This is a genomic window from Mycetocola lacteus, from assembly GCF_003667575.1.
In the GTDB taxonomy this organism is placed as follows: Bacteria; Actinomycetota; Actinomycetes; order Actinomycetales; family Microbacteriaceae; genus Mycetocola; species Mycetocola lacteus.
Window position 1 is genome coordinate 57,672 of record NZ_RCUY01000002.1, and the last position, 461,373, is coordinate 519,044.

Here is a 461,373-nt window from a genome sequence, read left to right on the forward strand (position 1 = left end):
TGTCCGCACCGATCTGGTGGCCCGCGTCGACGGCCGCATCCACCCCTACGCCGGCGAGACCGTGCGCCTGGAGGTTCTGCCGAACCACCTGCACGTGTTCGATGTCGAGTCGGGCCTGCGCCTCTCGAAGCCGGTGACCCTGTAATTTAGGTCACCTTCCCGGGCGGATATTCAGCCGGTAGTCTCGTGACCTCCGGTACGCTCGAAATAGAGTTTGTTTAGCTTCGGCCCACACCCTCGGTGTGGGCCGAAGTGTTATCCCGGGTAACCGGAAAGAGAGGGAACGCATGAGCGGCTCGCTAAACATCACCTCGGCCACCGCGGATCCGGCGCTGCTGGACCTGCCCTGGGAACTCCCCCTGGCGGACTGGCCGAGCGAGAGCATCGCCTCGCTGCCCAAGGGTATTTCGCGCCACCTGGTGCGCTTTGCCAACCTTTCCGGCTATGTGGTGGCCGTGAAGGAAACCACCGCCGAGATGGCGCGGGGCGAGTATGACATGCTGCGCACCCTGCAGCGCCTGGATATCCCGTGTGTGGATCCCCTCGCGGTGATCACCGGACGCGGCACCGAGAACGGCGATGAGCTGCCCTCGGTGCTGGTGACCCGTCACCTGCGCTTCTCGCTGCCCTATCGCGCGCTGTTCTCGCAGCAGCTGCGCCCGGACACCGCCACGCGTCTCGTGGACGCCCTCGCGGTGCTCCTGGTACGCCTGCACATCGTCGGCTTCTTCTGGGGCGACGTGTCGCTGTCCAACACCCTCTTCCGCCGCGACGCCGGCGCGTTTGCCGCCTATCTGGTGGACGCCGAGACCGGCAAGCTCTACCCGGGTGGTCTGTCGCGCGGCCAGCGCGAGAACGACCTGGAGATCGCCCGCGTGAACATCGCCGGTGAGCTGATGGACCTCGCCGCCGGTGGCCGCGCCGACGAGGACCTCGACCCGGTGGAGCTCTCCAACGGAATCGTCGCCGCCTACCGTCAGCTGTGGACCGAGCTCACCGGCTCCGAGTCCTTCTCCTCGCATGAGCGCTGGCGGATCCGCTCGCGGGTTGAGCGCCTGAACGATCTGGGCTTCGACATCGAGGAGTTGGCAATCAAGACCGCCGAGGGTGGCACCACCGTGCGCATCCAGCCCAAGGTTGTGGACGCCGGACACCACCAGCGCCGTCTGCTGCGCCTCACCGGTCTCGACACCGGCGAGAACCAGGCCCGCCGGCTGCTGAACGACCTTGACTCCTACATTGCTGCCAACGGTAAGCAGGACATGGACGAGGAGGTCGTGGCCCACGAGTGGCTGATCCGCGTGTTCGAGCCCGTCGTGAAGGCCATCCCGCGCGAGCTCAAGGGCAAGCTCGAGCCGGCCGAGGTATTCCACCAGCTCCTGGAGCACCGCTATCGCCTCTCCGAAGCCCGCGACGCCGATGTGCCGCTGGCCGAGGCGCTGAGCTCCTACATCAACGACGTGCTGCGCCACCGCCGCGACGAGGCCACCGTCATCGCTCCGCCCACCGAAGCCCTCGACCTGCCGCTCGATGCGGTGGACGATGATGGCGAGCCCACCGCCGACTGGCGCGATCTGGTCTAATCGAGAACAAACCCGTCCGGGAAACCGGGCGGGTTTTTCCGTCTCAGTGCTTCCGCGAGCGTTCCTGTGCTCGCGCCTCGGCGCGGGTTGCGGGCGCCCTGGTCGGGCCCGTCGGTTTCTCCTCGGCGGTGATCGGGAACCACCGGGGTGGCAGCGCGAAGAGCACACGAAGCGGCGTCTTCATCATTAGCCAATACGCCAAAAGGGAGCTTGCCACCAGATAGATGGTACCCATCAAGGGCCAGATCGGGCGTAGCAGTGGGAGGAAGAAAAACTCATGGAGCGCGGGAATTGCCACGATCGTCCACGCGATCGGAAGATGAAGAATGAATATGGGAAGGGTCTTTTGACCGAGCCCGCCCAGGGCACGAGCGATCCACTGTATTCGGCAGAGCTGCGCGATGACAAGCATCACCGCAAGGGAGAGCACGGCTGCACTGACGACCCAATTGACGTGTTCGGTAAGCGGGGAAAACGCAGTCCAGGCCGAGGTCACCCCGGCACCTAGGAACGCTAACCAATACACCACCGCGCGGGGCCACGGCCACGGTCGCGCCACCAGCTCCAGCAGCGTCTCTTTACCGTAGACGCCCAGGGCAAAGAAGAACGCGCAGACCATTGCCCGCCAAGCCAGGTTGTCAAGGTCATCCTGAAACACCCGAGCGGCCACGCCGATCGCAAAGAACAGCGTCAGCACGGTCCAGGCCGGGGCGCGACGCAACAGGACAATCAGCAGTGCCGAAGCTCCCAGGGTATAGATGAACCACAGGATTGTGGACGGAAACAGCATCTGAAGCACGAACTCCCGCAGGGACGTCGCCGGCCCGGGAAGATCTCCGGGGATCAGATAACCCACGATGTTGTACAGGACTGTCCAAACTAGGACCAGATACAGCGAGGAATACACCCGACGCAGGCCCGGGCGGCGCGTGGGCGCACGCAGAGCCGAGGCGGCAACGATGCCAGAAATCAGAAAAAGCAGCGGCATCCGTAGCGGAGCCATGGCGGCCACAAATTCGCTCCAGCCGGCGAGAGCACGACCCTCGTTCAGTCCGGACGGGTCCACGAGCCAGGAAAGATAGTGCATCAGAACCACCGCAACAACGGCAATCCCGCGTGTAGCGTCGATCCATTTCACGCGGGGCCGGGGCTGCGAAATCAGTTCCATGTCCTGCATGTGCTCACCAAAATTCGTTTCGACGCATCACACAAGCCTACCGGTTCTTCACAGCTAAAACTCAGCATGCCCTCCCGGTTGAACCGGAAGGGCATGCTGGACGCATCAAAACCTACTTGGCAGCCTTGCCCTCGGCACGCAGACGCGAGATCTCGTACAGGGTCACCGAGGCGGCGATACCGGCGTTGAGCGACTCGGTTGCGGCGGAGATCGGGATCGAGACGATCGCGTCGCAGGCCTCGGTCACCAGACGCGAGAGGCCCTTGCCCTCGCTACCGACAACGATCAGCAGCGGACGGTCGGCCAGTTCCAGGCCCGGCAGCATGGTGTCGCCACCACCGTCGAGACCGATCACGAAGACACCCGCGGCCTTATACGCCTTGATGGTCTGAGTGAGGTTCGCGGCCATAGCCACGGGGGTACGCGCGGCGGCACCGGCGGAGGTTCGCCAGGCCGAGGCGGTCATGCCCACCGAGCGGCGCTGCGGAACGATCACGCCGTGACCACCAAACGCGGCGGTCGAACGCAGGATCGCCCCGAGGTTACGCGGGTCCGTGATTCCATCCAGCGCGACGATCAGCGGCACCTGGGCGCGCGAGATGGTCTTCTGCAGCAGGTCCTCGGGGTGCTCGTAGCGGTACGGCGGCACCTTGAGCGCCAGGCCCTGGTGCACCGAGTCGAAACTCACCATGCGGTCAAGCTCCGGGCGCATGACCTCGAGGATCGGGATGCCACGGCCGGTCGCGATGGTCACGATCTCCTTGACGCGCTCGTCATACTCGATCCGCGAGGCGATGTAGAGGGTGGTTGCGGGGATCTTTGCCCGCAGCGCCTCAAGCACCGCATTACGACCGGTGACGATCTCCGACTCATCCGCGGTGCGCTGCTTGGGGCGGCGCTGCTGCGGAGCCTGGGCGGGCTGGTCTCCGCCGCGCGACTGCGCGGGTCCGCGACCACCGCGGGCGGCCTCCAGACGCTCGCGAGCAATCTTGCGCTTGCCGGCGACGTGGTAGGTCCGGTCCTCGGCCTTGGGGGTCGGGCCCTTGCCCTCGAGGGACTTGCGTCCGAGTCCGCCGGTGCCCTTTGCGGGGCCCTTCTTACCCTTACGAATGGCGCCGGGACGCCCGTTGTTGTTAGCCATCAATACTCCAATGTGCCCCGGTGGGGGTGTCGTCAATCGTGATACCCGCAGCCTGGAGGTCATCACGAATTTGGTCTGCGGTGGCGAAGTCCCGGCTGGTCCGGGCCTGTTCGCGATGCCCCAGCAGCCGGTCTACAAGCGGCGCGAGCACGGCCTGGGCCGCCTGGTCGCCGGCCTGCTGCCAGGTTGCCGAAAGTGGGTTGATGCCGAGGACGTTGGTCATCGCGATGACCTGTCCAAAGGCGGCGGCCGCGGCCGCAAGATCGTCTCCGTCAATCGCCGCGTTGCCGCCGCGAATGGTGTCGTGCAGGACCGCGAGGGCCTGCGGGATCGCCAGGTCATCGTCCATGGCGGCGATGAACTCGGCGGGAAGCTCCTCGGTCTGGGTGCCGGCGAATCGGGTATCGGCCAGGCGACGATCGACGCGCTCGAGGAAGCTTTCGATCCGATCCAGGGCAGCCTCGGCCTCGGCCAGGGCTCCGTCGTGGAAATCAATGGTGGAACGGTAGTGTGCCTGTCCCAGGAAGTAGCGCAGCACGAGCGGTCGCGCTTGGGCGAGCAGGTCGGCGGCGAACAGCGAGTTGCCGAGCGACTTGGACATCTTCTGTCCGCCCACGTTCACCAGGCCGTTGTGTACCCAGTAGTTTGCGAAGCCGTGACCGGCGGCGCTGGACTGAGCCAGCTCGTTCTCGTGGTGCGGGAAGCGCAGGTCGAGGCCCCCACCGTGGATGTCGAAGTTCTCGCCGAGGTAGCGGCTGGACATGGCCGAGCACTCGATGTGCCAGCCGGGGCGTCCGGCACCCCACGGGCTGTCCCAGACGGCCGAGGAGGGCTCGCCATCCTTGCGTCCCTTCCACAGGGCAAAGTCGCGGGGATCGTTCTTGCCGCGCGGATCGGCGTCGGTGGCGTCCTCCATCGCGTCGATGCTCTGCCGGGTCAGTTCGCCATAGCGCGACCAGCTGCGCACGTCGAAGTACACATCCCCCGAGCCATCGGCGGCCGGGTAGGCGTGACCGCGCTCGATCAGGCTGGTGATGATCTGCTGCATCTGCTGGATGCTCGCGGTTGCCCGCGGCTCGTAGGTGGGCGGCAGAACGCCGAGTGCACGGTAGCCCTCGGTGAATTCCAGCTCCATCCGGTAGGCCAGCGCCCACCACGGCTCATCCTCGGTGGCGTTGAGCAGCACCTTGTCATCGATGTCCGTGACGTTGCGTACCAGGGTGACCCGGTAGCCCGAGTACTCAAACCAGCGACGCAGCTGATCGTAGACCAGCGCCGAACGCAGGTGCCCGATATGCGGGGAGGACTGCACGGTGGGTCCACAAACGTAGAGTCCTACCTGGCCCGGAATAATCGGGGTAAATTCGCGCAGGTCTTGGGATTTGGAGTCGTACAGGTGTAGGGCCACGTATATAAGAGTACAAGGGGCGAGGCCCGACGGCGCGCCGCGGCCGGTGTGTGACACGAGATTTTCTCGCTCAGACACCGTGTTTACTCAAAAAATACCGGTTGTCAGATGTATTTTGTGCGCGCGGGCTACCCTCGCGGAACTCGCTTCAGGAGGTCGAGGAGCCGGGCAACCTGCCGCGCGGCCGCGAGCCTGGGGTCGGCTTCCCCCGCACCCACCGCATAGAGCAGGCTCGCATCGAGCATCTGGGCGATCATCTCGGTCTCCCCCACGCCACCAAACCCGCAGCGATCCAGCACGGTTTCCAGCGCGGCCAGCAGACGCGGGCGGGACACGGCCATGATCTCGCGCAGCTCGGGATCGGCCCCGGCCTCCAGCATGGGTTCAAGTCGCACCCGAACCAGGTTGGGATCGGTCTGCGGCGCGTACCAGGTTTCCAGCAGCAGCGAGGCGGTCGCCACCGCGTCGCGCTCGGACCGCGGCAACGCCTCGGCCACCCGGGTGGCGGCGGTGACGCGAACATTTTCGGCCGAGGTGACCGCGGCGGCGTAGAGCTCACGCCGGGTGGCAAACAGGTAGTTGGCAGACCCCGCGGGGATCCCCGCGGCATCGGCGACCCGGCGGTGCGTAATCGCGCGCGGGCCCTCGGCAATCAGCAGCGTCGCGGCGGCGGCCACCATGAGCTCTCGGCGCTGCTGGGTGGTCGGCGTAGTCATCTCCCCAGATTACCGGCTTGCTCCCCCTAGGAATCCGCACAGACCGGGTTTATACTGCCGTATACACAGCATATACACATGCATAGAAGGAAACCTCATGTCCCCCATCAAAACCGAGGGTCTGGTCATCGACTGGACCCAGATGCCCACCTACAACACGATCATGTCGATCGCCGCCGGCGCCGGACTGCTGCTGCTGGTCCTGCTCGCCCGCGAGCTGCGCAAGAAGGACACCGAGTTTGTCCCCGAGGGATGGGCACTCGCCTCGGGTGTGCTCGGCTTCATCCTGACCGCCACCGGCCTGCACATGACCCTCACCTGGCCCTTTGCCAAGTACTTCCCCTTTGACAACATCATCTTCGGTGAGACCAGCCTCGGTCTCGGCGTGCTGCTCCTGGCCTCCTCGCTGTTCCTCTGGAAGCGTGGCAAGACGATCCGCGACGCAGCGGATCCCGCTCAGTATGTGGCGAAGGTGTCGCGTCCGCTGGGCATCTTCATCGTCGGCCTCGGCCTCGCCCTGTTCGGGATCGCGTTCGCCGGCGTGATCTTCCAGCTCTTTGCCGCCCCGCCGGAGGAGCCCATCTCCGGTGCCTTCGCCGAGTATCCGATGATCGAGGCGATCTTCATGTCCGGTCTGTTTGCCCTGGTGGGCCTCGGCGCGGTTCTCTTCCCGTTCGCGCTGAAGAGCTTTTCGGTCAAGACCCTGCCCGGTGTCGTTGAAAAGATTGTGGGCATCGTCTGGGGTCTCGCGGGCATCGCGTTTGTGCTGTTTGGCGCGATGAACTTCTTCACCCACATCGGCCTGATCGTCAACACGATGGGCTAGTCTCCCCCACACAAAAATGCCGGACCCCGCGGGGCCCGGCATTTTTGTTACTCGACCCTAGTGGCGCTGGCGCAGCGCCGCGGTCGCGATGGCGGTGAGGCCCTCGCCCCGACCGGCGAAGCCTAGGCGGTCGGTCGTGGTGGCCGAGAGGCTCACCGGGGCCCCGATCAGCCCGCTCAGCAGAGCTTCGGCCTCGGCCCGGCGCGGGGTGAAGCGCGGGGTGTTGCCGATGATCTGGACCGAGACGTTCTCGATCCCGAAGCCCGCCTGGATCAGCCGCTCCCGGGTTGCGATCAGGAAGACCTCGCCGCGTGCCTGGGCAAACCGGGGGTCATCGGTCCCGAACATCGTGCCGATGTCGCCGAGTCCGGCGGCACCCAGCAGTGCGTCGGTGATCGCGTGGGCCACCGCATCGCCATCCGAGTGACCGGCGAGCCCGGCCTCCCCCGGCCAGAGCAGGCCCGCGAGCCACAGTTCGGCGTTGTCATCGTAGGCGTGCACGTCCACCCCAACCCCCACGCGGATCCGCTCGCCGCCCTCGGGGCGCAGCAGGTGTTCGGCACGGTTGAGGTCCCACGGGGTGGTGATCTTGAAGGCGCGGGCATCTCCGGGGATCACCGCGACAGATCCGCCGGTGGCCGCAAACAGCGCCGCGTCGTCGGTGTACTCCTCCTCGGCGTCCGCGTAGCCCTGAGCCAGCGCGTGGCGCGGGAACCCCTGGGGAGTCTGCATCGCCCGCAGCTCGTCACGGTCCACGGTCTCGACGATGCGCTCCTCGTCATCCACCCGCTTGATGGTGTCGGCCACCGCCAGGCCCGGAACAATTCCGCGGCCGCCCGCGGCCACCGAGTCCACCACGTCGTCAAACTGCGTGGAGGGGGTCAGCGCCCGGGCCGCGTCGTGCACCAGGACGATGCGCACCGAGTCGGCCAGCACCGCGATTCCCGCGGCGACCGAGGCCTGTCGGGTCGCCCCGCCGGTCACCACCGAGGCGTACTCGGCGGCATCTCCGGCCGCGTGGCCCAGGATAAGTTCGGCGTCCCCGCGGAACGCCTCGGGAGCAACCACGATCACCTGTGCCTCACGACGCATGCCAAAAACGCCGCGCAGCGCGTGCTCGAGGATCGGCACGCCGGCCACCTCACGGAAAGCCTTGGGGATATCTCCGCCGAGGCGGGTTCCACTTCCGGCGGCTACAACGATCACGGCGACGGCGGGGTTCACACTCATACAACGAGCGTACAGGCCGGGCCTCCGAGGAAACGCAAAACGGGCAGATGCATCAGCATCCGCCCGTTTCGAAGTGCGTTATTCGGGGGTGAACCCGTGAGTGGCTAGCAAGCCCAACCTCCAGAGGAGGTCTCAAGACCTACTAGGAAGCCAGTACCTCATCGAGGACCAGCGACGCCTTGTCCTCATCGGTCTTCTCGGCCAGGGCCAGCTCGGAGATCAGGATCTGCCGGGCCTTTGCCAGCATGCGCTTCTCTCCGGCGGAGAGTCCACGGTCCTGGTCTCGGCGCCAGAGGTCACGAACAACCTCGCTCACCTTGATCACATCGCCGGAGGCGAGCTTTTCAAGGTTGGCCTTGTACCGGCGCGACCAGTTGGTGGGTTCCTCGGTGAAGGGTGCACGCAGCACGTCGAACACGCGCTCCAGCCCCTCCTTGCCGATCACATCGCGGACCCCAACAAGGTCCACATTGTCTGCCGGAACCTCGATAACCAGGTCGCCCTGGGTCACCCGCAGTTTCAGATATGTTTTCTCGACGCCCTTAATCAACCGGGTCTTTACCTCGGTAATTTCGGCAGCCCCGTGGTGGGGGTAAACGACGGTCTCGCCAACCTCAAAAATCATGAATCGGTGTCCCTTCAGCGTTTTTCAGTTTAGCACAGTGAAGATACGTTATTATCTGCGCGGTCAACACACCCTTTATCCGCACGCTAGACTAGGACGGTCCAGCCCCTGCACGCGGGCAATCCCGCTCGCCTGCCACCGTCGTGTTCTTGGAGGACCAGTGAAGACGCGTTTCATCACCTCGGCCGTACTCGCGGCTACCGTTCTTGTCGGCACCGCCGGTTGCAACCTGATCGCCCCGCAGGCGACGCTGAAGCACTACGACGCGAGCGATGGCGTTTCCGCAAACGTCGGAACCCTCGACGTGCGTAACGCCCTGGTGATCTCCCACTCGAAGACCGAGGCCGTGCTGGCCGTCACCGTGGTGAACACCGGTGACAAGGCTCAGACCCTGAACATCGAATACCCCGGCGGACGCACCTCCGTCGAGATCGACGCTACCGGGATGACCACCTTTGGTGCCGACGGCAAGCCCGGCATCACCCTGCAGGACTTCACGACCCCGGCCGGCGCCGACGCCGCCATGTCGTTCCAGTACGGCAACGAGACCGCCGGTGAGGCCCGCGTTCCGGTCCTCGACCCGGTACTCAAGGAGTACGAGACCATCACCCCGGTCCCGAGCCCCTCGGCCTCGTCCTCGACCGGCAACTAACACCTACAGCATTCGCCTCGCTCGCCCACAGGCCAGCGCGCACCTCACCGGGTATCAACACGGCTTTCGCCGGTTGATACCCGGTTTTGTATTTCGCCGTGGACCCATCATCACGAGTACGCGACGCGCCCGACTTCGAAATCACCTCAAGAAGTTCGCAAAAATATCACCGCCGAGAAACGCCGCCGCCCGCACACCATCGGTGCACGGGCGGCGAAATCGCGACCTCAGGCGAGGCGCACAGGGTGGGCTAGCCCTCCAGGCGGTAGCCGAGGCCACGCACGGTCAGCAGCATCTTGGGCTCGGAGGGAACCGGTTCGATCCGCGAGCGGATGCGCTTGATGTGCACGTCCAGGGTCTTGGTGTCCCCGAAGTAGTCGCTGCCCCACACGCGGTCGATGAGCTGTCCGCGGGTGAGCACGCGGCCGGTGTTGCGCATGAGCATTTCCAGCAGCTCGAACTCCTTGAGCGGCATCGCTACGGCGGTGCCGTCCACCTCGACCGTGTGCCGGTTGAGGTCCATCGTGACGTTCCCGGCGCGCAGCACGGTGTCATCCAGCTCGTCGCCCTCCTCGTCGCCGCGGCGACGCAGGACGGCGCGAATTCGGGCGAGCAGTTCGCGGCTCTTATACGGCTTGGTCACGTAGTCATCGGCCCCGAGTTCGAGACCCACCACCACGTCCACCTCATCATCCTTGGCGGTCACCATGATGATCGGCACAGTAGAGAGCGCACGGATCTGCCGGCACACCTCGGTGCCCGAGATCCCCGGCAGCATGAGATCCAGCAGGATCACCTCGGGGTTATCGGTGTGGAACTTGGCCAGCGCGTCCGTTCCGTTCTCGGCGAGCGACACGGTGTGCCCCTCGCGCTCCAGCAGGTACACCAGCGGTTCGCTGAGTGAAGCTTCGTCCTCAACAACCAGGATGCGAGCCATTACTTTTCCTCCAGGGATGTGGTTTCGATCTGAGCCCGGGCATCAGCCGATGCCTCGGGAAGTCTGATGGTGAAGGTGGAGCCCTGGCCCACGCGGGACCACACTCGGGCCTCGCCACCGTGGTTCTGTGCCGTGTGCTTGACGATGGAGAGCCCCAGGCCCGATCCGCCGGTGGTGCGCGAGCGCGCCTGATCCACCCGGAAGAAGCGCTCAAACACGCGTTCGCGCTCCTCCTCGGCGATGCCCGGGCCCTGGTCGGTGACCGAGACCTCGACGATCCCGTCACGCACGGCCAGGCCCACACCGACGCGAGTGGCGTCCGGGGAGTAGGCGATCGCGTTATTCACCAGGTTGTGCACGGCCACCACGAGCAGTGCCCGGTCGCCGATCACGACGGCATCGGAGACGGTTCGGGAGATCACCTCGACCCCGTGGGATTCGGCGATCACCTTGTTCTGTTCCACCGCGGCCTTGACCACATCGGCCATGTCCACCAGCGCCGGCTTCCCGATCGCCTCGGCGGACTGGAGCCGGGAGAGGTTGATGATGTCGGCGGTGATCTTGGTCAGCCGCTCGGCCTCCACCTCCAGGCGGGTGGCGAAGGAGCGCACCCGCTCGGGATCATCGGCGGCGGGATCCAGGGCATCGGCCAGCAGCGAAATCGCGCCGATCGGGGTCTTGAGTTCGTGGGAGATGTTGGCGATGAAATCGCGGCGGACCTCATCCAGGCGCAGCCGCTCGGTCTGATCCTCCACCAGGATCAGCACGTAGCGTGTGCCCAGGCGCGCCCCGCGGGCGAGGACCTGACGGTCAAGCTCGCCGAACTGGTCGGGGCGCAGGGCAAATTCGCGGGTGGTGGGCAGTCCGGTGTCGCGCACCACATTGGCCAGTGCGTCAAGCTCCTCATGGGTCACGTGACCATCCCGCACCAAGCCCAGCGTGAACGCCGCGCTCGATGCCTTGACCACATTGCCCGAGGGGTCCACGACCACGCCCGCGCTTTCGATCGCATCCAGAACCTGCGATACCCCCTCCGGCACCCGGGGTGCGGCAACGGCGGCCACCCGACGGCCGCGCTGAGCGGCCACAAAGAACAGGAGGGTAAACCCGGCCCCCAGGACAAGTCCCAGGACCAGAGTGGAAGTCACCAACAGGGTTGAGTGCATACGACTAGATTAGGGGGCAGTGCACCCGGTTACCCAACGGCAACCATCCCAACCAGGGCTTTTAGTGTCGCGTTTACGTAATCGGCACCAACTGTTAACCTTGACCGGGCATTCTAATGCGGTGCCGCCAATCCTTCGGCCCGCACCACACACCCGTTCACACGAGGAGAAGCATGCGTCAGGTATTCCAGCAGGAGTTGCGAGAGGTTCAGGATCGTCTGATCGCCATCTCGGAGCTCGTGACGATCTCGATTGAGAACGCCGTGCGCGCTTTCAACGAATCGGATGTGGCAATCGCCGAGGGTGTGATCGAGAACGACACCCGCATCGACGTCCTCACTCGCGCCCTGGACGAACTCGCCATCAACATTCTTGCCCGCCAGCAGCCGGTCGCCCGCGACCTGCGCACCGTCGTCTCGGCCCTGCGTATCTCCGCATCGCTTGAGCGCATGGGTGACATGGCCGAGCACATCGCCCAGCTTGCCCGCTACCGTTTCCCGGAGCGCGCGGTGCCCAAGGGCCTGCGTTCGACCTTCGCCGAGATGGGGCGTCTGGACGTGGAGATCTCGCGCAAGCTCACCGAGATGCTGCGCAACCAGGATGTGGAGCTCGCCGAGGAGATCCTGACCGACGATGACCGGGTTGATGACCTGCACGTCGCCGTCTTCGAGAAGGTTCTGGGCGACTCCTGGAAGGGTGAGGCCACCGCAACCGTGGACGCCACCCTCGCCTCCCGCTACCACGAGCGCTTCGCCGACCACGCGGTCTCGATCGCCAAGAAGGTCCAGTACCTCGCCACCGGCGACTGGACCCCGGAGTCGGACGACAACGCGCTCTAGTCCGGCCCGTCACAAACCCCGCGGAACCTCGGTTTCGCGGGGTTTTTGCTGCGCCCAAACATCACGACCGGACTTCTCGTGTTAGTATCGCTATTGATACTATAGATGATGGCCAACATGATGAAGGTCCTCATCCGTATGAAACAGAACCCAAGCGACGTGAGATTCACTGAGCTCGCACGGGTCTGCGACCACTATTTTGGCGAACCTCGCCAGAACAGCACCGCACATCGGGTCTATCGGATGCCCTGGCCGGGTGACCCTCGAGTAAACATCCAAAATATCCGAGGCAGGGCAAAGGCCTATCAGGTGAAGCAGGTACTTGCCGCGATAGCTAAACTGACGGGGGAATCCGCATGATTCACGCAGATCACTACACCTATCGAGTCCGCTGGTCCGGGGAGGACAACGGGTTCCTGGGCACCGTCGCCGAGTTCCCCGCGCTCTCCTGGTTCGCCGAAACCTCACGGGACGCCTTCACCGGGATTAACAAACTCGTCGCCGAAGTGCTCGCGGATATGGAGCTCAGCGGCGAGACGATCCCCGGCCCCCTCTCGGACCGCGCATATTCCGGGAAGTTCCTCGTACGCATCGCGCCCGAGCTCCACCGTAATCTCGCGATCGAGGCCGCGGAACAGCAGGTTTCACTCAACCGACTCATCTCCATGCGCCTCGCAAGCTAGCCGAACGGCAAAAGCAGGCCTATTCGGCTTTTTCTCCGAGGTGGCCGGCGAGGGCCGCGAAGGTAGGGACGCGTCCGCCCTCGACGTGGGCACTGGCGAGGAACCGGGCGAGGGCACCCTCGCCCGCGGCGATGGCCTCGACCAGGTGGCGATGCTCGGAGCACTGCACGTCGGTGTCGCGGTCGGAGGTGAGGAAGAAGATCCAGTTCATCCGCACCAGGACCGGCCGCATCATCTGGCGCAGCAGTTCGTTATCGGCCAGGTCGAGGATGACCCGGTGTAGGTCGGCGTTGGTTGCCGCGATAGTGATCGGGTCGCCCTGCTCGATCGCCGCCACGGCATCGGCGAACGCCCGGTGCAGCGGTGCCGGATCCGCCCCCGCCGCCACGCGCCGGGCCGCATACTCGGCAGCCAGCGGCTCCAGCGCCAGACGCACCTCAAACAGGTCCGTAACCGAGGCATGGTCCCAGCTGTGCACCACCGCACTGCGGCGCGGATTGGTGCGGATCAGGCCGTCGCGCTCCAGCAGCGGCAGCACCTCGCGAATCGGAACGCGGGACACGTTGAGATCGGCGGCCAGGGTCGTCTCGGGAAGCTTCGCCCCCTGGGGATACTCCCCCAGGATGATGCGCTCACGCAGGGTTGCGTAGAGCGCACCCACCAGCGAGTCCTCGGCCGATACCCGTGTCATCGCGACCCCTTCTTCAACGCCGTCATGCTCATGATACGGGAGTGCGCACCGGACGCAGCTGGACCTGCAGACCATCCTCATGAGCTTCGGAACGGCCCAGGAAGTACTCGGCCGCCGCCAGATCCTGCAACCCAATGCCCACGCTGTTGAACACGCTGAGTCCGCGGGGCCGAGCGACCTCGCCGGCGAGAATCCTCCCGAGCTCGACCGGTTCCGTCTCGGCCAGTGTGCCCGCGGCGATCGCGTCTCGAATATTTCCGGACTCGGCCAGGGCGATCGGCAGCGCATCCACCACGGTGAGGGCCGCGCGCCCGAACACCTCGGGGGTCAGCTCGCGGAACAGAGGGCGCGGCGGGGAACCCACCGCGTTCAGGTGCACGTCCTCGCCCAGCAGGTCCGGGGTGATCAGCGGATCGAGCGCCGGGGTCAGCGTGCAGACGATCCCGGCACCATCGAGGGCCGCGCGCAGGTTCGTGGTGGCGCTCAGACTCACGCGGGCGAAGGCGGGCTCGGCGCTCAGGGTCGCCACCGCGGTGTCCGATCCGGCCGGGGTCCGCGACCAGAACCGGATCTCGCGCAGAGGCATCGCCGAGACCAGCGCCCGCGCATGTTCCAGCGCCAGGGCCCCGGCTCCCACGATCGTCACCACGTCGGCCCCCGCGGGCGCCAGCGCCAGGGTTGCCGCCACGGTGACCGCGGCCGTGCGGGTGCGGGTCAAAACGGCCCCGTCGATCAGCGCCCGGCACTCCCCCGTCTCAGCCGAAAACAGCGCGACGGTCGAGCGCTGCGCGGGAATCCCGCGCTCACGATTATGCGGGGCATCGGCCAGCGCCTTGAGGACATAACCCCCGGTGCTCGCCCGATATCCGGTCATCGGGATGATCTGGGCGGGCACCGGATCGGTGTCGGCCGGATTGCGGATCGAGCGCGGCACGGGCTGGATTGCCACGCCTCGGGCATGGTCCAGATGGATCTCGCGCATCGCCGCGATCAGGCCGGGCCATTCAACCAGACGCGCGCAGTCTTCGCCGGTCAGGAGCACTGTGGTCATATCAGTCCTTGTATACAGAATCAGGAGCGGATGCGATTGAACCCGCGGAACACGTTCCCAGTATGCGGTGTAGCTGAGCGATTTGCAACACGCTCAGATCACCGCAAATACCGCGAAATACCCGCGGATATGCCGGGACTGACTTTTGTTACCGGCCCGTAACAGGATGTGATCCGCCCGAAACAATCCCGGGTCACTATGTATACAAAGATCCCGTTTGAAAGGCAAACATGGCTCGATACGTCCTCCGCCGCCTGATCCAGGCCGTCGTGACCCTCGCCATCGTGGTGAGCCTCACGTTTGTCTTCGGTCGCCTGAGCGGCAGCCCCGCGGCGATCCTGCTCACCGAGAACGCCCCGCAGTCACAGATCGACGCTCTCAACCACCGCCTCGGCTTCGACCTGCCGATCTGGCAGCAGTACCTCAACTACATGGGCGGCGTGCTGCACGGCGACTTCGGCGACTCCTACCGCCAGCCCGGCGTCCCCTCGATGCAGCTGGTCTTCGAGCGCATCCCCGCCTCCTTCCAGCTCGGCTTCGCCGGACTCGCGGTGGGTCTGCTACTGGCGCTGATCGCCGCGGTCAGTATCCACCTCACCGGCCGGCGCTCGCTGCGCACGATCTTCCTGGGTTTCGGATCACTGCGCCAGGCCATCCCCGACTTCTTCTTCGGTCTGCTCCTGGTCCTCGTCTTCTCGGTTGGGCTGGGCGTGCTGCCCTCGCTCGGCAACGCCGACTGGCGGGCCATGATCATGCCGGTGCTGACCATCGCTACCGGACAGTTTGTGGTCTACACCCGACTGATGGATAACGCACTGAGCGAGCAGAGCGTTGCCGACTACACCCGCACCGCATACGCCCGCGGCGAGCGCCACGGCACCGTGGTTCTCACCGAGACCCTCCCCAACGCGCTCCTTCCGGTCCTCACCGTGGCCGGCATCAATCTCGGCACCTTCCTCGGCGGCCTGGTCATCGTGGAAAACGTGTTCGCCTGGCCGGGCCTGGGGCAGCTGATGCTCGGGGCCGTGTACTCGCGGGACTTCCCGGTGGTGCAGTCGGCGCTGATCATCATCGCGGTGATCTTTGTGGTTGCCAACCTCCTGGTTGACCTGATCTACGGCCTCGTTGACCCTCGTGTCCGCCTCTCCTGATTTCCCCCGTCCCGAAGTGAGGATCTGATGACCACCACCGCTTCCCCCGCCACCGTCGCGGCACCGCGTGCCCGCCGGTTCCGCATCACCGGACCGCTTGTGGGCACCGTGCTCGTGGGCATCGTGGTGCTGTTTTGCCTGCTGTACCCGCTGCTGCCCGGCTATGACGCGTACACCCAGAACCTCGACAAGATGCTGCTGGGTCCGCTGACCGATCCGGCGCATCCGCTGGGCACCGACGCCCTCGGCCGCGATGAGGCCAGCCGGCTCGCGCTGGCCGGGCGGATCACCCTGGGCATCGTGGTCGCGATCGTTGTGGTCAACGCGCTGATCGGCCTGGTGGTCGGCACCTCCGCCGGCTATCTCGGCGGCAAGGTCGACACCGTGCTGATGGGCTGGGCCGACGTCCAGCTTGCGCTCCCGGTGATCCTGGTCCTGATCGCCCTCTCCGCGGCACTCGGCCCGAGCGTCTGGCTGATGATCATCGTGCTCGCCGCAACCTACTGGGTCGGTTACGCCCGGGTCGCCCGCGGCACCGCGCTGAGCCTGCGCGAACGCGACTTTGTGATCGCCCCACGCATTCAGGGGGCCAGTCGCTGGTGGACCGCCCGCAAGCACATCATGCCCAATGTGGCCGTGCAGATTCTCATTCTGGCCTCGACCGATATCGGCGGCGTGATGCTGTTGACCTCCTCATTCGACTTCCTGGGCCTCGGCGTCCAGGCCCCCACCCCGAGCTGGGGTCTGATGATCTCCGAGGGGCAGAAGTACATCCGTCAGGCACCGCACCTGGCCCTGGTCCCCGGAATCGCGATCTTCCTGGTCATCATCGGCACCAACCTGATCAGCCAGCGCTTCACCGCCGAGGGCTCGGCCCTGTTCCGCATCGCCAAGAAGGGAAAGCGCGCATGAGTATCCCCACCCCGCTGCTGGAGGTGCGCGACCTGCGCATCGCCACCACCGCCCCCGATGGAAGTGTGCGCGAGCTCGTGCACGGCGTGAGCCTCATGGTGAACCCGGGCGAGGTGCTGTGCCTGGTGGGAGAATCCGGTTCGGGCAAGAGCCTCACGATGCTCGCCGTGCTGGGGCTGCTGCCCCCGGGGGTCGAGGTGACCGGCGGCCAGATCCTGGTGGATGGGATCGACGTCGCGGGCCTGGACGAAAACGAACTGCGGGTGCTGCGCGGGGGCCGAGTCGGCATGGTGTTCCAGGATCCGATGACCGCGCTCAACCCGGTCAAGCGGGTCGGTAACCAGGTCGCCCGGGCCGTGAAGGTGCACCAGCCCACACTCTCCACCATCCAAACCCGAGTCCGCGCCGCCGAGCTGCTGGAACAGGTCGGGGTGCGCGACGCCGCCGAGCGGGCCCGCGCCTATCCGCACCAGTGGTCCGGCGGTATGCGCCAGCGCGCGGTGATCGCGATGGCCATTGCCAATAATCCCGGCCTGCTGATCGCCGACGAACCCACCACCGCGCTGGATGTGACCGTGCAGGCGCAGATCATGCGCGTGCTCGCCGAGGCCCGTCGGGACACCGGGGCCGCCCTGGTGATGATCACCCACGACCTGGGCCTGGTTGCCCAGGTGGCCGATCGGATCTGCATCATGCGCTCGGGCGAGATCGTCGAGGAGGGCAGCGTCTGGGATATCTTCGACCGCCCAGACCACCCCTATACCCGGATGCTGCTGAGCTCGATCCTGGGCGTTCCCACCACCAACCCCGAGGGAGTTTCGGCATGAGCGACACCGCCACCGGTACCGGACCGATCGAACACCTGACCCGCACCCCGGTCGCCACCGATGCCCCTGTGGTCCTGGAGGTCGCCGACCTCGCGGTCACCTTCCGCGGCTCGGGCCGCCGCCGCGAACCCGTGCGCGCTGTGGACGGTGTGAGCCTGACCCTGCACCGCGGCGAAACCCTGGGCCTGGTCGGCGAATCCGGCTCCGGCAAGTCCACCCTGGTGCGCACCCTGTTCGGGCTGAACGCCCCCACCCGCGGGAGCATCCGCATCCTCGATCAGGACCCGAACGCGCTGAACGGCCGAGACCTGCGCCGCCTGCGCAACCGCATGCAGATGGTGTTCCAGGACCCCTACTCCTCGCTCAACCCGCGGCTCACGACCCACGACATCGTGGCCGAGCCGCTGCGGCTGATGGGTCGCTATGACCGCAGCCGGGTGATCCAGCTGCTCGCGGATGTGGGCCTCGGCGAGGACGTGCTGGGCCGCCGCCCGGCACAGTTCTCCGGCGGCCAGCGTCAGCGCATCGGCATCGCCCGGGCGCTCGCGCTCAACCCCGAGATCCTGGTGTTGGATGAGCCGGTGTCGGCGCTGGATGTGTCGGTGCAGGCGCAGGTGATCAACCTGCTGATCCGGTTACAGGAGCAGCACGGGCTCTCCTACCTCTTTATCGCCCACGATCTCTCGGTGGTGCGCCACCTCTCCGACCGGATCGCCGTGATGCGCGCCGGACAGATCGTGGAGACCGGACCCGCCGAGCGCGTGTTCCACCACCCCGAGGATGCGTACACCCGCGAGCTGCTCGCGGCGATCCCGATCCCCGATCCGCACCGTCGCGGTGCGCTGACCGGGGCGATCCCCACGCCGAACCCGGGCACCGCCGGCCCCCGTCCAGGAACCCTCGGCCTCGCCGATTCCCGACGCGACAGTTCCTCCGGCCCGCTCTCCTCGGCCGCCTAGACTCCCCACCCCCACCCGCACCACCGATCCCTGAAATGAGTACCGCAATGAGACGTTCCCTCACTGCCACCCTGGCACTCTCGGTTGCCGCGACCCTGCTGCTGGCCGGTTGCTCGGCCGGCGCCGCCGGAGGCTCCGCCGATCACACGCTGACCATCGGCCAGGTGGCCGAGCCGGAGAAGGCACCCGACCCCATCATGGACGGTTCCCTGGCCGGCTATAACTACTACTACAACGAGTTCGACCAGCTGACCCAGCTCAGTGCCGACGGCGAGCTAACTCCGCGCCTGGCCACCAAGTGGACCCCGAACGCCGACTTCACCACCTGGACGTTCACCATCCGCACCGACGCCAAGTTCAGCAACGGCGATCCGGTCACCGCCGAAGATGTGGCCTACACCTACAACAAGATCCTCGCCTCCCCCGACTCGGACAACCTCGGCTATATGGAAACGCTGAAGGCCGTGCGGGCCACCGCCAAGGACACCGTCGAGTTTGACCTCAACGCCCCCTTCTCGCCCTGGCCCTCGATCACCACCGCGATCTCGATTGTGCCCGAGAAGGTCTACGAGAAGCTCGGCTCGGACGGCTTCGCCAAGGCCCCGGTGGGCAGCGGACCGTTCAAATTTGAAAGCTACACCCGCGGCGTGAATTACACGATGGTTGCAAACCCCGACTACTGGGGCAAGGCCCCCGAAACCAAAAAGGTGGTGTTCCAGACCGTCGGAGATGAGGATGCCCGCCTCAACGGTGTGATCTCCGGCAGCCTCGATATCGCGCTGATCTCCCCCAACCAGGCCACCGGATTCAACGCCCCCGGCGCCTCGGTCAAGAGCCGCACCGGCAACGGTTCGGTGTTCCTCGGCATCAACTCCACGGCGGGTGTGCTCGCCGATGCCAAGGTGCGTCAGGCGATCTCGCTGGCGATCGATGAGAAGTCGCTGGTGTCCAAGGTCCTCTCGGGCAGCGGCACCGCCAACGACCAGGTCATCGCCCCCTCGGTTGCCGGTTACGTCAAGGACGCGGCCACCCACGAGTTCGACCCCGAAAAGGCCAAGTCGCTGCTCGCCGAGGCCGGATACAAGGGTGAGAAGATCACCTTCCAGTACGCGACCAGCGGCCGTATCCCGCTCTCCTCGAACGTGGCCCAGGCGATCCAGGGCTACCTCAAGGCCGTGGGTCTAAACATCGAGCTCGCCGGGACCGACCAGGCCACCCTGTCCTCGATCATCTACTCCACCGTGAACGCCGCCGGCATCTACCTCAACACCTGGGCACCCTCGACCCTGGATGGTGACATGCCCGTCACCAACCTGTTCGCCGGAGGCCAGAACGACTACGCCAAGGACGCCGCCGCCAAGGATCTGGTCCTCAAGCAGCGCACGGTTTCCGGAGACGAGCGCACCGCGGTGTTTGCGGAACTGCATAAGCTGAATGTGGAACAGGCCCACATCATCGGGCTCTACACCCCGAACACCGACTATGCGGTCCGCGACGGCATCACCTGGAAGCCCCGCGCCGACGGCGAGTTTGTGATCGCCGACATTACCTATGCGAAGTGAGTGACATGACAACCGCCCTGCTGATTACCAACGTGCGTCCCTGGGGTGCCGAAACCACCGATGTTCTGCTCTCGGGCGGGGTTATCGTGGCGGTCGGTGCCGAGGTTGCCACCCATCCCGAAGCCCCCACGGCCGAGATCCTGGACGGGGAGGACCGTCTACTGGTTCCCTCCTTCTCCGACACCCACGTGCACCTGGACTCGACCCGGCTGGGTCTGCCCTTCCGCCCCTACTCGGGCGAACCCGGACGAGACGGACGTATCTACAACGACCGCGCTAACTGGCGCTCGGCCGAGAAGTCCGTCACCGAGCGGGCGACCTATACGCTCGAGCGGATGATCGCGCACGGTGCCACCCGGGTGCGCTCGCACGCCCAGGTGGATGCCGACTCGGGCCTGGAGAAGTTCGCCGGTGTCCTGGCCGCCCGCGAGGCCTATGCGGACCGGGCGGACGTGGAGATCGTGGTGTTCCCACAGGTGGGGATCCACCGCGAGCCCGGCGTCCCCGAGCTGATGTCCGAGGCGCTGCGCTCGGGCGGCAACCTGGTGGGCGGGATCGACCCGTGCGAGATCGACCGTGATCCGGTCCGCCACCTCAACACCGTGTTTGAGCTCGCCGAGCGCCACGGTGCCGGTGCGGACATTCACCTGCACGAGGCCGGACTGCTGGGCCTGTTCTCGATGGACCTGATTTTCGAGCGGGTGCGCGCGCTGAGCATGCAGGGCCAGGTGTCCATCTCGCACGCCCCGGCGCTCGGCAGCGGGCTGCCGCAGGTGGACAAAGCCCTCGAACAGATCGCCGAGCTGGACATCGCGATCACCCACATCGCCCCCTCGGGTGGCGGCTGGGTGCTGCCACTGGAGCGGATGTCCGCCACGGGTATCCGCGTGGGCCTGGGCATGGACGGCCAGCGCGACTACTGGTCGCCCTACGGCAACGCGGACATGCTTGACCGCACCTGGCAGCTGGCGTTTGTGCAGAACTACAACCGCGACGATCAGATCGAAAACGCGCTGGAGCTGGCAACCTGGGGCGGGGCGCGGGTCATCAACCGCGAGCTGAGCGCCGCCGGAACCGGGCGACCCGGCGTGGCCGTGGGCGACCCGGCCGAGCTGGTGCTGATCCCCGGCGAAACCCCGACCTCGGCGGTCATGGACCGTCCGGCTCTCGGCCGAGTGGTGATTCACGCGGGACGCGTGGTCGCCCGAGACGGCGAGCTGTGCTGAGCAATCTGCTGCCGACGATCCTCGTGGTGAACTGCAATACCGATGAGCAGGTCACCGCGGGGATCGCCCGCACCGCGCAGGCGGCCGCACGCACCTCGGTGGTGCGCGCGGTGCAGCCCACTTGGGGTCCCACCTCCGCCGAGGGGTATCTGGAAAGCTACCTCAGCGCGGCCGCGGTAATCGAGCGGGTCGCCCAGGAGCGCACCTACGATGCGGTGGTACTCGCCGGATTCGGCGAGCACGGACGCGAGGGAGTGCGGCAGCTGGCGAGTGTCCCGGTGGTGGACATCACGGAGGCCGCGGTCTTTACGGCCTGCCTACTCGGGCACCGCTTCGGCGTGGTGACCACGCTGGAATCCACCCTCGCGGGGATCACCGACACGATCGAGCTGATCGGCCTCGCGGGCCGCTCGGCGGGCGTACGCGCCTCGGGAATCCCGGTGTCGCATGCGGGGGCGGTGGCCGAGGGTGAAGACCCCGGCCTGGAAGCGCTGGAGCGCGAGGCGCGGGTTCTGCTGGATGCCGGAGCCGACGTGATTGTGCTCGGCTGCGCGGCCTTCGGCGGGCTCGATCGGCGCCTGTCCGAACGCCTGGGCGGCGTCCCGGTGGTGGACGGAGTGGGCCAGGCCGTGCGCATGGCCGAAACCCTCCTCGCCGCCGGTCTCTCCACCAGCAAGCACGGCCCGTTCGCGCCCCCGCGTGCCAAGGTGTGGACCGAACGCACCCTCCCGCTGCCGGCCAAAATCAGCAGGCCGGGGGTGTAAAAGCCATGCCCCCGAGATCACGCACGTTCTCTTGTGCGACGGTGATGAGCGACATACACTGATCGCGAAGAGCAGCAGACAGGATCTGCTCGCTACTACGGTAAGAGCCCCACAGCGTGGGGCTCTTACTTTATCTGCAGAAGGTTACCCAATGCCTCAACTACTCATCGCCGCGGTGGATCCGGTTCGGCTGTCCTCATATCAAAACGAATGGGCACGTCGCGCCGGTGTTTCGCCTGCAGATGTGTCAAAGGAAGCCGTCGCGTCGCTGTATGTCTGGCAGGTTTCGCTAAACGCCGCATGGTTTGAGACGCTGGCATACACCGAAGCTGTGCTGCGACGCACAGTCGATCACAGCTTAAGAGTGTGGAACCTGGAACACGGTCGAACCGAGAACTGGCTTGATGATGGCGCGACTCCGCTCGCAAAATTCGTGGCACGCTCAGCACAAGACGCACGTCGTCAGGCGCAACATGCGCGGACTATACGCACTGTGACGCATAAGGGTTCACGGCAGCCCCTCACGCTCGATGATCTAGTTTCACAGCTCAGCTTTGGGAGTATTTCAACTCTTTTCCCGCGCGTGCCGCCAAGTGATCGTACGCCGTACAAGTCCGGGTTAAACGCCCGAGAAAACCTCTGGATCTCGGGCTTGGATAAGGCGTTCCCTCACCTCACTACTGAACAGAACCGCGGGCTCCTTGGGAGACTCCCTCGCGAAATCCCGGAAAGCGTCTCTCCCGGATACGCAGTTGGTCGAGCACTCGAACGGCTTCGAAGGCTTCGCAATCGTATTAGCCATCATGAGCAGACTTTTTCAGTTGAACATGTGCAACGACTTCACGATGTGTCGGCCCTCCTTCGAAGCATCGATCCCGGGGCAGCTCGAAGTCTCGCCCGCCTTGATCGCGTGCGCCGTACACTCGCGCTGCGTCCACTGCCGTAACCTGCTCGGCCCGCTCCTGAATCAGATCTGTTTTCACAGACAATGCTCCTGCGACTGGCCCTGCCCCGTTTGTGCGACGCAAGTGCCACGCCGTTTGAGGTTAGGGCCGACCCAGTGCGCCCAGCTTGTCCGGGTTGCGCACCAGGTAGACGGCGCTGACCCGGTCCCGGTCGGATTCGACCAGCGCCACCAGATCCACCCGGTCCCCGCTCCAGACGATGACCGCGGGCATGCCGTTGACCGAGGCAGGTTCGATCCGCATGTCGGGGAGCGGTTTTTGGGCGATCCCCAGCAGGAAGCGAACGATATTCTCGGCCCCCAGCACGGGCTTTCGGGCCGCGGAGACCCGCCCGCCACCGTCGGAGAGCAGCACCGCACCCGGTGCCAGCACATCCATCAGGGACTGTACGTCTCCGCCCTGCAGCGCGGTCAAGAAGCGGTCGGCGACGGCGCGCTGCCGCTGCGTATCCACGTCGAACCTCGGCCGCCGGGCACGCACATGTGCCCTGGCGCGGCTGGAAATCTGGCGCACGGCCACCACCGATTTCTCGGTGGCCTCGGCAATCTCCACATACGGGAAGTCGAACACCTCCCGCAGTACAAACACTGCCCGCTCCTCCGGGGACAGGGTTTCCAACACCACCAGCATCGCAAAGGACAGCGATTCGCCAAGCTCCGCGTGATCGGCCACATCGGGGGTCGTGAGCAGCGGCTCGGGCAGCCACGGCCCGATGTAGTCCTCCCGCCGGCGCTGGGCGGCGCGCAGCGCGTTGAGGGCCTGACGCGTCACGATCTTGGCCAGATAGGCTCGTGGATTCTCGATTGCCGACCTGTCCACCGCCGTCCAGCGCAGAAAACTCTCCTGCACCACGTCCTCGGCCTCGACCGCCGAGCCGGTGATCTCATACGCAATCGTGAACAGCAGCGATCGATGCTCGGCAAATACCTCCGTGCCACTCATCGCGCTACCTGGTGGGGGTGGGCCGGGGGCCGCGGGGCCAACCGAAGGAACCGCTGCGGCGCCGTTCGCCCCGCATCCACGACAGCGTCATTGCACATACCCGTTCCTTTGTGATGCCCGCGAGTCGGCCCCGCAGGATGAAACGTCGCGGCCGATCATCGGCGTGCAGCGTCTGGATCAGCCCGGATGTACGGCCCAGGCTGATGCAGGCGATCATATACCCGATCGAGAGCGGGGCCCGTTCCTTCCCCTGGAGCAGCGCGATGATGTTCTGGGCCGCGTGTGCGCCGAGCGGCAGCGCCGACGCACAGCTCATCCGCAGGTGGCCTGCGACCTCCCGTGGGGCCGAGATCGCATCCCCCGCACCAAAGATATTTGGGTAGCGCGGGCAGGACAGGGTGTCATCCACCAGGAGTCGACCGAACTCATCCACGGGAAGACCGCTGAGACTCGCCAGCTCGGGGACGCCGAGTCCACCGGTCCAGACCGTACAGGCCGAGTCCAGGGTGCGCCCATCCGCGGTCACTACCGCCGAGTCCTCGCAGCGCTGCACGGTCGTGTGGGTGAGCGTCTCGATCTTCAGCCTCGCGAGTTTGGTGACGATCGCCCGCTTTCCGGCCGCCGAGAGGTTCGCGCCGATCTCGCCGCGGGACATCAGCCGGAGGCGCAGTCGTGGATAGGCCTCGGCGATTTCGGTGGCCGCCTCGATCCCGGTTGCGCCCGCCCCAACCACGCTGACGGTCGACCCGGGGTCCAGGGTGGCCAGGCGCGTGTGCAGCCGTCGCGCCTCCTCGGGATCGCGCAGCCCATATGCCGCCGCCGGCACAGACTCGGTGGGCTGGGTGCTGCCCACGGCATAGAGCAACACGTCGTAGTCCAGCGTGGCTTCCCCGGAGGACAGGTGTACCCGACGCCGTTCCGGGTCGATGCGCACCGCGGTGCCCTCGATCAGCTCGGCATCGGCGTGCAGCAGCGAGCGCATCGGCACGGTGGCCGACTGCCGAGTGCCCGCGGCGAGCTCGTGCAGCCGGATCCGCTCAACAAACTCGGGCCGGGGATTTAGGACACTCACATGCACCGATCCCGACAGTTCCGGGCTTCCGGCAAGCCTATTGGCCGCCATCACCCCGGCATATCCGGCACCGATAATGACCACTCGGGTGGGCGCTGACATAGGGTGTCCTCTCGTTCACAAACGGTTTCAGACATAGGACACCGCTCATGCCCAAAGTGTGACAGCCCGCAACTGACCCGGGATCAGCCCCGCCGGCGCACCTGCCCGCTGGGGGCCGAGTCCTCGGTGAGTTCGGCGCCGTGCAGCCAGACCCGCTCAACCACGCCGTGCAGGGTGCGGCCGTCAAAGGCCGAGATCTTATTACGGTGGGCGAGGTGTTCGGCGTGGACGGTGAACGCGGCGTCGGGGTCGAAGGCGATCAGGTGGGCGCGGTTGCCCACTGCGATGCTGCCCACGTCCGACAGCCCCACCAGCCGGGCCGGGGCTTCGGCGAGGAGGCGGATCACGCGCTCAAGCGGCATCCCAAACTCGCGCGCCGCGGTCCACACCACCGGCAGCTCAACCTCAAGACCCGAGACTCCGCCCCAGGCGACCCGGAAGTCGCCGTCGCCGCGGCGCTTCTGTTCGATGGTGCTGGGTGAGTGATCCGAGGCGATCGTGTCGATGGTCCCATCGATCAGGGCAGCCCAGAGCGCCGCCCGGTTTCCCGCGTCGCGGATCGGCGGGCAGCACTTGAACTCGGTACCCCCGGCGGGCACCTCCTCGGCGCTGAGCCCCAGATAGTGCGGGCAGGTTTCCACACTCAGGCGCAGGCCCGCGGCCTTGGCGGCGCGAATCTGATCCAGCGCGCTCGCCGCAGACAGGTGCAGGATGTGGGCCCGCCCACCCGTGCGCTCCAGCCCCTCGATGACCATGCGGATCGCATCCCGCTCGGCCTCCTCCGGACGCGAGCGGAGGAATTCCGGATACCCGCCGTCCACGGATTCGGGCTGGGCGTCGAGCACCGCCGGGGATTCGGCGTGCACGATCAGCAGCGCATCGTCCTCGGCGAGCGCCGCCAGCACGGTGTTCAGCTCGGGTTCGGTCAGATGCCCAAACTCGTCGATCCCCGAGGGGGCCAGAAACGCCTTGAATCCGAAGACCCCGGCCTCGTGCAGCGGACGCAGGTCGGCACCGTTTTCGGGGACCGCACCTCCCCAGAAGCCGACGTCCACCCGGAGCTGCGGAATCGCCGCGGCCAGCTTTTCCTCCAGCGCGGCCACCGTGGTGGTGACCGGAATCGAGTTCAGCGGCATGTCGAGCAGGGTCGTGACCCCGCCGCGGGCGGCCGCACGGGTCGCCGAGTCGAAGCCCTCCCACTCGGTGCGGCCGGGTTCGTTGACGTGGACGTGGGTGTCCACGAGGCCCGGGAGCAGCACCTGGCTCGGAGGCAGGGTGATCCCCGGCACCGCGGGGTCCGGCGCCGGATCCAGGGCGGTGATCGCGGTGATGCGACCGCCGGTGACGTGCACGCTCCCCGGGCGCAGCACCCCGTCGATCAGGGCACGCTCGGCGTGGATGATCAGATCGGGCGCCACCAGAGGCTGAGTGTTGGGGTTCTCACCCGTTTTTGGGGTCGCGAACATCGGGGTGTGGGACATCGGGGGTTGCTCCATCCGGGGAGGGGGGAAAGGGAAGGGAACAAGGGGATGGGTGCAGCGTTTGAGGCGACAGGGAGATGGACGGGTAGGTCGTATGACGGGCCCGGGGCTCGTCCCCGAGCTAGGAACTCCGGAAACCCTCGGCAAACGCCCGGATCGCCGCGGTCAGCGCATCCAGTGCGACCTCGATATCGGCACCGAGCACGCTCTCGTCGGGATGGTGGCTGATGCCCTCATTCCCGCAGCGCACAAACAGCATGGCCACGTCGGTGATCCCGGCAATGGCCAGGCCGTCGTGTCCGGCCCGGCTCCAGATCGGGGCGGGCACCGGGGCGGCGGTGGCCCGGGCGATCCCGGTTTCCACGGCGGCGCGCAGCGCGGGGGCGCAGGTGACCGCATCGGCCCGGTAGGTTTCGGTGCACTCGAATGTCACCCGCCGGCGCTCGCAGATCTCGCGGGTGGCATCGAGGATCCGCTCGAAGGTTGCCGCGCGCAACTCGGTGGATTCGGCGCGCAGGTCGAGGCTGAACTCGGCGATCCCGGGGATCACGTTGACCCCGCCGGGCAGCACCTGAATGGTGCCCACCGTGGCCAGGGCACCGGCGTCCCGGGCGATGGACTCGATGGCCAGAATCACCTCGCTCGCGGTGACCAGCGCATCCCGGCGACGCGGCCAGGGTGTGCCCCCGGCGTGACCGGCACGTCCGGTCAGGGTGATTCGGGAGCGGGTGGCCGCCCCAATAGAGGAGACCACACCGAGCGGACAATCCTGATCCAGCAGCTCGGGCCCCTGCTCGATGTGCGCCTCCAGGTACCCCACCAGCTCGTGCGGGGCGCGGGCTGCCTCGCCGATGCGGGCGGGGTCGAGTCCGAAGGCGAGCGCCGCCTCGCGGTAGGTCACCCCGTCGCTGTCCGGGATGTCCCACCAGGCGGGATCAAACGTTCCGGCGAGCGCGCGGCTGCCGGAGAGCGCGGTCCCAAACCGGGTACCCTCCTCATCGCTCAGTGCGACCAGTTCCAGCGCGAACGGAAGGCTTCGCGCCTGCTGGGCCAGCCGGTGGATCGCAGCGAGCGCCAGCAGCACACCGAGCATCCCGTCATAGCGTCCGGCATCGGGCACGGTATCCAGGTGGGAGCCGAGCAGCAGCGCGGGCAGCCCGGGCTCGCGCCCCTCGATCCGCCCACACAGGTTTCCGGCCGCATCGATGCGGACCTCTAGCCCGGCCTCGGCAAACCAGGTGCCCACACACGCGTTGACGGCCGAGTGCTCCATGCTCAGGTGCACCCGCTCCAGGGCGTCGGGGCGGGCGGACACCGCGGCCAACTCGGCAATGCGGCGGGCAATCAGCGCACCCTCGGCACTCGGCTCGTGCCCGCTGTTCGTGTGCCCGGGCTCGAGGCTGCCCGACACGGGTGTGTGCCGATTTTGCGGCGGAATCATCTGACTCCCGTGCGCGCTCACGCCGGGTTCCCCGCGCCGCGATAGCTGTCCAGCGCGGCCTCGACCCCGCCCGAGCGCGGCACCGAGACGCCGTGACGCACCAGCACGGATTCCAGCGCGGCAAGGGTCGAGAGCACGGTGTCCCGGCGGGCGTTGTAGCCCATCGTGCCGATCCGCCACACCTTGCCGTGCAGCGGCCCGAAGGAGGTGCCGATTTCGATCGCAAAGTCCGTCAGCATGTCCGCTCGCACCGCGTCACCGTTGACCCCCTCGGGGATGTGCACGGCCACCACGTTATTCATCCGGTACTGAGCCTCACCGAAGTCGCGCAGCCCGAGCCCCAGCACCCCGGCGTGCATCGCCGCCCCGTGCACCCGGTGGCGCTCGATGGTTTCGGCCAGCCCCTCGGTCACGATGATCCGCGCGCACTCATGCGCCGCGTAGAGCATGCTGGTGGCCTCGGTGTGGTGGTTGAGCCGGGTGGCACCCCAGTAGTCAAAGATCATGCCGAGGTCGAAGTAGTTGGAGCGGATACGGTGCTCGGAGGGGAATTGTCCGGGATCGCGCAGGCCCGCCTCCACGCTGTGCCGGCGGCCGATCCGCTCGACCGCCGCCGGGGAGAACGAGGCGGGCGCGCTGCCCGAGGGCCCGCCCAGGCACTTCTGCAGCCCGGCGGTGGCCGCATCGATGCCCAGCTCATCCTGATCAAACGGGTTCCCACCGAGCGAGGCCGTCACGTCGGTGTAGAGCAGCGCGCCGTAGCGGTCACAGATTTCGCGCAGCCCGTCCATCGGTTGCAGCATCGTGGTGGAGGTGTCGCCGTGGACCATTGCCACCAGCGCGGGCCGGGTCTGCGCGATGGCCTCGGCGATCTGCTCGGGCCGAAACACCGTGCCCCAGGGGATCTCGCGCACATGCACCTCGGCTCCGGCCCGCTCGCAGATCTCGCGCAGCAGTCCGCCGAAGCGCCCGAAGATCGGGACCAGCACGCGGTCCCCGGGGGTGATCAGCGAGAACAGCGCGGCCTCGATGCCCGCGCGAGCGGTACCGTCCACCAGCAGCGTGTGTTCGTTGCGGGTCTGGAACACCCGGCGGTAAAGTTCCTGGGTCTGGCCCATATAGTCGGTCATCGCCGGGTCGAACTGGCCGATCAGCCCCGCCGACATCGCCCGCAGCACGCGCGGATCGGCGTTGATCGGTCCCGGACCCATCAGTAGCCGCTGCGGCGGCGCAATCGGTTCGGAGGCAAAGGCTGGAACCTGAGTATGGATGGACATCAAATCTCCCGAACGGTTGAGGGGAACAGGGTTTCGGCGAGTGCAAGCAGGGTGTGCTCGCTGCCGGGCGGACCGATCAGGCTCAGCCCGATCGGAAGCGCACCCGGTGCCCGCGGCACCGGGAAGGCGAGCGCCGGACGTCCGGTGAGGGAGGCCAGCGTGGTCAGGCGCAGGGTGTGGGCACGAACCCGGTCCAGCTCGGCGGGATCAGCGTCCACGCGGGGTGCCGGTCCGGGGGTCGTGGGCAGCAGTACCACGCGCCCGCCGAGGGCGGCGTTCAGGTGCGCCCGCAGTTCCGGCAGCCGGGCCGTGGCGGCGGTGAGTACCGCGGGATCCAGGTTTGCGGCGGCCCGGAATCGCTCGGCAACCGCCGGATCGAGGGCATCCGGATGCGCGGCCACCCACTCGCCGTGCGCCGCGTGGGCCTCCCCCGCCTGCACCACCCGGAAGACCTCGGGCACCTCGGCGAGATGGGCGGGGGCCAGCTCGGTGATTGTCAGCCCCTGTGAGGCCAGGCGCGCGAGGGCCGCATGATAGGCGGAGAGTACGTCCGGGTCGACCCCGGTGAGCAGGTCGGGCAGGCACAAAATGTGGGGGCGGCGCGGGTGCGCGGGCAGTGCGACCTCGGGCAGCGGCACCGACTCAGGTACGGAGTTCGCCTCGGCGGACAGCGCTGCTGCGGGCGACAGCTCCGGCACACTCGCCTCCAGCACTCGGCGCAGCAGCTCCGGGGATCGGGTCAGCCAGCCGACGGCGTCAAAACTCGGAGCCAACGGCAGCACTCCGGCGCGGGACACCAAACCGTGAGTGGTACGCAACCCCCAGAGCCCCTGATAGGCGGCGGGCACACGAATCGACCCGGCGGTGTCCGTGCCCAGTCCGATGCTCACCTGGCCGGAGGCAACCGCCACGGCCGGGCCGCTCGTGGATCCCCCCGGCAGATGTCCGGGGGCGGCCGGGTTCGCCGCCGGGGCGTGTGGACCGCTCGTGCCGGTGAGCCCGTAGGCAAACTCGTCGGTCTGGGCGATCCCGGTCACCTCGGCCCCCGCCTCCAGCAGGGCGGCGAGAGCAGGGGCGTGGACGGGCTCGATTTCATTCTCGGACTCGGCCTCGGCGAGATAGGCCGGAACCCCGGCACCGATGCGCTGCCCGGCAACCGCAAACAGGTCCTTGACCGCGATCCGCTCCCCCGCCAGCAATCCGTCGGCGCTCGCCGAAACCAGCGGCGTGCCGACGATCCGCCAGACGGCCGGATCGATGGCCGCGGCCGGGGCGGCCACCTGTGCCAGCGCAATCCGCCAGCCACCAGGGCCGAGTGTCCAGTGCTGCGTGTTCAGCCCGCGTCCGCCGGCGAGGGTTCGGGTTTCGATAACCATCAGCGCGTTGTGCGGATCGATCCAGCGAACATCGCGCCCCACAACCTCGCGCCGGGCCGTCCCGCCGCGACGACCCCGGAAGCGCGAGATCGCCTCGGATCCGCGCAGAATCCCGTGGGCATCAGCGCGCAGGGTATCCAGCCCCTCGATAAAGGCCGCATCCAAGGCGTTGGTATCGTTCGCGGCGAGTGCCTCCTCATAGGACTCGCTGGCGGCGATCAGCACGCCAAGGTTCTGATCGCCCTCAAAATCGCTGCGACGGATGGTTGCGTGCACCCCCACCACGCGGTCCACCACCTGGGAGATCCGGAAGTCGGTCGCGGCGCTGAGGTAGGCATAGGCGAGGTGGGACTCCATGTCGAAGCGGGTGCCCAGCAGGCCGATGCTCGCCGAGACGCAGGCACGCATCGCCTCGTCCAGGGTGTCCCCCAGACCGCAGGGCACCAGAAACTCGGGGGTCTCGATCAGCGGCGCGCTCAGGGTTCCCCAGCGGGCGGCGGCGGCGGTGGCGCTCACCAGATCGAAGCGCACGGTCACCCGCAGCGAAGCCTCCAGCGCGGTCAACGAGACCTCACCGTCTCCCTGGGCGAAGTGCGGATCCCCCACATAGGCGAGCGCCCCGGCCACCTGCACGGGCAGATAGATGGTGGCGCCGGGCACCAGCAGGGACACGTCGATATTGCCGCCGTGCATCCCCGGCGGCACCGAGTGGGGACGCTCGGTCTCGGCGACCGCGACCCCCATGATTCCCAGGAAAGGGCGCAGTGGGAAGGTCGCCCGCGCGGGCACGACTCCATCACTCAGGCCGATCTCCGGGCCGGGCGTGAGCGTTTGCGGATCAGCTCCCGGTCCGGGCGCACCCGTACGCAGTGGCACGCTGCCGTGGGCGGGGGCATCGGCTGCGAGGTCCGTGGGGTCATTCGGCATCACCGGGCTGAACACACTCACGTTCTCAGGTCCCGCGGGGAACCGATCGGGCAGCGCACCGCGTCCGTGCCGGTTGGAAATCACCCCGTAAGGGACCCGGCGCAGGGCCTCGACCAGGGTGATTCCCAGCACGTCGCCCGGCCGGGCACCCCGCACCTCGATCGGCCGCGACACCACGTGCGGCCCGTCGATACCCGAATCGCGCGGCACCAAACCGGCAATTTCTACCGCATCATCCAGGACTCGGTTTCGGGGCACCCCGTGTACGGCAAAGAAGGCGACAGGATCCCCGCCCTGGTCATCCAGCAACCCCTCATGGCTGACGGTGTCGATGGTGACCTCGGTGCCGGAATCCACGCTGAGGATCGGCACATCGCCGGCGGCGGGCAGACGCCCCCAGAGCACGGTATCGACGCCCGCGGGTACGTAGTGGGCGGCGCGAATCGGACCGGTGCCACGCTGCAGGATCGGGCCGACCCCGATCTCGGGACGAGGTTCGGGCGAGGAGGGGGCGAGCGCGGGGGATGTCATCGGCGGTGTCTTTCCGGGCACCGGGATGCCCTGGTGATGGGGCGCTCGCCCCGCGCTCATGCGCGGGTCTCGCTGCGGGAGGCTCCGCGGTGGCCGAGGAAGGCCACCACGATGGTGATCAGGGCGGCCACCAGGATGCCCGGGGCCAGCCCGAACCGGTGCAGCCAGGCACCGGTGGCGGCCCCGAGCCCGATCAGGATGACCGCGAGGGCTCGGCGCAGCCACGGGTGGGTGGCGCCGCGACCCAGCACGGAGTCGTAGGCGAGGCCGACCAGGGTCGAGGTCACCACGACGGTGGTCACATCGGCCACCGCGAGGTGCCGCGCCGCCCCGGCCTGCAGCCCCATCGAGGCTCCCAACAGGCCGGTCACGGTGAGGGCGAGCGGGGCGATGTCCACCACCGGCAGGGTGAGCACAATCACCGCGCAGGCAATCAGCCCCGCGGCGACGATGCCCAGCTGGGTGGTGTTGCGGCGGGTCCAGCCGGGTTCGCTGCCCCGAGCCAGGCGTCCGCTGAGTGCGGCTCCGGCCATGAAGCAGACAAGGGCGATCACGGGGCCAAGGATCGGGAGGTGATCGGCCCCAACCAGGGCCATTCCCAGCAGCACGACGTTGCCGGTCATGTTTCCGGTGAAAACCCGGTCCAGGCCGACGTAACCCACGGCATCGATGATGCCGGTGGAGAACGTGAGTGCAAGCATCAGGGCGACGTGCGAGACGCCGCCTGTCCGGTGCTGTGATGGTGTGGTCACCCGTGATCCCTCCGCTGACGCGGGACCCAACGGTCACCGCCTCGGTATACCCAAACTAGGCAATGCGAAAGTCCACTTGGCGGCGATCATGTTTCTAACATGTAAATTCCCGCCAGCCCCTCGGGCCAGTGAATGTTTCGGTATACCCAGATGGGGCTATGTGGTTGTGGTTAGCGCGTCCAAGACCCGCTGTCTCGCCTCGGCCACGTGGGCGCGAGCAAAGCCCGCCGCGGCTTCCGGCCGTCCCCGCAGGATGGCTCCCGCAAGACTTCGGTGCTCGTCCACCGCCTCATCGTGATCCTCACGGTAGGCGTGGGCCGCCAGACGTCGATCCATATCCAGGACCGGACGCAGCAGCCTCGTTAGCAGCGAGTTATCGGCAAGTTTGACGATCTCCGCGTGCAGGACCGCGGCCGCTGCGGTGGCCCCATCCGACGCCTCCGCCCGGGACGCCTCGGCCCGGGATACATCGGAGCGGGACGCCTCGGTTCGGGATACCTCAGCCCGGGCACTATCGCTCCGAACCCCACCCGACGCCGCCCGCGCGGTCACCGCCGCCAGCGCCGCGGCCAACGCAGTGGTATCCGCCCCGGCGGCAACGTTGCGGGCGGCGGACTCGGCTGCCAGCACGTCCAGGTGCGCGCGCACGTCAAAGAGTTCAATCACCTCGGCGCGATCAAAGTCGCGCACCACGGTGCCGCGTCCGGGGCCCGCGGCAATGTACCCGGCATCCAGCAGCCGCGGCAGCGCCTCGCGCACCGGCACCCGGGACACCTCAAGCTCGGCGGCCAACTCGCGTTCGCGCAGGCGCTCGCCCGGAGCCAGGGTGCCGTCGATGATCCGGTCGCGGATCCGTTCAAACACCCGCTCGCTCAGGCTGTTGGGAATCACGGCGGACATGCTGGTCACGTTAGCACAGCGCCGCCCGGCATCCGTGGGGATGCCGGGCGGCGTCTGTGTGTTCCGGGCGGACGTTAGCGCTCGCTCGGCGGAATGATCCGGATCGGGGCCGTGGTGTCCTCCAGCTCGCGCCGCTTCTTCCCGGCGGGCTTCACCAGGAAGTGGTAGCTGAGCGCCAGAATCGCGATCCACACCAGTCCCACCCAGAGAGCATCGCGGGTGCCGGGCACCACACCGATCATCACGATCACAAACACGATGAATCCAACCGCGGCCCAGGAGGCGGCGGGCCACAGCGGAACCGGGAACTCGCTGGGCAGCAGATTGTCGCGGGCGATCTCGCGTTTCATCCGAATATGCGAGATCAAAATCATCAGCCACACCACAACCGTGGCGAAGGTGGCCAGGGCCGCGATCAGGAAGAAGATCTGATCGGGGAAGAGGATGTTCAGCACCACACCCACCAGCAGCGCGCCGGCCATCGCGATGACCGTGAGCCACGGCACCCCGGTGCGGGTCAGGCTGGTGAACGCCTTGGGTGCGTGGCCCTGCTCGGCCAGGCCGTGCAGCATGCGTCCGGCACCGAAGATGTCCGCGTTGATCGCCGAGATCGCGGCGGTGATCACGACCGCATTCAGTACGTGGGCGGCGCCGGTGAGGCCCAGCCCGTCGAAGATCGACACGAACGGGCTCTTGGATCCGTCGATGGTGTTCCAGGGCTGGATCATCATGATCACGCCGAGGGTCAGCACGTAGAAGAGCAGGATGCGCACGGGCACCGAGTTGATCGCCTTGGGGATGACCTTCTTGGGGTTCTGCGCCTCACCGGCGGTGATACCGATGACCTCGATGCCGCCGAAGGCAAACATCACGATGGTGAAGGCGGCCAGGAAGCCCATAAATCCACCGGCGAAGAACCCGCCGTGATCAAAGAGGTTCGCCAGGCCCGCGGCGTTTTCGCTCTGGTTCCCCAGGCCGAAGACGATGATCGCGATGCCACCGGCAATCATGCCGATGATGGCCACGATCTTGATCAGCGCAAACCAGAATTCCAGCTCACCAAACACCTTGACCGAGATCAGGTTGACCGCGGCGATGAAGAAGATCAGCGCCAGGATCCAGATCCAGCGGTCCACATCGGGGAACCAGAAGCCCATATAGACAGAGAAGGCCGTGACATCCGCCAGGGCGACCACAAACATTTCAAACGTGTAGGTCCAGCCGGTCAGGAAGCCGGCGAAGGGGCCGATGTAGCGCGAGGCATACTGTCCGAACGAGCCCGAGATGGGGTGGCGCACGGCCATCTCACCGAGGGCACGCATAACCATGAAGACCGCCGCGCCGCCGATCATATAGGCGATCAGCACCGCGGGTCCGGCGGTCTTGATTGCCGCCGAGGAACCGTAGAACAGACCGGTCCCGATCGCCGAGCCGAGGGCCATGAATCGGATGTGGCGGGCGGTGAGGCCGCGGCGCATCACGCCGGGGGCTCCGGCGCTCGCGGGCGGCGCGAGCGGGGTTTTCGGTTCGGCGCTCATTGGGCAGCCTTTCGTTGGATCAGGCCGGTAGCGGCCTCAAGAATCAGGAGGGCGGCGAGCCGGATGGTCCGGCTATCCGCGGTGTCTGCGGTGGCATCGATCTCGGTGATATCGAGCGAGCGTACCCGCGTATCCCGGGCCAGTGCCCGGGTGAGGCGACGCAGTTCATGCGCCTGTAATCCACCCGGCACCGATGCCGGGCAGGCCGGGGCTACGCTGCGATCGCACACGTCCACATCCACATCGATGTGCACGGGTCCGCCCGCAGCACCCGCGATGGCCAGGGCCTCGTGGGCGATGTCCTGCGGGGTGCGATCGTGGAGCGCATCGCGGTGAATCACGGTGATGCCCAGTTCGCGGGCCCGCTCACGGTAGGCGCGGGAGTTAGCGAAGTCGGCGATGCCGATCTGGACCACCCGGGTGCCCTCAAGGCCCGCCTGGATGAGGCGGCGTACCGGGGATCCGTTACTCACTCCGTCGCGCAGGTCATGGTGCGCATCGATCGTGATCAGCCCGGCGGTGGCAAGGTTATCGCCAAATCCCCCGAGTGCGGCCGGAACGGTGGCCGCATTGTCTCCGCCCAAGCTTATGAGCAGTTCGGTGTCGGAGGCCAATTCGCGCAGGGTGCGAATGGCCGAAGCCTCCCCCTCCGGGGTGTCCGGATCGGCGAGGTTTCCGTCGTCCACCAGGCGCAGCGCCTCCTCGATCACGATGTCGGTTGCGCCATCGAGACTGACGCTGTGTCCCGAGTAGCGCCGCAGCGCGTCTCGGATGGCGTCGGGGGTGTGCTGCGCGCCGGTGGGCGAGAGCGAGGTGCGCCACGTGGGCACACCGACAATGGCCAGGTCGGCGACTCTGCCGCCCGGCAGCGATCCACGGGAGGGCCAGGCGCCAGTGCGAGGCCAGAGCGGATCATCGTGCAGGGATGGGGTACTCATTCCCCGACCGTACCGCGGGAATTCCCTCGGGGTGTACGGGGTGCATGCTCACTTGTGTCTGGCCTGTCAGACGTCGCGCCGAGGGGTTTTCGCGGATCGGGAACGGACCGGGAGCGGCTCGGCAGTCGTCACGATCAGTCCGGGTTTCGTCACGGGTCTGGAATACCAGACAATTGCGGCACGGGTCGGGTTGGCCTTTTGCCGCCGGTGCGCTCAAATCAGATCATGAGCATCACACAGACCATCACCCTCGGCGCGCAGACCCTCACCATCAATGACGTGGTTCGGGTTGCCCGCGAAAATGCCCGTATCGAGATTGCCCCGGAGGCCGCGGTTCGGATCCGCGCGGCGCGGGACGTGATCGAGGAGCTGGCCAACGATACCCGCCCGCACTACGGCGTTTCCACCGGTTTCGGGGCGCTTGCTAACGTGCAGATCCCGACCGAGAAGCGCGCCCAGCTGCAGCGCAGCCTGGTGCGCTCCCACGCCGCCGGCACCGGTGCCGAGGTCGAGCGAGAGGTCGTGCGCGCGCTGATGCTGCTGCGTCTGAACACCCTCGTTTCCGGACACACGGGGGTGCGCCTGGAAACCGCCGAAGCCTACCGTGACGTGCTCAACGCGGGCATCACCCCGGTGGTGCACGAGTACGGTTCGCTGGGCTGCTCGGGAGATCTGTCCCCGCTCGCCCACTGCGCGCTCGCGGTCATGGGCGAGGGCGAGGTGGACGGACCCGATGGTCGCCGTCAGGACGCCGCCGAGGCCCTGGCCGCGGCCGGAATCACCCCGGTGGTACTGGCCGAAAAGGAGGGTCTGGCGCTGATCAACGGCACCGACGGCATGCTCGGCATGCTCTCGCTGGCCCTGTTCGACCTGGCGAAGCTGGTCCGGGTCGCGGACATCGCGGCCGCCGCCAGCATCGAGGGCCTGCGGGGTACCGACGCGGTGTTCGCCCCCGATCTGCACGAGCTGCGTCCGCACCCCGGTCAGCGCGACAGCGCCGCGAACCTGCGCCGAGTCCTCGCCGACTCGGGGCTGATTCAGCGTCCGGTGGAGGGCCAGTTCACCCGGGTTCAGGACGCCTACTCGCTGCGCTGCTCGCCCCAGGTGCACGGGGCCGTGCGTGCAACGATGGCGCATGCAGAGAGCGTCGCGCAGATCGAGCTGGGTTCGGCCGTGGACAACCCGGTGGTCACCAGCGATGGACGGGTCGAGTCCAACGGAAACTTCCACGGGGCACCGGTGGGCTACGTGCTCGACTTCCTGGCGATCGCCGTGGCCGACCTCGCCAGCATCTCCGAGCGTCGCACCGACCGCTTCCTCGACACCTCCCGCAACCACGGCCTGCCGCCCTTCCTGGCCGCCGACCCGGGTCTGGACTCGGGCCTGATGATCGCCCAGTACACCGCCGCCGGCATCGTCTCCGAACTCAAGCGCCTCGCCGTGCCCGCCTCGGTGGATTCGATCCCCTCCTCGGCGATGCAGGAGGATCACGTGTCGATGGGCTGGGCCGCCGCCCGCAAGCTGCGCCGGGGAATCGACGGCCTGCGCCGCGTCCTCTCGATCGAACTGCTGGCCTCGACCCGCGCGCTGGACTTCCGCCTGAACGACGCACCCGAGCTGCGTCCGGGAGCCGCCACCGGTGCCGTTCACACCCTGTTCCGCACCCGGATCGCCGCCCCGAACACCGATGAGTTCCTCTCCCCCACCATCACCGCCGCCACCGAACTGGTGGAATCCGGCGCCGTTTTGGCCGCTGTGGAGGACGCCATCGGTCTGCTTGACTAGGCTGGAGATAACCTCCGTTCGATGACGACCGGGGAGATCCATCGGTTTGGGGAGTGAAACATGGTTGGCGAAGCATCGAGGGTACCCGCGGCGGAACAGACGCTGCAGATCCTCACCCTGCTCTCCACCCAGCGCGGGCCCCTGCCCGCCTCGATGATTGCGACCCAGCTGGATCTGCCCCGCTCGAGCGTCTACCACCTGCTCAACGTGCTGGTGCGCAACGGTTTTGTGCTGCACCTGGCCGAGGAGAAGCGCTACGGACTCGGGGTCGCCGCGGCGGCCCTGAGCTCGGCGTATGCGCGCCAGGAACCGCTGTCCCGGCTCGGCCGTCCGCTACTCGCGGGGCTGGTGGACCGTGTGGGGGCCAGCGCGCACCTCGCGGTGCTGCACGGGCGCGATGTCCTCTACATCGTGGAGGAACGTGCCCGCAATGCCCCCTCGCTGGTCACCGATGTGGACGTGCGCCTACCCGCCCCGCTGACCGCCACCGGGCGCGCGATCCTCGCCGGGATGCCCCCGGCCCAGGTGCGAGCCCTGTTCCCGGACAAGGAATCCTTTGTATCCCGCGGCGAAGGCCCCGACGAGATCACCCGCTACGGCCGGCTGCGCGAGGTCCTCGGCCAGGTGCAGCGCCGCGGCTACGCGACCGAGGAGGGATCGGTTAGCCCGGGCCTGTCCTCCGTCGCCTGCGCGGTCCACGACCACCGTGGCTGGCCGGTCGCGGGCCTCGCGGTCACCTTCCCCGCGAACTCGGTGGACCCGACGGCCATCGCCGGCCTGGTTGAGCAGGTGCAGAACACCGCGGACACCCTCACCCAGCGCATCTACGGCCGCACCTCCTAGTCCCACACGAGGAGCGGGCCGACTGGGGTGCAGCTCCCCGGTCGGCCCGTGATCGTTCGCGGATCCCTATTCCCCTGTTATCCGCGAACGCGTAATCCGGCGTGCCAGACCGCGCGGGTCAGCGGCATGCCGGGACGATACGCCAGGTGGGTCACCGAGGGCGCATCGAGTATCTGAAGGTCGGCGCGAGCCCCCACCGTGAGCTCGCCCACTCGAGGTTTACCGGGTCGGTCAATGTGTCGGCCCAGCGCCCGAGCACCGCCGTGGGTGGCCGCGCGTACGGCCTCGGCCACGGTCAGCCGCATCTGCAGCACCGCGGTGGCCACGGCGAATCCCATCGAGGATGTGTAGGAGGTTCCCGGATTCGCGTTGGTCGCGATGGCCAGGTGAGCCCCCGCATCCACCAGCTGTCGGGCGGGGGCCAGCGGCATGCGGGTCGAGAGGTCGCAGGCGGGCAGGACCGTGGCGACGGTGCTGGATCCGGCCAGCAGGTCCACGTCCGCATCGGTCAAGAACCCCAGGTGGTCCACGCTGAGCGATCCGTATTCGACCGCCAGGCGGACGCCCGGACCATGCCCGAGCTGGTTTCCGTGGACGTGGGTTGCCAGCCCGCGGGCACCCGCAGCCTCCAGGATGCGCCGGGTTTCGGTCTCGTCGAACGCGCCGGTCTCGCAGAAGACGTCGACCGCGCTGACGATGTCGGCCACCGCATCCAGCATCTCGCCGGTCACCAGGTCCAGGTACGCGGCCCGGTCACTTCCGGCGGGCACGACGTGGGCACCGAGGAAGGTGACCTCATCCACGTGCCGGGCGGCGATCAGGGCGGACCGTCGCTCATCGGCCACCGTCAATCCGTATCCGGTTTTGGTTTCCAAGGTGGTGGTGCCTCCGTCGTAGGCTTCCTCCAGGTGCCGGATGAGCCCACGTTCAAGCTCGGCGTCGGAGGCTGCACGGGTGGCCTCGACGGTCACGTTGATGCCGCCGGCGGCATATGATTCTCCGGCCATCCGCGCCTCGAACTCTGCGGTCCGGTCTCCGGCAAAGACGAGGTGGGTGTGCGAGTCGACCCAGCCGGGTAGTGCCGCGCGCCCCTCAGCTTCGTAGCGTTCGTCGGCGGCGGGGGCGTCGGCGGCGAGGCCGGTCCAGGCAACCAGCCCGTCCTCGATCACCACCGCCGCATCGTGCAGGCGACCGCCGGGATGCTCCGGATCGTGGGTGGTTAGCTCGCCGATGCCGGTGATCAGGGTGCTCATGTTCGCTCCTCCCGAGCGGTTCGGATGTGGGGGCTACGGCCCCCACATCCGAGATGCTGGCTAGTTGCCGGTGTTACGGATTTTCGGTTCCATCGGGATGTGGACTCCGCGTTCGGCTGCCACGTCCACGGCCCGCTGATAGCCGGCGTCCACGTGTCGAATCACACCCATGCCCGGGTCGTTGGTCAGCAGACGCGAGAGGCGCTCGGCGGCCAGCGGTGTACCGTCGGCCACGGATACCTGGCCCGAATGAATCGAGCGACCGATGCCCACGCCACCCCCGTGGTGAATCGACACCCAGGTGGCACCCGAGGATGCGGCGGTCAAGGCATTGAGCAGCGGCCAGTCGGCAATCGCGTCCGAGCCGTCGGCCATAGATTCGGTCTCGCGGTAGGGCGAGGCGACCGATCCGGAGTCGAGGTGGTCGCGGCCGATCACGATCGGGGCGCTGACCTTGCCCTCGGCCACCAGCTCGTTGAAGCGCACCGCGGCCTTGGCACGATCGCCGTAGCCGAGCCAGCAGATACGCGCGGGCAGGCCCTCGTACTCGACGTGCTCCTGGGCGGCGCGGATCCAGCGGTGCAGGTGCTCGTTTTCGGGGAACAGCTCAAGCATGGCCTCATCGGTGACCCGAATGTCCTCGGGATCGCCGGAGAGCGCAACCCAGCGGAACGGCCCGAGTCCCTCGCAGAACAGCGGACGAATGTAGGCCGGGACGAATCCGGGGAACTCGAATGCGCGGTCGTAGCCGCCGTGGCGGGCCTCGTCGCGGATGGAGTTGCCGTAGTCGAAGACCTCGGCACCGGCGTCCTGAAATTCCACCATCGCCTTGACGTGTGCGGCCATCGAGGCGCGGGCGTCGATCGTGAAGGTCTCGGGATCGGCGGCGGCGCGCTCGGCCCAGTCGGCGACGGTGTAGCCGACTGGAAGGTAGGAGAGCGGGTCGTGGGCGGAGGTCTGATCGGTGACGATATCGATCGGAATACCGCGGCGCAGCAGCTCGGGGAACACCTCGGCGGCGTTGCCCACGAGGCCCACCGAGAGGGCGGTGCGGTTTTCCTTGGCCTCGAGCACGAGTTCGAGGGCGCGGTCGATGTCGGTCTCGACGCGGTCGAGGTAACGCTTACCGGCGCGACGGTTCAGGCGGTCGATGTCGACGTCGACGATCAGCACAGCCCCGCCGTTCAGGGTGACCGAGAGCGGCTGTGCGCCGCCCATGCCGCCACAGCCGCCGGTGAGGGTCAGGGTGCCGGCGAGGGTGCCGCCGAAGCGCTTTTCGGCGATCGCGGCGAAGGTTTCGTAGGTGCCCTGGAGAATGCCCTGGGTACCGATGTAGATCCAGGATCCCGCGGTCATCTGGCCGTACATGGTCAGGCCCTCGGCCTCCAGGCGGCGGAACTCGGGCCACGTTGCCCAGTCGCCGACGAGGTTGGAGTTGGCGATCAGCACGCGCGGTGCCCACACGTTGGTGCGGAAAACGCCGACGGGCTTGCCGGACTGCACCAGCAGGGTTTCATCGTCATCGAGGTTGGTGAGTTCGCGGGTGATCGCGTCGAAGCTCGCCCAGTCGCGTGCGGCCCGGCCGGTGCCGCCGTAGACGACGAGGTCGTCGGGGCGTTCGGCTACCTCGGGGTCGAGGTTGTTGTGCAGCATGCGCAGCACGGCTTCGGTCTGCCAGCTTTTTGCGGTGATCTCGGTACCTCGCGCCGCGCGAACCGGACGTGCCCCAGGGAGTGCCATGTTGAAGACCTTTCGTTGTCTGCCTGACCCAATCCAACCGGTCCCGCACCCCCGGAACAATGCCCACCCCGGCCGGTCTGTCTGGGGTGCCAGACCTCCCCAGAGTGGGGAAGCTCGGTCACGGATCCGTCGGGGATGAAACGAGGGTCCGGCTGCAGCAACGGACAAAACCCCCGAGACCGTCTGGTCTCGGGGGCTTTGTGTTGAAGCTGGAAGTTACTTCTTCTCGCCCTGGGCGGCCACGGCGGCGGCACCGGCAGCGGCGGCCTCGGGGTCGAGGTACTCGGCGGCACCGATCGGCTTGAGGTCGGCGTCCAGGCGGTACACCAGTGGGATACCGGTCGGGATGTTCAGCTCGGCGATCTCGTCATCCGAGATGCCATCGAGGTGCTTCACGAGTGCACGCAGCGAGTTGCCGTGGGCGGTGACCAGGACGGTCTTGCCCGAAACCAGCTCGGGGGCGATGGTGCCCTCCCAGTAGGGGAGCATGCGCTCGATGACGTCCTTGAGGCACTCGGTCTCGGGGATCTCACCATCGATGTCGGCGTAGCGCGGGTCGTGGGCCTGCGAGTACTCGGCGTCCGCGGCCAGCGCGGGCGGCGGTACGTCGAAGGAACGACGCCAGGTCTGGAACTGCTCGGGGCCGTACTCGGCGAGGGTCTGGGCCTTGTCCTTGCCCTGGAGCGCACCGTAGTGACGCTCGTTCAGACGCCAGGAGCGGGTGACCGGGATCCAGGCCAGGTCCGCCTTGTCCAGGGCGATGTTGGCGGTCTGGATGGCGCGGGTCAGCACCGAGGTGAACAGCACGTCGGGGCGCAGACCGGATTCGGTCAGCAGCTCGCCGGCGCGGGCGGCCTCGGCAACACCCTGGTCGCTCAGGCGAACATCGACCCAACCGGTGAACAGGTTCTTCTGGTTCCAGTCACTGTTACCGTGACGCAGCAGGATAAGGGTATAGGGCTCAGTCATGACACCAGTCTATCGAGGCCCCCGTCGACACGGGGAAAATTTGGCGTGCACGGATACCCGTATGCGGGTGTCGTGGATGCACTACGCTCGGCGGCCGCCGATGCGCGGCAGGCGCGGGATGTCGGCGACCGAGCCGGCGTCACTCGGGACAATGATTTCCTGGGCGGCAGCCAGCCACCCGGGTTCCTCGTTTTCCCCAACGGGACGCGCAACCTCCAGCTCGATGGCGGGGTCCACGGCACGGCGAATCAGGCCGAGGGCGATCGGACCAAACTCATAGTGGTTGGCCACCGAGGTGACCTTACCCACAATGCGTGGTTCACCGTCGCGGAAAGCGCGGATCTCGGCACCGGGTTCGGGCAGGAAGCCCTCCGAACCGTCCAGGTGCAGCTGGACAAATCGGCGCGGCGGGTGGCCGAGGTTGTGCACCTTGGCGATGGTTTCCTGACCGCGGTAGCACCCCTTGTTGAGGTGCACGGCGGAGCGCAGCCAGTCGGTCTCATGCGGGATCGCGTGATCGTCGACCTCGCTCAGCTCTCGCGGACGCCACGCGGCAACCCGCAGCGCCTCGGCCGCGAGCGAACCGGCGGCCGGGTGCGCGGCGGCGACCTCGGCCAGGGCCGAGCGCGGCACAAGCACCTCACGCCAGGTGAAGTCCACTCCCGGGTGAGTTTCCGGGCGGGAGTACTGCCAGCCCCCGTCTACCACGTGGGTCCACGGGTCGCGCCAGATCAGCGGCACACCGTTCGGTGCGGCGGCGGGCAGCGCTTCGAGGGCAATGCCACCGTCTCGCTCCAGCAGGCCGATCACCGCGAGGTCTTCGGTGCGGTCCAGGATCTCCACCCGGGCGCGGAATCGCATCTTGAGCAGCCAGGACACCAGAGCCTCGGCCGAAGAAGACTCCGGCAGCAGCCACAGCGACACCCCATCATCGATGAGGCCGGCCGCATGCTCGATCCGCCCCTGCGGGCTGAGCACCAGGGTCTCCCCCGAATCGCCCACGGCCAGGGCGGTGACCAAACCCGAGGTGATCGAGTTCAACCAGGTCAGTCGGTCCTCGCCCCGCAGTTCAAGAACGGTGCGGGTGGACAGGTCCACCAGCGCCTTGCCTGCATCCAGCACGCGCTGCTCCCGCAACGGATTGCCGTAGTGCGCGGGCACGCCGGGGTCGCCCGGTCCGCGTGTTGCCTCGGTGATCGCCCGGTCCGCGTGACCCGCCGGCGTGGAATCCGCGGTAAACGCATCCGACGGTGCCACGGCCTCGGGCACAATCGCGCCGGGCAGTGAGGCAAACGGGGTCCGCGGGAGCGAGGTCACCTAGTCGACCTTCGCGAGACGTGCGGACGCGTGCGAGGTCAATTCCTGACCCAGCGCGGCGATGTCCCACGCCCAGAGCAGGTGGTTGTCCACCAGCCCATACATCCGCGTCGCCGCGGTGTAATCCTTGCTTCCGGCCGCACGCAGCACCGCATCGGTCGCCAGATCGATCCGCGGGCCAACGATCTGGCCCAGGTACAGCTCGCTCACGCCATCCGGGTGGATGATCGAGGCTTGAATATCGAAACCGCCGGCGTCATTACGCAGGGTCTCGACGCTCTCGGCATCGGTATAGGGGGCATCCGCGCGGGCGGGCAGCATTGCCGGGCCGGCGTCACCGGGGGTCAGCGGACGGTGCAAACGCCAGTAGCCGGTCTCCGCCGCGAGCGGCAGAATCTCAGCCACGGTCTCCGACGGGTCGGCGGCATCCGGATCCACGGAATCAACATCTGCGGAATCGGCATCGGCGTCCGCTGCCACATCGGCAAACCCGACAACGCCGGGGGCCGCGGGCTCTCCGCCAAGAATCCAGGCCTGCGAGCTGTAGTTCAGGTACGACTGTCCGTCGTGGCTGAAGCTCACCCGCTGACGAAATTCACGCTCCACCCGCTCATCACCCACGGGATAGGACAGCACGCCGGTGCCCTCCCAGACGCCGAGCAGCCAGGACAGCGGAACGATCTCGGCCGGCAGACCGGTCGGAATTTCAATCATTCGAGAACCTAGCGCTGACCGCGGTACAGGTTGTACACAACGACGCCTGCCGTGTAGACAATCGCCAGCGATGCCAGGCAGAGCAGACCGATGAAAAACAGTTCAAGTGCGAGCATGGCTCCAGTCTATCCCGCAGCCCGCGAGGATCAACCTTCTTACCCGATCGAAATCCGGCTAGGCGGCGGGGAGTAGCTTGCCGATCCCCATCAGCGCACTCATCACACCAAGAATCACGACGGAGCCGGCGATGCTGATGGTGACGCGGTCGATGAAGCCGGTCTTTCGGCCGCCGCGCAGCTGAATGACAAAACTCAGCATGGTGACCACGGCCAGTGCCACGGCAAGCCAGGAGAAGGCGGTGACGCCGGGGGCGAAGATCCAAATCAGGATCGCCGCAACCAGGGAAACTACCCACACCACAACGATGTCACGGCGGCGCGGCAGGGCAACCTGATCAAATTGGCTCATTCTGCCATTGTGCCTGATCACCCGCCCGGGCACCATTCCAAACGCCCGATCCTCAGCTTCGCAGCCACGCCCCAGCCGGGTATGGTCCCGAGTTCCCCGGAAGAAACAGTAGGATAGCCCTACATCTTTGGCGGAGGAACCCGTGGCACGACTCTTGATTCTGACCAGTCAGACCGACACCGAGGTGTTACCCGCGCTCGGGCTGCTGCAACACCGGGTGCGTCAGGTACCCGCCCGCGCCGACCAGGTCATGGCCGGTGTCGAGGCCGATGTCCTGGTGGTGGATGGCCGCCGCGACCTGGCCTCCGCCCGTGCGCTGTGCAAGATCCTGCACTCGGGATTCGCCGAGATTCCACTGCTTCTGGTCCTCACCGAGGGCGGCCTCTCGGTGGTCACCTCCGACTGGGGTGTCGACGATTTGCTGCTGGACGGGGTGGGCCCGGCCGAGCTGGACGCCCGCCTTCGACTGTGTATCGGACGCACGCCCGCGCCCACCGTGGCCTCGCCGCTGCAAACCTCCGGCGTGACCATCGACGAATCGTCGTACTCCGCCCGCGTTCAGGGAAGACCGCTGGATCTCACTTATAAAGAATTTGAGCTCCTGCGGTTTTTTGTTGGAAACCCGGGCCGAGTGTTCACCCGCGAACAGCTTCTGAGCGAGGTGTGGGGCTACGACTACTTCGGTGGCACCCGCACCGTCGACGTACATATTCGACGCCTGCGCGCCAAGCTGGGTGACATGGAGCAGCTGATCGTGACCATCCGCAACGTTGGGTACCGTTTCAACCTCGCCGAAGAGGGCACCGGGGAGGACGCGTGAACCGCCAGATCCGTACCAACCGCGATGCGGGAGAGATCACCGAGGCGCTTGAGACACTGATCCGGCACGCGCAGGAGGCCGACAATCAGCCCCCGTTCAATGATCAGTCCCGCCTCGCGCTGGCCGCCGGAACCGCCCGTCTGGCGACCCTCGAAGACAACGAGGAAACCCTGCTGGGTGCCGCAATCATCGACGGCGTGGGCTTCGAGGCGGTTATCGATCCGGCCCACCGCGGCCACGGCCACGGCACCGCCCTGATCGGCGAGGTTCTGGCAGGAAACTCTGGGGCAGGTCTGGTCTCGGCCTGGGCTCACGGCGATCACCCGGCCGCCGCCGCCCTGGCCCGCACCCACGAATTTGAGCGTGCACGCGTGCTGTACCGGCTGGAGCGCGAGCTGGAACCCGAGGCTCCGGGCCCGGTGACGATCGATCCGCTGATCTCCACGTTCCGTGCCGAACGCGACGCCGACGACTGGGTCACCCTGAATGCCCGGGTTTTCCGCGACCATCCCGAGCAGGGTGCCCTGCTGCGCGCAGACCTCGACGCCCGCACCCACGAGGACTGGTTCGACCCCGAAAACTTCCTGCTGGTGCGCGATGAAACCGGTCATCTGATCGGCTACAACTGGCTGAAGGTGATTCCCGGCGACACCGACGGGGAAATCTACGTCCTCGGTGTGGCCCCGGAAACCGCCGGTCAGGGCCTGGGCAGACGCCTGATGAACGCCGGACTGGCGCGTTTTGGCGAGCTGGGTCTGACCACCACCAGCCTGTATGTGGACGACTCCAATCCGGGGGCGCTGGGCCTCTATCGCTCGATGGGTTATGAGACCGACACGATCGACGTGCAGTACCACCGTCCACGGGTTTAGATTCGCTACGAAGTTTTCACAACGTTCACAGATTTCCCGCGCGGCGCGCTAAATAACCTGCCAAGATGGGGAAATGGCTGAAGAAAACGTGGCTCTCTATAGCGGACTCGGCGGCGACGATGATGACTTCGACGCGGTACTGGACGAATCCGACCCCTCGCTCCCCGAGGAGCGTTACCTCGACCGCGAGCTGAGCTGGCTCGCGTTCAACCAGCGTGTCCTGGAGCTGGCCGAAGATGCCTCGCTTCCGGTGCTGGAGCGGGCAAACTTCCTCGCCATTTTCGCCTCCAACCTGGACGAGTTCTTCATGGTGCGCGTCGCCGGTCTCAAGCGGCGCATCCTGACCGGCCTGGCCGTGCCGACCAACGTGGGTCGCTCCCCGGCAGACGTGCTGAACGATATCTCCATTGCCGCCCACGAGCTGCAGGAGCGTCATGCCCGAGCCTGGCGCGACCTGGTATCCCCGGATCTTGCCCGGGCGGGTATCAGCGTGGTCACCTGGGAGGATCTGGATGAGGCCGATCACGGCCGAATCGACAACTACTTTGCCGATCAGCTGTTCCCGATCCTGATGCCGCTCGCGGTGGACCCCGCCCACCCGTTCCCCTATATTTCGGGGCTCTCGATCAACCTGGCCGTGCGGATCCGCAACACCAAGACCGGTCGCCAGGAATTTGCCCGGCTCAAGGTGCCGCAGATGCTGCCGCGCTTCATCCGGGTGGACCCCACCGAGACGCTGCGTTCGGCGCGGTTCATCTCGCTGGAGGACGTCATTTCCAGCCACCTCGGCGACCTCTTCCCGGGCATGGAGATCCTCGAACACCACGTGTTCCGGGTGACCCGAAACGAGGACGTGGTGATCGAGGAGGACGAGTCCGAGAACCTCATCCAGGCCCTCGAACGCGAGCTGCTGCGTCGCCGCTTCGGGCCGCCGATCCGGCTCGAGGTCAGCGCCGATATGGACCCGGTCACCCTGGGCCTGCTGGTGCGCGAACTCGACATCACCGATCAGGAGATCTACCGTCTGCCGGCACCGCTGGACCTGGGCGGGCTGTTTAGCCTGGCCGGGGCCGACCGTCCGGACCTGCACTACCCCAAGCGCCTGCCCACCACGGCCGCCGCACTGGCCCCCTCGGATTCCAACAGCAAGGTCGACTTCTTCGAGGTCATCGCCCGCGGCGACGTGCTGCTGCACCACCCGTATGAGTCCTTCGCGACCAGCGTCCAGGCCTTCCTGGAGCAGGCGGCCTCGGACCCGCACGTGCTGGCAATCAAGCAGACCCTGTATCGCACCTCGGGCGACTCCCCCATCGTGGAGGCCCTGATTCGCGCGGCCGAGGCCGGCAAGCAGGTGCTCGCGCTGGTTGAGGTTAAGGCGCGCTTTGACGAGCAGGCGAACATCACCTGGGCGCGCAAGCTGGAAAAGGCCGGCGTGCACGTGGTCTACGGTCTGGTCGGGCTGAAGACCCACTGCAAGCTTGCCCACGTCATCCGTGAGGAAAACGGATCGCTGGTGTCCTACAGCCACATCGGTACCGGAAACTACAACCCCAAGACCTCGCGTATCTACGAGGACTTCGGGCTGCTGACCGCCGACCCGCAGGTTGGCCGTGACCTCACCCGTCTGTTCAACGAGCTCTCCGGCTACGCGATCGAGAAGAAGTTCAAGCGCCTGCTGGTGGCACCGCTGCACCTGCGTAAGGGACTGCTGAAGCACATCGACACCGAGCGTCGCAACGCGCTTGAGGGCAAGCCCAGCGGCATCCGGATCAAGGTCAACTCGATCGTGGATGAGGCCATCATCGACGCGCTGTACCGGGCCAGCCAGGCCGGAGTTCCGGTTGAGGTCTGGGTGCGCGGCATCTGCGGGCTGATGCCGGGTGTTCCCGGGCTTAGCGAAAACATCCGGGTGCGCTCGATCCTCGGTCGCTATCTGGAGCACTCGCGCATCTTCTCGTTTGTCAACGATGGCGATCAGCACCTGTTCATCGGCAGCGCCGACATGATGCACCGCAACCTGGATCGCCGCGTCGAGGCCCTGGTGCGCCTGGTGGATCCCGGTCACATCGCCGAGATCACCGAGCTGTTTGACCTGGCCATGGACGACCAGACCGGAGCCTGGGATCTGCAGGCCGATGGTGAGTGGATCCGGCATGCGTTCGACGACACGGGTGCGCCGCTGGATGATCTGCAGGATAAGCTGTTGCAGCAGATTACCCATCGTCGACGTCCGAGGAACCGTAGGTGAACAAAGCCGTATATGCCGCCGGAGCCCTGTGCTGGCGCCTGATCGAGGGCAAGGTCCATGTCCTCGTCATCCACCGCACTGCCTATGGGGATGTCACCATCCCCAAGGGCAAGGTAGATCCCGGCGAAACCCTTCCGCAGACGGCCGTCCGCGAAATTGGTGAGGAGACCGGCCTGTCGGTCAACCTCGGAGTGCCGCTCGGGATGAGCCGCTACCTGCTGCCCTCGGGCAAAACCAAGGTGGTGCACTACTGGGCGGCGTTTGTCAGCGATGAGGCGATCCGCACCTCACAGTTCCGCCCGAACCGCGAGGTGGCGGCCATCGAATGGGTCACCCTGAAGAAGGCGCGCACCTATCTCACCTACGCACACGATGTCGAAATCGTGGACGTGTTTGAGAAGCTCGTGGCCGAGGGTGTGACCCACACCTTCTCAATCACGGTGCTGCGCCATGCCAAGGCGGCCTCCCCCTCCGCGGGGGACGGCACCGATGCCGGGCGTCCGTTGACCCCGCGCGGGCTCGACCAGGCCCAGGCGGTGGTTCCGATGATCGCCGCGTTTGGACCGCGAAAGATCGTCACCAGCGACGCCGTCCGCTGTGTCACCACGGTTGCCCCGCTTGCAGCAGCCACCGGGATCACCCCCAAACGCAGTGGCAAAATCAGCCAGGACGCCTTCGAGGAGGACCGCGCGGACCCGCGCAGCATCATCGGCAAGCGTGTCAGCGCCGGCAAAAACGCGGTGATCTGCTCACACCTGCCCCTGGTTCCCGAGCTCCTGCGCGAGATCGCGCTAGCCACCGGCAGCGTGACCGGCAGCTACATCCGTTCGGCCGCAGACCTCGCCCCGGGCGACTTCTCGGTGGTCCACCTCTCGGCCACCAACCCGAGTTCGGGCATCATCTCGATCGAGACCCACCCCAATCCGGTCTAATCTTCACCAAGCTCATAGCCCGCGTCATCTCGATGACGCGGGCTATGTCGTGCATCTAGGATGTACCGGCAACGGCCGGATTCCTACCGTTAGGTAAACGCTCGGCAAGATCGTAAAAATGGCCGCCGCGAGATCACGCGGTGCGGCACCAACCGTTCACCCGAGTTAACCTCCCGTTCACCAACGCGCGGCATGCTTGTCACTATCGCGGCATAGCCTCGGCGGTGAGCCGACAGCAGGCTCGCCCCGAATCCACTATGAATGGAAGTACCCGTGAAGTTTTCTTCGGTAGCGCGCGTCTCGGTTGTCGCCGCGATCACCGCCCTCGCCCTCACCTCGTGTGCAGCGAACGAGGGCTCGCCCTCGGCATCCGGGTCGGCCTCCGACTCCCCCGCGGCCAGCAACCTCTCCGGTGAGCTTGTCGGCGTTGGCGCTTCGAGCCAGGGCACCGCTCAGACCACCTGGGGTGCCGGTTTCCAGACCGCCAACGAGAAGGTCACCGTGAACTACGACCCGTCCGGTTCGGGTGCTGGCCGTAAGGCCTTCATCGCCGGTGGCGCCGCATTCGCCGGTAGCGACTCGGCCCTCTCGGATGAGGAGCTCGCCGGTTCCTTCGGTACCTGCAAGGCAGACACCAAGGCCATCGACATCCCCGTCTACATCTCCCCGATCGCCGTGATCTTCAACGTTGACGGAGTCAAGGACCTGAACCTGGACGCCGCCACCCTGGCCGGCATCTTCTCGGGCAAGATCACCCAGTGGAACGACCCCGCGATCGTCGCCCTGAACAAGGACGCTAAGCTCCCCGACGCCAAGATCAACGCCGTGCACCGCTCGGACGCTTCGGGTACCACCAAGAACTTCGCCGACTACCTGAACCAGAACGCTCCCGACGTGTGGACCGAGAAGCCGGCTGACGACTTCCCGTACACCGGTGGCGAGGGTGCTCAGGGCACCTCGGGCGTGGTTGACGCCGTGACCAACGGCACCAACATGATCGGTTACGCCGACGCCTCGCGCGCCGGCAAGCTGGGCGTGGTCAAGGTCAAGGTTGGCGACAAGTTCGTCGGTTACTCGGCCGAGGCCGCAGCCGCCGTCGTCGCAGAGTCGCCGCTGGTTGAGGGCCGTGGAGCCAACGATCTGGCCATCAAGCTGGACCGCAAGACCACCGACGCGACCCACTACCCGATCGTCCTGGTCTCCTACGCCATCGCCTGCGAGACCTACAAGGACCCGGCTCAGGGCACCCTGACCAAGGCGTACCTCGAGTACATCACCTCCGAGGCCGGCCAGAAGGCTGCCGCCGAGAAGGCCGGAAACGCACCGCTGTCGGCTGACCTCTCCAAGAAGGTTGCTACCGCCGTCGGAAGCATCAAGTAACACCCCACATCACACTCGTCGTGGCCCGGCCTTTTGGCCGGGCCACGACGGCGAGACAAGGAGCCGAGGGCACCGTCGACTATGACCACTCAAACCGAACGGCCTAAACCCGTCATCCGTCTGGGTGACCGCGTTTTCGCCCGGAGTACCCTGATCGCTGGAAGCCTCATCCTCGTGGCCCTGGCCGCGGTGGCCATCTTCCTGATCGTTGAAGCAATCCCCGCCCTCGGCGCCGACACCACCGAGCTCAAGGGCTCCCCCTCAAACTTCTGGACCTACGTTGGTCCGCTCGCCTTCGGTACGGTCTGGGCCGCGTTCCTCGCCCTGTTGATCGCCGTTCCGCTGGCCGTGGGAATCGCACTGTTCATCTCCCACTACGCACCGCGCCGCCTGGCTCAGGGTCTCGCCTACGTGATCGACCTGCTCGCCGCCGTTCCCTCGGTGGTCTTTGGTCTCTGGGGCATCAAGGTCCTGGCTCCGGCCGTGCAGCCGGTGTACGCCTGGATGACCGACAACCTCGGTTGGTTCCCGCTCTTCTCCGGCCCGGTTTCGGGTACCGGACGCACCATCCTTACCGTCGCGATTGTGCTCGCCGTGATGATCCTGCCGATCATCACCGCGATGGCCCGCGAAGTATTCCTGCAGACCCCCAAGCTGCACGAGGAGGCCGCCCTGGCCCTCGGTGCCACCCGCTGGGAAATGGTCAAGATGGCAGTGCTGCCCTTCGGCCGCTCCGGCCTGGTGTCCGCCTCGATCCTTGGCCTCGGCCGCGCGCTCGGTGAAACCATGGCCGTCGCCATGGTTCTCTCGCCCAGCACCGTGATCTCCTTTGTGCTGCTGCAGTCCGAGAACCCCAACACCATCGCCTCGAACATCGCGCTGAACTTCCCCGAGGCCCACGGCACCGGCGTCAACGTGCTGATCGCGACCGGTCTGATCCTGTTCGTGATCACCTTCGCGGTGAACTTCATTGCTCGAGCCATCGTCGCGCGTCGTAAAGAATTCTCGGGAGCCAACTAATGTCCACCGTCGCCCCGATTGCTAACGCCCTCACCGCGGGCAAGCTCCCGCGCTACACGCCGGCCTGGGTCCTGCTGGGATCCGCGGTCATCATCACCGGTATCGCACTGCTGATGGGCAACCCCTCGATCCCCGGCATCGTGGTGGTCACCGCGGTCCTGTTTGTGGTCCTGGTGTACCTCCTCTCGCTGGTTGTGGAGGGCTCACGTAAGGCCAAGGACCGTCTGATGACCTCGCTGGTCACCCTGGCCTTCCTGCTCGCCCTGGTGCCGCTGATCTCGGTGGCCGCCACCACGATCGGCCTGGGCCTCGCCCGCTTCGACCTGGAGTTCTTCACCACCTCGATGCGCAACGTCACCGACGCCGGCGGTGGAGCGCTGCACGCGATCGTGGGAACCCTGCTGATCACCCTGGCCACCGCGATCATCTCGATCCCGATCGGTATCCTGACCGCCATCTACCTGGTCGAGTATGGCCGCGGCAAGCTGGCCAAGTGGATCACCTTCATGGTCGACATCATGATCGGTATCCCCTCGATCGTGGCCGGTCTGTTCGCCTACGCCCTGTTTGCACTGATCTTCGGTCCCGGCATCCGCCTGGGTATCGCCGGATCCATCGCGCTGTCGCTGCTGATGATCCCCGTGGTGGTGCGCTCGACCGAAGAAATGCTCAAGCTGGTTCCCAACGAGCTGCGTGAGGCCTCCCTCGCCCTGGGTGTTCCCAAGTACCTGACGATCCTCAAGGTGGTTCTGCCCACCTCGCTCGCCGGTATCGTGACCGGTTCGCTGCTCGCGGTCGCCCGCGTGATCGGTGAGACCGCGCCGCTGCTGATCGTGGCCGGATTCACCCAGTCGATGAACTACAACCTCTTCAGCGACCGGATGATGTCCCTCCCGCTGTTTGTGTACTCCTCGTACTCGCAGCAGGGTGCCGACCCGCAGCAGTTCCTCGACCGTGCCTGGACCGGCGCGCTCACCCTGATCCTGATCGTGATGGCCCTGAACCTCCTCGGTCGCCTGATCGCCCGCATCTTCTCCCCGAAGCTCTCCCGATAGAAACCCGAAGGAATAGTCCGTGTCTAAGCGCATCGAGGTCCGCGACCTCAACGTCTACTACTCCAAGTTCCGTGCCGTGGAGGGTGTCTCCCTGACCATTGAGCCGCGCAGCATCACCGCGTTCATCGGTCCGTCCGGTTGTGGCAAGTCCACCTTCCTGCGCACCCTGAACCGCATGCACGAGGTCATCCCCGGCGCCCGCGTCGAGGGCGAGGTGCTGATCGACGGTGACGACCTGTACGGCCCCGGCGTCGACCCGGTGCTCGTGCGCCGTCAGGTGGGTATGGTGTTCCAGCGTCCGAACCCGTTCCCGACCATGTCGATCAAGGAGAACGTGCTCGCCGGTGTGAAGCTCAACAACCGCCGCATCTCCAAGTCCGACGCCGACGACCTGGTGGAGAAGTCACTGCGCGGAGCCAACCTCTGGAACGAGGTCAAGGACCGCCTCGACCGTCCCGGCTCGGGCCTGTCCGGTGGACAGCAGCAGCGTCTGTGCATCGCCCGCGCGATCGCGGTCTCCCCGGACATCCTGCTGATGGATGAGCCGTGTTCCGCGCTGGACCCGATCTCGACCCTGGCGATCGAGGACCTGATGGAGGAGCTGAAGAAGGAGTACACGATCGTGATCGTGACCCACAACATGCAGCAGGCCTCCCGCGTCTCGGACAAGACCGCGTTCTTCAACATCGCCGGTACCGGCCAGCCCGGAAAGCTGATCGAGTACGACGACACCAACACGATCTTCACTCAGCCCAACGTCCAGGCCACCGAGGACTACGTTTCGGGTCGCTTCGGATAACCACGCACCCAGACCGCACAGGTCCAGGCGTCCAGGCCACCGAGGACTACGTTTCGGGTCGCTTCGGATAACCAACCACCACCATATGGCCATTACAGAATGCGCCGATTTCCCTCGGGGAGATCGGCGCATTTTGTCGTTTCAGCGCCCCCTCTCCAGGGGTCATAAAAGCGTTGATTATCGGCGATTTCGGGCAATGTATTCGATTGCGGGAACATAACGAGCATTCGTGGCTCAAACGTTATGAAAAATCCGCTATTTTCGACCTGAAATGTCCCCGGTTGCACGTATCTTTGAGATCAATCAATCACTTCTATTCCATGGGGGAATAATGGCAAAAATCTCGGGTCGCTGGGCTACCGCGGCCTCCGTCCTGTCTATCGGCGCACTGCTCGGTGTGGCCACCACCCTTCCGGCCTCCGCCGCACCGATTCCGGTGCCGTCGGTGAGTGCCTTCGCGGAGGATGAAGCCACCACACCCACGGTGGATCCGAGCACCACGCCCACCGATCAGACTCAGCCCAGCGAGGGTTCCGAGACGGAAACCGACACCTCCACGCCGAGCCCCGAGGTTTCCACCACACCCACCACTCCCGCGGCCCCCGAAGAGCCTGCCCAGCCCAGCAACGTCGCGGTTCCGACCGAGGATGAGGCCGCCACCGAAGACGAGGGCGAAGGCGAAGGCGAAGGCGAAGGTACCGAGCCTCAGAGGGAGTACGAGGAAGGTCCCTGGGGCGAATTTGAGGACGGACTTCAGGTAGTCCCAAACTGGTTCTTCACTGACGCCAATGGAAACGGCCTGCTCGACGTTGGTGAGACCTACGGAGTCACCTTCACGATCACAAATGTCACCGACATGGATCTGAAGAACCTGACTATCAACGCCATCCACCCGAGCTACCCATGGGACACCCCTGGCCCCAGCATCGCCGCAGGTGAAACGGTCGAGATGACCCAGACCAACGTGCTCGACCAGTACTATTTTGACTACACTGGATCACGAGACGAAGCATTCAACTACATCGGTGAGGCGTGGGTCATCCGAGGGATCTCCCCCAATGACAAGGGAGTTGTCAGCCCGATCCTAGCCCACCGGTTCCCCGTGCCCGACCTGGCTCCCTCCCTGAGCACCAGTGCAACCGTTACATCCACCACCGCACCCACACGTGCCGGCGATGTCATTACATATTCGGTAGCGGCAAAAAACACCGGCAACACCACCCTGGCAATTCCTGTTCTTGCCTCACCCGCACAGACGACTGCCGGAACCGGTTTCCGGAGCTTTGGCCCCGACGTCGAAAAGGGCATCCTTCCGCAGGGCACGACCACCCTCACCGGAAGCTACGTGGTGACCAAGACTGATGTGGCTCGTGGCGTCGTGAACATCTCAATCAACGCTACGTCCCAGAGTCAGAAGGAGGATTGGGTGCTTTCCCCGGCCCAGACTCTGACGGTCAAGCTTGACCCGACCACCGGTGGCGGCCTGGCCGAAACCGGTTCGGACCTGTCCTCGGTGGTGCCCGGCATCGCCGTCCTGGTCCTCGCCGCCGGCGTTGGCCTGCTCGGACTGCAGCGCCGTCGTTCCTCGGTAGACGCCCTCTAGTCTCCACTAGTAAAACAGCATCGCCCCCGAATCTGATTCGGGGGCGATGCTGTTTTGCTGCGGTGCGGGTCATGTATTTATCACCCGCATTAAAAGTAGGTGCCAGGCCGCAGAAACGCCTCTCGGCGGAAGGCCGCTCGCAGCGGCAAAAATTGGAGCCCGGGGTTTTGCGGCCCGGCTATGCCAGTGTACCAAAGTCCGTGGGACTGTGCCCCGCTCGGGGGAGGATTTCACTTAGAAATCCGCGAGTTGTGGCGTGTCTTCGCGCTACGCGAACAGGCACAAACGCGGATCGAGCCCTCCTCCGGGCGGCAGAAGCCAGCGGGGTTTTGCGCGAGCCGGCGCCGGGCTCGCTTCGCCCGCAACCGCATCCGAGGGCTAGTCCAGCGACTCGCTCCGCCACAGTTTGGAACACGCGGCCAACTCATCACCCAGCGTGCTGTAGCGCAGCGCCCGCCGGGTCAGGCCCTCGGCCCGTTCGGGATGGATCGGGTCGGCATCGTTAGCCAGCGAGACACAGCCCGCGGCGTTGATCCGACAGTACGCCGCCGCGCGATCCAGCGCGATTGCAAAGTCCCCGTCAAACACGCCGCGCAGGATCTCATCGGCCAGGGTCGTAATCTCCTCCACGTTGGTGGGGACCGCGGCACCGGCGATCACCGGATCGATGGTGGGAATAACCTCGGATCCACGGCGGAAGATAAGACTGGAGGTGTGCGGATCCTGACGGATCAGGGCCCGCAACAGGTAGATGCGCCAGAGCGCACCGGGGAGGCTGCGTGCGGGCGCGGTCGCCCACAGCTCGGCGAGGGTTTCGATTCCGTGGTTGTCGGTGTAGGCGACCAGACGGTCGAGAATGTCGGCGTCGGGATTCGCGCGCACACGCGAAAGCAGCGCATGAGCGGTCTCATGGGAGATCCGGCTGGTTTCGGCCGGATCACTCCCCCCGACAAACGTGCTGAACAGGTGTCCGGGGAACAGGGTGGGTTTGCGGAACTCGTTGACGGCTGGATCCTTTCACCGGGAGTGGACGCATAAAGTCGGTCTCCAGCGTACTCCGCGATCCCGGCGGGTGGTGGCGGCGAACACCCGGTTTGATCCGATAGACTGATGATGTTCGCTCGTTGGATTCTTCGAGCGTTCTCCCCTCGCACCGCATCACACTCGTGAATTCTGTGCGGGGTTGGGCCTGTAGCTCAGTTGGCAGAGCATCGGACTTTTAATCCGCGGGTCGAGGGTTCGAGCCCCTCCGGGCCCACCATTACCGAGCAGGTCGCCGCCCCACACGTTACCGTGTGGGGCTTTTTGCGCACCATATTTCGGATGTGATATTTCCTGCCGGCTGGAACATCGATTTAACAATTGAGAAATCGCTGGGCAATACGCGCTACCCAGGATAAGAACTGTACCTGTCACATGACAGGTATTAGGTTCTTGTTTTGGGAAGGCCGTACCCATGAGCATCACCGATTCCCCCGCCACCTACCGCCAGGAGCTGCGCCGCGGCGTGGGCCATTTCTCCTCGTTTGCCGCGGGATTCTCGTTTGTTTCGATCCTGACCACCGTGTTTCAGCTCTTCGGGCTGGGATTCGGGTTCGGCGGGGCCGCGTTCTTCTGGACCTGGCCGCTGGTGTTTGCCGGGCAGCTGCTGGTTGCCCTGAACTTCGCCCAGCTCGCCGCGCGTTGGCCGATCTCCGGGGCGATCTTCCAGTGGTCCAGCCGGCTCTCGGGCACCACGTTTGGCTGGTTTACCGGTTGGGTCATGATCATTGCGCAGACACTGACCGTGGCCGTGGCCGCGATCGCCGTCCAGGCGGTACTCCCCTCGATCTGGGACGGCTTCCAAATCATCGGCGGCCCCGGGGCCGACCCCTCACTCACCTCGGATACCGGAGCCCAGAACGCGGTCCTGCTGGGGGTGATCCTGCTGTTCATCACCACCGTCGTCAACATTCTGAGCGTGCGCATCATGGCCTTCGCCACCAGCGTCGGCGTGATCGTGGAGATCATCGGACTGATTCTCGTGGTGGCCGCGCTGTTCCTGCTGCCCGCCCGCAGCCCCGCCGTGGTTTTCACCACCGAGGGGGCGGCACCGTCGGACTCCCCCTATATCTGGGCGTTTCTGGCCTCCTCGCTGATGGCCGCCTACGTCCTGGTGGGCTTTGACTCCGCCGGGGAGCTTGCCGAGGAAACCCATGCGCCACGTAAGACCATCGCCAAAACCATCATCAACGCGGTGGTGGTCTCGGGACTCGGCGGTGCGCTGCTGATCATCGCGACCCTGGTGGCCGCCCCCAGCCTGTCAGACGGGAAGCTCGCCGCCGGAGGGATCGCCTACGTGGTGACCGAACGGCTCGGACCGGTGTTTGGCCGGTTGCTCCTGGTCGCCGTCGCGGTCGCGGTTTTTGCGTGCACCCTCGCCGTGCAGACCTCCGGATCGCGGATGATCTACTCGATGGCCCGCGAACGAGCGCTCCCCTTCTGGCGCACGCTGGCTCGGGTCTCCCCGCGCACCGGGACCCCGATCGCCACCAGCATCGTGATCGGGGTGGGCGCGGCGCTGGCCCTCGCCGTGAACTTCGGACACAACGCGATCTTCACCGCCCTGTCCAGCCTCTGTATCGCGATGCTCTACCTCGCGTACCTCGGCGTCACGGTCCCCCTCCTGTTTGCCCGTCTGCGTACCCCGCGGGACTGGCACTCGGGTGGGATCAATGAGGACGGAAAGCCCTTGTTTGCGCTGGGACGCTGGGGGCTGCCCCTCAATGTGCTGGCGGTGCTCTATCAGATTGCGATGGTGATCAACCTCGCATGGCCCCGCCCGGAAATCTACGACCTCACCGGGGAAACCTGGTGGTTGCAGTGGAGCGCGCTGCTGTTTATCGGGGCAACGCTGCTGGTGGGTGTACTGGTGCACCGCCGCAATCATGCACGTGACGGAGTCATCCGGCTCGGCCACCTGCCCACCACCGCGGAGATTGCCCTGAGTGATCTGGCCCTCACCGCCACGACGATCCCCACGGCGCCGACCGCTTCCGCAACGCCCGCTTCACCGGCCCCGACCACGCCCACTCAGGCGTAGCGGCCCACCTCAGAAAGTGACGGATTCATGACCTCCATCGCCCCCTTACACCTGACCGATCACGTGCACAACGCCCGTTCCGATGCCCGTTCCCGGGCCGCGCTTACCTCACCCTTTATGCCGTATCGGCCCGCGGCCTCCTCCCCGTTTATCCCGGCCGACGTGGATCCCGCGGCCCTCACCTGGGCGGAGACCGTGGCCCCCGGCGGATACACGCACCGGGTGCTGGCCCGCGGGACCCGGATTCGGTTCGAGGATCCCACCGGATCCGCCTGCGCGCACCTGCTGCTGTTCAACGCCGTAGCCCTCGGCGAGCGCCTCAACACCGCCGACACCGTGAAAATCCCCTGGCAGGCGTATCTGGGGACCGACCATCCGCTGCTCTCCGGCGACGGCCGTGTGCTCGCCACCATCGCCGCCGACACCTCGGGCCACCACGACGCCTTCTGCGGCACCACCACCGACCCGGCCACCCGGCAAAAGTACGGTGCTTCGGCCGCCGAAGGCCCCACGCCTTCGGGCCGCTCGCGCTTCCTACTGGCCGCCGCCAAGCACGGCCTCGATGCCCGGGATCTACCGCCCTCGGTCTCGCTGTTTCAGGGGGTACGAATCGACGGGGATGGTGCGCTGAGGTTCGTTGGCAGTGCCGGAGCGGGGACCCACGTGGACCTGATCGCCGAGATGCCGGTGCTGATTCTGGTAGCCAATGTGCCGCATCCGCTGGACCCCTCCCCCGACTACGCGGTCGGGCCGCTGCGCATCCACGCGTGGCGGGGCGATCCCACCGGCCCCGACGATGAGCGGTTTACCCGCACGCCCGAGCTCACCCGGGCCTACCTCAACACGATCGACTACGCACAGGCACAAGGACTCTGACCATGACATCGACTCCCCTCGCTATTCCAGCTTCCACCGTTCCGGTCGGCGCGGTCTTTGCCCCCGACACGGTCCTCGATCCCTCGGGGCCCCTGGCGGAGGGCCCCACTGTGCTGGACGACACGGTCGCCCCGCTCGGCCCCTGGTCGGGCATCGTTCGGGCCGGACAGACACTCACCATCGTGGATGTCGGAGGAAACCAGTCGGCGGACTTCCTGGTCTACAACGCCGCGAACACCGCCGAACGATACTCGGTCCCCGACACCCTCGCGGCCGCGGGCAACGCCTACCTGCGCACCGGTTCGTCGCTGTACTCCAGCGAGGGCCGGGTGTTGATGCGAGTGGTGGGCAACGAGATCGACCGTCAGGACACCATCGGAGGGGCCTGCTCCAAGGAGTCCAACACGCTGCGCTACGGCTTCCACACCGAGTATCAGCACGCGTGCCGGGAGAACTTCCTCACCGAGGGGGCTCGGTACGGGCTCGGGGTGCGCGATCTGGTGTCCAACATCAACTGGTTTATGAACGTTCCGGTCGAGGCCGACGGGGCGCTGGGAATCGTGGACGGGATGTCCGCCCCGGGCAAGCGGGTCGCACTGTACGCCGAGATCGACGTCCTGGTAATCGTCTCCAACTGCCCCCAGATGAACAACCCCTGCAACGACTTCAACTGCACCCCCCTGCGCATGATCATCACCGACCCCCAGACCGAAACGGACCCCGCATGAGCGCCGCCTTTGACACCGTCCTGATTGCCAACCGCGGCGAGATCGCCCGCCGGATCATCCGCTCGGCCCGGGCGCTGGGCCTGCGCACGGTCGCGGTCTACTCCGATGCTGACCGTGCGGCACCCCACGTTCGCGAGGCTGATGAGGCCGTCTATCTGGGCCCGGCACCGGCCAAGGACTCCTACCTCAATATCGAGAAGATCCTCGATGCCTGCCGAGAGCTCGGGGTCGGGGCCGTGCACCCCGGCTATGGGTTCCTCTCCGAAAACCTGGAGTTTGCCCGTCGCCTCGAGGAGGAGGGCATACGGTTCATCGGCCCGAGCGCCGACCACATCGCCGCGTTCGGCGAAAAGCACACGGCCCGCGAGCTGGCCCAGCGCGCCGGGGTACCGATGCTGCCCGGCAGCGGCCTGCTCGCCTCGGCGGAGGAGGCGGTCGAGTGGGCCGAGCGGGTGGGCCTGCCGGTCATGGTGAAGGCCACCGGCGGAGGCGGCGGCATCGGGATGCAGGCGTGTGCCACCCCCGCGGAGGTGCGCGAGGCCTTCGCCAGTGTGGCCCGGCTGGGAGAGAAAAACTTCGGGTCGGCCGGGGTGTTCCTGGAGCGCCTGGTCCGTCCCGCCCGCCACGTCGAGGTGCAGCTGTTTGGCGACGGGGAGGGACGGGTGGCCGTGATCGGCGACCGCGACTGCTCCCTGCAGCGCCGCAATCAGAAGGTCATCGAGGAAGCCCCAGCCCCCGCGCTGCCGGACCACGTGCGTACCCTGCTCCACGAGTCGGCGCGGGCCCTGGCCGAATCGGTGTCCTACCGGTCCGCGGGTACCGTCGAGTTCATCTACGATCCGATTCGCGAGGAGATCGCCTTCCTCGAGGTGAATACCCGGCTGCAGGTTGAGCACCCGGTCACCGAGGAGGTGTTCGGGGTGGACCTGGTGGCGATGATGCTGACCCTCGCCCGAGATGGCGCGGATGCGTGTGCCCCCGAGATCTTCGAGCGCGCGTTTGTGCCGCGCGGATTCGCGGTGGAGGCCCGCGTCTACGCCGAGGACACCGCACAGAACGGCCTGCCCAGCTCGGGCCTGGTGACCCAGGCGGTGTTCCCCGGCTTCGGAACCGATCCGCTGGCCGGGGTGCGGGTCGACGGCTGGATCGAGACCGGGCTGGAGGTGTCCCCCTACTACGACCCGATGCTCGCCAAGGTAATCGCCGCCGGCCCCACCCGCGAGGCGGCCCTCGACCTGCTGCGCGAGGGGTTGGAGGCCAGCCGCATCGACGGCGTCGTGACCAACCTGGGACTGCTACGCGCGCTCACCGACGAGGACTCCCTGCGGGCAGCCACCCACTCCACGTCCACGCTGGATGTCACCACCGATCCCGATCCGCGCATCGACGTGGTGGAGGCCGGAGCGATGTCCACGATCCAGGACCTTCCCGGCCGCACCGGCTACTGGCAGATCGGCGTTCCCCCGAGCGGCCCGATGGATACGGTGTCCCTCACCGAGGCCAACCTCGCGGTGGGCAACCCCGCCGGAGCACCGGCGCTGGAAATCACCGCCACCGGGCCAACCCTGCGCTTTAGCACCACGATGATCCTCGCGCTCACCGGGGCCCCGGCAACCGCGACCCTCGATGGTGAGCCCGTGCCGATGTGGGAACCCTTCGAGGTTGCGCAGGGCTCGGTGCTCGTGGTCGGGGCGCTGAACGGTCCCGGCCAGCGAGCCTACCTCGCGGTTCGGGGTGGATTCGATGTGCCGCTCTACCTCGGCAGCGCCTCGACATTCACCCTCGGCGGGTTTGGCGGTCACGCGGGCCGCGCCCTGCGTCCGGGCGATGTGCTGCGCCCGGGATCCCCCGACTCCGACGCCGCCCACCCGGCGCTGCCCGCGGGCACCCGACTCGGCTTGATCGGCGGCCCGACCCCCGCACACCGACGCCCGGCGATCACCCACACCTGGCAGATCGGCGTGACCGAGGGTCCGCACGGTGCCCCCGAGTTCTTCACCCGGGAGGACATGGACGTGTTCTATGCGACCGACTACGTGGTGCACTTCAATTCGGCCCGCACCGGCGTGCGACTGGAGGGTCCGCGCCCCACCTGGGCCCGCCCCGACGGCGGCGAGGCCGGTCTGCACCCCTCCAATATTCACGACAACCCCTATGCGGTCGGCGCGATCGACTTCACCGGGGACACCCCGATCATCCTGGGCCCCGACGGCCCCAGCCTCGGCGGGTTTGTGTGCCCGGCGGTGGTGGGCAGCGGCGACCTGTGGAAGCTCGGTCAGCTGCGCCCGGGCGACACCATCCGCTTTGTGCCGATCCGGGAATCGGAGGCCGCCGGGCTGCTGGAGGCGCGCGCCTCGCTCACGGTGCTGAGCACGGGCGGCGACGGGGATGACGGGGTGATCGGCCGGATGGAGGCCACCGCCGAACGCCCCTCGGTCACCTACCGCCGGGACGGCGACGACAACCTGCTGGTCGAGTACGGCGACCTGACCCTGGATCTCGGCCTGCGGATGCGCGTGCACGCGCTGATGACCACCCTCAACGAGAACCGGCCGGCGGGGGTGCGTGAGCTCACCCCGGGGATCCGCTCGCTCCAGATCCAGACCGATTCGAGCACCCTCACCGCGAGCGGACTGGCCGGGCTGCTGCGCGAAATCGAGTCCGAGATTCCCGAAACCGGGAAGCTTGTGGTGCCCTCGCGTACCGTACGATTGCCCCTCTCCTGGGACGATCCCACGGTCAACCTGGCCATCGAGCGCTACATGAACGGCGTCCGCAACGATGCCCCGTGGACCCCGTCCAACATCGAGTTCATCCGCCGGATCAACGGCCTGGGCTCGGCGGAGGACGTTTATAAAACCGTGTTCGATGCCACCTACCTGGTGCTCGGTCTCGGGGATGTGTACCTCGGCGCACCGGTCGCGACCCCGCTGGATCCCCGGCACCGCCTGGTCACCACCAAGTACAACCCCGCCCGCACCTGGACCGCCGAAAACTCGGTGGGGATCGGCGGCGCCTACATGTGCATCTACGGGCTGGAGGGTCCCGGAGGCTACCAGCTGGTGGGACGCACGGTGCCGATCTGGAGCCGCTATCAGCGCGGCGGCCTGTTCGCCGAAAACCCCTGGGCGCTGCGCTTCTTCGACCGGATCGAATGGTACCCGGTGAGCCCCGAGGAGCTGACCGAGCTGCGCGCCGAAACCGCCGCCGGACGCGGCCACTTCGAGACCGAGGAGGGCACCTTTGCGATCGCCGATCACGAGCGCTTCCTCGCCGACAACGCGTCCTCGATTGCCGAGTTCCGCGCGGTGCAGGCCCGCGCCTTTGCCGAGGAGAAGGAGCGCTGGCACGCCTCGGGTGAGTTTGACGTGCGTCCCGAACCCAAGCCCGCCCCGCCCGCCGATGCGGTGGTTATCCCCGCCGGAGCGACCGCGGTGAGTGCGCCGTTCACCTCAACCGTGTGGCAGCTCAACGTGCGTCCCGGGCAGCGGGTGCGTGCCGGGGACAAGCTGATCGCGCTGGAGGCCATGAAGATGGAATCCTCCGTCCTCGCCCCGATCGACGGCACCGTCGTCGAGATTTACACCGCCCCGAGTGAGCAGGCCACCCCCGGCCAGGTGCTCCTCGCCCTGATGGGAGAACACTGATGTCGTTTTTCACCCCCACCCAGCGTATTCGCCGGGCCTACGCACGCATCGCCGAGGTTGATCGTCCCGAGGTGTGGATCTCGCTGCGCGCCGAGGCCGAGGTGCTGGCCGAGGCCGCCGGGATCGAGGAGCGACTGAGTGCCGGGGAGCGTCTGCCGCTCGCGGGTCTGGTCGCCGCGGTCAAGGACAATATCGACGTCGCCGGGCTGCCCACCACTGCGGGTTCGGCCAGCTATCGCTACGATCCGATGGCCGACGCCACCGCCGTAGAGCGACTGCGCGCGGCCGGAGCCATCGTGATCGGCAAAACCAACCTCGACCAGTTTGCCACCGGCCTGGTCGGGACACGCAGCCCGTACGGCGCCGTCCGCAACGCCTGGGATCCCACCCGGATTTCGGGCGGGTCCAGCTCGGGATCCGCGGTCGCCGTGGCCCTGGGCATCGTGGATCTGGCCCTCGGAACCGACACCGCCGGATCGGGCCGGGTGCCCGCCGCGCTCAACGGGATTATCGGGATCAAGCCGACCCGCGGCCTGATCCCGGCCACCGGGGTGGTGCCCGCGTGCCGCACACTGGACTGCGTCACCGTGTTTGCCCGCGACCTGGGTCTCGGATCCACCACCGCCCGGCTGCTCGCAGGCGATGACGGGCTCGATCCGCTGGCACGCTCCGCGGCCGAGGTCGTCGCATCCGCCGCTGGCTCCCGGCTGAGCGCCACCCCGCGGGTCGCGATCCCCACCGCCGAACATCTGGACGGCATGGCCGCGGGCTGGCGGGAGGCCTTCGGCGACGCCGTCGCCCGGCTCGCCTCGACCGGGGTGGAGATCGTGGAGGTCAACATTGCCCCGCTGCTGGAGGCCGCGGCCCTGCTCTATGAGGGGGCGTTTGTGGCCGAGCGCTTCGCCGCGGTGGGGGAACACATCGAGCAGAACCGGGACCTGATCGGGACCGATCTCGATCCCTCGGTCGCCGCAATCGTGCTTGGCGGTGCACACAAGACCGCGGTGGAGCTGTTCCGGGATCGCGAACGCCTGGACACCCTGGGCAGTCGGGCGCGCGCGCTGCTTACCGGGACCGACGCGCTCCTCACCCCGACCACGACCTGGCACCCGACCCTCGCCGAGCTGGTCGAGGACCCGATCGGGGGCAACAGCAGGATGGGCCGCTTCACCAACTTTGCCAACCTCCTGGACATGTCCGCGCTGGCGATCCCCGCCGGGGCCGTGGACGGGCGCCCGTTCGGCGTGATGCTCACGGCACCGGCCTTCCACGACCTCGCGCTGCGCGAGCTGGCCGAGCGCTTCGCCGCTCCCACGGTGGAGCTGGTTGTGGTGGGGGCACACCTCAGCGGACAGCCACTCAACCATCAGCTGATCGCCGCCGGAGGCTCACTGATCGAGCCGGTCTCGACCGCCCCCGACTACACCCTGTTTGCCCTGCCGACCACGCCGCCCAAGCCCGGTTTGGTGCGGGTTGCCGAGGGTGGCGCAGCAATTGCTGGGGAGCTCTGGCGACTGCCGGCGGCCGGATTCGCGACGTTTGTCGCCGCGCTGCCCACCCCGATGAGTATCGGTCGGGTGCGCCTCTCCGATGGCCGTGAGGTGCCCGGTTTTCTCTGCGAATCCCTCGCGACGCAGGGAGCGCCCGAGATCACCGGCTTCGGGGGCTGGATCGCCTGGCTCACCCGGGGATCGGCGGCATAGTCACACCCTGCCGGTGGCATGACATTATGGAGATTATGGCTTCATCTTCGACCGCCGCCGGCAGGGCCGGACGCCCGCGCGCCCGGGCGGAGGGCACCGCATCCACGCTGTCGGCCCGGGAACAGATCCTCGATGCGGCGGCCGCGCTGTTTGTCGAGTCGGGGTTCTCGGGGGCCTCAACTCGGGCGATCGCCGAGCGGGTCGGCATCCGCCAGCAGTCGCTCTACTATCACTTCGCCGGCAAGGACGAGATTCTGGCCGAGCTGCTCAGCGGCTCGGTGCGCCCGAGCATCGACTTTATCGACGACATGCGGGCGCAGAGTGTCGGCGGCGCGAGCCCGGCCGGCATGCTGTTTGCCCTGGCCACGGTGGATACCCGCACCCTGCGCGCCGCACCCCACAACATCGGCACACTGTACCTGCTCCCCGAGATTCAGGATCCGCGCTACGAGCACTTCCGCGAGCAGCGGGTTCGGCTGCGCAGGATCTACGGCGAGCTGGGCATCGCCGCGGCGACGCCCGGGGTGGCCGCGGCCCTCGGCGAGGAACGCATCGGGCTGCTTCTCATCCAGCTCGCCGAAACCGTGATCCAGCTGCGCCGTGATCCGAATCCGGGCACCGCCCTGGATGACGAGATGATCGCCACCTCGTGCCTGCGCATCCTCGGCCTCGGCGACCCCGAGATCGCGGCGTCCCGCGTCGAGGCTCACGAGATTCTAGCCCCGCCAGCCCCCGAGTAGGCACGCCCCCGTGCCGGGCGCTGCTATCCGTTTGACACCACGGCCCTAAGCCAGCCCCGTCATCCGCTCGGCGGAGGTCCAGATGGTGCGGGCCAGTTCCGGGTCGCGGCCGCGGCGGTTGGAGTCGCCAACCTTCGGGTACCCCTTCATCCCGAATGCTCCGTTGGGTCCCACAAAGGCGCCGCCGGGGACATCCTGAGTGGCCGCATATAGCGTCGGAAGGGCACCGTGGGCGGCGTCGTTCACGAACTTCGGGAAGCGGTAGATGAAGCTTGAGCTGGTGCCCACCGCCAGGTTGGTCAGCGCAACTCCGGGGTGCGCGAGGACCGAGCGCACCGGGCTCCCGGCGGCTTCGAGACGGCGCTGCAGCTCCTTGGCCAGGTACACGTCGGCGAGTTTTGAGTCACTGTACGCGCCCATATCGCTGTACTTTCGGCGCTGCCAACCGAGGTCGCTGCCGTCCATCCGCGACATCCGGTGCATCACCGAGGACAGCGTCACCACCCGCTCGGTAATCCGCGGCAGCAGCAGGTTGGTGAGCAGGAACGGCCCCAGGAAATTGGTCGCCAGCTGGAGCTCAAACCCGTCCGCCGAGCGTTGCTCGGGCACCTGCATGATCCCGGCATTGTTGATCAGGATGTCCACCGGGCCCTCGACCCCGGAGGCAAAGGCACGCACCGAGTCCAGGCTGCCGAGGTCGAGCTCACGCACCTCGGTGTCTCCGTCGATGGTCGTGGCCACCGCCCGCCCCTTTTCCACGTTGCGGACCGCGAGGATCACGCGGGCACCCACCCGGGCGAGCTCCCGTGCCGTCACCTCGCCGATGCCGCTGCTGGCACCGGTCACGATGACCGTTTTGCCGGAGAGATCGGGCAGGTTCTGGGCGGTCCACTGGGTCATCGAGGGTCCTTTGGTGAGGGGGAAGAGGCGCTGCTGCCTGGATCCTACTCCGGTTCCCGGCGCAACACCCAGGTGTCCGCGCTCACGGTTAGTCGGAGAGTAGCCGGATCCCGGTCAGCTCCTCGGTGCGCTGCCACAGCCAGGCTGCCCGCTCCTGATCGATACTCATCGGATGCGGGCGCAGCCGCACCGGCCGCCCCCGCGAGGTGTGAATCGGGCCCACATAGTCGCCGCCTCGAACCTCCGCATCCAGCACCGCCCGGGTCGCGGGCAGCGCACCTGAGTCCTTGCCCTGGATGGCCGCGTGCACGGGGGAGAACAGGGTGCGGGTTGCACGATTGGCGCCGGCGATTCCCTCCCGAGACGGGGTCATCTGATCCATCGCACCGCCTGGATGCGCGACGATCGAGGTGATGTTCAGCCCCGCTCGACGCAGGCGCCGATGGTAGTCAAACCCGAAGAGTTCGGTCGCGTGTTTGGAGTTCGCATAGGCCTGCAGGGGCCGATACGAACGCTCGCTCATCAGATTGCCCGGATCCAGCTTGAGCCTCCCCACCAGCATGCTGCCCATCGAGATGACCCGGCTGCCCGCGGTGTTCTCCAATACCGGGTGAGCGGCCGCCACCAGCGCAAAATGCCCCAGATGGTTGGTACCCACCACGAGTTCATGACCCTGCGCGGTCACCTGCCGGCGACGCCCCGCAGAGATGAGTCCGGCGTTGGCCACCAGCGCATCCAGGCGGGGCAGCTTAGCCAGGGCCTGTCCCGCGGCGGTGGCGGATTCCAGATCGGATAGGTCCACTCGAATGCCCGAGGTGTGCGCCCCGGGGACGCGGCTTTCGATCTCGCGCCGGGCCCGATCGATCCGCTCCTCGCTGCGCCCCAGCAGCACAATCTCGGCGCCGGTCTGGGCGAGCTGCTCGGCAATAAAGTAGCCGATGCCCGAGGTGGATCCGGTGATCGCAAAGACCGCATCCGGACGGCCGGGCTCGTCGGTGAGGTTCCACGGATCAAACATGCGCTGCTCCCTCGGGTTGAACTGGCCCGAGCGTAGCAGACGGGGATGGCGAAACGACGGCCGGACACCCCGCGGGTGCCCGGCCGCCGGGAGATACTACGCCCCGAGACGTTCGGAAAGCTCCACCAGACGGTTGGTGAATCCCCACTCGTTGTCGTACCAGCCGAAGACCTTCACCTGGTCGCCCACCACCTGGGTGAGCGGAGCGTCGAAGATCGTCGAGTGCGGGTTGCCCACGATGTCGGCGGAGACGATCGGTGCCTCGGAGTACTCCAGTACGTGGGCCAGCGGCCCAGAGGCGGCGGCCGCCGCAAACGCCGCGTTGACCTCTTCCACGGTGGCGGGATGGGTGAGCTTGACGGTGAGGTCGGTGATCGATCCCACCGGCACCGGAACGCGCAGGGCCAGCCCGGTGAGCTTGCCGTCAAGTTCGGGGATGATCTTGCCGATCGTCTTGGCCGCCCCCGAGGAGGTCGGGATGGTGGAGAGGGCGGCGGCGCGGGCCCGACGCGGGTCGCTGTGCGGGGCATCCTGCAGGCGCTGATCGCTCGTGTAGGCGTGCACGGTGGTCATCAGGCCGTGCTCGATGCCAAACGCATCGTGCAGGACCTTGGCCAGTGGGGCTAGCGAGTTGGTGGTGCAGGAACCGTTGGAGATGACCTCCACCGAGTCGCCGATCACCTCGTCGTTCACTCCGAGCACCACCGAGGGCAGGTCGCCCGAGGCCGGTGCCGAGATGATGACCTTCCGGGCACCACCCACCAGGTGGCGCCGAGCGCTCTCCTCGCTGGTGAAGAAGCCGGTAGATTCCACCACCACGTCCACACCGACCGAGCCCCAGGGGATCTGGTCGGGCTCACGCTCGGAGAACACGCGGATGCGACGCTCACCCACGACGATGAAGTCGCCGTCCACCGAAACACCGTCCAGGTGTCCGGAGATCGAGTCCCATTCCAGCAGGTTTGCGAGGGTCTTAGCGCTGGTGATGTCGTTGATCGCGACCACTTCAACGTCGGCTCCGCTCGCCAGGGCGGCGCGCAGGTAGCTGCGGCCGATCCGACCAAAGCCGTTGATTCCAATCCGAGTGGACATGGGTACTCCTTCTGTTGTGCGGTTAAATCTCGGGGCGCGGGGCACCGGCGGCGTCCAGCAGCGCCAGGGCTCCACGGATCGCGGCATCCATCGGGGCCTGATCGCCGTGCGCGCGGGCCAGCACATAGCCGCCCTGGATGACGGCCACCAGGGTGTGGGCCAGCTCGTTCGGGTCGACGCTGGCGGGTAGCTCTCCGTCCCGCGTTGCCTCGGTCAGGGCCGCGGTCCAGCGCTCGATGATGAGGTCGAACCCTCCGGCCACAAGGCCGATCATCTCGGCGTCTTCGACCACCTGCGGGTCCTGGGTCATCCGGCCGATGCGACACCCGCGCACGCCCGGACGCGGCAGCGTCAGATAGGCGCGGATGCGCTCCATCGGGGTACCCTCACCGGTGAGCAGGATCGAACGCTCGGTGACCCGGGTGACCGTCTCGCGCAGCGTTTCTACGGCGAGCTCATGCTTGCCACTGAAGTGGTGGTACATGCTGCCCTGGCCCACGCCCGCACGGTCCAGGACGTCTCGCGGGCTCGTGGCCGCGTAGCCGCGCTCCCAGAGCAGGTCGGCCATGGCGGTCGTAAGCTTCTCGCGGGTCGTCATGCGTTAACTGTAACTACTAGTATGTACAAAATCAACTACGACGTCACCGCACCCGGGAGAGGACTATCGCGCGCCCGGAAAACCTCCGGGGAATCCACCCGGACCATCGGCCCCGAAGGGGTCCTCCCCCTCGGCAAACTCGGGCGGCCCGTCCATTCCCAACAGGAAATCCGCATTACCTTCCAGCGCGGTCGCCAGCTCACTCGACCGCGGAATCATGGTGCCCTCATAGGTGCGCAGAGCCCGTTCAATGCTGTCCGACTCAGACAGGGCGATGGCCAACTCGGCCCCGTCGAGCATCGCATAGTTCACCCCAACCCCCACCGGCGGCATCAGGTGCGCGGCGTCCCCGAGCAGCGTCACGGTCGCCGACGGCGCCCAGACATGAGGCGCGGGCAACACAAAGAGTGGACGATCAACGTAGTCACCATCATTTTCGGCGAACAGGTCACGAAGCTCGGGTGCCCACTCGGAAAACTCGGAGAGGAGGTGCGCCCGGATCCCCGGGGCATCCTCGGCAACGAGCCCCTCCATCGCTAGCCAGTCCACCGGCTGTCGACGCACGATATAGACACGCATGTGATCGCCGGAATTACGCTGGGCGAATAGCGCCCGATCCCCATCGGTGGCCAGTGCACTTCCGGCACCCACGAGCGCCGCAAGCTCGGGATGGGCGACCGTCACATCGTCAAACCACGCCTCCAGGAAACTCACTCCCGAATAGAGGGGCACGGCGTCGGAGACCGCGCGACGCACGCGCGACCAGGCTCCATCGGCACCGATCACCAGGTCGGTTTCCACCGTGGAACCGTCCGCGAAAACCAGGGTTCGCGGGCCGGCGTCCGCACCCTCCACAGACTCCAGCGCACGCCCCCACTGCACGGTACCCGCATCGAGTGAGTGCAGCAGGAGGTCGCGCAGGTGACCGCGGTCAATTTCAGGTGCAGAGGTGTCATCGGGATCCGGCTCATGACTCATCCGCACGCTCCCATCAATTCCCAGCTGACGCATTGCCTGTCCGTCAAAGCGCGCACGGGCAAAGAACTGATCCAGCAGGCCCGCCGCATCCAGGGCGCGCTGCCCGTCATCGGGGTGCAGGTCGAGCGAGCCTCCCTGACCACGGGAATGTTCGCTCGCCTCACGCTCATAGACGGTAACGCTCAGCCCACGGCGCTGCAGGATACGCGCGCACACCAGGCCACCGGGGCCGGCACCGATGATGCTGATTCGCTTATTCGCGAGGACGGGAGGGGTCATGATTCGTGTCCTTTCACTGGGATGTCGCGGTTGACGACGTCTCTGGGTCAAGATAAACACAATCATTACAAAAGTGCAACCGTTGCACTTTTGTAATGAATGAACCATGTATTACACTGAGGGATATGACCAGTGAACAGAGCCCCGGACGACGCGAACGCAAGAAGGCCGCAACCCGGCAGTCCATCGCCGACGCCGCCCTGGAACTGTTCCTCGCACGTGGCTTTGACGCCGTGAGCATCCGGGAAATCGCCGAACGCGCAGATGTCTCCACCACCACGATCTTTAAACACTTCACCGGCAAGGAGGCCCTGCTCTTTGATCGCAGCGAGGACTTCTCCTCCGAGCTAACCTCCGCGGTAACCGAACGCCCCGAGGGCACCCCGATTCTCGAGGCGCTTCGCGGCCATGCGCTGGCCACCTGGGTCCCAATCTCCACCGACCCGCGCCTCGTGGGGATCGCCGGCCTCCTCGACCAGACTCCGGCACTGCGCGAGTACGCCGATCGCCTGTGGGCGCGGCACTCCGACGCTCTCGCCGCCGTCATCGCCGAGGCATCAGGTCGCCCCGAAAACGACCTTCGCTCGGCGACCCTGGCACGCTTCGTGGTGCAGGTCCCCGCCCTGATTCGCGAGCACACCGATCCCGCCGCCGCCGCGAACGAAATCTTTGATCTCCTCCGCGACGGCTGGGGCACCGAGGCGCCGAACCGCTAGGTCAGCAGCGAAAGCCCACCCACCAGTCGGTCAACACGCTTGCGCTCCCCCACCAGGCCAACCGCCGCATAGGCAATCTCACTCGACACACGCTCGGTCATTCGTTCCAGATACTCCGCATAGACGCGGGTTTCCTGCGCAAGCACAGGCATATCCGCGACGTGCATGTCTTCGCGCGTCTCCGCTTTCGCCCGGATCGCAGCGAGCTTTTCACCCGAGGCCACCAGCACACTGCACCCGGCCCAGGGCAGCCCGGCATGCTCTGACCCGTCGGCATCGAAGACAGCGTCCCCGAGCATTCCGGACACCACGGACCCGGTCACCGCCGCCACACAGGCCGCCGCATTTGCCGCCCGCCCCGGGGCAAGCTCGGCATTCACCACGATGACCCACTTCAGGCGCGCCTGCCGGGTGGGCTCGCCCGGGTGGATCTCGTCCGCGCGAAAACCAATGGCCTGGTTTAAAGTTCGGGATTCTAGAGAAATACTCGTATTTAAATCGTTCATGATCGTGCAGTTTATAAACATGTGCATATCCCTGTGGAAAACTCGTATTTTCTGCGGATAAGATGTGGATATGGCCCGTTTGGACGAATTAGATACGGCGATCCTGCGGGAATTGCAGCGTGATGCACGACGCACAAATCGTGACATCGCGGCCGCCGTGGGCGTCGCCCCCACCACCGCGCTGGATCGCACCCGTGCGCTGCGCGAGCGTGGAATCATTCGAGGTGCCCGGCTCGAACTCGATCTCACCAAGATCGGACGCCCCGTCCAGGCGATGGTCGCCGTGCGTGTTCGCCCACCCACACGCGCCAATATTGAGGGCTTTCGCGAGTGGGCGGCGACCCTTCCCGAGGTCATCGGGGTCTTTGTGACCAGCGGCACCGAAGACTTCCTGCTGCACGTGGCCGTGCCCGATAATGAGCACCTTTACGCGTTTGTGATTGACCGGCTGACCGAGAAGCCCGAGGTTGCCGATGTGCGCACCTCGGTGGTCTACGAGCACATCCGCAGCCCCGAGGTCACCCCGGTCGTCGACCGAGACTAGCCGCCAACCCCGCGCTCCTAACGCACCGAACGAATCGGGATCACCGCTATCGCCCCCAGCACCACCAGCACGATCGCGATGGGGAAAAGCATCACATATCCCCCGAAGGACACCACGATGAGGCCGGCCAGCGCGGGGCCAAAGGTCTGCGGCAGGGTGGCCGCAATGTTCAGGACCCCGAGGTCCTTGGCAAAGGTCTTTTCTGAGGGCAATACCTCGCTCATCAGCGCGGTATCCACGGCCTGGAACATCCCGCTGAAGAATCCGCCGAGGGCCGCGTAGATCAGCACCCCGGTAACCGACGGGGCGATCCAGGGCACCGAGAATCCCACCGCCATCCCGATGCCCGCAATAATCACGAAGATGCGACGACGCCTCAGGCGATCCGATAGCGGCCCGGAGACCAGCACCGCAACCGTGGTCGCCACCAGGTTGATGACGGCCACCAGCGGCACCAGCCCGATGGCCTCAGCACCGAGTCCGATGTAGTCCTGCAGGATGTACAGCTGATATCCGACCACCAGGTTGGTTCCGACGTTGAGGAGCATGCGCCCACTAAATCCCCAGAAGAAATCGGGGTGCCTGATCGGATTGACCCAGAAGGTGTGGAAAAAGGCCGCCACGTCGAAGGGCTCACGCGGTTCACCCCGATTGTCTCGGTCGGGATTGAGGAAAACAAATACCACCAGCACCACGAGGGTCACCCCGGCAAAAAACAGGTAGCCTGCGGGGATGTTGGCGGCAAACCGGCTGGCGATGACCTGTCCACCCGCCATTCCCGCCATGACCCCGAGCCCGGTGAACGCCGAAAACAATCCGCGCACGGGTCCCGGCACACGATCGGGCATGATGGCGCTGAGCGGCCCCTGGGAAAAGTTATAGGCCAGCTGGACCACACACCAGGAGATGACGATCTGGACCAGTGTGGAAGCGCTGGCGATACCGATCAATCCCAGTCCTCCCACCAGCGCGCCGATGATCATCCACGGGCTGCGTCGCCCGAACCGGCTACGGGTGCGGTCCGAGACCATGCCCGCCAAGGGCTGCGCGATCAGCGCAACGATGGCCCCGACCGCTAGTACCAGCGCCAGGTTTTCGGCTTTCTGGTCCTCCCCGAAGGCCTGAATCTGGAGCGGCAAGAGGATGCCCGGGATCGCGCCCCAGAGAAAAAACACCCCGAGGTTGGCCCCCAGGATGGAAAACAGGAGTCGGAGAAGAGGCCCACGAACCCGGGGCCGGTCCGGGGTAGATTCCGTGAGGGATGCGGTCATGACGGGGTCCTCTCGTGTGGGCCCACCGACGGTGGTGGGTCTGCGCCACGATAGGCGCCATCCTCGCCTGGCATCAAATGAATTACCAGATCACAGGCGCTATCAGCCCGGAATTCCGGTGTCCGGAACCCCGCTCGGCGGACAAGCCGGACAAGCTGGCGGCCCGCACACCCCGTACGATGGAGGCATGGCTGCCTCCAGACGACGTGCAAACCCCCTCGGCCTCATCGGCATGGGCCTCATGGCCCTCGGCGTGGTCGGGCTGGTGCTGGGGCTCCTCCAGCCCTGGCGCACCTGCGGGGACGACATCATCGCCGCCGCCTGCCCGGCAACCGGTACCGAGCTGGGCGTGATGATCGGCGCGATGATCGTGGGCCTGGCCGGTTTTGTCGTGATGTTCTTCGCGCTGCGCCGCAGCTAACCGACCGCGCGTTCGTACGCCCGCCCCTAGACTGGGAGCATGCGTTTTGGATCCTCCCCCACCCGATCGATTGTCTCCGCCGCGGCACTGGACGCCCTGCTGATCATCGTCTTCGTGATGCTGGGCCGGCGCAGTCACGCCGAGGGCAACGACCTGCTGGGGATCCTCGGAACCGCCTGGCCCTTCCTGGTGGGTGCGGCGATCGGCTGGATCGTCACCCTCGCCTGGCGCAACCCGGTAGCCCTGCGCTGGACCGGTCCGCTGATCTGGCTGGCGACCGTGGTGCTGGGCCTGCCGCTGCGGGTTCTCGCCGGTGGTGAAGCTCCGATCTCGTTTGTGCTGGTGACCGCCGGAGTCCTCGCGGTCTTCCTGATCGGCTGGCGCGCACTGGCGCTGCTGCTGATGTCGCGTCGTGGACGCCGCAGTACGCGCCGCTAGCGTTCGCTTACCTATTTGATGGCAGCCGGGGACCCGCCGCTGACCCTCAATAACGCGGAGAGGCGGGGACACCGTGGTGTCCCCGCCTCTCCGTTTAAGTTGGCGACTAGTCGCGCAGCTTGTCCTTGGCCTCGTTACGGGCGCGGACCGACTCTGCTTCGGCCTCGGCCTTCTTGACCTCGGCGTCGGCCTTGACCTCGTCAGCCTTGTCCTTGGCCTGGTCCACCAGGTCGTGTGCGGCGCGCGAAACCTTTTCGGCTCCGGCTTCGATGGTTTCCTTGGCGTCTTCGATGAATCCCATAATTCCTCCTCGAGCTAGTGAATAACCTACGTTTTTATTCTGGTCGATGGGGGCTGAAAATCCAATGAAAAGACAAAAATGACGATTCGCCCGTAGGGGAATCGTCATTCAGTGTTGGTGCGCGGTGCGCGACTACCGCCAGGCAAAACCCCGGCGCAGCCGCAGGAGCACACCGATCGCGTGCACGATGATGGCGAGGGCGATCACACCCAGGCCGATCCCCGCGCCGGCGGCATCGAGCCGATAGGCGGCAACGCCAATCAGCAGGATCCCGGTCATCAGACCGAGGATACCCACCACCGAAAACACGCGTGATAGCGCCGTGGCGTCCCCGGCAATTGCCTCGGAACGCCCCTCCTTGAGAACGGTCACCGTTCTCCCGCTAGCGCCTCCGCAGCATGTGGAAGGGGATAGCGAGGCTCAGCGAAATCGCCAGGATTCCGGCGAAGAACACCACCGCGTGCAGCTCTTCCAGGTGGAAGGCCAGACCAAACAGGTAGATTCCACCCAGGAACAGGACCAGTGCAATTACAAAAATCATGCTGACAGTCTACCGAGGGAGTGCCCCGAAACTCGATTCGAGAGAAAACCTCGTGCTATTGAAAATCTCGGGACCGGGTGCGAACCGCAAGATCCAGGGGTTCGGCACCGTCCGCGACCAGGTTAATGATGCCCTCGGGGCTGCGCTCCAGGATGCCACGAATGACCAGGGCCGGGGATTCGCGCAGGACTCGGCGGTGGCGCTGCCAGAGGCCGACGCTACAGATCACGTTGATCATCCCGTCCTCATCTTCGAGGTTCACAAACGTGATCCCCGAGGCGGTGGCCGGACGCTGACGGTGCACCACGACCCCGGCCACCCGCACCCGCCGGCCGGATTCGGTGTCGCGCAGCGCGGCCGACCCGAGAATTCCGCGGGTGCCGAGGACCGTACGCAGCCCGCGCATCGGATGATCATCGGTCGAGATCCCGGTGGCCCAGAGGTCGGCGGCGAGGGTTTCCTGGGCATCCAGCAGCGCAAACAGCGGTGGCTGGACGGTCACCGCAGATCCGGCCAGCTGATTCGGGTTCTCCCGCGATGCCGGACCCGCCTGCCAGAGGGCCTGGCGACGCGAGGTACCCAGCCCGTCGCAGGCACCCGAGGTGGCCAGCGCCTCCAACTGGGTTGCCGAGAGTCCGGTGCGGCGGCCGAGGTCCTCCATGCTCCGATACTCACCGCCACGCTCACGCTCGGCGACGATCCGCGCGGCCGCCTCGGCCCCGATCCCGGTGATCCCGGCCAGGCCCAGGCGCACGGCAAAGCCGGTGTCGCGACGGTGCTCATGATCGAGGACGGGACCCGACGGGTCGAAGGGGCCGGGGCTTTCGGCGGGCGTGTGCAGGCAGGCGTCCATACCGCACCGCTCGGTGCTCTGGGCCGGGAGGGGTTCCAGCCCGGCGTCCACCCCCGAACGATGCAGGTCCGGGCGCAGGGTGCGCACGCCGTGCCGGGTCGCATCGGCCACCAGCGTGTGCGGGGCGTAGAACCCCATCGGCTGGGCGCGCAGTAGTGCGGCGAGGAACGCGCCGGGATAGTGCAGGCGCAGCCAGGCGCTCGCATAGACGATCAGGGCGAAGCTGATCGAGTGGCTCTCGGCAAATCCGAAGTTGGAAAAGGCCTCGATCCGCTCGTAGATGTTGTCAGCCTCGGCCCCCACGATGCCGTTTTCGGCCATGCCCGCATAGAGCTTTTCGCGCAGGGTCGCGATCTTCTCCCGGCCGCGCTTGGAACCCATCGCCCGGCGCAGCAGGTCGGCATCCTCGGCGTCGCAGCCGCCCACGGCCATCGCCATCTGCATCAGCTGCTCCTGAAACAGCGGGATCCCCAGGGTGCGCTCAAGCACCGGTTCGAGACTCGGGTGCAGGTAGGTCACCGGTTCCTGTCCCATCCGGCGACGAATATAGGGGTGCACCGCGCCGCCCTGGATGGGCCCCGGACGCACCAGCGCCACCTCGATTACCAGGTCGTAGAACGTGCGCGGGCGCAGCCGCGGGAGCATCCCCAGCTGCGCGCGCGACTCGACCTGGAAAACCCCCACGGCGTCGGCCCGGCACAGCTGGTCGTACACCCCGGCCTCCTCCTTGGGGAGCGAGTGGAGGTCCCAGTGCTCGCCGGTGTGCTCCTCCACCAGATCGAAGCAGTGCTGGATCGCCGCCAGCATGCCGAGGCCCAGCAGGTCGAATTTGACCAGGCCCATCCAGGCGCAGTCATCCTTGTCCCACTGCAGGACCGTGCGTCCATCCATCCGGCCGTGTTCGATCGGGCAGACCTCCCCCACCGGGCGATCGGTCAGCACCATGCCGCCCGAGTGGATGCCCAGGTGTCGGGGAAAGCCCAGCAGCTCGGTACTGAGGGTGCGCAGTTCCTCGGGAATCTCGGGATCCTCGGCGAGCGCGCTGCCGCGTTCGATCCGCTTAGACCACGCATCCTGCTGCCCCGGGGTATAGCCCAGCGCCTTGGCCATGTCCCGGATGGCCGCCTTGGGCCGGTAGGTGATGACGTTGGCGACCTGCGCCGCGTTGAAGCGTCCATAGCGCTCGTACACGTACTGGATGACCTCCTCGCGGCGGTCGGCATCGAAGTCCACATCGATGTCCGGTTCCTCGGCGCGCAGGCTGGAGAGGAAGCGTTCAAAGGGCAGACCGTAGGCGATCGAGTCCACCGCGGTGATCTCCAGCAGGTAGCACACGGCCGAGTTGGCGGCCGAACCCCGGCCCTGGCAGAGGATCCCGCGCGAGCGCGCAAACTGCACGATATCGTGCACGATGAGGAAGTAGCCGGGGAAGTCCTTTTGCTCGATCACCGCGAGCTCGCGGGTGATGCGGTCGCGGTCGCCCTCGCTCATATTCGGATAGAGCTTGGCGGCCCCGCGCCAGGTGAGTTCGCGCAGCCAGCTCATCGGGGTGTGCCCCTCGGGCACCTCCTGCCGCGGGAGCCGGGGGCGGGCCGAGCGCAGCCGGAACCCGATCTCGTCGGCCACGGTCACGGTGTGCGCGGCGGCCCCCGGATACCGGGCGAAGCGCGCGTGCATCTCGGCCGGGGAACGCAGATACGCGCCACCGGCGGCGGGCAGCCAGCCGGCGTGGGCGTCCACGCTGGTGCGGGCGCGCACGGCGGCGAGGGCCCGGGCCAGCGGGCGACGGTTCGGGGCCGCATAGTGGGCACCGGTGGTCGCCACGATCGGTAGGCCACGCTCCCGGGCGAGGGCGGCCAGAGCGTCGTTGCGGGTGCTGTCACGCGGATCCCCCAGGTCGGTCAGCTCGACCAGCACGTTCTCGGGTCCAAACCGTTCCTCCAGCCGGATGAGTTCGGCCCGGGCGGCATCCAGCCCCTCGGCTTCCAGGGCCGATCGCACCGGCCCCTTGCGGCAGCCGGTGAGGGCGATGACCCGGTCGCGCAGGCTCTCTGCCAGCACATCGGGATCGAACCGCGGTGCGCCCTTCTCGGCCTCGGGGGCGAGCTGCCCGCGGGTGATCGCCCCGGCGAGCGCATGGTATCCCTCGATCCCCCGGGCAAGCAGCAGCAGGTGCTGACCGGCCGGATCGGGCACCCCGTTCTGCGGGGCGTCCAGGCCCAGGGTCAGCTCGGCCCCAAACATCGTGTGCAGATCGGGGTGCTTCTCGGCGGCCTCGGCCAGGCGTACCGCCCCGTAGAACCCGTTGTGGTCGGTGAGGGCCAGGCCGTGTAGTCCGAGCCGGGCAGCCTCATCCGCCAGCTCCTCGGGGCCGGATGCCCCGTCCAGGAAGCTGAAGTTGGAGTGGGTATGCAGCTCGGCGTATCCCGGGCCGTCCGTCGCTCCGGGGAGGTCCTCGGCGCACGGTTCGGCAGCCGTCTCCGGGGTCTCCGGTGCGGCCTCGGCGGTGCGCCGCCCGCTCAGCCGGCGTTCAAACTCCGACCAGGGGATCGGCGGATTCGAGAATCCCATCTCGCGCTCCTCTCTGCTGTGTTGCCTGGGCGGGTGCCCGCCCCGATCATCGATGTGTTGGGCCGCCAGGGCCCGCTCAGTCGTAGCGAGCCTCGGCCCACCACTCGCTACGATCACGGCGCACCAGCCAGCCGTGGCCGCGCTCATCCACCAGCTGAAAGCGGTCGACCCGCTCGGCCGTGGTCCCGGTGATTACCGGCCAGGGGCCCGCCCAGGCCCGCACCGTCGAGTCCACCCCGCCCGGGGCGATCCGCGGCAGCGGCGGGATCACCAGGCGGTGTGGCGGGGCGCTCAGCATGTCCCGGTCGGTGATGCTCACGCTCTCCCCCGCCGCATCGATCACCCGCACCGGCAGCGGCTCGGCCAGCACCGTCTGGGGTGGCGCCCCGGGCAGGCTCCCGGGCCAGGGACCGGCGGGATCGGTGCGCGGATCGCGCTCACCCCAGGGCACCAGGCTCTGACGTTCCCGCGGTTCGCGGCCCGCGCCGATCCGGGCGGTCAGGACCCCGTCGTGACCCACCATCCCCTGTAACCGGGTCAGCCCGTTATGCACGCGGGTGTCCGGTCCGCCGCCCCAGAGCCCGGGCTCCTGGGTGCTCATCGCGGCGAGGGTTTCGGGGATCACCCGGATCAGCGCCACCGGTTCGGACAGCGCCGCCTCGATCGCCCCGGATCCCTGCAGCTGCCAGCGCACCCGGTCCACAACGTCGCCCGCATCGAGGTGTCGGGGGTGCAACCAGCTGCGGGCGCTGCGCCCGCCACGGTCCCCGATAATCTCGATTCGCACCGCGCTCACCACCAGCGCATGCTCGGTCAGGCCCGCCAGAAAGCGGTCGGCGGAGGCACGGAACCCGAAGGCCGCCTGGTCGGCGCGCTCAAGCGGCGGATCAAACTCGCGCTCCACCGCAAGCTCGGCCGGTGGGATGCGTGGGCGCACCCGACGCGGATCCTCTCCCGCGGCGATCCGATGCGCCTGCTCCCCCGCCGCCCCAAACCGGTCCCGGACCGAGGCTGCCGGCAGCGCGGCCAGCTCCCCGAGTCGGTGCACGCCAAGCCGGGCGAGCACCCGTGTCAGCTCGGGTTCGCCCAGCGTGGTCACCGGCATCTGGGCGAGAAAACGCGCCGACTGTCCGGGCGGGATCACCAGGATCGCGTCGGTAATGGGGGCGGCATCCTCGGATTCGGCCACCGTCCCCGGCGCCTCCGGCAGGGAAGACGGCACCGCACGGTACGCCGCCTGCTGAGCGGCAAAGACCCCGTCGGCCGCGCCGATCCGTACCGCCGATCCGGCCGGGATCACCCCCTCCTCCCGCAGCGCCGCGGTCAGCGCTTGCGCCGCCGCCGCCTCACTTCCGTAGTAGCGCGCGGGACCACGCCCGGGCACCAGACACAGCCCCGGCCGCACCTGCTGAATACTCGGCACGATGCCCTCCAGGATTCGAATCAGCGGTTCGAATCGTCGATGATCCACATCCTCCCGATACGGCAGAAACACCGCCTCGGCCGACCGCTCCTGAGCCTCCCGGATGCGCAACCCTCGGCGCACCCCCAGCGCCCGCGCCACCGCATTCGCGGCGAACACCTCGCCGCGCGCGGTCAGCACCACCGGGGCTTCGAGGGAAATCTCCGCATCCTCGGCGGCGGTGAGGACCGCCCAATCAGGAAGCCACAGTGCCACCACTCGTTCACTCATCGACCCATCACCCACCGCACAGCCACAACACCAACACCCGCGCGCTCAGGAACCCACCGCACACACCACGACCAGGGCGGCATCACCCACCCAGAAACACAGTCCCGCGGCATCAGCCCACCCCCGCTAAACGGCGCTCGGGCCGCGGCACCGCGCGGATACCGGGTCGCTCGGCCGCGATCAACCCGCCGCTCTCGGCCAGGGTCAGCGAGGCTCGACGCAGGCGTCCGGCGCGATCGGTCGCCTCAACCCTCAGCTCCCGCGCCCCCAGATATCCAAATCCCGCGCCGATCCCACCCCAGTTTCCGGCGCTATTATGCAGCTCTGCGTCGCTCCCTGGCCAGGTGCCCAGGGTCACCAGCGTCGCCGCTCGCTGGTGCAGTCGAGCCGTCAGACGCGCACGATCCGACGTACTCAGGTGTGGGGCGGGCCCGGTGATGATCACGGTCACCACATCGGCGAGCGCCGCCACCACCTCCAGCCAGTGTGCACCGGGCTGGGGCACCACCACCAGGCGTTCGAGGTTGATCCCCACCCGCTCGGCGGCCTCCAGGCCAAAGGTTGGCAGGTCCACCACGGCGCTCCAGGACCCGGCCAGGCTCGGCCCCGCGGCCAGCGCCATCGCCAGCACCGGCGCATCCGGCACCGCATACACTCCGCCCGCTCGCAGCGCACCGCCGGGCAGCAGGTCGCCGAGGATCGGCAGCGTCGGTAGTGGCTGAGACTCTAGTTCGGTGCGCTGCATCCCCCGGATGCGCTCACGCAGCGCCGCCACGGTGCCCGCCCGTTCGGCGGCACCGGAATCGGCACCGGGCCGAGCGGGTCCGGTGCCCACACGAGAGGAGAAAGCGAGCGACATGCGTTAATATTCGAACACATGTTCGATTAAGTCAATTACGTACGGCATGTCCTGTCGCATCGCGACGGGCCCGGTTTTTTGCGCCTCAAAACACAGACGGACCGCGGGAATCCGAAGATCCCCACGGCCCGAACGGCTGGTGTGTAACTAGGCGGTGAAGCCCTCGGCGCGGATGCCCCAGCTCACGCTCCAGGTCTCACCCGGGGCGATCCACTCCAGGCCGATGCCGCTGTTCAGGGCGTTGGCCGGGGCGGTCATCGGCTCGATCGCGACCACCGCGTTGTCTCCGGGATAGCGGGTCGGGTTGAAGACCTGCCAGGTCCCGAAACGCTCCTCACCCCAGATGGTGACGGTGCGTCCGGCCGGGTCGGCGAGGGTGTGGGCACTCACGCCGTCCACGACGTGCGGGGCGGCAAAGCCGTGATCCAGGACCACCGAGTTCAGGGCGACACCGTGGCGCAGATCGTTGCCCGCGCCCACGGGCACCTCGCTCTGCGGGATCTGGTGGGCGTTGACCTCCCAGACGGTGTCGCAGGCCACGGTGAGGGTCAGCTCCGAGGCGGGAACGCCGCCGATGGTGAGGTACGGGTGTGCGCCGACACCGGCCGGAGCGGGAGTCTCCGAGCGGTTGGTGAGGCGGTGGGTCACGGTCAAGCCGCGCTCGTCCAGCACGTAGTCCACCTCGGTGTCGAGGTGGAACGGATAGCCGTGCTGCGGGAACACGGTCGCCGCCAGCCGGATCGAGTTCGCGGTCTGCTCCAGCACCGTATACGGGGTGAAGCGCAGCAGGCCGTGGATCGCGTTTGACTGCGCGGGCTCGGTCACATCCAGCTGCTGCACCTGACCATCGAGTACCCAACGGGCGTCCTCGACGCGGTTGGGCCAGGGGGCCAGCACGATGCCCGAGGCCATCGGACGAGGCTCGGTGACGTCGTAGGGGGCAAGCACGTCCACGCCGTTCACGGTGAGGACCCGCAGGCCCGCGGCCACCTCGGTAATCTCGGCGTTCAGCGCAAGATCGCCGTGTTCATGGGTGAGTGTGAAGCTCTGTCCGTTGGGAGCTGCGTGCATCGTGTTTCTAGGCCTCCTCGACGGCGGCCACCTGCCACCGGTTTCGACAATACTCCCAAAGCAGACCGCCCCGCGATCTAGACCTGCGCCCCGGAGTTTCTGAGCCATAAGCCATCCTCGCTGGTGGAACGTTCCTTCGCGGCTGTGACGATACGGTGCTCACTAAACCCTCTGCGGACGGCCAAGATCTGTGTCCGCAATGTCCTAGGGAATTCCTCATTTCGGTTGAATTACGCGCGATTCTCACAGCTCGTCCGCAAATCTTTTACTCAACTGCTGGCGGAACGTATCCGGCATCTAGGTTAGGGCTATGAGGGCTATCTACATTGATGAGTCGGGACGAGACGACAATTTCTATTTCTTCGGGGGTCTCGTCGTCGAGGCAGAATCGCTGACCTACATTGACCGCGAGATGGAAAAACTAGCGGGGATGCTCGCGCGCAATATTCATGGGTTCGACATCGAGACAGAGTTTCATGCCGTCGAGATCTTTCAAGGAACCGGCCCGTGGAAGAAAGTCTCCACTGGGTGGAGAGTGAAAACCTGCAAAATAATCTCGAGTATCCTGGCAAGCTCCGGGGCAGATTTCATCTTTCGAGGAATCGATATCACCCGACAGAAAGAAAAATACGTCGCCCCATTCCCTGCGCATCTGCTCGCGCTGGCCCACCTTTTAGAGAGCATCGATAATCATCTCTTCTACCGTTGCAGTGGGAGCACTGGAATCGTGCTCGCCGACGACCACCACTCGGCCGCGAGCAGCCGAAAGAACCTCTCACGGTTCAAGCTTGCTACCGTACCCGGCTATGTCACGAAGCAGCTCACTCAGATACACGACACCCTGTATTTTGGGCCGTCGGACGCCAGCCGTCTCCTGCAAGCAGCCGATGTTGCAACGTACTTCCTTAACCGAGCCAACACGATCGAGGAGAAGAACCCAGACTCTGCTCGGGCTATAGAGACAATCGTAGAAAACATTCGTTCGATCACACGGAAGGAAGCAATCTGGCCGCGTTAAAAACACAACGCCCCGCGAAGCGAGGCGTTGGCAGATGTGGGAGGCTTACGCGTCCTACACCCTCAGGCTAACACCGCTCGTACACGGTGTCCAGGAACGAGTAACGGGCATGACCTCAAAAGCTGAGGTCATGCCCGTTACAGGTGGGAAAAGTTACAGCCGCTCGGCTGCCTCCACCACGTTCTTCAGTAGCAGTGCACGGGTCATCGGGCCCACACCGCCGGGGTTCGGCGAGAGGAAGCCGGCAACCTCGGCCACGGCCGGGTCGATGTCTCCGGAGAGCTTCGCCTTGCCGGACTCGGTGGTACCCACGCGGGTCACACCCACGTCGAGCACCGCGGCACCGGGCTTGATCCACTCGGGCTTGACCAGGTGCGGCACACCCACGGCAGCCACCACGATGTCCGCCCGGGACACCTCGGACGCGAGATCCGGGGTGCGCGAATGGGTCAGGGTGACGGTTGCGTCGATGCCCTTACGGGTCAGCAAGAGGCCCAGCGGACGACCCACGGTGATGCCGCGGCCGATCACGGCCACATGCTTTCCAGGGATCGAGACCCCGCTGCGCTCGAGCAACTCGATGATGCCGGCCGGGGTGCAGGGCAGCGGCGAATCCAGTTCGCCGCCCACGCCGAGCACCAGCTTGCCAAGGTTGGTCGGGTGCAGGCCGTCGGCGTCCTTGGCGGGGTCGATCAGCTCCAGCATCTCGTTTTCGTTGATGCCCTTGGGCAGCGGCAGCTGCACGATGTACCCGGTGACGGCGGGGTTCTCATTCAGGTCACGGATGGCCTGACGGATCTCCTCGGCACTCGCGGTTTCGGGCAGATCCACGCGGATCGACTCGATTCCGACCTCGGCGCAGTCGCGGTGCTTCCCCGCCACATACGAGCGCGAGGCACCGTCTTCACCCACCAGCAGGGTGCCGAGCCCGGGAACGATGCCGCGCTCGCGCAGAGCCTCGATCCGGGTACGCAGCTCATCCTTGATGGCACTCGCCGCGGCGAGACCATCAAGCTTCTGTGCGGTCATCCCTACAGTCCCGGGTAGAGGGGGAACGCCTCGGTAAGCTTGGCGACGCGTGCACGCAGGGCGGGCAGGTCGGCGCCGGGGCGCAGAGCGAGGGCGATCACGTCGGCAACCTCGGTGAACTCGGCGTCGCCGAATCCGCGGGTCGCAAGCGCCGGGGTACCGATGCGCAGACCCGAGGTGACCATCGGCGGACGCGGGTCAAACGGCACGGCGTTGCGGTTCACGGTGATGCCCACCTCGTGCAGCGCATCCTCGGCCTGCTTGCCGTCGAGCTCGGAGTTGCGGAGGTCAACAAGCACCAGGTGCACGTCGGATCCACCGGTCAGCACGTCAATGCCGGCGGCCTTGCTGTCCGGGGCGGTGAGGCGCTCGGCCACGATCTTCGCACCGGAGAGGGTACGACGCTGACGGTCGGCGAACTCGGGGCTACCGGCGATCTTGAACGCGGTGGCCTTACCGGCGATCACGTGCATCAGGGGTCCACCCTGCTGGCCCGGGAACACGGCCGAGTTGATCTTCTTGGCGAGGTCAACATCGTTGGTGAGGATGAAGCCCGAGCGGGGTCCACCGATGGTCTTGTGCACGGTCGAGGAGACCACGTGGGCGTGGGGCACCGGCGAGGGGTGAACGCCCGCGGCGACCAGACCGGCGAAGTGAGCCATGTCGACCCAGAGGGTCGCGCCCACCTCGTCGGCGATCGCACGGAACGCGGCGAAGTCCAGCTGACGCGGGTACGCCGACCAGCCGGCGATGATGACCTGCGGCTTGTGCTCGAGGGCCTGGGCGCGCACGACGTCCATGTCCACGAGGAAGGTTTCGGGGTCAACACCGTAGGACACGGCGTTGTAGAGCTTGCCGGAGAAGTTGAGCTTCATACCGTGGGTCAGGTGACCACCGTGTGCCAGCTCGAGACCGAGGATGGTGTCTCCCGGCTTGGCGATCGCGGCCAGGACGGCGGCGTTTGCGGTGGCACCGGAGTGCGGCTGGACGTTTGCGTACTGAGCCCCGAAGAGCTCCTTGACGCGGGCGATCGCGAGGTTCTCGGCGACGTCAACGGCCTCGCAGCCACCGTAGTAACGACGGCCCGGGTAACCCTCGGCGTACTTGTTGGTGAGCACGCTACCCACGGATTCCAGCACCGAAACGGGAACGAAGTTCTCGCTGGCGATCATCTCGAGGTAGTCGCGCTGGCGACCCAGTTCCTGCTCCAGGACCGCGGCGATCTCCGGGTCTACTTCGGCAAGGGGGGCGTTAAATAGGTCGGTCAAAACTGGCTCCTCTGATGACAGCGGCGGACAAAACATCAATTTTCCGTATCGGCCCAGGCGTGCGGTCGAATCCGTGTCGGTCGCTCCCCGATGGTAACCATCTTGAGTGGTGCGATCCCGCTCCACCGACGCCAGTCGCGACGCGATTAGCCTAGCATCCCGGGGCGGGCTCGTGGGCGGAGGTTTCCCAGCGTTAACCAAGCCGTTGTCCCCGGTGGACACTTCTGTCACAACCGACGACTCGGGCTGCCGGAGTACACGCTGCGGGACTACACTCGTGCGTATGCGGAACCTCATTCACTCGGCCACCGTAATTTCCGGCGGGCAGAGCACCAAGCACGCCTGGATCGAGTTTGACGAGGATGGGATTACTGCCCGCGGCACCGACGACACCTGGCGGACACGGGTCGCCGAGAGCCCCGATACCACGGTGATCGACGGAACCGGGCAGATCATCACCCCCGGCCTGATCGACCTGCACTGCCACGGCGGCGCGGGCGTCGCGTTTGAGGACGGTGAGGCGGCGATCCGCACCGCCCTTGCCCTGCACCGCTCCCACGGCACAACCCGCGCGGTGGTGTCGTTTGTCAGTGCGGACGTTGAGGACCTGGTCACCCGCCTGGAGATCGTTGCCGACCTCGCCGAAACCGATTCGGGAGTCCTGGGCAGCCACCTCGAGGGCCCATTCCTGGACCCCGGCCACCGCGGCGCCCACGATCCCGAGGCCCTGCGCACCCCCGATGTGCGCACGGTGGACCGGCTGATCGAGGCCGGCCAGGGCACGCTGCGCCAGATCACCATCGCCCCCGAGCTCGATGGGGCAACCGAAGCCATCCGTGAGCTCACCGCCGCCGGGGTGATCGTCGCCGTGGGGCACACCGACGCCGACTACACCGCCGCCCGCGCCGCCTTCGACGCCGGGGCGACCCTCCTCACCCACGCCTTCAACGCGATGCACCCGATCCACCACCGTGCGCCCGGCCCGGTGCTGGCCGCGATCGACAGCCCCGGCGTGACCCTCGAGGTCATCAACGACGGCGTGCACGTCCACGAGAGCGTTGTGCGCCTGGCCTTCACCGAGGCACCCGGCCGGATCGCCCTGGTCACCGATGCGATGGCCGCGACCGGCGCCGCCGATGGGCACTACATGCTCGGCTCCCTCGAGGTCCTCGTCACCGAGGGCACCGCCCGGCTGGTTGAGGGCGGTTCGATCGCCGGATCCACCCTGACCCTGGATGCCGCACTGCACCGCGCGGTCCATGTCGTGGGCATCCCGCTTCCCGAGGCCGTGCGCGCACTCACCGAAACCCCCGCCCGGGTACTCGGGCGTGAGCGGGACCTCGGCGCAATCGAGGTCGGCTACCCCTCCGATGTGCTGCTCTGGAACGACGATCTCACCCTGCAGCGGGTGTGGGCCGACGGCACCGAACATCCGGCGGCACACGCCTAGACCCCGCAGCAGCGCTCCCCCGCGCAGGCTCCGGACACCCGATACGGGTCAGACAACAAACACCACAACGGCCCCGTCCGGTGAGAATTCTCACCGGACGGGGCCGTTGCGCGGGACGGACTAGTTCGCCTCCTCGCGCGGCAGCAGCACCTCGGGGGTGCGGATCTGGCCGGGCAGGGTGTCCACGGGCAGGGTCGGGAACGCGGCGCGGGTCGCCGGCCAGCCGCTGTCGCGCAGCTCCTTCATGGTCTCGTCAAAGGCCTGCAGGGCGGCGACCTCGTCGGAGGCGAACGCGGTGGCGATCCGCACGCCGCGCCAGTAATCAGCCGCATCGGCATACAGGGCAAAGGCAACGTTTCCCAGCCGCTCGATCAGGGTCCAGGCGGTCTGCTCGCTCACCTGCCCGGCCACAAACGCGGTGCGCACGATCGCGATCAGGCGCTGCACATCCCCCGCCCACAGCAGCAGCGGCGGACGCCCGGCCTGCGGTTCGGCCAGCGCGCGCAGGTCCCACTCCGACAAACCGGTCAGGCCGGCGATGCGGGTGAGCATCCGCTCGGCATCCGGACCGTTGAGGATCGCCTGGAAGCGGGCGCTCATGCTGTGCTGGGCCATTCCATCGGCCACATACAGTTCCAGGTCACGCTCGGAGGCGATCCGGGTGCGCTTATCCAGGTCGGCCTGCAGGTCGCGCAGATCGTTCATGGGCAGCGAGATGATCGGGTAGCCCTTGGCACCGTCGGCGTACTTCTTGCGCAGCGATTCGGGCAGCTTTGACCAGGCCGGGGAGAATTCCAGGCTGGAGTTCCAGAGTCCCGAACGGAAATCCGATTCGGCATCCAGCGCCAGCAGCGACTGCTGCGCGGGCGTGATCTCGGTAGCGCCGGTCAGTCGTCGGTAGCGGCGCTGATCACGCCAGGGGCCCCAGGAATCCAGGCTCGAGACGGCAAACGCCACCACCACAAACGCCAGCACCGCGGTGAGCACCGGGGCAAAGGTGGTGTCCGGGGTGAACGGCAGCGCCGCGGAGATGGTGTGCCAGTTCACCGACACCACGGCGGCCGCGAGAACCGCGATCGCGAAGGTGAGCAGCGAACGCCCCTGCGCCCGGGCGGGCCGCTGTTCCTTCCTCAGCTGCTGATAGTTACGCTGATGCCAGATGCGCGGACGGACGGGATAGGCACGTTCACCGAGATGGTTCTGAAGAGTCACCCAAACGAGTGTAATCCAGTTTGTAAGCGCATACGAACGCCTACCGTGCCGTGTCCCCCGGCGTCTGCTCGTGGTTGGGAACCACCGGATCATGCTCGACCGGAGCCTCCTGCACCAGCGGGGTCGCCACGGTGTTACCCGACACGTAGTCCTCGGGATCCGGGTAGTCGAGCCCCAGCAGGTGGTTGCGGCCGCGCAGCTCGTCGCGGAAGAGCACGTCGCTGCGGAACTTACCCGTCCGATACGCCGCCCGGCCCACCATGTGTGCCGAGATCGGCGCGGTCAGCGCCTGGAACAGGATGATCGAGAAGCCCAGGGTGATCGTGCCGATCGTGGGGGTCGAGAAGATCACATCGGCCACCACCAGGATCACACCGAGCACCTGCGGCTTGGTCGCCGCATGCAGACGCGCGAGCACGTCGGAGAAGCGCAGCAGACCCACGCCCGCGGCCAGACACAGCACCGCGGCGGCAAAGACCAGCGCGATGGTCAGGGCGTCGCGCCACCACTCGCCGGTCACGCTTCGGCCTGATTCGACATGAAGCGGGCCACGCTGACCGAGCCCACAATCGCGAACATGGCCAGCACCAGCATCACCGGCAGCGTGTTGGTGTGACGATTGATGGCCATCTCGGCACCCATCGCACACATCGCGGTCGCAACCAGCACGTCCGAGGCGATCACCCGGTCAAGCAGCGAGGGTCCACGCACGATCCGATACACCGCACACAGCGCCGAGGCACCAAACATGGCGATGATGATTCCCAAAATTATGGTCATCGGTTTTTCCTTCCTCGGGCCAGGGCATGCTGCTCGTTGACCCGCACCACCTCGGCCTTGGATCCGATCGCCAGCACCAGGCGGCGTTCGGTGTCCAGAACCTCCTGGATGAAGCGTTGAATGTCTTCCTCGGAGTGCACGTCGATCACGTGGACGTAGAGGATCGAGCCCGAGCGGTCCAGGTCGACCACGATGGATCCCGGCACAATCGAGATCGCCGTGGAGGTCCAGGACATAATCAGGTCCGAGCGGGTGTTCAGCGGGATACCCACGATCGCGTTACCCGGCTTGAAGCTCGGTGCGAAGGCCAGCCAGGCGATCTGAATCGAGGCGCGCAGGATGTCCCAGCCCAGCACCACGAAGAACACGATCACCCGCCAGGGGTTGACCCGGCCGCTGAGCTCCACCCCGGGGAGGTAGAACGTGAACGAAACCCCGAGCGAAACCAGGATGCCGGTGATGATGGTGAGCGGCGTGAAGCTGCCCCAGAGCAGGCACCACAGCAGGAGCAAACCGAGGGCCAGCAGGCCCTGGCTGAGCCCGGCGAGGCGGTGCTTATCGCGAGTCTGATGCGGCATTAGGGCGATCCCTCCGGGAACACGGCGGAGACGTAGTTGTCCACGTTCTCCACCTGGTGGGCCGCGCGCTCGGCATAGCCGAAGATGGGGCCCGCGAACACGGTCAGCAGCAGGGTGAGCCCCACCATGCCGGTGGTCGCGCCCACCATCAGACGCGAGGTCTGCTTGGTCGCGACGGTCCCCGAGTCCTCGGGGCTCTCGGCCAGGGATTCCAGCAGCGGGGACTGATAGCCCTCGACCTCACCACGCGAACGCCAGAAGGCCATGTTCCACACCCGAGCGAGCGCGTACAGGGTCAGCAGCGAGGTCGCGGCACCGGCGGCGATCAGCACGTAGGAGAGCCAGCTGCCCTCCTCGACGCCGGCCTGGAACAGGCCGATCTTGCCGAGGAAGCCGGAGAACGGCGGGATTCCACCGAGGTTGAGCGCGCCCAGGAAGAACAGCACCGCCACAAACGGCGCGGCCTTGAGCAGACCCCCCAGGCGCGAAATGGACGTACTTCCGCCCACGCGCTCGACCAGTCCGGTCGCCAGGAATAGCGTGGTTTGGACCACGATGTGGTGCACCACGTAGAAGATGGTGGCGGTCAACGCGATATCGCCGCCGATCGCGATACCAAAGATCATGTACCCGATGTGACTGACCAGGGTGAACGAGAGCAGACGCTTAATATCTGCCTGCATCACCGCACCCATGATGCCCACAAGGAGCGTGAAGAACGCCACCACCATCAACGGTATTCGCAGCGGCACATCCACAAACATCACGGTGTCGGTGCGGATGATCGCGTACACGCCGACCTTGGTCAGCAGGCCCGCGAACACCGCGGTGACCGGCGCGGGCGCCGTGGGATACGAGTCGGGCAGCCAGAAGGACAGCGGGAACACCGCGGCCTTGACCGCGAAGCCCAGCAGCAGCGCCGCGCAGAGGATCGCCTGGACCCCCATCGGCAGCTCGCGCACCCGCTCGGAGATCAGCGCGATGGTCACGGTCCCGGTGGCCCCGTAGATCAGCGCGATGGCGCCCACAAACAGCAGCGAGCTCATCAGGCTGATCACGATATACGTCACGCCCGCGCGGATGCGGGCACCGGTCCCACCGAGGGTCAGCAGCACGTAGCTCGCCGCCAGCAGCATCTCGAAACCGACGTACATGTTGAAGAGGTCGCCGGCCACAAACGCGTCAAACAGACCGGCGGAGAGCACCAGGTAGGCGGGGTGGAAGATCGACACCGGAGTCTCGTTGTCGTCGTCCACGATGCCCTGGCCGATCGCGAAGATCAGCACGCCGAGCAGCATCAGGGCGGACACCAGCAGCATGATCGCCGAGAGGCGGTCCACCACCAGCACGATGCCCCAGGGCGGTGCCCAGCCTCCGACGTTGACGGTGACGGTGCCGGTCTGATCCACGGCCACCAGCAGGACCGCGGCAATTGCGGTCACCAGGGTCAGTGAGATCAGCGACACGAAGATCTGCACGCGCGGACGCTGACCGAAAATCAGCGCGATCGCGGCACCCAGCAGCGGAATCGTGACAACGAGGGGAACCAGGGCGTTCATCGGCCCACCTCCGTGTCTCGTGCTGTCTGAACCGGGTCGGGTTCGGGGTCATCTTCGTGTTCGTTGGAGGCGTCCAGGACCCGTTGAATGGCCTCATCGTCCTCATCCACCTGGCGGAACGCCTCCTCGGCGTCCTCTTCGGTGTCGTGGGCGTGGTCGTCCGGCAGGGTGTCACCCTCGTCGCCGAGCTGCGCGAGCCACCAGGTGCGGTAGATCAGGGCGAGCACAAACGCGGTAATACCGAAGTTGATCACGATCGCGGTGAGGATCAGAATCTGCGGCAGCGGATCCACCATGTCGGCGTCCTCGGGGCCGCCGGTCCACAGCGGCGCATTGCCGTTGGGTCCGCTCATCAGGAAAATCAGGATGTTGGTGGCGTTACCCACCAGCAGGAAGCCGATCAGGAAGCGGGTCAGGCTGCGCTCCATCATGACGTAGATGCCCACCGCGTACATCAGCGACATCAGCAGGACGAGGGTGAGGGATGCACTCATCGGTTGTCCTCTCGGGTGTCGGTGATGGACGGGGTATCCGGCACAATGGGCACGCGCTGCGTGGCCCAGAGGTCGGTGTTGGGCACCTGCTGGCGCGGGCTGAACTCGTCGGTGCTCTCCTCGGCGATATCGGCCTCGTCCTGTTGCCGGTCGACCTCACCACCGAGCGAGCGCAGGATGTCGAGCACGAGGCCCACAACAACCAGGTAGACCCCGATATCGAAGATCGTCGTGGTGCCGATGGAGATGTATCCCAAAACCGGAATATCTGCGGACAGGTAGGCTGAAGACAGGATCTCCTCGCCGAAGAACAGCGATCCGATGGCCGAACCCACCGCGAGCACGAGTCCCGCGCCCAGGAGCTTGCCGGCGTCGATCGGCACGGCCTCGCGCAGCTCATAGCGGCCACCGGCCAGGTAGCGGAAGACCAGGGCAAGACCCGCAAGCAATCCTCCGGCGAACCCTCCACCGGGCGAGTTGTGGCCCACGAAGAGCAGGAAGATCGAGACCACGATGGCGGGGTGGAACATCAGTCGCACCAGCACCTCGAGCAGGATCGAGCGGTTGGCGCTGGCGATCTTGCCGCCGCTCACCAGCCAGGACTGACGCGCGCCGGGGGTAGCGGGCTGGATGTCCGGATCGGAGAGCACGCTGCGGCGTCCCTGCGCGGTGGCCGGGCGGCGCAGGCCACGACGGCCCTTCTTATCGGCCCGTCCGGAGACAAACAGCAGGCTGGCGATACCGGTGGCGACCACCACGAGCACGGAGATCTCACCCATGGTGTCCCAGGCACGAATGTCCACCAGCGCCACGTTGACCACGTTTTTGCCGTGGCCCTCGTAGTAGGCCATGTCCGGCAGCTGAGCCGAGATCGGATCGGTGATTCGCGACCCCAGCGCGATCAACGCGATGGCACCCATCACCACACCGGTTCCGATCGCGATTACCGCACGGCGACCGCGGTGGACTCGCTTGGTGAGCTTCTGGCTGTTGCCGGGCAGACGGCGCAGCACCAGCACAAAGGCGACGATGGTAATCGTCTCCACCAGCGCCTGGGTGAGGGCCAGGTCGGGGGCACCGTGGAAGGCAAACAGCGCAACCATGCCAAATCCGGTGACGCCCACCAGGAGCACGGCGGCCATGCGCTTGCGTGTCCAGGCGGCACCGAGGGTGGCCACGGCCATGACCAGGGCGATCACCACCTGCTGCGGGTAGTCGTAGAGGCGGAAGGTGGTGGGCCAGACGTTGCCGATCGCCGCCAGGGTTCCCAGGATCAGAACAAAGACCACGAGGATCGTCGAGAGGTACTGCGGCAGACCGCCACGCTGACCAAAGATCGTGACCTTGGCGGAGATCTTGTCCACCGCGCGGGTCACGCTCCAGTAGCCGCGGGAGGAGTCCACCAGCGGGGGCAGAGCCTCCTGCAGGCGGGCCACCTGGGTCTTCTTCCAGAACAGGGCGGCGCCGAGGCCCAGGATTGCAATCGAGATAAACAGGGCGGGCTCGAAGCCGTGCCAGAGCGCCAGGTGGCCCTCGAGGTGGCCATCGAAGCTCTCCGGGTACGGATCCAGCCAGGCATTCAGCGCCGGGGAGAAGATACCCAGCAGGACCGAGGCCACCGCGAGCACGGCCGGGCCGATCAGGATCGCGGTCGGCGGCTTATGCCACTCGGTGGATACGCAGGCGGCGGTGCGGGTCGCGAAGGCACCCCAGAAGAAGCGGGCCGAGTAGGCGACGGTCAGGATCGAACCCACCGCGGTCCCGATCAGCGCGATCCAACCGTAGGGATCCCCGGCCTCGGCGGCCTGCAGGAACGCCCCAAAAATGGACTCCTTGGCCACGAAGCCCAGCAGCGGCGGGATGCCCGCCATCGAGGCGATCGCCAGCGCGGTGATGACCGCGAGTACCGGCATCTTCCGTCCGAGGCCCGAGAGCTGACGCCAGTCTCGGGTGCCCGCAGCATGGTCGATGATGCCCACCACCAGGAACAGCGTGGACTTATAGATCGCATGGGCCAGCAGCAGCGCGGCACCGGCGAGGGCAGCATCGGGGGTTCCGAAGCCCACGATGACCATGAGGAAACCGAGCTGGCTGACGGTGCCGTAGGCGAGCACCAGCTTGAGGTCGTACTGACGCAGCGAGCGCCAGGCACCCACCAGCATCGTCCAGACACCCAGGCCGATCAGCACCAGCTTCCAACCGGGCAGGTCGGCATAGCCGGGGGCCAGGCGGGCGATCAGATAGATACCGGCCTTGACCATCGCGGCGGCGTGCAGGTAGGCGGATACCGGGGTGGGCGCGGCCATCGCGGCCGGCAGCCAGAAGTGGAAGGGGACGATCGCGGACTTGGAGATCGCACCCACGATGATCAGCAGAATCGCGGTGACCGCGAGCGGACCGGTGACCCCGGCCGCGACGATGGCCGAAAGCGAGGTGCTGCCCACCTGCACCGAGATCATGATCACACCAACCAGCATCACCAGGCCACCAAAGGTGGTGACCAGCAGCGCCTGAAGGGCCGCACCGCGGCTCTCCTTCTTGCCGGTGTAGTGCCCGATCAGCAGGTAGGAGAGCACACTGGTGATCTCCCAGAACATGAACATCAGGATGATGTCATCGGCCGTGACCAGCCCAAACATGGTGCCCGCGAAGGCAAACAGGAACGCCGCAAAGCGCCCGAGCCCGGGTTCCCGCTTGGTGAAGTACTGGGTGCAGTAGAGCAGCACCACGGTGCCCACACCGGTGACGACCAGTGCCAGGAGCCACGCGAGGGTGTCCATGCGGAATGCGAGAGCCAGATCCAGCTGGGGAACCCAGCGGATGGTTTCTGTGATCTCGCCGTGCGTGCGGATCTGTTCGCCCTGCAGCAACGTCCAAATAAATGCCCCAGCGGGCACGAGAGCCACAACGGTGAAAACATGGTTCTTGAGGAACCTGGCAAGAAATGGAGTCGCGACGGAGACAATCAGGAAGATGGTCAGAATCGTCGCCATGAGGTCTCCGTAAGGTAGGTGGCCTGTAGCTTCTAACCTATCAAAACCGGGAAGCTTCTTCGTAATTGAACGACAAAATAACCCGGATCATTCCCCGTTTAGGCCGGAACCTCGGCCAATTCCGGTGTCGGCGAGTGGCGCTCGACCGCCGCCTTGACCCGTCCACGCGCGATCAGGAACAGCACCAAACCGGCCGCGGTGAGGGCGGCCGAGAGGATCGGCAGCGCGCCCAAACCATATGCCGAAAGCAGAATACCTCCGAAGAGTGCGCCGCCTCCGATGCCCAGGTTGAACGCGGTGGTGTAGAACGCACCGGCGTTGTCGCGGTTCTCGGGGGCCGCGGCCCGCAGCATCAGGGTCTGTGCCAGCGGCGGGATCAGGCCGAAGCAGAATCCCCAGATCGCCATCGCGATGGCGGCGATGATCGGCGACTGCGCGGTCATCGCGATCACGCTGACCGCGACCACACAGCCGACCAGGCCGATCGCCAATCCACGCAGCGGCAGCCGGGAGAAGATACCGCCGGTAAAGAACAGCGAGATCGCCCCGAACGCACCAAACCCGAGCAGGGCCACACTCACCAGTTCGGCGGGAATCCCGATAAACCCAATGAAGAACGGGGTGATGTAGGTGAAGAAGGCGTAGTAACCGGTCATGGTCAGCGCGACCATGATGCAGATCAGCGCCACCGGGAGCACCGAGCCGGGCACCTTATTACCGGCGGCATCGGTCTTGGCTGCCTTCGGGGTGACCGGATCCTGGGCCACCTTCGGCAGGAAGAAGAACACGGCCAGCGCGCCGAGCGCGAGGGCCACGGCGACCGCGCCGAAGGCAACCCGCCAGCCCACCGCGTGGCCGAGGGCGGTGCCCAGCGGGACCCCGAGGATCATGGCGAGGGTTCCGCCGGTCAGCGCGATGGTGATCGCACGACCGATCAGGTGCGGGGCCACCAGACGCGAGGCATAGGCCGGGGTCAGTGACCAGAACATACCGTGGGCCACCCCGCCGAGGATCCGGGCAAACACGATGGCCGGATAGCTCGGCAGCACCGCGGTCAGCACGTTACACAGAGCCAGGGTCAGCAGGATCGCGACCATCAGCGTGTGCCGCGGCAGACGCCGGGTCACCCGAATCATCGTGGTGCTGGTGAGTACCACGGTAAAAGCAAAAATGGTCACCAGCAATCCCACCTGGGATTCGGTCACACCCAGGTCGGCACTCATCTCGGGCAGCAGCCCGGTGGGCATCATCTCGCTGGTAATGGAGAGGAAAACGGAGACCGAGAGGGCGATCAAACCCAGCATCGGCAGCGCATTCGAGCGCACGGGTGTCGTGGTTGAAGAGGTCATCAGGAAAATTTCCGGAATGGCGTTCACTCGGGCCGGGACTGTGCCTCGGGCGGCGAGTTCGTCTGCGCGCTGATGTGCGCGCCCAGGGCTCTCGGGGACTGCCGGAACCATATATTAGGGTACAGGGTTGGCCCGGAATACGCATCTACCCCGCCAAGGCAATACTCTAGAGCGGTGACCAACAACACCGCCCCCGCAGAACTGAACCACTGGGTAATCACCCTCGTATGTGCCGACCAGCCCGGCATCGTCCACGATGTGAGTGGATCGATCGTCGCCGCCCGCGGCAACATCACCGAGAGCCAGCAGTTCTCCAGCGCCGACACCGGCCGCTTCTTTATGCGCCTGCAGGTCGAGTCCGCCGCCTCCTATGAGGAGTTTGCCGCGGCCCTCGCCCCGGTCGTGGAGCGCTTTGACGCGACCTGGACCCTGGACCGCGTGGGTCGTCCGCTGCGCACCCTGGTGCTGGCCAGCAAGGCCGGCCACTGTGTCAACGACCTGCTGTTCCGTCAGCGCGGCGGGCAGCTGCCGGTGGAGATTCCGCTGGTGCTCGCCAACCACGACGTGCTGGGCGACCTGGCCGAGTTCTACGGCGTCCCGTTCGAGTCCCACGCGGTCACCGGCCCCGAGAGCAAGGCGGCGTTTGAGGCGCGCGTGCTTGAAGCCGTCGAGGAGCACAACATCGAACTCGTGGTTCTCGCCCGCTACATGCAGATCCTCTCCCCCGAGCTGTGCGAGGCGCTCGCCGGCAAGGCCATCAACATTCACCACTCCTTCCTGCCCGGCTTCAAGGGCGCAAACCCCTACCGTCAGGCGCATGCCCGCGGCGTGAAGCTGATCGGTGCCACCGCGCACTTTGTGACCAGCGACCTGGATGAGGGCCCGATCATCGAGCAGAACGTGGTGCGCGTGGACCACTCCCGCTCACCCGAACAGCTGATCTCGATCGGTCAGGATGAGGAGAGCCGGACCCTGACCCAGGCCGTGCGCTGGTTCGCCGAGGACCGCATCCTGCTGGACGGCGACCGCACCATCATCTTCCGCTAGACACCGGTCATCCATCAACGGCGCGCTGCCCCCTCGGGGTGGCGCGCCGTTGTTTTTTCCCGGCCGGAGAAACACACAACAAACCCTCGGCGAGTCCAAAGCCTGGGACCCTACATTGTGGACGGGTGCCACAGAGCCATTCGGCCGGGCCAGAAAATTGGGAGTCTTCATGAAGCGTCGCACGGCACTGATCACGGCCGGGGGCACGGTCCTGGTGGCCGCCGGACTGGTGGTTGCGGTCCCGAACCTCGTGCACCCGGGACATCTGCGCCACACCGATTCGCGGGCACTCGCCTCCACGATCTCCGCCAAGCACCCGACCCCGCAGTCGACACCGGCAAGCGGCGCCGCACCCTCCAGCCGCTTCAACCTCGCCGACTGGGAGCTGCAGCTCCCCACCGGCCCGCAGGGTGATCCCACCACCATTTCGCCCACGGCCCTCACCGGCGGGTACACAAACAAGGACTACTTTTACCTGAACCAGGCCGGGCAGATGACGTTCTGGGCACCCGAAAACGGGGTCCACACCCCACACTCGCAGTACGGACGCAGCGAGCTGCGCCAGATGAACCCGGACGGTTCCCTCGCCGAGTGGAAGGTCACCGAAAACCACACCCTCAGCGCGACCGTCGCGGTCCCCGATGTGACCAAGCGGGTGTGCGTGGGGCAGGTGCACCTGGGCACCGGCGGCCCCTCCACCAAGGTGGTCACCGAACTGTTCTACGATGCCGACGGACAGATCACCCTGGGCGTCGCCAAATCCCCGGACGGCGGTCAGACCATGTATCCGCTGGGCACCGTCGCGCTCGGCCAGAACTGGACCTATTCGATCACCGTGGATAATCACCGGCTCCGGGTGAGTGTCAACGGCACAGAAAGCAGCTATCCGATCCCCGCCTCCTTCGACCGGTACAACGTGTACTTCAAGGCAGGCTCCTACAACCAGTCCTCCTCGGACAGCGCCACCAATGGCGCCCGGGTGGAGTTCTCCGCGCTCTCGCTGACCTAGGCGAGCCGGCGGGCACCGATGCCGGACTGGGCGTCGGAATCCCGTAGACTATGCGGGTGTCAGACGTAACCCCTCGCCCCGCCTTTGCTCCCAACGATATTCTTCGACTCTTCCTGGAGCTCGCCGCGGTGGTCATCGTCGCGATTTGGGGATTCACCTCCTGGCCCTTCCCCTGGAACATCGCCTTTGGTATCGCGGCCCCCGCCCTCGTGGTGCTGATCTGGGCCCTGTTCCAGTCGCCGCGCGCCGTGATCCACTTTGATGTCTTCGGTCGCGCGCTGATCGAGATCTTCGTGATGTTTGGTGCCTCGCTGGCACTGTGGCACCTGGGTAGCTGGATCGGTGCCGTGATCCTCGCGGTCATCTCCACCATTTCGGGCCTGTTACACGGCCTGCGCTCGCTGAACCGGTAACCGCTCAGGCTCGGGTTCATCCCCCGCGGTCCGAGTCTCCGGTGCGCGCACCCCACGAGAGCTCGGCCTACGCCCTCCCGCCGCGGCGATCCGGGTAACCCGGCGTCTTCCGGGTGGGCCCCTCGACGCGCACTCGCTAGGATGCCCCTATGCTCTCCGAATTGCGCGCGGTTCTCGGCGACCGCCTCGACACCTCCCCCGACGCACTCGAGATCGTTCGCAGCGACCGCTCGGGCTACGTGTCGGCCGGGGCACCACTCGGCATCGTGCACGCCGAATCCGTCGAGGATGTTCAGGCCACGCTGCGCTGGGCACACGCCCACCGGGTGCCCGTGGTCACCCGCGGCGCAGGCACGGGACTGGCCGGCGCCGCCACCGCGGGTCCCGGCGAGATTGTGCTGTCGACCGCCCGGATGACCCGGATCCACGAGATTAACGACGTGGACCTGCTCGCGGTGATCGAGCCGGGCATCATCAACGCCGACCTCAATGCGGTGCTCGCCGAGCACGGCCTGTGGTTTGCCCCGGACCCCGCCTCCCGTGCCATCTCCACCGTCGGCGGCAACATTGCGACCAACGCCGGCGGGCTACTGTGCGCCAAATACGGGGTGACCCGGGAGGCCGTGCTGGCCCTTGACGTGGTCCTCGCCGATGGCTCGCTGATCTCGATGGGACACCGCAGTGTTAAGGGGGTCACCGGCCTCGACCTGACCGCACTCATGGTGGGCTCCGAGGGCCTGCTCGGCGTCATCGTGGGTGCGACCGTCCGTCTGCGACGCGCGGTTCCCGGGCCGGTACACACCATCGCCGCCTACTTCCCCAGTGTGCGCGACGCTGCCGAGGCATCCGTCGCGATCGGTCGCGCGGGTCTCACCCCGGCCATCATGGAGCTGCTGGATGCGACCTGCCTCGCCACCGTGCACGCCCATCTGGGCCGTCCCACCCCGCCGCTCGGACAGAGCCAGCTGGTGCTGCGGACCGACGGTCCCGATGCCCGCGAGGCCGCCGAAGCGGCGCTGGGGATTCTGCGTGCGCACGGCGCAACGGCCGAGCTCGCGGCCACCGAGCGGGAGGGCGAGGACCTGCTGATCGTCCGCCGGGCGATGCACCCGGCACTGGAAACCCTCGGTTATCCGCTGATCGAGGATGTGAGTGTCCCCCGCTCCAAGCTCGCCGAGATGTTTGATGCGATCGCCGCGGTATCCGAGCGCTTCGATATTCCGATTCCCACCCTCTCCCATGCCGGCGACGGGAACCTGCATCCCAACCTGATTGTGGACGGTCCCGAGGTGCCCGAACGCGTCTGGGAGGCGGCACACGCACTCTTCCAGGCCTGCCTGGAGCTCGGTGGCACCCTCTCCGGAGAGCACGGCATCGGGGTACTCAAGCAGCGCTGGCTGGCCGAGGAACTGGGTGAGACCCAGCATGAGCTCCAGAAGCGGATCAAGCTGGCGTTTGATCCACTCAACATCCTGAACCCGGGGAAGGTGTTTGCGCGCTCCTGATGCAGGGGCAATGGCGCTCACCCGGGGGGGGTGATCCCCCAGTCGGGTCTGCTACGCTCGCCGAGCACCCGAACCGAAAGACTGTTATGCACCTGCTCACCCCACGCCGCCTCGCCCTGGTTCCGATTCTGCTTGTCGGGGTGATCGGACTCGCCGGTTGTTCGGCTGGCGATCCGGCCCCCTCACCCTCCTCCACCGCGCAGTCGGCGCCTCGGGTAGAACCATTCCCCTCACCCACCACCTCTCCCACGGGTGACCCGGTGGATCTGGCAACCGCGTGTGCCACCGCCAATGAGGCGCTCAACACCGCCTATCCGGCAAACTCCACGGTCAACCCGACCGAGGACCCGGCGGGCGCGTTCGCGACCCTGCGCGCCACCAACATCCAGCTCTCCAACGCCTTCAACACGATCAATAACGACGAGGTTCGCAAGGCTGGCCTCGAACTCACCACCACCGCCGCCGCGATGGCCAACGTCCTTCAGCAGGGCCAGACCGATCCCAGCAAGGTAGATCTGGACAAGCTCTCCACCGCGGAAAAGGCGGCCAAGGACGCCGATGCGGCATTCCTCAAGCTCTGCCCGAGCGCCACGCCCCCGGCAACCACACCCGCCGGCTAGCCTCGCGCACGGCAAAACGGCCCCGTCGGATCCGAAGATCCGACGGGGCCGTTTTGCCGGGGATGAGCCCGAGCTACTGCCGGGCTACTAGCCCAGGCGAGCCTGGAGGTTCGCGGTGATCGACGCGAGGAATTCCTCGGTGGTCTGGTAGGCCTGGTCCGGGCCAACCAGGAGCGCGAGGTCCTTGGTCATCTTGCCTGATTCGACGGTCTTGATCACGACGTCTTCGAGGGTGTTGGCGAAGTCGATCAGCTCCTGGTTGCCGTCCAGCTTGCCACGGTGGGCGAAGCCACGGGTCCAGGCGAAGATCGAGGCGATCGGGTTGGTCGAGGTCGGCTTGCCGGCCTGGTGCTGACGGTAGTGACGGGTCACGGTACCGTGAGCAGCCTCGGCCTCCACAACCTTGCCGTCCGGAGTCGACAGCACCGAGGTCATCAGACCCAGCGAGCCGAAGCCCTGGGCCACGGTGTCGGACTGCACGTCACCGTCGTAGTTCTTGCAGGCCCAGACGTAACCGCCCTCCCACTTCATGGCCGAGGCCACCATGTCATCGATCAGGCGGTGCTCGTAGGTGAGGCCCGCGGCGTCGAAGTCGGCCTTGAACTCGGCCTCGAAGATGTCCTCGAAGATGTCCTTGAAGCGACCGTCATAGGCCTTCAGGATGGTGTTCTTGGTCGAGAGGTAAACCGGGTAGTTACGGCTCAGACCGTAGTTAAGCGAGGCGCGAGCGAAGTCGCGGATCGAGGAGTCGAGGTTGTACTGAACCTGGGCAATACCGTCGCTGGGTGCCTGGTAAACCTCGAACTTCTGAGCTTCGCCACCGTCCTTGGGGGTGAACTCAACGGTCAGGGTGCCCTCACCCTGGAACAGGAAGTCGGTCGCGCGGTACTGGTCGCCGAAGGCGTGACGGCCGATGATGATCGGCTTGTTCCAGCCCGGAACCAGACGCGGGATGTTGGAGATGATAATCGGCTCACGGAAGATCACGCCGCCGAGGATGTTGCGGATGGTGCCGTTGGGGCTCTTCCACATCTTCTTCAGACCGAACTCCTCAACCCGAGCCTCGTCCGGGGTGATGGTTGCGCACTTCACGCCGACGCCGTGCTTCTGGATCGCGTGAGCGGCATCGATGGTGATCTGGTCGTCGGTAGCGTCGCGCGACTCGATACCCAGGTCGTAGTACTCCAGGTTCACGTCGACATAGGGGTGAATCAGGGTGTCCTTGATGGACTGCCAGATGATGCGGGTCATCTCGTCGCCGTCGAGCTCGACAACGGTTCCCTCAACCTTGATTTTGCTCATAAGAGTGCTCCTCAGAAACGGGCCGGGTCCGGCCACCAGCCAGCTTACCGGAGCGAGCGAATTATCTCGACATCGAGACAGATTCGGTGGGTGAACATCCAGTATCCAGAGTATTCGCGCCCACGGGCTACCACTGTCGGAAGGGTGGGGCTACCCTAGGAACATGACCGACCTACGCCTTGAGGAACTTTCGGCCACGACCATCGTCGCGGTAAACGCCCTGACCCTGAAGCCCGGACAGGAGCAGTTTGTTGCGCCCGTCTCCTACTCGGTAGCCGCCGCCGTCACCGACCCATCCACCACCTGGCAGCGCGTGGTTCTGCGCGATAACAAGGTGGTCGGCTTCATCCAGGGTTCCTTCGACGAAGACTCTCCCAGCGAGGAGTTCCGCAGCGTGCTCTGGCGGATCAACGTGGACGCCGATGCTCAGGGCGAGGGTGTGGGCACCTTCGCGGTCGACGCCCTGACCGAGGAGGCTCGCAAGCGCGGCTTCGATCACGTCAGCGTGATCTATGAGCCCGGCGACCTGGGTCCCGATGTCTTCTTCCGCCAGGTCGGCTTCGAGCCCGTGGGCGAAACCGCCTACGGCGAGGTCCTGGCCCGCCGTAGCATCTAGGTGACGGTTCCGGAGTCGAGCGAGCCCGAATTCCGGGTGGTCCTCCCCGTCATCGACGACCCCGAGGCGTTCCTCGAGGCCGTCTATCGTGTGGTGCTGGCGATCCCTCCGGGACGCGTGATGAGCTATGGCGGGGTCGCCGCGGCGATGGGGACCCGCGCCGCACGCCAGGTGGGTGCGATCATGTCCCGACAGGGCAATGATCTGCCCTGGTGGCGGGTGATCCGCGCCGATGGGACGCTGCCCACCCATTTGGCCGAGGCCGCCCTGGAATACTGGGAGGCCGAGGGCACCGCGCTGCGCCGGCTGGGTGGGCATCCGCGGCCGGCGAAATCGGCCTTTGTCACCCGGGTCGAGGCCGTCTTCGAAACAAAAACCGCACCCCACGCCTGAGCTAAAATCCAAAACATGAGATTCCAGTCCCCCAAATGGGGAACATGGGAAGAGCCACGCGAGAATCATTACCGAATCGTTGCAATTCGCGAATGTGCCACCGAGGCAACTTAACTCCGCAGTATCACGCGGTTTTTGCGCCCGATGTGGCAAAAATCATCCCCGAGGACGACACACGCCACGCCTGCGTACGATGTTCGTCACAGGAAAGCGCGTTGTAATGGAATTATGCAACGTGTTTGGTCTTCTGCTCGCATTCTCTCCTTCGCCGCCCTCTCCGTGGTCGGGGTGATTGGGCTTGCCGGGTGCGGAACGGTTAACACCCTGATTGCCGAACCGAAGTCCGCGATCTACCCCACCTATAAGGAATTTGCGCCGGAGGCCGAAAAGCTCGCGCCGACCCCGTTCATTCCCGAAGACTCCACGAACATCCGGATCAAGTCGCACCCGTCCACCCCGGGAACCCTGATCACCTTCCACACCGACTCTCCGCTGCCCGAGGGCGTGTGCAAGCCCGGTGAGCGCCCCGAATCACCCGGTCTGAACGACACCTGGTGGCCCACCGAGGTCCCCAAGGAGGTCCAAATCTGCGGTGACTGGAGCATCTTCTCGGCCTTCGGCAACTACTACGGCGAGACGCTGGTCTCCCCCAAGTAGTCAGTCGGTTCCACACAAACGGCGAGGGTGCCACGGATATTTCCGTGGCACCCTCGCCGTTTTAACGCCCAGGTCTAGACCAGCGAGTTCCGCCAGGCCGCATGGAGCTTGGCAAAGCGGCCGGTCCCGCTGATCAGCGCCTCGGGGGTATCGTCCTCGACGATCTGGCCCTGCTCCATCACGAGCACCCGGTCGGCGATGGCCACCGTGGACAGTCGGTGCGCGATGATCACCGCGGTCCGCGAGGCGAGCAGCGTTTGCAGTGCGTTCTGCACCGCGCGCTCACCCGGAATATCGAGCGAGGCGGTCGCCTCATCCAGCAGCAGCACCGCGGGATCGGCAAGGAACGCCCGGGCAAACGAGACCAGCTGACGCTGACCCGCCGACAGGCGTCCACCACGCTTATTCACGTCGGTATCAAACCCGGCGGGCATCGCCTCGATGAAGGTGTCGGCGCCCACCGCACGGGCGGCTTCGATGATCTGCTCGCGGGTGGCATCGGGGTTTCCCAGCGCAATGTTGTCGGCGATGGTGCCCGAGAACAGGTACGCCTCCTGGGTGACCATCACCACCGCACGGCGCAGGTGCGCATCATCCAGATCGCGCAGGTCCACCCCGTCCAGCGTGACCCGGCCCGAGGTCGGGTCGTAGAACCGGGACATGAGCTTGGCCAGCGTGGTTTTGCCCGCACCGGTGGCTCCCACCAGGGCGATGGTCTGCCCGGCGGGAATCTCCAGCGAGAATTTCGGCAGGATCTCGACCCCGTTGCCGTACCCAAACGTGGTCTCCCGGAACTCCAGGTGACCGCGCGGCGTGTGCAGCGCGACCGGTGCCTGAGGTGCGGGCACGCCCGGCTCCTCCTCCAGCACACCCGAGATCTTCTCCAGCGCGGCCGCGGCCGACTGATAGGAGTTGTAGAACATGGCCATGTCCTCAACCGGATCGAAGAAGCGCTTGGCATAGAGGACCGCGGCCAGCAGCGTTCCGATCGCGATGGCACCGCCGGCCACCCGCAGGCCGCCAACCAGCACAATCACGGCCACCGAGACATTGGCGATCAGGATCAGGCCCGGATCGAAGATTCCGAACAGGCCGATCACCCGGGCGTTGATCCCCCGCAGGTTCTCAACCTTCTCGCCGAACTCCTCCTCGTTGCGGCGACGGGCACGGAAGGCCTTGACCGCGCGGATGCCGGTCATGGTCTCCACAAACTTCACGATGGTCTGAGCCGAGGCCACCCGCTGCTGACGGAACAGCACCTGCGAGCGGCGCTGGAACCAGCGGCCGAGCAGGAGCAGCGGGATCAGCGCGATCGCGATCACCAGGGCGCTGATCGGATCCAACAGGACCATCGCAACCGCGGTGAACGACATGTAGAGCACGCCGGACACCAGCTGGTTGATGCCGGAATCCAGCAGCTCGCGGATCGCGTCGAGGTCACTGGTCTGGCGCGAGATGATCCGGCCGGAGGTGTAGCTCTCGTGGAAGTCGAGGCTGAGGTCCTGGGTGTGCGCAAACACGCGCAGGCGCAGATCCAGCAGGATCGCCTGGCTCACCCGGGCACTAAGGATCGTGTACCAGGAGATGAGCACGGCGCCCACGATCCCCGAGGCCAGCAGCGCCCCCACGGCCAGGAAGGCGGGGCCCCAGTCGGCCTGATCCAGCACCGCGGGCAGCGCCTGGTTCAGCCCGAACGCGATCAGCGCGGGGCCGGCGACCTGCGCGGCGGTCGAGAGAATCACGACCACCATGGTCAGGATGACCCGGCCGCGGACCGGCCGCACCAGCTCGCCCAGGAGCTTCAGGGATCGCTTACGGATCCGTGCGGATTCCTCGGGGGTCAGCGAGGAGCGTTCCTCGCCGCTCACCCCCTGCACGGTGTTGTCACTCATCGGGTGTTCTCCTCGTCCAAACTGGACAGTACAAATCGGTATTCGGCGCTGCGTTCCAGCAGCTCACGGTGGGTGCCCGCGTCGTGGATACGGCCCTCGTGCAGCAGAACCACGTGATCGGCGGTCTGCACGGTCGAGGGGCGGTGGGCCACGATCAGGGTTGAGGTGTTGCCGTAGTCGCGGCGCATCCCCTCCTCTACCCGGGCCTCGGTGTTCACATCCAGTGCCGAGAGCGGGTCGTCGAGGACCAGGATCTTCGGATCGGTGGCCAGTGCCCGAGCCAGCGCCACGCGCTGACGCTGACCGCCGGAGAGGCTCATGCCCTCCTCACCCACCACGGTTTCCACACCCTCGGGAAGGCGACGGACAAAGTCTGCCTGGGACACATCGAGGGCGCGATCCAGCGACTTCTGGGCGGTCTCCGGATCGGTCTTGGTGTCGTCCCGGCCCAGCAGCACGTTGTCACGGATCGAGGCGCTGAAGAGCGTGGGCTCCTCAAACGCCACCGACTGATTGGCGTAGATGTCGTCGCGGTTGAGCTCGCGCAGGTCGATCCCGTCCAGGCGGATGGATCCTCCGGTCACCTCATAGAGGCGCGAGGCGAGGGCCGTCAGCGTGGACTTCCCCGATCCGGTCAGGCCCACCACGGCCACGGTTTGACCCGGCTCCACGGTGAAGGAGACCCCGTCCAGCAGGTCGGGGGTGCCCTCGGGGGCGTCGGGGAAGCGGAAGTGAACGTTGTCGAACTCCAGGCGTCCGCGGGGGTTCTCGATGTGCTTCGGAGCCTCGGGATCGGCCAGGGTGATCGGCTCGTCCATGACCTCGAAGAAACGGTCGGTCGCGGCACGCGCATCCAGGGTCATCGCCAGCAGGAATCCGATGGATTCCAGCGGGAAGCGCAGGATCGTCGCGGTGGCGAAGAACGCAAAGAGCTCGCCCACGCTGATCTGGCCCTGGCTGGCCAGCCAGATACCACCGAGCAGACACAGCGCGAAGCCGATGTCCGGGAGCAGCACCAGCCACAGCCAGATGCCGGCGAGGGCCTTGGCCTTTTTGATCTCGGTGCCCTGGAGGTCCTGGGCCTGACGGGTGAACCCACGCAGCGCGTGCCGGCCACGGCCGAAGGCCTTGAGGACCCGGATGCCGTGCACCGATTCCTCAACCGAGGTGGCCAGGTCGCCGGTCTGGTCCTGGCTCAGCCGAGCCACCACGGCGTAGCGCTTTTCAAACGCGAAGCCGTAGATCCAGATCGGCACCGAGATCAGCAGGAAGATCCCGCCGAGCAGTGGATGCCAGGTGAACAGCACCGCGGTACCCACCACGATGGTGACCAGGTTCACAAACAGCAGGATGATGCCGAAGGCAAGCCAGCGACGAATCAAACCCAGGTCGGTGCCCTGACGAGAGAGCAGCTGACCGGATTGCCAGCGGTCGTGGAAGGACACCGGCAGATCCTGCAGGCGCTCATACATCGCGTTGCGCATCGCGGCTTCAACGTGGGTACCGGGGGTCAGCACCAGCCAGCGGCGCACGGCCACGGTAGCCGCCTCGGCCACACCGAGCGCCAGCACGATCCCGGCCGCGCCGATGATCAGTGCGGTATCGCGGGAGGCCAGTGGGCCATCCACGAGCTCACGCAGCACCAGCGGGATCGCCAGTGCCAGCAGCCCCGCAAACAGGCCGGCCACGCCGCCGAGCGCGAGGCGCGGCAAAGCGGGACGTGCGTATTCGCGCAGGCGCCACAGGGAGGAAAAAACAGAACGTTCAGACATGCGTACCCGGAAGGTCGAAATATGGCCCCGCCACCGAGAAGTTGAACATCGATGTACGAGGGTGACGCCGGGTCCCGGCGAACAGCCTTTCAGGATATCGTCAGGTTACGAAAAATTTCAAGCCGATGGCGCGTTATTTTCCAAGCCCGCTCAGGCGTCGGATTCCTGGGTGGTAACCACAACCTCGACGCCGGCGGCGGCGAACTGGCCCGCAATCTCGGGGTTCAGGGGCTGATCGGTGACCAGCACGTCGATCACCTCCAGGGGGCAGATCCGCGCAAAGGTGGATCGTAAAATCTTGGTGGAATCGGCCACCACGATCACCCGAGCCCCCACCTCGGCGAAGATTCGGCTCACCTCGGCCTCGCTCTCATGCACGGTCGTTGCCCCAAACTTGGGACCCAGACCGTCCACACCGAGCACCACAACGTCGAGGGCAAACTCGGTCAGGGTATCGCGCACCAGCGGCCCCACCAGCTCATAGGACTGGGCGCGGGCGACGCCCCCGGTCACCGTAATCTTCACGTTGCGGCGCAGCGAGAGCTCATAGGCGATATTCAGCGCATTGGTCACCAGGGTCAGTCCCGGCTCGCCGTCCTCGCGCACAAACCGCTCACTCTTGGCCAGGTGCCGGGCCACCTCGGTGGTGGTGGTTCCACCGTTGATCCCCACGGTCGCACCGGTGGGAATCAGAGCCTCGGTCGCCCGGGCGATGGCGATCTTGGCCTCGGCCTGTAGGGCAATTTTGTACTGCAGCGGCAGCTCGTATCCGGTACTCAGAGCCGAAGCGCCACCGTGGGTGCGAGTCACCAGGCGCTGTTCGGCGAGTGTGGTGAGGTCGCGCCTTGCGGTCGCGGCTGACACCTCAAACTCGGCGACGATATCGGCGATCGAAACGTTGCCGCGCTCCCCCACATAGTCGAGGAGACGGTTGAGTCGCTGCTGGGTAGTCACGGGGCCATCCTATCTGCCGTTCCCTCACGGTCATCGCAGGCGTTTTTGATTAGTTTTGATTAATTATGTTGATTAACGATCATTAACAGTCATATTCTATAGTCACCGCACCGATGAAAGGACATCGAATGGCTTCACGATTTGTCTCCCGTGAGCTGGAATCCCAGCCCGAGACCTGGCGTTTGACTCCCGCGGTTGCCGCGAACAACGCCGCCCTCCTCCCCCAGCCCGGCGAACGGGTCGCCGTGGTGGGGTGTGGAACCAGCTGGTTTATTGCGATGAGCTATGCGGTGGCACGTGAACGCTCGGGCCAGGGCGTCACCGATGCGTTTGCCGGATCGGAATACCCCGCGGATCGAACCTACGATCGGATCCTCGCCATCACCCGCTCGGGCACCACCACCGAGATCGTGGACCTGCTCGGGCACGTGTCCATCCCCACCACCGTGATCACCGCGGTGGCCGACAGCCCGGTGATCACCCTCGCCGACCACCGGGTACTGATCCCCTTTGCCGATGAACAATCGGTGGTGCAGACCCGGTTTGCCACCACGACCCTCGCCCTGTTGCGTGCCCATCTGGGCGAAAACGTTGAGGCGCTGGCGGCGCAGGCCGAACGGGCGCTCACCCTTCCCATCGACGACCTGTTGGACGCCGACCAGGTGACCTTTGTGGGGCGTGGCCCCGCCGTGGGCCTCGCCCAGGAGGCCGCGCTGAAAACCCGCGAGGCCGCCCAGTTCTGGGCCGAGGCCTACCCGGCGATGGACTACCGGCACGGCCCGATCGCCATCGCCCAACCCGGCAGGCTGGTGTGGTCCCTCGGCGAGTATCCCGAGGGTCTCGACCAGGAGGTGGCCCGCACCGGTGCCCGGTTTGTGCATCACAATCTGGACCCGCTGGCCGAACTCGTGATCGTGCACCGTTTCGCCGTGGCTCTCGCCGAGCGGCGCGGTCTGAACCCCGACCAGCCACGCGCACTCACCCGATCGGTCATCCTCGCATGAGTACCCCGTCGGTCACTCCCGAGGAGGACGTGGTGATCGGGATCGATGTGGGCGGCACCGGGATCAAGACCGGCCTCTTCCACTCCGACGGTCGGGTTCTCGCGCTGCGTCGCGACACCACCCCGAGCAATGATGCCGGCGCACGCTCCCTGGCCGCCCTCGTTGTTGAGGTTGTCCGCTGGGCCTACGAGTCCTCGCGGGCGGCCGGATACGCCCCGCTGGCGGTGGGAATCGTTGTCCCCGGGATCCTCGAAGAGGCGTCGGGGATTGTGGGTCTTGCGGTCAACCTGGGGTGGCGGAATCTCCCGCTGCGCGATCTGGTGCGTACGGCCCTGGACGAGGCTGGGTTTACCCTCCCGCTGGCGTTTGGACACGATGTCCGCGCCGGCGCACTCGCCGAAAGCTACCCACGCGTGGGCGATACCGTCCACCATAACCGCATTGCCTTTGTCCCGATCGGGACCGGGATCGCCAGCGCCCTGGTGGAAAACGGCCGGGTTGTGGGCGGCGGGCTCGCCGGTGAAATCGGACAGTTGCGGCTCACCCACGGACCCTTCCGCGGTCAGACCGTTGAGGAAGCCGCCTCGGCACGGGCGATCGCTCGTCGCGCCGGTGTCGCGAACGCCCACGAACTTGCGGACCTGGTCCGCGCGGGCAATGCCGAAGCGCAGCACATCTGGGACGATGCGGTTGAGGTACTCGCCGAGGCTCTCGCCTGGATTGCCGCGATTTCCGGGGCCACCCGGATCGTGGTGGGTGGCGGCCTTGCTGAATCGGGCGATCTCCTGCTGCTGCCGCTCAACACCCGGGTCGCCCAGATTCTCTCCCCGATGCCCGCACCCGAAATCGTCAGGGCCCGCCACGGAGATACGGCGAGCGCACGCGGTGCCGCACTACTGGCCCGTGCCGTCGCCACCCGGGAGGAACGCTATCCGTCCACCCGGGACTCGGCCGCAACTCCCGCCGAAACATCCCACCCCGAGCCGGCGGTGACGGCATGACCGGCGTGCTGGTCCTCACCCCGAATCCCGCGCTGGATCTGGGCTATCGGGTTGATCGTCAGCGCATCGGCGTCACTCAGCGTGTGCGTGAGGTCACCACTCGGCCCGGCGGCAAGGGCAATAATGTGGCCCGTGTCCTACACACCCTCGGGGTGCCGGTTGCCACGATCCAGCCCCTTGGCGGTGCCACCGGCGAGGGGATCGAGTCCTCGCTGCGGGATCTGGGGATTCCCGTCCACGCCTTCCCGATCCAGGGGCACACGCGGCGCACCGTCACGGTGATTGACGGGATCGACCACCCCACGATGCTGGGGGAACCCGGACCGGTGGTGACGGACATGGAGTGGGACTCGTTCTCCCGGCTGCTGCTCACGCGCTTGGCAGCGCGCTCAACGCTGGTGATTGCCGGATCGCTGCCGGTCGACACCGATCCCCGCGTGGTCGCCGACTGGGTACGTCTGGCACACACTCAGGGGGCACGCACGGTAGTGGATGTTTCCGGCCGGGCACTGATCGCCGCAGCCGAGGCGCGCGCCGAGGTTCTCACCCCCAATGCGGCCGAGGCGATGGAGGCCACGGGCACCCACGGGATCGACGATGCGGCCACCGCACTGCTGCGGTTGGGTGCACATACGGTGGTCATCTCCCAGGGCTCGGCGGGACTGTACGGCTACACGGCCGACCGATCCCGCTCGGTGCCCGCGGTCCCCGGCGTCACCGGAAATCCGACCGGTGCCGGGGATGCGGTGACCGCCGGCCTGGTTCGCGCGTTGGAACGGGGTACCGACATCCTGGACTCGCTCGAGGCCGCGTCAGCGCTCGGAGCGGCCGCGGTACTGAGCCCGGTGGCTGGGGAGCTCGATCCCGCCGACGCCCGAGGATTTGAAGGTCTCCTTCGGACCGAGGTGGCGCGATGATCGCCCCCAGCACCCTGCACGGCCTGCCCGGGCTCCTGGCCGAGGCTCGCGCGCAGCACACCGGCGTGGGTGCATTCAACGTGGTGCTCTTAGAACATGCCGAGGCCATCGTGGCCGGTGCCGAGGAGGCCGGGTCGCCGGTCATCCTGCAGATCAGCGAGAACTGCGTTCGCTATCACGGTTCACTCACCCCGATTCTGCGGGGAAGCCTGGGCATCGCCGCCGCCGCCCGGGTTCCGGTGCTGGTGCACCTGGACCACATCGAGGATCCCGAACTGATCATGCAGGGGCTCCGGCTCGGGGTGGACAGCGTGATGTACGACGGCTCCGGACTGGACTACGCGGCCAACGTGGACGCCACCGCACGGATCGCCGCCCGCTGCCACGCGGCCGGGGTCGGCATCGAGGCCGAGCTGGGCAGGGTCGGCGGTAAGGACGGGGTACATGCCCCCGGCGTCCGCACCGACCCGGGCGAGGCCGCCGCGTTTGTCGCGGCCACCGGGGTGGATGCGCTGGCGGTCGCCGTGGGTTCCTCCCATGCGATGCAGCAGCGCACGGCCGAAGTGGATCGTGACCTGATCGCCCGCCTCGCCACCGCGGTTCCGGTCCCCCTGGTGTTACACGGTTCCTCGGGCCTCTCCGACGACCAGCTTCGCGGGGCAATCGCCGCGGGCATGACCAAGATCAACATCTCCACGCACCTCAACGGTCTGTTCACCCGGGCCATTCGCGCGGAGCTGGAGCAATCCCCCACAACGACCGATCCGCGACGCTATATCGCCCGTGGTAAGTCCGCGATTCAGACCGAAACGGCCCGGCTGCTTCGGCTGATCACCACACAGTCTCCCCGCATCACGCAGTAATCCAATGAAGGAGCTTCACATGCGCTTTTCGAAAACCGGCACCCTCGTCGCGATGGCCGCGGCCTCGGCGCTGCTGCTGACCGCCTGTTCCGGGACCGCCAACGGCGGCGCGGCTACCGGCGACACCGTCGTGCCCAAGACCGATGGGAAGGGTAAAACCATCACCGTCTGGACCATGCAGGACGACTACGACGCGGCCACCATCGCCGCGATCAACGCTGAGTTTGAAAAGCAGACCGGCGCCAAGGTCAACATCCAGGAACAGCAGTGGAACGGGATCACCACCAAGATCTCCACGGCCCTAGCCACCTCGACCCCGCCGGACGTACTGGATCTCGGCAACACCCAGGTCGCCAGCTTCGCCGAAAACGGCGGTCTGCTCGACCTCACCCCGTATAAGAAGGACCTCCAGCAGGGCCAAACCTGGGTCACCGGCCTGGAGGAGCCCGCCACCGTGGACGGCGCCCTCTACGCGGTCCCGAGCTTCGCCGGCAGCCGCGCGGTGCTCTACAACAAGAAGATCTGGGCCGCCGCCGGGGTCACCGAGGCCCCAACCACCTACGCCGAGCTCACCGCGGCGCTGGATAAGGTCAAGGCCGCCAACACCGAGGCCGACTTCTCGCCGCTCTACTTCCCCGGCCAGAACTGGCAGGCCAGCTTGCAGTGGGTATGGGATGCCGGTGGTGACATCGCCACGGTCAAGAACGGCACCTGGAGCGGTGCGCTCAGTAGCCCCGAGGCGCAGAAGGGATTGGAGGCCTGGAAGGACTTCCAGAACACCTACTCGACCCCGGCCTCGCAGACCCTGGATGTGCAGAGCCCCGCCCAGGTGCAGGTGTTTGCCGATGGGAAGACCTCGGCCATCATCGCCACCTACGGCCTGATTTCCCAGGTCCTCAAGGCCAACCCCGCCCTCACCGCCGATGATCTGGGTGCCTTCGCACTGCCGGGTATTTCGGGGAAGCCGCAGCCGGTCCTGATCGGCGGATCCGACTGGGGCATTCCGACCAAGACCACCAATAAGGATCTGGCTCTGCAGTGGACCAAAATCGCCGCCAGCCCGACCATCCAGAAGGACTTCGTGTTTGGTAGCAACGGGTGGATTCCCAACTCGACCGAGCTGGCCACGGAGATCGGCGCGACCCTCGACCCCACCCGTAAGGCATTCTTCGACGCCACCCAGATCTCCCGGGCCACCCCGGCCGCCGCCCGCTGGGCTGATCTGGAGGGGGACAAGAGCATCAACAACCTCTTCACCAGCATCGCCTCGGGGGCTAAGAGCGCCAAGGATGCGGCGGCAACCTTCGACCAGGCCACGGATAAGACGCTCAACAAAAAGTAGCACCCACGTTCCGGGCGGGCAGACCCTGGTCCGCCCGGAACCCCACTCCACAGTCACGGCATTCCGAAGGACACCATGAACGCCACCTCCACGCTTCTCCCGCCGGACGCACAGTCGCGTCCCGCGGGTGCCACCCGGGCACCCCACACACCGCCGCCCACCGGGCGCGGCCCGCGCCGCCGACGCACCCTCGCTCCCTTTGCGCTGCTGGCACCGGGCGGGATCCTGCTGGCCCTGGTGACCCTGGCACCGATCGTGTTTGTGGTGTTCATCTCGTTTACCGATTTTGGTCAGCGCTCCCTGTTCACCGGCGCGTTTGCCGGGGTCGGATTCGACCAGTACACGGCGCTGCTCGGCGATCCCGAGTTCTGGTATTCGGTCCTGCGCACGATCGGTTTCACCGTGGCCCTGGTGGCCGGCAGCGTGCTGATTGGGATGGGCGTCTCGCACCTGCTGACCCGACTGAATACGGGCATGCGCCTCGCGGTCACAATCGTACTGATCTGCGCCTGGGCGATGCCCAACGTGGCTGCCTCGCTGGTGTGGACCTGGCTGTTTCAGCCCGGCTACGGCGTGATGAACTGGATACTGACCCAGCTGCACGTCTTCGGTGATATGACAAACACCAACTGGGCCAACGATCCGGTCCTGGCCTACACCAGCATCTGGATGCTCGTGGTGTGGCAGGCGGTCCCGTTTATCGCGCTGACCCTGAACGCCGCCGAAACCCAGGTGCCCGGGGAGTACATCGAGGCGGCGCGGCTCGACGGTGCGGGTGAGTTCCGTATCTACCGCACGGTCACCCTGCAGCATATGAAACCCACCCTGTTCCTGGTCACCATCCTCTCGGTCATCTGGGACTTCAATATCTTCAACCAGATCTGGCTGGTGTCCTCGGGCGGCCCGGACGGCGCCACCTCAACGCTGGGAGTGTTCATGTACACCACCGCCTTTGTGGGCTTTGATATTGCCCGCGGTGCTGCCATCGCCGTGGTCACCACGCTCATGCTGCTGGGCCTCACGGCCGTCTATATTCGCAGCCTGATCCGATCGGGGGAGGAACTGTGAGTGCCACCATCGCCCGTCCCCGATCCGGCTCACGTCGGCACCGTCGCCCGCTGCGCTGGAAGGCCACCACGATTGCCGCGATCTTCTGTGTGGTGTGGATCTTCCCGACCTACTGGATGGTGAACACCGCGTTCAAACCGCGCTCGGAACTGATGAGCCCGGTGCCCAAGTTCTGGCCGGAAAACCCGACGGTGGACAACTTTGTGGTCGCGGTCACCCAGACCGGGTTCCTGCGCAACCTCGCCAACAGTGCGATCGTGGTCATTATCGCGGTGGTGTGTGCGATCCTGCTGGGCCTGCTGGCCGCCGCCGCGCTCTCGGTGTTCAGGTTCCGCAGCCGGCGTTCGATCCTGGTCGCGATTCTGGTGATTCAGATGCTGCCGGCCACCTCACTGCTGATCCCGCAGTTCCTGATCTTCAACAGCGTGGGCTTGCTCGGCACCTACGTGGGGCTGATCCTGGCCTATATCTCGCTGACCCTGCCGTTTGCGATCTGGGTCATGCGCGGATTTTTTGTGGCCATCCCCGCCGAGGTCGGCGAGGCCGCGCAGATCGATGGAGCCTCCAGCTGGCAGATGCTCACCAGGATTTACTTCCCACTGGTTGCCCCCGGCGTGATCTCCACCAGCGTGTTTGCGTTCATCACCGCCTGGAACGACTATCTGATTGCCTACACATTCATGAAGGATCAGGCCATGTATACCCTCCCGGTGTGGTTGGCTACCTTTAGCACCCCGACACACGGGACCGATTTTGGCGGGCAGATGGCCGCGTCGGTTCTGTTTGCCCTCCCCGTGGTGGTGTTTTTCATGCTTGTTCAACGACGACTCGTATCCGGGATCACCGCCGGATCCGTGAAGGGATAGTAATGACCGCTTTAGTCCCCCAGCCCCGCCGCATCGACACCGAGTGGGCGGTGGGTTACACGCTCACCTCGGCGACCCGCATCGCCGCGGATCCGGCCCTTGTGGAGGCACGCCGCTGGCTGCAGCAGGTCCTGCGTCCGGCCACCGGACTCGACCTGGATACCCAGGACCCCACGGCCATCGACCCCGAATCCGGCGAGCGCGGTATCCGTCTGCTCCTGGATCCGGCACTCGGTGCCGAGGAGTACCGTCTGCGGATCGAAACTCACGGGGTCGCGATCACCGCGGGCGCCGCGGCCGGGGCGTTTTATGCGGCGCAGGTGCTGCGTCAGCTGCTGCCGGTGGACGCCTACCGGGCCGCGAGCATCCACCCGAAGACCGAGTGGATCCTGCCGGCCGTGAACATCGAGGACGCGCCGCGCTTTGGCTGGCGCGGAGTCATGCTGGATGTGGCCCGGCACTTCCTGCCCAAGGCTGACATCCTGCGCTTTATCGACCTGATTGCGATGCACCGACTCAACGTGCTGCACCTGCACCTCACCGAGGATCAGGGTTGGCGGATCGAGATCACCCGCTATCCGAAGCTCACCGAGGTGGGCGGCTGGCGGCGTGAGTCCCAGCAGGGTCCGGTGCGTGACGCGCCGGGTGATGGCCGTCCGCACGGAGGCTTCTACACCCAGGACGATATCCGCGAGATCGTGGCCTATGCGCACGCGCGGCACGTCTCCGTGGTGCCCGAGATTGACCTGCCCGGGCACTCGCAGGCGGCGATTGCCGCGTATCCCGAGCTTGGTATCGGCGTGGACGCGAACGGTGAGGGCGGCCCGGACCTCGAGGTCTTCACCCGCTGGGGCATCAACCCCAACGTGCTGAACACCGAGGATTCCACGGTGGAGTTTTTCACCAACGTGCTGGATGAGGTCATGGACCTGTTCCCCGGCTCCCACATCGGTATCGGCGGGGATGAGTGCCCCACCGATCAGTGGCGGGATGATCCCCGCACCCAGCAGCTCGTGCGCGAGCGCGGACTGAGCGATGTGCACGACCTGCACGGCTGGTTCCTCAACAAGCTGTCGGCCCACATTGTGGCCCGCGGACGCAAGCCGTTCGGCTGGGATGAGCTGCTTGAGGGCGATCCGCACCCCGACTCAACCATCGCCTCCTGGCGCGGCATGACCGGGGCGCGCAGCGCGCTGGCCCGCGGCTTCCACGTGGTGTCAAGCCCCGACGACCAGGTGTACCTCGATTATCGTCAGTCCGATCTGCCCGAGGAGCCCATCCAGGTGGGAATTCCGGTGAGTGTGGCCGACGTCTTTGCGTTCAACCCGGTGCCCGCCGGTGCCACCCCCGAGGAGGAGGCGCTGGTGCTCGGCGGTCAGGCCAACATCTGGACCGAACACCTCAACGGCGTGCGCGCGGTGGACTATGCGGCGTTCCCGCGTCTGTGTGCGCTGGCGGAAACCCTCTGGGGTTCGGATGGCGATGTGGTCGATTTCCAGAACCGGCTGCGCCGTCACCTGGCCCGCCTGGACGCCATCGGGGTGGAGTATCGCCCCGAGGCCGGACCGCACCCGTGGCAGCAGCGCCCCGAGGTTCCCGGCCGGCCGAGCGACCCCGCCGAACGCGCGGCGCACATCGCCGAGTTGGTGGCCAATATTTCTCTTCCCTCGCAGCACCCCAAACAATGACGTGAACGGAGCAACATCATGCACAACCGTCTCTCACGCGGGTGGGACCGAACCTCTCGGTCCCACCCGGTCACCCCGGTCCGGCGCCTCGCGCTGACCGGTGCCCTGTTCGCCCTGGTCGCCGCGGCAGTGGTGCCGTTGGCGGCCGGTCCGGCGAGCGCCACCACCCCGGTGAACGCCACCACCGCGGTGAATACCAGTGTCCCGGCCTCGGCTAGCCCCGCGGCCGGGACCATCACCTCGGGCACGCGGTGTCTGGACGATGCCGACTTCGGCACCGCCAACGGCACGGTGATCCAGCTCTTTGACTGCAACGGATCTGCCGCCCAGAAGTGGACCTGGGAAAACGACGGAACCGTGCGCGTCTTCGGTAAGTGCCTGGATGTGACCGGCGGATCCAACGCCACCGGTGCGCTCCTCCAGCTCTACACCTGCACGGCCGGTGCCGTGCAGCAGCGCTTTGCGGCGCTGCCCGATGGCACCATCTACTCGCCCAAATCCGCCAAGTGCCTCGCGGTGCAGGGTACCCCGGCAAATCTCACCCGGGTGGGGCTGGCCTCCTGCGATCCGAGTAAGCCCGCCCAGCAGTGGAAGGCGCAGACGGCCCCGGCCCCGCGCTATACCCTCACCGGCGCCCCGGCCCAGAAGAACGCCTATGCCAGCGATACCCCGAACAGTCCCTATATCGATCGGGATGGCACGTTCTATCAGCAGTATGCCCACGCCCTCTATGGGAAAACCGATCCGCGTGAGTGGAAGTTCCTCAGCGGCTCCAATGTGGATACCGTGACGCCGTCCCCCCTGAACGATGCGGTCAACCCGGCCAATCCACTGGACAAAAACAACGACACCACCTGGCGCTGCGATAACAGTCCCACCGGGAAAAAGAGCACGGTAGCCGCCGGTAGTGCCACGTATTCGCAGCGGAACTACTGCGACCTGGCCGGGGTCTGGGTCGATCCGGACTCGGGTGACTGGTACGGCCTGGTCCACAACGAGTTCACCCCGCAGCCCTTCGGTGACGGCATGCACTATGACTCGGTGGACTATGCGGTCTCCCGGGACCAGGGCAAGACCTGGACCATCAAGGATCAGGTGCTCACCTCCCCGTACAGCACCCAGCGCGGCGACACCGCGGCCTTCCCCGGCGACAACTACTACTACGGCGATGGCGACCAGCGCCTGTTTGTGGACAATGCCTCGGGATACTTCTATGTGTTCTATGCGTCTCGCACGATCGCCAAGCCCGGCGTTGCCCCCGGTCAGAGCTGGCTCCAGCACGTAGCCCGCGCGCCCATCTCACAGAAGATGGCACCGAGCTCCTGGCAGAAGTGGTACAACGGAGCCTGGCAGCAGCCGGGCATCGGCGGAAAAGAGAGCAACATCGTCCCCGCCGACGGCAACGGTCCCGGCTTCACCGCCCCCGCGGATGACTATTCGCCCACCCGGCCCGGGTCTCAGCCCGCGCAGGTAGCGGCGGGAACCCTGCCGGATGACTCGCAGCTCGCGGTGATGAACATCGCCTGGAGTGCGTACCTCGGGAAGTACTTCGGAACCCCACAGAACTCGCTTGCCCAGGACACGGGGACCAAGACGCCGCAGCACGTCTATGCGACCGACGACCTGGCCACCCAGAAGTGGACGGATCTGGGGACCGTGGACTCCAACAAAAACGCCTCCTGGTACCGCTGGCTCCTCGATTCGGGCAGCCGCACCTCGGGCACGATCCTCGGAAAAACCTTCCGTACCTACTGCTCCTTTGAATGCACCACGTTCACCTCGGAGTATTCGGAAACCACGATCGAACCCAAAAACGCGAGTGACCTTCCGCAGGCACCGGTGAGCGCTGGCACCCGCTATCGGCTGACCGCCGCGGGCGGGGGCGACCTCACCGTGGGCGGCACCTCGGCGTGGACCTTCACCGCGACCGGCGATGGATTCTTCACCCTGGGCACGGTCGGAACCGGGTCGGTTCTGGGCGTGGACGCCTCGGGCAACGCCGGACGGGCGTGGGGCGCGGTCCCCACACTGGCCGCGGCGGCCACAAGCGGGGACGCACGGATCGGCCAGCAGTGGTCCTTCCAGCGGGTCACCACGGTGCCCTCCCCCGCCGGGGCCTCGGTGCCCACCGCCGAGTATCGCCTGGTCAACCGCTATAGCGGACTGGCGCTGAGCGTGACCGGCGGCGGCGACCTGCGCACCGCAACCTCCCCCATCCGTCAGTGGAACGCGCCCGCCGGATCCACCGGCGATTCCCGTCCCGAAGCGGCGCAGCGACTCACCCTCACCCCGCTCCCCTAGTCGGTGGCGGCGTTCGGCCCGGTTCCGGGCCGAACGCCGCCACCGATCTCCCCCGCCTCCCCCACTGCATGAATTCCCAATGACGTGAACGGAGCACCACCATGCCCAGCACCCACCCATCCGGCCGCACCCTCGCCTCAACCCCACCGAAGAGGAGGGTCCCGATCCGCGGCATTGTGCTGACGGCCGTACTGCTTGCCCTGATCGCGGTGTGTGTGATCCCGCTACTCACCGCATCAACGAATTCCACCGCCCGGGCCGCGAGCCCGATCATCGGCAATGGCCGCTGCCTCGATGTCCGCGATTCCCAGTCGACGGCCGGAACCGCGGTCCAGCTGTTTGGCTGCAACGATTCCGCCGCCCAGCAATGGACCTGGGAAGACGATGGAACGGTGCGCGCTTTTGATCGCTGCCTCGAGGTCACCGACGGCTCCGATGCCACCGGTGCCCTGGTTCAGCTGGGGACCTGCTCCAGGAAGTCGGCGCAGCAGCGGTTTGCCGCGCTGCCCGATGGCACCCTGTACTCGGCCAAGTCTGCCAAGTGTCTGGCGGTGCAGGGAACCCCGGGTAATCGCGCGCGGATCGGTCTCGCCTCCTGCGATCCCGCGCAGGGCTCGCAGCAGTGGAAAGCGGATACCGCCCCCGGCACCCGCTATGCGCTGAGCGGCGGCCCGGCCGTGGAAAACCAGTTCTATGCGGATACCCCCAACGCCTCGATCATCGACCGAGACGGTACCTTTATCCAGCAGTACGCCGATGCGCAGTATGAGAGCGACGGTCCGCGCGAGTGGTCGTTCATCACCGGCCCCAATGTGGACCAGGCGGTGCCGGCCACCGAACTCAATGAGGCCGTCAATCCCGCTAATCCGCTGGACAAGAACAACGACACCACCTGGCGCTGCAACAACAGCCCCACCGGGCTCACCAGTACATACGCCACGGGGCATGAACGCTACTCGCAGCGCAACTACTGCGATCTGGCGGGGGTCTGGGTGGATCCCGACTCGGGCGACTGGTACGGCCTGGTCCACAACGAGTTCACCCCGGCACCGTTTGGCGACCGGATGCACTATGACGCGATCGACTATGCGGTCTCCACGGATCAGGGCAAAACCTGGGCGATCAAGGATCAGGTGCTCACCTCGCCCTTTGGTACCGAGCGCGGCGATACGGCGACCTTCCCCGCCGATAACTACTACTACGGGGACGGGGATCAGCGCCTGTTTGTGGACAACGCCTCGGGCTACTTCTACGTGTTCTATGCGTCCCGCACGATCGCCAAACCCGGGGTAGAGAAGGGCCAGACCTGGATGCAGCACGTGGCCCGCGCGCCCATCGCCCAGAAGATGGCCCCGAACTCCTGGCAAAAATGGTACGACGGTGCGTGGCAGGAGCCGGGTACCGGCGGGAAGGAGAGCAACATCATCCCCGCCGACGGCAACGGCCCCGGCTACACCGCGCCGAAGGACGACTACGATCCCACCCGGCCCGGTTCCCAGCCTGCGCAGGTCGCCGCAGGCACCCTGCCGGATGACTCGCAGCTCACCGTGATGAACATCGCCTGGAGCGCCTACCTCGGTAAATACATCGGTACCCCGCAGAACTCGCTGGCCCAGGACACCGAGACGCAGACGCCCCTACACTTCTACGCGACCGACGATCTGGCCACCCAAAAATGGACGGATATGGGCACGGTGGAATCCAATAAGAATGCCGCCTGGTACCGCTGGCTGCTGGACTCGGGAAGCCGCACCTCGGGCACGATCCTCGGCAAAACCTTCCGCTCGTACTGCTCCTTCGAGTGCTCCACCTTCACTTCGGAGTATTCGGAGACCACGATCGAGCCGCTCTCGAAAAAGGACCTGCCCGCGCCCCCGGTGAAAACCGGGAAACCGTATCGGATCGAGGCGACGGGTGGCGCGAAACTCGGCGTGGACGAGGCTTCGGCCTGGCGGTTCACCAGCACCGAGGACGGATTCTTCACGATCACGGCCGACGGTTCCGACCAGGTTCTCGGGGTGGATGCCTCGGGTAATGCCGGGCGGGCTTGGGGCGCGGTCCCGGCGCTGGCAGCCCCGGCGTCGGAGGGCGACGCCCGGATCGGCCAGCAGTGGTCCTTCCAGCGGGTCACCCGGGTGAGCGGAGACCGTGGCCCCGGCAAGGCCACAGACGAGTACCGCCTGGTCAACCGCTACAGCGGGCTCGCATTGAGCCTGGGCTCTGACGCGAACGCTCCCGCCGTCACCGCTCCGATCCGGCAGTGGAATGCGCAGCCCGGGGCGACCGGCGACGTGCGTCCCGAGTCCTCACAGCGCCTGGCCCTCACACCGCTGCCCTAACCGGGTACTCATGCGTTTTCCCCATGTGTCGCGCCGTGACGGGACCGATGGTGTGCCGACGATGCGCTCGCTAGCATCGGGACACGGGCGCTCCGGGCGCAGAGACCATGCCCAGCCTGGTCTGCCTAAGCTCTCACCCACGCGCGTCCGCGCCGCACCGCACAACTCATCGGGGGAACGATGTCACTCAGCGCCTGGCTCTTTCCGGCCACCCAGCCCACGCCTGCGGGCAGACCGCCAAGCGCCCGTCGAAACCTGATCCTGCTGGGCATCGCGGTGATCGTGGTGTTGGGGATCGCCCTCTCTCCGCTGATCGCCCGCACGGTGACCGGCACCATTCCCCTGCGCGCCGAGGAGGTTGTGGGCACCTGGAATGCGGCCGAGGGCGGCGGTGTCCTCCTCTTCCGCGCCGACCGAACCCTCACCGCGAAGAACGTGGCCAAGCTCCCCGGCCCCGGGCCCGAGGGCGGTGACCCGGCTACCGCCACCGGCAGTTGGACATTCACCCCGGGTGAGAACCGCGACCTCACCCTGACCAATGACAGACCGGACACCCGCCCCCTGAACCTCCAAACCCACGTGGTCTGGGGCGAGGTGCGCATCACCTACAACTGCGGCATCGACTTCGAGCGCCTGTGCGAGTTCCGCCGCGGGTAGCTCAGAACTACAGAGCGGGAAACGACAGACCGCACACAAAACGGCCCGGTGGAAATCCCGCCGGGCCGTTTTTACGCCACGTGTTTAGTGGAAGAAGTGACGCTCACCGGTGAAGTACATGGTGACGCCGGCGGCCTTTGCGGCGGCGATGACCTCCTCATCGCGCACCGAACCACCGGGCTGGACGACTGCGCGCACGCCGGCCTTGAGCAGGACCTCGAGGCCGTCGGCGAAGGGGAAGAAGGCGTCGGAGGCGGCGACCGAGCCGACCGCACGCTCACCGGCACGGTCTACGGCCAGGTGGCAGGAGTCCACCCGGTTGACCTGGCCCATGCCCACGCCCACCGAGGCGCCCGCGTTGGCGAGCAGGATTCCGTTGGACTTCACCGCGCGGCAGGCCTTCCAGGCGAAGCGCAGGTCAGCCAGGGTGTCCTCGTCGGCGGGCTCACCGGTGACCAGGGTCCAGGTGGCGTCCACGTCATCGGCACCGAAGCGGTCGGACTCCTGAACCAGCAGGCCGCCGGAGATCTGCTTGAACTCGCTGGTCTCCGGGGTAAAGCCCTCGGGCAGGCGCAGCAGGCGCAGGTTCTTCTTGGTCTTCAGCACCTCGAGGGCCTCGGGCTCAAAGTCCGGGGCCACCAGGACCTCGGTGAAGATTTCCTTGACCGTCTCGGCCATCTTCAGGGTGACCGTGCGGTTGGCGGCGATCACGCCACCGAAGGCGGACACCGGGTCACACTCGTGGGCACGCTGGTGGGCGCTGGCGATTGCGTCGGGTGCCTTGGGGCTTGCCACGGCGATACCGCAGGGGTTCGCGTGCTTGATGATCGCGACCGCGGGGTTGACGAAATCGTAGGCGGCACGCACGGCGGCATCGGCGTCCACGAAGTTGTTGTAGCTCATCTCCTTGCCGTGCAGCTGCTCGGCCTGAGCGATGCCGTGACCGCCGGCACGTGAGTACAGCGCCGCAGCCTGGTGGCTGTTCTCGCCGTAGCGCAGCACACCCTGACGCTCGGCCTGGATGGTCAGCGACTCGGCGAAGGCGGTGGAGTCGTCGGTGCCTTCCGCGTTGTCCGCGAACCAGCCGGCCACGGCGGTGTCATAGGCGGCGGTGTGGGCAAAGGCCTGGGCGGCCAGCTCACGGCGCAGGGCGAGGGTGGTTCCGCCGGCTGCGACGGCCTCGATCACTCGGGCATAGGACTCCGGGGAGACCACGATGCCCACGTTGGCGTGGTTCTTGGCGGAGGCACGCACCATCGCGGGGCCACCGATGTCGATCTGCTCGACCACATCATCACCCACGGCACCCGAGGCCACGGTCTCGACGAACGGGTAGAGGTTGACCACCACGAGCTCGAACGGTGCCACACCCATCTCGGCGAGCTGAGCCTCGTGGGATTCCAGGCGCAGATCGGCCAGCAGGCCCGCGTGTACGGCGGGGTGCAGGGTCTTCACGCGTCCGTCGAGGGCCTCGGGGAACCCGGTGACCGCGGCCACATCGGTGACCTGGTGGCCGGCATCGCGGATGGTCTGAGCGGTCGAACCGGTGGACACAATCTCCACCCCCGCCTCGGCCAGGGCCGCGGCAAGCTCCAGCAGGCCGGTCTTATCGCTGACCGAAATCAGTGCGCGGCGGACGGGAACGAGATCGCGGTTTCGGTACAGGTGTGCATCGTGACGGGGGCCGGCCATGGGTGCTCCTAGTGTTTGGTTGTTATCGTGCGGATAAATCCAGACCGTCGGCGATGCGCCGAACGGTGTCCACGAGCAGCCGGCGTTCCACCGGTTTGATGCGCTCGTGCAGGCTTTCTTCGGTGTCATCGGCGAGGATCGGCACGCGCTCCTGGACGATGATCGATCCGGTGTCCACGCCGTTATCCACCACGATGATCGACGCACCGGTCTGGCTGGCACCCGAGGCCAACGCATCGCGCACGCCGTGCGCACCGGGGAATTCGGGCAGGTAGGCGGGGTGGGTGTTGATCAGGTTCGGGGACAGTGCGGAGACCACATTGTCGGGGACCAGACGCATCAGACCGCTGAGGACCACCAGGTCCGGGGCATACTCACCGATGGCCGCAAGCAGCGCGGAACCCCACTGCTCGCGCGAGGCATACTCGCGGAAGGGCACGGTGAAGGTGGGGATCCCAAACTCGGCCGCGTGCTCCAGACCGCTGGCGTCGCGGTCGGCGCCCACGGCGATCACGCGCGCCGGATATCCGGGTTCGCGAGTTGCCTCAAGCAGCGCCCGAAGGTTCGAGCCGGTCCCGGAAATCAGCACAACGAGTGAGAGCACCCGATGAGTCTACCGCTCCGAAACCCCGCTCAAAAACCGCGGCTCCTCGACCGTCTCCACGCTACGGCCGGAGACCAGACCGATCAGTGCGCCGACCAGGATTTCCCCCGCAAAGACCAGTCCCACAAGCCAGGCGGTCGGCCCCATCTCGGCGAGGCGTCCGGGTCCAAAAGCGCCGGCCGCAAACCACGCGAGCAGTCCCAGCAGTACCCCGGCGACCACCGCGGAGCCGGCCGCGGTGATCGCGCCCTCCCCCATCGACAGCTCGCCGCTCTCCACCCGGCGGCGACGGATCCACAGGCCCGCGAGGAACCCACAGAGGATCGGGACGATCAGCAGAATCCAAGTCAGCGGGCTCGACGAGGAGGGCAGCACACCAAACACCGGCAGTGCGGGCAGGGGGCCCGCCACGGTGCCCAGCGGGGAGAAGATGCTGTTGGCCCCCACCGCAAATCCGGGACCAATCAGCCAGGACGCCGCCCAGATGATCAGCGTGGGTAGGTAGAGCAGCTGTGCCAGGGTGATCACGATGCCGCCGCCCACCCCCAGCTCGGTGGTCTCATACAGCCCGATGATCAGCGGATAGTTGACCAGCAGCAGAATCGCGGTCAGCAGCCCAGCCACACCGATCAGGGCCCCCGAGGCTAGCGCCCCGCCGCGCAGCGAGGCGAAGGCGATCGTGCTTCGCGGTTCCCCGAGCCGCTCGGGCAGGGTATCCAGCGGGAACCGCTCCCCTGCCCGGTACCGGGCAACCACGAGGCCCAGGGCCATCGCGGCGGCAAAGATCAGCGGCGGGAAGATCAGGCCGGTAACCCGATCCGTGCTGATGATCTCGCTGCCCGAGGTAAAGACCACACCGCAGGAGAGCAACGCGTAGGTCACGGTTCCGGCGATCAGCGCGGTGATGGGATGTCCGGAATCCGCCGAGCGGGTTCCACTGCGATAGGCGAGCCAGATCACCAGCGCGGTGATGCCGATCGGAGCCAGCGAGAGCACAAACGGGTCACTCGCCCCGGCCAGACCAAACGGTGCCACCGTATCGGCGGAGAGTTCCACATTCAGGTGCACGCCGTGACCGAGTAGCCAGAAGTCGACCGAGCTGCGCCAGAACAGGCTCCAGAATTCGGAGAATCCGGTGCCGATGGCCCAGATCAGGGTGGCCGGAACCACGAGGACGCCCACGCTGATGGCGAGGGCGATGAGGGCTTCGAGAGCGGCGAGGAGGGCGACCTGGGTGCGTTTCATGACACCCTCAGACTAACCCGCTCGCCCGCTCCCACGCCGAAGGCGAGCCGCGGGTACCGTGAGAGCGCCCCGCGACCCTATTCGATGTATACGGTCAGCAGGTAGGAGATTCCGCGGGGAACATCCACCGTGATATCGGCGGCACCTGCCCGCGACGGTACAGAGACGCCCATCCCCTCGCCCGTATCCTCTAGGGAAACGGTCCGGTCTGCAACCAGCAGGGGGCTCCGATACAGCGTGTCTCCCGAGGCGCAGTCCTTGCCCTCCGAACGAGCCGAGGGCCCGGATTCTCCCGAGTACTTGAGGGAGATTGAGTACGCGGCACTCTGCATACACTCAATCTTCCAGGACACATGTTCATAGTCGAGCGAACCAAACGAGAAGTTCTGCTTCCCCTGCTGCTGCACCTGGAGCAGCACCTCTCCGCCGGTCGCCGGGACGTATCCGTCCTCCTCGGGCTGGGTGCCGACAGCGGGTTCGGATTCATCGACGCTGGGCAACTGAGCGTTGTGAGCCTCGATCCGTGCCGCCTCGCTGGTCGCGCATCCGCCCAGGCTGCAGGCCATAAGCCCCAGGGTCAGGCCGATGAGGGCCCGAGATACCGGTGCTGTACGTTGCTGATGAATCTTCATTGATCACTGCCCCGAGTCTGAGCACTCTGCCCAGGCTAATCATAACGAGAGTTATGTGCTCGCCTGAGCATGTCCAGCCGAGGCGGTGATAACCCCGCTCCGCGAAGGTGCCCGACTATCCCTCGGCGAGGGCGCGCTCCACCAGCACCCGCACCACCTCGGGGTAGCTGCGGCCGGTGGCCGCCCACATCTGCGGGTACTGCGACTGCGCGGTCAGGCCCGGCAGGGTGTTGATCTCGTTGAAGATCGGACCCTGCTCGTCGAGGAAGAAGTCGATCCGGGCGAGGCCCCGTCCACCGAGCACCCGGAAGATGCGGCGGGCCTGGTCGGCGAGGTCGGCGGCCACCTCATCGGAGAGGTGGGCGGGCACGGTGAAGTGGGATCCGCCGCTGGTGTACTTGGCGGCGTAGTCGAAGAAGGGCTGGTTGGGGTCGGCGTCGATCTCCAGGGCCGGGGCAACCTCGAGGGTTCCGTCGGCGTGCTCCAGCAGGCCCAGGTCGATCTCGCGACCCACAATCTCGGTCTCGATCAGCACCGCGTCGCCACCCTCGGTGGCCAGCGCCAGTGCGGCCGGAAGCTGGGCGATCTCGGTGACCTTGGTGCCACCGATCGAGGATCCGCCGCGGTTGGGCTTCACAAAGACCGGCAGCGAGATGCTGCGCTCGGCCAGGCGGGCCACCAGCGCGTCGGGGTCGGCGATGGCCGCGGGCACGTCGGTCGGGTCCAGCCGCAGCGCCGGGGCGATGCGGATGCCCGCGTCGGCCACAACGGTCTTCGCCCACCACTTGTCCATCGCGATCGCGCTGGCACCCACGCCAGCACCCACGTAGCGGATGCCCGCGGTCTCCAGCAGGCCCTGCATCGTCCCGTCCTCGCCGCCCACACCGTGGAAGGCGGGGATCACGACGTCGTAGTCGCGCAGCAGGGCGAGCACATCGATCAGGCCGTAGACCTCGCCGGCCACCCACTCGCCCTCGCGGGTCACCAGGACACTCAGGACCTCGGCCCCGAGCTCTTCCAGCGCCACCACCAGGCCACCGCCGCTCTTCAGCGAGACCTCGTGCTCGCCGCTGATGCCGCCCATCAGGACCGCGACACGGTGCGGGAAGGCGGGGGTTTCTGCGGTGGTGCTCATGTGGATGGTGCTCCTCAGTTGATGTAGCGGCGGTTGATACGGGCGCCGATCCCGCAGTAAATCTCGTGTTCCAGGGTACCCGCCCAGGCTGCCCATTCGGACACCGTGGGTTCACCCTGGGTGCCCGGTCCAAACAGGATCGCGGTGTCACCCTCGGCAACCGGATCATCGCCAAGATCCACCATAATCTGGTCCATCGAGATACGCCCAGCTACGCGCCGTCTTTTTCCGCCGAGCCACACCTCGGCCTTGCCCGCCGCCGCCCAGGGCAGGCCGTCGGCGTAGCCCACGGCGATCAGAGCCAGGGTCGTGTCGCGCTCCAGCGTGTAGGTGTGGGAGTAGGAGACTCCCTCGCCGGCGAAGGCGCGCTTGACCTGCATGACGCGGGCGGTGAGGGTCATTGCGTGGCGCAGACCGATCCCCGCCTCGTCGATGCCGTAGACCCCGGCACCCAGGCGCACCATGTTGTAGAGGGAGGGATCGATCAGGCTGACACCGCTGGAGTTGGCCAGGTGGGTGAATTCGGGGTCCAGGCCCGCGGCACGGGCGGTCTGGATTGCCTGCTGGAGCCGGTCGGACTGGGCCCGGGTGCGCTCGGCGTCGAGGTCTCCGGCGTGAGACAGGTGCGACCAGATGCCACGGATACTCAGCGAGCCCTCGGTCTCAAAACGGGCGGCTTCGGCCACCAGTGTTTCCCATTCGGCCGCGACGGTGCCGCCACGGTTGAGGCCGGTTTCGACCTCCAGGTGTACGTTCACTCCGGTATTCTCGGCGGCCACCGCACGCAGGTTGTCGAGACCCGAGACGCTGATGTCGATGTCGTTGGCGCGGGCATGCCGGGCAAAATTGGGCACATCGTTGAGCCAGGCAAACATCGGGGCTTCCTCGCCCGTCGCGCGCAGCTGCAGCGCCTCGCTCAGCCGGGCGAATCCGAGCAGGTCCGCGCCACCCTCAAGCGCCGCGGTGGCCGAGGCCGGGGCCCCGTGCCCGAATGCGTCCGCCTTGACCGCGGCCATGATTTTGCCCTGCGGATAGTGCGCGCGGAACGTGCGAATGTTGTGCCGAATCGCCTCGAGGTCCACGATCGCCTCGGCCGCAAACACTGTGGGCGGGACAAACGCCGTGGGGTCCGCGACGCCGCCGTCCACTGCGGAACCGGACAACGCTGCTGCGGGGGAATCGTTCACACTCACCCCCTAAGCGTACGGGGCAAACCGGTGTTTGCCCGCATGCGCCGCCCCGGTCGCCGCCGTTCCCGGCGTCTCGCCCGTTCCGACAGCGGTGCACCCCGCCGGGAATCGACCCTGGAATCCGTCGTCGGGCGGGGCTAAGCTGGCTGCGACGAGCGGACCGGTGTTGCTGCGGGTCCGGGAAATGGGGACACATATGGGCATTTCGCTCTACTACAGCGCCTCGCGCGCACATCCGATTACCGCGGTGGAGAACGCCGTGATCGAGGAGATTGTGCTCAGGCACAATGCCGCGTTCCCGTTCGACTACGAGGATATCGATTTCGAGCCGGACACCCCGCCGAGCCTCTTTTCCGGCTCCACCAAGCTGCCGCTGGATACCCCGGAAACCACAACCGAGGCGCTGGCCCACTGGCTGCGCGCGTTTAGCGAGCTGCGCCGAGCACTGCCCGAGGCCGACTGGGAGCTGGCGATGGACGACCTCGACATCCCCTGGAACGATATCGACGGCTACACGCTGCCGGGCCTCTTCGACGAAAGCTAGGGACACGCAACAGCCCCCGTCACTTTGTGGTGACGGGGGCTGAGCTGTAGCTGGTTACAGACCGGCGACAATCTCACGCATCAGGTTCGCGACCTCGGCATGCGAGGCCGTGTCTTGCCTGACCTTAGAGACCGGCGACGATTTCACGCATCAGGTTGGCGGCCTCGGACGGAGTCTTTCCGACCTTGACGCCGGCGGCCTCGAGGGCCTCCTTCTTGGCCTGGGCGGTTCCGGCCGAGCCGGAGACGATGGCACCGGCGTGGCCCATGGTCTTACCCTCGGGAGCGGTGAAGCCGGCGACGTAGCCCACGACGGGCTTGGTGACGTGTGCCTTGATGTAGTCGGCTGCACGCTCCTCGGCGTCTCCACCGATCTCACCGATCATCACGATCGCCTTGGTGTCGGGGTCGGCCTCGAATGCGGCGAGGGCGTCGATGTGGGTGGTGCCGATGATCGGGTCTCCACCGATACCGATGGCGGTCGAGAAGCCGATTTCGCGCAGCTCGTACATCATCTGGTAGGTGAGGGTTCCGGACTTGGACACCAGTCCGATCGGGCCGGTGCCGGCGATCGATGCCGGGGTGATGCCGACCAGGGCCTCACCCGGGGTGATGATGCCGGGGCAGTTCGGACCGATGATGCGGGTCTTGTTGCCCTTTTCCTGGGCGTAGGCCCAGACCTCGGCCGAGTCGCCGACGGGGATGCCCTCGGTGATGATGACCAGCAGCGGGATCTCGGCGTCGATGGCCTCGATCGCCGCGTCCTTGGCGAATGCCGGGGGGACGAAGGCGATGGAGACGTCGGCACCGGTGGTGTCAATGGCCTCGACGACGCTACCGAAGACCGGCAGGGTGACATCCCCGTGGGTGACGGTGGTGCCGGCCTTGCGGGCGTTCACGCCGCCCACAATGTTGGTGCCCGCGGCGAGCATCAGCGCGGTGTGCTTGGAAGCCTCGCCGCCGGTGATGCCCTGGACGATGACCTTGGAGTCCTTGTTTACAAAGATCGACATGTTCGGATCCCTACTACTTCGATGCCAGCTCGGCGGCCTTAGCGGCGCCCTCGTCCATGGAGCCCGCGATGGTGATCAGCGGGTGGTTTGCGGCGGCGAGGATCGCGCGACCCTCGTCCACCTTGTTGCCGTCCAGGCGAACAACGAGCGGCTTGGTGGCGGTGTCACCGAGGATTTCCAGGGCCTTGACGATGCCGTTGGCAACCGCGTCACAGGCGGTGATTCCACCAAAGACGTTCACGAAGACCGACTTCACCTGGCTGTCGCCGAGGATCACGTCGAGGCCGTTGGCCATAACCTCGGCGGAGGCTCCACCACCGATGTCGAGGAAGTTGGCGGGCTTGACGCCGCCGAAGTTCTCACCGGCGTAGGCAACCACGTCGAGGGTCGACATCACGAGACCGGCACCGTTTCCGATGATTCCGACCTCACCGTCGAGCTTGACGTAGTTGAGGTCGGACTCCTTGGCCTTGAGCTCGAGCGGGTCGGTGGTCGCGCTGTCGGCGAGTTCCGCGTGCTCGGGGTGACGGAACTCGGCGTTCTCGTCGATCGAAACCTTGCCGTCGAGGGCAACGATGTCGCCGTCCTCGGTGAGGACCAGCGGGTTGACCTCAACCAGGGTGGCGTCCTCGCCCGCGTAGACGTTGTACAGCTTGACGAAGACGTCGGCGACCTTGTCCACCAGGTCCTCGGGGAAGTTTGCGGCAATCGCGATCTCGCGCGCCTTGGCGGCGTCGATGCCGGTGCGCGGGTTGACCTCAATGCGGGCCAGAGCCTCGGGCTTCTCTACGGCGAGCTGCTCGATCTCCATGCCACCCTCGACGCTGGCGAGCGAGAGGTAGGAGCGGTTGGCACGGTCCAGCAGAACCGAGAAGTAGAACTCGCGGGCGATCTTGGCACCCTGCGCGACCATGACGCGCTTCACTTCGTGACCCTTGATGTCCAGGCCGAGGATGGCCTGGGCGGCTTCGAAGGCTTCGTCGGCGTTCTTGGCGACCTTGACGCCACCGGCCTTTCCACGGCCACCAACCTTAACCTGTGCCTTGACGACAACAACGCCACCGATCTTTTCGGCGGCGGCGCGTACGTCTTCGGGGGTGTCCGCGACGATACCGGCAAGGACCGGCACCTCGTATTTCTCGAACAGGTCTCGGGCCTGATACTCGTAAAGATCCACGTGTGGTTCCAATCCGCAATGAGGTTTTGGGAGAAAATTGCGTACCCGACGCCTCGCTTGTAACTCGACGTCAAGATACCCATCTACGACTCTACCCCCTGCCCCCGGCGCAGGTCACCCGCATACCAAATACACGCCCGAGTTCTGGGTGAACAGACGGTATTGCGGAGGCCTACGCTCGTGTTTTGAAGTAGCGAAACAGTTGTCGTTCCCGGGTGGTGAGCGCGCCGGCGATCACCCCGAGTACCACGGCGGGCACAAAGACCACGCAGATTCTCACCGCCAGCCCCCGAAGCGCGGCCGGATCCAGGGTCCCCGGCAACCCGGTCTGGACCAGGGTTGCCGTCAGCGCAATCAGTACCGCGACCGCCACCGGAACCAGGGCCTCCCCCAACAGGATCAGGGTTTGCGCGCCCGGTGATACCCCACTGTGGCGCGCCGAGGCGAGTTCGAGCCTGCGGATACGCACCATCACCAACCCGATGACCAGTCCGGCGAACGCCCCGGCCGGTGCCGCAGCGATGGTGAGCCGGCCACCGAACGCCTCGGCTCCGGGGAAGATCTGCCCACGCCGAGAGTTCAGCTGGCTTAGCTGCGGACGCGTCTGCGCGTCTCCCTCCCCCAGCAGGGTCGAACGCAGCTGGGTGGCAACCTCTTCCGTCTGTGGCCATGCCTCAATCCAGCACTCATCAAAGGCCCGCCGGTCGAGGGGAACCGGGGAAAGCACCGTGTAGCCCAGCCCGGGTTTACGCCCATCATCGGGATAGGGAAAGACCGCGCGCACCGGAATCGTCCCGGCACCGGTCATGATGGTGTCGCCACCCCGGCGTCCCAGCGCCGCGGCGACCTGGTCCGAGATGACCACCCCAGCCCCCGACACGGCGGCGGGTGTGGACCCGGCCGCGGTGATTAGCCGGATAAAGCCCTCGCTGGCGTCGCGCTGGGGGATCGAGTGTCCGGGCAGCGCGGTCGGCTTCACCCCGACCGGGTTCTCGCGCACGGCCCCGGCCTGGTTCACGTTGGGCAGCGCGGAAAGCGCCTCGCACCGGGTCGCGTCAATCTGACCGGGGGCCTGAAACATGAGGATCGAAGCTCCGGATCGACGATAGGAATCCGCATCGTTCACTACCCGGGATACGGTACTGATCTCGGCCAGGCACAGCCCGATCAGCAGCGTCGCACACAGCAGCGTGAACAGGAGCGCGCGCGAAGTTCCGCTGCAAACATCGCGCAGAATCTCCCCGAGGAGCGCGCCGGGACGCAGGCCACTCCGACGGGGGTTCGCCGTGATGCGGGTATTCGTTTTCCCCGGGTGGTGACGCCGCGCTCTCATTCGGGGATGCTCAGATCGATCAGGTCGGTGCAGGCGTCGCGCGTCGCGGCATCGTGGGTGGCCACCACCACGATGCCACCGGCTTGAGACAGGACGCCGAGGGTCGCGTTCACCGTGTCCGCGGTGACCCGGTCCAGCTGCGCGGTGGGCTCATCCACCAGCAAGAGTTCGGGCCCCGCGGCCATCCCCCGCGCGAGCATGAGCCGTTGGGCCTCCCCACCGGAGAGCGCACCAAAGGGGCGATCGGCCACCTCTCCGAGACCGAACCGTTGCAGGTATTCTCGGGCAATTTCCTCGGCCTCTCGACGGGGATATCCCTGGGCGATCAGCGGCAGCACCACGTGGTCCAGGGCGTCCCGTGTGGCCACCCCGTGCGGATTCTGGAATACCCAGCCGGTCCGTCGCACCCCCTCGCGCAGGACGCGGCCGTGGGTGGGTTCCTCCCAGCCCGCCAGGATACTCAGCAGGGTACTCTTGCCCGATCCGGACGGTCCCGAGAGCGCGTAGACGTGGTGGGGCAGAAGTTCTCGGGTCAGCCCGCTAAACAGCAACGCCCCACCGGGGAAGGCGTGGCCCACCTCCTCCAGGATTACGCGCATGCGCGCGCCGTATTCGGGGTGAGGTCAAGGGCCTTGGGCGGGGTGACACCCTCGGCAAACCGAATGAACGACTGCCCGAGCTGCGAGCCGAGCAGGCTCACCCGATAGCTCTGCCGGCCGGCGGATACGCAGGCCGTTGCCCCCTCGATGTTGTACAGGGCCGACGGCGCGGTCACCCAGGCGGTCACCGGCTCGGCCAGAATGTAGCGGGCACCCAGGGTGCGAGTGGCACCGGCCGAGGCACTTTGATCGGCCGGGATCCGCTCCCCGGCGATGATCGCCGCTAGTGCTTCAGGATCGGTCACCGCACCGGTGTCTTCATCGATCGGATAGCGTTGCCCGTTGACCTCAACCACCCGGGCCCCCTCCACGGGGTTTTCGGGGAGTGCACTCAGACTGACGGTGGCGAGGTTATCGGCCAGCGCGATCAGCGTGCGCCCCTCCTCCACCTGTTCGCCGATTCCCAGCGGGCAACCGGTGATCCCCGCCGGACCGGGCGAAATCCAGGCGATGTTGGCCTGGGCGATGACCGATGCATCCGCGGGCGTTATTCCGGCCTTTTTGAGCAAGGAATTCATGGCCGTCAGCAAGCTCGCATCGACGCCGCCCCGCTCGGGAACCGTAAATCCGAGGCTGCTTAGCTCGGCACGAAGCACGCTCACATCGGTGCCGGTATCTCCCGCAACCAGATCCCGCCAGGGCGGTTGCGCGCCGCCGAGGGCGAGCGCCGGAATTCCGCTAATCGAAAACGGCACGCTGCCGCGAGCGATCTCGGTACCGGGTGTGCACGCCAGGGCGGTAACCCGGCCGGCGACGGGGGCACGCAGGGCCCGCGGGGTTCCCCCGGAGATACGCAGTTCGACGGCCCGGGAATCATCAAAGCTGCGCTCGCTCACTACCGACTGGGTCACGGCATCCGCTGGACGCAGCGAATCCGGAACGGTACTCGCCGTCGCCAGCACGCCGACGACCGCGCCGACACACACCAGGACCAGTGCCCCGAGAATGGCGGTGGTAGGGCGAAACCATCCCCTCATTTTCCAGCGTCGATCCGGGCCGTCGGCCGCCGAACGTGTGCGCATCAATACGTCACACCGAGCGGATTGGACTGACATTCGCCCGCCTCGACATCGGTGGCCGAAAACGGAAACGAATTGGAGTCGAAATCACGCTTATAGTCCGTTGCCCCGTATCCGGGATCAACCTTTTTCCTGTCCACGAGGCATTTGGCCACAATCGTAAACTCGTCGAGATTGTCGGGGTTACGCTTCATCTGCCAGTAAAGAAAGTCGACCTCCGTCCCGGTACTGTCAACACACTCGTTATAGATCCGCGTTCGCTCGGGTGAAGACTGCGTGGTGCGCGTCGAAGTCAGGGTGGAGCCGCCTGTGGAGTCAAAGGTGATCGTGACGTCCCGGGAGGCGAGGCAGGTGACGAGTGGCTCGCGAGACTCGACAAGCTGCTGCTCGGTAATCGTCCCGGTAGCGAGGATCTTGCGCTCGATCTCACTCTTGGCATTTTTATACCCCGAGCGGAACCCGTCTGCCCACGGCCCCGAAAACTCGGGTATCGCAGAACTGCTCCGTGCGACTTCGGGGCGATTTTCGGCAGTACAACCGGTCGCAAAAAGTAGGACGCCTAGCATCAGCAGTCCGCCGCCGAGACGAAGGCTTCGCCCTAAGCTTCGGCCCTCGTTTCGCGGCGAACCACCAACGTTTATGTGGTGAGGGGTTAGATCCACCAATTCACCCCGGAGCCCTGAGCATCCACCCAGCACATGATCTGTCGCGAAACCTGACCGGGCCCAACCCTGGGTGCCAATTTGTCGCCGGAGAGCGTGTAGGAAACGTGTTGGACCAGTCGACACGTCTGGTTGGTTGCACTCCACATGGACCGAGTGAAATCGCACTTGGCCGCCGACTGCACGGGCTCGGGTTGTGCGAGGGCGGGGGCAGGGAGGGCTGTCAACGCGATCGCGGTTCCCACCAGGGCTGCCGTGAGTGTTTTCATGAGAATCTCCTTTGATTTCTCGACAACGTTTGCCGTGAGATCAGTGAAGCCGGAAATCGCTCTATATTGTGCGAAAGTGGTCGCAAAAAGCACTCGGGTTCGTCGCAAAACGACCGTTCGAAGGCGTCGCAAAGCACACCTCATGCGGACCTCGTACGAGGTGGGCGCAGGTGGCGTCTGTCGGACGCCACCTCGGGGTTAGATCTTTTCGATCGGCGCGATCTTGATCAGCAGCTTCTTGGCACCCGCCGCCTCAAACAGCACGTGGGCGATGCGCTTGGCACCCTCGCCGGTGACCTGCTGTACGCGACCATCGCCGAAGTCGACGTGGCGGATACGGTCGCCGGGAACCAGCTCAAGCATCGAGTTATCGCGCACCTGGTTGGTGACCTGGTTGGGCCAGGCCTTCTTCTCCGGGCGCGGCAGGGCCGGGGGCTGATCCGAGCCACCACCGTATCCCCCGCGGCCGTTGGAGAACCCGCGGCGACCGGTGGAGTTGAGCGCACGCGACTGCTGTCCACCCCGTGAGTTGACCATGCCCGGCGACTGCCGCCACTCGATCAGCTCGGCCGGGATCTCCTGAAGGTAGCGTGAGGGCATCGCCACGGCGGTCTCGCCGAACTGCGCACGGGTCATCGCCAGCGAGAGGAACAGGCGCTTGCGGGCACGGGTGATGCCCACGTAGAACAGGCGTCGCTCCTCGGCGGGACCGCCGGGCTCGTTCGCCGACATCTTGTGCGGGAGCAGATCCTCCTCGATCCCGGTGAGGAACACGGCCTCATACTCGAGGCCCTTGGCGGTGTGCAGGGTCATCAGCGAGACGGTGCCGGAGGTGTCGTCCAGATCGTCGGCCGCGGCCACCAGCGATACCTCGGTGAGGAAGTCGATCAGGGTGCCGTCGGGGTTGTTTTTCTCAAACTCCTTGGTCACCGCCTGGAGCTCCTCGATATTCTCGGCGCGGGCCTCGTCCTGGGGATCGCGGGAGTTACGCAGGGTTTCCAGCAGTCCGCTGCGGGTCACCAGCAGGGTCAGCACGTCGGCCACCACGCCGGTGTCCGCGAGTTCCGCGGCCTCATCGAGCAGGTCGGAGAGGGCGCGGATCGAACCGGTGACCTTGGGGCCGAGGCCCAGACCCTCGACGTTGCGCATGGCGTCGCGGAAGCTCAGACCGTTGGTCTCGGCAAAGGTTGCCAGCTGGGTTTCGGTGGCCGGGCCGATACCGCGCTTGGGGGTGTTCAGGATGCGGCGCAGGGCCAGCTGATCATCGGGGTTAACCACCGACACCAGATAGCCGAAGGAGTCGCGAATCTCGGCACGGTCGTAGAACTTCGTGCCACCCATGACCCGATAGGGCAGGGCCGAGCGGATGAAGATTTCCTCGAGCGCACGGGTCTGCGCGTTGGTGCGGTAGAACACAGCCATGTCGGCATAGGACATGCCCTCGGAGTGCAGCTTCTCGATCTCATCGGCCACAAACTGCGCCTCATCGTGACCCGAATAGCCGGTGAACCCGACGATCTTCTCGCCGGCACCGTCGGCGGACCACAGCTTCTTATCCTTGCGATCGAAGTTGTTGGAGATGACCGCGTTGGCGGCCGAGAGGATGTTCTGGGTTGAGCGATAGTTCTGTTCCAGCAGCACCACCTTGGCACCGGGGAAGTCGCGCTCAAACTCGGTGATGTTGCGAATATCCGCGCCGCGGAAGGCGTAGATCGACTGGTCCGAGTCACCCACCACGGTGAGCGAGGCAGGCTCGACTCCGTCGGGGCCTGCGCCCAGCAGGTAGTCGTCGGGCTCGGGTTCGGGCGCGCGGGTCAGCTCGCGAATGAGCGAGTACTGCGCGTGGTTGGTGTCCTGGTACTCATCCACCAGGATGTGCCGGAAGCGCTTCTGATAGGTGGCCGCCACGTGCGGGAACGCCCGGAACAGGTAGACGGTCTGACCGATCAGGTCGTCAAAGTCGAAGGAGTTGGCGCGGGCCAGCTCGAGCGTGTAGCGACGGAACAGCTCCACAAACATGCGCTCGGCGGGATCGTTGAGGCTCGCGTTGCGCGCGTAGGCGTCCACATCGGTGAGCTCGTTCTTGAGCTTGCTGATCTTGCTGGCGACGTTGCCCGGGGTAAGCCCGAGAACGTCGGCCTGGAGCTCCTTGATCAGACGCTTAATCAGCACCTTGGTGTCGGAGGAGTCGTAGATGGTGAAGTTCTTTTTGAACCCGAAGTGCTCGGCCTCGCGGCGCAGGATGCGCACACACGCCGAGTGGAAGGTGGAGATCCACATGCCCTCGGCCGCGCCACCCAGCTGCTCCTCGACGCGCTCGCGCATCTCGGCGGCGGCCTTATTGGTGAAGGTGATCGCCAGAATCTGGCTTGGCCACGCCTCGCGGTTGCGGATGAGCCCGGCGATGCGCTGGGTCAGCACCCGGGTCTTGCCCGAGCCGGCACCGGCCACGATCAGCAGCGCCGGACCGCGATAGGTCACGGCCTCCAGCTGCTGCGGGTTGAGGCCGTGCGTGGTGGGGTCCTCCCCCTCGGGCAGGTTCTGCCCAAACTGCACCGAGCGCCCGGAAGCACCGGTTTCGAACCCCGGCCCGGTTCCGGGCGGGGCGATACGGACGACCGCGGGCTCGTTGGCGGACGTGGAGGAATCGGAAGGCTGCACCATGGTGCTCCCAGTCTAGGCTGCGCCGCCGACAGCGTGCGGCGGGACACCCGGGCCGGGATCCGGGGGCCTGGGTCAGCCCTCGCGGTGATGCGCCCAGAACTCGGCGCGCGCCTCATAGGCGAGGTCGGGCTGGTCGGCAAAGACACCGTCCACACCGGTTTCCAGGATCTGGCGGTATTCGGATCGCCAGTTTCCGTGGTGGGCATCGTCCCCGTGCCCCCGGTTTTCGGGAATGAGGAAGGCGTTTTCCGGGCGCAGCGTCCAGGTGTATACCAGCAGGCCCGCGGCATGGGCGGCGGCGACCCGGGCGGATCCCAGCTCATCCAGCAGGAACGACTTGGCCAGGCTCACCCCGTTGACGGCCGGCGCAAAACTGGCCAGTGCCTCGGGCGTCGCATAGGAGGCGTAGGTGCGGGCATCCTCGCCGAGGGCCGCGACCTCGTCGGCCGGCGATCCCTCCTCATCGATCAGATAGACAAACTTGGCGTTGAGGCCGCGCTCACGCAGGTCGGTCAGGGCGGACAGCTCGAAGCTCTCCACGATCAGCGCCCGCTCGCCCCAGCCGGTGAGCTGCTGCAGGAACAGGTCGTTCATGGTGAAGCCCTGGCTGGCAAAGTAGGCCGAGTGCTTGATTTCGGCGACCATGCCGAGGGAGCGGCCGTGGTTCTGTTCCTCCTCGCCGATCAGCGCGATCAGGTCCGCGAGGCACAGCACCCGCGAGCGGTCGTTAAAAAGCACGCTGTCGTGGCGCAGCTCGGGCAGACGTTCGCGGCACTTGAGCGTGGCGATCTGCGCCCAGGTGAGGTCCTCGGTGAACCAGCCCTCGTGGCGGATGCCATCCACGGTCTTGACCGTTTTGTACTCGGCAAACTCGGGCCGGTCGGCGATATCGGTGGTGTCGGTGATGTTGTTCTCGTGACGCAGAACGAGCACCCCGTCACGGCTCACCACGAGGTCGGGCTCCACCAGGTCTGCGCCCAGCTCAAACGCCAGCCGGTACGCCTCCTCGCTGTGCTCGGGACGGTATCCGCTTGCACCGCGGTGGCCAATGACGACGGGGTTCGGAAGCTCGCTCATGCCCCCAGACTAACCCCGACCGCTACGCCAATGGTGAACACGCGCCCCCGTTTACCATCACTTCATGATTGGGCAGGCGCTTCCCAGCGAATTCCGGTAGATTATAGGGGTTACGGGCGCACATACCCCGAACGAAACAGCCACGACACAGCCCACCGCGCCCGATTGAGAAACCGAGAGCAGGACCCCGCATGGCGAGCAACAACCCCGCATTCAGAAACCCCGCGTTCAACAACGGTGGTGCGCAGGCGCAGGCCGGCACCCAGGCACAGATGAGCGCCGAACAGCTGCAGCACCTGTACAACCAGCCCGTTGGTGCGGTGGATGCCAGCGACCGGATGACCGTTGAGGACACCGTCGTCAAGACCGGTATCTCCTTCGCGATCCTCGTCGTGGGTGCCGTCATCGGCTGGGCCGTTCCCGTGCTGATGATCCCGGCCATGATCGTCGGATTCGTCCTGGCGATGGTCAACATCTTCAAGAAGGCCCCGTCGGCACCGCTGGTGCTGGCCTATGCCGCAGCACAGGGCCTCTTCCTGGGTGCGCTCTCGCTGACCTTCGAGCGGATGTTCCCCGGAATCGTCCTGCAGGCCCTGATCGCGACCCTCTCGGTGATCGGCGTAACCCTGGCGCTGTTTGCCAGCGGCAAGATCCGCGCCTCCAAGAAGGCCACCAAGATCTTCATGATCGCCATGGTGGGCTACCTGGTCTACTCGCTGGTCAACATGGTCCTGATGATGACCGGTGTCCTGGGCAGCGGTGCGATGTTCGGACTGAACAGCCGCGTTGAGATCTTCGGCATTCCGCTGGGTGTGCTCCTCGGTATCGTTGTGGTCATCATGGCCGCCTACTCGCTGGTGCTCGACTTCGACTCGATCCAGCGCGGCGTGCAGAACCGTGCCCCCAAGGTTTACGCCTGGGCCGGTGCGTTCGGCATCATGGTCACCGTGATCTGGCTGTACACCGAGATCCTGCGCATGATCGCGATCTTCCGCAGCAACTAGTTTTCACCACACAGCGGCCGTCTCCTCCGGGAGGCGGCCGCTTTTGTGTGGCCTGGACAGCTGAACCGCGCACAAGAAGAATCCGCCGGCCCCGAGGCGGGACCGGCGGATTCTTCGTGTGTGGAGGTTACTGAGCGGGTGTTACTGGGCGGAGCGCTTGCGGGCGATGCCCGCGGCCAGTGCGCCGGTGCCGAGCAGCAGGGCGATCAACAGCGTCGCGGTGGGCAGGTCACCCGCACCGGTCTGCGGCAGGGACGACCCGGCGTTTGCCGCCGGGTGGGTGGCACCCGGCTGCGCGGTGGCCGACGAACCCGGAGCCTGGGTCCCGGGGGTGGGGGTGCTCGGGGCGGTGGTACCGGGGTCCGGGGTCGGGGTGGCGTCGACCGCGGGCTGCACCGTGACATCCGATCCCGAAACCTCGGCACCGTTCCACAGCACCACGATGCGGTGGGCACCGGCCGCGGCATCCGCGGGGATGGTGACCGACTCGGCGAAGGCACCGTTGGCATCGGTGGTCACGGTCGCCAGGCGAACCGGGGCCGAGTGCAGCTCCAGGGCAAAACCCTCGACGTTCGGGGCGAAACCGGTGCCGGAGACCTTCACGGTGGCACCCGGACGCAGCTCGCCCGAGATGGACAGTGTGCCGTGGACGTCGCCGGGGTTGGTCGGCTGCGCGATGGTGACCGCGTCCGAAACCGGGGAGGCCACCGAGGCACCGATCGCGTTCACCGCGGTCACGGTGGCCGAGTAGGTGCCCGGAATCAGGTTCGGGACGGTGACACTCAGTTCGGTTCCGGCCACCTCGATCGGGGCCCGGGCGGGCTGGTCATCGCCGTTCAGCTGTACGCGGTACCCGGTGATCGGGCTGCCGCCGTCGGCCGGTGCCTGCCACGAAATGGTCGCGGTGGTACCCGATGCGGTAACCGAGGGAGCCGCGGGGGTGGCCGGGGCGGTGAGCACCGGCAGGGTGGCCTTATAGGCCATCGCGTAGGCGATCTTGCCCGGCTTGTCATCCGAGAAGGGCTTGGACAGCTTGGCAAACTCGCCCTTGTCCACGGCCTTACCGTCATTCCACTTCTTCAGGGTACCGAGCTGCTTACCGGTGTATCCACCGGCGATCACGGTGTCCTGACCCGCGGCAACCTGGGCCTCGCTGATGGTCTTGACGATCGCCAGGGTGCTCTCGGCGCTGGTGGGGTTCCAGCCGCTCAGGTCCACGCCGCTGGTGCGCAGCCAGTCGCCCCAGATGAACTCCTGGAACGGGATCGTGCCGGCGGTGTAGCCGATGTCGCGGGTGAAGTAGAGCAGGCTGCGGGCCGGATCGTCCTGGAAGTTCTTCAGGCCGACGCTCTTGGGCAGCTGCTGCGGGGTGATCGTCTTGCCGTTAACATCCTTGAGCCAGGTCCAGCCGTTTTCCTGCATCTTCGCCCAGAAATCGGTTTCGCTCAGGTTCGAGAGGTTGCCCATCACGCGCAGACGCAGCGGGGTGTTCAGACCCGCACCGGGGGTCTCGGCAAACGAGGTCAGGGTGTGATGACCGTCGGTGAGGTAGGGCAGACCACCGGGGCCGATGACCACGGTTTTCATCGCGGCCAGGCTGTCGGCGGTTTCCTGACCGAGCGGGATGGTGCAGGTAAACGATGCGGCGTTGTCGATGGTGGCACCGGGCTGCGCCGAGGCGACATCCCCCTGACCGTTGGCCTCACACCAGTCGCCGAGGCCCTTGTTCAGGGCATCCTTGCCCATCGTGTAGCGCCCCACCTTGTAGTAGACCTCATCGAATCCGACCGAGGGCTGGGTGGGGCGAATGTCGCCAATGCGGAGGTCCACCAGATCATCGGTCTTGGCGGCCAGCAGTTCGGACGGGGAGGTGAGCACCGGTGCCGGTTCGGCGTTGGCGATCGTGGGGAGGGCGAGCGGGGCGGCGAGCAGGGCCGCGGCGATACCGGTGGCGGCGAGCAGGCGCGGCCGGATGCGCGCTCGAGAAAGGGTCTGCACGGGTTTCCTTCGGGTGGGGAGGTGGGGACGCATCCACGCGGACGCGTACTCGATCCTCCTCGGCCGGGGTGACCCGGCGGTGACCGCGGGGTTACCGGCAGGCAAACACGAACCTGCACCGATGATCCGGGCAGCCTCGGGCTCGCACGCGTGGGCGTGTACCCGCACCTCCTGGCACACCCTGTCTGGCGGCCTCGTCCGGGCAACAAAAATCCGCCGGCCCCGAAACGGGACCGGCGGATTTTTAGGCGAGGATTACTCCCACTCGATGGTCCCCGGCGGCTTGCTGGTGACGTCGAGAACAACGCGGTTAACACCCTCAACCTCGTTGGTGATGCGGTTGGAGATCTTGGCCAGAACGTCGTAGGGCAGGCGGGTCCAGTCGGCCGTCATGGCGTCCTCGGAGCTCACCGGACGCAGCACGATCGGGTGACCGTAGGTACGGCCGTCGCCCTGCACGCCCACGGAGCGAACGTCGGCGAGCAGCACAACCGGGCACTGCCAGATGTCCTGGTCGAGGCCGGCCTCGGTCAGCTCGGCACGCACGATGGCGTCGGCCTTGCGCAGCAGGTCCAGACGCTCGCGGGTCACCTCACCCACGATGCGGATTCCCAGGCCGGGGCCGGGGAACGGCTGACGGCCCACGATAACCTCGGGCAGACCCAGCTCGCGACCGATGGCCCGCACCTCGTCCTTGAACAGGGCGCGCAGCGGCTCGACCAGCTCGAAGGTCAGGTCCTCGGGCAGTCCACCCACGTTGTGGTGGCTCTTGATGTTGGCGGTACCGGTACCGCCACCGGACTCCACGACGTCCGGGTACAGGGTGCCCTGCACCAGGAAGCGGATGGGGTCGCCATCCTGCTCGCGGGACTCGGCGATCAGGTCGGCCTGAGCCTTCTCGAAGGTGCGGATGAACTCGCGACCGATGATCTTGCGCTTGGTCTCGGGGTCGGTCACGCCGGCGAGGGCGGTCTCGAACTGCTCGACGGCGTCGATGGTGACCAGGCGCACACCGGTGGCCTTCACGTAGTCTTCCTCAACCTGACGACGCTCGTCCTGGCGCAGCAGACCGTGGTCCACAAACACGCAGACCAGCTGGTCGCCGACGGCCTTGTGCACGATCGCGGCGGCAACGGCCGAGTCGACACCACCGGAGAGGCCACAGATGACCTTGCCGGTACCCACCTGAGCCTGGATCTTGGCAACCTGCTCGGCAATCACGTTGCCGGAGTTCCAGTCACCGGGGATCCCGGCGGCCTTGTGCAGGAAGTTGACCAGGAGGTCCTGACCGTACTCGGAGTGCTTCACCTCGGGGTGCCACTGCACACCGTAGAGCTTGCGCTCATCGTTGGCGAACGCGGCAACCGGGGTGCCCTCGGTCGAGGCCAGAACCTCGAAGCCCTCGGGGGCACGGGACACCGAGTCACCGTGGCTCATCCAGACGGTCTGGGCGGCGGGCTGGTCACCCAGCAGCACACCCTCGTCCTCGATCGCGACGGCGGTCGAACCGTACTCGCGCGAACCGGTCTTGGCTACCTCGCCGCCGAGGGCGGTGGCCATGACCTGGAAGCCGTAGCAAATGCCGAAGGTCGGCACACCCAGCTCGAAGATCGCCGGGTCAAACCCGGGCGCACCCTCTTCGTACACGCTGGACGGACCACCGGACAGGACGAGGCCGGCCGGGTTCTTGGCGGCCACCTCTGCGGCGGTGATCGAGTGCGGGACCAGCTCGGAGTAGACTCCGGCCTCCCGAACACGACGGGCGATCAGCTGCGCATACTGCGCACCAAAATCTACAACGAGAACCGGACGGTTCTCCAGGGACTGCTCGCTAATGGGAAGGCTCCACTTCTGCTTGGTGAGCGTTGGGGGTATTCGCGCCGATGCGCGAGGAAATCTGTGTGCGGGCCTTGCGGACGATCCGAACCTCCAGGAAGAAGGACAGGAACGGAATCACGCCACCGAGGGCCATCAGCAGCAGCCAGCCGATGTTCCAGCGCATGAGCGACCAGATGCGGAAGATCGACAGCAGGTAGACCACGTAGAACCAGCCGTGCACGATCAGCAGACCCAGCGAAATGTTGATCGCCAGCACGGTCCCGGCGGGCACGAAGGCCAGGAAGCCGAAGGCACCACCCATCTCGATTTCGAGACCGTAGTACACCTTGAGCAGCACCTCGCCGCACAGGAGCAGGAGCAGGACACCCGTGATCACCGAGGTGATCTGGTAGAAACGGAGGGCTCCGGGAATCTTGGGAAGATCGCGTTCGCGCGGCTGGAGAGGCATGACTCTAGTCTACGTCACCGCCAACTACTCAAAAGGCGACGGGTCGCCGCGCTTTTCGGCCGCCTCATCCACTTCCTTCTCCCAGGCGTCGCGGGTCAGGCGGTACCAGAGGAACACGGCGAATCCGGCGAAGACCGCCCACTCGATCGCGTAGAAGATGTTGAGCCAGTTGAGCTCGAATTCGATCTCGGGTTTGGGGGCGTCGATCTTGGTCAGCCCATCCGGCGTATCGAAGGAGAGGAAGTAGGGCAGGTAGACGTCTCCGGCGGGGCCGGCCCACACGTTGATCAGCGAGGCCACCGACATCTCCGTGAGCAGGAACGCGTCAGGGGTCTTGGCGTCGGGAACCAGCGGCCCCTGCGAGGGAACCAGGCGACCGGTCAGATCGAGCTGGCTGGAGGGGGCGGCATTGAGCCGCTTGGCGACGGTGTTGGCCTCGTCCTGAGACTTGGCCCAGCCCAGCGCCACCGCGAGGGAGGCGGGCTTCTCGCCGGCAACGACCAGGTGACCGGTGACCCAGTACCCCTTGGTGTCACCGTTGAGACGACCGCCCAGAACCACAAAGTCACCGGGAACAAACGCCCCCGTAACCGACACCTGCTGACCCACGAGCACGTCGTGGATCGGCTCGGACGGGCCGATGACCTGGGTCAGCGGCACCATGTGTTCGGTGGGCCCTGCCTGGCTGGGGTCCACCGCCACCGCGCGGGCAAGCTGCCACTGTCCCAGCGCGGCAAAGGCTGCGGCGATGGCCAGAGCCAGAATCAGCACGCCGATCCAGCGCGGACGGCGCATGACCTGGCCGAGCTTGGGATCCCCCGGAGCCAGAATCACATCGCGCAGCTTCTTGCGCTTCGTGGGTGCCTCGTCCTCCGTCATCACCACCGTGGATGTGGGTGCCGAAGCGGCACTCTCGGTGGGGTCCTGAAGCGGGGAAGTCATCGGGGCTGCGGTCTTTCTTCCGGATTGCGCGGATGGGACACGCACGCTGTGCTTCGAGGGCCCGGAGGCATCGAAACGGCGCACTCCCTCAATTCTCGGTTACCCAGCCGGAAACGGGAAATCGGATCGAGATCAGGGGCGCGGGCGTGCGGTGGACTCGCGCACGATCAGCTCGACCGGGAGCTCGCGGGCCAGCGCGGGCCCGGCAGTTGGCGAAGTCGCTGCGGGGGCCACGCCATTTTCGAGCCGAGCACTCGCGGTATCGGGAGCGGGGTCCTCGACCAGACCGGCCAGGCGGTCGATCAGCAGCTGCGCCACGTGGCGCCCCTGCTCGGCCGGGTACTGGGCGACCGTGGTTAGCCCAAAGAACTCCCCGTCGGGAATACCGTCGAGGCCGGTCACCGAGAGATCGGAGGGGATGTTCAGTCCCAGCTCGCGGGCGGCGAGTATCGCGCCAATCGCCATCACATCCGATGCCGCGACGATTGCCGTGGGCCGGTTACGAGGTGCACCGAGCAGCTGCTTGGCCGCGTCGTTTCCGCCGCGCAGGGTGAAGTCGGCACCGCGTTCGATCTTGGGATCGATTTCGATACCCGCCTCGGTCAGCGCGTCCCGATAGCCGAGCTGACGCATCGTGGGCAGGTGGAAGTCGAGGTCGAAGTCCGCCGAACCACCGATGTATCCGATGCGCTCATGCCCCAGACTGATCAGGTGTTCGGTGGCCAAACGCACGGCCGCACGGTCGTCGATGCCCAGTGCGGGTACCCCCGGCAGCGGACCACCGAGGCCCACCACGGGCTTGCGCAGCGAGTGCAGGCGTCCGGCCTCCTCGGGGGTGAGTTCCAGACCGATGGCCAGCACCGCGTCGACCCGCTGACGCAGCAGGAGATCGTCAAACACCCGGGCGCGGGCATCCGCTCCGCCGGAGAGGTTGTACAGGGTCAGGTCGTAGCCGTGCTCCTGAAGCGCCGACTGCGCCCCCTCAACCACGGCCGCGAAGAACCAGTGGCTGAGGAAGGGCACCACGACCCCGACGTTCCGGGTGCGTCCGGAGGCGAGGGCCGAGGCCCCGGCCGAAACCACGTAACCGAGCTCGCGCGCGGCCTCGTGGACCCGAGCGCGGGTGCCCTCGGCCACATACCCACGTCCGCTCAGGGCACGTGAGACGGTGGCGGTGGACACCCGAGCACGCTCGGCGACCTCGTCAATACCAACCATCCCGGTCCTTTCTAGGCGCGGCGGGGTGTTCAAATGAAGTTGTTCCAGTGTAGCGATCCCCTGTTGGCGCGCGCCGAAAGGCCGCGGGATGGTGTGGTGGTGTGTCCTACTTCACCGCGCCGGCGGTCAGTCCGCCGACGATGTACTTCTGCAGGAAGAGGAACAGCGCCATCACCGGGAGGGCCGCGAGCACGGCACCGGCGGCGAACACGCTCCAGTTCGAGGAGAACTCCTGCGAGACAAACTGGTACAGGCCCACGGCGAGGGTCTGCTTCTCCGGGCTCACCAGCACAACGCTGGCGATCACGAAGTCGTTGGTCGTGGCGATGAAGGCCAGCAGACCCACAACCGCGAGGATCGGGGCGACGAGGCGCAGGATGATGGTGAAGAAGATGCGGGCGTGGCTCGCACCATCCAGCTTGGCCGCCTCATCGATCGCCGCCGGAACGGTGTTGAAGAACCCGTACATCAGGTAGGTGTTCACACCCAGCGCGCCGCCGAGGTACACCATGATCAGGGCGACCTGGTTGTCGAGGCCGAGCGCCGGGAAGATGTCTCCGATCCCGGTGAGCAGCAGGAAGATCGCCACCACGGCGAGCAGCTGCGGGAAGATCTGCACCACCAGCAGGGTCAGCAGGCCCACGCGGCGGCCGGCAAAACGCATCCGGCTGAAGCAGTAGGCGGCCAAAGCTCCCAGGAACACGGTACCGGCGGCGGTGATCAGGCCGATAAACAGCGTGTTTCCAAACCAGGCGGCGTAGGGCTGCTGGGGCGAGTTGAACAGCTTGGTATAGCTGTCGAATCCAATGGTCGAGAACAGACCGTTGGAGCTCAGCAGGGTACCGCCGGGGTTGAGCGACGCGGAGAGCACATACAGCAGCGGGAAGACCGAGAACACGATCATGATCCAGCCGACCAGGTGACGCCAGCCGGTGGCCAGGAACCAGCGCCGCGCCTTGAAACCGCGGCGGTCCCGGGCTCGGGTGGAGGGAGTGGACGGGGTGAGGGTGGGTGCGCTCATTAGTTCAGCTCCTCCAGGGCCTTGGTTTGACGGAAGCTCACGATCGCGATGATCGCGACCACGATAAAGATCAGGATCGAGAAGGCGCTGGCCAGACCGTAGTCACGGTCGGCTCCGACAAACGCGACCTTGTAGACCATCGAGATCAGGATGTCGGTGCCACCCACGTTGATCGACGCGGACGCATCACGCGGGCCTCCCCCGGTGAGCATGTACACCAGGTTGAAGTTGTTGAAGTTGAAGGCAAACGAGGAGATCAGCAGCGGGGCCACCGACACCAGCAGCAGCGGAAGCTTGATCTTCTTGAAGATCTGGAACGGGTTGGCACCGTCCATCTTGGCGGCTTCCTGCACGTCGTCGGGGATGGATTGCAGCGCTCCCATACACACCAGGAACATGTAGGGGAAGCCCAGCCAGAGGTTCACAAACAGGATGCTGATCTTACCCAGGAGCGCATCCGTGAGCCACGGAATATGCGCCCCGCCAAAGAGTTCCAGGTTGATAAATCCGAAGTCGCGGTTCAGCAGTCCCGCCCACACCAGCGCGCCCAGGAACGAGGGGAACGCGTAGGGCAGGATGATCAGCACACGGTAGAACGCGCGCCCCTTCATCCGCATGTCGTTGAAGACGATGGCGAGGAACAGGCCGAGTGCGAACGTGGTGAGCACCGAGAGCAGCGCGAAGACGAAGGTCCAGATGGTCACGCCGATCAGCGGACCCCGGATGCCGTCATCGGTGATGGCCTTGACGTAGTTGTCAAAGCCCACGCCGATCGACCAGCCGGGCTTGAGCTGCTTGCCCGCCGGATCGGCGAAGGCACCCACCCCGGTGTCCGAGTAGACGGTACCGGTCTTGGTGTCGGTCATCGTGTCGGCGTGCGCGTCATAGCGCAGGCTGGAGAGGTAGAGGAAGGCGCTGGAGCCATCCGGGGTGCGCAGGGCACCGTCGTTGGGATCGCTGGACACCGGAACCTGCAGGTCCACGATGGCCTTTTGGTTGTCCACGATGTCGGTAAAGTTCAGGGCCTCCTTGCCGGGCAGGCCGGTGGCCTTGTCGCCGGTCATGGTGGCGTTGGTTACCCGCTCGAGCGGGTGCTCGGCGGTACCGTACGACACCTCACCCTTCGGGTCGGTGACCAGGAAGCCGAAGTCTCCCCCGTCGCGCACCACGGTCAGCGCGTAGGTGGCCGAGTCCGGCACCCGCTCCTGCGCCGACTGCATTAGCGCGGTGACCGCGTCCTCCTTGGTCGAGTTGTGGCCCGAACCGTAGTTGGTGAACGAGATGTAACCGGTGTAGCCGATCACAAATACCTGGAACACCAGGAGGAAGATCAGGCCGGGGGTGAGGTACTTCATCGCCAGCGTGCGCTTGGAGAAGTAGATGTAGTTGATGGCGATCAGCGCCGCTGCCACGATCGCAAACACGATCCAGTTGTGCTGGGTGGCCAGCATGAACAGCGCAAAGATGCCGAGGGCATCCACCAGGCCGAGAAGGACGATCTTTACCAGAATCGCCCCGAGCGATCCCCCGGCCATGTTGGCCAGCCGCGCGGCACCGCGCGAGCGGCGCGCTCGGGTCTGGGGTGAGGGGGTACGTGAACTCATTGTTTTCCTGTTTCTCGGCCCGGTGGATCCCGGACTAACCCTTGATTGCGGCGGCGATATCCGCGGTCATCTTGGTCCACAGCGTGGACGGGTCGCCCTCGCCGGAGATGATGGCGGCCTCGGTCACACCCCAGAACTGCCAGACCTTGCCCATGGCGGGTACCGAGGGCATCGGGACACCGTTGCGGCCCACGTCACCAAACGCCTTGACGATCGGGTTCGAGGAGGCGGCGTCGAAGGAGGCCTTGAGTGCCGGGGCACGTCCACCCTTTTCAAACAGCGCGGTCTGGACCTTCTGTGTGGCCAGGTAGTTGGTGAGGAACTCGTTGGCCGCCAGCGGGTTGGCGGTCTTGGAGGAGATGAAGAAGCCCTGCACACCCACGAACGGCTGCGCGGGAGCGCCACCGGCGGAGGGGATCGGGTCCACTGCCAGCTTGATGCCGGCCTTCTCGGCGTCGGGAACGTTCCACGGTCCGGTGATCATGAACGGCGACTGCCCGGAGTTGAACTTCTCCTTGGCGATATCGGCGGTGATCGAAATGTTGAGGTTTCCGGCCTTGCCCTGCTCGGCCAGCCAGTTGGCGTACTTGGTTCCACCCTCGTTGCCGATGGTCAGGTCGTCGGCGTTGTAGGAGCCGTCGGCGTTGCGGCCGAAGACCGGGTTGTCGAACGAGCTCTGGAACGGGTACAGGTGGTACGGGTCGGCCTGCGGGCCGAGCTGCACGAGGAACGGGTTGGCGCTTCCGGCGGCCTTACCCATCGCAACCATCTCGTCGTAAGTGGTCGGCGCGGTGGGGGCCAGGGCGGTGTTACGCAGCAGCGCGATGTTCTCGATCGAGTAGGGAACCGCGTAGGTCTTGCCCTGGTAGGTGATCGCGTCGGTGGCGATCTTCTCGAAGCCGGCGGCCTTGTCGCCGAGCTCCACGGGCTGGATGACGCCGTTCTGAACGAAGTTACCGATCCAGTCGTGGGCACCGATGGTGATGTCGGGGCCCTTGCCGCTGGGAACCTGGGCGATGAACTGGTCGAGGATCGAACCGAAGTCCTTCTGCACGAGCTTCACGTGCACACCCGAGCTCTTCTCGAATTCGGCGGCGGCCTCCTTGAGGACCGGGGCACGGTCGGCGTCCACCCACACGGTCAGCGTGTTCTTGGACGAACCGGCGTCGGAGGATTCGGTGGATGCCGAGCAGCCGCTCAGCCCGAGGGCCAGGGCGGTCAGGGCGGCCCCGGTAAGGAGGACGCGCTTCTTAGTCACCTTCATTGGTGTACCTTTCGTTCGTTGCGTGGAGCTACCGCGCTTCACCGCAAATAGTGCAAGCGTTTACATGTATATCCCAGATCGTGTCGCCACGCAAAGCCCATGATTCCTGGCGATATGTAAAGTACGCGACACGCCTTTCGCTGGTTTCAGCAAGCGTTTCCATATTTTGTCGAAGTGCCCTAGAGTAACGGCATGACTCAGCCCACCGCCTTCTCTGCCGCAGGCGACACCACCGCTCCCGAGTGGTGGCGCAGCGCCGTTATTTACCAGATCTACCCGCGCTCCTTCGCCGATGCGAACGGCGACGGCGTCGGCGACCTCGCCGGAATCGCCTCCCGGATGGACGCCCTGGAGAACCTCGGCGTCGACGCCGTCTGGCTCTCCCCGTTCATGCGCAGCCCGCAGAAGGACGCCGGCTATGACGTGACCGACTACATGTCCGTGGACCCGCTGTTTGGCACCATCGACGACTTCGATGCGATGCTTGCCAGCGCCCACCAGCGCGGCATCAAGGTCATCGTGGACCTCGTTCCCAACCACTCCTCGGATACCCACGAGTGGTTCATCGAGGCCCTGGCTGCGGCCCCCGGCTCCCCCGAGCGCGGCCGCTACCTCTTCCGCGACGGCAAGGGTGAAAACGGCGAACTGCCCCCGAACAACTGGGAATCCGTGTTCGGCGGCCCCGCCTGGACCCGCACCACCAACCCCGACGGCACCCCCGGCGAGTGGTTCCTGCACCTGTTTGACTCGACCCAGCCCGACTTCGACTGGACCAACCCCGAGGTGCGCGAGATGTTCCGCGGCGTGCTGCGGTTCTGGCTGGACCGCGGCGTCGACGGCTTCCGCGTGGACGTTGCCCACGGCATGATCAAGGCCGAGGGTCTGCCCGACTACACCCCGAACCCCGGCGGTGGATCGATGGGTGGCGACGACTTCGAGGTTCCCTACTGGGGACAGGAGGGCGTGCACGAAATCTACCGCGACTGGCACAAGGTGCTCGCCGAGTACGAGGGCGACCGCGTGCTGGCCGCCGAGGCGTGGATCAACCCGCTGAGCAAGATGGCCAAGTGGGTGCGCCCGGACGAAATGCACCAGGCGTTCAACTTCCCCTACCTGGAGACCGCCTGGGATGCCCAGGCCCTGCGCCCCGTCATCGACGAGTCGCTGGAAGCCTTCGGCGCCGTGGGTGCCCCGGCCACCTGGGTACTCTCGAACCACGACGTGGTGCGTCACGCCTCGCGTCTGGCGCTGACCGCCGAGAACCCGCAGGGTCACGGCATCGGCCCCAAGAGCCCCGGCCAGCCGATGCGCGAGGTCGGTCTGCAGCGCGCCCGCGCCGCGAGCGCCTTCATGCTCGCGCTGCCCGGTGGCGCGTACATGTATCAGGGTGAGGAGCTCGGCCTGCCCGAGGTCATTAACCTGCCCGATGAGGCCCGTCAGGACCCCACCTGGTTCCGCACCAACGGTGAGCGTTACGGCCGTGACGGCTGCCGCGTCCCGCTGCCCTGGGAGCCCGGCACCACCGCCTACGGCTTCAACACCACCGGCGAGGCCTGGCTGCCCCAGCCCGACGACTGGGACGACTACTCCCGCGCCGCCCAGCAGGGTGTAGCGGGCTCGACCCTGACCATGTACACCACCGCCCTGGAACTGCGTAAGCGTCTGGATCTGGGTCTGGGCTCGGTCACCTGGGTCGAGGACCTGCCCGACACCGTGATCGGTTTCCGCAACGGTGACGTCATCGTGCTCGGCAACACCGCCACCACCGACTGGGAAATCCCGGCCGAGCTGGCGGAACTGCCCGTGCTGCTGGCCAGCACCACCATTGCCGGAAACATCCTGCCCGGTGACGCCACCATCTGGCTGCAGGCGTAACACCCACGCATAACACGGCGGCCCCGGATCGATGATCCGGGGCCGCCGCTGTTGTGATTCGGCTTGGGGCTATGCCTCGCCCACCTCGGGGGCTTCCAGGCGCACGCGGTCGGCCGAGACGTCGTCCGGCTGCTCCTGGGAGGCGCGCTCGGCCTTGACCCGCTCAAGGTACAGGTCGGTTTCCTTCTGCACACGGGCAGCGTCCCAGCCCAGGGCGTCGCCGAGGAGCTTGGCGGCCACCGGGGCGGCCGAAACCCCGCGGTCCCACGCCTCGATCGAGATGCGGGTGCGGCGGGCCAGGACGTCGTCGAGGTGCAGCGCGCCCTCGTGGGTGGCCGCGTAGACAACCTCGGCACCCAGATAGTCGTCGGCACCGGGCAGCGGCTCCCCGAGTTCGGGACGCTCACGGATCAGGTCGAGGACCTCATCGGCGAGTGTGCCGTAACGGTTCAGCAGGTGCTCGATCCGGGCCGGGTGCACGTCGAACGCACGGGCGATCTTGGCGCGCTTATTCCACGCGGCCTGATAGCCCTCGGCCCCCACCAGCGAGATGTTCTCGGTCGCGGACTTGGGGATCTTGCCATCTAGCGCATCCACCGCCGCATCCACCGCGTCCTTGGCCATGACCCGATAGGTGGTCCACTTTCCGCCGGCCACGACCACGAGCCCCGGGACCGAGTGAGTCACGATGTGCTCGCGCGAGAGCTTCGAGGTCTGATCGCTCTCGCCCGCCAGCAGCGGACGCAGGCCCGCGTAGACACCCTCGACATCGTCCCGGGTGAGCGGAACCGCGAGGATCTTATTGACGTGCTCCAGCAGGTAGTCGATATCCGCGGCGGTTGCGGCAGGATGCGCCTTGTCCAGGTCCCAGTCGGTGTCGGTGGTGCCGATCAGCCAGTGCCGGCCCCAGGGAATCACAAACAGCACACTCTTCTCGGTGCGCAGCAGCAGACCCATGTTGGACTGGAAGCGATCGCGCGGCACCACCAGGTGGATGCCCTTGGACGCGCGCACCTTGAACTGCCCGCGCTCGCCCACGAGCGCCTGGGTGTCATCGGTCCACACACCGGTGGCGTTCACGACCTGCTTGGCGCGCACCTCGAAGTGCTCGCCGGTCTCCAGGTCGTGTGCCTTCACGCCCACCACGCGCTGTCCCACCTTGAGGAAGCCCTCAACCCGCACGCGGCTCGCGGCGTGCGCGCCGTAGCTCGCGGCGGTCCGTACCAGGGAGGCCACATAGCGGGCGTCGTCCACCTGGGCGTCGTAGTAGGTAAGGCCGCCGACAAACGCGTTATTGCGCAGCGACGGGATCGCCCGCTGCACCTGTCGTTTGCTCAGGTGCCGGTGGTGCGGCACCCCCGGCGGACGGCCGCCGGTGTAGGAGAAGATGTCGTACAGCATCATGCCGGCACCGATGTAGAAGCGCTCAAACACCGGCCGGTTCAGGGGGTAGAGGAAGCGCACGGGCTTCACCAGGTGCGGGGCCAGACGCTGCAGCAGCAGGCCACGCTCGATCAGGGCTTCGCGCACCAGACGGAAGTCGAGCTGTTCCAGATAGCGGATGCCACCGTGCACCAGCTTGGAGGAGCGGCTGGAGGTTCCACTGGCCCAGTCGCGAGCCTCGAGGATTCCGGTGCTCAGGCCACGGGTGACTGCGTCCAGTGCCGATCCGGCACCCACGATTCCGCCACCCACCACCAGAACGTCGAGCTCACGCTCCTTGAGTGCCTCGATCGCGGCCGAGCGCTGTTCCGGGCCGAGCCCCACACGCCGCGGCTCCTCCGCACGGGACCCCTGTCCCGCCGTCGACTTCGTGGACTTTTTTTCCGCTGCCATGTGCCCTCCCTCGGTGGTGGGAACCGGCAAGCCGATTCCGGCCAAGCTGATTGCGGGCGACCGGAACGGTCACACCGCCACCACCGAGCCTAGCCAGTCGCGCAGGCAGAAACCAGGGGTCCACTCGAAATTCTGGGCAATTACCGAGCGTGCAGAACGATACCGCCCGGCGTGCACCGCGTATGGCCCGATCCCCCGCGGAAAACCACAAATGCGCCGCCCCGAAGTGGGGACGACGCATTCGTGAGCGGTGCCGTAACACCGCGGAAGTGTTACATCGAGCGGCGGGTGACCAGCGGTGCGCGCTGGAACTCCTTGAGGTCCGAGTATCCGGTGGTTGCCATCGCTCGACGCAGGGCGCCGGTGAGGTTCGCGGTGCCCTCGGAGCTGGATGCCGGGCCGTGGAAGATCTCCTCGAAGGTTCCCACGGTGCCCACCTCGACGCGGCGGCCACGCGGGACCTGCGGGTGGTAGGCCTCGGCACCCCAGTGGTAGCCGTGTCCGGGAGCGTCGGTCGCGCGGGCCAGGGTGGTACCCAGCATCACGGCGTCGGCACCGCAGGCGATGGCCTTGACGATGTCACCCGAGGAACCCAGGCCACCATCGGCGATGACCTGCACGTAGCGTCCACCGGACTCCACCATGTAGTCACGGCGAGCGCCGGCCACATCGGCGACGGCGGTAGCCATCGGCGCGTGGATACCCAAAGTTGCACGAGTGTTCGAGGCCGCACCGCCACCGAAGCCCACCAGCACACCGGCAGCACCGGTACGCATCAGGTGCAGGGCGGTGGTGTAGGTGGCGGCGCCACCCACGATGACCGGCACGTCGAGCTCGTAGATGAACTTCTTCAGGTTCAGCGGCTCGGACTCCTTGGACACGTGCTCGGCGGACACGGTGGTGCCACGGATCACGAAGATGTCGACACCCGCGGCAACCACGGTGTCGGAAAGCTCCTGGGTACGCTGCGGCGAGAGCGCGGCGGCAACGGGAACACCGGCGGCGCGGATCTCGGCGATGCGCGCGGTCACCAGCTCGGGGATGATCGGGGCGGAGTAGATCTCCTGCATGCGCTTGGTGGCACGCTCGGCGGGCAGCTCGGCGATTTCGGCCAGCAGTACCTCGGGGTTCTCGTAGCGGGTCCAGAGGCCCTCGAGGTCGAGAACACCCAGGCCACCGAGCTTGCCGATGGTGATGGCCGAGGTCGGCGAGACGACCGAGTCCATGGGGGCGGCAATGAAGGGGGTGTCGAAGGTGAAGGCGTCGATCTCCCAGCTCACCGAGACGTCGCGGTGATCGCGGGTACGCCGGTCCGGGACGATGGCAACATCGTCGAATCCAAATACGCCACGGGCGCGCTTACCGACACCGATCTCAATTTCATTACTCACCCGTATAGCCTACCGTGCCCGCGACACAGCGCCCATCGGGTCGTGATAATCGGGGCAAAATCCCGTGCTCGGACGCGCGTGCCATACGGGTATCACTCCACAAAATTCTCCGCAAAACCCCTAGCCAAACGGGCGATATGCCCGATAGCGTGGGGCACAAATCTTGAGGGAAGGGGCCCGATAGACGATGACGTCTCAGCACGTACACCGCACACCGATCCTGCGCGCCCTAACCCTCCTCATTGCAGTGTGCGCGCTGGTCGCCGGATACCTCGTGGCCGGGCCCACCGCCCCTGCCCGGGCCATGACGCAGGTGGGAACCGCGAGTGGATACCCCGGAGACACCGTTCAGGTCCAGGTACAGAACACAATTGCCGGGGCACCCAATACCGGATGGACAATCAACGCCCCGGTGGGCACCAGCATCGTGAGCGCCGTCGGATCCTCGGCGAGCGGCTCGACGTCGTTTGGCTGCACCCCCACCGCATCGGGCGTCTCCTGCGGCCCCTCGAGTGCCGGCGGCTGGGCGGCCGGCAACATCGTGACCCTGCAGGTCCGCATCAACGACAATCGGGCGGCGGGAACCGCGCTCGGGGTGAGCTTCATCCCCGGCGATGAGGGCGTGTACCGGATCACCGTGCTTGCTCCGCCCGCACCCATCATTCAGACGCCCGCCCCCGGGACGCGCTCACTCGAGACCCAGCCCACGATCACCGGCACCAAACGCGCGGGCAACGCCGCGGCGATCACCATCGATGGCGCTCCCGCGTGCACCATCCCGGCCAGCTCAGCCACGACCTGGACCTGCCTGGCACCCGCGCCCCTTACACCCGGGACGCACACGTTCAGCGCCACCCAGACCAGTCCGGCGGGAGACGTCTCCCCCGCCTCGGACGCCAGCACCTATGAGGTGCTCGAACCCGCGGCGCTCACCCTGACTCAGGGCGGCCCGGAAACGGCCGTCCCCACCGTGGCGCTAACCCGTACCCTATCCATCACGAATGGCGGTCCGGGGGCCGCCACGGACACCAGCGTCACGCTCTCCCTGGGCGGTTTTCCGGCCACCGCCTGCCGCGTAGGCACGACCGCCGTGGACTGTGCCACACTCACCGCGGGGCGGGCACTGGGGACGCTCGCCACGGGGCAAAACGTCGAGCTGAGTATTGATGGGACCGTGCCCGCGGACACCGCGGCGGGCACCACCTACCCGCTTTCAGCCACACTCGCCTCGATCAACGACGCGGCCTCCCCGATCACATCCGCCGCCACCCTCACCGTGGCGGCCCCCGAGCCTCCGCGCATCCTGGCCCCCGAACCCGGTGGCAGCACCACGCTGACCGCACCGGAGATCTCCGGAAACGCCGCCCTGCCGGGGGCACGCGTGGAGGTTTCGGGCCCCAACGGAATCGTGTGTACAGCGACCGCATCGGCCACCGGCACCTGGGCCTGCACCCCAGCCACCTCCTTTGCCCTTGGTGGGGTGAAACTCTCGATCACCCAGAGTCTCGGCGGCCTCACATCCGCACCCATGGAGTCGACCTTCACCGTGATCGAGACGCCGCGGGTTCCGCCGCCACTCACTCCGCCTCCCACAACCGCCCCGGGCCCTCCGGCTCCGCGTCCCACACCGGGAACGGGTGCCTCGCCGCGGCCGCAGCCAACCCCGCCCCCTACGTTGCCGCCCACCGCGCCGATGGTGCCCCCGGAGGAATCTCCCGCCCCGACGCCGGAACCCGGCTCTCCTGCCCAGGCTCGGATTAGCGCGCTACCGATGGACCTCTCCTTCGCCGCCAGCCGAATCGATCCCGGAACCGTCGGCGTCATGCGCGGAACGCTGGGCCCCAACAGGGTCGATGAGGCGGTCACCGTGAGGTTCTCGGGGCGCACGGACTCGGGCATGATCTACCGCGCGGTCACCCTGCGCGACGACGGCCGGTGTGCGGTGCTCACCCTGACCTTTAGCTGCACGATCACGCTGGAGCCCGGCCAGTCGGCGGCCGTCGAGATCTACCTCTACGCCGATGCACTCAATGCCCCCGACATCGCCCGGCAGCAGTTCACCACCACCACAAACCTCACCGCACAGGCGAACAGTCAGACCTCCACCATCCCCGTGGGCCTCCAGAACGAATCCGCCGCATTGGCGTCAACCTTCTCCACCTTCCCCATTGCCACCTTCCCCGGTGCGCTGATTCCGCTGCTGGCGCTCCTGCTCCTCGCACTCGCGGCGACCGAAACCGAAAAACGTCGACGCCGTCCCCGCCCGTCCGACTCGAAACCAACCGCCACCAATCCCCCTCGGAGTGAATCATGACGTCTCCCGATGACACCGTCCCCGTGACCACACGGCGCAATCCGGCACCGATTATCCTCGGCGTGGTGGTGGCCGTATTGGTCATCTACTACATCATTGTGGCGTTCTCCGGGGTGCTCCAGAGCACCACCAAGGTGCCCATCAGCGGCGACAACAAGGCCACCTCAAGCGATTACCTCACGCTGCAGATGAAGGTGCAGGATGTGGACCTTGGCAACCGGGTGATCCAGGCGAATGTTTTGCCGATTGCTCATGGATCGCTGCTGGGTGCCAAGGCAGGCGAGATTTCCGAGGGGCTGCGGATCGAGGTGTCCAGCGGCGGCGTGACCACCTCGGTGGTGACCTTCCCGGGCGAATCGGTGGTCAACCCCACATCGGTCACCCTGGCTCTGGATCGCGGCGACACCGCCTACCCCTTCGATCAGCCCTTCGCGGATTTCCAGCTGAGCGTACAGGAGGAGGACACCGGTAAGGCGGTGCCCTTCGAGGTTGATCTCACCAACTCGGCGCGACCCTGGGTCCTCAATGCACACCTGAGCGACGCCGGGGTGACCGACGGGAAGACGCTCTTCCCGATCACCATCGAGGGCAGCCGAGACGCGCTGAGCATCACCCTGGTGGGGTTCTACGTCCTGGCTATCCTGCTGACGACCCTGATGGCCGTGGTCACGATTGGGAGCGCGCTGATCAAGCGCAAGCTGGAATTCTCCAACGTGATCTGGCTCTCGGCCACGATGCTCTCCTTCCCTGCCCTGCGCAGCGCGATGCCCGGGGCACCGCCGATCGGCACCACGATGGACTTCCTGATCCTGTTCCCCTGCCTGTGCCTGGTGGCCGGCATGCTCGTCTGGACCGGGGCACACCTGCTGTGGCGGGAAAGCTCGCTCCTACGCACCCGTCACATTCCACACGGCTCCGAAGACTAACCGAGCCCGCCAGACGCCGCACGGCCCTCCCCCCGGAGCGTGCGGCGTTTGGTGTGTGTGGCGGTTGGTGAGCGCTAGCCCTGACGACCCTTGAAGCGCGGGTTGATCTTATTGATCACAAACGTGCGGCCGCGGCGGCGAACCACCTGCGATCCCGGCTGATTCTTGAGCGATTTGAGGGATGAACGAACCTTCATCGAATTTCCTTACTATTGAGAACTGTTATCATTAACATACACCGACGACCCTCGTCGGGGAACAGCAAGGGAGAATCGGTGGATCAGGTAGACGTGGTTGCGGTGGTGGGGGCGTGCGCGCCGGAACGGGCACTGTACGCGCGCAGACTCTCGGAGGAGTCCGGGCGCGCGCTGATTCCCGCCGCACACCTGAGCCGGCCGTCCGCCGTCGACGCACTCACCTGGGCCGAAACCTCGGCGGATGGATCCGCGACCGTGGACGTCTCGGCCGGCGTCGTGGTTGAGTGCCCGGCCACGGCCTCGGCGATCGAACTCATCGGGGCCCTCACCGACCCCGCGGCACACACGCGCCTGGGCGCGGTCATCTGCGTGGTGGATGCCGCCCATTTACTGGACGACCTCGCCGCCGAAGACTTCATCGTGACCGCCCGCACACCCACCGGCCAGCCCCGCGAATTCACCGCCCGGGCCCTGCTCACGGTCACCCAGCTTGAATACGCCTCAACCATCGTGCTGGTCAACTGGGACGTGCTCAGCACCCCCGATCTTTCGACCGTGATGGCGCTGGTGAGCACCCTGAGCCCGCGCGCCCGGCTGCGCCTGCACGTGGATACCATTGACCCGATCTCTGTGGGTCCCGCCTACGCCGCCGCCCAGGACCGCGCGGGATGGGTCAGCATCCTCAACGAGGACGCCGCCCCCCACATGACCGACCGTCGGGTGAGCACCCTGCGCTACCAGCAGCTGCGTCCGCTGCACCCCGGGCGACTCCAGCGGATGCTGGATGAGCGGATCGAACCGGGTGAGTTTGGCCTGATCGTTCGCTCGGCGGGATTCTGCCGCTTCGCGACCCGCCCCGGCGAGACGATGCAGTGGGAGCACGTGGGGTGCACGATCGCGTTCCAGGTCCTCTCGGAGCACGACCGTCTGGTGGGCATCGACGATCATCCGGCCGCGGAGGAACTCATGTCCGTCGGCCAGGACCTGGCCTTCATCGGTCTCGACCTGGACCTCGACGCCCTCACCCGCTCGCTCGACGATGCCGCCCTCACCGACGCCGAGCTTGAGGCCGGACCGACCACCTGGGCACGGTTCCCCGACCCGTTCCCGACCTGGTCCCCGGCCGAAAACACCGCCGATTAGCGCTTACCCCGGGTAAGCTGGCCGCAGGTGCAGCCACACATCCGACCCGGTATAAGGAGAGTCCGATGCCCCCCTTAGTGTTAATCGGACTGGCGGCTGTCACGGTGTGGTCCCTCGTCTCCCACCGATTCGAACGCTGGGGAATCGCCGGTCCGGCCGTACTGATCGCCCTCGGAGCCCTGACCACGGTCTGGAATGTTCCGGCTTTTGCCGCGGCCATCGACACCGAGGTGAGCTCACGCGTGGTCGAGCTGATCCTCGCCATTCTGCTGTTCACCGACGCGATGGAGGTACGCGGTCGCGGCCTGTTTGGCGGGGAACGAAACGCGACGCTGCGACTGCTGCTGATCGCGCTCCCCCTTGCCATCATGCTCGCGGCACTGATCAGTGTCTTTCTGGTTCCCGACGCGCTGCTGGTCGCCCTGGTCATCGCCTGTGTGGTGATGCCGATCGATTTGGCACCCGCCGCTCGGATGCTGCGGCTCGGCAGCCTGCCCCCGCGGGTGCGCTCGATCCTCACCATCGAGGGGGGCTATAACGACGGCCTGGTTGCCCCGTTCTTTGGCATGTCGCTGGCGGTATCCGTGGCCATCACTAAGGCGATCGAGGCCCAGCCCGGAGATCAGAACCGGATCCTCGATCAGGGTGCCGAGGATTTCGCGCGAGTGTTCGCAAATGCCGCGCCGTCGATCCTGGCGGCCATTGCCGTGGGTATCACACTCGGGACCTGCCTGGGGCTGGCGGTGCGCCACCTCCACCGAATCGGCTGGGCCAGCGATGCGGGGATCCGGCTGGTCACCATGCTCCTGCCGCTCATCGCGTTTGGAACCGCCGCCGTCATCCCCGAGATCAACGCCAACGGCTTTGTGGCCGCCTTTGTGACCGGGCTCGCGTATCGCATCATGAGAACCCGGGGGATGGAGGTGCGGTCGATCCCCCACACCGAACTTCGATTTATCGACGAGGTGGGGGTACTCACCACAAACTTGGTGTGGTTCATGCTCGGCGGCACCATGTTGGTTGCGTTTTCCGGCGGGGTGGAGTGGGCACTCATCGTGTTTGCCCTGCTCTCGCTCACGCTCCTGCGCATCGGCCCCGTCTATCTGTCGCTCCTGCGGAGCACCGTTGGCCGTCGCGATCGACTCCTCATCGGCGCGCTCGGCCCGCGCGGCACGGCCTCGATCGTCTTCGCGCTCCTCGCCTACAATGCGTTGCCCTCCGGCAGCACGGAGGCCGATTATGTGTTGATGATCGCCGTCGCCACCGTGGTCGGGAGCGTCCTCATCCACGGTGTTGTTGCACCGGCGGTGCTCAGCGAAATCGACCGCCGGCGAGGCCCGGCCGCAAACTAGCCCGCGTTCGCCGTCGAGGCTCGGCGTCCGGCTAGCCCGCGTTCGCTGCCGAGGGGATGCCGGATGCGCCCGAAGGCGCGGCATCCGCGCCCGCGAGCAGCTCGGTGATCGCGGCAGCTGCGGCGAGAAGCTCCTCACGCACAAAACCGGCCGGGTGGGTGCTCAGCGAGGTGGCCACATAGGGGACGGTGAGGCAGGCGAGGGCGACGCCCTCCCGGGAGAGGATCGGGGCGCTGAGGTCGGTGACCCCGGGATAGAGTCCGTCGGGCTGCTCGGCGATCCCGGCCGTGCGGATGACCGCCAGGGTGTCGGCGAGCGAAGCGTCCACGCCGGCAGCATCGGAACCGGCAGCGGCATCGGCATCGGCATCGAGTGCCGCATCAGCGGCTGCAACAGCAGTGGCAGCGCCTGCCCCGCCGGCATCGGCAAACGCCAGCAGCACCCGACCCGCATTGGTGCCGCGCAGATCGAACTCCGCACCCACCCGCACCCGGAACCCGAAGTCCCCGGGACCGGCGGACTCGGCCAGGATCACCAAGTGGTCCCCCGCCCGATAGCCCAGGTTGCAGGACTGCCCCACACTCGTGGCCAGGCGGCGCATGATGGGCTGCGCCAGCCACACCAGCGAGCGAATCGGATCATGCCGATGGGCGAGTTCAAAGAGTCGCAGGCTCAGCGAGTAGAGACCCGAGCCCTCATCTCGGGCGATGTATCCCCGACGCTCCAGCACACTGAGCACCCGAAAAATCTGCGCGGCCGAGCGGCCCGTGTGCTGGGCGATCGCCTGCTGACTCACCGGCCCCGGGGTCTCGGCGAGAAACTCCAGGATGTCGAGCGCCTTCTCCACCGCCGGGGCGGCGTAGGCGGGCGCGGACTCGGCCGGGGAGGCCGCGGCGGGATCGATGCTCATAGTGTTCGAGTGTACCGATCCCGCCGCGGTTTCCCGCGTGGGCCCGACGCTCATCGGCAGCCCATCCGCGCGGGCCTAGGCGAGCGAGCTGCCCAGCAGGCTCAGGGTCTGCCGGGCAATATCGCGGTTGATGTCATCGGGGACCGGCTGCGGTCCGGTGGGCAGGTTCGCCGCGCGCAGCGCGATCCGCTCGAGCGAGAGGGCCTGCATCATGAAGCCCACATCCATCGCCTCGATTGAGTTGCCCCGCGGCGCGGTTCCGGCGAGGTTGTACATGCGCCCGCCGGTCAACAGATAGACGGTACGGTCCCCGTCCAGGGTGATCGCATCGATCTCCTCGGTGACCGGAGCCACGGCACCCGCAGAGGTCAGCGCGGGCACGTCGATCTCCCAGGGGAAGTGACCGATGTTGCCCAGGATCGTGCCGTCTCGCAGCAGGTCGAAGTGCTCGGCGGTGAGAATGCCGGCGCGGCCGGTCGCGGTGATGATGACGTCGGCGGAGGACACCAGATCGGCCAGCGGTGCCACCCGGAAACCGTCAAACGCGGCCTCATAGGCGGCCAGCTCGTCCACCTCGGCCACCGAGACGCGGCCACCCAGAGCGCGGAGATACTGGGCGATCCCTCGACCGCACCAGCCGTAGCCGGCCACCACGAAGCGGCGTCCGGGCACCTGCACATTTGTCAGGCGCATGAAGGATTCCACCGCGCTCTGCCCCACCGCGTGCTTGTTTTCGCCGATGGCCTTGAGCGGGCTGTCGTTGATCACAATCACCGGGAAGGGCACCTCCCCGTTCATCTCCTCGCGCAGGCGGAACGCCCCCGAGGTTGTCTCCTCGGTGCCGCCGATCAGCGACCCCGAAAGCCCCTCGGTGACCGCCAGCGCCGCCAGATCAGCACCGTTATCCAGCAGAATCTGCGGGCGTTCGGCGATTGTGCGGGCAAGGTTTCGGTGGTGCTCCTCGATCGAGTCGTCGCGCCGCCCAAAGATGGTCATCCCGCGCTCCTGCAGGGCCGCGACCACGTCGTCCTGGGTCGACCCATGATTGCCGGTTCCCACGATGCGGGCACCACCGGCGGCGAGGGTTTCCACCAGGACCGCGGTCTTGGGTTCCACATGCAGCGACAGCCCGATCGTGATGCCCTCAAACGGACGCTCGGCGGCAAAGCGCTCGCGCAGATTCGCCAGCATGCCCATCCGGGTGCGAATCCAGGCGATGCGGCGTTCTCCGGCGGCAGCCAGTTCGGCCCGGCTCGGCTCGGCATCCTCGACGCCCTCCGCCGCGACGGCGGCGTCCGCGAAAGCAGCCGACTCGGCGCGACTGGATGCAACGGGCTCGGCTGCCGAGGTCTGGTCGATGGGGGTGACGGCGGTGTCAGGGGTCGTGCTCACGGGTACTCCTCGGTTCCGACCGGGACGACCCCGGTCGGTTCGAGTTTGACACCCAATCCTCACATACGCAACTTAATTTCTTCTATGAAATCGCCTTGGATAACTAGCTCGCCCGATGGTTTTGGATGTACTCGCTAATTGCCGCACGAACAAACTCTGACTCGGTGGAAAACTCGGACCCGCTCAAAAATCCGCGCATTTCGGACGGCTTCGGAGCCAAACGCGGGCATCTCTTCGGCAAAGCGTTCGCGTTCATCATTCGGCGCGTTGTGCTGGGTGTCAGCCATGTTCACTCTCCCTTACTCGGTTCCGAGTCTTTTGCCGAAGCGGCATTGCATGAAAACCGCTCCACCCCTACACTCGCGAGGCCTGCCAGTCTCGGGCCAGTCGCACCAGGGCGTCGATGACCATCGCGGTGGCGGCGACCGGTTCACGCTTCGTCGCGCGGTGACGCAGGGTCAGCGAGCGGGTGCCGAGGCCCGGCATCTCGCGCACCGAAACACCAGCAGGCAGGGCCTCCTGAAGCGCCAGGTCGGGCAGCAGCGTCACCCCCTGTCCGGCCGAGACCAGCGAGAGTGCGGCCGGGAAGTCCTCATATCCGTGGACCGGAGCGGTGGTGACCCCCAGCCGGATCCGCGCCCGCTCGACCGCCCGCGCCGATGCCCCCTCGGTGGCCACCCCGAGCCAGGGCAGCGCGACCAGCTCGTCCAGGCTCAGATCCGCCGGGGTCGCCTGCGGCACCACGAGTCGCCACGGATCATCCAGCAGCGGCACGTCCCGGGTATAGGCCGGTGAGCCCTCATCCAGCTCGCGGTCAAAGATAATCAGGTCTGCCTCGCCGCTGCGCAGCATCCGCGGCAGACGCAGGGTTGAGGCATCGTGCAGGCGCAGCTCGATTCCCGGGAGGGAGTCCAGCAGCTGCGATAGGTGCGGCACGATGAGACCGGACAGCACGGTCTGGAACGCCGCGATCGACACCGATCCGGTCACCTCCTGCTGCGCCTCGATCAGGCGCCCACGCGCATCGGTGAGCTCGCGTTCGATGCTCTCGGCCGCCTCCACCAGGATTCTCCCGGACAGGGTCAGGGTCACTCCCCGGGGGCCTCGATCCAACAGCGCGACCCCCTGTTCGCGCTCCAAACGGGAGATCTGCTGGGACACCGCGGACGCCGTCACGTGCAACGAATCGGCCGCGGCCAGGATGCTGCCGTGGCGGGCAACGGCGAGCAAAAAGGTGAGTCGCGTCGGGTCAATTTCTGCCATAAGTAAAGCTTATGTCCTAGATCACAAAACGTTATTTGTGCTTAGGTCGGAAATCACCGAAACTTATTTCTCGGCACCCCAATTGCCACCCCCTCCCATTGATCTTCTGCCCCCGAAAGTACCCCGTGGATTTCTCGCTTCTCATCGTTGCCGCCGGTTGGATCGGCGCCATCCTCACCGTGGCCGCATACGGCCTGCTCAGCGCGGGCAAACTTGCCGCGGATTCGCCCTGGTTCCAGGTGGGCAACATCGTGGGTGCGGGCATGCTGCTGATCAGCGCGGCCTCCAACGGCGCATGGCCCTCGGCGGTGGTCAACGGCATCTGGATCGTCATCGGCCTGCAGGCCTCGATCATGCTGGTGCGTCGAGCCCGGCAGCGTGCGCGCTCGGCCGTGAGTGACCCGATGACCGATGCGCTGCCCACCATCACCTCAATCGGAACCGGCACCGTCTCGGTCATCGGCGAGCAGACCGACCACCTCGACGAAATCCTGCCGCCCACCGTGGCCATTCCGATCATCACCCAGGCGATGCTCGCCGAGGAGCACGCCCGCCGGGCACAGACCCACGCCCATGAGGGCACCGACACCGGCCGCGTGACGATCGGCGTCTAACTCACCGCCACGGCCCCCGCGTTCGGCACCGCCGCACGCGGGGGCATTTTGTTTTCTCGCGCGTGTTGATCCATACCCGCGCATAAGGTGCCGTTTCCGGCGGAATCCCGGGCTCCTGTCGTCCAGATATCCACCTATCAGACACCCCTCGAACGTGGGTCAGTCGGAAAATGGACAAACGGTCGTGCAATTCGGACCCGGACGGTGCAGAATGAGCATTATGAGCACGTCCCCTACGCCTCGCCCCGCACGCCCGCAGACCATCCTTGAGGTGGTCGCGCGCAACTGGCTGACCCCGCACCTCGTGCGCCTCACCCTCGGTGGCCCCGGATTTGACGACTTCGTCTCCAACGATGCCACCGACAAGTACATCAAGATCTTCTTCACCAAGCCCGAGCTGGAGCTCGAGCCGCCTTACGATGTGGCCGCGCTGCGCGAAACGCTCGCGCCCGAGGACCTTCCGGTCACCCGCACCTACACCGTACGCCGGGTGAACGCCGAGGAGCGCACGCTGGATGTGGACTTCGTGGTGCACGGCGACGAGGGCCTCGCGGGCCCCTGGGCCGCGAACGCCGCCCTCGGCGACCGCGTGGTTTTCGCCGGTCCCGGTGGTGCCTACTCGCCCGACCTTGAGGCCGATTGGCACCTGTTTGTGGGCGACGAATCGGCGTTCCCGGCGATTGCCGCCGCGGCGGAGTCCCTGCCCGAGGATGCCCGAGGCATCGTTGTGATCGAGATTGAGTCCGAGGATGATCGCCCCACCCTGGCCGGCCCCGATGGGGTTGCCGTGCACTGGATCATCCGCGGCGAGCGCACCGAGGACACCCCGCGCCTCCTCGCCGAAGCCGTGCGCTCCCTCACCTGGCTGGAGGGCCGCGTCCAGGTATTTGCCCACGGTGAGCGCGAATCGATGAAGGCGCTGCGCGAGGTATTCATCACCGAGCGCGAGCTTGAACGCTCCCAGCTTTCGCTCTCCGGATACTGGGCCTATGGCCGCGCCGAAGATCGCTTCCAGGCGGAAAAGCGCGAGCCGATCGGCAAGATTTTCCCCGCCTAAGCCATCGCTCCGGGCGAACATCCACACCTAGACGCATACCCCTTGGGGGTATAGCCTGGGTGCCATGACCGACGAGCAGAACACCCAGGGATCACACCCAACCCACGGCGGGCACGACGAGCACGCGGGCCACGACGAGCATGCAGGTCACGACGAGCACGCGGGCCACGGCGGGCATGGCGGCCACGCCGGACACGTCGCCGCGTTCCGCCGCCTGTTCTGGATCATGCTGGTCTTCGCCCTCCCGGTGGTCACGCTGTCGGGCATGTTTGCCCATATCCTCGGCTATGCCCTGCCCGATATCCCCGGAATCACCTGGGTGTCCCCGATCCTCGGGACCGTCATGTATGTCTGGGGCGGCAAACCCTTCCTGACCGGTGCGGTGGATGAGTTGCGGGCCCGCAAGCCGGGCATGATGCTCCTGATCGCGCTGGCCATCACCGTCGCCTTCCTCTCGTCCTGGGGGTCGAGTCTCGGGCTGCTCAGCCACGAGCTGGACTTCTGGTGGGAACTCGCGCTGCTGATCGTGATCATGCTGCTGGGACACTGGATCGAGATGCGCTCGCTCGCCCAGACTTCCTCGGCCCTGGACTCGCTGGCGGCCCTGCTGCCCGACGAGGCCGAGCGGGTCATTGAAGACACCGCCGCTCACGCCCCCTCGGCGCAAGGCACGCCGGCACACACAGCACACGAGACACACAGCGGGAACGACCGGCACGAGGCACACCAAACACACGTCGGGAACAACGGGCACGAAGCACACGAAGACGCCGAATCACATGAACGGCACGACGGGCATGTTGCCGGCGCACCGGGCACCGAGCAGATCGAACGGGTAGCCCCGAGCACCCTCGCGGTGGGCGACCTGCTGATCGTCCGCCCCGGCGGCCGGGTCCCGGCCGATGCGCGGATCGAGTCCGGGTCCGCGGACATGGACGAGTCGATGATCACCGGCGAATCCCGCGCCGTGCACCGCGAGCCCGGGGACACCGTAATCGCCGGCACCGTGGCCACCGATTCGGGCCTGCGGGTCCGTGTCACCGCGGTGGGTGGAGACACCGCCCTGGCCGGGATTCAGCGTCTGGTGGCCGATGCCCAGGCCTCATCCTCGCGCGCCCAACGCCTGGCCGACCGCGCCGCTGGCTGGCTGTTCTGGTTCGCGCTGGGATCCGCGGTCATCACCGCGCTGGTGTGGACCCTGCTCGGGATGCCCGATGACGCCGTGGTGCGCACCATCACCGTGCTGGTCATTGCCTGCCCGCACGCGCTGGGCCTGGCGATCCCACTGGTGGTCTCGATCGCCACCGAACGGGCGGCCCGCGGCGGCATCCTGATCACCGACCGGCTCGCCCTGGAGAGCATGCGCGGGGTCGGCAGCGTGCTCTTTGACAAGACCGGAACCCTGACCCGTGGGGAGCCCCGGGTCGAGGAGATCGCGGTCGCCGACGGTTCCGACCTCGACGAGCATGCGGTGCTGGCCCTGGCCGCCGCGGCCGAGTCGGATTCCGAGCATCCGCTGGCCCGCGCCATCATGGCGGCCGCCGACGAGCGCAACCTCACCCGGGAACGCGCGAGCGACTTTACCTCGGCCCCGGCGCTGGGTGTGCGGGCCCGGGTGGGCACGCGGGAGATCGGCGTGGGCGGTCCGGGACTGCTCCGCGAGTATCAGGCCCGGGAGCTTCCCGCGGCGGAGGATTGGCGAGCGCAGGGTGCGATCATCCTGCACGTACTTGCCGACGGGGCGGTCATCGGCGCACTCAAGCTTGCCGATGAGATCCGTCCGGAATCCCGCGAGGCTGTGGAGGCACTCCAGCACCTGAGCATCGAGCCGGTGATGATCACCGGGGACGCCGAGGCCGTGGCGCACGCGGTCGCCGCCGAGCTCGGCATCACCCGGGTCTTTGCCGGGGTGCGGCCCGAGGACAAGGCGGCCCGCGTGGCCGAGCTGCAGGCCGAGGGACGGGTCGTGGCAATGGTGGGTGACGGCGTCAACGACGCCCCGGCCCTCGCCCGGGCGGATGTGGGCATCGCGATCGGGGCGGGCACGGATGTGGCCATCGCCTCGGCCGGGGTGATCCTGGCCAGCGATGATCCCCGCTCGGTCCTCTCGGTCATCGAACTCTCCCGGGCCAGCTACCGCAAGATGAGCCAAAACCTCTGGTGGGCCGCGGGCTACAACCTACTCTCGGTCCCACTCGCGGCCGGGGTGCTCGCGCCAATCGGGTTTGTGCTGCCGATGTCGGTGGGGGCGATTCTGATGTCGCTGTCCACGATCATCGTGGCCGCCAACGCCCAGCTGCTGCGCCGGCTCGATCTCTCTCCCGAGGCCGGGGTGCGGGCTGCCCGCGCACGCGGTAGCCATACCCGCTAGCCGGGCACGTCCGGGCAGACGAAAGCCCCGCGCCACCTCGGTGGCGCGGGGCTTCGATGTCCGCAAACGGGGCGCGTCTTAGCGCAGGTCCATCACGATGCGACCGTCGATAGCTCCGCGCTTCATCCGGTCAAACACCGCGTTGATGTCGTCCAGCTTGGCGGTTTCCACGGTCGGCACCACCTTGCCGTCGGTGTAGAACTGGACTGCCTCGATCATGTCCTGACGGGTTCCCACGATCGATCCGCGGATGGTGAGCCCACGCAGCACGATATCGAAAATGTTGGCGGGGAAGTCTCCCGGAGGCAGACCGTTGAACACGATGGTGGCACCGCGACGGGCAATCGCCAGCGCCTGGGCGAACGCCTGCGGGTGGACGGCGGTCACCAGCACGCCGTGCACGCCACCGGTCTGCTCCTGGATGACGGTTGAGGGGTCCTCGTTCAGCGCGTTGACGGTCACCACGGCACCGTGGTGACGGGCGAGTTCCAGCTTGGCATCGTCCACGTCGATGGCCACGACCTTGAAGCCCATCGCCACCGCATACTGCACGGCGATGTGACCGAGGCCGCCGATACCGGAGATCGCGACCCACTGGCCCGGACGCGCATCGGTGACCTTGAGACCCTTGTATACGGTCACGCCGGCGCAGAGGATCGGGGCGATTTCGACCGGGTCGACGCTCGGGTCCAGGCGGGCGGCATAGGTGGCGTCCACCAGCATGTACTCACCGAAGCTGCCGTCCACCGAGTAGCCACCGTTCTGCTGCTTCTCGCACAGGGTCTCCCACCCGGTGCGGCAGTACTGACAGGTACCACAGGCGGACCACAGCCAGGCGTTGCCCACCAGGTCGCCCACGGCCAGATCGGAGACGCCCTCACCCACGGCGACGACGGTGCCCACACCCTCGTGTCCGGGGATCAGCGGGGACTTCGGGGCGACCGGCCAGTCTCCCTGCACGGCGTGCAGGTCGGTGTGGCAGACCCCGGTGGTGAGAACCTTCACCAGAGCCTGGCCCGGCCCCGGAGTCGGGACGGTGACCTGATCAATGGTGAGGGGTGCCCCGGCGGAGTGGGCGACGGCGGCGCGCATCGTGTTCGACACGTTTACTCCAATCGTATGGAAATGATTCACCCCACCGTGATGACGGATCCGGGGCGATGACCCGTTGGTCACCCTCATGCTAGGACCGCCCAGGTTGCAATCAGTTGCGATCTATAACCGATGTCATGAAAAGCTGTTTTTGCCGTCGGCGCTCCCCTAGACTGGCGGTGAGCGCTGCCCGTCATTCGGGGTGTGACCACCCTTTCGGCGGGCCCATGATGATGGTCGACTGGGTCGTCCAGAGTACGGCGAAGGGACACGGTTGTGTGGTCTACGGTTTCCTCCACGCCCGGGCAGAGTGAGCTGGTTCGCCAGTCGTGGAGCCGATCGGCGGCACACCGAGTGGACCCGGCGGGACGCCCCGGACGCACCCAGCTGAGCCCGGACGAGCTGCACAATCGGCGCGCCCACAGCCCGCTGACCGATCTCATCCCCATCGCCCGGGCGCTCCTCCTGGGTGAAAATGCACGCGATGGTGACGCACTGGTGGCCCTCGGCGATGCCGACGGTACGCTGCTCTGGGTGGAGGGCGATCACGATCTGCGCGATGCGGCCGAGTCAATGTCCTTCATGCCGGGAACCGACTGGTCCGAGGCGGCGGTGGGCACCAGCGCCCCGGGCACCGCACTCGCGCTCGAGCGGCCGGTGCGGGTCCACCACGGGGAACATTTTGCCAGCGCCGCCAAGTCGTGGAGCTGCCTGGCCGTGCCCCTGCGCGATCCCGAGACCGGCACCGTTCTCGGGGTGTTGGATCTGACCGACCGGACCGGGGATATTCGCACCCACGGCGAGCGCCTCCTCATCGCCACCGCCTACGCGCTCCAGCAGGAGCTCTTGGTGCGCCGGCTGCGCGAGAAGGCTGCCACGCCACATCGGTCGGCCCCGGTATTAGCCCCCGACGCCACCCCGTCCGGCACGCCCAGCCTCGACGTGCTGGGCCGCGATCTGGGTGTCCTGCGAGGCCCCACGGGCAAGGCACGACTGAGCGCACGGCACGCCGAGATCCTCACCCTGCTGGCCTGGCATCCCCAGGGGCTCACCGCCGAACGGCTTGCCGATCTGCTGTATGAGCGCAAGGCTCCGCTGGTGACCCTGCGCGCCGAGATCGTCCGGCTGCGCCGAGTCCTCGCCGAGGTGGGCATCTCGACGCTGGCCACCCGTCCCTATCGCCTGGATCCCGAGCTGGACACCGATGTACGCCGGGTGCTCTGTCTCCTGGACCGCGGGGCGCACCGCAGGGCTCTGTCCGCGTTTACCGGCGACGTCCTGCCCTCCTCCCGGGCACCGGGCATTCTGACCATCCGCGAGCAGGTCCGCGAGCGGCTGCGTGAGTCGCTGCTGACCGGTGCCGCGGTGGAGCCGCTGCTGGAGTTCGCCCGCGGTCCGCACGGGATCGACGATCTCGAGATCTGGCGCATGTGCCTCCACCTGCTGCCCGCGTGTTCCCCGCGCCGAGCCGGAGTGCTGCGCGAGATCAACCGGATCACCCGCGAACTCGACAGCCAGGTGCGCGTGTAATCCTCCGACGGTACCCTCCGCGACCGGTGCGGAGACGATAGGACGCACCGACATACCGTTTCCGACAGCCCCGCCCATTGCCCCGAGGCCCTGCCTATGCTGACGGCATGAAACTCAGCATGTTTGCCGACGCCTCCCTGCGGGCGATGGTCATGCTGGCCGCCCTCCCGCCCGGCGAGATTCGCACGGCTCGCGAGGTAGCCGAGGTGATCGAGGTCCCGGTCACGCACCTGAGCAAGGCGATCTCCCGGCTCTCGGATTTTGGGCTGGTTGAGGTGGCCCGCGGACGATACGGCGGCGCTCAGCTGACCGCGGCGGGGCGGGAAGCGAGCGTGGGGGCGGTGCTGCGTCGCCTGGATCCGCGCTCGGATCTGGCCGAGTGTGTCAGCGCCGAGGGAAACCAATGCCCGCTGATTGCCGATTGCGCGCTGCGCAGCATCCTGGCCGAGGCGAGGGAGGCGTTTTATCAATCGCTGGATCGGCACCTGATCGTGGACCTTCCCACGCCCCGGCAGATCCACATCATGTTTCCCACGATTCCCGTATGCACCCCGGTTGCGGCCGCGCTGTAAAACCGATCCGATACCCCATCTTGGTGCGCCAACCGGGCGTTCAGGATGCGTCAAAACTCCCGAGGACGGTCCGTGGAGGCTGCAAGCTGCTCATATACGCATTGTGAATGCGCCGATGAACGCACGTTTCAACCGAAAGGGAACCATGCTCTCCTCCACCTCCCGTCCCCTGATCGAAGCGACCCTGCCGCTCATCGCCGAGCGGATCGAATTCATCACCCCCGAGTTCTATAAGCGGATGTTTGCCGCGCACCCCGAGCTGCTGGACGGCATGTTTAACACCGCCAACCAGGGCACCGGAGAGCAGCCGCGGGCGCTGGCCGGCAGCATCGCCGTCTTCGCCACCCACCTGCTAAAGAACCCGGGCACCTACCCCGAGGCACTGCTCTCACGCATCGCCCACCGCCACGCCTCCCTCGGCGTCACCGCCGACCAGTACGACATCGTGTACACACATCTGTTTGCTGCGATCGCCGCCGATCTCGGGGAAGCCATCACCCCGGAGATCGCCGCCGCCTGGAGCGAGGTGTACTGGCTGATGGCCCACGCACTGATCAAGCTTGAGCGTGACCTCTACGCCATCCAGGCCAACGATAAGGTGTGGATGCCCTGGAAGATCACCGAACGCGTTGAGGTGGGCAACGCCGTCAACATCACCTTCACCCCGGCCGATGACACCCCGATCACTCCGGCGCTTCCCGGCCAGTATGTGAGCGTCAAGGTACTGCTGGACTCCGGTGTTCACCAGGCACGCCAGTTCACCCTCACCAGCCCCGGCGGTGCCGAACGCCGCATCACCAGCCGCCGTCGCGATGACGGTGCCGTCTCCCCGATCCTGCAGGACCGGATGCCCGTGGGTAGCGTCGTGGAGCTCTCCAACCCGTATGGCGACGTGGTCCTCCCCGCGGGCAATCACCCGCTGGTTCTGGTCTCCGCCGGCATCGGCTCGACCCCGAGCGCCTCGATGCTGCGCACCCTCGCCCTGGCCGGTTCGGGCCGCCGGGTCCAGGTCCTGCACGCCGACCAGTCCCCCGAGGTCTGGGCCCTGCGCGACCAGATGATGACCGACATCGCCCGCCTGCCCGGTGCCAGCGTGCACACCTGGCTCGGCGAGGGCAGCGGCTTGGCCATCGACCTCAGCCATCACAATATCCCCGCCGATGCCGAGCTGTTTGTCTGCGGTCCGCAGCCGTTTATGCAGCGCATCCGCGAACAGGCGCTCGCCCTGGGACTGCCCGCCAGCCGGGTCCACTATGAAATCTTCGGCCCGGACGTGTGGCTGCCGCAGGTCGACTAAGCATCGCTTATCGACATCACGGCAGACGTTCGAATCCGTGCGGACACACACAAAGCGGGCCGGTGATCAGGATCACCGGCCCGCTTTGGGTTGCGAGTTTAGCCGCGGTAGTTGGGGGCCTCGGCCACCATCTGGATGTCGTGCGGGTGGCTCTCCTTGAGGCCGGCCGCGGTGATCCGAACGAACTTACCGTTCTGCTTGAGATCCGCGATGGTACGCGCTCCCACGTAGAACATCGACTGACGCAGGCCACCGATCAGCTGGTAGGCCACGGCCGAGAGCGGTCCACGGAAGGGAACCTGGCCCTCGATACCCTCGGCGATGAGCTGGTCATCGGTGGGGACGTCGGACTGGAAGTAGCGGTCCTTCGAGTACGAGGTCTTCTTGCCGCGGGTCTGCAGCGCACCCAGCGAACCCATGCCGCGGTACTTCTTGAACTGCTTGCCGTTGACCAGCACCAGGTCTCCGGGGCTCTCGGTGCAGCCCGCGAGCAGCGAACCGAGCATCACGCTGTCGGCACCGGCAACCAGGGCCTTGGCGATGTCACCGGAGTACTGCAAACCACCGTCGGCGATGACCGGCACGCCGGCCTCGCGAGCGGCGAGGGATGCCTCATACACGGCGGTGACCTGGGGTACACCCACGCCGGCCACCACGCGGGTGGTGCAGATCGAGCCCGGGCCCACACCCACCTTGATCGCGTCGGCACCGGCGTCGATCAGCGCCTGCGCACCCGAACGGGTCGCGACGTTGCCGCCGATGATGTCGATGTGGGCGAAGCTCGGGTCGGCCTTGAGCTTACGGATGATGTCCAGCACGCCGGCGCTGTCGCCGTTGGCGGTGTCCACCACGAGCACATCCACACCCGCGTCGCGCAGGGCGGAGGCGCGCTTCCAGGCGTCACCGAAGAAGCCGATGGCCGCACCCACGCGCAGACGACCCTCGTCGTCCTTGGTCGCGTCGGGGTAACGCTCGGTCTTGTCGAAGTCCTTGATGGTCATCAGACCGCGCAGCTTGCCGGCCTCGTCCACCAGGGGCAGCTTCTCAACCTTGTGCTGGGCGAAGATCGCCAGCGCGTCTTCCTTGGAGATGCCAACCGGGGCGGTGATCAGCGGCTGCGGGGTCATGACCTCGGACACCTTGGTGGTGGCCATCTTGTCGTTGTCCACAAAGCGCATGTCGCGGTTGGAGATGATGCCCACGAGGGTGCCATCGGACTCCACAACCGGCAGACCCGATACGCGGAACTCGCCGCAGATCGCGTCCACATCGGCCACGGTGGCCTCGGGACGGGTGGTGACGGGGTTGGTGATCATGCCCGACTCGGAGCGCTTCACCTTGTCCACATGCGCGGCCTGCTCCTCGATGGAGAGGTTGCGGTGCAGGATGCCGATACCACCGTGGCGGGCCATTGCGATCGCCATGCGGGACTCGGTCACGGTGTCCATTGCGGAGGACAGCAGCGGCGAGTTCATGGTGATGCGCTTGGTGAGCCGGGTGGTCGTGCGTGCCTCACTGGGGATCACGTCGGTGTGCCCGGGAAGGAGCATCACGTCGTCATAGGTCAATCCCAAGAATCCGAACGGATCCGGCTGTTCCATATTTCCTCTTTTGCTGTCTCTGGGCCCGGGTGGGGGTCGCGGATGTCCACTCGAATCCCGGTAGGGACCCGATAGTCCATGTTAAGCGATATTGCGGGTGATTTATTTCCCCTGGTTCTCAGGCTTCTGTGTGGGGGCGATGATCGGGATCGCGCCGGTCTGCGCCTGAGCCAGGGCGGCATCGGCGAGCCGGTTCGCCCGGCCGTGACGAACCAGGTCTACCGACAGGATAACGAGTGAGAGCCACACGATCCCAAATCCGATCCACCGCTCGGGTGGCAACTGCTCGCCCAGCACCAGCCAGCCGATCAGGAACATCAGGGTAGGGCCGAGATACTGGGCGAATCCCAGGGCGGTCAGCGAGATGCGGCGAGCGCCCGAGGCGAACAGCAGCAGCGGGGCCGCGGTGGTGATGCCGGTCGCGATCATCAGCACGGTGGGCAGCGGCGAGGAGTGCAGCAGATCCAGGCTGCCGGTGTGTGCCCAGACGATGCCGATGATGATCGCGGCCACCGGGAGCAGCAGAACCGTCTCAACAAACAGGCCGGTCAGCGCGCTAACCCGGGCGCCGATGCCCTTTTTCAGGACGCCGTAGATGCCGAAACTCACCGCGAGGAGCAGCGCAATCCAGGGCACCCGGCCCAGGCCGATCGAGATGATCACAAACGCCACCACGGTCATGGCCAGGGCAAACCACTGGGTGGGGCGCAGCTTCTCACGATAGATGAGCACACCGAGCAGGATGGTCACCACCGGGTTCGCGAAGTATCCCAGCGCGGCCTCGACCACATAGCCACTGGTGGCGGCAATGACATAGGTTTGCCAGTTGACGTAGATAACCAGACCCGCGGCGGCGATCACACCGACCATGCGCGGACGGCGCAGGACCTCACGCACCTCGGGCCAGGTGCGGGTAAAGCTAATGAGCAGGGCGCAGAAGATCGCGGTGAACACGATCCGCCAGGCGACGATTTCGAAGGGGTTAATGGAGCTGAGCAGGACGAAGTACAGCGGCAGGATGCCCCAGATCAGGTAGGACAGGAGCGCATAGGTGAGGCCGCGGCGTGACTCGGACGGGGTAGGGGAAGTCAAGGGTGTGCTTTCTTTGTGGGAACAACCGAGGATAACCCGAATATCGGGGCGACGATTCCGTAAGTCCACATGCGACAGCCCGCCGCACATGCACTGCCCGAGCACCGCCGCAGCCCACACGGGTGTGAAAGCGTGGAGGAAAACGGTTTTATCAAGGAGATCCGAACATGAGCGACCCCAACTTCACCTCGCAGCCGGGTGCCGAACAGCCCGCCGCGTACCCCACCCAGCAGCCCGCCCCGGAACTTCAGGGGTACGCCGCGGCTCCGCAGCCGGGATACGCCGCAGCCCCGCAGCCGGGGTATGCTCAGCCCGGCTACGCCGCCGCACCGCAGAAGACCAGCGTCATGGCGATTCTCGCGCTGATCTTCGGCATCCTGGTAGCTCCGGTCGGCATCGTCCTGGGCCACATCGCGCTCAAGCAACTGAAAACCTCGGGTGAGGGCGGTGAAGGCCTGGCGAAGGCCGGCTTGATTATCGGCTATATCTTCTTTGCCCTGTGGATCCTGATCAATATAATCGGGGTGATTATGGCTCTAGCCGGTGCGAGCAGCAGCTACGGCTACTAGGTCGCACGGATGAGACGCCCGCTTCACCGAGCGGGCGTTTTGTTTACCCATAAGTCCCGCACTGGCCCAGAAATATGCAGGTATGTCAGAATTAGGGGACATTATCACCGAGGGGACCACAAAATGAGCGACAACAACAATAACTTCCCGGGACAGCCCGAGCAGCCCCAGGGCCAGCCCGCCTACCCGGCTCAGCCCGAGCACGCCGAGCAGCCCTATGGCCAGCCCGCCTACCCCGCTCAGCCCGAGCAGCCCTACGGCCAGCCCGCTTACCCCGCTCAGCCCGAGCAGCCCTACGGCCAGCCCGCCTACCCAGCACAGCCCGAGCAGGCCGGCTACCCGACCCCGCAGGGCTACCCCGCTCCCGAGGCCTATGGTGCCCAGCAGGGTTACCCTCAGCAGGGATACGCCCAGCCCGGCTACCCGGCGGCCCCGCCGCGCACCAACCTGCTGGCGATCCTCTCGCTGGTCTTCGCGTTCGTGTTTGCCCCGGCCGGTATCGTGCTGGGTCACATCTCTAAGAAGCAGCTGAAGACCTCCGGTGAGGGCGGCGCGGGCCTGGCAACCGCCGGTCTGGTGCTGAGCTACATCTTCACGGTGATCATGCTGCTGGTTATTGCCTTCTACATTGTTGCCATCGTGTTTGTTATCGCCAACTCACCGGGTGAGTACACCGGCTACTAACCCCTCGAACAACACAGCGCCCATCCGGAAAACCGGATGGGCGCTGTGTTGTCTCCTGCGTGGTTAGCGAACCACCACGGCGAGAACGTCGCGAGCCGAGAGCACGAGCAGGTCTTCCCCGCCGTACTTCACCTCGGTTCCGCCGTACTTGGAGTAGATGACCTTGTCGCCGACGGCGACGTCGAGCGGGATGCGGTTGCCGTTGTCGTCGATGCGACCCGGACCGACCGCAACAACCTCGCCCTCCTGGGGCTTTTCGGTTGCGGACTCGGGGATGACCAGGCCCGAAGCAGTGGTACGCTCCGCCTCGACCTGCTTGATGACGATGCGATCCTCGAGCGGCTTGATGGAGACCGACACGGTTGACCTCTTTCTAGACTAAGCGTGGTTAGCACCCTCACGTCGAGAGTGCTAATCACAGTCTAGGGATCCGTTGGCACTCTTGCAACGCGAGTGCCAACGCGGCGACACATTCGGCGGCATGCCCACCACACGCGACCCGCGATATTGGTAGGTTTGGGCGGTGGACAGAAACGAGCTACTCGAACTGCTGACCCCCGAGGGGTTGCGTCTCCTCGACGATCTGGCGCAAGAACCCGCGGGCGCCGACCCGGTGGCGCGGGTGAGCCGTCTGCGTGCCCAGGGCCATTCCCCGGCGCTGGTTTCGGCCGCGCTGACCCAGGATCGGCTGCGCCGCAAGGCGGTGGGAAAGTTCGGTGAGTTTGCCGAGCGCATGCTCTTCACTCAGGCGAGCCTCGAACAGGCCACCCGGTTACGCGTCGCCGCACTGCATGCCGGACGCTTCCGTGCGCTCGCCCCCACCCACCTGATCGACCTGGGCTGCGGGATCGGCGGCGACGCGCTGGCCGCCGCCGCCATCGGCCTGCGGGTCACCGCGGTGGACCGCGACGAGGTCACCGCGACCCTCGCCAGCTACAACCTGGCCCCGTTTGAGAACGCCGACGTCCTCAACGCCTCCGCCGAGGATGTGGACCTGGACCCGTACGACGCGATCTATCTCGATCCCGCCCGGCGCACCTCGGGCCACAGCAACACCACCCGACTGACCCGCGCCTCCGACTACTCCCCGAGCCTCGACTTTGCCTTCGGCCTGGCCGAAACGCGGGCGGTGGGCATCAAGCTCGGCCCGGGGTTTGACCGTGAGGACATCCCCGAAGGCTGGGAGGCCCAGTGGATCACCGTGGATGGACAGGTTGTCGAGCTCGGGCTCTGGTCGCCGAGGCTCGCGCGTCCGGGGATTACCCGCGCCGCCCTGGTACTGAACGATGCCGGCAGCCACGAGATGACCGCCGCCGCAGACAGCGCGGATGTTGAGGTGCGCGAGCCGGGCGAGTACCTGTATGAGCCCGACGGCTCGGTCATCCGCGCCCGCCTGATCGGCGATCTGGCCCGGGAACTGGATGCGGGCATGCTCAGCCCGGGCATCGCGTACCTGACCGGAGACACCGCGGTCGAGACCCCGTTTGCCGCGCGCTTCCGCATCCTGGAGCGCTTCACCCTGGATGAGAAGAAGCTCAAGCGTGAGCTCAAGGCGCGCGGAATCGGCACGCTGGAGGTCAAGAAGCGCGGGGTGGATATCGACCCGGCAACCTTCCGCAAAAAGATGTCCCTCTCGGGAAAGAACGCGGCCACGCTGTTCCTGACCCGAATCGACGGGCAGCATGCGGCGCTGCTGGCCGAACGCGCCTAACCCCCGAAAGCGGTAACCCTCCCGGACGGTTTCACCCCGCGCGGCTAGGCGAGAATCAACTCCACGATACGCAGCACGCTGTATCCCGCCCACAGGACCGTGGCGATCAGCCCGGCCACCGCCAGCGTGCGGCCGTGGCGCGCACGCGCGTGGCCGGCGGGATCTCCGCGCAGGGCACCCGGGGCGAGGATCAGCGCGATGATCGAAGCGGGGAATCCCCACCCGAACACGATGCCTCCCACCAAACCGATCAGGCCCCACACAAACGTGGCGGTAGCGCGCCCGGTGGACGGAGCGGCGGCGACCGCAAACCCGGCATAGCCTGCGGCGGCATCGTTCCAGCCGGGCGTCGGCTGGGCCCCACCCGAGGGTGTGCCGGGGTTCGGGAATCCGGGGGTGGTCATGGGGTCCTCCGAGACGAGTGCTGTCGCGATCCACACACGCGGGCGGGCACCCACGTCCTGGGTAGACTACCCGAATCCGGCCACGAATCGGGGTGGATGTCGTCGAGCGACCGCGAATATCCCCACCCATTCGGGGCCGATCTCCGACAAAACCCTGGCTTCTCACGGCGCTCGGACGTACCATGTCGCCATGCGCTCCACGACGCAATTCCCCTGGGAACCGGTCACCGACCGGCTCCGCGCGGCGGGTTGTGTGTTTGCCGCCGAGGAGGCAGCCCTGCTCGCCGAGGTGTGGGAGATCCGTGGACCGGCGCAGACCGAGGCCCTGATCCGACGGCGAATAGCCGGGGAACCGCTCGAGCAGGTGCTCGGTTGGGCGGCCTTTCTCGGCTTGCGAGTACGGCTGGGGTCGGGGGTTTTTGTCCCGCGCCGACGCACCGAGTACCTGGCGCTGCGCGCCATCGCCCGCTCCTTTGAGACCCCGGGGGCGCAGATCCTCGATCTCTGCACGGGCTCGGGTGCCATCGCGCTGGCCGTGCGTGAACACGTGCCCGATGCCCGCCTGATCGCCACCGACAGCGACGCTCTCGCCCTCGAGTGGGCCCGCCAGAACCTCGGCACGGATGTCCCGCTGTATCTCGGCGACCTCTATTCGGCGCTCCCCCCGAGCCTGCTGGGCACGTTCGACGTAATCGTGGCCAACGCTCCCTATGTGCCCACCGACAGCATCGCCGGGATGCCCGCCGAAGCGCGCGACTTTGAGCCCACCACGGCCCTGGATGGTGGGAGCGACGGCCTGGTCATCCACCGCCGCATCCTCGCCGATGCCGCCCGCTGGCTGCGTCCGGGAGGGAGCCTGCTGATCGAGATCTCGGCCGCACAGCTCGGCACCCTGCGCGAGGCGTTTGCCGCCGCCGGGCTGCGTCCGCACGCGAGCCATGATCCGGCTCGCGAGGCCACCGTGCTGGAGGGCACGCTCCCCGGAGAAGGATCCGCTCGCTAGCTACCCGTGGTGAGCTCGGCCACCTGGATCTCGGTCACCGGCAGGGTCGAGTCGGCGGCAACGCCGAGGCTCGAGGGTTCCTTGCCGGCCATGATCAGCTGGGCGGCGAGCGCGGCGATCATCGCCCCGTTGTCGGTGCACAGCGAGAACGGCGGGATCCGCAGGGCCACACCGGCGGCCGCGGCCCGCTCGGCGGCGACCTCGCGCAGACGCGCGTTGGCCACTACACCGCCACCGAGCAGCAGGCGAGGCACGCCGAGATCCTTGCAGGCATTGATGGCCTTGGTCACCAGCACGTCCACGACGGCCTCGCGGAAGCTTGCGGCCACATCAGCGATCGGCACCTCTTCCCCGGCGTCCTCGGCGCGCTCGACCCAGCGAGCCACCGCGGTCTTGAGCCCCGAAAAGGAGAAGTCGTAGCGGTGTGCGGCCATGTCCTTGGGCAGGCTCAGCCCGCGCGGGAACCGGATCGCGGCGGGGTTACCACCCTCGGCCGCACGGTCGATCTGCGGGCCGCCGGGGTAGGGCAGTCCGAGGATTCGGGCGACCTTGTCGAAGGCCTCACCGGCGGCATCGTCGATGGTTTCGCCCAGGAGTTCCACATCCCCCACCAGGTCGCGGACCAGCAGTAGCGAGGTGTGCCCACCGGAGACCAGCAGTGCGATGGTGGGATAGTCAAAGGGTTCACCGCGGGTGTCCAGGATGTCGGCGCCCACGTGACCCACCAGGTGGTTCACGGCATAGAACGGCTTGCCGGTGGACAGCGCGAGCGCCTTGGCCGCGCCGACCCCCACCATCAGCGCGCCGGAGAGACCGGGCCCGCTGGTCACGGCGATCGCGTCGAGCTCCTCGAAGGTCACACCCGCCTCGGTCATCGCCGCCTCAATCGAGGGACCCATCGCCTCCAGGTGTGCCCGGGCGGCCACCTCGGGGACCACGCCGCCGTAACGCGCATGCTCATCCATCGAGGAGGCGATCGTGTTGCTCAGCAGGGTGGTGCCGCGCACGATGCCGATGCCGGTCTCATCACAGGAGCTTTCGATCCCGAGGACAAGCGGGTTTTCGCGGTTCATGGTGTTCCTTTTTGACGGGGTAAAACTAGGCGTTCCGGCCGATGCCGGTTTCGGGCTGAGGGATGCTCAGACGCATCACGATCGCGGTGATGTTATCGGGCTGATAGTACCCCGGACGCTCGGCAATCTCCTCGAATCCGAGGTCGCGATAGAGCGTGCGCGGCGCGGGCTTGTCCTCGCGCACCTCGAGGAAGATCTCGCGGATGCGCTGGGCGCGGGCGATCTCGATCAGCGCGGTCATCAGGCCGCGGCCAATCCCCAGCCGGCGGGCCCGGGCAGATACGGCGATGGTCTGGATGTCGGCGTCCAGCCCCCCGGCCGGGGCGAACAGGCCCGCGTAGCCGATGATGGTGCGGGGATCACCGGTGAAGGAGGCCACCAGGTAGTGCGTGTGCGGGGAGGCGAGGTCGGCGGCCATGGCCTGGCTGGACCAGGCGTCGCTGACAAACTCGGCGGTCTCGATCGCCATGATCGCATCCAGATCCTCGGCGGTGGCCGTGCGCAGGCTCCACACCGGGTCGATCTGCGGGCCGGTCGGCACAGCCTCGGTGGACAGCGCGGCGGCCGGGACACCCGGCTGTGGGATCGCGGCTTCGGGCACCTGCGGATTCTCGCTCACTAGCTCACCCGCTTGCGCGGACCCTGCGCGGCAATGTCCGGCGGGCGCAGGTACAGCGCCTCATCGGCCGCGTGCTCACGCCCGGTGGTCTGCACCCGGCGGGCCAGGATGCCCAGCGCTCCCGCGGGGATCCCGACCGCGTCGACCCGGTGCGGGGCTGCGGTGCCGTCCGCCAGCCGCGCGGTTTCGGTGGCGTCGAGGTCATCGGGGCGATCCAGGGAAGGCCCCGCCACCCGCACCGGAATGCCGTCGGCATCCAGCCCGGTATAGCGCGACCAGTAGAGTTCACGGCGACGCGCATCGGTGGTGACCAGCAGCTCGCCGGTCCCGCCGTTGTCGTACCATTCCAGGGCCAGGGCGTCGTGGCTCACCAGTGGAATCACCGGGACGTGTGCACCCTGCCCGAAGGCGCGCGCGGCGGCGATGCCGATCCGCAGCCCGGTGAAGGGCCCGGGGCCCATGCCCGCGGCTACCGCGGTGACCTGAGCCGGGGCGGTGCCGGTCTCGCTCAGCACCTCCTGAATGAAGGTGCCCACCACCTCGACGTGCCGCCGGGTGTCTTCCAGAACACGGGACGCACGGATTTTCCCGGTGCCGTCCACGAGGGCGACGCCGGTTCCGGTGGAGGTATCAATGGCCAAAAACATATGTCCAGGATACCGCCGACCATGCGAGATGCTCGCCCGCTAAACCCCGGCCCGTTCGATCCGGACCGTGCGCGGTTCAGACTCGACGTCCATATCGTCGGCGGCTCCGGCGGTGGGGCGTTCGATCGTAATCTCCCACCACTCATCGGCGAGCACCCCGGCTACCTCGTGTCCCCACTCGATGATGACCACCGAGTGATCGAGGTCAAGATCCAGGTCGTCCACCTCGAGGGCGTTGCTCAGCCGGTAGGCGTCCACGTGGACCAGCGGCACGCCGCCGACCAGGCTCGGGTGGGTACGCGCGAGCACAAAGGTGGGGCTGGTCACCGGACCGCGCACCCCCAGCCCCTCGCCGATCCCGCGGGTCAGCGTGGTTTTGCCCGCGCCCAGCGGACCGGTCAGCACGATCAGGTCGCCGGCGCCCAGTTCCCGGCCCAGCGCGATCCCGAACGCGTGCATATCCGCGGGGGTGGGCATCGGGAAGGTGCCGGGGATCAGCACTGTCTGGTCGGTCCGATCGGTCTGGTCGGTCATCGAGGTTCGTCTCCACTCGGGTGAGCCGGCTGCGGCGCTCGGGTGATGCGTCCACCCAGTCGGGTCACGATTTCATAGTTGATGGTGTCGGCCGCCCTCGCCCAATCGTCTGCTCCGGGTTCGCCCGCGGCGGGATCCCCGATGACCACAACCCGGTCCCCCACGGCCGCGGTATCGCTGCCGAGGTTGACCACAAACTGGTCCATCGCGATCTGCCCCACCAGCGGATAGCGGGTGCCGTTAATGCTCACGTCGGCGCGGCCCGAGGCGTGCCGGGGTATCCCGTCGGCGTAGCCCAGCGGGATCAGGGCCAGGGTGGTTTCGGTGTCGGCACGATAGCGGTATCCGTAGGACACTCCGGTGCCCGCGGGGACCGTGCGCACCGCGGCGACCTCGGTTTCCAGGCGCAGCGCGGGGCGCAGATTCCAGTCGGCGGGGGTATCGTCCTCAAACGGGCTGAGGCCGAGAATCCCGATGCCGATCCGCACCAGGGTGCCGCGGGTTTCGGGGAGCTTGAGCGCACCGGCGGTGGCGGCCAGGTGTCGCCACTGCGGGTTGAGGCCCGCCGCGGTGGCCAGGTTTTCGGCCTCGGCGAAGCGCGCAAGCTGCGCGCGATCCTCCTCGGGGGAGGTATTGGCCAGGTGACTCATCAGCCCGGTGATTCGCAGCACACCCGCCTGCTCGGCGGCGTGGGCGTCGGCAAACAGGGCCTCCCACTGGGCGGGCGCGGTGCCGTTTCGAGACAAACCGGTGTCCACCTTGAGGTGCACCTCGCCGGAACGTCCCAGCGCCTCGGCGTCCGCACGCATGCGCGCGAGCTGCGCGGGGCCCGAGGCCACCAGCGCGATATCGGCGGTAAAGGCCGCCGCAAAGTCGGTATCGGATCCGTGCAGCCAGCACAGGATCGGCCCGTCAAAGCCCGCGGACCGCAGCGCCAGCGCCTCACCGAGGTCGGCGGTCCCGATCCCCCGGGCACCCCCGCGCATCGCGGCCCGCGCGCACAGCAGCGCGCCGTGCCCGTAGGCGTTGGCCTTGACGACCGCGAGCACCGCGGCCGGGGCGACCCGGGCGACGATGGACGCCACGTTGTGCTCCACACGGGCGGCATCGACCAGAATTTCGCGACGTGGACTCATCGGGGTCCCCCTCCCTCGGCCACCACAAACGCGATGGCCGCATCCCCATCATGCGAGATCGAGAGGTGAACGCTCTCGATGCCCCGCTCCGCCAGCCGGCGAGCGGTGCTCCCGCTGGTGGTGAGGATCGGCGCACCCGAGGGGTCGCCGAGCACCTCAATTTCCTGCCAAAACACATCCTCGCTGCCACCCAGCGCCTTGATCAGCGCCTCCTTGGCGGCGAACCGCCCGGCGAGCGAGCGCCCGTTGAGCTCCCGCTCGGCGGGGGTAAACAGGCGCTCGCGCAGCGCGGGGGTGCGTTCCAGCGTGCGCAGAAATCGGGGCAGGTCCACGAGGTCCACCCCGATTCCCACAATCATGCTTTATTCCACCGTGACGGACTTGGCCAGGTTACGCGGCTGGTCCACGTCGAGGCCCTTGGCGTTGGCCAGTTCCATCGCGAAGATCTGCATCGGCACCACGGCCAGCAGCGGCTCAAACAGCGGAGCGGCCAGCGGGATGTGGATCACGGTGTCGGCGAAGGGCAGCACCGCGGCGTCGCCGGCCTCGGCGATCGCGATCACTCGGGCACCGCGGGCGCGGATCTCCTGAATGTTCGACACGACCTTGGAGTGCAGGGTCGAGGAGCCGCGCGGGCTCGGAACCACCACAAACACGGGCTGGCCCGGCTCGATCAGCGCGATCGGACCGTGCTTGAGCTCACCGGCGGCGAAGCCCTCGGCGTGAATGTAGGCGAGCTCCTTGAGCTTGAGCGCACCCTCGAGCGCGATCGGGAAGCCCACGTGACGGCCCAGGAACAGGATCGCGCGCGAGTCACTCATCCAGTGTGCGAGCTGGGTGATGCTCTCGGTCTGCTCGAGCACGGTGACGATCTTCTCGGGGATCGCGCGCAGCTCGGCGGTGAAGCCGGCCAGTTCCTCGGTGGAGACGGTGCCGCGCACCCGGGCCACGTGCAGGGCCAGCAGGTAGATCGCGGTGATCTGCGCCACAAACGCCTTGGTCGAGGCCACGGCGACCTCGGGTCCGGCGTGGGTGTACACCACGGCGTCGGACTCACGCGGAATCGTCGCGCCCTGGGTGTTGCAGATGGAGAGGGTCTTGGCGCCGTTTTCGCGGGCGTACTTGACGGCCATCAGGGTGTCCATGGTCTCACCGGACTGGCTGATCGAGACCACCAGGGTGTGGGCATCGATCACCGGGTCGCGGTAGCGGAACTCGTGGCTGAGCTCAACCTCGGCGGGGATGCGCGCCCACTTCTCCAGCGCGTACTTGCCCACCAGGCCCGCATAGGAGGCGGTACCGGCGGCAACCACAACGATGCGGTTGATGCCGGTGAACAGCTCATCCAGGCCGTCCAGCTCGGGGATGACCACGGTCTCGTCGGCGGCGATGCGGCCACGCAGGGTGTTGGCCACGGCGTCGGGCTGCTCGGTGATCTCCTTGGCCATGAAGCTCGGCCAGCCACCCTTATCCGATGCGGATGCGTCCCACTCAACCTCGAAGGGCTCAACCTCGACGACGTTGCCATCGAAGTCGGTGACCTCCACGGCGTCCGGGGTGATCGCCACAATCTGGTCCTGGCCGATGGCCAGGGCGCTGCGGGTGTACTCGATGAAGGCGGCTACGTCCGAGCCGAGGAAGTTTTCCCCGTCGCCCAGACCGATCACCAGCGGGGAGTTTCGGCGAGCGCCGACCACCAGGTTCGGCTGGTCGCGGTGCACGGCGAGCAGGGTGAAGGCACCCTCGAAGCGGTTGACCACGGCGCGGAAGGCGGCCAGCAGATCGCCGGTCTCGCGGTATTCGCGGCCCAGCAGCACGGCGGCGACCTCGGTGTCCGTCTCGCTCTCGAAGGTGTAGCCGGCCTCGACCAGCTCGGCCTTGAGAACGGCAAAGTTTTCGATAATTCCGTTGTGGATCAGGGCCAGCTTGCCCTCGTCACCCAGGTGCGGGTGCGCGTTCACATCGGTCGGTCCACCGTGGGTGGCCCAGCGGGTGTGCCCAATTCCCACATGGCTTTCGGGCAGCGGGGAGGCTTCCAGATCTCCGGCCAGCACGGCGAGCTTCCCCGCGCGCTTGCGGGTGTACAGACCACCCTCGGCGTCGATCACCGCGACTCCCGCGGAGTCATATCCGCGATATTCGAGTCGGCTGAGACCGGACATCAGCACGTCTACGCTCGCGCCGCTACCTACATATCCAACGATTCCACACATATAGAGAACAATACCGGGAATAGAATGACTTTCTATGTCCGAGCTCCGCGTCGATTCATCCGCTGACACCACCCGCACCCCGTTTGTCGAGATTTCCCGGGATGAGTGGGCGCGTCTGGCCCCCTCCATGCCGATCCCGCTGACCAGCGCCGAGATCGTCCAATTGCGCGGGCTGGGCGACCGCCTGGACATCGACGAGGTGGCCGAGGTGTACCTGCCGCTGAGCCGTCTGCTCAGCCTCTACGTGGCCAACGCCAAGCGCCTGCACGCCGAAGCCACGAGTTTCCTGGGAACCGACGGACCCTCCACCCCGTTTGTGATCGGCATCGCCGGTTCGGTGGCCGTGGGCAAGTCCACCGTCGCGCGTCTGCTGCGCGAGCTGCTCTCCCGGTGGGAGGACACCCCGCGGGTTGAGCTGATCACCACCGACGGGTTCCTGTACCCCAACGCCGAGCTTGAGCGACGCGGCATCATGTCACGCAAGGGGTTCCCCGAGTCCTATGACCGGCGCGCGCTGCTGCGCTTTATCGCCGAGGTCAAGAGCGGTGCGCCCGAGGTGCGTGCGCCGTTCTACTCGCACCAGAGCTATGACATCGTCCCCGACGCGTCGGTTGTGGTGCGACAGCCCGACGTGCTGATTGTCGAGGGCCTCAATGTTCTCCAGCCACCGCGCGGTGGTGGTCTCGCCGTGAGTGATCTGTTCGACTTCAGCATCTACGTGGATGCCCGATCTAGCGATATCGCCCGCTGGTACGAGGAGCGCTTCATGACCCTGCAGCGCGGGGCCTTCACCAACCCCAACTCGTACTTCAACGTGTACGCGGACCTCACCGAGGAGCAGGCACGGGCACGCGCCCACTACTTCTGGGACGAGGTCAACCGGCCCAACCTGGAGCAGAACATTCGCCCGACCCGGGCACGCGCCAAACTGGTCCTCAAGAAGGACAGTGACCACTCGGTGAGCTCGGTCCTGCTCCGCAAGATCTAGGCCACAACAAACGGCCGCCCCATCCCCAGATTCGGGGATGGGGCGGCCGTTTGTTACCCGGTCACCTGGTTAGTCCAGTGGCGCAGTGGAGCGGCGACGGGCGAGGAACACGATGCCTCCGCCCACGGCGAGCAGCAGTCCGGCCAGCCCGAGCGCGATGCCCAGGATCAGGTCCGAACCGGTGTTACTCAGGTGGGTGGTGGACGACGGAGGCTGCGCATCCGGTCCGGGCGGCGGGGTGATGCCGGTGGACGGATCGGTTGGCGGAGTCGTGGGCGGGGTGGTCGGCGGCACGCTCGGCGGGTCCGAGGGGGTCGGGGTCGGCGTGGGCGTCGGCGGAACCGACGGGGTCGGCGTCGGAGTCGGTGTCGGAGTCGGCGTCGGAGTCGGCGTCGGCGTCGGCTCGGTCCGCGGAATCACCTCCAGGTCGGTCCGCACGGTCGCCATCGGGAACAGCGAGAGTTCGTCAATCCCGAAGTCGTTCCCGTGCCCGCCGGCCTTGAAGTTGCGCACGCCGATGGTGAGCGAGGTGGAGTTGCCGGTGTTCACGGTGGAGGTCAACCGGGTCCACTTGGCGTCGGCGGTGGTGGGTCCACTCTGCCGGGGCATGTCTCGCGAGGTGCCGATGAACGTGTCATTCACCACGAACCCCACCTGGACCGGTGCCACAAACGTGCTCGAACGCGGGTCATCGCTGAGGTTCGCTACAAAACCGCTCATCGTGTACTCAGTGTTCGGGGTCAGCCCGGTGACGGTGGTGGTCAGCACATCGTGCGGGTTTCCCAGCGACTCGGAGCCGTTGACGATCATGAACTTACCCGAGCGTGCGGATTCCTCATCGGTGACCGCCCGGGTGTTGGGCATGAGCCAGGACTTGTTCCAGTTACGGGTGATCTCCTGGGTGGTGGGGGTCACCATGGCGTTGGTGGTGCTGCGCAGATCGGCCCAGTAGTTGTTATATGCCTTGGTCTGGTTCCAGTACGAGGTGCGCTCAACGTCGGGACCGTTCATCATGCCGGTCGGCCAGATCGAGTACTCCCCATCGACGGGTGAGTACTGCACCACGTTGGGCTGGCCGGTCAGCGTGTGCGGGTCGTGGAAGGCATACGGCGTCGCGGCTGAATCCAGCCGCGGCTTGGCTTGACCCAGGTAATCAAAGGTGCCCTTGTCAAAGTCGGTGACTAGGTTATGAGCCTGCGAGATTCGCGCAAGCTGCACATCGGGCAGGGTCCCGGAGAAGTCGGCCGGGGGAACCACGCGCAGTCCGGTGGTATCGCGGTTGATCTCAAAGATCAGCGGGCTGGGCGATACCGGCTCAAGCCTGTCTCCGGCGAGGGTCAGCAGCGACCACCCCGCCGGAAGCCCGCTGACCTTGTAGTTTTCGAATGCGGTGTGACTCAGATTCCCGTCCACGATCGCCAGTTCGAATCCGTTGGGATCGCCCTGGTTCAGCCGTTCCGGGGTGATGGTCAAAACAAGACCGTCGTCCCCGGAGCGGGTGGCCGCCTGGGCCTGCTGAACGGGCATCAGGGCGGCGCCCACGCCCGCGAGCATCACGCCCAGCAGGCCGAGGGCCAGAGCCCTCCGCCCGCGAGTGCGGACCTGCGCCCGCGTCCGTTTTGTGTTCTGTGCGTCGGGTTGCGCAAGTGTCATTTCGGGTGTTGTCCCCTCGTTCGATGTGTCTCGCACACCCGGTGGGCGGCGCGAGAAGGTACATCTTGGGGAGCAGGGACATCCCATAACATGACGCGAGAATAACGGGCGTACAGGATACTCACGGGAACGCCCGGCACAAACCCCGGGGATGCATCGGCATCCCCGGGGTCCGTGGTGTGCTGCGACCCGAAGGCCGCGCGCCGGCTAGCGCACGAGAACCGTGGCGGTCGCGGTCTGGCCCGCGTGGGTGACCGTGATGGTCGCCTCACCCGAGCCCTGGGCCACAAACACCGGGGATCCCTGAGCACCGGTGCGGATCTCGCCCGGTCCGCTCAGCGTCGGGGTGATGCCCGACAGTGCACCACCGGCACCGGCCGCGTCATACCCGAACACCGTCAGCGGAATCTCGCGTCCGGTATTCACCACCGAGGTTTCCGGCAGCAGGTACAGGGCGCTCGGCGTGATCGCCTGGGCCGAACGGGTTCCGAATACCTCGAAGTTGTGGATCGAGTATCCGTAGGGCAGCAGACGCTCAATCCCCTGCAGGCGCAGGTAGCGTCCGGTTCCGGTGAGGGTCAGCTCATCCGGGGCAGCGGTCGATTTGGAGACCGTAATCAGCGGCTCGAACGGTCCGTTCTCGCTCTGGGCAATCTCCAGTCGGTAGCGGGCAGCCGCCGCAGCCTCCCAGGTGATTTTCACTCCGGAGAGATCGTAGCTCGCACCCAGATCCAGGGTGATGCTCTGATCATCCAGCCCGTGGGTGCTCTCCCAGCGGGTGGCCGGATTGCCATCCACCACGTGGGCGGCCACGTGTTCGACCCCCTGCGAGGTTGCGCTCACACTCACGCCGCGAGCGATGTCGATGCTCGGATCGCTCACCGCGACCACCGCCGAACCGGCGAGCGTTGTGCCGCCGCTCTGGGCGCTGGCCCGCACCAGACCGGAACCGGTCGCGGTTGCGGTCAGCACGCCGGCGGCGGTGATGGATCCGGGAACCGTGGTGCTCCAGGTCACCGCATCGGCCAGGGCAAACGGGTCACCGTACTGGTCCAGTCCGGCGGCGCTGAAGGTGACCGGACTGTTCGGTGCGATCCGCACCGGGCCCGGGGTTACCCGCAGCGAGGTTAGCACCGGGGCCTCACCCACCCGCACATCGCGGGTGGCCTTGACCGAGCCGGAGGTCGCGGTGATGGTCGCCTTCTCGGTCGCGGTGGCCGCGTGGAAGACACCATCGGCACCGATGTTTCCGCCGCGGTTCGCACTCCATTCCAGATTCGGAATATCTACGGTTGCCCCGTACTGGTCATACCCGACCGCGCTCAGCGCGAGCGTGGAACCGGGGGTGATCGTGGTGGCATCCGGGGTGGCAACCAGTTCGATCCGCTTGAGCTTGGCATCCAGACGGTGGGTTACCTGGCTGTGTGCGGGCACGTCGATCCAGCCGATGCGGGTGTTTCCGTTGTAGGCGGGGTAGCGCTGCTGGGTGTCGGTGGGGTTGGTGACCACGTAGCTGTACACCCCGGTGTCCGGGTTCTTGTACACCTGGGCGAGGTCTGCCCCGACGCGGTGATCCCGGGACTCGATGCCGAGGTTCCGGTTAGCCATCGCGTTGTAATAGACCATGCCGGCCATCGAGACGGCCGAAACCATCGGGTCGTTGGTGCGGCGCAGTTCGGCGAAGATGTCCGCGTACACCTCGGGATGCGACTGTGCCATCTGGCCCAGCACAACCTGTCCGAGGGCGTCGCCCATGCCCGAAATCACGGCGGCGGCGGCAGCGGTGTCGCGACCCGGAGTGTAGCCGGCGACCTTAATCCGGTAGAGCGAATCGATCGCGTCCTGGTTTGCCTGGAAGTCGGTCGAGAAGTACGCCAGCAGCGGGCTGACCGGGTTCCAGGTTGCCGGGTCGGCATCCACCACCGCACCGGTGTACTGGTGCGGGATGAGCTTTGCCGGCAGGGTTGCCGGGGTCCAGTACTCGTCCGGGAAGACCACGGTGCCATCTGCGTCCACCGAGATCAGCAGCGAGTTCGTCGCCGGGTCAAACAGCGGGTTGGCCGCAACCTTGCGGGTGGTGTAGCCGGGGTTGTGCTTCTCGCTATCCCGGACGATGTTCTTGAGCACGTTGACCGCGGATTCACGGTCCTCGGTGATCTTGATGTCGCCGTAGGTTCCGATCCCCCACCACTGCTTGGCGAAGGTCTGGATCCCGGCCTTATTACCGGCCTTGGTGCCCTCGCCGCCGATGTTGTCGGGGCGCAGCGCAAACATGTCATCCAGCAGCTTGGTGGCCGCGGTCCGGTCCCAGCCGAGGTAGTTCAGCCACGGCGCGGTGGGCAGCCACTGAATACCGTAGATCCAGGCGGGGTCGCCCGAGAAGTAGGTCGCAAAGGCCTGGCCGCTGTCGAACACGATGCCCGAGGTGGAGTACTTGTACTGCTCGGGGAACACGCCCCCGGTGTTCAGCCAGTACTCACGGATTGCCGCACGCTCGGTAACGTAACCCATTGCACCGGTGTCGCGCATTTCCTGGTTGCCCAGGGCTACACCGAGCAGGTAGAGACCCGCCCAGGATTGGATCGCCTCGGAACTGGACTCCTGGTTGTTTCCACCCGGGGAGGAGAATCCGCCCGCATAGGAGAACCCGCTCCAGGTGTCGAAGGTGCGCAGGTAGGGGTAGTCCTGGCTGCTGCGGTCCCAGTTGCCGTACTGCTGGGCGACCAGGGTCGCCACATCACCGTAGCCGGCGGCCCACTCAGGATCCTCCATCGCGAGCATCGCCGCGGCGGCGGTGAAGTACCCGTAGTGGAAGTGGTTGTCGGTGAACTGCGAGGACCCGTAGGACTCGCTGAACCCCACGAGCGCCTTCCAGGTGTCATAGCGTGCAAAGAAGCGGCTCTCCTCGCCCTCGGTGTAGGTAAACCAGTCGCTCAGCGCGGTGCGCAGGGTCGAGCGCAGGGCCTCATAGGACTCGGTTTCGCCGAGCTGCTTGGCCACCAGCATGTACTCACCCAGCTGGATGACGTCCTTGCCGCCCCAGTAGGTGTCGTTACCGTAGGTGGTCTTGGCGGCGTAGTCGCGCAGGAACTTAGCCATCACCGCGTGCTCGTAATCGGTGCCCGCGGGGGCACCGGGCTTCGACTCGGGTGCCCCGGTGATCGGAGTCATGCCCTCGAAGGTATATGCCATCTTCCAGCCATCGCGGCCGATGCTGGTGCGCATCTCACCACGCGGGGTCTTGTAGGTGGTGCCGGTCAGCGTAGGCTCGAAGCGCTTAGCCTCGCGGTACTGGTGCGGAAGCCATCCCTGGATGGTCGAGGATTCCGTTCCCTGCAGCGGCTCGGTGGTGAGGGCCCAGTCCTGGCGCACCTCGCCCGAGTCGGTGTGGTTCTGATACGACATGGTGGTGCCGGTCACCCGGGCGAACGCGTAGCGGTGCAGGGTGTTCAGGTCGAAGCCCGAATCCGGCAGCGCGCTGAGCACCAGGTAGCCGGTGCCCACGCTGGCGATCAGGCGGTTGCCCGAGCGCTCAAAGGTGGTGCCCTCGGGGGCGTGCACACCGATCTTCGAGTCACCCTGGCGGATGATCAGACGGTCGGTGGTGGCCGGGAAGGTCAGCTCATCGCCGTTGGCCTTGAAGAAGGTCGCGTTTTCCCCGACGGTGAGTTCGGGGGTCACCTGGTTGAAACGGAACCAGGTGTAGGGCACACCGCGTGCCGCGCTCACGGCAATGTTCGAGGGTCCCGCGGCGGGGTCGAGCCGCCAGTCCACGTTCCAGTCGCCCCAGCCGGTGGCCACGGCGTTGGCCGCGCGGAACGCGGTACCGAAGCGGTCATCCAGCCCGTCGGGCTTATTGGTGAGCATCACGTGGTCCACGAGCAGGTGTGCCCAGCCCGCGGTCAGCTCATCGACGATCTCGATATGGGCGTTCTGGCCCACCCAGGGGGTGAGGTCAAGGGTCTTCCAGGCGAGGGTCTCGCTGTCCTCACCGGTGGCGGCGGCGACGCTCTGTCCGTTCACCACAACCCGCAGCTCGGTGAGCCCCGGGTGGTTTCCGCCGCCGATCTTGGCGACCAGGGCGTTACGGTCGATGGTGAAGTCCGGGGAGCGCAGGCTTCCGGTGGCGCCGTCACCCTGCTCGGCGGTGAAGCTGTTCAGGAAGCCCTTGCCGAGCCAGCCGCTGACCGGGCTCTGCCCGGGCGAGGTGCCGGTGGAGACCCTGTCGAACGCGGTCCCGGTTGCGGTCCAGCCCGCGGGCAGACCATCCTCGAAGTCCGCGAGCACGCGGTCGCTGGCATCCGGCTGCGGGGCAACCTGCCCGCCCACGCGGACGCCGTCGGCGAGCACCATTGCGGTGCCGTCGGCGTTCCACTTGCGCGGATCACGCACGAGGGTTCCCTCGGCGCTGTTGGAGAGAACCAGCGGGTCGGCCCAGAGATCGCCCGAATAGGTCGAGACCACCAGGTCGCTCCACCAGCTGTTGGTGGGCACCGGGGTTCCGGTGAGCGACTGGTCGATCCAGATCTTCTGGTTCAGCGTGTTTTGCACATCCTGACCGAGCGACGCCGGCGGTGTGGCGGCGATCGATCCCGAGCCGACGGGAATGCCGTCGGCTCGCGGTGCGGGGGCCGCCGCGGCGATCCGCGGGAGTGCGCCGGCAGCACTGCCGGGCTTTCCCTCGGGGGCCGCGATGGCGGGGGATGCGATGATCCCCCCGGTAAATATCACTAGTGGGATGACACCCAGGCTCAACCGGCGAACCGGCGGTCGGGAGAGTTTCACAAAGGACTCCTCAAAGTCGGTGGCGAGGGGGATCGCGCAGCCAGCTTAGCGACCCGAATGGGGCACGTAAAGCCCCTCGGATCAGGCACAATGTAAGCAAAACAGCCGTCCTCAAATGTCCCCCAAACCGTGGACCTGGGCACGAAAAAGGGCGTTCCCGAGGGGCGAGAATTTCTCCCCCCGGGAACGCCCGAGTGTGTGTAATCGAGGCCTAGCTGGCCGGCCCGTTTCCGAAGATCTTCAGATCATAGAGCGAGATGCCGTAGCCGGTTCCACGCTTGATCGAGAGGATTCGAACGTAGCGTCCCGAGGCACCGGTGAGGGCAATCTTTTGTCCCCCTTCGGCACCGTCGGTCGGATGGGCGACCGTGGTCCAGGGACCGTCCGGGGTTGTGGCCGTCTGGATCTCAAACTCCTGAGCAAAGGCGCGCTCCCAGACCAGTTCGGCCCGATCCAGGGTGTGCACGGCACCCAGATCCACCACGATCCACTGTCCCTCGGACCACCCGCTGGACCAGCGCGACCCGGGATCATCGTCCACCGCATGCTTGGCATCCCAGGGCCCGTCCTCGGTACTCGACACGGTGACCGGGTGGTTCCGCGAGAGCTCGGTCACCGGGCCGGTGGGGGCGTCCTGCCCGGCGACCGTGATGGTCGCGGTGGAGGTCAGCCCACCCCGGGTCAGGGTGATGGTCGCGGTACCGGCGTCCCCGGCCACATACACCGGGTTCCCCTTCTTGTCTCGTTCGATCGAGCCCGGTCCGCTCAGGGTCGGCAGTGTGTCGTTCACCTGTCCGCCGGCGCCGGTCGCATCGTAGGCGAAGGCACTCAGCGGCACCCGGGCACCCGGGGCCACGGTCGCGGTTTCCGGCAGCAGGTACTGCGCGGTGGGGGTGATCGCGTCCACCGACCGGGTCCCAAACACCTGGAACTCATAGATCGAGTATCCGTAGTCGCCCAGGCGCTTCAGCCCGTGCATGCGGACGTAGCGGGCGGTGGTGTTCAGCGTCAGCGAATCAGGATCGGCGTTGTTCTTGGCCACGGTGAGCACCGGGGTGAACGGTCCCTTCTCACTGGTGGCCGTCTCGATCTGGTAGCTCGCGGCGGCCGCTGCCTCCCAGACGATGTGGGCACCGGAGAGGTCATAGTTGGCGCCGAGGTCCAGGGTGATCGACTGATCATCGCTCCCGTGGACGCTGTCCCAGCGGGTTCCGGGATCGCCGTCCACCGCATACTTGGCCAGGTTGGGGCCGTCCTCCGAGGTCGCGCTCACGGTCGCTCCGAGCGCCACGTTCACGCTCGGATCACTCACGGCGACCACGGTGGATCCGCGCACTTCTCCGGCCGCGGTGGCCACGCTCGCACGCACCAGCCCCGATCCCGGGGCCGTGGCGGTGAGCACACCGTCGGCGGAGATCGCGCCGGCCGCGGTGGTGCTCCAGGTCACCGCGCCGGGCAGGGCAAACGGATCACCGTACTGGTCCACACCGGTGGCGGTGAAGGTCACCGGAGCGTTGGGAGCGATCCGCACGGGACCGGGGGTGATCGCCACCGAGGTGAGTACAGGCGCATCCCCCACCCGCACGCTGCGGGTCGCGTTGATGTCGCCGGAGGTGGCGGTGATGGTGGCCTTCTCGGTCTTGGTATCGGCGTGGAAGACGCCGTCCGCACCGATCTTGCCGCCGCGATCCACGCTCCATTCCAGATTCGGAATATCCACGGTGGCCCCGTACTGGTCGGTTCCGGTCGCGGTCAGCGCCAGGGTGGAACCGGGCGTGATCGTGGTGGCATCCGGGGTTGCGCTGAGCGTGATCTTCGCCAGGTGCGAGTCCAGGTGGTGGGTGACCTGGGTGTGGGCGGGCACATCGATCCAGCCGATGCGCTCGGTCCCCTGATACACCGGGTAGCGCTGCTGCTGGTCGGTGATGTTGTTCACCACGTAGCTGTACTCGCCGGCATCGTTCTTATACACCTGGGCGAAGTCTGCACCCACCCGGCGGTCCCGGGTTTCGACCCCGAGCCCACGGTTGGCCATCGCGTTGTAGTAAACCATGCCGGCCATCGACACGGCCGAGACCATCGGGTCCTTCATCCGGGTCAGCTCGCCAAAGATGTCGGCGTAGATGTCCGGGTGCGACTGAGCCATCTCGCCCAGCACCACCTGACCGAGGGCATCACCCATGCCGGAGATCACGCGCGCCGCGGCGGCGGTGTCCCGGCCCGGGGTGTACCCGTCGATCTTGATCCCGTACAGCGCGTTGATCACATCGAGGTTGGGGGTGTAGTTCACCGAGAAATAGGGCAGCAGCGGGCTGGCCGGCGACCAGTTTGCCGGGTCACCATCCACCATCGCGCCGTCGTACTTGGTGGGGATGAGCGAGGCGGGCAGGGTGTCCGGGGTCCAGTACTGGTCCGGGAAGACGACACTGCCGTCCTGGGCAATAGAGATGATCAGCGAATCGGTGGCCGCGTTGTACAGCGGGTTCTCGGGCACCTTCCGGGTGGTGTAACCGGGGTTATTCTTCTCGCTGTCGCGGACGATGTTCTTGAGTACCTCGATCGCCGACTTGCGGTCCTCGGTGATCTTGATATCCCCGTAGGTTCCGATCCCCCACCACTGTTTGGCGAAGGTTTGGATGCCCGCCTTATTGCCGGCGCGCACCCCCTCACCGCCCAGGTTGTCGGGGCGCAGGGCAAACATGTCATCGAGCTGCTTGGTTGCGGCCTTGCGGTCCCATCCGAGGTAGTTCATCCACGGCGCGGTGGGCATCCACTGGATACCGTAGATCCAGGCGGGGTCCCCGGAGAAGTAGGTGGCAAACGCCTGTCCGCTGTCGAAGAGGATGCCGGTGGTCGAGTGCTGGTAGGAGGCCGGCAGCGCGCCGCCCACGTTGAGCCAGTACTCACGCACCGAGGCGCGCTCGGTCACATAACCCATCGCCCCGGCGTCACGCATCTGAGTGTTACCCAGGGCCACGCCCAGCAGATACAGGCCTGCCCAGGACTGGATCGCCTCGGAGCTGGACTCCTGGTTGTTGCCGCCCGGGGAGGAGAATCCGCCGGCGTAGGAGTGTCCACTCCAGGTGTCGAAGGTGCGCAGGTAGGGGTAATCCTTGGACGTGCGGTCCCAGTTGCCGTACTGCTGGGCCACCAGGGTCGCGACCCCGCCGTAGCCCTTGGCCCACTCGGGATCCTCGATCGCCAGCATCGCCGCCGCGGCGGTGAAGTATCCGTAGTGGAAGTGGTTGTCGGTGAACTGCGAAGAACCGTAGGACTCACTAAAACCGATCAGGGCCTTCCAGCTGTCATAGCGCGCGAAGAAGTGGCTGGACTCACCCTTGGTGTAGGTGAACCAGTCGGTCATCGCCGTGCGCAGCGTGGACTTGAGCTTGTTGTAGGAGTCGGTTTCGCCCAGCTGCTTGGCGGCGAGCATGTACTCACCCAGCTGGATCAGGTCCTTACCACCCCAGTAGGTGTCGTTACCGTAGGTGGTTTTGGCCGCATAGTCGCTGAGGAACTTGGCCATGACGTCATGGGAGTAGTCGGTGCCTTTGGGGGCATCGGGCAGGGATTCGGGGGTGCCGGCGACCGGGGTCATCCCATCGAAGGCATACGCCATGGTCCAGTTATCGTGGCCGATGCTGGTGCGCATCTCCCCGCGCGGGGTGGCGTAGGTGGTCCCGGTGAGCTTGGGGTCGAACCGGTCAGCCTCGCGATACTGGTGCGGGAGCCAGCCCTGGATGGTGTCGGTGCCCGTGCCCTCGAGCGGCTCGGTGGTGAGCGCCCAGTTCTGCTCGATCATGCCGGACTGGGTGTTGTTGACGTAGGTCATCTTCGACCCGGTGACCCGGGCGAAGGCGTACTTCTGCAGGGTGTTGAGGTCAAACCCGTTATCGGGGACCGCGCTGATCACCAGGTGATCCACGCCCTCGCTCGCCAGGATCTGATCGCCCACCCGGTCGAAGGTGGTCTTCGCCGGGGCGTGCACCCCAAACTTGGCGCCATTCTGGATGATCTCAAAGCGGTCGGTGGTGACCGGGAAGCTCAGGTCGTTTCCGTCGGCGTCCACAAACTTGGCGTCCTTGGCGACGCTCAGCTGCGGGGTCACGTGGTCAAACTGGAACCAGGTGTAGGGCACGCCGCGGGCGGCGCTCACGTTGATGTGCGCGGGTCCCTGGGCGTTTTCCAGCCGCCAGTTCACGTTCCAGTCGCCCCAGCCGGTGGCCACCGCGTCGTCGGCCCTGAACGCCGATCCGAACCGGTCCTCGAGCCCATCGGTTTTATTGGTGAGCATGATCTGGTCCACCATGATGTGGGCCCATCCGGCGGTCAGCTCATCCACGATTTCCAGGTGGGCGGTCTGGCCCGCCCAGGGGGTCAGGTCCAGGGTCTTCCAGGTGAGGTTTTCGCTGTTGTCGCCGGTGACGGAGGCCACTGTCTGATCGCCCACCACCACGCGCAGCTCGGTCTTGCCGGGGTGGTTACCGCCGCCGATCTTGGCCACCAGTGCGTTACGGTCGATCGTGAAGTCCCCGGAACGCACCGAACCGGTTGCCCCGTCGCCGTCGGCATCGGTGAAGCTGTTCAGGAAACCCTTGCCCAGCCAGCCGGACACGGCACTCTGCCCCTTGCCGGTGCCCGTGGATGTGCCTGCGAAGGCCGAACCGGTGGTGGTCCATCCCTGCGGCAGTCCGTGCTCGAAGTCCGCCAGCACGGTGTCGCTGGGATCGGGCTGCGGGGCAACCCGTCCCCCCACGCGCACACCCTCGCCCAGCTGCATCGTGGTCCCGTCCTTGTTCCAGCTGCGCGGGGAACTCACCAGCGCGCCATCGGCACTATTGGAGACCACCAGCGGATTCGCCCACAGATCCCCCGAGTACTTGGAGACCACCAGGTCGGTCCACCACGCATTGGTGGGGATCGGGGTGCCATCCAGCGACTTGTCGATCCAGAGCTTTTGGTGCAGAGTGTCCTGCACGCCCTGACCCACCTCGGGCGGGGGCGTGGCGGCCACCGAGCCGCTGCCCACCCGGATACCATCGGCCGGCGGGGCAGGGGTTTCGGCCTGCACACGCGCCAGCGGTGCCGCGGGTGAGGGATGCGGGGCGGGGGCGGCAAGCGCGGGGCTGGCAATCAGCACGCCGGCCAGCGTGAGCGTCGGCACCAGGCCGAGGCCCAGCGCGCGCACCGCCGAGGGGGAAAGTTTCACTGAGGCTCCTCTAGGGTCATGGCGAAGAGGCTTCGCACCGATAGAGTAGCGCACCATTGTGTCCGAAAAATTACGTCTGACCAGGCGATATTTCAATTACAGGCGTCCTGAAATGTCCCCCTTTGTGTGGACATAGCCCCCTCACAGAAACACAAAACCCCCGTTTCCATGCGGAAACGGGGGTCTGTGATTGAGGCGACTAGGCGATAGCCAAACGCTCCCGAACAATATCGGCGAGACGGTGTGCCAGCGTGTCGGCGGTGTGCTGATCGGCAGCCTCCACCATCACGCGCACGAGAGGCTCGGTACCGCTGGGACGCAGCAGTACCCGGCCGGTGTCACCCAGCTCGGCCTCGGCCGCGGCAATGGCCTCGTCGAGGACGGCGTCGTGGCCCAGGCGGTCGCGGTCAACGCCGGAGACGTTGACCAGGATCTGCGGATACACGGTCATCACGGCGGCCAGCTCGGCGATGCTCTTGCCGGTACGGGCCATCTCGGCCAGCAGCTGCAGGCCGGTCAGGATGCCATCACCGGTGGTCGCGTGCTCACTCATGATGACGTGGCCGGACTGCTCACCACCGAGGGCGTAACCACCCTCATTCATCGCCTCGAGCACGTAGCGGTCGCCCACCTTGGTCTCCAGGACGGTGATGCCGTGCTCGGCCATCGCGATCTTCAGGCCCAGGTTGCTCATCACCGTGGCCACCAGGGTGTCCTTGGTCAGCAGCCCGCGCTCCTTGAGCGAAACGGCGAGGATCGCCATGATCTGGTCACCGTCGATGATGTTGCCGGCGGCGTCCACCGCGAGGCACCGGTCGGCGTCACCGTCGTGGGCGATGCCCACGTCGGCACCGTGTTCCAGCACCGCGCGCTGCAGCACGTCGAGGTGGGTTGAGCCCACACCGTCGTTGATGTTCACGCCGTCGGGGTCGTTACCGATGATGGTCACGGTCGCTCCGGCATCGCGGAAGGTCTCCGGAGACACACCGGCGGCCGCACCGTGGGCGCAGTCCAGGACCACGTGGATCCCGTCCAGGCGGTTCGGCAGCGACTGCAGCAGGTGCACCACATATCGGTCCTCGGCGTCGGCAAAACGACTAATCCGACCCACGTTTCCGCCGGTGGGCAGCAGGTGCTCCGAGGCGAGTGCCGCCTCGATTCGCTCCTCAACCTCGTCGGGCAGCTTGGTGCCACCGCGGGCGAAGATCTTAATCCCGTTATCCGGGGCGGGGTTGTGGGAGGCGGAGATCATCACGCCGAAGTCGGCGTCGATGTTTCCGATCAGGAAGGCGGCGGCGGGGGTGGGAATCACACCCGCATCCAGCACGTCCACGCCACTGGAGGCGAGTCCGGCGGCCACCGCGGCACCGAGGAATTCCCCGGACACACGCGGATCACGCGCAAGGACTGCCACCGGACGCTTTCCGGCGGCTTGACGGACCTCAGCACTACGGCCCCGCCCAAGCACCGATGCGGTAGCTTGAGCGAGGCCGAGGGCCAGGTCTGCCGTCAACAGGCCGTTCGCGAGGCCGCGAACGCCGTCTGTTCCAAACAGGCCAGCCATAAGGGGATTCGGGCGCTTAGCGCTTCGAGAACTGCGAAGCCTTACGTGCCTTCTTGAGTCCAGCCTTCTTGCGCTCCTTGATGCGAGCATCGCGGGTCAGGAAGCCGGCCTTCTTCAGGGTGGCGCGGTTGTTCTCTTCGTCAACCTGGTTGAGCGAACGAGCGATGCCGAGACGCAGTGCGCCGGCCTGACCCGAGGGGCCACCACCCGAGATACGGGCGATCACGTCGTACGAGCCAGCCAGCTCGAGAACGGTGAAGGGGTCGTTGATCAGCTGCTGGTGCAGCTTGTTGGGGAAGTAGTCAGCCAGTTCGCGACCGTTGACGGTGATAACACCGGTACCCGGGACGATGCGCACGCGGGCGATGGCCTGCTTGCGACGACCCACGGCTGCGCCGGGAACGGAGACAACGCGCGCCGGCTTAACAGCCTCGGCGGCGGGGGTTTCGGTCGAGTAGCTCTCCGGAGCCTGCTCGGTGGTTTCTGCGATGTTCGCCACGTTTATGTCCTTTAAGTCTGACTCGGCGCTTACTGCGCGACCTGGGTGAGGGTGTACGGCTTGGGCTGCTGTGCGGCGTGGGGGTGCTCTGCACCCTCGTAGACCTTCAGCTTGCGCAGCTGGGCACGGCCCAGGCTGGTCTTGGGGAGCATGCCACGGATGGCCTTCTCCACGGCGCGAACCGGGTTCTTCTCGAGCAGCTCGGCGTAGCCGACCGACTTGAGTCCACCCGGGAAGCCCGAGTGGCGGTAGGCGCGCTTCTGAGCGGCCTTCTGGCCGGTCAGGGCTACCTTGTCGGCGTTGATGATGATGACAAAGTCACCCATGTCCAGGTGGGGGGTGAAGGTTGCCTTGTTCTTGCCGCGCAGGATGCTTGCTGCGTGGCTGGCCAGGCGGCCCAGAACGATGTCGTTGGCGTCAATGATGACCCAGTCACGCTGGATTTCACTGGCCTTCGGGGAGTAAGTGCGCGTCACGATAGTGCTGCTTTCTCGTCGTAAGTTGGATGTTCGTGAATCCCACTCCGTGCGGTGTTCCCGAACGGGAACACACAAGGTGGAGGGCTCAACTTCGGGCGCGCGTCCCATGACGGGAACACACACCAATAGACAAGCTTACGCGAGAGTACCGGCCCGGTCAAACCGAGACCACGCGGCGGGCGCTAGTATCCGGGCTCTCCGGGCATCGGCGTGGTCGATTCACGACGCTGCCGGGTGAGCTCGGCTCGGGCCGCAAGCAGTGAATCCTCGGGATACTCCACGTTGGTGAGACTCAGCCCGTGCGCGGGGGCGGTGGCAAAGCCGTTGCTGTGCCCGCGCTTGGTGGCCTGCAATAGCCCGGCAATCGCATCCGCGGGCAGCGACTCCACACTCATCGCAATACACACGCCCACCAGCGAGCGCACCATCGAGTGACAGAACGCATCCGCGGAGAGCTCGGCGATCAGGACGCCGTCGGTATCCCGACGCCAGCGAAAATCGGTGAGGTTGCGGATCGTGGTGGCCCCGACCCGGGGACGACAGAACCCGGCAAAGTCGTGCAGGCCCACCAGGCTCGCGGCCGTGCGGTCCAGCACCTCGAGGCTCAGCGGTCGCGGATACCAGAGGGTGGTGCGCCGGGACAGCGGATCCTTCCAGGCCTGAGCATCGGCAATCCGATAGCGATAGCTGCGCGAGAGGGCAGAGAAGCGGGCGTTGAATCCGGCGTCGACCACCCGAGCCGAGTGCAGCCAGACATCCGAGTGCAGTCCCAGGACGCCGTTAATCCGGCGCAGCAGCGCGTGGGCCACATCGGGTTCGGGGTTGCCGTCGGAGGTGCGCGCCCGGCGCATCCGCTCGACTCGTTCCGGGGTCAGATCCAGGTGTGCCACCTGGGCCTCGGCGTGCACACCCGCGTCGGTGCGACCGGCCACCGTCAGCCGAATCGGGTCACCCTGATACCCGAAGGTCTGGTGCGCGGCCGATTCGAGGACCTCCTGCACCGTGCGCAGACCGGGCTGCTTGGCCCAGCCGGCAAAGTCGGTGCCGTCATAGCCGAGGTCCAGACGAATGCGGGTGAATTCGGCGGGTATCGCGGAGGATGTGTCTTCTGATGTCACCCTGCGAGTTTACCGGCCAAATGCGCGACCGATTCGGCCCTGTCGGAGGGACCTGTCTACGCTGGAGGGAGATATGAGCAGCGCATCCACCGTTACCAGTACCCCAGCCACCTCGACGGCTGGGCGTTTTCACCTGCCCGGACTCGACGGGCTGCGGGCCATCGCCGTGATCCTGGTGATCGTGTATCACGCGGCCCCGGCCCTGGCACCCGGCGGGTTTATCGGGGTGGACATGTTCTTTGTGATCAGTGGTTTCCTGATCACCACGCTGCTGCTGCGCGAGCATGCCGGCACCGGACGGATTCGGCTGGGTCGCTTCTGGCTGCGGCGCGCACGCAGGCTCCTGCCCGCGCTGGTCCTCGTGGTGGGAACCGCCACCGCCCTCGCTCCCCTGATCCACGGGGATCTGCTGGTGGGCTTACGCACCCAGGTCCTTGGTGCGGCCACCTTCGCCTATAACTGGGTCGCCCTGGCCACCGGAAACGGCTACTTCGACACCACAACCCCCGAGCTGCTGCGGAATCTCTGGTCACTCTCGGTCGAGGAACAGTTCTACCTGATCTGGCCAATCCTGCTCCTCGCCCTGCTGCTGATCCGTCGCCCCTGGCTGCGCGTGGGTCTGCTGGCCGCGGGCACTCTCGCCGGGATGGGGTGGATGTGGATCCTGACGGCAGCGGGTGCAAATATCACCCGGATCTACTACGGCACCGACAGCCACAGCTTTGGCCTCCTCATCGGTGCCACCCTCGCGGCGGCCCTGGTTGCCCAGGCTCGTCAGCCCGTGCGTGTGCTCGAACGCCTCGAGCGCCCGAGCTGGCAGCGCGACCTGGTGGGCATCATCGCACTGTCCTGCATCGCGGTCGCCGTCTGGGGCCTGCGGGAGAGCGGTCACGCCACCTTCCGCTGGGGTCTGCCGGTGGTGTCGATCCTGGCCGTGGTGCTCGTGTGGTCAGCAATCAGCGGCGGTATCTGGTCCCGGGTGCTGGATATGGCACCGCTGCGCTATATCGGTGCGCGCTCCTACGGCCTTTACCTCTGGCACTGGCCGCTGCTGGTGCTGCTGATCGCCGCGTTCCCCGACCAGGCACCCACCGGTGCACCCTCGCCGTTGCTCGCCCTGGTGGCCATCGCGCTCACGATGGTCCTCGCCGTCCTCTCCTACCGCTTTGTGGAGAACCCGATTCGCAAGCTGGGATTCCTCCCCTACCTGCGCGCGTTGCACGCGCGTATCTGGCGATTCCCCCAGCCGCGCATCGTACTGGCTTCGCTGGTCACGGTTGCCGCGCTGGCGGCCGGCGTCGGGGTGTCCGGGCTGGTGTTTGCCCCGACGCAGGGGAGCGCCCAGCAGCTGATCGAGGAGGGGGCACAGAGCCTGAAAACCGGCTATCCGGGACCGATTGCCCCCAAACCCACGCTTGACCCCGAGGGCCTCGCGGACGGGTCGGAGATCAGCGCCATCGGGGACTCCGTCATGCTGGCCGCGGCCCCCGCACTCCAGGAGGCATTCCCCGGAATTGCCGTGGATGCGGCGGTCTCCCGCAACATGAATGCGGGACTGGACCTCATCCAGGAACAGGCCGCGGCCGGTCTCCTGCGCCCGGTTGTGGTGGTGGGGCTGGGCACCAATGCCACCATCAGTAGCGCGCAGCTTGATCGCCTCGCGGGGATCGTGGGTCCCAGCCGCCACCTGGTCCTGGTAAACGCCTACGCCCCCAGGCCCTGGATCGCCGGTGTCAACCAGAGCCTCGGCGACTATGTGGCGGGGCATCCCCGGGTGGGGCTGTCCGACTGGGCGAGCGCGATCGATCCGCAGGCCGGGGAGCTGCTTGCCTCCGACCGCATCCATCCGGGCAGCCGCGGCGGGGCACTCTATGCGGCGACCCTGCACACCACCCTCGAGAATCTGGCAAAATCCGACGGGCCACCCGAGGCACCGTCCTACCGACGCCACGAGCCCGCCCACGCCTAGCCCCGCAGACGTCTGGTCTGCCGTTACTGGGACTGCCGTTATCTGGCCCAGGCTTGTCTAGTACTCCCGAATAAAGACCGTGGTCTCCCCGACGCTGGCAAACCCCAGCCCCGCATACAGGGTGTTGGCACCGGTGGGGCTGGCCGAGTCGACCTCAAGAATCACCGAGGGCAGGTCCCCCTCGACCCCGGCGTTCAGCAGGTGGGTGAGCAGCGCGGGAGCCAGCCGGCGGCCGCGCCAGTCGCGAATCACCCCCACCAGCTCGATCAATGCGTCCTCGGCCGGTTCGGTCACCGTGCTCAAAGCAAACCCCACGACCCGCTCCTGTTTGCCCCCGTCATCATGGGCCAGGGCCACAAACGACAGATCTCCGCGGAAGTGGCCACCGCGCACCAGCCGGTTCCAGCGTTCCTTGGTGTTGGGCTGGGATCCCCAGTTGTCGCGGAAGGCATCGTTACGGGCGATCCGAGTGCGGTCGTAGAACTCCTCGGTGCAGTTGACGATCCGCACCCCCTCGGGCGGCGCGAGCGGTGTCACCGGCCGGTCCAGCGGGTGTCGCATCTCCTGGTAGTAGCGTTCGGGCACGAGCCCGTGCGTCCGAGCCAGCGCCTGCAGCGCCGGGTTCTGTGCATCCGCATAGAGCATGCTCCAGCCGGGGAGGCCCAGGTCATATTCGGCCAGCTGTTCGGCCGAACGCGCGAGCTGCCAGGCCAACACCTCGCCGCCGATCCCGCGCCCCCGCCAGAGCGGATGCACCGCCCCAAACAGATATGACTGCACCCGTGTCGCATGTCCGCCGGCAACCACACACAGCGCATGGGCCACGTACTCGCCGTTCTCGGCCAGGCCCACCAGGGTGTCCCGGGTGGGGTCCACATTCGAGGTTTCAAACGTTTCGGTGATCGCCGATCGGGGGCTGAGCCGCTCGGGACTATCAATCTCGTCGGCGGCCCGCTGGAGCCTCCAGATCGCGTCGATATCCTCGGGTCCTGCCGCGCGCCAGGTCACCACATCCGGGTGATTCGGCACCGGTACTGCGGGGCGCTCCGCCAGGCGGTCACGCAAACTCGGCTGTGAGCTCATGCCTTCAGGCTACGCTCGCCCCGGACGATTTACCAGGCCCCGAATGCGGTGTATCCGATCGTGCATCCGGGGATGGCACCTTCTTTATGTGCGCCTTATGGATCGCACGTGCAGGATCGGCCGATAGCCTCATATCAGCAGCTTTCCAGCGAAAGGTCAGAAGAATGCCCCTCCCCAGCGCCGCCGAACGCAAGATTCTTGGTCAGGAGATGACCCGGATGATGATGGCCTACCGCTTCGGTCTGGATGAGATCTCCACCAAGATCAAGATCCTGCGGGACGAGTTCACCTACGTCCACGAATACAACCCGATCGAGCACGTGAGCTCTCGGGTGAAGTCCCCGGCGAGCATCATCGAAAAGGCCAAGCGGCGGGGTATCGAGCACACGGTCGAGGCGCTGCGGCGGGAGGTACGCGACATCGCGGGCATCCGCATCACCTGTAGCTTCGTCCCCGACATTTACACCGTCGCGGACCTGATCACCAACCAGCAGGACGTAACCGTGATCGAGGTACGGGACTACATCAAAAACCCGAAGCCCAACGGCTACCAGAGCCTGCACGTGCTGGTGGAGGTTCCGGTGTTCCTGTCCGACCGGGTCGAATCGGTGCCGGTGGAGATTCAGATTCGCACGGTCGCGATGGACTTCTGGGCGAGCCTGGAGCACAAGATCTACTACAAGTTTGAAAAAGACGTCCCCGGTGACGTCCTGGCCGAGCTCAAGGAGGCCGCCGAAACCGCCGCCGCCCTGGACCGCAAGATGCTGCGGCTGCGCGAGCAGGTGCGCTACATCGATGCGGCCACGCCTTCGTTGCCCGAGCACACCTCGGCGCTGACCGAGGCCACGAACCTGAGCAAGCTCTTCTCGGGTCTGCTGGAGGAAACCTCCCGCGGCGAATAGCCCCTCCGTTAAAACGACGATGCCGCATCCCCGAAGGGATGCGGCATCGTCGTTTTAAGAAGCCGAAGACTACTTGGTCTCCTCGGCGGCGGCTTCCTCAGCCACAACCTCGGTGGTCTCCTCGGCGACCACGGGGGTCTCCTCGGCGACGACCTCGACGGTCTCCTCGGCTACCGGAGCGGCAGCCTTCTCGGCGGCCGGCTTGGCAGCCTTCTTCTTCGGGGTGACGGGCTCGAGAACGAGCTCGATCACTGCCATGGGGGCGTTGTCACCCTTGCGGTTCCCGATCTTGGTGATGCGAGTGTAACCACCGTTACGCTCCGCAACCTGCGGGGCGATCTCGGCGAACAGCTCGTGCACGATGCCCTTGTCGGTGATGACACCGAGCATACGACGGCGCGAAGCCAGGTCGCCACGCTTCGCGAAGGTCACGTAACGCTCTGCAACGGGCTGCAGACGCTTGGCCTTGGTGAAGGTGGTGGTGATGCGCTTGTGCTCGAAGAGCGCAGCGGCGAGGTTGTTGAGCAGCAGGCGCTCGTGAGCGGGACCGCCACCGAGGCGGGCGCCCTTGGAAGGCTTAGGCATGTTGAAACTCCAGTTAGAAAAAGGGTGACGTCGGCGAACCGACGGGAAGGTTAGTTAGCTACGTCGTCCTCGAAGCCCGAGTAGAAGTGGGCGCCATCGAACCCGGGAACCGAGTCCTTCAGGGACAGACCCATCTCAACGAGCTTGTCGCGTACCTCGTCAACCGACTTCTGACCGAAGTTGCGGATGTTCATCAGCTGGGTCTCGGACAGAGCAACCAGCTCCGAGACGGTGTTGATGCCTTCGCGCTTCAGGCAGTTGTAGGAACGGACCGACAGGTCCAGGTCCTCGATCGGAATCGACAGTTCGCTCGACAGGACAGCGTCAACCGGCGCGGGGCCGATCTCGATGCCCTCGGCTGCGGTGTTCAGCTCACGAGCCAGACCGAACAGCTCTACCAGGGTGGTGCCAGCCGAAGCGATGGCATCCCGGGGGGAGATGGCGGACTTGGTCTCCACGTCGACCACCAGGCGGTCGAAGTCGGTACGCTCACCGGCACGAGTTGCCTCGACGCGGTAGGTAACCTTCAGGACCGGCGAGTAGATCGAGTCGATCGGAATCTGACCGGCCTCGGAGAACTCGTTGCGGTTCTGACCGGCGGACACGTATCCACGGCCACGCTCGATGGTCAGCTCAAGTTCAAACTTGGCCTTCTCGTTCAGGGTCGCGATGACGAGCTCGGGGTTGTGAACCTCGACACCGGCCGGAGCCGAGATGTCGGCGGCGGTAACCTGACCGGCACCGGTCTTACGCAGGTAAGCGGTGATCGGCTCATCGTGCTCGCTCGAGACAACCAGACCCTTGATGTTCAGGATGATCTCAGTGACATCTTCCTTTACACCGGGGATGGTGCTGAACTCGTGCAGAACGCCGTCGAGGCGGACGCTGGTAACGGCGGCTCCGGGGATCGACGACAGCAGGGTGCGACGCAGGGAGTTACCCAGCGTGTAACCAAAACCGGGCTCGAGCGGCTCGATAACGAACCGGCTGCGGAACTCGGAAATGTTCTCTTCGGTGAGCGTCGGGCGCTGTGCAATAAGCACTATTGGTTCCTTTCGGCTAAGTGTCCGCTATATGACACTTGCGTGTGCGAGGTTTTGACGTACAGTGCTGAATCCGCGGCCGAGCGGTTCCGGAGAACCGCTCGGCCACAGCCCAGGGAAGGACTAAACGCGGCGACGCTTCGGCTGGCGGCAACCGTTGTGAGCCTGAGGGGTCACATCGTTGATCGAGCCAACCTCGAGGCCTGCGGCCTGAAGCGAACGGATGGCGGTTTCGCGACCCGAACCCGGGCCCTTCACGAACACGTCAACCTTCTTCATGCCGTGCTCCTGAGCCTGGCGCGCGGCCGACTCTGCTGCCAGCTGAGCGGCGAACGGGGTCGACTTACGCGAACCCTTGAAGCCAACTCCACCGGACGAAGCCCAGCTGATAACCGCACCGGTGGTGTCGGTGATCGAGACGATCGTGTTGTTGAAGGTCGACTTGATGTGGGCCTGGCCCACGGCGACGTTCTTCTTTTCCTTCTTGCGCGGCTTGCGTGCAGCCGACTTAGTTGATGCCATTGTGAATGATCTCCTTAGGTCCTATGAGGGCGCTGGCAGGGCCTAGCGAGCCTTCTTCTTGCCGGCAACGGTGCGCTTCGGACCCTTACGGGTACGTGCGTTGGTCTTGGTGCGCTGACCACGGACCGGCAGGCCGCGGCGGTGGCGCAGACCCTCGTAGGAACCGATCTCAACCTTGCGGCGGATGTCGGCGGCGACCTCACGGCGGAGGTCACCCTCTACCTTGAAGTTCTGTTCGATGTAGTCACGGAGAGCGACGAGCTGCTCGTCGGTCAGGTCCTTGACTCGGATGTTCAGGTCGATCTCGGTCGCTGCAAGAGTCTGCAGCGAACGGGTGTGACCGACACCATAGATGTACGTCAGTGCGATTTCCACGCGCTTATCGCGGGGAATGTCAACGCCGGCGAGACGTGCCATGTTGGCTTCTCCTAGGAGTAGTGCGGAGGTGTGGGGCAATTCCGGGGTCCCGGGCCTCCGACCCGGGGTGTCCCTTCCACGAGGGAAGTTCTTGGAAACGCCTATATATTCTGTTACTGCTGTGGCCACGCATAACCGAGGCCGGATGATCGGTAAACCGATCGAGCTTAATTAGCCCTGACGCTGCTTGTGACGCGGGTTCTCGCAGATGACCATAACGCGGCCGTTACGACGAATCACCTTGCACTTTTCGCAGATGGGCTTAACACTGGGGTTGACCTTCACGGCAACTCTCTTTCGCTGTCCTCGTACCCGGAAAATCCCGGGCCGTTACTTACAGCACCAATGAAAGTATCGGCGCTGGTCTGGCGGAAATAGGCACGCCGAAACGCACACAAAATACCAAGGGTCAACACTACGGCATTTTCGGGCGTTTCGCCACCCGGGCGTTTCGCGGTGTGGTAACGCTCAAGCGTTACGGAACAAAGTCCCTAGTCCGAGGCGGATTCCGCGTCCTCGTCGCGACCACCGTGCACGGCGCGCAGCTGGGTGGGGGTCTGATCCATGACCTGGTTCATGACCCGGCGCAGCTGATTGGCCCCGGCAAATCCCGAGCGGATCGCCACATCGTCGATCGACACGTCATCGAACCGGCGATCCATCAGCATCGAGACCGCATGCTCCAGCCGGCGCTTGCGAATCACGTTGGACACGTTCTCGCCGTAGTCGGAGTAGAGCCGCTGCAACGAACGCGGAGACATCCCATAGTGGGCGGCAATCGAGGAGACCGAAAGGTCGGGGCGGGTGAAGTGCGCCCCGATGTAGCCACGAACCACCGCGCGCTCCTCGGCCCGGCGGGTGACCACCGAGTCCTGGCTGGGCAGCGTGGCCACAAAGACCTCGTTGAGCATCTTGGTGATGGTGCGGCTCACCCGCAGCTCATCCACCGGTGCCAGCGGGAAGGCGGCCGGGCGCAGCAGCGCCTCGAAGAAGGATGCGGTGGCACCGTTGAAGAGCTCATCGCGGCGAATGTAGCGCATCTGCTTTTCCTGGGCCAGGCCCGCGGGAAAGAGGAGTTCTCGGTCCACGGTGATCGTGACATAGCGGGTGCGCTCGGGCAGGTGAATCTGGGTCGGCACGGTGTCAAAGCCGATGACCGCATCCCCGGGGGTCAGCACCACGTGCCGGCCACGCTGGTCAATTTCCAGCCGGCCCTCACGAACAAAGGTGAAACGCACCTTATCGGGGGCATCGTAGTGGTCGGTCGCCAGCGACACGTTGAGCGAGGTGGTGAGGATGCTCTGGATCCGGAAGTATCCGATTCGCGCAACCCGTGTCCGCAGGTCAAAGTGCTCGGCATCCGAGGTGGTAACCCCGTCCGAGGCCGCCAGCATCGCGACACCCTCGGGGCCAAAATAGGCGCGGTCCGAAATCGAATTATCGGCGGTGTGCGGGTTGAGTAGTCGTTTTCTTGCCTCGCTCATGAGATCTCCCGTCCGGCGATGTCTCGGAGTTCATCGCGCAGGCTGCGTGGCGCCGACTGAAACAGGCGCTGCAGCGAGCGGGTGGACATCCCGTAGTGTTCGGCGATATTCGCGACCGAGAACGAGGCGGTACCCCGCTGCGTAAAGGCGTATTCGAGGATGGCCTGACGCTGTTCTTCCAGCCGCTCCTCGGGGGTGCGCGCGGCCTCCACATAGCCGAGGTGCAGCTCAACCAGGAAGGAGTCGAAGACGCGGCAGAGCCGGGTGACCTGCTCGAGACCCAGGGGGTAGAGGCGCGCCTCAAAGAGCCCGAGGAAGAACCCGGCCATACCCGAGGGGAGCAGCGCCGGGGCCACCACCTTGCGCACCGCATGGGGAAACGAGATTCCCCCGGAGTCCAGGACATCGCGGTCCACCGCGACCGAGATGCCGCTTGCGGACTCGACGATCTCCGCCAGGTAGGGCTGCCACCCGATCACGATCGCGCTCTCCCCCGCGCCCAGCTCGACGGTACGGCCCGCCTGGGTCAACCGGAGCTTGCCGCTCAGGACATAGACAAAAAGCATCTTTTCGTGGGTGTCCGGCGTGGCCGGACGATGCAGGAGAACCGGGGTCACCGCAAACCGGCGAAACAGATATCCGCCGATGCGTACCGAGTCCTGCGAGAACACAAAGTCCTCGGGGCGTTGCCCCTCCACCAGCTGCATACCGGACGAGTGCGGAACGCTCTCAAATCCCAAGTAGCGATGGTGCTGCAGCTGATTAGAGCCGCGTGTACCTAAATTCCAGATCTCCGTGCTGTCGGACATCTTTTCTCCCCCCTAACCGGATCGTGACCCGGCTAGCCCCCAGACTAGCGTTATGAAAACGGGTGACACCAGCCCCCGCTGGTGTCACCCGATAAATCCGTACTACTTGTAGCGGTAGACGATCCGCCCACGCGTCAGGTCGTAGGGCGTCAGCTCTACGATCACGCGGTCTTCGGGCAGGATGCGAATGTAGTGCTGACGCATTTTGCCACTGATCGTGGCCAGGACCTTGTGTCCGTTGGTCAGTTCCACTCGAAACATCGCGTTGGGGAGGGCCTCTACAACCTGGCCCTCGATCTCGATGACGCCGTCTTTCTTGGCCATAGCCTCACTGTCACTCAGTATCGAAGTCCGATCGGCTCGTTCTGAGCCAGCGGGGCACTCATGCGCCCAAATCGGGGCACGCCGAAAGCGCACCAAGAAACAAGAATATGTCATTACGCGACGATGCGCCACCGCGCGTTATCATGCCGCCCCATAATCGGGGCGGAATTGCCTAGTGCGTACGCGCCAACAGGGCGTGCACCAGAGACTCATTCAACTCGGGCTGCTGGGTCACGGGCTGACCATCCAGGGTCCGAATCGGGGCCGCCATGCGCACACTCGACAGCAGCCAGGCACCGTCGACCGAGCCCAGCGACACCGCCGGAATCTGACGATACACGCAGGTGTAGCCCTGGGTGCGCAGCCACTCGAAAGCGGCATCCACGGTGGTGCCGGCAAGAATGGCCTCATCCCGCGGGGGCGAAACAAACTCCCCATCGGTGTACACCAGCAGCGAGGAGGTCGGCCCCTCGAGCGCCAGGCCCTCGGTTGAAATGAACAGTACGTCATCCGCGCCACGGGATGCGGCCTCACGCAGGGCCGCCATGTTGATCGCGTAGGACAGGGTCTTGGCGCCGGCCAGCAGCCACGGGGTTCGCTCGCTCGCGTGCACTGACAGACCGCGCTCCAGGCTCACCACGGCAAGCCCAGAGTGACGCTCGGGCAGGTCTGCGGGGGTCTCATCGGCGGCCAGCCAGGCGCTCGGCCCCTCCCCCGGTACACCGCGGGTCAGGCTCAGCCGGAGCGACCCGGTGCCGGTCTCGGGCAGAGTGTCGGCGGCGATGGCCAGGGCCGCCCGCCACTGGTCCAGGTGGGGTGCGGGCAGGTCAAGCAGACGGGCCGAGCGTGCCAGCCGGTTGAGGTGCGCGGTCTCTGCCTGGATCGAACGATTCACCACACCAAAGGTTTCAAAGATGCCATCCCCACGCACGATCCCCGCGTCCCGCAAGGAAACCACGGCCTCGGCCGCGGGACGAACGGTCTGGGCGAACCCGCCCTCGGGTTCGGGTGCATCGGCGGCCAGGGGCGAAAGAAAGAACACTGCGCTCATGCATTCACCATAAACCCGCCGCCTGCGCCGCGCACACAAAAACCCGGCCTCTTTCGAGGCCGGGTTGAGGCAAACGCTAACGAATCGGCGTCGGGGTGATCCCGAAGGGAGCGAGGCCCGCGGCCCCACCGTCCTCGGCGGTCAACACCCAGATACCGTCCCGGTGCACGGCCACGCTGTGCTCCCAGTGGGCGGCAGGCTCGCCATCGGCGGTGGTCACCGTCCACTCATCGTCCTGGATGATGGTGTCGATCTTTCCCCGCACCACCATGGGCTCGATCGCGACCACGAGCCCGGGGCGAACCTCAGGGCCCTTCTCGCGCACCCGATAGTTGAAGACGGGCGGATCCTCATGCATGTCGCGGCCGATGCCGTGCCCCACAAAGTCTTCGAGGATCCCGTAGTCGTGTCCGCCGCCCTGTGCGACGATGTGGTCCTCGATCGCGGCCCCCACCTCGTTCAGGTGCCTGGCCGAGGCCAAACGGGCGATACCGGCCCACAGGGAGCCCTCGGTGACGTCATTCAGGCGGCGACGCAGGGCCACCAGCTCGGGATCGGCGAAATTGTCCAGAACGGTGGTGAAGGCCGAATCGCCGTTCCAGCCGTCGAGGATCGCACCGGAGTCGATCGAGAGAATGTCTCCGGGCTCAAGCGGGCGATCATTCGGGATGCCGTGCACCACGTCGGCGTTCACCGATGCGCACACGGTATGCCGATAGCCCGGCACCAGCTTGAAGTTCGACGCACCGCCGGCCGCGATGATTGCGGCTTCGGCGATAGCGTCGAGCTCCAGCGTGGTGATGCCGGGCCGGATGGCCTCGCGCACGGCCGCAAGCGATGCGGCCGTGGCGAGACCCGGGGCGACCATCCGGCGCATCTGCTCCGGGGTCTTATAGATTTTTTTCTTGCGGAAGATCACGAACTACGCCGCGAGCAGGTCGCGCTCGCGCAGAACGTCGGTGATCCGTGCCAGCACATCGGCAATCGAACCGACGCCGTCGACCTCGGCGACGATACCGCGCTCGCGGTACACGTCGAGGATCGGGGTGGTCTGCTCCTCGTAGATCTTCAGGCGGTGGCTGATGACCTCTTCGGTGTCGTCGCTGCGGCCCTGCTCGATGGCGCGAGCCACCAGGCGGGTGATGCTCTCCTCACGGGGAACAACCAGCTCCACAACCAGGTCCAGGGCCTCACCGCGGGCGCTGAGGAACGCGTCCAGGTCGGCAACCTGAACCAGGTTGCGCGGGTAGCCGTCCAGCAGGAACCCAGCGGCGGCGTCCTCCTGGGACAGACGGTCGCGCACGACCTCGCCGGTCAGGGCGTCGTCCACCAGGTTGCCGGCTTCGATAACTGCCTTGATCTTGAGACCCAGTTCGGTCTCGCCACCAATGTTTGCCCGGAACATGTCGCCGGTGGAGATGGCGGGGATGTTCAGGAGACCGGCGATTTCGACACCCTGGGTGCCCTTGCCCGATCCCTGCGGACCAACAATGAGGAGACGGCTCAACGGAGTAACCCTTCGTAGTGACGCTGCTGCAGCTGCGAGTCGATCTGCTTGACCGTCTCCAGACCCACACCAACGATGATCAGAATCGAGGCGCCACCGAACGGGAAGTTCGCGTTGGCACCAACCAGGCCGAGCGCGATCAGCGGGATCAGCGCGATCAGACCCAGGTAAACCGAACCGGGCAGCGTCACGCGGGTGAGCACGTAGTCCAGGTATTCGGCGGTGGGGCGGCCGGCACGGATGCCGGGGATGAAGCCCCCGTAGCGCTTCATGTTGTCGGCTACCTCTTCGGGGTTGAACGTAATGGCAACGTAGAAGTAGGTGAACCCAACGATGAGCATGAAGTAGAGAAGCATGTAGAGCGGGTGATCGCCCTTGGTGAGGTAATCGTTGATCCAGGTGACCCAGGCGGCGGGATCCTGACCGGCGGCGGGCTGGTTGAACTGCGCCAGCAGGGCGGGCAGGTACAGCAGCGACGAGGCGAAGATCACGGGGACCACACCGGCCATGTTGACCTTGATCGGGATATAGGTGTTGTTACCACCGTAGGTACGGCGACCCACCATGCGCTTGGCGTACTGCACCGGAATCCGGCGCTGGGACTGCTCCACGAACACAACCAGGGCCATGATGACGATACCCACGGCGATCACCATGAAGAAGATCTCCGGACCCTTGGCGGACCAGATCGAACCCATGGCGGCGGGGAAGGTGGCCGAGATCGAGGTGAAGATCAGCAGCGACATACCGTTACCGATACCGCGCTCGGTGATCAGCTCACCCATCCACATGATCAAACCGGTACCGGCGGTCATGGTGATGACCATCAGCAGTACCGCGTACCAGGTGTCGGTGGTCAGCAGGTTCTCACAGGCGGGCACACCGGTGTTACCAAACAGTGCACCGGTACGAGCCACGGTGATCAGGGTGGTGGACTGCAGCACACCCAGGAAGATCGTCAGGTAACGGGTGTACTGGGTCAGCTTGGCCTGACCGGTCTGGCCCTCCTTGTAGAGGGTTTCGAAGTGCGGAATAACCACGCGCAGCAGCTGGGTGATGATCGACGCGGTGATGTAGGGCATGATACCCAGCGCGAAGATCGAGAGCTGCAGCAGAGCACCACCCGAGAACAGGTTGATCAGCTCATACGCACCCGAGGTGGTCTGGTCCGATACCAGACAGGCCTGGACGTTTTTGAAGTCGACAAACGGCGCCGGAATGAACGAACCCAGTCGGTAGATCGCGATGATCCCGAGCGTGAATCCGATCTTGCGGCGAAGATCGGGAGTGCGGAAAATCCGCGCGACGGCACTAAACAAAAAACAGCCTCCTGGTTGCGTGCCTCACGGCGCGAACTCTGCTTACCTGCTGATGGACCCTACGAAAAAGGGCCCGATAATCGAATCTACTCGATTATCGGACCCAATTCGCAATTTCGGACCGAAATCCGCTCAATTTAAGCGGAATTCATCTGCCGAACTTAGTTAACCGAACCGCCTGCGGCGACGACCTTCTCCTGGGCCGAGCCCGAGATCTTGTCGACGGTGATGTTCAGCTTCACGGCGATCTCGCCGTTGCCCAGAACCTTCACCAGCTCGTTCTTGCGGACTGCGCCCTTTTCCACGAGGTCAGCAACGGTTACGTCGCCACCCTTGGGGTAGAGCTCAGCCAGGGTCGACAGGTTAACAACCTGGTACTCGACCCGGAACGGGTTCTTGAAACCACGCAGCTTCGGTGCGCGCATGTGCAGCGGGAGCTGCCCACCGGCGAAGCCGGGGCGTACCTGGTAGCGTGCCTTGGTTCCCTTGGTACCACGGCCCGCGGTCTTACCCTTGGAGCCCTCACCACGACCCACGCGGGTCTTGGCCTTCTTGGCACCCTCGGCGGGACGCAGGTGGTGAACCTTGAGGACCTGGGGACGCGCAGCGGTCTCCTCGGTCTTCTTCTCAGCTGCCTTGGCGGCCGGCTTCTTGGCGGCGGTTGCCTTAGCAGCCGGTGCCTTCTTCGCGGCGGGTGCCTTAGCGGCAGTCTTCTTCTCGTCGGCTACAGCCTTTTCCTCAGCCATTAGTCGACCTCCTCAACCTTCACGAGGTGAGCAACAGTGTTTACGTAGCCGCGGTTCTGCTTGTTGTCCTCGCGGATAACAACGGCACCGATGCGACGCAGACCCAGCGAACGCAGGGTGTCGCGCTGGTACTGCTTCTCACTAATTTTGGACTTGATCTGAGTGATCTTCAGCTTGGCCATTAGGCACCTACCTTAGCGGCGGCAGCGGCGGCTGCGGCGCGAGCCTCAACCTGCAGCAGCTTCGCCGGAGCGATCTCGTCATACGACTTGCCACGACGAGCTGCAACAGCGCGGGGCTCTTCCAGCTGCTTCAGAGCGGCAACGGTCGCGTGAACGATGTTGATGGTGTTGCTGGAACCCAGCGACTTCGAGAGAACGTCGTGGATACCGGCGCACTCGAGTACGGCGCGAACCGGACCACCGGCGATAACACCGGTACCGGCAGCGGCCGGACGCAGCAGGACAACGCCGGCTGCGGCCTCACCCTGGACGGGGTGGGGGATGGACGAACCAACGCGCGGGACGCGGAAGAAGTTCTTCTTCGCCTCCTCGACACCCTTGGAAATAGCGAGGGGAACTTCCTTCGCCTTTCCGTAGCCAACGCCTACCAGGCCGTTGCCGTCACCGACAACTACGAGAGCGGTGAAGCTAAAGCGACGACCACCCTTCACAACCTTGGACACGCGGTTGATGGTAACAACGCGCTCCAGGAACTGGCTCTTCTCGGCGTCACGGCTGTTGCGGTCGCGGCCCTGGCCACGCTCGCGTCCACCCTGACCGCCACGGCGGTTGTTGTCGCGGCCGTTGCCACGACCCGACTGGTCGGTGCCGGCAGCGGTCTCAACCGGCTTCTCGGCGACGGCTTCTTCAGTAGCCACGGTCTGCTCCTTGCTTGCCTCGGTCACAGGTTCAACCCACCCTCACGAGCTCCATCGGCGATCGCTGCGACACGACCGGCGTAGCGGTTACCGCCACGGTCAAATACAACTTCTTCGATGCCGGCGGCCTTGGCACGCTCAGCAACCAGCTCACCAATCTTGCGAGCCTTAGCGGACTTGTCGCCCTCGAAGGTACGCAGGTCGGCTTCCATGGTGGAGGCCGAGGCCACGGTGTGGCCCTTGCTGTCGTCGATGACCTGAACGAACACGTGACGTGCCGAACGGGTAACGACCAGGCGCGGACGCAGCTCGGTGCCGACGACCTTCTTGCGCAGACGAGTGTGGCGACGCTTACGAGCGGCCGACTTTGACTTTACAGCCATGGTTACTTACCAGCCTTTCCGGCCTTGCGGCGTACGATCTCGCCGGCGTAACGCACACCCTTACCCTTGTAGGGCTCAGGCTTGCGGATCTTGCGAATGTTGGCGGCAACCTCACCGACGGCCTGCTTGTCGATGCCGGCCACGGTGACCTTGTTGTTGCCCTCAACGGAGAAGGTGATGCCGGCCGGGGGCTCGACAACAACCGGGTGCGAGAAGCCGAGAGCGAACTCCAGGTTCGCGCCCTTCAGTGCAACACGGTAACCGGTACCAACGACCTCAAGGCCCTTGGTGTAACCATCGGTCACACCGATGATCTGGTTGTTGATCAGGGTACGGGTCAGACCGTGCAGCGAACGCGAGTCGCGCTCGTCGTTCGGACGGGTAACCAGAACCTGGTTCTCCTCGAGTGCAACCTCAATCGGGCTGGCAACTACGAGGCTCAGCTCACCCTTGGGTCCCTTAACCGCGACGTTCTGGCCGTCGACGGCTACGGTGACACCCGCGGGGATCTGGATGGGAAGTCTTCCAATACGCGACATGTCGGATTACCACACGTAGGCGAGAACTTCTCCGCCCACGCCCTTCTTCTCGGCCTCACGGTCGGTCAGCAGACCGGAGGAGGTGGACAGGATGGCAACACCGAGGCCGCCAAGAACCTGAGGAATTTCGGTGGACTTTGCGTATACGCGCAGGCCCGGCTTCGAAACTCGCTTGATGCCGACGATCGAACGCTCACGGTTGGGGCCGTACTTGAGGTCGAGGGACAGAGTCTCACCCACGCGGGCAGCCTCCACCTTCCAACCAGCAATGTAACCCTCGCGCTCGAGGATGGATGCGATGTTCTTCTTGAGCTTGCTGCTCGGCATCGACACGGAGTCGTGGTGTGCCGAGTTGGCATTGCGCAGTCTGGTCAGCAGGTCTGCGACCGGATCTGTCATTGTCATGTTTAATTTTCCTTTAAACACCAGGTTTCGACTGCCGTTACACGACAGGCGACCTGTGGTGGGAGGGTGCCGCGGCTGCGAGCACCCTAAGTACCGCCCGAAAACGGGCGCGGTGCATACTCTACAGCATGAACCGCGCCCGCGTTCAATCGAACGGAATTAGTTCCCGGACTTGAACGGGAAGCCGAGCGCCTTGAGCAGCGCGCGACCCTCGTCATCGGTCTTGGCGGTGGTCACGACGGTGATGTCGAAACCGCGCACGCGATCGATCTTGTCCTGGTCGATTTCGTGGAACACACTCTGCTCGGTCAGACCGAAGGTGTAGTTACCGTTTCCATCGAACTGCTTGTCGCTCAGGCCGCGGAAGTCCCGGATACGGGGCAGGGCCAGGTTGACGAGGCGGTCCAGGAACTCCCAGGCACGGTCTCCACGCATGGTGACGTGGGCGCCGATGGCCTGACCCTCACGCAGCTTGAACTGTGCGATGGACTTACGGGCCAGGGTGACCTGGGGCTTCTGTCCGGTGATCTTGATGAGGTCTGCGATAGCACCCTCGATCACCTTCGAGTCACGAGCGGCTTCACCGACACCGGTGTTCACGACAACCTTAACGATTCCCGGAATCTGGTGAACGTTGGCGAAGCCAAACTCTTCCTTCAGTGCCGGAGCGATCTCGCTACGGTACTTCTGCTTCAGGCGCGGCTGGATCTTGCCAGCCGACGCGGCAGCGGTGTCAGTCATTAGAGATCCTTACCAGACTTCTTGGCGTAGCGAACGCGGACAGTCTTCTTGACGCCGTCCTTCACTACCTCTTCGTTACGGTGTCCGACGCGGGTCGGCTTCTTCGACTCGGGGTCAACCAGGGCCACATTGGAGATGTGGATGGCTGCCTCGACGGTCTCGATGCCACCGGTCTTGGTGCCGCGCTGGGTCTGGCCCTGACGCACGTGCTTGGTGACGTAGTTTACGCCCTCAACCACGACGCGGTTGGTCTCGTTGTTAACCGAGAGAACCTTGCCCTGCTTGCCGCGGTCGCCGCCGCGGGCCTGGGTAGCACCGGTGATGACCTGAACCAGGTCACCCTTCTTGATGTTCGCCATAGTTACAGCACCTCCGGAGCCAGCGAGATGATCTTCATGAACTTCTTGTCGCGAAGCTCGCGACCAACCGGTCCGAAGATACGGGTTCCACGGGGCTCGCCGTCAGCCTTGAGGATAACGGCAGCGTTCTCGTCGAACTTGATGTAGGAACCGTCGGGACGACGGGTTTCCTTCTTGGTGCGAACGATGACGGCCTTGACGACGTCACCCTTCTTGACGTTTCCACCGGGGATTGCGTCCTTGACGGTTGCAACGATGGTGTCGCCGAGACCGGCGTAACGACGGCCGGAGCCACCGAGAACGCGGATCGTGAGCAGCTCCTTGGCGCCGGTGTTATCGGCAACCTTGAGTCGTGATTCCTGCTGAAGCACTATTTACTCCTTTACAAAGTAGGCCCGAAGGACTACTTGGCCTTCTCGAGGATCTCGACCAGGCGCCAGTGCTTGGTAGCACTCAGCGGCCGAGTCTCGGCGATCAGAACGTGGTCACCGATACCGGCGGTGTTCTGCTCGTCGTGAGCCTTGATCTTCGAGGTACGGCGGATGATCTTGCCGTAGAGAGCGTGCTTGACGCGGTCCTCAACCTCGATGACGATGGTCTTGTCCATCTTGTTGCTGACAACGTAGCCACGACGGGTCTTACGGTAACCGCGAGCGGTCTCCGTGACGTCGGCTGCGGCCGCGTTTTCCTTAGCGGTAGCCATGCCTAGGCCTCCTTCGTGTCGGCGACCTCGGCCTCAGCGGCCTCGGTCTTCTTGCTCTTCTTGGCGGCAGCCTTCTTGGGGGCAGCCTCCACCGGAGCCGGAGTGGCCCGAATACCCAGCTCGCGCTCGCGGATCACCGTGTAAATACGGGCGATGTCGCGACGCACGGCGCGCAGGCGTCCATGGGTCTCCAGCTGACCGGTAGCGGACTGGAAGCGCAGGTTGAAGAGTTCTTCCTTTGCCTTCCGCAGCTCGTCTACCAGTCGTTCGTTTTCAAAAGTGTCGAGCTCGCTCGGGGTGAGCTCCTTGGAACCGATCGCCATTATGCGTCGCCCTCCTCGCGCTTGATGATGCGTGCCTTGAGGGGCAGCTTGTGGATTGCACGGGTGAGTGCCTCGCGGGCCAGGGTCTCGGGGACTCCAGCAACCTCGAAGAGCACGCGGCCCGGCTTGACGTTGGCGACCCACCACTCGGGCGAACCCTTACCGGAACCCATGCGGGTTTCGGCGGGCTTCTTGGTCAGCGGACGGTCGGGGTAGATGTTGATCCACACCTTTCCACCACGCTTGATGTGACGGGTCATGGCGATACGAGCGGACTCGATCTGACGGTTGGTCACGTAAGCGGGGGTCAGAGCCTGGATGCCATACTCGCCGAAGCTTACGGTGGTGCCACCGGTAGCGTGACCGGTCCGGTGCGGACGGTGCTGCTTACGGTGCTTTACACGACGGGGAATCAACATTAGGCGCTAGCTCCTTCTGCCACCGGCGCCTCAGCAGCGCGCGGGGCGCGACGGGGCCGGTCGTTACGCTCGTTGCGGCCCTTGGTGTTGGCCTGCTCGCGAGCGAGTTCCTTGTTGGTGATGTCACCCTTGTAGATCCAGACCTTAACGCCGATCCGACCAAAGGTGGTCTTGGCCTCGTAGAAGCCGTAGTCGATGTTCGCACGAAGGGTGTGCAGCGGCACGCGACCCTCGCGGTAGAACTCCGAACGGCTCATCTCGGCGCCGCCCAGACGACCCGACACCTGGATGCGAACACCCTTGGCGCCGGCGCGCTGTGCGCCCTGCAGGCCCTTACGCATTGCGCGGCGGAAGGCCACACGTGCGGTGAGCTGCTCAGCGATACCCTGAGCAACCAGCTGAGCGTCGGCCTCGGGGTTCTTGACCTCGAGGATGTTCAGCTGGATCTGCTTGCCGGTGAGCTTCTCCAGGTCGGCGCGGATGCGCTCGGCCTCGGCTCCACGGCGACCGATGACGATACCCGGACGTGCGGTGTGGATGTCCACCCGTACACGGTCGCGAGTGCGCTCGATCTCAATCTTCGAAACGCCTGCGCGGTCGAGGGAGGTCTGCAGCGAGCTGCGGATCTTCACGTCCTCGGCTACGTAGTCGGCGTAACGCTGGCCCGGCTTGGTGCTGTCGGCAAACCAACGCGACACGTGGTCGGTGGTGATGCCCAGGCGGAAGCCGTAAGGGTTTACTTTCTGACCCATTACTTCGTACCCTCCTCAGGAGTGGCGAGCACAACAGTGATGTGGCTGGTGCGCTTCTTGATCTGGAAAGCGCGACCCTGAGCACGAGGCTGGAAACGCTTGAGCGTGGTCCCCTCGTCTACATATGCGCTCTTGATGTACAGGTCGGCCTCGTCCAGGAACAGGTTGTCCTTGTCGGCCTTCACCCGGGCGTTAGCCATGGCGGATGCGACGAGCTTGTAAATCGGCTCGGATGCACCCTGCTGTGCGAACTTCAGGATAGCGAGGGCCTCAACGGCCTGCTTTCCACGCACCAGGTTGATAACGCGACGGGCCTTCATGGGGGTGACGCGGATGTGTCGCACGCGTGCGATTGACTCCACCATTATTTCCTCCTAATCGTCGCCGCCTTAGCGGCGACGGCCCTTCTTGTCGTCCTTCACGTGACCGCGGAAGGTACGAGTCGGGGCGAACTCGCCCAGCTTGTGACCGACCATGGTCTCGGTGACGAACACCGGGATGTGCTTGCGACCGTCGTGTACCGCGATGGTGTGACCCAGCATGGCGGGAACGATCATCGAACGGCGCGACCAGGTCTTGATCACGTTCTGGCTCTTGGCCTCGTTCTGCTTGACGACCTTGCGAAGCAGGTGATCGTCAACGAAGGGGCCCTTCTTAAGACTGCGTGGCATCTTCTACGTCCTCTACTTACGCTTCTTACCGACGGTACGGCGACGAACAATGAGCTTGTCGCTTTCCTTGTTGGGGCGACGGGTACGGCCTTCCTTCTGGCCCCAGGGGGACACAGGGTGACGACCACCGGAGGTCTTACCCTCACCACCACCGTGCGGGTGGTCAACCGGGTTCATGGCAACACCACGGACGGTCGGACGGATACCGCGCCAGCGGTTACGTCCAGCCTTACCCCAGTTGATGTTCGACTGCTCGGCGTTTCCGACCTCACCAATGGTGGCGCGGCAGCGAGCGTCAACGTTGCGGATTTCACCCGAGGGCAGACGCAGCTGCACGTAGGGGCCATCCTTGGCGACGAGACGAACCGAAGCACCAGCGGAGCGAGCCATCTTGGCGCCGCCACCGGGGCGGAGCTCAATGTTGTGGATCACGGTACCGGTGGGGATGTTCTTCATCGGCAGGTTGTTACCGGGCTTGATGTCAGCGCCGGCACCCGACTCGACGATGTCGCCCTGCTTCAGCTTGTCCGGAGCGATGATGTAACGCTTGGTTCCGTCAACGAAGTGCAGCAGCGCGATACGTGCGGTGCGGTTGGGGTCGTACTCGATGTGAGCGACGCGAGCGTTCACGCCGTCCTTGTCGTTACGACGGAAGTCGATCACGCGGTACTGGCGCTTGTGGCCACCACCGATGTGACGGGTCGTGATGCGACCCTGGTTGTTACGTCCACCGGTCTTCGACAGGGGGCGCAGCAGCGACTTTTCGGGGGTCGAACGGGTGATTTCGGCGAAGTCCGAAACGCTCGATCCACGACGACCCGGGGTCGTCGGCTTGTACTTGCGAATAGCCATAATTATTCCTTATGCTCCCTAGCCGACAGCGGTGAAGATGTCGATGGAACCGGACTTGAGCGTGACGATCGCGCGCTTGGTGTCCTTGCGCTTGCCCAGACCGAAGCGGGTACGACGAGTCTTACCCTTACGGTTCAGGGTCGAGATCGATGCAACCTGCACATCGAAGATCTTCTCGATCGCGAGCTTGATCTCGGTCTTGTTCGAACGGGGGTCAACCTCGAAGGTGTACTTGCCCTCGTCGATCAGAGCGTAGCTCTTCTCGGAGACAACCGGAGCCAGAATGACGTCGCGGGGGTCCTTGTTTACGATGATGCTCATGCGGAGACCTCCTCGGTCACCTCGGCCGACGAAGCCACGGACTTAGCCGACTTGCCTGCCACCGGACCGGCGACGAAAGCGTCGAAGGCACCCTTGGTGAAAACGATGTCGTCGGAGACGAGCACGTCGTAGGCGTTCAGCTGATCCGGGTGGATCACGTGGACCTCGGGGATGTTGCGAACGGACAGAGCGCCGACCTCGTCGTTGCGCTCAATAACGATGAGCACGTGACGCGAGGAAGCAATGGTGTCCAGGTAGGTAGCGGCGACCTTGGTCGACGGGGTCTCGCTCAGTGCGAGGGTCGACACAACGTGCAGACGCTCACCGCGGGCCCGGTCGGACAGTGCACCGCGCAGGGCGGCAGCAATCATCTTCTTGGGGGTGCGCTGTGCGTAGTCACGCGGGGTCGGTCCGTGGACGATTCCACCGCCAACCATCTGAGGAGCACGGATCGAGCCCTGACGAGCGCGACCGGTTCCCTTCTGCTTGAACGGCTTGCGGCCGGCGCCGGAGCGCTCTCCGCGGGTCTTGGTGCTGTGGGTACCCTGACGTGCGGCAGCAAGCTGCGCGACGACGACCTGGTGAATCAGCGGGACGTTGGTAACGACGTCGAAGATCTCGGCGGGAAGCTCTACAGCCTCTGCCTTCTTGCCCTTCGCGTCCAGAACGTCAATCTTGGTAGCCATGGAAATTAGGCTCCCTTCACGGCGGTGCGGACGAATACGAGACGACCACGCGCACCGGGAACCGCGCCCTTAACGAGCAGGAGACCCTTCTCGGCGTCGATGGCGTGGACGTGCAGGTTCAGAACCGTAACACGCTCACCACCCATCCGGCCGGCCATGCGCTGGCCCTTGAAAACGCGACCCGGGGTGGACGCGCCACCGATCGAACCGGGCTTACGGTGGTTGCGGTGGGCACCGTGCGATGCCGGAGCGCCGCCGAAGCCGTGGCGCTTCATCACACCGGCGAAACCCTTACCCTTAGAGGTTCCAACGACGTCGACCTTCTGGCCGGCCTCGAAGGTTGCCTCAACGGTGAGCTCCTGGCCGAGAGCGTACTCAGCGGCGTCAGCGGTGCGCACCTCGGTGAGGTGACGGCGCGGGGTAACCCCGGCCTTCTCGAAGTGACCTGCGTCGGGCTTGTTCACCTTGCGCGGGTCGATCTGACCGGCAGCGATCTGCACGGCAGCGTATCCATCTACCTCGAGGTTGCGCACCTGGGTGACAACGTTCGGAGCGATTTCGATAACGGTAACGGGTACGAGCTTGTTGTTCTCGTCCCACACCTGAGTCATGCCGAGCTTGGTGCCGAGCAGACCCTTAACGGTCTTGTTCTGCGTAACCATGATTGCCCCTACAGCTTGATCTCGATGTTGACGTCCGCCGGCAGGTCGAGACGCATCAGCGAATCAACGGCCTTGGGGGTCGGGTCGACAATGTCAATCAGACGCTTGTGGGTGCGCATTTCAAAGTGCTCCCGGCTGTCCTTGTACTTGTGGGGAGAACGGATTACACAAACCACGTTCTTCTCGGTCGGCAGCGGCACGGGGCCAACTACGGTTGCGCCGGCACGGGTGACCGTGTCAACGATCTTGCGTGCCGAGGAGTCGATGACCTCGTGGTCATACGACTTAAGTCGAATGCGGATCTTCTGTCCCGCCATTAGTGACTCTCATTCTGTCTTGCGTCTTACGGTCTCCCGCATTGGACGCGCTTCATCACGGCTAGAGCTTTGCAGCTCCCCCGTGGGGTACTCCTAGGTGTCGCACCACTATTTCGCTATCAACGTGACCTACCGCGCGGCTTCGGTTTCCCGGTTCCGACGATGGGTTCCCCACCCCTGATTTTCGGCCGGCACCGAGGTGCCACCTGTTCGAGGAGTGGAGATTATGTTGTGTCTACCCGGACGTGGCCCGCGGCGTATGATTACTCACAATCCACAGACACGATCGGCCGGTTATTTCCCCGGACACAGCTGTGCCCCAAGAAAAAGTCGAACCTCTCGATTCTGGCAGAGACGGGCGCTTTATGCAACCCGCGCGTGTCGGATTGTCAGCCTTGATTTCATGCGGCAGAACGGGGCGCCCGCCCTTACAACACGCCCGGGATGCAAATACCTCCTCCGAGGCCTCCCCCGAACACAAAAATTCGGGGCTCGATGCGTGTGCATCGAACCCCGAATTCGGTGGTTTGGGCGGCGTGCTACTCGTTGCCGATGTGCTTGTCCGCGGCGTCGCGGGCCGACTGCACCTGGTCGGCAAACTTGCCGCCGGTGACCTTATTGGCCAGGTCCGAGGCGCCGTCCAGCACCTTGTCACTGATCTCCTCGGCCTTTTCGCTGTGGATCGCATCGTTAATCGCCGCCGCGTTGTCGCCAACGAGGCCCTTGGCCTTGTTCACCAGATCATCCAGTCCCATTGCACTTCCCCTTATATTCGCGAGCAGCCGCGAAAGTGGCGGCGTGCGATTATTCTCGCGCGCACCCGCTCGACACACAACCGCTCCACTGGCCCCCGTTCGGGGCTGCCTGCTGCGGCACCGCGAGGCTCGGCCCCGACTCATCCATCACTCCTGGCTCGATCCCGGCGCGCGCCACGCGCACGAAGGTTGGTGATAAACCGCCCCAGGGTGCTCCCATACGGATCACTTTCAAGAAGATAGGTCCAAATGGAAGGGTCGGTCGCGGGCGAGCCTGAGTACGTTGTTGCGTATCCATCCGAGATGTCGGAGTCGGCCCATCTGGCCCTGTCCCGCACAGACTTCCAATATCGCTCAAACATGCCGCCGAGGATGAGGTTGTATTGTGCGAGCGGGCTTTTCCCTTCCAAGGCGAAAAGATGTGCGCTATCTCGGATAACACTCACCTCCGCCAAATACGCACTCCACTCAAGATCGAGGCACCGCAGGAGAACGCGCGGATCGACAGGGTCATGTGTGAAATGCTCTGAGCTGTGTGCTGCGGTCCGGGACATGTATCGATCAAATGCCTCGCAACGCCCCAGCAAAAGTTCCTCGCGAACCAGCAGGATCACGGCTCTCTGCTCGGCCAAGAGTCGTCCATATGCGATCACATCTCGATGCCGGTCGAGATGCCGATACTCGCTGGCACGTTGCGCCGCGACTATCGCGGCTCGGCCCGCGCGTCCGCCCGCCGATTCCCGATCAACCTCGGCTCGGGACAAGAGGCTCTTCGGTGCAAAAGCTTGAACCTGCGGATCTTCCAGGCTCAGTATTGACCGGGTACATCCAGCGTCCCCTCGCCGTCCGGCACGCCCACGGAGTTGAGCATCGATCCGTCGTGATTGATATCGGGTCAATGCGATGACCAGCAAGCCACCATGTTCGAGTACTCGCTGTCGCTCTTCGGGATCGCCACCGCCCAGAACGATATCCGCGCCTCGTCCCGAGATTTGGGTAGAAATGGTCAGTCTGCCCTCCTTCCCGGCTTGCCCAATAACGCTGGCTTCTTCGGAGTCGTTGCGCGCATTGAGCACAACCGGGGTCAGCCCAACTGCGCGCAACCGCTGTCCAAGCCACTCCGATTCAGGGATACTCGCGGTTCCAATTAAGACCGGCTGCCCTCGTTCCAGGGCGAGCTTTACTATTCTCACGCAGGCTTCAAACTGCTCGTCAGCGGTACGAAAAATCAGATCTGGTTGATCGACCCGTACGATGGGCTTCTCCGGCTCTATCCGCGTAACGGGCATTCCAAAATGATCCATCAGGTCTAAGGCCACCAGGCGAAGGGTGCCACTCATCCCTACCGGTCGCGTGTAGGCACTGATAACGCCGTGAACCGACATCGTGTCGAGCACGGTGCCCGTGCGGCTCAGGGTCACACCTTCTTTGGACTCGACTGCCAATTGCAGCCCATCCGGGTAGCGATGCTGATGCGCGATTCTGCCGAGCGCGGTATTAATGAGCTCGATGCGGCCGGCCCGAACGAGATAGTCCCTCCCCCGCTCGAGTATTGCCACCGCACTAAGCGCTGCGTGCACATGCGCAAGGATGTCTCGCGCGTCATCACGATAGAGATTTGCCACTCCCAACAGTGTCTCAATCTCGTGGATCCCCTGATCGGTGAGTACGACACCGGTTTTGTCCAGGGCGATTCGATAGTGGACAACATCTTGTAGGCCGGCGATGACCCCTGTCACATCATGAATGAGGCTCGTCGGGGTGATGTTATCCCGAGCAATGACAAGAGGCGAGGCTCCGGCATCAATAATGAGTGCGTCGGCCTCATCAAGGATGACCGCATCGCAAACGGGCTGAACCCTGGTCTCGACTCGCTCGGCGACCCTGTCCCGCAGGAGGTCATACCCAATCTCATGTAGGGGCGCATAAACCACATCTTTAAGATATGCGGCTACTCGCCCCCGGTACGAAGTGAGCGAGGATATGTGTGCCGAACTAATCCCCAGGAACCTAAACAGCGCGACCATGCTCGCAAAATCCCGCGCCGCCAAGTAGTCGTTTGTTGTCAAAATGTGGACACCATGTCCTCGGGCAAACATCGCGCAGGCGGTGAATGCACCGACGAGAGTCTTCCCCTCGCCGGTATCCAATTCGACGCTTACCCCGGCAACCATTGCGGCCGTTGCCGCAAGCTGCCCCTCGGAGGCTCGCACTCCCAGGACTCGCCGCGCAACTTCCCGCAGCACCGCCAGCTCAAATCCGGAGACCCCGGTAGAGAGCTCGTCGCCCCTGGTGAATCTACTGAAAGCTTGTTCGTGGAAAACCTCATGGTCCGTGTCGCGGAGCTGTTGCTCCCAGCGAGCAGCACCTCGGGCGAGATTAAGGAAGATACGCGCTGAACTCATCGGTCCGTCACTCGAGAGCCGTGACCGCAGTTCCGCGATTGCCTGAATTCTCATGGAGCGTCGCAATCGCGTCGATGCCACTGGGAGGTGAAGAGCACGCGCGGTTTCACATCGTCGGAACTGTGACCGGGGTCAAGCACAATCATGAATTGGATCTGGGTTGTGCCTCGGGTGTAGCTCAGGTGATTCGATACCAAATTGAGAACGGCGAGATAACTCGGCACCGACTGCAGCGTCGACAAGCTTGTACCGAGCTGGGCAGTGATGAGGAGTTCTTGACAGGTATCAAATAGGGCCTTCTCCGCGCGTTGTCCGGGGTTATAGAGACAGTGCCACCAGCGAAAACCTTGATATTGCACCGCGGACGTCCATACCGTTTCTGTATCGTCATCGTCTTTCTCCCTTTTCAGCAGGTAAAAGTCGGAGTTCGCGGGCCGCGGGGCGAAAAAAGTCCAGACGGGCGTGAACGTGGAAAGCGGATCAAATATCCTCACGACCGGGCGCATGCGCGGAAACTGTTGCAGCACCGTCATCAAAGCCCAAGCGATCGACAACGCCACCACGACGAGCTGTCTGTTGTGCCGCTTCATCGTTTACGCCTACGTTGGCGAGCCGCTGTGAACCCCTGCGCCGTGAATTCGATTGCCGGGTGAAAAGCGAGAAAAGCCCAAAAGAACCGGTTCAACCCCATAAAGTATGCAATTCCAAGGTGGAGGGTGAGCATCGCTAGAAAGTACGCTCTTCTAACTCGGGACGGCAAAAACAGGACGGTTGCTGCTAAGGTTTCCGCGGCGATAACTGTCCACGCTGCGATGAGTCGAAGAATCGAATGTGATTCTAAGAATCTAAAGAGCTGCGCGTGCCCATAGTTCACGGTTCGCAGCGAATCGGACAGCGCGGTTCCCCGTCGCCAAGACGATGACGCCAGCTTCGATACTCCGGATACGGAATACGCAAAGAGACCGTGCAGTCCCAGGGCATAACCGATCCGAGTTTGAACAACGCCTTTGGAGCCCCCATGCTCCGCGATTGTGAGTAGGAGCTGCACAACTATGGTGGCGTGATCCGAACCGTCTCTCCCGAGCGCACCTACCCGCGTATTCTGTCGCACAAGTGCCATAAGCTGGACGGTCCGTAACCCGCGCGTCAGGAAAGTTTGACGCGAAGCCAAAGACAACACGGGAGCAATCGCGAGCGTCGCCCAATTTGCGACCCGGTCGCCGCCCGGACCCATGATCGAATCCATTCCGGGGATCTCGGCAAGTCGTGGAGACCTCCTCCGCATCACCGGCCACGCGAGCAGCCCGGATTCCACCTTTCGCCCTGCCGGCGACATTTGCTCGACTGAGCCGAGCGCGATACAGAGCTGCGACAAACGCGATACATGGCTGAGCATCCTGCGTGCCGTGGGCTCGCATGTTTGCCCTTTTCTCCGAGGGTTTCCCCCCTCCACTCGCCTCATCATCAGGTCGCCTCGTTCAGCCCTCGATGGGTCGTGGCAAGAATCTCTGCGTAGCTCGCCCCGGCGCTGACTGCAGCTGCTTCCGTGAACGCACGTTTCGTGTTGCGTCGCGGCACCGGTGGTTGCCCGCCCTTGGATGGCATACCCATCGCCTGGCAAAATACAAATGCCGCGAGGGGGAGCACCGTGAGCGGCGTACTCATCGTGGGGATTCCGTCCTCGCCCTGTGTATCCGGTTGCAGCCCCAGCACATCATTGTTGCTTTCGTTTGCCGCGAATTCAACGCGATCCGTATGTTTTGTCATTCCAAACCTCCCAGTGTGTCTGCCCGGCGACTCACCGGATTTCCTCACGGTAGGCCGAAGAGTTGGACCTTGACTGACGAGACAACTGTGATTGGTTGAGAATTCGGATTGAGCGGGGTGAGATTCGGGGGGGCCGAGAATCACAAAACCCCCGCAGACCGAAGTCTGCGGGGGTGTTGTTTAGCTAGTCGCTAGATCAGAAAGTAACCGAAATTACTTGGTGATCGAGGTGACGGTACCAGCACCAACGGTGCGGCCACCCTCACGGATTGCGAAGCCGAGGCCCTCTTCCATGGCGATGGGCTGGATCAGCTCAACGGTCATGTCCACGGTGTCACCGGGGAGAACCAGCTCGACACCCTCGGGGAGGGTGATGACGCCGGTCACGTCGGTGGTGCGGAAGTAGAACTGCGGGCGGTAGTTCGCGTAGAACGGGTTGTGACGGCCACCCTCATCCTTGGACAGGATGTAGGCGGTGCCCTCGAAGTTGGTGTGCGGGGTAACCGAACCCGGCTTCACGATAACCTGACCGCGCTCTACGTCTTCGCGCTTGGTACCGCGGAGCAGCAGACCACAGTTCTCGCCGGCCCATGCCTCGTCGAGCTGCTTGTGGAACATCTCGATACCAGTCACGGTGGTCTTGACGGTCGGACGCAGTCCAACGATCTCAACCTCGGAGTTGATGGCGAGGGTTCCACGCTCGGCGCGGCCGGTCACAACGGTTCCACGACCGGTGATGGTGAAGACGTCCTCAACGGGCATCAGGAAGGGCTTGTCGCGGTCACGAACCGGGTCCGGAATGTTCTCGTCAACAGCCTTCATGAGCTCGAGGATCTGGCCGACCCACTTCTCGTCGCCCTCGAGGGCCTTCAGAGCCGAAACGCGCACGACCGGAGCGTCGTCGCCATCGAAGCTCTGGCTGGAGAGCAGCTCGCGAACCTCGAGCTCAACGAGCTCCAGGATCTCCTCGTCCTCAACCATGTCGGACTTGTTCAGTGCGACGAGCAGGTAGGGAACACCAACCTGCTTGGCGAGCAGAACGTGCTCACGGGTCTGAGCCATCGGACCGTCGGTAGCGGCAACCACGAGGATTGCGCCATCCATCTGAGCGGCACCGGTGATCATGTTCTTGATGTAGTCGGCGTGACCCGGGGCGTCAACGTGTGCGTAGTGACGCTTCTCGGTCTCGTACTCCACGTGGGAGATGTTGATCGTGATACCACGCTGACGCTCCTCGGGAGCGGAGTCGATGGTAGCGAAGTCGCGCTGAACGTTGGTTGCCGACGGGTAGGTGTCAGCCAGAACCTTCGAGATGGCCGCGGTAAGGGTGGTCTTACCGTGGTCAACGTGACCGATGGTTCCGATGTTTACGTGCGGCTTGGTCCGCTCGAACTTGGCCTTAGCCACTGGGTCCTCCTCAGGACTTGTGCAATGTGTTCACGCGCTGGATTGCACGCGGCACACCACAGGGATTGTCAATATATGTTACTAGGTTTCGCCGGTGTCCCGGCGCGTCGTCGCAAATGTAGCGTAGGTCAGCGACGACGCGCCAGGCAGCGCAGGGGCTATTCGCCCTGGTTCTTCTGAATGATCTCCTCGGCAACAGCCTTGGGGACCTCAGCATAGCTTTCGAAAGTCATCGAGTAGACGGCGCGACCCGAGGTCTTCGAGCGCAGGTCACCGACGTATCCGAACATCTCCGAAAGCGGAACAGCGGCGCGAATAACCTTCACACCGGAGGCGTCCTCCATCGAAGAAATCTGTCCACGACGAGAGTTCAGGTCACCAATAACGTCACCCATGTACTCTTCGGGGGTACGGACCTCAACGGCCATGAGCGGCTCGAGCAGGACGGGGTTCGCCTTGCGCAGAGCCTCCTTCATACCCATCGAGCCCGCAATCTTGAACGCCATCTCCGAGGAGTCGACGTCGTGCGCGGCACCGTCAAGCAGGTTCGCCTTGACACCCACGACGGGGTAGCCGGCGAGCACACCAACCTGAAGCGCATCCTTGAATCCGGCGTCAACCGAGGGGATGTACTCGCGAGGAATACGGCCACCGGTGACCTTGTTGTCGAACTCGTAGATGGTGTCCTCGGTGACCTCGATCGGCTCGATGCCGAACTGGATCTTCGCGAACTGACCGGATCCACCGGTCTGCTTCTTGTGGGTGTAGTCGTGCTTGTCAACCGTGCGACGGATGGTCTCACGGAAGGCAACCTGGGGCTTACCCACGTTGGCCTCAACCTTGAACTCGCGCTTCATACGGTCAACGAGGATGTCCAGGTGAAGCTCACCCATACCCTTGATGACGGTCTGACCGGTCTCCTGGTTGAGCTCAACCCGGAAGGTCGGGTCCTCTTCAGCCAGCTTCTGGATAGCGGTACCGAGCTTCTCCTGGTCGGCCTTGGTCTTGGGCTCAATAGCAACCTCAATGACGGGCTCGGGGAAGGTCATCGACTCCAGAACAACCTGGTTGTTCGGGTCGGTCAGGGTGTCACCGGTGGTGGTGTCCTTCAGACCGATCACGGCGTAGATGTGACCGGCGGTAACGCGGTCAACGGGGAGCTCCTTGTTGGCCTGCATCTGGAAGATCTTTCCGATGCGCTCCTTCTTGCCCTTGGTGGCGTTGTAGATGCCCTCACCGGATTCAGCCGAACCCGAGTAGACACGTACGTAGGTCAGACGACCGAAGAAGGGGTGCACGGCAACCTTGAAGGCCAGAGCCGCGAAGGGCTCCGAGGCGTCGGGCTTGCGCTCGATGATGACCTCTTCGTCGCGCACGTCGCGAGCCTCGATGGCTCCAACGTCCAGCGGCGAGGGGAGGTAGTCAACAACGGCGTCCAGCATCGGCTGCACACCACGGTTCTTGAAGGCCGAGCCACACAGAACCGGGTAGATCTCCGAGTTAACGGTGAGCTTACGGATCGCGCCCTTGATCTCGGCGATGGTCAGCTCTTCGCCGCCGAAGTACTTCTCCATGAGGGCGTCGTCGGTCTCGGCGACGGTCTCCAGCAGAGCGGTGCGGTATTCCGCAGCCTTCTCCTTGAGGTCCTCGGGGATCTCCTCAGTGGCGTACTTGGCGCCCATCTGAACGTCACCCTTTGCGTCTCCGCGCCAGGTCTTAGCGTTCATCTCGACGAGGTCAACAACACCCTCGAACTCGCTCTCGGAGCCGATGGGCAGCTGGATAACCAGCGGCTTGGCACCCAGGCGGTTGACGATGGTGTCTACGGTGAAGTAGAAGTCAGCACCCAGCTTGTCCATCTTGTTGACGAAGCAGATACGCGGAACGTTGTACTTGTCAGCCTGACGCCACACGGTCTCGGACTGGGGCTCAACGCCCTCCTTGCCGTCGAACACGGCGACGGCGCCGTCGAGGACGCGGAGCGAACGCTCTACCTCAACGGTGAAGTCAACGTGACCGGGGGTGTCGATGATGTTGATCTGGTTCTTGTTCCAGAAACAGGTCACGGCGGCAGACGTGATCGTGATGCCGCGCTCCTGCTCCTGCTCCATCCAGTCGGTGGTGGCACCGCCGTCGTGGGTCTCACCGATCTTGTGGTTCACACCGGTGTAGAAAAGGATGCGCTCGGTCGTAGTGGTCTTACCGGCATCGATGTGCGCCATGATGCCAATGTTGCGGACCTTGTTCAGGTCGGTGAGCACGTCAAGTGCCACGGGTTCCTCCGATATTTAGTAGGTCGGGAAGCCGAACTCGGGCCCATCCACGGGCGGACAGGAAAAAATCCTGCCCGCCCGCGAATGGAACTCTCGCTACCAGCGGTAGTGAGCGAATGCCCGGTTCGACTCGGCCATCTTGTGGGTGTCTTCACGACGCTTCACAGCGGCGCCCAGACCATTCGATGCATCCAGAATCTCGTTGGTGAGACGCTCGATGATCGTCTTCTCGCGGCGGCCCTTGGCGTAGGACACGAGCCAGCGCAGTGCGAGAGTGTTGGCACGGTGAGGCTTAACCTCAACCGGCACCTGGTAGGTCGAACCACCAACACGACGGCTGCGAACCTCAAGGGTCGGGCGCACGTTGTCGAGCGCCTTCTTCAGGGTCACAACGGCGTCCTGGCCGTTCTTGGCGGAAACGGCAGCCAGTGCGTCGTACACGATGCGCTCGGCGAGGGACTTCTTACCATCGACGAGGATCTTGTTTACGAGCTGGCTGACGATCGGAGCGCCGTATACCGGATCGGCAACGACGGGGCGCTTCGGAGCGGGTCCCTTACGAGGCATTACTTCTTCTCCTTCTTGGCGCCGTAGCGGCTACGAGCCTGCTTGCGGTTCTTCACTGCCTGAGTGTCGAGAGCGCCGCGAACGATCTTGTAACGCACACCGGGGAGGTCCTTAACACGACCGCCGCGCACGAGCACCATCGAGTGCTCCTGCAGGTTGTGGCCCTCGCCGGGAATGTAGGCGGTGACCTCGGTGCCGTTGGAGAGCTTCACACGAGCGACCTTACGCATCGCCGAGTTCGGCTTCTTCGGGGTGGTGGTGTACACACGGGTGCAAACACCACGCTGCTGGGGATTGGCCTTCAGAGCGGGAGCCTTGGTCTTAGTGACCTTCGGCGTACGCCCCTTCCGGACCAACTGCTGAATAGTTGGCACTACTTCTCCTTGTTTGTGCTGCACGGTGACAGCAATGACATGTTTTTAGCATTGACCACTCCGAGACGAGTCCCGAGGCGGTATCTACATGTTCGTCCGTTCCGATTGCTCGGCTCGGTCTCATATGACCCACCAGTCCGCCAAAGTGGCCGGACCATAAACCGTGGGTATGCCGTGGGGGTCATCTATCGAAACAGATGCACCCGAGTGTGTGACATAACGACGTAAATTCCCTCAAAATCCGGGGATTTTTTCGAGCAGGCACGCCAAAACGCACACCCACCAATCTTATGCCCTCCGAAGGCTGCGGTCAAACGGGGTTTCGCGCGTGATTCCGCCGGAACACCCCTCGCGCCGCGGTGAGGGACACGCCCGAGTTGCCGGGACCGCCCTCGAGCGCACGGTCAGCCCGAGAGCGGCGGGAAGTCAAGCTCGCGCTGAAGGTCCGCTAGGAGTGCCTGCACCTGTGGTTCCACATAGCGGGCGAGCACCCCACGAATCTCCTGCTGATGTCCATCGAGGGCGCGAGAAATCAGCGTGGTCGCGTGCTGCCCGCACTCATCGGCCAGTCGAATCTCGGTACGCAGGGCAGCCTTGGCCTCCTCGCTCAGCGGCGGGGGCGCGGGCACATCACGGGCGCTCTGGCGCGCGAGCCCCTCGATGGTAAAGAGAAAGGGTGCACCCGGTTCCGGCTCGGGATCCAGCGGCAGACCTTCAAACTCGGGGTCCAAACCCTCCTGCGGCCGATAGGCAACCCGGGCACGATCCTCGGCGTGGCTCAACTCGGCGGAGAGGGTGGGGAGGTTGCGATCCGTATAGGAGGCAACCTCGGCATCGGTGATGCGCTTTAGCCGCGTGGCGAGCGCATGCCCCACCGCGTGGGGCACATCGGCGTCGAGCCCGGCATGCCGCAGCAGCGGCGAACCGAGACACAGCCGACACGGCCGGGTGCGCGCACGCGAATCCCCGGGCTGCCAGCGCGGAACCCAGCGACCCCAGGAGCGCACGGCGGCGGCCACCCGGTCCTCCAGCGTCCGATCCATACGGCGAGCGTAACCCGCGTTCGCTCGCGATACCAGGGGGACCGGAAATTCAATGCGAATCCCCTACACCACGCGGCCTGATTATTGTCCGGAAAATCCACCACCGTTCTCCCGTTGCGCCATTCCACCACCACTTGAGCGACAGCATCGGCTGGTCCGACGCACGGTCAAAGCGGACTTCGGAAAAACCCTGATCATTTGCACATTTGTTATCCGCGAACGGGTGCCATACAATCCGCGCCAACTCCCTGTTCGCGAGTCGAAAACTTGTTATTTTTTCCCGCATGACCAACCCCATAAATCTCCACACTGACGACCCCTCGCCGGGTTTGCGTAAACGCACACCCCGCCTCCTCGCCGCAACACTCTCGACCCTCCTCGTGGTCGGCAGCATTATCGCCCTCGACGCCGGGGCCGCCCAGGCCGCAGGCACGCCGGCCGGCACCTTTACCGATGCCGCGCTCACGATCGATGACGATGGCACCTCCCCCGTCCCCGGGGACGACGCGATCGACGATGGCAAGGTCGCACTGCGCAATGGCGTCTCGCTGACGTGGCGGGTAAACCTGCACGAGCTTGAGAACGGCACCATGACGCAGACCCTCCCGCCGAACTGGAGCTGGGACCCCACGTCATTCAAATCCGCCGGGCTGGACAACCCCACCGGCGTCGGAGGATACACCTCCACCTACGAACTTTCCGACGCCAACCGCACGCTGACCCTGAACCTCAGCGGCGGCAACGGGGCCAACGGTGCACTGAACGTGGTGTTCCCGCGACTGCGTGCGATCGTGACCGATCGCGCCGAGCAGCCCGAGAGCAAGCGCTATACCCCGGAGCTGAGCATTACCGATGCCACCGGCACCCGGGTTGCCCCCACCACCAGCAAGGTCAAGACCCTCGACGTGGTCGCCCAGTCCCGCGCCTACATCGTGATGGACTACAACGGTGCCACGAGCGCAGCCGGTGGCGTGGATGCCGAGTTCGACTTCGGCAACGGACCCGAAAAGGCACTGCGTAACCACCTGGCATTCCGCATCATCAGCGCGGTCGGGCTGGGCGATCGCCCGCTCCAGATGGGCGACAACATCAACCTCACGACCCCGCTGACCCTCACGATTGACGGTCAGCCGTGGAGCGGGCCGTTTGGATTCGATAAGTACGTGGATGAGAACGGCACCGCAACCAGCACGGTCTCCGGCACCGACCCGCGCACCATGAATATCCGGTTCGATACCGCCGGAAAAACCACCAACCGGTTCGATACCAACACCTACGTGTATATCCCGCGACGCCTGGCCCCAAACCTGAACGACAAGGATCAGAAGCCGCTGCTGCTCACCGTCGCCCCCACCGCTACGGGCACCTGGAAAGATGCGGCCGGCAACACCATCACCGACATCACCGGCCCCGGAGCCACCAAGCGTTCGGTGCAGTTCTATCACACCGATGGGCGACCCGGCGGAGACGAGAGCGTAGCCCAGGACTGGGCTCACGATCTGTACAGCCCCGATGGCAGCAAGGTCTTGGACGACGTACGGACGCTGCCGGGTCTGGAGTATAAGACCCGGACCGCCTACCGCCCGCGTGCATCGCGTGCCGCGGGGACCACCGACCAGTGGCAGGCGCAGGCTGATAGCGCTATCAATCTCTTCACACTGTGGAATCCCAAGGACACCGAGTTCCGCGATCCCTCAAAAATCCAGGTGAATACCCCCCTCGGAGACCTGGTGGAGGGCACCGATTACCGGCTGTCGTACACCACCGACGTTGTGCCCGATCCCAGCCGTCCGGGGAACCCGGCGGGGCTGAGCTGGACCGAGCGTTCGGCCTATCAGGGCAAGCTCAGTGACGTGGCCGGTGTCCGGTTCGAATGGATCGGAAACAACGGCATCTATGCCCCCGCACCGACGGAAAACTACAGGAACTTCACGATTCAGGTATTTGTGCCGTTGAACCTCACCCGCGCGCTGGCCGAGCTGGGCAGCACCCTGGATGACGCCACCGTGCGTCACGTGGGTGCCGTGAACATCTCGACCCGCAACGCCGACGGAAGCGATTCCCTCTACTACTCTCGCAACGTCAGCCGTCAGCTCTACGTGCGCCTGGCCGATGCCTACATCAACCTGGGTGCCACCGGGTTCAACCTCGATGGGAAGCCCGCGACCCCCGAGCGTCGCAACATCGTCGCCGGCGAAACCGTGCGCTACACCGTCGCTCCGGGTAACCGCTACCTGGCACAGGGACTGAACGACACCAACGCGATCATTAAGAACGCCAAGATTGAGGTCTGCTTCCCCGAGAACACCGTGGGCTACTCGGCCAAGGATATCGATACCAAGCTCTGGAACGTCACCTACTTCCCCGAGAATAAGTGCCAGACCGTGCCCGGGATGTCATCCAATAAGGGTGGCCTGGTTGTCACCCCGAAGTTTGACATGCGTGCCGATCAGCCCATCCCCGCCTTCACGGTAGATATTGAAACCTCGATCGTTCCCACCAAGAACGGCGGCGGCGCGTTCCGTCTGCACGCCGGTTTCTGGGGTGACGGCCTAGGCCAGGATGCCAACTATGGCAATACCGCGGCCCTCGCCTACGTGGACATGTGGGGCAACGCTCCGGCGATCGCCCAGTATGAGGTGAGCAACAGCGCCCCGGTCATCGCGCCCGGGGATGATGCGGAGTTCCGTCTCTCGTGGCTCAACTATCAGCCCGGCCCCTCGGGGGCCGCGAGCTTCGTCGCTGTCCTCCCCACCAACGGCGATCAGAGCGGAACCCGGGTCAACGGCCCGCTCTCACTGTCCACTGCGACCCTCAACGCGAACGCGGGAACCGGATCGGTCCTGGAACTCACCACCGATGCGAGCATCCGTGAGACCACTCAGTCCACCGCCCCCGCCGAGAAAATCGACTGGACGCCCTATGACCAGGCAACCGCGGATCAGGTCACCCAGGCAACCGCGCTGCGCGTATCGGTAGGCACCCTGACCGTGGGCACCGACGGCATCGGAAGCCTCGATGTACGCCTCGATGCGCCGCAGTCTCGTGCCGGTGACAGTATTCGCCTCGGCGCAAACGGGGTCACCAACCTCGGCAATGCGGCGTTTGAGACCAAACTCGCCGGGGGAACCCCGAGCGAGGTGAAGGTCGCCGACACCGGCATCACCGGAAGCGTCTGGAACGACCAGAACGGCGACGGAACGCGCACCGCCGGAGAGCCCGGCCTCGCCGATGTCCGGGTGAACCTGCTGGATACCACCGGTGCTCCGATCCTCGGTGCCGACGGAACCCCGCGCTCGGTGCAGACCGATGCCAACGGTTCCTACCGGGTCACCGGCCTAGCAACCGCCAGCTATCGGCTGGGCGTAGACACCTCGACGCTTCCCGCGGGCGAGGACTGGGCCTTTACCAGCGGCGTCGGTGAACCCATCTCCGACCCGATCCCGGTGATCATCGGAAACACCGTGGCGGATGCCGATTTCGGCTTCCAGTCGCAGACCCCGACGCTCTCCTTCACCAAGTCAGGCGCGGCTCCGGCCACCGTCGCCGCGGGGAACCCGATCGAGTACACCTTCACCCTGACCAACACCGGCTCGGTCGATGTTTCTCAGGTGACCATCGATGATGCGCTCCCGGGTGTCAGCGCCCCGCGCGTCGATGCCTGGCCGGATCCGGCCCGGCCGGGAACCCTCCCGGTGGGAGCCTCGCTCTCGGCGAGTGCCACTTACCCGATCACCCAGGCCGATATCGATGCCGGATCGGTGCTCAACACCGCCGTCGCCTCGGGCACCAGCCCCGGGGGAAAGAACGTCACCGAAAAGGCCTCGGCCACGGTTCTGCTCTCGGGTACCTCGGCGCTGGGGATGACCCTGCGCGGTTCGGTTGCCGCGGGCGATCAGAAGCCCGGTGACACGGTCTCATATGACTACGCGATCACCAACAACGGCAATCAGACGCTGACGGATCTCGACATCGCCTCGGAGCTGCCCGGAATCTCGGCCATCACGCCGGGAACCTGGCCCGGTAAGACCGGCGTACTGGCCCCGGGCGAAACGGTCACCGCGACCGCGACCCTGGCGCTGACTCAGCAGCAGATCGATGCGGGTATCGTGACCAACGCTAGCTCGGCAACGGCCAAGAACCCGGCCGGAACCACGGTTCGGGCCGCCGCCTCGGTAGATGTTGCCCTGTCCTCAACCGGTGCCCTCGACATCACCGCCGCCGGTAGCGTTCCCTCGGGAGTCGCCGCCGCCGGTGAGGACGTGGAGTACAAGGTTGCGTTCACCAACACCGGTGGAAACACGCTGACCGGCGTGGTTCTGGACCCGGCATCGTCCTGGGCTTCGGTCCCGCACATCATCACCTGGCCCACCCCGGCCAATCCCGGTGTGCTGAAGCCCGGCGAGCAGGCCACGGTCACCTTCGTCACCCAGCTGACGCAGAAGCAGGTGGATGCGGGCTCGGTGACCTCCGATCCGTTCACCGTGACCGGAACCGACCCGCGCGGCACCGAGCGGACCGCAACCACCACGGCCACCATCGTGCTCACTCCGGTGACCACGGTTGATCTGGCCGCAACCGGCACCCTTGAGGGTGACCCGGCGGAGGGCAGCACCGCGGCCTACGACACCGTCATCACCAACACCGGTGCCACCACGCTCACCGAAACCGAGCTGACCTCGGATCTCACCGGTCTCGGTGACTTCGAGTTCGACAACGCGGCGGACCCGGCCTCGGCCGGAGTTCTGGCCCCGGGGGCCTCGGTGAATGCGCGGGCAAAAATCGCGCTGACCCAGGATCACGTGGATGCGGGCAAGATCGTCAACACCATGACGGCTCGTTCGAAAACCGCAGGCAAGGCCACGGCGGAGTCCTCCGCCAGCGTGACCCTGCTGCTCCCGGTGCAGCGGACCGTGGTCTTTGCCAAGACCGCGACGCTCTCGTCCGATGGGTCGAAGATCAACTACGCGTTCACGCTGAAGAACACCGGAAACGTGACGCTGAAGAAGGTCACCGTGAGTGACCCGATGACCGCGCTGGGTACGCTCAGCTACGTCTGGCCGGGAACCGCGGGCACGCTGCTGCCGGGTCAGACCGTGACCGCCACCGCCGCCTATTCGATCACCGATGCCAACCGTGGCACCACCGTGGTCAATGTGGCGACGGCAACGGGGACCGATCCGACCGGAACCGCGCTCTCGGCCAAGGCCACGGCCACGCTCGCGATCGCGAAGCTCCCCAAGGACCCGGGCGACATCCTGTCGCTCACCGGTGCCGGCGGAGTGCCGCTGTTCTCGGCGGTGCTGAGTGTGTTCCTGTTGGCGGGTGCCGGACTCCTGTTCTGGAATCGGCGTCGTCGCACCGGAACCGACCTCGGCTAGTCCGAACGGTTCGCGGTAACCACCACGCGGGGTGTGTCCTTGGGACACACCCCGCGTGTGTTTTCCCGGCCCCTTGGAGTTGGTGCCCTAATCGGTTTCGGCCATCTCCTCGGCGCTCCAGCGCACGGCGGTCACCGCGGGGGTGCGGATCACCTCGGCGATGGCCTCCTCAATTTCGCGGTCGTTGCGCTCATCCGAGCGAATCATCGCGGTGATGCGCACCCCCGCATCATCGGGCAGGTCCAGCGCGTCGATCGAGAGCACCGTGAACTCGGGGCGGTGGACCGCGTCAAACACCAGCGAGCGTACGGCCCCCTCGGCATCCACCGGGCAGTACACCTCGAACCGGTACTCGGCGGCCGGGTGCTCGCGTCCCTCCTCACCGCGGCGACGATCGAGGGCACGGCCGAGCGGACGCAGCAGGGTGTTGGCCAGCATGATCGCCGCCGCTCCCCCAAGCGCCACCAGGTAGAGCCCGCCCCCGGCGAGCGCGCCCACCGCCGCCGAAGCCCAGAGAGTCGCGGCGGTGTTGAGCCCGGAGATCGTGGCACCCTGCTTCATGATCACCCCGGCACCGAGGAAACCAATGCCCGAGACGATCTGGGCGGCCACCCGGGTGGGATCGGCGTCGGGACCGTTGAAGCTAAACGCCCCCATCACCACAAACAGGGCGGCACCGAGGCTCACCAGGGCGTTGGTGCGCACCCCGGCGGTGCGCGCACGCCACTGCCGTTCAAATCCGATGGCCGCCCCGAGGAACGCGCCGATCCCCACGCGCAGGGCCAGATCGACCGGCGAACCGGACACGATGCCGAAGAATTCTGGGGTCAGGGTGGTGATGGTCATGAGGGTCTCCGATCGAGGCGGACGCGGGGTGACCGCGCCAGGAAGCATAGGTGCGGCCGGTGTCGCGTGGGTAAACACGCGGCACCGGCCGACAGGGGTTTCAGGAAGGAATCTGCCGGTTAGATCCAGGAGTTGAAGCGGCGGATGAAGCGGCGCTTGGCCAGCTGTACCACCACACAGTAGGCGGCCAGGGTGGCGATCAGCCAGGGGAAGTAGGTCCAGGGCAGCGGCACCAGGCCGAGGCTCTGACCCCATCCGATAAAGGGCAGTACCAGACCAAAGACACACACGGCGCCGGTGGCCAGCAGCACCGAGAGGCTGGCCCGCGACTGGATGAAGGGGAGCTTCCGGGTACGCAGCAGGTGCACGATCAGGGTCTGCGAGATGATCGACTCGATGAACCAGCCCGACTGGAACAGGGCGGCGTGCTCGGGGGTGTTCGCAGCGAAGACAAACCACATCAGGGCAAACGTGGTGATGTCAAAGATCGAGGAGAGCGGTCCGATCCGGATCATGAACCGGCTGAGGCTCTTGCTCTCCCAGGCGCGGGGCTTCTTCAGGTCCTCGGGGTCCACCTTGTCCCAGGGCAGGGTGAGCATCGAGAGGTCGTAGGTGAGGTTCTGGACCAGCACCACGATCGGGATCATCGGGATGAACGGCAGCAGGGCGCTGGCCACCAGGACCGAGAACATGTTGCCGAAGTTGGAGGAGGCGGTCATCGAGATGTACTTCATCGTGTTGATGAAGGTGCGGCGGCCCTCGATCATGCCCTGCTCAAGCACGGTGAGGTCCTTTTCCAGCAGGATGATGTCGGCCGATTCCTTGGCGATGTCCACCGCGGTGTCCACCGAGATACCCACATCCGCGGTGCGCAGGGCGGGGGCATCGTTGATACCGTCCCCCATAAAACCAACCGTGTGTCCGTGGGTGCGCATCGCCTCGACGATGCGGGCCTTCTGGGTCGGGGTGATCTTGGCAAAGATGGTGGTGGTTTCGGCAAGCTCACCCAGCTCGACCAGGGTCAGGTTCTCGATCTCGGGTCCGGTCACGATGGTGCCCACATCCAGCCCCACCTCACGGCCCACGGTTGCGGCCACCAGTGCGTTGTCGCCGGTGATGACCTTGACGGTGGTGCCGTGAGTCTGGATCTGACGGATCGCCTCGGCCGCGCTGGCCTTGGGCGGGTCGAGGAACGCGAGGAACCCAACCAGGGTCATGTTCTGCTCATCGGCCAGGGTGTACTCGGTCTCATCACCCTCGGGACCCACCTCGTCGATGGTCTTGATCGCGACGGCGAGCACCCGCAGCCCCAGCGCGTTCTGCTCGGCGACCAGGTCCTCGAGCTCCATCAGGCGCATGGCCGACAGTGGACGCTGCTCCATCCCGTGCAGCTCGGTGGTGCAGAGGCCCATGACCTCCTCGACCGCACCCTTGGTGATGATGGTGTGGGTGAACCCGTCCCCCACCACCACGGACATCCGGCGGCGCACAAAGTCGAAGGGCATCTCGTCGACATAGGTGTACTCGGCGGTGATCCGGTCCAGCTCGTCCTCGCCGGCGGCGGTCAGTACCGCGCCGTCCAGGAGGTTGCGCAGACCGGTCTGGAAGTGGGCATTGATCGCGCCGTAGCCGAGGGTCGACTCGCTGCTGCGGCCGTCCACGTCCAGGTGACGCTCAAGCACGATCCGGTCCTCGGTGAGGGTTCCGGTCTTGTCTGTGGCCAAGATGTCCATCGCCCCGAGGTTCTGGATCGAGTTCAGACGCTTGACGATCACCTTGTGCTTCGCCATGTGCTGGGCGCCCTTGGCGAGGTTCGCGGTGACGATCAGCGGGAGCATCTCCGGGGTCAGACCCACGGCGGTGGTCACACCAAAGAGCAGTGCCGTGGTCCAGTCCTTGGTCAGGCCGTTGATGATGAACACCACCGGGACCATGATCAGCATGAAGCGGATCAGGGTGAAGGACACCCGGCGGATACCCACATCAAACGCGGTCTCCGGTCGGGCCCCCACCAGGGTGCGGGCCATGGTGCCGAAGTAGGAGTTGTCGCCGGTGCCGATCACGATTGCGGTACCCGAGCCGGACACCACCGAGGTACCCATGAACCCCAGGTTCGGGGCGTCCAGGATGTCCGCGATCTGCACCTTCCGGGCGGCCTCGATGGTCTTCTCGGCGGGCAGGGCCTCACCGGTCAGCATGGCCTGGTTGAGCTGCAGGTCCTTGGTGCGCAGGAATCGCACATCGGCGGGCAGCATGTCGCCGGCGGCGAACTGCAGCACGTCGCCGGGGACCACGTCGGTGATCGGCAGCTCGCGGGTCACCGCGGTCCCGTCCACCAGGCGGGTCACCGCGGTGGTGGTGCGCACCATGGCAGAGAGCTTCTGCGCGGACTTGGCCGAGCGGTACTCCTGCCAGAAGCGCAGCACGGCCGAGACCAGCACCATGATGCTCACGGTGATCATGCCGGTGTAGTCGGGTCCGTCGGCCGGGTCGGCCATCCACACATCGGTCACCCACATCACGCCCACCAGGAACAGCAGGATCAGGATGAACGGGTTGAGGAAGGTCTTCAGGAACTGGACGATCGCGGGGGCCGGCTTGTCCCGACCGATCTCGTTGGCACCGAAGCGGTCGGTGCGCTCGCGCACCTGGTCCGGGGTCAGGCCGTTGAGGGTGCTCTGCTGGGCGAGGATGGTGGCCTCGGCCTCGCGGTGGGTGGCCAGCAGGAGCAGTTCCTGCTGCGCGGCGCTCAGCCCCTTGCCGGCGGTCTCGGTGAACCGGCGAGGGTTACGGGTGGGACGGGTGGGCGGCGGGGTTGCCGCCTCGAAGCTCGTGGTGGCCTCATCGAAGCCGCTGGTGGGGAAACGCATGATGAATCTCTTCTCAAACCGGCGAGATCGAATCCGGGCGCGACAATTACCGCCTCAATTGGGGAGACGAATCATCAACAAACACCGGTTACGAGGGCTCGCAACGGGACATAAACTCGCCCCGATCTCGCTGAGGATCGGGACATGCGGCTACAGGGCCGGAGTGTTCTCCAGGCGGCCGCGTACTGGGTTAGTCAGGTACGAACGACTATGGTCCGCGCTCATCGCGGTCACCTCCTTCACATATGCACACACTCCCACGCGCGTGAAGGCATGAAGCTTTGGGGGGCTTCGGTGCGCTACCTCCACGTAAGAGCTTTGGCACTGCACGACGTATCCCTCGCGGGAAGCCACTTGGGGTTAACCCTTAATCCGGGAGAACCTGTCCTAATCTTGGGCGTCTCTCGACGTCGTCAGATCAGTGGCCTATATTCGTGCAGGAGCCTCGCCTAACGAAGTGCTGCGGGAAAAACATAGCACGACTTTGCCGACCGCGCACAACCGTTTGTGTTCCGCGCTCAGGAACTACTCGGATTCGTCGTCTTCCCAGTACCAGCGACGCGGGGTGTGGCCGCGCAGAGCCGCCGCCGAGAGCGGGAGCAGGGCCAGGATGATCGCGCTGGCGATCGCCGCCGCGGTCCAGGGATAGGGGCGCAGCAGGATGTGCACGAGGGCCGGAGTGAACTCGTCCAGGCCGTTCCACACCAGCGCAATCACCAGGCTTGCGGTATAGCCTGCCAGCACCGCCAGCCCGATCCAGAACGCGCTGAGGATCCGGGTCGCCCAGCTCGCGGCCGAGGCATCGCCGCGGCCGGCGCGGTCGAGAGCCCAGAGCGCGCCGAGCGCAAACAGCACCCCGGTCACCACAATCGCAATCGGTCCCGGAAGGGTGCCGAGCGCGGACTCGTCCACAACCTCGGTATCGGTGAACAGGCTCACCATCCCAAAACCCGCGATCACCGCGGCCAGGTACACCAGCGTGGCCGCCGCAGTATAGCCCGCCGCGCGAGCGAGGGAGGGGCGAGGGGTGATCATCCGGACCGACTAGCGAGCCAGCTGTGGGCCCGCGTCGATCTGGCGCTCGTACTCGGCCAGTTCCTCCTGGTTGCGCGTGGTCAGGCGACGGCCGCGAGCCGACACCCACAGCCCGAACCAGACCGGAACCTCACGGCCGACGATAAACGCGATCAGGGTCGGGACGCTGAAGGTGCGCTCGATCAGCGCGGTGCCCAGATCCTCGGGGAAGATCGTGTAGGCGTCGGCGAGCAGCAGCCCGCCCACGGTCCCCGCGGCCGCGAAGAGACCCACCAGCAGGCCACCGAGAACGTGCGCCCACCAGGGGCCGCGGTTGATAATCGCCGCCATCAAGACCGTGCCGAGGAAGAAGAATGCGGTCGCACCCCAGAACCAGGCGGCCGAGATGAGCGGCAGCGGCTCGGTGGGCTCGTTGGTCAGCACACGCACACCATAGTTGGCACCGAAGAAGGCGGCGGCAAACACAATGGTGGCGAGAATCCCGATCAGAATTCCGGCCAGCCGGTTGCCCGCACGGCGCGGACGCTCGGGGGCCTCGACGTAGACGGCCGGGGCCGTAAGGGCCGGGGCAACCGCCGGTTCGGGCTGTGGCTCGGGCGGCAGAATGGTCGGCGCGGGTTCGGCCGCCTGCGCGGCGGATGCGGCACCCGGAAGTTCGGAGGCGTCCAGCGCCACGGTTTCGGTGCCCACCCACTCGGCATCAGCCTCGGAAGTGGATGCCGCCAGGGGAACCGCACGGGACTGCCCGGCCAGCCCACGATCGGGCTGTGGTGCGGGATCGGGCACGACCCCGGAATGGCGCACCGGGGGCGCGGGATCCACCGGGGGTGCCGGGTCTACCAGCGGCAGACCCGAGGCGGCGACGGCGGGGCCAGCAGGCTCGGCCGGGGTAGCAGGCTCGACGGGCGGGGCAGGCTCGACGGGGGCAGTTGTCTCGGCGAGAGCAACGGTCTCTGCGGTGACGGCCGACTCGACCGGTGCGGACTGTTCGGCAGCCAGGCTCTCGGCAGCCGGGCTCTCGGCAGCTGCGCGGGCGTCGGCCGCGCTCTCGACGAGCGCGGGGTCGCCGGCAACACTTTCGGCCGCAGGCAGATCGATGGCACCCGAGGCATTCACCACGAAGGGCTCGGTGGGCTCGGCGACAGCATCCACTGGTCCGGCAGCATCCACTGGTCCCGCGGCAGGCCCGCCATCGGCGGCCTCCCCCAGCGGACTCCACGCGGCCGACGGGATCGGTGCGGGTTCGGTGGGTGGTCCCGCGGTGACCGCATCCGCGGTCGTTCCGGTGATCTCCTCACCCAGGTCACGTACGGTCGCGGTCACGGTGGTGTCCTCGGCCGAGGTAGCCGTGGCGGGATCGGCAGGCTTGGTCAATGGCGGTGTCGGCTGCCCATTCGCGGGGGCGGAAGGCGGTGGTGTGACCGGCGTGGTTGCGTCAGAATCCGGCTGCTCGGCACCGGTGGTGTTCTCGGGCATGTCGATACTCCTCACTCACTGCGGGTCGTGATTTCGCGCTCGCTTGGGCATACTTTATCGCCACAACGGCCTCTTTGGTGGGAGCGGGGCCGGTCAGGGCGCAAAATCTGGCGACCGTGACCCCCGTGCCGAGGTTATCGACCGGCGGGGAAAACGTGCTTGGCAAGCTCCGCGGTGTAGCCGTCGGGGCTAAAGGACGTCCAGTAGGTGGAGATCCAAATGCCGTTGCGTAGCAGGTGCGATTCGCCGCGGGGGCCGCCGGTTCCGGTCATGCTGCGCACGCAGCGGGTCCCGGAGAACTCCGCGTAGCACTTGGCGCCGAGGCTTTCCAGCCGGGTAACCACATTGGCGGCCGAGGTTTTCCCGATCGAGGCGATCGTGGTGAGCAGCCCCCGGGAGGCGGGGTCGCCCCAGCTGCATCGCAGCGACCCCGGGGTCGCCAGCAGCGGTTCCAGCAGCGAATCGGTGGTGGGCCTGTAGGCCAGACCCGCCGCGGTATTGGGGGCACCATCGGCGGCGAGGGCAGCCTTGAAGGCATCCGAGTAGAGCGCATCGCAGTCGGCGGGCAGCCCCTCGGCGACCGGCGAGGTGGAGGGGGTGGCCGAGGGCACATCTGAGGGTGCGGGGGTAACCACGGGGACCGGTCCGGGAACCACCTCGGGACGGGGGCGCTCGTTCGCGCTGCCGCTGGTCGAACTGGGAGCCGACAGATTGAGGGCACCGTTATCGATAGCGATGACACCGGCGATCATCGCGATCAGGACCAGAATCGAGGCAATGATCCCCAGCACCCAGCGCGGGCCACGAGCGCGTCGGGGCGCGGGGGTTGGCGGGACCGTGAGCGGCAGCGCGGGAATTCCCCCGGTCACCAGCGGGTCGGGGGTCTCCCCGATCGGTTCCGAGGTGATTCCGGCGCTATCGGGCCCCTGGGGTCGGGGAGGGTAAGGGGGAAGATCGCTCACGCTCGCCCTTTCAGTCGCGAAGTGGCACCGATCGGATCGGCAGCACGGTGTACACCCAGTCTGCCATGTTCGCCTCGCTGTCGTGCTCGGGGCGCGGGGTACCAAGACTCATATCGAGGCGGTACACAGGAAGCCGGTCCGGCCGCTAGGGCCACAGGGTGTGCACGATGTCCGGGGTGTACCCGTTCATCTCGACGGTGCTCCAGTGGGTGGCGATCCAGGCGTTATCCCGGAAGAAGTGGTTTTCGCCGGCCTGCGGGTCGCCCTCGGCCCAGTCCTCGATGCCCGGGCCCACGTGGACCAGGGTGCACAGCGTACCGTCGTCCTTTTCTTCGCAGGTTGCCCCGCGAGCGACCAGCGTGGCCTCGATGTTCTGGGCGGCGGCGGGGTCGATCAGGGTGACGTTGGTGTTGATCCCCAGCTCGCTGGGTAGCCCCCAGGAGCAGTGCAAACCGGGGTTGGCGCGCAGCAGGGTATCGAGTTCGGGGATTGCGGTGCCGGTCTCGTCGGCCAGCGAGGGGTCGTTCAGCGGCAGTTGAAGAGCCCGCAGCGAGGCGAACATCGGCCCCGAATAGATGGCCGAGCAGTCGGTGGGCAGCGTCAGTGTGGGCACCGTCGGGCTTGGGCTCGAAGAGGCGGTCGGAGAGGGGGACGCGCTCGGGGTTTCCGAGGCCGCCGGTGACGATGAGGGGGTGGAAGAGGCCGAGGGCGTGGCGGATGCGGATGCGTCGACATGGCCCGCGGGTGCCGCCCGGGCAACCAGTGCCCACACGATCAACGCGATGACCACCAGGGCACCCACCGCGGCCACGATGATCCAGGTGGTGCGCTTCGAACTCCGTGTGGGTTCGGCGGCCTCCCCAGCGTCCTCGGGGGTTGCCGGGTCGGTTCCCGGACCGGTTTCGGTCATCCTGGTTCCTCCCATGGCACGGTCATCCGGCGCAAATACGCCCGTTCTAGAATAAGCGCATTGCGCGAGCCCTCCGTGTGATTTGGGTGGGGAATCACCACTTTGTTACCGAGTTGCGATCGATCCGTGCCCCACGGCAAACACCGCCGGGGCGGATCATGATGATCCACCCCGGCGGTGTGCACTGCGGCGTCTCGCTAGGCGTTACGCTCGCGCTTGCGGTTCCAGAGGATGAGCGCGGCACCAGCCAGGAGCAGCAGCAGAACCAGCGTGGCAAACAGCCCCGCACCCTCGGCACCGGTGAGCGAGAGGATCCCGGGGGGATCCGCCAGCTTCGGGACATCCGCCTGGGCGGTGGCCGAGGCCTCGACCGGGTCGCCGGTGGGGTCAACACCCGTGACGGAGGCCAGGTTGGTCACGGTGGTGCCGTGATCCGCCTCGGTGGTGGCGTAGGCTGCGGTTGCGGTGGCAACCTCACCCGGTGCCAGCACACCCTCGGCCCCCGGCCACACCATGGTGACCTCACCGAGGCCCGGCATCTGATCGGCGATCGCGATCTCGGAAACGGTCACGGTTCCGATGTTGGTGATCGTGAACGCATAGTCGATTCCAGCACCGTCGCGCACGAGTGTGGCGGTCTTGACCAGGGCCAGGCCCGAGGTGCCCGGCAGAGCCAGCACAACCTCGTCGGTGTCCACCGCGGTCTTGCCCAGCGCGCTGGTTCCGGTGACGTTCACCGGGTTCACGATCTGGCCCGCGTCCACATGAGCCTGGGTCAGGTCGATCGACGCGTGCGCGGTGACCGAGGCACCGGGTGCGAGCTCGCTCGGAACGATGCCGCGGGCGGCCTTGTCTCCGAACGAGATGTCACCCAGACCCTTGAGATCGGACAGCAGTTCGGTCTCGGTGAGAGTGGCCGCACCGGTGTTGGTGATGACCATCTCGTAGTCGGCGCGGCTGCCGGCGATGGGCTCGCCCACAACCTCACCGGTTGCGGTCAGGCTGATCGCTACCACCGGGTCCAGCAGAATCTCTACCGGTGCCGAGGCGGTCACGGTGGCAGCCGACGGGTCGGTACCCACCACCACGAAGTCATCGGCGATGACCTTGCCCGCATCCACCTGCGCCTGAGTCAGCGCGTCGGTGAAGGCAACCGAGGCCTTCTGGCCGGGCTCCAGCACGCCGGGGGCAGCGGGGTTCGGCCAGACGATGGTGTGCGGCTTGGCCGCCCACGGCGAGGCCGGGTCCAGCTTCACATCGGTGAGCGTGGTGCCGCCACCGTTAGTGAAGGTCGCCGAGTATTCGACGCCCTCCCCTGCGGCGGAGACCCCGGAGGGAACCGTGCCGCTGGCCACAATCTGGATGCCACTGGTTGCCCCCAGCGGAATGTCCAGGCTCTGCGCCGCGGTCACATCCGCCTTGGCAGGGTTCTGTGCGGTCACCGAACTCGGGTTCGTGATGACCCCCGCGTTGATGTGCGCCTGGGTCAGCTTGGTGCTCGCGGTGGCGGTCACCGACTCACCCGGTGCCAGGGTGCCCGCGGTCTTCGGCCAGGACCCGAAGGTAATGGTCGAGAGGCCCTTGAGCTCCGAGGTCAGGGTGACGCCGGTCAGGGTCTGCGAACCGGTGTTGGTCACCGTGTACTCGTAGTTCACCGGGTCGCCGCTCACGTTGTTGGCCGGATCCGTGGAATCCACGGTTCCGGTCAGGGCGAGGGCGATCGCCGAGGTTCCGGGCAGCTGCACCACGGCCTGAGCCTTTTCGGTGACGGACTTGCCCTCGGCGCTCTGACCGGTCACGGTGGCGTCGTTGGTGACGCTACCGCGGTCGATATCGGCCTGGGTCAGCGGGTAGAGTGCGGTCGCGGACACGCTCGCACCCACCGGCAGCACGCCGGGGCGTGCGGCATCGGGCCAGGCACCAAACTCGACGGCACCCAGGCCGGCGAGCTTATCGGTGATGGCTACACCCTGCAGCTCGGTTCCCCCCGAGTTGGTCACCGTGAAGGTGAAGGTGACGGGCTCACCCGCGGCGATCTTGGCGGGAGCGGCACCGGTCTTGGTGAAGGTGATCCCCACCGGCAGCGCCTGGAAACCGAAGTCGACATTTGCAACCTCGCCATTCAGGACGGCCGAGGTCGAGGCGGAGATCGGTTCTCCGGCACCCGAGGTGTACTTCCACTGCTCGGTTGCGGGCAGAGTCTTGACGTCTACGGCCACGCGGTAGGAACCGGCGGTGAGACTGCCGAACGAGTAGGCACCCGAAGCGTCGGTGGTGGCCTGACGCGGCTTACCCGCACCATCCAGAACCGGCTTTCCGGCGGCGTCTACCAGGGATACGGTGACCGCACGCAGTCCGTCCTCACCGGCGGCGCGGATGCCGTTGCCGTCGGCGTCGTTCCAGATCACACCAGAGATGACACTGTCCACGACACTCACGGTGCTCGGCTGTCCCTTACCCAGGGTCGCCTCGAAACCGGGGTCGCCCATGTTGGTAATGCCAGTGGCGTTGAGCTTAATCTCATCGCCGGCCTGGGACTGCGGGGCGGCCATGTTGATGGTCACCGATCCCACGCCGTCCGGGCCCACGGTCAGCGTCTCGATCGAGACTCGGATCGCGGTGGCCGCGGCAATCTGTTCCGGGGTGGCATCGGCGTAGTTGATCCACTCCACCTCGCCGGCCGGAGCGTCGCCGGTCTTCCCGTTACGCACGGCAGGATCCACCGAGATTTGCAGGGTCGAGCCGGTCTCGGGCTTCATATCGAGCACGGCGCTCTCCAGGGTCAGCGGACCCGTGAGCTTGGTTCCGGCGGCATCCCCGTTATAGGGCAGAACCGCAACGAAGCTGGCCTGACCCGAGGGACCGGGCTGGTAGTTCATCCAGTTCAGGGTGAAGGAAACGGAGTCTCCGCCGCCCACCTCGGGTGCCTCATTGGTCAGCTCATAGCGGGCGATAGCCGGTGCGGTAGCGAAGCCGCGCACCCAGTTCGCGACGGCGACAAAGTTCCATTCGGCACCGTTACGGGTAAAGCCGTCGCCCCAGAAGAAGGCCATCGCGTCGAACGAACCCTCCTGGTTCCGCGGCGGAATCATCGAGGTCTCGATGTCCACGGCGAACGAGGGCACGGGCTTATCCACGCGCAGGTCAAACTTCGGGGTCACCACGAGCTTGCCCAGACCGCTAAAGGGCTTGTTCCAGGCACCGTTCGGGGTGACACACGCCTCCGGGGAGATCGTGACGTTCCACAGGGTCTTGTCGATCGGAGCCAGATCGATCGCATTGGCGTTGGGCGGCAGACAGACCTCAAATCGAGCGTTCTTAACCACCTTGTCGGCCTCGGTCAGGCCGACGGCGAGCCAAGAGAACTGCGGCTGCACCGTGTAGCGCACCGACTCTCCGGCCAGGATTCGCTGACGGGCGGGAACGACCGGGTTCTTGTTGCCATCGATCGCGTTCACTGCGATCGGCAGGGTTGCCTCGGCAATGCGGACAAACACGTTCTGGGCACCCGAGGCGATACCGAGCGGGCCCACGGCTTCGCCCACCGGAGCGGCGTGGGTGTAGATCAGTCCCTGGGTCGGAACGACACCGTCGTTTGCCTCTTCGGTGCCCTTAGGCAGTTCCTTGATGACGGTCAGCGGCACATTGAGGCGCAGGCCAAAACGGTCACGGTCGACGTTCCCCTCGGGAGCGTACACGCCACCGTTCTTGATGTACTCGACCTTGACACCGGAAACGGTGTTGAGTGCGCCGGTGAAGTCCGAGCGCAGGGTCCAGGTGGCGGCGTTCATATCCTGGCGCTGCATCAGCGGCCCCCAGGTCTGGGTGGTGTAGTACAGACGGTAATCGGTGCCCTCAACAAACGTGTTGAACGTTTCTTCGGGGAGGGCCGCGGTACGCACCTGGAATCGAATGTCAGAGGGGTCCTTGAGCGTCATCTGATCGGGGTTCCACAGGTTATACATCGTGGTGTCGGCGATGGGCTGCGGGTAGAAGGTGGCGTCGCCGTCGTTCTGAGTGGCCAGCGGAATGTAGTACGACTGCGTCCTGATATCCGTACCCGGCATCAGCCGAGTGTTGTTGTAGAGCGTCTTGAGGGTGCTGTCCCACACGTGGTAGGTGTACTGTGCGCCGGCACCGCCGCCACCACCGGTCGGGGTAGTGCGGTAGTAGAATTCACCCCAGGAAGAGACGCCCTGCGGGGTGGCGTCCACGATCGGGGAACCGTCCTGGGTCTTCCAGTCGCCATCCTTCACGAAGGAATAGTGCGCCTGGATGATGTTATCCAGGCTGGTGGTGGAGATATCCGGGGCATTCTTCTTGGGAATGCGGACCTGGTAGAGGAGGGAGAACTGCTGGGTCTGCACCTCGCTGCGATCAAACTTTACGGTGATTTTTCCGGTGGCCTGGTCGTACTTATAGTCCAGGAGACCGTAGGTGCCGCGGGCGTCGGGCTGCATGGTGAACGAGATCGGTCCGGTGTACGGCCGCCCGTCGCGGGTCTTCAGTTCCAGGGTACCCACGTACTTGTGGTTGTTCCCCAGCTCGAAGGTTGCGTCTCCGGCCTGGCCCGGGTTCTGGGTCCAGATTCCACCGTTGATGCGCAGGGCATCCTCGGGTCCGGCACCAAAGTCGAAGGTCTCGTTGGCGCCACCGGCATTGTTTCCCACGTTGATGACGGTCTGAACGCGGTTGCGCCAGACAACATCGAGTGACTTCACGTCGCCACGAACCTCCGCGGTACGTGAACCGTCTTTATCGGTCACGGTCACCTCGGGGGCATACTTGATGCTCTCACCCGAGGTGGCATCGGCCCCCACGACCGCGCGCAGACGCGGGAACACCACGCTCATCGCGCCGGTCGAGGTACCCGTGCCCGAAACCGTGGCGGTCAGGGTACGGTTGTCGTTGGTCAGTTCAAAGCCGGAGGTATACCCACTCACACCCTCGGGGTTGTGCATTCCCGAGGCATTGATCGAGGCCAGATCCCAGCTCCAGAGCGGGGGCAGGGTCTGGGTGATCGTGCCGTCCTTGAGCTCATTGAGGCTCATCCGCCAGCTGAAGTAGGCGCTGTTGCGTACGGCCACGAGGCCGTCGGTCTTGGATTCGTCTCCGGGAACACCGGAGATACCGTCGTCGTCAATTGAGACGGACGACTGCAGGAAGGAGCCCTCGGCCGCGTGGGCATTGGTGGTGTCGAGCACCACCAGGCCACCGATGGCGAGGGCCGAGGCGACGATCCCGGCGAGAAGCCGTGACCGCCGCCAGCGAAGGCGTGTTACTGGGGCAGCGTTCGGCCCGGGCGTAAATATCGTCATAATAGTGAACGCTAATCGCGATAATTCGATGCCGGTATATCAGTGTCGCATATTGACCGTTCAACGTTCGGTTCCGTGGAAAAAACCAGGTTAATCCATGAATTAGCCAACGACTGTTGCAAAAGTCGCCGTACTTTCTGGGAGCTTTTTTGCCCCACTCCAATGCCCGCACAGAGCAACGCTCCCCGTGCCAACACGGCACGGGGAGCGTTGCGCTTTCGAGTACTACTCGGTGACCTCACGGTCCCGGTCGCGACGACGCTTCCAGATCAGAAGCCCCGCACCCGCCAGGATCAGCAGGATCAGCGCGATCAGGATCGGCCACACCAGGCCCGCACCGGTGAGTGCGAGTCCGCCCGGGTCGGTGATGCCGGGTGCCGCGGGCACATCCACGCTCACCGTATCGGTCGCGGTCACCGGGTCACCGTTGGGTGCCGTAGCGGTGACGCTGGCCTGGTTGATCACCGCGGTGCCCCGCAGCGCATCGGTCACGGTGAGTGTAGCCTCAGCCGTTGCGGTCGCACCGGGTGCCAGCACTCCCGCCTCGGCGGGCCACACGTAGGTGATGGCTCCAAGACCCGGCAGGGCGTCGGTGATCGCCGCCCCGGCGAGGGTGACCGCGCCGGTGTTAGTGATCGTAAACGCATAGCGGATCTGGTCACCCTCGAGGGTCGCGGTCTTGGTGAGTGTGATCCCCGGGGCACCGACGAGTTCAAGCACAACCTCGTCAGCATCCGTGGCGGTTGCGCCCGAGGGAGCGGTTCCGGTGACACTCAGCGGGTTCACGATCTTGCCCGCATCCACGTGCGCCTGGGTGAGGTCGATACCGGCCCGGGCCGTCACACTGGCACCGGGTGCCAGCGCTCCGGGAACCGCGGCGCGGGTCAGGATGGGCCCGAAGGTTATCTCTCCCAGCCCCGCGAGCTGCGAGGTGAGCTCGGTGGCGGTCAGCGTGGTGGCACCGGTGTTGGTGATCAGCATGCTGTACTCGGCTCGGCTGCCCGCGACCGGTTCCCCGCTGATCTCGCCGGTTGCGGTGAGGCTCACCGCGACGGCGGGACTCAGCACCAGCGAGGCGGTTCCGGTTCCGATCACCGTGGTGGCGCTCGGATCGGTTCCCTCGACAACCAGGTCATCCGCGGAGACCAGCCCCGCGTCAACCTGGGCCTGGGTCAGCGTATCGGTGATCACGATTGTGGCCGATTCACCCACACCCAGCACGCCGGGCTTGGTGGGATCGGGCCAGACGACGGTGAAGTCCTTACCCGCCCAGGGGCCGTTCGGGTCCAGCTGCACGTTCTCCAGCTGGGCGCTACCCGAGTTGGTCACGGTGAGCGTGTACTCCACGCTCTCCCCGGCCGCGGCAACCCCCGACGGGATCGCCGCACTCGCCTGCACGTCAAGTGCGGAGGCGGCAACCAGCGGAACCGTCACGATGGCATCCGCGTTGACCGGAGTCCCGGCGGGATCGGTGGCAGCCCCGGTACCAGGGTTGACCACCTTGCCCGCATCAAGCATCGCCTGGGTAACAACGATCGTCGTGGTGAAGCTGACGGTCTGTCCCGGTGCCAGGGTGCCCGCGGCGCTCGGCCAGAGGCCGGGCACGAAGTCCGACTGTCCGGTGAGCTTGGATGCGGGCGCCACATCGGTCAGCGTGGTGTTGCCGGTGTTGGCCAGCAGGTAGGTGAAGGTTACGGTGTCCCCCACCGCCACCGGCTCGCTCGCCACGGCTCCGGTCAGGGTGAGACCCAGTCCAGCCACACCTGAGAGCGGAACGGTGGTGCTGGCGTCGGCGTCCACCACGGATCCCGTGGGCGTCGTGCCGCTTACCTGCGCATTATTGGTGACGCCACCGGCATCCACATCGGCCTGGGTCAGCGCATAGTTGGCGGTTGCGGTGATGCTGGTCCCGGCCGGCAGAACACCGGGGGTTGCCGGGTTCGGCCAGGCTGCCACGGTAATCGCACCGATCCCCGGGAGGGCATCGGTAATCGCGACGTCGGTCAGCGCGGTTTCCCCGGTGTTGGTGACCACAAACGTGAACGGAAGGTTCGCGCCGGCGGCCACGGTGGCCGGGGCCACACCGGATTTGGTGAGGGTCAGGGACGCGGGCAGCGCACGGAAACCGAAGTCGGTACCCACGCTGTCATCGCCCTTGGCGAGCGTCACCGGGTCGGAGACCGGATCCCCGGTGCCCGAGGTATAGGTCCAGGTCTGGTCCGCACTCAGGGTCGAGGTGTCTACCGCAACACGGTAGTTACCCGCAGCGATCGAACCGAAGTAGTAACTTCCGTCCTCCTCGGTCACGGCCGTTACCGGCGTTCCGTCCTCGGCGAGCACGGGCGACTTGTCCTCATGCAGCAGCGCAACACTCACACCGCCGAGACCAGGCTCGTCCCCAAACGATCCGTTGCCGTCCAGGTCGTGCCAGATGGTCCCGCGAATCGAGGTGTCAATCACATCGACCCGTGCGGCCTTACCGGTGGCCAGGACGACCTGAGAACCGGTGACACCCTCGTTGACAATGCCCGAGGCGGAGGCAAAGACGACGTCACCGTTCTTGGATTCCGGCGCATTCAGGGTGAAGGTCATGCTCCCCACACCGCTGGGCCCCACGGGCAGCTTATCGGCGACATAGCGCAGGCCGGTGGCCTGAGCGAGTTGCTCGGGGGTTGCCGAGGCATAGTTGATCCAGGTCACATTCTCGGCAGGGGCCTGACCGGCACCCTCGGCACGAATGGCCGGATCGATCGTGATCTGCAGGATCGAACCGGTGTTTCCCGGTGCCTTCAGCGAGGCTGAGCTCAGGGTCAGCGGTCCACTGACCGAGGTTCCCGCGGCGTCTCCGTTATAGGGCAGGACCGTCACAAACGAGGCCTTCCCATCCGGTCCCGGCTGATAGTTTCCCCAGGTGAGGGTGAACTCGGGGCTCACCGACGGTGCTACCTCGGGTGCCTTACGAGTGACGCTGTAGAGGGCCACCGTGGGTGCTGCAGCAAATGCGTAGACACTGGTCATCGCACTAAGACCGCTCCATCCCGCACCGCTGGTAAAGGTCCCCAACCCGTCGGCGTGCATGGTGGCACCGGCCTCAAAGATTCCGCCATTGGTGTTTGGTGGGAACACGTTGGTGGTCACATCGATTTCGTAGGCGGGAATCGGCTGGTCCACCCGCACATCGAACTTCGGTGTGAGAATCACCTTTCCCGAGGAGAACTTCGCCATCCCGCCACAAGCCTCGGCGGAGTACTCCGCATCCCAGAGGTCTCGATCCAACGGTGCCAGCGAATAGTCCACCGCGTTCGCCGGTAAACACAGCTCAAACTTCGCGTTCCTGAGGATCTTCTCCTCCTCGGTTGCGTTCGCCGGCTTCAGGAGCGTTCCGGGGGTCACGGTATAGCGCACGGTTTCACCGGCAAGAATGTTGTTACGCCACGGATCTGCAGGGTTTCCCTGCTGGTCGAGTGCATTGACCTTCATGGCGAGCGTTCCGTTCGCCTGACGAACGTTCACGAGTTGACGTTCGCCTAGGTTCAGCGGCTCGGTGGTGGCTCCGGTGACCCAACCCTGCATGTAGGCGGACCCGGTGTCGTTGAGATCGGTGTGGACGGGTAAGGGGCGGGTCACCTTCACCGGAACCCGGAAGGTCAACGCCAGATCGTTCACACTGCTTTCGGGTGCCGGATTCCACGTCCCGTCATTAGCCAGGTACTCGGCGCGAACACCGGTGACGGCTTTGAGGTCTCCCGTATAGGCCGAGCGCTCAGTCCAGGCCATTTCGGCCGGGTTGGGGCCGGGCACCGCCTGTGCATCCGCGACGTCTGTCGTGTAGTAGATGCGATAGTCGGCCCCCTCGGTGAACCAGGTATACCCACGGCCCTGAGGCTGACCAAGCTGAATGGTGTTGCCGCCCTCGAGGTTGAGCTCGAACTCCCCTGGCTTGTTATACACGTAGAGGTTGGTCTTGGTGGTTGGGACAACGGTCCACGGTTCGGTGGTATTTCGCGGATGCGTGGCCTCGGGCCGGAACGTGGTGTTGAGGTCACCGCCATCAAATCCCGGGAGCACGTTTGTGTTCCACTCGGCGATGGTGGAGAGCGGAACGTTGCGATAGGCGACTCGACCCAATACGGATGCCGGACGCGTCTCGATCCCCCGCACATATGCGAAGTCCATCGCCAGCGGCTCCCCGTCGGGCTTGACGTTGACCAGGGGGGTTACCCTCGACGGTGGTCGGAGGCGTCACATAGGACACGGTGCCCTTCAGGTGAATCTGTTCACCACCGGCGACCTCCAGGTCATCAGCCAGCCGAAGCGGCACAAAGTAGTCGATAACCGCCAGGTAATACGAGACGTTCTGGCCACCTGAGACAAAGTTCAGTTCAAAGCTTCGGTTATCCGCCGCAACGTTTTCGAGGGTGGACTTTCCTAGGGCAACCTGCGAGGAATCGGAGTGTTTAATCCCCAACGGACCGGTATACGGCTCACCATGATGTGTGAGATTGACGTCCACCCGGACCCGAGCATTGTCGGCCCACAGATACGGACGGTCCCCGGCCGCGCTCGGCTGAGTCAGCCAAACCTCGGAGTAGCGGCGAATCGCCGGCTCGGGTCCGTCACCAAAGTCAAAGGTGGTCTCCTGCCCGTTTGGGGCGAGCTGCCACTGGACGGTCAGCAGGTCTGCACGTTGCTGCGAGACTACCTTGAGGTCCTTGACCGGACCGGCGATATCCGCCGTCCGGTCGCCGGCCTCGTCGATCACGGTGAGGGTCGGAACGTAGGTGTTGCTACCGGGAACATCGGCTGTCTCCGGGACCACCGCGATCAGGTTCGGGAACGAAACGGATACGGTTCCCCCCGCGTCCTCGGTGGCGGAGACGGTGGCGGTCACCGTGCGACCGTCCTCGCTGAGCACGTAGGACGAACGGTATCCGCCGGTCACGCCGGTGGAGTTCAGTCCGGATTTTGCAAGGCTTGCCGCATCCCACTTCCAGAGCGGAGGCAGGGTCTGCGTCATCACGCCGTCGGTCAGGCTGGTGAACTCGGTGCGCCAGCTAAACACAACGGAGTTGCGAATCGCGACGATACCGTCGGTGCGGGAGGTGTCTCCCGGGACCGCCGAGACCCCGTCGTTGTCGACGGTGATGCTGGCGGCGTTGAAGGCCCCGGTCGCGGCCTGCGCGGGAGCTCCCCCGAGCACGGTAAACCCGGTAACCAGGAGGATGAGTGTGAGCAAACTCGCGAGAAGGCGCGAAAAGCCCCGGCGTTGTGTCGTGGGGTATTCGCCGTCTATGACCCCCGTTGATGCGTACATGGCTCCAAGGCTACGTTCTGACCAATAGGTTAATCATCCCCGCGAATGGGGCAAGTAGTCGGCATCGGGGCCTCGACTCCGATTCAGTCGGCCACCTTGATATTTTCGGCCGTTTCGACTTGAAAAACCCGATTAGTTTTGCGTTGCTCCACACCGTGTGTCCGGCGGATTATCTGATCAAAAACATTCGCTATGTTTTGCGGTGGAATGACGGCGAAAACCGCGTGTGGCTGGCCGACTACGCCCGGGACGAGGCCAAATCCAGACTGCATGTTCCGCGGTCGCGCCGCCGTCAGTGCTCCCGCGGAATGGCGCAAAATGATGCCACACCTGTCGCAAGAAGAAACACGCAAATTTCGCTCGTTATATGCGTCATCACGACACCCCCTGCGCGACACGTTAAACGCCCACGTCCCGCCACTCTCGGGAGAGAGCGACGGGACGCGGGATACTGTGACCGGGTTTAGGACCCGAAGACGGTGTGCACGATGTCGGTGATGAAGTCGCGCTTGTCCAGGAACTGCACCTGCTCGGCCTGAACCCACAGTCCGTCGCGGAAGTAGCTGGTCTCCCAGGTGCGGTCAATGCCCTCGGCGTGCAGGGTCACAATCTGGCACAGGGTTCCGTTCAGCTCGGTGCCGCAGGTTGCACCACGTTCGGCGAGCACCGCGAGCACGGCTGCCTGCTGCTCGGGGGTGACCTGAGAAACAATCGTCGAGGCACCGCTCTCACCGGCACCACCGAGGGTGCAGCGAAGCTGATGGGCGGACGCAGCCTTGATCAGCGCGAGGGTCTTCTCATCCGTGGAACCTTCAAGTGAATTCGTGGCATCATTCAACGGGTTGCGCTCGGCATATTCGGCCAGGAACGCCGGCGAGTAGACCGCCGTGCAGTCTGCCGGGAGCGCCGCGCTCGCGGGCGCGCTCGGCGACGGATCCGGTGTCGCCGACGGTGTCTCCGAGGGAGATGCCGAAGGAGATGCCGAAGGAGATGCCGAGACCGAAGCGCTCGGACTCGGAGATTCGGCACCCGATTTCCCACCAAACGCACCCGAAACCACGGCTATCACCACCGCAATTACCACCAAAACTGCAATGCCGATACCGACCCACAGGCCGGTTCGCGACTTCTTGACCTCGGTGGATGAGGCCTCCGCCGGAGTCTGGTCCGGAGTGTTGGGGCCCTCGGGTGTGGTCATGATGGTTCCTTTTCTCGCGTTTAAGCGCGCCAATTAGTGGGTCATTTGACCCGTGCCGTACCGGGAGAGGCGGAGCCTCGATCAACCTGGGTGCACCCCGGTCAGAAATCCCCGTGCCGGCCACACCCCGATCAACCACGTTCCCAGCGTGATGAGTTGTTCCCAGTTTATGTCCCACCACCGACTCCACCAGGGCAAATGTCACCCACAAACTATTTCGTTATCCAGTCGCGATAATTCCCGATAGAAACGCAAAACCCCGCCCGCCTCCGAAGAGACGGACGGGGTTTTGTCAGGCTAACTACTAGTTGTAGGTGCCCGGGGTGAAGTCGTCACCGGTGAAGGAGTCGAAGTCCACAAACGAGAGGTCGTTCTCGTCGAACACACCGTCGGATGCGAAGATCCGGTTCGGGTAGCGCTCGGCCTTCGCCTCGTCGGTAGCGTCGACAGCCACGTTACGGTAGCGAGCCAGACCGGTACCGGCCGGGATCAGCTTACCGATGATGACGTTCTCCTTGAGGCCCACCAGCGGGTCGGACTTGCCCTCCATGGCCGCCTGGGTCAGCACCCGGGTGGTCTCCTGGAAGGACGCGGCCGACAGCCACGACTCGGTGGCCAGCGAAGCCTTGGTGATACCCATGACTTCCTGACGCGCCGAGGCGGTGCGCTTGCCCTCTGCCAGTGCTGCACGGTTCAGCTCGTTGTACCGCGAACGGTCAACCAGCTCACCCGGCAGCAGCTCGGTGTCGGCGTGGTCAACCACGGTCACCTTGCGCAGCATCTGACGAACGATAACCTCAATGTGCTTGTCGTGAATCGGCACACCCTGCGAGCGGTACACGCCCTGCACGCCGCCCACGAGGTGCTTCTGCACCTCGCGTACGCCCTGCACACGCAGCACCTCCTTGGGGTCCACGGCACCAACGTGCAGCGGAGCACCCAGCTCAACGTGCTGGCCATCCTCAACGAGGAGGGTCGCACGCTTCAGCACGGGGTAGACAACCGGCTCATCGCCGTTATCCGGGGTCAGGATCACCTTACGAGCCTTGTCGGTCTCGTCGATGGTGATGCGACCTGCGGCCTCGGCGATCGGGGTTGCACCCTTGGGGGTACGAGCCTCGAACAGCTCCTGGACGCGGGGCAGACCCTGGGTGATGTCATCGGCCGAAGCCGAACCACCGGTGTGGAAGGTACGCATGGTCAGCTGAGTACCGGGCTCACCAATCGACTGGGCCGCGATGATACCCACGGCCTCACCGATGTCCACGAGCTTTCCGGTAGCGAGCGAGCGGCCGTAGCAGGCAGCACACACACCGACGGCGGACTCACAGGTCAGCACCGAACGCACCTTGATGGTGTGAACACCGGCGGCAACCAGCTCGTCGATCAGCACGTCACCCACGTCGGCACCGGCGTCGGCCACCAGGGTGCCGTTGTCGGCTACCGCGGCGGTTGCCAGCGAACGAGCGAACACCGAGTTTTCCACGTTGGGGTCACGAACCAGAACACCGGTGGAGTCCACGGCGGCGATCGGGAGCGAGAGGCCCTTGGTGGTGCCACAGTCGTCCTCGCGGATGATGACGTCCTGCGAGACGTCCACCAGACGACGGGTCAGGTAACCCGAGTCGGCGGTACGCAGAGCGGTGTCGGCCAGACCCTTACGAGCACCGTGGGTTGCGATGAAGTACTCCGCAACCGACAGGCCCTCACGGTAGGACGAGATGATCGGGCGAGGGATGATCTCACCCTTCGGGTTGTTCACCAGGCCTCGCATACCCGCGATGTTACGGATCTGCAGCCAGTTACCACGTGCACCCGAGGACACCATGCGGTTGATGGTGTTGTCCTTGGGGAAGTTCGCACGCATGGCCTCGGCGACCTTGTCGGTAGCCTCGGTCCAAATGGCGATCAGCTCGGCACGACGCTCGGCGTCGGTGGTCAGACCCTTGTCGAACTGGCTCTGAACCTTGGCGGCCTTCTTCTCGTAGCCGGCCACGATCTCGCGCTTGTTCGGCGGGGTGAGAACGTCGGACAGTGCCACGGTGACACCCGAGCGGGTAGCCCAGTGGAAACCGGCGTCCTTGATGTTGTCCAGGGTCGCGGCAACCACGTTCTTCGGGTAGCGCTCGGCGAGGTCGTTGACCAGGGCCGACAGGCGGCCCTTGTCTGCGACGTCCTGAACGTACGGGTAGTCCGCGGGCAGCAGCTCGTTGAACAGTGCCTGACCCAGGGTGGTGTCGACCACGATGGGTCCACCCTCGTAGCCCTCGGGCTTGACGGCCGGGTAGAAGTGCACGTCGTTCAGACGGATCTTCACCATGGCGTTGAGGTCCAGGCTGCCCTGGTCCTTGGCCATGATTGCCTCGGAGACGGTCGCAAACGCGCGGCCCTCACCGGTGGCACCCTCGGTCACGGTGGTCAGGTGGTGCAGACCGATGATCATGTCCTGCGAGGGCAGGGTCACCGGACGACCATCCGACGGCTTCAGGATGTTGTTGGAGGCGAGCATCAGGATGCGAGCCTCGGCCTGAGCCTCAACCGACAGCGGCAGGTGAACAGCCATCTGGTCACCATCGAAGTCGGCGTTGAACGCGGCACAAACCAGCGGGTGCAGCTGAATAGCCTTACCCTCAACGAGCTGAGGCTCGAAGGCCTGGATACCCAGGCGGTGCAGGGTAGGTGCACGGTTCAGCAGCACCGGACGCTCACGGATGATCTCCTCGAGCACGTCCCACACCTCGGGACGGGCGCGCTCAACCATGCGCTTGGCTGCCTTGATGTTCTGAGCGTGGCTCAGGTCGATCAGACGCTTGATCACGAACGGCTTGAAGAGCTCCAGAGCCATCTGCTTGGGCAGACCACACTGGTGCAGCTTCAGCTGCGGGCCCACCACGATGACCGAACGGCCCGAGTAGTCCACGCGCTTACCCAGCAGGTTCTGACGGAATCGACCCTGCTTACCCTTGAGCATGTCGCTCAGGGACTTGAGGGCGCGGTTACCGGTACCGGTGACCGGACGTCCACGACGACCGTTGTCGAACAGTGCGTCAACGGCCTCCTGGAGCATGCGCTTTTCGTTGTTCACGATGATCTCGGGGGCACCGAGATCCAGCAGACGGCCCAGACGGTTGTTGCGGTTGATCACACGACGGTACAGGTCGTTGAGGTCGGAGGTCGCGAAGCGGCCACCGTCCAGCTGAACCATCGGACGCAGCTCCGGCGGGATCACCGGAACAACGTCGAGCACCATGGCGGCCGGCGAGTTGCCGGTCTGGATGAAGGAGTTAACAACCTTCAGGCGCTTGATGGCGCGGATCTTCTTCTGACCCTTGCCCTCGGCGATCTGGAGGTGCAGCAGCTCAGCCTCGGCGGGCAGGTCGAAGGTCTCGAGGCGCTTCTTGATTGCCTCGGCACCCATGAATGCCTCGAAGTACATGCCGTAGCGGTCCTGCAGCTCGTGGAACACGGTGTCCTCGGGCTTCAGCTCGCCAACCTTCAGGTTGCGGAAGTCTTCCCACACGCGCTCGAGCTGAGCGATCTGCTCGTCGAAGGACTTGCGGGTCTGAGTCATTTCCTTCTCAGCCGCATCCTTCGCACGACGCTTCTGGTCGGACTTGGCACCCTCGGCCTCAAGGGCTGCGAGGTCATCCTCGAGCTTCTTCAGACGGTCGGCGATGCGAGCATCACGCTGGTCACCCAGGGTCTTGAGCTCAAGACGCAGCTCGTTCTCCAGACCCGGCATGTCCTGGTGACGGCCCTCTTCGTCCACCGAGATGACCATGTAGGCGGCGAAGTAGATGACCTTTTCGAGGTCCTTCGGTGCCATGTCCAGCAGGTAACCCAGACGGCTGGGCACACCCTTGAAGTACCAGATGTGGGTGACGGGGGCGGCGAGCTCAATGTGGCCCATGCGCTCACGACGAACGCTGGACTTGGTGACCTCTACTCCACAGCGCTCACAAACGATGCCCTTGAAGCGGACACGCTTGTACTTGCCACAGGAGCACTCCCAGTCGCGGCTCGGGCCGAAGATCTGCTCACCGAACAGACCGTCCTTCTCGGGCTTCAGGGTGCGGTAGTTGATGGTTTCCGGCTTCTTGACCTCACCGTGCGACCAACGACGAATGTCGTCAGCGGTAGCCAGGCCAATGCGAAGCTCGTCAAAAGTTGTTACGTCGAGCAATTTCTCTCCTCAGGAAATTCTCTGGAAAATCTCTGCGTGGGCCTGGTTAGATCTCGTCCACGGACGAGGACTCAAACCGGGAAGAAATGTTGATACCGAGTTCTTCGGCGGCGCGGAAGGCGTCGTCATCGGTGTCGCGCAGGCTCACAACCTGGCCATCGGCGGAGAGAACCTCCACGTTCAGGCAGAGCGACTGCATTTCCTTGATCAGAACCTTGAAGGACTCGGGGATACCCGGCTCCTGGATGTTCTCACCCTTCACGATCGCCTCGTACACCTTGACGCGGCCAAGGATGTCATCGGACTTGATCGTGAGCAGCTCCTGCAGTGCGTAGGCGGCGCCATAGGCCTCGAGGGCCCACACCTCCATCTCACCGAAACGCTGTCCACCGAACTGTGCCTTACCACCCAGCGGCTGCTGCGTGATCATGGAGTACGGACCGGTCGAACGCGCGTGGATCTTGTCATCCACCAGGTGGTGCAGCTTCAAGATGTACATGTAACCGACCGAAATGGGCATCGGGTACGGCTCGCCGGAGCGGCCATCGAACAGCTGTGCCTTACCGGAGTGGTCGATCAGGCGGTCGCCGTCACGGGTGAGGATCGTGGAGTCCAGCAGACCCGCGATCTCCTCCTCGGACGCACCGTCGAACACCGGGGTCGCAACCTTGGTGCCCGGGGCGGCTTCACGAGCCTGCTCGGGCAGGTTCTTGGCCCAGCTGGGCTTGCCCTCAACCTTCCAGCCCTGGGTCGCGATCCAGCCGAGGTGCGTTTCCAGCACCTGACCGAAGTTCATTCGACCCGGGATACCCATCGGGTTCAGCACGATGTCCACCGGGGTTCCATCGGCGAGGAACGGCATGTCCTCAACCGGCAGAATCTTGGCAATGACACCCTTGTTACCGTGACGACCGGCGAGCTTGTCACCCTCGGTGATCTTACGCTTCTGGGCGATGTAGACCACAACGCGGCGGTTGACGCCCGAGCCCAGCTCGTCGTCGCCGTCCTCGGCGTTGAACTCCTTGACGGCGATGATGGTTCCGCGCTCACCGTGGGGCACCTTCAGCGAGGTGTCGCGAACCTCGCGGCTCTTCTCGTTGAAGATGGCACGGAGCAGGCGCTCCTCGGCGGAGAGCTCGGTCTCACCCTTCGGGGTGACCTTACCCACCAGGATGTCGCCGGGGCGAACCTCGGCACCGATGCGGATGATGCCGCGCTCGTCCAGGTCCTTCAGCAGGTCCGGGGAGACGTTGGGCAGGTCGCGGGTGATCTCTTCCTTACCCAGCTTGGTGTCGCGAGCGTCAACCTCGTACTCCTCGATGTGAATCGAGGAGAGGGTGTCGTCCTTCACCAGGTTCTGGGAGAGGATCATCGCGTCCTCGAAGTTGTAACCTTCCCAGGTCATGAACGCCACGAGGAGGTTCTTACCCAGTGCCAGCTCACCGTTTTCGGTCGCGGGACCGTCGGCGATAACCTCGCCGGCCTCGATCCGGTCACCCTCGGTCACAACCACGCGGTTGTTGTAGCTGGTGCCCTGGTTCGAGCGGTCGAACTTGCGCAGGTAGTAGGTCTCCGAGCCGCCCTCGTCGAGCTGAACGGTCACAGCGTCTGCCGAAACCTCAGCCACAACACCCGAGCGGTTTGCGGTCACAACGTCACCGGCGTCGATGGCCGCGAAGCCCTCCATACCGGTTCCCACGATGGGCGAGGTGCTCTGCAGCAGCGGCACAGCCTGACGCTGCATGTTGGCACCCATGAGCGCGCGGTTTGCATCGTCGTGCTCGAGGAACGGAATCAGCGAGGTTGCTACCGACACCATCTGGCGCGGGGAGACGTCCATGTAGCCGATCTCGTCGGGTGCGAAGAGGTCAACCTCTCCACCCTTCTTACGAGCCAGCACGCGGTCCTCGGAGAACGAACCGTCCTCGTTCAGCGGTGCGTTTGCCTGGGCGACGATGAAGTCGTCCTCTTCCATGGCGGTCAGGTAGTCGATGTTCTCGGTCACCACACCGTCAACAACGCGACGGTAGGGGGTCTCGATGAAACCGAAGGCGTTGATACGTGCGAACGATGCCAGCGAACCGATCAGACCAATGTTGGGGCCTTCAGGGGTCTCAATCGGGCACATACGGCCGTAGTGGGACGGGTGAACGTCTCGCACCTCAACACCGGCGCGCTCACGGCTCAGACCACCGGGGCCCAGAGCCGACAGACGACGCTTGTGGGTCAGACCCGCGAGCGGGTTGTTCTGGTCCATGAACTGCGACAGCTGCGAGGTTCCGAAGAACTCCTTGATCGCGGCAACGACGGGGCGCACGTTGATCAGGGTCTGCGGGGTGATCGCCTCGATGTCCTGAGTGGTCATGCGCTCGCGAACCACGCGCTCCATACGGCTGAGGCCGGTACGGACCTGGTTCTGGATGAGCTCACCCACGGCACGGATACGACGGTTACCGAAGTTGTCGATGTCGTCGGTGTCGATGCGGATCTCCGCCGGAGCGCCCTTACGGACACCGGTGAAGTGGGTCTCGCCGGCGTGCAGACGTACCAGGTACTTGATGGTCGAGACGATGTCTTCGACGGTCAGGACCGAGTCGGTCAGCGGTGCCTCAAGACCAAGCTTCTTGTTGATCTTGTAGCGACCCACCTTGGCGAGGTCGTAGCGCTTGGAGTTGAAGTAGAAGTTGTCCAGCAGGGCGCGGGCAGCCTCGGCGGCCACCTGCTCGCCCGGACGCAGCTTGCGGTAGATGTCGCGCAGGGCGTCGTCCTTGGAGACGATCGAGTCCTTCTCCAGGGTCAGTGCGATCGACTCGTAGCCGGCGAACTCGCTGGCGATGTCTTCGCTGGTCAGACCCAGGGCCTTGAGGAAGACGGTGACCGACTGCTTACGCTTACGGTCGATACGCACACCAACCTGGTCGCGCTTGTCAATCTCGAACTCGAGCCATGCACCACGGCTCGGGATGACGCGTGCCGAGTAGAGGTCCTTGTCGGAGTTCTTCTCGGGGGTGCGCTCGAAGTAGACACCGGGGCTACGAACCAGCTGGGACACAACCACACGCTCGGTACCGTTGATGATGAAGGTACCGCGCTCGGTCATCAGCGGGAAGTCGCCCATGAAGACCGTCTGGGTCTTGATTTCGCCGGTGAGGTGGTTCATGAACTCAGCCTCGACGTACAGCGGAGCAGCGTAGGTCTTGCCACGCTCCTTGCACTCCTCGATGGAGTACTTCTCCGGCTCCAGGAACGGAGCGGTGAAGCTGAGCTGCATGGTCTCGCCCAGGTCCTCGATGGGGGAGATCTCCTCGAAGATCTCATCGAGGCCCGAGTTCGTCGGCAGGTCGTTGCGTCCCTCAGCCTCAGCCTCGGCGACGCGGGTCTTCCACGCCTCCGAGCCAACCAGCCAGTCGAAGCTCTCGGTCTGGAGAGCCAGCAGGTCGGGGACCGTTAGGGTGTCAGTGATCTTTGCGAACGACAGGCGGGAGTGCCCGCGGCCGTTCTTGGGTGAAGTGGTGGATGCGTTGCGCGCAGCAGCCAAGGAAATTACCTCCGTGGGCCCCGTCGGGCCTAGTTACCGTGAGTAAGGTGGAGTACTCGCCGGACGAACAGTGCGGACACTTCATAACCCCGTTATCTGGGTAGTGAAGCACCGAGGCCGACCGCAATATGAAGGCGTGGTGAAACGTCTGGGAGCGCAAAGGTCAAGCATATGCGACAATTCACGCAAAGTCCAGTACGCGAGTTGAAAAGTTTGAAGCGGTCCGGTATAAGCGCGCGAGTGATCCACTCTCACGGCCGTAAGCTACGCTCTATCTGTGGCTCAACAGCAGGAAAACCCCGGCGTCCAACTCGGCATTAGCGGCTATCACGCGGTGATCGAGCCCGACCAGTTTGTACCCGGCACGTTCCAGCTGGTGGTGGATGGGACCCCGCAATCCCACGTCGACCTTGAGCGGCCCGACAACCTGTTCTTCGAGTATGTACAGCGCATCGGTCACGTGATCGACCTGCTGGACACCCCGGGAAAGCCCATCACCGCCCTGCACCTGGGCGCCGGCGCGCTGACCCTGCCCCGCTACGTGGAGGCCACCCGTCCCGGCAGTCGGCAGCAGGTATTGGAGCTCGAGCGCGAGCTGATCGACCTGGTGCGCGAGCACCTGCCCTGGCCCAAGCGGGCTGCGATCCGGGTCCGCTACGGCGATGCCCGCGAAACCCTGGGCAAGCTGCCCGCGGGGATGCACGGGGCCTGCGACCTGATCGTGGTCGACATCTTCTCCGGCGGCCAGACCCCCGCCCACGTGACCAGCGTCGAGTTCTACCGCGAGGTTGCAAAGTTCCTCTCCCCCACCGGGATCATCGCGGTCAACGTGGCCGACGGCCCGGGTCTCGCGTTTGCCCGCGGTCAGGCGGCGACCCTTGGCGCGGTCACCGAGAACGTGGCGGCGCTGGCCGAAACCCAGATCCTCAAGGGACGCCGATTTGGCAACGTGGTCCTGGTCGGGTCGTTTGCGCCGCTGCCCATGGACTTCATCCCGCGCCTGCTCGCCGGCGGGCCGCACCCCGCTAAGGCCGTGCAGGGAACCGAACTGCGCGCCTTCATCGGCGGCGCACGACCCGCGACCGACGCCGACGCGGTGGGGTCCCCGCTGCCCGACCGGGGTGTGTTCACCTTCAACCGACAGGGAAGCTAACCCCACTTCGGGACCCAGTTTCAGCATTCCGGGCGCCAAAGTCACCGGGAGGGGTTACCGTAGTCTCATGGCCGATCTTGAGCGCGTCCGAATCTGGGCGCAGGCACTCATCACGCTGCACCTCCCCAACCAGGGATGGAGTTTCCGCTTCGACAACGCTAAGCGGCGAGCCGGGCTGTGTAATTACACCGCCAAGGAAATCTCGGTGTCCCGCTATCTCGCCGCCCGCTATGAGGACGACGAGATCCATCAGATCCTGCTGCACGAGGTTGCCCACGCCCTCGCCGGATCCCAGGCCGCACACGGTCCCAAGTGGCGACGCGTGGCCGAGGGGCTGGGCTATGAGGGTTCCCGTCTGCACCATGGGGAGACCGCCGATGAGCTGGCCCCCTGGGTGGGAACCTGCCCGCAGGGTCACACAATCTTTCGGTACCGCAAGCCCGTGCGTCGCAGCTCCTGCGCCGAATGCTCGGCGAGCTTTGATCCGCAGTATGAGCTGCGCTGGATCCGCCGGGAGATTACCGCCGCCACCCGTGCCGCGGCGATGGTGAGTCGATGAGCGCAGAGCTTTTGAACACGCATCCGGACATCCGGGCGGAGTCGAACCAATGAACGCCACGCAGGTTGCGCTGCTGCGCGGGATCAACGTCGGCGGGGTGCGCATCACCTCGGCGGAGCTGGCCGCGGTGTTCACCGAGCTGGGGCTGACGTCGGTGAGCACGGTCCTGGCCACGGGCAACGTGTGCTTTTCCGGGGCGATCGAGCCCGCAACCATCGAGCGTGCCCTCTCCGAACGCTTCGGCTACTCGGCCCGGGTCATCCTGGTTGAGGTGTCCGAGCTGGCCTCGCTGCTGACCCGGACACCCTTTATCGAGGATCCCGAGCGTCACCGCTACGTGGTGTTTGCCGATCCCACCCCGGACCAGACCGAAACCTGGGCCGGGCTCGTCGCCTGGGACGCGGAGGGTGAAGACCGGGTCGCGGGCGACCCCGACGGCCGCGTGCTCTGGTGGTCGGTTCCCCGCGGTTCCAGCACCACCACCCCGTTTGCCAAGGCCACCGCCCGCGCGGGCACCCGCGGCCTCAACATCACCACCCGCAATATCGGGACGCTGCAGAAGATCCTGGCGCGCGCCAGCTAGCGCGCGCATCACGCACGTGATTTCACGTTCGGGCCCCGGATTCAATACCCTTGGGTTCGTGATTGATCAGAATGGTGAAACCGTTGCGACGGGCCAAGAGTTCCGCTCCCGAGAGGGCGTGACCTGGCTGTTTGACAGCGGCAGCACCGCGCTTGACTTCTGCTACACCGGCGCCTGGGGCGCGGCCGACGGCCACCTGGACGAAGCCGTGGAGCTGCTGGGCGACCCGCTCGCACTGGGCACCTGGCTGAGCACCCGCATCCCCTGCTCCCCCGCGACCGAACGCGACCTCCAGGACGCGCAGGCCCTGCGATCCACCATCGCGCGGATCGCCCGCGCCCTGGCCGATGAGTACCCGCCCGCGGGAACCGACATCGACATGCTGAACCTCTATGCGGCCACCCCGGACGTTCCGGCACGCCTGGCCGGCGGAGCCCGTCAAGCCGGACGCACCGAGCCGCGTGCGGCCCAGGTGCTCGCGAGTATCGCCCGCGATGCCGTGGCCCTGTTCTCGGGTCGCCTGGCCGGACGCCTGCGTCACTGCGCGGCGGATGACTGCGACCTGATCTACTTCGACTCCTCCCGCGCGGGAACCCGCCGCTGGTGCTCGATGCAGCGCTGCGGCAACCGCGATAAGGTGCGTCGTCATCGCGCACGCCTGGCCGAGCGCACCCAGCTGGCGTTGGCCGGCAACCGTCTGCCCACGCTGTAGCGCGGGAGACTCCGCACTCGACGACCCTCTCCGGAAACCCGAGGATGGGGCCCACAGACGAACAGGCCGAGCCGGGGCAGAGGCCCGGAACGGACGAGCCCGCACCGGCACCCCTGGGCGGCGTTACTCGGCGGGTGCCGTTACCGGGATCGGCGACTCGCGCAGCACCACAACCTCGGTCTGGCTATCGATCTGGGCGGCAGCCTTGACCGGCTCCAGGCTCAGCTTGCGGCGCACATTCTGGCCAACCACCGAGGCGGTAAACAGGTGTCCGCTGGCCTGGCGCAGTCCCGCATAGGCGGCACCGGCCACGGCGGCCTCGGGGGAGGTGAAGTCGATGCCGCGATCGGCGAGCGCCTCGATGATGGCACCGGCGGCCAGCAGATCGTGGCTCGCAAACCCATCCTCGAATCCGGCGGCCACCAGCGCAATGCTGACCCGCTTTCCCAGATCCACCTGACGGCGCAGGATCCAGTCGGCCACGGCCGAACGTGTGGTGAGGGCACCGAGGATGATCGCGCTGGTCGGAGCGACCTCGTCCAGGCTCGGCAGCGAGCCAGCCTCGGGTAGGGCATCCACCCAGACGATGATGTCGGCATCGGCTAGGCGACGCAGCCCGGCCGATCCAAAGTCGAAGCGCACCTGGTAGCGAGCCTGGGCGGGGGCGAAGGTTTCGGGGAGGCTGGAATCGGTCACGGTGCCAGTGTAATCCGCACGGACCCCGCATTCATGTCGAGCGTCATGATTGCCGTCACACTCGCTCCTCGGGGTCCGCGATCCAAAGGGGCAGCGCTCCGCCGGGCGTCTCGTCCGCCTGCTCCTCCCGCCAGCGCAGCAGCCCGGCCCCCGGCGCGATGGTCGGGTCACCACCGGGGCCGGCGGCGGCGATTCCGTGGCGGCGCTCCTCGGGAAGCGGCGGCCCCATTTCCTCCCGGAGGATCCGAAAGTCATGGGCGGAGATTTCGATCAGGCCGCGGCGCAGCGGTTTTGCCCAGTCCCAGCCGGCCGAAAGATCCAGGACATCGCGCAGCAACCGCAGCGGAACCACATCGGCATCGGCTTCCCAGCGCACGGCCCGTTGCCAGGGACGCAGACGCTCACCCGGCGGCGTGGGGATATCCACGCGCCGAACGTCTGCGGCGGTCAGTCGGCCAATCGCCGTAAATGCTCGCAACGGTTCCTCGTCGGCGGGCCGGGCGCGCGGGCTGTACAGCACAATCCCATCGGCCTCGCCCAGCTCGGCGAGTTCGCGACGCAGCCCCGGCGACACGGCAAACACCCCGTGGTGTGTGCACCACGCTGCCTGCTGCCCGGAAACCACCCCGAGCCAATAACGGATCGCCATAGCTTCTTTGTACAGTATTGCCCGAACCCCTGGCATCTCCCGCACTGACCGGCCAGACTGGGCTCATGTATGTGCAGCTGAAGTTTGCGATGGATACCCCGGCCGATGCCGCCTGGCGAGCCTTGCGTTCGGTCGCCGTAGTCCGCGAACTGTACTCTCCGCTGGTGGATGTGCGCCCGCTGGGCGACTTCGTGCCCGACGGTGACGGAACCCCGATCGAGTTGGAAAACCTCGAGGCCGTCCGCACGATGTGGGAACCGGGTTCGGTGGAATGCCGAGCACGCTTATTCGGCATCATTCCCCTGGGTCGTCAGGTCATTCGAGTGGGATTTGAGCAGGCGGAGGAGGGACGCACCAATCTCTTTGTGGATACCGGCGGTGCCACCGCGGGCCCGCTGGCGCTCCTGTCCGGATGGCGGCACCGCATGGCCGTTGCCCCGCTGCCCGGGGATCCCAGCCGCACGCTCTGGCGCGACCGGGTCGAGTTCCACGGTCCAATGGCACCGCTCTACTGGCCGGTGCTGTGGGCCCTGTGGCAGTGGCGCGGCCGCAGAATCCGCGCGCTGGCACCGGGGTGGGCTCAGCGCGCGGATGCATAGGTCTACCCGCCTATCAGCCCGAGTTCGGTGTGGCACGGAATGTACTTCAAGTGCGTAATACGCGGGCTCTGCTCCGATCTCAGAGGGATCGGCTTTTCTGTCCAACTCAGTTCCGGACGCCGTGCTAAAGGCGTTCTCGAAGTCCCCGCAAGAAATCAATGATCGAGCCGTCCATCGCTTCACGGAGACCTGAGCCAAGGGAACAACACGTCAGCGCGTGTTCGAACTTCCTGGCTCATACTAGGAACCTGAACTACCCGTTATAGAAACCAGCAAACGCCCAATTCGGGGTGGCGGGTTCGTTTTGACACCTGGACCAGCCTGTTTCTGCATCCCATGGAGATTCGTCGGGAACGTTTGCGCTATCCCACGTCCACTGTTCCTGAACAACCGGTCTCACGTTGATATCTTTAATCGACATCGCGGAGCCAAGATAATGCCCGCCTTGGGTTCGATAGCTCCACATGAGGCGATTCGATTCCACGTAGTGCAGACGAAATCCGCGGCGGGGCAAACGCCGCTCATCCATCAGTTCTATCGCTTTGAGCTCGAGTACAGGACGCGAGAGACTCTGGTCAAAGATGATGGCGTTGAAAGCGAACCCTTCGAAGTCTGCACGGAACATATATAGTTCCTCGAAACCACGATCATCAAGCAAGCGACCAGTCATGTCGGCCCCTCTGAGCTTGCTCTTTCTGATATCACGCTGGCTTCGCCACTTCTCAGCTCGTTTCGCAGCCCGTGCTGCAAGATGCTCGACCAGCGCACCGACCAAAACGAGGGTCTTGGTCGAGTTCACCCGATTTGCGTAAGAAAGGTCTTGCCCATGCATGACGCCGTGCCTTGAGACAAGCCCGTATCTGCCCACCACAGGAACCGGTTCGCTGAACGCCTGACGTACAACGGGGAGATTACCCTCGACACCCGCCAGAGTGGAGTCATCTGTGTAATCATGATCCTTTTCTCCAGGCTTCGAACGGAAAAAAGAGGTCCCCACGAGCTCTCGGGTCAAACCATCAATCTGCGCAAGCACTAACGTGATACAAGCCGCATATCTTCCGTCGAAGTGACAGTCGACAGCTTCGTTGATCAGAGTCTGACGCTGTTGACAGCGCCTTTGAAACTCCATATCGATACCGCGACCATATCGCCCAAGCGGTCCCGCCACATGCTTCAGCAGAGCCGTCTGTTGACCATTCCATACCTCGCTGATTTCCCGGTCAATCTCCCCATCCGGAGCACCTTGCTGTATGAGGCGAAGGAGGCGCTTTGATTCTTCATAGTGCCAGTTGCCGTAGAAGGCCCAACCGAGCTTCGCAAACGCTGAGGCGGTCTCGCTGACGCGAGGATTCTGTGTTGCGAGATTTTCAGACATACCGATATTGTTTCCCATTTTGGCAGTTCTATCCAGATTGCGGGAATGTAGAGTTCCGGGGAAGATTGATAAATCATGAACAGTGGCATGGAGAATCTGGTGAGCATCTAACAAAGAAGAGCGCACTCTGAGTAACGGGCCCAGAAAACGCCGAGTCCAACATCAATTGGTTTGGTTACACACCCGGCGGCTACGAAGTTTTGCTCGGTTTCCCTAGTTTTCGAGTGACCGAAAGCCCGAAGATCGCACCTACCACGACAATAAAAGCTGCAACGTTCTCATGCAGATATCGGATCTCACTTGGCGTGTTTATGCTTATCAATGTCTGCGTTCGGCCCCAAGAAGGTCTCGACGTCAACTTTCCGCTCCCAACCCCTTGGTTGTGAAAGTCAACGTCCCATTGGTGTATTTCTGAATCCAGGAATACCGCTGCCTCTCCGCCGCAAAAACTAGAGCGTCGTCGGTCACCCCCATGTGCTGCGCCATTAGCAGTGTCACCACGACAATGGTAGCGTCTCGCAAGGCTGGCAAACCGTTACCGGTCATGAACTCCCGGTGGGCAGCTTTCTGCGCATCTGAGTGTGCAACTAGGTTCCGATAGCGCTTCAGCGATGTCGTCCAAGATGCCTTGTCCAGACCCAGTTTGTCCCAGACCTTCGCAGGCAAAAGGTCCGCAATCGCCTCAGTGCGAGCTGCGAAAGTACTGACATTTGTAATTTGAAAGTCATCCGGAACATCAACTGCGGCAATCGCGCGCCGAACTTCAAGGAACTTCTCTTTCGTCAGGATCTTCGGCACATTAACCCACTCTTCGCCCAAGCGATCAAGAACAGTCGCAACGAACAGGAAATCAGCTTCAGAGTACCCAGGCTTGGCGATAATGCCAGCAACGATTTGGGGAAGTGGACGAAGGTTGATCGACATATCCCACCACTTGTGTATCGCGTTTTGCGTATTTTCATTGCCGAGTCGAATCGGAAAATCCCGATGGTCTAGCTTCACAATTGGACCTGACTTCACCAATTGGCGAGCGAAGATTTTCGTCTCACTACCTTCTTCTGCATACACACACATAGATACCTGGGCCAAGGGACGTTGCACAGCGAAAGTCAACAGCCGACGGAGCGCTTCGAGCTGCGCTTCGAAGTGCTCAAGTTTGGTAGGAGTATTAGCCTCCAGTTCAATCAAGTCGCCTGCATAGGTGAGTTTCATCGCGGGCGCACCTTCGAGCGCGGGAAGGATCAGCGGTTTCTTTGGAGGACGTTGAACACCATCGCGCGCGTAATAGCTAGATATCAACGCCCCGTACTGATATCTGCTTCTCGCACGCAGATAGAGGTCATCGGGCGCATCGAAACCGACACGTAAATCACTCACACGGACGCAAGGTGACCCGTCTTTATGAAAATCATCGCCACTTAAATAGACAGGTATAGAGCCAAAATGCCCACGAAAGACCTTCCGTTTTGCGGCACGACTGGCACACTGAGTACCTCCAGACCATCGGCTATCGGATTTGAACCAAAAGTCCCCGGATTCGTCTTTGGAAACTACGCCGTCCAGCGCTGTGCCATCGATCTCACCGACAACAGCAATTGGGAACATCATTTCAGAAGTTTTGTCTAACATGGCCCAATTCTGACATCCTGTTTTTATTAGCCTCCAGCCTCAATCGTCCAAGCGCTTTCCACGGAAAACCAACATGGATCTGGCGAATTATGTCGACCAAGGAGTTACCGCAGTTCAACGTTCATTTCAAAATGAGCAGCCAGAGTCCGGTACCTTCCCCGGACACGGCCGAACTAGTCCAGGTCTAGCTTCTTATCGCAGACCACCGAGTCGGTGCCGTCCTCGTCGTGGTGGGATTTGCGCTCCCCATCCACATAGATCTCGCAGCGCACCTCACCGAGGTTACCCGCGGTGTTCTGGGCCCATACGATGACCTTCTGATAGTCGCCGTTGGCATCCAGGGTCAGGTCAAACTCGGTACTCCACGGCAGCTCATGTTCGGTCGCGGCGGCGGCGTTTTCGGCCTCGCGCACGTCGTGATCGAGGTGTCGCCGGTTCTCACTTTCGAGCACGGTGAAGTCACGAATCAGGGCGCTTGAGGCATCCCCGGTCACACGAATTTCCACGTGCCGTTGGGGGGACTCGCGATCACGATCGCGTCGGTCCTCACCGTGGCCCCCGGTTTCCGCCGCGCTACCGGTCGGCGGGGCCACCCGTTGCGACGCGGTGGAGGAGGGTCCCGCTGCTACGTCGGGACCGGCCACCGCACAGCCGGCCAGCGCGAGGCCCGCCACCACCAGCATCGGGGCCGCGCGCAGGACCCGACGTGCGCTGTCCCGCGACTTTTTCATACCGTAAGTTTTCTGCATGATTCCAGCGTGCTCCTCCGGGGCAACGCACGCGTGGATCCGGTCCGATGTGGGCGGATCGCGCGGCGCAAGATCCATCCGACCCCGATGTTTTCAGCGCCATTTCAGCTTCCGCGCTAGAATGGGATTACTCGCGATCCATTTTGAGGCCCGGAGGCCCAAATATCGCGTGCGTCGTAGAACGCTCCCTCTCTCGTCGGCCCCGCCGATTCGATGACACTTCATACGGCGAACGGATGCGCACACCTGCGCCTTCGCCACCCCTGCCCCGAAGCTCGGCTATGCCGCTGCCCGCGGGGACGTGATGCCCGAAAGGCACCAGCATGTCAGAAACCACTTTCGCCTCACTCGGCGTTCCCGCTCCGCTCGTCAAGGTCCTCGCGGCCGACGGCAAGGAGAACGCCTTCCCCATCCAGGTCGACACCCTCGCCGACACCCTCGGCGGACGCGACGTCCTCGGCCGCGGAAAGACCGGCTCGGGTAAGACCCTTGCCTTCTCGATCCCCCTGGTTGCCCGCCTGGCCACCGAGCTGGCCGGCGGTAACCGTCGTCCCGGCCGCCCGCTGGGTCTGGTCCTCGCCCCGACCCGCGAGCTGGCCACCCAGATCGCCGCGGTCATCAACCCGCTGGCCGAGGCCTACGGCCTGAAGACCACCACCATCTTCGGTGGCATCAACCAGACCCGTCAGGTCAACGCGCTGAACGCCGGCGTCGACATCGTCGTGGCCTGCCCCGGCCGCCTCGAAGACCTCATGAAGCAGGGCCACGTGCGCCTGGACGCCGTGGAGATCACCGTCATTGACGAGGCCGACCACATGGCCGACCTCGGCTTCCTCCCGGTTGTCACCCGTCTGCTCTCGGCCACCCCCGAGAACGGTCAGCGACTGCTGTTCTCGGCCACCCTGGACAACGGTGTGGACAAGCTCGTGCGCCGCTTCCTGCACAACGAGGTTCTGCACTCGGTAGACGAGGCCACCTCGCACGTGGCCGCGATGACCCACCACGTGTTCTCGATCTCCTCGCTCGAGGGCAAGAAAGACCTGATCACCACCCTGGCCAGCGGCCAGAGCAAGCGGATCCTCTTCACCCGCACCAAGCACCAGGCCAAGAAGCTGGCCAAGCAGCTCACCTCGCAGGGCATCCCCGCGGTTGACCTGCACGGAAACCTTTCCCAGCCGCAGCGTGACCGCAACCTGGCCGCATTCGGCTCGACCGGCCCCGAGGGCGTGCGCGTCCTCGTGGCCACCGACGTTGCCGCCCGCGGTGTGCACGTGGATGGCGTGGAGCTGGTTGTGCACGTCGACCCGCCCATGGAGCACAAGGCGTACCTGCACCGTTCGGGCCGTACCGCGCGTGCGGGCACCGAGGGTGACGTGGTGACCATCTGCCTGCCCAGCCAGACCGATGACCTCAAGAAGATCATGAAGAAGGCCGCGATCACCGTGGACTTCCAGCAGGTGGATGCCGACTCGGCCGCCGTGACCGAGCTGGTTGGCCCGGTTGCCGCGTTTGTGAAGCCCGCGCCGCTGGCCCCGGTCCAGCAGCAGGGTGGCGGTGGCAAGAGCCAGGGTGCCAACGCGCTGCGTAAGCGTGCGATCCGTGAGGGTCGCGCCGACCGTCCCGGTGGCGGACAGCGCAAGGCTCAGCAGGGCGGTGGCCAGGGCGGTCAGCGTTCCGAGGGTGGACGCGGCCAGGGCGCTCAGCGTTCCGAGGGCGGTCGCGGTGGACAGCGCACCGAAGGCGGACGCGGCCAGGGCGCTCAGCGTTCGGGTCAGGGTGCCGGCCAGGGCGGACGCGGTCAGGGCGGTCGCGGCCAGGGTGCCGGTGCCGGTCAGGCTCGTCGTGGCGAGTCCGGTGGCGGTCGCGGTGGCAACACCCGCGGCGGTTCCTCGGCCATGTACTCCACCAGCTCCGACGGTGGCAACTCGCGCGGTCGCGGCAACGGTCCGCGTCGCGCCTCCGCTCCCAGCGGTTACTAGTTACTAGCGGCTCAGGCCGCACGGGGTTTCGGCCCCACAGACAAAGGTGGGCCCCATCCGATCAATTCGGATGGGGCCCACCTTTATTCACTCGGGAACGGCGCGCTCCCGGCTTCGAGGGCGATTAGCGCAGCGCGCCGACCGAGGCCAGTGCCGCGCGCAGCAGGGTGCCGCGGCCGCCCTCCATCTCGGCGGCGAGCGCGTCGCTCGAAGCCTCCTCGGGGGTGAGCCAGGTGATTTCCAGGGCGTCCTGGCGCGGCTCGCAGGTTCCGGTCACCGGCACCACATAGGCAAGAGAGACCGCGTGCTGGCGCTCATCGGTGAAGGCCGAGACACCGGGCAGCGGGAAGTATTCGGCCACGTGGAACGGGACCGGAGAGGCGGGCAGCAGCGGGAAGGCCATCGGACCCAGGTCCTTTTCCAGGTGCCGGAACAGCGACTCGCGCAGGGTCTCGCCATAGAGCACCCGACCAGAGACAATCGTGCGGGTGATCGCGCCCAGCGCGGTACCGCGCAGCAGGATCCCCACCTCGGTGACCTGGCCCAGGCCGTCCTGACGCACGGGGATCGCCTCCACATACAGCAGGGGCAGGCGGTGCCGGATCTCCTCCAACTCCACATCACTCAGCCAGCCCGGGTTCACCGGACGGCTCGGCTCATCGGGCAGCGGTTCGGGATCCGGGGTGCGTACGCTCATGCTTCATTCTTACAAGATTCGCCGGGGGAAGCGAGCCAATCGATTTCGCTTCGAGCGAGCGCGGCCGGAGGCAGCGGCTGGTGCGGATGTCGGTGGAAGAGCCTAACCTGGGAGGTGACCCGTTTAGCCACACGCCCCGAGCCGAAGGATCCGCCGATGTCCCTCCCCGCGATCACCCCCGATGCCGTTCTCTGGTCGGTTCCCGAGGAGGAGCGCGCCGGGCGTCCGCTGCTGCTCCTGCTGCACGGCTACGGGTCCAATGAGGCCGACCTGTTTGGGCTGGTCCCGCACCTCCCCGACGCCCCGGTGATCGCCTCGCTGCGCGCTCCGCTGCAGGCCCCCTGGCCGATCGATGGCTGGTCCTGGTTCCCGCTCGCGGTCCCCGGTGCCCCCGATCCCGCGGGCCTGGACGCCTCGGTGGATGCCATCATCGCCTGGATCGATGCCCTCCCCTTCACCCCGACCAGCGTCGCCGCCGCCGGGTTCTCCCAGGGCGGGGCCATGTCCGTCCACCTGCTGCGTCGTGCCCCCGAGCGCTTCGCCTTTGCCGGGAACCTCGCGGGGTTCGTGGTGGCCGGCGAACAGCCCGGAGACGCGGTCCTGCAGGAAACCCGTCCCCCGGTGTTCTGGGGTCGCGGAAGCGCCGACACCGTGATCAGCGACGAGGCCGTGGCCCGCACCACCGACTGGCTGCCCGATCACTCCACGCTTTCCGGACGCATCTATGAGGGCCTGGATCACTCGATCTCCGGTCCCGAGCTGGCGGATCTGCGCGCGTTCCTCGATCGGCAGTACTAGGGCCGTGGCCCGCGCGGCACTGACCGGGTTCGGCCCGGCGACTCGGACCTGGTTCACCGAGTCCTTTGCCGCGCCCACGGCCGCCCAAGCCGGCGCGTGGAAGGCCATTTCCAGCGGCGACAATACCCTGGTCATCGCCCCCACCGGTTCAGGGAAAACCCTCTCGGCGTTCCTCTGGGCCCTGGACCGATTGGCCACCACCGAGCCGCCGGAAACCACCACCCGGGTGCTCTATATCTCCCCGCTCAAGGCCCTCGGCGTCGACGTCGAACGCAACCTCCGTGCCCCGCTCAGCGGCATCCGTCGCACGGCCGAGCGCGAGGGCATCGCGGTTCGGGATCTGCGGGTGGGGGTCCGCTCGGGCGATACCCCGGCGGCCGAGCGACGCGCGCTCATCAAGAACCCACCGGACATCCTGATCACGACCCCCGAGTCGCTCTTTTTGATGCTCACCAGCTCGGCGCGGGAAACCCTGCGCGGGGTGGATACCGTCATCATCGACGAGATCCACGCGGTCGCCTCAACCAAGCGCGGCGCCCACCTGGCGCTCAGCCTGGAACGCCTGGATGCGCTGGTGCCCGAACCGGTGCAGCGGATCGGGCTCTCGGCCACCGTGCGCCCCGAGGCTGAGGTTGCGCGCTTTTTGGGTGGCACGGCCCCGGTCACCATCGTGAAGCCCGTTTCGCAGAAGAAGTTTGACCTGCGGGTCATCGTGCCGGTCCCGGATATGACCGACCTGCCGCGGTACGCGGTGTCCGAGGGACCCACCGAGCACGGGCCGCTGCACACCGAGGACGACGGCTTTATCGATCTCACCGCTGATCCCGATGATCGCGCGGACCCCCGTTCGTCGGGCGACCTCCCCGGGTCTGAGCGTTTCAGCAGCACTGCCCGTTCCGCTGAGGACCTGCCCGAGGTGGATCGGCCCGGATCGATCTGGCCCTTTATTGAGGAGTCGGTGATCGAGCGGATCCTCGAGCACCGCTCGACGATCGTGTTTGTAAACTCGCGTCGCCTGGCCGAGCGCCTGACCGCGCAGCTCAACGAGCAGTATGCGGCCCGGCTGGGCTCGGCCGTCCCGGACCTCGATACCCTGCTCCCGCCCGCGCAGCTGGTGGGCGGCAGCGGGCAGACCAACGGCATCGATCCCGAGGCCCCGATCCTCGCCCGCGCCCACCACGGCTCGGTGGCCAAGGCGCAGCGGGCGGAGATCGAGGACGACCTGAAAACCGGCCGTCTGCGCTGCGTGGTGGCCACCTCGAGCCTCGAGCTGGGCATCGACATGGGCGAGGTGGATCTGGTTATTCAGATCGAGTCCCCGCCCTCGGTGGCCGCCGGGCTCCAGCGTATCGGACGTGCCGGACACCAGGTGGGCGAGGTCTCGCGTGGGTTCCTCTATCCCAAGCATCGTTCCGACCTACTCTCGAGCGCGGTGTCGGCCGAGCGGATGCTCGCCGGCGAGATCGAACAGCTTCGGGTGCCCAGCAACCCGCTGGATATCCTGGCTCAGCAGACCGTCGCCGTGTGTGCACTAGAACCCATCGCCGTGGAGGACTGGTTTGAGTCCGTCCGGCGCAGCGCCCCCTTCTCGGCCCTCCCGCGGGCGGCGTTTGACGCGGTACTCGACCTGGTGTCCGGCCGCTATCCAAGTGACGAGTTCGCCGAGCTGCGCCCGCGCGTGGTCTGGGACCGCGAGGACGGCACCCTGACCGGACGCCCGGGCGCACAGCGTCTCGCGGTCATCGCCGGAGGCACGATCCCCGATCGCGGCCTGTTCGGGGTGTACCTCATCGGCGACGGCGAGGGTGGCACCGGTTCGCGGGTCGGCGAGCTGGATGAGGAGATGGTGTACGAGTCGCGGGTGGGCGACGTGTTTGCGCTGGGAACCACGAGCTGGAAGATCCGCGAGATCACCCACGACCGGGTGATCGTCACCCCCGCGCCCGGACAACCCGGACGGCTGCCGTTCTGGCGCGGCGACGGCCTGGGCCGTCCCGCGGCGCTGGGTAAGGCGCTGGGCGCATTCGCCCGGGAGATCGCGGCGCTGGAGTCCGAACCCGCGGCCACCCGGCTGAGCGCCGCCGGCCTCGATCCCTTTGCCATCGACAACCTGCGTGCCTACCTCGCCGCCCAGAAGGAGGCGACCGGCACGCTGCCCACCGACCGCACACTCGTAGTCGAGCGGACCCGGGATGAGCTGGGCGACTGGCGGATCGTGCTCCACTCCCCCTACGGTATGCAGGTGCACGCACCCTGGGCGCTCGCGGTGGGCGCGCGATTGCAGGAGCGCCTGGGCATCAACGGCACCCCGGTGGCCAGCGACGACGGGATTGTGCTGCGCCTGCCGGACGCCGAGGCCGAGCCGCCCGGGGCCGACCTGTTCCTGTTTGATCCGGCCGAACTCGAGGAGATCGTGACCGCCGAGGTGGGATCCTCGGCCCTGTTTGCCTCCCGATTCCGGGAGAGCGCCGCTCGGGCGCTGCTCCTGCCCAACTACAATCCCGGCAAGCGTGCACCGCTGTGGCAGCAGCGTCAGCGTTCGGCGCAGCTGCTGGATGTGGCCCGCAACTATCCCACCTTCCCGATCCTGCTGGAGGCCGTGCGCGAGTGCCTGCAGGATGTGTATGACGTCCCCGCGCTGATCGACCTGGCGAAGCGACTGGAATCGCGTTCGGTGCGCATCGCCGAAACCGAAACCGAATCGGCAAGCCCGTATGCGGCCGCGCTGTTGTTTGGCTACGTGGGCGCGTTTATGTACGAGGGGGATGCGCCGATCGCCGAGCGGCGGGCCGCCGCGCTGAGCCTCGATCCGCAGCTGCTGGCCGAACTGCTGGGCCGCGTAGAAATGCGCGAGCTGCTGGATCCCGATGTTTTGGCCCAGACCGAGGCCGAGCTGCAGCGTCTCGACCCCGAACGCCGCCTGCGTGGGATCGAGGGCACCGCCGATCTGCTGCGCCTGCTGGGACCGCTGCGGGCCGATGAGGTAGCCGAGCGGTTGCGCCCGGCCGAGGCACGCCAGGTTACTCCCGGGGCGACCGTGCCGGGGCGGGCGGCGACAGGCGAAGCCGGGGCTGGGGCCGCTGTTGAAGCCGAGGCCGGTTCCGGCACCGCTCCGGCGTCCGGAGCCGATTCCGAGGTCGGTGCCGATTCCGAGGGCGAGCCGACCGATCCCGAAACTCCGATCGTCCCCCCGGTGTCCCTCACCGAAGCCGAGGGCTACCTGAGCGAGCTCGAACGCACCCGTCGGGCACTGCCGGTCCCGGTGCGCGGCATCGTTCACTGGATCGCGATCGAGGATGCCTCCCGCGTGCGCGACGCCCTGGGTGTCCCCCTGCCCCCGGGGGTACCTACCGCGTTCACCGAGGCGGTGCCCGATCCGCTGGGCGACCTGATCGGCCGCTACGCGCGCAGCCACGGTCCGTTCCGGGCGGGCGCGGTAGCCGACAGATTCGGGCTGGGGATCGCCGTGGTCACCCATACGCTGGGACGTCTGGCCGATGCGCGCCGCCTGGTGCGGGGCGAGTTCCTGCCCGAGGTATCGATCGAGCTCGAGGATCCCGCCCGCGCCGCCGAGTGGTGTGATGCCGAGGTCCTGCGCCGTCTACGGCTGCGCTCACTAGCCGCGCTGCGCCAGGAGGTTGAACCGGTCTCCCCGGATACCTTCGCCCGGTTCCTCGACGACTGGCACGGTCTCGGCGGCGACCTCCACGGGATCGACGGCGTGCTGAGCGTCGTGGACCAACTGGCCGGTCTCTACCTGCCCGCCTCCGCCTGGGAAACCCTGATCCTGCCGCTGCGGGTGCGCGACTACACTCCGGCGCTGCTGGATCGGCTGACCGCGAGTGGCGAGGTCATCTGGTCGGGCATGGGCAGTCTCGGGGCACGGGATGGCTGGGTCGCGCTGCATCCGGCGGACCTGGCCCCCTATACGCTCGCCGCACCCCCGTCCGAGCCGGATCACGGTCCCGAGCACGCGGCGGTCCTCGATGTCCTCGCCGGTGGCGGCGCATTCTTCTTTGCCCAGCTCCAGCAGGCGCTGCCCGAGGTCTCCGCGGCGCGCCTGGATGAGGTGCTGTGGGAACTGGTGTGGGCGGGTTTGGTCGCCGGAGACACCCTCGCCCCGCTGCGTGGTTTCACCGCCGGCCGCGGCGCCCATAAGGCGGCGGCCCCCGCCCCGCGCGCCCGGTTGAACCGGTCGCGCCTGTCGCGGGCACGCTCGCTCGGCGGAGCGGTCCCGATGAACGGCGCCGGAGCCTACGGGGTACCCGGCGGCGGTGCGCGGGCGCTGGGTCCGGGCGGGGCCGTGTCCTTCCGGGATGAGGCGCTGGCGGACGACGATACGGGGAACGAGAGCATCGGTCCCCGCGAATCCGGATTCTCTGACGTCGCATCCGACGCCGAGCCCGAGGGCACCGGCCTCGGCGAGCGCTCCTCCGCGTCCGGCGTCTCCGCTCGCCGTCCGGTACTCCCCCGGCGCAGCACCTACGGTGTGCCCCGCGAGGGTGCACCGCCGCACCTATCGGGACGCTGGTCGCTGCTCCCCGAACCGATTGTGGACCCCACCGTGCGCGGGGCCGCCGATGCCGAACTGCTGCTCGAACGCTACGGCGTGCTGACCCGCGGCTCGGTCATGGCCGAGGGCGCGGCGGGCGGTTTTGCGCTGGCCTATCGGGTGCTCGCCGAGATGGAATCCGCCGGTCGAGTACGCCGGGGATACTTCATCGAGGGCCTGGGCGGTGCGCAGTTCGCGCAGGCGTCGAGTGTGGATCGACTGCGCCGCGCGATCCTGCCCGACCCCAATCCCGCACCCCCGCGGGTTCGCACGCTCGCGGCCACCGACCCGGCCAACCCGTTTGGCGCGGCGCTCCCCTGGCCCGCGGCGGGTGCTGAGAGCCCCTGGCCCACCCCGGATGCGGTGCCCACCGGCCATCGTCCGGGGCGCAAGGCCGGCGGCCTGGTGACCCTGGTGGACGGCGACCTGGTGCTGTACCTCGAACGCGGCGGAAAGTCGCTGCTGACCTTCACCGCGGATCCCGACCGGGTGGCGCTGGCCGCCGCCTCGCTCGTGGCGCTGGTGCGCGCGGGACACGTGGACAAGCTGGCGATCGAGAAGTTCAACGGCGGCTCGGTGCATGCCAGCCCCGCGGCGCTGGTGCTGCGTGCGGCAGGCTTCTCCGATACCCCCAAGGGCCTGCGCATCCGTCGGGGGATCGCGTGAGCGCGCGCACGGCCATGCCGGGCCGATGCGGGCCCTCCCTGAGCATGAGCACCGGCACAGTCAAGGACACGGGAGGCCGATATGCCTGAGGGCGATACCCTGTTTCGCGCCGCACGAAACCTTGATGCGGCACTGGCCGGGCAGATCGTGACCGGCTGGGACCTGCGCGTCCCGGACCTGGCCACCAGCGATCTGACCGGGTCCCGAATCGAATCCGTTGCCGCCCGCGGCAAGCACCTGCTCATGCGCGTCGGCGATTTCACCCTGCACACCCACCTGCGGATGGAGGGGTCCTGGCACCTGTACCGGCCGGGGTCGGTGTGGCGACGACCGGCCTATCAGGCGCGCGCGGTCATCACGACCGAGCAGTATCAGGCCGTGGGCTTCGAGCTGGGGTTTGTGAAACTGTACCCGCGTAGCCGCGAGGAGAGCGAACTGGCCTTCCTCGGCCCGGATCCGTTGACCGTCGAATGGGACGCCCCCGAAGCTGTCGCCCGGCTCGGCTCGGAGCCCGAGCGCGCCATCCACGTGGCGCTGATGGATCAGCGCAATATCGCGGGCCTCGGCAACGAGTATGTCAATGAGATCTGCTTCCTGCGCGGGGTGCTGCCCACGCGACCCGTCGCCGAGGTGGAGCTGGTCCCGTTGGTTGATCTCTCGGCGCGGCTGATCCGCGCTAACCGGGACCGGCCCAAGCGCGTGACCACCGGCATTGATCGCCCGGGCCAAACCGACTGGGTATTCGGACGCGAGCGTAAGCCGTGCCGCCGCTGCGGAACGCGCATCCTCAAAGGCCGACTCGGTGCCGATCCGACGCGCGAACGGGACACCTACTGGTGTCCGTCCTGTCAGACCTAGGGGTACGGATAGAACTCAAGCGGGAGGCGCTGATAGTCTCCGCCGAAGGTGCGCAGCTGTTCGGACTGGTCGATGTGCTCCCACGGGGTATCTGTCATCATGATGATCCCCACCAGAATTCCGAGCGCCGCACACACCAACAGGGTGACATCCACCACGGCGCGCTTGCGCTCCCGAAAACTCTCGGGCTGTACCGACGGGCGCGCACTCATCTACGTACTGTGGCAAAGCTGAACCTGGGAAGTACACCCGCCTGTCCGAAATTGCATGCATCGGTTGCGGGTGTGGGGCCGCACGCTATCTAACTAGGACATGGTCGGCATCGCTCCTCGACGGCGTGCAGCAACGTACAGGCGAAACCGTCGTTCCTTAACCTGGCTGCGGGTGAGCCCCCGAGAGTCAAGAAAACATTGACCGGGAAGCCGCATCTCGACGGTTTCCCCTGGTCATGTGGGGACGGACCAAACACGGTGGAGAGGACCACGCCATCAACCACCATCCACTCGACGATCTGGCGGAAAAGTAACTCGGCGGCGTCGTGGATCTCGAATTCTCCCGCGTCTGTGTCCGTCTGGTCCCTCCGGTTCACGATCGCCCCATCAGGAACCGAGCCGCGGATTCGCTATCCTGCGTCTTGAGGTGCGTGCCTCCCGCATCATCAATACGCATGTGGAAGAGTTCGATTTCCCCCGAGGAGAGGATCTCCGCCGAGCGTATTTGGGTCCCATCGAACATCTCGATCAGGATGCCTGCCTCTTCGGTCGGCCCAATAGTGGGCAACGGGTCAACGTGGAGGTCAACGGCCTCCAACATCCGCGCCGCACCGGCGAGCGCCGCCGGCGCAATACGCGTACTGTTCACCCCATTCCACCCGGGTTCCAGAGAGGCTAGAAGGTGCAGCCGCTGACGCCATGCCGTCCCCGCTCCGTCAGGTGTGACGACCGGGTTGGCCGGTTCAGCTGGACCTCTGTGCCGCAGGTCCTGGGCCTGCCCGCCACCGCCTCCGCCTCCGCCTCCGCCTCCGCTGCCACTGCTGCCGCCGCCGCCGAATGAGCCTCCGGGCTGTCGACCATGCCCTCCGTTTCGCCCATGTTGTATGCCGTGTTGATCATCGTGAGTTCCCCGCTTCTCGTTCATAGTGCGGTAACCCTACGTCAGATTCGGCACCGCCGCCATGGCTCGGAAGCGTCGAGGACAAGGCGGTCGATGCCCGGTGGAGACCGAGCCGGCCGTGGCGCTCTCGAGCCACGGCCGGTCCGGTTTTAGGCGGCGACGTCGATTACCCAGGTGACGCCGAAGCGGTCGGTCAGCATCCCGAAGCCCGCGCTCCAGGCGGAGGCCGCCAGCGGTTCCACGATGCTGGCCCCCGCAGACAGGGCCTCCCAGTACTCGGTGACCTCGGCGAGTGATTCGCCACGGACCGAGACAAAGAACGGCGACGTGGTGATCGTCGTCCCGTTTTCGCGATGGGTGGTGCCGCCGTGCGCCGCCGATCCCCCGGTTGATCCGGGAATGTCGTACGCCATGACACGGAAGCCCCGATCGGATTCGACTCGGCCGAACACGATGTTCTGTGCGCCGGGCAGCTCGGCGGGCATTCCGAACTCCGCATAGGTGGCGAGGGTCACCCGTCCATCGAATACCGCGGCGTAGAACTCCAGTGCCGGCCGGGCGTCGCCGTGGAAGTTGAGGTGGGTGGTGGTCTGGATGGTCATGTTCACTCCTAAATCTCTGGCCGGGAACCTCCCGGTAGTCCCATGTTCCCGCCCGTATAGGACAGTTTTGGTCCTCAACTGTGCATAGGATCGGGGGTATGACCACCACCTCGCGACTGCTCACCCTGCTGTCACTGCTGCAGACCCGGCGGGACTGGCCGGGGGCGGTGCTGGCCGAGCGCCTGGAGATCAGCCACCGAACCGTGCGCCGAGATATCGACCGGCTGCGCGAGATGGGCTACCGCATCGACGCGACGATGGGTCCCGACGGCGGCTACCGCCTGGATGCGGGCAACGAGCTGCCGCCGCTCCTCTTTGATGACGATCAGGTGGTGGCCCTCACCCTCGCCCTCCAGGCGGCGAGCGTGACCGGGGCGGGGATCGAGGAGGCGGCTCTGCGGGCGCTGACCACCGTGCGCCAGGTGATGCCGTCCCGACTGCGACACCGGCTGAATGCCCTGGAGTTCACGGCGCTGCCCGCGGGTCCGGGACAGGCGGTGCCCTCCCCCGCGACGCCCGAGGTGCTGCTCACGCTCTCGGCCGCGGTGCGCGCACGCGCGGTGGTGCGCTTCGACTACGCGCGGCACGCGATCCCGAGCATCGCAGACGCCCCGGTAGCGCCTGTCGCGTCGAATGCCCCGGGTGCCGACGTTGCCCCGGTTGCCGCTGTCGCCCCGAATGCCTCGGATGCCTCGGTTGCCCCGGGGGCTCCGGGTGCCCCGGGTGCCCCGGGTGCCCCGGGTGCCCCGGATCAGACTGGATCTGCGCGGGATTCCCTCGTCCCCGACCTAACGCGCAGTGCCCGCGACGCGGCAACTCCCGAGCCTGCGCGCCGGGTCGAACCACACCACCTGGTTACCGTGGCCGGGCGGTGGTACCTGGTGGCCTGGGACCTCGATCGTGACGGCTGGCGGATCTTCCGTGTGGACCGGATCACCCCGCGCACCCCGAACGGCCCACGCTTCACCCCGCGCGAGGTTCCCGGGGGCGACGTTTCGACCTTTGTTTCGGCACGCTTCAAAGGGTCCGAACGGGCGAACACCTGGCCGTGCACCGGAACGGTGATCCTCGCCCTTCCCGCGCGCGACGTGCAGCCGTTTGTGGGCGACGGCACCCTCACGGACCTCGGGCCCGAGCGCTGCCGGTTGGAGGCGGGCTCCTGGTCCTGGGTATCCCTCGCCGCGGCACTGTGCCGCTTCGACTGCGCGATCGAGGTGGAAGGGCCGCCCGAGCTTCGCGAGGCATTTGCGGCGCTGTCCACGCGCACGGCGGCCGCCGCGCGCTAGTCGGGCTGCCCAACGGGGTTACTCCGTGTTGAAAGACCATTGCCCAGGGTGAGCCCGCTGTGTCCGATTTCCGCCAGCGTCGCCGTACACATGTCCCCGACCATGGGGTTATGACTTCAGCTTTTGATGGATCGGCGGCGGTGCGACGCACGCTGCCTCAATATGTGATGCTTGCCCTGGTGTGGGGGTCGAGCTTTTTCCTCGTCGATATCGGGTTGCGTGGCCTCTCACCGACGCAGGTGGTGCTGGCTCGCCTGGTGATCGGCGCGGTGGTCCTGGCGATCATCTGCCTCGTCAGCCGTCAACAGCTTCCCCACGGCGGAAGCATCTGGGCACACCTCTTTGTGGTGGCCATGCTGCTGTGTGTGGTGCCGTTCCTGCTGTTCGCGTGGGCACAGCAGCACGTTCCTTCGAGCGTGGCGAGCATCATCAACGCGACAACGCCGTTGATGACCATGGTTGTCGCGTTGCTGGCGCTTCCGTCCGAGCGACCGGATCGCTGGAAGGCGGGTGGGCTCGGTGTGGGGTTCATCGGCATCCTGTTGGTCCTCGATCCGCTCACCGGATTCCACGGTGATACCGGCCCTCTCGGCTATCTCGCCTGCCTGGGAGCGACGCTGAGTTACGGGATTGCGTTCGTGTACATGCGCCGGTTCGTCTCTCCTCGGGGCTTCGACGCGATCCCCGTCGCGACGGCCCAAGTAGGAATGGCTGCGGTCGTGATGGTGATCCTCAGCCCCGTGATTGCCACCCAGGTGTTTGTCATCTCGCCGGCGGTGGTCGCGTCAATGGTTGTTCTCGGAGCGTTCGGCACCGGGCTGGCCTACGCCTGGAACGCCAGCATCGTTGCCCACTGGGGCGCAACCGCCGCCTCCACGGTCACCTACATTGCGCCCGTTGTGGGGATCGCCCTGGGGGTGCTCGTCCTGGGTGAGAACCTCGCATGGTACCAGCCCGTGGGTGCCGCCGTAGTGGTGATCGGCATCCTCGTCAGCCAGGGCCGAGTACCTCGGCTTCGCCGCCGCCCCGCTGCGCCGGTCGCGAGTGCCGACGACTACCAAATCTAGGCGGCTCGGCGTCAACCTGGTCATCGAGACATAGACCGGTGCGTTAAACCCAAAGCAAAACCCCCTCCGCAAAACGGAGGGGGTTTTAGTGGCGCTGACCTTGGGCATGACCGTGGCGAACCCAAAGCAAAACCCCCTCCGCAAAACGGAGGGGGTTTTAGTGGCGGTGACGGCGGGATTTGAACCCGCGGTAGGGGTGAACCTACACAACATTTCGAGTGTTGCACCTTCGGCCGCTCGGACACGTCACCGAGAAAGAGTCTACGATATCCGCATCTCGGGCGCGAATCGAGGCCCCTTTTGCGCGTGTTCGGCGTGTCGAGCCGCTGTGGATGAATCGTTTTTATCCACAGAACGGGCATCATCCCCGGCGCGGTCGGGGGTCCCGGGTACGCTGAGGGTATGGCCAAGATCACCTCCGCATATGTCTGCACCGAGTGTGGCTGGCATGCCGCCAAATGGGTGGGCCGCTGCGGCGAGTGCCAGCAGTGGGGCACCGTGCAGGAGGTGGGTGCGCAGCCGGGTTCCTCGCGCGTGCAGGCGGCCAATGTGTCGGCCGAGCGTAGCGCCCGGCCCATCACCACGATCACCGAAAACGCGCTCACCCACTGGCCCAGCGGCATCGGCGAGCTGGATCGTGTGCTCGGCGGCGGCATCGTCCCCGGGGCGGCCATTCTGCTCTCGGGTGAGCCCGGCGTGGGCAAGTCCACGCTGCTGCTGGAGGTCGCGGCGCGGGTCGCCCGCTCGGGAGCCCGGGTCCTCTATGTGAGTGCCGAGGAGTCGGTGGGCCAGGTGTCGCTGCGAGCACGGCGCACCGGAGCCCTGGTCGACACCCTGTACATCGCCAGCGAAACCGACCTCGGCGTGCTCCTGGGGCAGGTGGAATCGATCGATCCGCAGCTGCTCATCGTCGACTCCGTCCAAACGGTCTCAAGCGATCAGTCAGACGGCCTCGCCGGCCAGCCCGCGCAGGTGCGCGAGGTCGCCCAGACCCTCGTGCGCCTCGCCAAGGAGCGCAGCCTCCCGGTGCTGATCGTTGGTCACGTCACCAAAGACGGCACCATCGCCGGTCCCCGACTGCTGGAACACCTGGTCGACGTCGTCTGCCACTTCGAGGGCGACCGTCAAACCGCGCTGCGATTTGTGCGCGCGCTCAAAAACCGCTTCGGTCCCACCGATGAAGTGGGCTGCTTCGAGATGGCCGGAGACGGCATCGCCGAGGTTCCCGATCCCAGCGCCCTGTTCATCAGCCGCGGCACCCCGGTATCGGGCACCTGCGTGACCGTGACGATGGAGGGCCGCCGCCCGCTTCCGGTGGAGGTGCAGGCGCTGGTCGCGTCCTCCTCGGCTCCCAACCCGCGCCGGGTCACCAACGGGGTCGACACCTCACGAGTCTCGATGTTGCTCGCCGTCCTGGAACGCCGCGCGGGCCTCAAACTCTCCGATAAGGACGTCTATGTGTCCACCGTGGGCGGGGTGCGCCTTACTGAGCCCGGGGCAGACCTCGCGATCGCCATCGCCATTGCCTCGGCGGTTAAGGACTTCGCCGTTCCGCACTCGTTTGCGGCGATCGGGGAAATCTCGCTGGCCGGGGAAATCCGGCCCGTGGTCTCCGCCCGTCAGCGGCGTACCGAGGCCGAGCGCCTCGGCTACTCACGCATCGTTGACCACGAGTCCGAGGGCATCCAGGAGGCGCTGCGGCAGGCGCGTAAGGCCGCCGCGACCACCCGGGAAAAGGAACTCGACGCGGCGTTCTAGCCCACTCCAAGGTCCAGCCGCACCGGGTTTCGGCCACTCCGGGCCTCGCCCGGAGAACTCTGCGCACCCGCGCCACGACTGCGCGCGCTCACGCACGCCACAACGCGGTCGGCGGCAACCTAGATATCCAGGACCCGCATGATCTCCGCGGCCGGTGCCTGCAGCGGGTGCGGCCCGGCAATATCAAAGAACACGGTGTCGATCTCGGATCCGTGGGTGCGCAGGAAATCATGCAGCCACAGGCCCTTGTGCAGCGCCACAAACGGCGGCAGGGCCTCGGGCTTATTCTTGGCATCCGAGAACAGCAGCAGCGCCACCTTCCCGGTGTCGGGGGCGCGGTACAGCCAAACATCGGCAGACTGCTCGGCCGTGGGCTTATCGCTTGTGCGCGGCTTCATCAGCGGCACCACAAAACTGTCATTGCGCAGCGCAAACGCCACCTTGGCCATATCCTGCTCGGCCAGCGCCTCGGCCAGCGGTTCGGAACGGAACGACGGCTGCTTCTTTTTTGCCATGCCCCTATTCTCCCAGGGTTCCTACTCGAGAACGAATCGCTTGGCGTTGGTGCTCTTGATCCCATCGATGCTCACCGACAGCTGATAGGAGGCGCCGGCGGCGGGAACCGGGTCCCGGTTTCCCTCGCAGGTGTCCGCCGTGGACTTGGTGCGGTCCCACACGATTGCCTCGGCCGACTGCACGGTCTGCCCCGACTCAATCACCGAATTCTGATCGCTGGGCTCAACCTGGCAGTCCGTCGAGGTCCACACCTTGTTGTCGCCGTTCAGGATCGTAAACGACTGCTTGCTGGTGCCCGCGTTGATCGTGCACGCCTCGCTGCCGGTATTGGTGATCGACATTCGTAGCTGAGGCTTCTCCCCCGCCGCGTAGTCGCCCTTATCGGTGATCGCACTCACCACGATGACCTTCGAGGTACACTTCGGGACCGATGCGCCATCCGTGGGTGCCCCCGAGGGGTTCGTCGACGGCGCACCGGAGGCACCCGGCGCGGGAGTCTCGGTGGGTGTCACCACCGGCACCGAGGCCTTGGGCACGTCCGAGGTGGATCCGGGCTGCACAATCAACAGCACGATGACCGCGATGACCGCGACCAGCCCCAGCAACACAAACAGCCGCCGCCGTGCATAAATCTGCTTGGACGGACGACCGGAATCGGGTGCTGAAGAGCTCATAAAACCAGGATATCTGCGCGATTCTCCCGGCTCGGCAGGAGCGCCGAACCCGGGGGAGATTATCGGGGATACTCGGTACGGAAACCCCGTCTAGGCGAGGCGCTTGAGCATTCGGGTGTTCCCCAGGGTATTGGGTTTCACCCGGGCCAGATCCAGGAACTCCGCCACACCCTCATCGGGTGAGCGCACCAGCTCCGCATACACATCGGCATCCACGATGCTCTCCTCGATCGCCGAGTAGCCGTGCCGGGAGAAGAAGGCGGTTTCAAAGGTGAGGCAGAACAGCCGGCTCAGACCCAGCGCGAGTGCACGTTCCTCAAGCGCACTCATGATCAGGTGGCCCACCCCCGCGCCACGCAGGGTTTCGTCCACGGCAAGAGTGCGAATCTCGCCCAGATCCTCCCACATCACGTGCAGCGCCCCGGCACCCACCAGGTGCCCCGCGGCATTCTCGGCGACCACAAACTCCTGCACCGCCTCATAAAACACCACCCGTTCCTTCCCCAGCAGGATGCGACGCTCCACGAACGGCTGCATCAGGCTCATGATTCCCGGGATATCGCGTGTGGTGGCCGGGCGAACCCGATACGAGGTGGGATTGGTACTCATACAGCCAGGCTATACCCGGATCCCGGCAGAATCCCGCAGCGGATTGGATGCAGTATCCGCTATCCCCGGAGGCGCGGACAATGCTCACCGATCAGCGCCGCGGTGTGCCGCAGGATACGCTCGCTTGCGCGTCCGTCCCCGAAGGGTGATGCCCGGCCAGCAAGCCGCGCCGCCCCGTCCACGTCGGCGAGGGCCAGGGCGACCTCCAGCCGGAGATCCATCCCCGGGGTGACCAGGACGGCAAATCCAGTGGTGATTGCCTCCGGATAGCGGGTGTTTCGACGCAGAACCAGCACCGGTTTGCCCAGCACCGTGGCCTCCTCCTGCACCCCATCGGAGTCGGTGATCAGCAGCCGGGCGCGGGCGGCGAGCTCCAGGAAGGCCCGATAGCCCAGATTCCGGCGCACCTGCAACGGGGTCAGCAGGTCCTCCAGCCCAAACCGGGTAACGGCCTCGGCGGTGCGCGGGTGCAGCACCAGCACCGTGGGCAACGCTCCCTGCCCGAGCACCCGGAGGATGCGGGCGAGGGTGGCAGCATCGCCGATGTTTTCCGGATGGGCGATGGTGGCAAGGGCATAACCGCTGGGGGCGTCCGGGATTAGACGGTCCCGGACCACCGTGGACAGGGCCAGCCGGGTCGACTCCACACCGGTGCTCCCGGTCAGCCGGATCCGTGCCGGATCGACTCCGGCGATCCGCAGGTTTTCGGCGTTCTCCGGGGTGGAGACACAGTGCAGATCGGCGAGGGCCCTCACCACCAGACGGGTGGTTTCGTCGGGCTGGTCCCGACCCTGCGCCGCCATCCCGGCCCCCACCTGCACCACCGGAACTCCCGCGTAGCGTGCGGCCTGCGCCCCCATCGATGCGCTCGGAGTCTGACCAAACACGATCACCGCGGCCGGGGGACTCTCCAAAAACTGGGCGCCCAGATCGATCAGGCCGGTGCCGATCTGATCCGACGGAGACCGCCCGGGGGCACCGTTGAGCACCACATCCGGTGTGCCCAGTCCCAGCGCCGCAAAGAATCGGCCCGAGAGACCGGACTCGCCGAGGGTCCCGGTGTGGAACACCCTGGCCCGCCCGCGCAGTCGTCGAATGATCGGGGCCAGCCGAATGGTTTCGGCGCGGGTACCCGTGACCGCCGCAATGGGAGCTTCACTCTGCCGGCCGGCCATTGTGCCCTCCCGATCGCCCCGGGTTACGATCCCCGCGACTCGTCGGAAGGGGATACGGGTCGCGGGGCCGAAACATTGGCACCGTGGTGGGGACAGGCACGGGCCAACACTTCCACGCTAACCCCGAGGCCTCACCCGTGCGTCAGACACCGGTGCCCACCCCGCCTGATTCCCCGCGATTCCGGGCGGCCCGGTCAACTAATCTGGCGCAACCGAGGCGGACACGGAGGACTCGCGCCCCGGCTTGGATGACCGCACACACATCCCTGACACGCAAAACCGGCCCACCCCCAGAGGGATGGGCCGGTTCTATCTGTCGCGGACTACTCGCCCGAGGCCAGCAGGTCCGGGGTAGCCGGGCCGGTGCTGATCGCCGGAGCGGCGTTGGTCAGCGAGGCATCCAGCGCGTTGGCCTGACGGGAGGTGGTGAACACGAACTTGTTGTCCGCCACATCCACGTGAATGTGGTCACCCGCGCCCAGCTCACCGTGCAGGATGCGCTCGGAGAGCTGGTCCTCGATGTGCTGCTGCATCGCGCGACGCAGCGGCCGGGCACCCAGGCTCGGGTCGAAGCCGATGTCGATCAGCTTTTCCTTGGCGGCCTGGGTCAGCTCGATGGTCATGTCGCGGTCCATCAGACGGTCGCGCAGGCGGCCGATGAAGAGGTCCACGATCTGGAGCAGTTCAGGCTTGTTCAGCTGCGGGAACACGATCACGTCATCCACGCGGTTCAGGAACTCGGGCTTGAAGTGGTTCTTCAGCTCCTCGCTCACCTTGCCCTTCATGATGTCGTAGGTCGCGGCCGAGTCGCCCGAGGCCTGGAAACCAACCGGACCACCGGCGATGCCCTTGGAACCGAGGTTCGTGGTCATGATGATGACGGTGTTCTTGAAGTCGATCTCGCGACCCTGGCCATCGGTCAACCGGCCCTCTTCCAGAATCTGGAGCAGGGAGTTGAAGATGTCCGGGTGAGCCTTCTCGATCTCATCGAACAGCACCACGCTGAACGGCTTGCGGCGCACCTTCTCGGTCAGCTGGCCACCCTCTTCGAACCCAACGAATCCGGGGGGAGCACCAAACAGACGCGAGACGGTGTGCTTCTCGCCGTACTCGGACATGTCGAGCGAGATCATCGCGTTCTCGTCGTCAAACAGGAACTCGGCGAGGGCCTTGGCCAGCTCGGTCTTACCGACACCGGTGGGGCCGGCGAAGATGAACGAACCGGAGGGACGCTTGGGGTCCTTCAGGCCGGCACGGGTACGACGGATCGTCCGCGAGAGCGCACTGATCGCCTCGTTCTGGCCAATCACCCGCTCGTGCAGGGCCTTCTCCATGAAGATCAGACGTGCCGACTCCTCCTCCGTGAGCTTGAACACCGGGATACCGGTAGCCTGGGCGAGCACCTCGGCGATCAGACCCTCGTCGACCGTAGCCTCGGTGGTCACCTCGCCCGAACGCCACTTCTTCTCCAGGCGCAGACGCTCGCCGAGGAGGTTCTTTTCCTCGTCGCGCAGCGACGCGGCCTTCTCGAAGTCCTGACCCTCGATGGCGTCTTCCTTGCGGGTGCGCACGTCGTTGATCTTCTCGTCGAACTCAAGCAGCTCGGGCGGGCTGGACAGCAGCGAGAGGCGCAGGCGTGCACCAGCCTCGTCGAGCAGGTCGATGGCCTTGTCCGGCAGGAAGCGGTCGGAGATGTAGCGGTCGGCCAGGTTGGCGGCGGCGACGATGGCACCATCGGTGATGGACACCTTGTGGTGGGCCTCGTAGCGGTCGCGCAGACCCTTCAGGATGTTGATGGTGTGAGCCAGCGAGGGCTCCCCCACCTGGATCTGCTGGAAGCGACGCTCCAGGGCGGCGTCCTTCTCGAAGTGCTTGCGGTACTCGTCCAGGGTGGTCGCACCGATGGTCTGCAGCTCACCACGCGCGAGCAGCGGCTTCAGGATGTTCGCGGCGTCGATCGCGCCCTCGGCGGCACCGGCACCCACCAGGGTGTGGATCTCATCGATGAAGATGATGATGTCGCCGCGGTTGCGGATCTCCTTGGTGACCTTCTTCAGGCGCTCCTCGAAGTCACCGCGGTAGCGGCTACCGGCGATCAGCGAACCGAGGTCCAGCGAGTAGACCTGCTTGTCCTTCAGGGTCTCGGGCACGTTGCCGGCCACGATGGCCTGGGCCAGGCCCTCAACCACGGCGGTCTTACCCACACCGGGCTCACCGATCAGGACGGGGTTGTTCTTGGAACGACGCGAGAGGATCTGCATGACCCGCTCGATCTCCTTTTCCCGGCCGATGACCGGGTCCAGCTTGTTATCGCGCGCGGCCTGGGTCAGGTTGCGGCCGAACTGGTCGAGGATGGCCGAGCCACCCTGCGGCGCAGCCTGCTCGGGGGCACCGGCACCGACCGAGGCGGTCTCCTTGCCCTGGTAACCCGAGAGCAGCTGGATGACCTGCTGGCGCACGCGGTTGAGGTCGGCACCCAGCTTCACCAGAACCTGGGCGGCAACACCCTCACCCTCGCGGATCAGGCCGAGCAGGATGTGCTCGGTCCCGATGTAGTTGTGTCCCAGCTGCAGGGCCTCGCGGAGGCTGAGCTCAAGCACCTTCTTGGCGCGCGGGGTGAACGGGATGTGACCGGTGGGCTGCTGCTGGCCCTGACCGATGATGTCCTGCACCTGCTCGCGCACGGCGTCAAGCGAAATCCCGAGGGATTCGAGTGCCTTGGCGGCAACCCCCTCACCCTCGTGGATGAGGCCGAGCAGGATGTGCTCGGTCCCGATGTAGTTGTGGTTGAGCATCTTGGCCTCTTCCTGGGCCAAAACGACAACGCGACGGGCACGATCCGTGAATCTCTCGAACATTTCACTCCTTAAACGCCGCGGCGTGGGTCGGCGTCGTTACATCGAGAATAACGCGCCGAAGCGCTCAATAGTCCCCTGTTCGCCGTGGGCGTGACATCGGGGGAAACGCGCGGAGTTTCCGCGTCTAGGACTGGGGAGCGCCGTCTCCGGCCGCGCGCTCGGCGGCCGCGGCACGGCGTGCGGCACTCACCTTACGACGCTCGGCGGCCACCTGGATTCCGATCACCACACCGGCACCCACCAGGGCCACAAACGAAATCCCCAGCGCGATGGCCTTGATCGTCACATCTCCCGAGAGGGTCGAGACGATCCCGGCGGCGAGGCTGGCCACCACCAGAATGATTCCGATAATGGTGGCGCGGGTCATCGGCGGGCGCGGGGGCGTAGTCATATCTCTACGGTAGCAGCCGCTCGGTGCAGCAACGGCGCGCTACTGCAGCGCCGAGGTGAGCCGGGCGAGGTTGTCCAGCACGGTGGAGCGCAGCGGCTGCCGCTCCCACTCCTCGAGGGTCAGTTCGCGGCTCATCGCCCGGTACTGATCCTCGATTCCGCGCATCTCCTCCACAAACGAGGCACCGCGCACCAGCAGCGAGACCTCGAGGTTCAGACCGAACGAGCGCATGTCCATATTCGAGGATCCGATCACGGCCACGTCATCGTCGATGGTGAAGTGCTTGGAGTGCAGGATGTAGGGGGCTGGATACATGAAGATGCGCACTCCGGCCTTCAGCAGTTCCTCATAGTAAGAACGCTGGGCGTGGAACACGACCGCCTGGTCGCCCTCCTCGGAGACAAACAGGTCCACCGGGACCCCGCGCTGCACCGCGGTGGTGACCGCGTACATGATCGATTCGTCGGGCACAAAGTACGGGCTGGTGATCACGATGCGCTTCTGCGCCGCATAGAGCAGGCCGAGGAAGAGACGCAGGTTGTTCTCCCCGTCGAATCCGGGGCCGCTGGGCACCACCTGACAGTCCAGCACGTTGGGGGTTTCCTCGGGTACGGCCTCGGCCATGTCCAGGCGCAGCGCGATAATCTCGCCGGATTCGGCGTACCAGTCGGAGAGGAAGATCACGTTCAGCGCGTCCACCGTGGGACCCACTACGCGGACCATCAGGTCCTTCCACTTCAGGCCGCGGCGCAGGTTGCCACGCTTGAGGTAGGTCCGATCCACCAGGTTCTGCGAACCCATATAGCCGACCCGACCGTCCACGATCATCAGCTTGCGGTGATTGCGCAGGTCCGGGCGCTGATACTTTCCGCGCAGCGGCTGCACCGGCAGCATCATGTGCCACTCGGCACCCACCTGGACCAGGCGACGCTTGGTCTGTCGGTAGCGCGGCGAGCGCAGCGTGGCGATGTGGTCAAAGAGCACCCGCACCTTGACCCCGCGTGCCACGGCGCGACCGATCGCGTTGAAAAACTCCTCCGTCTTATCGCTGTAAGAGAGGATGTAGAACTCGATGTGGACGTAGTCCACTGCCGTATCGATTTCGCGCGCCATCTCGGCGATCGACCCGTCGTAGTCGGGGATCAGCCGCGCGGTGTTACCGCCCAGCAGCGGCAGCGCGCCGAGGTTGGAGTTGAGTTCAACCAGCGAGTTAAACCAGGTGGGAGCGCCGGGCTGATGTTCCTGGTTGGGGAGAGCCTCGACGCCGGCCTTGACCGCATCGTTGATCTCCTCCTGGATCTTGCGCCGCTTACGCGGGAGCTTCGGATTTCCGATCAGCAGGAAAATCAGCATGCCCACGGCCGGCTGAATGAAGATCAGCATCAGCCAGGCGGTACCCGCGGTGGGCTTGCGGTTGCGCGGAACCACGATCACCGCGATCACGCGGATGGTGATGTCGAGGACCAGGTAGAGCGCACTCCACAGACCGAATCCACCCAGGAATAGGTCGAGGCCCACGGCGCTCCTCTCGATCGGGCGGAGACGCCGTTGCTGCGCGGTTCCGCCGGGTCAGCCCAGCTTAGCGAACCGGCCCGGACAAACGGGTGTGCTGCGCGCGAGTTTCTACCGTGTCCGGTGCGATCCATCACCGCGGGAGCTACGCTATGCGGTTTTTTGCGCCCTCCGCTTACGTTTCTTGGGTTCGGCGACTTTGCCCGACCAGGCATTGACAATCCACCCAATGGATGTGGCGAGCAGGATGATCCAGAGAATCCCGACGCGAATTCCCGAGGCCACGACCATCGGGATCACCACGGCGAGCGCGCCCACGATCACCAGCGAGACGATCACCGTACCCAGGACCCGCGACCAGGGCAGGCCTCGGCGCATCGGGATGGCCACGAGGAGACAGGCGGCGACACTCACAATGAGCGCGACCACCGTGAACCCGATCACCGGGACCAGCGCCACCGCCGCAAGCTCGTCGCCGCTCTCGTAGCGATAACTCACCGAGGTGAACGCGGCATAGCCGATCCAGATATTGGCCAACAGCAGCAGGGTCGCGATGATAACGATGGCCAGGTAGCTAGATGCCATCTGTTTGGCAAATGCCGGGACCAGCTTGTTCATGCCGGTGTGGTCCACGTACACGCCGCGCACGCTGGTGACCTCTGCGGTCACCGACCCTCCCACCGGTGCAAAGCCCAAGGTGGGGTCAAACGATGGCGGCTGCGAGTTCGGTAGGGACATAAAAGACACGATAGGCATCATCCAGCCCCGGGCTGCCGCGCCTGTCAGCACAGTGCGCATGGTCCGTCGCACACGCGGTACACCACGGTGTGGTGTCGCTTATACGCGGTGTGGCCCCTCACCACTGGTGAGGGGCCACACAAAAAGCTCTGCCATGTAGGACCGGAGACCGGACTACTCGGGCGAGGACGCCTTCGCGGCGGCCGCGCTGCCGGGACGCGGTGCCGGCGGCAGGCCCAGACGCACGCGCTCAACCGATTCCATCTCCGCATACGCCGCACGTTCGCCACGGTCGGCCCGGATGATCGAGCGCACGATGGCCCAGAACACCAGACCGACAAGGATGGTCGGGGTGACCGACCAGAGCGCGTTTACCCAGAAGTTTTCCATGATGATTCCATCGTACCCCGTTCCCCCGAGACTGACGAGTGCGCCGGGGCACCCGTGCTCAGCTCGGGCAGGCGGGGGCCCACGTCGGTGGGCAGGCGTCGCGCGAGGACCAGCCCGCAGGTGCCGACGGCCAGGGGAATAATGACCCGCAACAGGATCGCGCCCCGGGCGTCCGGTCCGCCCGTCTCCTGAAGGGCGCTCATCACCGGTGAGACCAGCCCGGTGAGACCCCAGAGCATCACGGTGAGCATGACGATGGTGCCCGCCGCCCGTGTCTGCGGATGGGAGCGTGCGCTCAGCGCACCGAGCCACACCAGGAGTCCGACCGACAGGAGCATCAGCATGCCACCGCGCACGATGAGACCCACGGTGAATCCGAGGTGAGCCGAATACTCCCCCTGATCCCGGCCCAGGGCGGTGACGGCGGCGAGTAGCGCGAAGACCAGCGGGCAGGCCAGGGCCACGGCACCGAGTGCCAGAAACCAGACGCGCACCCCTCGGGTTTCGGGACGGGGCCGTCGTGGCGGGGTAGCCGTGCGCCAAGCTGATCCCACCCACAGCACACACTGCACCACCACCAGCCCCCACAGCAGGCAGAGCAGGGTCCGCCCCAGCACTCCCGACGACGCAACCAGAGGCGTGGGAAGGGTGTCATGCATGGTCGTCGCGATCCGGGACAGTCCCGATTGGGCCGCGAACACGGCAAGACAGCCGGGCACCACCACCATCAGTATCGGCACACCGATACTCGCCCCGATTCGCGCGCGCGGCGACCCCCGACGCAACCCGGTACGCAGACCGCGCCAGCTGACAAATCCCACGGCCAGGACCAGGACCGTGGCCAGGGCCGCGACGATCGTGGACCCCAGCAGGAACTCTCGTCCGATCCCCAGATCCGCGAATGGTGTGTGGTGCCCCGCACGGGCGTCCGCATCGGGGGCGAGGGTCACACTGAGGGGCAGGGCAAAGGCGCTATAGAAGAGCCAGATCGAGGCGAGCATCGCCGTGGCCCCGGACACAAACAGCACGGTAAGCGGGTTCAGCAGCGGCCGAAAACGCGCCGGGACGAGGCGACCGGGAGACGCGGAGAGGGCACTCATGCGCTCAGGCTAGCCGGGGAGCGACGGCGGTCCCGCGACGCTGTCGGTTATTGCACACACCCGCGGCCCCGGATCGTGAGTACGATCCGGGGCCGCGGGTGCGGAGCCGGCCTAGACGCGCGGCTTACGCCAGGCGAGCACCAGCCAGTAGGCACTGACGGCGACCGCGGCCAGCGCCAGCACAATACCCAGCAGGGCGGTGCCCGGTGCCGAGGCCAGCCCGATCAGCGAGCCAATCAGCTGAATGACCCCAAACAGGCCACTGAAACTCGCGAAGATCGTGCCCACCGTGCGCCCCCAGGCGCGGCCACGGCGCACGGGGAAGAAGATCAGCGCGGCGCTTCCCGCGGCGATGGCGATGGTGAAGATCGAGGCGAAGATCCCGCTGATCACCAGGAAGTTGTTGTCCAGCTGCGCCAGGGCGGGATCCCCGCCGGTAAACAACCCGACCCAGGTGTTGATCAACGCACCGAGAGCAAGGACCCCGTACTGAATCAGCGTGAATTTCGCCAGCGGCTGCGACACCTGGGGCGGGATCTGAGCGGGCTGGCCAAACTGCGCCGGCGACACGGGCGGGGCGCTGCCCAGCGGCGGCGGATAGGCCCCGGGGGCCTGCGGGTAGCCCGGCTGCTCGGCGGCGGGCTGCCCATATCCGGGCTGCGGGTATCCGGGCTGCCCATATCCGGGCTGCCCATATCCGGGCTGCGAGTTGCCGGGCTGCGGCGGATAGGCCTGCGGTGCACCCGGGGCCGGATAGGCGGTGGGTGCCGGATCGGACTGCTGACCATAACCCGGCTGCGGCGGATAGGCCTGCGGGGCACCCTCGGCCGGATTCGGCTGCGGCGGATAGGCGGTGGGCGGCTGCTCCGGCGGAGGGAACCCGGGCAGGGCCTGGCTCGGCGTCGAGGCATCGGTGGGATCGGATTCCCGCGGGGTCCCGTTCTGGTTCTCTTCTGGGGTAGACATGGCGACACGCTAAGCCCGAACCCTGTGCGTTGTCCGCATCTCCGGGGCGTGTCCCCGCTTAAATACCCGAAGCCCCGGGAAAACCCGGGGCTTCACGATATTTGTCCTACTTCACCAGCGGGAACAGGATGGTCTCGCGGATACCCAGGCCGGTGATCGCCATCATCAGACGGTCAACCCCCATACCCATGCCACCCGACGGCGGCATGCCGTGCTCAAGTGCGCGCAGGAAGTCCTCATCCACCGGCATGGCCTCGTCGTCGCCGCGGGCGGCCAGCTTGGCCTGCTCGACAAAACGCTCGCGCTGGATGACCGGGTCAACCAGCTCGGAGTATCCGGTAGCCAGCTCGAAGCCGCGCACGTACAGGTCCCACTTCTCAACCACGCCGGCCTTGCTGCGGTGGTCGCGCACCAGGGGCGAGGTGTCCACCGGGAAGTCCATCACGAAGGTCGGACGCACCAGCGAACCCTTCACGAAGTGCTCCCACAGTTCCTCAACGTACTTACCGTGGATCGGGTGGGCCACCGCCACACCCTCGGCCTCGGCCAGGGCCTTGAGCTCCTCGATCGGGGTTTCCGGGGTGATCTGGCGACCGGCAGCCTCGGAGAGCGAGGAGTACATGTCGATCCGGTCCCAGTCGCCACCGAGGTCAAACTCGGTGCCGTCGGCCCAGGTCACCACGTGCGAGTCGGCGACCGCGAGCGCGGCGTTCTGGATCAGGGCCTGGGTCAGGTCGGCGATCGAGTTGTAGTCGCCGTAGGCCTGGTAGGCCTCAACCATCGCGAACTCGGGGCTGTGGGTCGAGTCGGCACCCTCGTTGCGGAAGTTGCGGTTGATCTCGAACACGCGGTCGATACCGCCCACCACCGCACGCTTGAGGTACAGCTCGGGGGCGATGCGCAGGTACAGCTCGGTGTCAAAGGCGTTGGACTCGGTCACAAACGGACGAGCAGCCGCGCCACCGTGCATCACCTGGAGCATCGGGGTTTCCACCTCGAGGAAGTCCTGGCCGGTGAAGGTTGAACGCAGGCTGGCCATCATGGTGGCCCGGTCCTTCACGGTCTTGCGGGCCTGCTCGCGGGCAATCAGGTCGAGGTAGCGAGCGCGCACGCGGCTCTCCTCGCTGAGCTCATTGTGCAGGTTGGGCAGCGGCTGGATGGCCTTGGCGGCGATCTGCCAGTCGGTCACCATGATCGACAGCTCGCCGCGGCGGCTGGAGATGACCTGTCCGGAGACAAACACGTGGTCGCCCAGGTCAACCAGGTCCTTCCACCGGGCGAGCGACTCCTCGCCCACCTCGGCCAGCGAAACCATGGCCTGGACGCGGGATCCGTCGCCCGACTGGAGGCTCGCGAAGCACAGCTTGCCGGTGTTACGGGCGTGCATGATGCGTCCGGCCACACCCACGGTGATACCGGTCTCTTCGCCGGCTTCGAGGTGGGCATACTCGGCGCGCAGCTCGGGGATCGTGGTCGTGATCGGGACGCTCACCGGGTAGGCTCCGCCGGCGGCATTCGTGCGTTCGGCGATCAGCCGTTCGCGCTTCGCCAGACGCACCGCCTTCTGCTCGAAGATTTCGGCATCGGTCGGGGCGGCAACGGGGGAGTCGCTCATACTGTGTGTTCTCCTTGGGGACGGTGGCGTTCGCACCCCAGTTTAGCCCGGACCGACGCGGCCGCGCGCCCGCGCCTAGATCAGCGAATCGGGTTCCGGCTGCCGCGTGGTTTCGCGCAGCGCCTGATCCACCGCGCTACGCACCAGAGAGGAGAGGAATCCGCCGGGGTGCTCAACCCCGATGTCCGCGAGGATGGAGGTCGCCTGGGTCACGATCGAGCGGGAGAACGCGGTGGCCGTGGTGATGGCCTCGGCATAGGCCGGGCGGTCGTCCTCGGCCACGATCACCGGCTCGGCGCCCATCTCCACCACCAGGGCCTGCCCGATCGGCTGCACCGGCGCGGGCGCGGTAACCGCGACATAGCTTTCGGCCAGCCGGGCCAGGTCCATGCTGGTGCCGGTGAAGGCGAGCGCCGGGTGCAGCGCGAGCGGAATCACCCCGCGGGATGCCGCCGGGGCGAGCACCGCGGTCCCAAACTCGGCGGCCGTATGCAGCACAATCTGGCCCGGCTGCCAGGTTCCGGCCTCGGCCAACCCCTCAACCAGCGCGGCAAGCTCGGCGGTGGGCACCGCCAGGATGACCAGTTCGCTGCGCTCAATGATCTCGGGGATCTCCAGGATCGGCACCCCGGGCAAGATCGCCTCGGCCCGGTCGCGGCTGGCCTCGGAGATGGCCGAGATGCCGATTACCGCGTGCCCGGCACCGGCCAGCGCCGCGCCGAGAACCGGCCCCACCCGCCCGGCTCCAATGATTCCGACACCCAAACGTCCGGCACGACCACTCACTACTTTTCCTCCTGTGGTCCGAGGTCCGGACCCAATTCGATATTTTCGGCGACGCCCGCCACCGGATAGCGCTGTGCGTTTTCGGCGACCAGCTCGGCCTCGCGTTCGCTGCTCGGTTCCCAGCGTCCCAGGTCGATCCGCGGAGCCCCCGGGACCGGTGCCGAGGCGCGCGCCTGGGCCCAGCGGTGCGAGGTGTCGGTCCCGATGGCCACGGCCACCGCGGCAGATACCCTCTCAAACAGATCCACACTCTCCCGGGTGGACATATGCGGCAGGGTCGCCACAACCGGGCCGAGCACCGTATGCGCGGTCACACTGGCGATCCGCAGCCGGCGCTCGATCGGTCCCTGCGTGGTGTTCAGACTCTGCAACCGGGCCAGCGGGATGAGGTCCAGGTGACGCCAGATGACGCCGCGACGGAAGATCAGCAGATCCCCGGTCAGCGTGTAGCCGGTACGGCGCCAGGCGAAGGGATCCACCCAGGCAGCGCGCCGCGGGTTCCCCACAAAACCGCGTGGGTTCCGGGAGTTCAGCGCATCGTTCAGGAGCTCGCGGACGGGCTGATAGAACGGCTGGTTGAGCAGCAGGCCGACCACCGCGGCCGCGTCATCCAGGCGTCCCACCGGCAGCGCGGTGGTGGCTGAATCGGCGGCATTCAACGCCGAGGTGCCGGCCCGGTTGATCTGAACCTTCCACCATCCGAACGGACGCCACAGCAGCGGCTGGGTCACCCGCACCGCGTGCACCCGTCCCGGCGGGACGGTGTCGTTGGTGGTGGAGAGCAAACCCGCGCCGATCCGCATGCCCGCGGAGGTGCTGGCCACCGAGTAGCGCATGGACTTGGAGATCCGCGACCAGTAGTAGGAGACCACACCAAGGATCGCCGGCAACAGCGCAAACAGCGACCAGTAGATCCCGCGGGTGACCATGACCGTGACCACGATGACCATCACGATCAAGAGCACGGTGGACAGGCTCACCACGGTCGAGACGATCAGGCGCAGCGGGGACACCCGCACCACCGCGGTGACCTGGTGGGCGGCAAGATCCAGCTCGGGACCGAGCAGATCACGCGCGCGATCGGTCACCAGGTTTTCGAGCTTCGAGGTCGTAGTGGGTACTCCCCCGTCGCCGGGCTGTGTCGCCAGCGCAGGTGCGGCCGGACGATGCTGCTTTCCCGAAGCCAGGGTCAACAGGGCCGCACGCAGCGGCTCCGCATCGCGGGCGTGCAGGTACTCCAGGTTGACGTTGGCGCCGTCACCGGCAACCGAAACCTCCAGCTTGGCGGCCCCGAAGATACGGGCGAACAGCGGCCGAGAGATATTGACCGACTGGATCCGATCCAGCTGGGCCCGACGGTGTCGCCGAAACAGGATGCCGCTGCGAATCTCCACCGCGTCGGTTCCGATCCGGAAGGTCGCCATCCGCCAGGAAATGTAGAAGAACACGATCATCAGCACCAGCACTGCCAGCACCCCGCCCAGAATCAGCAGAATATTGGGGGAGTTGAGGATTTGAGTAACCGGATCATACTGTTCGGGACCGTTCAGCACCGGGACAAAAAAGGCCACCAGCCGCTCGCGGAAATTCGATACAACGATGCCGAAGATCACGATAAACGCGACCCCTCCACGCAGCAGCGGGGTCGCCGGGTGCATCCGGTGCCACTCGCCGTCGGTCAGGTCGGCGGCAGTGCGCGGCGTCGAGGCGGAAGCGGTTGCCGGCGTGGGCGGGATCGGGGCGAACTCGCCGCTCACAGCCCGCTCCGTCGACTCTCGGCGACGGCCACCAGGTGGTCGCGCAGCTTCTCGGCCTCCGCCAGGGGCATTCCGGGAATGATCACGTTGGTGCCCACCGCGGCGGTCACAAATTTCAGCTCGGCCAGGCCGAAGGCACGGGCCACCGGCCCCCGGTTGATATCAACCAGCTGCATCCGACCATAGGGCACCGCGACGAAGCGTTGCCACATGATCCCGCGGCGAAACAGCAGGTCGTCCTCGCGCAGCAGATAGCCAATGGAGCGGGCACGGCGGGGAATCAGGATCGCGGTAATGATCAACACAATCAGGATTGCGCCACCGCCCAGCAACGGCCAGATCGACTCGTTTAGCCACCAGATCAGGGCGGCCACCGCGGCGACCACGACCATCGTGACGGTGTTCCCGATCTGCTCGATCACGGCAAACTTCGGCGAAATCCGCTGCCACTGATCCCGCGGATAGTCGAGCTCCAGCGACCTCAGCTCGGGGCCACCCGGGGCCGGCGGGATCTCTGTAGCCGGAGGCTCCGCGAGCGAAGGCGCAGCGGCAAACGCGGGCCCGGCGGCGGACGGCTGCTCCGCGGCGGGCTCGCCGGTCGTCTCAGGAAGACGCGGGGGCTGCTCCGGGTAGGTCATCGTCGGTATCCTCCGGCAGGGTGCACAGGTACTCGGCGATCAGGCCGCCCGCGCACAGGATCAGGGCACCCACGGTGGCAATCACCAGGGGTACCCACGAGTTTAGCGCGGGGCTCACCGCGCGGCTGAGGAGAAACCCGATCAGACCCAGTCCCACACCACTCAGTAGGGCACCGGTGACGGCCTCGGCCTTGGCGAGAACCAGGATCCGCATCGCATAAAACGAGTCAACCCGGCGGCGCGGTGTCGCCCGGATCGCACGATAGATCCGGGCAGCCAGAAACACCGTGACGCCGGCGATCAACAGCAGTGTGATCGGAAGCGACAGTGCGGGCGTCAGCAGCGGCCGACCGAGCCCGGCGAGGGTCATGTTGGTCAGTGCCCCCACCGCGGCACCGATGGCGAGGAGCCCAATCAGGACACCATAGGAGGTCCGTTTCACGGCCGTTCCGTTTCGATCGGGGTGGTCTGCAACGCACGCAGGAGCTCGGCGACCGGTCCGACACCGGGGAGGATCGCATCGGGGTCCAGGGCCCACCATGGGCCGAGCACGAAGTCCCGCTCGACCGCACGCGGATGCGGGATGGTCAGCGTGGGCGTCTCGATTTCCAGGTCGCCGTAGGTGATGATGTCGATGTCCAGCGTTCGGTCGCCCCAGCGTTCCAGACGCTCACGGCCGTGGGCCCGTTCGATTTCGGCACCGGCAGCCAGCAGGTCACGCGGGCTCAGCGTGGTGCGGACGCGGGCGACGGCGTTCAGGTATCCCGGCGCATCCGGGTCGGGACCGTCGAGCTTCACCGCGACCGAGTCGACCACCGGCGAGAGGGTGACTTCAAGGATCCCGGGCACATCGGACAGGTCGCGCACCGCGGCGTCGAGGGTTTCCGCGCGGTTGCCCAGATTGGCACCGAGGGCAAGGATCGCGGCAACCGAGTGCTGCGGGGTTTCGTTCGCGCGGACCTCATCACGGGCGAGCCGATCGAGTTTCGCCTGCGTATTGCGGGTGGGCGGCACGAGGCGCCCGCCGGGGAGCGGGGTCATCGGGTGCGCTCAATCGTCACGGCCACATCCCCAAACGGCACCGAAATCGGGGCGTCGGGCTTGTGTACGGTGGCGCGCACGCGCTCGGCGGCGGGGAAACTCAGGGCGACCGCGGCAACCCGCTCGGCCACGGTCTCGATCAGGTCCACCGGGTTGGCGGCCACGGCGGCCACCACGGCCTCGGCGAGCTCACCATAGTGGACGGTGGCGGCCAGGTCGTCTCCGGCGGCAGCCGGGTGCAGGTCGAGCCACACCACCAGGTCGATCAGGAAGTCCTGGCCCTGTTCCCGCTCAAAGTCGAAGACGCCGTGGTGCGCGCGTACACGCAGTCCGGTCAGGGTGATGAAGTCGTTGGCAGCCACGGGGCTAGTCTACGGCCGCGGGTTCGGCCCCGCCACACGAACGGCGGCGCGCGCTCCAACGTCCGGACGCGGCGACAGGAAGGTGTGCCGGAGCACGACCATTGCGCGCTAGGCGCGCAGGCGCTCCCATACGTCCAGCGCGCGGGCACTCGCCTGCGGCTCGTGGACGCGAACCCCCCAGATGCCGGCGTCGGCAATCAGCGCGGTGAGGACCGCGGTGGGCAGATCCCGCTCGGCCACGTCGGCATCAGCGGGAAGCAGCTCGCCGAGGAACCGTTTACGGCTGGCCCCGATCAGCAGCGGGAATCCCAGCGCGGTCAGTCGGTCAAGTCCCCGCAGGATCGCCCAGTTGTGGGCACCGGTCTTGGAAAATCCGAGGCCCGGGTCCAGGATGATGCGTTCTGGGGGAATCCCCGCGGCGCGCGCACCCGCCACAATCTGGGTGAGCTCGGCCACAACCTCGCGCACAGGGTCGTCATAGCGAGCCAGGCTATCGCCGGCATCCAGGCGACCACGCCAGTGCCCGGCGATCAGAATCGCGGTGTTGGACTCGGCGACCACCCGCAGCAGTTCGGGGTCCGATTGCCCGCCGGACACATCGTTGACATAACGGGTTCCGGCCGCGACCGCGACCCGCGCGGTTTCGGCGTTCATGGTGTCAATTGAGGTGATGATCCCCGCCGCATTCAGCGCCTCCAGCGCCGGCTTCACCCGGGCAATCTCCTCGGCTACCCCGACGATTTCCGCGCCGGGACGGGTGGACTCACCACCCACATCCACGATGTCCGCGCCCACCTCCACCAGGGCCCGGCCGCGGGCAATCGCATCCTCGGGAGCCAGATAGTGACCGCCGTCGGAAAACGAATCGGGGGTGACGTTCAGCACCCCCATGATCAATGGCCGCGTCATCAGCGGCCTAGCGCTCATGTGTCCCACCGATCAGGGCGAACACTTCCCCCCGACGCAGTGGGTCGGACAGCTCGCCGCGGCTAGCCATGGTCACCGTGCTGGAGGCTACCTGGCGCGGTCCGCGGGCGGAAACACAGCCGTGCTTGGCCTCCATGACCACCAGGGCACCGCGCGCATCCAGACCCGTGAAGAGGGTGTCGGCAATCTCATCGGTCAGGCGTTCCTGCAGCTGCGGGCGCGACGCCAGGGTGTCGACAACCCGCGGCAGTGCGCCGAGGCCCACCACCTTCTCGCCGGGCAGGTAGGCCACGTGGGCCACCCCGATAAAGGGCAGCAGGTGGTGCTCGCAGATCGAGCGAAACTCGATATCGCGCAGCAATACGATCTCCCCCGGCCCCGACGTTTCATGCTCATCGGCCGCGGAATCCAGCGGCACCGTGTTGTTCAGCAGGGCGCGGGCATCCACGCCGATACCGGAAAAGTATTCGGCGTAGGCCTCGGCCACCCGGCGCGGGGTGTCCTGCATGCCCGGACGGGCGGGGTCCTCACCGATCGCTTCGATCAGTTCGGACACCGCCCGCATCACGCGTTCGCGATCCACTGCCATGCGGCTAGGACTCCGGGGTTGTGTCGGTCGGCTTCTGTTCTGCCTGAGCGGGCTTCTCGGTCTCGGTCACCGGAGTCTCGGCGGCCGAGTTCTCGCCACCGATCTCGGCGGCCGGATCCTCGGTGGGTTCCAGGGTGGCCGAGGCCACGGCACCGTCGGTCAGCTCGGGCTGAATCGGGACCGAGGTGATCGGCATCTCGATCGGAGGCAGGTCACTCACCGGACGGTCGACGCTGGAGAGCCACTGCGGGCGCTCGTCCAGCTTCTTGATGTCTTTGAAGATCTCGGCCAGCTGGTTGTGATCCAGGGTTTCCTTCTCCAGCAGCTCACGGGCCAGACGGTCGAGCACGTCGCGGTTTGCGTTAAGCATCTTCCAGGCCTCATCGTGGGCCTGCTCGATCAGCGCGCGCACCTGGTCATCGACCTGCTGGGCGATTCGCTCCGAGTAGTCGCGCTGGGAACCCATGTCGCGACCGAGGAACATCTCCCCGCTCGAGGCACCCAGCTTGACCGCGCCGATTCCGGCGCTCATGCCGTACTCGGTCACCATCTTGCGGGCGATCGAGGTGGCCTTTTCGATGTCGTTGGAGGCACCGGTGGTGGGATCGTGGAACACGATCTCCTCGGCCACGCGGCCACCCATCGCATAGGTCAGCTGGTCCAGCAGCTCGTTGCGGGTCACCGAGTACTTGTCCTCCAGCGGCAGCACCATCGTGTAACCGAGGGCGCGTCCACGCGGGAGAATGGTGACCTTGGTCACCGGGTCGGAGTTGCGCATCGAGGCGGCGGCAAGGGCGTGACCGCCCTCGTGGTAGGCGGTGATGAGCTTCTCACGGTCGTTCATCACGCGAGTGCGACGCTGCGGACCGGCGATCACGCGGTCGATGGCCTCGTCCAGCGCACGGTTGTCGATCAGCTGCGCGTTGGAGCGCGCGGTCAGCAGGGCGGCCTCGTTGAGGACGTTGGCCAGGTCGGCACCGGTGAACCCGGGGGTCTTGCGGGCGACAACCTCAAGGTCGACGTTCTTGGAGAGCGGCTTGCCCTTTCCGTGCACCTCGAGGATCTTGCGACGGCCGGGCAGGTCGGGCGCATCCACGCCGATCTGACGGTCGAACCGGCCCGGACGCAGCAGCGCGGGGTCCAGGATGTCGGGACGGTTGGTGGCCGCGATCAGGATCACGTTGGTCTTGGGGTCAAAGCCGTCCATCTCCACCAGGAGCTGGTTCAGGGTCTGCTCACGCTCATCGTGACCACCACCCATTCCCGCGCCACGGTGGCGACCGACGGCGTCGATCTCGTCCACAAAGATGATGGCCGGGGAGTTTTCCTTGGCCTGCTGGAACAGGTCACGCACGCGGCTGGCACCCACACCCACAAACATCTCCACGAAGTCCGAACCGGAGATCGAGTAGAAGGGAACGCCGGCCTCACCGGCGACGGCGCGTGCGAGCAGGGTCTTACCGGTTCCGGGAGGACCGTACAGCAACACACCCTTGGGGATGCGCGCACCGACGGCCTGGAACTTGGCGGGCTCCTTCAGGAACTCCTTGATCTCGTTGAGCTCCTCAAGCGCCTCGTCGCTTCCGGCCACATCCGCAAAGGTGACCTGCGGGGACTCCTTGGACACCAGCTTGGCCTTCGACTTACCGAAGGACATCAGCTTGTTGCCACCACCCTGCATGTTGGACAGCAGGAACCAGAAGACCACACCGATGATCAGGAACGGGATCAGGAACTGCAGCAGCGAGCCGATCCAGCTGGGCTGGGGCACCTTATCGGTGTAGCCGTCGGAGGGCTTAGCCTCGTTGACCGCGCTGATGACATCACCGGCACGCGCGTCGAGGAAGTTGAACTGCACCCGCTTGCCGAAGTCCTTGAAGTCATCCTTCAGCACCAGATCGGCCCGGTTTTCACCGGCGGTCAGGGTGACCTCCTTGACCTTGCCGTCCTTGATCAGCGAGATGCCCTGGTCCGTGTTGATCTCACGGAATCCGTTCAGCCCCGCGATCAGGTTAAAACCAATCAGAAAGACAACAATTGCGACGATGATGTAGGGCAGCGGGCCCTTGAAAAGGCGATTGGGTTTCATGTGCGTGCGAGCGGACGCTCGGACCTTTCTGCGGGTGAGGCAAGGACGGGTCGAGGAGGCCCGTACTGATTAGGGTAGCCGCTAGGGGCGAAAGTCCGCCCCATGTTCGCCGTGGGATGAACCCATGCGTGTTCACAGCTTGCGTTCGGGCGACTCGGAGGATATGCGGAAGACCCCGCGAGGAAACCTCGCGGGGTCTTCGTCAACGTCGAGTTTTAGGCGTATACGTGAGGAGCCAGCACGGCCACGTCGCGCAGGTTGCGGTAGCGCTCGGCGAAGTCCAGGCCGTAGCCCACCACGAAGTCGTTGGGGATATCGAAGCCGACGTAGCGGCAGTCGATCTCCACCTTGGCTGCCTCGGGCTTGCGCAGCAGCGCGCAGACCTCGATCGAGGCGGCACCGCGGGCGGCAAAGTTATCCAGCAGCCAGGAGAGGGTCAGACCCGAGTCGATGATGTCCTCGACGATCAGCACGTGACGACCGGCGATGTCGGTGTCGAGGTCCTTGCGGATCTGCACGACGCCGCTCGACTTGGTCGAGGCACCGTAGGAGGACACGGCCATCCAGTCGATCTGCACGTGCTGGGTCAGCGCGCGGGAGAGGTCGGCCATGACCATGACGGCACCCTTCAGGACGCCCACCAGGAGCAGGTCCTTTCCGGCGTAATCCGCGTCGATCTGAGCGGCAAGCTGGCGCAGTTTGGTGTTGATTTGTTCCTCGGTGACGAGGATTTCGGTCAGATCATTGCGGATGTCGCTGGATTCCATGAACCAAGTCTACGTTGTCCTGGTGGTGGGGGAAATCCACCAGCGCGCCGTGTTTTGTATAAACGGCATGTTTGGCGGGTGCAACGTGCGTTATCGTTCGGCACACCCGCACAATGCCGCTACCCGAGCGCTCCGGCGGCGGTGAAAACGATCAGGCCATTGTCGCGATGTACACGAATCCCCGGCACATCGATCGGGCCCTGGCCTCGCCAACGGGTCACCAGTTCGGCAATTTCCAGCGTGTGGGAACGTTCGAGTGAGACGCCGAACTCCCCCTGGGCCACCAGGCGGATGATCCGGTTGCGCAGCGCCGCGGGGTTCGCGGCCAGGGCCTGGACCGAAACCGCGATGCCCGCCTCGGCGTGCTCCACGATCTCCTCGATGAACTCCTCGATCATGTCCTCAAACGCATCGGCGTCCTCGCGGGCCTGATCGGCGGTGCGAGCCAGCGCCTTGGCGATGCCCGGGCCGAGCTCGGCCTCGAGCATCGGCAGGATGGTCTCGCGCACACGCACGCGTGCATAGGAGGGGTCAAAGTTATGGGGGTCGATCCAGGGAGTCAGGCCGCGGGCGGCGCAGGAGCCCACGGTGTCAACCCGGTCGATCCCGAGCAGCGGACGCGCATAGAGCCCCGAACGCGGCGCCATGCCGGCGAGGCTGCGTGCACCGGCACCTCGGGCAAGACCCAGCAGCACGGTTTCGGCCTGGTCATCGCGGGTGTGCGCGAGCAGCACGGTGTCGGATCCGTGTTCGCGAGCCACCTCGGACAGCGCCGCATAGCGGGCCTCGCGGGCGGCAGCCTCGGGACCACCCTCGGTTCCCACGCTCACGCGGCGCACAATCACCGGCTCCAGGCCCAGCTCGCGGGCGGTAGCGGCGGTCCGCTCGGCCACGAGGTCCGAGCCCTCCTGCAGACCGTGATCCACGATGATCGCGCCGGCGAAAATCCCGGCCGAGCGTGCCTCAAACGCCAGGGCATCGGCCAGCGCGAGGGAATCGGGCCCACCGGAGAGGGCCACAAACACGGGCGCGTCACCCTCGGCATCCGCCGAATTGGCGCGTTCGACGAGGGCCTGACGGACGGCGCTACGAATGCGGGCGCTAGACGTATCCAAACCTGGGCGACGGGGTGCTTGTGTGTTCTCGGGCATCAAGTAACGTTATTACAGACTTTCCCGATTCTGATCCGTTCTAACTAAGGAGAACAAGTCATGGCTACTTACGACGTCGTCGTAGAGATCCCCAAGGGCAGCCGCAACAAGTACGAGGTTGACCACGAGACCGGTCGCGTCTACCTGGACCGCGTGCTGTTCACCACCTTCGTGTACCCCACCGACTACGGCTACTTCGAGAACACCCTGGGCCTCGACGGCGACCCCGTTGACGCCCTGGTGCTGCTGGAGTACCCGGTCTTCCCGGGCGTCGGCGTGAAGGTTCGTCCGGTGGGCGTCCTGAACATGTCCGATGAGGCCGGCTCGGACGCCAAGGTTCTGGTTGTCCCCGCCAAGGACCCGCGCTGGGCTCACATCCAGGACATCTCGGATGTGGACGAGCAGACCAAGAACGAGATCGAGCACTTCTTCACCCGTTACAAGGACCTGGAGCCCGGCAAGTGGGTCAAGGTTGACGGTTGGGCCGACGCCGCCACCGCCGAGCAGATCGTCACCGACGGTTTCGCCGCGTTTGAGGCCGAGGGCAAGCACTAATTGCCCCCGCGAAACGGCGGTCCGGGTTCTCCCGGGCCGCCGTTTTGCATATGAGAGACGGCATTCCCCCGGGTATTCTGCTCAGCAGCGAGGCAAAAAGCGCGGTTTTGCGGGCGTCCGCCACGCCGAAACCCGCAACCCCGCCACGCCGATTGACCGGGGATTTCGCTCAATCGGACGCGCCCGGGGCGACCTCGATTTTTCTGTGAGAGGATTATGCCCATATACTGATTTCAGGCAAGAGAGCGGGAAACGAAATCCGAACGGAAATCATCCCTCACTCCGGTCTGTTACTTCGGTAGCCGAGGTCTTCGAACCTCACGGCCCCATCGTTTAGCGGCCTAGGACGCCGCCCTTTCACGGCGGTAGCACGGGTTCGAATCCCGTTGGGGTCACCACTACCAAGTAATGCAGTACAATTCAATATGTAAGGCCCTGTAGCGCAGTTGGTTAGCGTGCCGCCCTGTCACGGCGGAGGTCGCGGGTTCAAGTCCCGTCAGGGTCGCCAAGGTGAAGAACCCTTCCCATCGGGAAGGGTTTTTTATCTCAGGCGGCAAGTATTTGCCACCTGGCTCTGTAGCTCAGTTGGTAGAGCGTTCGACTGAAAATCGAAAGGTCACCGGATCGATGCCGGTCGGAGCCACCAAAACCCCCACATCTCGCCGATCGTGGGGGTTTTTTGTTGCCCCACAATGCCTCCTGTTCACACGCCCATGACCCAGCCACCCGCCATCACCCGTCTCCGCGGCGTTCCCCGCACCGAGGCGTGGGTGGTGTGCCCGCGCTGCGGCAACGCGGCACTGATTCGGGACTCGATAGCGCGCTGCATCCACTGCACCTGGTCCGCCTCCGGTGCACGCGCCGGCCACTGGTGTCAGTGCTGCACCCGGTGGGAGGGTGACGTATCGGCCCCCGTGGGTGATCACTATCTCGCCCAGGTCATTCTGGAGTGCCCTCGGTGCGGACGCTCGGTCACGGGCGAGCAGCGCACCATCCGCACCGGACGAGCGTTACCAGCCGAGCACTGCGCCTGCGGCGGCACCTTTACGATCACCGAGCAGCGACCACTCATCCACCAGATAGACGGTGTCGATCCGCTCTACGGACTGCCCTACTTCCTCAGCGAGCCCTGCGCGGGACACCAACTCTGGATCGCCAACCGTGAGCATGCCGACTATCTCCGAGCGGTCCTCACCGGGGCCCATAAACCCACCGATAACGAGCTGGGAAACAGGCTTCCCGGTTGGATGCTGCGCCGCCATAATCGCCCCGCCGTGCTTCGCTCACTGGACCGACTCCTCACCCGCGATCCCGGAACGCCCCCTCCGAACTAGGGGCACAACACGGCAGCAGCCCTCGTGTTGTGACGCGGGCCTCACCCATACACTGTGGGCATGACAGACGAGCCCACCACTCCCCGACTCACCCGCGACGAAATCGAAGCGAAGTACGGAAGCGCTCCCAAAACCTCCAGGACAAACCCCTATTTGGTTGTGCTCCTGATGGCCTGGCTGCTCGCCGGAATCGTCGGTGTCACCCTGGCGGTGCAGGGCAGCGGCGGCGGCCTCGAGAGCGTGGGAAGCCTCGCCGCGGCATCCGGCTGGCTCGCCTTCGCCGCCCTCAGCTTCGTCGGCTGGCTCGTCGCCAGCGCCCTGCGCTGGAAGGGCTAGCCCCCAACGCCACCTTCGGATTCGATGTGGCGAGCAATGTATGCCTCGGCATGCTCACGCTGCCGCTCATCAAATGCGCTCGACATGTGCTCAACTTCGGCCGCGGAGATACCGCGACGGCTGGCGAATTCTCGCCAGCGCTTTACGGCGTCCACAACACGAGCGAGCATCTGAGCCGCTTCCCGCTCCGTGAGCCCATAGATCTTGTGATCAGCGGTAAGTAGTCTGATATCTCGATCCAGCGGATTATCATCGTCGTTGATGGGCCGCGCCTGAACCTTCACACCGGCACGCGTGGGGTTGACATCAAATAGTGGGCTCAACCGCCAGCTGCTCCCCACGCGCACAAACCCGTGGTTTTTCCAGTGATCGTCAAGATTTCTCACGAGAAGAGTGAGAGCGATCCGCCCGAACAGCTCTCGCAAGTCAGCTCGAGACCCGGTGAGTGAATCAACCGTATCCGCAAAATCTGCGTAGGTCGCACGTCCCTGACTCCCAAGAGACATAGCCGACAGAGCAGAGACGTACCCCACTCGACGCGCATCGACTCGATCAAAGCGTTTCACGAGGAGCGACGATCCCAGGCTTTCCAGGCGGATCAGCTCGAGCTGAGGAACATCTAGTCCGGCTTCGCCTGCAATATCGAGAGCTACGGCCTCCCACGCCTCGATTTCCACACGTCGATCCCTGTTTGAGGGGAGCTTGAGAATCCACAACGAGCCGTCCTCTCGTCGCACGTTCGCCTTCGGCCGGGCCCCACCCAGGCTCGAGCCCGCAACGCCGAGAAGCTCCAAATCCTCCGCAGTGGCCTCGTAGATCTCAAAACGAGCTGCGGCTTCGGCCAGGCGGCGAGCATCAACTACCCGAGGCTCAGAGTGCGCTGCATTCGTGAGCCATTCCCCGGCATGCTTAAGCCGAATCGCGCCCACGCGCGAAACATCGTTAAGCTGCACGAGGTGGTCGAATGCCCCAATTGCGCGTGGCTGTTCCGGGTCGCGCTCATCGGCATAGGCAGCATCAATCAGCGCCGCGCCCCAGTCGTCGGGCGAAACATCGGCAAACGCCCCGAACAATTCGGTATCCGCACCCGAATACTGCCGCCCGGGTACGAGCGGTAAGTCGGGCGAAAGCTCATAACTCCGCGAATCCTGAAGGTACGAAGGAGCATATTCAAACGACGAGGCCGACAGCCGCCTACCCGCCCCAAAGGACGCCCGAAGAATCCCCACCAGTTCTGGCTCGCCGAGGCCCTCATCGAGATAGACCTCCACCTCGTTCAGCAGTCTCATTTCGTGAGCGCAATCTTCTCATCCATGAGCGCTCGTCCCGCAGGCGAGGCCCACGGATCGGTACTCGAGATGACGGTGTTGGCGATACCAAGAACACTCAAAACCGCCAAAAGGGAGTCCATCCGGGCAGAACCTGCGCCGTTCTCAATGGAACGAAGCGTGTCACGCGTCACGAATGCGCGCTCAGCTAGCTGCGAAGCGCTCATGCCCTGGAGCTTCCGCCAGCGCGCGATGTTCTCTCCGAGATCCGCGAGCTGCCGCTCTCTCGCCGGCGACCGACGCATAACCATAATTCACCCCATTCTGAAGTCTATAGCTGTCAATTCTAGTTCAATTGAACTATTTATGTGCCATCCATCATCAACTGAGGTCGTTGAGATTCCTCATTCCACCAGGTCCTCTCCACCAGCTACCGGACTGCGGTCTTACCTCGCCTGCATGCACGACTAGGCTCCGCTCGTGTCGCCCGCGCCGCGAACCATCACGCGGGTGGGGTCGGCGAAGTGAGTGAAGCCGTACTGCTCGTAGAGGCCCTGGGCAGTCACGGTGGTGAGGATGAGGCGGCGCAGACTCAGCGGTTCGAGGTCCTCAATGACGGCGGCCATTAGCATCTTGCCCAGTCCCTCCCCACGCGTATCCGAGTCCACAAAGACGTCGCAGATCCAGCCAAACGTTGCCCCGTCGGTCACCACGCGAGCATAGGCAACCTGGCGACCGGTCTCCTCCTCGTAGATCCCATAGTTTCGAGACGCGTCCATCGCGGTTTCCTGCGCTTCACGCGATCGGTCCTGCGCCCAATACGATTCATCCCGCAGCCAGGCATGCACCCGGTCCCGGTCGACGCGGGCAGGGTCGGTGGAAAAAACATATGTCGTCATAGACGAAGCATAATCTCGGCCAAATAAGCCGGGAGTAAAGGGTGCTTCGCAGGGTGTCCCGCCCACACCCTGCATTTTTGCGGCTCTGCAAATTCTGAGCCCTCCCCAAACCGCCACACGATCGCTGCGGATTACTCTCTTTATGTAACTTTATTGACTGTAGATAAAGCTTCCTAACGCTCGTAAGATGCCTCCATGGACAGCGTTAATAATCCCTATACGCCGAATGCAGGCGCGCGGCCGGAAGTCGTTGTCGGACGTGAAGAGCAAACGGCCGCATTCAACATCCTCCTTCAGCGTTTAGCACGCGGACGGGACAGCCAATCCCTCATAGTCACGGGTCTGCGTGGAGTCGGGAAAACGGTCCTGCTCAATGAGCTGAGAGACATCGCGCTCTTCCACAAGTAGGTAGTGGTAGAAGTCGAGGCCAGCAAATACAGTGACGAGGCCTTTCGCCGAACACTCGCCTCGAAGATCAAGTCCACGCTATTTCAACTCTCACCACGTATTCGTTGGACCAAGCGGTTCCAACGCGCAGCGAGTGCATTGAGCGCGTTTGCTCTCTCCGTCAATGATTCCGGCACGTGGACTTTGGGATGGGACATACCCGCATCCGCAGGAATCGCTGATTATGGTGACCTTGCCCTCGACCTCACCGATGTCCTAGTGGAGCTGGGTGAGGCGGCTAAAGAAGCAAGCCGCGGGGTAGTTCTTTCAATCGACGAGGTTCAATTCTTGAAAAAGCCCCAGCTTGAAGCTCTCATACAGGCAATCCATAAGACGGTACAGAGGCGCCTCCCGATCACACTGGTCGGCGCGGGGCTGCCTCAGATCGCCGAGCTGGCGGGCGACGCGAAATCATACGCAGAACGACTCTTTAAGTTTCCCTCTATCGGTTCCCTCAGCGAGCAGGATTCACGGGAAGCGATCTCAGGGCCCGCACGCGCCGAAGGCATCGGGTGGGAACCTGACGCACTTGAATTCGCGCTGTCCATCACAAAGGGCTATCCCTATTTCATTCAAGAATTTGCGCACCAGACATGGGAAATCGCGCCCGGTGATTCGATCACTCTCATGGACGCCCAAATGGCAGTTGACCCCTACGAAGCAAAACTCGACAGCTCCTTCTTTCGTGTCCGCCTTGACCGGGCTACACCATTGCAAACCGCATATATGCGAGCGATGGCACAGCTTGGTTCCCTGCCTCAAAAAGCCGCCGATGTTGCAGGACTCATGGGACGAGAATCGACGCAGGTGGCGCCAACTCGTGCGGAGTTGATCGACATGGGTCTGTTATATACGCCCGAGCATGGCTACGCCGCTTTCACCGTTCCCGATTTCGACAAGTACATCATGCGGGCGGTCCCTACGCTCGTAGTTCCCCAGATTCGGAGACGCACCAGGCATTCCGACTCCAGGCGCTAGGAAGTCCGGGCTTCCCCGCCCCGCGCTATGCTCTTCTAGTGCCTCCGCGTTCCCCCCTTCCCCAGCGTCTGGGCCTTGATGCCGCATGGCTGCGCACCAATGACGGGGACCGCTCGGCCCCTCCGGCCTGGGCCACCATGCGCGAGTGGTTGCACTATCGGCTGCCCGAGAACGTCGAGGTGGACACGTTCCTCGATACCGGACGCTTTGTCTATGCCAACGGCGAGGCTGTGCGCGGGGAAGACGGCTACCGGTCCAACACGTTTATCTGGTTCCACCGCGACCTTCCGGTCGAGACCCCGGTGCCGGGCAAGATCCGGGTGATCCACCGAGACGAGCGGATCGTGGTGATCGACAAGCCGCCGTTCCTCTCCTCGATCCCGCGCGGCCGCCACGTCCGCGAGAGCGTCGTGGTGCGGATGCGCGAGGAGCTGGGTCTGCCCGAGCTCTCCCCCATGCACCGCCTCGATCGCGTCACCTCGGGGGTTTTGATGCTCGCGACCGAGCAGCGCTGGCGCGCGCCCTACCAAACCATGTTCATGCGCGGTGAGGTGCAGAAGGTGTACCGGGCACTCGCCGGGATCCGTGAGGATCTGGTGCTGCCCACCGTGGTGCGCAACCACCTCATCAAAGAGCGCGGCATCATGAACGCCGAGATTGTGCCCGGGGTCGAACCCAACTCCGAATCGCTGGTCGAGCTGGAATCCGAGATCACCCCCGGACCCGACGGTGCCCGTCGCGGCATCTACAAGCTGAGTCCCCGCACCGGCAAGACACACCAGTTGCGCATGCACCTGTGGAGCCTGGGAATCCCGATCGCCGGCGATCCCCTCTATCCGGTCGCCCAGGATGTTGCCGTGGATGATTTCAGCACCCCGCTCCAGCTCCTCGCCCACACGCTGAGCTTCAGCGATCCGATCGACGGAACCGAACGCCACTTCGAAAGCACCCGGCCATTCCCCCTCACGGCCGAGACCGACGCGCGCTAATCCAGGATGCGCTGGAACAGGACGTGGTCCTGCCACTCGCCGGCAATACGGAGATAGCCCGGTGCCAGCCCGATTCGGGTAAAGCCGTTGCGCTCAAGGACCCGCTGCGAGGCGACATTGTGCACCAGCGTGCCCGCCTCCACGCGGTGCAGACCCAGATGCTCGCGCGCCAGTGTGAGCATGTGCGCAACCAGCGCGGTCGCCACACCGCGGCCGGTGAGGCGCTCGTCCACCCAGTATCCGAGCGCCGCATTCTGAAACACTCCCCGGGTGATCCCGGTCAGCGCCGAACGACCCACAATCTCACTCCCCCGGGTCAGGACCACCGGATAGGTGGTTCCCGCCTCGCGGGTGGCAAGCTGACGGCGAATGTCCGCGCGGTGCAGGGCCGCGGTGTAGAAGTCTTCGCTGCGAGTCGGATCCCACGGTTCCAGGTGCGCTCGATTGCGGACGTAGGCGGCGGCGAGCGCCTCCTCATCCCCCTCGCGCAGATCGCGCAGCAGGATTCCGGCGGGCAACGGGAGGGGAGCGATCACCGCTTCACCGTACACGATTCCCCAAGCAACCCGGGCGTAGGATGTGCATCGGTGCCCTCGCACCCGCCAATCGTTAGCAATCCTAAACATCCCGCGCGAATCGACTATGCCTCACGAAATCACCCCGCTGCGCCGCCTCCTGGCGATGATCGCGCTCCTGCTCTGCCAGCTCACCGCAACCATCGACGCCTCGATCGTCAACGTCGCCCTCCCCGCCCTCTCGCGCTCACTGCACGCGGGCCCCTCGGAGACCGTGTGGGTGACCACCGCGTTCCTGCTGGCCGTAGCCTGCATGGTGCCGATGACCAGTGCCCTCGGCGACCAGATCGGCCAGCGCACCCTGTTCCTCGCCGGTGCGCCGCTGTTCACTCTCGCCTCGCTGGCCTGCGCGCTCTCCCCCTCGCTGGGATGGCTGATTTTCTTCCGGGTGGTTCAGGGCATCGGATCGGCGATGATTATCGCCGCGGTGATCCCGATGTTCCGCTACCTCTACCCGCCGCAGCGCATCGGCAGTGTGATGGGCATCAACGCGATGGTGGTCGCGATCGGCACCGCCGCCGGCCCCACCCTCGGCGGGCTGATCCTCGCCGGTCTCGACTGGCCCTGGCTGTTCCTGATCAACGTGCCGATCGGCATCATCTCGATTGTGCTCGGCGCGCTCTTCCTGCCGAAGACCCGGGCACAGCGCGGGAACTTCGACGCCCGCGGATCCGTGCTGATCGCGCTGGCCATCGCCGCGTTCCTGCTGGGTGTGAACCAGCTGGTGGACCTCGGCACGATCTGGGTGCCGGGAATCCTGCTGGCCATCGGTGCCGCCTTCACCCTGTGGTTTATTCGGCATGAGCGGGTTGCCATCCGTCCAATCATTCCGCCGCGGATCTGGAACGGGGTCTTCTCGATTGCCGTGCTCACCGCCTGGACCTCCTTCTTTGCCCAGGGCATCGCCTTTGTGGCGCTCCCCTTCCTCTTCCAGAGCGAGTTTGGTGCGACCCCGCTGCAGTCGGCGCTGCTGTTCACGCCGTGGCCCGCTGTCATCATCCTGGTCGCCCCGATCTCCGGGCGCCTGGCCGACCGGATCCGGCCCGCCGTGCTCGCCCTGGTGGGCCTCGGGATCTATACCGTCGGGCTGCTGATGCTCGCGATTGCCGGACCCCACCCCTCGATCCTGCCGATCCTCATCGCCACCGCAATCTGCGGGCTCGGATTCGGCACCTTCCAGAGCCCCAATAATCGCGACATGCTCTCCTCGGCACCGCTTGAGCTTTCCTCCTCGGCCTCGGCGGTGCTCAACACCAACCGAACCATCGGACAGTCGGCCGGTTCCGGCGCGGTCAGCATGGCCTTTGCCCTGTTCGGGGCCGAGGCGGCCTCGCTGGCAAAGCAGGCGGACGCCGCAGCGGGTGTGCTGTGGATCGCCGTGTTTGCCGCCCTCGCCTCGGTTATTCTCAGCGCTCTCAAGGTCCGCCGCCGCACACCGAGCGACTTAATTAGGTAGTTATGTATATTTAAGCAACACTGGACAGATGGAATCACAGGGTCGAAATACCGGTGCCCGCCGCGGGGCCGCACGCGAACGCCTCCTCGACGCCGCCGCCCGTCACTTTTATGTGGACGGAATCGCCGCCACCGGGATCGACACGATCACCGCCTCCGCCGGGGTCGCAAAGATGAGTCTGTACAACAACTTCGCGTCCAAATCCGCCCTCATCGAAGCTTATATTGAGCGACGGCACGAAGAGTGGCTTAACCTTTACAGCATCCGACTTCTCGGAACCCACACCCCGCAGGAGCGAATTCTCGCGGTCTTTGACGCCTATATCGACCATGCCGAGGACGCCCATGAGCACGCGTTCCGCGGCTGCGGCCTGCTGAATGCGGCGGCAGAGCTGCCCGCCGGGGACGCGGGGCGCAGCGCCGTACGCCGACATAAGGAGGAGGTGGAGCTCATCCTTCATCGCGAACTCGCCCAACTCACCACGGACGAACACGCGCGGACCCTGGCAACCCACCTGTCCTTCCTCCTGGAGGGGTCGATGGCCCGGGCCGGCCTGGATGGCACCTCCACCCGGCTGCACACCGCGCGCACCCTGGCCGCGCAGCTCCTACCCCTCGCGTGAGCCGCCACACCACCGGGATCATTGCGGTACTCGCGGCCGCGCTGCTCTGGGGCACCACCGGCACCGCGGCCAGCCTGGTTCCCGAGGTGGGCGCGCTGGCGATCGGATCCGCGGCGATGGGGATCGGCGGCCTCCTGCAGGCACTCATCGCACTGCCCAGCCTGCGCCGCTCGCGCCGCGCCCTGACCGCCCAGCGCGGCATGCTTATCCTCGGTGCCGTCTCGGTCGCCATCTATCCGCTGGCGTTCTACGGGTCGATGCGCCTGGGCGGTGTGGCCCTGGGAACGGTCATCTCGCTGGCCTCGGCCCCACTGCTCGCGGCGGTGATGGAGGCGGTCCTGGATCACACCCGACTGCGTGCGCGCTGGTATGTGGCCGCGGCCCTGGGAATCATCGGCAGCATCCTGCTGTGTCTCCCACAGGGTTCCGACGCCTCGCCCGCGGGCTCACACATCCCCCTCGGGGTGATCCTCGGCCTGATTGCCGGGGCCACCTATGCGGCCTACTCGTATGCCGTGCGCCGGATGATGCGGGATGGTATCGGGCGCTCGGCCTCGATGGGCGCGGTGTTTGGCGGCGGGGCGCTGCTCCTGATTCCTGTGCTGCTGGCCACCGGTGCCCCGATCCTCTCTGGCCCGGCTCCGCTCGCGGTGACCGCCTATATGGCCCTGATCCCGATGTTTCTGGGGTATGTGCTCTTCGGGTTTGGCCTGGCCCGAATCCCCGCGAGCACGGCGACCATGCTCACGCTCTCCGAACCGGCGATTGCCACGGTCCTCGCGGTCCTGATCGTCGGGGAACACATCAGCCCGGCGGGATGGCTCGGTCTGGCGATCATCGGCCTCAGCCTGCTGGCCGAGTTCGTTCCACGTCGATAGGCTACCGGCATGAGCACCACCGATCCGCTGCATGCCGCCCACACACGTCTCGAAGGGTATCGTGGCAGCACCCGCGCCGCACTCCTCACCGTCCTGTGGGGAATCCTCGTGCTGGCGGCCGGTGCCATGCTCGCCTATGCCTTCAGCGGGTTATTCAACATGGTCCGGGCATCCGCGCTGAACAGCATCTTCTCGGATACCCCGGACGGGCCCCTCGGCGAGAACTATTTTTGGTTCTTCCCGATCGGATTCATCGGGTCCTTTCTCGCCTTTGCCCTGCACCGGATGTGGGGCACCCGGTTTACCGGCACCCCGTTCACCCCGGTACTGGGCACGCTGACCCTCGCGCTGATCGGCTGGAGCCTCGCCGCCTGGTATGCGGCGTCACGTTTTGTGCAGCCCGACCAGATCGGCATGGCGGTGGACCCGACCTTCGGCCGAGATGAAACCTGGGGAGTGTGGGCGTGGATCATGTTTGCCGGACGCTGGTGGTGGCCCGGAATCATCACCGCGCTGTGTGCAACCAGCCTGATCATCGGGGTGGTCTCCCGAGCCCACCGCCGACGCCGGGACGATATTCTCGGTGACCTACTCACCGGTGGACGCCGCACCTCGGGTGTGATCACTTCGGCCCCGACCCCTTCCCCCGACGCGGCCCGGGTCCTCGGGCGTCTCACCATTCAGTTCACCGACGCGGCGGGAACTCAGCGCTGGATTCAACCCACCGTGCGCCTGGAACGCGCGCTGATCCCGGCGATCGGCTCGCCGGTGACCGTGCTCTTTGATCCGCTGAAGCCCGGGGATACCAGGCGTATTTTCTGGTCGTTTGGACCGGGAACCACACGCGAGGAATTTACCCAGCACACGGTCTAAGCCGTTCCTCATCACCGCGAGGCCTCCCGGGCTTCGCGCTAGGCTCAGGGGAACACTCCGGCAAAAAGAGGACCCGCATGAGCACCCCGAACGACCAGCCCACCATCGAACCACCGCGTCCCACCTGGTGGGGCACCCTGCTGTGGGTCCTGCTGCCGGTCCTGGTGATCGTCTATGTCATCCTGCTCGCGCCGCTCGCCCTGCCCGCCGCCCTGATTCTGGGTGCCCTGGGGATGTTCATCGGCCTGCGTCGTATTGCCAAGCAGGGCCCAACAGCCGGGCCGATCATCCTGGTTGTGGTGAATGCCCTGGTGGTGTCGATGAGTGTGCTCGCACTGATCAACCCGGCCTAACCGACGAAGCACTACCCGACGTCGCGGGTTTTCCCCGCCACTGCCGGGGATGCGCGCCCGGGCGCGTCACCCGAGCGAGGGACTTTCCCCAGGGTTCTCCACAGCTTCTCCCCGTTAACCACGGCGTTTTCCACCTCGGGTTGTGAGTTTCCCCCACATTACTCACAGAGTTATCCACAACCTGTGTGTAATTACATGTGTGTAACTCCTGGGCCGCCGGGCGCGGCGATCCGACGTCACCACACGGTGCGGTTACCGGCCATCACCCCAAGCGGTTACCGGCCATCGCACCGCGCAGTTACGCGGCGGGAAGCCTCGCCCCGAGGCGGCCTCACCCCCGAGGGTGATCCGTATCCCTCTCAGGGATTGATCTCCCTTTTCACAGCGATTACCGAACAGCGGGCGTACTAGTCTGGAGGCTGCATCTCAATCATGCTCCCGGGATCCACCCGGAGTACAGGAAAGGCACCACGTGAAACAGTCGAGACTCGGGATCTTCTTTGGCATCATCTCGATCCTCACCGGAATGGTGCTGCCCGTCTTCACGCTGGCGATGTTCTACTCCGACGGCCTGGAGGGCACCTTCTGGGTTCCGGTGCTCTTCATCCTGCCGCCGGTGAACTTCATCCTGCTCGGCTGCCTGGTGATCAGCCTGGTCATGAGCATCCTGGCCATCGCTCGGCACCGAGTCGCGCGAGTCCTCGGCCTGATCGGACTCTACCTCTGCGTGCTGCAGGTCTTCTGGTACGGGTCGCTGATCATCACCCAGCAGCTCGTGCGCTAACTCTTGGTGCGCGCAAGCCCCCGGGTTGCGCACCAGAGAATCGCGATTGAGGTCGCCACCAGCTCACACCAGGCCCCCAGTGCGGTGGCCACGTGAGCAAGCGCCAGCAGGCCGCCCACACCGGCGATCACCGCGACGCCGATAGCGGCACCCCAGGCGATCAGCCGGCTGCGGCGATCCGCCCCGGCGAAGGCCTGTGCGAGCATCGCGATCGCCACCAGGGCAAATCCGGCAATCGCCGCGGTGATGTGGATGGTATCGCGCATCGTGTGCAGCGGGTCGCCGGGAACCGGGCAGCGTGCCGTGCACGGATACACGGTGGAAACCAGGAAACCGATGCCCGCCAGGATCAGGCAGACTCCGCCCAGCAGCGCAGCACGCACGGCCCCGCGGCCCCCGCTCACCGGCACGCCAGGCAGACCTCCGCGCGCCTCACCCGCCAGCGCAGCACGCACGGCCCCGCGCGCCTCACCCGCCATCGGGGTGCGCAGCAGTTCCGCGACCCCCAGCAGCATGCCCGCGGCCGCGACCGTGCCCAGCGCCAGCGCAAACCACCCGGCGTCGGGGGCACCGTCCGCCCCCAGCTCGCTCACGTAGGCGGGGGCCGCATAGCGAATCCGAATCACCCAGATTGCCAGCAGCGCCAGGACCGCGAGCAGCGCCCCGACCCGGCCCAGGGTGACACCCAGCCGCGCGGACACCGCCCGAACCGGCACGGCGCTCAGGCCGCGCGTCATCGCACCGCTCACGAACGCGGACCGGTCTGGGCGTGGACAAATGCCACGATCCGCGCGAGGGCTTCCTCGCCGTCGGCGTTACTCAGATCAAACTGATACTCGTGCTGAAGCGCGGGCTCATGATCCTTCGGATAGAACAGCGTCTCCACCTCGACCCCCAGACCCGTCAATCGGTCGGCCATCGCCTCGGACTGCGGGGCTAGGGAATCCGCGTTGCCCGCGGTGAAAAAGCTCGGCGGGAAGTTCTTGTCCACGTAGTTCAGGACCGAGGCCGTGCGGGTGCGCGGATCCGACGCATAGTCGCGGGTACCCGTGTAGGACCACAGAACGGTTTTCAGGAAGTCGCCAAACGGGCCCTCCACGTTGGCCAGCGAGAGGTCATAGGCACCGCAGGCCAGCACCGTGCCGCGCAGCGAGGAGGCGGGAATCGACGCGTCGATCGCGACCTCTCGTGCGTACTCGGGATTGGTGATGATCGTCGCGACCTGGGCGGCGATCTGCGAACCGGCTGAGTCTCCTGCCAACACAAAATTGGTGGGGTCGATCCCAAATTCCCGCGCATCATGCAGCAGGAAGCCCAGCGCCGACATCGTCTGCACCACCGGGGTGGGGTAGGTGGCGCCGGGCGCGATCGAGTAGTTGACCCCCACCACGGTGAACCCCTCGGCAGCGAGGATCTTCAGGTAGTTGGCGATCTGACCCTTGTCACCGGAGATCCAGCCGCCCCCGTGCACCCAGACGATGGTGGGCAGTGGCGTTGAACCGGCGTTTTGGGGCCGATAGATATCGAGCACCGTATCGCGCTCATCCCCGTAGTTCACATCCGAGGTCACCTGCACGGCTAGCGCATCCGCCCGCTGCTTCAGGGCCGCATTCATCTCCTCGCCGCCCCGGTCAAACATCGAACGGACCACGAGTGCCGAGGGCCAGGGGCTCACCCTAAAAGCCGTCCAGGTGAGCGTGGCCAACCCCACAATAATCGCCAGGATGATGGCGATCACGCGCAGGAAAGGATGGCGGCGTCCCCAGGACAGTTCGGTCATTCCCCCAGCATATTAGGCGGAGTGTTGAAATCCGCCGAAGGGTCAGGTTAGAGACGCTTGGTATCAAACGTGTTGCAGGCGGTGGCCCCGCCACGGTAGCCCTCGAGGAACCAGCGCTGCCGCTGATCGCTCGACCCGTGCGTCCACGCCTCGGGATGCACCGATCCGCCACCGAGCTCCTGAATCCGGTCGTCTCCCACCGCGGCCGCCGCATCGAGGGCATCACGGATCTGCGCGTCGGTCGGCGGTTCGATCAGGCGGTTGCCGCCGCGATCGCGCACGTTGGCGGCCGATCCCACCCAGGAGCCGGCGTAGCAGTCGGCCTGGAGCTCGATCCGCACGGTGCCCGAGGTCGGGCCGGTCTGGGTCCGGTCCACGGTGTCGAAAGTACCCTCAAGGTTTTGGATGTGGTGACCCCACTCATGAGCCACGATGTACAGCTCGGCCAGTGGGCCGCCGTGCGCACCGAACTGTGAACTCAGCTGATCGAAGAACGCGGTATCGATGTAGATGGTCTCATCCCCGGGGCAGTAGAAGGGCCCGGTGGCGCTGGTGGCCGCGCCACATCCGGTCGAGGTGGACCCGGAGAACAGCGTAAATTCGGGGGTGTGGTAGCTCGCGCGGGCACCCAGGGTGGTGAATGCCCCGGTCCAATACGGATCCAGCGAGGCCGCGGCCCCGGCCATCCGACAGTCCACACTGTTGTTGGCATCCTGCCCGGTCTTGCACTCCTCGAGGCTCTGCCCCACGATCGCGCCGGGCTGCTGAACCTCGGTGCCCCCCAGGAATCCCGACAGGTCCACCCCGGTGAACTGGGCAATCAGGAAGATCGCGATCACACCCAAACCGCCGCCACCCAGCGCCAGGCCCGTGGTGCGGCCACGACCGGCGCGCTTGACGTTGGTGCCGCCGATATCCGAGTTGGGATTGAATGTCACGCGTGAACTCCTTGTCCTTGCACGCCACGATAGCGCACCCGGGCACCCGGCTTCATCCCCACACGACACACAAAACCCCGGGACGACGAATCGTCCCGGGGTTGTCTGCGCCGAAGTTTCGGCGACGTGTGGGTTAGGCGTCGCGCTTGAGCAGGGCGAATGCGCCGAGAATCAGCGACACCAGGGTCCAGCCGGCCATCAGCAGCGCGCTGGTCGCGAAGGTCCAGTCGTCTCCCATCATGCCACTGGACAGACGCGATCCGGCAGCATCCAGTAGGAACGGACGCAGGTTGTTGATCCACTCCACCGGCACCAGGGCGAGCACGAGCGGGAGCACCAGGATCGTTCCCAGGGCACCGGCAATCGCTCCGGCACCGCTGCGAATCAGGGTCCCGAGGCCCAGCGCAAACAGGGCCACGCAGGCCACGTAGAGGGCGCCACCCAGCACGTGCGGCAGTACGTCGCCATCAAAGAGCGGGGCGCTCTGACCGCGACCCATCAGGATGAGCGCGACGGCGAGGTAGGACGCGGCGGCCGAGACCAGGGCGACGATCCCGGTGCTGATAAACAGCACCACGGCCTTGGCAATGAACGCGCCCAGACGCTTGGGGGCCGCGGTCAGCGTGGTGCGAATCATGCCGGTGGAGTACTCACCGGTAATGACCAGGGCACCGAGCACCGCGGCGATCAGCTGACCAAACATCACGCTGCCCGAGGTGGCGGCCTGGACCACGTTGAGCGGACTCATCGCAAAATCACCGGTGCCGGCGGTGTCGATGGTGGAGGCCATGAGCAGGCCGAGGCCACCACTGAGCAGAATCATGATCGCAAACGACCACAGGGTCGAACGCAGGGTACGCAGCTTAATCCACTCGGAGTTCAGCAGTCCGCCGAAGCTCAGCCGGTAGCTCGCGCGGGGCGGGGCCTGGATGGTAGCGGTTGCGGTCATCGTTTCGTCTCCTCGAGGGTACCGCCGGTGCGGTATTCCACATCGTTTTCGGTGAGTTCCATATAGGCCTCTTCGAGCGAGGCACGGATGGGGGTCAGCTCGTGCAGCGGGATACCCAGCTCGGCGGCGGCATCGCCCACCCCGGCGGCGGTATATCCCGAAATCTGCAGCTGGTTGACCCCAACCGGGTCGATCCGGGCGCGCGAGCCGGGACCGGCGGCGTTGAGCAGCGCCTGGGCCAGCTCGCTTGCACGCGGGCTACTGACCCGAACGGTTTCGTGTGAGGAACCGGCAATGAAGTCCTGCACCGGAGCATCGGCGATCAGGCGGCCCTTACCCAGCACGATGATGTGGTCGGCGGTCTGCGCCATCTCACTCATCAGGTGGCTGGAGAGCAGAACCGTGCGGCCCTGAGCGGCGAGCGAGCGGGTCAGCTGGCGCACCCAGCGCACACCCTCGGGGTCGAGGCCGTTCACCGGCTCATCCAGGATCAGGGTCTGTGGGTCGCCGAGCAGCGCGGCGGCGATGCCGAGGCGCTGGCCCATGCCGAGGGAGAATCCACCCACCCGCTTGTGGGCGACGGCCCCGAGACCGGTGAGTTCGATGACCTCGTGCACGCGGCGGACCGGAATTCCGTGGGTCGCGGCCAGGGCACGCAGGTGGTTGAAGGCGCTGCGGCCGGTGTGCACGGCCTTGGCATCCAGCAGCACACCCACCTCCTGCAGCGGAGCCGACAGATCGCGGTAGCGCTTGCCGTTGACGGTAACGGTGCCCGCGGTGGGCTTGTCGAGGCCCACGATCATGCGCATCGTGGTGGACTTTCCGGCGCCGTTGGGACCGAGGAACCCGGTCACCATTCCCGGCTTTACCGAAAAAGTCACCCCGTTGACGGCGGTCTTGGCCCCGTACTGTTTGGTGAGATTGATTGCGTTGATCATGTTCCCACCCTATTTTCAGCACACCCGTGCTGGCATCCACCCCACGGGCCAAAACAGGCGTGTGGGGATCATCCGATCGGATGACCCCCACACGCGGGACCGTCGGGAAAACCCCGAGTGCTAGGCCGAGGCGCGCGCAGCCTTCTTCTTCAGCTTCTTCTCCTCGATCGGTGCCTCACCGCTCGCCCGCTGGGTGCGGTAGTACTGCCGGGCCTCTTCCTGACGCTCCTCCTCGGCACCGCTGGCGATCTTTGCGCGCAGGTGCTCGGGACCGTAGCCGAAGGCCTCAACCAGCCCCTGAGCCTGCGGACGCAGCCGCTCGACCAGGCGGTCGATATACGCGCTTACGGCCTGGGCGCGGGCCGGCGAAAGGCGACCGTTGATCAGGTACCAGGCCGCATGCTTCTCGATCAGGCTGAGCCCGAAGAGGTCGCGCAGCCAGGTCAGCACGGTCTGAGTATCGCGGTCGGTGATCTTGTCGACGGCCCGGGTAAAAGCCTCCCACTGGAGCAGCTCGGCGTGGGCTCGGGCGGCCTCGATCAGCTCGTTCTGCTGCGAGTTGAACAGCGCGGCAGCCTCGGTCGCGCCAAGCTTACCGGCCGGACGCAAACGACCGGCGATCTCCCCGATCATGGTTTCCACGCGACCGGTCAGCAGGTCGCGCTGCTCGTCGGCGTCGCGCACGTGCCCCACCGAACGCGCCACCTGACCGAGGTCGGCAACGTTCTGGGTGAGCCGGCGCAGCCCCGATCCGTGGAAGGCCCGGTCGGTGGCCTGCCCCACGGCAAAGCGAGCGAGGTCTCCGCCGCTGGCACCCTTGAACCGGCGTGCGTAGTCGCCCAGCAGGCGCTTGCCCACGAGCTGCAGCAGCACGGTGTTATCGCCCTCGAAGGTCACATACACATCGAGGTCGGCACGCAGCCCGACCAGGCGGTTCTCGGCAAGGAAGCCCGCGCCGCCACAGGCCTCGCGTGCCTCCTGGAGCACCTCCAGTGCGTTCCAGGTGGACAGCGACTTGAGCGCGGCGGCCAGGGTTTCCAGGTCCTGTCGGTCCTCGTCGGTGTCCTCGGCTCCGCTGAACACCGCATCAAACTTGGTGAGCAGCTCATCGTGGGCGAAGTTTTGGGCAAAGGTCTGGGCGAGCTTGGGAATCAGCCGACGCTGGTGGCGCTGATAGTCGAGCAGCACCTGCTCGTCATACTCGGAGGCCGCATTGAACTGGCGGCGCTGGTTAGCGTAGGTGAGCGCGATCTGCAGGCCGATGGCGCTGGCCACGGTCGCCGCACCATCCAGCGAGACCCGCCCCTGCACCAGGGTCCCGAGCATCGTGAAGAAGCGACGCCCGGGGCTCTCGATCGGCGAGGTGTAGCTACCGTCGGCGGCCACATCGCCGTAGCGGTTGAGCAGATTGGTGCGCGGGATGCGCACGTCGGTGAAGTGCAGGCGACCGTTGTCGATGCCGTTGAGTCCGCCCTTCAGCCCGTCATCCTCGCCGCCGATACCGGGCAGGAAGTTCCCGTCCTTATCGCGCAGTTCGATGAAGAAGGCGTGCACGCCGTGGTTCACGCCGCCGGTGATCAGCTGGGCAAACAGCACCCCGGCGCGGCCGTGGATGGCCGCATTCCCGAGGTAGTCCTTCCAGGCCCCGCGGAACGGGGTGTTGACTACAAACTCGTCGGTATCGGCGTCAAAGGTCGCGGTGGTCCCGATCGAGGCCACATCCGAGCCGTGTCCGGTCTCGGTCATCGCAAAGACGCCGGGGATCTCCAGACTCATGATGCCCGGCAGCCAGCGCTTATGATGCTCGGCGGTGCCCAGGTGCATCACCGCGGACCCAAACAGACCCCACTGCACGCCGGCCTTGATCTGCAGCGAGGGATCCGCCGTGACCAGCTCCTCAAACCCGGCAATGTTCCCACCGTGGTCCTCGCGTCCCCCCACCGTCTTGGGGAATGCCGCGTGCACCTGCCCGTCATCAACCAGCAGTCCGAGCTGTTCGAGCACACGCTCGCGGTGCTCATCCATCCCGAGCAGCGGATCGCGCTGCATCTCGGGTTTGGCCGCGAGCTCACGCGAGTGCAGCCGGGCCTCGGGCCAGCGGCCCAGGAGTGCCCGATGCAGGATCTCGTGGTTGAAGGTGGCGCCATTGCCGGAGGCGTTGGGTGAGGTGTTGGACATCGCTGGCCGTGCCTTTCCAAGTCGTGGATCGTCCCCCCACGCTAGGAGGACAACCCACACAAGGGAAGCATCACGTGTGCGGAGCACAAATGCCAAGCCTGGCCACCGTCAAAACCTGTAGGACTTCCACTAACGCGGACGCCTTTCCTGGTGGAATAGGTACGGCTAGCGCTCGAGATAGGTGCGCACCACGTCGACCAGGTCCGCGCCATAGCGCTCAAGCTTTTTCTGCCCGATCCCGGTGATGCCCGCGAGCCTGGACTCATCCAGCGGGCGGGCCTGAGCCACCTCGCGCAGGGTGGCATCCCCGAAGATGATGTACGCGGGCACGCCCTGCTCCTGCGCCTCGGAGGCACGCCAGGCGCGCAGCTCCTCGAACAGCTCGAGCTCGCGGGGGGCCAGATCCGCCAGCGCGCTGCGCTTGGCCGAGGAACTCCCGCGCGGAATCCGCGCCATCTCGGTGCGCAGCGGCACGGTTTGCGCCCCCTGCAGGACCGCGGCGCTGGTCTGCGAGAGCGCGAGCGTGCCGTACTCCCCCTGGGTGATCAGCAGACCACGGGCCAGCAGCTGCCGGATCACCCCGCGCCACTGCGGCTCGGACAGGTCGTTGCCGATGCCCCAGGTGGCCAGGGTCTCGTGGCTCCACTGCTGGGTGCGCGGGGTGGTTTTGCCCCGCAGAATATCGATCAGCTGGCCCGCACCGAACGACTGATTGCGCTCACGCTGCAACCGCACAATCGTGCTCAGCAGCTTCTGGGCGGGGACCGTACCGTCCCACACCTGCGGCGGATTCAGGCACACATCACAGTTGCCACAGGCGGTACCGCGCTCGCCAAAGTAGGCCAGCAGGTTGACCCGGCGGCACTCGACCGTCTCACACAGCGCGAGCATCGCGTCGAGGTGCTGGCCCAGGCGGCGACGGTGCGCCGCGTCTCCCGGGGACTCATCGATCATCCGGCGCTGCTGCACCACGTCCTGCAGACCGTAGGTGAGCCAGGCCACGCTCGGTTCGCCGTCGCGGCCCGCACGTCCGGTCTCCTGGTAGTAGCCCTCGATGCTCTTGGGGAGGTCGATGTGGGCGACAAAGCGGACATCGGGCTTGTCGATCCCCATTCCGAACGCGATGGTCGCCACGATCACCATGCCGTCCTCGCGCAGGAAGCGCGCCTGCGTGTGTGCCCGCACCTCGGCGGGCAACCCCGCGTGATACGGCAGTGCGTTGATCCCGTTGGCCCGCAGGAACTCGGCGGTGGCCTCGACCGTCTTGCGACTGAGCGCGTAGACGATGCCCACCTGGCCGTCGCCCTCGGAACGGATGAACTCGAGCAGCTGCTTGCGCGGTTCGGCCTTATTCACGATCCGGTACTGGATGTTGGGACGGTCAAAGCTGGAGACGAAGTCGGCGGCGTCCTCGAGGTGCAGGCGCTGACGGATCTCGCGGTGAGTGGCCTCGGTCGCAGTCGCGGTCAGCGCGATTCGGGGGACGTCCGGCCACAGATCGGCAAGCTCACCCAGCGCCAGATAGTCGGGGCGGAAGTCGTGACCCCACTGCGACACACAGTGGGCCTCATCGATCGCAAACAGCGAGACGTTGCCGTTGGCCAAGAACCGCTTGGTCTGCGGGGAACTCAGTCGCTCGGGCGCGACATACAGCAGGTCGAGCTGGCCGGTGAGATAGGCGTTTTCGACCCGCTCGCGCTCCTCGAAATCCTGGGTGGAGTTGAGGAAGGCGGCACGCACGCCCACCGAGAGCAGCGCATCCACCTGGTCCTGCATCAGCGCGATCAGCGGGGACACCACGATCGCGGTGCCCTCGCGCAGCAGCGCCGGCACCTGATAGCAGAGGCTCTTTCCACCACCGGTGGGCATCAGCACCACCGCGTTGCCACCCGCGCGCACGGTCTCGACAATCGCCGCCTGGTCGCCCCGGAAGGACTCATACCCGAAGACCCGCTGCAGGATTTCCAGTGCGGTGGGGGGCTCGGGGGCTGTCTGCGTGCTCATCCTTCCCAGGCTACCCGCTGCGCGGCGCACCCTGACCCCCGGGTACGGCACGGCCCGGGAAAATCCGGGCGAGCCCCAGGAGGCCGGCCCGCCCGAGGGCACGGCGACCCACGCGAGCCCGTTCGCTCCGAGGGTCCGGCGAACCACATGAATCCGGCGAACCAGAAGAGCCCGGCCACGCGGATGCGTGACCGGGCTCCTGATCGGAGAACCTACGGGTTCTGGCGCTTGGCCTTCTCGGCCTCCTCGCGGGCCACGTCGCTGCGGCGGCGCTGCACGAGCAGCAGCACCAGCAGGACCAGACCACCGAAGAGAACCACGCCGATTGCCACCACGATCCAGCCGATGTCATCCATCGCCGCGGTGTGCGGGCGCACGTTCGGGCCCACCTCCTCGCCGGGGGCGGCGGAGGCGGCGTCCGAGCCGGTCTGCGGGGTGGCATCGGTCCCCTGAGTGGTGACCGTGCCCTCCCCCGGTTCGGCACTCGAGCACACCGGACGCTCAGTCTGACCGGTGCCCAGCTTCTGCCCGGCAGCGGGCTGCCAGTCGAAGGTGAAGTCCCCCGAGATCGGGTGACCGTCGGTCGAGACAACCTGCCAGGTGACCGTGTAGGTTCCCGCCGGACCGAGTTCGGCCGGCATGGTCAGAGCGGGCCCGTTGACCACGCCACATCCGGAGGCATAGTGCTTACCGTCCGGGCCCACCACGATCGCCGTGTTGACACCGATCGGGGTCAGATTATCGTTGGTGGTCACCACGATCTGTCCGGGCTGCTCGGTCACCGTGGACTTGGCGGCCGGGTACTCAGACACCACCGTGTTGTGTGCCTGTGCGGCGGGCGTGCTCAGCATCAGTCCGGCCATCGCCAGGACGAGGCCCAGGATGACAATCAGTGCCGTGCGCGCGGGTGCCTGCGGCAGCGCGATCAGACGGGCCCGGCTCACTTGCGGGCCGCCTTGGCGCGCAGGCCCAGGGTGCCGACGATAATGCCGACCACTCCGAGCGCCAGACCGGCGATGCCCAGGCCGCGGGCCAGCACGTCGGGCTCGGCCGCGGTTGCATGGGTTTCGGCCGAGGTCTCGGTCGCAGCCGCATCGTGTCCACCGTGTCCGGCATCCTTGGCCGCGGCGGTCACCACGAGGCTCGGGGCCGGAGCCTTGAGATCCTCCTCGTCCTGACCCTTGGCGGGAACCTCGGACCAGTTGGTCGATCCGGTCTCGCAGGTCTGCAGGGTCGGGAAGGTCAGCGTCTTCCCGGCTTCAGCGGGCAGCTGCAGCTGGAGAACCAGGGCGTCGCGGTAGCCGTCTGCCAGCGGGGTCTTGGCGGTGTAGGTTACCGAGCCAACTCGCTGGGCGAGGGAGTTTCCGTGGGCATCCTTGATCGGGGTGGCCAGATCAACCATGTCCTTGGTCACGTCCCAGTTGGGGTTGACCGTGGGGGTGACCCCGTTGATTTCCTCGGGGATGGTGATCTTGATCGAGGTGGTCGGGCTTCCCTCGCAGCCGTGCGGTACCGAGAAGGTCAGCAGGCTGTAGGAACCGGCGGAGGTGTCCGAGGGCTTGACGCTCACGTGAGCGCTGGCGGCCAGCGGCACCGCAATCGCGAGAGCCGCTCCTGCCAGCACGGCACCGGAGATCGACAGGGTTTTTGTGTACTTCATGAAATTTGGGGGCTTTCTGGATCCGTGGGGATGCGCGAGGGACCTCGCGCACCGGCGTCTGGGCATCACGGCCAGCGCCCCCACTCGGAGGGAGCTAGGTGGATGCCCCGGCCAGAACCGGCGGCCCGCGAGTGCACCGGATCTCCAGATGGCGCTCGCGCAACGGCGTAATCGCCTCGGCGATGAGCACCCGGGCGCGACTGAGCGGACGCTCGGTGAGGATCCCCAACAGAATGCGCACGCGGGCCAGCAGGCGCAGTTCCCGCAGCAGCGAGTAGAGCGCGGCTTCTCCGTGCAGCAGGAACAGCCAGGTGACCAGCGCCGCCACCACGTGGGCAACCCACATGATCGGTCCCGCATGACCGGCATGGGTCAGCGGTTCGAGTGCGCTGATCACCACCGGCCCGCCGTGCACGTGAGCGGCACCCGCGGCCTGGGCCACGTGTGCCCCGCCCGCGGGCAGGAAGGCAAACAGCGCGTGGAAGAGCGACTGGGCGACCACCACCGAGAGGCCGATCCGCACCGGCGACAGCTTCTTCCCGGCAAGCGCGATGCAGATGAAGACCGAGAGAATCAGCGCCCAGACAATCGCCGGGGCCGAGGGCCCGGACATTCCGGCCATTCCGTGGGAGAGGGCCGCAAAAAACGTGGCGACCACGGCGGCGGATACACCACGCAGCGCTAGCACGCGCCTGTTGGTTTCCACCACCGGAATCCTCCCTGAGTTCTCCCCCAGAATACTCGATACACAGGGCATTCGATGCTCGGGGAGGGGACCGGGGGTGACGCTCGATTGTGGACTTCCCACGGGGTCGACTAAATTGGAAGGTAATCCTCACTTTTTTCGGCGGGAGCACACCCACATGCATCGGACAAACACGCGTCTTCTGCTTACGTGCGCCGCCATCGGAGTGGGCAGCGGCATCCCGCTGGGCATCACCGGCTATCTGCACGTGGTAGTCCTGGCCACGATCCCGATTCTCTACGGACTGCTGATCTCCGTCTACTTCCTCCCCGGCATTATCGCGCAGTGGTTGCTGCGCCGCCCGGGCGTCGCGGTCATCACCGGTTTTGTCGCCGGGCTCACCAGCTCGGCCATCGACCCCACTCAGTGGACCCGTCACATCGGCACCGGCCTGCTGATCGGCCTGATTCAGGAGCTGCCGTTCGTTTTTACCCGGTTCCGCTACTGGCCCAGCTGGCTCTACTATGTGGGCGCTCTCTTTGGCGGCGGGGCCCTGGCCGCGATCCTGGCGCTCGCCTTCAATATCTCCAAGTTTGATGTGGTCTCCCAGGTCATCTTTGTGGTCCTGTTTGTGCTGGGCCCGGTTCTGTTCACCTGGCTCGCCCAGCTGCTCGCCGCTCGCATCTCGAAGACCGGGGTGATGCGCGGGCTGGAATATCCACGCGATCGCCGCGGAAGCAAAGCGACGGCCTAGTATCTCCGCACACCCACCCCTGACCCTGTCCGAGGTGAGCATCACCCACGAGGGCGGCGCTCGCCCCGGACCTGATGGTGTGAGCCTGGACCTGATCCCCGGCGAGGTTTTGCTGGTGCTTGGTCCCAGCGGCTCGGGGAAGTCCACACTGGCCCTCGCCCTCAACGGCCTGGTCCCGCATGCGATCCCGGCGACGCTGACCGGATCGGTCCGGGTCGCCGGAACCGAAACCGTCGGTGCGTCGGTTGCGACCCTCAGCGAAAGCGTCGCGATGGTCTTCCAGGATCCCGATTCCCAGATGATCACCGGTTCGGTGCTGGACGAGGTGTGCTTCGGACCGGAAAACCTGGGGCTCCCGGTGGCCGAGGTCCTGGAGCGCGCCGAAACCGCGCTGCGCGAGGTTGACCTGTGGGAGCGCCGCACCGAAAACCCCGACCGGCTCTCCGGCGGCGGACGACAGCGTCTGGCAATCGCCTGTGCACTGGCGATGCGCTCACCCGTGCTGGTGTTGGATGAGCCCACCGCAAACCTCGATCCCGCGGGTATCGAGGAGGTCTATCGGGTTCTGACCCGGGTGGTTGCCCGGAAGGATCGCTCGATTGTACTGATCGAGCACAACCTGGATCCGGCGATGGACCTGGTCAACCGGGTTCTGGTGCTGGATGCGCTGGGGCGCACCGCGTTCCTCGGGGACGCCCACTCAATCCTGCGTACCCACGCCACCGAGCTGCTCGAGCTGGGGGTCTGGCTGCCGGTGTCGCTGATGGCGGCACTGCGGCTGAGTGAGGCCGGCATTATCCTCGACCCGCTGCCCCTGACCCCGGACGAGCTGACCGCCGCGCTGGATCGGCGTGAGCTCCCGGCCCTGGCAGATCCGCCGCCACCTGTCCCGGGCATCTGGGATACCCCGCAGCTGGAGGTAACCGGGCTGAGTCTCAAGCGCGGACGTCGTGAGGTGCTGCGCAATATCAACCTCACCCTGGACGCCGGCTCCTTCCTCGCGGTGATCGGGACCAACGGTGCCGGGAAAACCACGCTGGTGCAGGCCATCGCCGGGGTTATCCAGCCGCCGCGCGGGACCGTGAGCCTGGGCGGTCTGGATCCGGCCCGCCTCGACGTGCGCACCCTGACCACCCGAATCGGGTTTGTGTTCCAGAACCCCGAAAACCAGTTTGTGACCTACACCGTGGCCGATGAGCTCGCCCACGGTCTGCGCCTGCGCGGCATCGATCAGGAAATCATCGATGCCCGGGTGGACGATCTACTCGAACGGTTTGCGCTGACCGAGGCCCGCGATCAGCACCCGTTCCTGCTCTCCGGCGGGCAGAAACGACGCCTCTCGGTGGGCACCGCCCTGGTGGCCGGGGCCTCGATGCTGGCGCTGGATGAACCCACCTTCGGCCAGGACCGCGCCCGCGCCGGCGAACTGCTAGCGCTGCTGCATGAGCTCAATGCCACCGGTACCACGATCATCGTGGTGAGCCACGATCTGCAGCTGGTCTCCGACTTCGCCACCCACGTGGCGGTCATGAAGGACGGCGAGCTCATGCGCATCGGCACCCGCGATGAGATTCTCGCCGATGAGGACCTGCTCCTCGAGGCGGGTCTGCGCATGCCACCGCTGATCCGCGCGATGCGGGGACTGACCGCGCACCCCGGCTGGCGAACGGTCACCCGGCTCGCCGAGCTCCCCGGCGGCGGAGGCATCCGATGAGCGTGGGACGCAGGGGCGCCCCGGCGGCGTCACGCACCGAACTTCCCGGCGGCCACGGAGGCATCCGATGAGCGGCGGACGCGGCAGCGCGCTGGATGCGTATCGCGCCGATATTCAGGCGCCCCTGGCCTCCCCCCGCGAGTATCTGTACGGGCTCAACCCGCTCGCCAAGATTTTTGGTCCGATTCCGGCGATGGTGCTGGTGCTGCTCTCGGGCACGATGTTCACCCCGCTGTGTTTTGTGGTTCTCTGCGCCGTCCTGATGCTCACCGGTTTGCGCTGGCAGCGCTCCTCGCTGATCACGATGGTCATCGCGCTGCCGGCGTTCATCGCGGTGTTCGGATTCAGCTTTGCGCTGTGGGCCGACCAGCGTCGCGTCGCCCACACTCCGGTGGTATTTGAGATCGGGTCGTTTCCGGTCACCGCGGGGGCCCTGGAGATCGGGTTCACCACGGCCCTGCGCCTGGCCGCCCTGTTTGGTTTGGCGCTGACCGGTGGTCTCAGCAGCACCGGACCGGATCTGGTGCGCTCAAGCATTCAGCACCTGCGTCTGCCCTACCGGATCGGCTATACAGCCCTGGCCGCCACCCGCTTTGTGCCGCGCTTTGGCCATGAGCTGGAGACGATCCGGCAGGCCCATCGGGTGCGCGGAATGTCGCCCGGTCGCGGTCCGATCGCCAGCACCCGGCGCAGCTTCGGCTACGTGGTTCCGCTGCTCACCGGCGCCATCCGGCATGCCGGACGGGTGTCGTTGGCGATGGATGCCCGAGCCTTCGGCGCTCACGATACCCGCACCGAGCGCCATCAGATTCCCGTGCGCACCCGCGACTGGATGTTTATGATCGGGTTCTGGGTCTTCACCGCGGCGGTCTTCATCACGGCGCTCTGGGTCCGGTAACCCGGGCGACTAGAACAGGCGGTACTCGATCTGTTCGCGGGGAATCTCGTGTTCCTCATCGGAAGAATCCGCCCGCGCGGGATCGAGGTGCGCCCGGGATCCGGTCTCCTCGGACTCCTCGGCCAGGCGGCTCAACACCGCCGCCGGATCGTCCTCATCCGAAGCTTCGGGATGCTCGGCCCGCACCGATCCCACCAGTTTCTCCACCGAGATGGCCGAGGGATCCGGGGCCGCGGTGCCGCCGGCAAAGGCGAAACGCTCGGCGGCCAGGAAGGCCAGTCGCACCGACTGCACCACGAGCACCCGGCGCAGTCCGTCGGACACCTCACCCCGCTCATGCGCCACCGCCGCCAGCCGGGACACCGTCTCGGCGCGACGGGCGATACGGATGTCCGGGTGTCCACGCTCGGCACGCACCGCATCGGTCACCACCTGCCAGCGCAGCGAGGCCGGCAGGGTGACCCGTGGGGACACCGGCGGGATTTTTTCGTTCAGAATGGCCTTGAAACGCGACTTCTCGATCGCGTCGAGGTAGGCGGTGTACTCATAGGCATCCAGGATGCGCCGGGAAGCGCGGTCGCGGCCGGAGACCCCCTCGAGGTCCCAGAGCGGCCAGATCTCAACCTCGGCCACCTCGAAGACGTCGAGGATGCGCATCGCCACCGCGTCGGTGCGCTGCCCGGTCAGGTGGCGGCGAATGCGGGTGCGCAGCTGCTCATTGGTTTGGCCCACATAGATGGGCTCGCCCTCGTAGTCATAAAACGCGTAGACGCCCCACTGAGCATCGGCCCAGGCGCGGCCCTGGTTGTCGCGTTCGGTCAGGAAGCGGGAGAGCTCATCCCGGAAGCGCCGCACCTCGGGGGCTGCCAGCTCACGCTTGGCGGGCTTGGCACCGTGAAGAAGCTCATCCTCACCCTCAAAGCCCGGAAGCAGGGTCTCGAGGTCAGACACCGGCGGCTCGCACACTGGGGCGGGCGGCGCGCACCCCACGCACCACCGGCAGCAGGTAGTTCTCGGACAGCCAGCCCACCACCGGAGCAGCCACCGCGTCGCCGAAGGCAAAGAAGGCCTGGTTGTCGCGGGCACCGCTCAGGTCGAAGTCGCCGACCCCCATCAGCCGGGCGTACTCGCGCGGGGTCATCCAGCGCACCCGGAGCCGGCCGTTGCCCAGCTGCACCACCGCCTGCTTGGAGGAGCCCCCGCGCGCGGTGCGCAGGCAGCCGGAAATATCATCCGGACGGACCTCCCAGACCGCCTGCCCGTGTCGGGTTCGGCGGTACGCGGTACGGTGCTTCACGCCCGCGGCCCCACGCATCTCGGTGATTCGGCTCAGCTGCACCGGGGAGAGCGAGTCGATAAATTTCTGTGTGCGCGCCTCATCCCACCAGCGGGCATCGTCGGCGGGCATGGTCTCGGCGAGCTTGCCAAACCCCTCCACCAGGATGGCCGGGGCATCGGGCAGCAGGGCCTGATGGGTGGTCAGCGTGGAGTCGCGGAAGAAGCCCTGCAGGTTTTCCGGACGCAGCTCGGGGTTGGCTCCGGGCACCGACTCGGGCGGGTTCTTGGCCCCCACCACAAACAGGCGCGGACGTGACTGCGGCACAAAGCGGCGGGCATCAATCATCAGGATGTCGATCGAGTAGCCCAGCTGGTTGAACGCGCGGATGGCGGCGGTGAGGTCGTCCCCGCCGTTGGAGGTGGCCAGGCCGACCACGTTTTCCAGGACCACGGTGTCCGGAGCATCGTCTTCGAGCTCCTCGAGCAGCCGAATAAAGTGCCAGAACGCGCTCGACTGAGTCCCGGCCAGACCGCGCCGGTTGCCGGCCAGGGAGAGGTCGGTGCAGGGCGACGACGCCCAGGCCAGCGCCGCACCTCGGGGGAGGTCCTCACCGGAGACGTTGCCCACGTCGCCGACCACGTAGGTGTGTGCACCGGTCTCGGCATCCTGCGGGAAGTTCCTGTTATACAGTGCCCACTTATCGGGCTCATAGTCGTTGGACCAGGCCACCCGAAAACCGGCGCGCTCAAGACCCACTCGGGCCAGTCCGATGCCGGCAAAAAACTCCAGCACGGAGGGCGAGTGTGACGTGATGGGATGCACATTGGACACCCTCTCAGGGTATCCCGGCCCACCGTCATTTGCCTCGGGGCGCCCCGGGGCGCCGCACGATCCGGTAAACAGTAGGTTTCTTTCGCCGCGTCCGGTTCCCCCACACAGGGGTAGTTGGATAGGTTTGACCCACGGTTATTTCGGGGGGACAACAGCCGGTCATTCCCTTCCCCGGGGCGTGATGTTGGTCACCGCCACAGGCTGGTCCCGCACGCGCACCCGTGTGTGCGGCCCCTCGTCCTTCGCACCAGGAGAACAATGTCGCTACTCCCGCGCCACCGGCGCACAATCACCCTCGCCGCGCTCGCCGGCGTCCTGATGGCACCGCTTGCAGCGCTGCCCGCTCAGGCCGCCCCGGATGCAGACACGGCCACCATCAACCTGATGAACATCAACGACTTCCACGGACGCATCAACACGTCCGACAATAAGGGCGTCCCCACCGGCACCGTCAACTTCGCCGGCACCGTCGAGTCGATCCGCGCCGGTTTCGCCCCGGACCAGAGCATCCTGCTCTCCGCCGGCGACAACATCGGTGCCAGCGAGTTCGCCTCGGCCACCCAGAAGGATCAGCCCACCATCGACGTGCTGAACACGCTGGGCCTGTCGGCCTCGGCGCTGGGCAACCACGAGTTTGACCTGGGACTTGACGACCTCAAGAACCGCGTGATCAACGGTGGAAACAACGCCGCCTGGGACTACCTGGGGGCCAACGTCTACAAGAAGGGCACCACCGAGCCCGCCTTCGATGAGTTTAAGATCATCGAGGCCGACGGCATGCGTGTCGCCGTGATCGGTGCCGTGACCGAGGAGACTCCGACCCTGGTCACCCCCGCGGGTATCAACACCCTGGAATTCGGCGACCCGGTGGATGCGGTCAACCGCGTGGTCACCAAGCTCAAGGCCGAAAACAAGGCCGACGTCTTCGTGGCCGAGTACCACGAGGGTGCCTCCGCCGGTACCCCGGATGGCGCGAGCCTGGATCAGGAGATTGCCGCCGGCGGTGTCTTCGCCAAGATTGTGACCCAGACCGATCCGGCCGTGGCCGCGATCTTCACCGGTCACACCCACAAGGAATACGCGTGGATGGCCCCGGTGCCCGGCAAGGCCGGCAGCCTGCGCCCGATCGTACAGACCGGCAGCTACGGCGAGCGCATCGGCCAGGTTGTGCTGAGCGTCAACCGTGCCACCGGTGCGGTTGAAAACGCCGACGCCAAGAACGTCGCCCGCGTCACCACCCCGACCGCCGAACTGATCGCCACCTACCCCCGCGTCGCGACCGTCAATCAGATCGTGACCGAGGCCGTGGCCAAGGCCAACGAGATCGGCAGCCAGGTGGTCGCCACCGCCGCGGCCCCGATCACCCGTGCGTTCAACGGTCCGGTGGGCGATGACCGCTCGGCCGAGTCCTCGCTGGGCTCACTGGTCGCCAACTCCCTGCTGGCATCGCTCTCGACCCCCGAGCGCGGTGCCGCCGAAATCGGCATCGTCAACCCCGGTGGTATGCGCACCGATATCGCCGCCGGAAACGTGACCTACGCGCAGGCCAACGGCGTGCTCCCCTTCGTCAACAACCTCTACACCACGACCCTCACCGGTGCGCAGGTGAAGAAGGTTCTGGAGGAGCAGTGGCAGCGCGACGGCGCGGGCAACGTTCCCTCGCGTCCCTACCTGCAGCTGAGCCTGAGCGACAACGTGCACTACACGTTTGATGCCACCCGCCCCGAGGGCGACCGGATCACCACCATCAGCGTGGCCGGTGCCCCGATCGACCCCGCCCGCGGCTACCGCGTGGGAACCTTCGGCTTCCTGATCACCGGTGGTGACAACTTCCGGGAGTTCAACAACGGCGTCGGTACCCGTGACTCGGGCCTGGTCGACCGCGATGCCTGGATCGACTACCTCCGCGCCCAGGGCACCCTGACCCCGAGCTTCGCCCGCACCGGCGTGCAGGCCCAGGGTCTGCCCACCGAGGCGATCGAGGCCGGTAAGTCCTTCACCGTGAAGCTGGGATCCCTGGACCGCACCTCGACCGGGTCTCCGGTTTCCACCACCGTGGTGGCCTCGCTGGGGACCACCGCGCTAGGCACCTCGCCCGTCACCGGAACCGGTGGCGACGTGACCGTGGCCCTGCCCGCGGATACCGCCGAGGGCGTTCACACCGTGACCCTGACCTCGCTGGAGTCCAAGACCATGGTGCAGTTCCCGGTCACCGTGACCGCCGCCGCAGTTGTGGTCCCGAGCCCCGAGCCCACCGACCCGGGCACCACGCTTCCCTCGGTCACCCCGGTCGACCCGTCCGCGGTTCCGGTAGTCGCCGCTCCGGGAACGGGCCTGGCGAACACCGGTGCGCAGGTTTCGGCCGTGCTGCCGATCGCCGCGCTTGTGCTGCTGCTGGCCGGTGCCGGCGTGTTTGTGGCCTCGCGTCGTAAGCGTGCACTCGCCGCTGCCACCGCCGAGTCCACCGAATCCTCGGTGAACGACTAGTCGGTTCCCCTCACGCCGCCCGTCACCGCTCGGTGGCGGGCGGCGTTTCGTATTCGCTCGGGGTGGGGGCGGGGAGCCAGTCGACCAGCTTGGGCGCGGGCTCGGGCTGCGCGCGTTCGGCCAATGCGGTGGCGGACTTCCGCGCGGCCCGGGGCGTGCGTGCGCTCGCCGTAGCCGAGGCCGCGTCTGCGTGCCCCCGCGCGGGATTCTGCGCCGCCCCCGGGACGGGCATGCGCGGGGCAGGATCGACGCGGGCCTCCCCCGGGGCGAGCGAATGACGCTCCACCGAGAGCACCGCACCGATCGCCGCCCCCGCGGAGATCAGCGCCGATCCTCCCGTGGACATCAGCGGCAGCGGCACTCCCAACACCGGGAGCAGCCCGACCACCACCGAGATGTTGATGAAGGCCTGGGTGATCAGCCAGGTGAACACGCCCCCGGCCACCACCCGACCGAAGGTTCCGCGGGCGCGCGCCAGGATTGCCAGCAGGGCGACCGCGAGTACGCAGAACAGGAGCAGGACCAGCACGGTGCCCACCAGGCCGAGTTCCTCCCCCACCACCGCGAACAGGTAGTCGTTATCGGCGGCAGGGAGCCAGCCCCACTTCTCGATCGAGTTGCCCAGGCCGATCCCGAACACCCCGCCATCGGCCAGCGCCCACGTTCCGTGCAATGGCTGCCAGCACAGGCCCAGATACTCCGACTTATCGGTGCGGCAATCCACCTGGAAAAAGTGCACCAGTCGCATCACGCGGTTGGCTTTGATCGCGGTCATCAGCAGGGCCGCGACGATGCCGGACAGCGCCACGATTCCGATCGTACGCAGGTTGACGTTGGCGAAGACCAGCACCCCGATCATCACGGTCGCCATGACCAGCACGGTGCCCAGGTCACCGCCAATCAGGTTGATTCCCATCGAGAGGGCCGCCACCGGAACCACGGGAATCACCGCGTGCTTCCACCCCTTGAGCAGCCGTTCCTTCGAACCGAGTACCGTGGCTGCCCAGATGATGAAGGCGAACTTCATCACCTCCGAGGGCTGCATCGAGATAAACCCCAGGTGGATCCAGTTGCGGTTACCGCCGGACTCGTATCCGAGCGGTGTATAGACGGCGAGCTGAAGCAGCAGCGCCCCGGCCAGGCCGATCCAGGCGAACCGGTTCCAGAACCTCGGGGTTGCCCGGCTGGCCAGGAACATCGCGATCAGCGCGAGCGCCGCGACCCCGCCCTGACGCAGCGCCCCGGCAAAGGGGTCGCCGGCGTTTTCCGCATCCCCCGGCTGGGAGGCCGACTGCACCATCACCACGCCAAACCCGATGAGGAACAGCACCACCGAGGTCAGCAGCAGCGCGCGGTTGGAGACCCCGGCGATCCGAGTGCGCAGCGCCGTGTCGATGCTTAGCATCCGCGCCTGTAGGCGGGACGACGTCTTCACCGCGACGTCGCTTCGCTGCACCCGGAACTGTCGCCTCCGAGTGCTCGTCTGTTGCGCTCGCGAACCCGCATGCGATGCCTCCCCTGTGGACCGGTATGTCACATTCCAGCGTAGGTTGGACGCTCCGGCGACATGCCCGCCCTCAAGAGACTCCCAGTGAGGGATAACCCTTGTGAGGCGTTCCAATCGGGTGGGAGGTGTGTTAGGTTCGGGGTTACCAGTACTAGTCGTCATTCTCTGTACACACGGAGAGGCGGCTAGTCTTCTTTTTCCCCCGACTCATCTCATCGGCACAGAGCAGTCTGTATCATTTCATCGTCGATGGATTTTCAGCCCTAAGGACGCCTCGTTCAATACGTCTAGAAGTAAACGCGAACAGCTTTCATGAACGATCACCTACCCTGCGTGAACCATGGTCCGCTGCCGCGCACTTCGTAATCTTGAACTTGCAAGGGACCACAGACCTCAGCCATAAGTCAGCACTTCTGAAATCCAACTGAATTCTAACTATGTAGATGGGCACGTCACCTGCCATTTCAATTTGGCGGGTGACGTACCCGTGGGTCTCAAACAAACGTGTTGTAAAACCGCAGTATGTCCTCGAAAGGTGAACTCGGAGACCCAAATCCAATAGGTCGGAGCCCCGGTTTTTATTAGCTAGGATTAGTCTTTCAGGCCGAACTGACCATATCCCAGATTGGGTCCTTGCTCGATCGTCGTAGTTCCACGATCGCCCCCATACGTCGTGTGTGTCGCCGCTGAGGTACGTAGACGTGTCCTTGATCTCCCTTAATCCGCGAAACTATCTTTTCCGAGATCATGAAGGTAATTATTCGTTGAGCGATCCGCCTGTCCCAATAGGATTCGGCTCCTCTTAGCAACGCTTCTTCTTTGCGCCCTGCTCCATGCTGGAAAAAAAGCTTCTTGATAATCACAAGTAGTGTCTTTTGGGCATCGTTGAGATCAAGTTCACTGATCTTGGAAGTGTTTAGCGTGTGATTGAACACCTGCACACTGCAATCGTCTCGAAAATAATCCGGAAGTTTACGATTCTCGCTTACCCCGTAAAAATCTGTGATGAGACAATCATTTATCCAAACATCGGAGACTTCACACTCTTCATGCGTAATTTTTTCTATAACAGTCGACTGAATTATCAGCTTCGTGATCGTCTTGCCAGCCATCCGAAGATCAACGATATGAGAGTTGTTCACCATTAGGCCATCAAAATCACAAGTCTCTTCCTCGCCGAGAAGCCGAGCAGCAACGTAATCTGCGACAAATTGAGAGTTTCCAGAGCTTTCGCATTCCTTGGCATAGTTGAGAGCTTGCTGACCAGGCTCAAGATTTTCCGACCACACCCGTAATCCGAAAATGTCGAGCGGTTGCTTCCAATTAGATTTGGGAACGTGCGGATCTCTATTTAGCTGAGATTGGACGACAGCAAGGCCGCGTAATCCATTTTTCGCATAGTCGTCAATGAAGACTCGATCAGTGCTTTCACTACTTAGACGTCCTAAATAGGGCAGTCTCTGAAGTAGTACAGACGAATCATCAACAGGGCTATATCCTGTCACTGAGAAAAATGCCTCGTTGAGTTGAGCCACACTGATCGACTCATTATTTCGGTGCTGGTACCGAGAATCTTGCGCAAGCTTCAAGAGAATTCTCTTGACAGTATCTGCATCCAAAGAGCTGTGAATTCTAATCTCGCGTTCGCAAACAGCGTCCACGATACTTTCAAAAAACTGAACTTCACCACTATTTTTTTCTTCCAGCTTCGCAAGTTGCTCATCGTCTAGTTGAGACAGGAGCTGGCAAATTAGTGGTTTCCGTGGCATCCAATCGGGGAGTATCGAAAGGCTCGAGTTCAGTTGCAGATAGTCTTTTGCCTCCTGCTCGGTAAATTCAGCGGGACACCTAAGTACGATGGCATCATCGCGAAGTCCAAGGCTATCTATCATCTCTTTATCAGAACCGAAATAGTGCTCTCTTCCGGTGATCAAAATACCTGCTCGAGAACTCGACTGCACAACATCCCTGACACCAACCAAGCTTTGCTTACGGATCTCACTCAGCCTTGCCGCTTCGCCAGACCAAGACTGTGAACCGATCTCATCAAACCCATCCAGCAAAATAGGGTGGTTACCATCTCCCGAGCTTCTGATCAATGAATCTGCAAATTTGCCCAATCCGAGATCTTCGAGATGATTCCTGAAGATAATTGATTTGCTCTTCAGCCCCCAGTTATCTCGAAGGTTAATGGCAATAGGCGTGAATACCGAATCCTCCTTCGCGAGCATTTCGAAAATCTCTTTGATGCATCGTGATTTCCCCGAGCCGAACTCCCCCACAAGAACAACCTGCGACCGATTCTTCAACGCGTTCGAGATGTCAGTGACTGAATATTTCTTCTCATCGCCGTCAAGGTATCGGATTTCTGCATATCTTCCTGTATCCGGATCACCGGATCTGGGTGACACTGCACTTCCAAATGCCTTCTTTTTTCTCAAGAATTGATATTCACTAGATCCAAGAAATTTTGCCCCAAATTCGTCTAACGAAAGAATCTTGATGGACGATGCTTCAGCTGTCGCTTTACTTGATGCGGGAGGCTGTCCGTCAGTCAAAAAATACGCTTCGACATATATTCCCTTGGCAAATAGTGCATTTCGAACTGAATTGATCTTGGCTATATCTGTGCGAGTCTTATCCAACGAATAGTTTTTCGAAACTTCGATCACGACATAGTGGTTTTCTCTCAGTTTGATGACTCCATCGACTCGCACTCCTGCGATTTGCTCAGGTACACAAGGAGATGCCCAAATTGCTTCTGCCATGCGTCGAGCTTTTTCTTCAAGCGTTTTCCAATGAGCCACCAATATATCTCCATCCATGAATTTTCCAGGACGCACAGCTTGTAGTTTCACACGTCCGAATCATCTCCATACGGTAGCCATGATCGCTCGTATTCATAATGCCCAGATGAGGTGACAATATTGAGTTCAAGGGCTCTAACTGTCAGCCAACACGTCTCTAATCGCTGGTTAATGAAGAAAAGCTTTCAGACTACTCATCCAACCGGCAAGGAGTTCTAGAGTTTCCAAGGAGTAAGCCTCCCTCGAATTCAAGGTCTGTGCCGGAATAGGGAATTGTTAGGTGAGTCTTCCCGCGGGCACCGGCCGCAAGGGATTTTAGTCTGCGCTGCCTGCAGAAGCCTCTGACCTGGCAAGACGAATTACGAATTCAGTAAGAATGGGAGAAACCTGTGACATCTGTTACCAGCGTTTGTTCTAACAGCCGTCTTATAGCTGTGGCATTTCGGTAATAATCGAAGGAAATAGTTTCAAATCGCCCTGTCACATACCTTTCCCATGCTGCTCTGCACGCAAAACCGCCCGCCACCGTGAGGTGACGGGCGGTTGAGGATCGCGGACTACTCGGCGGTCTTGGCCTCGAGCTGGGCGGCTCGGCGGCGTCGATTACTCGGCGGTCTTGGCCTCGAGCTGGGCACGAGTGGGGACCCGGCCGGCGATTTCATCGATGATGTCGTCGCCAGGGAAGGCGTCCACAAACTCGGCCGAGATCTCGGCGCGGGAGAGCAGTTCCTCCATGCGGCGGCGGCGCGAGCGCGGGATCAGGGTGACCACGGTGCCCTCACGACCGGCACGACCGGTACGGCCGGCACGGTGGGTGTAGGTCTTGTACTCGTCCGGGGCGTCGGCCTGGATCACCAGGTCGATGTCGTCCACGTGGATACCGCGGGCGGCGACGTCGGTCGCCACCAGGACATCCACCCGGCCGCTGGTGAGCTGGTGCAGGTTGCGCGTGCGCTTGGCCTGGTTCAGGTCACCGTGCAGGGCGACGGCGAAGACACCGGCATCCTCCAGCTGCTCGGTCAGACGCTCGGCGTAGGCACGGGTCCGCGAGAAGATCACGGTCTTACCGTTGCGTCCGGCGAGCTGCTCCAGGATGCGGTCCTTGTCGCGGTGCTCAACCACCAGGACGCGGTGGTCGATGGTCGAGGACGCCTGGTCCTCACCGGCAACCTCGTGCACGGCCGGGTTCTCCAGGAACTCGTTCACGAGTGCCGCAACACCCTTGTCCAAGGTGGCCGAGAAGAGCAGCTTCTGGCTGTCATCGGCGGTGTTACGGATGATGCGCTGCACGGGCTCCAGGAAGCCCAGGTCGCACATGTGGTCGGCCTCATCCAGCACCACCACGTTGACCTCAGACAGGTCCAGACGACCCTGCTCGATCAGGTCCTCGATGCGGCCCGGAGTACCCACCACGATGTCGACGCCGCGCTGCAGCGCACCCACCTGACGGTGCTGGGGAACACCACCGTAAATCTGGGTGGTGAACAGTCCCACGGAGCGGGCGATCGGCTGCACGGTGCGGTCGATCTGGAGGGCCAGCTCACGGGTCGGGGCGAGGATCAGTGCGCGGGGCAGACGGCCCGGACGACGGTTCTTTCCGCCACCGTTTTCCATCAGACGCTCCACCAGCGGGGCACCAAAGGCGATGGTCTTACCGGAGCCGGTGCGGCCACGGCCCAGGACGTCGCGGCCCTCGAGGACCACGGGAATGGTTGCGGCCTGGATCGGGAACGGTGCGGCGGCACCGAGCTCGGCCAGGGCATTGACGATGTTGCCACCGAGACCCAGGTCACCGAAGGTCTTGCCCTCGACGTCCTCGGCCTGGATAGCCTCAGCCTCGAGACGCTCAAGTACTACGTCATCCTGCGGCTGGTAGCCGCCACGACGGGCACCACGGTCGCCGTGCGAGGGGCGCTCGGGACGGTCACCGCGGTCAAAACGTGCGGGGCGCTCGGAACGCTCCCCGAACGCGGGGCGTGCGGGACGCTCATCGCGGTTAAAGCGTGCGGGACGCTCATCGCGGTCGCCGCCACGGGCCGGGCGCTCGTCGCGGTTGAAACGCGGAGCGCGGTCATCACGGTCGAAACGTGCCGGACGGCCATCGCGGTCGCCACGACCGGCGGCCGGACGCTCGTCACGATCAAAGCGACGCGGTGCGCGCTCGTCACGGTCGAAACGGGCGGGACGCTCGTCACGGTTGAAACGGGGGGCACGCTCGTCGCGGTTGAAACGGGGAGCACGATCATCACGGTCAAAACGTGCGGGACGACCCTCGCGGTCGCCGCCACGGGCGGGGCGCTCGTCGCGGTTGAAACGCGGAGCACGCTCGTCACGGTCGAAGCGACGCGGTGCGCGCTCGTCACGGTCAAAACGTGCGGGGCGCTCGTCACGGTTGAAACGGGGAGCGCGGTCATCGCGGTCAAAACGTGCGGGACGACCCTCGCGGTCGCCGCCACGGGCCGGGCGCTCGTCACGGTTGAAACGGGGAGCACGCTCGTCACGGTCAAAACGTGCGGGACGACCCTCGCGGTCGCCACGACCGGCGGCCGGACGCTCGTCACGGTTGAAACGCGGAGCGCGGTCATCGCGGTCAAAGCGGCGCGGGGCGCGCTCGTCACGGGCACCCGAGCGGGCGGCGCGATCGTCGGCATCCCAGCGGTTCTTCTGGCGCGGGGCGTCCTCTACTTCGGGACGGAATCCGCGGTGTCCGGGGCTCCGGCTACCAGCCTTGGGGCCGCCCTTGGCAGGACGCTTGCCGTAGCTGGGATCGTAGTTCTTTGCGGGGCGCTTTCCGCCCACGTGGTTCTTTTTAGGCATAACAATATTTCCGGGTATTTCAGGCATGAAACAGCGAAGGGCCGCGCGCAGCGGCGCTCTCTCCCCCGGACATCAGTGGGCCGGGGCCGTTCACAACGTGTGAATATGCACACGAGATCCGTGTGCAAAACCGGCCCACCAGACTGACAATTGCTTCGCGGTACCCACCGCGACGTCTAGAGCCGACTTCCTCACAATACGCTAGTTTTTCGGCTCTGTCACCCGTGGCTCGCCACGACGGCGGTTTCCACGGGGGATTCCCGGCCGGGGCTGGACCATTTAGATCACGAGCGTTAGCCTGTGTTCACGGTGTCGGGCCGCAAGGCTCCGACACATCGGAAAAACAGGAGGTACACCATGGGTTTCTTCGCTTTTCTACTTTTGGGGCTGATCGCGGGAGCAATCGCCAAGGCAATCCTGCCCGGTAAGCAGGGCGGCGGCTGGATCGCCACCCTCATCCTGGGTGTCATCGGCGCGATGGTTGGTGGATGGATTGGTTCACTCCTCTTCAATGCCAAGATCGACGCATTCTGGGATCTGGGCAGCTGGGCCCTCGCGATTGTTGGATCGATCGTTGTCCTCCTCATTTACGGCGCCATCACCGGCCGAAAAAAGGCATAGTCACCACGGCCCCGGGGTTTTCACCCCGGGGCTGTGATGTTTTGGAAACAAACATGCCTCACACTGGGAGGTATGGGACACAATGCCATTACGGTCTCCATCGAGCGCACGGTCGATCCCGCGCGACTCTCCGAGGCCACCGTCTGGATTCAGGCGGGAATTAATCTTGCAAACAAATATCCGGGTTTCCTCGGCTCCGGCTGGGTACGATCGGGCAGCAGCGAAACCAGCTGGCACATGCTCTATCGATTCGCCGACGCACAAACCCTCGACGCCTGGGAGAACTCCCCCGAGCGTCGCTGGTGGCTGGGCACCGGGAGCGAATTCGCTCAGGAGACCCGTACCGAGCGGCGCACCGGGATCGAGGGGTGGTTCGACACTCCGATCGATGCCACCGAGGCCATCCAGCCGGTCATCGTGCCTCCGCGCTGGAAGCAGGCGACCAGCATCTGGCTCGGGTTCTTCCCACTCAACCTCGCCTTCACCCTGATCGCTACGTACTTCATTCCCGGCTGGAATGAGTGGGATGTGTGGCTGCGCGTGCTGGTCAGCACCCTCGTCCTCACCCCGATCATGGCCTACTGGGGCCTGCCCACGGTCACCCGCTGGCTGCGTCCCTGGCTTCAAAGGCCTCCGCGCGTTCGCTAAGTCCCCTGCCCTCACGGTCTCAGGGTCATCTCATCCTGTGGGGTGACCCTGGATCATCCCGTCAGGGATGTTCTGATGTGGCATCAAAACGTATCGTGGAAGAGTCGAGTGCCCCCGCGCTCGTCTCCCCGAACGAATGAGATGTCATGGAGTTTCTGACCGACGCGATCCTCACCATGGCGACGTCTCCGTGGATCTATCTGATCGTCCTAGCGATGGTCCTGATCGACGGGTTCTTCCCCCCGGTGCCTGGTGAAGCCGTGCTCGTGGGCGCCACCGCAATTGCGATCAGTGCGGGTTCCCCCAACGTGTGGGTGCTCCTGGTGGCCGGCGCGATCGGCGCGGCCATCGGTGACAACATCGCCTTCCGGATCGGCCGCGCGGTCGGGGTGGAACGCTACGCCTGGATGCGCAAGCCTCGGGTGGTGGCGGCGCTGGACTTCGCCCGCCGCGGACTGGAAAAACGCGGCACCCTGCTGGTGCTGGGGGGACGCTACATTCCCGTGGGGCGCATCGCGATCAACATGACCGCGGGGGCCACCGGGTTCCCGCCCCGACGCTTTGCCGCGCTCAGCGTGGTGGCCGGTTTCCTCTGGTCGATCCACGCGATCCTAATCGGTGCCCTCGCCGGACACCTGACCCAGGGCAACCCGCTAATCGGGGCGGTGCTGGGCATCGGATTCGCGATCCTGCTGGGCATCATCATCGACACCGTGGGCCGGATTCGCCGGGCGATCATCAAGCGGCGGGCGGCTCGCCGCGGCACCACGGTGCCCGCACGTCCCATCACCGCGAGTGCCATTCGTGACCGCGAAATCGACGCGCTGACCTACCGTGATCCGGCAACCGAGCCGATCGAACCGTCCACCGGCGAGGCCACCCAGACCGAAACCACTGCACGACCCGCGCGCCCTGCACGGCGTGACACCGGGGATTTCACCCCGCTGCGCGGGACGGTTTAGCTCGACATCGCTCCGATAGCCACAACGCAGAAACGGCGACCCCGACCGGGGTCGCCGTTTTCGCGTGGGGGCTCGGTGCGGGACTAGCCGCGAGCGTCGCGGCGGCGCAGAGCCGATCCGGCCAGGAGCAGCAGCCCCAGCAGCAGGGTTCCGCCGATCAGTGGCAGGGCCGGCCCGGTGCCCGCGCCGGTGCGGGACAGGGTGTGGTCAGGTGAGGACGGGTTGCTTGACGACGACGCCGGGATCACTTCACCCGAGCCCGGGATTGAGCTCGGCTGTGCGGCGATCTCGGTGGGCGAGGAGGACGGCGACGCCGGGGGCGAGGTGGCCTCGGTCGGCTCCGGAGAGGGCGAGGAAGTACTGCCCTCCGTCGGCTCCGGCGAGGACGTGCTGCCCTCCGTCGGGTCGGGAGACGAGGTACTGCCCTCCGTCGGCTCCGGCGACGAGGTGTTGCCCTCCGTCGGTTCCGGCGACGAGGACGGCTCCGGCGACGAGGACGGCCCCTCCGACTCCCCCGGGGTCGGCGTTGGGCTGGGGGCAACCTCGTCGCACGGGCCCAGCTCAAAGTCGTGCACAAAGACCGCGCGGTTCCCCGACGGATCGACGGTCCAGCCCGAGGGCAGGGTCCCGATAAATCCGAATCCGGGGTTTGCGGTGGCAATCAGAGTGTGCCGCTGCTTTCCCTCCGGCTCGGTGACCGGGCCGAGGGTAATCACTGCCTGGAGATCCTCGAAGGCCCAGTACTCAAGCCAGCCCGTCGAGTAGGTCCCGTCGCTCTGACACACCGGAGCAAACGGGACCGGGCTCGGTAGGATCCCGGCGGAGATGAGGCAGCTGGGGTTGTCGAAGGTCGCGGTGAGGGTCGCGGTGCCCGCCTCGGAATCCAGAATCCAGCCCGAGGTTGTGTCGCTCGCGAACACATATCCAGGCTGCAGGGTCGCGGTGACCGTGACCGTCCCGCCGCTCACTGGCGAACCGGTCTGCTCAAACGTCATGCCGCGCAGGCCCTCGGTCGCCAGCTCGAAGCGCGGAACCGTGGGGGTCCCCAGCGCCGAACACTCGGCCTGGGTGATCGTGGGTGCGGGCAGCGCATCAGCCTCGGCGATGCAGGAAATCGCACCCTGGAAGGTGTGGGAGAACGACGCCTCGGTTGGGCTCAGCCGTACCCATCCGGCCGGCAACTCCTCGGGGAAGGTGTAACCCTGCTGCAGGGTTGCACGCACCGCGGCGGTCGCGCCGGGCACAATTCGGGCGGGCACCGTATAGCGGATCCCCGTGCCGTTGGTGATCGGCTCAAACTGCGGGCCGGTGGATTCCCCGGCTCCGGTGCAGACGAACTCGGTGGCTACGGGGGTTTTCAGCGTCGCTTCCCCACCGGCTCCACCACTGAAGTTTTGGGTGTAGCTCTGGCTGGCTTCAAAACGGTTTTCCCCGTTGGGGAAGGGCTGCACGGCACTGGTATAGATCGCGGTGTTCTCAAAGGTCAGGTCACCCTGCTCGCTGAGCGGCTGGGTCGAGGTGCCAAAGAAGATCAGGATCGGGACCCGGCCCGCGGGCACATCGGTAAAGGTTGCCGAGATGGTGCCATCCACACAGGTCACCGGGACGTTGGCATTCGCCTCGTTTTGAGCGTTCTGGTCCCGATACTGGGTGAACGTGGGCAGCTCACAGTTGATCCGCCACGGCGCACCCGCCTGGGCCTCGGCCGAGTGGTCGGAGTCGCTCAGGGTGATCGAAGCAAACGGTCCCGGGCCACCCACCAGGAGGTACTGCACCCGCGGAACACCGTCGATCTCCCCGGTCCAGGCCTGCTTGGACGGACCATCGATCCAGGTGGCATCGGGATTGTGCACCTGCTTCACCGTGACCGAGTGGGTGGCCCGAACGGACCCGTTGACCTTCGTCACGATATCCGCATAGGTCCCCGCGGGGGTCAGGATGTTGGCAAACTTCACGCCCCAGGATGCCGAGCCCGAAATGTTGGACATGTCGTCCACCTCGTCGGTGAACGTGAAGCGGGCGATCGGCCCGGTACTGCCCGAAGCCGGGGTCACGCTGACATCCAGCATCACCCGATTGGTTTCCCGGTTGGGGACCACATAGGTGCTGCGCAGCGACATCAGGCGCGGGTCGAGCTCCACATCGAAGTAGTCCCCCGCCTGGGCGGTGGGGGCGCTGAAGCCCACCTGAAGTCGAAACTCCGAGTTACCGTCGGTGACCGAGGAGTCCATCGTGAGGGACTTCACCGCGCCGGGCAGCAGAACCGGTGCCGCCTGCGCACTCTGCGGGGTGCCGATAAAGACGCTCAGGGCACCGGCAACCAGAGCGGTGACGGCCACGGCGGCGAGGCGACGGGTCCACCCTCCCCGGGAAGAATCGGACGGGCGGGCGGCCGGCGCGCGGCCAGAAATAAACATCGAGGGAAACTCCCGGGCGTTGATCGCACGGGTCAGGATTTGCCCACGCTGCTGACGGTTGTGGCGACCCCGTGTGGGCACGAACCATCCACTAGTCTGACCCACCCACTGCCGAGTGTATGTCCCCCGAATGCGGGTTTTTACGCACCCCGTTCGGGTGTCGCGAACGCACACGTTCGGCGGGCAGACACGGGCACCACACGCACTCGGGGCCCCGCACGGTGTGTGCGAGGCCCCGAGTGTAGCGAGCGTGTTTAGCCGTTCTGGCCGGTCTGGCCCGCGGCGGAACCGGTCTGTGCCTCCTCGGAGTCGATCTGGGCTGCGTTCGGGATTCCCGAATCGGCCGCCGCCTTGGCCGCGGCCTTTGCCGCGCGCTTCTCGGCACGACGGTCCTTAGCCCCCTCGACGAGGTTGTAGAGGCTCGGCAGCACGATCAGGGTCAGCACGGTCGAGGAGAGCAGACCACCAATCACCACGATCGCCAGCGGCTGCGAGATGAACCCGCCGTGCCCGGTGATGCCCAGCGCCATCGGGATCAGCGCGAAGATCGTCGCCAGCGCGGTCATCAGGATCGGACGCAGACGTCTGGCGGCACCGTGCTTGACCGCCTCGGGGACGCTGAGTCCCCGATCGCGGTACTGGTTGACCAGGTCGATCATCACGATCGCGTTGGTCACCACGATACCCACCAGCATCAGCACACCGATCAGCGAGGGCACACCCAGCGGGACGCCGGTTGCCACCTGCAGACCGATGGCACCGGTGGCCGCGAACGGCACCGAAACCAGCAGCAGCAGCGGCTGACGCAGCGAGCGGAAGGTGGCCACCATGACGATGTACACGATCAGGATCGCGGCGAGCATCGCCAGACCCAGCTGGCCAAACGCGGTGCTCTGATCCGAGGCGACACCACCGATCGAGGCGGTCACCCCATCGGCCAGCTTGGTGTCGGTGAGGAGCTTGGTCACCTGCGAGCTCACCCCGCCGATATCCTCCCCCGCGGGGGTGATGTTGACCGAGGCCGAACGGTCGCCACGGATCGTGGTGATCGTGGCCGGACCATCCACCACCGAGACGGTGGCCAGAGCGTCCAGACGCTGGGGGCCGCCCAGGGTCGGGATGGTCAAGCCCTGCACCTCGGCGAGGGTCTGCGGCGGGTTCTCGCTGGCGAGGTAGATCTTCACGGTGGTTTCATCCAGCGCGATCTGACCGATCTGACCCGGACGCATTGCCTGAGCCACGATGCTGCCCAGGGCAACCTCGGAGAGGCCCACCTTGGCAGCGGCGTCGCGATCCACCTTTACCTGGATGAAGGGGCGCGCCTCGGAGATGGTGTCATCCACCTCGGCGACGCCGTCGAGCTTGGCCGCCTTATCGTGCAGTACCTTGGTCGCCTCGGCCAGTGCCTTGGCGCTGGAGGCCTGGACGTCGATCTTGATCACGTTCGAGGCCCCGAAGCCCGAGCTGGCGGCCAGCTTGAGCGTGCCGACATCCTTGAGCTTGTCGAGTTCCTTGCGCACGGTGGCCTGCAGGGCGTCCTGGTCGGCGTTGGCGTCGGTGGTGATCGAGTAGCTGATGCTGCCCGATCCGCCGCCGGAGAAGGCGTCGGACAGGGCGCTGCCGCTGGAACCGATTGAGACCTGGACGGTCTCGATGCCCTTGATCTCGCGCAGCTTCTTCTCCACCGTGGAGGCCGCGGTGTCCTGCGCCGAAAGGCTGGCACCCTGTTCCAGGGTCTGCGAGATGTTCAGGGTGTTCTGACCCGAGGATCCCAGGAAGCTGAGCTTCATCAGCGGTGCCAGCGCACCGGTACCGACGAGTACCAGGAGGGCGAGCAGCAGGGTCGTGACCGAGTGCTTGACCGTCCAGGAGATGATCGGCAGGTAGCCGCGCTGCAGCCAGCTGGGGTTGTCCAGCTCGTCGGGCTCGATGCCCTCCCCGGAGGCCGCGCGGCGAGCCCGGCGGGTTCGCGGAGCTCCCGGAACCACGGGAATCGACCCGGTTTCCGGCTCGGCATCCCGTTCGAGGGTCGCGGTAGTGGTGAGCGAGGGTTCCAGCACAACCCCGTCGGCCCCGGCGTGAGCCGCGTGGGCGGCGTGCGGGACATGTGGGGTGTGTGCGGTCTGGGCCGCGACCGGGACCTCGGTCTCGAGGGGCGCGTTTTCGGTAGAAACGGTCTCGACCGAAACATCCTCGGATACGTCCGCCGCGACAGCCGAGGTTTCCCCCTCGGCGGCGGTGTGAACGATCGCGATCTCGGTGGTCGAGGGCTCAGCACCCGGGTCCGCCTGAACCACTGGCTCCACACCCGAGTCAGCCTGCACCACGGGCTCGGGCTCTTCGACAATGTCGGCGGCGGGAACCACACTCACGGGTGGGGCCGCGGGACTAGCCTCGATCGCCAGCGGGGGCGCGGCCGGGGCAGGAACGAGCTTGGCCTTCTTATCGGCCTTGGCCGGCTTCTCCTTCTTGACCCGGAGGAACCAGAACGCGAGCACCGGCACGATGGTCAGCGCAACCAGCAGCGAGGCCGCCAGTGCGATGGTCACCGTGAGCGCAAACGGTCGGAACAGCTCACCGGTCATATCACCCACGAAGGCCAGCGGCAGGAACACCGCCACGGTGGTGATGGTCGAGGCGGTGATCGCCCCGGCCACCTCACGCACGGCCACGCCGATCGCTCCCAGGCGCGCGGCCGGGGTTTGATCGGGGCTCAGCTGGAGGTGACGCTTAATGTTTTCGATGACCACAATCGAGTCATCCACCACGCGCCCAATCGCGATGGTGAGTGCACCCAGGGTCAGGATGTTCAGGGTGTAGCCGGTGGCCTGCAGCCCGATAAAGGTGATCAGCACCGAGGTGGGGATCGAGATCGCGGTTACCAGGGTGGCGCGCACATCGAGCAGGAACAGGAGGATCACCAGGACGGCAAACACCAGACCCAGCAGACCCTCGGTCGCCAGGGATTCGATTGACTGCTCAATGTAGGGGGCCTGATCGAAGACCACCGAGAGCTTCACATCGGTGCCCAGCTTCTTTTCCACATCGGGGATCAGGTTGCGGACGGCCTGGGAAACCGCAACCGTGTTGGCATCCGGGGTCTTGGTGATCGCGATGGTGACGGCGGGCTCGCCATCCACCCGGGAAATCGAGGTCTGCGGGTCCTGGCCGAGCTCGACCTTGGCGACCGAACCGATCGTGTGCACCACACCCTCGGGACTCGGGGTCGCGCCCACCAGCGGGAGCGCGGCGATGTCGTCGACGCTGCCCAGCTGGGTTCCCGCCTGCACCGAATAGGTCTTATTGGCCTCGGTGATTTCACCGGCCGGGAGCAGCACACCGTTCTGCTTCAGGGTGTCCGAAATGGCGCTGGTGGATACTCCGGCGGCGGCGAGCTGCGCCACATCCGGGGTGATGGTGATGCGCTGGGTCGGGGCACCCACGAGGGAGGCGTCGCGCACACCCTCAACGTTGGTGAAGTCCGGCACGGCCTCACGGCGCAGCGCGTCGGCGAGCTCGTTGATGTTGGACTTGCCGGTGGCCGCAATCTGGATGACCGGGAGGTCGTCGATGCTCGCCGAGATGACCTGCGGGTCGGTGTTATCCGGCAGGGTCGACTTGATCCGGTTGATTGCCTGGCCGATTTTCTGCTCGGCGGTGGCCAGATCGGTGCCGTATTTGAACGTTGCCGTGACCAGGGAGGAGTTGGTACTCGATGTGGTGGCCGTGGATTCGAGTCCCGGCACCCCCTGAATCGCCGTTTCGATCGGCGTGGAGAGGTCATTATTGACCACCTCCGGTGCCGCACCGGGGTACGCGGTGAACACCACAAGCTGCGGGAACTGCACGCTGGGTGCGAGCTCCTGCTTGAGGCTGGTCATCGCGAGGCCACCGAAAAGCGCAACCACCACGGTGATCAGCGCGATCAGCGCCCGGTTTTTCAGACTGAGGACGGCGAGCTTATGCACGTTACTCCCTGGGTGTCGGTGTGGGGCGCCCGATACCGGCCTGGTGTCGGTACGCCTCGCCGCCTATTCTCGCATGATCGCGGGCGTTTTCCGTGAACCCCGTCGTTGTCTGCAACACCATCCGCGCCCGAGATCTGGCATCGGGGAGAAAAATTGGTGGTGCCTAGTAGCGTCCGGGCGGCGGCAGTTCCAGATCCGGCGCGGCACGCAGTTCCTCCCAGCTGTCCACCAGGGCGGCCAGCGCGGTCTCGGTGACCTCGCTGGGGCCCGTGATCGGGATGCGCAGGAAGCGTTCAAACGCCCCATCCGCCCCGAACCGCGGACCTGCCGAGAGCAGCAATCCGTGCTGGCGGGCGGTGAGGGTTAGCCGGGAGCTCACCGGGGTGCCCAGGTTGACCCAGAGTGCCAGCCCCCCGTGCACGTGCGGGATCTGCCACTCGGGCACCCGGGACGAGAGATAGGAAACGGTGACATCCCGCGTGGCCCGAAGCTGGCGTTGGCGCAGCTCAAGGATCTGCGGCATCGCCTTGAACGCCTCGAGTACCGTGAGCTGTTCGAGGATCGAGGTTCCCAGGTCGCTGCGGGTGCGCGAGGCCACCAGGCGGGTGATCGTGGCGGCTTCGGCGCGGATCCAGCCGAGCCGGATGCCCGCCCACAGGGTTTTGCCCACGGTACCGACGGTGATGATCTCGGCCCCCGAACGGTTATCCACGGCGAACGGGCGCATCGGACCGGGACGGTCGATGTCCAGGTCCGCGGTGGTCTCATCGATCAGCAGCACGGTGCCCTGCTTGGCCGCCACTCGGCACAGCCGTTCGCGCAGGTCGCGGGGCATGCTGGCACCGGTGGGGTTGTGGAAATCGGGCATCAGGTAGGCCAGCGCCGGGCTCGTGCGCTCGACGGTGTCGATCAGCTCGTCGGCGTCCCACCCGGTTTCGGCGGTCACCGGAACGGCGACCACCCGGGCACCCAGTGCCCGCATCGTGTCGTGGGCATAGGGATAGCTGGGGTGCTCGATCAGGGCGCGATCCCCGCGGGCGAGGAACAGCCGGGTGACCAGGCCGATCGCGTGCTGTGCTCCGAGGGTCACCATGATCTGATCGGGTCGGGTGGGCAGCCCCTGGGCACTGTAGCGGGCGGCGATGGCCGCGCGCAGCTCGGGCAGACCCACCGGATCGGAGTCGGCATCCAGGTAGCGCGGCAGCGCCTCGGCGGCGGCCAGCGCGGCCTCGGGGAGCTGCGGGGCCGCGGGCAGCGAGGCGCGGGCGAGGTCGAGCAGGACCGGACGTCCCCCGGGTTCCCGGGCCAGGGATGCGGGATTGATCCGTGCCACACTCCCCGATCCACGCACCGAGTGCAGGACCGCGCGCTCGCGCAGATCCCGGTAGGCCGAGCTGATCGTTGCCCGGCTGAGCCCAAGCCGCTCGGCCAGCTCGCGTTCGGCGGGCAGCCGGGTGCCCGAGGGGATGCGGCCATCCAGGATCAACAGCCGAATGCGGTCGGCCAGGTTCCGATAGGTGGTGCCGGACCCGCGCCAATCCCCCAGCAGGACCACGAGGGTGCGGGCGGCCAGCGCAGGTTCGTTCATGCCCCCATCTTAGGCAGCCGGTCTCTCCCAACCGATATGTACGGCGTCGACGGGATTCCTGATCAGCCCGCACTCACACTCGCTTCGTCGTGCCGACAGTGAGAAGCCAGCGCCGCTCTAGACGCAGTAGTGCGGCTCTCCAATCACAGGAGAACAGCGTTCCCCGGCACGGGGTGTGTTCACACTAGTTGGCGAACAGTCCACCCCACTGCGCTTTACGGAGGCGTTTAGGGAGGTGAAGGTTCGTACCCACCAGTGGCTATTTCACTCCTAACAGGTTTCGCGTTGTCTGATCGATTTCAAGTGATCCATCGAGGCTTCGATCGACTTCTCCCTCACTCACCCTGAATGCACCCTGCCCCGCGGTGGACGTCAACTGCCACTCACTTCCGAACGCCACCAGGGCGAGCACATAGTCAGATCCCACATCGAGTCCGACCGTTTCTGCCGTGGGTTCCGCATCTGTTTGCGTCCGGGGGATGTAAACATCAAGCGTGCCAGTTCGTGCATCACTGGCGTGTGAGATTAACACCCGATAAACCGTCAGGAGGTTTTCGTCTACACGCGTGGCGGATGCGCTCACCACGGTTCCTGAAACCAATAGGGAACTTGCCTTGTCGAGTTGCTGAAAGTTTTCATAATGAGCCGAGTCCGAAAGCGGACCCTCTCGGCCAATCATGCTTGGCAATGCCATCACCGCCGCGACAGCCACCAAGGCAGCGGCTCCCACTATGAGCAATAACATGCCTCGTGTTCTCGGACGCGTCCGAGTTGGGCTCATAAGCGGAGCTCCAATAATCGTTTCCACGGGAGGGCGAATCATCCTCTCGGGCGTCCTACTAATTGGCGCAGCGCTACGCAACCGATCTAAGAGTTTCATGATGCAGTCCCTTCGAGCTCACGAGCGAGGTGCGCACTAAATCGTTTTCGCGCGCGATGAAGACGCACCCAGAGCGCCCCAGAACTGGGTCCGAGGATGCCAGCAATTTCATCAACCGTCAGATCGTCCCAATATCGAAGCTTCAACAGCTCTCGGTCCTCCGCGGAGAGCGCTTCTAGCGCCGCATACACTTCACTAAACTCATTCGGTGATCCGGTCAACGAGGAATGAAAAGAGACAATCTCGAACAGACCCTGTTGACGTTCTCGAGATCGGTAAAGATCACCGACGGTGTTTCGTGCGGTCACAAAAAGCCAGGCAGGTGTGACAAGTTTCGCAACGCTCAGGCTGCGTTCCCATGCACGACGGAACGTCTCCGCTGTGAGATCCGCAGCATCCGCGTCATTGTCCACTCGCCTCAGCACAAAACGGTAGACGCGAACATACTGCTGTTCATAGAGTTGAGTGAAGCCCCTCCTCAAATGGTGAGACACCATTGTTCCCCCTTCCCTTCACCTACTTCGTTGTACGGGAAGGGTCAATCCTTACATGTCTTCTGAGAATTCCTCCGGTCATCCAAACTAACCCGCGAGGGTGCCGAGAAAATAGCCCAGCGCTGCCAGCGCCACGCCGAGGGCGAGACTGCCCAGCGCATTGATCAGCGCACGTCCCGGATGCCCCGCGCGGATGAGCTTGACGGTGTCCACGCTGGCAGTACTCAGGGTTGTATACCCGCCCAGGAATCCGACGCCCAGGATGAGCCGGACACTGTCGTCCAGGCCCCAGGCACCGAGCAGTCCGGTGAGGAGCCCGAGGGCGAAGGCACCGGAGGCATTCACCACCAGGATCCCCCAGGGGAATGCCGTGCCCACCCGCGCACGGATCCGATCATCCAGCCAGTAGCGCAGCATGCCGCCGAGCCCACCGGCGAGGATCACCAGCGCGAAGACCCCGGCGCTCACCGCACGCTCCGGCCGAAGACGCGCGCGCCGAGGATCATGCCCAGCCATGCGGTGACCACGCCGCCCAGCATCGAAATCAGGGCGTAGATCAGGGCATCCGTGACCCGCCCCAGGTGGAGCAGGGTGACGGTGTCCATCGCGATGGCCGAGAACGTGGTGAATCCGCCGATGACCCCGGTACCCAGCAGCAGGCGCACATCGCGGATTCGGGAGGTCTCGGGGCCGCGGGCGGCCAGGCGCTCGGTCAACAGGCCGAGCAGCAGCGCGCCCACCAGGTTGATCCCCACCGTCGTATAGGCGATATGGTTCTGTGGCGGCCACACCTCGCCCAGCAGCGCACGCGCGGCCACACCCACCATCGCGCCGATGCCCACCAGAATAAACGTATGCAGCGGCGGGTATGTGTGTGCACGTTCGCTCACCGAAACCGCCCTTCCCGTATCGTGTCTTGGAAGCATATGCCGCACCCGTGCGCCCCGCGTAACGAATTCGCGATTTTCGGCGTGGCGCCCCTGCACGAGTGTCCCGATGGACGCTCTTTGCCGCACGGCATGCTACGATCAAGGTTAGTCTTTATCGTTCCCTGGTTGGTGAAACCATCGGGCGGGTAACCCCGTTCGACAAACTGATTCGTGAGGGGGTCTCGCATGGGGCGCGGCCGTCAAAAGGCAAAGCACACCAAGATCGCTCGTGAGCTGAAATCATTCAGTCCCGAGGTCAATTACGATGCGCTCGAGCGCGAGCTCACCGGGCATGCCCCCGGTGATCACTACGACGCCGAGATCGCAAAGTGGGCAGAGTATGCCGACGACTATGAGGGTGAGAGCAAACACGCCTAGCGTGTTCCTCCACCCTGTCAGTGAGGGCCCCAGCCGCGTGCGGCAGGGGCCCTCACTGCGTTAACCCACGCCCGCTGCTAGGCTCGGGCGCAATGACACAGTCGATCTCGCTCAGTACCTTTTCCACCGCTCGGCTCGATGCGGAGCCGCTCACCCCGGGCCACGCTGATGAGGCGTTCGCCGTCTTGAACAGCACCGAACTGCATCGCTATATCGGCGGTGAGCCCCTGGCCCACGACGCCCTCACCACACGCTATGAGCGCCTCGCTGCGGGTTCGCCGGCCGAGGTTTCGGATGTGTGGGCCAACTGGCTCCTTCGCGTGCGCGAGGGCGGCCACCTGGTCGGTACGGTACAGGCCACGATCTCCGTGGATGAGGGAACCGCGGCGATCGCGTGGGTGGTGGGCGTGGATTTCCAGCGCCGCGGCTTTGCGAGCGAGGCCGCCCGCGGGCTCGTGGGATGGTTGCACGCGCACGGCGTCACCCGTATTGAGGCGTTCATCCACCCGGAGAACCTCGGGTCCAACGGCGTGGCACGGGCGCTGGGTCTTGAGCGCACCGGAGTCTTCGAGGACGGCGAAGAGATCTGGCGCTCCCCGGGGTTCACCGCCGCCGCGTAGTCCCGAATGCCTCGCCCAACAACAGCGGTGCGCCACCCGAGAATCGGGCAGCGCACCGCTGTTGTATGACCGGGCCTAGGAGAGCTGGTTCTTCTCGACCCAGGCGAGGTATTCCTCGCTCACGCTGCCGGTCACGTACTCACCGGTGAAGCAGCTCATCTCGAGTTCGGTCACATCCGAGCCCTCGATGATCGCGCTCTGCATGTCCGCCACTTCCTGGTAGATCATGTGGTCGGCCCCCAGCGCCTTGGCGATCTCGGGGATCTTGCGACCGTGAGCCACCAGCTCGGCGCGCGAAGGCATGTTGATGCCGTACACGTGCGGGAAGCGCACGGGCGGGGCCGCCGAGGTGAAGGTCACCTTATTGGCACCGGCCTCACGGGCCATCTGCACGATCTGCTGCGAGGTGGTGCCGCGCACCACCGAGTCGTCCACGATCAGGATGTTCTTGCCGCGGAACTCGCTGCCCATCGCGTTGAGCTTCTGGCGCACGCTCTTGGAGCGCTGCTCCTGCCCGGGCATGATGAATGTGCGGCCGATGTAGCGGTTCTTGTAGAAGCCCTCGCGGTATTCGATCCCGAGCTTCTGCGAGACCTGCATGGCGGCGGGACGCGAGCTGTCGGGGATGGGCATGACCACGTCGATATCGCCCAGCGGCATGTGCTCGGCGATGGTGTCGGCGAGGCGGTTACCCAGGCGCAGACGGGCATCGTAAACCGAGATACCGTTCATCACCGAGTCGGGACGGGCCAGGTAGACATACTCGAATGAGCAGGGCACCAGGCGCGGCTTCAGGGCGCACTGACGGATGTGCAGCTCACCGCTCGGGGTGATGAACACGGCCTCACCGGGGGCGACATCGCGCACCAGCTGGTAGCCGGCGCTCTCCAGCACCAGCGATTCCGAGGCGACAATCCATTCGTCCTGGCCCTTGCCCGGACGGCGACCCAGCACCAGCGGGCGAATGCCGAACGGGTCGCGGAAGGCGAGCAGTCCGTGACCGGCGATCATCGCGATCGCCGCATATGAGCCCTCAACCCGCTCGTGGACCTGCGACACCGCGTTGAACACGGTGTCGGGGTCGAGATCCAGACCGCTCAGCGAGGACTGGAGCTCGTTAGCCAGCACGTTGAGCAGCAGCTCGGTGTCGCTGGTCGAGTTCACATGACGACGGTCCACATGGAACAGGTCGCGGGAGAGCTCGCGGGTGTTGGTGAGGTTTCCGTTGTGCACCAGGATGATGCCGTAGGGCGCGTTCACATAGAACGGCTGAGCCTCCTGCTCATTGGCCGCGCTGCCGGTGGTGGCGTAGCGCACGTGGCCGAGGCCCACGGTGCCGGTGAGTGAGCGCATGTTCCGGGTGCGGTACGCCTCACGCACCTGCCCCTTCGACTTGTGCATGTGGAAGGTGGATCCGTCCGAGGTGGCGATTCCGGTGGAATCCTGACCGCGGTGCTGCAGGAGCAGCAGTGCGTCATAGACCTGCTGGTTGACGGGACTTGATGAGACGATGCCGACGATACCGCACATGGGTTTTAAAGGCTCTCTTCGGGGTGTGAGGGGTTCTAGTTTGCGTAGTGACCGATGAGTCGCACGGCGCCGCCGTCCACACCCTTGGCACCCTGCTCGAAGCCGGTGAAGTCGCGCGCAGAGGTGTGCACGGTTCCCACGGCCCAGGTCGGAATTCCACCGGCGGTGAGTTCCGCGGTGACCGCATCGGCCACCTCCGCGGAGACCACGGCGAAGAAGCCGATACCGAGGTTCCAGGTGCCCTCGGCGCTTTCCAGGCTGGTGCCGGCGATGTCCGAGAGGACCCGGAAGACCGGGGCGGGCGACCAGGTGGAACGCTCCACCTCGACCCAGGAACCCAGCGGCAGCACGCGGGCCAGGTTGGCGGCAATGCCACCGCCGGTGACGTGCGAGAGGGAGTGGATGGCACCGTCGAAACGCTCATCGCCGAGCAGGTTCAACAGCGGGGTGGTGTAGAGCCGGGTGGGCTCAAGCAGTGCCTCACCGAAGCTGGCACCGAGTTCGGCGCTGTGATCGGTGTAGCGAATATCCGCGCCGGCGAGGATGTGCCGGACCAGGGAAAAACCGTTGGAGTGGATCCCGGAGGATTCCAGTGCCAGGACCACGTCGCCGTCCTGCACGCGCTCGGCTCCGAGCACGCGGTCGGCCTCGACCACACCGCTGGCGGCACCGGCGACGTCGTAGTCGTCCACACCCAGCAGGCCCGGGTGTTCGGCGGTCTCGCCGCCCACCAGGGCGGTGCCGGTGGCCGAGCAGGCGCGGGCGATGCCGGCAACGATGTCGGCGATACGGGCGGGAACCACCTTGCCGCAGGCAATGTAGTCGGTCATGAACAGGGGCTTGGCCCCCACCACAACGATGTCATCCACAACCATGCCGACCAGGTCCTGGCCGATGGTGTCGTGCTTGTCCAGCGCCTGGGCGATGGCCACCTTGGTGCCCACACCGTCGGTCGAGCTGGCCAGCAGCGGGCGACGGTAGCCCAGCAGGGCGGACGCGTCAAACAGACCGGCGAAGCCGCCGAAACCTCCCAGCACCTCCGGTCCGTGTGTGGCGGAAACCGCCTGTTTCATCAGCGAAACCGCGAGGTCTCCGGCGGCGGTATCCACGCCGGCGTCACGGTAGGAGGCGGAGGCAGAGGTCATTTTTGGTCGGTACCCTCGGTCGTAGTCGGAGCCACCGGCTCGTGGAGATCTTGGGGCTCTTCCACGGGGTGCACGTATAGCTTATCCGCATCGATGACGTGTTCTTTGCGCCCAACCAGTCGATCCAAAAGGATGGCCAAACTCCCAAAAATCGCGATCCCCACAACCACGCAGACCAGCGCCAGGAATCCGAAGATTTGCCCCTGGCTAAAGTCTTCATTTTTGGGGAACGAGAAGGTGAGGATCATCGCGGTGAGGATGCCCAGGGCCCCGCCAATCACAATGAATGTGAAGTACTTCGGGGAGCGGCGCACACGGACCGTGGTGCGGGTACGTTCCTCCTGCAGCGGGTCGGACTGGGGCTCCGGAGACTCGGTCATATACCCATTGTCCCCTATTGATCGGTGGCTGACGAATCGGGAGAATCCGCACAAAAAACCGCGGCCCGGATCCTCTGAGGAGATCCGGGCCGCGGGGTATGGTTCTGGCTACTCGCCGGCCTCGGCCAGGCGGCGACGACGGACCACAACGATGGTGCTCGCGGTGGCGATCACGATCAGGGCGAGCAGGCCGCCCGCGGTCCAGAAGATCCAGGAGTTGTCGGCCGGAGCCTCGGCGGTCGTGACGGCCGGCTTGGCAGCCACCGGCTTTGCCGCCTCGGGCTTGGCCTCGGCCTTGACTCCACACTCGGCCCCCAGCGGGATGCTGAAGGTGACGGCGTCCAGCGCCTCACCGGCCGGGTAGGTTCCAAACGCCGCGGCACCCTCGGCGGTCAGGGTCGCGGGGACCTTGTCGCCGTTCAGAGCGTTGTCGCCGCGGGTCAGCGGGGTCGTGGTCAGATCCAGCTGCGCGAATCGCACCTGCTTCTGATCGATGGCCTGACCATCCTGGGTGGTGCCGTGAACATCCAGCAGCACATAGGCGGTCTTGTCATCCACCAGCTCGATCTGCGGGTTGGCCAGGGTGGTGTCCAGGACGCCCTGGTGACCGGTGAAGTGCATCGAGCCGGCGAATGTCACCAGTCCGCGCTGCTTCTCGCCGTCCACCGATCCGGTGCCCGCGGTGAAGGCGAACTCCGGGTAGGTGAAGGTGGCACCATCGGCGGCGGTGTACTCACCGCGGGCGATGCCCTCGATGTAGTTCAGGAACGACGCCTTGAAGCCCCAGTTGAGGGTGGCACCCTCGACCGCGCAACCCTCGGCGAGGGCACGCTCGGCCAGCGTAAACACGAATCCGTGGTTGACCGAACCCTGGAAGGTCAGCGTGTGCTCGCCGGCCTCGAGGGTCGTGGGCAGCGCGCCGGTCCAGCTGGCATTTCCGTTGGCGTCGGCGGTAATGGTGCCGAGCAGGATCGGGGTCGAGTAGACCACCACGCGAATGTCCTTCTCGCCCGGCTGGAAGCCCGACGCGGTCACGGTCGCGCTCTCACCGGTGCTGAGCTTCGCAAGCTCGGTCTCGGTGACGTTCAGCCCGGTGGTGGCCGGCGGGGTGGCCGGGATCGGCAGAGTGGTGTTCTTGTCCTTGGCCGAGACCGACAGCACGGTGCCGGAGACACCCAGCGGGGCGGCGGCCGGCGAACCGATCGTGAAGGTCAGCGGATCGGCGCTCGCGTAGCGACCCTGGAAGAGCTCGCCGCCGGCGGCGCTCACCTGGACGGGCACGCCGCTCCAGGTGGTGGCCGCACCGTTCTCGGTGCGGGTGGCCGCGCCGAGGTTCAGGGTGCCAAAGACGATCCGGTTGCCGTTGAGGCTCGCGGTCAGGGTCGCGCTGGTGGGCGAGAGGACCTGAATGGTCGGGTTGGACAGGGTGTAGTCCAGCACGCCGCCGTGGCCGTAGAAGCGCACTCCACCGGAGTAGCTCACGCTTCCGGTACCGGTAGCCCGGTTGAAGTCGCTCACCGCGGACTGACCGAACTGGAACGCGCCGTTTGCCCGGGTGGCACCACCCACGGTGCTCACCGAGCCCTTGGCGATCGGTCCCTGAACGTAGTCGGAGAACTGGTTCTTGACCGACCAGCGCAGCGATCCACCGGTGATGGAAGCAACCGGGTTGGTGACGGCGGGCTGATCCACCGGGGGCTTGGTCGGCTCGACCGTGCCACCCTCACCGGTGCCCGAACGCATGGCGATGGTCGCAAAGGCGTCCAGGCTGCGGTCGGTGGCCGACAGACCGTGGGCTGCGGAACTTGCAACCTCATAGGTCTTGGCCGAGTTCAGGGTGCCCGCGGGAACCCGGATCGAAACGGTGAACTTTCCACCGACGATCTGGCTGGGCTGGACCCACTCCTGGGCGAGCCATCCGTCGCCGGGCAGGGCCGAGTTTCCGGTCCAGTAGCCCTTCTCACCCAGCAGGACGTAGGCACCGAACTGCGCGCCGGAGCCGGTGAATCCCGATCCGGTCACGGTGAAGACGTTGTCCACGCTCGCGTTGACATCGGCGCTCGGGGTCACCACCAGCGAGGGCTTATTCGGGTCGATGATGACCGACGACTTGAGCGAGATCGCCGCGGAGGCATCCAGCGAACGGTCGGTCACCGAGAGGCCGTGTGCCGCCGAGGAGAAGACGGCGTACTCGCCACCGGACACAAACTGACCGCTGGGGATCACGAGCGTGGTGGTGAAGGCACCGTCCTTGATCTGGGCGGGGGTCACAAAGTCCTGGGCAAGCCAGCCGGTCTCGGGCAGCGGAGTACCCGTGGCCCAGTTGGACTTCGAACCGATCAGAACGTAGGCACCGTTGACGGCACCCGGGCCGACATAGCCGGTGCCCGAGACGGTGAAGGTGTTGTTCTTCGCCGGGTCCACGTCCTTATTCGGGGTGATGGTCAGGGTCAGCAGGTTGGACTTCAGCGTGATCGGTGCCGAGGCATCCAGCGAGCGGTCGGTAATCGAGAGACCGTGGGCGGCCGAGGAATACACGGCGTATTCGGTTCCCGCGACGAAGGTTCCGGCGGGAACGTTCAGGATCGTGGTGAACGTGCCGTCCTTCACCTGTGCGGCGGGAACGAAGCCCTGGGTCAGCCACCCGGTTGCGGGCAGCGGGGTACCGGCGGTCCAGTTGCCCTTCGGGCCGATCAGAACGTAGGCGCCGTTGGCCGCTCCGGGACCGACATAACCGGTGCCCGAGACGGTGAACGCGGTGGCCTTGGCCGGGTCGACGTCGGAGTTCGGGGTGATGCTCAGCTTGGGGCTGGCGGCAACCGGAGCGAAGCTCAGCGGGGTTGCGGTCTCGAACAGCGCTTCCTTGGCACCGCCACCGGCGTAGGTGTAGATCCCAAAGTTGCCGTCCTGCGGCTCCTTGTCATAGCCAGGCTTGACCACCAGGGTGGTCTCGAAGGTGCCGTCGGGCTTGATCTCGATGGCACCGGCGTTCGCACCACCGATGGTCGCCATCGACTCGGCGGCTACGCCCCAGCGCTGGGTCGAAACCGAACGAGCCGAGCTCGGTGCGTTCTCCGAGGGCTTCCAGGTGTCGGCAAACTTGCCAAACACCACGTAGGCACCGGTGAACTTGCCGGCCAGCGGCGGACGAGTTCCCACGGTGTTTGCGGTCGGCAGGAATCCGGTTCCCTTGATGGTCACCAGGTCTCCGGCGGGGTTCAGACCCGCAACCTTGTCCACGGTCACCCTGGCCTGCGCCGGGGCAAAGCTCAGCGGGGTGGCCGTCTCGAACAGGGCCTCCTTGGCCCCGCCACCGGGATACGTGTAGATCCCGAAGTTGCCGGTCTGCGGCTCCTTGTCGTACCCCTTCTTGACGGTCAGGGTGGTCTCGAAGGTGCCGTCGGGCTTGATCTCGATGGCACCGGCGCTCGCGCCACCAATGGTCGCCATCGAGTCGGCCGCTACGGCCCACTTCTGGTCAGAAACCGAGCGTGCGGTGCCCGGAGCGCCCGCGGAGGGCTGCCAGGTGTCGGCGAACTTACCAAACACGACGTAGGCACCGGTGAACTTGCCGGCCAGCGGCGGACGCGCACCGATCGTGTTTGCGGTCGGGAAGAAGCCGGTTCCCTTGACGGTGACGGTGTCGCCGTCGGGGTTCAGACCGGTGGTCTTGGAGACGGTCACCTTGCCCTGCTGCGGGGCAAAGGTCAGCGGGGTTGCGGTCTCGAAGCTCGCCTCGACCGGACCACCAGCAGCGTAGGTGTAGATGCCGTAGTTTCCGGTTGCGGGTTCCTTATCAAATCCGCGCTTGACCTGAATCTCGGTGCTGAACGAACCGTCGGCCTTGAGCTCGATAGCACCGGCGTTTGCCCCACCAATCACCTGCATCGACTCGGCCGGAACGGCCCACTTGGTGGCACCGGTGACCCGGGTGCTCGCGGGGGCACCCGCGGAGGGCTTCCAGGTGTCGGCGAACTTACCAAACACCACGTAGGCACCGGTGAACTTACCGGCCAGCGGCGGACGCGTTCCCACGGTCTTATCGGTCGGGAGGAATCCGGTACCGGTCACCGTAACGGTGTCACCCTCACCGTTCAGGCCGGTGGTCTTGGAAACCACAACCTTGGGGGCGGCGGGAGCCTCGGTGGGCTCCGGGGTCGGGGTCGGCTCCGGAGTAACCGTGGGCTCCGGAGTCGGAGTCGGCTCGGGGGTCACCGTGGGCTCGGGGGTCGGGGTCGGCTCGGGAGTAACCGTGGGCTCCGGGGTCGGAGTCGGCTCGGGCGTCGGTGCACCCTTGACGGTGACCGGGGCAAAGGTGTCCATGCTGCGGTCGGTGATCGACAGCCCGTGTGCGGCCGAGGTTGCAACCTGATATGTCTTGGCCGGGTCCAGTGCTCCGGCGGGAACCACCAGGGTGGTGGTGAACGCACCGTTCACCACCATGGGCTTGGGGACAAAAGCCTGCACCAGCCATCCAGCCGAAGGCAGAGCCGTGCCACCGCTCCACACCGAGGTCTCACCAAACAGCACGTAGGCACCATTGGCGGCACCCGGGCCCTCAAATCCCGTGCCCTTCACCTCGAGGGTGTTGGCCTGCGCGGGGTCAAGCGGCCCATTGGGCGTGACCGAAATCGAGGGGGCGGGGGCGGCCTGGGCGGGGGCACTGCCAACGATCAGACCACCGGCGACAAGCGCCAGGGCCAGGATCGGGGCAAGCCAGACCCGCAGCCGCGAGGACAGGGCTGAGAGATACACGGAAACTCCAGAGGTGGGGTGTGGGGTTTCTATCCGCAGCAAGCTCAGGTGAAGTACCACTTGAGGCGCAGATAGGTTAGCCTAAGTAAGGCAAGGCTATGATCGAGTAAATCTGGTCGGGACGGCACTTGTCAAGCTGAGGCTAGCCTTACCTCGTTAAATTCCCCACGTAGAGCGAGAAACCAGATGTCACCCCGCGGAAAAAGCGTGCGCACCGCCGCACTTCTCACCCTGACCGCGCTGCTGCTCACCGCATGTAGCGCGACGGCAACGACGCCCGAGAACGACGGGTGCGCCCAGACCCCGCTGAGTGAGCTGAAGCTGGATACCCCGGCCAACCAGATCACCGGCGTCTCCGACGCCTGCCTGGCCAACCCGGCGATCGACCCGATCGAGAAGGACCCGACCCCGAAGCTTCCGGTCACCGTGACCGATGACGCCGGCGCGCAGGTCACCGTGACGGACGCCTCGCGCATCCTCGCCCTCGACATCTCCGGCACCCTCGCCGCCACCGTCTGGGGCCTGGGCCTCGGCAAGAACCTGATCGGACGCGACGCCGCGACCTCGTTCCCCGGAACCGAGAAGCTGCCGCTGGCCACCGGCTCGAGCCACACCCTGAACGCCGAGGCGATCCTGGCGATGGCCCCCACCGTGATCCTCACCGATGGCAGCCTCGGCCCCAAGGCCGTGCGGGAGCAGCTCGCCCAGGCGGGCATCCCGGTGGTCAAGATCACCCAGGACCGCACCATTTCCAACACCGGCGACATCGTGCGCGAGGTGTCCACCGCCCTGGGCATCCCCGAGACCGGAACCAAGCTCACCGAGCGCATCAGCACCGAGCTCAAGACCGCCCTGGGCGACGTGCAGAAGATTGTGCCCGCGGATGAGTCCAAGCGTCCCCGTGTCATCTTCCTCTACGCCCGTGGCGGCGCGGGCATCTACTACCTCTTTGGTGAGGGTTCCGGAGCCGATTCGCTGATCGACGCAATCGGTGGGGTGGATGTGGCCAAGGAAATCGGCTGGAACGGGATGAAGCCGATGACCGCCGAGGCCCTGATGAACGCCAAGCCCGATGTGCTGCTGATGATGACCGACGGCCTCAAATCGGTCAACGGCATCGACGGGCTGCTCGAGCAGATCCCCGCCCTGGCCTCGACCCCCGCCGGCGAACACCGCCGCGTGGTCACCATGAACGACACCGAGATCCTCGGCTTCGGACCGCGCACCGCGGCCGTGGTGGAGTCCCTCGCCCGCGCCCTGTATACGGCACCGGAACCCAGCGCTACCCCCGCCAAATGAGTGGCGCGCAGGCCCCCACACGCACCCGTGTGTCCAAACACCGCCTCACCGGCCGCCGTCTCACGCTGATCGGCGGGCTGGCGATCGCGCTGGTGCTCGCCATCTTTATCTCGCTCGGGCTCGGCCAGTTTCCGATCGCCCCACACGAGGTGTGGAATCTGATCATCGCCAAGTTTGGCGTCTCGGTTCCGCCCGCGGCCCCCGGCGCCGAGGCGGCGCTCTGGACCGTACGGATGCCCCGACTGCTGTTGGGTGTCCTGGTGGGTGCCGCGCTGGCCGGGTCGGGTCTGCTCCTGCAGGCGATCTTTGGGAACCCACTGGCCGATGCCGGAGTGATCGGTATTTCTTCGGGGGCGGCGCTCGGCGCGGCCCTGGCGATTGTCACCGGGATGGCGGCCCTGGGTAACTGGACGGTTCCCGCGCTGGCATTTGTCGGCGGTCTGATCAGCGTGTTTGCCGTCTATATGGTGTCCCGCTCGGGAGGCAAAACCGAGGTGGTCACGCTGATCCTCACCGGCATCGCGATCAACGCGATCTGCGCCGCCGGACTCGGCTTCCTCACCTTCCTGGGCAACACCTCCTCACGCGAGCAGATCGTGTTCTGGCAGCTGGGCAGCCTCAACGGTGCCCTGTGGACCCAGGTGGCGACCGTGTTCCCGGTGGTGGTGATCGGCCTGATCGTCGCCTATCTCGTCGCCCCGAAGCTTGACCTCTTTGCCCTCGGAGAAAAGAGCGCCCGCCACCTGGGTGTGAACGTCGAGGCGCTGCGGATCACCGTCATCCTGCTGGTCGCCGTGCTGGTTTCGGTGGCCGTGGCCTTCACCGGCATCATCGGTTTTGTGGGCCTGGTGATCCCACACCTGATGCGGATGATCATCGGCCCCGCCCACCGCCCGCTGCTCCTGGCGTCGGTGCTCGGCGGCGCGCTGCTGGTAGTGCTCGCCGACCTCTTTGCCCGCACCGCGATTGCCAACGCGGACCTGCCGATCGGTATGGTCACCTCTCTGGTGGGTGGACCGTTCTTCTTCTGGCTGCTGATTCGCACCCGTAAGTCGCAGGGAGGCTGGGCATGAGTGACCTGATGGCAGAGGGCGTTTCGCTGTCCTTTTCCGGTAAGCCCGTGCTGCAGGATGTTTCGCTGCGGGTCCTTCCGGGTGAGCTGCACGCCCTGATCGGTCCCAACGGTGCGGGGAAGTCCACGCTGCTGGCGATGCTCTCGGGGGATCGCACCCCGGCATCCGGTGTGGTGCTGCTCGACGGGAAGAACCTCGGCGAGTGGCGTCCGAAGGAGCTGGCCCGCGAGCGCGCGGTCCTCACCCAGGACAACACGGTAACCTTCCCGTTTACCGCCGCGCAGATCGTGGAGATGGGACGCGCGCCCTGGCAGCGCACCCCGGCCGAGGACGAGGATGAGCGGGCAATCGCCGAAGCCGTGGCGCAGACCGACGTGGCCCACCTGATGGACCGCACGATCCCCCACCTCTCAGGTGGCGAGCGCGCCCGCGTGGCCCTGGCCCGGGTGCTCGCCCAGCGCGCGCCGATTGTGCTGCTGGATGAGCCCACTGCGGCCCTCGATCTGCGCCATCAGGAGGACGTGCTGCGCATCGCCCGCGACCGGGCGCGCGCCGGCGATGCCGTGGTGGTGGTGCTGCACGATCTGAACCTGGCCGCCGCCTACGCCGACCGAATCACCCTGCTCTCGCGCGGGCGGATCGCCGCCTCGGGCACCCCGAGTGAGGTGCTGACCACCGAACGGGTCGAGGAGGTCTATGGCCAGAGGGTCGAGATCATCGAGCGCCCGGACCGTCCGCCCCTGATCGTGCCGCTGCGCTAGTTACTACTCAGTAATTTTTGCGCGGGCGGGCTGGCGACCGAAGAAGAACCAGGTGAGTGATCCGATCACCGGCAGGAAGATGATCGCCAGGGCCCAGAGGGCTCGGAACGAGTCGGCCGGTGTGCCGGTGCGCGGGCTGCGCGCCAGCGAGATCAGCGCGGCGATAGCCAGGCCGATGATCGCACAAACGACCAGGCTCCAGACGATGTCATAGCCGGCCGGCAGCAGCGGATTCGGTTCCATGGTTCCCCCTCGATAGTGGACCCCAGAATAACAGTCGTTTGCCGCGGCGGGAAAGGCTACGCCCCGCCGGAGAGCCGAATCGTGGTGCCCGCGGTGTAGCCCGCGTCCGGTGAGAGCAGCCAGGAGATGGCCGCGGCGATCTCATCGGGTTCGGCGGCCCGGCCCAGCGGAATACGCGCGGCCGCCAGATCCGCGCGATCCGCCGCCCCCGCATCCGCATGAATGTCGGTACGGGTGGTGCCCGGCGCAACCCCGACCACGCGGATACCGTGCGGGGCTACCTCGGCCGCGAGTCCGTGGGTCAGCGCATCCACCCCGGCCTTGGCCGACGCATAGTGCACATAGGAGTTGGGGGACCCGTTGCGGGCGGCGGTCGAGGAGACGTTCACCAGCACGCCGGGTGTCCCGGCAGCCAGGAATTCGCGCACAGCACGCTGAGCAACGAGCACCGCCGAGGTCAGGTTGACGTTGATGACCGCCCGCACGATATCGCTCGGCGTCTCGGCCAGTGGTCCGATGTGCAGGGTCGCCCCGGCGTTATTCACCACATTATCCAGGCGCCCGAAGCGTTCCAGCGCCGCGGTAAAGAGGGTGTCGATCCCCGCGTCGGTAGACAGGTCTGCCCCGACCACCAGGACCGCGGATCCGGCCTCGGTCAGCTCGGCGGCCAGCGCCTGTGCCGCGGCGGTGTTCCCCCGATATCCGAGCACGAGGCTGTGCCCGGCGGCCGCGAGGCGACGGGCGGTGGCCGCCCCGATGCCGCGGGTTCCGCCGGTGATCAGCGTGATCGGGGTGTGGGTGTCGGCGGCGCTCATTCGGCAAACCTTCCACGCAGCAGCGGCAACAGGCCGCCAATATCGGCGCGCTGGCCCGAGGCGTAGACATTCCCCGCCTGGACTGCGTCATCCCAGTCCAGGACGCCGCGGGCGAGATCCAACCACACCTCGGCGGTCATCTCCACCACGTTCGGCGGGGTGCCGCGGGTATGCCGCGGGCCCTCGATGCACTGGGTCGCCCCGAAGGGGGGAACCCGCACCTCGACGGTGTTTCCGGGCGCACGCTCGGCCAGCAGCTGAAGCGTGTAACGAACCGCCATCGCCTTCTGATCGCGGGTGGGTGCCTCACCGCGGGTCGCAAGAACGGCCGCGAGACCGTCGGAATCGGGTATCTGTGCACGTGCCATACCTCTAGGCTAGTACCGTGAAGATCCTGGTCCTCGGCTCCGGTGCCCGTGAGCATGCAATCGTCCTGTCCCTGCTCGGCGAAGACGCCGGTCACGCCATCGTGGCGGCCCCCGGCAATGCCGGTATCGCCGCGCGCGTACCCGTGGTCGCCGTGGACGCCACCGACCCCGAAGCGGTCACCGAACTGGCCCGCGCCGAGGGCGCGGAACTGGTGATTATCGGCCCCGAAGCCCCCCTGGTAGCCGGTGTGGCCGACGTGCTGCGCGCCGCCGGGTTCCCGGTATTTGGTCCCGACCGGGCGGCCGCCGCCCTGGAGGGTTCAAAGAATTTTGCCAAGCGGATCATGGCCGAGGCCAATGTGCCAACCGGGCGTGCATTCCGCGCCTCGACCGTCGAGGAGGTAGTTGCCGCCCTCGACGAGCTCGGTGCCCCCCACGTGGTCAAGGCCGACGGGCTGGCCGCCGGTAAGGGCGTGCTGGTCACCTCCGACCGCGACGCCGCGATCGCGCACGCCCGCCAGTACCTCGACGCCGGCAGCGTGCTGATCGAGGAGTTCCTCGATGGCGAAGAGGTCTCCCTGTTCTTCCTGAGCGACGGCCAAAACGTGCTGCCGCTCTCCCCCGCCCAGGACTTCAAGCGCCTGCAGGACGGCGATGCTGGCCCCAACACCGGCGGTATGGGTGCCTACTCGCCGCTGCCCTGGCTGGATGAGCACTTCGGTTCCGAGCGCGCATTTGTGGACCAGGTGCTGGACACCGTGGCCGCCCCTGTCGTCCGCCAGCTGGCCGCCGAGGGTACCCCGTTTGTTGGTCTGCTCTATGCAGGTCTGATCCTGGTGGATGGTGGCCGCACGGTCAAGGTCATCGAGTTCAACGCCCGGTTCGGCGATCCCGAGACCCAGATCGTCCTGCCGCGCCTCACCTCCAACCTCTCCGAGCTGCTCTATGCGGCCGCAACCGGCACCCTGGCCGAGCAGCCCCGTCCGGAATTCTCCAACCAGGCCGCGGTCACCGTGGTGCTCGCGAGCGAGGGCTACCCCGAGGCACCGATTACCGGTCGCGTGCTCACCGGCCTGGCCCACGCCGAAAACGTTCCCGGCGTGCACCTGACCCACGCGGCGACCGCCGTTCAGGGTGATGCGCTGTTCGCCACCGGCGGGCGCGTGCTCAACGTGGTGGGTCTCGGCGATGACTTCACCGCCGCCCGCGCCGCCGCCTATGCGGCGCTGGACAAGATCGGCCTGGAGGGCGGCCAGTACCGCACCGACATCGCCGCGAAGGTCGCAAACTAGTTCCACCCACTCGGGGCCGGCACCAGCAGGTGCCGGCCTCGCTGCGTTAACGCCATGGCGTCCAGATGGCGCTGAGAGTCGCGCCAATTTGCCGGACCGGCTTCCTCACTCACGGCAGGGTCGACCAAACGCGACAGGATCGCGCATGTAATCTATTCAGCTCCTGATCAGCGGGTATACCGTCAGCCTGTCAGCGGAACATACATCGGTGTGAGCAACCGCCCAGACTAAAATATAAGTATGTTTTACGGCTAAACTACGCATCTCTCTGTGAGGAAAACATGAACCGCCACGCAACTACCCTCGGCGCACTCGCCCTGGGCCTTCCCCTCCTTCTGGCCGGCTGCGCCACGCACGACTCCAGCAGCTCCGCATCCCCATCCTCCTCCGCCTCGGCCAGCGCAACCGGCGCGGCCTCCTGGTCCTACACCGGGAGCACCGATCCCGAGCACTGGGGCGATGTCTCCACCACGTGCGCGACCGGCACCGCTCAGTCCCCGATCAATATCGACCGAACCGATCTCACCCACACCGCGACCGGCGTCCCCGAAATTCACTATCAGGCGACCACCTTCGAAGTGGAAAACAATGGGCACACCATCGAGGCTGCTCCGGCCAATCACACCGACAACTACGTGGTGATCGACGGTACCCAGTACTTCCTCCAGCAGTTCCACCTGCACACCACCAGCGAACACACTATCGATGGCAAACACGCCGACCTGGAGCTTCACCTGGTCAATAAGAGCGCGGACGGCGCCATTGCGGTACTCGGCGTTCTCTTTAACGCCGGAGCGGTGAACCCGACCCTGGCCGGCGTTTTCGATTCGATGCCCAAAAGTGTGAGCGCGGACGATCATCCCGAACCCATCCCCGGCACCCTCAACCCCGCAGACCTGCTGCCCGCGGGCTCGGAGGTTCTGGAGTACGAGGGATCGCTCACCACCCCGCCGTGCACCGAGGGTGTGCGCTGGAACGTCTATGAGACTCCGGGTTCGATTTCCGCCAAACAGCTGTCGGCATTCCAGGCGCTGTATCCCAAAAATGCCCGCCCGGTTCAGGAACTGGACGGACGCAGCGTGAACGAAGTTCCGGCACCGTAGGACCGCCGGACTCGCTATGTCGAGGGATTCTCCGAGGCGGGACGACCCGCCTGGATCCATGCATCGTGGGTGTGGTTCTTGCCAATGCTGCACCAGCAGGTCACCGCGACCAGGTTTCCCTGTCTTGCGGTCACAAAGTATTCGATGTGTGAGCCGTGGGGCCGCGCCTGTGTGGTCTCCATGAGTCCTCCGTAGAAAGCGCGGGGGCGGTGCCGACTCCCCCCGGTGCCGACACCGCCCCGCACGCATGGTGGCGTACTACCAGTCGAAGCTGGCAGGCTGCGCGTTCCCCGGGGATTCGGGCCGAAATCTGGTGTTCCGGTGACGCGTCAGCCACTCAAGAGGACGTAACCGGTGTCACAATCTATCGCGCGACACACCGAAGGTTCCTCAGGGATGCGTGCCGTCCCCGGTCCCGGTCAGCGTGAAGGACTCAGCCCGGGCACTGACCCGGACGTGATACCCCACGGGCCCCGATTCGGCCGACACGGTGACCGTGCCCGATACCCGCCCGGAACCCGGATCACACACGGTGGTCGACGGGCCCGTGGTACAGCTCCAGCTAGTGGGGGTCGAGACGACCCTCGCACCGGTGAGGGTGATTTCCACCCGATCGGCACGCCAACTCGTGGCCTGCACCTCGAAGTCGATGGTCAGATGGCTTCGATCGGGCATCATGACGGCAATGCTCGCCGGAGGTTTCTGCGGAACAAACCATCCGCCCAGTCCCACCCCCAACAAGCTGGCCCCGATCGCCGCCAATGCGATTCCCGAAGCCAAGATCGGGCGCAGACGGATCCCGCGCAGGAGGCGTTCAAATTTGCGACGCACCCAGGAAACTGGACGAGCAGCTTCCGCAGACTCCGTGTCCCCCAACAGGGCGTACCCGGCCGCCGTCGCGGCGGGTGGGGCCACCACCAGGGCCGATTGCAACCCGGCACCACCCGAGGCGGTACCCGCCCCGCCTGGTGCCGCGGAAGTGGGGACCACCGGATCCGGCTGAGCCACCTGAGAACCGTGCGAATCCCCCTCGTTCTGCAGCGCGGATGCGGGTGCGGGGCGGGCAAGCTGGGCCAGGAACAGCAGCGGCAAAAACCCCAGGGCCGAGCTCATCTTTGCCCAGCGCGACCACTTCCTCCGGCAGTCCTCACAGCCGAGCACATGGCGCATGCCACGCTCGGAGGCCTCGTGATCATCGGGCTCGGACAGCGGTACCCGAGGAATTTGGTCAGCATTATCGGCGCACTGGGCTTCCCCACGTCCCAGGAGAACCACCAGCACCGCGCGGCGCATGGAGCCCTTCGCCCGCTGCAGCAGGTTTGACACCGTGGCCGCCGGACGCCCCCACTCCGCGGCGATTTCCCCCGGCTTCATCCCGTTAACCACCACGCCGATCAGCACCCGGCGCTGATCCTCGGGCAGTAGCTCCAAGGACTGCTGAATCAGGGCAAACTCGTCGTACGCATCAACATCACGAATGCGGCGTTCCGCATACTCGTCCGGAACGAGTTCTAACACTTCATCGGACACGGCCGAGGTCCTTGCTCGTGCAGAGCGAGCCTCATCGATGACGAGGTTCCGCATGGTTTGGATGACGTAGGTATGGGCAAATGTGCGCGGCCCAGAGCCCTCCTGCCACTTCCGGGTAAGTCGGAGCAGGGCTTCACTCAGGAGATCTTCGGCGTCCATCGATGGTGCGGCGATTCGGGTGGCCATCGCACGCAGAAACGGTAGCTGTCGACGCAGGTAGAGCGCTGCGGCCCGGGTTTCACCCGCGGCCGCCGCGGCTACCAGCTCCTCGTCGGACTGTTCGATCCGTTCCTCAGCACTCACCGAGACTCCTCTCCGGCGCGTCCCTCGGGAGGGACCGGAACGGGCCGTTTGCTCCGAGGGGGAGTAAACGGCCCGAACGCGGGGTCGCCCAGGTGGTGCCGACTACCGTTTGTTTAGGCGCCGGAGGTGCGTCGAGCATTACGCTGCGCGCGAGCCAACAGTCCCGCCGCGGCGATCAGCATGATCACCCCTGCCACACCGGCAATAATGCTGCCAGTGTAGTCGCCGCCGGTATAGGCCAGGTGCGTATCCCCGCCACCGGCGGTGATCGGACCCGCGGAGGGAGCGCTGGGAGTGCCGCTGGGGCCCGGCGCTGCCGGGCTACCGGCGGCCCGCACCGTCACCTTCGCGGCATCGGTTCCGGAGAGCGTGCTGCCCGAGGGATCCAGCGCCGAGCCGATCGCCGAGTTGGTGATGGTGTCGGTATCACGCGCGGTAACCGTGTATGCGGTGGTGCAGGTGAGGGACTGTCCCGGTGCCAGGGTCGCGGGCTGAACCCGGTCGCAGATCAGGATGCCCAGGGCCCCGGTGCCGGTGAAGTTGTGGTCTTCCAAGGTCACCCCGTGCAGGGTCAGTCCGCCGCTGTTGCGCGCCTTGAGCGTGTACGTCAGCGAATCGCCCGCGCGGACGGAGGTTGCGCTCACAGCCTTGGTAACGGTCAGTGCACCGGTGCCCACCGCGGCGAACTCGGCACTGGAATCATTCGAGGTCACCACGGTGTCGGTGCCCGCCGGGTGAGCGGTGGCACGGGCCGTGTTGGTGACTCGGGCGGCATCCACATCCGCCTGCGTCACCGTGTAGGTGGCCTGGCAGTTCGTCGAGGCACCGGGAGCCAGTGTCGTGGTGGGGCAGGTCACCGCGGAGAGGGTCCCGGATCCACTGAAGTTGGTTTCCTCGATGGCCAGCGAATCCAACGGGATCTGGCCGGTATTGGTCACCGTGAACGCGTAGGTGGCGGTGTCGCCGAGTACCGAGGTGGCAATGTTCACGGCCTTACTCAGGCTCAGGGTTGCGGGCAGCGCGGTGTTGGTCACCACGCAGCTGACGTCGTCACCCACCGCCAGGTTAAGGCTCTGAGCGGGGTTTGAACCGCTGGGCAGCACCGTGGTGCTCCCGGTGGTGGCGTTGGTGCAGCTCCAGTTTGCGGTGTAGTAGCTCAGGGCGCTGCGGGTACCCGAGGTTGTGGTGTCGGCGAGCGCCAGGTTTCCCGAGGGGATAACGGTTTCGCGTCCGGTCGTCGCGGTGGCCGCGGTACCGGTGCTGGCGTTGGCAAGGGCCACTCCCTCGGGGGAGGTGATCGACACGTCAAACGAGTCGGTGGGGTCTACCCGGCTGGCAACCTGCTTGGTCACGGTGGCGCGCGCGGTCTGGATACCGAAAGCCACGGCCTCCCGCTCGCCGCCGGTGTTCATGTGCACGGCACCGCTGATCCGGGTGGCCGAGGCACCGGCCATGATCACCCCGTGGGCGCTCGTGGTTCCCGCCGGAGCGCCGGTGCACGAGACGGTGGTGTTCCCGTTGCCCGCCGGAGGAAGCGGGCAACCGCCGCCGGTGGTGAATTCATAGGCGTGGTCGATCATGTTCAGCGGCACGTCCGAGGTCCAGGCGATACTTTCCTGGAAGAACCCGGTCGGTCCATCCAGCGTCTCGGCGGAGGCACTCACCAGCGAGTACCCGGTGACCGGGGTCGTGCCGAGTTTGATCGCAACGTTGCGAATCTCGATGTCGACCGCACCGTTAGGGAGACCGGTCTGCGAGTACAGCAACGGCTTTCCGGTGATGCCCGAGTAGTATCCGCCACTTCCAAACGCCGACACCGTGGGGCTCGCCACCACGTTGCGGGCGGTTTTACCGGGGACCGGACGCTGGGTCACGTTGAAGGTCACCGTGTAGTCGCCCAACATCATGGTCATGTCCTGACCCGCGGCGCTCGAGGCCTGGGCTCCATCGAAACCGCTGAAGTCGATCCAACAGGTCGAGGTGGGATACTTTCCCCCCGAGACCGCGTAGCTGCAATTGGTGTCCAGCGGGGCGGCCGAGGCTGCGGCGGGAACCAGCAGCGAGCCCGACAGCGCGGCGGCGGCAATGCCCAGGGCCGCAAGCAGTCGCTTGAGCCTTCCGGGCGAGGATTTTTGGGGACGGACTCGGGTGAGTTCAGCAGGCATGAGGTTCCTTCGTTGGGCACGTTTCGAAGCTAAATCCGGGGGTAACGGAAACCAGGAAACACAAAAATATTTACCGCTGGTAAGACGCTGACTGTAGCAGAAGAGTCACGGTCGATCCGCATCGTGGTGCGCCCCCGCGGGCGCACCACTCCTCGAATTCATCTCCCAACACCCAGGACGACGAAGAAGTCCTCAAAATCTATCGCGGAAACCCAAAAAAAATTTCCCCGAGCACTGGACGCGGTTTTGGCCCCGACGCCTACTCGCCGGTACGCAGGAAGACCCGCTCCAGGCTCCACGGGTTTTCCGCATACAGCACCGCCAGGGAGGCGGAGGCATCGTCGGGGTAGATGTCGCGCTCTCCGGCAACCACCCCGGCCAGGATCCGCTCGGCCACGCTTGACGGCGACGCCTTATCCATGTCGACACCGCTCAGCATCTCGGTATCAATCTGTGCCGGATAAGCCACCGAGACCTGCACTCCGCTGCCCTGGAGTTCGGCGCGCAATGCCTGTCCAAACTCGTGTGCGGCGGCCTTGGAGATGCTGTATCCGGTCATGTTGCGGGCGGGCGCGAAGGCGAGGATCGAGGCGACGTTCACGATGGCGGCCGGTCCGTTGGCAATCAGCGTGGGCGCGAATGCACGGGAGGTATTCAGCACGCCAAACAGGTTGGTTTCCAGGTCCAGACGGTAGTCCTCAATCGCTCCGTCGAGGGCACCGCCAAAGCTCAGGGTGCCCGCATTGTTGATCAGGATGGTGGCATCGGCGGCGACCTCTGCGGCGGCGGCCACGCTGGCCGGATCGGTGACGTCGAGGGTGACCAGCTGCACCCGCTCATCCGCGACCCACTCGGCACTTACCCGCGCCGTATCCCGCGCCCCGGCATAGACCTTCGCCGCGCCCTGCTTCAGGAGGTGGGTGACAAAGTGGGTGCCGAGACCTCGGCCGGCTCCGGTGACAAACACGATGGCATTGTTGATCTGCATGATTTCCTCAATTCGTTGGTGATGATTCGACTCTAGAAACCCGTACTGATTCGGTGAATGCTTGTATTGCTCGATTTTTTATCTGTTCGTCTCATTCGAGGGCGGGGACTGCGATGCCGAGTAGTCTGAGGCCATGAGCGCACTCGAAGATGTCCTGTCCCTGGCCGGGGTCCGCGGCAGCCTCACCACCCCGATCAGCGCCGGCAACCGCTGGGGCTTTGAGCTGGATGCGGTACCCGAGGCGGCCTTCCACGCGATCACCGCGGGGGTCGCCTACCTGTCGGTGCCCGGGCATGAGACGATCCAGATGCTTCCCGGTGACGTGGTGCTGCTCCCCCACGGATCCGCTCATGTTTTCGCCAGCGACCGCGACACCACCCCGGTCCACTTTGACCGCTACAACCACGTGCGCTCACGCACCTCCGGCGAGGTCCTGGAGACCGGCAGCGTGCCGCGCTCAACCAACGTGCTGTGTGCGTTTTACATCCATAACCTCACCACCAGCACCGCGCTGTTTGAGCTGTTGCCCGAGGTCATCTACATACCCGCGAATCCCGAGGGCAGCCCGATTATCGAGGTGACCAAGCTGCTCGCTCAGGAGGTGTCGCGGCCGGGCATGGCCACCAACACGATCATCGATCGACTGATCGACGTGCTGCTGATCCACATCCTGCGCGAGTGGATCGCCACCACCGAGTTCACCCGGGCGTCCTGGCTGCGCGGGCTGACCGACCCGGTGGTCGCAACCGCACTCAACGCGATCCACGCCGAACCCGCCCGCGAGTGGAGCCTCGATACCCTGGCCGAGCAGGCACGCGTTTCACGTGCAACACTCAGCCGCCGTTTTTCTGCTCTGGTCGGGCAGTCCCCCGGCGCCTATCTGGTGTCCTGGCGGATGGATCTCGCCGCCCAGCAGCTGCGCGAAACCGATGAGCGGATCGCCGCCATCGCCCATCGGGTGGGCTACACCTCCGAATTCGCCTTCTCCCGCGCCTTCGCCCGCGCCTTCGATCTGGCACCGCGCGCGTACCGGGAGACCAACCGGCTAGCGTCCGCCTCCATCTCCGCACCCGCCCCCGCGGAGCCCCACTCCCGCACCCCGTAAAACGAGGAATCGGTCCACTCGGGCTAGGCTTTCCCTATCGGGGGAAGGACATTCATGGGGTCGGACACTGAGGCGCGCTGTGCCCACGCACGCGCACTCCTAGCGAACGGCCTAGCCGCCGAAGCGCTCGTGCAGGCCGATGCGATCCTCACCGATTCCCCGCACTTTCCGGCCGCGCGCGAGGTACGCGCGTGGGCACTCTCGGCGCTGGATCGGGGCTCGGACGCGATCAGCCAGGCCGAGCAATCGGTTGCCCGCGATCCCTATTCTGCCGACACCCACCTTCAGCTGGCCACGCTCTTGCGCCGGCACCACACCGAGGACTGGTATCTCTCGGAGGCGCGAACCCAGGCCGAGATCGCCTGGGAAATCGATCCCGAAAACCCGCGCGCGCGCGAGCTGATCGAGCGTTTACCCAGGCGGCCCGAGCCTGCGCGCGGGCCCACCACGTACCCCGCGGCCGCGCAGTCATTGGCACCGCGGCGCAGCAGGCCGGTCTGGCGGGCCTACTCCGGACCTCGAAACGTCGACAAGGACTATGCCGCCGAACTTCAGCGGCCGGAAAAACGCCGGGCCGACCACCTGGGGCGTGTACTCCAGTCGGCACGGCACGCCTGCTGGATCCCCGTGGTCCTGGCGGGACTCTACCTGATCGTGGGCCCCACCCAAAACCCGTGGGCAATTTTCCCGGCGTTTGTGCTCGGACTGTTTTTTATCCTCATCGGCGCCCCCACGAAGGCGATCACCGATGAGGAAGTTTCCCCCGAAGAACTGGACCGCGAGCTGGCCAGTCGTCCGCTGTTCGAGGGTGCCAGGATCCTCTGCATGGTCGCCAACTCACTCGCCTCGATCGGCCTGTTTCTGCTGTTGGTTCCCCTGTGGCCGGTGGGGGTCGTGGCAATTTGCCTCCTGTTCCTGGTCGGGGTGGCCGGGCTCATCGCCGTGCAGATGACCAATGCCGCCGCCCTGGCAGGTGCCGGTCAACACCAGGCAGAAATTGTGCGCCGCGCCTCGGTGCGTCGCACCCTGGCCATCTTCCTGCTGCTCGGCGTTCCGGTCAGCGCGCACCTCTGGGCGCCGTCGATTCTGGTGCCCTGGGCGAGCGCGGCGGCGGGTACACTGCTTCTGGTCTGGAGCGTGATGCTCGTCATCCGCGACTGGTTTGGCGCACACGGGCGGCGCCGCGGTTTCGCTCACTCACTGGGGGAAACGATTCATAAATCTCCCGGCCGCGGCTGGGGACGCTTCGCCGCCGGAACACGCATCCTCGGGGTGGTTTTGTTCGAAGCATTGAGAGTTGGCCCACCGCTGCTCATTATTTGGTGGGGCCTTCACCCCTAAATCAACCGATCCGCACCGAATCGGGTGTGCGCTACCTGATCGTGGTCCCGGTCGAGGAGGATCGCGCCGAGGCTATACGGCGCGTTTCCGCGCTCATCGAGTCTGCGTCCATGCACTGAGCCCTCGGAAGCGCACCCCTCGCAGCAATCTCACAGCTACTTAATTTCGCCCGCAATCACGCGGCTCTCGACCCCCCATGCGCCCGTGCAAAACGAGTGTCCGCCACGCCGGATTGCGCAAAGCGTGCAGTCTCTGCATAATTAACTCCTCTGCACAAAGAAGGTTAGTTATGTATTTCCCCGCCGCCGGTGTTCCCGAGTCCGAACTGGGACTGCGCGAACGTAAGCGCTTGGCCACCGAACGCACCATCGAACGCGCGGCCCTCGATCTCGCCCAGGAACACGGGTACGAGGGCGTCACCGTGGAGATGATCTGCGAGTCCGCCATGGTCTCCCCGCGCACGTTTTTCAACTACTTCGGATCGAAGGAGGGCGTGTTCCTCGGACACACCCCGCCCCGCCCGACCCCCGAGATGATCGACTGGTTTGTCAACGAGCGGCCCAGCACCACGCTGCTCGACCTGGTTGAGCTGTTCCGCCGGATGATGAGCACCCGCAACCGCACCGACCCTGCGGCGATGCGTGAGCGCCGGGCACTCATCCACTCCACCCCGGACCTTGCCGTGCGTGAGTTCGCGCGAATGGCCGAGGCCGAAACCGAACTCACCGCCCTGCTACAGCGGCGGCGCGACGCCGTCGGGGCCGAGGGTTCCGACGTCTTCCCCGATGAGCCCCGGGTGGTGGTGCTGCTCGCCTTCGCGATCATGCATCCGGCCATGCACCGCTGGCTCGAGGACCCCGACGGGGCACCCCAGGAAGAACTCATCGCAGACTCGCTCCAGATGATCCGACGGATCATCGACGAGCCCACACACTCCTAATTCCCCCACTCACACACGGATCAGAAACGCACCTCATGTCTATTCCCTCAGCGGCTGCCACCCCCACCAGGCGCAGCATTCTTCTCGTATTTGCGGGGCTCATGGTCACCATGCTGCTCTCCTCGCTTGACCAGACCATCTTCTCCACCGCGCTGCCCACCATCGTGGGCGAGCTCGACGGCGTGGACCACATGCTCTGGGTCACCACCGCCTACATTCTGGCGTCCACCATCATGCTGCCGGTCTACGGCAAGCTCGGTGACCTGATCGGCCGTAAGGGCCTGTTCATCGGTGCGATCGCACTGTTCATCGCCGGTTCCATCGTCGGTGGTCTCGCCCCCGACATGACCTGGCTGATCACCGGTCGCGCGATCCAGGGCCTCGGTGGTGGTGGTCTGATGATCCTCTCCCAGGCGATCATCGCCGACGTGGTCCCCGCCCGCGAGCGTGGCCGCTACATGGGAATCATGGGTGGTGTGTTCGCGCTGAGCTCGGTGGCCGGACCGCTGCTGGGTGGTTGGTTCACCGAGAGCATCGGCTGGCGCTGGGCCTTCTGGATGAACATTCCGCTGGGTATCCTGGCGATCGCCTCGGCCGTCGCGTTCCTGCGTCTGCCCAAGCACACCGGCGCCCGCCCGAAGCTCGATGTGGCCGGCATGCTGTTTATCGCCCTGGCCTCGACCTGCCTCGTGCTGGTCACCACCTGGGGTGGCACCACCTATGACTGGAACTCCCCGGTCATCATCAGCCTGATCATCGGTGCCGTCGTCACCGCAGTCGCCTTCGTGATGGTCGAGCGCCGCGCCGCCGAGCCGATCATGCCGCTGCACCTGTTCCGCGACCGCAACTTCAACCTCTCCACAGGCGCGGGTCTGATCATCGGTATCGCCATGTTCGGTGCGATGGCCTACCTGCCGACCTACCTGCAGATGGTCACCGGAGCCGACGCCACCCAGGCCGGCTTCCTGATGATCCCGATGATGGCCGCCCTGCTGATCTCCTCGATCGGTTCGGGCCAGATCGTCAGCCGCACCGGCAAGTACAAGATGTTCCCGATCATCGGTACCGCACTGGTTGCACTCTCGCTCGTGCTGCTGTCCACGATGACCGCCGGTATGCAGGTGTGGATCATCTGCGCCTACCTGGCCATCATGGGTCTGGGCCTCGGCCTGAACATGCAGATCCTGGTGCTGATCGTGCAGAACTCGTTCCCGCTGGCTCAGGTGGGTACCGCGACCGCCGCGAACAACTACTTCCGTCAGATCGGTGCCTCGATCGGTTCCGCCGTCGTGGGTAGCCTCTTCGTGGCCCGCCTGCGCGACCTCTTCGCCGAGCGGATGCCGCAGCAGCCCGGCGGCGGGAGTGCCGGCGGCGACAGCAACTCGCTGACCCCGGCCGTGGTCAAGGCCCTCCCCAAGGAGGTGCGCGACATCATCATCGGCGCGTACAACGACGCACTGACCCCGGTGTTCCTGTACATGGTTCCGCTGGTGATCCTCGGCATCGTGCTGCTGCTCTTCATCAAGGAAAAGCCGCTGGCCACCTCGCTTGAGCGTGCCAAGCAGGGGCCCGACTCCGCCCCCGCCACCGGTTCCATCTCGGTGGATTCGGTCACCGTGGCCGCCGGTTCCGTGGTGGGTGCCGACACCGGTTCGATCCCCGTGATCGCCCCGGACAAGCCCAACGGCCCCGGACCGCAGGGCGCGCAGCGCTAACCCGCCCGCACCATAAAACCCCGGGCCGATCGTTCACCGATCGGCCCGGGGTTTTTCGATGCGGCTAGGCGCGCGGGGGCAGCGCGCGGATAACCTCAAGCTGGCCGGTCAGGGTGACCGGGCCGAGGCCGTGCGGAACCAGGACGGTCATGCCGCGGCGCAGCTCCAGCGAACCGGCAGCGCTCTCCAGCGAGCCGGTGCCATCCACGATCACCAGGATCGAGAACGAAGCTTCAAGCTCTCGGGAACCAGCCACGGTGAAGCGTTCGGCCCCGAAGAACTCGTCGGCGACCGCCGGGAACAGCGAGCTTCCACCGCCGGCCAGCGCGCGGGTACTCTTGAGCACCGCGAGCTGTTCGGTATCCCAGGCGCGACGATCCAGTCCACCGATGGCCGTGTCGAGGTCCAGTCCGAGCAGGGCGTCCGCCGGGCCGAGGCCCCGGAAGCCCTCATATTCGAGCAGGATCGAGAGGTCGCTGGGCTGCTGCAACTCCACCAGGGTGATGCCCGCGCTGATGCCGTGGGCAAGGCCCGCCGGAACCAGCAGGGTGTCGCCCACCGCGAGCGGAATGCGGTTCATCGCGCCGAGCATGCTCTCCACGTCCTGAGCCTGAGCCCAGTGCGCGGCCTCGGCCTCGGACACCTCTCGGTTGAACCCGAGGTGCGCATGGCCCTCCACGCCGTCGGCCACACCGATGATCGCCCACGCCTCGGTCTTGCCCAGCGGTGTGTGCAGCTGGGTCTGAGCAAAGGCATTGTCCGGGTGATAGTGGACAAAGAGTCGCTCGGCGGTATCCAGCAGCTTGACCAGCAGCATCGTGCGCGCACCGAAGCGACGCACGTGATCCTCGCCGAGGAACCCGATCGGGTCCGCGATGACCGCGTCACGCAGCAGCGAACCGTCATCGAGCCGCGAGAGTCCGATCCCGCCGCCCGCGTGGACCTCGGTGACCGAGGCCACAAAGTCCTCGGGGGTGAACTCACTCGCCGGAGCCTCCGTCCCACGGAAGGCGGCGATGCCGGCCCCTCCGCGGTACGGACGCTCGTCGGGCTGATGCGCGCCAAACACGATGGGTGAGTACACCCGGGGCGCAACAAGTACCTGTGACATCTCGGGTCGCCTAGTTGAAGCGGACGATGGCGTAGGCGTTGAACACCGGCAGGGTCACGGAGGCGACTCCGTCGGTGACGGTGACCGGGAGGGTCACCGGCTCGGCTCCGGGCTCGAAGAACACGGCCGAGGTGAAGGACTCCTCGGTGCGCAGACCCACGGTGAAGTCCGGGCGGGAGACGATCAGATCGCTCTCGTCCACGTAGTCGAAGTTCACCAGGTGCAGCGCGGTTCCGCCGTCGGCGAGAACGTGCACGCTCGCGGCGGCCTTCTCACCCAGGTCGCCGAGGACCTCCTGCGGGGTCTCGGCGGCGATCTTCTCGAAGCCGTCGACGATCACCGTTCCGGCGTGCTCCAGCACCTCGGCGGCGACCTCGGGGGCCAGCTCGGTGGCGTAGGCACCGTTGACAACCACGCGGCCACCGGCGTTGAGGAAGTTCACCAGCAGCGCGTGCTGCCCGGCGGAGATGTTCCAGGCATCGGGCACCACCACGGTCGAGTAGGTGGCGAGCTGAGCGTCGGTCACATCGGTGGCACGCAGCTCCTCATCCGGCAGCACGATGGTGTCAAAGACCCGGGCGCTGCGGCTGAGGTGCTCAACCGTCTGCCAGTAGGACGCGGGGCGGGCGTCGCGGGCCTTGACCGGCTCGAACCAGCGACCGTCATCGCTGAACTGGTCGGAGTCGATGGTGTCGCGGGCGATCGAGGCCACCGAGTAGATGACCGCGGTCTGGTGCTTGGAGACGTTCGAGGTGACCTCGTCAATCGAGACCAGGAACTGGCCGACCTCCACCGCGAGCTCCTTGGGTACCCAGTAGGAGTCCTTGACCTCGGTGCCGAGCCAGGAGCCGTAGGGCAGGGACATGTTGGCCCCCATTGCGCTGGCCTCGTAGATCGAGAGGCGGAAGAGGTCCCGCCCCTTGCCCAGCTGAATCTGCCGCAGCAGATCCTCGGTCACGCCACCGTAGGGGTTCTCGACCGCGACGAGCGGCTTGCCCCGGCTGAGGCCCACGCCGTGACGGTAGTACCAGGGCTGCTGGTAGCGGGTCTCGCGCATCTCGGTGACCAGCACATCCACATGGTCCACCATCGCGTCATAGTAGGGGGCGCAGTCGTAGAAGTTTCCGGCCACACGCACGGTCTTGCCCACCTCGGCGGCATATTCCTTGACGTAGCTGGCCATCTCGCGGAAGGTCTTGGCGATCTCGAACTGCTGGAAGCGACTGTAGTGCTCGTACAGCGGCAGCGCCTGCGGCGCGGTGCCGGCCTTGAAACCCTGGGCCAGCAGCCACTCGCGGTAGTCGAAGGTGTCTAGGTCGACCCCGGCGAGCTCCTCGGGGGTCTCGGGGAGGGTCTTAATGTAGGCGCGCAGGCCCTTAACGCAGTCCTTGCAGAAGCAGCCGCCGTAGCGCAGCGCGAGCAGCGGCACGTCGGTCTCGTCCAGCTGAATTCCGGGCGCACCGGCGTCGATCTGAATGCGGATGACGGCCTTCAGGTATTCGCGCCAGACCGGGTTGTTGCGGTCGGCGAGGTAGCAGACCTGCTTCTTATCGTCGATCTCGACCCAGTGGGCGCGCAGCGGGTTCCCCTCGAGGTCACGGGAGACGACCTCCTCCCAGAGGTCCACCACCTGCTCGCCGTCAGAGTTCACCAGTCCCTCGGGGAAGTAGTGACGGAACGGCTTCCACGAGGAGGGGCCGGTGTCGGTGGAGAATTCACGCAGGCCGATGGTCGACTCGGGCGCAACACCGCGCACCTTGTTCTGAGCGAGGACCTCTCCGTCCACCACCTCGGCCGGGAACTCCCACGCCTGAGCCTCAAAAATAATGCCGAACAGGTCGATATTGCGATCCTTGGCGTGGGCGACAAATTCGGAGTCGTTCACATACCCGTGCTGACGGAACCGCGCGGGGATGTGCCCGAAGGCCTCCTCCTCGAGGTAGGGCAGGCTGATCGATCCACCACCGAGGCCGGCCCACACGAGCATCGTGCCACCCATCTCGGCAATGTCATCGACCATGGTGAGCCGCCGCGGGGGCATGCTCGGGTGTGTGCAGTACTCGTTCGGATACCATCCGTCGAAGTAAATACCGCGTTCCATAATCAGGCTCTTTCTCCCACGTCAGCGGGGGCTATCAATTTCTTGGGGGAGCACCCGCCCGCCGGCCCGGCTATGCCGGTGCGGACGAGTGCAACGGCCGTGCGCTGCGACGCAGCACCATCTCGGTTTTGACCGTTTGCGGTTGCACCTTCTCGCCATCGGCGGCGAGAACCATGCGGGTTGCGGACTGTCCCATCTGCCAGGCGGGCTGTGCCACCACGGTGATTGGGGGTTCCACAAGATTGGCCCAGGGGACATCGTCAAACATCACCAGGGAAATATCGTCGGGGACGCTCAACCCACGATCACGGATCGCGGTGAGGGCGGCCTCCCCGAGCACGTTATTGGTGGCCACCAGGGCGGTGGGCGGCACCGGGTTTTCCAGCAGGCGCAGGGCGCTGGCGTACGCGGTGTCACGGGTGAACCGGGTGCGAACCACCAGATCCTCCTTGACCGCTACGCCCACGTCGAGGTGCGCCTGACGGTAGCCGGCCTCGCGCTGACCACCACTGGTCAGCTCCGAGGGTCCACCGAGGTAGCCGATTCGACTGTGCCCGAGGGCCAGCAGGTATTCGGTCAGCCGGCGGGCACCGGCCTCGTTATCCACGACGATCGAGGGGATATCCAGATCCGGCAGTTCCCGGTCGGCAAACACGATGTTGATGCCGAGGTCGCGGGCGCTGCGCCACGAGTCTAGGTTGTGCCCGGTGGGGAACGCGATAATGCCATCCACCCGCTGTTCCACCAGCAGGTCGATATATTCGCGTTCCGTTTCGGGATCCTCGCCACTCGCACAGAGGATCACGTGCCGACCCTGCTCCTTGGCGCTGGCCAGCACCCCCTGGGCAAACTCGCCGTAGAAGTTGTTGGAGATGTCGGTCACGATCAGACCGATGTTGTTGGTGGTACGCCGCTTGAGATCCCGGCCGAGCGCGCTCGGTCGGAAGTTCAACTCACGGGCCGCCGCCTCGATCTTTTCGCGGGTGGCCGGGGCCACGCTGCCGACATTGGAGAACACCCGGGATACGGTGCCCAGGCCCACGCCTGCCGCCACGGCGACATCACGCATCGTGGTCTGTTTGCCACCGTTTTCCCGGCGTCCACCGGTTGCATTACTCATTACTCTGCCCTCTTCCCAGGATCCTGACCACGCGAAAACGCGGCAGGAATCAGCGACCCACTCGCGGGGATGCGAAGCGGGCGTGGTTCCTGGATACCAGATGCTTCCCGGGTACGGGCCAGAGGCGGTACCGGTGCGTCACCGATCGATACGATCATGAGCCCTGGCCTCCTCTCCGAGATCTGAGCTGGAATTGTTGGATACGTTTCCAATCAGGAGCCTAAGCCTGGTTTGTTTTGATTGTCAATTCCGAGTTTCCTGGGAATTTCCGCGTATTTGCGGGGATTATGCGAATTTCAACTCGGAGTTGACAGAAAAAATATTGTGGGTGACACTGGAACCGATTCCATTTCACCTAGATCTCGGGTGGCTCCCCCGGCCGCCTCGATTGGCCGCACAGTCGCGGCCGGAAGGGTTCCCCTCATGAACTCGTCACTCCCCACCGAAATGCGAGCGAGCGTGCTGCACGCCGCCGGCGATGTGCGCTTGGAAACCCGCGCCCTGCCCGCGGTAGAGCCCGGTCAGGTCCTCGTCAAAATCGCCGCCGTGGGCGTCTGCGGATCCGACGTCCACTACTTCCACGAGGGCCGCATCGGCTCCTTCATCGTGGATGCCCCGATGATCCTCGGCCACGAATCGGCCGGAACCATCGTCGCCGTGGGTACCGGCGTTCCCGCCGACCGCATCGGCGAGCGCGTCTCGATCGAACCCCAGCGTGCCTGCCGTCGCTGCGAGCAGTGCAAGCGCGGCCGCTACAACCTGTGTCCGGACATGGAGTTCTACGCGACCCCACCGATCGACGGTGCCTTCGCCGAGTACGCCGTGATCGAGGCCGACTACGCCTTCGCGATTCCCGACACCATGAGCTTCGAGGCCGCCGCGCTGTGCGAACCCCTCTCGGTGGGCATCTGGTCCAACCAGAAGGCGGGCGTGGGACCGGGTTCCGCTGTCCTGATCGCCGGTGCCGGCCCAATCGGCATTATCATCGCCCAGGTGGCCCGCGCCTTTGGTGCGACCTCGATCATCGTGAGCGACCCGGTGGCCGAGCGCCGCGAGGTGGCCCTGCGATTTGGAGCGACCGAGGTCATCGACCCGATCGCCCAGGATATTGCGACCCTGAATCTCGGTGTGGATGCCTTCATCGACGCCTCGGGGGCCGAGCCCGCCATCCGCGCCGGAATCTTCGCCGTCGCCCCCGCCGGATCGGTGGTCCTGGTCGGGATGGGCGCGGATGATCAGCGTCTGCCGGTCTCGCGCATCCAGAACCTTGAGCTGAACGTTACCGGCGTCTTCCGCTACGCCAACACCTGGCCGCTGGCCATCGAGCTGGTCTCGACCGGCGCGGTGGACCTCGACGATCTGGTGACCTCGCGCTTTGACCTCGACGGCGTGACCGACGCGCTGGCCGCCGCGACCCACCCCGATACCCTGAAGGTCATCGTGGCTCCGGGAGCCGGCACCCGATGAGCACCCTGGTTGCCGGAGTCGACTCATCCACCCAGAGCTGCAAGGTCGTGATTCGCGACCTGGAAACCGGCGCGCTGATCCGTTCCGGACGCGCGGATCACCCCGCGGGGACCGAGGTGGACCCGGCCCGCTGGTGGGACGCACTGTGCCTGGCAATTGCCGATGCCGGCGGGCTCGCCGATGTGGCTGCGCTCTCGGTGGGCGGACAGCAGCACGGGCTGGTTGCCCTGGATGCCGAGGGTCGCGTGATTCGCGACGCCCTGCTCTGGAACGACACCCGTAGCGCCCAGGCAGCGCTGGATCTGATTGCGGAGATCGGGGCTGAGGCCTACGCCGAGCGCACCGGGATCCTTCCGGTTGCCTCGATTACCGCAACCAAGCTGCGCTGGCTCCGTGACCACGAGCCCGAAAACGCCGCCCGCGTTGCCGCGGTGGCGCTCCCCCACGACTGGCTGACCTGGCGCCTGGCCGGATTCGGACCCGAGGGCGAGAGCCCGCGGGGACCCGACCTGAACGCACTGCGCACCGACCGCTCCGATGCCAGCGGCACCGGCTACTGGTCGGCCACCACCGAGAGCTACGACCGGGACCTGTTGATCGCCGCCCTCGGCCACGACGCGATCCTGCCGGTTGTGCTGGGCCCGGGCGAATCCGCGGGCAGCACCGCCGCACACGCCGACGAGATCCCCGCGGGGATTGTGCTCGGACCGGGTGCCGGTGACAACGCGGCCGCGGCGCTGGGCCTCGGCCTGGAACCTGGGGACGTCGCTATTTCGCTGGGCACCAGCGGCACCGTCTTTGCCCACACCTCGGCCGGAACCGCCGATGCCACCGGCATCGTGGCGGGGTTTGCCGACGCGACCGGTGGGCACCTCCCGCTGGTCTGCACGCTGAACGCCGCCCGGGTCCTCGATGTGACGGCCCGCCTACTCGGGGTCGATCACGCCGAGCTCTCCCGCCTGGCACTGGCCGCCCCGGCCGGTGCCGACGGACTCACCCTGGTGCCCTATTTTGAAGGCGAGCGCACGCCGAACCGCCCCGATGCCACCGCGACCCTTTCGGGGATGACACTGGGATCCACGACCCGTGAGGGCCTCGCCCGTGCGGCGGTCGAGGGCATGCTCGGTGCCCTGGCCGACGGCTTTGACGCTCTGGTCGAGCGCTCGAGGATCACCCCGACCCGGGTCTTGCTGATCGGCGGTGCCGCGCAGAGCGAGGCCGTCCAGCGCATTGCAGCGTCAATCTTTACCGCCCCCGTGCTGATCCCCGAGCCCGGCGAATATGTGGCCGCCGGTGCCACCGTACAGGCGGCCTGGGCCCTCACCGGCTCGCGCCCCACCTGGCCCGCTGCCCCCGCCGCTCGGGTGAATGGCGAAGCCCTTCCAGAATTGCGCACGCAGTATGCGCGTGCCGCACGGCGTTACACCGAGAAAAAGGAGGAGTAGCCCCCACAACGCCTGTTCCACCCCGTTCCATCGATCGGCTGCAAAAATTGCGCGAACATTGCGCTAAAGTACGAGAAATTTGCAGGTAATGAGCGCATTCTGGGTTTGACAGAATGCCATCAATCGGATTAGTCTTTCGATTGGAAACGTATCCAACTTTTTGTTCCACAGCTCGACACACAATGAGGTGACCGACGAATGTCGGACCGCTCCCCCACCACAAGTGGCCGGTCCCACACTCCGAGCAACCCTCACGGTGCCAGCCCGAAACCGACCGACTGAGTCGTCGTCTCGATCCCGGGCAAGCGAACCCCCTTCGCTCCCCGCCGGCGCAACGTTGCACCGTACCGGCACACCCCCTTCCTTTTCCCCCAAGGAGATTCTCGTGAAGAATTCCGCCCCCACCCGTACCTCGCCTCGAAAGCGCGCAGTGCTGCGCGCCTCGGTGCTCGGCCTCGTCGCGGCGCTCAGCGTCGGCCTGGCAGCCTGCAGCACCGGGCCCTCCAGCTCCTCCGGCCTCAGCGCCTGGAGTACCACCGCCGACCGGCCCTATGTCGAGCCGTCGATCAAGGACTGGAACTCCGCTCACCCGGATGACCAGATCAAGGACAACTACTTCGGAACCAACGACTTCAAGGACAAGATCCGCACCGCGGTCTCTTCCGACCAGGCCCCGACCCTCGTCTACAACTGGGGCGGCGGCACGCTCAAGTCCTATGTCAAGGCCGGGCTGGTGCGCGATCTGACCTCGGATCTCACCAGCAAGACCGACTGGACCCAGAAGATCGTTCCCTCCGTCGCCCAGGCCGGCGTCGTGGACGGCAAGACCTACGCGGTGCCAATGAGCGCAACCGCCCCGGTGGTCCTGTACTTCAACAAGGACGTCCTGAAGAAGGCGGGCGTCGAAGCCCCGCAGACCTGGGACGAACTGATCGCCTCGATCCCCAAGTTCAAGGCCGCCGGTGTGGCCCCGATCTCCCTCGGTGGTGGCAGCAAGTGGCCGTACCTGATGTGGATCGAATACCTGGTTGACCGCATCGGCGGTCCCGAAGTCTTCCAGAACATCGTGGACAACAAGCCCGATGCCTGGTCCGACCCCGCCGTGATCAAGGCCGGCGAGATGATCCGTCAGCTCGTAGACGCCGGCGGATTCGCCGACGGCTACGCCTCGGTCTCCGCCGACACCAACGCCGACCTGGCGCTCATGGTCACCGGCCGCGCCGGCATGCTGCTGCAGGGTTCCTGGGCCTACTCGGGCATCAAGGACATCGACCCCAAGTTCGAGTCCGACGGCAAGCTCGGCTACACCGCCTTCCCCGCGGTGGATGGCGGCAAGGGCGACCCCAAGTCGCTCGCCGGTAACCCCTCGGTGTACTGGTCGATCTCGGCCAAGGCCACCGATGCCCAGGCCAAGAAGGCCCTGGACTACATCACCTCGGACGTGTGGAACGACAGCTACGTCAAGACCATGACCGACGCCGGCAACATCCCCCCGCTGACCGACGCCGCCACCAAGGTGAAGGGCGACTTCGCCACCACCCTGAGTGGCATGGTCTCCGAGGCTCCGAGCTTCCAGCAGTCCTGGGACCTCGCACTGTCCCCGGCAGCCTCGGCAGCACTGTGGACCCAGCTGGACCTGCTCTTTGGCGGCACCAGCACCCCGAAGCAGTTCTCCGACAACATGAACAAGACCCTCGGCAAGTAGTAGAACTATGACAAAAACACGGAACGGTGGGGCCGGCGTCGAAAACGCCTCCGCCCCGAGCACCTGGCTGGTAGCCCCGGCCCTGATCCTCTTCCTCGTCTTCGCGATCATTCCCCTCGCGGTGGCACTCGGACTGAGCTTTACGAGTTGGGATGGCCTCACCGCTCCGGTGTTCAACGGCGTGGCTAACTGGATTCGCAAGCTTGGCGATCCGGTGACCTATAACGCGCTGTGGCTCAGCTTCCAGGTGATCATCTTCTCCTGGATCGTACAGACCCCGATCAGCCTGCTGATCGGCGTGTTCACCGCCGGCAAGCAGCGCTACCGCGCGGTGCTCTCGGCGCTGTACTTCCTGCCGCTGATCCTCTCCTCCGCCGCGATCGCCATCGCGTTCAAGGCACTGCTGGATCCCAACTACGGCCTCGGCCAGTCACTGGGTATCCCGCTGCTGTCCCAGGACTGGCTGGGTAACCCGCACCTGGTGCTGTACGTGGTGATCTTTGTGATCGCCTGGCAGTTCATCCCCTTCCACTCGCTGCTGTACCAGGCCGGTGCCCGCCAGATTCAGCCGTCACTTTATGAGGCGGCTCAGCTGGATGGTGCGGGACGGGTGCGTCAGTTCTTCAGCATCACTGTCCCGCAGCTCAAGAACACCATCGTGACCTCCTCGACCCTGATGGTGGTGGGTTCGCTCACCTACTTCGACATCGTCTACGTGCTCACGCAGGGTGGACCGGGATACGCGACCCGGCTGCTGCCGCTCGACATGTACCTGACCGGGTTCACCGCGAGCGACCTCGGTGGGGCCAGCGTGCTGGCGGTTCTGCTGGTGGTCATCGGACTGCTGCTTGCCCTCGCACTCACCAAGTTCTCCGGCTTCAACCGGATGAACAGCCAGCAGGAAGGGGCGTAAGCACATGTCCACCCACACCCCCACACGCCCTCGGACCCGCACGGCCGCGCCGCAGCCAGCCCCCAGCCCGAAGCGTCGCAGCCACCAGCGTCGGAACTACATCGGCGGACTGGCCGGTTGGATCTGGCTGGCCATCATCATCGTCCCGGTGTACTACATCCTGATCACCAGCATCACCGCTCAGGGCCAGTACTACACCCGCAACCCGCTGCTGCCCCCAACCGATCCGACCTTCGAGGCGTTCGGCCTGGTGGTGGGCTCGGGCTTCGGCCGCTACTTCGTGAACAGCATCATCGTGACCCTGACCACCGTCGTGATCACCGTCGCGGTGAGCCTGCTGGCCGCCTACGTCATCGTGCGCTCGCGCAAAAAGTTTGTGAAGGCCACCTACTCGCTGTTCCTGCTGGGCCTGGCGATTCCGCTGCAGGCCACGATCATCCCGCTGTTTTTCATGCTGGGACGGGTCGGCCTGTACGACACCCTGGCCGGCATCATCCTGCCCTCGATCGCATTTGCGATTCCGGTGACGGTGCTGATCCTGGTGAACTTCATCCGCGATATCCCCGGCGAGCTGTTTGAGTCGATGCGGATGGACGGGGCGACTCACGGCACGATTCTGCGCCAGCTGGTGCTGCCGCTGGCTCGCCCGGCCATCGCCTCGGTCCTGATCTACGATGCGCTGAACGTGTGGAACGGATTCCTGCTGCCGCTGGTGCTGACTCAGAGCGAGGAGAACCGGGTGCTGCCGCTGGCGCTGTGGAACTTCCAGGGTCAGTTCAGTGTCAACGTGCCGGCCACTCTGGCGGCCGTGGTTCTCTCGGCCCTGCCCATTCTGGTGCTCTACCTGGTGGCTCGTCGCCAGTTGGTGAGCGGTCTGACCGCGGGTGCCGGTAAGTAGCATCGCCCTCCCCGGGAAGCGGGACGGAGCCTCACGGGTTCCGTCCCGCTTTTTGTGTCTCTCCCGAGATTTTCGGCCGCGTGCGCCAGGATGGGGAGTGATCGGGCCGCTCACCGTCTTGGCCCTCCACGAACACGGGAGTTCAGGGATTTGACCACCGCACACACCTATGGCGTTCCGGCCGAACAGATTCGCCGGTTTACCGGCCGGGCCGAGCAGCTGGCCCGCATCGATTCGTTTGTGGAGGCCAACGGTCCCGGGGCCGGATCGCGGCGGATTCAGCTGGACACCGGCGGCGGGTTGAGCGTGGACCTGCACCCCGATCGCGCGCTGGATGTGGGCCGGGTGAGCTTTGCCGGGGTTCCGGTGGCCTGGCTCTCCCCCACCGGCATCGGATCCCCCGCCGCCTATGACGGACAGGGTGAGAACTTCCTGCGCACCTTCGGCGGCGGGCTGCTGGCCACCTGCGGGATGGACACGTTTGGTCCGCCCAGCACCGATCAGGGCCGCGACTTCGGCACCCACGGACGTTTTGGCGCGACCCCGGCCACCCTGGAAACGGTGCGGGTGCGCGGTGGCAAACTCACGGTGATCGGGACCATGCGTCAGGCCACCGTGTTCGGAGAGAACATCGAGGTGCGGCGGAAGATCACCGCTCGGGTGGGCGGCTGCACGCTGCGGATCACCGATCAGGTGACCAACCTCGGCGACACCGATCAGCCGCATATGGTGCTGTATCACGCGAACTTCGGTTGGCCGCTGCTCAGTTCCGAAAGCACCCTGGACATTGCCGCCGATGAGCGGATCGGGATCGACGAGCACGCGCGTGCCGAGATGGATATCTGGAACCAGTTCCACGCGCCGGTGGCCGATATCCCCGAGCGCGTCTACCGGCACGTGCCGCCCGCCGCCGAGGCGAGCGGTTGGAGCCGCGCCCGCCTGACCAACCCCAACATCGGCATCAGCGCCGAGATCCGCTTTGACCGCGCCACCCTGGGCAACCTCTACCAGTGGAAGATGCTCGGCGAGGGCACCTACGTGCTGGGCCTCGAACCCTCCAACTGCGCAACCATCACCGGCCGCGCCGCGGCCCGCGCGGCTGGCACCCTGCCGATCCTGAAGCCCGGCGAAACGGTGCGCCACCGCATCGAGTTCGCCTTCGCACGCGAGGGCTCGGCGGAGGTCTAGTCTCTCGTATCTAAGACTCAAGAGTAGTCAAGTTGGTCGCCTCTCACATGTCGACGAACGCCAACTCGCATAGTGACGACGCGACTGCGATGTCTCTCCTGAGCGAATCAGGTTCCGTGTTCGCGGATGTGACATTCAACCGGGCTTGTGGCCTCATTCATATGGCGGAAATCCTGCATCCCCAGTAGCATCAGTTTTGGCCCCCATTTGCGGGCCGTTTTACCCGGGGGGGGCAATGGGAAAGTTTCAGGTAAGCCCGGACGAGCTCCGACAGGCGTCCAACAGAATCCGTGCGGCGCAGAAGCACCTTGGCACGCATACAGTTGAATCTACGCCGGAGGCGGGCCATGCAGCGGTGGTCTCCGCTGCCAACAGTTTCTCGGCACAGTGGACCAGTGGCACGTCACATCTGGTTAGGGACATCGAAGAAATTGCCGATCGCCTTGATAAGACGGCGACTATTTACGAGTCCGGAGACAGCGCGGCAAAAAACAGCGTAGAGCGCTCTGAGTCTGGCACCGGCGCGGGCCATTGAGCGATCTCGCCCATACTAAAGACCCCAATCGTCTTGTTCCCGGCGATATCAGCGGTGTTCGACGAACCGCATCCGATTGGCGCAATCACGGTACAAATCTCGACGGAGTATCTACCGCGCTGAGCGCAGTAGCCCTACCCGAATCGTGGACCGGTGATGCAGCAGATGCGTTTAATGAAAAATTCTCGCCCCTTGCCAAACAATTCGCCGATGCTTCACACGCGGTTACGTCAGCCGCCAACGCACTTGATCGCTATGGCGATGTCCTTGACTGGGCAAGAGACCAGGCTCAAACGGCAATCGACCTGTGGGCGCAGGCCCAACAGGCAACGCTCAGCGCGCAAGCCGCCTATGAGCGGGACTCGCTCGCGATGCAAAAAGAGCACGATCAATTCTTTCTTAAGCAAGGCGTCACACCGTTCGGATCTCCTCCGCTACGAGCATTCGTAGATCCGGGTGATGCGCTTCGGGCGGAGGCCAATGAAACACTCGCTGCGGCGCGAAACTATCGTGAAGCCGTCGGCTATGACGTGGCAGACGTCATCAACAGCGCTAGCGACGCCGCGCCATCCGATCCGAACGGGTGGGCGGTAGCGGGCGCTGCCCTTGCCCTCGCGTTCCAAGTCGGATTCGGAGATGCCGTCGATTTTGCTCTAGACGCGGCCGTAAACACTGGCAACACGCTTGCCTCACTCGGAAACGCAATCATCAATCATCCGGAGTATCTGCTTGAGGTGCTCGGTGGACTTAGTCTGCTTTACGCGGGCGTGGGCGGTGAGGTAGGGGGCGTTGCGCTGGATGCGACCGGTGTCGGAGCGGTTGCCGGAGTGCCCATCAACATCGCCTCGGCTGGTGCCATCGCGGCGGGAGCCGGCATTGCCAGTGCCGGAACCATCCAACTCGCCACTGAAGCAGCCGGAAATAGCCGCGTTCAACCCTTCAACCGTTGGAGTGAACGTGATTCTCTGGGTAGATTTGCAGAAAAAAATGGCGGATCACGTGGTGATTCCTATCACAAAGAGCAAAAAGCACTCGACGAGCTTGAAGAAGAGCTAGGAGTGACAATCGAACGAACCCAAGTCAGATCGACGGTGGAAGGCGCAGATCATTACCGGCTCTTCGACGGTCTCTACCGCAACTCGGATGGAACATATACCGCTATCGAAGTGAAAACTGCGAGCGCCACCAAGACCCCAAATCAACGTGTTTTTGATGATCTTATTAGCCGTGATAACCCTGGATCTGCGCGAATCAATGGAGAACAGGTTAAAATTGTCAAGGTGATTCTAAAGGAGACTGACTGATGACATTGGAATCTCATGTCGTGACAACAAACGGCGCTACGCGCATGTTTTTGTTTGATGATGTGCGACCGTATCGAGACCAGATTGGCCGTGTGCTGGGGCTGCTCGACGGCGACAAACGCTGGGCATATTCCCTCTGGAGAGCGCCCAAAGGTCTCAACATTGATGAGATCGATCGCGACCAATACCCGCAGGCCTACCTTCAGAGCGCAGGAACGGCACAGGCAATGACCATCGAAGTTCGTTACATCGAAGCAGACGGAATTGCTCGCCAATACGTGGTCGGGAGAGCGCCCGGTGACTATGCAATCGAGCCCAGCGTTAGGATGCCCTATAACAATGGATCGCGTCACCTTGACCTCTACCCGAATGAGGTATTCACCAGCGAAGAGGCTACGGAAATCTATTACCAGTATTTCCTGACCGATCGAGTCCCAGACCAGTACCTTCTCCGTCTCATCAACCAGTGGGAATAGTGAATAGATGACCGATATGATCCGTGCGGACCAGGCTGCCGGCGAAGCCCTCATTCGTGAACTCAAGCGGGCGACGGACGCTATCCGCGAAGAACTCAATACGCTCGAAAAAGAGGTTCGAGTTCTTCAATCCGGCTGGAACGGGCAAGCGCGTTTAGCGTTCGATGATGCTCATCGAGAGTGGGCCACACGCGTGAGCGGCATGTACTCGTCCTTAGAGTCGGCGACCGTGACCGCAGCGGAGGCCCAGGCGCACCTGCACAGCGCCCATGATGCGGCAACAAAAATCTGGCGCTAGGGCTCGTTCCTCAGCTGTGCGAATCTACCACTCGGAGTTCAGGAAGCTACAGAGGCTTCTAACGTCTGAGCTTCTCAGGGGTTCAGGCGCTCGCGCAGGGCGTCGAGGGTCGGCTCGAACCACACCTGGGTGCCGCGGTTGGACTCCCAGACGAAGTCGCGTAGCGGCGCGCTGGCGGCGGTCTCGGCATCGATGTTGCCGATGATCGCGACCGGGGTGCGGTAGTTCACCAGCTTTTGCAAGAACTCCCCGGCCACCCCGGAAGCCAGCCGGAAAAACTCGGGATCGAGGCGTTCGCACGGGACCGCGACCAGGGTCACGCTCTGTCCCCAGAGCGAGCCGATCAGTTCGGCCATGCCGTCCGGGGTTGTCACATACTCTCCGGTTTCGGGCAGCACCATCACGCGGTGCTCGGCGATCTCCTCGATGCTCATGTGCTCAGGACTCATGTGCCCAGGCTAACGAACCCGCGCGGCCGAAAACTAGCCGATCGGGTAGGCCACGTAGGCAAACCGGGTCGAGTCCGGCGACCAGCCGTTGACGTTGGTGGTGCCCTGCCCACCAAACAGGCGGGCGACCGTGCGTGCCTCGGTTGCGTCCGGGGTGCCCAAGCGCAGCTCCACCTCGAGGTTTTCCGGGTGACCCAGCGTCCCCGCGGGATACGACAGCCACAGCAGGTGCTCCCCGTTCGGCGAGGGGTGCGGGAACCAGTTGACCCGCTCGTCGTTGGTGAGCTGGTGCGCCACCGGCAGGACAAACTCCCGCCCGGATCCATCGGCCAGGCTCGCCACGGTGTCCGCCGGGAGCTCTCCCACCAGCCGAGGCAGCGCGCAGTCCTCCACGTGCTCGATCGCCCGCAGCAGCGGGAAGGCGGATTCACCGAGGATCTCGACAATCGAGAGCGGAGAGGTCGGATCCTTGACCTCACCCAGCGTGCCCTGCACGTCCGCAGCAGACATCCGGTGCAGCTGCGCGTGGCCGGGGGCCGATCCCTCGGGTTCGGCATTGAAGTACAGCGACCCGTCGGGTCCGAACTCGGCCCCATCCTCGGGTCGGGCGGCGGCACTGAGCGGGATCAGGGCGCCGTCGGCGATCCGCACCAGCGCCACTCGGAACCGCGCGAACTCGGGGGTATTGGGGCCGTGGGGGAAGCTCAGCCCCACGATCGAGAGCAGGGTGCCACCGGCGTTGATGCCGTGCAGGTAGTGCTTCACCAGGCCGTCATCATCCCGGGTGATCTGGGTGGGGGTGCCGCCGGCAATAGGGATCGCATAGAGGTGCCCGTTCTTCGCGGTGGCGTAGATGGTGCCACCATCCGGGGAGAGCACATGGTCGTTATTGAGGTCGCCGCGGTTGCCGGTGGGGATCGCCTCGGCGGTACCCTCGCCACTCAGCGGGACCCGGACCAGGCCGCCCTCGTGGTTGAGCACCAGGAAGGTCCCGTCCGGGTGCCAGTTCGGGGCTTCCAAAAGGTCGGTCTCCGAGGCAAAAACCAGGGAGTCGGTGCCGGTGGTCACGTCATAGACGCGCACCTCGGTGCGCTGGCCGGGCAGCAGGGTGCGCCAAATCGGGGTGGTCATCGGTTCATCTCCTCGGTAACGGGGTAGGCAACGTAGGCGAAGCGGGTCGAATCCGGAGCCCAGCTGTGCACGTTGATCGTGCCCTGCCCGCCAAACAGCGACACCACGGTGCGGGTGTGGGCGGGATCCAGCTCGGGGGTAGATAGGCGAAGCTCAACGGGCAGGTTTGCCGGGTGGCCGAGGGTTCCGGCGGGGTAGCTCAGGTACACCAGCCGGGTGCCGTCCGGAGAGATATGCGGGAACCAGTTCACGCGCTCGTCGAAGGTCAGCTGGGTGATGTCGGTCCCATCGGCGCCCATCCGGAACAGCTGCGAGTGCCCGGGGATCGTGGAGGCCCGCTCGGAGTTGAAGTACACATATGCCCCGCTCGGATCGTATTCGGATCCATCGTGCGGAGCCGCGGCCGTGGTCAGCGCGTCAATCGCGCCGGTCGCCACATCCGCGATGAGGACGTTGTAGTCCTCGATTCCCCGGGCGGGCAGGGACCCGATAAACGCGAGGGTTTGTCCATCCGGGGAGATGCCGTGCAGATAGTGCATCGGGACGCCGTCACCCGGGTGGGTCACCCGCCGCGCGGGTCCGCCGGGCAGCGGCACCTCGTAGAGGTGGCCGTCCTCGGAGGACGCATAGAGGAACCGGCCATCTGCCGAAAGCACATGGTCATTATTGGAATCGGTGAGCTCCCCGGTGTCCAGACGTTCCAGTTCGCCACCGGTGGGCGCGATCCGGTACAGCAGGCCGTCGCGGTTGAGGATTAGCCAGTCGCCGTCCACGCTCCAGTTCGGAGCTTCGATCACGGCCTCATTTTCGCGATAGACCAGCTCATCCAGGCCGGTATCCACATGGAAAACGCGCAGTTCGGCGTGCTGTCCGGGCAGGAGCTGCCGCCAGGAGGATGTGGAGGTCACGGGAGTGCTCATGCATTGACCCTACTCCGCAGAAGCCGCCCGCGCAGGAAGCCCGCGGTGGGACCGCTGAGCGAATTCCCGGCCCGGTTTTTGAGACACGCCCGATACCCCATAATGGAGGCGTGAGCGAATATGCAGAGCTGCCCGGATGGACCCACTTCTACTCCGGGAAGGTGCGCGACCTCTACCGTCCCGCGGGCCTTGCCGAAGGCGCGCCCGCGCCCGAAATCCTGGTGGTTGCCAGCGACCGGGTTAGCGCGTTTGACCACGTCCTCTCCCCCGGGATCCCGGAAAAGGGTGAGCTGCTGACGAGCCTGAGCAACTGGTGGTTCGAGCGGCTGGACTTCGTGCCCAACCACCTGCTGCCGTTGGGCGATGACCTGCCCGCGCCGGTGGCCGCCCGCGCGATGCGCGCCAAGTCGCTGGACATGTTCCCGATCGAGGCCGTGGTGCGCGGCTACCTCACCGGTTCCGGCTGGGCCGAGTATCAGGTAAGCCAGAGCGTATGCGGCATCCCGCTGCCCGCGGGTCTGCACAACGGTGATCGTCTGCCCGAACCCCTCTACACCCCGGCGTTCAAGGCGCAGCTGGGCGAGCACGATGAGAACATCACCTTTGAGCGCAGCATCGAGCTGGTGGGCACCGAGGATGCCACCGCCCTGCGCGATCTGTCCCTGGAGATTTTCCGCCGCGCCTCGGCCATCGCCGAGGAGCGCGGGGTGATCCTCGCCGACACCAAGTTTGAGTTCGGCCGCGACCCCCAAACCGGCGCGATCACCATCGCCGATGAGGTCCTGACCTCCGACTCGTCCCGCTACTGGGACGCCGACATCTACGCATCCGAGACCGATCCGGCCGCACGGATGGCGAGCTTCGATAAGCAGATCGTGCGCGACTGGCTTGCGGCCAACTGGGACAAGACCGGTACCCCACCCGAGCTGCCCCTCGACATTCGCGAGCGCACCGCCGCCCGCTACCGCGAGCTGCTGGAGCGCCTGCGCGGGGCCTAACCGTCCAGGCCGCATCACCGAGAACCCGGGATCTCCCTGCGAGATCCCGGGTTCTGTGCTGATGCCCTGTTCCAGCCGGGCCCGGATCGCTACCCTGGACCACAGGGCCGTGCGGGGGTACGGCCGGAAGGAGGGATGCGGATGCCACTGGACCCGTACTTTGAGCGTCAGCTCCGAGAAAACCGCGCCGGGACCATTACCGAGATCCGTCAGCGTGTGGTGGAGACCATCCGAGGTCTCCCGCGGCGCACCCTGACGGCGATCCGTGAGCTGCCCGCGCGCCTGCGCGAAGTCGGCACCGGTCACGGCGCTGGCCGCGGCGCGAGTCCCGGGGCGGGACTCCGCGATCCCGGGGCGGGCCCGGCGGCCGACCCTCACCACGCGAGCGCCCCGGCGGAAACGGACGAGGAGTTCGAGGACCCCTGCACCAGCGCGAATCCCGCCCCTGAAGACTCCGGGCCGGAGGCCACCGCACACTGGCGGGAGATCTCACCAACCAGCGCCCTCGACGCGTTCACCACCGCCAAGGCCCACCGGGTCCCGCGCGGCACCCCCGCCTGGGAGGAGCGTAACGCGCTGCTCTGGGATCGCAAGCTCCACGGTCGGGTCGGACTCGACGGGCCCGACCTCACCACACGCGAGTTTGTGATTCCGGTTCACGGGTTCCCCGAGGTCCGCGTGCGCCTCTACCTGCCCGATACCCCCGCGCCCGAGACCGGGTTCCCCGCCGTGCTGGCGTTTTTCGGCGGGGCCTTTCACGTGGGCGGAATCGACTACACCAGCGTGGACGCGGGATTCCGCCGCCGCACCCAGGATGCCCGCGTCGCCTACCTCGCGGTGGACTACGCTCGCGCGCCGGGCAGCCACTTTCCGACCCCGGTGGAGCAGGGATATGCGGCGCTCGACTGGCTGTTCACTCAGGCATCAGCGCTGGGCCTGGATCCGAACCGGATCGGCATCACCGGCGCCTCCTCGGGTGGGAACATCGCCGCCGCGGTGGCCCTGGCCAACCGCGAGCGTGCAGGGCACCCGTTGCGCCTGCAGCTCCTTGAGGTACCGAGTCTTGACCTCACCGGAAAACACATCGACCTGCGTCCGCTGCGCGAGATGCGGGTGCCGCGCGTGCTTGTCGCTCGGGAGTTGCGTGCGATCCGGTCGCGCTATCTGGCCCACCCCGATCAGGCCCGCACGCAGCTGGCCTCGCCGTTGCACGCCGCCGATCTCGGCGGGCTTCCGGCCGCCCACATCATCATCGCCGAGTACGACACCCTCCGCGGGGACGGTGCCGCCTACGCTCGGGCGCTGCGTCGGGCCGGAGTTTCGGCGAGCGCAATCGAATTCCAGGGCGCGACCCACGACGCGGGCATGTATACCGCCGCTGTGCCGCTCGCCGAGCACTGGCATCTGCACGCGGTCGCGATCCTGCGCACGCTGTAACCCGATTTGGCTCGCTACTCGCAGCGGCTCAGCTCACCGATCTGCCGGGCCAGGTCGTCCGTCTGATCCGTCATCAGATACTGGGGAAAGGAATTCGCCGAACGGTTGAGATAGTCGCGATCGGCACCCAGATACTTCACCGCATACGAGTTGGTGACGCCCTCGTTGAGCTCGCCGGTGATCACCGGCGAGGACGTTCCACAGATCTGACCGATCACGTGGTGGGCGATCTCGTGCCGGATGGTGTCGAGGAAGGTCGGCTCGGTGAGGTTGGCCGGATAGCCACCAAACCCCGGATTCACGTAGATCCGATCCGGGGTTGCCCGGCAGTACGAGGCCACCACGTGGGTGATGTCGGTGCCCGGCGCGCTCACACAGTTGGCATAGATCGAGTCGTAGTTGAAGTCCAGTAGCAGGCCAAATTCGGCGGCCAGATCGGCGGCCGACTGCGCGTACGACCCCTGGTCATCGCGTTGGGCGGGGCGCTCCCGGACGGCCTTCTCGGCCGCCGCGCGGTCCTCGGTCATCTTGGTGGCCGAACCGTCGGACTCGTACACCGAACCGTCGGCGTTGGTCACCCTGATCGTGACACCGAGGTCTTCCCCGGCCAGGAACTTTCGCTCCACCTCGGTGAGTTCGTCATCCTTGATCCGGATTTCGGCGTCCAGCTCGTACTGGTTGGTGCTCGCCTTACTCAGCACCGGGTCGGTCATGAAGCGCAGCGCGGCCTTCTTATCCGCGAGGATCGTCAGGAAGTCACGCACATAGCCGAGCCCGGCGTCGGTACGCGGCACGATCGTGAAGATCGAACCGTCGCTGAGCCGGTTCGAATACTCGTCATACATCGCGACAGTGCGGTCCTGGAGCGCGGGCATGCCCGGACGCTCCGCCAGGGTGTAGGTGGGGACCTTGCCGGCCTGGCTGTTCTGCGCCCCCAGGTTTCCCACGGCCGACTGTAGGAGGGCTGAGCCGATAAACGGCAGTGCGATCAGGAGGGCGATCACCGCCAGGGTCACGACCAGACCAATAATCCAGCCGCGCTTCTTTCGGCTGGGACCCGGGCCCTGGGGATAGCCATACCCGCCGGGAGGCGGGGCGAGCGCGGGCGGTCCCGACCCCTGGGGGCCGCGGCCCACCGGAAATAGGGAACGGGAGGTCCCGTACGATCCCGAGGTTCCATAGCCCGCCTGCCCGGCCGGGCCTCCGGCCTGCGGCGCATGGGGCTGTCCGTAGAGGGGGGCAGCGGGACCGCCAGGACCGGATGGCGCACCCGTGGGATACGGCTGTGGCTGCGGATACGGCTGTCCGTTTGGTGCCGGTTGCAACCTAGGCTGCGGTTCTGCCGGCCCGGCCTGCCCCCCGGATTCTGGCTGCGAATTCGGGTTCGGCTGCGGATTTGGCTGCGCCGGCGGCTTCCAACGATCGTTTTCAGACATTTTGGTCTTCCCCCATCTCCCAACCACATCCGGTCGAGAGTCATTCATTCCCACCGCAACGCTATCAAGCCCAACGAATCTCCGGAAAACTTACCGTCGTATCCGCCCATCGGCCGTCCGATTCTCGGGGTGATCAGCCCCCGAAAACATGCGGCATCCTTCGGAGTGTCATGCGCACCGGCCGGTGGCAAATTTCTTGCGAATCGCCCACTAGACTGAATGCGTATCCGCCCCCTGACTCACCGGGAGACACTGGTGCCAAAAATCATCGTAGAAGTAATGCCGAAGGCCGACCTGCTGGACCCGCAGGGTAAGGCCGTGGCCGGAGCACTTGGCCGTCTGGGCCACTCCGCCATCACCGACGTGCGCATCGGCAAGCGCTTCGAACTCACCGTCGAGGGTGAGGTCACCGAGCAGATTCTCGCCGACGTCGCCACCCTCGCCGACGAGATCTTCTCCAACCAGGTCATCGAGGATGTCACCAGCATCCGCGTGGAAGAGGCCCAGGCATGACCCACCGGATCGGTGTGGTCACCTTCCCCGGTTCGCTGGATGATCGTGACGCTCAGCGCGCGATCCGCATCGCCGGTGCCGAGCCGGTAGCTCTCTGGCACGCCGACCACGATCTGCAGGGCGTGGACGCGATCGTTCTGCCCGGTGGGTTCAGCTACGGCGACTACCTGCGTGCGGGTGCAATTGCCGCGCGGGCGCCGATCATGACCGAGGTTATCTCGGCCGCAAACGCCGGCATGCCGGTGCTGGGAATCTGCAACGGTTTCCAGATGCTGACCGAGGCACACCTGCTGCCCGGCGGCCTGATCCGCAACGAAAAGGGTAACTTCATTCGTCGCGACCAGGGCCTGATCGTGGAGTCCACCGACACCGCCTGGTCCAACGCCTTCACCCAGGGCCAGGAAATCATCATCCCGTTGAAGAACGGTGAGGGTGGTTTCATCGCCTCGAACGAGGAGCTTGATCGTCTGGAGGGCGAGGGCCGCGTGGTCTTCCGCTATTCCGGGGTCAACCCCAACGGGTCGATGCGCGACATCGCCGGCATCAGCAACGCCGCAGGCAACGTGGTGGGCCTGATGCCGCACCCCGAGCACGCAGTGGAGCCCGGCTTCGGCCCGGACACCGCGGACGCCATGCGTTCGGGAACCGACGGCCTGGCCTTCTTCACCTCGGCCCTCACGGCCCTGCTGGCGGTCTAACCGTCACACTCATTCGGCCCGCCCGGATTCGCTTTCGCGAGTCCCGGCGGGCCGTTGTGGTTTCGGTTCAGCGTTCGAGGGTGCGTTTATCAATCATCGCGGCCCGAGTCACGGCGGCGGCAATAGCGAGCAGGGCCACAAGTGCGAGTAGGGCCAACGCACGAGTACCGGACACGGCAAACGGAGTCGCGGCTGGGAACCCGGTCCCCAAGACACCGCTCGCAGCGCGCACAACAACACTGGGCACATAGCGAATTGCGGTTTCGGGCAGCGCACCGGAAAGCTGCGCGATCCTCACGGCCACATCTCCCACCACCACAACCAGAGCCATCATCCCCAACAGAAGGGGGCGCAGTGCCCTGAGTGCCAGCCCGTGAATCAGCGCACCCAGAGCCGCACCGATCACGGTGATAATCGCGGTGACCAGCACCATCCGCATTCCGATCACCAGCAGGTGTTCGCCGACAAGCCAGAGTGATGCCCCAAACAGGGTCAACACAACCGTCGAGGCAACAAACGCCGCCACGATCAGGGATACCCCCAGTACTACGCCGGCACCTGCGCCCAGAACAATGCGGGCGATCACCACGCTGCGCGGATCGGCCACCGCGCATACCCGCTCTGAAATACGCACCGACCGGTCGCGAACCTCGGCACGCGCGTGCAGGTGCTCCTCGCGGGCGGCGGCCGATTCGGCACGAATCAGTCGAGAATCGGCCAGGCTCCCGCGACGAATCTGGGCCGCCGCCGGTGACGCCGCCGCGGCGCTCATCTGGGGCTCCTGAACCGGCAGCACTCGTGCGGTATCAGGCTGCCCATGTGCTGAACGCCGACGAGCAGTCCGCGGGTCCCCGATCAGCACACCCCACACCAGTGCCGGGAGGGCCAGTATTCCGGCACCGGCCAAATACAGAGAGTGCACCACCTGTGGATCATCGAGGCTCAGGTCGGGCGGAACCGGGTTGTCCTGGGCGATCAACCCGGACACGATTGCCGGGACCGCGGCAGCCAACGCTGCCAGAAGCATGGCCACACCGAGGATCCATCGACTGGTCCGCGCATGCCATACCCGTGCGGCCTCAATTTGGGCCACCCTCACCCAGCCATGTCCGAATCCTGATGCCGCCATGTACGTCCCTTTCACCGGGCGATTCCCGCTCCCTCCCTAGAGTGCGGCCTGCCTCGAATCGCTGCAAGCGCGCAGCACACGCAACGCAAATTCCCCAGTTAATTCACAACTGACGCGGGGCGATCTCGCAACATCCCGTGCGAAACCAGACGCTTATCGGCCACCGAGCTTCCGGCGAGCGCATCGGCCAGTCCGCGACGATCCCGGGTAGCCCAGACCCCAATGATCGAGGCCAGCACAAAGAACGGCAGGATCACCGCGGTCACCGGCGTCTCAATCGTGGTGAGGGCCACATACCCGCCGAGACCAAAGACAAAACGGAGCAGTCGCGAGAGAATCGCGGGCACCCGGTGGTAGACCGGTGCCAACATCACCGCGGATTCTCCTACCGTCACACCACCGATCATCACGCAGAGGAACTGGATGGCAATCGGGATCAGGCCCACCAACACCTCGGTCTGAGTGGTGGCAGCAAGCTCGACCCCGGATTGTCCCAGAGCGGTCGCCCGATAGGCACGGACCAACAGGACGAGCCCGCCTCCCAACAGGCCAAGGAAGAGGAGGTCACAGATGAAACCGAGGAACCTGCGTCCGGCGGTGACCGGCCGCGGCTCGCGTTGGCGCACCTCCTCGCGCCGGGCGAAGCCCACAAAGACAAATGCGAGCAGGGATCCCACCAGGGCACCCAGGGTGTTGGTGGCCAGATCGCCCACGTCAAATACCCGGTAGGGACGCGGGAACAGGCCCCAAACGGCGGTCAGCTGGGTGGTTTCAATCAGCAGCGACAGCGCGAATCCCGACAGCGTGGCCACGAAGAATCCACGCTGGAACAGGGTACGCATCAGGAAACCAAAGGGGATAAACAGGACCACGTTGAGCGCGAGCTGGAGCACCGCGGTGTTGCGAACGAGTTCCTGCACACTCGCATGCGGATAGTTCGCGATGTCGCGGATCCCATCCATGACATCCAACTGCACACCGCTGGCTCGATAGTCGGCGCTGCTTGGAATCGGCAGGAGTGTGTAGCACCAGATTGCAAGCATGTAAATTAGGAACGCCAGCCAGCCGACGCTCCGCCAGAATGAAAGGCCACCCCGCCTGCGGTAGCTTGCCGCGACAAACGGCACAATCAGCACCACGGCGAGCGCGCCACCGGCAAACAGGGCGATCAGGGCGGGGGTCAGCAGTTCATTCACCTCGGAACACTAACATCACGCCCAGCCAAAACACGGGTTTTTACCCGGGATTCCGCCCCGGGGATGAGACGGATCAGCCTCTGGTTGACCCTCGACTTTTCTGAAAACTCGGAGTAGATTCGCGACATGGGTACAACAACGAACCCCAATCGCGCGATCATCTTCCTACTGACGCTGCTGGCGATTCCCGCACTGGCCGGAATCCTCGCTCCGGTGGGCATGGGCGTCCTGCCCGCCGCCGTGCTGCCCTCCGCCGCCGGCACGGGTGCCGCCCAGCTGGCCGAGACCGGCGCGCAGGGCCTGGCACCAATCATCATTATCGGGGCCATCCTGGTTCTCGCCGGGGTTGCCTTAACGGTTGTACGGATACTCAAAAACCGCGATCGCAAACCCCAAGATTGACCCTCAAATAGGGGTCCTGGTCTGGCTTTCTATTACAATTAGATCTCAGCTTAGGACCCGCCAGACATCCTTCCAGGGAACAACTTAGGGTTGAAACATGCACACTCGTTTCGCCCGCGCGGCATCCGCGCTCGCTCTCTCCACGTTCATTATCGGGGCCGGTGCCGGGGCCGCCTTCGCCGCACCCGCCGCCGATGCCAACGCCGGCATCCCGGATAATGCGCTGCGCGCCTGCCTGGCCGAGCAGATTCCCGGTGGTGTCGTCACCCCGGAGTCGATCGCAGCGCTGACCACCATCGACTGCGCCGGTCGCGGGATCATCGACCTGACCGGGCTGGAACAGGCCACCGGCGCGACAGATATTGATCTCTCGAATAACCTGGTCGAGGACGTCCTACCGACCGCGCTCCAGAGCCTCACCGCCCAGCTGAACCTCTCGTCCAACCGCATCGCGGGCGTCCATGGTTTTGACCCTGAGCGCGTTGATGTCACCAACCAGGATGTGACCATCGTGAGCGTCGACGCGAGCTACACGGACACCGAGTTCGTCTCGACCGCGATGGTTGTCCCCTTCGCAGAATCACCGGGATTTGAAAACCTCCTCACCGACGTGCCCTTTAAGGGCAACGCCGACGGTGACCGTCTGTTCCCGATTAGCGGACCCGACGAAACGGTTGCACGTTACAACTTCTCCGACTCAACCGGCCGCTTCACCGGTGTGCTGAACTTCCCGCTGACGCGCTACACGGTGGCGATCACCCCGGTGACTACCAGCGACATTCTCGCCGACGGCACCGCACGCGGTGCCGTCCGGATCACCCTCACCGACAAGTCGGGTGCCGGAGTTCCGGACGTAGCTTTCGGCTGGTCCCTCCCCGGCAACCTCTCCGTAGTAGAGCAGGGTGTGGGCTTCAGAACCGATGCCAACGGCGTCAACCTGCTGGAGGTCACCTCAGACCAGCCGGGTCCGCAGGAGCTGATTCTGAACATCGGTAACTCCACGTTCCCGCAGACGTTCACCTTCGTGGCACCCACGGCGGTGGTCACCGACCCGACCCCGACCGCAACGCCCGCGGCCGTTGCCGCGCCGGTTTCTAACCGTGGTGGTCAGCTGGCACACACCGGAGCCGCCAATTGGATGCCGCTGGCACTCGGAGCCGGAGTCCTGGCCCTCGCCGGTGCCGGACTAACCGTCCTGCGCGTGCGCCGTTCGCGCGCCGGAGTGAGCGCCGAATAGGCTCACCCCGATCAGGCCCCGGGCACCCACAGGGTGTCCGGGGCCTTGCCATGTTCGCCTGCCGGTGGTCACATTTTTGCACCCCGACCGGCCCGAATCCTGAGCCAGGACCACACCGATCTTGACCCCAAATACCGCGGCATGATCCGCGGCGTGTCGAGGCCGTATGGTCGGGCGTTCAGAACGGTGATTTGTAGGCCCCCGCACCCTCTAGGATGGGAGGTGTCCGGCACCAGCTGCTTCGAGGAGAAACCGTACCCGTGACCGCTATTCCCCCCACCGTAGAGAACCAGGCCGCGTCTGCCGCGGCCGCCGAGGCCGATACCGTGGCCAACGCGATCGCCACCCCGGAACGCGAGCAGCCGTATGCGGCGCTTGGTCTGACCGAGGGCGAATACCTCAAGATCCGTGAAATCCTCGGCCGCCGCCCTACCTCGGGCGAGCTGGCCATGTACTCGGTTATGTGGAGCGAGCACTGCTCCTATAAGTCGAGCAAGAACTACCTCCGGAAGTTTGGCAAGAAGGTCACCCCGGAGATGACCAAGAACCTCATGGTTGGCATGGGCGAGAACGCCGGCGTGGTGGACATCGGTCAGGGATGGGCGGTGACCTTCAAGGTCGAGTCGCACAACAGCCCGAGCTATGTGGAGCCCTTCCAGGGTGCCGCGACCGGTGTCGGCGGAATCGTCCGTGACATCATCTCGATGGGTGCCCGTCCGGTGGCCGTCATGGACCAGCTGCGCTTCGGCGACATCGACCACCCCGACACCGCACGCGTCCTGCACGGTGTGACCGGCGGTATCTCCTTCTACGGCAACTGCCTGGGCCTGCCCAACATCGGCGGCGAGACCGTGTTTGACCCGATCTACCAGGGCAACCCGCTGGTCAACGCCCTCGCCGTGGGAGTGCTGCGCCACGAGGATCTGCACCTCGCCAACGCCTCGGGCGTGGGCAACAAGGTGGTCCTGTTTGGTGCCCGCACCGGTGCCGATGGCATCGGTGGCGCCTCGATCCTCTCCTCGGTTGCCTTCGAGGAGGACGGCCCCTCCAAGCGTCCCGCCGTTCAGGTCGGCGACCCCTTCGCCGAGAAGGTGCTGATCGAGTGCTGCCTCGAGATGTACCGCGATGAGCTGGTTGAAGGCATCCAGGACCTCGGTGCCGCGGGCATCTCCTGCGCCACGAGCGAGCTGGCCGCAAACGGCGATGGCGGCATGTTCGTCGAGCTGAGCAACACCCTGCTGCGCAACCCGAACCTGACCCCCGAGGAAATCCTCATGTCGGAGTCGCAGGAGCGCATGATGGCCGTGGTCACCCCCGAGAAGCTCGACGCCTTCCTGGCCGTCGCCGCGAAGTGGGATGTGGAGACCTCGGTCATGGGTGAGGTGACCGACACCGGCCGCCTGATCATCAACTGGCACGGCGAGGAGATCGTCAACGTAGACCCCACCACCGTCGCGGTGGACGGCCCGGTTTACGACCGCCCGGTTGCCTACCCGACCTGGCTCGACGCCCTGCGCGCCGACCGCGGCGAGGCCCTGCCCCGCGCCACCGAAGGCACCGAGCTGCGCGAGCAGTTCCTCTCGATCGTCGCATCGCCGAACCAGGCCGATAAGTCCTGGATCACCGACCAGTACGACTACTACGTGCTCGGCAACACCGCGCTGTCCTTCCCCGATGACGGCGGCATGATCCGCGTCGACGAGGAGACCGGCCTGGGTATCGCCATCGCGACCGACGCCAACGGCCGCTTCTGCCAGCTGGACCCGCGTCAGGGTGCCAAGCTTGCCCTGGCCGAGGCCTACCGCAACGTGGCCGTGACCGGCGCGGTTCCCGCCGCCGTGACCGACTGCCTGAACTTCGGTTCCCCCGAGAACCCCGAGGTCATGTGGCAGTTCTCCGAGGCCGTGGACGGCCTCTCGGACGCCTGCCTCGAGCTGGGAATCCCGGTGACCGGCGGTAACGTCTCCTTCTACAACCAGACCGGTGACACCCCGATCTTCCCGACCCCCGTGGTCGGTGTGCTCGGCGTGATCGACGACGTCGCTGACCGCACCCCGAGCGGATGGCAGGACGACGGCGAGAACCTCTACCTCCTGGGCACCACCCGCGAGGAGCTCTCCGGTTCGGCCTGGGCCGGCACCGTGCACGGCCACCTCGGTGGAACCCCGCCCGAGGTGGACCTGCCCGGCGAGATCGTCCTGGGTGAGCTGCTGCGTGCAGCGTCGGCCGAGGGCCTCGTCAGCGCCGCCCACGACCTCGCCGACGGCGGTCTCGCACAGACCCTCGCCGAGGGTGTTCTGCGCTTCGGCGTGGGTGCCCGCATCTGGCTGGGCGACATCATCGAGCGTGACGGCGTGGACACCACCACCGCCCTGTTCTCCGAGTCGACCGGCCGCGTGCTGGTCTCGGTGCGCCGCGAGGACGACGTTCGCTTCCGCGGACTGTGCGAGGGCCGCGGCTACCCGGTGCAGCGCATCGGTGTCACCGACGCCTCCTCGAACACCCTCGAGGTCCAGGATGTCTTCACCGTGGGCCTCGACGAGCTGCGCACCGCACACGTCGACACCCTGCCCAAGCGCTTCGCCTAGCGAGTAGCGAATACGGCGGCGGGCCGGGCACTTCGGTGCCCGGCCCGCTTCGTGTTTTCCCCTAGACTCTCGGATATCGATCGCCGCAGGACGCGGCGAGGTGGGAGAGGGCCATGCGAACAACCCGGGCGGGGTATGAGGGCCGAACCTCGCAAAACGTGGCCCGATTCGAGCGGATCCGATACGCCACCGCTGGGCGGTTCGAGCCGCCAGTGGCGGTGCCAGCGGCGGTGCCAGCGCGAACGTCATCGGACGCGGCGGACCCGCAGCTACCGGATGAGGCCACGGCCGACACGCAGCTGTATGCCGGGACCTCGGCGAACATGAATGTGACGCTCCCCAATGATCGTCCGGTAGCCTGCCCGCAGCGCTTCTCCCCCGTGCTCTCGCACCTGCTGAGGCAGTCCCCCGAGTCGCTGAATCAGACCGAGAACTGCCAGGTGTTATCGATCATCACCCCGCAGGATGCTGAGGCCACGTCCTCGCTACCGGTGATGGTGTGGGTGCATGGAGGTGCCTATTCGACCGGTGCCGGTTCGGTGCCGATTTATGATCCGGCACTGTTGGTGTCCGAGCAGAACGTGATTGTGGTGCAGGTCACCTACCGGCTGGGGGTGTTTGGATTTCTCGGCCATGATTCCGGCGTCCCGGCAAACCTTGGCCTTCTGGATCTCACTGTTGCCCTGGAGTGGGTGCGCTCAAACATCGCGGCTTTTGGCGGAGACCCGGATTTGGTGACCCTATTCGGACAGTCGGCCGGCGGGGATGCGATCGCCCATCTGATGATCGCTCAGGGTACGACAAACCTGTTTCGACGGGCAATTATTCAGAGTGCCCCGGTGGGCATCAGTCGGCACCGGCGAACGGTAGTCACGGCCGCGCGGTCAATATCCCGACCTCCCATGGAAGCCTCGGTTAGCGAGCTGGTCGACCATCACAGCCGCATCGAACGCGCGGTATCCTGGCGAGGGTTTGCCGGGCAGCTGCCGTTTGGGCCCGAGTATGGCGCGGCCCCGCTGCCCTCTGCCGCGGCACGAGAGGCGGCCTGGCGCGAATCCGCTCCTCGCATTGATGTCTTGATCGGGCACACCACCGAGGAAACCGGCCTCTACCTCCCCTTGCTCCCCGGGCTGCGGCGCATTCGCCGCCACTCGGTTCTCGGCCGCCTGATGCGCGCCCTTCTGATTGTGCCGACAACCTACGTCGTCTATGGACTGCCACTGCGCAATTTCGGTCGGCGGCTGGCGCGCGCTGGGGGAAACGTGACCCGTTATCGATACCGCTGGGCATCCCCCGCGAGCAAAACCGGCCCCGCCCATATGAGCGAGTTGGTGTTGCTTCTGGGCTCCGTCGAAGCCTGGGCAGGCACCGCATTCGACTGCGATACTCAGGAACCAGAATCCGAGCGTCTGGGCCGTCTGATGCGCGCACACTGGGCGACGTTCGCCAGGACTGGCCACGTTGCCTCGGCCCTCACCGCTGAGAGCCGCGACCTCATTAGGTTCACGAAGACTCGGGCTGGTCGAGTCCGCTCCTAGTCTTTGGCCGTTGGCGAACCAGTTCTTCGGTGCCCGGCCCGCTTCGTGCCGTCCCCTAGACTCTCAGTCGGGTATCGATGGACGATCCCGAGAGCCGAGGAATTGAAATGACGGAGTCGCCGCGGAATAGGGCCGGCCAAAATTGCGGCGCGCCGGTTTTTTCCGGGCAGGATTGCCCCGAGCAAGATCGGGCACGGCAGGATAGTTCAGGGCAGGATTGCCCCGAGCAGACTCGGGCACGACACGCCTGCTTTTCTGTTGGCATGATCCGAGCGGGCGAATTGCGGGGTCATTTTGTGGGCGGTGGCGACCGTCACCCGCCGGCGCGGACGAGCACCGGCCCGGAATCCGACCGAAACTGGGAATGGGACTGGGCTGTGGAACCCGCTCACGTTGCGGCCGAGTGGAGCGGATACGCCGAGCGCCTCCCGGTGGCGGAAGCCCACGAAATCCTCGAATCCTGGGATGCGCTCTGGGCACCCGCGGATCTGGTATTTCCCGCATTTTTCTGGCTCTTTGGGGACCCGATGCGCTGGGACTCCATGCACCGTTCGGGCCGCACGCGGCGGCGGTGGATCGGATGGGATTCGCCGCTCAACCTGCCCCCGGCACTCCCCGAGCCCTGGGCGATGACCCTGCGCACTTCGGAGCTAGCTACCGCGCTCGCGCTCGGCCAGGCTCTGCGCCCCACTGACAGTTCGGCGACGTTCGCCGAACTCCTCGCGCTCGAAGCGCCCCTGCACGAGTATTCGGTGCGGCTCGCGGCACTGGATCTGGCCTGGGCAATCATCCCCCGCACGGGCAGTCTGATCGAATCGAACACCTGTGACAACCGCCACAGAGCTGAGGCACACGGCACAGAGCAGTGCGCGAGCTTCGCTCCACTGACCTATTCGGCCGCGGAACTCGCGCCACGCGCGATCACCCTGTTTCACGAGTGGCAGGACCCGAGACGGTACCGCCTGCGCCGTTTTCGCATCGAAACTCACGCCCGCACAACCGACGTCGCTACGCTCGGAGTCATCGCGGTGAGTGCGCTCCTGCAACACACCCCGTATACACTCGCGCTGGTCCGGCCCGGTCAGCTCTGGCATCCCGCTCCCGGTGACCCCTGGCGTGAGGTTCGCACCCTCGTGGAGCGATACCCGGGCTGGAACTACGCGAGTGATCTGAAATGAAGTCCAGACACGGAATAACCCTCACCACTGCAGCTAAGGATTATTGAAATGAGCTCGTAAAGGGTTGGGGAAACCTAGGCGAATCGGCTCTTGCCCACTCGAGACGAAGGTGAGCTCATCACCGAGGCGCTTTCGGCTGCCTGATTTGTCTTTCTCGATGCGCGATCCGACAGGGTTTTACCTCCAGCAATTGAGGAAATCCGCGCGCCTCGAACAACAAATCGCCGTGCGCTTGCACCGCTCTTTTCTTGCTTGGTCGTCATACATTCCTCACTTTCGATTCACCCGAAGTTGATACCGCGAGTATACGTGATCTCAGTTACGTGCTCTAGGTCCTTGCATTGAAGATTCGTCTCACGAGCCCTGCGCTCACAAGGAGAAACGCAAGTACCAGCGAAGTGATGAACCCAACCCACCACAGGATGAGAAGGGGGCCAAGATGGAGCTTCCCAACCAAGCTTCCCGCCATAGCAAACAAAAGCAGGGCGCACGTCATGAGCATGATGCGCAGCGGTACCAATACTCGTGAGGTCGACACATTCTCTGACGTTGAGGCAAGGAAGCTGATAAAGACCGCTGGTACGGCTAGAAAGAGGGCAGCAGCGTTCCCACCCACTTCTCTCAGTGTCGGTGTGGCCCCGTCCAGAAACAGCGCGAGAAAAAAAATGAGGGCGGTGAGGGACGTCACGAATAGGGTCACCACCCGCAGCCCTCTCCAGGGAACCGCAAGCCGCACGATTGCATCATCTTTAGGCAGAAAACCGTAGGCACCATGGACGTGAGCCACCGGCACTCCAGAATCGTCATCCAGCGTAGGTCCGAAAACGGGATTCGGGACATCGGAGCTTGGGAGGTGAAGGCTTCGCACGTCCAATTGCGGCGGTGTCTGGAATTCAAGGTGGTATGAGGCTGTCGCGTGGGGCATGTGCATGTTGATGACGATCTCTTTTTCGGCCCATCCGATTGCCACGAATAGGTTCAAGAATCTCGCTTTTATGCTTTGCTCTTCCTCGATGACCCAGTGGTAGGAGAATTTCACAACCTGCCGAATCCCGCTATCTCGAGCAGGCACGAGGCCGATAAGGAGAAAGCTCGACGCTAGTTTCTCTACAAGGTCAACAACATCGTTTGATAAGAAGATGTCTTCCGCCCAGATCTGCTCCCCATTCCACCGTCCCGCCTCACACAGCTCTCGTACCTGTGCCGAATACTTCATTCCCGCGTCCGACAAAATCACCCGCACGATCCGCTCAAGCTCATCACTTCTCCTCACCCCGGAAGCCTCAAGCAAGACCAAAACGGTTTCATGCATAAGAGGGTTGCTCTCGGATGCTCCCATGAGTGGCAAAGAGTTTCCGTGCGCATCTACGGCGTCGAGATGACGCATTGGCCCCTTGGCGATGAACGCCAGGGGGACCATCAACAACCCGTGAACATCGTTGATGTCGGTGCGTACGCGTTCGGTCTGGTCATACGCGAGCAACGGCTCGGGAACCGGCGTGCAGTCAATCGAGTGTTTGAGTCGCCCGCGTTCCCCTTCAAGCGGGTGCACACTGTCCACTCGTCGGTGAACCCACTGGGGCCACTTATCGATCACATCAGCCAATGCCCGAGCCGCCAATGCCTCGATATCGCTTTGACCAATTCCGATGTCTGAATCACGGTTGACGGAAAGAATCGGCGATTGGCTGACGTTTCGTTCACCCAAGCCCAGAAAACGCATGACACGCCACAATCGCATTGCCCCGCTCCTCGTAGAATCACCCTCTGCATTACAGAATATGAGGATTCGCAATTACCTCCGGCAGGTTTTCCGCCCGACTGTGGAGAACGACCCGGGAAGGGGAGCCTGTGGAGGAACGAGCTAGCCCGAAGGGAAGCCGAGAAGGAGCAGGCTACTCCGGGGGGGGACGGAACGAGCTAGGCGGGGATCGGCTCGGTGAAGGCCTGGACGATGCGGGCGATGGTGTCCGAAACTTCGTCAATGGTGTCCGGGCCGGGGTTGCTTGAGCCGGCGAGCATGACGCGGGTGATGCCATCCGAGTAGATAGCCCCGAGCACCTGGGAGAGCTCACGCGAGTCCATGGTGAAGCGCAGCCCCACCATCGCGACCAGCTCGTCCAGGCGGGCACCGAGCATCGACATGGCGCGGTTCTCGCCCGAGATATAGGTTTTACCTACCTCGGGGTCGCGCAGCGCGAGCATCTGGAACTCGCTCTGCATCAGGCACCAGGAGCGGTTATCGGGCTGTAGACCGAGGAAGTCTCGCACGATGCCGGAGATTTGATCGGTGGTGATCTGGCCACGCTCGGGAAGGTAGGCGGTCAGTCCCGCCTCGAGGCGGTCGAAGCGCACCTGGTTTTCACGGTCGGCGAGGGCGAAGAACAGCTCCTCCTTGGACTCGAAGTTGGAGTAGAAGGCACCACGGGTGAAACCGGCCTGCTCGGTGATCTGCTCGACGGTCGCCGCGGCGATCCCATGCTCGGCAAACACGTCATAGGCGGCATCGATGAGGCGATCGCGGGTCCGCTTACGACGTGCACTTTCGACGACCGGCGTTTCTCCCGTATCTGCACTCATAAAATCCTCAGCTTTCTCCACTACAAATTGCGATACACCGATGTATCGAATACATTTGTGTATTGAATACACTAGCGTATCCAAACTTTTCCCACGAGCCCCCTCGTTCAGGAGTTATTTCGTGTCATCCCTACTCTATTCGCTGGGCCGCTGGGCCTTCGGCGCCCGCAAACTTGTGCTGGGTATCTGGATCGTGATCCTCGCCCTGTTCGGTGCGGGCGCGGGCCTGCTCGGTCAGGGTACCGAGAACAGTTTCAGCATCCCGGGCACCGAATCCCAGGTCGCCCTCGACAGCCTCAAGACCACCTTCCCCCAGATCAGTGGCGCGTCCGGTCAGATCGTGGTGGTCAGCGGCGACAAGCTCAAGGTCGACGATCCGGCCATCAAGAAGAGCGTTGAAGACACCGTCTCGACCCTGGAAAAGATCGACGGCATCGAGGGCGCGGTTTCGCCCTTTGGCGACACGGTCAAGGGCAATATTGCCGATAACGATCGTGCCGCGCTGATCTCGATCCAGTTCTCCGGCACCGCGCTTGAGGTCAAGCCCAAGACCATCGACGGCGTGGAAAACGCGCTGGCCGATCTGAAGAAGGAACTGCCGCAGGGGGCCACCGCGTCCCTCGGTGGCGACGTCTTCAACGCCGAGGTGCCCGCCGTCTCGCTGACCGAGGCCGTGGGTGTGGTGGTTGCGCTGATCGTGTTGCTGTTCACCTTTGGCTCGGTCGTGGCCGCGGGAATGCCGCTGCTCAACGCCCTGATGGGTGTGGGTGTGTCGGCGCTCGCGATCATGTTTGTGACCGTCTTCGGCTCGGTCCCGTCCACGACCCTGATGCTCGCCCTGATGCTGGGCCTGGCGGTGGGCATCGACTACGCCCTGTTCATCCTGGCCAGACATACCGAGCAATTGGCGCGCGGAATGGACCCACGCGAGTCCGCCGCCCGCGCCATCGCGACCGCCGGTTCGGCCGTGGTCTTCGCCGGTCTGACCGTGATGATCGCCCTGGTGGGCCTGTTCGTTGCCGGCATCCCCTTCCTCACCACGATGGGTATCGGCGCCGCCGCATCGGTTCTGGTGGCCGTCCTCATCTCGCTGACCCTGATGCCCGCGATGCTCGGCTTTGCCGGCGAACGCCTGCGCCCCAAGGTGGGCAGCCGCGCCGAACGCCGCGCGCTGAAGAACGCCGCCCGCACCGAGAAGCGTGCTGCCCGCCGCGGAAAGGGTGCGGCCGACGACACGAAGCCCGCCCACGCCGCCCCGGCCCCCGCCGCCGCGCCCGTGCACACCGAGCCCAAGCCCAACCGCTTCTTCCTCGGCTGGGTGCGCGCGGTGACCCGCTTCCCGCTGGTCACCATCATCGTGATCGTGGTGGGTCTCGGTGCCGCCGCCCTGCCCGGTCTACACCTGCGTCTAGCCCTGCCGGATGCCGGATCGCACGCCCCGGGTTCGGAGTCGCGCGAAACCTACGACAGCATCGCCGATAACTTCGGTGCCGGATTCAACGGTCCGCTGATCGTCACCGGAACGATCGTCAAGAGCACCGATCCGCTCAAGCTGATGTCGGACATGGCCGCCGAGATCGAGAAGCTCCCCGGCGTGAAGTCCGTTCCGCTGGCCACCCCCAACGCCTCGGCGGACACCGGAATCATCCAGGTGATCCCGAGCGACGGACCCAACTCGCAGCAGACGCAGGACCTGGTGGCGAAGATCCGCTCGATGCACTATCACTTCCAGGACAAGTACGGCGTCTCGCTCTCGGTCACCGGCTACACGGCCATGGCGATCGACGTCTCGACCATGCTCGGCGGCGCACTGCTACCATTCGGTCTGCTCGTGGTGGGCCTCTCGCTGGTGCTGCTGACGATGGTGTTCCGCTCGATCTGGGTCCCGATCAAGGCGACCCTGGGCTACCTGCTGAGTGTGGGTGTGTCCTTCGGTGTGGTCGCCGCTGTGTTCGAACTGGGCTGGGCTGCAGACCTGTTCAACGTGCATCAAACCGGTCCGGTGATCTCGTTTATGCCCATCCTGCTGATGGGTGTGCTGTTTGGACTCGCGATGGACTACGAGGTCTTCCTGGTAGCCCGAATGCGTGAGGAGTACGTCCACGGGGCCACCGCCAAACAGGCCATCGAACGCGGCTTCACCGGTTCGGCCAAGGTGGTGACCGCCGCCGCGATCATCATGATCGCCGTCTTCGCAGCCTTCATCCCCGAGGGTGATAACAACATCAAGCCGATCGCCCTGGGCCTGGCCGTGGGTGTGGCCGTGGATGCGTTCATCGTCCGCATGATGCTGGTCCCCGCGGTGCTCGCGCTACTCGGTGACCGCGCCTGGAAGATGCCGCGCTGGCTCGATAAGATCCTGCCGTCCTTCGACGTGGAGGGCGAGAGCCTGTCCCACGACATCAAGCTGCGCGAGTGGCCCGAGCCCGGCAACACCGACGCGATCGTGGGGGCGGACCTGCGTCCCGCCGGCGACCGCTTCGCCCCGGTGGGTGTCTCGGTTCGGCCCGGTGATGTGCTCACGGTGTCGGGTCCGGCGTCCGCGGTGTCCCAGACCCTGTTGACGCTGACCGGCCGCCAGGAGGTGACCGAGGGCATCCTCAAGGTCACCGGACGCGTGCTGCCGACCCATGCCGGGGCCGTGCGTCGCCGTGCGGCCTGGGTGGATATCAGCCACACCAGCGAGCGGGCCTTTGAGGCGCTGCTCGCCGAGAACCCGGAGATCCTGGCGATCGACGGCGTGGACCACCTGGATCCGCTGACTCGCACCCGCCTGCGCGACCGGCTCGAGGCCGCTCGCGCCCGGGTGGCCGCAAGCCGGCCGCTCACCCTGATTCTGGGAACCACCGACCCGGCCATCGCGGCCGAGTGCGTCGCCCCCGCGGCGACGGTGGTTTCGATGACCCTCTCGACCGTGAAATCCGAGGTGCTCGTATGAGCTCACTAACCGACCTCCTGCAGCGGCCGGGGCGCACCCCGCGTCGCCGCGTCCTCTCGATCATCGGGCTGGTCCTGGTGCCGCTGGTGATCGCGGGCATCCTGGTGTGGGCGCTGTGGGATCCCTCCAGCCGCCTGCACAACGTCCGCGCCGCGATTGTGAACGAGGACAAGCCGGTCACCGTGAACGGCCAGCTGGTGCCCCTGGGGCGTCAGCTGACCGCGGGCCTGGTGTCCGCACCGGGCAAGACCGAGACCAACTACGACTGGACCATCACCGACGCCGACGACGCCCGCAGCGGACTCGCCTCGGGTGAGTACGTGGCCGTGGTGACGATCCCCAAGGACTTCTCGGCCGCCGCGACCTCGATCTCCGGGGACAAGCCGCGCGAGGCCGTGATCGACGTGACCACGAGCGACGCCGCCAAGCTGGTGGACGGCGCGATCAGCCAGACCGTGGCCAACACCGCCGCCTCACTCAGCGGAAAGCAGCTGACCGAAACCTACCTCGACAACATCTACGTGGGCTTCAACACCCTCGGCGAGCAGATCGGTAAGGCCTCCGACGGGGCCAGCCAGCTCGCCGACGGCGCGGGCAAGCTCAGCGGCGGACTCGGCCAGGTGGGCGAGGGCGTGACCCAGCTCGGATCCGGTGCCGGCGCGCTGGCCGATGGTGCCGGGCAGCTCAACACGGGTGTCGGAGCCCTCGCGTCCGGTGCCGACCAGCTGAGCTCGGGAGCCGGACAGCTCGCCCAGGGAACCGGACCGCTGGCCCAGGGCGCGCAGCAGCTCGCCGGTGGCGCCAGCCAGCTCCACGACGGGCTGAACGCGCTGAGCGGCGGCCTGCAGGGCATCAAGCAGGCCGACGCCCCGCTGCGCGAAGGTTTGACCAAGACCAGCCAGCTAGTGACCGGAAATACCGCGGTCGCCGGGCAGCTCGGTCAGCTTGCCGCCGAGTGCGCAACGAGCGGTGCCAGCCAGGCCTTCTGTGAGCAGCTAGGCGCGACCGTGGGAGGATCCACCGGCGCAATCGCGCGTCTGGCCGGCGCCGAAATCGCCATCAACGGCAGTAACGAGCCGACCTCCAAGACTCCCGGCCTCGTCGCCGGCGTCAACGGACTGCTCGACGGACTGACCAAGCCCGCCGCTCCGAGCCAGCCCTCGGCCCTCGATGGTCTCGCCGCCCTCGCCACCGCCAGCGGCCAGCTCGCCACCGGTGCCGCCGGCCTCGCCGACGGTGCGGGCAAGCTCAACACCGGTGCCGCGGGCCTCGCCCAGGGTGCCGCCGGCCTCGCCGAGGGTACCCACAAGCTGCAGACCGGTTCCTCCGGACTCGCCGACGGTGCCACCAAGCTGAGCACCGGAATCTCGCAGCTCGGCGAGGGCTTCACCCCGCTGACCGAGGGTGCCACCTCGCTTGAGGGCGGTGCAGTGCAGCTCGCCGACGGCCTGAAGACCGCGGTGGACCAGCTGCCCAGCTACTCCAAGCAGCAGCGCGAGAAGCTCTCCAGTGTGGTGGCCGATCCGATCCGCACCGGCGGCAAGGAGAACGCCACCGAGAGCCTCGGCGGCGCACTCGGCGCGCAGGGTGCCCCGTTCTACGCGGTACTCGCGCTGTGGCTCGGAGCGTTGGCGACCTTCCTGGTGCTGCGTCCGCTGCCGATCGGCGCGCACGGCTCCACCCGTCCGTCGCCGCTGCTCGCGCTGCGCGCGTTCTGGCCGGGTGCCCTACTCGGAGCCGGTCAGGGTCTGCTGGTCGCCGCGGTGCTGGCACCCCTGCTCAAGATCGACTTCTGGCCCTGGGCCGGATTCGCCGCGATCGCGATGCTCGCCGGTGTCGCCTTCGCAGCCACCAACCAGGCGCTCGGCGCGCTGCTGGGCGGGGTGGGTAAGTTCATCTCGATGATCGTCGCAATCGTGGTCCTGGCCAGCGGCATCATCGCGACCGCCCCGGCCCTGCTGCAGTCAGCCGTCGGCTGGATGCCGGTCGGACCCGCCAGCGACGCCCTGCGGGCGATCACCGGTGACGGCTCCCCCGCCGGCTCGATCACCGTGCTGGTGCTGTGGACCGTGGGCGCGCTGCTGGTCAGCACGTTCGCCGCGGCACGAGCGCGACGTAAGCCGGAACCGGTAGAGGATCGCATCTAGCTCTCCCCACACAACGCCGGGTGGTACGGATTTCCGTACCACCCGGCGTTGTTATATCGGAGCCCGTTTTGTCTGGCGGATGAACAAACCCCCGCGGCGGCTGCACCATCATGCACGCCCGCCCCGATAGGGTGTGGGGATGGGCGGCGTACTCACGGGATTCGGGATCATTGCGGTCGTCATCCTTGCCGGATACCTCCTGGCTCGCTCAGGTGCCGCCGGTCCGCAGGGGCAGTTTGTTCTCAATCGGGTCGCGTTTTTTGTGGCCACCCCGGCGCTGCTGTTCTACACGCTCGCGCACGCGGAGATCGCCACGATGTTCTCCAGCCGCCTGCCCCTGGCCGCGATGACCGCGTTTGGTGCCGCCGGGCTCTTCCTGCTGCTGGCACCACTCGTGCGGCGCGGAAAAAAGCGCACGGTTCCCGAGCAGGCCCTTGGCGCGCTGTCGGCCTCACTGCTGAACGCCAATAACATCGGGCTTCCGGTGGCCCTCTACGTGTTTGGGGACTACGCCGAGGTGGTCCCGGTCCTGCTGTTCCAGCTGCTGATTCTCAACCCGATCGTGCTGATCGTGCTGGATCTCGGCACCTCGGGCCGGGTGACCCTGCGCGGAATCCTCAGCCAACCGTTCCGCAATCCGATGGTTATCGCCTCGGCCCTGGGTGTGCTCGTCGCGGTCTCCGAAATCCCCGTCCCCGAGGCCGTGTTTGAGCCGTTCCACATCATCGGTGGGGCCGCAATCCCGATGATTCTGATCGCGTTCGGGATGTCCCTGCACGGTTCCAAACCCCTCGCGGCCGGGGAGCATACCGGGGAGATTATCCTGGCGAGCCTGATCAAGGTCGCGGTGATGCCCGCGCTCGCGCTGGGCTTCGGCGTGCTGGTGCTGGGGATCTCCGGTCCCGAACTCACCGCCGCGGTGATGATTTCGGCGCTGCCCACCGCCCAGAACGTCTACAACTTCGCCAGCCGCTACAACGTGGGAATGGTCGCGTCCCGCGACACCGTGCTCCTCACCACGGTGCTCGCGGTTCCGGCGCTCAGCCTCATCGCGGCCCTGATGATGTAGCCGAGCGGCGGTGGCCTGACAATGGCACTACGCGGTGACGGTGAAACCCCAGAGGCGGCGGCGGCCCGGGAAGGGCGCTATGCGGTCAGGCTCACCCCGAGATGCGTGGCCAGCAAGGGCGCGATCCAGGCGAACTGCTCCTCGGTCATCACGCTCCCGGCGAGGGATTCGATCCCGTTGAGCACCCGCGGTTCCAGACCGCGCAGGTCTACGTTGTCCAGGCGCGCACCGGTGATGTCCAGGGTGTGGACCTGGGTCCCGGGGAAGGCCAGCCGGGAGACGGTGGCACCGCCCAGGTCCAGCTCGTCGATGGTGCAGTCGGTGAAAGCCATGTTGGTGATGATCGCCGAACGCAGGTTGAGATAGCCGATCTTGCACCCGATGAAGTGGACGGCTTCCCAGCCCGCATCGTAGGCTTCGGCAGACCCAAAACGGGAGCCCTCGATCCGCACCTCGCGGAACTGCGAGCGCGCGACCTTGAGAACCGGTGCGTTGACCCGTTCGAAGCGGCTATCGATCGCCCGGAATCCGCGCAGGTCCGCGCCATCAAGCTCGACACCCAGAAACTCGCACTCGGTCAGGTCGAGCCCGGCCAGGGGTGCGCCGCTGAGGTCAACATCGACAAAGCGCAGCGAGTCCAGTCGCTCGCCGGCACGGACCTCGGTGTCCAGACCGGATTCCAGGTGGTCCAGCGGGGCCGGATCAAATTCGGGGGCGCGCAGGACGCCGGATTTCGAGGGGGAAGACTTCGCCACGGAGTCTAGGCCTCGCGTGCTTCGGCGAGGGTCACGTGGTGCTGAATCACCTCGGCCACAACGAAGTTGAACCACTTCTCGGCGAAGGCCGGATCCAGCTGGGCGTCCTCGGCGAGGGCACGCAGCCGGGCAACCTGACGCTTCTCGCGGTCGGGATCGGAGGCGGGCATCTGGTGTTCGGCCTTGAGCTCCCCCACCGCCTGGGTGCATCGGAAGCGTTCGGCGAGCATGTGAATCAACGCGGAGTCGATGTTGTCGATGCTGCTACGCAGACGGTTCAGCTGTTCCTGAGGGGTCAATTCGGCCATGCATATAATCTAATGCCCCGGGCAGACAATCGCGTCCGCCCGGGGTATGAGTTTGCCGAGACTCGGCGTGAGCGTGCCCCGGCTCTAGGCCCGCTCGGGATGTGCGAGCACCGCCTTCTGGATCGGCCGGGTGGCCCGCAATGCCAGCCAGACCAGGGCGAGACCGATCACGATGCTCCCCAGCACCACACCGATCGTGCTGGGGCTGATCAGCAGTGCCATGCCGGTGAGCGGAAACACCACCACACCGCCGATAATCGCCGCGGTGATGGATACCACCATGACCGGGGCAATCGCCTGCCGAGACCGGGCCGACTCGATCATCTCGCGGGGCATCCCCAGGCGATCCAGGCTCACGGTGATGTCGCGACGGTCCATGACCAGCGCCGCCTGGTTGACTCCGACCGAGACGGCGACCATCAGGAAGGACCCGATCAGCACCACCACGATGCCGGTAAAGATATCCATCGGCAGGGTTTCAAACCCGTCGGCCCCGTTAGTCCCGTCGTCAATCGCCAGCACCAGGCCGATCCCGCTTCCGGCGACCACGGCCACAAATGAGGTCATCGCCACGCCACCGACCTGACGCCAGATGGCACCGGGGTTGTCGAGGATCGCACGGGCGGTGATCAGCTGCGGGACGCTCTTGGCTCGGCGCAGCTGGAGTTTTGCCCACACCGAGAGCAGCCACGGCCCGACCAGGCCAAGCACGGCCAGGCCCACCGCGACGGCACCACCGATGGCCAGGGCGATCCCCACCTCGACGTTCAATGCCCCCAGGCTCTGCAGCACCATCGAGATGGCGATCAGGGCTGCCAGCGCGATCAGCGGACGGATCCAGTGTGGCTGCGGCTTGCGCTGCCGGGTGCGTACACCCAGCGGTGAGATCACGACCCGGCGCAGTCCGATGACCGAGCTGATCGCGGCCAACAGGGTCACCCCAAAAACGATCAGCGCCATCGGTCCGGGCCCGATCCACAGCTCCTCGGCACCGATGGGGTGTCCGCGGAAGGAGATCAGCCCCACCAGCGGGCTGGTGGCCAGCGCAACGAGCACCCCACCGAGTGCACCGAGCAGGGCGATGACCGTGGATTCCAGCACGGTAACCCGGGTGACATCCGCGCCGGTTGCGCCGATCAGCCGGAGCGAGGCCAGCCGGTCATCGCGACGTCGGGCGGAGAGACGGGCCGCCGCGGCACCGAGCCCCAGCAGGGGGACGATCAGCAGGGACAGCGCGAGCGCGCTGAGAACCCGGTAGACGATTGCCTCGTCCCCGGTGATTCGCCAAAACATTGCGGTGCCGCCGGCCACGATCACCAGCAGCGCGCTGGTCACGCCGAAGGCCACGGCGGGCAGGACCAGGGCCGCCGGGCTCTGGGTTCCGGGCCGTGCCAGCATCCAGGTGAGGCGCAGGATCGGCACCCGTCGATGTGCACGAGTGGGCAGCGGTGCGGGGAAGGTGGTCTGAGTCGTGGTCATCGGGTTTCTCCCGCCGGACGATCCCAGCCCTCGCCAATAAAGGCCGGAGCCGGCTGTGCCGGGGCGGCGGCTTCGCCCGGGTGGCCCGGGTTGGCGTGCACGCGGCCATCCCGAATGTGGATGATGCGGTCGCAGCGCGCCGCCACCTCGCGGTCGTGGGTCACCACCACCAGGGTGTGGCCCTGGCCCACGGTGGAGTGCAGCAGCGCGTCCATGACGTCGGCGGAGGTCTGCGAGTCCAGAGCACCGGTGGGCTCGTCGGCGAAGATGATCGAAGCTCCGGTGACCTGGGCGCGGGCGATCGCGACGCGCTGAGCCTGACCACCGGAGAGCTCGCCGATGCGGCGATCTCCGAGTCCGGGCAGGCCCAGGGCGTCCAGCCAGCGCCGGGCGTGGGTTTCACTCTCGGCTCGCGGATATCCCGCCAGCATCATCGGGAGCGCGACGTTTTCGGTCGCGGTGAGCTCGGGGACCAGTAGTCCCTGCTGAAACACAAAACCGAAGGATTCTCGGCGCAGCTTGGAGCGTTCGCGGTCGGTGAGGGCGCTGACCTCGATTGGACCGACCGGCCCGTTGAAGGTGACCCGGCCACCATCGGGCACGATGATCCCGGCGAGGGTGTGCAGCAGGGTGGTTTTTCCCGAGCCGGAGGCGCCCATGATGGCGACGGACTCTCCGGCCGAAAGCGCGAGGTCAACGCCGGCGAGGGCGCGGGTTTTCCCGCCGTATACCTTAACCAGGTTTGCGGCGCTGAGCACTGTGTGCGTGGGCACGGAGTAGAAATTGTTCATGTTTCCATCCTCCGCGCAACCCCGGAGCGGGGCATCGACCGGGCGAGGGAACCCCGTCATCCGGCAGAGGTATCCACCCCGATGCTTGCGGATGGTGCGGGTCTAGGCGGCGCGCAGGTCTACTGGTCGGGTCCAGCGTGCCAGCCGGGTTTCCAGTCCGTGCCGCACATCGGGCCACTCATCCACGATCACCGAGTAGATCGCCGTGGTCCGCCAGGTGCCGTCGGCGCGACGCTGGTCACGGCGCAGCAGGCCCTCGAACTTGGCACCGAGCTTGAGGATCGCCGCCCGCGAGTGATCGTTGAGCGCATCGGCCTGGATGCGGACGCGGCCGAATCCGCTGGAAAAGGCCAGGTTCAGCAGCAGGAGCTTGGCCTCGGCGTTGACCGCGGTGCCCCAGACGGCCGGGTCATAGGCGGTCCAGCCGATGTGGGCGGCCTCCCGGGGCAGGTCGAAGTCTCCGAGGGTGGTGGTACCCACCACGGTTCCGTCGGCGTCGCCACCGACCAGGCGCACGGTGTACACGTTCTTGCGGGTACGGCTGTAGTAGCGCGAGGCAAACTTTTTGAATCCGGCCAGGTCCTTGGGCAGCGCCGCCAGTCCGCCACCGTAACCGTCGGCAAATACCTGAGGTCGGCCGATGGCCTTCCACAGATCCGGCAGGTCCTCGTCGGTCATCACGTCGAGGCGGATGAAGCGGCCGATGAGCGGTTCGGGTGCGGGGATCCGTGCTGTCATCTCACGATTGTAGGACACAACAGCCCCTCGCCGACACTGTGTCGGCATCGTTTAGCGTTCTCCGGCCGGATTTATGCGGGTGTCGCCGAGGGGTCGGCCAGCACACACGTGGGTGCACCGACGTCGGCGTGTCCCACCGGACGTCCGGGAACCCCGCGCGCATCCAGGCGCAGCGTGGTGATCTGGTGCGAGTGTTCGTGGGCCACGTGCAGCAGATCGCCGGCGAGTAGGTGGTGACGCGGCCAGCGGCCTCCGCTCTCGGTGTCGGCAATGGGGCGCACGGTCTGGCCGTTGCCCGACACCTCGAGGGTCGAGATGCGATCGCTCCCGCGGATGCCCGCATAGAGGCGGTCGCCCGCGGAGTTCTGCGAGAGTTCGGCCGCGGCGTCCTGCTCCTCGGCACCGTCGGCGGTCGCCGAAACCGCGGCCACCACGCGCCAGTTCCCGGCGTCGGCCGGGGCGATGGTGAAGATCTCAATGCTGCGCTCGGTCACCACGTGCACGTGCCCGCTGGGGTGGGCGATCAGGTGCCGCGGGCCCACACCGAGCGGCAGCGCCAGCGTGCGATCCAGGGCGAGCCCGCTGCCCGTACGCTTCCAGAAGCGCAGCGCATCATGCCCCAGGTCGGTGGAGAGAATGCGCCCGTCGGCGAGCTCGACGCTCGCGTGGGCGTGCGAGGGGCGGGCCGGCGCGGCCTCGGCCACGTGGGAGGCGAGGGTCAGGTCGGTGAACGAGCTGGGGCCGGGGCCGCCGGTCAGCTCACCATCGGTAAACGGGTTGCGGTGCGGATCGATCGAGGCCACCGGGTCGGCGGCGTCGGCGAGGATCGCGCCGTCGGCCCCCAGTGGGTAGGCCAGGACCCGGCCGTCCCCGTAACCGGTGGCAATCAGCAGTGCGCCGTCGGCGGTCACCGTGAGGTGGCATACCGAGTCGGCCGAGGCACGAGCCGGACCGAAGCGCACGGCCCGCTCACCGGCGTGGTAGGCCTGCACCCGACCGGAGAACTCCAGGGCCGCATAAAACACCGGCAGGGTGGGGTGCGCGGCGAGGAAGGAGGGGGAATCGGCGGCGGTTTCGGCCCCGGGAACCAGCGATCCATCGGATCGGGATCCCAGCGCGGTAATCCCCGCACCGGGGGCATTGGAGTCCTTCGTATAGGAGCCGGACCAGAAGCGTGCGCCGCTCATCGTGCTACCCGCGCGGACGTCAAAACCGTGAACTCTCGCTGTTCCATGTCCACATGCTACCGGACGCGGATGTCATCCATTTTTCCAGAACCTGCGGCAGTCTTGAGGTTGGTGAGCGCTCAATCTTGAGTCGGACCCGTAATTATGGGGAAGAGTAGGAAAGACCCCCAGTTCCGGGGGCGTATCACCAGAAGGAGCGTCATGTGCGTTGACTCCACAGACCATCCGCTCCTCGAACACGCGGAGATCGAGCGGCTGAGCGCCGCACTAAACGGCGACCTCGCCGCGACCCGCGCCTTCCTGCACTCATTTTGTGAGCGCTGGCCCGAGCGAATCGCGGCCCTTGAGCAGAGCATTCTGCACTCGGATGTGCTGCATGCCCGCGACAGCGTGCTGAGCATTCGTACCTCGAGCGCGATGGTGGGGGCCAAGCGGCTCACCGTGATCGCCGCCGGGATCGAGTGCACGCTGAGCGAAGGGCACCCCGACCGGGTCGAGGAAAACCTTCGCGCACTGCGGGTGAGCGGGATCGAAACCATCGAGGCGCTGCGCGCGTACCTCAGCGAGCAGTCGCCCGCCTAGCGAGAGCGACCGCGGCGCACGCGTCCTAAACCGCGTCGACCCGGGCGGGTGCCATCCGGTATCCCACGCCGCGCACGGTCTCCACCCATTCGGGCTGGCGTACGTCGTCGCCGAGCTTGCGCCGCAGGTTGCCGAAGTGCACCTCGATTGAGCGTTCCTCGGACTCGCTGACGTAGTCGCTGACCACGTATTCGCCGGAGCGCAGCTCGCGCACCAGGTCCGCCTTCGAGCGCACCCGACGGCCCGAGGCCAGCAGCGAGGCCAGCAGGTCAAACTCGGTGCGGGTGAGCGCGATGGTGAGGCCGCGGCACTCGACGGTGCGGGTGTCGCGGTCCAGGATCAGCCCGTTGTGGCTGGACACCCGATCCGAAACCGGGGCCTCAGCCACGATGGGTGCGGCAGGCTCGGCGGGCGCGGCCGACGGGGCCGGAGCCACGGCCTCGGCGGGCGCCGCGGCACCACCGCGGGGCCTGCGGAGCATGGCCTCGATGCGCGCCCGCAGTTCGCGCGGGCGGAAGGGCTTGGCCAGGTAGTCGTCGGCCCCGGATTCCAGCCCGAACAGCACGTCGACCTCATCGGCCTGCGCGGTGAGCATCACGATATAGCAGTCGCTAAAGAGGCGAATGCGGCGTGCCACCTCAAGCCCGTCGATATCCAGTAGACCGATATCGAGGGTCACGATGCTGGGCCGCTCGGTGCGCACCAGTTCCACACCCTCGATTCCACTGGGTGAACTGGCTACGGCGAATCCCGCCTGCGTCAAAATCGTCGTGATCAGACCGCGAATATCGGGGTCGTCTTCGATCACGACCGCGGTGCGGATCGGCTCGGTGGTCATCCTGGTGGTACTCCCTGGCTACGGCGGGGGAAAAACGCCGTTCTTTCAGCCTACCTCCCGATGGAGAGAAGCGCACCAGGCACCCAGTTGTGTACCCCGAATGGGGGTCTTATTTCTGGGGAGATGAGCCGCGCCGACGCGCCAGGAGCATCAGCGCCCCGGCAGCGATCACGCCACCCGCACCCCACAGCCACGGAGCCGGGGAAGCACCGGTTTCCGAGAGCCATCCGTCGCCGTGTCCGGCCGCCACGGGGTGGCTACCGTTGGCGTTGGCGTCGGGCAGTGCGGTTCGGTCCTGAGCGGTGACCCGAATCTTGAACGGCACCGTGCGGTCCATCGTTCCGTTGCCCGATTCGCCGGGAAGCGAGATTTCCAGATGCACCGGGGTGACCTGGTCGGCACCGGTCCCCAGATCCATGACGCTGCCCTCCTGGAGCAGGTCGCCCAGGACCGCGTTTTCCTGCGCGGTGGGGGTACGCACGCTCACGCGCGCCGACTGCCCCAGCGGACCCCGCGGATCCATGTCGGCAAACAGTGCCAGCGAAAGCGTGGATACGCCTCCACCTCGACGCACGACGTTGAAATCGGCCGAAATCTTGCTGCCGGGGATCAGGATCTGCGCGCCAAACATGTCGCCCAGCTCCCCCTGGCCGCTGCCGGTCAGCTCGATCGACCGGTCCTCCGGAGCGGCAAAGGCGGCACCCGGCAGCGCCACAATCAGCGTCGCGGCCAGCAGGCTTCCGGTGAGTACGCTGCGCAGGCTCATCCGGCGAACACCTCAATCTCAAAGCTCGGCGGGACCTGGGCACCGGTCCACTCCAGGACAACCCACTGCAGTACGCTGCCGGTGGTGTCCTCAAGCGGGTTGGTTCCCGCGGCGGGCGGGGTCAATACGGTGGGGTGTGCGGACGCGGGCGCGTCGGTACCGGCGGGGGTTTTGGGCCAGGTGCCGCCGGGCGCATAGTAGTTGCCTGCCAGATAGACGGCCGAGTTGCCGTGCACGGCACCGGACGGTGCGGCCGCGGCGTTGCCGGAGAATACCGAGTCGAGCGTGGCGGCGCCGGCCGGGGCAACCACGCAGTTGGTCCCGCCACAGGCGGGCACCGCGCCGGCCTTATCGGCGCGGTTGCGGGTGGCATCCACCAGCCAGGAGTAGCGCGAGGTCGAGGCGGCCACGCCGGTGGCCGGGTCAATCGCCTGTCCATCGGTGCCATTTGCGAGGGCACGCAGCGAGGATCCGAGCGTGCCCGCGGGGTTCAGCCGCGCGGCCGCCAGGTTTCCGCCCGCGGGTGCCACGCTCCAGTCGCCGGCCGTCGGCGCACCGGTTCCGCGCCACGCGCTGACTCGGACCGATCCGGCGGGGATCTTATCGGCGCAGCCCCAGAGGCGAACGCCCAGGCCATCGGTGGTGTTGGCGATGCCCTCGGTGGAGGCAAACTGTGCGCTGCGCACCACCGGCACAATCAGCACACGCGAGGATCCCACACTCTGGAAGTCGGAGAGGGCGTAGACGTTGGCCTTCTTGGCCGGGTCCGGGACCGAGCACCAGTTACCCAGCGCGGTATCGGCACCCGCGGTTACGGTTGTGGTCAGGTACGCGCCGGTCACGGCGGTGGGGATGCCCACGGCGGCGAGGGCGAGGCCCACGCCGAGGGCGATCAGTCGGGGACGAAACTTCACGGTCGTTCCTCCGATCGGGGTACCTGGGTCAGGGTCGCGTCAAGCTTGAAGGCTGCCAGCGGGCTGGACTTGAGCTCGCGCAGTTCCCGGGCCACGTCGCCGCCGTCATCGGCGGTCGCGGGCACGGCCACGGTGACGTCGATGGTGCAGCTGGCACCGGGCTTGAGCGTGGTGTTCGGGGCCTGGGCCAGCGTGGCGGTGATCTTTCCCGCCGAGAGCTGGGCACCAGACACTGTGCATCCGGCCGTTCCCTCGGCACCGATCTTGAGCGCACCACGACCGTACATGGTCACGCCGAGGTCGGTGGCAGTCGCGGTGATGGTCCCTGAAATTTTGGTCTGCACCGGGTTGGTGGGGGCCGCGGTCACCACGAAGCGGATGCGCTGGGCGCGCACACCCGGCACGATGCCGGTGCCGGGGGCCGCGACGATCGTGCGAGAGGTGCCGGTGGTGATGGTGTCGAGGGTCGCGGTCGCGGTGGCCGAGATACCCGAGGCCGCCGAGATGGTGGCGGTGGGGCCGCTGGCCTGATCATTGAGGTAGGCGATCGTGCCGGGTCCACCCAGCAGGGCTATCCCGGTCAGGGCGGCGAGGACCGCGACGGTCCAGATGCGGGCGCTGCGGGTTCGGAACAGGCGACGGAAGAGGGATTCCTTCGCCACGGCCGCTACGGGTTCGGGCGCCGCTACGGGTTCGGTTCCCGGGGCGGGCTGCTGCGGGTCGGTGCTCACGAGGCGGCTCCGATCGGCTGCTGGGTCAGGGTGTAGGTCATCGCGAGCTTTACGCTACCGGACATCGCGGCGGTCGTTTCCCAGGGCAGGGTCACGCTGACCACCACGGGAACGGTGCGATCCCCGGCATTCACGGCCCCGGCGGGGGAAATTCCGGCGGTGATGGCCGTGGCACTACCCACGCTTACCACGCGTGTCACCAGGGTCTTGGCGAGGGCGGCGTCCGCGGCGGAGGCGGTGCTCCCGGTGATGCTGAGGGCCGAGACTGCGAGGCTCGCGCGCATGTCGGTACCGATCAGCTCAACCGGAACGTTGACGGTGCCGGTGAGTACGTCACCGGGGACGAGGGCCTGGCCGGTGTAGGCGATTGCGGCAGATCCGCGGCCCTGAGGCACGTCCTGGCCGAGAGTCCACGCGGTGGTGGCTCCGCCCACGTTGCCCAGGCTCAGCGAACCCGACTGGATTCTCAGCGGTGCCGCATCCTTGGTGTCGGTCCAGAACGCCAGCGTCCCGGCACCGCCCATCAGCAGCGCGGCCCCGAAGACGGCGGCGATCGCGGCGGTGATGAGCTTGCGCACGATGGACCTTTCGTTCGGGGCAAAAGTAGGGGGTATGGGATCGGCCCCGTGAGGAAATTAGGGGGAATACTCACGGGGCCGATCCGTTTTGCCGAGCTGGGCTCAGGCCGGGGCAACAGCAGGGGGATGCTGTGTCCCATTGCCGAGCAATGCTCGTCCGGGGCAACAGCAGGGGGATGCTGTGTCCCATTGCCGAGCAATGCTCGTCCGGGGCAACAGCAGGGGGATGCTGTGTCCCATCCGGCGGGGCCGAGGCCCGCACACCGGGGTGATACGTCACACGAACTTGCTGTGGGGACGTATCCGTGATCTCCACCCGAAGGGGGATTCAGTGAAGATCACGAGTCTTGCTACTGACCGGCAGCCACCTGGGTGAGGGTGTACTTGGCCTGCAGGGTTGCGCTGTTGGTGATTTCGCCACGGTTGGCGGCGACCGGGGTCTCGCCATCCCACTTGTAGGTCACCGCGATCACGACGGGCACGTTGACGGTGCTCTGGCCGTTGGTGCTGGTCAGGGTAACCGCACCATCAACCGGGGTCTGGCCCTTGATGCTGACAACAGCTACGGAGAGCTTGTCGCGCAGCGAGCTGGCTTCCCAACGCAGCTGGTCAACCTTGAGGCTGGCCTTGATGTCGTTTCCGGTCAGGGTAACCGGAACGTTGACGGTGGTGGTGAGGACGTCACCGGGAACGATGCGGAACGACGAGGGGTCAACCTGGGTGGGCTGGCTCTTGGTGTTACCGACTACGTGCTGCACGCTCCAGTTGGCGGAACCGATCTGACCCAGCTCGAGGCTTCCCGAGTTGATGGTCTGGGCCTGGGCGTCCTTGGTGTCGGTCCAGTAAGCCAGGGTGCCGGCGCCGCCGAGCAGGAGCGCTGCGCCGAGGGTTGCGGCGATTGCAGCGGTGGTGGTCTTCTTCATGGCAAGTCCTTAGGGAGGGGGAGGTCGTCTTGGGGGGAGGTGACGGGTACTGCTTCGGGTGGGTGACGGCGGTGAAAACAATTTCGGGTTGTTTTCGGTGAGAACAGTTTCGGGTTGTCCTCGGCTGTGAGAGCAATTTCGGGTTGTTCTCGGTGCGTGTCCGGTTCGGGCTGGGCTCGCTTGCCGTTGATCTAATAATTGCGATCCCGGCTCAAGATGACCGACGCAATCGTGACAACATTTCGCAATTTTTGGCGCGGGGAACATCGTTTGCTCAAGGAAACCTCAAGATTGTGGCCGGCAGGGTCGAAAAAGCACCTGTTAAACGCAGAATGTCCCCCTCAAAAAGGAGGGGGACAATTCCGATGTGCTCGATTAGTGGGAGGCGGGAGGCTCCGGGGTCTCCCGGCGGCGACGGGCGCGACCCCGCACGGCACCCACGACCACAACCGCGGCGTAGCCGATCAGGGCGATGCCGATCCCACGAGCCACCCAGGTACGGGTGTCGGACTGGATTCCCTGGCTGAGGTACCCCACAAACGGTGCCCAGTACCAGACCTTTCCACGCACCTGTTCGGGGCGGACGGGGTTCGGATCCGGCGCGGGGTTTGCATCGCCCTTGGTCTGTAGGCGCGGACCGTCCTGAGTCACGTTGACGGCGATCACCCGGTGGGTCACCACCTCGGGTTTGCCGGAGGCGATCTGGTAGGTGATGACGTCGCCCACGCGGATCGCGTCGAAGTCGATCGGGCGCACCACCACCGTGGTTCCCGGGGGCATGTTGGGTCGCATCGACCCGGTCAGGACCGTGTAGGGGGTGGCGCCGGTGACGCGAGGGACCAGCACAAAGGCGACGATCAGCAGCACGGCGGCACCGATCACGATCCAGGAGATGATCTTGGTGATCAGCCCGGCGATGCGGCGTCCGCGGGAGCGCGGGGCGGAGCCGGACGGCTCGGTGGCGGCCGCAGATTCGTCGGTTTCGGCGGGGGCTTCCGCGGGGTCGCCCGTTTCCGCGGGCACGGTTGCGCTTGCTTCCACAGGCCCAGCCGCTTCCGCAGGCACGGTTGCACTTGCTTCCACAGGCCCGGCCGCTTCCGCAGGCACGGTTGCACTTGTTTCCGCGGGCACGGACGCGAACGACCCCGCCTCCCCGGGCTCATTCGGCGTGCTCGCCTCGGGGCGGCTCACCGGTTCACGTTCCGGGATGGCGGGGTCGTTCGTCATGTCTGGCCTAGTCGATCAGGTCGTGACGCACGATGATGGCGTCGCGGCCCGGGCCCACGCCGATGGCGGAGATGCGCGAACCGCTCATCTTCTCCAGGGCGAGCACGTAGTTGCGGGCGTTCTCGGGCAGGTCATCGAACTCACGGATGCCGCTGATGTCGGTCTCCCAGCCGGGGAATTCCTCATAGATGGGGGTGGCGTGGTGGAAGTCAGTCTGCGAGACCGGAACCTCATCGTGGCGGACACCGTCCACCTCGTAGGCGACACAGACCGGGATGGTCTTCAGCTCGTCGAGGATGTCGAGCTTGGTCAGTACGAAGTCGGTGACACCGTTGATGCGCGAGGTGTAGCGGGCGATCGGGGCGTCATACCAGCCCACGCGGCGCGGACGGCCGGTGGTGGTGCCGAACTCGAAGCCCTTGGCGCGCAGGTAGTCACCCGAGGCGTCAAACAGCTCGGTCGGGAACGGCCCGGCACCCACACGGGTGGTGTAAGCCTTGACGATGCCGATGATCCGGTCCAGCTTGTTCGGGGCCACACCGGAACCGGTGGCGGCACCACCCGAGGTTGCCGACGAGGAGGTCACGAACGGGTAGGTTCCGTGGTCGATGTCGAGCATGGTGGCCTGGCCGCCCTCGAAGAGCACGTTCTCGCCGCGCTCCAGGGCACGGTTGAGCTCAAGCGAGGCGTCAACAACCATGGGGCGCAGACGCTCGGTGTAGCTGAGCAGGTCTTCCATGATCTCGTCCACGGTGATCGCGCGACGGTTGTAGACCTTGAGCAGCAGGTGGTTCTTGACGCCGAGGGCACCCTCAACCTTCTGACGCAGGATGTTCTCATCGAACAGATCCTGCACGCGGATACCCACGCGGTTGATCTTGTCGGCGTAGGCCGGGCCGATGCCGCGACCGGTGGTACCGATCTGACGCTTGCCCAGGAAGCGCTCGGTCACCTTGTCCAGGGTGCGGTGGTAGTGGGTGATGATGTGCGCGTTGGCGCTGATGCGCAGCTTGGACACGTCCACGCCACGAGCCGAGAGAGCCTCAAGCTCCTGGAACAGGACCGAGAGGTCCACGACAACACCGTTGGCGATGACGGGGGTCACGCCGGGGGTCAGGATGCCCGAGGGCAGCAGGTGCAGGGCATACTTTTCGTTGCCCACCACCACGGTGTGACCGGCGTTGTTCCCGCCGTTGAACTTGACCACGTAGTCGATGCGCGAGCCGAGGAGGTCGGTAGCCTTCCCCTTACCCTCGTCGCCCCACTGGGCTCCTACGATCACAATTCCCGGCATGGTGGTGTTCCCTCTTTCGGTGCTGCACGTACAAATTTGTGGTGGAGGCGCTTTCGGGCGCGCTCACAAAATGGTGTTGCGGTGACGGTCCTCTTGACCCGTGACGACGGCCTAATCCAGGCCGCGAATAAAGAATGCCTCGGTGGTCGGCGCGGGTTCGGCCGGCACGTTTTCGTTCTCAATCTGCGCGATGGCGGTTTCATCGGCGTCACGCAGGAACTCGGTGAGGCGGGTGACCTCGGCGGTTTCGCCGATGTCCAGGGCCGCGCGGCGCAGCAGGTAGAGCGCGCGCAGGACTCCGCGGTTGGGCTCATGCGACCAGAGGATCGGGCCCTGTCCACGCCAGCCGGCCATACGCAGCGAATCGAGCCCACGGTGGTAGGCGACGCGGGCGTAGGCGTATCCGGTGATCGGACGCTCGGAGTTCGCGGCGGCCTGTGCCAGGGCGGCCCAGGCGAGCGAGGACGACGGGTGTGCGGCGACGATCGCTTCGAGTTCGTCGATGCCCACGGCCTTCTCCAGGGCGCGGCTAACCTCCGGTTCTTCCGGGAGGCGGGTTTCCGGGATTCCGAGCAGGTTATGTTCTGTCACCCCTCCAGCCTACCGCGGGATGCCCGACACGTCCTCCCCCGGCCGTTTTTTGCCGGATTTTCCCGGGTTTCCCGGATCTCACCTCAACATGCTTCACAAATTTGCGGGAACAGCAGCACAAGGAGCGCCGTCAACGCGCCCTCAAGTTTTCGCAAAGAATCCCTGCCAGCCACGCCTCCCTGTTCAGTTGGCGCATCAATAGGCACCCCGAGGGCTTCCCGTCCACCTAATCTTGGATGCACTACTGGCGGCCGAAGAGTTTGCGATGACAATTGACCATCACAATGTGCCGCCCAATCTGCGAAGAATATCCGACGCTACATTCGGGGGACAATCTGTTCTTCGTGCCAAGCGGATAGCGACCTGCGCACGCTCGTCAACTAACCCGGATAGTGCCAAATCTGCTACGGCACCACGGTTTGCATCAGGCATGATAGGCCAGTTTGATTCAAGCTCACGCCACCAGGATTTATCCACTCTCAGTACACTTCCAAGCGATGAGGAAAGCACAGACCTTGCACTTCCACCGAAAGAGTCAATGTCTACTTTGAGCATCAGGTCTGTGCAGATTTCAGTTGTGCGTGGGTAAGGCAACACTTTCATCGCAATCTCTGTAATGAAGTCAAAACACTGGCCATACAAAGCACCTGCACGACCTGTATTTTTTTGAATCTCCGATGGTTCGAGACAGTTCCATAAGGCTGCAATGATCAGTTCGGTGAGGCTGGCGGACGGCGCAACGTTTCGGGCACCATTGTGCGTTGCGTCGCCTAGCAGCGCGATCAGGGCTCCACTAACTTGTGGGTCTTCCTCACCGGCGAGCGCTTCGATAAGTCGATTTGCTACTACCGCTGTATCAGCTTCGCTCCAGAATTTCCCCTTCGCATCCGGCCTCAAGTTATCGGCCAATGCGATAAGCGCCCCTGCGTTCCGAACTCGAATCATGGCTACACGCCAAGAAGTCGTCCCATTCCATTCGGAGGCGTTCCATCTCGATTTGTTTTCGAATAACTCACGAAGCCCATTTCGTTGGGCGACCTGCCAATCAGAGTCGACCAGCTCATCAAACGCGGCACGCGCCGATGTATCTACCGGTATGAGCGCGCCATGGATTGACGCTTCCTGTCCCGTACCTAGCATCATGAACTCCTTCCAGAATTCAGGATTGTCAGCCACCTGCTCTTTAAGATCCTCTGAAGTGACAACTCTCAAAAGTGCAGACACGGACGATCTCAATACGGAGCTCCAGCTTTTGGCTCTTTTCAAATTGATCGACGCTTCCACGAATTCACGTAGGGCCTCTGCCAAAGACTTAGAGTCCCTGCCGCTAAAGGCGAGATATGTCGCCCAACCATCGCGCGGAGCGAACTTCGTTACCAAACGCAACTTTGCAATAATTGCGGCTCGAGTAGAGCCAGTCACTACACCCTCAAGATTGAAAGCAAGCCGGCTGAAAAAAACTGCTCCGTGTGCTTCTTGAGGCGTAGGAGCATTGATGATGTCTATTGCGATGTCATTCGGCGACGAGATGGAAGTCAGACGAAGTGCGTTGAGAAGGACGTTCCGCGCAACGGCACGAACATCAGACAACGCCGCAATCACTATTTCAGAACGGACTCCCGGATCCTTTGCCATATGAGCGATGACTCTTGCTCGCACCGCCCCCCATCTCCCGTTACCTTCCGCAGAAGCGATTTCCTCCCAACTTGACCAGCCTTCTCGTCTGGTTTTAGCAGAGCAATCGATTTCCGCGCAGATTATGCTTGCTACCGCATCTACGCTTCCCTCAGGAAGGTCTCGGCGAATTGCAGTCGAGATTAACGCGCTCTTCACTTCAAGGTGCTCTGTCGCGCATACCGCTTCAATAATCGCAAGTCTGCCGGGCACGGACAGATCATGATAATGCTCGACTGCAATTCTCGACAATTGCTCGAAATGAATGCTTTCCGCGGAGAGGATTGCATTCAAGAATCGTCGAAGCTCCGAAGGCACTCGAATATCATCAGGACGCGAGATAAGTGTCGAAAGTACTTGATCAGTGGTACGAGCAGCGTTCTCGGTAGACATCCTAGGAATCAGCAAGGCAACAGCGCGGACCACTGCTGTTAGGTCTTTTACTCCCAGTTTCATCAAGGAGCAGAGTGCTTGAGACGCCATGAGCACATACTCAGCCGGCACATTCGCTAAAATGTCTGACGCGGCTGAAACATAGTCGGGTTTTTCATCGAGCAGTTGGGATACAACTCCCTGGACGATTTCCGGCTCGAACCGAGCGAAAGCTCCAGATAGAACCACGCGAACGCCTTCAACCATCGTCGTGGGTATATGTTCAGCAACCGTTTGGAATCGTTGGCTGGTGAGTTCTTCATGCACCAGATGACTTGCTATACCCCAATAGCCTGAGAGCTGAGATTCAAGACCATCTTGAAACCGGCGGAAGTCACTTTCTTCTCCGGAAGCTGCCAAGTATCGAGCGACCGCGAATTCTGAAAAGGTCTGATGGAAGAAGTGCATCCGATATCCGGTTCGAGCGATAATTCCATCGCTGACAAGCGCATTTACCGCTTCAAAATCCCCTGAATACCTTAGGTCTTCGACAAACCTCTCGGTGCTTTGCTTCCAAACGCACTCAGCGATACCCAGGGCAACCTCCTCCGCTGCTCTGACCGAGCGCGTATTTCGCCGTCCATCTCTGCCTGTACTAACCCTAGCTAGCCAGTATTCCTTGTATAGTTTTGTGGCGGTGAGCCCCTCCGGGAGCCTTCCATTGTGCGCATAGAGGCGGGTTGCCATAGCGAGTCGCAGCGGGACCTCAAGCACACGAAGGCTTCCTGGTTTTTGAAGCGATTCATTAATGCTCTCGATAAATTGATCGGCAAGCACATTCGACACGCTGTCGTGACTCATGTACTTACGGCTCCAGCTGACCACTTCTTCCGCACTCAGCGAAGGCATATCCTGAACTTCAAATATTTCTAGTTTTGCCGAAAGCAGGTCGTACCACTCTCGGCTTCGGCAAGTCACTAGTAGATCAGAGCTGACTGACCATTTTGAAAGCAGCTCTGCAAGGGGAGGAGCCGTTTCATCACGAAGAAGAATGTCAAGAGTGTCCAAGATGAGAAGGGGCCTCTCGTCGAAGACTTTCAGAGCATCAGTCAACGAAATTGAGAGCCCCGTAGCTTGCGCCCCGAGCGCGTCGTCGATCTGCTGTAGCTGTTTTACTTGCTCTGCACCATCAAGTGACGCGATGGAAATGACTACGATTGCACGGTCAAGATTCGATTTTGCGATTTCTCCGACCAACACAGACTTTCCATAGCCTCCGTCTCCTACAACAGCAACTGGATACTTGCTCGGTTCGACAGCCTTCCGCAGTAAGTCATCTCGTTGAATGATTGCTCCGGTTTCCAATGAAAGCTTGACGCGTGATTGTTCTAGCTGCTTCATCAGCCCACGCTTGACATCTGCACTTGAAAAACCATGGGACTGCGAGACTTCGTCGTCAGAAGGATTTATTGCTATGTTCTTTTCCAAGTAATCGGCTGTGCGCAAGAGAGATGACAGCGCAAGACGCGGAAATTCCGAATTATGCGTTGCCTCTAGAGCTAAACGATCAGCAATGAATCGGATTAGTTGCAATGCGAACTGTTCCGCGTGTGCCGGCGCGAATTTTACTATTTTCTGGCCCCCGTGTTTTAGCACGTACGGGTAAACGGATTCAGGGTCCCGGGCTGCGATAAGAATTAGATCTTTGTCTGTCGCTAGCCTTGTTACAAGCGTGGCAACATCCCGAGTCACACCTTGAAAATCTTGGGTGTCGGACTCGCTTATCTCCGGATGGTTGAACTGGCTCCTAAGTTGAGCCTCGAGATGCTTGGCAATCGATTTCTCTCGTAGCCGGGGATCGAGGATCGGCTTACCAGTTTCAAGAATCCGTCCTGCGTCTCCGATTACATCGGCCACAGTCGAATCTGCCACTATACGAGCTATGATTTGGGCAAGCGCCACTCCGAGGATTCCGAACTCAATTGCTGGCATGGAGTCAGAATAGCGTGGCGCGAAACCAGCTATCGCCGCTTAGCCATGCATTTCGGTGATTTGAGCCCCACAACTATCTAGCGTTCAGGTGGCCGCCTTGCAATACCGTCACGAGCTATACTCACCGCTACGGCGCTCATCGGTCTGAATTGTATTCAGCTTTCGCAGGGCATCAGTGGGACACCATCACGATTACAGTTCAGAAACCTGCTTCATTCATGTCAAAGTCAAATTGAGAACCAGCTCCCGACACTTGCAAGTAGCTTTTTCCCGCAATTCATAATCGAAGCGTTTATCTAAATCGCGCGCGTCAGTGTGTTGAAAGTCTTCTGTCGGTACCCGAGCGCCACAGAGCTGCACGATTTTCCGGGGCTGCATCCCGTCTGCAGGTGCGCAGAGGCTCGCCGCGCACCTAGGATAAAGAGCATGTCCAAGGTTCTTTCTTCTCTCCCCGTAGGCGAGCGCGTCGGTATTGCCTTCTCCGGCGGCCTCGATACCTCCTGTGCAGTCGCGTGGATGCGCGACAAGGGCGCGATCCCCTGCACCTACACCGCCGATATCGGTCAGTACGACGAGCCCGACATTGACGGCGTCACCGCCCGTGCCCTCGAGTACGGTGCCGAGCTGGCCCGCTTTGTCGACGCCAAGCGTGCACTCGTGGAGGAGGGCTTCATCGCCCTCCAGACCGGTGCCTTCAACGTGCGCTCCGGCGGCAAGACCTACTTCAACACCACCCCCCTCGGCCGCGCCGTGACCGGCACCCTGCTGGTGCGCGCCATGAAGGAGGACGGCGTGGAGATCTGGGGCGACGGATCCACCTATAAGGGCAACGACATCGAGCGCTTCTACCGCTACGGCCTGATGGCCAACCCGGCGCTGCGCATCTACAAGCCCTGGCTCGACAGCCAGTTTGTGGAGGAGCTGGGTGGACGCCAGGAGATGAGCGAGTGGCTCGTCGAGCACGGCTACCCCTACCGCGACTCCGCCGAGAAGGCCTACTCGACCGATGCCAACATCTGGGGTGCCACCCACGAGGCGAAGAAGCTTGAGTTCCTCGACGCCGGCCTCGACATCGTCGAGCCCATCATGGGTGTCGCCGCCTGGCGCGAAGACGTCGAAATCGCCACCGAGGAGGTGTCGGTTCGGTTCGAGGCCGGCCGTCCCGTCGCGATCAACGGCGTCGAGTACACCGACCCGGTTGCCCTGGTCTACGAGGCCAACGCCATCGGTGGACGTCACGGCCTGGGCACCTCCGACCAGATCGAGAACCGCATCATCGAGGCCAAGTCTCGCGGTATCTACGAGGCTCCGGGTATGGCGCTGCTGCACATCACCTATGAGCGCCTGGTCAACGCGATCCACAACGAGGACACCCTCACCAGCTACCACACCGACGGCCGCAAGCTCGGTCGCCTGATGTATGAGGGCCGCTGGCTCGACCCGCAGGCCCTGATGCTGCGCGAGTCGCTGCAGCGCTGGGTTGGCTCGGCCATCACCGGTGAGGTCACCCTGCGACTGCGTCGCGGCGACGACTACACGATCCTGAACACCACGGGTCCGAACCTCAGCTACCACCCCGAGAAGCTCTCGATGGAGCGCACCGTCGGTGCCGCGTTTGGCCCGGAGGACCGCATCGGTCAGCTGACCATGCGCAACCTCGACATCGCCGACTCGCGTGCCCGCCTCGAGCAGTACGCGGCCCTCGGCCTCGTCGGCGGCGCCACCGCCGAGCTCGTCGGTGAACTGGAGCAGGGTGCCGCGGCGAAGATCGCCGAGGCCGTTGGCGGCATCGACGCCGACGCCGACACCCTGGGCCTCTCGGCCGCGTTCGAGACCGGCACCGACTAGCCCAGGCTCGTTACCGCCGGGCTCACGCCCACACACACTGCCCGCCCGGATCATGATCCGGGCGGGCAGTGTGTGTTACGTGGGTTAGACGGTCGGGATGCGCTTGGGCGCGAGCTGCGGTTCCTGCTTGAACTGGCCGGTGAGGGCCAGGACCAGCACGATGATCGCGATGACGATCCATCCCGAAACCCCCAGCGGGTTCACCAGGGTCAGGTTCATCGGGGCACCCGCCGCCGAAAGCAGGAAGATCAGACCCGCCGAGGCGTTGAGGGCACCGTGGCCGATGACTGCGGGCCAGATCGAGCCGGTGCGCAGCCGCACCCAGCCGAACAGCATGCCCCACAGCACACAGCCGACCACCATCGTCAGCACACCCCAGAGATCGGCCTGGTTGAAGTTGTGCCCCAGCAGGGTAACGGGCGCATGCCAGACACCCCAGATCACGCCGCTGAGGATCAGCGCGGGCCAGATGCCCAGCGGACGCAGCGCCGGCAGCAGCCAGCCACGCCAGCCGATTTCCTCGCCGAACGCGGGAATCGCGTTGAACAGGGCGCCGAGCGGGATGGAGAGGATCTGCGCGATAACGATCGTCCCGATCAGCGACTCATCCACGGGCAGTGAATTACCAACCATGGCCTTGAAGCCGGAGAAGCCCACCAGGTCGAGGGTGATCCAGCCGAACAGCGCCGAGATCCCCAGGCACGCGGCAACCAGCAGCAGCGGCACGAACGCCGCCAACACCGTGAACCACACCACGCGCTTGGCTGGGCGCAGTGGCCAGATGCCGAGGAACCGCAGGCGTTCCCCGCGCGGCACCTTCATCGCGAACACCACCACGAGGACCGCGAGCAGTGGGGTGAACATCATCGCCGCGGGCAGGACCCCGCCCAGGAGCGGGTACACCGGACTGTCCGTCTTGGTCAGCCACAGCGGCAGGATCACCAGCCAGGCCAGCGCCCACGCCACCACCGTAAAAACGATAACCGCGGCCCAGGGCACACGCGCTACTCGGTCGGGCCGCGTTTCGGCTGTCGGAAAGTTGTTTGCGCTCACACCGGTGTCAGACATAATGGTTCCCGATTATCGCGGACCACGTTGCCGACTGTCCACTATCATCCGCGGATCCGCCGAATTGTTATAACAACCGCGCGCCATACCGCTCGTCCTGCGGGCTATCGGGTACCGAACCGGCGGCCTCGAACGGGAGTGCCACCCTCGGGGAAGAGCGCGGTTGCCCGTTCGAGAACCTCAAGCCCCTCGTCGAACGTTCCGGCGAACCGGCGGAGCTGGGACTCGGGGATGCCGTTTCCCAAGGCGATCTCCCGCCATCGCCCCAAAGCAGTGCTCGCCTGACGCAGACACTTACGCGCCTCGGTCGGGCTCAAACGGCAGGCGGCGGCGAGCTGCATCAACCCTTCGGCGGCAAACTCGCCGGTGTCGGCCCCGCCGATGGCCGTTTGGCGCTGTGAGGAGTTTGGATTTGGGTTGATGTCAAACGCCGGGCTCAGCACCCAGCCGCGCGATGCTCGCAGAAATCCGTGGTTGCGGAGGTGATCGTCGGTGTTATTGAGCCCCACATTGACGGCGGCACGCAGGAAGAGCTGCCGACGATCGGCCAGAGCTTCGGCACTGATCTCCGTCAGCATCTCGGCAATCTCGACATAGTCGGCGGATTCTCCATCACGGCGCTCCAGCAGGGTCATTGCGCTCATATAGCCGATGCGGCGGCCCTCATCGGTACGATCGAAACGATCAAGTAGGAGCAGGTGCCGACCGTCGATCCGGGTCAGGCGATGCGTCGCGACGCGCACCCCGGCCGCCTCGGCAAGCTCCAGGGCGGTGGCCTCCCACGCCATCACGTCCCAGTCATCCTCGCGATGCGGGAACTTCGCGATCATCAGGCGATCATTTTCTCCCCGCACCGATGCCTTGGGCCGCGCCCCACCCAGCGAACCGGTACCCGCGGCGAGGAGCATCTTCACTGCCTCAAGACCCTCCTCATCGTCATTCGCAGTGGCCTCGGCCGCGCGCAGCAGCTCGGGCAGCATTAGCAGCTTCGGCACCGCGGTTTCCGCGTCAACGAAGGCTCCGTTCGGGTCCTCTCGGAAACGCAGCGAACCCTGCCGGGTGAGGTCGGCGACCCCCACCAAATAATCGACGTCGTCCAAGTTGTCCGCCCGGCGGTTCTCCTCCAGCGCCGTCGCACGCTCACGCGTGGCGATGAGGTTACGACCCCAACGATCCGGAGCCGAATCCGAGAAGGCTCCGGGCAGTCCGTCCACATACTGGGCTCCCGAAACCAGTTCCAGTCCGGGATCCAACCGGTACGCACGCGGGTGCTCAAGATAGGTCGGAGCGTATTGAAACGTCGTGGCGGTCAGCCGGCCCCGACTGCGGTGGAACTGCGCGTTTCCGGCGAAGATCGTCTCACCCTCGATCTCGGCGTGCACCTCCAAGCTGTCTGCGTGGGTCATCGCACGCGCTTTCGGTTGAGCAGCCCGGCGCGGGCACGGCCGAGGTCGGTGCTCAGCGGATCGAGCGCATCGGCCAGGGTCTTCAGAACGCCCAGCGCCCGCGCGACGCGCAGCACCACGTGGAAGCTCACCGTGGGGTCGCCATGCTCCACCTTGCGCAGGGTGTCCCGGCTGATGTCTGCCCGCTCGGCCACCTGAGTGGTGGTGAGCCCGAGGATCTTGCGCCATCCGGCGAGGTCTTCGCCCATGCTTTTGGCGGCCTGGACGACGGGTACCGACAGCTCAACAACCATGAAAACTCCTCATATAACGGCGAGCCGGATAGGCGGAAACTCGCTTAAGGGAGATGTTACTCGTCAATAGGGCAAATGGATACGGTTTCTTCGATTCCCGCCTACGCGAACAAAACAGACTGCCCGCCCGGATCAAGATCCGGGCGGGCAGCGTGTTTAAGTGGGTGAAACTAGATCAGCTTCTTTTCCTTGAGCCAGTCGGTGGCCAGCTGCTTGGGGCTGGCCTTCTCGGCACCCTGGTTCTTGCCGTTGAGCTCGATCAGGTCCTCGGTGGTCAGCTCGGCCGAAACCTTGTTGAGCACCTCGGCGACCTTGTCCGTGTTGGCCTTCTTGCTCACCAGCGGGATGACGTTCTGCGGCAGAATCATGTTCTTCGGGTCCTCAAGGGTCACGAAGCCGTTCTCCTTGATCGCCGGGGTGGTCGAGAAGATGTCCGCGAGGTCCACGGTGCCATCCTTCAGCGCACCCACGGTCAGCGGCCCACCCGAGTCGCTCAGCGGCACAAACTTGATCTTGGCGGCGCTCAGACCGTAGATCGACTCCAGTCCGGGAGGACCGTAGGGACGCTGCTCCAGCTCGGGGTTACCACCCACGGTCAGGTCGCGGTCAAGGCCCGCGAGATCCGCGAGGCTCTTGACGTTGTTCTGCTCGCTGAACTCCTTGGTGACGTTATAGGAGTCCTTATTCTCCGCCGGCGACGCCTTGAGGACCGCGAGACCGTTGGTCAGCGCGGTGCCCAGCTCCTTCTCGACCTCCTCGGAGGTCGAGGCCTTGGAGTCCTTGTCGAATGCCTGCAGCAGGTTACCCGAGTACTCGGGCACGATGTCGAGGGATCCGTCTTCCAGGGCCTTCAGGTAGACGTCGCGCTGGCCGATCTGGCCCTTGAAGTCGACCTTGATGTCCTTGGCTTCGAGCGCCTGTGCGTAAATCTGCGCGATGATCTCGTTCTCGGCGAAGGCCGCCGAGCCGATAGCGATGGTGTCTCCGGCGGCGCTGCTGCCGCCACCACTCAGCGGGTCGCCACTGGCGCAGGCGCTCAGGGCAAAGATCGCGCCGGCGGCCATGGCCAGGGTTAGTCCCCGTTTTGCTCCACGAATATTCATGCTGCTGTCCTCTCGGTAGGGGTTTTACTGCGTCGGTTGCCGCGGGCCGCGCGCACCCCAGTGGGGAGCACCGCCTTACCCACAAGCAGGAATAGAAGGTCAAGAATCAGGGCCAGCGCGGCCACCAGGAGCGCGCCGGCGAGCATCTGCGGATAGTCCCGCAGCGGCAACGCATCAAATAGGAAGCGCCCCAGGCCGCCGAGGGATATATAGGCGGCGACCGTGGCGGTCGCGACCACCTGCAGCATCGCCGAGCGCAGCCCACCCACGATCAGCGGCAGCGCCAGCGGGAACTCCACCCGCCAGAGGATCTGCCACTCGGTCAGGCCCAGCGCTCGCGAGGCATCCACGGTGGCCGGATCCACCGACTCGATTCCGGCGTACGCCCCGGCGAGGATCGGCGGAATGGCCAGCACCACCAGCACGATCAGCGTGGGGATGATCGCCATGCGCACCCCGAAACCAAACTGCACGGCGATAAACACCAGCAAACCCAGGGTCGGCATCGCGCGCAGCGCACCGCTCAGGCCCACCACGAGTCCGCGGCCGCGGCGGGTGTGACCAATAGCCAGGCCGGCGGCCAGCGCGATCACCCCGGCGATCAGCAGGGTCATCCCGGTGATTGCCAGGTGCTCCAGCAGCCGCGTGGGAATCCCGCGTGAGCCGGTCCAGTGTGCGGGATCCAGCAACCAGTTCAGGCCGTCAAGCATTCGTGGTCACCTCCAGGGTCTCCGCATTGGTCTTGTTACGCACCCGGCGGGTACGCGACCAGGGCAGTAGGGCCTTGCCGATCAGCACGATGATCAGGTCGAAGATCAGCGCGATCAGAACCGTGCCCACGATGCCCACACCGATCTCAAACGGGAACGAACGCTGAGTACCATCGGTAAACAGGTAGCCCAGCCCGCTCATTCCCACCAGCGCGCCCAGGGTGACCAGGCTCACGGTGCTGCTGGAAACCACGCGAGTCCCGGCGATGATGATCGGTCCGGCCAGCGGCAACTGGACCTGCCAGAAGCGTCGCCAGGGGCCGTAACCCAGCGCGGTCGCGGCATCCAGCACCTGCGGCGAAACCTGATCGAACGCATCGGCGGCGGTACGCACCAGCAGCGCGACCGCGTACAGGGTCAGCGCGGCGATCAGGTTGATCGGGTCGAGGATCTGGGTGCCGAGGATCGTGGGCATCGCGATGATCAGCGCCAGCGACGGGATCGTATAGAGCAAACCGGCGATGGTCAGCAGGGTGCCGCGGCCCCAGCGATAGCGGTGCGCAACCCAGCCCAGCGGGACCGAGATGATCAGCCCCAGCAGGATCGGCGGCACGCTCAACGCCACGTGCGTGAGCACCAGGGCCCACACATCGGAGAAGTTCTCGAAGAGCCAACTCATCGAGGAGTATCCACCCCCGGAGCCTCGTTCTCGGAGCCAAGCTCCCCTAGATTCGGCGAAGGAGTATCCACCTCCGGAGCCTCAGGCGACGAGCCAAGCTCCCCCGAATTCGGCGAAGAAGTATCCAGGTCCGGCAGATCCGCCGCCTCGGTGCCCAGCGTAATCTCGCCCAGGTGCTCATCGCGTCCGCCCGCACCCACCGAGACCGGACCGGTCGCGGTTTCGGCGCCGAGCACACCGGCGATGCGGCCGGTCCCGTCCACCACGAGGGTGCGACCCTCACTCTGGCGCAGGGTCAGTGCGCGGCGACCGCGGTCGGCACCGATGAAGTCGGCCACAAACTCGCTGGCCGGGTTGGAGAGGATCTCGTCCGGGCTGCCGTGCTGGGCCACGTGTCCACCCCGGGAGAGGATCGTCACGTGGTCGCCGAGCAGGAACGCCTCATCAATATCGTGGGTCACAAACACGATGGTTTTGGCCAGCTCACGTTGGATGCGCAGCAGCTCCTCCTGAAGCTCGCGGCGCACGATCGGGTCGACCGCACCGAAGGGCTCGTCCATCAGCAGGATGTTCGGGTTCACCGCGAGCCCGCGGGCCACCCCCACCCGCTGCTGCTGGCCGCCCGAGAGTTCGGCCGGGTAGCGCTTGGCCAGCGCCGAATCCAGACCCACGGTTTCCATCAGCTCATGGGCGCGTGCCACGGCCTCGGCCTTGGGCACACGATTGAGCAGCGGCACGGTCGCGATGTTCTGCAGCACGGTGCGGTGCGGCAGCAGACCGGAGTTCTGCATCACGTAGCCGATCCGACGACGCAGGGTCACCGGGTTGAGGCTGGCGACGTCCTCATCGTCGATCAGGATGCGGCCCGAGGTGGGTTCCACCATGCGGTTAATCATCCGCAGCAGGGTGGTCTTACCGCTCCCCGAGGACCCCACAAACACGGTGATTTCACGTGAGGGCAGGCGCAGCGAGAAGTTGTCCACCGCGAGGGTGCCGTCCGGGAAGCGTTTCGAAATTCCGTCAAACTCGATCACAGATCATCCCCATCTCGCACGTTTTGCGTGCGGTTGTGAGTACCTAGCGTAGACACTGCCCTCCGACATTGTGTGAATTGTTCCCGTTTTGTCATCTATTCGGAGCCGATCTATCCGCGGATTGATGCGGATCTCAGAAATTTTTGAAAAAGTTTGGAAAGTGGGAATGGAAGCCCACCCGGTTTAGTTTCATATGAATGGACTTCACGGAGCACCGTGCAAAGTATTCGGAATAAGAAAGGGTCATCATGACCACCTATCGCATCGGTTACATCGTTGGCAGCCTGTCCGCCAACTCCATCAACCGCAAGCTCGCCCTTGCACTGAAGGCCCTCGCCCCGGCGAACCTTGAGTTCGTTGAGGTCGAGATCAAGGACCTGCCGCTGTACAACCACGACCTGGATGGCGCTTACCCCGCCGAGGCCGTAGCCCTCAAGGACGCGATCAACGCTTCCGACGCTCTGCTGTACGTAACCCCCGAGTACAACCGCTCCATTCCCGGCGCGCTGAAGAACGCCATCGACTGGGCCAGCCGCCCCTGGGGTCAGAACTCCCTGGGCAAGCCCTCCGCCGTCGTGGGTGCCTCGATCGGTGCCGTGGGTACCGCCGTCGCTCAGCAGCACCTCAAGGGCATCCTGAACTTCTCCGACGCCGCGCTGTTCAACCAGCCCGAGGTCTACCTGCAGTTCACCGAGGGCCTGATCACCGAGACCGGTGAGGTCACCAACGAGGGAACCGCCGCGTTCCTCAAGGCATGG

402 protein-coding genes, 5 tRNA genes, 1 pseudogene and 2 riboswitches (2 of these 410 running past the window's edge) are annotated in these 461,373 nt (G+C 65.5%); of the genes and pseudogenes, 147 read left to right on the forward strand and 261 right to left on the reverse strand.

Annotated elements, in window-relative coordinates; genetic code table 11:
* Window positions 1-145, forward strand: the final stretch of a protein-coding gene (locus D9V34_RS02400) for an ABC transporter ATP-binding protein (RefSeq protein WP_121687355.1). 953 nt of this gene lie to the left of the window's left edge; 145 of the gene's 1,098 nt are visible here — the last part of the coding sequence; the start codon falls outside the window, past its left edge; it ends in the stop codon at window positions 143-145.
* 142 nt (window positions 146-287) lie between these two features.
* Window positions 288-1,583, forward strand: coding sequence for a DUF4032 domain-containing protein (locus D9V34_RS02405; protein WP_030148220.1), 1,296 nt, complete (start codon window positions 288-290; stop codon window positions 1,581-1,583).
* Window positions 1,584-1,626: 43 nt separating this feature from the next.
* On the opposite strand, the gene D9V34_RS02410 is transcribed toward D9V34_RS02405, so the two are convergent.
* The 4 genes from D9V34_RS02410 to D9V34_RS02425 all read right to left on the reverse strand — a co-directional run bounded on the left by D9V34_RS02410 (window position 1,627) and on the right by D9V34_RS02425 (window position 6,025).
* Window positions 1,627-2,751 (reverse strand): acyltransferase family protein, encoded by a 1,125-nt coding sequence (locus D9V34_RS02410; protein WP_183091811.1) that lies wholly within the window; start codon window positions 2,749-2,751, stop codon window positions 1,627-1,629.
* Window positions 2,752-2,872: 121 nt separating this feature from the next.
* Window positions 2,873-3,901, reverse strand: a complete 1,029-nt coding sequence (gene rlmB / locus D9V34_RS02415) for a 23S rRNA (guanosine(2251)-2'-O)-methyltransferase RlmB (RefSeq protein WP_121687357.1) — start codon at window positions 3,899-3,901, stop codon at window positions 2,873-2,875.
* Window positions 3,894-5,309, reverse strand: a complete 1,416-nt coding sequence (gene cysS / locus D9V34_RS02420) for a cysteine--tRNA ligase (RefSeq protein ID WP_121687358.1) — start codon at window positions 5,307-5,309, stop codon at window positions 3,894-3,896. The genes rlmB and cysS overlap by 8 nt, the downstream gene beginning before the upstream one ends.
* A 128-nt stretch (window positions 5,310-5,437) precedes the next feature.
* The gene (locus D9V34_RS02425) at window positions 5,438-6,025 is read right to left on the reverse strand and encodes a TetR/AcrR family transcriptional regulator (protein ID WP_121687359.1); all 588 of its coding nucleotides are present in this window, start codon (window positions 6,023-6,025) and stop codon (window positions 5,438-5,440) included.
* Between the two features lie 97 nt (window positions 6,026-6,122).
* Here D9V34_RS02425 and D9V34_RS02430 point away from each other — a divergent pair, with 97 nt between their 5' ends.
* A complete protein-coding gene (locus tag D9V34_RS02430; protein ID WP_121687360.1) occupies window positions 6,123-6,851 on the forward strand; it encodes a DUF981 domain-containing protein in 729 nt (242 codons plus the stop codon).
* Window positions 6,852-6,908: 57 nt separating this feature from the next.
* Here the strand turns inward: D9V34_RS02430 and ispD are convergent, their stop codons facing one another.
* Both ispD and D9V34_RS02440 read right to left on the reverse strand, forming a co-directional pair.
* Window positions 6,909-8,081, reverse strand: coding sequence for a 2-C-methyl-D-erythritol 4-phosphate cytidylyltransferase (ispD, locus tag D9V34_RS02435; RefSeq protein WP_121687361.1), 1,173 nt, complete (start codon window positions 8,079-8,081; stop codon window positions 6,909-6,911).
* A 142-nt stretch (window positions 8,082-8,223) separates the two neighbouring features.
* Complete coding sequence (locus D9V34_RS02440) at window positions 8,224-8,706, reverse strand: CarD family transcriptional regulator (RefSeq protein ID WP_030148214.1); 483 nt, start codon at window positions 8,704-8,706, stop codon at window positions 8,224-8,226.
* Between the two features lie 160 nt (window positions 8,707-8,866).
* Between D9V34_RS02440 and D9V34_RS02445 the strand changes: the two genes are divergently transcribed.
* On the forward strand, window positions 8,867-9,358 hold the full coding sequence (locus tag D9V34_RS02445; RefSeq protein ID WP_121687362.1) for a hypothetical protein: 492 nt from the start codon (window positions 8,867-8,869) through the stop codon (window positions 9,356-9,358).
* A gap of 250 nt (window positions 9,359-9,608) precedes the next feature.
* On the opposite strand, the gene D9V34_RS02450 is transcribed toward D9V34_RS02445, so the two are convergent.
* Complete coding sequence (locus D9V34_RS02450) at window positions 9,609-10,295, reverse strand: response regulator transcription factor (RefSeq protein ID WP_030148211.1); 687 nt, start codon at window positions 10,293-10,295, stop codon at window positions 9,609-9,611.
* The gene (locus D9V34_RS02455) at window positions 10,295-11,443 is read right to left on the reverse strand and encodes a sensor histidine kinase (protein WP_310503991.1); all 1,149 of its coding nucleotides are present in this window, start codon (window positions 11,441-11,443) and stop codon (window positions 10,295-10,297) included. The genes D9V34_RS02450 and D9V34_RS02455 overlap by 1 nt, the downstream gene beginning before the upstream one ends.
* Before the next feature lie 191 nt (window positions 11,444-11,634).
* Between D9V34_RS02455 and phoU the strand changes: the two genes are divergently transcribed.
* Complete coding sequence (phoU, locus tag D9V34_RS02460; RefSeq protein ID WP_030148209.1) at window positions 11,635-12,300, forward strand: phosphate signaling complex protein PhoU; 666 nt, start codon at window positions 11,635-11,637, stop codon at window positions 12,298-12,300.
* A gap of 356 nt (window positions 12,301-12,656) precedes the next feature.
* The gene (locus D9V34_RS02470; RefSeq protein ID WP_121687364.1) at window positions 12,657-12,983 is read left to right on the forward strand and encodes a type II toxin-antitoxin system HicB family antitoxin; all 327 of its coding nucleotides are present in this window, start codon (window positions 12,657-12,659) and stop codon (window positions 12,981-12,983) included.
* Window positions 12,984-13,002: 19 nt separating this feature from the next.
* Here D9V34_RS02470 and D9V34_RS02475 read toward each other — a convergent pair whose 3' ends face one another.
* Both D9V34_RS02475 and D9V34_RS02480 read right to left on the reverse strand, forming a co-directional pair.
* The gene (locus D9V34_RS02475; RefSeq protein ID WP_183091812.1) at window positions 13,003-13,674 is read right to left on the reverse strand and encodes a GntR family transcriptional regulator; all 672 of its coding nucleotides are present in this window, start codon (window positions 13,672-13,674) and stop codon (window positions 13,003-13,005) included.
* A gap of 28 nt (window positions 13,675-13,702) precedes the next feature.
* On the reverse strand, window positions 13,703-14,725 hold the full coding sequence (locus tag D9V34_RS02480; RefSeq protein ID WP_121687366.1) for an ornithine cyclodeaminase family protein: 1,023 nt from the start codon (window positions 14,723-14,725) through the stop codon (window positions 13,703-13,705).
* 230 nt (window positions 14,726-14,955) lie between these two features.
* Between D9V34_RS02480 and D9V34_RS02485 the strand changes: the two genes are divergently transcribed.
* The 8 genes from D9V34_RS02485 to D9V34_RS02520 all read left to right on the forward strand — a co-directional run bounded on the left by D9V34_RS02485 (window position 14,956) and on the right by D9V34_RS02520 (window position 23,072).
* Complete coding sequence (locus D9V34_RS02485) at window positions 14,956-15,876, forward strand: ABC transporter permease (protein ID WP_121687367.1); 921 nt, start codon at window positions 14,956-14,958, stop codon at window positions 15,874-15,876.
* A 27-nt stretch (window positions 15,877-15,903) separates the two neighbouring features.
* Window positions 15,904-16,788, forward strand: a complete 885-nt coding sequence (locus D9V34_RS02490) for an ABC transporter permease (RefSeq protein ID WP_121687368.1) — start codon at window positions 15,904-15,906, stop codon at window positions 16,786-16,788.
* Entirely contained in the window at window positions 16,785-17,615 is an 831-nt protein-coding gene (locus D9V34_RS02495; protein WP_121687369.1) for an ATP-binding cassette domain-containing protein, read from the forward strand. The genes D9V34_RS02490 and D9V34_RS02495 overlap by 4 nt, the downstream gene beginning before the upstream one ends.
* On the forward strand, window positions 17,612-18,574 hold the full coding sequence (locus D9V34_RS02500; RefSeq protein WP_121687370.1) for an ATP-binding cassette domain-containing protein: 963 nt from the start codon (window positions 17,612-17,614) through the stop codon (window positions 18,572-18,574). The genes D9V34_RS02495 and D9V34_RS02500 overlap by 4 nt, the downstream gene beginning before the upstream one ends.
* Window positions 18,575-18,621: 47 nt before the next feature.
* The gene (locus tag D9V34_RS02505; RefSeq protein WP_183091813.1) at window positions 18,622-20,136 is read left to right on the forward strand and encodes an ABC transporter substrate-binding protein; all 1,515 of its coding nucleotides are present in this window, start codon (window positions 18,622-18,624) and stop codon (window positions 20,134-20,136) included.
* Window positions 20,137-20,141: 5 nt separating this feature from the next.
* Window positions 20,142-21,362, forward strand: coding sequence for an amidohydrolase family protein (locus D9V34_RS02510; protein ID WP_220700526.1), 1,221 nt, complete (start codon window positions 20,142-20,144; stop codon window positions 21,360-21,362).
* On the forward strand, window positions 21,356-22,126 hold the full coding sequence (locus tag D9V34_RS02515; protein ID WP_245991838.1) for an aspartate/glutamate racemase family protein: 771 nt from the start codon (window positions 21,356-21,358) through the stop codon (window positions 22,124-22,126). Before D9V34_RS02510 ends, D9V34_RS02515 begins: the two co-directional genes overlap by 7 nt.
* Window positions 22,127-22,277: 151 nt before the next feature.
* Window positions 22,278-23,072, forward strand: coding sequence for an Abi family protein (locus tag D9V34_RS02520; RefSeq protein ID WP_121687372.1), 795 nt, complete (start codon window positions 22,278-22,280; stop codon window positions 23,070-23,072).
* A gap of 100 nt (window positions 23,073-23,172) precedes the next feature.
* Here D9V34_RS02520 and D9V34_RS02525 read toward each other — a convergent pair whose 3' ends face one another.
* The 10 genes from D9V34_RS02525 to D9V34_RS02570 form a co-directional block, all read right to left on the reverse strand.
* Complete coding sequence (locus D9V34_RS02525; RefSeq protein WP_121687373.1) at window positions 23,173-24,033, reverse strand: RNA polymerase sigma-70 factor; 861 nt, start codon at window positions 24,031-24,033, stop codon at window positions 23,173-23,175.
* A 4-nt stretch (window positions 24,034-24,037) separates the two neighbouring features.
* Window positions 24,038-25,207, reverse strand: coding sequence for an NAD(P)/FAD-dependent oxidoreductase (locus D9V34_RS02530; RefSeq protein WP_121687374.1), 1,170 nt, complete (start codon window positions 25,205-25,207; stop codon window positions 24,038-24,040).
* A gap of 83 nt (window positions 25,208-25,290) precedes the next feature.
* Window positions 25,291-26,673 carry an allantoinase AllB gene (gene allB, locus D9V34_RS02535; protein WP_121687815.1) on the reverse strand — a complete coding sequence of 461 codons (1,383 nt, stop codon included), beginning with the start codon at window positions 26,671-26,673 and terminating at the stop codon, window positions 25,291-25,293.
* A 136-nt stretch (window positions 26,674-26,809) separates the two neighbouring features.
* Window positions 26,810-28,099 (reverse strand): allantoate amidohydrolase, encoded by a 1,290-nt coding sequence (locus tag D9V34_RS02540; RefSeq protein WP_245991843.1) that lies wholly within the window; start codon window positions 28,097-28,099, stop codon window positions 26,810-26,812.
* 47 nt (window positions 28,100-28,146) lie between these two features.
* The gene (locus D9V34_RS02545) at window positions 28,147-29,406 is read right to left on the reverse strand and encodes a pyridoxal-phosphate-dependent aminotransferase family protein (protein ID WP_245991844.1); all 1,260 of its coding nucleotides are present in this window, start codon (window positions 29,404-29,406) and stop codon (window positions 28,147-28,149) included.
* The gene (locus D9V34_RS18020; RefSeq protein ID WP_245991846.1) at window positions 29,406-32,240 is read right to left on the reverse strand and encodes an AtzH-like domain-containing protein; all 2,835 of its coding nucleotides are present in this window, start codon (window positions 32,238-32,240) and stop codon (window positions 29,406-29,408) included. The genes D9V34_RS02545 and D9V34_RS18020 overlap by 1 nt, the downstream gene beginning before the upstream one ends.
* A gap of 56 nt (window positions 32,241-32,296) precedes the next feature.
* The gene (locus tag D9V34_RS02555) at window positions 32,297-32,992 is read right to left on the reverse strand and encodes a YoaK family protein (RefSeq protein ID WP_245991848.1); all 696 of its coding nucleotides are present in this window, start codon (window positions 32,990-32,992) and stop codon (window positions 32,297-32,299) included.
* Window positions 32,993-33,148: 156 nt separating this feature from the next.
* Window positions 33,149-33,892, reverse strand: coding sequence for a GntR family transcriptional regulator (locus D9V34_RS02560; RefSeq protein WP_121687377.1), 744 nt, complete (start codon window positions 33,890-33,892; stop codon window positions 33,149-33,151).
* 74 nt (window positions 33,893-33,966) lie between these two features.
* Window positions 33,967-35,430 carry an amino acid permease gene (locus D9V34_RS02565; RefSeq protein WP_030148192.1) on the reverse strand — a complete coding sequence of 488 codons (1,464 nt, stop codon included), beginning with the start codon at window positions 35,428-35,430 and terminating at the stop codon, window positions 33,967-33,969.
* Window positions 35,427-36,368 (reverse strand): arginase family protein, encoded by a 942-nt coding sequence (locus D9V34_RS02570; protein ID WP_121687378.1) that lies wholly within the window; start codon window positions 36,366-36,368, stop codon window positions 35,427-35,429. The genes D9V34_RS02565 and D9V34_RS02570 overlap by 4 nt, the downstream gene beginning before the upstream one ends.
* 225 nt (window positions 36,369-36,593) lie before the next feature.
* Here D9V34_RS02570 and hutH point away from each other — a divergent pair, with 225 nt between their 5' ends.
* Window positions 36,594-38,153 carry a histidine ammonia-lyase gene (gene hutH, locus D9V34_RS02575; RefSeq protein ID WP_121687379.1) on the forward strand — a complete coding sequence of 520 codons (1,560 nt, stop codon included), beginning with the start codon at window positions 36,594-36,596 and terminating at the stop codon, window positions 38,151-38,153.
* Window positions 38,154-38,213: 60 nt separating this feature from the next.
* A complete protein-coding gene (locus D9V34_RS02580) occupies window positions 38,214-38,996 on the forward strand; it encodes an IclR family transcriptional regulator (protein WP_121687380.1) in 783 nt (260 codons plus the stop codon).
* 77 nt (window positions 38,997-39,073) lie between these two features.
* Here D9V34_RS02580 and hutI read toward each other — a convergent pair whose 3' ends face one another.
* The 6 genes from hutI to D9V34_RS02610 form a co-directional block, all read right to left on the reverse strand.
* Window positions 39,074-40,249, reverse strand: coding sequence for an imidazolonepropionase (gene hutI / locus D9V34_RS02585; protein ID WP_121687381.1), 1,176 nt, complete (start codon window positions 40,247-40,249; stop codon window positions 39,074-39,076).
* Between the two features lie 60 nt (window positions 40,250-40,309).
* Entirely contained in the window at window positions 40,310-41,989 is a 1,680-nt protein-coding gene (gene hutU, locus D9V34_RS02590) for a urocanate hydratase (RefSeq protein ID WP_121687382.1), read from the reverse strand.
* Between the two features lie 216 nt (window positions 41,990-42,205).
* A complete protein-coding gene (locus D9V34_RS02595; protein ID WP_030148185.1) occupies window positions 42,206-42,958 on the reverse strand; it encodes a phosphoglyceromutase in 753 nt (250 codons plus the stop codon).
* An 81-nt stretch (window positions 42,959-43,039) separates the two neighbouring features.
* Window positions 43,040-44,155 (reverse strand): CAF17-like 4Fe-4S cluster assembly/insertion protein YgfZ, encoded by a 1,116-nt coding sequence (gene ygfZ / locus D9V34_RS02600; protein WP_121687818.1) that lies wholly within the window; start codon window positions 44,153-44,155, stop codon window positions 43,040-43,042.
* A 120-nt stretch (window positions 44,156-44,275) separates the two neighbouring features.
* On the reverse strand, window positions 44,276-44,989 hold the full coding sequence (locus D9V34_RS02605) for a heme-binding beta-barrel domain-containing protein (protein ID WP_121687383.1): 714 nt from the start codon (window positions 44,987-44,989) through the stop codon (window positions 44,276-44,278).
* Window positions 44,990-45,163: 174 nt separating this feature from the next.
* A complete protein-coding gene (locus tag D9V34_RS02610; RefSeq protein ID WP_121687384.1) occupies window positions 45,164-45,457 on the reverse strand; it encodes a hypothetical protein in 294 nt (97 codons plus the stop codon).
* A gap of 142 nt (window positions 45,458-45,599) precedes the next feature.
* Here D9V34_RS02610 and D9V34_RS02615 point away from each other — a divergent pair, with 142 nt between their 5' ends.
* From D9V34_RS02615 to D9V34_RS02655, 9 genes are all read left to right on the forward strand, one after another.
* A complete protein-coding gene (locus D9V34_RS02615) occupies window positions 45,600-46,277 on the forward strand; it encodes a winged helix-turn-helix transcriptional regulator (protein WP_121687385.1) in 678 nt (225 codons plus the stop codon).
* Window positions 46,274-47,149 carry a mycothiol synthase gene (gene mshD / locus D9V34_RS02620; protein ID WP_121687386.1) on the forward strand — a complete coding sequence of 292 codons (876 nt, stop codon included), beginning with the start codon at window positions 46,274-46,276 and terminating at the stop codon, window positions 47,147-47,149. Before D9V34_RS02615 ends, mshD begins: the two co-directional genes overlap by 4 nt.
* A gap of 73 nt (window positions 47,150-47,222) precedes the next feature.
* The gene (locus D9V34_RS02625; RefSeq protein WP_121687387.1) at window positions 47,223-49,397 is read left to right on the forward strand and encodes an RNA degradosome polyphosphate kinase; all 2,175 of its coding nucleotides are present in this window, start codon (window positions 47,223-47,225) and stop codon (window positions 49,395-49,397) included.
* The gene (locus tag D9V34_RS02630; RefSeq protein WP_121687388.1) at window positions 49,394-50,329 is read left to right on the forward strand and encodes an NUDIX hydrolase; all 936 of its coding nucleotides are present in this window, start codon (window positions 49,394-49,396) and stop codon (window positions 50,327-50,329) included. Before D9V34_RS02625 ends, D9V34_RS02630 begins: the two co-directional genes overlap by 4 nt.
* Window positions 50,330-50,602: 273 nt before the next feature.
* A complete protein-coding gene (pstS, locus tag D9V34_RS02635; protein WP_121687389.1) occupies window positions 50,603-51,709 on the forward strand; it encodes a phosphate ABC transporter substrate-binding protein PstS in 1,107 nt (368 codons plus the stop codon).
* Window positions 51,710-51,790: 81 nt separating this feature from the next.
* Entirely contained in the window at window positions 51,791-52,729 is a 939-nt protein-coding gene (gene pstC / locus D9V34_RS02640; RefSeq protein ID WP_121687390.1) for a phosphate ABC transporter permease subunit PstC, read from the forward strand.
* On the forward strand, window positions 52,729-53,784 hold the full coding sequence (gene pstA / locus D9V34_RS02645) for a phosphate ABC transporter permease PstA (protein WP_121687391.1): 1,056 nt from the start codon (window positions 52,729-52,731) through the stop codon (window positions 53,782-53,784). Before pstC ends, pstA begins: the two co-directional genes overlap by 1 nt.
* Window positions 53,785-53,803: 19 nt before the next feature.
* Window positions 53,804-54,583: a phosphate ABC transporter ATP-binding protein PstB gene (gene pstB, locus D9V34_RS02650; RefSeq protein WP_030148172.1), complete on the forward strand. Its 780-nt coding sequence runs from the start codon at window positions 53,804-53,806 to the stop codon at window positions 54,581-54,583.
* A 331-nt stretch (window positions 54,584-54,914) separates the two neighbouring features.
* On the forward strand, window positions 54,915-56,186 hold the full coding sequence (locus D9V34_RS02655; protein WP_183091814.1) for a DUF7507 domain-containing protein: 1,272 nt from the start codon (window positions 54,915-54,917) through the stop codon (window positions 56,184-56,186).
* A gap of 378 nt (window positions 56,187-56,564) precedes the next feature.
* Here D9V34_RS02655 and D9V34_RS02660 read toward each other — a convergent pair whose 3' ends face one another.
* Entirely contained in the window at window positions 56,565-57,068 is a 504-nt protein-coding gene (locus D9V34_RS02660; RefSeq protein WP_245601250.1) for a DNA-directed RNA polymerase subunit beta, read from the reverse strand.
* A 303-nt stretch (window positions 57,069-57,371) separates the two neighbouring features.
* Between D9V34_RS02660 and D9V34_RS02665 the strand changes: the two genes are divergently transcribed.
* The 7 genes from D9V34_RS02665 (at window position 57,372) to D9V34_RS02695 (ending at window position 66,962) form a co-directional block, all read left to right on the forward strand.
* Window positions 57,372-57,447: transfer RNA gene (locus D9V34_RS02665), tRNA-Lys, on the forward strand.
* 195 nt (window positions 57,448-57,642) lie between these two features.
* Complete coding sequence (locus D9V34_RS02670) at window positions 57,643-59,268, forward strand: APC family permease (protein WP_121687393.1); 1,626 nt, start codon at window positions 57,643-57,645, stop codon at window positions 59,266-59,268.
* Between the two features lie 27 nt (window positions 59,269-59,295).
* Complete coding sequence (locus tag D9V34_RS02675) at window positions 59,296-60,144, forward strand: urea amidolyase associated protein UAAP1 (RefSeq protein ID WP_121687394.1); 849 nt, start codon at window positions 59,296-59,298, stop codon at window positions 60,142-60,144.
* Window positions 60,145-60,146: 2 nt separating this feature from the next.
* Window positions 60,147-60,872, forward strand: a complete 726-nt coding sequence (locus D9V34_RS02680) for an urea amidolyase associated protein UAAP2 (protein WP_121687395.1) — start codon at window positions 60,147-60,149, stop codon at window positions 60,870-60,872.
* A complete protein-coding gene (gene uca, locus D9V34_RS02685) occupies window positions 60,869-64,519 on the forward strand; it encodes an urea carboxylase (RefSeq protein WP_121687396.1) in 3,651 nt (1,216 codons plus the stop codon). Before D9V34_RS02680 ends, uca begins: the two co-directional genes overlap by 4 nt.
* On the forward strand, window positions 64,519-66,222 hold the full coding sequence (gene atzF / locus D9V34_RS02690; RefSeq protein WP_121687397.1) for an allophanate hydrolase: 1,704 nt from the start codon (window positions 64,519-64,521) through the stop codon (window positions 66,220-66,222). Before uca ends, atzF begins: the two co-directional genes overlap by 1 nt.
* A 35-nt stretch (window positions 66,223-66,257) precedes the next feature.
* Entirely contained in the window at window positions 66,258-66,962 is a 705-nt protein-coding gene (locus tag D9V34_RS02695) for a TetR/AcrR family transcriptional regulator (RefSeq protein ID WP_121687398.1), read from the forward strand.
* Window positions 66,963-67,007: 45 nt separating this feature from the next.
* Here D9V34_RS02695 and D9V34_RS02700 read toward each other — a convergent pair whose 3' ends face one another.
* The 5 genes from D9V34_RS02700 to D9V34_RS02720 form a co-directional block, all read right to left on the reverse strand.
* Complete coding sequence (locus tag D9V34_RS02700) at window positions 67,008-67,862, reverse strand: oxidoreductase (RefSeq protein ID WP_121687399.1); 855 nt, start codon at window positions 67,860-67,862, stop codon at window positions 67,008-67,010.
* An 88-nt stretch (window positions 67,863-67,950) separates the two neighbouring features.
* The gene (locus tag D9V34_RS02705) at window positions 67,951-68,880 is read right to left on the reverse strand and encodes an SDR family NAD(P)-dependent oxidoreductase (protein WP_121687400.1); all 930 of its coding nucleotides are present in this window, start codon (window positions 68,878-68,880) and stop codon (window positions 67,951-67,953) included.
* A 96-nt stretch (window positions 68,881-68,976) separates the two neighbouring features.
* Window positions 68,977-69,972, reverse strand: a complete 996-nt coding sequence (gap, locus tag D9V34_RS02710; RefSeq protein WP_121687401.1) for a type I glyceraldehyde-3-phosphate dehydrogenase — start codon at window positions 69,970-69,972, stop codon at window positions 68,977-68,979.
* A 22-nt stretch (window positions 69,973-69,994) separates the two neighbouring features.
* A complete protein-coding gene (locus tag D9V34_RS02715) occupies window positions 69,995-70,570 on the reverse strand; it encodes a TetR/AcrR family transcriptional regulator (protein WP_121687402.1) in 576 nt (191 codons plus the stop codon).
* A gap of 63 nt (window positions 70,571-70,633) precedes the next feature.
* The gene (locus D9V34_RS02720; RefSeq protein ID WP_121687403.1) at window positions 70,634-71,827 is read right to left on the reverse strand and encodes an FAD-dependent oxidoreductase; all 1,194 of its coding nucleotides are present in this window, start codon (window positions 71,825-71,827) and stop codon (window positions 70,634-70,636) included.
* A 125-nt stretch (window positions 71,828-71,952) separates the two neighbouring features.
* On the opposite strand from D9V34_RS02720, the gene D9V34_RS02725 reads away from it, so the two are divergent.
* Window positions 71,953-72,543 (forward strand): TetR/AcrR family transcriptional regulator, encoded by a 591-nt coding sequence (locus D9V34_RS02725; RefSeq protein WP_121687404.1) that lies wholly within the window; start codon window positions 71,953-71,955, stop codon window positions 72,541-72,543.
* On the opposite strand, the gene D9V34_RS02730 is transcribed toward D9V34_RS02725, so the two are convergent.
* A complete protein-coding gene (locus D9V34_RS02730) occupies window positions 72,540-73,049 on the reverse strand; it encodes a DUF2000 domain-containing protein (RefSeq protein WP_121687819.1) in 510 nt (169 codons plus the stop codon). The genes D9V34_RS02725 and D9V34_RS02730 overlap by 4 nt on opposite strands.
* 70 nt (window positions 73,050-73,119) lie before the next feature.
* Here D9V34_RS02730 and D9V34_RS02735 point away from each other — a divergent pair, with 70 nt between their 5' ends.
* Entirely contained in the window at window positions 73,120-73,593 is a 474-nt protein-coding gene (locus tag D9V34_RS02735) for an Lrp/AsnC family transcriptional regulator (RefSeq protein ID WP_183091815.1), read from the forward strand.
* 17 nt (window positions 73,594-73,610) lie between these two features.
* Here the strand turns inward: D9V34_RS02735 and D9V34_RS02740 are convergent, their stop codons facing one another.
* Window positions 73,611-74,864, reverse strand: a complete 1,254-nt coding sequence (locus D9V34_RS02740; protein WP_121687405.1) for an MFS transporter — start codon at window positions 74,862-74,864, stop codon at window positions 73,611-73,613.
* A gap of 187 nt (window positions 74,865-75,051) precedes the next feature.
* Between D9V34_RS02740 and D9V34_RS02745 the strand changes: the two genes are divergently transcribed.
* Together D9V34_RS02745 and D9V34_RS02750 are read left to right on the forward strand one after the other, a co-directional pair.
* On the forward strand, window positions 75,052-75,285 hold the full coding sequence (locus tag D9V34_RS02745) for a hypothetical protein (RefSeq protein WP_121687406.1): 234 nt from the start codon (window positions 75,052-75,054) through the stop codon (window positions 75,283-75,285).
* A gap of 39 nt (window positions 75,286-75,324) precedes the next feature.
* The gene (locus D9V34_RS02750) at window positions 75,325-75,723 is read left to right on the forward strand and encodes a DUF3054 domain-containing protein (RefSeq protein ID WP_121687407.1); all 399 of its coding nucleotides are present in this window, start codon (window positions 75,325-75,327) and stop codon (window positions 75,721-75,723) included.
* A 106-nt stretch (window positions 75,724-75,829) separates the two neighbouring features.
* Here D9V34_RS02750 and D9V34_RS02755 read toward each other — a convergent pair whose 3' ends face one another.
* The 7 genes from D9V34_RS02755 to D9V34_RS02780 all read right to left on the reverse strand — a co-directional run bounded on the left by D9V34_RS02755 (window position 75,830) and on the right by D9V34_RS02780 (window position 83,612).
* Window positions 75,830-76,024, reverse strand: coding sequence for a hypothetical protein (locus D9V34_RS02755; protein ID WP_121687408.1), 195 nt, complete (start codon window positions 76,022-76,024; stop codon window positions 75,830-75,832).
* 132 nt (window positions 76,025-76,156) lie between these two features.
* On the reverse strand, window positions 76,157-76,396 hold the full coding sequence (locus tag D9V34_RS02760; RefSeq protein WP_121687409.1) for a hypothetical protein: 240 nt from the start codon (window positions 76,394-76,396) through the stop codon (window positions 76,157-76,159).
* Between the two features lie 10 nt (window positions 76,397-76,406).
* The gene (locus D9V34_RS17700) at window positions 76,407-76,565 is read right to left on the reverse strand and encodes a hypothetical protein (RefSeq protein WP_183091816.1); all 159 of its coding nucleotides are present in this window, start codon (window positions 76,563-76,565) and stop codon (window positions 76,407-76,409) included.
* 55 nt (window positions 76,566-76,620) lie between these two features.
* The gene (locus tag D9V34_RS02765; protein ID WP_121687410.1) at window positions 76,621-79,989 is read right to left on the reverse strand and encodes an error-prone DNA polymerase; all 3,369 of its coding nucleotides are present in this window, start codon (window positions 79,987-79,989) and stop codon (window positions 76,621-76,623) included.
* A 76-nt stretch (window positions 79,990-80,065) separates the two neighbouring features.
* Entirely contained in the window at window positions 80,066-81,682 is a 1,617-nt protein-coding gene (locus tag D9V34_RS02770; RefSeq protein ID WP_121687411.1) for a DNA polymerase Y family protein, read from the reverse strand.
* Between the two features lie 112 nt (window positions 81,683-81,794).
* Window positions 81,795-82,541 (reverse strand): hypothetical protein, encoded by a 747-nt coding sequence (locus tag D9V34_RS02775; RefSeq protein WP_121687412.1) that lies wholly within the window; start codon window positions 82,539-82,541, stop codon window positions 81,795-81,797.
* Window positions 82,542-82,688: 147 nt separating this feature from the next.
* On the reverse strand, window positions 82,689-83,612 hold the full coding sequence (locus D9V34_RS02780; protein ID WP_121687413.1) for an aldose 1-epimerase family protein: 924 nt from the start codon (window positions 83,610-83,612) through the stop codon (window positions 82,689-82,691).
* Window positions 83,613-83,922: 310 nt separating this feature from the next.
* On the opposite strand from D9V34_RS02780, the gene D9V34_RS02785 reads away from it, so the two are divergent.
* The gene (locus tag D9V34_RS02785) at window positions 83,923-84,630 is read left to right on the forward strand and encodes a DUF3800 domain-containing protein (protein ID WP_121687414.1); all 708 of its coding nucleotides are present in this window, start codon (window positions 83,923-83,925) and stop codon (window positions 84,628-84,630) included.
* A 153-nt stretch (window positions 84,631-84,783) separates the two neighbouring features.
* Here the strand turns inward: D9V34_RS02785 and D9V34_RS02790 are convergent, their stop codons facing one another.
* Together D9V34_RS02790 and glyA are read right to left on the reverse strand one after the other, a co-directional pair.
* On the reverse strand, window positions 84,784-85,659 hold the full coding sequence (locus D9V34_RS02790; protein ID WP_121687415.1) for a bifunctional methylenetetrahydrofolate dehydrogenase/methenyltetrahydrofolate cyclohydrolase: 876 nt from the start codon (window positions 85,657-85,659) through the stop codon (window positions 84,784-84,786).
* Window positions 85,660-85,661: 2 nt separating this feature from the next.
* Window positions 85,662-86,927 (reverse strand): serine hydroxymethyltransferase, encoded by a 1,266-nt coding sequence (gene glyA, locus D9V34_RS02795; protein WP_121687416.1) that lies wholly within the window; start codon window positions 86,925-86,927, stop codon window positions 85,662-85,664.
* A 44-nt stretch (window positions 86,928-86,971) separates the two neighbouring features.
* A riboswitch (ZMP/ZTP riboswitch) is annotated at window positions 86,972-87,076 on the reverse strand.
* 134 nt (window positions 87,077-87,210) lie between these two features.
* On the opposite strand from glyA, the gene nagA reads away from it, so the two are divergent.
* A complete protein-coding gene (gene nagA / locus D9V34_RS02800; protein ID WP_121687417.1) occupies window positions 87,211-88,377 on the forward strand; it encodes an N-acetylglucosamine-6-phosphate deacetylase in 1,167 nt (388 codons plus the stop codon).
* A gap of 120 nt (window positions 88,378-88,497) precedes the next feature.
* Here nagA and D9V34_RS02805 read toward each other — a convergent pair whose 3' ends face one another.
* From D9V34_RS02805 to D9V34_RS02840, 8 genes are all read right to left on the reverse strand, one after another.
* Complete coding sequence (locus tag D9V34_RS02805; RefSeq protein WP_183091818.1) at window positions 88,498-89,589, reverse strand: DUF1266 domain-containing protein; 1,092 nt, start codon at window positions 89,587-89,589, stop codon at window positions 88,498-88,500.
* A 40-nt stretch (window positions 89,590-89,629) separates the two neighbouring features.
* The gene (gene mnhG, locus D9V34_RS02810; RefSeq protein ID WP_081863931.1) at window positions 89,630-90,109 is read right to left on the reverse strand and encodes a monovalent cation/H(+) antiporter subunit G; all 480 of its coding nucleotides are present in this window, start codon (window positions 90,107-90,109) and stop codon (window positions 89,630-89,632) included.
* Window positions 90,106-90,369, reverse strand: a complete 264-nt coding sequence (locus D9V34_RS02815; RefSeq protein ID WP_121687419.1) for an MrpF/PhaF family protein — start codon at window positions 90,367-90,369, stop codon at window positions 90,106-90,108. The genes mnhG and D9V34_RS02815 overlap by 4 nt, the downstream gene beginning before the upstream one ends.
* Window positions 90,366-90,947, reverse strand: coding sequence for a Na+/H+ antiporter subunit E (locus tag D9V34_RS02820; RefSeq protein ID WP_121687420.1), 582 nt, complete (start codon window positions 90,945-90,947; stop codon window positions 90,366-90,368). The genes D9V34_RS02815 and D9V34_RS02820 overlap by 4 nt, the downstream gene beginning before the upstream one ends.
* Window positions 90,947-92,506 carry a Na+/H+ antiporter subunit D gene (locus tag D9V34_RS02825; RefSeq protein ID WP_121687421.1) on the reverse strand — a complete coding sequence of 520 codons (1,560 nt, stop codon included), beginning with the start codon at window positions 92,504-92,506 and terminating at the stop codon, window positions 90,947-90,949. Before D9V34_RS02825 ends, D9V34_RS02820 begins: the two co-directional genes overlap by 1 nt.
* Window positions 92,503-93,000: a sodium:proton antiporter gene (locus D9V34_RS02830; protein WP_051701663.1), complete on the reverse strand. Its 498-nt coding sequence runs from the start codon at window positions 92,998-93,000 to the stop codon at window positions 92,503-92,505. The genes D9V34_RS02825 and D9V34_RS02830 overlap by 4 nt, the downstream gene beginning before the upstream one ends.
* Window positions 92,997-95,993 carry a Na+/H+ antiporter subunit A gene (locus tag D9V34_RS02835; protein WP_121687422.1) on the reverse strand — a complete coding sequence of 999 codons (2,997 nt, stop codon included), beginning with the start codon at window positions 95,991-95,993 and terminating at the stop codon, window positions 92,997-92,999. The genes D9V34_RS02830 and D9V34_RS02835 overlap by 4 nt, the downstream gene beginning before the upstream one ends.
* 98 nt (window positions 95,994-96,091) lie before the next feature.
* The gene (locus D9V34_RS02840; RefSeq protein ID WP_183091819.1) at window positions 96,092-97,342 is read right to left on the reverse strand and encodes an MFS transporter; all 1,251 of its coding nucleotides are present in this window, start codon (window positions 97,340-97,342) and stop codon (window positions 96,092-96,094) included.
* A 174-nt stretch (window positions 97,343-97,516) separates the two neighbouring features.
* On the opposite strand from D9V34_RS02840, the gene purU reads away from it, so the two are divergent.
* From purU to D9V34_RS02865, 5 genes are all read left to right on the forward strand, one after another.
* Window positions 97,517-98,389: a formyltetrahydrofolate deformylase gene (gene purU / locus D9V34_RS02845; protein WP_245991850.1), complete on the forward strand. Its 873-nt coding sequence runs from the start codon at window positions 97,517-97,519 to the stop codon at window positions 98,387-98,389.
* A gap of 169 nt (window positions 98,390-98,558) precedes the next feature.
* Window positions 98,559-99,398, forward strand: coding sequence for a polysaccharide lyase family 7 protein (locus D9V34_RS02850; RefSeq protein ID WP_121687425.1), 840 nt, complete (start codon window positions 98,559-98,561; stop codon window positions 99,396-99,398).
* Between the two features lie 56 nt (window positions 99,399-99,454).
* Entirely contained in the window at window positions 99,455-99,811 is a 357-nt protein-coding gene (locus D9V34_RS02855) for a YrdB family protein (RefSeq protein WP_245991851.1), read from the forward strand.
* Between the two features lie 149 nt (window positions 99,812-99,960).
* Window positions 99,961-101,316 carry an FAD-binding oxidoreductase gene (locus D9V34_RS02860; RefSeq protein ID WP_121687427.1) on the forward strand — a complete coding sequence of 452 codons (1,356 nt, stop codon included), beginning with the start codon at window positions 99,961-99,963 and terminating at the stop codon, window positions 101,314-101,316.
* Window positions 101,317-101,402: 86 nt separating this feature from the next.
* Window positions 101,403-101,936 carry a hypothetical protein gene (locus D9V34_RS02865; protein WP_121687428.1) on the forward strand — a complete coding sequence of 178 codons (534 nt, stop codon included), beginning with the start codon at window positions 101,403-101,405 and terminating at the stop codon, window positions 101,934-101,936.
* A gap of 87 nt (window positions 101,937-102,023) precedes the next feature.
* On the opposite strand, the gene D9V34_RS02870 is transcribed toward D9V34_RS02865, so the two are convergent.
* The gene (locus D9V34_RS02870) at window positions 102,024-103,238 is read right to left on the reverse strand and encodes an NADP-dependent isocitrate dehydrogenase (protein WP_121687429.1); all 1,215 of its coding nucleotides are present in this window, start codon (window positions 103,236-103,238) and stop codon (window positions 102,024-102,026) included.
* Window positions 103,239-103,401: 163 nt separating this feature from the next.
* Between D9V34_RS02870 and D9V34_RS02875 the strand changes: the two genes are divergently transcribed.
* From D9V34_RS02875 to D9V34_RS02885, 3 genes are all read left to right on the forward strand, one after another.
* Window positions 103,402-103,854 (forward strand): GNAT family N-acetyltransferase, encoded by a 453-nt coding sequence (locus D9V34_RS02875; RefSeq protein ID WP_121687430.1) that lies wholly within the window; start codon window positions 103,402-103,404, stop codon window positions 103,852-103,854.
* The gene (locus tag D9V34_RS02880) at window positions 103,855-104,247 is read left to right on the forward strand and encodes an MGMT family protein (protein WP_121687431.1); all 393 of its coding nucleotides are present in this window, start codon (window positions 103,855-103,857) and stop codon (window positions 104,245-104,247) included. It abuts the gene before it with no gap.
* Between the two features lie 228 nt (window positions 104,248-104,475).
* Window positions 104,476-104,904: a hypothetical protein gene (locus D9V34_RS02885; RefSeq protein WP_121687432.1), complete on the forward strand. Its 429-nt coding sequence runs from the start codon at window positions 104,476-104,478 to the stop codon at window positions 104,902-104,904.
* A 74-nt stretch (window positions 104,905-104,978) separates the two neighbouring features.
* On the opposite strand, the gene D9V34_RS02890 is transcribed toward D9V34_RS02885, so the two are convergent.
* The 3 genes from D9V34_RS02890 to D9V34_RS02900 form a co-directional block, all read right to left on the reverse strand.
* Entirely contained in the window at window positions 104,979-106,796 is a 1,818-nt protein-coding gene (locus D9V34_RS02890) for an ABC transporter ATP-binding protein (protein WP_121687433.1), read from the reverse strand.
* Window positions 106,793-108,568 carry an ABC transporter ATP-binding protein gene (locus D9V34_RS02895; protein ID WP_121687434.1) on the reverse strand — a complete coding sequence of 592 codons (1,776 nt, stop codon included), beginning with the start codon at window positions 108,566-108,568 and terminating at the stop codon, window positions 106,793-106,795. Before D9V34_RS02895 ends, D9V34_RS02890 begins: the two co-directional genes overlap by 4 nt.
* Window positions 108,569-108,718: 150 nt before the next feature.
* The gene (locus D9V34_RS02900; protein ID WP_121687435.1) at window positions 108,719-109,522 is read right to left on the reverse strand and encodes a DeoR/GlpR family DNA-binding transcription regulator; all 804 of its coding nucleotides are present in this window, start codon (window positions 109,520-109,522) and stop codon (window positions 108,719-108,721) included.
* Window positions 109,523-109,650: 128 nt separating this feature from the next.
* Between D9V34_RS02900 and D9V34_RS02905 the strand changes: the two genes are divergently transcribed.
* The 11 genes from D9V34_RS02905 (at window position 109,651) to D9V34_RS02955 (ending at window position 123,568) form a co-directional block, all read left to right on the forward strand.
* The gene (locus D9V34_RS02905; RefSeq protein ID WP_121687436.1) at window positions 109,651-110,526 is read left to right on the forward strand and encodes an SIS domain-containing protein; all 876 of its coding nucleotides are present in this window, start codon (window positions 109,651-109,653) and stop codon (window positions 110,524-110,526) included.
* Window positions 110,523-111,527 (forward strand): ROK family protein, encoded by a 1,005-nt coding sequence (locus D9V34_RS02910; protein ID WP_121687437.1) that lies wholly within the window; start codon window positions 110,523-110,525, stop codon window positions 111,525-111,527. The genes D9V34_RS02905 and D9V34_RS02910 overlap by 4 nt, the downstream gene beginning before the upstream one ends.
* A complete protein-coding gene (locus tag D9V34_RS02915; protein ID WP_121687438.1) occupies window positions 111,524-112,444 on the forward strand; it encodes a 1-phosphofructokinase family hexose kinase in 921 nt (306 codons plus the stop codon). Before D9V34_RS02910 ends, D9V34_RS02915 begins: the two co-directional genes overlap by 4 nt.
* Entirely contained in the window at window positions 112,441-113,307 is an 867-nt protein-coding gene (locus tag D9V34_RS02920) for a class II fructose-bisphosphate aldolase (RefSeq protein ID WP_121687439.1), read from the forward strand. The genes D9V34_RS02915 and D9V34_RS02920 overlap by 4 nt, the downstream gene beginning before the upstream one ends.
* A 19-nt stretch (window positions 113,308-113,326) precedes the next feature.
* On the forward strand, window positions 113,327-114,649 hold the full coding sequence (locus D9V34_RS02925) for an extracellular solute-binding protein (RefSeq protein ID WP_121687440.1): 1,323 nt from the start codon (window positions 113,327-113,329) through the stop codon (window positions 114,647-114,649).
* 75 nt (window positions 114,650-114,724) lie between these two features.
* Window positions 114,725-115,717, forward strand: a complete 993-nt coding sequence (locus D9V34_RS02930) for a carbohydrate ABC transporter permease (RefSeq protein ID WP_121687441.1) — start codon at window positions 114,725-114,727, stop codon at window positions 115,715-115,717.
* Window positions 115,714-116,583 (forward strand): carbohydrate ABC transporter permease, encoded by an 870-nt coding sequence (locus D9V34_RS02935; RefSeq protein ID WP_220700527.1) that lies wholly within the window; start codon window positions 115,714-115,716, stop codon window positions 116,581-116,583. The genes D9V34_RS02930 and D9V34_RS02935 overlap by 4 nt, the downstream gene beginning before the upstream one ends.
* A 2-nt stretch (window positions 116,584-116,585) precedes the next feature.
* On the forward strand, window positions 116,586-118,271 hold the full coding sequence (locus D9V34_RS02940) for a beta-N-acetylhexosaminidase (RefSeq protein ID WP_121687442.1): 1,686 nt from the start codon (window positions 116,586-116,588) through the stop codon (window positions 118,269-118,271).
* Window positions 118,272-118,289: 18 nt separating this feature from the next.
* On the forward strand, window positions 118,290-120,572 hold the full coding sequence (locus D9V34_RS02945; protein WP_121687443.1) for a ricin-type beta-trefoil lectin domain protein: 2,283 nt from the start codon (window positions 118,290-118,292) through the stop codon (window positions 120,570-120,572).
* 101 nt (window positions 120,573-120,673) lie between these two features.
* Window positions 120,674-122,911, forward strand: coding sequence for an RICIN domain-containing protein (locus tag D9V34_RS02950; protein WP_121687444.1), 2,238 nt, complete (start codon window positions 120,674-120,676; stop codon window positions 122,909-122,911).
* A gap of 180 nt (window positions 122,912-123,091) precedes the next feature.
* Window positions 123,092-123,568, forward strand: a complete 477-nt coding sequence (locus D9V34_RS02955) for a hypothetical protein (RefSeq protein ID WP_121687445.1) — start codon at window positions 123,092-123,094, stop codon at window positions 123,566-123,568.
* A gap of 84 nt (window positions 123,569-123,652) precedes the next feature.
* On the opposite strand, the gene purH is transcribed toward D9V34_RS02955, so the two are convergent.
* The 6 genes from purH to alr (D9V34_RS02985) form a co-directional block, all read right to left on the reverse strand.
* Window positions 123,653-125,260: a bifunctional phosphoribosylaminoimidazolecarboxamide formyltransferase/IMP cyclohydrolase gene (gene purH / locus D9V34_RS02960; RefSeq protein ID WP_121687446.1), complete on the reverse strand. Its 1,608-nt coding sequence runs from the start codon at window positions 125,258-125,260 to the stop codon at window positions 123,653-123,655.
* Window positions 125,261-125,282: 22 nt separating this feature from the next.
* Window positions 125,283-125,864, reverse strand: coding sequence for a phosphoribosylglycinamide formyltransferase (gene purN, locus D9V34_RS02965; protein WP_121687447.1), 582 nt, complete (start codon window positions 125,862-125,864; stop codon window positions 125,283-125,285).
* 9 nt (window positions 125,865-125,873) lie between these two features.
* Window positions 125,874-127,109: a cell division protein PerM gene (locus D9V34_RS02970; protein ID WP_121687448.1), complete on the reverse strand. Its 1,236-nt coding sequence runs from the start codon at window positions 127,107-127,109 to the stop codon at window positions 125,874-125,876.
* A gap of 77 nt (window positions 127,110-127,186) precedes the next feature.
* The gene (locus D9V34_RS02975) at window positions 127,187-127,741 is read right to left on the reverse strand and encodes a hypothetical protein (RefSeq protein WP_147441597.1); all 555 of its coding nucleotides are present in this window, start codon (window positions 127,739-127,741) and stop codon (window positions 127,187-127,189) included.
* Window positions 127,742-127,856: 115 nt separating this feature from the next.
* The gene (locus tag D9V34_RS02980) at window positions 127,857-128,876 is read right to left on the reverse strand and encodes a D-alanine--D-alanine ligase family protein (RefSeq protein ID WP_183091820.1); all 1,020 of its coding nucleotides are present in this window, start codon (window positions 128,874-128,876) and stop codon (window positions 127,857-127,859) included.
* Between the two features lie 14 nt (window positions 128,877-128,890).
* A complete protein-coding gene (gene alr, locus D9V34_RS02985) occupies window positions 128,891-130,063 on the reverse strand; it encodes an alanine racemase (RefSeq protein WP_183091821.1) in 1,173 nt (390 codons plus the stop codon).
* 199 nt (window positions 130,064-130,262) lie between these two features.
* Here alr (D9V34_RS02985) and D9V34_RS02990 point away from each other — a divergent pair, with 199 nt between their 5' ends.
* Complete coding sequence (locus D9V34_RS02990) at window positions 130,263-130,610, forward strand: hypothetical protein (RefSeq protein WP_121687452.1); 348 nt, start codon at window positions 130,263-130,265, stop codon at window positions 130,608-130,610.
* Between the two features lie 124 nt (window positions 130,611-130,734).
* On the opposite strand, the gene sucD is transcribed toward D9V34_RS02990, so the two are convergent.
* The 8 genes from sucD to D9V34_RS03035 form a co-directional block, all read right to left on the reverse strand.
* Window positions 130,735-131,622 (reverse strand): succinate--CoA ligase subunit alpha, encoded by an 888-nt coding sequence (gene sucD, locus D9V34_RS02995; RefSeq protein WP_121687453.1) that lies wholly within the window; start codon window positions 131,620-131,622, stop codon window positions 130,735-130,737.
* A gap of 13 nt (window positions 131,623-131,635) precedes the next feature.
* Window positions 131,636-132,799, reverse strand: a complete 1,164-nt coding sequence (gene sucC / locus D9V34_RS03000) for an ADP-forming succinate--CoA ligase subunit beta (protein WP_030148092.1) — start codon at window positions 132,797-132,799, stop codon at window positions 131,636-131,638.
* 172 nt (window positions 132,800-132,971) lie between these two features.
* Entirely contained in the window at window positions 132,972-134,132 is a 1,161-nt protein-coding gene (locus D9V34_RS03005; RefSeq protein WP_121687454.1) for a hypothetical protein, read from the reverse strand.
* Window positions 134,129-134,731, reverse strand: a complete 603-nt coding sequence (locus D9V34_RS03010; RefSeq protein WP_121687455.1) for an ATP-binding cassette domain-containing protein — start codon at window positions 134,729-134,731, stop codon at window positions 134,129-134,131. The genes D9V34_RS03005 and D9V34_RS03010 overlap by 4 nt, the downstream gene beginning before the upstream one ends.
* A complete protein-coding gene (locus D9V34_RS03015; RefSeq protein ID WP_121687456.1) occupies window positions 134,722-135,768 on the reverse strand; it encodes a hypothetical protein in 1,047 nt (348 codons plus the stop codon). The genes D9V34_RS03010 and D9V34_RS03015 overlap by 10 nt, the downstream gene beginning before the upstream one ends.
* A gap of 44 nt (window positions 135,769-135,812) precedes the next feature.
* Complete coding sequence (locus D9V34_RS03020; protein WP_121687457.1) at window positions 135,813-136,376, reverse strand: hypothetical protein; 564 nt, start codon at window positions 136,374-136,376, stop codon at window positions 135,813-135,815.
* A gap of 563 nt (window positions 136,377-136,939) precedes the next feature.
* Window positions 136,940-139,405 carry an ATP-dependent helicase gene (locus D9V34_RS03030; protein ID WP_121687459.1) on the reverse strand — a complete coding sequence of 822 codons (2,466 nt, stop codon included), beginning with the start codon at window positions 139,403-139,405 and terminating at the stop codon, window positions 136,940-136,942.
* Window positions 139,406-139,477: 72 nt separating this feature from the next.
* Window positions 139,478-140,482 carry a glycerophosphodiester phosphodiesterase family protein gene (locus D9V34_RS03035; RefSeq protein WP_121687460.1) on the reverse strand — a complete coding sequence of 335 codons (1,005 nt, stop codon included), beginning with the start codon at window positions 140,480-140,482 and terminating at the stop codon, window positions 139,478-139,480.
* A 191-nt stretch (window positions 140,483-140,673) separates the two neighbouring features.
* Between D9V34_RS03035 and D9V34_RS03040 the strand changes: the two genes are divergently transcribed.
* Complete coding sequence (locus tag D9V34_RS03040; protein WP_121687461.1) at window positions 140,674-141,486, forward strand: Bax inhibitor-1/YccA family protein; 813 nt, start codon at window positions 140,674-140,676, stop codon at window positions 141,484-141,486.
* Window positions 141,487-141,627: 141 nt separating this feature from the next.
* Here the strand turns inward: D9V34_RS03040 and D9V34_RS03045 are convergent, their stop codons facing one another.
* From D9V34_RS03045 to D9V34_RS03080, 8 genes are all read right to left on the reverse strand, one after another.
* On the reverse strand, window positions 141,628-143,484 hold the full coding sequence (locus D9V34_RS03045; protein WP_220700528.1) for a ParB-like protein: 1,857 nt from the start codon (window positions 143,482-143,484) through the stop codon (window positions 141,628-141,630).
* A 255-nt stretch (window positions 143,485-143,739) separates the two neighbouring features.
* A complete protein-coding gene (guaA, locus tag D9V34_RS03050) occupies window positions 143,740-145,320 on the reverse strand; it encodes a glutamine-hydrolyzing GMP synthase (protein WP_121687463.1) in 1,581 nt (526 codons plus the stop codon).
* The gene (locus tag D9V34_RS03055; RefSeq protein ID WP_121687464.1) at window positions 145,316-145,771 is read right to left on the reverse strand and encodes a DUF3817 domain-containing protein; all 456 of its coding nucleotides are present in this window, start codon (window positions 145,769-145,771) and stop codon (window positions 145,316-145,318) included. Before D9V34_RS03055 ends, guaA begins: the two co-directional genes overlap by 5 nt.
* A gap of 24 nt (window positions 145,772-145,795) precedes the next feature.
* Entirely contained in the window at window positions 145,796-146,713 is a 918-nt protein-coding gene (locus tag D9V34_RS03060; RefSeq protein ID WP_245991854.1) for an SURF1 family cytochrome oxidase biogenesis protein, read from the reverse strand.
* A gap of 132 nt (window positions 146,714-146,845) precedes the next feature.
* Window positions 146,846-147,931, reverse strand: a complete 1,086-nt coding sequence (locus tag D9V34_RS03065; protein ID WP_121687465.1) for a LacI family DNA-binding transcriptional regulator — start codon at window positions 147,929-147,931, stop codon at window positions 146,846-146,848.
* Between the two features lie 106 nt (window positions 147,932-148,037).
* Window positions 148,038-148,952 carry a sugar ABC transporter permease gene (locus tag D9V34_RS03070; protein WP_121687466.1) on the reverse strand — a complete coding sequence of 305 codons (915 nt, stop codon included), beginning with the start codon at window positions 148,950-148,952 and terminating at the stop codon, window positions 148,038-148,040.
* The gene (locus tag D9V34_RS03075; protein WP_121687467.1) at window positions 148,952-150,556 is read right to left on the reverse strand and encodes an ABC transporter permease subunit; all 1,605 of its coding nucleotides are present in this window, start codon (window positions 150,554-150,556) and stop codon (window positions 148,952-148,954) included. The genes D9V34_RS03070 and D9V34_RS03075 overlap by 1 nt, the downstream gene beginning before the upstream one ends.
* Window positions 150,557-150,590: 34 nt before the next feature.
* The gene (locus D9V34_RS03080; protein WP_121687468.1) at window positions 150,591-151,820 is read right to left on the reverse strand and encodes a sugar ABC transporter substrate-binding protein; all 1,230 of its coding nucleotides are present in this window, start codon (window positions 151,818-151,820) and stop codon (window positions 150,591-150,593) included.
* A gap of 192 nt (window positions 151,821-152,012) precedes the next feature.
* Here D9V34_RS03080 and D9V34_RS03085 point away from each other — a divergent pair, with 192 nt between their 5' ends.
* Window positions 152,013-153,695: a glycoside hydrolase family 13 protein gene (locus tag D9V34_RS03085; protein ID WP_121687469.1), complete on the forward strand. Its 1,683-nt coding sequence runs from the start codon at window positions 152,013-152,015 to the stop codon at window positions 153,693-153,695.
* A 69-nt stretch (window positions 153,696-153,764) separates the two neighbouring features.
* Here D9V34_RS03085 and D9V34_RS03090 read toward each other — a convergent pair whose 3' ends face one another.
* Window positions 153,765-155,531: a glycerol-3-phosphate dehydrogenase/oxidase gene (locus D9V34_RS03090; protein ID WP_081863940.1), complete on the reverse strand. Its 1,767-nt coding sequence runs from the start codon at window positions 155,529-155,531 to the stop codon at window positions 153,765-153,767.
* A gap of 272 nt (window positions 155,532-155,803) precedes the next feature.
* On the reverse strand, window positions 155,804-156,922 hold the full coding sequence (locus tag D9V34_RS03095; RefSeq protein WP_121687470.1) for a GuaB3 family IMP dehydrogenase-related protein: 1,119 nt from the start codon (window positions 156,920-156,922) through the stop codon (window positions 155,804-155,806).
* Between the two features lie 187 nt (window positions 156,923-157,109).
* Here D9V34_RS03095 and D9V34_RS03100 point away from each other — a divergent pair, with 187 nt between their 5' ends.
* Both D9V34_RS03100 and D9V34_RS03105 read left to right on the forward strand, forming a co-directional pair.
* Window positions 157,110-159,236 (forward strand): Ig-like domain-containing protein, encoded by a 2,127-nt coding sequence (locus tag D9V34_RS03100; protein WP_121687471.1) that lies wholly within the window; start codon window positions 157,110-157,112, stop codon window positions 159,234-159,236.
* Entirely contained in the window at window positions 159,233-160,162 is a 930-nt protein-coding gene (locus D9V34_RS03105; protein WP_121687472.1) for a DUF4436 family protein, read from the forward strand. Before D9V34_RS03100 ends, D9V34_RS03105 begins: the two co-directional genes overlap by 4 nt.
* Before the next feature lie 74 nt (window positions 160,163-160,236).
* Here the strand turns inward: D9V34_RS03105 and ykgO are convergent, their stop codons facing one another.
* Window positions 160,237-160,359 carry a type B 50S ribosomal protein L36 gene (gene ykgO / locus D9V34_RS03110; RefSeq protein ID WP_121687473.1) on the reverse strand — a complete coding sequence of 41 codons (123 nt, stop codon included), beginning with the start codon at window positions 160,357-160,359 and terminating at the stop codon, window positions 160,237-160,239.
* A gap of 78 nt (window positions 160,360-160,437) precedes the next feature.
* On the opposite strand from ykgO, the gene D9V34_RS03115 reads away from it, so the two are divergent.
* Window positions 160,438-161,502, forward strand: coding sequence for a GTP-binding protein (locus tag D9V34_RS03115; RefSeq protein ID WP_121687474.1), 1,065 nt, complete (start codon window positions 160,438-160,440; stop codon window positions 161,500-161,502).
* Between the two features lie 65 nt (window positions 161,503-161,567).
* Complete coding sequence (locus D9V34_RS03120) at window positions 161,568-162,854, forward strand: cation:proton antiporter domain-containing protein (protein ID WP_121687475.1); 1,287 nt, start codon at window positions 161,568-161,570, stop codon at window positions 162,852-162,854.
* Between the two features lie 31 nt (window positions 162,855-162,885).
* Here the strand turns inward: D9V34_RS03120 and D9V34_RS03125 are convergent, their stop codons facing one another.
* The 4 genes from D9V34_RS03125 to D9V34_RS03135 form a co-directional block, all read right to left on the reverse strand.
* On the reverse strand, window positions 162,886-163,764 hold the full coding sequence (locus D9V34_RS03125; protein WP_183091822.1) for an IclR family transcriptional regulator: 879 nt from the start codon (window positions 163,762-163,764) through the stop codon (window positions 162,886-162,888).
* Window positions 163,765-163,839: 75 nt separating this feature from the next.
* Entirely contained in the window at window positions 163,840-165,156 is a 1,317-nt protein-coding gene (locus D9V34_RS03130) for an adenosylhomocysteinase (RefSeq protein WP_245991856.1), read from the reverse strand.
* 134 nt (window positions 165,157-165,290) lie between these two features.
* Window positions 165,291-165,443 (reverse strand): hypothetical protein, encoded by a 153-nt coding sequence (locus tag D9V34_RS17705; protein WP_183091823.1) that lies wholly within the window; start codon window positions 165,441-165,443, stop codon window positions 165,291-165,293.
* A 67-nt stretch (window positions 165,444-165,510) separates the two neighbouring features.
* A complete protein-coding gene (locus D9V34_RS03135; protein ID WP_121687477.1) occupies window positions 165,511-166,419 on the reverse strand; it encodes a LysR family transcriptional regulator in 909 nt (302 codons plus the stop codon).
* 125 nt (window positions 166,420-166,544) lie between these two features.
* On the opposite strand from D9V34_RS03135, the gene D9V34_RS03140 reads away from it, so the two are divergent.
* The 3 genes from D9V34_RS03140 (at window position 166,545) to D9V34_RS03150 (ending at window position 170,461) form a co-directional block, all read left to right on the forward strand.
* Window positions 166,545-167,033 (forward strand): CBU_0592 family membrane protein, encoded by a 489-nt coding sequence (locus D9V34_RS03140; protein ID WP_121687478.1) that lies wholly within the window; start codon window positions 166,545-166,547, stop codon window positions 167,031-167,033.
* Window positions 167,034-167,253: 220 nt separating this feature from the next.
* Window positions 167,254-168,090: a siderophore-interacting protein gene (locus D9V34_RS03145; RefSeq protein WP_121687479.1), complete on the forward strand. Its 837-nt coding sequence runs from the start codon at window positions 167,254-167,256 to the stop codon at window positions 168,088-168,090.
* Between the two features lie 64 nt (window positions 168,091-168,154).
* Window positions 168,155-170,461, forward strand: a complete 2,307-nt coding sequence (locus tag D9V34_RS03150; RefSeq protein WP_121687480.1) for a heavy metal translocating P-type ATPase — start codon at window positions 168,155-168,157, stop codon at window positions 170,459-170,461.
* Between the two features lie 78 nt (window positions 170,462-170,539).
* Here the strand turns inward: D9V34_RS03150 and adhP are convergent, their stop codons facing one another.
* Window positions 170,540-171,553, reverse strand: coding sequence for an alcohol dehydrogenase AdhP (gene adhP / locus D9V34_RS03155; RefSeq protein WP_121687824.1), 1,014 nt, complete (start codon window positions 171,551-171,553; stop codon window positions 170,540-170,542).
* Between the two features lie 276 nt (window positions 171,554-171,829).
* Between adhP and D9V34_RS03160 the strand changes: the two genes are divergently transcribed.
* The 3 genes from D9V34_RS03160 to D9V34_RS03170 all read left to right on the forward strand — a co-directional run bounded on the left by D9V34_RS03160 (window position 171,830) and on the right by D9V34_RS03170 (window position 174,952).
* Window positions 171,830-173,083: a GAF domain-containing protein gene (locus tag D9V34_RS03160; RefSeq protein ID WP_121687481.1), complete on the forward strand. Its 1,254-nt coding sequence runs from the start codon at window positions 171,830-171,832 to the stop codon at window positions 173,081-173,083.
* A 107-nt stretch (window positions 173,084-173,190) separates the two neighbouring features.
* Window positions 173,191-173,655, forward strand: coding sequence for an RrF2 family transcriptional regulator (locus tag D9V34_RS03165; RefSeq protein WP_121687482.1), 465 nt, complete (start codon window positions 173,191-173,193; stop codon window positions 173,653-173,655).
* A gap of 145 nt (window positions 173,656-173,800) precedes the next feature.
* Complete coding sequence (locus tag D9V34_RS03170) at window positions 173,801-174,952, forward strand: globin domain-containing protein (protein ID WP_121687825.1); 1,152 nt, start codon at window positions 173,801-173,803, stop codon at window positions 174,950-174,952.
* Window positions 174,953-175,050: 98 nt separating this feature from the next.
* Here the strand turns inward: D9V34_RS03170 and guaB are convergent, their stop codons facing one another.
* Entirely contained in the window at window positions 175,051-176,553 is a 1,503-nt protein-coding gene (guaB, locus tag D9V34_RS03175; protein ID WP_030148043.1) for an IMP dehydrogenase, read from the reverse strand.
* Window positions 176,554-176,655: 102 nt separating this feature from the next.
* Window positions 176,656-177,645 (reverse strand): EamA family transporter RarD, encoded by a 990-nt coding sequence (gene rarD, locus D9V34_RS03180; protein WP_245991858.1) that lies wholly within the window; start codon window positions 177,643-177,645, stop codon window positions 176,656-176,658.
* A gap of 167 nt (window positions 177,646-177,812) precedes the next feature.
* Between rarD and D9V34_RS03185 the strand changes: the two genes are divergently transcribed.
* Together D9V34_RS03185 and D9V34_RS03190 are read left to right on the forward strand one after the other, a co-directional pair.
* Window positions 177,813-178,214, forward strand: coding sequence for a DUF4190 domain-containing protein (locus D9V34_RS03185; RefSeq protein ID WP_121687484.1), 402 nt, complete (start codon window positions 177,813-177,815; stop codon window positions 178,212-178,214).
* A 123-nt stretch (window positions 178,215-178,337) separates the two neighbouring features.
* Window positions 178,338-178,898, forward strand: a complete 561-nt coding sequence (locus D9V34_RS03190) for a DUF4190 domain-containing protein (protein ID WP_121687485.1) — start codon at window positions 178,338-178,340, stop codon at window positions 178,896-178,898.
* A gap of 63 nt (window positions 178,899-178,961) precedes the next feature.
* On the opposite strand, the gene groES is transcribed toward D9V34_RS03190, so the two are convergent.
* Entirely contained in the window at window positions 178,962-179,258 is a 297-nt protein-coding gene (groES, locus tag D9V34_RS03195) for a co-chaperone GroES (RefSeq protein WP_030148038.1), read from the reverse strand.
* Between the two features lie 163 nt (window positions 179,259-179,421).
* Between groES and D9V34_RS03200 the strand changes: the two genes are divergently transcribed.
* A complete protein-coding gene (locus tag D9V34_RS03200; protein WP_121687486.1) occupies window positions 179,422-180,609 on the forward strand; it encodes a class I SAM-dependent methyltransferase in 1,188 nt (395 codons plus the stop codon).
* A 44-nt stretch (window positions 180,610-180,653) separates the two neighbouring features.
* Here the strand turns inward: D9V34_RS03200 and D9V34_RS03205 are convergent, their stop codons facing one another.
* Window positions 180,654-181,013 (reverse strand): hypothetical protein, encoded by a 360-nt coding sequence (locus tag D9V34_RS03205; RefSeq protein ID WP_121687487.1) that lies wholly within the window; start codon window positions 181,011-181,013, stop codon window positions 180,654-180,656.
* A 190-nt stretch (window positions 181,014-181,203) separates the two neighbouring features.
* Here D9V34_RS03205 and D9V34_RS03210 point away from each other — a divergent pair, with 190 nt between their 5' ends.
* Window positions 181,204-182,016 carry a putative protein N(5)-glutamine methyltransferase gene (locus D9V34_RS03210; protein ID WP_121687488.1) on the forward strand — a complete coding sequence of 271 codons (813 nt, stop codon included), beginning with the start codon at window positions 181,204-181,206 and terminating at the stop codon, window positions 182,014-182,016.
* On the opposite strand, the gene tsaD is transcribed toward D9V34_RS03210, so the two are convergent.
* The 7 genes from tsaD to glmS are packed head-to-tail and all read right to left on the reverse strand — an operon-like array spanning window position 182,013 to window position 188,238.
* Complete coding sequence (gene tsaD, locus D9V34_RS03215; protein ID WP_121687489.1) at window positions 182,013-183,089, reverse strand: tRNA (adenosine(37)-N6)-threonylcarbamoyltransferase complex transferase subunit TsaD; 1,077 nt, start codon at window positions 183,087-183,089, stop codon at window positions 182,013-182,015. The genes D9V34_RS03210 and tsaD overlap by 4 nt on opposite strands.
* A gap of 25 nt (window positions 183,090-183,114) precedes the next feature.
* The gene (rimI, locus tag D9V34_RS03220) at window positions 183,115-183,708 is read right to left on the reverse strand and encodes a ribosomal protein S18-alanine N-acetyltransferase (protein WP_342772976.1); all 594 of its coding nucleotides are present in this window, start codon (window positions 183,706-183,708) and stop codon (window positions 183,115-183,117) included.
* The gene (gene tsaB / locus D9V34_RS03225) at window positions 183,708-184,355 is read right to left on the reverse strand and encodes a tRNA (adenosine(37)-N6)-threonylcarbamoyltransferase complex dimerization subunit type 1 TsaB (RefSeq protein ID WP_121687490.1); all 648 of its coding nucleotides are present in this window, start codon (window positions 184,353-184,355) and stop codon (window positions 183,708-183,710) included. The genes rimI and tsaB overlap by 1 nt, the downstream gene beginning before the upstream one ends.
* A gap of 39 nt (window positions 184,356-184,394) precedes the next feature.
* On the reverse strand, window positions 184,395-184,832 hold the full coding sequence (gene tsaE, locus D9V34_RS03230) for a tRNA (adenosine(37)-N6)-threonylcarbamoyltransferase complex ATPase subunit type 1 TsaE (RefSeq protein WP_121687827.1): 438 nt from the start codon (window positions 184,830-184,832) through the stop codon (window positions 184,395-184,397).
* Between the two features lie 53 nt (window positions 184,833-184,885).
* A complete protein-coding gene (gene alr, locus D9V34_RS03235) occupies window positions 184,886-186,025 on the reverse strand; it encodes an alanine racemase (protein WP_121687491.1) in 1,140 nt (379 codons plus the stop codon).
* Entirely contained in the window at window positions 186,022-186,384 is a 363-nt protein-coding gene (locus tag D9V34_RS03240; protein WP_121687492.1) for a holo-ACP synthase, read from the reverse strand. Before D9V34_RS03240 ends, alr (D9V34_RS03235) begins: the two co-directional genes overlap by 4 nt.
* A gap of 3 nt (window positions 186,385-186,387) precedes the next feature.
* Window positions 186,388-188,238, reverse strand: a complete 1,851-nt coding sequence (gene glmS, locus D9V34_RS03245) for a glutamine--fructose-6-phosphate transaminase (isomerizing) (protein WP_121687493.1) — start codon at window positions 188,236-188,238, stop codon at window positions 186,388-186,390.
* Between the two features lie 34 nt (window positions 188,239-188,272).
* Between glmS and coaA the strand changes: the two genes are divergently transcribed.
* Window positions 188,273-189,226, forward strand: coding sequence for a type I pantothenate kinase (gene coaA, locus D9V34_RS03250; RefSeq protein WP_121687494.1), 954 nt, complete (start codon window positions 188,273-188,275; stop codon window positions 189,224-189,226).
* A gap of 69 nt (window positions 189,227-189,295) precedes the next feature.
* Here coaA and D9V34_RS17710 read toward each other — a convergent pair whose 3' ends face one another.
* From D9V34_RS17710 to D9V34_RS03285, 7 genes are all read right to left on the reverse strand, one after another.
* A complete protein-coding gene (locus tag D9V34_RS17710) occupies window positions 189,296-190,879 on the reverse strand; it encodes a hypothetical protein (RefSeq protein ID WP_183091824.1) in 1,584 nt (527 codons plus the stop codon).
* 207 nt (window positions 190,880-191,086) lie between these two features.
* Window positions 191,087-195,664 carry a glycosyl hydrolase gene (locus tag D9V34_RS03260; protein ID WP_121687495.1) on the reverse strand — a complete coding sequence of 1,526 codons (4,578 nt, stop codon included), beginning with the start codon at window positions 195,662-195,664 and terminating at the stop codon, window positions 191,087-191,089.
* 211 nt (window positions 195,665-195,875) lie between these two features.
* Window positions 195,876-200,873, reverse strand: coding sequence for a glycosyl hydrolase (locus D9V34_RS03265; RefSeq protein ID WP_183091825.1), 4,998 nt, complete (start codon window positions 200,871-200,873; stop codon window positions 195,876-195,878).
* 199 nt (window positions 200,874-201,072) lie between these two features.
* Window positions 201,073-202,437 carry a phosphoglucosamine mutase gene (gene glmM / locus D9V34_RS03270; RefSeq protein ID WP_121687497.1) on the reverse strand — a complete coding sequence of 455 codons (1,365 nt, stop codon included), beginning with the start codon at window positions 202,435-202,437 and terminating at the stop codon, window positions 201,073-201,075.
* Window positions 202,438-202,453: 16 nt separating this feature from the next.
* Window positions 202,454-202,936 carry a 30S ribosomal protein S9 gene (gene rpsI, locus D9V34_RS03275; protein ID WP_121687498.1) on the reverse strand — a complete coding sequence of 161 codons (483 nt, stop codon included), beginning with the start codon at window positions 202,934-202,936 and terminating at the stop codon, window positions 202,454-202,456.
* A gap of 29 nt (window positions 202,937-202,965) precedes the next feature.
* Window positions 202,966-203,412 carry a 50S ribosomal protein L13 gene (gene rplM / locus D9V34_RS03280; RefSeq protein ID WP_030148022.1) on the reverse strand — a complete coding sequence of 149 codons (447 nt, stop codon included), beginning with the start codon at window positions 203,410-203,412 and terminating at the stop codon, window positions 202,966-202,968.
* Window positions 203,413-203,597: 185 nt separating this feature from the next.
* The gene (locus D9V34_RS03285; protein WP_245991860.1) at window positions 203,598-204,533 is read right to left on the reverse strand and encodes a tRNA pseudouridine synthase A; all 936 of its coding nucleotides are present in this window, start codon (window positions 204,531-204,533) and stop codon (window positions 203,598-203,600) included.
* Between the two features lie 73 nt (window positions 204,534-204,606).
* Here D9V34_RS03285 and D9V34_RS03290 point away from each other — a divergent pair, with 73 nt between their 5' ends.
* A complete protein-coding gene (locus tag D9V34_RS03290; RefSeq protein ID WP_183091826.1) occupies window positions 204,607-206,502 on the forward strand; it encodes an acyltransferase family protein in 1,896 nt (631 codons plus the stop codon).
* A 57-nt stretch (window positions 206,503-206,559) separates the two neighbouring features.
* Here the strand turns inward: D9V34_RS03290 and D9V34_RS03295 are convergent, their stop codons facing one another.
* Window positions 206,560-207,585, reverse strand: a complete 1,026-nt coding sequence (locus D9V34_RS03295) for a GNAT family N-acetyltransferase (protein WP_121687500.1) — start codon at window positions 207,583-207,585, stop codon at window positions 206,560-206,562.
* 164 nt (window positions 207,586-207,749) lie between these two features.
* Here D9V34_RS03295 and D9V34_RS03300 point away from each other — a divergent pair, with 164 nt between their 5' ends.
* The gene (locus D9V34_RS03300; protein WP_121687501.1) at window positions 207,750-208,487 is read left to right on the forward strand and encodes a GTP pyrophosphokinase; all 738 of its coding nucleotides are present in this window, start codon (window positions 207,750-207,752) and stop codon (window positions 208,485-208,487) included.
* A gap of 69 nt (window positions 208,488-208,556) precedes the next feature.
* On the opposite strand, the gene rplQ is transcribed toward D9V34_RS03300, so the two are convergent.
* The 41 genes from rplQ to D9V34_RS03500 form a co-directional block, all read right to left on the reverse strand.
* Window positions 208,557-209,072, reverse strand: coding sequence for a 50S ribosomal protein L17 (rplQ, locus tag D9V34_RS03305; protein ID WP_121687502.1), 516 nt, complete (start codon window positions 209,070-209,072; stop codon window positions 208,557-208,559).
* 50 nt (window positions 209,073-209,122) lie between these two features.
* Window positions 209,123-210,115 carry a DNA-directed RNA polymerase subunit alpha gene (locus tag D9V34_RS03310; RefSeq protein WP_030148016.1) on the reverse strand — a complete coding sequence of 331 codons (993 nt, stop codon included), beginning with the start codon at window positions 210,113-210,115 and terminating at the stop codon, window positions 209,123-209,125.
* A gap of 123 nt (window positions 210,116-210,238) precedes the next feature.
* Entirely contained in the window at window positions 210,239-210,637 is a 399-nt protein-coding gene (gene rpsK / locus D9V34_RS03315) for a 30S ribosomal protein S11 (protein ID WP_030148015.1), read from the reverse strand.
* A 42-nt stretch (window positions 210,638-210,679) separates the two neighbouring features.
* Window positions 210,680-211,054, reverse strand: a complete 375-nt coding sequence (rpsM, locus tag D9V34_RS03320) for a 30S ribosomal protein S13 (protein ID WP_030148014.1) — start codon at window positions 211,052-211,054, stop codon at window positions 210,680-210,682.
* A gap of 171 nt (window positions 211,055-211,225) precedes the next feature.
* Window positions 211,226-211,339 carry a 50S ribosomal protein L36 gene (gene rpmJ, locus D9V34_RS03325; protein WP_030148013.1) on the reverse strand — a complete coding sequence of 38 codons (114 nt, stop codon included), beginning with the start codon at window positions 211,337-211,339 and terminating at the stop codon, window positions 211,226-211,228.
* A gap of 206 nt (window positions 211,340-211,545) precedes the next feature.
* Window positions 211,546-212,538, reverse strand: a complete 993-nt coding sequence (locus D9V34_RS03330) for an AraC family transcriptional regulator (RefSeq protein ID WP_121687503.1) — start codon at window positions 212,536-212,538, stop codon at window positions 211,546-211,548.
* Complete coding sequence (locus tag D9V34_RS03335) at window positions 212,535-213,347, reverse strand: AraC-like ligand-binding domain-containing protein (RefSeq protein ID WP_121687504.1); 813 nt, start codon at window positions 213,345-213,347, stop codon at window positions 212,535-212,537. The genes D9V34_RS03330 and D9V34_RS03335 overlap by 4 nt, the downstream gene beginning before the upstream one ends.
* A 102-nt stretch (window positions 213,348-213,449) precedes the next feature.
* Window positions 213,450-213,671, reverse strand: coding sequence for a translation initiation factor IF-1 (infA, locus tag D9V34_RS03340; RefSeq protein WP_030148010.1), 222 nt, complete (start codon window positions 213,669-213,671; stop codon window positions 213,450-213,452).
* 172 nt (window positions 213,672-213,843) lie between these two features.
* The gene (locus D9V34_RS03345; protein WP_121687505.1) at window positions 213,844-214,722 is read right to left on the reverse strand and encodes an aminotransferase class IV; all 879 of its coding nucleotides are present in this window, start codon (window positions 214,720-214,722) and stop codon (window positions 213,844-213,846) included.
* Between the two features lie 76 nt (window positions 214,723-214,798).
* Window positions 214,799-215,599, reverse strand: a complete 801-nt coding sequence (gene map / locus D9V34_RS03350) for a type I methionyl aminopeptidase (protein ID WP_121687829.1) — start codon at window positions 215,597-215,599, stop codon at window positions 214,799-214,801.
* Between the two features lie 45 nt (window positions 215,600-215,644).
* Complete coding sequence (locus D9V34_RS03355; protein ID WP_121687506.1) at window positions 215,645-216,229, reverse strand: adenylate kinase; 585 nt, start codon at window positions 216,227-216,229, stop codon at window positions 215,645-215,647.
* The gene (secY, locus tag D9V34_RS03360; protein ID WP_030148006.1) at window positions 216,226-217,548 is read right to left on the reverse strand and encodes a preprotein translocase subunit SecY; all 1,323 of its coding nucleotides are present in this window, start codon (window positions 217,546-217,548) and stop codon (window positions 216,226-216,228) included. The genes D9V34_RS03355 and secY overlap by 4 nt, the downstream gene beginning before the upstream one ends.
* Window positions 217,549-217,709: 161 nt before the next feature.
* Window positions 217,710-218,294 carry a 50S ribosomal protein L15 gene (gene rplO / locus D9V34_RS03365; protein ID WP_081863945.1) on the reverse strand — a complete coding sequence of 195 codons (585 nt, stop codon included), beginning with the start codon at window positions 218,292-218,294 and terminating at the stop codon, window positions 217,710-217,712.
* Window positions 218,294-218,476, reverse strand: a complete 183-nt coding sequence (gene rpmD / locus D9V34_RS03370; RefSeq protein ID WP_030148004.1) for a 50S ribosomal protein L30 — start codon at window positions 218,474-218,476, stop codon at window positions 218,294-218,296. The genes rplO and rpmD overlap by 1 nt, the downstream gene beginning before the upstream one ends.
* Complete coding sequence (gene rpsE / locus D9V34_RS03375; protein ID WP_030148003.1) at window positions 218,476-219,201, reverse strand: 30S ribosomal protein S5; 726 nt, start codon at window positions 219,199-219,201, stop codon at window positions 218,476-218,478. The genes rpmD and rpsE overlap by 1 nt, the downstream gene beginning before the upstream one ends.
* A complete protein-coding gene (gene rplR, locus D9V34_RS03380; protein WP_030148002.1) occupies window positions 219,198-219,557 on the reverse strand; it encodes a 50S ribosomal protein L18 in 360 nt (119 codons plus the stop codon). The genes rpsE and rplR overlap by 4 nt, the downstream gene beginning before the upstream one ends.
* Window positions 219,558-219,559: 2 nt before the next feature.
* Window positions 219,560-220,096 (reverse strand): 50S ribosomal protein L6, encoded by a 537-nt coding sequence (gene rplF / locus D9V34_RS03385; RefSeq protein ID WP_121687507.1) that lies wholly within the window; start codon window positions 220,094-220,096, stop codon window positions 219,560-219,562.
* A gap of 6 nt (window positions 220,097-220,102) precedes the next feature.
* Window positions 220,103-220,501 (reverse strand): 30S ribosomal protein S8, encoded by a 399-nt coding sequence (gene rpsH, locus D9V34_RS03390; protein WP_030148000.1) that lies wholly within the window; start codon window positions 220,499-220,501, stop codon window positions 220,103-220,105.
* Window positions 220,502-220,660: 159 nt separating this feature from the next.
* Complete coding sequence (gene rplE, locus D9V34_RS03395) at window positions 220,661-221,242, reverse strand: 50S ribosomal protein L5 (protein ID WP_121687508.1); 582 nt, start codon at window positions 221,240-221,242, stop codon at window positions 220,661-220,663.
* On the reverse strand, window positions 221,242-221,601 hold the full coding sequence (rplX, locus tag D9V34_RS03400; RefSeq protein ID WP_030147998.1) for a 50S ribosomal protein L24: 360 nt from the start codon (window positions 221,599-221,601) through the stop codon (window positions 221,242-221,244). Before rplX ends, rplE begins: the two co-directional genes overlap by 1 nt.
* A 2-nt stretch (window positions 221,602-221,603) precedes the next feature.
* Entirely contained in the window at window positions 221,604-221,972 is a 369-nt protein-coding gene (gene rplN, locus D9V34_RS03405) for a 50S ribosomal protein L14 (protein WP_030147997.1), read from the reverse strand.
* A 32-nt stretch (window positions 221,973-222,004) separates the two neighbouring features.
* On the reverse strand, window positions 222,005-222,304 hold the full coding sequence (gene rpsQ, locus D9V34_RS03410) for a 30S ribosomal protein S17 (RefSeq protein WP_030147996.1): 300 nt from the start codon (window positions 222,302-222,304) through the stop codon (window positions 222,005-222,007).
* A gap of 2 nt (window positions 222,305-222,306) precedes the next feature.
* Window positions 222,307-222,627, reverse strand: coding sequence for a 50S ribosomal protein L29 (gene rpmC / locus D9V34_RS03415; protein WP_030147995.1), 321 nt, complete (start codon window positions 222,625-222,627; stop codon window positions 222,307-222,309).
* Window positions 222,627-223,046 (reverse strand): 50S ribosomal protein L16, encoded by a 420-nt coding sequence (gene rplP, locus D9V34_RS03420; RefSeq protein ID WP_030147994.1) that lies wholly within the window; start codon window positions 223,044-223,046, stop codon window positions 222,627-222,629. Before rplP ends, rpmC begins: the two co-directional genes overlap by 1 nt.
* Complete coding sequence (gene rpsC / locus D9V34_RS03425) at window positions 223,046-223,798, reverse strand: 30S ribosomal protein S3 (protein ID WP_030147993.1); 753 nt, start codon at window positions 223,796-223,798, stop codon at window positions 223,046-223,048. Before rpsC ends, rplP begins: the two co-directional genes overlap by 1 nt.
* Complete coding sequence (rplV, locus tag D9V34_RS03430; protein WP_030147992.1) at window positions 223,798-224,163, reverse strand: 50S ribosomal protein L22; 366 nt, start codon at window positions 224,161-224,163, stop codon at window positions 223,798-223,800. The genes rpsC and rplV overlap by 1 nt, the downstream gene beginning before the upstream one ends.
* 24 nt (window positions 224,164-224,187) lie before the next feature.
* Window positions 224,188-224,469 carry a 30S ribosomal protein S19 gene (gene rpsS / locus D9V34_RS03435; protein ID WP_030147991.1) on the reverse strand — a complete coding sequence of 94 codons (282 nt, stop codon included), beginning with the start codon at window positions 224,467-224,469 and terminating at the stop codon, window positions 224,188-224,190.
* A gap of 12 nt (window positions 224,470-224,481) precedes the next feature.
* Complete coding sequence (gene rplB, locus D9V34_RS03440) at window positions 224,482-225,321, reverse strand: 50S ribosomal protein L2 (protein WP_030147990.1); 840 nt, start codon at window positions 225,319-225,321, stop codon at window positions 224,482-224,484.
* Between the two features lie 18 nt (window positions 225,322-225,339).
* Complete coding sequence (rplW, locus tag D9V34_RS03445) at window positions 225,340-225,642, reverse strand: 50S ribosomal protein L23 (protein ID WP_030147989.1); 303 nt, start codon at window positions 225,640-225,642, stop codon at window positions 225,340-225,342.
* The gene (gene rplD / locus D9V34_RS03450) at window positions 225,639-226,328 is read right to left on the reverse strand and encodes a 50S ribosomal protein L4 (protein ID WP_030147988.1); all 690 of its coding nucleotides are present in this window, start codon (window positions 226,326-226,328) and stop codon (window positions 225,639-225,641) included. Before rplD ends, rplW begins: the two co-directional genes overlap by 4 nt.
* Window positions 226,329-226,333: 5 nt before the next feature.
* On the reverse strand, window positions 226,334-226,990 hold the full coding sequence (rplC, locus tag D9V34_RS03455) for a 50S ribosomal protein L3 (RefSeq protein ID WP_030147987.1): 657 nt from the start codon (window positions 226,988-226,990) through the stop codon (window positions 226,334-226,336).
* 8 nt (window positions 226,991-226,998) lie between these two features.
* Window positions 226,999-227,307: a 30S ribosomal protein S10 gene (rpsJ, locus tag D9V34_RS03460; RefSeq protein WP_030147986.1), complete on the reverse strand. Its 309-nt coding sequence runs from the start codon at window positions 227,305-227,307 to the stop codon at window positions 226,999-227,001.
* A 539-nt stretch (window positions 227,308-227,846) separates the two neighbouring features.
* Complete coding sequence (locus D9V34_RS03465) at window positions 227,847-228,062, reverse strand: antitoxin (RefSeq protein ID WP_121687509.1); 216 nt, start codon at window positions 228,060-228,062, stop codon at window positions 227,847-227,849.
* A 140-nt stretch (window positions 228,063-228,202) separates the two neighbouring features.
* Entirely contained in the window at window positions 228,203-230,467 is a 2,265-nt protein-coding gene (locus tag D9V34_RS03470; RefSeq protein WP_183091827.1) for a preprotein translocase subunit SecA, read from the reverse strand.
* 50 nt (window positions 230,468-230,517) lie between these two features.
* Entirely contained in the window at window positions 230,518-231,057 is a 540-nt protein-coding gene (locus tag D9V34_RS03475; protein ID WP_121687511.1) for a hypothetical protein, read from the reverse strand.
* A gap of 874 nt (window positions 231,058-231,931) precedes the next feature.
* Complete coding sequence (locus tag D9V34_RS17430; protein ID WP_147441599.1) at window positions 231,932-232,234, reverse strand: hypothetical protein; 303 nt, start codon at window positions 232,232-232,234, stop codon at window positions 231,932-231,934.
* 213 nt (window positions 232,235-232,447) lie between these two features.
* Complete coding sequence (gene tuf, locus D9V34_RS03480; RefSeq protein ID WP_030147981.1) at window positions 232,448-233,641, reverse strand: elongation factor Tu; 1,194 nt, start codon at window positions 233,639-233,641, stop codon at window positions 232,448-232,450.
* Window positions 233,642-233,799: 158 nt separating this feature from the next.
* Window positions 233,800-235,914, reverse strand: coding sequence for an elongation factor G (fusA, locus tag D9V34_RS03485; protein WP_030147980.1), 2,115 nt, complete (start codon window positions 235,912-235,914; stop codon window positions 233,800-233,802).
* Window positions 235,915-236,010: 96 nt separating this feature from the next.
* Entirely contained in the window at window positions 236,011-236,481 is a 471-nt protein-coding gene (gene rpsG, locus D9V34_RS03490; RefSeq protein WP_030147979.1) for a 30S ribosomal protein S7, read from the reverse strand.
* Window positions 236,481-236,855 (reverse strand): 30S ribosomal protein S12, encoded by a 375-nt coding sequence (gene rpsL / locus D9V34_RS03495; protein ID WP_030147978.1) that lies wholly within the window; start codon window positions 236,853-236,855, stop codon window positions 236,481-236,483. Before rpsL ends, rpsG begins: the two co-directional genes overlap by 1 nt.
* A 404-nt stretch (window positions 236,856-237,259) precedes the next feature.
* Window positions 237,260-237,898, reverse strand: a complete 639-nt coding sequence (locus D9V34_RS03500; protein ID WP_121687512.1) for a spermidine/putrescine ABC transporter substrate-binding protein — start codon at window positions 237,896-237,898, stop codon at window positions 237,260-237,262.
* A gap of 380 nt (window positions 237,899-238,278) precedes the next feature.
* On the opposite strand from D9V34_RS03500, the gene D9V34_RS03505 reads away from it, so the two are divergent.
* Window positions 238,279-243,279, forward strand: coding sequence for a DUF7507 domain-containing protein (locus D9V34_RS03505; protein ID WP_183091828.1), 5,001 nt, complete (start codon window positions 238,279-238,281; stop codon window positions 243,277-243,279).
* A gap of 87 nt (window positions 243,280-243,366) precedes the next feature.
* Here D9V34_RS03505 and D9V34_RS03510 read toward each other — a convergent pair whose 3' ends face one another.
* The 12 genes from D9V34_RS03510 to rpoB all read right to left on the reverse strand — a co-directional run bounded on the left by D9V34_RS03510 (window position 243,367) and on the right by rpoB (window position 270,929).
* The gene (locus D9V34_RS03510) at window positions 243,367-244,125 is read right to left on the reverse strand and encodes an MgtC/SapB family protein (protein ID WP_121687514.1); all 759 of its coding nucleotides are present in this window, start codon (window positions 244,123-244,125) and stop codon (window positions 243,367-243,369) included.
* Between the two features lie 119 nt (window positions 244,126-244,244).
* Window positions 244,245-246,995 (reverse strand): magnesium-translocating P-type ATPase, encoded by a 2,751-nt coding sequence (mgtA, locus tag D9V34_RS03515; protein ID WP_121687515.1) that lies wholly within the window; start codon window positions 246,993-246,995, stop codon window positions 244,245-244,247.
* Window positions 246,996-247,291: 296 nt separating this feature from the next.
* A riboswitch (M-box (ykoK) riboswitch) is annotated at window positions 247,292-247,459 on the reverse strand.
* Between the two features lie 61 nt (window positions 247,460-247,520).
* On the reverse strand, window positions 247,521-248,030 hold the full coding sequence (locus tag D9V34_RS03520; protein WP_121687516.1) for a hypothetical protein: 510 nt from the start codon (window positions 248,028-248,030) through the stop codon (window positions 247,521-247,523).
* 9 nt (window positions 248,031-248,039) lie between these two features.
* A complete protein-coding gene (locus tag D9V34_RS03525) occupies window positions 248,040-249,506 on the reverse strand; it encodes a hypothetical protein (protein WP_121687517.1) in 1,467 nt (488 codons plus the stop codon).
* 134 nt (window positions 249,507-249,640) lie between these two features.
* Window positions 249,641-250,468 carry a hypothetical protein gene (locus tag D9V34_RS03530; RefSeq protein WP_121687518.1) on the reverse strand — a complete coding sequence of 276 codons (828 nt, stop codon included), beginning with the start codon at window positions 250,466-250,468 and terminating at the stop codon, window positions 249,641-249,643.
* 145 nt (window positions 250,469-250,613) lie between these two features.
* On the reverse strand, window positions 250,614-251,378 hold the full coding sequence (locus D9V34_RS03535; protein ID WP_121687519.1) for a hypothetical protein: 765 nt from the start codon (window positions 251,376-251,378) through the stop codon (window positions 250,614-250,616).
* A gap of 197 nt (window positions 251,379-251,575) precedes the next feature.
* Complete coding sequence (locus tag D9V34_RS03540) at window positions 251,576-256,696, reverse strand: DUF7507 domain-containing protein (RefSeq protein ID WP_121687520.1); 5,121 nt, start codon at window positions 256,694-256,696, stop codon at window positions 251,576-251,578.
* Between the two features lie 225 nt (window positions 256,697-256,921).
* The gene (locus D9V34_RS18025; RefSeq protein ID WP_342772983.1) at window positions 256,922-260,473 is read right to left on the reverse strand and encodes a DUF7507 domain-containing protein; all 3,552 of its coding nucleotides are present in this window, start codon (window positions 260,471-260,473) and stop codon (window positions 256,922-256,924) included.
* A gap of 274 nt (window positions 260,474-260,747) precedes the next feature.
* Entirely contained in the window at window positions 260,748-261,932 is a 1,185-nt protein-coding gene (locus tag D9V34_RS18030; RefSeq protein ID WP_245991862.1) for a hypothetical protein, read from the reverse strand.
* Between the two features lie 541 nt (window positions 261,933-262,473).
* Window positions 262,474-263,208: a hypothetical protein gene (locus D9V34_RS03550; RefSeq protein ID WP_121687522.1), complete on the reverse strand. Its 735-nt coding sequence runs from the start codon at window positions 263,206-263,208 to the stop codon at window positions 262,474-262,476.
* A 304-nt stretch (window positions 263,209-263,512) separates the two neighbouring features.
* Window positions 263,513-267,391 carry a DNA-directed RNA polymerase subunit beta' gene (gene rpoC / locus D9V34_RS03555; RefSeq protein ID WP_121687523.1) on the reverse strand — a complete coding sequence of 1,293 codons (3,879 nt, stop codon included), beginning with the start codon at window positions 267,389-267,391 and terminating at the stop codon, window positions 263,513-263,515.
* 46 nt (window positions 267,392-267,437) lie between these two features.
* Window positions 267,438-270,929, reverse strand: a complete 3,492-nt coding sequence (gene rpoB, locus D9V34_RS03560; RefSeq protein WP_030147966.1) for a DNA-directed RNA polymerase subunit beta — start codon at window positions 270,927-270,929, stop codon at window positions 267,438-267,440.
* Window positions 270,930-271,206: 277 nt separating this feature from the next.
* On the opposite strand from rpoB, the gene D9V34_RS03565 reads away from it, so the two are divergent.
* The 4 genes from D9V34_RS03565 to D9V34_RS03580 all read left to right on the forward strand — a co-directional run bounded on the left by D9V34_RS03565 (window position 271,207) and on the right by D9V34_RS03580 (window position 273,936).
* Window positions 271,207-272,082, forward strand: coding sequence for a spermidine synthase (locus D9V34_RS03565; protein WP_121687524.1), 876 nt, complete (start codon window positions 271,207-271,209; stop codon window positions 272,080-272,082).
* 67 nt (window positions 272,083-272,149) lie between these two features.
* On the forward strand, window positions 272,150-272,641 hold the full coding sequence (locus D9V34_RS03570; protein WP_121687525.1) for a SprT-like domain-containing protein: 492 nt from the start codon (window positions 272,150-272,152) through the stop codon (window positions 272,639-272,641).
* A gap of 49 nt (window positions 272,642-272,690) precedes the next feature.
* Window positions 272,691-273,224: a DUF1697 domain-containing protein gene (locus D9V34_RS03575; protein ID WP_121687526.1), complete on the forward strand. Its 534-nt coding sequence runs from the start codon at window positions 272,691-272,693 to the stop codon at window positions 273,222-273,224.
* A 58-nt stretch (window positions 273,225-273,282) separates the two neighbouring features.
* Window positions 273,283-273,936: a CGNR zinc finger domain-containing protein gene (locus D9V34_RS03580; RefSeq protein ID WP_245991864.1), complete on the forward strand. Its 654-nt coding sequence runs from the start codon at window positions 273,283-273,285 to the stop codon at window positions 273,934-273,936.
* Window positions 273,937-274,059: 123 nt separating this feature from the next.
* Here the strand turns inward: D9V34_RS03580 and D9V34_RS03585 are convergent, their stop codons facing one another.
* Both D9V34_RS03585 and D9V34_RS17715 read right to left on the reverse strand, forming a co-directional pair.
* Window positions 274,060-274,632, reverse strand: a complete 573-nt coding sequence (locus D9V34_RS03585; RefSeq protein WP_183091829.1) for a 2-phosphosulfolactate phosphatase — start codon at window positions 274,630-274,632, stop codon at window positions 274,060-274,062.
* Window positions 274,633-274,687: 55 nt separating this feature from the next.
* The gene (locus D9V34_RS17715) at window positions 274,688-275,281 is read right to left on the reverse strand and encodes an EVE domain-containing protein (protein ID WP_183091830.1); all 594 of its coding nucleotides are present in this window, start codon (window positions 275,279-275,281) and stop codon (window positions 274,688-274,690) included.
* Window positions 275,282-275,346: 65 nt separating this feature from the next.
* Between D9V34_RS17715 and D9V34_RS03590 the strand changes: the two genes are divergently transcribed.
* Entirely contained in the window at window positions 275,347-275,880 is a 534-nt protein-coding gene (locus D9V34_RS03590; protein WP_121687831.1) for a hypothetical protein, read from the forward strand.
* 253 nt (window positions 275,881-276,133) lie between these two features.
* Here the strand turns inward: D9V34_RS03590 and D9V34_RS03595 are convergent, their stop codons facing one another.
* From D9V34_RS03595 to D9V34_RS03615, 3 genes are all read right to left on the reverse strand, one after another.
* Window positions 276,134-277,255 (reverse strand): hypothetical protein, encoded by a 1,122-nt coding sequence (locus tag D9V34_RS03595; RefSeq protein WP_147441600.1) that lies wholly within the window; start codon window positions 277,253-277,255, stop codon window positions 276,134-276,136.
* A 354-nt stretch (window positions 277,256-277,609) separates the two neighbouring features.
* The gene (locus D9V34_RS17435; RefSeq protein ID WP_147441601.1) at window positions 277,610-278,884 is read right to left on the reverse strand and encodes a hypothetical protein; all 1,275 of its coding nucleotides are present in this window, start codon (window positions 278,882-278,884) and stop codon (window positions 277,610-277,612) included.
* Between the two features lie 173 nt (window positions 278,885-279,057).
* Window positions 279,058-279,615 carry a hypothetical protein gene (locus tag D9V34_RS03615; RefSeq protein ID WP_121687532.1) on the reverse strand — a complete coding sequence of 186 codons (558 nt, stop codon included), beginning with the start codon at window positions 279,613-279,615 and terminating at the stop codon, window positions 279,058-279,060.
* Between the two features lie 341 nt (window positions 279,616-279,956).
* Between D9V34_RS03615 and D9V34_RS03620 the strand changes: the two genes are divergently transcribed.
* A complete protein-coding gene (locus tag D9V34_RS03620) occupies window positions 279,957-281,612 on the forward strand; it encodes a DEAD/DEAH box helicase (protein WP_121687533.1) in 1,656 nt (551 codons plus the stop codon).
* Between the two features lie 124 nt (window positions 281,613-281,736).
* Here the strand turns inward: D9V34_RS03620 and D9V34_RS03625 are convergent, their stop codons facing one another.
* Window positions 281,737-282,309: an NUDIX hydrolase family protein gene (locus D9V34_RS03625; protein WP_030147952.1), complete on the reverse strand. Its 573-nt coding sequence runs from the start codon at window positions 282,307-282,309 to the stop codon at window positions 281,737-281,739.
* 156 nt (window positions 282,310-282,465) lie between these two features.
* Between D9V34_RS03625 and D9V34_RS03630 the strand changes: the two genes are divergently transcribed.
* The 3 genes from D9V34_RS03630 (at window position 282,466) to D9V34_RS03640 (ending at window position 289,183) form a co-directional block, all read left to right on the forward strand.
* The gene (locus D9V34_RS03630; protein WP_121687534.1) at window positions 282,466-283,107 is read left to right on the forward strand and encodes an alpha/beta hydrolase; all 642 of its coding nucleotides are present in this window, start codon (window positions 282,466-282,468) and stop codon (window positions 283,105-283,107) included.
* Between the two features lie 4 nt (window positions 283,108-283,111).
* On the forward strand, window positions 283,112-288,325 hold the full coding sequence (locus tag D9V34_RS18035; protein WP_245991866.1) for an Lhr family ATP-dependent helicase: 5,214 nt from the start codon (window positions 283,112-283,114) through the stop codon (window positions 288,323-288,325).
* An 81-nt stretch (window positions 288,326-288,406) separates the two neighbouring features.
* A complete protein-coding gene (locus D9V34_RS03640; protein WP_121687535.1) occupies window positions 288,407-289,183 on the forward strand; it encodes a DNA-formamidopyrimidine glycosylase family protein in 777 nt (258 codons plus the stop codon).
* Here D9V34_RS03640 and D9V34_RS03645 read toward each other — a convergent pair.
* The 3 genes from D9V34_RS03645 to D9V34_RS03655 all read right to left on the reverse strand — a co-directional run bounded on the left by D9V34_RS03645 (window position 289,180) and on the right by D9V34_RS03655 (window position 290,898).
* Window positions 289,180-289,395, reverse strand: a complete 216-nt coding sequence (locus D9V34_RS03645) for a hypothetical protein (protein WP_121687536.1) — start codon at window positions 289,393-289,395, stop codon at window positions 289,180-289,182. The two genes, D9V34_RS03640 and D9V34_RS03645, sit on opposite strands and share 4 nt — an antisense overlap.
* A 373-nt stretch (window positions 289,396-289,768) precedes the next feature.
* A complete protein-coding gene (locus D9V34_RS03650) occupies window positions 289,769-290,044 on the reverse strand; it encodes a hypothetical protein (protein ID WP_121687537.1) in 276 nt (91 codons plus the stop codon).
* Window positions 290,045-290,445: 401 nt separating this feature from the next.
* The gene (locus tag D9V34_RS03655) at window positions 290,446-290,898 is read right to left on the reverse strand and encodes a VOC family protein (RefSeq protein WP_121687538.1); all 453 of its coding nucleotides are present in this window, start codon (window positions 290,896-290,898) and stop codon (window positions 290,446-290,448) included.
* A gap of 98 nt (window positions 290,899-290,996) precedes the next feature.
* Between D9V34_RS03655 and D9V34_RS03660 the strand changes: the two genes are divergently transcribed.
* Complete coding sequence (locus D9V34_RS03660) at window positions 290,997-292,184, forward strand: helix-turn-helix transcriptional regulator (protein ID WP_121687539.1); 1,188 nt, start codon at window positions 290,997-290,999, stop codon at window positions 292,182-292,184.
* A 110-nt stretch (window positions 292,185-292,294) separates the two neighbouring features.
* Window positions 292,295-293,251 carry a DMT family transporter gene (locus tag D9V34_RS03665; protein ID WP_121687540.1) on the forward strand — a complete coding sequence of 319 codons (957 nt, stop codon included), beginning with the start codon at window positions 292,295-292,297 and terminating at the stop codon, window positions 293,249-293,251.
* Window positions 293,252-293,412: 161 nt separating this feature from the next.
* On the opposite strand, the gene D9V34_RS03670 is transcribed toward D9V34_RS03665, so the two are convergent.
* Window positions 293,413-293,502, reverse strand: a tRNA-Ser gene (locus D9V34_RS03670).
* 151 nt (window positions 293,503-293,653) lie between these two features.
* Here D9V34_RS03670 and radA point away from each other — a divergent pair.
* A complete protein-coding gene (gene radA, locus D9V34_RS03675) occupies window positions 293,654-295,009 on the forward strand; it encodes a DNA repair protein RadA (protein WP_121687541.1) in 1,356 nt (451 codons plus the stop codon).
* A 119-nt stretch (window positions 295,010-295,128) separates the two neighbouring features.
* On the opposite strand, the gene D9V34_RS03680 is transcribed toward radA, so the two are convergent.
* The 23 genes from D9V34_RS03680 to tilS all read right to left on the reverse strand — a co-directional run bounded on the left by D9V34_RS03680 (window position 295,129) and on the right by tilS (window position 317,660).
* Window positions 295,129-295,524 carry an SseB family protein gene (locus D9V34_RS03680; protein ID WP_121687542.1) on the reverse strand — a complete coding sequence of 132 codons (396 nt, stop codon included), beginning with the start codon at window positions 295,522-295,524 and terminating at the stop codon, window positions 295,129-295,131.
* A gap of 21 nt (window positions 295,525-295,545) precedes the next feature.
* Window positions 295,546-296,199, reverse strand: coding sequence for a hypothetical protein (locus D9V34_RS03685; RefSeq protein WP_121687543.1), 654 nt, complete (start codon window positions 296,197-296,199; stop codon window positions 295,546-295,548).
* Window positions 296,200-296,289: 90 nt separating this feature from the next.
* Window positions 296,290-296,808, reverse strand: a complete 519-nt coding sequence (locus D9V34_RS03690; protein ID WP_121687544.1) for an amino-acid N-acetyltransferase — start codon at window positions 296,806-296,808, stop codon at window positions 296,290-296,292.
* 59 nt (window positions 296,809-296,867) lie between these two features.
* Complete coding sequence (locus D9V34_RS03695; RefSeq protein ID WP_121687545.1) at window positions 296,868-297,983, reverse strand: UDP-N-acetyl glucosamine 2-epimerase; 1,116 nt, start codon at window positions 297,981-297,983, stop codon at window positions 296,868-296,870.
* A gap of 323 nt (window positions 297,984-298,306) precedes the next feature.
* Complete coding sequence (locus D9V34_RS03700; protein ID WP_121687546.1) at window positions 298,307-300,841, reverse strand: ATP-dependent Clp protease ATP-binding subunit; 2,535 nt, start codon at window positions 300,839-300,841, stop codon at window positions 298,307-298,309.
* Between the two features lie 124 nt (window positions 300,842-300,965).
* Window positions 300,966-301,232 carry a hypothetical protein gene (locus tag D9V34_RS03705; protein ID WP_147441602.1) on the reverse strand — a complete coding sequence of 89 codons (267 nt, stop codon included), beginning with the start codon at window positions 301,230-301,232 and terminating at the stop codon, window positions 300,966-300,968.
* A 39-nt stretch (window positions 301,233-301,271) separates the two neighbouring features.
* Window positions 301,272-302,750 (reverse strand): cardiolipin synthase, encoded by a 1,479-nt coding sequence (gene cls, locus D9V34_RS03710; protein WP_245991868.1) that lies wholly within the window; start codon window positions 302,748-302,750, stop codon window positions 301,272-301,274.
* Between the two features lie 144 nt (window positions 302,751-302,894).
* The gene (locus D9V34_RS03715; RefSeq protein ID WP_183091831.1) at window positions 302,895-303,413 is read right to left on the reverse strand and encodes a hypothetical protein; all 519 of its coding nucleotides are present in this window, start codon (window positions 303,411-303,413) and stop codon (window positions 302,895-302,897) included.
* 243 nt (window positions 303,414-303,656) lie between these two features.
* On the reverse strand, window positions 303,657-303,872 hold the full coding sequence (locus D9V34_RS03720; protein WP_121687549.1) for a hypothetical protein: 216 nt from the start codon (window positions 303,870-303,872) through the stop codon (window positions 303,657-303,659).
* Entirely contained in the window at window positions 303,854-304,972 is a 1,119-nt protein-coding gene (locus D9V34_RS03725) for a hypothetical protein (RefSeq protein WP_121687550.1), read from the reverse strand. The genes D9V34_RS03720 and D9V34_RS03725 overlap by 19 nt, the downstream gene beginning before the upstream one ends.
* A 111-nt stretch (window positions 304,973-305,083) precedes the next feature.
* Window positions 305,084-305,938, reverse strand: a complete 855-nt coding sequence (locus tag D9V34_RS03730; protein WP_121687551.1) for a hypothetical protein — start codon at window positions 305,936-305,938, stop codon at window positions 305,084-305,086.
* A 106-nt stretch (window positions 305,939-306,044) separates the two neighbouring features.
* Window positions 306,045-307,553 carry a lysine--tRNA ligase gene (lysS, locus tag D9V34_RS03735; protein ID WP_121687552.1) on the reverse strand — a complete coding sequence of 503 codons (1,509 nt, stop codon included), beginning with the start codon at window positions 307,551-307,553 and terminating at the stop codon, window positions 306,045-306,047.
* 75 nt (window positions 307,554-307,628) lie between these two features.
* Window positions 307,629-308,339 (reverse strand): Rossmann-like and DUF2520 domain-containing protein, encoded by a 711-nt coding sequence (locus D9V34_RS03740; RefSeq protein WP_030147932.1) that lies wholly within the window; start codon window positions 308,337-308,339, stop codon window positions 307,629-307,631.
* Window positions 308,339-310,096, reverse strand: a complete 1,758-nt coding sequence (locus D9V34_RS03745; RefSeq protein ID WP_121687553.1) for a PH domain-containing protein — start codon at window positions 310,094-310,096, stop codon at window positions 308,339-308,341. Before D9V34_RS03745 ends, D9V34_RS03740 begins: the two co-directional genes overlap by 1 nt.
* Window positions 310,093-310,581 (reverse strand): PH domain-containing protein, encoded by a 489-nt coding sequence (locus tag D9V34_RS18040; RefSeq protein ID WP_425454445.1) that lies wholly within the window; start codon window positions 310,579-310,581, stop codon window positions 310,093-310,095. Before D9V34_RS18040 ends, D9V34_RS03745 begins: the two co-directional genes overlap by 4 nt.
* Window positions 310,582-310,699: 118 nt before the next feature.
* Window positions 310,700-311,176, reverse strand: a complete 477-nt coding sequence (locus tag D9V34_RS03755) for a DUF3180 domain-containing protein (protein WP_183091832.1) — start codon at window positions 311,174-311,176, stop codon at window positions 310,700-310,702.
* Complete coding sequence (gene folK / locus D9V34_RS03760) at window positions 311,173-311,775, reverse strand: 2-amino-4-hydroxy-6-hydroxymethyldihydropteridine diphosphokinase (RefSeq protein WP_121687555.1); 603 nt, start codon at window positions 311,773-311,775, stop codon at window positions 311,173-311,175. Before folK ends, D9V34_RS03755 begins: the two co-directional genes overlap by 4 nt.
* Window positions 311,772-312,137 (reverse strand): dihydroneopterin aldolase, encoded by a 366-nt coding sequence (gene folB, locus D9V34_RS18045; protein ID WP_030147927.1) that lies wholly within the window; start codon window positions 312,135-312,137, stop codon window positions 311,772-311,774. Before folB ends, folK begins: the two co-directional genes overlap by 4 nt.
* A gap of 108 nt (window positions 312,138-312,245) precedes the next feature.
* Window positions 312,246-313,064: a dihydropteroate synthase gene (gene folP / locus D9V34_RS18050; protein ID WP_245991873.1), complete on the reverse strand. Its 819-nt coding sequence runs from the start codon at window positions 313,062-313,064 to the stop codon at window positions 312,246-312,248.
* On the reverse strand, window positions 313,054-313,653 hold the full coding sequence (gene folE / locus D9V34_RS03770) for a GTP cyclohydrolase I (protein WP_121687556.1): 600 nt from the start codon (window positions 313,651-313,653) through the stop codon (window positions 313,054-313,056). Before folE ends, folP begins: the two co-directional genes overlap by 11 nt.
* A gap of 4 nt (window positions 313,654-313,657) precedes the next feature.
* Window positions 313,658-315,742, reverse strand: a complete 2,085-nt coding sequence (gene ftsH / locus D9V34_RS03775) for an ATP-dependent zinc metalloprotease FtsH (RefSeq protein ID WP_121687557.1) — start codon at window positions 315,740-315,742, stop codon at window positions 313,658-313,660.
* Window positions 315,743-315,957: 215 nt separating this feature from the next.
* A complete protein-coding gene (hpt, locus tag D9V34_RS03780; protein ID WP_121687558.1) occupies window positions 315,958-316,509 on the reverse strand; it encodes a hypoxanthine phosphoribosyltransferase in 552 nt (183 codons plus the stop codon).
* A gap of 119 nt (window positions 316,510-316,628) precedes the next feature.
* Window positions 316,629-317,660 carry a tRNA lysidine(34) synthetase TilS gene (tilS, locus tag D9V34_RS03785; protein WP_121687559.1) on the reverse strand — a complete coding sequence of 344 codons (1,032 nt, stop codon included), beginning with the start codon at window positions 317,658-317,660 and terminating at the stop codon, window positions 316,629-316,631.
* Between the two features lie 60 nt (window positions 317,661-317,720).
* On the opposite strand from tilS, the gene D9V34_RS03790 reads away from it, so the two are divergent.
* From D9V34_RS03790 to D9V34_RS03815, 6 genes are all read left to right on the forward strand, one after another.
* Entirely contained in the window at window positions 317,721-318,215 is a 495-nt protein-coding gene (locus tag D9V34_RS03790; protein ID WP_030147921.1) for an inorganic diphosphatase, read from the forward strand.
* Between the two features lie 322 nt (window positions 318,216-318,537).
* Window positions 318,538-318,613, forward strand: a tRNA-Glu gene (locus tag D9V34_RS03795).
* Window positions 318,614-318,646: 33 nt separating this feature from the next.
* Window positions 318,647-318,723 (forward strand) — tRNA-Asp (locus D9V34_RS03800).
* A gap of 62 nt (window positions 318,724-318,785) precedes the next feature.
* Window positions 318,786-318,861: transfer RNA gene (locus D9V34_RS03805), tRNA-Phe, on the forward strand.
* Window positions 318,862-318,928: 67 nt separating this feature from the next.
* The gene (locus D9V34_RS17945; protein WP_220700529.1) at window positions 318,929-319,549 is read left to right on the forward strand and encodes a hypothetical protein; all 621 of its coding nucleotides are present in this window, start codon (window positions 318,929-318,931) and stop codon (window positions 319,547-319,549) included.
* Window positions 319,550-319,609: 60 nt separating this feature from the next.
* Window positions 319,610-319,885 carry a hypothetical protein gene (locus D9V34_RS03815; protein WP_147441603.1) on the forward strand — a complete coding sequence of 92 codons (276 nt, stop codon included), beginning with the start codon at window positions 319,610-319,612 and terminating at the stop codon, window positions 319,883-319,885.
* Here the strand turns inward: D9V34_RS03815 and D9V34_RS03820 are convergent.
* The 3 genes from D9V34_RS03820 to D9V34_RS03830 all read right to left on the reverse strand — a co-directional run bounded on the left by D9V34_RS03820 (window position 319,882) and on the right by D9V34_RS03830 (window position 322,052).
* Window positions 319,882-321,174 carry a type II toxin-antitoxin system HipA family toxin gene (locus D9V34_RS03820; protein WP_121687561.1) on the reverse strand — a complete coding sequence of 431 codons (1,293 nt, stop codon included), beginning with the start codon at window positions 321,172-321,174 and terminating at the stop codon, window positions 319,882-319,884. The two genes, D9V34_RS03815 and D9V34_RS03820, sit on opposite strands and share 4 nt — an antisense overlap.
* The gene (locus D9V34_RS03825; protein WP_121687562.1) at window positions 321,171-321,464 is read right to left on the reverse strand and encodes a helix-turn-helix domain-containing protein; all 294 of its coding nucleotides are present in this window, start codon (window positions 321,462-321,464) and stop codon (window positions 321,171-321,173) included. Before D9V34_RS03825 ends, D9V34_RS03820 begins: the two co-directional genes overlap by 4 nt.
* A 156-nt stretch (window positions 321,465-321,620) precedes the next feature.
* Window positions 321,621-322,052 carry a GNAT family N-acetyltransferase gene (locus D9V34_RS03830; protein WP_121687563.1) on the reverse strand — a complete coding sequence of 144 codons (432 nt, stop codon included), beginning with the start codon at window positions 322,050-322,052 and terminating at the stop codon, window positions 321,621-321,623.
* Window positions 322,053-322,247: 195 nt separating this feature from the next.
* Between D9V34_RS03830 and D9V34_RS18055 the strand changes: the two genes are divergently transcribed.
* The 3 genes from D9V34_RS18055 to D9V34_RS03840 are packed head-to-tail and all read left to right on the forward strand — an operon-like array spanning window position 322,248 to window position 324,466.
* Window positions 322,248-322,460 carry an ATP-binding protein gene (locus D9V34_RS18055; protein ID WP_245991876.1) on the forward strand — a complete coding sequence of 71 codons (213 nt, stop codon included), beginning with the start codon at window positions 322,248-322,250 and terminating at the stop codon, window positions 322,458-322,460.
* A 3-nt stretch (window positions 322,461-322,463) separates the two neighbouring features.
* Window positions 322,464-323,477 carry an ATP-binding protein gene (locus D9V34_RS03835; protein WP_245991878.1) on the forward strand — a complete coding sequence of 338 codons (1,014 nt, stop codon included), beginning with the start codon at window positions 322,464-322,466 and terminating at the stop codon, window positions 323,475-323,477.
* A gap of 38 nt (window positions 323,478-323,515) precedes the next feature.
* Window positions 323,516-324,466, forward strand: coding sequence for a pseudouridine synthase (locus D9V34_RS03840; RefSeq protein WP_121687564.1), 951 nt, complete (start codon window positions 323,516-323,518; stop codon window positions 324,464-324,466).
* Here the strand turns inward: D9V34_RS03840 and D9V34_RS03845 are convergent.
* Entirely contained in the window at window positions 324,463-325,002 is a 540-nt protein-coding gene (locus D9V34_RS03845) for a GNAT family N-acetyltransferase (RefSeq protein WP_342772978.1), read from the reverse strand. The genes D9V34_RS03840 and D9V34_RS03845 overlap by 4 nt on opposite strands.
* Before the next feature lie 106 nt (window positions 325,003-325,108).
* Between D9V34_RS03845 and D9V34_RS03850 the strand changes: the two genes are divergently transcribed.
* The 6 genes from D9V34_RS03850 to D9V34_RS03875 all read left to right on the forward strand — a co-directional run bounded on the left by D9V34_RS03850 (window position 325,109) and on the right by D9V34_RS03875 (window position 330,007).
* Window positions 325,109-326,497, forward strand: coding sequence for a DHA2 family efflux MFS transporter permease subunit (locus tag D9V34_RS03850; RefSeq protein WP_121687566.1), 1,389 nt, complete (start codon window positions 325,109-325,111; stop codon window positions 326,495-326,497).
* A 28-nt stretch (window positions 326,498-326,525) separates the two neighbouring features.
* Window positions 326,526-327,119, forward strand: a complete 594-nt coding sequence (locus D9V34_RS03855; protein WP_121687567.1) for a TetR/AcrR family transcriptional regulator — start codon at window positions 326,526-326,528, stop codon at window positions 327,117-327,119.
* Window positions 327,116-327,997, forward strand: coding sequence for a DMT family transporter (locus tag D9V34_RS03860; protein ID WP_121687568.1), 882 nt, complete (start codon window positions 327,116-327,118; stop codon window positions 327,995-327,997). Before D9V34_RS03855 ends, D9V34_RS03860 begins: the two co-directional genes overlap by 4 nt.
* A 9-nt stretch (window positions 327,998-328,006) precedes the next feature.
* A complete protein-coding gene (locus tag D9V34_RS03865; protein ID WP_121687569.1) occupies window positions 328,007-328,870 on the forward strand; it encodes a hypothetical protein in 864 nt (287 codons plus the stop codon).
* 77 nt (window positions 328,871-328,947) lie between these two features.
* Window positions 328,948-329,223 carry a hypothetical protein gene (locus tag D9V34_RS03870; protein WP_121687570.1) on the forward strand — a complete coding sequence of 92 codons (276 nt, stop codon included), beginning with the start codon at window positions 328,948-328,950 and terminating at the stop codon, window positions 329,221-329,223.
* A gap of 472 nt (window positions 329,224-329,695) precedes the next feature.
* Window positions 329,696-330,007 carry a hypothetical protein gene (locus D9V34_RS03875; protein WP_121687571.1) on the forward strand — a complete coding sequence of 104 codons (312 nt, stop codon included), beginning with the start codon at window positions 329,696-329,698 and terminating at the stop codon, window positions 330,005-330,007.
* Here the strand turns inward: D9V34_RS03875 and D9V34_RS03880 are convergent.
* The 10 genes from D9V34_RS03880 to D9V34_RS03925 all read right to left on the reverse strand — a co-directional run bounded on the left by D9V34_RS03880 (window position 330,004) and on the right by D9V34_RS03925 (window position 341,160).
* A complete protein-coding gene (locus tag D9V34_RS03880; protein WP_121687572.1) occupies window positions 330,004-330,744 on the reverse strand; it encodes a DUF998 domain-containing protein in 741 nt (246 codons plus the stop codon). The genes D9V34_RS03875 and D9V34_RS03880 overlap by 4 nt on opposite strands.
* An 8-nt stretch (window positions 330,745-330,752) precedes the next feature.
* Window positions 330,753-331,787, reverse strand: coding sequence for an alpha/beta hydrolase (locus D9V34_RS03885; protein ID WP_121687573.1), 1,035 nt, complete (start codon window positions 331,785-331,787; stop codon window positions 330,753-330,755).
* Between the two features lie 47 nt (window positions 331,788-331,834).
* Window positions 331,835-332,794, reverse strand: coding sequence for a KPN_02809 family neutral zinc metallopeptidase (gene ypfJ / locus D9V34_RS03890; protein ID WP_121687574.1), 960 nt, complete (start codon window positions 332,792-332,794; stop codon window positions 331,835-331,837).
* Between the two features lie 64 nt (window positions 332,795-332,858).
* Window positions 332,859-333,674 carry an ABC transporter permease gene (locus tag D9V34_RS03895; RefSeq protein ID WP_121687575.1) on the reverse strand — a complete coding sequence of 272 codons (816 nt, stop codon included), beginning with the start codon at window positions 333,672-333,674 and terminating at the stop codon, window positions 332,859-332,861.
* Window positions 333,671-334,612, reverse strand: coding sequence for an ABC transporter ATP-binding protein (locus D9V34_RS03900; protein ID WP_121687576.1), 942 nt, complete (start codon window positions 334,610-334,612; stop codon window positions 333,671-333,673). The genes D9V34_RS03895 and D9V34_RS03900 overlap by 4 nt, the downstream gene beginning before the upstream one ends.
* Window positions 334,613-334,732: 120 nt before the next feature.
* Window positions 334,733-336,790, reverse strand: coding sequence for an acyl-CoA dehydrogenase family protein (locus D9V34_RS03905; protein ID WP_121687577.1), 2,058 nt, complete (start codon window positions 336,788-336,790; stop codon window positions 334,733-334,735).
* Window positions 336,791-336,955: 165 nt separating this feature from the next.
* The gene (recQ, locus tag D9V34_RS03910) at window positions 336,956-338,794 is read right to left on the reverse strand and encodes a DNA helicase RecQ (RefSeq protein ID WP_121687578.1); all 1,839 of its coding nucleotides are present in this window, start codon (window positions 338,792-338,794) and stop codon (window positions 336,956-336,958) included.
* A 212-nt stretch (window positions 338,795-339,006) separates the two neighbouring features.
* Window positions 339,007-339,738: a copper resistance CopC family protein gene (locus D9V34_RS03915; RefSeq protein ID WP_121687579.1), complete on the reverse strand. Its 732-nt coding sequence runs from the start codon at window positions 339,736-339,738 to the stop codon at window positions 339,007-339,009.
* Entirely contained in the window at window positions 339,735-340,454 is a 720-nt protein-coding gene (locus tag D9V34_RS03920) for a YcnI family copper-binding membrane protein (protein WP_121687580.1), read from the reverse strand. Before D9V34_RS03920 ends, D9V34_RS03915 begins: the two co-directional genes overlap by 4 nt.
* Window positions 340,455-340,548: 94 nt before the next feature.
* On the reverse strand, window positions 340,549-341,160 hold the full coding sequence (locus D9V34_RS03925) for a hypothetical protein (RefSeq protein WP_183091833.1): 612 nt from the start codon (window positions 341,158-341,160) through the stop codon (window positions 340,549-340,551).
* A 157-nt stretch (window positions 341,161-341,317) separates the two neighbouring features.
* On the opposite strand from D9V34_RS03925, the gene D9V34_RS17720 reads away from it, so the two are divergent.
* From D9V34_RS17720 to D9V34_RS03940, 3 genes are all read left to right on the forward strand, one after another.
* Entirely contained in the window at window positions 341,318-341,893 is a 576-nt protein-coding gene (locus tag D9V34_RS17720) for an ECF transporter S component (RefSeq protein ID WP_183091834.1), read from the forward strand.
* 34 nt (window positions 341,894-341,927) lie between these two features.
* Window positions 341,928-343,607, forward strand: a complete 1,680-nt coding sequence (locus D9V34_RS03935; RefSeq protein WP_245991882.1) for an ABC transporter ATP-binding protein — start codon at window positions 341,928-341,930, stop codon at window positions 343,605-343,607.
* Window positions 343,608-343,674: 67 nt separating this feature from the next.
* The gene (locus D9V34_RS03940; RefSeq protein ID WP_121687584.1) at window positions 343,675-344,505 is read left to right on the forward strand and encodes an energy-coupling factor transporter transmembrane component T; all 831 of its coding nucleotides are present in this window, start codon (window positions 343,675-343,677) and stop codon (window positions 344,503-344,505) included.
* A gap of 9 nt (window positions 344,506-344,514) precedes the next feature.
* Here the strand turns inward: D9V34_RS03940 and D9V34_RS03945 are convergent, their stop codons facing one another.
* Window positions 344,515-345,456 (reverse strand): GIY-YIG nuclease family protein, encoded by a 942-nt coding sequence (locus tag D9V34_RS03945; RefSeq protein ID WP_245991884.1) that lies wholly within the window; start codon window positions 345,454-345,456, stop codon window positions 344,515-344,517.
* A complete protein-coding gene (locus D9V34_RS03950; RefSeq protein WP_245991885.1) occupies window positions 345,449-346,576 on the reverse strand; it encodes a DNA cytosine methyltransferase in 1,128 nt (375 codons plus the stop codon). The genes D9V34_RS03945 and D9V34_RS03950 overlap by 8 nt, the downstream gene beginning before the upstream one ends.
* Before the next feature lie 297 nt (window positions 346,577-346,873).
* Between D9V34_RS03950 and D9V34_RS03955 the strand changes: the two genes are divergently transcribed.
* The gene (locus tag D9V34_RS03955) at window positions 346,874-349,102 is read left to right on the forward strand and encodes a bifunctional metallophosphatase/5'-nucleotidase (RefSeq protein WP_121687586.1); all 2,229 of its coding nucleotides are present in this window, start codon (window positions 346,874-346,876) and stop codon (window positions 349,100-349,102) included.
* Window positions 349,103-349,124: 22 nt separating this feature from the next.
* Here the strand turns inward: D9V34_RS03955 and D9V34_RS03960 are convergent, their stop codons facing one another.
* The 3 genes from D9V34_RS03960 to D9V34_RS03975 form a co-directional block, all read right to left on the reverse strand.
* Window positions 349,125-350,507 carry a peptidoglycan glycosyltransferase FtsW gene (locus D9V34_RS03960; protein ID WP_183091835.1) on the reverse strand — a complete coding sequence of 461 codons (1,383 nt, stop codon included), beginning with the start codon at window positions 350,505-350,507 and terminating at the stop codon, window positions 349,125-349,127.
* A 701-nt stretch (window positions 350,508-351,208) separates the two neighbouring features.
* Window positions 351,209-353,467 (reverse strand): NACHT domain-containing protein, encoded by a 2,259-nt coding sequence (locus D9V34_RS17440; protein ID WP_147441605.1) that lies wholly within the window; start codon window positions 353,465-353,467, stop codon window positions 351,209-351,211.
* A gap of 552 nt (window positions 353,468-354,019) precedes the next feature.
* Entirely contained in the window at window positions 354,020-356,233 is a 2,214-nt protein-coding gene (locus D9V34_RS03975) for a DEAD/DEAH box helicase (protein WP_121687590.1), read from the reverse strand.
* A gap of 357 nt (window positions 356,234-356,590) precedes the next feature.
* Between D9V34_RS03975 and D9V34_RS03980 the strand changes: the two genes are divergently transcribed.
* The 3 genes from D9V34_RS03980 (at window position 356,591) to D9V34_RS03990 (ending at window position 358,464) form a co-directional block, all read left to right on the forward strand.
* Entirely contained in the window at window positions 356,591-356,854 is a 264-nt protein-coding gene (locus D9V34_RS03980) for a GlsB/YeaQ/YmgE family stress response membrane protein (protein WP_030147891.1), read from the forward strand.
* Window positions 356,855-356,926: 72 nt separating this feature from the next.
* Entirely contained in the window at window positions 356,927-357,502 is a 576-nt protein-coding gene (locus tag D9V34_RS03985) for an antibiotic biosynthesis monooxygenase (RefSeq protein WP_121687591.1), read from the forward strand.
* Window positions 357,503-357,648: 146 nt separating this feature from the next.
* Entirely contained in the window at window positions 357,649-358,464 is an 816-nt protein-coding gene (locus D9V34_RS03990) for a DedA family protein (RefSeq protein ID WP_121687592.1), read from the forward strand.
* A gap of 83 nt (window positions 358,465-358,547) precedes the next feature.
* On the opposite strand, the gene D9V34_RS03995 is transcribed toward D9V34_RS03990, so the two are convergent.
* From D9V34_RS03995 to D9V34_RS04020, 7 genes are all read right to left on the reverse strand, one after another.
* Complete coding sequence (locus D9V34_RS03995) at window positions 358,548-360,962, reverse strand: Ig-like domain-containing protein (protein WP_121687593.1); 2,415 nt, start codon at window positions 360,960-360,962, stop codon at window positions 358,548-358,550.
* 173 nt (window positions 360,963-361,135) lie between these two features.
* Window positions 361,136-364,849, reverse strand: a complete 3,714-nt coding sequence (locus D9V34_RS18060) for an efflux RND transporter permease subunit (protein WP_245991887.1) — start codon at window positions 364,847-364,849, stop codon at window positions 361,136-361,138.
* A gap of 163 nt (window positions 364,850-365,012) precedes the next feature.
* Window positions 365,013-366,437: a MocR-like transcription factor YczR gene (gene yczR, locus D9V34_RS04005; RefSeq protein WP_121687594.1), complete on the reverse strand. Its 1,425-nt coding sequence runs from the start codon at window positions 366,435-366,437 to the stop codon at window positions 365,013-365,015.
* Window positions 366,438-366,696: 259 nt separating this feature from the next.
* Window positions 366,697-367,182, reverse strand: coding sequence for a hypothetical protein (locus tag D9V34_RS17445; protein ID WP_147441606.1), 486 nt, complete (start codon window positions 367,180-367,182; stop codon window positions 366,697-366,699).
* 131 nt (window positions 367,183-367,313) lie between these two features.
* On the reverse strand, window positions 367,314-367,814 hold the full coding sequence (locus D9V34_RS04010) for an RNA polymerase sigma factor (RefSeq protein WP_121687595.1): 501 nt from the start codon (window positions 367,812-367,814) through the stop codon (window positions 367,314-367,316).
* A gap of 84 nt (window positions 367,815-367,898) precedes the next feature.
* On the reverse strand, window positions 367,899-368,279 hold the full coding sequence (gene crcB, locus D9V34_RS04015; protein WP_245991889.1) for a fluoride efflux transporter CrcB: 381 nt from the start codon (window positions 368,277-368,279) through the stop codon (window positions 367,899-367,901).
* Window positions 368,276-368,701 (reverse strand): fluoride efflux transporter FluC, encoded by a 426-nt coding sequence (locus D9V34_RS04020; protein WP_183091836.1) that lies wholly within the window; start codon window positions 368,699-368,701, stop codon window positions 368,276-368,278. Before D9V34_RS04020 ends, crcB begins: the two co-directional genes overlap by 4 nt.
* 225 nt (window positions 368,702-368,926) lie before the next feature.
* Here D9V34_RS04020 and D9V34_RS04025 point away from each other — a divergent pair, with 225 nt between their 5' ends.
* Window positions 368,927-369,118: a DUF3073 domain-containing protein gene (locus D9V34_RS04025; RefSeq protein WP_030147884.1), complete on the forward strand. Its 192-nt coding sequence runs from the start codon at window positions 368,927-368,929 to the stop codon at window positions 369,116-369,118.
* 92 nt (window positions 369,119-369,210) lie between these two features.
* Entirely contained in the window at window positions 369,211-369,738 is a 528-nt protein-coding gene (locus D9V34_RS04030) for a GNAT family N-acetyltransferase (RefSeq protein WP_121687598.1), read from the forward strand.
* 75 nt (window positions 369,739-369,813) lie between these two features.
* Here D9V34_RS04030 and purF read toward each other — a convergent pair whose 3' ends face one another.
* The 4 genes from purF to D9V34_RS04050 form a co-directional block, all read right to left on the reverse strand.
* Window positions 369,814-371,268: an amidophosphoribosyltransferase gene (gene purF / locus D9V34_RS04035; RefSeq protein ID WP_121687599.1), complete on the reverse strand. Its 1,455-nt coding sequence runs from the start codon at window positions 371,266-371,268 to the stop codon at window positions 369,814-369,816.
* A 35-nt stretch (window positions 371,269-371,303) separates the two neighbouring features.
* Window positions 371,304-372,413, reverse strand: a complete 1,110-nt coding sequence (gene purM, locus D9V34_RS04040) for a phosphoribosylformylglycinamidine cyclo-ligase (RefSeq protein WP_121687600.1) — start codon at window positions 372,411-372,413, stop codon at window positions 371,304-371,306.
* Window positions 372,410-372,793 (reverse strand): hypothetical protein, encoded by a 384-nt coding sequence (locus tag D9V34_RS04045; protein WP_121687601.1) that lies wholly within the window; start codon window positions 372,791-372,793, stop codon window positions 372,410-372,412. Before D9V34_RS04045 ends, purM begins: the two co-directional genes overlap by 4 nt.
* A 108-nt stretch (window positions 372,794-372,901) precedes the next feature.
* A complete protein-coding gene (locus D9V34_RS04050) occupies window positions 372,902-377,548 on the reverse strand; it encodes an HtaA domain-containing protein (RefSeq protein WP_183091837.1) in 4,647 nt (1,548 codons plus the stop codon).
* 207 nt (window positions 377,549-377,755) lie between these two features.
* Here D9V34_RS04050 and D9V34_RS04060 point away from each other — a divergent pair, with 207 nt between their 5' ends.
* From D9V34_RS04060 to D9V34_RS04070, 3 genes are read left to right on the forward strand one after another with little or no spacing between them, the layout of a single operon-like run.
* A complete protein-coding gene (locus tag D9V34_RS04060) occupies window positions 377,756-378,847 on the forward strand; it encodes a heme/hemin ABC transporter substrate-binding protein (protein WP_245991891.1) in 1,092 nt (363 codons plus the stop codon).
* Complete coding sequence (locus D9V34_RS04065; protein ID WP_121687605.1) at window positions 378,844-379,920, forward strand: FecCD family ABC transporter permease; 1,077 nt, start codon at window positions 378,844-378,846, stop codon at window positions 379,918-379,920. Before D9V34_RS04060 ends, D9V34_RS04065 begins: the two co-directional genes overlap by 4 nt.
* On the forward strand, window positions 379,917-380,681 hold the full coding sequence (locus tag D9V34_RS04070; protein ID WP_121687606.1) for a heme ABC transporter ATP-binding protein: 765 nt from the start codon (window positions 379,917-379,919) through the stop codon (window positions 380,679-380,681). Before D9V34_RS04065 ends, D9V34_RS04070 begins: the two co-directional genes overlap by 4 nt.
* Before the next feature lie 3 nt (window positions 380,682-380,684).
* On the opposite strand, the gene D9V34_RS04075 is transcribed toward D9V34_RS04070, so the two are convergent.
* From D9V34_RS04075 to D9V34_RS04085, 3 genes are read right to left on the reverse strand one after another with little or no spacing between them, the layout of a single operon-like run.
* Entirely contained in the window at window positions 380,685-380,924 is a 240-nt protein-coding gene (locus tag D9V34_RS04075; protein ID WP_121687607.1) for a PLD nuclease N-terminal domain-containing protein, read from the reverse strand.
* 56 nt (window positions 380,925-380,980) lie between these two features.
* Entirely contained in the window at window positions 380,981-381,739 is a 759-nt protein-coding gene (locus D9V34_RS04080) for an SDR family NAD(P)-dependent oxidoreductase (protein WP_121687608.1), read from the reverse strand.
* The gene (locus D9V34_RS04085) at window positions 381,736-382,107 is read right to left on the reverse strand and encodes a sterol carrier family protein (RefSeq protein WP_121687609.1); all 372 of its coding nucleotides are present in this window, start codon (window positions 382,105-382,107) and stop codon (window positions 381,736-381,738) included. Before D9V34_RS04085 ends, D9V34_RS04080 begins: the two co-directional genes overlap by 4 nt.
* A gap of 17 nt (window positions 382,108-382,124) precedes the next feature.
* Between D9V34_RS04085 and purD the strand changes: the two genes are divergently transcribed.
* Together purD and D9V34_RS04095 are read left to right on the forward strand one after the other, a co-directional pair.
* Window positions 382,125-383,399 carry a phosphoribosylamine--glycine ligase gene (gene purD, locus D9V34_RS04090; RefSeq protein ID WP_121687610.1) on the forward strand — a complete coding sequence of 425 codons (1,275 nt, stop codon included), beginning with the start codon at window positions 382,125-382,127 and terminating at the stop codon, window positions 383,397-383,399.
* 281 nt (window positions 383,400-383,680) lie between these two features.
* Window positions 383,681-384,502 carry a carbonic anhydrase gene (locus D9V34_RS04095; protein WP_121687611.1) on the forward strand — a complete coding sequence of 274 codons (822 nt, stop codon included), beginning with the start codon at window positions 383,681-383,683 and terminating at the stop codon, window positions 384,500-384,502.
* 14 nt (window positions 384,503-384,516) lie between these two features.
* On the opposite strand, the gene D9V34_RS17730 is transcribed toward D9V34_RS04095, so the two are convergent.
* From D9V34_RS17730 to D9V34_RS04110, 4 genes are all read right to left on the reverse strand, one after another.
* A complete protein-coding gene (locus D9V34_RS17730) occupies window positions 384,517-384,684 on the reverse strand; it encodes a hypothetical protein (protein ID WP_183091838.1) in 168 nt (55 codons plus the stop codon).
* A 208-nt stretch (window positions 384,685-384,892) separates the two neighbouring features.
* Entirely contained in the window at window positions 384,893-386,335 is a 1,443-nt protein-coding gene (locus D9V34_RS04100) for a sigma-70 family RNA polymerase sigma factor (RefSeq protein ID WP_121687612.1), read from the reverse strand.
* A gap of 113 nt (window positions 386,336-386,448) precedes the next feature.
* Window positions 386,449-388,500 carry a DUF7507 domain-containing protein gene (locus D9V34_RS04105; RefSeq protein ID WP_121687613.1) on the reverse strand — a complete coding sequence of 684 codons (2,052 nt, stop codon included), beginning with the start codon at window positions 388,498-388,500 and terminating at the stop codon, window positions 386,449-386,451.
* Window positions 388,501-388,759: 259 nt separating this feature from the next.
* Complete coding sequence (locus D9V34_RS04110; RefSeq protein ID WP_121687614.1) at window positions 388,760-389,488, reverse strand: SDR family NAD(P)-dependent oxidoreductase; 729 nt, start codon at window positions 389,486-389,488, stop codon at window positions 388,760-388,762.
* 133 nt (window positions 389,489-389,621) lie between these two features.
* On the opposite strand from D9V34_RS04110, the gene D9V34_RS04115 reads away from it, so the two are divergent.
* The 4 genes from D9V34_RS04115 to D9V34_RS04130 all read left to right on the forward strand — a co-directional run bounded on the left by D9V34_RS04115 (window position 389,622) and on the right by D9V34_RS04130 (window position 394,589).
* A complete protein-coding gene (locus D9V34_RS04115) occupies window positions 389,622-390,593 on the forward strand; it encodes an AraC family transcriptional regulator (protein WP_121687615.1) in 972 nt (323 codons plus the stop codon).
* Between the two features lie 54 nt (window positions 390,594-390,647).
* Window positions 390,648-391,934, forward strand: a complete 1,287-nt coding sequence (locus tag D9V34_RS04120) for a hypothetical protein (RefSeq protein WP_147441608.1) — start codon at window positions 390,648-390,650, stop codon at window positions 391,932-391,934.
* 289 nt (window positions 391,935-392,223) lie between these two features.
* Entirely contained in the window at window positions 392,224-392,874 is a 651-nt protein-coding gene (locus tag D9V34_RS04125) for a TetR/AcrR family transcriptional regulator (RefSeq protein ID WP_051701709.1), read from the forward strand.
* Window positions 392,875-392,909: 35 nt separating this feature from the next.
* Entirely contained in the window at window positions 392,910-394,589 is a 1,680-nt protein-coding gene (locus tag D9V34_RS04130) for an MDR family MFS transporter (protein WP_121687617.1), read from the forward strand.
* Between the two features lie 64 nt (window positions 394,590-394,653).
* Here D9V34_RS04130 and D9V34_RS04135 read toward each other — a convergent pair whose 3' ends face one another.
* The 3 genes from D9V34_RS04135 to D9V34_RS04145 all read right to left on the reverse strand — a co-directional run bounded on the left by D9V34_RS04135 (window position 394,654) and on the right by D9V34_RS04145 (window position 398,921).
* A complete protein-coding gene (locus D9V34_RS04135; protein ID WP_121687618.1) occupies window positions 394,654-395,700 on the reverse strand; it encodes a class I mannose-6-phosphate isomerase in 1,047 nt (348 codons plus the stop codon).
* Window positions 395,701-395,710: 10 nt separating this feature from the next.
* Window positions 395,711-397,801 carry a hypothetical protein gene (locus D9V34_RS04140; protein ID WP_121687619.1) on the reverse strand — a complete coding sequence of 697 codons (2,091 nt, stop codon included), beginning with the start codon at window positions 397,799-397,801 and terminating at the stop codon, window positions 395,711-395,713.
* Window positions 397,802-397,871: 70 nt separating this feature from the next.
* Window positions 397,872-398,921, reverse strand: coding sequence for a LacI family DNA-binding transcriptional regulator (locus D9V34_RS04145; RefSeq protein WP_121687620.1), 1,050 nt, complete (start codon window positions 398,919-398,921; stop codon window positions 397,872-397,874).
* A 423-nt stretch (window positions 398,922-399,344) separates the two neighbouring features.
* Here D9V34_RS04145 and D9V34_RS04150 point away from each other — a divergent pair, with 423 nt between their 5' ends.
* The 9 genes from D9V34_RS04150 (at window position 399,345) to D9V34_RS04190 (ending at window position 409,150) form a co-directional block, all read left to right on the forward strand.
* Window positions 399,345-400,388, forward strand: coding sequence for an NAD(P)-dependent alcohol dehydrogenase (locus D9V34_RS04150; protein WP_121687621.1), 1,044 nt, complete (start codon window positions 399,345-399,347; stop codon window positions 400,386-400,388).
* Window positions 400,385-401,833, forward strand: a complete 1,449-nt coding sequence (xylB, locus tag D9V34_RS04155) for a xylulokinase (RefSeq protein WP_121687622.1) — start codon at window positions 400,385-400,387, stop codon at window positions 401,831-401,833. The genes D9V34_RS04150 and xylB overlap by 4 nt, the downstream gene beginning before the upstream one ends.
* A 385-nt stretch (window positions 401,834-402,218) precedes the next feature.
* A complete protein-coding gene (locus tag D9V34_RS04160) occupies window positions 402,219-403,538 on the forward strand; it encodes an ABC transporter substrate-binding protein (protein ID WP_245991892.1) in 1,320 nt (439 codons plus the stop codon).
* Between the two features lie 7 nt (window positions 403,539-403,545).
* Window positions 403,546-404,451, forward strand: coding sequence for a carbohydrate ABC transporter permease (locus tag D9V34_RS04165; RefSeq protein ID WP_121687623.1), 906 nt, complete (start codon window positions 403,546-403,548; stop codon window positions 404,449-404,451).
* 4 nt (window positions 404,452-404,455) lie between these two features.
* A complete protein-coding gene (locus tag D9V34_RS04170; RefSeq protein WP_121687624.1) occupies window positions 404,456-405,349 on the forward strand; it encodes a carbohydrate ABC transporter permease in 894 nt (297 codons plus the stop codon).
* Between the two features lie 150 nt (window positions 405,350-405,499).
* Window positions 405,500-406,537 carry an aldose 1-epimerase family protein gene (locus tag D9V34_RS04175; protein ID WP_183091839.1) on the forward strand — a complete coding sequence of 346 codons (1,038 nt, stop codon included), beginning with the start codon at window positions 405,500-405,502 and terminating at the stop codon, window positions 406,535-406,537.
* Window positions 406,538-407,068: 531 nt separating this feature from the next.
* A complete protein-coding gene (locus D9V34_RS17450; protein WP_147441609.1) occupies window positions 407,069-408,376 on the forward strand; it encodes a putative T7SS-secreted protein in 1,308 nt (435 codons plus the stop codon).
* Entirely contained in the window at window positions 408,376-408,852 is a 477-nt protein-coding gene (locus D9V34_RS04185; protein ID WP_121687627.1) for a hypothetical protein, read from the forward strand. The genes D9V34_RS17450 and D9V34_RS04185 overlap by 1 nt, the downstream gene beginning before the upstream one ends.
* A gap of 7 nt (window positions 408,853-408,859) precedes the next feature.
* Window positions 408,860-409,150, forward strand: coding sequence for a WXG100 family type VII secretion target (locus D9V34_RS04190; protein WP_121687628.1), 291 nt, complete (start codon window positions 408,860-408,862; stop codon window positions 409,148-409,150).
* A gap of 74 nt (window positions 409,151-409,224) precedes the next feature.
* On the opposite strand, the gene D9V34_RS04195 is transcribed toward D9V34_RS04190, so the two are convergent.
* From D9V34_RS04195 to D9V34_RS04205, 3 genes are read right to left on the reverse strand one after another with little or no spacing between them, the layout of a single operon-like run.
* Window positions 409,225-409,599: a DUF4180 domain-containing protein gene (locus D9V34_RS04195; protein ID WP_245991894.1), complete on the reverse strand. Its 375-nt coding sequence runs from the start codon at window positions 409,597-409,599 to the stop codon at window positions 409,225-409,227.
* Window positions 409,600-409,632: 33 nt separating this feature from the next.
* Window positions 409,633-410,730, reverse strand: coding sequence for a TolB family protein (locus D9V34_RS04200; RefSeq protein ID WP_121687630.1), 1,098 nt, complete (start codon window positions 410,728-410,730; stop codon window positions 409,633-409,635).
* The gene (locus D9V34_RS04205) at window positions 410,727-411,650 is read right to left on the reverse strand and encodes a TolB family protein (protein WP_121687631.1); all 924 of its coding nucleotides are present in this window, start codon (window positions 411,648-411,650) and stop codon (window positions 410,727-410,729) included. Before D9V34_RS04205 ends, D9V34_RS04200 begins: the two co-directional genes overlap by 4 nt.
* 110 nt (window positions 411,651-411,760) lie before the next feature.
* On the opposite strand from D9V34_RS04205, the gene D9V34_RS04210 reads away from it, so the two are divergent.
* Window positions 411,761-412,648, forward strand: coding sequence for a phosphoribosylaminoimidazolesuccinocarboxamide synthase (locus tag D9V34_RS04210; RefSeq protein WP_245991896.1), 888 nt, complete (start codon window positions 411,761-411,763; stop codon window positions 412,646-412,648).
* Window positions 412,649-412,789: 141 nt separating this feature from the next.
* Window positions 412,790-414,085 carry an alpha/beta hydrolase fold domain-containing protein gene (locus D9V34_RS04215; RefSeq protein ID WP_121687633.1) on the forward strand — a complete coding sequence of 432 codons (1,296 nt, stop codon included), beginning with the start codon at window positions 412,790-412,792 and terminating at the stop codon, window positions 414,083-414,085.
* A 14-nt stretch (window positions 414,086-414,099) separates the two neighbouring features.
* Here the strand turns inward: D9V34_RS04215 and D9V34_RS04220 are convergent, their stop codons facing one another.
* Window positions 414,100-415,221, reverse strand: coding sequence for a hypothetical protein (locus D9V34_RS04220; RefSeq protein ID WP_147441610.1), 1,122 nt, complete (start codon window positions 415,219-415,221; stop codon window positions 414,100-414,102).
* A gap of 555 nt (window positions 415,222-415,776) precedes the next feature.
* Between D9V34_RS04220 and purS the strand changes: the two genes are divergently transcribed.
* Complete coding sequence (gene purS / locus D9V34_RS04225) at window positions 415,777-416,034, forward strand: phosphoribosylformylglycinamidine synthase subunit PurS (RefSeq protein WP_121687635.1); 258 nt, start codon at window positions 415,777-415,779, stop codon at window positions 416,032-416,034.
* Entirely contained in the window at window positions 416,031-416,732 is a 702-nt protein-coding gene (purQ, locus tag D9V34_RS04230) for a phosphoribosylformylglycinamidine synthase subunit PurQ (protein WP_121687636.1), read from the forward strand. Before purS ends, purQ begins: the two co-directional genes overlap by 4 nt.
* A 67-nt stretch (window positions 416,733-416,799) precedes the next feature.
* Here purQ and D9V34_RS04235 read toward each other — a convergent pair whose 3' ends face one another.
* Window positions 416,800-417,765: a hypothetical protein gene (locus D9V34_RS04235; protein WP_121687637.1), complete on the reverse strand. Its 966-nt coding sequence runs from the start codon at window positions 417,763-417,765 to the stop codon at window positions 416,800-416,802.
* Window positions 417,766-417,959: 194 nt separating this feature from the next.
* On the reverse strand, window positions 417,960-419,057 hold the full coding sequence (locus tag D9V34_RS04240; RefSeq protein ID WP_121687638.1) for a VanZ family protein: 1,098 nt from the start codon (window positions 419,055-419,057) through the stop codon (window positions 417,960-417,962).
* A 126-nt stretch (window positions 419,058-419,183) separates the two neighbouring features.
* On the opposite strand from D9V34_RS04240, the gene D9V34_RS04245 reads away from it, so the two are divergent.
* The 5 genes from D9V34_RS04245 (at window position 419,184) to D9V34_RS04265 (ending at window position 426,000) form a co-directional block, all read left to right on the forward strand.
* Window positions 419,184-419,459 (forward strand): hypothetical protein, encoded by a 276-nt coding sequence (locus D9V34_RS04245; protein ID WP_121687639.1) that lies wholly within the window; start codon window positions 419,184-419,186, stop codon window positions 419,457-419,459.
* A 97-nt stretch (window positions 419,460-419,556) separates the two neighbouring features.
* Window positions 419,557-420,696 (forward strand): Ig-like domain-containing protein, encoded by a 1,140-nt coding sequence (locus tag D9V34_RS04250; protein ID WP_121687640.1) that lies wholly within the window; start codon window positions 419,557-419,559, stop codon window positions 420,694-420,696.
* A 215-nt stretch (window positions 420,697-420,911) separates the two neighbouring features.
* On the forward strand, window positions 420,912-423,284 hold the full coding sequence (gene purL / locus D9V34_RS04255) for a phosphoribosylformylglycinamidine synthase subunit PurL (RefSeq protein ID WP_121687641.1): 2,373 nt from the start codon (window positions 420,912-420,914) through the stop codon (window positions 423,282-423,284).
* A 113-nt stretch (window positions 423,285-423,397) separates the two neighbouring features.
* A complete protein-coding gene (locus D9V34_RS04260; RefSeq protein WP_121687642.1) occupies window positions 423,398-424,822 on the forward strand; it encodes a carboxylesterase family protein in 1,425 nt (474 codons plus the stop codon).
* A 377-nt stretch (window positions 424,823-425,199) separates the two neighbouring features.
* Entirely contained in the window at window positions 425,200-426,000 is an 801-nt protein-coding gene (locus D9V34_RS04265; protein WP_121687643.1) for a hypothetical protein, read from the forward strand.
* Between the two features lie 328 nt (window positions 426,001-426,328).
* Here D9V34_RS04265 and D9V34_RS04270 read toward each other — a convergent pair whose 3' ends face one another.
* The gene (locus D9V34_RS04270) at window positions 426,329-427,741 is read right to left on the reverse strand and encodes a hypothetical protein (protein WP_121687644.1); all 1,413 of its coding nucleotides are present in this window, start codon (window positions 427,739-427,741) and stop codon (window positions 426,329-426,331) included.
* Between the two features lie 179 nt (window positions 427,742-427,920).
* Window positions 427,921-428,580, reverse strand: coding sequence for a TetR/AcrR family transcriptional regulator (locus D9V34_RS04275; protein ID WP_121687645.1), 660 nt, complete (start codon window positions 428,578-428,580; stop codon window positions 427,921-427,923).
* A 121-nt stretch (window positions 428,581-428,701) separates the two neighbouring features.
* Between D9V34_RS04275 and D9V34_RS04280 the strand changes: the two genes are divergently transcribed.
* From D9V34_RS04280 to D9V34_RS04290, 3 genes are all read left to right on the forward strand, one after another.
* Window positions 428,702-431,518 (forward strand): MMPL family transporter, encoded by a 2,817-nt coding sequence (locus D9V34_RS04280; protein ID WP_121687646.1) that lies wholly within the window; start codon window positions 428,702-428,704, stop codon window positions 431,516-431,518.
* Entirely contained in the window at window positions 431,515-433,665 is a 2,151-nt protein-coding gene (locus tag D9V34_RS04285; protein WP_121687647.1) for a YhgE/Pip domain-containing protein, read from the forward strand. The genes D9V34_RS04280 and D9V34_RS04285 overlap by 4 nt, the downstream gene beginning before the upstream one ends.
* A 139-nt stretch (window positions 433,666-433,804) precedes the next feature.
* The gene (locus D9V34_RS04290; protein WP_030147837.1) at window positions 433,805-434,734 is read left to right on the forward strand and encodes an AEC family transporter; all 930 of its coding nucleotides are present in this window, start codon (window positions 433,805-433,807) and stop codon (window positions 434,732-434,734) included.
* Window positions 434,735-434,811: 77 nt separating this feature from the next.
* Here the strand turns inward: D9V34_RS04290 and D9V34_RS04295 are convergent, their stop codons facing one another.
* The 6 genes from D9V34_RS04295 to D9V34_RS04320 form a co-directional block, all read right to left on the reverse strand.
* Window positions 434,812-435,489 (reverse strand): pentapeptide repeat-containing protein, encoded by a 678-nt coding sequence (locus D9V34_RS04295; RefSeq protein ID WP_183091841.1) that lies wholly within the window; start codon window positions 435,487-435,489, stop codon window positions 434,812-434,814.
* Window positions 435,490-435,494: 5 nt separating this feature from the next.
* Window positions 435,495-435,797 carry a chorismate mutase gene (locus D9V34_RS04300; protein ID WP_121649287.1) on the reverse strand — a complete coding sequence of 101 codons (303 nt, stop codon included), beginning with the start codon at window positions 435,795-435,797 and terminating at the stop codon, window positions 435,495-435,497.
* Between the two features lie 84 nt (window positions 435,798-435,881).
* Entirely contained in the window at window positions 435,882-437,276 is a 1,395-nt protein-coding gene (locus D9V34_RS04305; protein ID WP_245991900.1) for an FtsX-like permease family protein, read from the reverse strand.
* Entirely contained in the window at window positions 437,273-438,067 is a 795-nt protein-coding gene (locus D9V34_RS04310) for an ABC transporter ATP-binding protein (RefSeq protein ID WP_121687649.1), read from the reverse strand. The genes D9V34_RS04305 and D9V34_RS04310 overlap by 4 nt, the downstream gene beginning before the upstream one ends.
* Window positions 438,068-438,169: 102 nt before the next feature.
* Entirely contained in the window at window positions 438,170-438,805 is a 636-nt protein-coding gene (locus D9V34_RS04315) for a GNAT family N-acetyltransferase (RefSeq protein ID WP_030147832.1), read from the reverse strand.
* Between the two features lie 71 nt (window positions 438,806-438,876).
* On the reverse strand, window positions 438,877-439,992 hold the full coding sequence (locus tag D9V34_RS04320; protein WP_121687650.1) for a lactonase family protein: 1,116 nt from the start codon (window positions 439,990-439,992) through the stop codon (window positions 438,877-438,879).
* 201 nt (window positions 439,993-440,193) lie between these two features.
* Here D9V34_RS04320 and D9V34_RS04325 point away from each other — a divergent pair, with 201 nt between their 5' ends.
* Window positions 440,194-440,574 (forward strand): Hpt domain-containing protein, encoded by a 381-nt coding sequence (locus D9V34_RS04325; protein ID WP_121687651.1) that lies wholly within the window; start codon window positions 440,194-440,196, stop codon window positions 440,572-440,574.
* A gap of 25 nt (window positions 440,575-440,599) precedes the next feature.
* Here D9V34_RS04325 and D9V34_RS04330 read toward each other — a convergent pair whose 3' ends face one another.
* The 10 genes from D9V34_RS04330 to D9V34_RS04375 form a co-directional block, all read right to left on the reverse strand.
* Window positions 440,600-441,412 carry a response regulator transcription factor gene (locus D9V34_RS04330; RefSeq protein ID WP_121687652.1) on the reverse strand — a complete coding sequence of 271 codons (813 nt, stop codon included), beginning with the start codon at window positions 441,410-441,412 and terminating at the stop codon, window positions 440,600-440,602.
* 109 nt (window positions 441,413-441,521) lie between these two features.
* The gene (locus D9V34_RS04335; protein WP_121687653.1) at window positions 441,522-442,178 is read right to left on the reverse strand and encodes a hypothetical protein; all 657 of its coding nucleotides are present in this window, start codon (window positions 442,176-442,178) and stop codon (window positions 441,522-441,524) included.
* Window positions 442,175-443,092: a hypothetical protein gene (locus tag D9V34_RS04340; RefSeq protein ID WP_121687654.1), complete on the reverse strand. Its 918-nt coding sequence runs from the start codon at window positions 443,090-443,092 to the stop codon at window positions 442,175-442,177. The genes D9V34_RS04335 and D9V34_RS04340 overlap by 4 nt, the downstream gene beginning before the upstream one ends.
* Window positions 443,089-443,823, reverse strand: a complete 735-nt coding sequence (locus D9V34_RS04345; RefSeq protein ID WP_121687655.1) for a hypothetical protein — start codon at window positions 443,821-443,823, stop codon at window positions 443,089-443,091. The genes D9V34_RS04340 and D9V34_RS04345 overlap by 4 nt, the downstream gene beginning before the upstream one ends.
* The gene (locus D9V34_RS04350) at window positions 443,820-444,401 is read right to left on the reverse strand and encodes an alternate-type signal peptide domain-containing protein (protein ID WP_183091842.1); all 582 of its coding nucleotides are present in this window, start codon (window positions 444,399-444,401) and stop codon (window positions 443,820-443,822) included. The genes D9V34_RS04345 and D9V34_RS04350 overlap by 4 nt, the downstream gene beginning before the upstream one ends.
* A gap of 350 nt (window positions 444,402-444,751) precedes the next feature.
* Window positions 444,752-445,324 (reverse strand): alternate-type signal peptide domain-containing protein, encoded by a 573-nt coding sequence (locus tag D9V34_RS04355; protein WP_121687657.1) that lies wholly within the window; start codon window positions 445,322-445,324, stop codon window positions 444,752-444,754.
* A gap of 375 nt (window positions 445,325-445,699) precedes the next feature.
* Window positions 445,700-446,347: a signal peptidase I gene (locus tag D9V34_RS04360; RefSeq protein WP_220700530.1), complete on the reverse strand. Its 648-nt coding sequence runs from the start codon at window positions 446,345-446,347 to the stop codon at window positions 445,700-445,702.
* A 211-nt stretch (window positions 446,348-446,558) separates the two neighbouring features.
* Entirely contained in the window at window positions 446,559-447,845 is a 1,287-nt protein-coding gene (locus D9V34_RS04365; RefSeq protein WP_030147821.1) for an adenylosuccinate synthase, read from the reverse strand.
* 111 nt (window positions 447,846-447,956) lie between these two features.
* The gene (locus D9V34_RS04370; RefSeq protein ID WP_121687659.1) at window positions 447,957-448,436 is read right to left on the reverse strand and encodes a DUF3151 domain-containing protein; all 480 of its coding nucleotides are present in this window, start codon (window positions 448,434-448,436) and stop codon (window positions 447,957-447,959) included.
* Window positions 448,437-448,715: 279 nt separating this feature from the next.
* Window positions 448,716-452,474 (reverse strand): NACHT domain-containing protein, encoded by a 3,759-nt coding sequence (locus tag D9V34_RS04375; protein ID WP_121687660.1) that lies wholly within the window; start codon window positions 452,472-452,474, stop codon window positions 448,716-448,718.
* Between the two features lie 426 nt (window positions 452,475-452,900).
* Between D9V34_RS04375 and argG the strand changes: the two genes are divergently transcribed.
* On the forward strand, window positions 452,901-454,322 hold the full coding sequence (gene argG, locus D9V34_RS04380) for an argininosuccinate synthase (RefSeq protein WP_030147813.1): 1,422 nt from the start codon (window positions 452,901-452,903) through the stop codon (window positions 454,320-454,322).
* A gap of 84 nt (window positions 454,323-454,406) precedes the next feature.
* Here argG and D9V34_RS04385 read toward each other — a convergent pair whose 3' ends face one another.
* From D9V34_RS04385 to D9V34_RS04415, 7 genes and pseudogenes are all read right to left on the reverse strand, one after another.
* The gene (locus tag D9V34_RS04385) at window positions 454,407-455,390 is read right to left on the reverse strand and encodes a CPBP family intramembrane glutamic endopeptidase (protein WP_121687661.1); all 984 of its coding nucleotides are present in this window, start codon (window positions 455,388-455,390) and stop codon (window positions 454,407-454,409) included.
* A 104-nt stretch (window positions 455,391-455,494) separates the two neighbouring features.
* The gene (locus D9V34_RS04390) at window positions 455,495-456,796 is read right to left on the reverse strand and encodes a type II toxin-antitoxin system HipA family toxin (protein WP_121687662.1); all 1,302 of its coding nucleotides are present in this window, start codon (window positions 456,794-456,796) and stop codon (window positions 455,495-455,497) included.
* Window positions 456,793-457,089 carry a helix-turn-helix domain-containing protein gene (locus tag D9V34_RS04395; RefSeq protein WP_121687663.1) on the reverse strand — a complete coding sequence of 99 codons (297 nt, stop codon included), beginning with the start codon at window positions 457,087-457,089 and terminating at the stop codon, window positions 456,793-456,795. The genes D9V34_RS04390 and D9V34_RS04395 overlap by 4 nt, the downstream gene beginning before the upstream one ends.
* A 170-nt stretch (window positions 457,090-457,259) precedes the next feature.
* Window positions 457,260-458,192, reverse strand: a complete 933-nt coding sequence (locus tag D9V34_RS04400; RefSeq protein ID WP_121687664.1) for an ABC transporter substrate-binding protein — start codon at window positions 458,190-458,192, stop codon at window positions 457,260-457,262.
* Window positions 458,189-458,902: an ABC transporter permease gene (locus D9V34_RS04405; protein ID WP_121687665.1), complete on the reverse strand. Its 714-nt coding sequence runs from the start codon at window positions 458,900-458,902 to the stop codon at window positions 458,189-458,191. The genes D9V34_RS04400 and D9V34_RS04405 overlap by 4 nt, the downstream gene beginning before the upstream one ends.
* Entirely contained in the window at window positions 458,895-459,581 is a 687-nt protein-coding gene (locus D9V34_RS04410; protein WP_121687666.1) for an ABC transporter permease, read from the reverse strand. Before D9V34_RS04410 ends, D9V34_RS04405 begins: the two co-directional genes overlap by 8 nt.
* 218 nt (window positions 459,582-459,799) lie before the next feature.
* Window positions 459,800-460,615, reverse strand: a pseudogene (locus D9V34_RS04415) (ABC transporter ATP-binding protein); the annotation flags it as partial.
* 248 nt (window positions 460,616-460,863) lie between these two features.
* On the opposite strand from D9V34_RS04415, the gene D9V34_RS04420 reads away from it, so the two are divergent.
* A protein-coding gene (locus D9V34_RS04420; protein ID WP_121687668.1) for an NADPH-dependent FMN reductase crosses the window boundary here: on the forward strand, window positions 460,864-461,373 show its 5' portion. It continues 45 nt past the right edge of the window; the window shows 510 of its 555 coding nt (coding positions 1-510); its start codon is at window positions 460,864-460,866; its stop codon lies beyond the right edge, outside the window.

What these genes read in the sequence shown, in the direction of transcription:
- D9V34_RS02405 (WP_030148220.1), top strand. Translation starts at nt 288, where the DNA reads ATGAGCGGCTCGCTAAACATCACCTCGGCCACCGCGGATCCGGCGCTG.
- D9V34_RS02410 (WP_183091811.1), bottom strand. Translation starts at nt 2,751, where the DNA reads ATGGAACTGATTTCGCAGCCCCGGCCCCGCGTGAAATGGATCGACGCT.
- rlmB (WP_121687357.1), bottom strand. Translation starts at nt 3,901, where the DNA reads ATGGCTAACAACAACGGGCGTCCCGGCGCCATTCGTAAGGGTAAGAAG.
- D9V34_RS02425 (WP_121687359.1), bottom strand. Translation starts at nt 6,025, where the DNA reads ATGACTACGCCGACCACCCAGCAGCGCCGAGAGCTCATGGTGGCCGCC.
- D9V34_RS02430 (WP_121687360.1), top strand. Translation starts at nt 6,123, where the DNA reads ATGTCCCCCATCAAAACCGAGGGTCTGGTCATCGACTGGACCCAGATG.
- ispD (WP_121687361.1), bottom strand. Translation starts at nt 8,081, where the DNA reads ATGAGTGTGAACCCCGCCGTCGCCGTGATCGTTGTAGCCGCCGGAAGT.
- D9V34_RS02440 (WP_030148214.1), bottom strand. Translation starts at nt 8,706, where the DNA reads ATGATTTTTGAGGTTGGCGAGACCGTCGTTTACCCCCACCACGGGGCT.
- D9V34_RS02450 (WP_030148211.1), bottom strand. Translation starts at nt 10,295, where the DNA reads ATGGCTCGCATCCTGGTTGTTGAGGACGAAGCTTCACTCAGCGAACCG.
- phoU (WP_030148209.1), top strand. Translation starts at nt 11,635, where the DNA reads ATGCGTCAGGTATTCCAGCAGGAGTTGCGAGAGGTTCAGGATCGTCTG.
- D9V34_RS02470 (WP_121687364.1), top strand. Translation starts at nt 12,657, where the DNA reads ATGATTCACGCAGATCACTACACCTATCGAGTCCGCTGGTCCGGGGAG.
- D9V34_RS02475 (WP_183091812.1), bottom strand. Translation starts at nt 13,674, where the DNA reads ATGACACGGGTATCGGCCGAGGACTCGCTGGTGGGTGCGCTCTACGCA.
- D9V34_RS02480 (WP_121687366.1), bottom strand. Translation starts at nt 14,725, where the DNA reads ATGACCACAGTGCTCCTGACCGGCGAAGACTGCGCGCGTCTGGTTGAA.
- D9V34_RS02485 (WP_121687367.1), top strand. Translation starts at nt 14,956, where the DNA reads ATGGCTCGATACGTCCTCCGCCGCCTGATCCAGGCCGTCGTGACCCTC.
- D9V34_RS02490 (WP_121687368.1), top strand. Translation starts at nt 15,904, where the DNA reads ATGACCACCACCGCTTCCCCCGCCACCGTCGCGGCACCGCGTGCCCGC.
- D9V34_RS02495 (WP_121687369.1), top strand. Translation starts at nt 16,785, where the DNA reads ATGAGTATCCCCACCCCGCTGCTGGAGGTGCGCGACCTGCGCATCGCC.
- D9V34_RS02500 (WP_121687370.1), top strand. Translation starts at nt 17,612, where the DNA reads ATGAGCGACACCGCCACCGGTACCGGACCGATCGAACACCTGACCCGC.
- D9V34_RS02505 (WP_183091813.1), top strand. Translation starts at nt 18,622, where the DNA reads ATGAGACGTTCCCTCACTGCCACCCTGGCACTCTCGGTTGCCGCGACC.
- D9V34_RS02510 (WP_220700526.1), top strand. Translation starts at nt 20,142, where the DNA reads ATGACAACCGCCCTGCTGATTACCAACGTGCGTCCCTGGGGTGCCGAA.
- D9V34_RS02520 (WP_121687372.1), top strand. Translation starts at nt 22,278, where the DNA reads ATGCCTCAACTACTCATCGCCGCGGTGGATCCGGTTCGGCTGTCCTCA.
- D9V34_RS02525 (WP_121687373.1), bottom strand. Translation starts at nt 24,033, where the DNA reads ATGAGTGGCACGGAGGTATTTGCCGAGCATCGATCGCTGCTGTTCACG.
- D9V34_RS02530 (WP_121687374.1), bottom strand. Translation starts at nt 25,207, where the DNA reads ATGTCAGCGCCCACCCGAGTGGTCATTATCGGTGCCGGATATGCCGGG.
- allB (WP_121687815.1), bottom strand. Translation starts at nt 26,673, where the DNA reads ATGTTCGCGACCCCAAAAACGGGTGAGAACCCCAACACTCAGCCTCTG.
- D9V34_RS02545 (WP_245991844.1), bottom strand. Translation starts at nt 29,406, where the DNA reads ATGTCCATCCATACTCAGGTTCCAGCCTTTGCCTCCGAACCGATTGCG.
- D9V34_RS18020 (WP_245991846.1), bottom strand. Translation starts at nt 32,240, where the DNA reads ATGACATCCCCCGCGCTCGCCCCCTCCTCGCCCGAACCTCGTCCCGAG.
- D9V34_RS02560 (WP_121687377.1), bottom strand. Translation starts at nt 33,892, where the DNA reads ATGTCCGCCGTGATTCCCAACAGCCTGAGCGAGCGGGTGTTTGAACGG.
- D9V34_RS02565 (WP_030148192.1), bottom strand. Translation starts at nt 35,430, where the DNA reads ATGAGCGCCGAACCGAAAACCCCGCTCGCGCCGCCCGCGAGCGCCGGA.
- D9V34_RS02570 (WP_121687378.1), bottom strand. Translation starts at nt 36,368, where the DNA reads ATGAGTACCCCATCCCTGCACGATGATCCGCTCTGGCCTCGCACTGGC.
- hutH (WP_121687379.1), top strand. Translation starts at nt 36,594, where the DNA reads ATGAGCATCACACAGACCATCACCCTCGGCGCGCAGACCCTCACCATC.
- D9V34_RS02580 (WP_121687380.1), top strand. Translation starts at nt 38,214, where the DNA reads ATGGTTGGCGAAGCATCGAGGGTACCCGCGGCGGAACAGACGCTGCAG.
- hutI (WP_121687381.1), bottom strand. Translation starts at nt 40,249, where the DNA reads ATGAGCACCCTGATCACCGGCATCGGCGAGCTAACCACCCACGATCCG.
- hutU (WP_121687382.1), bottom strand. Translation starts at nt 41,989, where the DNA reads ATGGCACTCCCTGGGGCACGTCCGGTTCGCGCGGCGCGAGGTACCGAG.
- D9V34_RS02595 (WP_030148185.1), bottom strand. Translation starts at nt 42,958, where the DNA reads ATGACTGAGCCCTATACCCTTATCCTGCTGCGTCACGGTAACAGTGAC.
- D9V34_RS02605 (WP_121687383.1), bottom strand. Translation starts at nt 44,989, where the DNA reads ATGATTGAAATTCCGACCGGTCTGCCGGCCGAGATCGTTCCGCTGTCC.
- D9V34_RS02610 (WP_121687384.1), bottom strand. Translation starts at nt 45,457, where the DNA reads ATGAGCCAATTTGATCAGGTTGCCCTGCCGCGCCGCCGTGACATCGTT.
- D9V34_RS02625 (WP_121687387.1), top strand. Translation starts at nt 47,223, where the DNA reads ATGGCTGAAGAAAACGTGGCTCTCTATAGCGGACTCGGCGGCGACGAT.
- pstC (WP_121687390.1), top strand. Translation starts at nt 51,791, where the DNA reads ATGACCACTCAAACCGAACGGCCTAAACCCGTCATCCGTCTGGGTGAC.
- pstA (WP_121687391.1), top strand. Translation starts at nt 52,729, where the DNA reads ATGTCCACCGTCGCCCCGATTGCTAACGCCCTCACCGCGGGCAAGCTC.
- D9V34_RS02655 (WP_183091814.1), top strand. Translation starts at nt 54,915, where the DNA reads ATGGCAAAAATCTCGGGTCGCTGGGCTACCGCGGCCTCCGTCCTGTCT.
- D9V34_RS02670 (WP_121687393.1), top strand. Translation starts at nt 57,643, where the DNA reads ATGAGCATCACCGATTCCCCCGCCACCTACCGCCAGGAGCTGCGCCGC.
- D9V34_RS02675 (WP_121687394.1), top strand. Translation starts at nt 59,296, where the DNA reads ATGACCTCCATCGCCCCCTTACACCTGACCGATCACGTGCACAACGCC.
- D9V34_RS02680 (WP_121687395.1), top strand. Translation starts at nt 60,147, where the DNA reads ATGACATCGACTCCCCTCGCTATTCCAGCTTCCACCGTTCCGGTCGGC.
- uca (WP_121687396.1), top strand. Translation starts at nt 60,869, where the DNA reads ATGAGCGCCGCCTTTGACACCGTCCTGATTGCCAACCGCGGCGAGATC.
- atzF (WP_121687397.1), top strand. Translation starts at nt 64,519, where the DNA reads ATGTCGTTTTTCACCCCCACCCAGCGTATTCGCCGGGCCTACGCACGC.
- D9V34_RS02695 (WP_121687398.1), top strand. Translation starts at nt 66,258, where the DNA reads ATGGCTTCATCTTCGACCGCCGCCGGCAGGGCCGGACGCCCGCGCGCC.
- D9V34_RS02700 (WP_121687399.1), bottom strand. Translation starts at nt 67,862, where the DNA reads ATGACCCAGTGGACCGCCCAGAACCTGCCCGATCTCTCCGGCAAAACG.
- D9V34_RS02705 (WP_121687400.1), bottom strand. Translation starts at nt 68,880, where the DNA reads ATGTTTGATCCGTGGAACCTCACCGACGAGCCCGGCCGTCCGGATGCG.
- gap (WP_121687401.1), bottom strand. Translation starts at nt 69,972, where the DNA reads ATGTCCACTCGGATTGGAATCAACGGCTTTGGTCGGATCGGCCGCAGC.
- D9V34_RS02715 (WP_121687402.1), bottom strand. Translation starts at nt 70,570, where the DNA reads ATGACGACCCGCGAGAAGCTTACGACCGCCATGGCCGACCTGCTCTGG.
- D9V34_RS02720 (WP_121687403.1), bottom strand. Translation starts at nt 71,827, where the DNA reads ATGACCCCTCCCGTCCTCGCGAATAAGCGAATCAGCATCATCGGTGCC.
- D9V34_RS02725 (WP_121687404.1), top strand. Translation starts at nt 71,953, where the DNA reads ATGACCAGTGAACAGAGCCCCGGACGACGCGAACGCAAGAAGGCCGCA.
- D9V34_RS02730 (WP_121687819.1), bottom strand. Translation starts at nt 73,049, where the DNA reads ATGAACGATTTAAATACGAGTATTTCTCTAGAATCCCGAACTTTAAAC.
- D9V34_RS02735 (WP_183091815.1), top strand. Translation starts at nt 73,120, where the DNA reads ATGGCCCGTTTGGACGAATTAGATACGGCGATCCTGCGGGAATTGCAG.
- D9V34_RS02740 (WP_121687405.1), bottom strand. Translation starts at nt 74,864, where the DNA reads ATGACCGCATCCCTCACGGAATCTACCCCGGACCGGCCCCGGGTTCGT.
- D9V34_RS02745 (WP_121687406.1), top strand. Translation starts at nt 75,052, where the DNA reads ATGGCTGCCTCCAGACGACGTGCAAACCCCCTCGGCCTCATCGGCATG.
- D9V34_RS02750 (WP_121687407.1), top strand. Translation starts at nt 75,325, where the DNA reads ATGCGTTTTGGATCCTCCCCCACCCGATCGATTGTCTCCGCCGCGGCA.
- D9V34_RS02755 (WP_121687408.1), bottom strand. Translation starts at nt 76,024, where the DNA reads ATGGGATTCATCGAAGACGCCAAGGAAACCATCGAAGCCGGAGCCGAA.
- D9V34_RS17700 (WP_183091816.1), bottom strand. Translation starts at nt 76,565, where the DNA reads ATGATTTTTGTAATTGCACTGGTCCTGTTCCTGGGTGGAATCTACCTG.
- D9V34_RS02765 (WP_121687410.1), bottom strand. Translation starts at nt 79,989, where the DNA reads ATGGGATTCTCGAATCCGCCGATCCCCTGGTCGGAGTTTGAACGCCGG.
- D9V34_RS02770 (WP_121687411.1), bottom strand. Translation starts at nt 81,682, where the DNA reads ATGAGTGAACGAGTGGTGGCACTGTGGCTTCCTGATTGGGCGGTCCTC.
- D9V34_RS02775 (WP_121687412.1), bottom strand. Translation starts at nt 82,541, where the DNA reads ATGTCGCTCGCTTTCTCCTCTCGTGTGGGCACCGGACCCGCTCGGCCC.
- D9V34_RS02780 (WP_121687413.1), bottom strand. Translation starts at nt 83,612, where the DNA reads ATGCACGCAGCTCCCAACGGACAGAGCTTCACACTCACCCATGAACAC.
- D9V34_RS02785 (WP_121687414.1), top strand. Translation starts at nt 83,923, where the DNA reads ATGAGGGCTATCTACATTGATGAGTCGGGACGAGACGACAATTTCTAT.
- D9V34_RS02790 (WP_121687415.1), bottom strand. Translation starts at nt 85,659, where the DNA reads ATGACCGCACAGAAGCTTGATGGTCTCGCCGCGGCGAGTGCCATCAAG.
- nagA (WP_121687417.1), top strand. Translation starts at nt 87,211, where the DNA reads ATGCGGAACCTCATTCACTCGGCCACCGTAATTTCCGGCGGGCAGAGC.
- D9V34_RS02815 (WP_121687419.1), bottom strand. Translation starts at nt 90,369, where the DNA reads ATGACCATAATTTTGGGAATCATCATCGCCATGTTTGGTGCCTCGGCG.
- D9V34_RS02820 (WP_121687420.1), bottom strand. Translation starts at nt 90,947, where the DNA reads ATGCCGCATCAGACTCGCGATAAGCACCGCCTCGCCGGGCTCAGCCAG.
- D9V34_RS02825 (WP_121687421.1), bottom strand. Translation starts at nt 92,506, where the DNA reads ATGAACGCCCTGGTTCCCCTCGTTGTCACGATTCCGCTGCTGGGTGCC.
- D9V34_RS02830 (WP_051701663.1), bottom strand. Translation starts at nt 93,000, where the DNA reads ATGAGTGCATCCCTCACCCTCGTCCTGCTGATGTCGCTGATGTACGCG.
- D9V34_RS02835 (WP_121687422.1), bottom strand. Translation starts at nt 95,993, where the DNA reads ATGGCGACGATTCTGACCATCTTCCTGATTGTCTCCGTCGCGACTCCA.
- D9V34_RS02840 (WP_183091819.1), bottom strand. Translation starts at nt 97,342, where the DNA reads ATGACCTCTTCAACCACGACACCCGTGCGCTCGAATGCGCTGCCGATG.
- D9V34_RS02850 (WP_121687425.1), top strand. Translation starts at nt 98,559, where the DNA reads ATGAAGCGTCGCACGGCACTGATCACGGCCGGGGGCACGGTCCTGGTG.
- D9V34_RS02860 (WP_121687427.1), top strand. Translation starts at nt 99,961, where the DNA reads ATGCTCTCCGAATTGCGCGCGGTTCTCGGCGACCGCCTCGACACCTCC.
- D9V34_RS02865 (WP_121687428.1), top strand. Translation starts at nt 101,403, where the DNA reads ATGCACCTGCTCACCCCACGCCGCCTCGCCCTGGTTCCGATTCTGCTT.
- D9V34_RS02870 (WP_121687429.1), bottom strand. Translation starts at nt 103,238, where the DNA reads ATGAGCAAAATCAAGGTTGAGGGAACCGTTGTCGAGCTCGACGGCGAC.
- D9V34_RS02875 (WP_121687430.1), top strand. Translation starts at nt 103,402, where the DNA reads ATGACCGACCTACGCCTTGAGGAACTTTCGGCCACGACCATCGTCGCG.
- D9V34_RS02885 (WP_121687432.1), top strand. Translation starts at nt 104,476, where the DNA reads ATGCAACGTGTTTGGTCTTCTGCTCGCATTCTCTCCTTCGCCGCCCTC.
- D9V34_RS02890 (WP_121687433.1), bottom strand. Translation starts at nt 106,796, where the DNA reads ATGAGTGACAACACCGTGCAGGGGGTGAGCGGCGAGGAACGCTCCTCG.
- D9V34_RS02895 (WP_121687434.1), bottom strand. Translation starts at nt 108,568, where the DNA reads ATGTCTGAACGTTCTGTTTTTTCCTCCCTGTGGCGCCTGCGCGAATAC.
- D9V34_RS02905 (WP_121687436.1), top strand. Translation starts at nt 109,651, where the DNA reads ATGGCTTCACGATTTGTCTCCCGTGAGCTGGAATCCCAGCCCGAGACC.
- D9V34_RS02910 (WP_121687437.1), top strand. Translation starts at nt 110,523, where the DNA reads ATGAGTACCCCGTCGGTCACTCCCGAGGAGGACGTGGTGATCGGGATC.
- D9V34_RS02915 (WP_121687438.1), top strand. Translation starts at nt 111,524, where the DNA reads ATGACCGGCGTGCTGGTCCTCACCCCGAATCCCGCGCTGGATCTGGGC.
- D9V34_RS02920 (WP_121687439.1), top strand. Translation starts at nt 112,441, where the DNA reads ATGATCGCCCCCAGCACCCTGCACGGCCTGCCCGGGCTCCTGGCCGAG.
- D9V34_RS02925 (WP_121687440.1), top strand. Translation starts at nt 113,327, where the DNA reads ATGCGCTTTTCGAAAACCGGCACCCTCGTCGCGATGGCCGCGGCCTCG.
- D9V34_RS02930 (WP_121687441.1), top strand. Translation starts at nt 114,725, where the DNA reads ATGAACGCCACCTCCACGCTTCTCCCGCCGGACGCACAGTCGCGTCCC.
- D9V34_RS02940 (WP_121687442.1), top strand. Translation starts at nt 116,586, where the DNA reads ATGACCGCTTTAGTCCCCCAGCCCCGCCGCATCGACACCGAGTGGGCG.
- D9V34_RS02945 (WP_121687443.1), top strand. Translation starts at nt 118,290, where the DNA reads ATGCACAACCGTCTCTCACGCGGGTGGGACCGAACCTCTCGGTCCCAC.
- D9V34_RS02950 (WP_121687444.1), top strand. Translation starts at nt 120,674, where the DNA reads ATGCCCAGCACCCACCCATCCGGCCGCACCCTCGCCTCAACCCCACCG.
- D9V34_RS02955 (WP_121687445.1), top strand. Translation starts at nt 123,092, where the DNA reads ATGTCACTCAGCGCCTGGCTCTTTCCGGCCACCCAGCCCACGCCTGCG.
- purH (WP_121687446.1), bottom strand. Translation starts at nt 125,260, where the DNA reads ATGGCCGGCCCCCGTCACGATGCACACCTGTACCGAAACCGCGATCTC.
- D9V34_RS02970 (WP_121687448.1), bottom strand. Translation starts at nt 127,109, where the DNA reads ATGAAACGCACCCAGGTCGCCCTCCTCGCCGCTCTCGAAGCCCTCATC.
- D9V34_RS02975 (WP_147441597.1), bottom strand. Translation starts at nt 127,741, where the DNA reads ATGAAGATTCATCAGCAACGTACAGCACCGGTATCTCGGGCCCTCATC.
- D9V34_RS02980 (WP_183091820.1), bottom strand. Translation starts at nt 128,876, where the DNA reads ATGAGCACCACCGCAGAAACCCCCGCCTTCCCGCACCGTGTCGCGGTC.
- D9V34_RS02990 (WP_121687452.1), top strand. Translation starts at nt 130,263, where the DNA reads ATGGGCATTTCGCTCTACTACAGCGCCTCGCGCGCACATCCGATTACC.
- sucD (WP_121687453.1), bottom strand. Translation starts at nt 131,622, where the DNA reads ATGTCGATCTTTGTAAACAAGGACTCCAAGGTCATCGTCCAGGGCATC.
- D9V34_RS03005 (WP_121687454.1), bottom strand. Translation starts at nt 134,132, where the DNA reads ATGAGAGCGCGGCGTCACCACCCGGGGAAAACGAATACCCGCATCACG.
- D9V34_RS03010 (WP_121687455.1), bottom strand. Translation starts at nt 134,731, where the DNA reads ATGCGCGTAATCCTGGAGGAGGTGGGCCACGCCTTCCCCGGTGGGGCG.
- D9V34_RS03015 (WP_121687456.1), bottom strand. Translation starts at nt 135,768, where the DNA reads ATGAGGGGATGGTTTCGCCCTACCACCGCCATTCTCGGGGCACTGGTC.
- D9V34_RS03020 (WP_121687457.1), bottom strand. Translation starts at nt 136,376, where the DNA reads ATGCTAGGCGTCCTACTTTTTGCGACCGGTTGTACTGCCGAAAATCGC.
- D9V34_RS03030 (WP_121687459.1), bottom strand. Translation starts at nt 139,405, where the DNA reads ATGGTGCAGCCTTCCGATTCCTCCACGTCCGCCAACGAGCCCGCGGTC.
- D9V34_RS03035 (WP_121687460.1), bottom strand. Translation starts at nt 140,482, where the DNA reads ATGAGCGAGCTTCCGAACCCCGTCGTCATTGGCCACCGCGGTGCAAGC.
- D9V34_RS03040 (WP_121687461.1), top strand. Translation starts at nt 140,674, where the DNA reads ATGGCGAGCAACAACCCCGCATTCAGAAACCCCGCGTTCAACAACGGT.
- D9V34_RS03055 (WP_121687464.1), bottom strand. Translation starts at nt 145,771, where the DNA reads ATGCCTCTCCAGCCGCGCGAACGCGATCTTCCCAAGATTCCCGGAGCC.
- D9V34_RS03060 (WP_245991854.1), bottom strand. Translation starts at nt 146,713, where the DNA reads ATGACTTCCCCGCTTCAGGACCCCACCGAGAGTGCCGCTTCGGCACCC.
- D9V34_RS03065 (WP_121687465.1), bottom strand. Translation starts at nt 147,931, where the DNA reads ATGGTTGGTATTGACGAGGTCGCCGAGCGTGCTCGGGTGTCCACCGCC.
- D9V34_RS03070 (WP_121687466.1), bottom strand. Translation starts at nt 148,952, where the DNA reads ATGAGCGCACCCACCCTCACCCCGTCCACTCCCTCCACCCGAGCCCGG.
- D9V34_RS03075 (WP_121687467.1), bottom strand. Translation starts at nt 150,556, where the DNA reads ATGAGTTCACGTACCCCCTCACCCCAGACCCGAGCGCGCCGCTCGCGC.
- D9V34_RS03080 (WP_121687468.1), bottom strand. Translation starts at nt 151,820, where the DNA reads ATGAAGGTGACTAAGAAGCGCGTCCTCCTTACCGGGGCCGCCCTGACC.
- D9V34_RS03085 (WP_121687469.1), top strand. Translation starts at nt 152,013, where the DNA reads ATGACTCAGCCCACCGCCTTCTCTGCCGCAGGCGACACCACCGCTCCC.
- D9V34_RS03090 (WP_081863940.1), bottom strand. Translation starts at nt 155,531, where the DNA reads ATGGCAGCGGAAAAAAAGTCCACGAAGTCGACGGCGGGACAGGGGTCC.
- D9V34_RS03100 (WP_121687471.1), top strand. Translation starts at nt 157,110, where the DNA reads ATGACGTCTCAGCACGTACACCGCACACCGATCCTGCGCGCCCTAACC.
- D9V34_RS03105 (WP_121687472.1), top strand. Translation starts at nt 159,233, where the DNA reads ATGACGTCTCCCGATGACACCGTCCCCGTGACCACACGGCGCAATCCG.
- ykgO (WP_121687473.1), bottom strand. Translation starts at nt 160,359, where the DNA reads ATGAAGGTTCGTTCATCCCTCAAATCGCTCAAGAATCAGCCGGGATCG.
- D9V34_RS03120 (WP_121687475.1), top strand. Translation starts at nt 161,568, where the DNA reads ATGCCCCCCTTAGTGTTAATCGGACTGGCGGCTGTCACGGTGTGGTCC.
- D9V34_RS03125 (WP_183091822.1), bottom strand. Translation starts at nt 163,764, where the DNA reads ATGAGCATCGATCCCGCCGCGGCCTCCCCGGCCGAGTCCGCGCCCGCC.
- D9V34_RS17705 (WP_183091823.1), bottom strand. Translation starts at nt 165,443, where the DNA reads ATGGCTGACACCCAGCACAACGCGCCGAATGATGAACGCGAACGCTTT.
- D9V34_RS03135 (WP_121687477.1), bottom strand. Translation starts at nt 166,419, where the DNA reads ATGGCAGAAATTGACCCGACGCGACTCACCTTTTTGCTCGCCGTTGCC.
- D9V34_RS03145 (WP_121687479.1), top strand. Translation starts at nt 167,254, where the DNA reads ATGAGCACGTCCCCTACGCCTCGCCCCGCACGCCCGCAGACCATCCTT.
- D9V34_RS03150 (WP_121687480.1), top strand. Translation starts at nt 168,155, where the DNA reads ATGACCGACGAGCAGAACACCCAGGGATCACACCCAACCCACGGCGGG.
- adhP (WP_121687824.1), bottom strand. Translation starts at nt 171,553, where the DNA reads ATGCGCGCCGCCGTCGCCCACTCCGCCGGGGCACCCCTCACCATTGAT.
- D9V34_RS03165 (WP_121687482.1), top strand. Translation starts at nt 173,191, where the DNA reads ATGAAACTCAGCATGTTTGCCGACGCCTCCCTGCGGGCGATGGTCATG.
- D9V34_RS03170 (WP_121687825.1), top strand. Translation starts at nt 173,801, where the DNA reads ATGCTCTCCTCCACCTCCCGTCCCCTGATCGAAGCGACCCTGCCGCTC.
- guaB (WP_030148043.1), bottom strand. Translation starts at nt 176,553, where the DNA reads ATGGAACAGCCGGATCCGTTCGGATTCTTGGGATTGACCTATGACGAC.
- D9V34_RS03185 (WP_121687484.1), top strand. Translation starts at nt 177,813, where the DNA reads ATGAGCGACCCCAACTTCACCTCGCAGCCGGGTGCCGAACAGCCCGCC.
- D9V34_RS03190 (WP_121687485.1), top strand. Translation starts at nt 178,338, where the DNA reads ATGAGCGACAACAACAATAACTTCCCGGGACAGCCCGAGCAGCCCCAG.
- D9V34_RS03205 (WP_121687487.1), bottom strand. Translation starts at nt 181,013, where the DNA reads ATGACCACCCCCGGATTCCCGAACCCCGGCACACCCTCGGGTGGGGCC.
- D9V34_RS03210 (WP_121687488.1), top strand. Translation starts at nt 181,204, where the DNA reads ATGCGCTCCACGACGCAATTCCCCTGGGAACCGGTCACCGACCGGCTC.
- tsaD (WP_121687489.1), bottom strand. Translation starts at nt 183,089, where the DNA reads ATGAACCGCGAAAACCCGCTTGTCCTCGGGATCGAAAGCTCCTGTGAT.
- tsaB (WP_121687490.1), bottom strand. Translation starts at nt 184,355, where the DNA reads ATGTTTTTGGCCATTGATACCTCCACCGGAACCGGCGTCGCCCTCGTG.
- tsaE (WP_121687827.1), bottom strand. Translation starts at nt 184,832, where the DNA reads ATGCCCACCCCCGCGGATATGCACGCGTTCGGGATCGCGCTGGGCCGG.
- alr (WP_121687491.1), bottom strand. Translation starts at nt 186,025, where the DNA reads ATGAGTCCACGTCGCGAAATTCTGGTCGATGCCGCCCGTGTGGAGCAC.
- D9V34_RS03240 (WP_121687492.1), bottom strand. Translation starts at nt 186,384, where the DNA reads ATGATTGTGGGAATCGGGGTGGACCTCGTGGACCTGCCCCGATTTCTG.
- glmS (WP_121687493.1), bottom strand. Translation starts at nt 188,238, where the DNA reads ATGTGTGGAATCGTTGGATATGTAGGTAGCGGCGCGAGCGTAGACGTG.
- coaA (WP_121687494.1), top strand. Translation starts at nt 188,273, where the DNA reads ATGTCCGAGCTCCGCGTCGATTCATCCGCTGACACCACCCGCACCCCG.
- D9V34_RS17710 (WP_183091824.1), bottom strand. Translation starts at nt 190,879, where the DNA reads ATGACACTTGCGCAACCCGACGCACAGAACACAAAACGGACGCGGGCG.
- glmM (WP_121687497.1), bottom strand. Translation starts at nt 202,437, where the DNA reads ATGGCTGGCCTGTTTGGAACAGACGGCGTTCGCGGCCTCGCGAACGGC.
- D9V34_RS03290 (WP_183091826.1), top strand. Translation starts at nt 204,607, where the DNA reads ATGAGCAGCGCATCCACCGTTACCAGTACCCCAGCCACCTCGACGGCT.
- D9V34_RS03295 (WP_121687500.1), bottom strand. Translation starts at nt 207,585, where the DNA reads ATGAGCTCACAGCCGAGTTTGCGTGACCGCCTGGCGGAGCGCCCCGCA.
- D9V34_RS03300 (WP_121687501.1), top strand. Translation starts at nt 207,750, where the DNA reads ATGCCCCTCCCCAGCGCCGCCGAACGCAAGATTCTTGGTCAGGAGATG.
- rplQ (WP_121687502.1), bottom strand. Translation starts at nt 209,072, where the DNA reads ATGCCTAAGCCTTCCAAGGGCGCCCGCCTCGGTGGCGGTCCCGCTCAC.
- rpsK (WP_030148015.1), bottom strand. Translation starts at nt 210,637, where the DNA reads ATGGCATCAACTAAGTCGGCTGCACGCAAGCCGCGCAAGAAGGAAAAG.
- rpsM (WP_030148014.1), bottom strand. Translation starts at nt 211,054, where the DNA reads ATGGCACGTCTCGCCGGCGTTGACATTCCCCGCGATAAGCGCGTGGAA.
- D9V34_RS03330 (WP_121687503.1), bottom strand. Translation starts at nt 212,538, where the DNA reads ATGAGCGAGGCAAGAAAACGACTACTCAACCCGCACACCGCCGATAAT.
- D9V34_RS03335 (WP_121687504.1), bottom strand. Translation starts at nt 213,347, where the DNA reads ATGTCCGACAGCACGGAGATCTGGAATTTAGGTACACGCGGCTCTAAT.
- infA (WP_030148010.1), bottom strand. Translation starts at nt 213,671, where the DNA reads ATGGCCAAGAAAGACGGCGTCATCGAGATCGAGGGCCAGGTTGTAGAG.
- D9V34_RS03345 (WP_121687505.1), bottom strand. Translation starts at nt 214,722, where the DNA reads ATGAGCGCAGTGTTCTTTCTTTCGCCCCTGGCCGCCGATGCACCCGAA.
- map (WP_121687829.1), bottom strand. Translation starts at nt 215,599, where the DNA reads ATGCGCCGGATGGTCGCCCCGGGTCTCGCCACGGCCGCATCGCTTGCG.
- rplO (WP_081863945.1), bottom strand. Translation starts at nt 218,294, where the DNA reads ATGGCTGAGGAAAAGGCTGTAGCCGACGAGAAGAAGACTGCCGCTAAG.
- rpmD (WP_030148004.1), bottom strand. Translation starts at nt 218,476, where the DNA reads ATGGCCAAGCTGAAGATCACTCAGATCAAGTCCAAAATTAGTGAGAAG.
- rplR (WP_030148002.1), bottom strand. Translation starts at nt 219,557, where the DNA reads ATGGCTGTAAAGTCAAAGTCGGCCGCTCGTAAGCGTCGCCACACTCGT.
- rplF (WP_121687507.1), bottom strand. Translation starts at nt 220,096, where the DNA reads ATGTCGCGTATTGGAAGACTTCCCATCCAGATCCCCGCGGGTGTCACC.
- rpsH (WP_030148000.1), bottom strand. Translation starts at nt 220,501, where the DNA reads ATGACAATGACAGATCCGGTCGCAGACCTGCTGACCAGACTGCGCAAT.
- rplE (WP_121687508.1), bottom strand. Translation starts at nt 221,242, where the DNA reads ATGACTGACACCGCTGCCGCGTCGGCTGGCAAGATCCAGCCGCGCCTG.
- rplX (WP_030147998.1), bottom strand. Translation starts at nt 221,601, where the DNA reads ATGGCGAACATCAAGAAGGGTGACCTGGTTCAGGTCATCACCGGTGCT.
- rpsQ (WP_030147996.1), bottom strand. Translation starts at nt 222,304, where the DNA reads ATGGCTACCGCTAAGGAAAACGCGGCCGCAGCCGACGTCACGGAGACC.
- rpmC (WP_030147995.1), bottom strand. Translation starts at nt 222,627, where the DNA reads ATGGCGATCGGTTCCAAGGAGCTCACCCCGAGCGAGCTCGACACTTTT.
- rplP (WP_030147994.1), bottom strand. Translation starts at nt 223,046, where the DNA reads ATGTTGATTCCCCGTCGTGTAAAGCACCGTAAGCAGCACCGTCCGCAC.
- rpsC (WP_030147993.1), bottom strand. Translation starts at nt 223,798, where the DNA reads ATGGGTCAGAAAGTAAACCCTTACGGCTTCCGCCTGGGCATCACCACC.
- rplV (WP_030147992.1), bottom strand. Translation starts at nt 224,163, where the DNA reads ATGGTGGAGTCAATCGCACGCGTGCGACACATCCGCGTCACCCCCATG.
- rpsS (WP_030147991.1), bottom strand. Translation starts at nt 224,469, where the DNA reads ATGCCACGCAGTCTTAAGAAGGGCCCCTTCGTTGACGATCACCTGCTT.
- rplB (WP_030147990.1), bottom strand. Translation starts at nt 225,321, where the DNA reads ATGGCTATTCGCAAGTACAAGCCGACGACCCCGGGTCGTCGTGGATCG.
- rplW (WP_030147989.1), bottom strand. Translation starts at nt 225,642, where the DNA reads ATGAGCATCATCGTAAACAAGGACCCCCGCGACGTCATTCTGGCTCCG.
- rplD (WP_030147988.1), bottom strand. Translation starts at nt 226,328, where the DNA reads ATGGCTACCAAGATTGACGTTCTGGACGCGAAGGGCAAGAAGGCAGAG.
- rplC (WP_030147987.1), bottom strand. Translation starts at nt 226,990, where the DNA reads ATGGTTACGCAGAACAAGACCGTTAAGGGTCTGCTCGGCACCAAGCTC.
- rpsJ (WP_030147986.1), bottom strand. Translation starts at nt 227,307, where the DNA reads ATGGCGGGACAGAAGATCCGCATTCGACTTAAGTCGTATGACCACGAG.
- D9V34_RS03465 (WP_121687509.1), bottom strand. Translation starts at nt 228,062, where the DNA reads ATGGGACTGGATGATCTGGTGAACAAGGCCAAGGGCCTCGTTGGCGAC.
- D9V34_RS03470 (WP_183091827.1), bottom strand. Translation starts at nt 230,467, where the DNA reads ATGAGTTCAGCGCGTATCTTCCTTAATCTCGCCCGAGGTGCTGCTCGC.
- D9V34_RS03475 (WP_121687511.1), bottom strand. Translation starts at nt 231,057, where the DNA reads ATGAAGCGGCACAACAGACAGCTCGTCGTGGTGGCGTTGTCGATCGCT.
- D9V34_RS17430 (WP_147441599.1), bottom strand. Translation starts at nt 232,234, where the DNA reads ATGACAAAACATACGGATCGCGTTGAATTCGCGGCAAACGAAAGCAAC.
- rpsG (WP_030147979.1), bottom strand. Translation starts at nt 236,481, where the DNA reads ATGCCTCGTAAGGGACCCGCTCCGAAGCGCCCCGTCGTTGCCGATCCG.
- D9V34_RS03500 (WP_121687512.1), bottom strand. Translation starts at nt 237,898, where the DNA reads ATGGATCGGACGCTGGAGGACCGGGTGGCCGCCGCCGTGCGCTCCTGG.
- D9V34_RS03510 (WP_121687514.1), bottom strand. Translation starts at nt 244,125, where the DNA reads ATGACCATCACCACCCTGACCCCAGAATTCTTCGGCATCGTGTCCGGT.
- mgtA (WP_121687515.1), bottom strand. Translation starts at nt 246,995, where the DNA reads ATGCGTTTCCCCACCAGCGGCTTCGATGAGGCCACCACGAGCTTCGAG.
- D9V34_RS03520 (WP_121687516.1), bottom strand. Translation starts at nt 248,030, where the DNA reads ATGATCACCCCTCGCCCCTCCCTCGCTCGCGCGGCGGGCTATACTGCG.
- D9V34_RS03525 (WP_121687517.1), bottom strand. Translation starts at nt 249,506, where the DNA reads ATGCCCGAGAACACCACCGGTGCCGAGCAGCCGGATTCTGACGCAACC.
- D9V34_RS03535 (WP_121687519.1), bottom strand. Translation starts at nt 251,378, where the DNA reads ATGACCGAAACCGGTCCGGGAACCGACCCGGCAACCCCCGAGGACGCT.
- D9V34_RS03540 (WP_121687520.1), bottom strand. Translation starts at nt 256,696, where the DNA reads ATGACGATATTTACGCCCGGGCCGAACGCTGCCCCAGTAACACGCCTT.
- D9V34_RS18025 (WP_342772983.1), bottom strand. Translation starts at nt 260,473, where the DNA reads ATGGCCTGGACTGAGCGCTCGGCCTATACGGGAGACCTCAAAGCCGTC.
- D9V34_RS03550 (WP_121687522.1), bottom strand. Translation starts at nt 263,208, where the DNA reads ATGACCACACCCGAGGGCCCCAACACTCCGGACCAGACTCCGGCGGAG.
- D9V34_RS03570 (WP_121687525.1), top strand. Translation starts at nt 272,150, where the DNA reads ATGGCCGATCTTGAGCGCGTCCGAATCTGGGCGCAGGCACTCATCACG.
- D9V34_RS03575 (WP_121687526.1), top strand. Translation starts at nt 272,691, where the DNA reads ATGAACGCCACGCAGGTTGCGCTGCTGCGCGGGATCAACGTCGGCGGG.
- D9V34_RS17715 (WP_183091830.1), bottom strand. Translation starts at nt 275,281, where the DNA reads ATGGCGATCCGTTATTGGCTCGGGGTGGTTTCCGGGCAGCAGGCAGCG.
- D9V34_RS03590 (WP_121687831.1), top strand. Translation starts at nt 275,347, where the DNA reads ATGTATGTGCAGCTGAAGTTTGCGATGGATACCCCGGCCGATGCCGCC.
- D9V34_RS03595 (WP_147441600.1), bottom strand. Translation starts at nt 277,255, where the DNA reads ATGTCTGAAAATCTCGCAACACAGAATCCTCGCGTCAGCGAGACCGCC.
- D9V34_RS17435 (WP_147441601.1), bottom strand. Translation starts at nt 278,884, where the DNA reads ATGTTAGACAAAACTTCTGAAATGATGTTCCCAATTGCTGTTGTCGGT.
- D9V34_RS03615 (WP_121687532.1), bottom strand. Translation starts at nt 279,615, where the DNA reads ATGAAAAAGTCGCGGGACAGCGCACGTCGGGTCCTGCGCGCGGCCCCG.
- D9V34_RS03620 (WP_121687533.1), top strand. Translation starts at nt 279,957, where the DNA reads ATGTCAGAAACCACTTTCGCCTCACTCGGCGTTCCCGCTCCGCTCGTC.
- D9V34_RS03625 (WP_030147952.1), bottom strand. Translation starts at nt 282,309, where the DNA reads ATGAGCGTACGCACCCCGGATCCCGAACCGCTGCCCGATGAGCCGAGC.
- D9V34_RS03630 (WP_121687534.1), top strand. Translation starts at nt 282,466, where the DNA reads ATGTCCCTCCCCGCGATCACCCCCGATGCCGTTCTCTGGTCGGTTCCC.
- D9V34_RS03640 (WP_121687535.1), top strand. Translation starts at nt 288,407, where the DNA reads ATGCCTGAGGGCGATACCCTGTTTCGCGCCGCACGAAACCTTGATGCG.
- D9V34_RS03645 (WP_121687536.1), bottom strand. Translation starts at nt 289,395, where the DNA reads ATGAGTGCGCGCCCGTCGGTACAGCCCGAGAGTTTTCGGGAGCGCAAG.
- D9V34_RS03655 (WP_121687538.1), bottom strand. Translation starts at nt 290,898, where the DNA reads ATGACCATCCAGACCACCACCCACCTCAACTTCCACGGCGACGCCCGG.
- D9V34_RS03660 (WP_121687539.1), top strand. Translation starts at nt 290,997, where the DNA reads ATGACCACCACCTCGCGACTGCTCACCCTGCTGTCACTGCTGCAGACC.
- D9V34_RS03665 (WP_121687540.1), top strand. Translation starts at nt 292,295, where the DNA reads ATGACTTCAGCTTTTGATGGATCGGCGGCGGTGCGACGCACGCTGCCT.
- radA (WP_121687541.1), top strand. Translation starts at nt 293,654, where the DNA reads ATGGCCAAGATCACCTCCGCATATGTCTGCACCGAGTGTGGCTGGCAT.
- D9V34_RS03680 (WP_121687542.1), bottom strand. Translation starts at nt 295,524, where the DNA reads ATGGCAAAAAAGAAGCAGCCGTCGTTCCGTTCCGAACCGCTGGCCGAG.
- D9V34_RS03685 (WP_121687543.1), bottom strand. Translation starts at nt 296,199, where the DNA reads ATGAGCTCTTCAGCACCCGATTCCGGTCGTCCGTCCAAGCAGATTTAT.
- D9V34_RS03690 (WP_121687544.1), bottom strand. Translation starts at nt 296,808, where the DNA reads ATGAGTACCAATCCCACCTCGTATCGGGTTCGCCCGGCCACCACACGC.
- D9V34_RS03695 (WP_121687545.1), bottom strand. Translation starts at nt 297,983, where the DNA reads ATGGCCGGCCGGCAGAGTGAAGCTCCCATTGCGGCGGTCACGGGTACC.
- D9V34_RS03700 (WP_121687546.1), bottom strand. Translation starts at nt 300,841, where the DNA reads ATGTTCGAGAGATTCACGGATCGTGCCCGTCGCGTTGTCGTTTTGGCC.
- D9V34_RS03705 (WP_147441602.1), bottom strand. Translation starts at nt 301,232, where the DNA reads ATGACTACGCCCCCGCGCCCGCCGATGACCCGCGCCACCATTATCGGA.
- D9V34_RS03720 (WP_121687549.1), bottom strand. Translation starts at nt 303,872, where the DNA reads ATGGAAAACTTCTGGGTAAACGCGCTCTGGTCGGTCACCCCGACCATC.
- D9V34_RS03725 (WP_121687550.1), bottom strand. Translation starts at nt 304,972, where the DNA reads ATGAGTGCCCTCTCCGCGTCTCCCGGTCGCCTCGTCCCGGCGCGTTTT.
- D9V34_RS03730 (WP_121687551.1), bottom strand. Translation starts at nt 305,938, where the DNA reads ATGTCTACCCCAGAAGAGAACCAGAACGGGACCCCGCGGGAATCCGAT.
- lysS (WP_121687552.1), bottom strand. Translation starts at nt 307,553, where the DNA reads ATGAGCGACTCCCCCGTTGCCGCCCCGACCGATGCCGAAATCTTCGAG.
- folK (WP_121687555.1), bottom strand. Translation starts at nt 311,775, where the DNA reads ATGACCCCGCTCCCCGGCGGGCGCCTCGTGCCGCCCACCCGCAATACG.
- folP (WP_245991873.1), bottom strand. Translation starts at nt 313,064, where the DNA reads ATGAGCGCTAGGCCGCTGATGACGCGGCCATTGATCATGGGGGTGCTG.
- folE (WP_121687556.1), bottom strand. Translation starts at nt 313,653, where the DNA reads ATGGCAGTGGATCGCGAACGCGTGATGCGGGCGGTGTCCGAACTGATC.
- ftsH (WP_121687557.1), bottom strand. Translation starts at nt 315,742, where the DNA reads ATGAAACCCAATCGCCTTTTCAAGGGCCCGCTGCCCTACATCATCGTC.
- hpt (WP_121687558.1), bottom strand. Translation starts at nt 316,509, where the DNA reads ATGGAATCCAGCGACATCCGCAATGATCTGACCGAAATCCTCGTCACC.
- tilS (WP_121687559.1), bottom strand. Translation starts at nt 317,660, where the DNA reads ATGCCCGAGAACACACAAGCACCCCGTCGCCCAGGTTTGGATACGTCT.
- D9V34_RS03790 (WP_030147921.1), top strand. Translation starts at nt 317,721, where the DNA reads ATGGCTACTTACGACGTCGTCGTAGAGATCCCCAAGGGCAGCCGCAAC.
- D9V34_RS17945 (WP_220700529.1), top strand. Translation starts at nt 318,929, where the DNA reads ATGACCCAGCCACCCGCCATCACCCGTCTCCGCGGCGTTCCCCGCACC.
- D9V34_RS03815 (WP_147441603.1), top strand. Translation starts at nt 319,610, where the DNA reads ATGACAGACGAGCCCACCACTCCCCGACTCACCCGCGACGAAATCGAA.
- D9V34_RS03820 (WP_121687561.1), bottom strand. Translation starts at nt 321,174, where the DNA reads ATGAGACTGCTGAACGAGGTGGAGGTCTATCTCGATGAGGGCCTCGGC.
- D9V34_RS03825 (WP_121687562.1), bottom strand. Translation starts at nt 321,464, where the DNA reads ATGGTTATGCGTCGGTCGCCGGCGAGAGAGCGGCAGCTCGCGGATCTC.
- D9V34_RS03830 (WP_121687563.1), bottom strand. Translation starts at nt 322,052, where the DNA reads ATGACGACATATGTTTTTTCCACCGACCCTGCCCGCGTCGACCGGGAC.
- D9V34_RS18055 (WP_245991876.1), top strand. Translation starts at nt 322,248, where the DNA reads ATGGACAGCGTTAATAATCCCTATACGCCGAATGCAGGCGCGCGGCCG.
- D9V34_RS03850 (WP_121687566.1), top strand. Translation starts at nt 325,109, where the DNA reads ATGCCTCACGAAATCACCCCGCTGCGCCGCCTCCTGGCGATGATCGCG.
- D9V34_RS03855 (WP_121687567.1), top strand. Translation starts at nt 326,526, where the DNA reads ATGGAATCACAGGGTCGAAATACCGGTGCCCGCCGCGGGGCCGCACGC.
- D9V34_RS03865 (WP_121687569.1), top strand. Translation starts at nt 328,007, where the DNA reads ATGAGCACCACCGATCCGCTGCATGCCGCCCACACACGTCTCGAAGGG.
- D9V34_RS03870 (WP_121687570.1), top strand. Translation starts at nt 328,948, where the DNA reads ATGAGCACCCCGAACGACCAGCCCACCATCGAACCACCGCGTCCCACC.
- D9V34_RS03880 (WP_121687572.1), bottom strand. Translation starts at nt 330,744, where the DNA reads ATGACGCGCGGCCTGAGCGCCGTGCCGGTTCGGGCGGTGTCCGCGCGG.
- D9V34_RS03885 (WP_121687573.1), bottom strand. Translation starts at nt 331,787, where the DNA reads ATGACCGAACTGTCCTGGGGACGCCGCCATCCTTTCCTGCGCGTGATC.
- D9V34_RS03895 (WP_121687575.1), bottom strand. Translation starts at nt 333,674, where the DNA reads ATGACCGCAACCGCTACCATCCAGGCCCCGCCCCGCGCGAGCTACCGG.
- D9V34_RS03900 (WP_121687576.1), bottom strand. Translation starts at nt 334,612, where the DNA reads ATGATCAACGCAATCAATCTCACCAAACAGTACGGGGCCAAGACCGCC.
- D9V34_RS03905 (WP_121687577.1), bottom strand. Translation starts at nt 336,790, where the DNA reads ATGTCCAACACCTCACCCAACGCCTCCGGCAATGGCGCCACCTTCAAC.
- recQ (WP_121687578.1), bottom strand. Translation starts at nt 338,794, where the DNA reads ATGAGCACGCAGACAGCCCCCGAGCCCCCCACCGCACTGGAAATCCTG.
- D9V34_RS03920 (WP_121687580.1), bottom strand. Translation starts at nt 340,454, where the DNA reads ATGAAGTACACAAAAACCCTGTCGATCTCCGGTGCCGTGCTGGCAGGA.
- D9V34_RS17720 (WP_183091834.1), top strand. Translation starts at nt 341,318, where the DNA reads ATGCATCGGACAAACACGCGTCTTCTGCTTACGTGCGCCGCCATCGGA.
- D9V34_RS03940 (WP_121687584.1), top strand. Translation starts at nt 343,675, where the DNA reads ATGAGCGGCGGACGCGGCAGCGCGCTGGATGCGTATCGCGCCGATATT.
- D9V34_RS03955 (WP_121687586.1), top strand. Translation starts at nt 346,874, where the DNA reads ATGTCGCTACTCCCGCGCCACCGGCGCACAATCACCCTCGCCGCGCTC.
- D9V34_RS03960 (WP_183091835.1), bottom strand. Translation starts at nt 350,507, where the DNA reads ATGCTAAGCATCGACACGGCGCTGCGCACTCGGATCGCCGGGGTCTCC.
- D9V34_RS03975 (WP_121687590.1), bottom strand. Translation starts at nt 356,233, where the DNA reads ATGCCTAAAAAGAACCACGTGGGCGGAAAGCGCCCCGCAAAGAACTAC.
- D9V34_RS03980 (WP_030147891.1), top strand. Translation starts at nt 356,591, where the DNA reads ATGGGTTTCTTCGCTTTTCTACTTTTGGGGCTGATCGCGGGAGCAATC.
- D9V34_RS03985 (WP_121687591.1), top strand. Translation starts at nt 356,927, where the DNA reads ATGGGACACAATGCCATTACGGTCTCCATCGAGCGCACGGTCGATCCC.
- D9V34_RS03990 (WP_121687592.1), top strand. Translation starts at nt 357,649, where the DNA reads ATGGAGTTTCTGACCGACGCGATCCTCACCATGGCGACGTCTCCGTGG.
- yczR (WP_121687594.1), bottom strand. Translation starts at nt 366,437, where the DNA reads ATGAACGAACCTGCGCTGGCCGCCCGCACCCTCGTGGTCCTGCTGGGG.
- D9V34_RS17445 (WP_147441606.1), bottom strand. Translation starts at nt 367,182, where the DNA reads ATGTTATTGCTCATAGTGGGAGCCGCTGCCTTGGTGGCTGTCGCGGCG.
- D9V34_RS04010 (WP_121687595.1), bottom strand. Translation starts at nt 367,814, where the DNA reads ATGGTGTCTCACCATTTGAGGAGGGGCTTCACTCAACTCTATGAACAG.
- D9V34_RS04025 (WP_030147884.1), top strand. Translation starts at nt 368,927, where the DNA reads ATGGGGCGCGGCCGTCAAAAGGCAAAGCACACCAAGATCGCTCGTGAG.
- D9V34_RS04030 (WP_121687598.1), top strand. Translation starts at nt 369,211, where the DNA reads ATGACACAGTCGATCTCGCTCAGTACCTTTTCCACCGCTCGGCTCGAT.
- purF (WP_121687599.1), bottom strand. Translation starts at nt 371,268, where the DNA reads ATGTGCGGTATCGTCGGCATCGTCTCATCAAGTCCCGTCAACCAGCAG.
- purM (WP_121687600.1), bottom strand. Translation starts at nt 372,413, where the DNA reads ATGACCTCTGCCTCCGCCTCCTACCGTGACGCCGGCGTGGATACCGCC.
- D9V34_RS04045 (WP_121687601.1), bottom strand. Translation starts at nt 372,793, where the DNA reads ATGACCGAGTCTCCGGAGCCCCAGTCCGACCCGCTGCAGGAGGAACGT.
- D9V34_RS04065 (WP_121687605.1), top strand. Translation starts at nt 378,844, where the DNA reads ATGAGTGGCGCGCAGGCCCCCACACGCACCCGTGTGTCCAAACACCGC.
- D9V34_RS04070 (WP_121687606.1), top strand. Translation starts at nt 379,917, where the DNA reads ATGAGTGACCTGATGGCAGAGGGCGTTTCGCTGTCCTTTTCCGGTAAG.
- D9V34_RS04075 (WP_121687607.1), bottom strand. Translation starts at nt 380,924, where the DNA reads ATGGAACCGAATCCGCTGCTGCCGGCCGGCTATGACATCGTCTGGAGC.
- D9V34_RS04080 (WP_121687608.1), bottom strand. Translation starts at nt 381,739, where the DNA reads ATGAGCGCCGCCGACACCCACACCCCGATCACGCTGATCACCGGCGGA.
- D9V34_RS04085 (WP_121687609.1), bottom strand. Translation starts at nt 382,107, where the DNA reads ATGGCACGTGCACAGATACCCGATTCCGACGGTCTCGCGGCCGTTCTT.
- D9V34_RS04095 (WP_121687611.1), top strand. Translation starts at nt 383,681, where the DNA reads ATGAACCGCCACGCAACTACCCTCGGCGCACTCGCCCTGGGCCTTCCC.
- D9V34_RS17730 (WP_183091838.1), bottom strand. Translation starts at nt 384,684, where the DNA reads ATGGAGACCACACAGGCGCGGCCCCACGGCTCACACATCGAATACTTT.
- D9V34_RS04105 (WP_121687613.1), bottom strand. Translation starts at nt 388,500, where the DNA reads ATGCCTGCTGAACTCACCCGAGTCCGTCCCCAAAAATCCTCGCCCGGA.
- D9V34_RS04110 (WP_121687614.1), bottom strand. Translation starts at nt 389,488, where the DNA reads ATGCAGATCAACAATGCCATCGTGTTTGTCACCGGAGCCGGCCGAGGT.
- D9V34_RS04115 (WP_121687615.1), top strand. Translation starts at nt 389,622, where the DNA reads ATGAGCGCACTCGAAGATGTCCTGTCCCTGGCCGGGGTCCGCGGCAGC.
- D9V34_RS04120 (WP_147441608.1), top strand. Translation starts at nt 390,648, where the DNA reads ATGGGGTCGGACACTGAGGCGCGCTGTGCCCACGCACGCGCACTCCTA.
- D9V34_RS04125 (WP_051701709.1), top strand. Translation starts at nt 392,224, where the DNA reads ATGTATTTCCCCGCCGCCGGTGTTCCCGAGTCCGAACTGGGACTGCGC.
- D9V34_RS04130 (WP_121687617.1), top strand. Translation starts at nt 392,910, where the DNA reads ATGTCTATTCCCTCAGCGGCTGCCACCCCCACCAGGCGCAGCATTCTT.
- D9V34_RS04135 (WP_121687618.1), bottom strand. Translation starts at nt 395,700, where the DNA reads ATGTCACAGGTACTTGTTGCGCCCCGGGTGTACTCACCCATCGTGTTT.
- D9V34_RS04140 (WP_121687619.1), bottom strand. Translation starts at nt 397,801, where the DNA reads ATGGAACGCGGTATTTACTTCGACGGATGGTATCCGAACGAGTACTGC.
- D9V34_RS04145 (WP_121687620.1), bottom strand. Translation starts at nt 398,921, where the DNA reads ATGAGTAATGCAACCGGTGGACGCCGGGAAAACGGTGGCAAACAGACC.
- D9V34_RS04150 (WP_121687621.1), top strand. Translation starts at nt 399,345, where the DNA reads ATGAACTCGTCACTCCCCACCGAAATGCGAGCGAGCGTGCTGCACGCC.
- xylB (WP_121687622.1), top strand. Translation starts at nt 400,385, where the DNA reads ATGAGCACCCTGGTTGCCGGAGTCGACTCATCCACCCAGAGCTGCAAG.
- D9V34_RS04165 (WP_121687623.1), top strand. Translation starts at nt 403,546, where the DNA reads ATGACAAAAACACGGAACGGTGGGGCCGGCGTCGAAAACGCCTCCGCC.
- D9V34_RS04170 (WP_121687624.1), top strand. Translation starts at nt 404,456, where the DNA reads ATGTCCACCCACACCCCCACACGCCCTCGGACCCGCACGGCCGCGCCG.
- D9V34_RS04185 (WP_121687627.1), top strand. Translation starts at nt 408,376, where the DNA reads ATGACATTGGAATCTCATGTCGTGACAACAAACGGCGCTACGCGCATG.
- D9V34_RS04190 (WP_121687628.1), top strand. Translation starts at nt 408,860, where the DNA reads ATGACCGATATGATCCGTGCGGACCAGGCTGCCGGCGAAGCCCTCATT.
- D9V34_RS04195 (WP_245991894.1), bottom strand. Translation starts at nt 409,599, where the DNA reads ATGAGTCCTGAGCACATGAGCATCGAGGAGATCGCCGAGCACCGCGTG.
- D9V34_RS04200 (WP_121687630.1), bottom strand. Translation starts at nt 410,730, where the DNA reads ATGACCACCCCGATTTGGCGCACCCTGCTGCCCGGCCAGCGCACCGAG.
- D9V34_RS04205 (WP_121687631.1), bottom strand. Translation starts at nt 411,650, where the DNA reads ATGAGCACTCCCGTGACCTCCACATCCTCCTGGCGGCAGCTCCTGCCC.
- D9V34_RS04215 (WP_121687633.1), top strand. Translation starts at nt 412,790, where the DNA reads ATGCCACTGGACCCGTACTTTGAGCGTCAGCTCCGAGAAAACCGCGCC.
- purQ (WP_121687636.1), top strand. Translation starts at nt 416,031, where the DNA reads ATGACCCACCGGATCGGTGTGGTCACCTTCCCCGGTTCGCTGGATGAT.
- D9V34_RS04245 (WP_121687639.1), top strand. Translation starts at nt 419,184, where the DNA reads ATGGGTACAACAACGAACCCCAATCGCGCGATCATCTTCCTACTGACG.
- D9V34_RS04250 (WP_121687640.1), top strand. Translation starts at nt 419,557, where the DNA reads ATGCACACTCGTTTCGCCCGCGCGGCATCCGCGCTCGCTCTCTCCACG.
- purL (WP_121687641.1), top strand. Translation starts at nt 420,912, where the DNA reads ATGGGAGGTGTCCGGCACCAGCTGCTTCGAGGAGAAACCGTACCCGTG.
- D9V34_RS04260 (WP_121687642.1), top strand. Translation starts at nt 423,398, where the DNA reads ATGCGAACAACCCGGGCGGGGTATGAGGGCCGAACCTCGCAAAACGTG.
- D9V34_RS04270 (WP_121687644.1), bottom strand. Translation starts at nt 427,741, where the DNA reads ATGCGATTGTGGCGTGTCATGCGTTTTCTGGGCTTGGGTGAACGAAAC.
- D9V34_RS04275 (WP_121687645.1), bottom strand. Translation starts at nt 428,580, where the DNA reads ATGAGTGCAGATACGGGAGAAACGCCGGTCGTCGAAAGTGCACGTCGT.
- D9V34_RS04285 (WP_121687647.1), top strand. Translation starts at nt 431,515, where the DNA reads ATGAGCTCACTAACCGACCTCCTGCAGCGGCCGGGGCGCACCCCGCGT.
- D9V34_RS04290 (WP_030147837.1), top strand. Translation starts at nt 433,805, where the DNA reads ATGGGCGGCGTACTCACGGGATTCGGGATCATTGCGGTCGTCATCCTT.
- D9V34_RS04300 (WP_121649287.1), bottom strand. Translation starts at nt 435,797, where the DNA reads ATGGCCGAATTGACCCCTCAGGAACAGCTGAACCGTCTGCGTAGCAGC.
- D9V34_RS04305 (WP_245991900.1), bottom strand. Translation starts at nt 437,276, where the DNA reads ATGACCACGACTCAGACCACCTTCCCCGCACCGCTGCCCACTCGTGCA.
- D9V34_RS04310 (WP_121687649.1), bottom strand. Translation starts at nt 438,067, where the DNA reads ATGAACAATTTCTACTCCGTGCCCACGCACACAGTGCTCAGCGCCGCA.
- D9V34_RS04315 (WP_030147832.1), bottom strand. Translation starts at nt 438,805, where the DNA reads ATGACAGCACGGATCCCCGCACCCGAACCGCTCATCGGCCGCTTCATC.
- D9V34_RS04320 (WP_121687650.1), bottom strand. Translation starts at nt 439,992, where the DNA reads ATGAGCGGCGCACGCTTCTGGTCCGGCTCCTATACGAAGGACTCCAAT.
- D9V34_RS04325 (WP_121687651.1), top strand. Translation starts at nt 440,194, where the DNA reads ATGTGCGTTGACTCCACAGACCATCCGCTCCTCGAACACGCGGAGATC.
- D9V34_RS04330 (WP_121687652.1), bottom strand. Translation starts at nt 441,412, where the DNA reads ATGACCACCGAGCCGATCCGCACCGCGGTCGTGATCGAAGACGACCCC.
- D9V34_RS04335 (WP_121687653.1), bottom strand. Translation starts at nt 442,178, where the DNA reads ATGAGCCTGCGCAGCGTACTCACCGGAAGCCTGCTGGCCGCGACGCTG.
- D9V34_RS04355 (WP_121687657.1), bottom strand. Translation starts at nt 445,324, where the DNA reads ATGAAGAAGACCACCACCGCTGCAATCGCCGCAACCCTCGGCGCAGCG.
- D9V34_RS04365 (WP_030147821.1), bottom strand. Translation starts at nt 447,845, where the DNA reads ATGCCGGGAATTGTGATCGTAGGAGCCCAGTGGGGCGACGAGGGTAAG.
- D9V34_RS04375 (WP_121687660.1), bottom strand. Translation starts at nt 452,474, where the DNA reads ATGCCAGCAATTGAGTTCGGAATCCTCGGAGTGGCGCTTGCCCAAATC.
- argG (WP_030147813.1), top strand. Translation starts at nt 452,901, where the DNA reads ATGTCCAAGGTTCTTTCTTCTCTCCCCGTAGGCGAGCGCGTCGGTATT.
- D9V34_RS04385 (WP_121687661.1), bottom strand. Translation starts at nt 455,390, where the DNA reads ATGTCTGACACCGGTGTGAGCGCAAACAACTTTCCGACAGCCGAAACG.
- D9V34_RS04390 (WP_121687662.1), bottom strand. Translation starts at nt 456,796, where the DNA reads ATGACCCACGCAGACAGCTTGGAGGTGCACGCCGAGATCGAGGGTGAG.
- D9V34_RS04395 (WP_121687663.1), bottom strand. Translation starts at nt 457,089, where the DNA reads ATGGTTGTTGAGCTGTCGGTACCCGTCGTCCAGGCCGCCAAAAGCATG.
- D9V34_RS04400 (WP_121687664.1), bottom strand. Translation starts at nt 458,192, where the DNA reads ATGAATATTCGTGGAGCAAAACGGGGACTAACCCTGGCCATGGCCGCC.
- D9V34_RS04405 (WP_121687665.1), bottom strand. Translation starts at nt 458,902, where the DNA reads ATGCTTGACGGCCTGAACTGGTTGCTGGATCCCGCACACTGGACCGGC.
- D9V34_RS04410 (WP_121687666.1), bottom strand. Translation starts at nt 459,581, where the DNA reads ATGAGTTGGCTCTTCGAGAACTTCTCCGATGTGTGGGCCCTGGTGCTC.